At 74.1% G+C, this 449,608-nt stretch carries 435 protein-coding genes, 1 tRNA gene and 6 pseudogenes (2 of these 442 only partly in view); 243 read left to right on the top strand and 199 right to left on the bottom strand.

The window, feature by feature from the left end; translation table 11 throughout:
- The 12 genes from CLV52_RS08655 to CLV52_RS08710 form a co-directional block, all read left to right on the top strand.
- Positions 1–1,158, top strand: the 3' portion of a protein-coding gene (locus CLV52_RS08655; RefSeq protein ID WP_133765968.1) for an ROK family protein. 78 nt of this gene lie to the left of the window's left edge; only the last 1,158 of its 1,236 coding nucleotides appear in the window; the start codon falls outside the window, past its left edge; it ends in the stop codon at positions 1,156–1,158.
- Between the two features lie 45 nt (positions 1,159–1,203).
- Positions 1,204–2,091 carry a sugar phosphate isomerase family gene (locus CLV52_RS08660; protein WP_133765969.1) on the top strand — a complete coding sequence of 296 codons (888 nt, stop codon included), beginning with the start codon at positions 1,204–1,206 and terminating at the stop codon, positions 2,089–2,091.
- A complete protein-coding gene (locus tag CLV52_RS08665; RefSeq protein WP_162850770.1) occupies positions 2,088–3,122 on the top strand; it encodes a carbohydrate kinase family protein in 1,035 nt (344 codons plus the stop codon). The genes CLV52_RS08660 and CLV52_RS08665 overlap by 4 nt, the downstream gene beginning before the upstream one ends.
- On the top strand, positions 3,119–4,207 hold the full coding sequence (locus CLV52_RS08670) for an aldose epimerase family protein (RefSeq protein ID WP_133765971.1): 1,089 nt from the start codon (positions 3,119–3,121) through the stop codon (positions 4,205–4,207). The genes CLV52_RS08665 and CLV52_RS08670 overlap by 4 nt, the downstream gene beginning before the upstream one ends.
- Positions 4,204–5,349: an amidohydrolase family protein gene (locus tag CLV52_RS08675; protein WP_211342663.1), complete on the top strand. Its 1,146-nt coding sequence runs from the start codon at positions 4,204–4,206 to the stop codon at positions 5,347–5,349. Before CLV52_RS08670 ends, CLV52_RS08675 begins: the two co-directional genes overlap by 4 nt.
- Positions 5,346–6,380 carry a DUF4838 domain-containing protein gene (locus CLV52_RS08680; RefSeq protein WP_162850771.1) on the top strand — a complete coding sequence of 345 codons (1,035 nt, stop codon included), beginning with the start codon at positions 5,346–5,348 and terminating at the stop codon, positions 6,378–6,380. The genes CLV52_RS08675 and CLV52_RS08680 overlap by 4 nt, the downstream gene beginning before the upstream one ends.
- Positions 6,377–7,252 (top strand): acyltransferase domain-containing protein, encoded by an 876-nt coding sequence (locus CLV52_RS08685; RefSeq protein ID WP_133765973.1) that lies wholly within the window; start codon positions 6,377–6,379, stop codon positions 7,250–7,252. Before CLV52_RS08680 ends, CLV52_RS08685 begins: the two co-directional genes overlap by 4 nt.
- 157 nt (positions 7,253–7,409) lie before the next feature.
- A complete protein-coding gene (locus CLV52_RS08690) occupies positions 7,410–8,780 on the top strand; it encodes an ABC transporter substrate-binding protein (RefSeq protein WP_133765974.1) in 1,371 nt (456 codons plus the stop codon).
- A gap of 85 nt (positions 8,781–8,865) precedes the next feature.
- Positions 8,866–9,792 carry a carbohydrate ABC transporter permease gene (locus tag CLV52_RS08695; RefSeq protein WP_133765975.1) on the top strand — a complete coding sequence of 309 codons (927 nt, stop codon included), beginning with the start codon at positions 8,866–8,868 and terminating at the stop codon, positions 9,790–9,792.
- A complete protein-coding gene (locus CLV52_RS08700) occupies positions 9,789–10,622 on the top strand; it encodes a carbohydrate ABC transporter permease (protein ID WP_133765976.1) in 834 nt (277 codons plus the stop codon). Before CLV52_RS08695 ends, CLV52_RS08700 begins: the two co-directional genes overlap by 4 nt.
- Before the next feature lie 44 nt (positions 10,623–10,666).
- Positions 10,667–12,922, top strand: a complete 2,256-nt coding sequence (locus tag CLV52_RS08705; RefSeq protein ID WP_133766747.1) for a family 78 glycoside hydrolase catalytic domain — start codon at positions 10,667–10,669, stop codon at positions 12,920–12,922.
- 77 nt (positions 12,923–12,999) lie between these two features.
- Complete coding sequence (locus CLV52_RS08710) at positions 13,000–14,046, top strand: LacI family DNA-binding transcriptional regulator (protein ID WP_133765977.1); 1,047 nt, start codon at positions 13,000–13,002, stop codon at positions 14,044–14,046.
- Between the two features lie 56 nt (positions 14,047–14,102).
- Here the strand turns inward: CLV52_RS08710 and CLV52_RS08715 are convergent, their stop codons facing one another.
- Positions 14,103–14,852, bottom strand: a complete 750-nt coding sequence (locus CLV52_RS08715; RefSeq protein WP_133765978.1) for an SDR family NAD(P)-dependent oxidoreductase — start codon at positions 14,850–14,852, stop codon at positions 14,103–14,105.
- Positions 14,853–15,008: 156 nt separating this feature from the next.
- Here CLV52_RS08715 and CLV52_RS08720 point away from each other — a divergent pair, with 156 nt between their 5' ends.
- Entirely contained in the window at positions 15,009–15,419 is a 411-nt protein-coding gene (locus tag CLV52_RS08720) for a pyridoxamine 5'-phosphate oxidase family protein (protein WP_133765979.1), read from the top strand.
- Positions 15,420–15,440: 21 nt separating this feature from the next.
- Here the strand turns inward: CLV52_RS08720 and CLV52_RS08725 are convergent, their stop codons facing one another.
- A complete protein-coding gene (locus CLV52_RS08725; RefSeq protein ID WP_133765980.1) occupies positions 15,441–15,977 on the bottom strand; it encodes a BON domain-containing protein in 537 nt (178 codons plus the stop codon).
- A 4-nt stretch (positions 15,978–15,981) separates the two neighbouring features.
- On the bottom strand, positions 15,982–17,034 hold the full coding sequence (locus CLV52_RS08730; protein ID WP_133765981.1) for a carbohydrate kinase family protein: 1,053 nt from the start codon (positions 17,032–17,034) through the stop codon (positions 15,982–15,984).
- Positions 17,035–17,260: 226 nt separating this feature from the next.
- Between CLV52_RS08730 and CLV52_RS18365 the strand changes: the two genes are divergently transcribed.
- The 6 genes from CLV52_RS18365 to CLV52_RS08760 are packed head-to-tail and all read left to right on the top strand — an operon-like array spanning position 17,261 to position 22,342.
- Positions 17,261–17,710: a pyridoxamine 5'-phosphate oxidase family protein gene (locus CLV52_RS18365; RefSeq protein ID WP_162850772.1), complete on the top strand. Its 450-nt coding sequence runs from the start codon at positions 17,261–17,263 to the stop codon at positions 17,708–17,710.
- A 58-nt stretch (positions 17,711–17,768) separates the two neighbouring features.
- Positions 17,769–18,713, top strand: a complete 945-nt coding sequence (locus CLV52_RS08740; RefSeq protein WP_133765983.1) for a universal stress protein — start codon at positions 17,769–17,771, stop codon at positions 18,711–18,713.
- A gap of 29 nt (positions 18,714–18,742) precedes the next feature.
- Positions 18,743–19,174, top strand: a complete 432-nt coding sequence (locus tag CLV52_RS08745) for a pyridoxamine 5'-phosphate oxidase family protein (protein WP_133765984.1) — start codon at positions 18,743–18,745, stop codon at positions 19,172–19,174.
- A 57-nt stretch (positions 19,175–19,231) separates the two neighbouring features.
- Positions 19,232–20,485 carry an arginine deiminase family protein gene (locus tag CLV52_RS08750; protein WP_133765985.1) on the top strand — a complete coding sequence of 418 codons (1,254 nt, stop codon included), beginning with the start codon at positions 19,232–19,234 and terminating at the stop codon, positions 20,483–20,485.
- Between the two features lie 2 nt (positions 20,486–20,487).
- A complete protein-coding gene (locus CLV52_RS08755) occupies positions 20,488–21,444 on the top strand; it encodes a universal stress protein (protein WP_133765986.1) in 957 nt (318 codons plus the stop codon).
- A gap of 31 nt (positions 21,445–21,475) precedes the next feature.
- Positions 21,476–22,342, top strand: a complete 867-nt coding sequence (locus tag CLV52_RS08760) for a universal stress protein (RefSeq protein WP_133765987.1) — start codon at positions 21,476–21,478, stop codon at positions 22,340–22,342.
- Between the two features lie 11 nt (positions 22,343–22,353).
- Here CLV52_RS08760 and CLV52_RS08765 read toward each other — a convergent pair whose 3' ends face one another.
- The gene (locus CLV52_RS08765; RefSeq protein WP_133765988.1) at positions 22,354–23,034 is read right to left on the bottom strand and encodes a BON domain-containing protein; all 681 of its coding nucleotides are present in this window, start codon (positions 23,032–23,034) and stop codon (positions 22,354–22,356) included.
- A gap of 140 nt (positions 23,035–23,174) precedes the next feature.
- Between CLV52_RS08765 and CLV52_RS08770 the strand changes: the two genes are divergently transcribed.
- Complete coding sequence (locus tag CLV52_RS08770) at positions 23,175–24,026, top strand: universal stress protein (RefSeq protein ID WP_133765989.1); 852 nt, start codon at positions 23,175–23,177, stop codon at positions 24,024–24,026.
- Positions 24,027–24,105: 79 nt separating this feature from the next.
- Here the strand turns inward: CLV52_RS08770 and adhP are convergent, their stop codons facing one another.
- Complete coding sequence (adhP, locus tag CLV52_RS08775) at positions 24,106–25,125, bottom strand: alcohol dehydrogenase AdhP (protein WP_133765990.1); 1,020 nt, start codon at positions 25,123–25,125, stop codon at positions 24,106–24,108.
- A 142-nt stretch (positions 25,126–25,267) separates the two neighbouring features.
- Between adhP and CLV52_RS08780 the strand changes: the two genes are divergently transcribed.
- The gene (locus CLV52_RS08780) at positions 25,268–25,732 is read left to right on the top strand and encodes a hypothetical protein (RefSeq protein WP_133765991.1); all 465 of its coding nucleotides are present in this window, start codon (positions 25,268–25,270) and stop codon (positions 25,730–25,732) included.
- Between the two features lie 22 nt (positions 25,733–25,754).
- Here CLV52_RS08780 and ppsA read toward each other — a convergent pair whose 3' ends face one another.
- Entirely contained in the window at positions 25,755–28,145 is a 2,391-nt protein-coding gene (gene ppsA / locus CLV52_RS08785) for a phosphoenolpyruvate synthase (protein WP_133765992.1), read from the bottom strand.
- A gap of 145 nt (positions 28,146–28,290) precedes the next feature.
- Here ppsA and CLV52_RS08790 point away from each other — a divergent pair, with 145 nt between their 5' ends.
- From CLV52_RS08790 to CLV52_RS08800, 3 genes are all read left to right on the top strand, one after another.
- Positions 28,291–30,945 (top strand): cation-translocating P-type ATPase, encoded by a 2,655-nt coding sequence (locus tag CLV52_RS08790; RefSeq protein ID WP_246018047.1) that lies wholly within the window; start codon positions 28,291–28,293, stop codon positions 30,943–30,945.
- 146 nt (positions 30,946–31,091) lie between these two features.
- Entirely contained in the window at positions 31,092–32,801 is a 1,710-nt protein-coding gene (locus tag CLV52_RS08795; protein ID WP_162850773.1) for a sensor histidine kinase, read from the top strand.
- A 107-nt stretch (positions 32,802–32,908) separates the two neighbouring features.
- Positions 32,909–33,568: a response regulator gene (locus CLV52_RS08800; protein ID WP_133765995.1), complete on the top strand. Its 660-nt coding sequence runs from the start codon at positions 32,909–32,911 to the stop codon at positions 33,566–33,568.
- Positions 33,569–33,619: 51 nt separating this feature from the next.
- Here the strand turns inward: CLV52_RS08800 and CLV52_RS08805 are convergent, their stop codons facing one another.
- Entirely contained in the window at positions 33,620–34,294 is a 675-nt protein-coding gene (locus tag CLV52_RS08805; RefSeq protein WP_133765996.1) for a BON domain-containing protein, read from the bottom strand.
- A gap of 108 nt (positions 34,295–34,402) precedes the next feature.
- Between CLV52_RS08805 and CLV52_RS08810 the strand changes: the two genes are divergently transcribed.
- Positions 34,403–35,323 (top strand): universal stress protein, encoded by a 921-nt coding sequence (locus CLV52_RS08810; RefSeq protein WP_133765997.1) that lies wholly within the window; start codon positions 34,403–34,405, stop codon positions 35,321–35,323.
- Positions 35,320–36,183, top strand: a complete 864-nt coding sequence (locus CLV52_RS08815; RefSeq protein ID WP_133765998.1) for a universal stress protein — start codon at positions 35,320–35,322, stop codon at positions 36,181–36,183. The genes CLV52_RS08810 and CLV52_RS08815 overlap by 4 nt, the downstream gene beginning before the upstream one ends.
- A gap of 535 nt (positions 36,184–36,718) precedes the next feature.
- Here the strand turns inward: CLV52_RS08815 and CLV52_RS08820 are convergent.
- From CLV52_RS08820 to pflB, 4 genes are all read right to left on the bottom strand, one after another.
- Complete coding sequence (locus CLV52_RS08820) at positions 36,719–37,564, bottom strand: BON domain-containing protein (protein WP_133765999.1); 846 nt, start codon at positions 37,562–37,564, stop codon at positions 36,719–36,721.
- Positions 37,565–37,581: 17 nt separating this feature from the next.
- Positions 37,582–38,121 (bottom strand): flavodoxin, encoded by a 540-nt coding sequence (locus CLV52_RS08825; RefSeq protein ID WP_133766000.1) that lies wholly within the window; start codon positions 38,119–38,121, stop codon positions 37,582–37,584.
- Between the two features lie 83 nt (positions 38,122–38,204).
- Positions 38,205–38,987, bottom strand: coding sequence for a pyruvate formate-lyase-activating protein (gene pflA, locus CLV52_RS08830; protein WP_133766001.1), 783 nt, complete (start codon positions 38,985–38,987; stop codon positions 38,205–38,207).
- A gap of 7 nt (positions 38,988–38,994) precedes the next feature.
- Positions 38,995–41,259, bottom strand: a complete 2,265-nt coding sequence (gene pflB, locus CLV52_RS08835) for a formate C-acetyltransferase (protein ID WP_133766002.1) — start codon at positions 41,257–41,259, stop codon at positions 38,995–38,997.
- A gap of 127 nt (positions 41,260–41,386) precedes the next feature.
- Here pflB and CLV52_RS08840 point away from each other — a divergent pair, with 127 nt between their 5' ends.
- The gene (locus tag CLV52_RS08840) at positions 41,387–42,304 is read left to right on the top strand and encodes a universal stress protein (protein WP_162850774.1); all 918 of its coding nucleotides are present in this window, start codon (positions 41,387–41,389) and stop codon (positions 42,302–42,304) included.
- A gap of 26 nt (positions 42,305–42,330) precedes the next feature.
- Here the strand turns inward: CLV52_RS08840 and CLV52_RS08845 are convergent, their stop codons facing one another.
- Both CLV52_RS08845 and CLV52_RS08850 read right to left on the bottom strand, forming a co-directional pair.
- A complete protein-coding gene (locus tag CLV52_RS08845) occupies positions 42,331–43,974 on the bottom strand; it encodes an ABC1 kinase family protein (RefSeq protein ID WP_133766004.1) in 1,644 nt (547 codons plus the stop codon).
- Positions 43,975–43,988: 14 nt separating this feature from the next.
- The gene (locus tag CLV52_RS08850; protein WP_133766005.1) at positions 43,989–44,438 is read right to left on the bottom strand and encodes an Hsp20/alpha crystallin family protein; all 450 of its coding nucleotides are present in this window, start codon (positions 44,436–44,438) and stop codon (positions 43,989–43,991) included.
- A 164-nt stretch (positions 44,439–44,602) separates the two neighbouring features.
- Between CLV52_RS08850 and CLV52_RS08855 the strand changes: the two genes are divergently transcribed.
- The 6 genes from CLV52_RS08855 to CLV52_RS08880 all read left to right on the top strand — a co-directional run bounded on the left by CLV52_RS08855 (position 44,603) and on the right by CLV52_RS08880 (position 53,782).
- A complete protein-coding gene (locus CLV52_RS08855) occupies positions 44,603–45,442 on the top strand; it encodes a hypothetical protein (protein WP_133766006.1) in 840 nt (279 codons plus the stop codon).
- 107 nt (positions 45,443–45,549) lie between these two features.
- Complete coding sequence (locus tag CLV52_RS08860; RefSeq protein ID WP_133766007.1) at positions 45,550–47,109, top strand: cytochrome ubiquinol oxidase subunit I; 1,560 nt, start codon at positions 45,550–45,552, stop codon at positions 47,107–47,109.
- A gap of 31 nt (positions 47,110–47,140) precedes the next feature.
- Positions 47,141–48,163, top strand: coding sequence for a cytochrome d ubiquinol oxidase subunit II (gene cydB, locus CLV52_RS08865; protein WP_133766008.1), 1,023 nt, complete (start codon positions 47,141–47,143; stop codon positions 48,161–48,163).
- Positions 48,160–51,408 carry a thiol reductant ABC exporter subunit CydC gene (gene cydC / locus CLV52_RS08870; protein ID WP_133766009.1) on the top strand — a complete coding sequence of 1,083 codons (3,249 nt, stop codon included), beginning with the start codon at positions 48,160–48,162 and terminating at the stop codon, positions 51,406–51,408. Before cydB ends, cydC begins: the two co-directional genes overlap by 4 nt.
- A 74-nt stretch (positions 51,409–51,482) precedes the next feature.
- Complete coding sequence (locus CLV52_RS08875) at positions 51,483–52,901, top strand: DUF4389 domain-containing protein (protein WP_133766010.1); 1,419 nt, start codon at positions 51,483–51,485, stop codon at positions 52,899–52,901.
- Positions 52,898–53,782: a universal stress protein gene (locus CLV52_RS08880; protein WP_133766011.1), complete on the top strand. Its 885-nt coding sequence runs from the start codon at positions 52,898–52,900 to the stop codon at positions 53,780–53,782. Before CLV52_RS08875 ends, CLV52_RS08880 begins: the two co-directional genes overlap by 4 nt.
- Here the strand turns inward: CLV52_RS08880 and CLV52_RS08885 are convergent.
- A complete protein-coding gene (locus CLV52_RS08885; protein ID WP_162850775.1) occupies positions 53,776–54,189 on the bottom strand; it encodes a BON domain-containing protein in 414 nt (137 codons plus the stop codon). The two genes, CLV52_RS08880 and CLV52_RS08885, sit on opposite strands and share 7 nt — an antisense overlap.
- 153 nt (positions 54,190–54,342) lie before the next feature.
- Between CLV52_RS08885 and CLV52_RS08890 the strand changes: the two genes are divergently transcribed.
- Entirely contained in the window at positions 54,343–55,221 is an 879-nt protein-coding gene (locus tag CLV52_RS08890) for a universal stress protein (protein ID WP_133766013.1), read from the top strand.
- An 87-nt stretch (positions 55,222–55,308) separates the two neighbouring features.
- Positions 55,309–56,172: a slipin family protein gene (locus CLV52_RS08895; protein ID WP_133766014.1), complete on the top strand. Its 864-nt coding sequence runs from the start codon at positions 55,309–55,311 to the stop codon at positions 56,170–56,172.
- On the opposite strand, the gene CLV52_RS08900 is transcribed toward CLV52_RS08895, so the two are convergent.
- On the bottom strand, positions 56,071–58,524 hold the full coding sequence (locus CLV52_RS08900; protein ID WP_133766015.1) for an HAD-IC family P-type ATPase: 2,454 nt from the start codon (positions 58,522–58,524) through the stop codon (positions 56,071–56,073). The genes CLV52_RS08895 and CLV52_RS08900 overlap by 102 nt on opposite strands.
- A gap of 295 nt (positions 58,525–58,819) precedes the next feature.
- On the opposite strand from CLV52_RS08900, the gene CLV52_RS08905 reads away from it, so the two are divergent.
- On the top strand, positions 58,820–59,716 hold the full coding sequence (locus tag CLV52_RS08905; protein ID WP_133766016.1) for an alpha/beta fold hydrolase: 897 nt from the start codon (positions 58,820–58,822) through the stop codon (positions 59,714–59,716).
- 204 nt (positions 59,717–59,920) lie between these two features.
- Here CLV52_RS08905 and CLV52_RS18900 read toward each other — a convergent pair.
- Positions 59,921–60,457 (bottom strand): annotated as a pseudogene (locus tag CLV52_RS18900) (glycosyltransferase family 2 protein); the annotation flags it as partial.
- A 71-nt stretch (positions 60,458–60,528) separates the two neighbouring features.
- Here CLV52_RS18900 and CLV52_RS08915 point away from each other — a divergent pair.
- The 6 genes from CLV52_RS08915 to CLV52_RS08935 all read left to right on the top strand — a co-directional run bounded on the left by CLV52_RS08915 (position 60,529) and on the right by CLV52_RS08935 (position 67,141).
- Entirely contained in the window at positions 60,529–61,479 is a 951-nt protein-coding gene (locus CLV52_RS08915) for an alpha/beta hydrolase (RefSeq protein ID WP_246018048.1), read from the top strand.
- Between the two features lie 163 nt (positions 61,480–61,642).
- Positions 61,643–63,541, top strand: coding sequence for a heavy metal translocating P-type ATPase (locus CLV52_RS08920; protein ID WP_133766018.1), 1,899 nt, complete (start codon positions 61,643–61,645; stop codon positions 63,539–63,541).
- 45 nt (positions 63,542–63,586) lie between these two features.
- On the top strand, positions 63,587–64,459 hold the full coding sequence (locus tag CLV52_RS08925) for a universal stress protein (protein ID WP_133766019.1): 873 nt from the start codon (positions 63,587–63,589) through the stop codon (positions 64,457–64,459).
- Positions 64,460–64,517: 58 nt separating this feature from the next.
- Positions 64,518–65,519 carry a zinc-binding alcohol dehydrogenase family protein gene (locus CLV52_RS08930; RefSeq protein WP_133766020.1) on the top strand — a complete coding sequence of 334 codons (1,002 nt, stop codon included), beginning with the start codon at positions 64,518–64,520 and terminating at the stop codon, positions 65,517–65,519.
- Positions 65,520–65,603: 84 nt separating this feature from the next.
- The gene (locus CLV52_RS18370) at positions 65,604–65,756 is read left to right on the top strand and encodes a hypothetical protein (RefSeq protein WP_162850776.1); all 153 of its coding nucleotides are present in this window, start codon (positions 65,604–65,606) and stop codon (positions 65,754–65,756) included.
- A complete protein-coding gene (locus CLV52_RS08935) occupies positions 65,753–67,141 on the top strand; it encodes a serine/threonine-protein kinase (protein ID WP_133766021.1) in 1,389 nt (462 codons plus the stop codon). Before CLV52_RS18370 ends, CLV52_RS08935 begins: the two co-directional genes overlap by 4 nt.
- 57 nt (positions 67,142–67,198) lie before the next feature.
- Here CLV52_RS08935 and CLV52_RS08940 read toward each other — a convergent pair whose 3' ends face one another.
- A complete protein-coding gene (locus tag CLV52_RS08940; protein WP_133766022.1) occupies positions 67,199–67,408 on the bottom strand; it encodes a DUF1918 domain-containing protein in 210 nt (69 codons plus the stop codon).
- 147 nt (positions 67,409–67,555) lie between these two features.
- Here CLV52_RS08940 and CLV52_RS18375 point away from each other — a divergent pair, with 147 nt between their 5' ends.
- The 5 genes from CLV52_RS18375 (at position 67,556) to mgtA (ending at position 72,718) form a co-directional block, all read left to right on the top strand.
- Complete coding sequence (locus CLV52_RS18375; protein ID WP_162850777.1) at positions 67,556–68,014, top strand: hypothetical protein; 459 nt, start codon at positions 67,556–67,558, stop codon at positions 68,012–68,014.
- A gap of 409 nt (positions 68,015–68,423) precedes the next feature.
- A complete protein-coding gene (locus CLV52_RS08950) occupies positions 68,424–68,717 on the top strand; it encodes a lycopene cyclase domain-containing protein (protein ID WP_133766024.1) in 294 nt (97 codons plus the stop codon).
- Positions 68,714–69,145 carry a lycopene cyclase domain-containing protein gene (locus CLV52_RS18380; protein ID WP_162850778.1) on the top strand — a complete coding sequence of 144 codons (432 nt, stop codon included), beginning with the start codon at positions 68,714–68,716 and terminating at the stop codon, positions 69,143–69,145. Before CLV52_RS08950 ends, CLV52_RS18380 begins: the two co-directional genes overlap by 4 nt.
- Complete coding sequence (locus CLV52_RS08955) at positions 69,129–70,022, top strand: 2-oxo acid dehydrogenase subunit E2 (RefSeq protein WP_162850779.1); 894 nt, start codon at positions 69,129–69,131, stop codon at positions 70,020–70,022. Before CLV52_RS18380 ends, CLV52_RS08955 begins: the two co-directional genes overlap by 17 nt.
- Entirely contained in the window at positions 70,010–72,718 is a 2,709-nt protein-coding gene (mgtA, locus tag CLV52_RS08960) for a magnesium-translocating P-type ATPase (RefSeq protein WP_133766026.1), read from the top strand. The genes CLV52_RS08955 and mgtA overlap by 13 nt, the downstream gene beginning before the upstream one ends.
- A gap of 27 nt (positions 72,719–72,745) precedes the next feature.
- Here the strand turns inward: mgtA and CLV52_RS08965 are convergent, their stop codons facing one another.
- The gene (locus CLV52_RS08965) at positions 72,746–73,528 is read right to left on the bottom strand and encodes an SDR family oxidoreductase (RefSeq protein WP_133766027.1); all 783 of its coding nucleotides are present in this window, start codon (positions 73,526–73,528) and stop codon (positions 72,746–72,748) included.
- A 168-nt stretch (positions 73,529–73,696) separates the two neighbouring features.
- Here CLV52_RS08965 and CLV52_RS08970 point away from each other — a divergent pair, with 168 nt between their 5' ends.
- Positions 73,697–74,449: an AMIN-like domain-containing (lipo)protein gene (locus CLV52_RS08970; RefSeq protein ID WP_133766028.1), complete on the top strand. Its 753-nt coding sequence runs from the start codon at positions 73,697–73,699 to the stop codon at positions 74,447–74,449.
- A gap of 54 nt (positions 74,450–74,503) precedes the next feature.
- On the opposite strand, the gene CLV52_RS08975 is transcribed toward CLV52_RS08970, so the two are convergent.
- Positions 74,504–74,722, bottom strand: coding sequence for a hypothetical protein (locus CLV52_RS08975; RefSeq protein WP_133766029.1), 219 nt, complete (start codon positions 74,720–74,722; stop codon positions 74,504–74,506).
- Positions 74,723–74,847: 125 nt separating this feature from the next.
- On the opposite strand from CLV52_RS08975, the gene CLV52_RS08980 reads away from it, so the two are divergent.
- On the top strand, positions 74,848–75,753 hold the full coding sequence (locus CLV52_RS08980; RefSeq protein ID WP_133766030.1) for a universal stress protein: 906 nt from the start codon (positions 74,848–74,850) through the stop codon (positions 75,751–75,753).
- A 7-nt stretch (positions 75,754–75,760) separates the two neighbouring features.
- Here CLV52_RS08980 and CLV52_RS08985 read toward each other — a convergent pair whose 3' ends face one another.
- From CLV52_RS08985 to CLV52_RS09000, 4 genes are all read right to left on the bottom strand, one after another.
- Positions 75,761–77,059, bottom strand: a complete 1,299-nt coding sequence (locus CLV52_RS08985) for an erythromycin esterase family protein (protein WP_133766031.1) — start codon at positions 77,057–77,059, stop codon at positions 75,761–75,763.
- The gene (locus CLV52_RS08990) at positions 77,056–77,685 is read right to left on the bottom strand and encodes a phosphoribosyltransferase (protein ID WP_246018049.1); all 630 of its coding nucleotides are present in this window, start codon (positions 77,683–77,685) and stop codon (positions 77,056–77,058) included. Before CLV52_RS08990 ends, CLV52_RS08985 begins: the two co-directional genes overlap by 4 nt.
- Positions 77,686–77,708: 23 nt before the next feature.
- Entirely contained in the window at positions 77,709–78,122 is a 414-nt protein-coding gene (locus CLV52_RS08995) for a DUF1707 SHOCT-like domain-containing protein (RefSeq protein ID WP_133766033.1), read from the bottom strand.
- A 72-nt stretch (positions 78,123–78,194) separates the two neighbouring features.
- Positions 78,195–78,380: a hypothetical protein gene (locus CLV52_RS09000; RefSeq protein ID WP_133766034.1), complete on the bottom strand. Its 186-nt coding sequence runs from the start codon at positions 78,378–78,380 to the stop codon at positions 78,195–78,197.
- Positions 78,381–78,525: 145 nt separating this feature from the next.
- On the opposite strand from CLV52_RS09000, the gene CLV52_RS09005 reads away from it, so the two are divergent.
- Both CLV52_RS09005 and CLV52_RS09010 read left to right on the top strand, forming a co-directional pair.
- Positions 78,526–79,380 (top strand): universal stress protein, encoded by an 855-nt coding sequence (locus CLV52_RS09005; RefSeq protein WP_133766035.1) that lies wholly within the window; start codon positions 78,526–78,528, stop codon positions 79,378–79,380.
- Positions 79,377–80,231, top strand: a complete 855-nt coding sequence (locus CLV52_RS09010; protein WP_133766036.1) for a universal stress protein — start codon at positions 79,377–79,379, stop codon at positions 80,229–80,231. Before CLV52_RS09005 ends, CLV52_RS09010 begins: the two co-directional genes overlap by 4 nt.
- 11 nt (positions 80,232–80,242) lie before the next feature.
- On the opposite strand, the gene CLV52_RS09015 is transcribed toward CLV52_RS09010, so the two are convergent.
- Complete coding sequence (locus tag CLV52_RS09015) at positions 80,243–80,722, bottom strand: BON domain-containing protein (RefSeq protein ID WP_133766037.1); 480 nt, start codon at positions 80,720–80,722, stop codon at positions 80,243–80,245.
- A gap of 122 nt (positions 80,723–80,844) precedes the next feature.
- Here CLV52_RS09015 and CLV52_RS09020 point away from each other — a divergent pair, with 122 nt between their 5' ends.
- The 3 genes from CLV52_RS09020 (at position 80,845) to CLV52_RS09025 (ending at position 84,207) form a co-directional block, all read left to right on the top strand.
- Complete coding sequence (locus CLV52_RS09020; RefSeq protein WP_133766038.1) at positions 80,845–81,795, top strand: universal stress protein; 951 nt, start codon at positions 80,845–80,847, stop codon at positions 81,793–81,795.
- 101 nt (positions 81,796–81,896) lie between these two features.
- A complete protein-coding gene (locus tag CLV52_RS18385; protein ID WP_162850780.1) occupies positions 81,897–82,787 on the top strand; it encodes a hypothetical protein in 891 nt (296 codons plus the stop codon).
- A gap of 76 nt (positions 82,788–82,863) precedes the next feature.
- Positions 82,864–84,207, top strand: a complete 1,344-nt coding sequence (locus CLV52_RS09025) for an HNH endonuclease (protein ID WP_162850781.1) — start codon at positions 82,864–82,866, stop codon at positions 84,205–84,207.
- A gap of 25 nt (positions 84,208–84,232) precedes the next feature.
- Here the strand turns inward: CLV52_RS09025 and CLV52_RS09030 are convergent, their stop codons facing one another.
- Entirely contained in the window at positions 84,233–84,628 is a 396-nt protein-coding gene (locus CLV52_RS09030) for a hypothetical protein (RefSeq protein WP_133766040.1), read from the bottom strand.
- A gap of 210 nt (positions 84,629–84,838) precedes the next feature.
- On the opposite strand from CLV52_RS09030, the gene CLV52_RS09035 reads away from it, so the two are divergent.
- Positions 84,839–85,525 carry an SGNH/GDSL hydrolase family protein gene (locus tag CLV52_RS09035; RefSeq protein WP_162850782.1) on the top strand — a complete coding sequence of 229 codons (687 nt, stop codon included), beginning with the start codon at positions 84,839–84,841 and terminating at the stop codon, positions 85,523–85,525.
- A gap of 25 nt (positions 85,526–85,550) precedes the next feature.
- Here the strand turns inward: CLV52_RS09035 and CLV52_RS09040 are convergent, their stop codons facing one another.
- Positions 85,551–86,612, bottom strand: coding sequence for a hypothetical protein (locus CLV52_RS09040; RefSeq protein ID WP_133766042.1), 1,062 nt, complete (start codon positions 86,610–86,612; stop codon positions 85,551–85,553).
- A 138-nt stretch (positions 86,613–86,750) separates the two neighbouring features.
- Between CLV52_RS09040 and CLV52_RS09045 the strand changes: the two genes are divergently transcribed.
- Entirely contained in the window at positions 86,751–89,027 is a 2,277-nt protein-coding gene (locus CLV52_RS09045) for a transglycosylase domain-containing protein (RefSeq protein WP_162850783.1), read from the top strand.
- A gap of 175 nt (positions 89,028–89,202) precedes the next feature.
- The gene (locus CLV52_RS09050; protein WP_133766044.1) at positions 89,203–90,564 is read left to right on the top strand and encodes an NAD-dependent succinate-semialdehyde dehydrogenase; all 1,362 of its coding nucleotides are present in this window, start codon (positions 89,203–89,205) and stop codon (positions 90,562–90,564) included.
- On the opposite strand, the gene CLV52_RS09055 is transcribed toward CLV52_RS09050, so the two are convergent.
- A complete protein-coding gene (locus CLV52_RS09055) occupies positions 90,548–91,222 on the bottom strand; it encodes an RNA polymerase sigma factor (RefSeq protein WP_133766045.1) in 675 nt (224 codons plus the stop codon). The genes CLV52_RS09050 and CLV52_RS09055 overlap by 17 nt on opposite strands.
- Before the next feature lie 412 nt (positions 91,223–91,634).
- On the opposite strand from CLV52_RS09055, the gene CLV52_RS09060 reads away from it, so the two are divergent.
- On the top strand, positions 91,635–92,108 hold the full coding sequence (locus CLV52_RS09060; RefSeq protein ID WP_133766046.1) for a heme-degrading domain-containing protein: 474 nt from the start codon (positions 91,635–91,637) through the stop codon (positions 92,106–92,108).
- Between the two features lie 36 nt (positions 92,109–92,144).
- On the opposite strand, the gene CLV52_RS09065 is transcribed toward CLV52_RS09060, so the two are convergent.
- Positions 92,145–93,614, bottom strand: a complete 1,470-nt coding sequence (locus tag CLV52_RS09065; RefSeq protein ID WP_162850784.1) for an HNH endonuclease — start codon at positions 93,612–93,614, stop codon at positions 92,145–92,147.
- Positions 93,615–93,752: 138 nt separating this feature from the next.
- Between CLV52_RS09065 and CLV52_RS09070 the strand changes: the two genes are divergently transcribed.
- From CLV52_RS09070 to CLV52_RS09080, 3 genes are read left to right on the top strand one after another with little or no spacing between them, the layout of a single operon-like run.
- Positions 93,753–95,249, top strand: coding sequence for an MmgE/PrpD family protein (locus tag CLV52_RS09070; protein WP_133766048.1), 1,497 nt, complete (start codon positions 93,753–93,755; stop codon positions 95,247–95,249).
- Positions 95,249–96,160, top strand: a complete 912-nt coding sequence (prpB, locus tag CLV52_RS09075; protein ID WP_133766049.1) for a methylisocitrate lyase — start codon at positions 95,249–95,251, stop codon at positions 96,158–96,160. The genes CLV52_RS09070 and prpB overlap by 1 nt, the downstream gene beginning before the upstream one ends.
- 20 nt (positions 96,161–96,180) lie before the next feature.
- The gene (locus CLV52_RS09080) at positions 96,181–97,299 is read left to right on the top strand and encodes a bifunctional 2-methylcitrate synthase/citrate synthase (RefSeq protein ID WP_133766050.1); all 1,119 of its coding nucleotides are present in this window, start codon (positions 96,181–96,183) and stop codon (positions 97,297–97,299) included.
- On the opposite strand, the gene CLV52_RS09085 is transcribed toward CLV52_RS09080, so the two are convergent.
- Positions 97,293–98,180: a 1,4-dihydroxy-2-naphthoyl-CoA synthase gene (locus CLV52_RS09085; protein WP_133766051.1), complete on the bottom strand. Its 888-nt coding sequence runs from the start codon at positions 98,178–98,180 to the stop codon at positions 97,293–97,295. The genes CLV52_RS09080 and CLV52_RS09085 overlap by 7 nt on opposite strands.
- Before the next feature lie 70 nt (positions 98,181–98,250).
- Here CLV52_RS09085 and CLV52_RS09090 point away from each other — a divergent pair, with 70 nt between their 5' ends.
- Positions 98,251–98,481: a hypothetical protein gene (locus tag CLV52_RS09090; protein ID WP_133766052.1), complete on the top strand. Its 231-nt coding sequence runs from the start codon at positions 98,251–98,253 to the stop codon at positions 98,479–98,481.
- Positions 98,482–98,484: 3 nt separating this feature from the next.
- On the opposite strand, the gene CLV52_RS09095 is transcribed toward CLV52_RS09090, so the two are convergent.
- A complete protein-coding gene (locus CLV52_RS09095) occupies positions 98,485–99,663 on the bottom strand; it encodes a glycoside hydrolase family 3 N-terminal domain-containing protein (protein ID WP_162850785.1) in 1,179 nt (392 codons plus the stop codon).
- A 138-nt stretch (positions 99,664–99,801) separates the two neighbouring features.
- Here CLV52_RS09095 and CLV52_RS18390 point away from each other — a divergent pair, with 138 nt between their 5' ends.
- Entirely contained in the window at positions 99,802–100,218 is a 417-nt protein-coding gene (locus CLV52_RS18390; protein ID WP_162850786.1) for a (2Fe-2S) ferredoxin domain-containing protein, read from the top strand.
- A 4-nt stretch (positions 100,219–100,222) separates the two neighbouring features.
- On the opposite strand, the gene CLV52_RS09100 is transcribed toward CLV52_RS18390, so the two are convergent.
- Positions 100,223–100,519 (bottom strand): DUF2277 domain-containing protein, encoded by a 297-nt coding sequence (locus tag CLV52_RS09100; RefSeq protein ID WP_133766054.1) that lies wholly within the window; start codon positions 100,517–100,519, stop codon positions 100,223–100,225.
- A 76-nt stretch (positions 100,520–100,595) separates the two neighbouring features.
- Between CLV52_RS09100 and CLV52_RS09105 the strand changes: the two genes are divergently transcribed.
- From CLV52_RS09105 to lepB, 3 genes are read left to right on the top strand one after another with little or no spacing between them, the layout of a single operon-like run.
- Complete coding sequence (locus CLV52_RS09105) at positions 100,596–100,907, top strand: PadR family transcriptional regulator (RefSeq protein WP_133766055.1); 312 nt, start codon at positions 100,596–100,598, stop codon at positions 100,905–100,907.
- Entirely contained in the window at positions 100,904–101,275 is a 372-nt protein-coding gene (locus CLV52_RS09110) for a hypothetical protein (protein ID WP_133766056.1), read from the top strand. Before CLV52_RS09105 ends, CLV52_RS09110 begins: the two co-directional genes overlap by 4 nt.
- Positions 101,272–102,015: a signal peptidase I gene (gene lepB, locus CLV52_RS09115; RefSeq protein WP_133766057.1), complete on the top strand. Its 744-nt coding sequence runs from the start codon at positions 101,272–101,274 to the stop codon at positions 102,013–102,015. Before CLV52_RS09110 ends, lepB begins: the two co-directional genes overlap by 4 nt.
- Here the strand turns inward: lepB and CLV52_RS09120 are convergent.
- Positions 101,973–102,470, bottom strand: a complete 498-nt coding sequence (locus CLV52_RS09120) for a MarR family winged helix-turn-helix transcriptional regulator (protein ID WP_133766058.1) — start codon at positions 102,468–102,470, stop codon at positions 101,973–101,975. The genes lepB and CLV52_RS09120 overlap by 43 nt on opposite strands.
- A gap of 59 nt (positions 102,471–102,529) precedes the next feature.
- Here CLV52_RS09120 and CLV52_RS09125 point away from each other — a divergent pair, with 59 nt between their 5' ends.
- Positions 102,530–102,898, top strand: coding sequence for a VOC family protein (locus CLV52_RS09125; protein WP_133766059.1), 369 nt, complete (start codon positions 102,530–102,532; stop codon positions 102,896–102,898).
- A gap of 17 nt (positions 102,899–102,915) precedes the next feature.
- On the opposite strand, the gene CLV52_RS09130 is transcribed toward CLV52_RS09125, so the two are convergent.
- From CLV52_RS09130 to CLV52_RS18395, 7 genes are all read right to left on the bottom strand, one after another.
- Positions 102,916–103,656 (bottom strand): phosphotransferase family protein, encoded by a 741-nt coding sequence (locus CLV52_RS09130; protein WP_133766060.1) that lies wholly within the window; start codon positions 103,654–103,656, stop codon positions 102,916–102,918.
- Positions 103,653–105,143: a hypothetical protein gene (locus CLV52_RS09135; protein ID WP_133766061.1), complete on the bottom strand. Its 1,491-nt coding sequence runs from the start codon at positions 105,141–105,143 to the stop codon at positions 103,653–103,655. The genes CLV52_RS09130 and CLV52_RS09135 overlap by 4 nt, the downstream gene beginning before the upstream one ends.
- 98 nt (positions 105,144–105,241) lie before the next feature.
- Positions 105,242–105,871 carry a hypothetical protein gene (locus CLV52_RS09140; protein WP_133766062.1) on the bottom strand — a complete coding sequence of 210 codons (630 nt, stop codon included), beginning with the start codon at positions 105,869–105,871 and terminating at the stop codon, positions 105,242–105,244.
- Between the two features lie 14 nt (positions 105,872–105,885).
- The gene (locus CLV52_RS09145; RefSeq protein ID WP_133766063.1) at positions 105,886–106,230 is read right to left on the bottom strand and encodes a hypothetical protein; all 345 of its coding nucleotides are present in this window, start codon (positions 106,228–106,230) and stop codon (positions 105,886–105,888) included.
- 72 nt (positions 106,231–106,302) lie between these two features.
- Entirely contained in the window at positions 106,303–106,914 is a 612-nt protein-coding gene (locus CLV52_RS09150) for a PadR family transcriptional regulator (RefSeq protein ID WP_246018050.1), read from the bottom strand.
- Positions 106,911–107,720, bottom strand: a complete 810-nt coding sequence (locus CLV52_RS09155) for a DUF4097 family beta strand repeat-containing protein (RefSeq protein ID WP_133766064.1) — start codon at positions 107,718–107,720, stop codon at positions 106,911–106,913. The genes CLV52_RS09150 and CLV52_RS09155 overlap by 4 nt, the downstream gene beginning before the upstream one ends.
- A gap of 86 nt (positions 107,721–107,806) precedes the next feature.
- Complete coding sequence (locus CLV52_RS18395) at positions 107,807–107,950, bottom strand: hypothetical protein (RefSeq protein WP_162850787.1); 144 nt, start codon at positions 107,948–107,950, stop codon at positions 107,807–107,809.
- A gap of 181 nt (positions 107,951–108,131) precedes the next feature.
- Between CLV52_RS18395 and CLV52_RS19055 the strand changes: the two genes are divergently transcribed.
- On the top strand, positions 108,132–108,266 hold the full coding sequence (locus CLV52_RS19055; RefSeq protein WP_281276061.1) for a hypothetical protein: 135 nt from the start codon (positions 108,132–108,134) through the stop codon (positions 108,264–108,266).
- A gap of 61 nt (positions 108,267–108,327) precedes the next feature.
- A complete protein-coding gene (locus tag CLV52_RS09160; protein ID WP_246018051.1) occupies positions 108,328–109,887 on the top strand; it encodes an alpha-L-fucosidase in 1,560 nt (519 codons plus the stop codon).
- A gap of 41 nt (positions 109,888–109,928) precedes the next feature.
- Here the strand turns inward: CLV52_RS09160 and CLV52_RS09165 are convergent, their stop codons facing one another.
- A complete protein-coding gene (locus CLV52_RS09165) occupies positions 109,929–112,469 on the bottom strand; it encodes a DEAD/DEAH box helicase (protein WP_133766065.1) in 2,541 nt (846 codons plus the stop codon).
- Positions 112,470–112,549: 80 nt separating this feature from the next.
- Between CLV52_RS09165 and CLV52_RS09170 the strand changes: the two genes are divergently transcribed.
- Positions 112,550–112,750 carry a hypothetical protein gene (locus tag CLV52_RS09170; RefSeq protein WP_133766066.1) on the top strand — a complete coding sequence of 67 codons (201 nt, stop codon included), beginning with the start codon at positions 112,550–112,552 and terminating at the stop codon, positions 112,748–112,750.
- 86 nt (positions 112,751–112,836) lie between these two features.
- On the top strand, positions 112,837–114,111 hold the full coding sequence (locus CLV52_RS09175) for an FAD-binding domain-containing protein (RefSeq protein WP_133766067.1): 1,275 nt from the start codon (positions 112,837–112,839) through the stop codon (positions 114,109–114,111).
- A gap of 326 nt (positions 114,112–114,437) precedes the next feature.
- On the opposite strand, the gene CLV52_RS09180 is transcribed toward CLV52_RS09175, so the two are convergent.
- Together CLV52_RS09180 and CLV52_RS09185 are read right to left on the bottom strand one after the other, a co-directional pair.
- On the bottom strand, positions 114,438–117,104 hold the full coding sequence (locus CLV52_RS09180; protein WP_133766068.1) for a phosphoenolpyruvate carboxylase: 2,667 nt from the start codon (positions 117,102–117,104) through the stop codon (positions 114,438–114,440).
- A gap of 59 nt (positions 117,105–117,163) precedes the next feature.
- Positions 117,164–117,364: a hypothetical protein gene (locus CLV52_RS09185; RefSeq protein WP_133766069.1), complete on the bottom strand. Its 201-nt coding sequence runs from the start codon at positions 117,362–117,364 to the stop codon at positions 117,164–117,166.
- A gap of 66 nt (positions 117,365–117,430) precedes the next feature.
- On the opposite strand from CLV52_RS09185, the gene CLV52_RS09190 reads away from it, so the two are divergent.
- Entirely contained in the window at positions 117,431–117,817 is a 387-nt protein-coding gene (locus CLV52_RS09190) for a YchJ family protein (RefSeq protein ID WP_133766752.1), read from the top strand.
- 7 nt (positions 117,818–117,824) lie between these two features.
- Here the strand turns inward: CLV52_RS09190 and CLV52_RS09195 are convergent, their stop codons facing one another.
- Positions 117,825–118,445, bottom strand: coding sequence for a LysR substrate-binding domain-containing protein (locus CLV52_RS09195; protein ID WP_246018052.1), 621 nt, complete (start codon positions 118,443–118,445; stop codon positions 117,825–117,827).
- Between the two features lie 42 nt (positions 118,446–118,487).
- On the opposite strand from CLV52_RS09195, the gene CLV52_RS09200 reads away from it, so the two are divergent.
- Both CLV52_RS09200 and CLV52_RS09205 read left to right on the top strand, forming a co-directional pair.
- Complete coding sequence (locus CLV52_RS09200; protein WP_133766753.1) at positions 118,488–118,841, top strand: DUF5997 family protein; 354 nt, start codon at positions 118,488–118,490, stop codon at positions 118,839–118,841.
- A 53-nt stretch (positions 118,842–118,894) separates the two neighbouring features.
- On the top strand, positions 118,895–119,305 hold the full coding sequence (locus tag CLV52_RS09205; protein ID WP_133766070.1) for an SIP domain-containing protein: 411 nt from the start codon (positions 118,895–118,897) through the stop codon (positions 119,303–119,305).
- Positions 119,306–119,394: 89 nt separating this feature from the next.
- On the opposite strand, the gene CLV52_RS09210 is transcribed toward CLV52_RS09205, so the two are convergent.
- The 3 genes and pseudogenes from CLV52_RS09210 to CLV52_RS09220 all read right to left on the bottom strand — a co-directional run bounded on the left by CLV52_RS09210 (position 119,395) and on the right by CLV52_RS09220 (position 121,960).
- Positions 119,395–120,342: an aldo/keto reductase gene (locus tag CLV52_RS09210; RefSeq protein WP_133766071.1), complete on the bottom strand. Its 948-nt coding sequence runs from the start codon at positions 120,340–120,342 to the stop codon at positions 119,395–119,397.
- A gap of 294 nt (positions 120,343–120,636) precedes the next feature.
- Positions 120,637–121,140, bottom strand: a pseudogene (locus CLV52_RS09215) (ribonuclease H family protein); the annotation flags it as partial.
- 28 nt (positions 121,141–121,168) lie between these two features.
- Entirely contained in the window at positions 121,169–121,960 is a 792-nt protein-coding gene (locus CLV52_RS09220) for a DarT ssDNA thymidine ADP-ribosyltransferase family protein (protein WP_162850788.1), read from the bottom strand.
- 162 nt (positions 121,961–122,122) lie between these two features.
- On the opposite strand from CLV52_RS09220, the gene CLV52_RS09225 reads away from it, so the two are divergent.
- Entirely contained in the window at positions 122,123–123,313 is a 1,191-nt protein-coding gene (locus CLV52_RS09225) for an MFS transporter (protein ID WP_342773145.1), read from the top strand.
- Positions 123,314–123,340: 27 nt separating this feature from the next.
- A complete protein-coding gene (rlmN, locus tag CLV52_RS09230) occupies positions 123,341–124,573 on the top strand; it encodes a dual-specificity RNA methyltransferase RlmN (RefSeq protein ID WP_133766074.1) in 1,233 nt (410 codons plus the stop codon).
- Between the two features lie 308 nt (positions 124,574–124,881).
- On the opposite strand, the gene CLV52_RS19060 is transcribed toward rlmN, so the two are convergent.
- Both CLV52_RS19060 and CLV52_RS09235 read right to left on the bottom strand, forming a co-directional pair.
- On the bottom strand, positions 124,882–125,016 hold the full coding sequence (locus tag CLV52_RS19060; protein WP_281276062.1) for a hypothetical protein: 135 nt from the start codon (positions 125,014–125,016) through the stop codon (positions 124,882–124,884).
- Positions 125,017–125,124: 108 nt separating this feature from the next.
- Positions 125,125–125,406, bottom strand: a complete 282-nt coding sequence (locus CLV52_RS09235; RefSeq protein ID WP_133766075.1) for a hypothetical protein — start codon at positions 125,404–125,406, stop codon at positions 125,125–125,127.
- Between the two features lie 68 nt (positions 125,407–125,474).
- On the opposite strand from CLV52_RS09235, the gene CLV52_RS09240 reads away from it, so the two are divergent.
- The 4 genes from CLV52_RS09240 to CLV52_RS09255 all read left to right on the top strand — a co-directional run bounded on the left by CLV52_RS09240 (position 125,475) and on the right by CLV52_RS09255 (position 129,045).
- Positions 125,475–125,912, top strand: a complete 438-nt coding sequence (locus tag CLV52_RS09240; protein WP_246018053.1) for a YdeI/OmpD-associated family protein — start codon at positions 125,475–125,477, stop codon at positions 125,910–125,912.
- A 49-nt stretch (positions 125,913–125,961) separates the two neighbouring features.
- Entirely contained in the window at positions 125,962–126,351 is a 390-nt protein-coding gene (locus CLV52_RS18400; protein ID WP_162850789.1) for a hypothetical protein, read from the top strand.
- Between the two features lie 283 nt (positions 126,352–126,634).
- Positions 126,635–127,738 (top strand): NAD(P)-binding domain-containing protein, encoded by a 1,104-nt coding sequence (locus CLV52_RS09250; RefSeq protein ID WP_133766077.1) that lies wholly within the window; start codon positions 126,635–126,637, stop codon positions 127,736–127,738.
- Positions 127,735–129,045, top strand: a complete 1,311-nt coding sequence (locus tag CLV52_RS09255; protein ID WP_162850790.1) for an NAD(P)/FAD-dependent oxidoreductase — start codon at positions 127,735–127,737, stop codon at positions 129,043–129,045. Before CLV52_RS09250 ends, CLV52_RS09255 begins: the two co-directional genes overlap by 4 nt.
- Before the next feature lie 3 nt (positions 129,046–129,048).
- Here the strand turns inward: CLV52_RS09255 and CLV52_RS09260 are convergent, their stop codons facing one another.
- Positions 129,049–129,231 (bottom strand): PspC domain-containing protein, encoded by a 183-nt coding sequence (locus tag CLV52_RS09260; RefSeq protein ID WP_133766079.1) that lies wholly within the window; start codon positions 129,229–129,231, stop codon positions 129,049–129,051.
- Between the two features lie 164 nt (positions 129,232–129,395).
- Between CLV52_RS09260 and CLV52_RS09265 the strand changes: the two genes are divergently transcribed.
- A complete protein-coding gene (locus tag CLV52_RS09265; RefSeq protein ID WP_133766080.1) occupies positions 129,396–131,756 on the top strand; it encodes a transglycosylase domain-containing protein in 2,361 nt (786 codons plus the stop codon).
- 49 nt (positions 131,757–131,805) lie between these two features.
- On the opposite strand, the gene CLV52_RS09270 is transcribed toward CLV52_RS09265, so the two are convergent.
- Positions 131,806–132,123, bottom strand: coding sequence for a DUF1905 domain-containing protein (locus CLV52_RS09270; RefSeq protein ID WP_342773146.1), 318 nt, complete (start codon positions 132,121–132,123; stop codon positions 131,806–131,808).
- An 84-nt stretch (positions 132,124–132,207) separates the two neighbouring features.
- On the opposite strand from CLV52_RS09270, the gene CLV52_RS09275 reads away from it, so the two are divergent.
- Positions 132,208–132,996 carry an LLM class flavin-dependent oxidoreductase gene (locus CLV52_RS09275; RefSeq protein WP_133766082.1) on the top strand — a complete coding sequence of 263 codons (789 nt, stop codon included), beginning with the start codon at positions 132,208–132,210 and terminating at the stop codon, positions 132,994–132,996.
- Positions 132,997–133,109: 113 nt separating this feature from the next.
- Here the strand turns inward: CLV52_RS09275 and CLV52_RS09280 are convergent, their stop codons facing one another.
- Positions 133,110–135,647: an ATP-dependent Clp protease ATP-binding subunit gene (locus CLV52_RS09280; protein WP_211342664.1), complete on the bottom strand. Its 2,538-nt coding sequence runs from the start codon at positions 135,645–135,647 to the stop codon at positions 133,110–133,112.
- A 142-nt stretch (positions 135,648–135,789) separates the two neighbouring features.
- On the opposite strand from CLV52_RS09280, the gene CLV52_RS09285 reads away from it, so the two are divergent.
- The 4 genes from CLV52_RS09285 (at position 135,790) to CLV52_RS09300 (ending at position 139,359) form a co-directional block, all read left to right on the top strand.
- Positions 135,790–136,674 (top strand): ABC transporter ATP-binding protein, encoded by an 885-nt coding sequence (locus CLV52_RS09285; protein WP_211342665.1) that lies wholly within the window; start codon positions 135,790–135,792, stop codon positions 136,672–136,674.
- Positions 136,671–138,260, top strand: a complete 1,590-nt coding sequence (locus tag CLV52_RS09290) for a polyketide antibiotic transporter (protein ID WP_133766083.1) — start codon at positions 136,671–136,673, stop codon at positions 138,258–138,260. Before CLV52_RS09285 ends, CLV52_RS09290 begins: the two co-directional genes overlap by 4 nt.
- The gene (locus tag CLV52_RS09295; RefSeq protein WP_133766084.1) at positions 138,257–138,697 is read left to right on the top strand and encodes a GbsR/MarR family transcriptional regulator; all 441 of its coding nucleotides are present in this window, start codon (positions 138,257–138,259) and stop codon (positions 138,695–138,697) included. Before CLV52_RS09290 ends, CLV52_RS09295 begins: the two co-directional genes overlap by 4 nt.
- 137 nt (positions 138,698–138,834) lie before the next feature.
- The gene (locus tag CLV52_RS09300) at positions 138,835–139,359 is read left to right on the top strand and encodes a VIT1/CCC1 transporter family protein (RefSeq protein ID WP_133766085.1); all 525 of its coding nucleotides are present in this window, start codon (positions 138,835–138,837) and stop codon (positions 139,357–139,359) included.
- Here CLV52_RS09300 and CLV52_RS09305 read toward each other — a convergent pair.
- From CLV52_RS09305 to CLV52_RS09315, 3 genes are all read right to left on the bottom strand, one after another.
- Complete coding sequence (locus CLV52_RS09305) at positions 139,356–139,652, bottom strand: hypothetical protein (protein ID WP_133766086.1); 297 nt, start codon at positions 139,650–139,652, stop codon at positions 139,356–139,358. The two genes, CLV52_RS09300 and CLV52_RS09305, sit on opposite strands and share 4 nt — an antisense overlap.
- Positions 139,653–139,704: 52 nt before the next feature.
- Positions 139,705–140,118 (bottom strand): VOC family protein, encoded by a 414-nt coding sequence (locus CLV52_RS09310; RefSeq protein ID WP_133766087.1) that lies wholly within the window; start codon positions 140,116–140,118, stop codon positions 139,705–139,707.
- A gap of 61 nt (positions 140,119–140,179) precedes the next feature.
- Complete coding sequence (locus CLV52_RS09315) at positions 140,180–141,517, bottom strand: PQQ-dependent sugar dehydrogenase (RefSeq protein ID WP_133766088.1); 1,338 nt, start codon at positions 141,515–141,517, stop codon at positions 140,180–140,182.
- A 131-nt stretch (positions 141,518–141,648) separates the two neighbouring features.
- On the opposite strand from CLV52_RS09315, the gene CLV52_RS09320 reads away from it, so the two are divergent.
- Entirely contained in the window at positions 141,649–142,251 is a 603-nt protein-coding gene (locus CLV52_RS09320) for a DUF5946 family protein (protein WP_133766089.1), read from the top strand.
- 47 nt (positions 142,252–142,298) lie between these two features.
- Here the strand turns inward: CLV52_RS09320 and CLV52_RS09325 are convergent, their stop codons facing one another.
- The 6 genes from CLV52_RS09325 to CLV52_RS09350 form a co-directional block, all read right to left on the bottom strand.
- Positions 142,299–143,708 carry an MFS transporter gene (locus tag CLV52_RS09325; protein WP_133766090.1) on the bottom strand — a complete coding sequence of 470 codons (1,410 nt, stop codon included), beginning with the start codon at positions 143,706–143,708 and terminating at the stop codon, positions 142,299–142,301.
- A 120-nt stretch (positions 143,709–143,828) separates the two neighbouring features.
- Positions 143,829–144,497, bottom strand: a complete 669-nt coding sequence (locus CLV52_RS09330) for an endonuclease/exonuclease/phosphatase family protein (protein ID WP_133766091.1) — start codon at positions 144,495–144,497, stop codon at positions 143,829–143,831.
- Between the two features lie 97 nt (positions 144,498–144,594).
- Positions 144,595–145,431 carry an ABC transporter permease gene (locus CLV52_RS09335; protein ID WP_133766092.1) on the bottom strand — a complete coding sequence of 279 codons (837 nt, stop codon included), beginning with the start codon at positions 145,429–145,431 and terminating at the stop codon, positions 144,595–144,597.
- Entirely contained in the window at positions 145,418–146,353 is a 936-nt protein-coding gene (locus CLV52_RS09340) for an ABC transporter ATP-binding protein (protein WP_211342666.1), read from the bottom strand. Before CLV52_RS09340 ends, CLV52_RS09335 begins: the two co-directional genes overlap by 14 nt.
- On the bottom strand, positions 146,350–147,396 hold the full coding sequence (locus tag CLV52_RS18690; RefSeq protein WP_162850791.1) for a LolA family protein: 1,047 nt from the start codon (positions 147,394–147,396) through the stop codon (positions 146,350–146,352). Before CLV52_RS18690 ends, CLV52_RS09340 begins: the two co-directional genes overlap by 4 nt.
- A gap of 87 nt (positions 147,397–147,483) precedes the next feature.
- The gene (locus CLV52_RS09350; protein WP_133766094.1) at positions 147,484–147,987 is read right to left on the bottom strand and encodes a tetratricopeptide repeat protein; all 504 of its coding nucleotides are present in this window, start codon (positions 147,985–147,987) and stop codon (positions 147,484–147,486) included.
- A gap of 137 nt (positions 147,988–148,124) precedes the next feature.
- On the opposite strand from CLV52_RS09350, the gene cysK reads away from it, so the two are divergent.
- Together cysK and epsC are read left to right on the top strand one after the other, a co-directional pair.
- The gene (cysK, locus tag CLV52_RS09355; RefSeq protein ID WP_133766095.1) at positions 148,125–149,060 is read left to right on the top strand and encodes a cysteine synthase A; all 936 of its coding nucleotides are present in this window, start codon (positions 148,125–148,127) and stop codon (positions 149,058–149,060) included.
- On the top strand, positions 149,057–149,611 hold the full coding sequence (epsC, locus tag CLV52_RS09360) for a serine O-acetyltransferase EpsC (RefSeq protein WP_133766096.1): 555 nt from the start codon (positions 149,057–149,059) through the stop codon (positions 149,609–149,611). Before cysK ends, epsC begins: the two co-directional genes overlap by 4 nt.
- A gap of 9 nt (positions 149,612–149,620) precedes the next feature.
- On the opposite strand, the gene CLV52_RS09365 is transcribed toward epsC, so the two are convergent.
- Genes CLV52_RS09365 through CLV52_RS09380 form a run of 4 tightly spaced genes read right to left on the bottom strand, consistent with a single transcriptional unit; the run spans position 149,621 to position 154,944 of the window.
- Entirely contained in the window at positions 149,621–150,538 is a 918-nt protein-coding gene (locus tag CLV52_RS09365; protein WP_133766097.1) for a carbohydrate ABC transporter permease, read from the bottom strand.
- Positions 150,538–151,725 (bottom strand): carbohydrate ABC transporter permease, encoded by a 1,188-nt coding sequence (locus CLV52_RS09370; protein WP_133766098.1) that lies wholly within the window; start codon positions 151,723–151,725, stop codon positions 150,538–150,540. Before CLV52_RS09370 ends, CLV52_RS09365 begins: the two co-directional genes overlap by 1 nt.
- Before the next feature lie 32 nt (positions 151,726–151,757).
- Positions 151,758–153,011, bottom strand: coding sequence for a sugar ABC transporter substrate-binding protein (locus CLV52_RS09375; RefSeq protein WP_133766099.1), 1,254 nt, complete (start codon positions 153,009–153,011; stop codon positions 151,758–151,760).
- Positions 153,012–153,036: 25 nt separating this feature from the next.
- On the bottom strand, positions 153,037–154,944 hold the full coding sequence (locus CLV52_RS09380) for a glycogen debranching N-terminal domain-containing protein (protein WP_133766759.1): 1,908 nt from the start codon (positions 154,942–154,944) through the stop codon (positions 153,037–153,039).
- 109 nt (positions 154,945–155,053) lie between these two features.
- On the opposite strand from CLV52_RS09380, the gene CLV52_RS09385 reads away from it, so the two are divergent.
- Together CLV52_RS09385 and CLV52_RS09390 are read left to right on the top strand one after the other, a co-directional pair.
- Entirely contained in the window at positions 155,054–156,028 is a 975-nt protein-coding gene (locus CLV52_RS09385) for a LacI family DNA-binding transcriptional regulator (protein WP_133766100.1), read from the top strand.
- Between the two features lie 26 nt (positions 156,029–156,054).
- The gene (locus tag CLV52_RS09390; protein WP_133766101.1) at positions 156,055–156,492 is read left to right on the top strand and encodes a hypothetical protein; all 438 of its coding nucleotides are present in this window, start codon (positions 156,055–156,057) and stop codon (positions 156,490–156,492) included.
- On the opposite strand, the gene CLV52_RS09395 is transcribed toward CLV52_RS09390, so the two are convergent.
- Both CLV52_RS09395 and CLV52_RS09400 read right to left on the bottom strand, forming a co-directional pair.
- Positions 156,493–156,891, bottom strand: coding sequence for a ChaB family protein (locus CLV52_RS09395; protein ID WP_133766102.1), 399 nt, complete (start codon positions 156,889–156,891; stop codon positions 156,493–156,495).
- Positions 156,892–156,925: 34 nt separating this feature from the next.
- Complete coding sequence (locus CLV52_RS09400; protein ID WP_133766103.1) at positions 156,926–157,768, bottom strand: NAD-dependent epimerase/dehydratase family protein; 843 nt, start codon at positions 157,766–157,768, stop codon at positions 156,926–156,928.
- On the opposite strand from CLV52_RS09400, the gene CLV52_RS09405 reads away from it, so the two are divergent.
- The 4 genes from CLV52_RS09405 (at position 157,767) to CLV52_RS09420 (ending at position 160,463) form a co-directional block, all read left to right on the top strand.
- Positions 157,767–158,492 (top strand): NAD(P)H-hydrate epimerase, encoded by a 726-nt coding sequence (locus CLV52_RS09405; protein ID WP_246018054.1) that lies wholly within the window; start codon positions 157,767–157,769, stop codon positions 158,490–158,492. The two genes, CLV52_RS09400 and CLV52_RS09405, sit on opposite strands and share 2 nt — an antisense overlap.
- Positions 158,493–158,590: 98 nt before the next feature.
- Complete coding sequence (locus CLV52_RS09410) at positions 158,591–159,919, top strand: NAD(P)/FAD-dependent oxidoreductase (protein ID WP_133766104.1); 1,329 nt, start codon at positions 158,591–158,593, stop codon at positions 159,917–159,919.
- Positions 159,919–160,098, top strand: coding sequence for a hypothetical protein (locus CLV52_RS09415; RefSeq protein WP_133766105.1), 180 nt, complete (start codon positions 159,919–159,921; stop codon positions 160,096–160,098). Before CLV52_RS09410 ends, CLV52_RS09415 begins: the two co-directional genes overlap by 1 nt.
- A gap of 2 nt (positions 160,099–160,100) precedes the next feature.
- Positions 160,101–160,463, top strand: coding sequence for a VOC family protein (locus CLV52_RS09420; protein WP_246018055.1), 363 nt, complete (start codon positions 160,101–160,103; stop codon positions 160,461–160,463).
- A gap of 73 nt (positions 160,464–160,536) precedes the next feature.
- Here the strand turns inward: CLV52_RS09420 and CLV52_RS09425 are convergent, their stop codons facing one another.
- The 6 genes from CLV52_RS09425 to CLV52_RS09450 all read right to left on the bottom strand — a co-directional run bounded on the left by CLV52_RS09425 (position 160,537) and on the right by CLV52_RS09450 (position 168,479).
- The gene (locus CLV52_RS09425) at positions 160,537–160,899 is read right to left on the bottom strand and encodes an RNA-binding S4 domain-containing protein (RefSeq protein ID WP_133766106.1); all 363 of its coding nucleotides are present in this window, start codon (positions 160,897–160,899) and stop codon (positions 160,537–160,539) included.
- Between the two features lie 80 nt (positions 160,900–160,979).
- Positions 160,980–162,818, bottom strand: coding sequence for a S9 family peptidase (locus tag CLV52_RS09430; protein WP_246018056.1), 1,839 nt, complete (start codon positions 162,816–162,818; stop codon positions 160,980–160,982).
- A 33-nt stretch (positions 162,819–162,851) separates the two neighbouring features.
- Complete coding sequence (locus CLV52_RS09435; protein WP_211342667.1) at positions 162,852–163,535, bottom strand: HAD family hydrolase; 684 nt, start codon at positions 163,533–163,535, stop codon at positions 162,852–162,854.
- Complete coding sequence (locus tag CLV52_RS09440; protein WP_133766107.1) at positions 163,532–165,316, bottom strand: N-acetylglutaminylglutamine amidotransferase; 1,785 nt, start codon at positions 165,314–165,316, stop codon at positions 163,532–163,534. Before CLV52_RS09440 ends, CLV52_RS09435 begins: the two co-directional genes overlap by 4 nt.
- A gap of 22 nt (positions 165,317–165,338) precedes the next feature.
- Positions 165,339–167,873, bottom strand: coding sequence for a carboxylate--amine ligase/circularly permuted type 2 ATP-grasp protein (locus tag CLV52_RS09445; protein ID WP_162850792.1), 2,535 nt, complete (start codon positions 167,871–167,873; stop codon positions 165,339–165,341).
- A 45-nt stretch (positions 167,874–167,918) separates the two neighbouring features.
- Positions 167,919–168,479: a VIT1/CCC1 transporter family protein gene (locus tag CLV52_RS09450; RefSeq protein WP_133766108.1), complete on the bottom strand. Its 561-nt coding sequence runs from the start codon at positions 168,477–168,479 to the stop codon at positions 167,919–167,921.
- Positions 168,480–168,595: 116 nt separating this feature from the next.
- Here CLV52_RS09450 and CLV52_RS09455 point away from each other — a divergent pair, with 116 nt between their 5' ends.
- Together CLV52_RS09455 and CLV52_RS09460 are read left to right on the top strand one after the other, a co-directional pair.
- The gene (locus CLV52_RS09455) at positions 168,596–169,201 is read left to right on the top strand and encodes a histidine phosphatase family protein (protein WP_133766109.1); all 606 of its coding nucleotides are present in this window, start codon (positions 168,596–168,598) and stop codon (positions 169,199–169,201) included.
- A gap of 1 nt (position 169,202) precedes the next feature.
- The gene (locus tag CLV52_RS09460) at positions 169,203–169,943 is read left to right on the top strand and encodes a class I SAM-dependent methyltransferase (RefSeq protein WP_133766110.1); all 741 of its coding nucleotides are present in this window, start codon (positions 169,203–169,205) and stop codon (positions 169,941–169,943) included.
- Between the two features lie 12 nt (positions 169,944–169,955).
- Here the strand turns inward: CLV52_RS09460 and CLV52_RS09465 are convergent.
- A pseudogene (locus tag CLV52_RS09465) lies at positions 169,956–170,648 on the bottom strand (SDR family oxidoreductase); the annotation flags it as partial.
- Positions 170,649–170,779: 131 nt separating this feature from the next.
- Between CLV52_RS09465 and CLV52_RS09470 the strand changes: the two are divergent.
- The gene (locus CLV52_RS09470; RefSeq protein WP_133766112.1) at positions 170,780–172,246 is read left to right on the top strand and encodes a cryptochrome/photolyase family protein; all 1,467 of its coding nucleotides are present in this window, start codon (positions 170,780–170,782) and stop codon (positions 172,244–172,246) included.
- Positions 172,247–172,254: 8 nt separating this feature from the next.
- Here CLV52_RS09470 and CLV52_RS09475 read toward each other — a convergent pair whose 3' ends face one another.
- Positions 172,255–173,256: an NADPH:quinone reductase gene (locus tag CLV52_RS09475; RefSeq protein WP_133766113.1), complete on the bottom strand. Its 1,002-nt coding sequence runs from the start codon at positions 173,254–173,256 to the stop codon at positions 172,255–172,257.
- A 103-nt stretch (positions 173,257–173,359) separates the two neighbouring features.
- Between CLV52_RS09475 and CLV52_RS09480 the strand changes: the two genes are divergently transcribed.
- A complete protein-coding gene (locus CLV52_RS09480) occupies positions 173,360–174,268 on the top strand; it encodes a diacylglycerol/lipid kinase family protein (protein WP_133766114.1) in 909 nt (302 codons plus the stop codon).
- Between the two features lie 9 nt (positions 174,269–174,277).
- Positions 174,278–174,775, top strand: a complete 498-nt coding sequence (locus CLV52_RS09485) for a GNAT family N-acetyltransferase (protein ID WP_133766115.1) — start codon at positions 174,278–174,280, stop codon at positions 174,773–174,775.
- Between the two features lie 99 nt (positions 174,776–174,874).
- Here CLV52_RS09485 and CLV52_RS09490 read toward each other — a convergent pair whose 3' ends face one another.
- The 6 genes from CLV52_RS09490 to CLV52_RS09515 form a co-directional block, all read right to left on the bottom strand.
- Positions 174,875–176,347, bottom strand: coding sequence for an aromatic amino acid lyase (locus tag CLV52_RS09490; RefSeq protein ID WP_133766116.1), 1,473 nt, complete (start codon positions 176,345–176,347; stop codon positions 174,875–174,877).
- Positions 176,347–177,645 carry an NtaA/DmoA family FMN-dependent monooxygenase gene (locus tag CLV52_RS09495; protein ID WP_133766117.1) on the bottom strand — a complete coding sequence of 433 codons (1,299 nt, stop codon included), beginning with the start codon at positions 177,643–177,645 and terminating at the stop codon, positions 176,347–176,349. The genes CLV52_RS09490 and CLV52_RS09495 overlap by 1 nt, the downstream gene beginning before the upstream one ends.
- Entirely contained in the window at positions 177,642–178,610 is a 969-nt protein-coding gene (locus CLV52_RS09500; RefSeq protein WP_133766118.1) for a PLP-dependent cysteine synthase family protein, read from the bottom strand. Before CLV52_RS09500 ends, CLV52_RS09495 begins: the two co-directional genes overlap by 4 nt.
- A 97-nt stretch (positions 178,611–178,707) precedes the next feature.
- The gene (locus CLV52_RS09505; protein WP_133766119.1) at positions 178,708–179,469 is read right to left on the bottom strand and encodes a hypothetical protein; all 762 of its coding nucleotides are present in this window, start codon (positions 179,467–179,469) and stop codon (positions 178,708–178,710) included.
- Between the two features lie 133 nt (positions 179,470–179,602).
- Positions 179,603–180,604 carry a proline racemase family protein gene (locus tag CLV52_RS09510; RefSeq protein WP_133766120.1) on the bottom strand — a complete coding sequence of 334 codons (1,002 nt, stop codon included), beginning with the start codon at positions 180,602–180,604 and terminating at the stop codon, positions 179,603–179,605.
- Positions 180,601–181,524: a dihydrodipicolinate synthase family protein gene (locus CLV52_RS09515; protein WP_133766121.1), complete on the bottom strand. Its 924-nt coding sequence runs from the start codon at positions 181,522–181,524 to the stop codon at positions 180,601–180,603. The genes CLV52_RS09510 and CLV52_RS09515 overlap by 4 nt, the downstream gene beginning before the upstream one ends.
- A 111-nt stretch (positions 181,525–181,635) precedes the next feature.
- On the opposite strand from CLV52_RS09515, the gene CLV52_RS09520 reads away from it, so the two are divergent.
- From CLV52_RS09520 to CLV52_RS09535, 4 genes are all read left to right on the top strand, one after another.
- Positions 181,636–182,616: an NAD-dependent epimerase/dehydratase family protein gene (locus CLV52_RS09520; RefSeq protein WP_246018057.1), complete on the top strand. Its 981-nt coding sequence runs from the start codon at positions 181,636–181,638 to the stop codon at positions 182,614–182,616.
- Between the two features lie 275 nt (positions 182,617–182,891).
- Complete coding sequence (locus CLV52_RS09525) at positions 182,892–183,668, top strand: DeoR/GlpR family DNA-binding transcription regulator (RefSeq protein ID WP_133766122.1); 777 nt, start codon at positions 182,892–182,894, stop codon at positions 183,666–183,668.
- A 49-nt stretch (positions 183,669–183,717) separates the two neighbouring features.
- Positions 183,718–185,766 carry a PTS fructose transporter subunit IIABC gene (locus CLV52_RS09530; RefSeq protein ID WP_133766123.1) on the top strand — a complete coding sequence of 683 codons (2,049 nt, stop codon included), beginning with the start codon at positions 183,718–183,720 and terminating at the stop codon, positions 185,764–185,766.
- A 63-nt stretch (positions 185,767–185,829) separates the two neighbouring features.
- The gene (locus CLV52_RS09535; RefSeq protein WP_133766124.1) at positions 185,830–186,714 is read left to right on the top strand and encodes an NUDIX domain-containing protein; all 885 of its coding nucleotides are present in this window, start codon (positions 185,830–185,832) and stop codon (positions 186,712–186,714) included.
- A gap of 28 nt (positions 186,715–186,742) precedes the next feature.
- On the opposite strand, the gene CLV52_RS09540 is transcribed toward CLV52_RS09535, so the two are convergent.
- Positions 186,743–187,186: a hypothetical protein gene (locus CLV52_RS09540; RefSeq protein WP_133766125.1), complete on the bottom strand. Its 444-nt coding sequence runs from the start codon at positions 187,184–187,186 to the stop codon at positions 186,743–186,745.
- A 110-nt stretch (positions 187,187–187,296) separates the two neighbouring features.
- Here CLV52_RS09540 and CLV52_RS09545 point away from each other — a divergent pair, with 110 nt between their 5' ends.
- From CLV52_RS09545 to CLV52_RS09555, 3 genes are all read left to right on the top strand, one after another.
- A complete protein-coding gene (locus CLV52_RS09545; RefSeq protein ID WP_133766126.1) occupies positions 187,297–187,776 on the top strand; it encodes an FHA domain-containing protein in 480 nt (159 codons plus the stop codon).
- Positions 187,773–188,474: a transcriptional regulator FtsR gene (ftsR, locus tag CLV52_RS09550; protein WP_133766127.1), complete on the top strand. Its 702-nt coding sequence runs from the start codon at positions 187,773–187,775 to the stop codon at positions 188,472–188,474. The genes CLV52_RS09545 and ftsR overlap by 4 nt, the downstream gene beginning before the upstream one ends.
- Positions 188,475–188,678: 204 nt before the next feature.
- Complete coding sequence (locus CLV52_RS09555; RefSeq protein ID WP_211342689.1) at positions 188,679–189,161, top strand: MerR family transcriptional regulator; 483 nt, start codon at positions 188,679–188,681, stop codon at positions 189,159–189,161.
- 208 nt (positions 189,162–189,369) lie between these two features.
- On the opposite strand, the gene CLV52_RS09560 is transcribed toward CLV52_RS09555, so the two are convergent.
- Positions 189,370–190,206 (bottom strand): ParA family protein, encoded by an 837-nt coding sequence (locus tag CLV52_RS09560; RefSeq protein ID WP_133766129.1) that lies wholly within the window; start codon positions 190,204–190,206, stop codon positions 189,370–189,372.
- 71 nt (positions 190,207–190,277) lie between these two features.
- Here CLV52_RS09560 and CLV52_RS09565 point away from each other — a divergent pair, with 71 nt between their 5' ends.
- From CLV52_RS09565 to CLV52_RS09575, 3 genes are all read left to right on the top strand, one after another.
- On the top strand, positions 190,278–193,676 hold the full coding sequence (locus CLV52_RS09565; protein ID WP_133766130.1) for a pyruvate carboxylase: 3,399 nt from the start codon (positions 190,278–190,280) through the stop codon (positions 193,674–193,676).
- Between the two features lie 247 nt (positions 193,677–193,923).
- Positions 193,924–195,489 carry a MinD/ParA family ATP-binding protein gene (locus tag CLV52_RS09570; protein WP_246018058.1) on the top strand — a complete coding sequence of 522 codons (1,566 nt, stop codon included), beginning with the start codon at positions 193,924–193,926 and terminating at the stop codon, positions 195,487–195,489.
- Positions 195,486–195,980 (top strand): peptide deformylase, encoded by a 495-nt coding sequence (locus CLV52_RS09575; RefSeq protein WP_133766131.1) that lies wholly within the window; start codon positions 195,486–195,488, stop codon positions 195,978–195,980. The genes CLV52_RS09570 and CLV52_RS09575 overlap by 4 nt, the downstream gene beginning before the upstream one ends.
- A gap of 87 nt (positions 195,981–196,067) precedes the next feature.
- Here CLV52_RS09575 and CLV52_RS09580 read toward each other — a convergent pair whose 3' ends face one another.
- Positions 196,068–197,888, bottom strand: coding sequence for an AMP-dependent synthetase/ligase (locus CLV52_RS09580; RefSeq protein ID WP_246018059.1), 1,821 nt, complete (start codon positions 197,886–197,888; stop codon positions 196,068–196,070).
- A gap of 94 nt (positions 197,889–197,982) precedes the next feature.
- Here CLV52_RS09580 and CLV52_RS09585 point away from each other — a divergent pair, with 94 nt between their 5' ends.
- From CLV52_RS09585 to CLV52_RS09595, 3 genes are all read left to right on the top strand, one after another.
- Entirely contained in the window at positions 197,983–198,954 is a 972-nt protein-coding gene (locus CLV52_RS09585) for an ROK family glucokinase (protein WP_133766132.1), read from the top strand.
- 78 nt (positions 198,955–199,032) lie between these two features.
- Complete coding sequence (locus CLV52_RS09590) at positions 199,033–199,725, top strand: lysophospholipid acyltransferase family protein (protein ID WP_133766133.1); 693 nt, start codon at positions 199,033–199,035, stop codon at positions 199,723–199,725.
- 26 nt (positions 199,726–199,751) lie between these two features.
- Positions 199,752–201,122: a class II 3-deoxy-7-phosphoheptulonate synthase gene (locus CLV52_RS09595; protein ID WP_211342668.1), complete on the top strand. Its 1,371-nt coding sequence runs from the start codon at positions 199,752–199,754 to the stop codon at positions 201,120–201,122.
- A 1-nt stretch (position 201,123) separates the two neighbouring features.
- On the opposite strand, the gene pknB is transcribed toward CLV52_RS09595, so the two are convergent.
- Together pknB and CLV52_RS18405 are read right to left on the bottom strand one after the other, a co-directional pair.
- Positions 201,124–202,683, bottom strand: coding sequence for a Stk1 family PASTA domain-containing Ser/Thr kinase (pknB, locus tag CLV52_RS09600; protein WP_133766134.1), 1,560 nt, complete (start codon positions 202,681–202,683; stop codon positions 201,124–201,126).
- Between the two features lie 105 nt (positions 202,684–202,788).
- The gene (locus CLV52_RS18405; RefSeq protein WP_246018060.1) at positions 202,789–203,757 is read right to left on the bottom strand and encodes a LysM peptidoglycan-binding domain-containing protein; all 969 of its coding nucleotides are present in this window, start codon (positions 203,755–203,757) and stop codon (positions 202,789–202,791) included.
- A gap of 136 nt (positions 203,758–203,893) precedes the next feature.
- Here CLV52_RS18405 and CLV52_RS18905 point away from each other — a divergent pair, with 136 nt between their 5' ends.
- Both CLV52_RS18905 and CLV52_RS09615 read left to right on the top strand, forming a co-directional pair.
- Complete coding sequence (locus CLV52_RS18905) at positions 203,894–204,250, top strand: Rv2175c family DNA-binding protein (RefSeq protein WP_133766136.1); 357 nt, start codon at positions 203,894–203,896, stop codon at positions 204,248–204,250.
- A gap of 168 nt (positions 204,251–204,418) precedes the next feature.
- Positions 204,419–207,094 (top strand): beta strand repeat-containing protein, encoded by a 2,676-nt coding sequence (locus CLV52_RS09615; RefSeq protein ID WP_162850795.1) that lies wholly within the window; start codon positions 204,419–204,421, stop codon positions 207,092–207,094.
- 166 nt (positions 207,095–207,260) lie between these two features.
- On the opposite strand, the gene CLV52_RS09620 is transcribed toward CLV52_RS09615, so the two are convergent.
- Positions 207,261–208,379: a polyprenyl synthetase family protein gene (locus tag CLV52_RS09620; protein WP_133766138.1), complete on the bottom strand. Its 1,119-nt coding sequence runs from the start codon at positions 208,377–208,379 to the stop codon at positions 207,261–207,263.
- Positions 208,380–208,467: 88 nt separating this feature from the next.
- Between CLV52_RS09620 and CLV52_RS09625 the strand changes: the two genes are divergently transcribed.
- From CLV52_RS09625 to CLV52_RS09735, 24 genes are all read left to right on the top strand, one after another.
- Entirely contained in the window at positions 208,468–208,824 is a 357-nt protein-coding gene (locus tag CLV52_RS09625; RefSeq protein WP_133766139.1) for a DUF3040 domain-containing protein, read from the top strand.
- Between the two features lie 171 nt (positions 208,825–208,995).
- Positions 208,996–209,427, top strand: a complete 432-nt coding sequence (mraZ, locus tag CLV52_RS09630) for a division/cell wall cluster transcriptional repressor MraZ (protein WP_133766140.1) — start codon at positions 208,996–208,998, stop codon at positions 209,425–209,427.
- A gap of 125 nt (positions 209,428–209,552) precedes the next feature.
- A complete protein-coding gene (gene rsmH, locus CLV52_RS09635; RefSeq protein ID WP_133766141.1) occupies positions 209,553–210,545 on the top strand; it encodes a 16S rRNA (cytosine(1402)-N(4))-methyltransferase RsmH in 993 nt (330 codons plus the stop codon).
- A 30-nt stretch (positions 210,546–210,575) separates the two neighbouring features.
- Positions 210,576–210,992 carry a cell division protein FtsL gene (gene ftsL / locus CLV52_RS18415; protein WP_162850796.1) on the top strand — a complete coding sequence of 139 codons (417 nt, stop codon included), beginning with the start codon at positions 210,576–210,578 and terminating at the stop codon, positions 210,990–210,992.
- Between the two features lie 65 nt (positions 210,993–211,057).
- The gene (locus tag CLV52_RS09640) at positions 211,058–212,800 is read left to right on the top strand and encodes a peptidoglycan D,D-transpeptidase FtsI family protein (RefSeq protein ID WP_162850797.1); all 1,743 of its coding nucleotides are present in this window, start codon (positions 211,058–211,060) and stop codon (positions 212,798–212,800) included.
- Between the two features lie 121 nt (positions 212,801–212,921).
- Entirely contained in the window at positions 212,922–214,334 is a 1,413-nt protein-coding gene (locus CLV52_RS09645) for a UDP-N-acetylmuramoyl-tripeptide--D-alanyl-D-alanine ligase (protein ID WP_133766143.1), read from the top strand.
- Complete coding sequence (mraY, locus tag CLV52_RS09650; protein WP_133766144.1) at positions 214,334–215,479, top strand: phospho-N-acetylmuramoyl-pentapeptide-transferase; 1,146 nt, start codon at positions 214,334–214,336, stop codon at positions 215,477–215,479. Before CLV52_RS09645 ends, mraY begins: the two co-directional genes overlap by 1 nt.
- Positions 215,476–216,966, top strand: coding sequence for a UDP-N-acetylmuramoyl-L-alanine--D-glutamate ligase (murD, locus tag CLV52_RS09655; protein WP_133766145.1), 1,491 nt, complete (start codon positions 215,476–215,478; stop codon positions 216,964–216,966). The genes mraY and murD overlap by 4 nt, the downstream gene beginning before the upstream one ends.
- Before the next feature lie 5 nt (positions 216,967–216,971).
- Positions 216,972–218,231, top strand: a complete 1,260-nt coding sequence (locus CLV52_RS09660; RefSeq protein ID WP_133766146.1) for an FtsW/RodA/SpoVE family cell cycle protein — start codon at positions 216,972–216,974, stop codon at positions 218,229–218,231.
- Positions 218,228–219,319 (top strand): UDP-N-acetylglucosamine--N-acetylmuramyl-(pentapeptide) pyrophosphoryl-undecaprenol N-acetylglucosamine transferase, encoded by a 1,092-nt coding sequence (locus CLV52_RS09665; RefSeq protein WP_133766147.1) that lies wholly within the window; start codon positions 218,228–218,230, stop codon positions 219,317–219,319. Before CLV52_RS09660 ends, CLV52_RS09665 begins: the two co-directional genes overlap by 4 nt.
- Positions 219,316–220,722: a UDP-N-acetylmuramate--L-alanine ligase gene (gene murC, locus CLV52_RS09670; RefSeq protein ID WP_133766148.1), complete on the top strand. Its 1,407-nt coding sequence runs from the start codon at positions 219,316–219,318 to the stop codon at positions 220,720–220,722. The genes CLV52_RS09665 and murC overlap by 4 nt, the downstream gene beginning before the upstream one ends.
- Positions 220,719–221,588, top strand: coding sequence for a cell division protein FtsQ/DivIB (locus CLV52_RS09675; RefSeq protein ID WP_133766149.1), 870 nt, complete (start codon positions 220,719–220,721; stop codon positions 221,586–221,588). Before murC ends, CLV52_RS09675 begins: the two co-directional genes overlap by 4 nt.
- A gap of 146 nt (positions 221,589–221,734) precedes the next feature.
- The gene (ftsZ, locus tag CLV52_RS09680; RefSeq protein ID WP_133766150.1) at positions 221,735–222,955 is read left to right on the top strand and encodes a cell division protein FtsZ; all 1,221 of its coding nucleotides are present in this window, start codon (positions 221,735–221,737) and stop codon (positions 222,953–222,955) included.
- A 158-nt stretch (positions 222,956–223,113) separates the two neighbouring features.
- A complete protein-coding gene (locus CLV52_RS09685; RefSeq protein WP_211342669.1) occupies positions 223,114–223,794 on the top strand; it encodes a YggS family pyridoxal phosphate-dependent enzyme in 681 nt (226 codons plus the stop codon).
- A 54-nt stretch (positions 223,795–223,848) separates the two neighbouring features.
- Positions 223,849–224,295, top strand: a complete 447-nt coding sequence (locus tag CLV52_RS09690) for a cell division protein SepF (RefSeq protein ID WP_133766151.1) — start codon at positions 223,849–223,851, stop codon at positions 224,293–224,295.
- Positions 224,296–224,365: 70 nt separating this feature from the next.
- Entirely contained in the window at positions 224,366–224,668 is a 303-nt protein-coding gene (locus CLV52_RS09695; protein WP_133766152.1) for a YggT family protein, read from the top strand.
- 138 nt (positions 224,669–224,806) lie between these two features.
- Complete coding sequence (locus tag CLV52_RS09700; RefSeq protein ID WP_133766153.1) at positions 224,807–225,457, top strand: DivIVA domain-containing protein; 651 nt, start codon at positions 224,807–224,809, stop codon at positions 225,455–225,457.
- 73 nt (positions 225,458–225,530) lie between these two features.
- Positions 225,531–226,025, top strand: coding sequence for a signal peptidase II (gene lspA / locus CLV52_RS09705; protein ID WP_133766154.1), 495 nt, complete (start codon positions 225,531–225,533; stop codon positions 226,023–226,025).
- A gap of 1 nt (position 226,026) precedes the next feature.
- Entirely contained in the window at positions 226,027–226,944 is a 918-nt protein-coding gene (locus CLV52_RS09710; protein ID WP_133766155.1) for an RluA family pseudouridine synthase, read from the top strand.
- Between the two features lie 2 nt (positions 226,945–226,946).
- A complete protein-coding gene (locus CLV52_RS09715; RefSeq protein ID WP_133766156.1) occupies positions 226,947–227,558 on the top strand; it encodes a P-loop NTPase family protein in 612 nt (203 codons plus the stop codon).
- 89 nt (positions 227,559–227,647) lie between these two features.
- Positions 227,648–231,157: a DNA polymerase III subunit alpha gene (gene dnaE, locus CLV52_RS09720; protein WP_133766157.1), complete on the top strand. Its 3,510-nt coding sequence runs from the start codon at positions 227,648–227,650 to the stop codon at positions 231,155–231,157.
- A gap of 18 nt (positions 231,158–231,175) precedes the next feature.
- Positions 231,176–232,480, top strand: a complete 1,305-nt coding sequence (hisD, locus tag CLV52_RS09725; protein ID WP_211342670.1) for a histidinol dehydrogenase — start codon at positions 231,176–231,178, stop codon at positions 232,478–232,480.
- 93 nt (positions 232,481–232,573) lie between these two features.
- Positions 232,574–233,038: a transcriptional regulator NrdR gene (nrdR, locus tag CLV52_RS18695; RefSeq protein ID WP_133766158.1), complete on the top strand. Its 465-nt coding sequence runs from the start codon at positions 232,574–232,576 to the stop codon at positions 233,036–233,038.
- An 8-nt stretch (positions 233,039–233,046) separates the two neighbouring features.
- Complete coding sequence (locus CLV52_RS09735; protein WP_281276065.1) at positions 233,047–234,075, top strand: quinone-dependent dihydroorotate dehydrogenase; 1,029 nt, start codon at positions 233,047–233,049, stop codon at positions 234,073–234,075.
- A gap of 7 nt (positions 234,076–234,082) precedes the next feature.
- On the opposite strand, the gene CLV52_RS09740 is transcribed toward CLV52_RS09735, so the two are convergent.
- Positions 234,083–234,661, bottom strand: a complete 579-nt coding sequence (locus CLV52_RS09740) for a DUF3043 domain-containing protein (protein WP_162850798.1) — start codon at positions 234,659–234,661, stop codon at positions 234,083–234,085.
- Positions 234,662–234,698: 37 nt separating this feature from the next.
- On the opposite strand from CLV52_RS09740, the gene CLV52_RS09745 reads away from it, so the two are divergent.
- The 5 genes from CLV52_RS09745 (at position 234,699) to CLV52_RS09765 (ending at position 239,868) form a co-directional block, all read left to right on the top strand.
- Positions 234,699–236,108 (top strand): M20/M25/M40 family metallo-hydrolase, encoded by a 1,410-nt coding sequence (locus CLV52_RS09745; protein ID WP_133766160.1) that lies wholly within the window; start codon positions 234,699–234,701, stop codon positions 236,106–236,108.
- A gap of 49 nt (positions 236,109–236,157) precedes the next feature.
- Positions 236,158–236,526, top strand: coding sequence for a HesB/IscA family protein (locus tag CLV52_RS09750; RefSeq protein ID WP_133766161.1), 369 nt, complete (start codon positions 236,158–236,160; stop codon positions 236,524–236,526).
- Between the two features lie 237 nt (positions 236,527–236,763).
- Positions 236,764–237,687, top strand: a complete 924-nt coding sequence (gene ctaC / locus CLV52_RS09755; RefSeq protein WP_246018061.1) for an aa3-type cytochrome oxidase subunit II — start codon at positions 236,764–236,766, stop codon at positions 237,685–237,687.
- Between the two features lie 11 nt (positions 237,688–237,698).
- Positions 237,699–239,447 carry an aa3-type cytochrome oxidase subunit I gene (ctaD, locus tag CLV52_RS09760; RefSeq protein ID WP_133766162.1) on the top strand — a complete coding sequence of 583 codons (1,749 nt, stop codon included), beginning with the start codon at positions 237,699–237,701 and terminating at the stop codon, positions 239,445–239,447.
- Between the two features lies 1 nt (position 239,448).
- Positions 239,449–239,868 (top strand): cytochrome c oxidase subunit 4, encoded by a 420-nt coding sequence (locus tag CLV52_RS09765; protein WP_133766163.1) that lies wholly within the window; start codon positions 239,449–239,451, stop codon positions 239,866–239,868.
- A 166-nt stretch (positions 239,869–240,034) separates the two neighbouring features.
- Here the strand turns inward: CLV52_RS09765 and CLV52_RS09770 are convergent, their stop codons facing one another.
- Genes CLV52_RS09770 through ctaE form a run of 5 tightly spaced genes read right to left on the bottom strand, consistent with a single transcriptional unit; the run spans position 240,035 to position 244,658 of the window.
- Positions 240,035–240,430, bottom strand: coding sequence for an NUDIX domain-containing protein (locus CLV52_RS09770; protein ID WP_246018062.1), 396 nt, complete (start codon positions 240,428–240,430; stop codon positions 240,035–240,037).
- 58 nt (positions 240,431–240,488) lie between these two features.
- Complete coding sequence (gene qcrB, locus CLV52_RS09775; RefSeq protein ID WP_162850799.1) at positions 240,489–242,141, bottom strand: cytochrome bc1 complex cytochrome b subunit; 1,653 nt, start codon at positions 242,139–242,141, stop codon at positions 240,489–240,491.
- Positions 242,125–243,198, bottom strand: coding sequence for a cytochrome bc1 complex Rieske iron-sulfur subunit (qcrA, locus tag CLV52_RS09780; protein ID WP_133766164.1), 1,074 nt, complete (start codon positions 243,196–243,198; stop codon positions 242,125–242,127). Before qcrA ends, qcrB begins: the two co-directional genes overlap by 17 nt.
- Positions 243,199–243,201: 3 nt before the next feature.
- Positions 243,202–244,011: a cytochrome bc1 complex diheme cytochrome c subunit gene (gene qcrC / locus CLV52_RS09785; protein ID WP_133766165.1), complete on the bottom strand. Its 810-nt coding sequence runs from the start codon at positions 244,009–244,011 to the stop codon at positions 243,202–243,204.
- Between the two features lie 11 nt (positions 244,012–244,022).
- Positions 244,023–244,658 carry an aa3-type cytochrome oxidase subunit III gene (gene ctaE, locus CLV52_RS09790; protein WP_246018063.1) on the bottom strand — a complete coding sequence of 212 codons (636 nt, stop codon included), beginning with the start codon at positions 244,656–244,658 and terminating at the stop codon, positions 244,023–244,025.
- Positions 244,659–244,764: 106 nt separating this feature from the next.
- Between ctaE and trpD the strand changes: the two genes are divergently transcribed.
- A complete protein-coding gene (gene trpD, locus CLV52_RS09795; RefSeq protein ID WP_133766167.1) occupies positions 244,765–245,832 on the top strand; it encodes an anthranilate phosphoribosyltransferase in 1,068 nt (355 codons plus the stop codon).
- Between the two features lie 79 nt (positions 245,833–245,911).
- Here the strand turns inward: trpD and glpK are convergent, their stop codons facing one another.
- Together glpK and CLV52_RS09805 are read right to left on the bottom strand one after the other, a co-directional pair.
- On the bottom strand, positions 245,912–247,426 hold the full coding sequence (gene glpK, locus CLV52_RS09800) for a glycerol kinase GlpK (RefSeq protein ID WP_133766168.1): 1,515 nt from the start codon (positions 247,424–247,426) through the stop codon (positions 245,912–245,914).
- Positions 247,427–247,468: 42 nt separating this feature from the next.
- Positions 247,469–248,218 carry an MIP/aquaporin family protein gene (locus CLV52_RS09805; protein ID WP_133766169.1) on the bottom strand — a complete coding sequence of 250 codons (750 nt, stop codon included), beginning with the start codon at positions 248,216–248,218 and terminating at the stop codon, positions 247,469–247,471.
- A gap of 199 nt (positions 248,219–248,417) precedes the next feature.
- Between CLV52_RS09805 and CLV52_RS09810 the strand changes: the two genes are divergently transcribed.
- From CLV52_RS09810 to CLV52_RS09830, 5 genes are all read left to right on the top strand, one after another.
- Positions 248,418–249,407, top strand: coding sequence for a sugar-binding transcriptional regulator (locus CLV52_RS09810; RefSeq protein ID WP_133766170.1), 990 nt, complete (start codon positions 248,418–248,420; stop codon positions 249,405–249,407).
- A gap of 122 nt (positions 249,408–249,529) precedes the next feature.
- The gene (dhaK, locus tag CLV52_RS09815; protein ID WP_133766171.1) at positions 249,530–250,531 is read left to right on the top strand and encodes a dihydroxyacetone kinase subunit DhaK; all 1,002 of its coding nucleotides are present in this window, start codon (positions 249,530–249,532) and stop codon (positions 250,529–250,531) included.
- A 42-nt stretch (positions 250,532–250,573) separates the two neighbouring features.
- Complete coding sequence (dhaL, locus tag CLV52_RS09820) at positions 250,574–251,212, top strand: dihydroxyacetone kinase subunit DhaL (RefSeq protein ID WP_133766172.1); 639 nt, start codon at positions 250,574–250,576, stop codon at positions 251,210–251,212.
- A gap of 2 nt (positions 251,213–251,214) precedes the next feature.
- Positions 251,215–251,883 carry a dihydroxyacetone kinase phosphoryl donor subunit DhaM gene (dhaM, locus tag CLV52_RS09825; protein ID WP_162850800.1) on the top strand — a complete coding sequence of 223 codons (669 nt, stop codon included), beginning with the start codon at positions 251,215–251,217 and terminating at the stop codon, positions 251,881–251,883.
- Positions 251,884–252,034: 151 nt separating this feature from the next.
- Positions 252,035–252,220: a hypothetical protein gene (locus tag CLV52_RS09830; protein WP_133766173.1), complete on the top strand. Its 186-nt coding sequence runs from the start codon at positions 252,035–252,037 to the stop codon at positions 252,218–252,220.
- A 107-nt stretch (positions 252,221–252,327) separates the two neighbouring features.
- On the opposite strand, the gene CLV52_RS09835 is transcribed toward CLV52_RS09830, so the two are convergent.
- The gene (locus CLV52_RS09835) at positions 252,328–253,575 is read right to left on the bottom strand and encodes a YihY/virulence factor BrkB family protein (protein WP_246018064.1); all 1,248 of its coding nucleotides are present in this window, start codon (positions 253,573–253,575) and stop codon (positions 252,328–252,330) included.
- 1 nt (position 253,576) lies between these two features.
- Complete coding sequence (locus CLV52_RS09840) at positions 253,577–253,945, bottom strand: hypothetical protein (RefSeq protein ID WP_133766175.1); 369 nt, start codon at positions 253,943–253,945, stop codon at positions 253,577–253,579.
- Positions 253,946–254,116: 171 nt separating this feature from the next.
- Between CLV52_RS09840 and CLV52_RS09845 the strand changes: the two genes are divergently transcribed.
- Positions 254,117–255,343 carry a kynureninase gene (locus CLV52_RS09845; RefSeq protein WP_133766176.1) on the top strand — a complete coding sequence of 409 codons (1,227 nt, stop codon included), beginning with the start codon at positions 254,117–254,119 and terminating at the stop codon, positions 255,341–255,343.
- 12 nt (positions 255,344–255,355) lie between these two features.
- Positions 255,356–255,523: a hypothetical protein gene (locus CLV52_RS18420; RefSeq protein WP_162850801.1), complete on the top strand. Its 168-nt coding sequence runs from the start codon at positions 255,356–255,358 to the stop codon at positions 255,521–255,523.
- 128 nt (positions 255,524–255,651) lie between these two features.
- On the opposite strand, the gene CLV52_RS09850 is transcribed toward CLV52_RS18420, so the two are convergent.
- The 4 genes from CLV52_RS09850 to CLV52_RS09865 all read right to left on the bottom strand — a co-directional run bounded on the left by CLV52_RS09850 (position 255,652) and on the right by CLV52_RS09865 (position 259,246).
- Positions 255,652–257,097: an HNH endonuclease signature motif containing protein gene (locus CLV52_RS09850; protein ID WP_133766177.1), complete on the bottom strand. Its 1,446-nt coding sequence runs from the start codon at positions 257,095–257,097 to the stop codon at positions 255,652–255,654.
- A gap of 96 nt (positions 257,098–257,193) precedes the next feature.
- Entirely contained in the window at positions 257,194–257,973 is a 780-nt protein-coding gene (locus tag CLV52_RS09855; RefSeq protein WP_211342671.1) for an EI24 domain-containing protein, read from the bottom strand.
- A gap of 41 nt (positions 257,974–258,014) precedes the next feature.
- Positions 258,015–258,464: an NUDIX hydrolase gene (locus CLV52_RS09860; RefSeq protein ID WP_133766178.1), complete on the bottom strand. Its 450-nt coding sequence runs from the start codon at positions 258,462–258,464 to the stop codon at positions 258,015–258,017.
- Between the two features lie 2 nt (positions 258,465–258,466).
- A complete protein-coding gene (locus tag CLV52_RS09865) occupies positions 258,467–259,246 on the bottom strand; it encodes an SDR family oxidoreductase (RefSeq protein WP_133766179.1) in 780 nt (259 codons plus the stop codon).
- A 73-nt stretch (positions 259,247–259,319) separates the two neighbouring features.
- Here CLV52_RS09865 and CLV52_RS09870 point away from each other — a divergent pair, with 73 nt between their 5' ends.
- The 4 genes from CLV52_RS09870 (at position 259,320) to CLV52_RS09885 (ending at position 262,043) form a co-directional block, all read left to right on the top strand.
- Positions 259,320–259,814, top strand: coding sequence for an NfeD family protein (locus CLV52_RS09870; protein ID WP_133766180.1), 495 nt, complete (start codon positions 259,320–259,322; stop codon positions 259,812–259,814).
- Complete coding sequence (locus tag CLV52_RS09875; protein ID WP_133766181.1) at positions 259,811–260,851, top strand: SPFH domain-containing protein; 1,041 nt, start codon at positions 259,811–259,813, stop codon at positions 260,849–260,851. The genes CLV52_RS09870 and CLV52_RS09875 overlap by 4 nt, the downstream gene beginning before the upstream one ends.
- Entirely contained in the window at positions 260,848–261,573 is a 726-nt protein-coding gene (locus CLV52_RS09880; RefSeq protein WP_133766182.1) for a glycerophosphodiester phosphodiesterase family protein, read from the top strand. Before CLV52_RS09875 ends, CLV52_RS09880 begins: the two co-directional genes overlap by 4 nt.
- A 98-nt stretch (positions 261,574–261,671) precedes the next feature.
- Positions 261,672–262,043 carry an RNA polymerase-binding protein RbpA gene (locus CLV52_RS09885; protein ID WP_133766183.1) on the top strand — a complete coding sequence of 124 codons (372 nt, stop codon included), beginning with the start codon at positions 261,672–261,674 and terminating at the stop codon, positions 262,041–262,043.
- A gap of 59 nt (positions 262,044–262,102) precedes the next feature.
- On the opposite strand, the gene CLV52_RS09890 is transcribed toward CLV52_RS09885, so the two are convergent.
- The 10 genes from CLV52_RS09890 to CLV52_RS09935 all read right to left on the bottom strand — a co-directional run bounded on the left by CLV52_RS09890 (position 262,103) and on the right by CLV52_RS09935 (position 272,772).
- Positions 262,103–262,885: a DNA-formamidopyrimidine glycosylase family protein gene (locus CLV52_RS09890; RefSeq protein WP_133766184.1), complete on the bottom strand. Its 783-nt coding sequence runs from the start codon at positions 262,883–262,885 to the stop codon at positions 262,103–262,105.
- The gene (lnt, locus tag CLV52_RS09895) at positions 262,872–264,488 is read right to left on the bottom strand and encodes an apolipoprotein N-acyltransferase (protein WP_133766185.1); all 1,617 of its coding nucleotides are present in this window, start codon (positions 264,486–264,488) and stop codon (positions 262,872–262,874) included. The genes CLV52_RS09890 and lnt overlap by 14 nt, the downstream gene beginning before the upstream one ends.
- Positions 264,485–266,950 carry a DEAD/DEAH box helicase gene (locus tag CLV52_RS09900; protein WP_133766777.1) on the bottom strand — a complete coding sequence of 822 codons (2,466 nt, stop codon included), beginning with the start codon at positions 266,948–266,950 and terminating at the stop codon, positions 264,485–264,487. Before CLV52_RS09900 ends, lnt begins: the two co-directional genes overlap by 4 nt.
- 53 nt (positions 266,951–267,003) lie before the next feature.
- Positions 267,004–267,750 (bottom strand): twin-arginine translocase subunit TatC, encoded by a 747-nt coding sequence (tatC, locus tag CLV52_RS09905; protein ID WP_133766186.1) that lies wholly within the window; start codon positions 267,748–267,750, stop codon positions 267,004–267,006.
- Between the two features lie 47 nt (positions 267,751–267,797).
- Entirely contained in the window at positions 267,798–268,052 is a 255-nt protein-coding gene (locus tag CLV52_RS09910; RefSeq protein ID WP_133766187.1) for a twin-arginine translocase TatA/TatE family subunit, read from the bottom strand.
- 77 nt (positions 268,053–268,129) lie between these two features.
- Positions 268,130–269,116, bottom strand: a complete 987-nt coding sequence (locus CLV52_RS09915; protein WP_133766188.1) for a helix-turn-helix transcriptional regulator — start codon at positions 269,114–269,116, stop codon at positions 268,130–268,132.
- Complete coding sequence (locus tag CLV52_RS09920; RefSeq protein WP_133766189.1) at positions 269,109–270,095, bottom strand: helix-turn-helix transcriptional regulator; 987 nt, start codon at positions 270,093–270,095, stop codon at positions 269,109–269,111. The genes CLV52_RS09915 and CLV52_RS09920 overlap by 8 nt, the downstream gene beginning before the upstream one ends.
- 7 nt (positions 270,096–270,102) lie before the next feature.
- Entirely contained in the window at positions 270,103–271,074 is a 972-nt protein-coding gene (locus CLV52_RS09925; protein ID WP_133766190.1) for an FKBP-type peptidyl-prolyl cis-trans isomerase, read from the bottom strand.
- A gap of 43 nt (positions 271,075–271,117) precedes the next feature.
- Positions 271,118–272,086, bottom strand: coding sequence for a tRNA (adenine-N1)-methyltransferase (locus CLV52_RS09930; protein WP_246018065.1), 969 nt, complete (start codon positions 272,084–272,086; stop codon positions 271,118–271,120).
- On the bottom strand, positions 272,083–272,772 hold the full coding sequence (locus CLV52_RS09935) for an HAD family hydrolase (protein ID WP_133766191.1): 690 nt from the start codon (positions 272,770–272,772) through the stop codon (positions 272,083–272,085). Before CLV52_RS09935 ends, CLV52_RS09930 begins: the two co-directional genes overlap by 4 nt.
- A 104-nt stretch (positions 272,773–272,876) precedes the next feature.
- On the opposite strand from CLV52_RS09935, the gene CLV52_RS09940 reads away from it, so the two are divergent.
- Positions 272,877–273,824, top strand: coding sequence for a PAC2 family protein (locus tag CLV52_RS09940; protein WP_133766192.1), 948 nt, complete (start codon positions 272,877–272,879; stop codon positions 273,822–273,824).
- Positions 273,825–274,022: 198 nt separating this feature from the next.
- Complete coding sequence (locus CLV52_RS09945) at positions 274,023–274,895, top strand: hypothetical protein (RefSeq protein WP_133766193.1); 873 nt, start codon at positions 274,023–274,025, stop codon at positions 274,893–274,895.
- A gap of 84 nt (positions 274,896–274,979) precedes the next feature.
- Here CLV52_RS09945 and CLV52_RS09950 read toward each other — a convergent pair whose 3' ends face one another.
- The 4 genes from CLV52_RS09950 to CLV52_RS18910 form a co-directional block, all read right to left on the bottom strand.
- Positions 274,980–275,861 (bottom strand): undecaprenyl-diphosphate phosphatase, encoded by an 882-nt coding sequence (locus tag CLV52_RS09950; protein ID WP_133766194.1) that lies wholly within the window; start codon positions 275,859–275,861, stop codon positions 274,980–274,982.
- A 51-nt stretch (positions 275,862–275,912) separates the two neighbouring features.
- Positions 275,913–276,929 carry a pirin family protein gene (locus tag CLV52_RS09955; RefSeq protein WP_133766195.1) on the bottom strand — a complete coding sequence of 339 codons (1,017 nt, stop codon included), beginning with the start codon at positions 276,927–276,929 and terminating at the stop codon, positions 275,913–275,915.
- A 46-nt stretch (positions 276,930–276,975) separates the two neighbouring features.
- Positions 276,976–278,268, bottom strand: a complete 1,293-nt coding sequence (locus CLV52_RS09960) for a M20/M25/M40 family metallo-hydrolase (RefSeq protein ID WP_133766196.1) — start codon at positions 278,266–278,268, stop codon at positions 276,976–276,978.
- Between the two features lie 90 nt (positions 278,269–278,358).
- Positions 278,359–281,169 carry a S8 family serine peptidase gene (locus CLV52_RS18910; protein WP_246018066.1) on the bottom strand — a complete coding sequence of 937 codons (2,811 nt, stop codon included), beginning with the start codon at positions 281,167–281,169 and terminating at the stop codon, positions 278,359–278,361.
- Positions 281,170–281,357: 188 nt separating this feature from the next.
- On the opposite strand from CLV52_RS18910, the gene CLV52_RS09975 reads away from it, so the two are divergent.
- Positions 281,358–281,442: transfer RNA gene (locus tag CLV52_RS09975), tRNA-Leu, on the top strand.
- A 61-nt stretch (positions 281,443–281,503) separates the two neighbouring features.
- Here the strand turns inward: CLV52_RS09975 and CLV52_RS09980 are convergent.
- Positions 281,504–283,048, bottom strand: coding sequence for an alpha/beta hydrolase (locus CLV52_RS09980; protein ID WP_133766197.1), 1,545 nt, complete (start codon positions 283,046–283,048; stop codon positions 281,504–281,506).
- Between the two features lie 58 nt (positions 283,049–283,106).
- Complete coding sequence (locus CLV52_RS09985) at positions 283,107–283,535, bottom strand: DUF1810 domain-containing protein (protein ID WP_133766198.1); 429 nt, start codon at positions 283,533–283,535, stop codon at positions 283,107–283,109.
- Positions 283,536–283,578: 43 nt separating this feature from the next.
- On the opposite strand from CLV52_RS09985, the gene CLV52_RS09990 reads away from it, so the two are divergent.
- A complete protein-coding gene (locus CLV52_RS09990; RefSeq protein WP_133766199.1) occupies positions 283,579–283,851 on the top strand; it encodes an acylphosphatase in 273 nt (90 codons plus the stop codon).
- A 58-nt stretch (positions 283,852–283,909) separates the two neighbouring features.
- On the top strand, positions 283,910–285,367 hold the full coding sequence (locus tag CLV52_RS09995; protein ID WP_133766200.1) for an AAA family ATPase: 1,458 nt from the start codon (positions 283,910–283,912) through the stop codon (positions 285,365–285,367).
- Between the two features lie 11 nt (positions 285,368–285,378).
- Here the strand turns inward: CLV52_RS09995 and CLV52_RS10000 are convergent, their stop codons facing one another.
- Together CLV52_RS10000 and CLV52_RS10005 are read right to left on the bottom strand one after the other, a co-directional pair.
- The gene (locus CLV52_RS10000) at positions 285,379–286,296 is read right to left on the bottom strand and encodes a DnaJ domain-containing protein (RefSeq protein WP_133766201.1); all 918 of its coding nucleotides are present in this window, start codon (positions 286,294–286,296) and stop codon (positions 285,379–285,381) included.
- Positions 286,297–286,415: 119 nt separating this feature from the next.
- Positions 286,416–286,886 (bottom strand): nucleoside deaminase, encoded by a 471-nt coding sequence (locus CLV52_RS10005; protein WP_133766202.1) that lies wholly within the window; start codon positions 286,884–286,886, stop codon positions 286,416–286,418.
- Positions 286,887–286,943: 57 nt separating this feature from the next.
- Between CLV52_RS10005 and pta the strand changes: the two genes are divergently transcribed.
- Positions 286,944–289,055: a phosphate acetyltransferase gene (gene pta / locus CLV52_RS10010; protein ID WP_133766203.1), complete on the top strand. Its 2,112-nt coding sequence runs from the start codon at positions 286,944–286,946 to the stop codon at positions 289,053–289,055.
- Positions 289,052–290,170: an acetate/propionate family kinase gene (locus CLV52_RS10015; RefSeq protein WP_133766204.1), complete on the top strand. Its 1,119-nt coding sequence runs from the start codon at positions 289,052–289,054 to the stop codon at positions 290,168–290,170. Before pta ends, CLV52_RS10015 begins: the two co-directional genes overlap by 4 nt.
- Before the next feature lie 6 nt (positions 290,171–290,176).
- Here CLV52_RS10015 and CLV52_RS10020 read toward each other — a convergent pair whose 3' ends face one another.
- Entirely contained in the window at positions 290,177–291,010 is an 834-nt protein-coding gene (locus CLV52_RS10020) for an SDR family oxidoreductase (RefSeq protein WP_133766205.1), read from the bottom strand.
- Between the two features lie 110 nt (positions 291,011–291,120).
- Between CLV52_RS10020 and CLV52_RS10025 the strand changes: the two genes are divergently transcribed.
- From CLV52_RS10025 to CLV52_RS10040, 4 genes are read left to right on the top strand one after another with little or no spacing between them, the layout of a single operon-like run.
- Positions 291,121–292,239, top strand: coding sequence for a glycoside hydrolase family 25 domain-containing protein (locus CLV52_RS10025; protein WP_133766206.1), 1,119 nt, complete (start codon positions 291,121–291,123; stop codon positions 292,237–292,239).
- Positions 292,236–293,297 (top strand): glycoside hydrolase family 25 domain-containing protein, encoded by a 1,062-nt coding sequence (locus CLV52_RS10030; protein WP_133766207.1) that lies wholly within the window; start codon positions 292,236–292,238, stop codon positions 293,295–293,297. Before CLV52_RS10025 ends, CLV52_RS10030 begins: the two co-directional genes overlap by 4 nt.
- 47 nt (positions 293,298–293,344) lie before the next feature.
- Positions 293,345–293,533, top strand: a complete 189-nt coding sequence (locus CLV52_RS10035; RefSeq protein ID WP_133766208.1) for a hypothetical protein — start codon at positions 293,345–293,347, stop codon at positions 293,531–293,533.
- 37 nt (positions 293,534–293,570) lie between these two features.
- Complete coding sequence (locus CLV52_RS10040; protein ID WP_133766209.1) at positions 293,571–294,935, top strand: amidohydrolase family protein; 1,365 nt, start codon at positions 293,571–293,573, stop codon at positions 294,933–294,935.
- A gap of 3 nt (positions 294,936–294,938) precedes the next feature.
- On the opposite strand, the gene CLV52_RS10045 is transcribed toward CLV52_RS10040, so the two are convergent.
- A complete protein-coding gene (locus CLV52_RS10045; protein WP_162850802.1) occupies positions 294,939–295,718 on the bottom strand; it encodes a glycosyltransferase family 2 protein in 780 nt (259 codons plus the stop codon).
- Positions 295,719–295,775: 57 nt separating this feature from the next.
- Between CLV52_RS10045 and CLV52_RS10050 the strand changes: the two genes are divergently transcribed.
- Entirely contained in the window at positions 295,776–296,702 is a 927-nt protein-coding gene (locus tag CLV52_RS10050; RefSeq protein WP_133766781.1) for an NYN domain-containing protein, read from the top strand.
- Positions 296,703–296,751: 49 nt separating this feature from the next.
- On the opposite strand, the gene CLV52_RS10055 is transcribed toward CLV52_RS10050, so the two are convergent.
- Entirely contained in the window at positions 296,752–297,429 is a 678-nt protein-coding gene (locus CLV52_RS10055; RefSeq protein ID WP_133766210.1) for an RraA family protein, read from the bottom strand.
- A gap of 54 nt (positions 297,430–297,483) precedes the next feature.
- Here CLV52_RS10055 and CLV52_RS10060 point away from each other — a divergent pair, with 54 nt between their 5' ends.
- A complete protein-coding gene (locus CLV52_RS10060) occupies positions 297,484–298,056 on the top strand; it encodes an antibiotic biosynthesis monooxygenase (protein ID WP_133766211.1) in 573 nt (190 codons plus the stop codon).
- On the opposite strand, the gene CLV52_RS18705 is transcribed toward CLV52_RS10060, so the two are convergent.
- The 3 genes from CLV52_RS18705 to CLV52_RS10075 form a co-directional block, all read right to left on the bottom strand.
- A complete protein-coding gene (locus tag CLV52_RS18705; protein ID WP_211342672.1) occupies positions 298,043–298,867 on the bottom strand; it encodes a nuclease-related domain-containing protein in 825 nt (274 codons plus the stop codon). The genes CLV52_RS10060 and CLV52_RS18705 overlap by 14 nt on opposite strands.
- An 89-nt stretch (positions 298,868–298,956) precedes the next feature.
- Positions 298,957–300,210, bottom strand: a complete 1,254-nt coding sequence (locus tag CLV52_RS10070) for an arginine deiminase (RefSeq protein ID WP_133766212.1) — start codon at positions 300,208–300,210, stop codon at positions 298,957–298,959.
- Positions 300,211–300,241: 31 nt separating this feature from the next.
- Positions 300,242–301,483, bottom strand: a complete 1,242-nt coding sequence (locus tag CLV52_RS10075) for a GAF domain-containing protein (RefSeq protein WP_162850803.1) — start codon at positions 301,481–301,483, stop codon at positions 300,242–300,244.
- A gap of 150 nt (positions 301,484–301,633) precedes the next feature.
- On the opposite strand from CLV52_RS10075, the gene CLV52_RS10080 reads away from it, so the two are divergent.
- Positions 301,634–303,277 carry a hypothetical protein gene (locus tag CLV52_RS10080; protein WP_133766214.1) on the top strand — a complete coding sequence of 548 codons (1,644 nt, stop codon included), beginning with the start codon at positions 301,634–301,636 and terminating at the stop codon, positions 303,275–303,277.
- A gap of 21 nt (positions 303,278–303,298) precedes the next feature.
- Here the strand turns inward: CLV52_RS10080 and CLV52_RS10085 are convergent, their stop codons facing one another.
- Entirely contained in the window at positions 303,299–304,036 is a 738-nt protein-coding gene (locus CLV52_RS10085) for a glutamine amidotransferase-related protein (protein WP_133766215.1), read from the bottom strand.
- Between the two features lie 62 nt (positions 304,037–304,098).
- On the opposite strand from CLV52_RS10085, the gene CLV52_RS10090 reads away from it, so the two are divergent.
- Positions 304,099–304,941: an alpha/beta fold hydrolase gene (locus CLV52_RS10090; RefSeq protein WP_133766216.1), complete on the top strand. Its 843-nt coding sequence runs from the start codon at positions 304,099–304,101 to the stop codon at positions 304,939–304,941.
- Between the two features lie 148 nt (positions 304,942–305,089).
- Here the strand turns inward: CLV52_RS10090 and CLV52_RS10095 are convergent, their stop codons facing one another.
- The gene (locus CLV52_RS10095; protein WP_133766217.1) at positions 305,090–305,554 is read right to left on the bottom strand and encodes a hypothetical protein; all 465 of its coding nucleotides are present in this window, start codon (positions 305,552–305,554) and stop codon (positions 305,090–305,092) included.
- Positions 305,555–305,623: 69 nt separating this feature from the next.
- Between CLV52_RS10095 and pdxH the strand changes: the two genes are divergently transcribed.
- The 3 genes from pdxH (at position 305,624) to CLV52_RS10105 (ending at position 306,950) form a co-directional block, all read left to right on the top strand.
- Entirely contained in the window at positions 305,624–306,259 is a 636-nt protein-coding gene (pdxH, locus tag CLV52_RS10100) for a pyridoxamine 5'-phosphate oxidase (RefSeq protein ID WP_133766218.1), read from the top strand.
- A 148-nt stretch (positions 306,260–306,407) separates the two neighbouring features.
- On the top strand, positions 306,408–306,542 hold the full coding sequence (locus CLV52_RS19065) for a hypothetical protein (protein WP_281276067.1): 135 nt from the start codon (positions 306,408–306,410) through the stop codon (positions 306,540–306,542).
- Between the two features lie 18 nt (positions 306,543–306,560).
- Positions 306,561–306,950, top strand: a complete 390-nt coding sequence (locus CLV52_RS10105) for an ester cyclase (RefSeq protein ID WP_133766219.1) — start codon at positions 306,561–306,563, stop codon at positions 306,948–306,950.
- Positions 306,951–306,953: 3 nt separating this feature from the next.
- Here CLV52_RS10105 and CLV52_RS10110 read toward each other — a convergent pair whose 3' ends face one another.
- Positions 306,954–307,421 (bottom strand): hypothetical protein, encoded by a 468-nt coding sequence (locus CLV52_RS10110; RefSeq protein WP_133766220.1) that lies wholly within the window; start codon positions 307,419–307,421, stop codon positions 306,954–306,956.
- 100 nt (positions 307,422–307,521) lie between these two features.
- On the opposite strand from CLV52_RS10110, the gene CLV52_RS10115 reads away from it, so the two are divergent.
- Positions 307,522–308,274 (top strand): SDR family NAD(P)-dependent oxidoreductase, encoded by a 753-nt coding sequence (locus CLV52_RS10115; protein ID WP_133766221.1) that lies wholly within the window; start codon positions 307,522–307,524, stop codon positions 308,272–308,274.
- On the opposite strand, the gene CLV52_RS10120 is transcribed toward CLV52_RS10115, so the two are convergent.
- Complete coding sequence (locus tag CLV52_RS10120) at positions 308,271–309,125, bottom strand: DUF6882 domain-containing protein (RefSeq protein WP_133766222.1); 855 nt, start codon at positions 309,123–309,125, stop codon at positions 308,271–308,273. The two genes, CLV52_RS10115 and CLV52_RS10120, sit on opposite strands and share 4 nt — an antisense overlap.
- A 34-nt stretch (positions 309,126–309,159) precedes the next feature.
- Positions 309,160–309,987 carry a helix-turn-helix transcriptional regulator gene (locus CLV52_RS10125; RefSeq protein WP_133766223.1) on the bottom strand — a complete coding sequence of 276 codons (828 nt, stop codon included), beginning with the start codon at positions 309,985–309,987 and terminating at the stop codon, positions 309,160–309,162.
- 138 nt (positions 309,988–310,125) lie between these two features.
- Here CLV52_RS10125 and CLV52_RS10130 point away from each other — a divergent pair, with 138 nt between their 5' ends.
- On the top strand, positions 310,126–310,872 hold the full coding sequence (locus tag CLV52_RS10130; protein ID WP_133766224.1) for an SDR family oxidoreductase: 747 nt from the start codon (positions 310,126–310,128) through the stop codon (positions 310,870–310,872).
- 11 nt (positions 310,873–310,883) lie between these two features.
- On the opposite strand, the gene CLV52_RS10135 is transcribed toward CLV52_RS10130, so the two are convergent.
- On the bottom strand, positions 310,884–311,726 hold the full coding sequence (locus CLV52_RS10135; protein ID WP_133766225.1) for an alpha/beta fold hydrolase: 843 nt from the start codon (positions 311,724–311,726) through the stop codon (positions 310,884–310,886).
- Between the two features lie 158 nt (positions 311,727–311,884).
- Here CLV52_RS10135 and CLV52_RS10140 point away from each other — a divergent pair, with 158 nt between their 5' ends.
- Together CLV52_RS10140 and CLV52_RS10145 are read left to right on the top strand one after the other, a co-directional pair.
- A complete protein-coding gene (locus CLV52_RS10140) occupies positions 311,885–313,258 on the top strand; it encodes an alpha/beta hydrolase (protein ID WP_162850804.1) in 1,374 nt (457 codons plus the stop codon).
- Positions 313,255–314,799, top strand: a complete 1,545-nt coding sequence (locus CLV52_RS10145) for a GMC family oxidoreductase (protein WP_246018068.1) — start codon at positions 313,255–313,257, stop codon at positions 314,797–314,799. Before CLV52_RS10140 ends, CLV52_RS10145 begins: the two co-directional genes overlap by 4 nt.
- A 3-nt stretch (positions 314,800–314,802) precedes the next feature.
- Here CLV52_RS10145 and CLV52_RS10150 read toward each other — a convergent pair whose 3' ends face one another.
- Both CLV52_RS10150 and CLV52_RS10155 read right to left on the bottom strand, forming a co-directional pair.
- Entirely contained in the window at positions 314,803–315,351 is a 549-nt protein-coding gene (locus tag CLV52_RS10150; protein ID WP_133766227.1) for a YbaK/EbsC family protein, read from the bottom strand.
- Positions 315,352–315,464: 113 nt separating this feature from the next.
- A complete protein-coding gene (locus CLV52_RS10155; protein ID WP_133766228.1) occupies positions 315,465–316,796 on the bottom strand; it encodes an HNH endonuclease signature motif containing protein in 1,332 nt (443 codons plus the stop codon).
- 273 nt (positions 316,797–317,069) lie between these two features.
- Between CLV52_RS10155 and CLV52_RS10160 the strand changes: the two genes are divergently transcribed.
- From CLV52_RS10160 to CLV52_RS10175, 4 genes are all read left to right on the top strand, one after another.
- Positions 317,070–318,806: a gamma-glutamyltransferase family protein gene (locus CLV52_RS10160; protein ID WP_211342691.1), complete on the top strand. Its 1,737-nt coding sequence runs from the start codon at positions 317,070–317,072 to the stop codon at positions 318,804–318,806.
- 74 nt (positions 318,807–318,880) lie between these two features.
- Positions 318,881–319,120, top strand: coding sequence for a hypothetical protein (locus CLV52_RS10165; RefSeq protein WP_133766230.1), 240 nt, complete (start codon positions 318,881–318,883; stop codon positions 319,118–319,120).
- 41 nt (positions 319,121–319,161) lie between these two features.
- Positions 319,162–320,064: a DMT family transporter gene (locus CLV52_RS10170; RefSeq protein WP_133766231.1), complete on the top strand. Its 903-nt coding sequence runs from the start codon at positions 319,162–319,164 to the stop codon at positions 320,062–320,064.
- Between the two features lie 58 nt (positions 320,065–320,122).
- Entirely contained in the window at positions 320,123–320,941 is an 819-nt protein-coding gene (locus CLV52_RS10175) for an LLM class flavin-dependent oxidoreductase (RefSeq protein WP_133766232.1), read from the top strand.
- On the opposite strand, the gene CLV52_RS10180 is transcribed toward CLV52_RS10175, so the two are convergent.
- On the bottom strand, positions 320,938–321,573 hold the full coding sequence (locus CLV52_RS10180; RefSeq protein ID WP_133766233.1) for a TMEM175 family protein: 636 nt from the start codon (positions 321,571–321,573) through the stop codon (positions 320,938–320,940). The two genes, CLV52_RS10175 and CLV52_RS10180, sit on opposite strands and share 4 nt — an antisense overlap.
- 67 nt (positions 321,574–321,640) lie before the next feature.
- Here CLV52_RS10180 and CLV52_RS10185 point away from each other — a divergent pair, with 67 nt between their 5' ends.
- The 3 genes from CLV52_RS10185 (at position 321,641) to CLV52_RS10195 (ending at position 324,837) form a co-directional block, all read left to right on the top strand.
- Complete coding sequence (locus CLV52_RS10185; protein WP_133766234.1) at positions 321,641–322,906, top strand: sensor histidine kinase; 1,266 nt, start codon at positions 321,641–321,643, stop codon at positions 322,904–322,906.
- A complete protein-coding gene (locus tag CLV52_RS10190; protein WP_133766235.1) occupies positions 322,903–323,568 on the top strand; it encodes a response regulator in 666 nt (221 codons plus the stop codon). Before CLV52_RS10185 ends, CLV52_RS10190 begins: the two co-directional genes overlap by 4 nt.
- Before the next feature lie 159 nt (positions 323,569–323,727).
- Positions 323,728–324,837: a fatty acid desaturase family protein gene (locus CLV52_RS10195; protein ID WP_133766236.1), complete on the top strand. Its 1,110-nt coding sequence runs from the start codon at positions 323,728–323,730 to the stop codon at positions 324,835–324,837.
- Positions 324,838–324,929: 92 nt separating this feature from the next.
- Here CLV52_RS10195 and CLV52_RS10200 read toward each other — a convergent pair whose 3' ends face one another.
- From CLV52_RS10200 to CLV52_RS10225, 6 genes are all read right to left on the bottom strand, one after another.
- Positions 324,930–325,133 (bottom strand): cold-shock protein, encoded by a 204-nt coding sequence (locus CLV52_RS10200; protein ID WP_119482067.1) that lies wholly within the window; start codon positions 325,131–325,133, stop codon positions 324,930–324,932.
- 181 nt (positions 325,134–325,314) lie between these two features.
- Positions 325,315–326,304 (bottom strand): aldo/keto reductase, encoded by a 990-nt coding sequence (locus CLV52_RS10205; protein WP_133766237.1) that lies wholly within the window; start codon positions 326,302–326,304, stop codon positions 325,315–325,317.
- A 45-nt stretch (positions 326,305–326,349) separates the two neighbouring features.
- The gene (locus CLV52_RS10210) at positions 326,350–327,243 is read right to left on the bottom strand and encodes an N-acetylglucosamine kinase (RefSeq protein WP_211342674.1); all 894 of its coding nucleotides are present in this window, start codon (positions 327,241–327,243) and stop codon (positions 326,350–326,352) included.
- A 2-nt stretch (positions 327,244–327,245) separates the two neighbouring features.
- Positions 327,246–328,400 carry an SIS domain-containing protein gene (locus CLV52_RS10215; RefSeq protein WP_133766239.1) on the bottom strand — a complete coding sequence of 385 codons (1,155 nt, stop codon included), beginning with the start codon at positions 328,398–328,400 and terminating at the stop codon, positions 327,246–327,248.
- Positions 328,397–329,710, bottom strand: coding sequence for a D-tagatose-bisphosphate aldolase, class II, non-catalytic subunit (locus tag CLV52_RS10220; protein WP_133766240.1), 1,314 nt, complete (start codon positions 329,708–329,710; stop codon positions 328,397–328,399). The genes CLV52_RS10215 and CLV52_RS10220 overlap by 4 nt, the downstream gene beginning before the upstream one ends.
- A gap of 121 nt (positions 329,711–329,831) precedes the next feature.
- On the bottom strand, positions 329,832–330,683 hold the full coding sequence (locus tag CLV52_RS10225; RefSeq protein WP_162850805.1) for an ROK family protein: 852 nt from the start codon (positions 330,681–330,683) through the stop codon (positions 329,832–329,834).
- A gap of 142 nt (positions 330,684–330,825) precedes the next feature.
- Here CLV52_RS10225 and CLV52_RS10230 point away from each other — a divergent pair, with 142 nt between their 5' ends.
- The 4 genes from CLV52_RS10230 to CLV52_RS10245 are packed head-to-tail and all read left to right on the top strand — an operon-like array spanning position 330,826 to position 335,181.
- Positions 330,826–332,037 carry a Gfo/Idh/MocA family protein gene (locus CLV52_RS10230; protein ID WP_133766242.1) on the top strand — a complete coding sequence of 404 codons (1,212 nt, stop codon included), beginning with the start codon at positions 330,826–330,828 and terminating at the stop codon, positions 332,035–332,037.
- Positions 332,038–332,049: 12 nt separating this feature from the next.
- Positions 332,050–333,369 carry an ABC transporter substrate-binding protein gene (locus tag CLV52_RS10235; protein WP_133766243.1) on the top strand — a complete coding sequence of 440 codons (1,320 nt, stop codon included), beginning with the start codon at positions 332,050–332,052 and terminating at the stop codon, positions 333,367–333,369.
- Positions 333,366–334,307, top strand: coding sequence for a carbohydrate ABC transporter permease (locus tag CLV52_RS10240; protein ID WP_133766244.1), 942 nt, complete (start codon positions 333,366–333,368; stop codon positions 334,305–334,307). The genes CLV52_RS10235 and CLV52_RS10240 overlap by 4 nt, the downstream gene beginning before the upstream one ends.
- The gene (locus CLV52_RS10245) at positions 334,300–335,181 is read left to right on the top strand and encodes a carbohydrate ABC transporter permease (protein WP_133766245.1); all 882 of its coding nucleotides are present in this window, start codon (positions 334,300–334,302) and stop codon (positions 335,179–335,181) included. The genes CLV52_RS10240 and CLV52_RS10245 overlap by 8 nt, the downstream gene beginning before the upstream one ends.
- A gap of 180 nt (positions 335,182–335,361) precedes the next feature.
- Here CLV52_RS10245 and CLV52_RS10250 read toward each other — a convergent pair whose 3' ends face one another.
- Entirely contained in the window at positions 335,362–336,801 is a 1,440-nt protein-coding gene (locus CLV52_RS10250) for a DUF4832 domain-containing protein (protein ID WP_133766246.1), read from the bottom strand.
- Between the two features lie 135 nt (positions 336,802–336,936).
- Positions 336,937–337,752, bottom strand: coding sequence for a DeoR/GlpR family DNA-binding transcription regulator (locus CLV52_RS10255; RefSeq protein WP_133766247.1), 816 nt, complete (start codon positions 337,750–337,752; stop codon positions 336,937–336,939).
- A 106-nt stretch (positions 337,753–337,858) separates the two neighbouring features.
- Between CLV52_RS10255 and melA the strand changes: the two genes are divergently transcribed.
- The 5 genes from melA (at position 337,859) to CLV52_RS10280 (ending at position 343,070) form a co-directional block, all read left to right on the top strand.
- Complete coding sequence (gene melA, locus CLV52_RS10260) at positions 337,859–339,151, top strand: alpha-glucosidase/alpha-galactosidase (RefSeq protein ID WP_133766248.1); 1,293 nt, start codon at positions 337,859–337,861, stop codon at positions 339,149–339,151.
- Positions 339,152–339,359: 208 nt separating this feature from the next.
- Positions 339,360–340,694, top strand: a complete 1,335-nt coding sequence (locus CLV52_RS10265; protein ID WP_133766249.1) for an ABC transporter substrate-binding protein — start codon at positions 339,360–339,362, stop codon at positions 340,692–340,694.
- Positions 340,691–341,629, top strand: coding sequence for a carbohydrate ABC transporter permease (locus CLV52_RS10270; RefSeq protein ID WP_133766250.1), 939 nt, complete (start codon positions 340,691–340,693; stop codon positions 341,627–341,629). Before CLV52_RS10265 ends, CLV52_RS10270 begins: the two co-directional genes overlap by 4 nt.
- The gene (locus CLV52_RS10275; protein ID WP_133766251.1) at positions 341,629–342,507 is read left to right on the top strand and encodes a carbohydrate ABC transporter permease; all 879 of its coding nucleotides are present in this window, start codon (positions 341,629–341,631) and stop codon (positions 342,505–342,507) included. The genes CLV52_RS10270 and CLV52_RS10275 overlap by 1 nt, the downstream gene beginning before the upstream one ends.
- Before the next feature lie 17 nt (positions 342,508–342,524).
- A complete protein-coding gene (locus tag CLV52_RS10280) occupies positions 342,525–343,070 on the top strand; it encodes a hypothetical protein (protein WP_133766252.1) in 546 nt (181 codons plus the stop codon).
- A gap of 67 nt (positions 343,071–343,137) precedes the next feature.
- Here CLV52_RS10280 and CLV52_RS10285 read toward each other — a convergent pair whose 3' ends face one another.
- On the bottom strand, positions 343,138–346,140 hold the full coding sequence (locus CLV52_RS10285) for an alpha-mannosidase (protein ID WP_133766253.1): 3,003 nt from the start codon (positions 346,138–346,140) through the stop codon (positions 343,138–343,140).
- Positions 346,141–346,233: 93 nt separating this feature from the next.
- On the opposite strand from CLV52_RS10285, the gene CLV52_RS10290 reads away from it, so the two are divergent.
- The gene (locus CLV52_RS10290; protein ID WP_162850806.1) at positions 346,234–346,665 is read left to right on the top strand and encodes a MarR family winged helix-turn-helix transcriptional regulator; all 432 of its coding nucleotides are present in this window, start codon (positions 346,234–346,236) and stop codon (positions 346,663–346,665) included.
- A 22-nt stretch (positions 346,666–346,687) separates the two neighbouring features.
- Here the strand turns inward: CLV52_RS10290 and CLV52_RS10295 are convergent, their stop codons facing one another.
- From CLV52_RS10295 to CLV52_RS10305, 3 genes are read right to left on the bottom strand one after another with little or no spacing between them, the layout of a single operon-like run.
- Positions 346,688–347,890, bottom strand: coding sequence for a serine/threonine-protein kinase (locus CLV52_RS10295; protein WP_133766255.1), 1,203 nt, complete (start codon positions 347,888–347,890; stop codon positions 346,688–346,690).
- Positions 347,890–349,425, bottom strand: a complete 1,536-nt coding sequence (locus CLV52_RS10300) for an FAD-dependent oxidoreductase (protein WP_133766256.1) — start codon at positions 349,423–349,425, stop codon at positions 347,890–347,892. The genes CLV52_RS10295 and CLV52_RS10300 overlap by 1 nt, the downstream gene beginning before the upstream one ends.
- Positions 349,422–349,895, bottom strand: coding sequence for an FMN-binding protein (locus CLV52_RS10305; RefSeq protein ID WP_133766257.1), 474 nt, complete (start codon positions 349,893–349,895; stop codon positions 349,422–349,424). The genes CLV52_RS10300 and CLV52_RS10305 overlap by 4 nt, the downstream gene beginning before the upstream one ends.
- Positions 349,896–350,071: 176 nt before the next feature.
- Here CLV52_RS10305 and CLV52_RS10310 point away from each other — a divergent pair, with 176 nt between their 5' ends.
- Genes CLV52_RS10310 through CLV52_RS10325 form a run of 4 tightly spaced genes read left to right on the top strand, consistent with a single transcriptional unit; the run spans position 350,072 to position 352,815 of the window.
- A complete protein-coding gene (locus CLV52_RS10310) occupies positions 350,072–350,575 on the top strand; it encodes a sigma-70 family RNA polymerase sigma factor (protein WP_133766258.1) in 504 nt (167 codons plus the stop codon).
- The gene (locus tag CLV52_RS10315; RefSeq protein ID WP_133766259.1) at positions 350,572–351,282 is read left to right on the top strand and encodes a zf-HC2 domain-containing protein; all 711 of its coding nucleotides are present in this window, start codon (positions 350,572–350,574) and stop codon (positions 351,280–351,282) included. The genes CLV52_RS10310 and CLV52_RS10315 overlap by 4 nt, the downstream gene beginning before the upstream one ends.
- 36 nt (positions 351,283–351,318) lie before the next feature.
- Positions 351,319–352,038, top strand: coding sequence for a hypothetical protein (locus CLV52_RS10320; protein ID WP_133766260.1), 720 nt, complete (start codon positions 351,319–351,321; stop codon positions 352,036–352,038).
- Positions 352,039–352,092: 54 nt separating this feature from the next.
- Positions 352,093–352,815, top strand: coding sequence for a hypothetical protein (locus CLV52_RS10325; protein ID WP_133766261.1), 723 nt, complete (start codon positions 352,093–352,095; stop codon positions 352,813–352,815).
- A 70-nt stretch (positions 352,816–352,885) separates the two neighbouring features.
- On the opposite strand, the gene CLV52_RS10330 is transcribed toward CLV52_RS10325, so the two are convergent.
- On the bottom strand, positions 352,886–354,220 hold the full coding sequence (locus CLV52_RS10330) for an HNH endonuclease signature motif containing protein (protein WP_133766262.1): 1,335 nt from the start codon (positions 354,218–354,220) through the stop codon (positions 352,886–352,888).
- Between the two features lie 264 nt (positions 354,221–354,484).
- On the opposite strand from CLV52_RS10330, the gene CLV52_RS10335 reads away from it, so the two are divergent.
- A complete protein-coding gene (locus CLV52_RS10335; protein WP_133766263.1) occupies positions 354,485–355,189 on the top strand; it encodes a hypothetical protein in 705 nt (234 codons plus the stop codon).
- Between the two features lie 20 nt (positions 355,190–355,209).
- On the opposite strand, the gene CLV52_RS10340 is transcribed toward CLV52_RS10335, so the two are convergent.
- The 3 genes from CLV52_RS10340 to CLV52_RS10350 form a co-directional block, all read right to left on the bottom strand.
- A complete protein-coding gene (locus CLV52_RS10340) occupies positions 355,210–356,592 on the bottom strand; it encodes a pyridoxal phosphate-dependent decarboxylase family protein (protein WP_133766264.1) in 1,383 nt (460 codons plus the stop codon).
- Between the two features lie 148 nt (positions 356,593–356,740).
- A complete protein-coding gene (locus CLV52_RS10345) occupies positions 356,741–357,442 on the bottom strand; it encodes an SDR family oxidoreductase (RefSeq protein ID WP_133766265.1) in 702 nt (233 codons plus the stop codon).
- On the bottom strand, positions 357,439–358,638 hold the full coding sequence (locus CLV52_RS10350) for an MFS transporter (protein WP_133766266.1): 1,200 nt from the start codon (positions 358,636–358,638) through the stop codon (positions 357,439–357,441). Before CLV52_RS10350 ends, CLV52_RS10345 begins: the two co-directional genes overlap by 4 nt.
- Positions 358,639–358,720: 82 nt before the next feature.
- Between CLV52_RS10350 and CLV52_RS10355 the strand changes: the two genes are divergently transcribed.
- Positions 358,721–359,161, top strand: a complete 441-nt coding sequence (locus CLV52_RS10355) for a winged helix-turn-helix transcriptional regulator (protein WP_133766267.1) — start codon at positions 358,721–358,723, stop codon at positions 359,159–359,161.
- A gap of 34 nt (positions 359,162–359,195) precedes the next feature.
- A complete protein-coding gene (locus tag CLV52_RS10360; RefSeq protein ID WP_133766268.1) occupies positions 359,196–359,915 on the top strand; it encodes a hypothetical protein in 720 nt (239 codons plus the stop codon).
- Here CLV52_RS10360 and CLV52_RS10365 read toward each other — a convergent pair.
- Positions 359,903–360,211 carry a hypothetical protein gene (locus CLV52_RS10365; RefSeq protein WP_133766269.1) on the bottom strand — a complete coding sequence of 103 codons (309 nt, stop codon included), beginning with the start codon at positions 360,209–360,211 and terminating at the stop codon, positions 359,903–359,905. The two genes, CLV52_RS10360 and CLV52_RS10365, sit on opposite strands and share 13 nt — an antisense overlap.
- A gap of 180 nt (positions 360,212–360,391) precedes the next feature.
- Between CLV52_RS10365 and CLV52_RS10370 the strand changes: the two genes are divergently transcribed.
- A complete protein-coding gene (locus CLV52_RS10370; RefSeq protein WP_133766270.1) occupies positions 360,392–361,117 on the top strand; it encodes an alpha/beta fold hydrolase in 726 nt (241 codons plus the stop codon).
- Between the two features lie 137 nt (positions 361,118–361,254).
- Positions 361,255–363,675, top strand: coding sequence for an aminopeptidase N (gene pepN / locus CLV52_RS10375; protein ID WP_133766271.1), 2,421 nt, complete (start codon positions 361,255–361,257; stop codon positions 363,673–363,675).
- Positions 363,676–363,772: 97 nt separating this feature from the next.
- On the opposite strand, the gene CLV52_RS10380 is transcribed toward pepN, so the two are convergent.
- Positions 363,773–364,525 (bottom strand): sulfite exporter TauE/SafE family protein, encoded by a 753-nt coding sequence (locus tag CLV52_RS10380; RefSeq protein ID WP_162850807.1) that lies wholly within the window; start codon positions 364,523–364,525, stop codon positions 363,773–363,775.
- A 140-nt stretch (positions 364,526–364,665) separates the two neighbouring features.
- Here CLV52_RS10380 and CLV52_RS10385 point away from each other — a divergent pair, with 140 nt between their 5' ends.
- Entirely contained in the window at positions 364,666–365,796 is a 1,131-nt protein-coding gene (locus CLV52_RS10385; RefSeq protein WP_133766273.1) for a glycoside hydrolase family 43 protein, read from the top strand.
- A gap of 14 nt (positions 365,797–365,810) precedes the next feature.
- Here CLV52_RS10385 and CLV52_RS10390 read toward each other — a convergent pair whose 3' ends face one another.
- Entirely contained in the window at positions 365,811–366,200 is a 390-nt protein-coding gene (locus CLV52_RS10390; protein WP_133766274.1) for a DUF1304 domain-containing protein, read from the bottom strand.
- A 100-nt stretch (positions 366,201–366,300) separates the two neighbouring features.
- Here CLV52_RS10390 and CLV52_RS10395 point away from each other — a divergent pair, with 100 nt between their 5' ends.
- From CLV52_RS10395 to CLV52_RS10405, 3 genes are all read left to right on the top strand, one after another.
- A complete protein-coding gene (locus CLV52_RS10395; protein ID WP_133766275.1) occupies positions 366,301–367,146 on the top strand; it encodes an HNH endonuclease family protein in 846 nt (281 codons plus the stop codon).
- A gap of 20 nt (positions 367,147–367,166) precedes the next feature.
- Positions 367,167–368,303, top strand: coding sequence for an N-acetylglucosamine-6-phosphate deacetylase (nagA, locus tag CLV52_RS10400; protein WP_133766276.1), 1,137 nt, complete (start codon positions 367,167–367,169; stop codon positions 368,301–368,303).
- A 198-nt stretch (positions 368,304–368,501) separates the two neighbouring features.
- Complete coding sequence (locus CLV52_RS10405) at positions 368,502–369,608, top strand: glycoside hydrolase family 43 protein (protein WP_211342675.1); 1,107 nt, start codon at positions 368,502–368,504, stop codon at positions 369,606–369,608.
- Between the two features lie 34 nt (positions 369,609–369,642).
- Here the strand turns inward: CLV52_RS10405 and nagB are convergent, their stop codons facing one another.
- The 7 genes from nagB to CLV52_RS10440 form a co-directional block, all read right to left on the bottom strand.
- Positions 369,643–370,431 (bottom strand): glucosamine-6-phosphate deaminase, encoded by a 789-nt coding sequence (gene nagB / locus CLV52_RS10410; protein WP_211342676.1) that lies wholly within the window; start codon positions 370,429–370,431, stop codon positions 369,643–369,645.
- A complete protein-coding gene (locus CLV52_RS10415) occupies positions 370,431–371,882 on the bottom strand; it encodes a glycoside hydrolase family 3 N-terminal domain-containing protein (protein ID WP_246018069.1) in 1,452 nt (483 codons plus the stop codon). Before CLV52_RS10415 ends, nagB begins: the two co-directional genes overlap by 1 nt.
- A 103-nt stretch (positions 371,883–371,985) precedes the next feature.
- Entirely contained in the window at positions 371,986–372,876 is an 891-nt protein-coding gene (locus CLV52_RS10420; RefSeq protein ID WP_133766277.1) for a carbohydrate ABC transporter permease, read from the bottom strand.
- 3 nt (positions 372,877–372,879) lie between these two features.
- Positions 372,880–373,878 carry a carbohydrate ABC transporter permease gene (locus CLV52_RS10425; protein WP_246018070.1) on the bottom strand — a complete coding sequence of 333 codons (999 nt, stop codon included), beginning with the start codon at positions 373,876–373,878 and terminating at the stop codon, positions 372,880–372,882.
- Positions 373,875–375,284 carry an N-acetylglucosamine/diacetylchitobiose ABC transporter substrate-binding protein gene (gene ngcE, locus CLV52_RS10430; RefSeq protein WP_133766278.1) on the bottom strand — a complete coding sequence of 470 codons (1,410 nt, stop codon included), beginning with the start codon at positions 375,282–375,284 and terminating at the stop codon, positions 373,875–373,877. The genes CLV52_RS10425 and ngcE overlap by 4 nt, the downstream gene beginning before the upstream one ends.
- A 92-nt stretch (positions 375,285–375,376) precedes the next feature.
- On the bottom strand, positions 375,377–376,135 hold the full coding sequence (locus CLV52_RS10435) for a sugar isomerase domain-containing protein (protein WP_133766279.1): 759 nt from the start codon (positions 376,133–376,135) through the stop codon (positions 375,377–375,379).
- Positions 376,132–377,091, bottom strand: a complete 960-nt coding sequence (locus CLV52_RS10440; protein WP_162850808.1) for a MurR/RpiR family transcriptional regulator — start codon at positions 377,089–377,091, stop codon at positions 376,132–376,134. The genes CLV52_RS10435 and CLV52_RS10440 overlap by 4 nt, the downstream gene beginning before the upstream one ends.
- A gap of 114 nt (positions 377,092–377,205) precedes the next feature.
- On the opposite strand from CLV52_RS10440, the gene CLV52_RS10445 reads away from it, so the two are divergent.
- Entirely contained in the window at positions 377,206–378,195 is a 990-nt protein-coding gene (locus tag CLV52_RS10445; RefSeq protein WP_162850809.1) for an N-acetylglucosamine kinase, read from the top strand.
- Between the two features lie 152 nt (positions 378,196–378,347).
- The gene (locus tag CLV52_RS10450) at positions 378,348–379,112 is read left to right on the top strand and encodes a carbohydrate-binding family 9-like protein (protein ID WP_133766282.1); all 765 of its coding nucleotides are present in this window, start codon (positions 378,348–378,350) and stop codon (positions 379,110–379,112) included.
- Here the strand turns inward: CLV52_RS10450 and CLV52_RS10455 are convergent.
- Positions 379,099–379,851 (bottom strand): SDR family NAD(P)-dependent oxidoreductase, encoded by a 753-nt coding sequence (locus tag CLV52_RS10455; protein ID WP_133766283.1) that lies wholly within the window; start codon positions 379,849–379,851, stop codon positions 379,099–379,101. The genes CLV52_RS10450 and CLV52_RS10455 overlap by 14 nt on opposite strands.
- Before the next feature lie 115 nt (positions 379,852–379,966).
- Here CLV52_RS10455 and CLV52_RS10460 point away from each other — a divergent pair, with 115 nt between their 5' ends.
- A complete protein-coding gene (locus CLV52_RS10460) occupies positions 379,967–380,464 on the top strand; it encodes a DUF2510 domain-containing protein (RefSeq protein ID WP_133766284.1) in 498 nt (165 codons plus the stop codon).
- A gap of 121 nt (positions 380,465–380,585) precedes the next feature.
- Here the strand turns inward: CLV52_RS10460 and CLV52_RS10465 are convergent, their stop codons facing one another.
- The 4 genes from CLV52_RS10465 to CLV52_RS18915 all read right to left on the bottom strand — a co-directional run bounded on the left by CLV52_RS10465 (position 380,586) and on the right by CLV52_RS18915 (position 384,089).
- On the bottom strand, positions 380,586–381,659 hold the full coding sequence (locus tag CLV52_RS10465) for an alkene reductase (protein WP_133766285.1): 1,074 nt from the start codon (positions 381,657–381,659) through the stop codon (positions 380,586–380,588).
- A gap of 87 nt (positions 381,660–381,746) precedes the next feature.
- Complete coding sequence (locus CLV52_RS10470) at positions 381,747–382,139, bottom strand: VOC family protein (RefSeq protein ID WP_133766286.1); 393 nt, start codon at positions 382,137–382,139, stop codon at positions 381,747–381,749.
- Between the two features lie 4 nt (positions 382,140–382,143).
- Positions 382,144–383,385 (bottom strand): RNA polymerase sigma factor, encoded by a 1,242-nt coding sequence (locus tag CLV52_RS10475; protein WP_133766287.1) that lies wholly within the window; start codon positions 383,383–383,385, stop codon positions 382,144–382,146.
- Complete coding sequence (locus tag CLV52_RS18915; protein WP_133766288.1) at positions 383,382–384,089, bottom strand: YciI family protein; 708 nt, start codon at positions 384,087–384,089, stop codon at positions 383,382–383,384. Before CLV52_RS18915 ends, CLV52_RS10475 begins: the two co-directional genes overlap by 4 nt.
- Before the next feature lie 193 nt (positions 384,090–384,282).
- On the opposite strand from CLV52_RS18915, the gene CLV52_RS10485 reads away from it, so the two are divergent.
- A complete protein-coding gene (locus CLV52_RS10485) occupies positions 384,283–385,473 on the top strand; it encodes an acetyl-CoA C-acyltransferase (RefSeq protein ID WP_133766289.1) in 1,191 nt (396 codons plus the stop codon).
- Positions 385,474–385,481: 8 nt separating this feature from the next.
- On the opposite strand, the gene CLV52_RS10490 is transcribed toward CLV52_RS10485, so the two are convergent.
- Positions 385,482–385,784, bottom strand: a complete 303-nt coding sequence (locus tag CLV52_RS10490; protein WP_133766290.1) for a thiamine-binding protein — start codon at positions 385,782–385,784, stop codon at positions 385,482–385,484.
- A gap of 38 nt (positions 385,785–385,822) precedes the next feature.
- Between CLV52_RS10490 and CLV52_RS10495 the strand changes: the two are divergent.
- The 3 genes and pseudogenes from CLV52_RS10495 to CLV52_RS10505 all read left to right on the top strand — a co-directional run bounded on the left by CLV52_RS10495 (position 385,823) and on the right by CLV52_RS10505 (position 388,553).
- Positions 385,823–386,569: pseudogene (locus CLV52_RS10495) on the top strand (3-hydroxybutyrate dehydrogenase).
- A complete protein-coding gene (locus CLV52_RS10500; protein WP_133766291.1) occupies positions 386,554–387,468 on the top strand; it encodes an alpha/beta fold hydrolase in 915 nt (304 codons plus the stop codon). Before CLV52_RS10495 ends, CLV52_RS10500 begins: the two are co-directional and overlap by 16 nt.
- A gap of 26 nt (positions 387,469–387,494) precedes the next feature.
- Complete coding sequence (locus CLV52_RS10505; protein ID WP_133766292.1) at positions 387,495–388,553, top strand: alpha/beta fold hydrolase; 1,059 nt, start codon at positions 387,495–387,497, stop codon at positions 388,551–388,553.
- Here CLV52_RS10505 and CLV52_RS10510 read toward each other — a convergent pair.
- Positions 388,550–389,545, bottom strand: a complete 996-nt coding sequence (locus CLV52_RS10510) for an NADP-dependent oxidoreductase (protein WP_133766293.1) — start codon at positions 389,543–389,545, stop codon at positions 388,550–388,552. The genes CLV52_RS10505 and CLV52_RS10510 overlap by 4 nt on opposite strands.
- Positions 389,546–389,613: 68 nt before the next feature.
- On the bottom strand, positions 389,614–391,689 hold the full coding sequence (locus CLV52_RS10515) for an MMPL family transporter (RefSeq protein WP_246018071.1): 2,076 nt from the start codon (positions 391,687–391,689) through the stop codon (positions 389,614–389,616).
- A gap of 46 nt (positions 391,690–391,735) precedes the next feature.
- Between CLV52_RS10515 and CLV52_RS10520 the strand changes: the two genes are divergently transcribed.
- Complete coding sequence (locus CLV52_RS10520) at positions 391,736–392,194, top strand: MarR family winged helix-turn-helix transcriptional regulator (RefSeq protein WP_162850810.1); 459 nt, start codon at positions 391,736–391,738, stop codon at positions 392,192–392,194.
- Between the two features lie 7 nt (positions 392,195–392,201).
- On the opposite strand, the gene CLV52_RS10525 is transcribed toward CLV52_RS10520, so the two are convergent.
- From CLV52_RS10525 to CLV52_RS10540, 4 genes are all read right to left on the bottom strand, one after another.
- On the bottom strand, positions 392,202–392,915 hold the full coding sequence (locus CLV52_RS10525; RefSeq protein ID WP_133766295.1) for an anti-sigma factor: 714 nt from the start codon (positions 392,913–392,915) through the stop codon (positions 392,202–392,204).
- On the bottom strand, positions 392,902–393,447 hold the full coding sequence (locus tag CLV52_RS10530; RefSeq protein ID WP_246018072.1) for an RNA polymerase sigma factor: 546 nt from the start codon (positions 393,445–393,447) through the stop codon (positions 392,902–392,904). Before CLV52_RS10530 ends, CLV52_RS10525 begins: the two co-directional genes overlap by 14 nt.
- A 135-nt stretch (positions 393,448–393,582) precedes the next feature.
- Positions 393,583–394,272, bottom strand: a complete 690-nt coding sequence (locus CLV52_RS10535; RefSeq protein ID WP_246018073.1) for a DUF4397 domain-containing protein — start codon at positions 394,270–394,272, stop codon at positions 393,583–393,585.
- A gap of 106 nt (positions 394,273–394,378) precedes the next feature.
- Positions 394,379–394,942 carry a hypothetical protein gene (locus CLV52_RS10540; protein ID WP_133766298.1) on the bottom strand — a complete coding sequence of 188 codons (564 nt, stop codon included), beginning with the start codon at positions 394,940–394,942 and terminating at the stop codon, positions 394,379–394,381.
- A gap of 356 nt (positions 394,943–395,298) precedes the next feature.
- Here CLV52_RS10540 and CLV52_RS10545 point away from each other — a divergent pair, with 356 nt between their 5' ends.
- Positions 395,299–396,348: an NAD(P)-dependent alcohol dehydrogenase gene (locus CLV52_RS10545; RefSeq protein WP_133766299.1), complete on the top strand. Its 1,050-nt coding sequence runs from the start codon at positions 395,299–395,301 to the stop codon at positions 396,346–396,348.
- Positions 396,349–396,390: 42 nt separating this feature from the next.
- Entirely contained in the window at positions 396,391–396,807 is a 417-nt protein-coding gene (locus tag CLV52_RS18425) for a hypothetical protein (protein ID WP_162850811.1), read from the top strand.
- A gap of 4 nt (positions 396,808–396,811) precedes the next feature.
- On the opposite strand, the gene CLV52_RS10550 is transcribed toward CLV52_RS18425, so the two are convergent.
- Complete coding sequence (locus CLV52_RS10550; RefSeq protein WP_133766300.1) at positions 396,812–397,783, bottom strand: NAD-dependent epimerase/dehydratase family protein; 972 nt, start codon at positions 397,781–397,783, stop codon at positions 396,812–396,814.
- Between the two features lie 109 nt (positions 397,784–397,892).
- Between CLV52_RS10550 and CLV52_RS10555 the strand changes: the two genes are divergently transcribed.
- Positions 397,893–399,002, top strand: coding sequence for a 5-methyltetrahydropteroyltriglutamate--homocysteine S-methyltransferase (locus CLV52_RS10555; RefSeq protein WP_133766301.1), 1,110 nt, complete (start codon positions 397,893–397,895; stop codon positions 399,000–399,002).
- A gap of 46 nt (positions 399,003–399,048) precedes the next feature.
- On the opposite strand, the gene CLV52_RS10560 is transcribed toward CLV52_RS10555, so the two are convergent.
- Complete coding sequence (locus CLV52_RS10560; RefSeq protein WP_133766302.1) at positions 399,049–399,234, bottom strand: hypothetical protein; 186 nt, start codon at positions 399,232–399,234, stop codon at positions 399,049–399,051.
- Positions 399,235–399,311: 77 nt separating this feature from the next.
- Positions 399,312–399,956, bottom strand: a complete 645-nt coding sequence (locus CLV52_RS10565) for a HEAT repeat domain-containing protein (protein ID WP_133766303.1) — start codon at positions 399,954–399,956, stop codon at positions 399,312–399,314.
- Positions 399,957–400,054: 98 nt separating this feature from the next.
- Here CLV52_RS10565 and CLV52_RS10570 point away from each other — a divergent pair, with 98 nt between their 5' ends.
- The 3 genes from CLV52_RS10570 to CLV52_RS10580 all read left to right on the top strand — a co-directional run bounded on the left by CLV52_RS10570 (position 400,055) and on the right by CLV52_RS10580 (position 402,182).
- Positions 400,055–400,777: a hypothetical protein gene (locus tag CLV52_RS10570; protein WP_133766304.1), complete on the top strand. Its 723-nt coding sequence runs from the start codon at positions 400,055–400,057 to the stop codon at positions 400,775–400,777.
- A 30-nt stretch (positions 400,778–400,807) separates the two neighbouring features.
- Positions 400,808–401,887 carry a DUF4232 domain-containing protein gene (locus CLV52_RS10575; RefSeq protein ID WP_133766305.1) on the top strand — a complete coding sequence of 360 codons (1,080 nt, stop codon included), beginning with the start codon at positions 400,808–400,810 and terminating at the stop codon, positions 401,885–401,887.
- 85 nt (positions 401,888–401,972) lie between these two features.
- Entirely contained in the window at positions 401,973–402,182 is a 210-nt protein-coding gene (locus tag CLV52_RS10580) for a hypothetical protein (protein WP_133766306.1), read from the top strand.
- Positions 402,183–402,213: 31 nt separating this feature from the next.
- Here CLV52_RS10580 and CLV52_RS10585 read toward each other — a convergent pair whose 3' ends face one another.
- The 3 genes from CLV52_RS10585 to CLV52_RS10595 all read right to left on the bottom strand — a co-directional run bounded on the left by CLV52_RS10585 (position 402,214) and on the right by CLV52_RS10595 (position 404,935).
- A complete protein-coding gene (locus tag CLV52_RS10585) occupies positions 402,214–402,540 on the bottom strand; it encodes a hypothetical protein (RefSeq protein ID WP_133766307.1) in 327 nt (108 codons plus the stop codon).
- A 120-nt stretch (positions 402,541–402,660) separates the two neighbouring features.
- Positions 402,661–403,806, bottom strand: a complete 1,146-nt coding sequence (locus tag CLV52_RS10590) for a hypothetical protein (protein WP_133766308.1) — start codon at positions 403,804–403,806, stop codon at positions 402,661–402,663.
- A 118-nt stretch (positions 403,807–403,924) separates the two neighbouring features.
- Positions 403,925–404,935, bottom strand: coding sequence for an AAA family ATPase (locus CLV52_RS10595; RefSeq protein WP_133766309.1), 1,011 nt, complete (start codon positions 404,933–404,935; stop codon positions 403,925–403,927).
- Between the two features lie 155 nt (positions 404,936–405,090).
- Here CLV52_RS10595 and CLV52_RS10600 point away from each other — a divergent pair, with 155 nt between their 5' ends.
- Positions 405,091–405,615 (top strand): nucleoside 2-deoxyribosyltransferase, encoded by a 525-nt coding sequence (locus tag CLV52_RS10600; protein ID WP_133766310.1) that lies wholly within the window; start codon positions 405,091–405,093, stop codon positions 405,613–405,615.
- A gap of 109 nt (positions 405,616–405,724) precedes the next feature.
- On the opposite strand, the gene CLV52_RS10605 is transcribed toward CLV52_RS10600, so the two are convergent.
- Together CLV52_RS10605 and CLV52_RS10610 are read right to left on the bottom strand one after the other, a co-directional pair.
- The gene (locus CLV52_RS10605; protein ID WP_133766311.1) at positions 405,725–406,765 is read right to left on the bottom strand and encodes a diacylglycerol/lipid kinase family protein; all 1,041 of its coding nucleotides are present in this window, start codon (positions 406,763–406,765) and stop codon (positions 405,725–405,727) included.
- Between the two features lie 172 nt (positions 406,766–406,937).
- Positions 406,938–407,945, bottom strand: a complete 1,008-nt coding sequence (locus CLV52_RS10610) for a cupredoxin domain-containing protein (RefSeq protein ID WP_133766312.1) — start codon at positions 407,943–407,945, stop codon at positions 406,938–406,940.
- 319 nt (positions 407,946–408,264) lie between these two features.
- On the opposite strand from CLV52_RS10610, the gene CLV52_RS10615 reads away from it, so the two are divergent.
- From CLV52_RS10615 to CLV52_RS10625, 3 genes are all read left to right on the top strand, one after another.
- Complete coding sequence (locus CLV52_RS10615; RefSeq protein ID WP_133766313.1) at positions 408,265–408,711, top strand: hypothetical protein; 447 nt, start codon at positions 408,265–408,267, stop codon at positions 408,709–408,711.
- 100 nt (positions 408,712–408,811) lie between these two features.
- Positions 408,812–410,518 carry a serine/threonine-protein kinase gene (locus CLV52_RS10620; RefSeq protein ID WP_133766314.1) on the top strand — a complete coding sequence of 569 codons (1,707 nt, stop codon included), beginning with the start codon at positions 408,812–408,814 and terminating at the stop codon, positions 410,516–410,518.
- Between the two features lie 54 nt (positions 410,519–410,572).
- Positions 410,573–411,691: an alpha/beta fold hydrolase gene (locus CLV52_RS10625; RefSeq protein ID WP_133766315.1), complete on the top strand. Its 1,119-nt coding sequence runs from the start codon at positions 410,573–410,575 to the stop codon at positions 411,689–411,691.
- On the opposite strand, the gene CLV52_RS10630 is transcribed toward CLV52_RS10625, so the two are convergent.
- From CLV52_RS10630 to CLV52_RS10645, 4 genes are all read right to left on the bottom strand, one after another.
- The gene (locus CLV52_RS10630) at positions 411,688–413,292 is read right to left on the bottom strand and encodes an ABC transporter permease (protein ID WP_133766316.1); all 1,605 of its coding nucleotides are present in this window, start codon (positions 413,290–413,292) and stop codon (positions 411,688–411,690) included. The genes CLV52_RS10625 and CLV52_RS10630 overlap by 4 nt on opposite strands.
- A complete protein-coding gene (locus CLV52_RS10635; protein ID WP_246018074.1) occupies positions 413,289–414,083 on the bottom strand; it encodes an ABC transporter ATP-binding protein in 795 nt (264 codons plus the stop codon). The genes CLV52_RS10630 and CLV52_RS10635 overlap by 4 nt, the downstream gene beginning before the upstream one ends.
- Entirely contained in the window at positions 414,080–414,661 is a 582-nt protein-coding gene (locus CLV52_RS10640; RefSeq protein WP_133766318.1) for an AAA family ATPase, read from the bottom strand. Before CLV52_RS10640 ends, CLV52_RS10635 begins: the two co-directional genes overlap by 4 nt.
- Before the next feature lie 79 nt (positions 414,662–414,740).
- Positions 414,741–415,799, bottom strand: a complete 1,059-nt coding sequence (locus CLV52_RS10645; RefSeq protein WP_133766319.1) for an ABC transporter substrate-binding protein — start codon at positions 415,797–415,799, stop codon at positions 414,741–414,743.
- Between the two features lie 545 nt (positions 415,800–416,344).
- Here CLV52_RS10645 and CLV52_RS10650 point away from each other — a divergent pair.
- The 7 genes from CLV52_RS10650 to CLV52_RS10680 all read left to right on the top strand — a co-directional run bounded on the left by CLV52_RS10650 (position 416,345) and on the right by CLV52_RS10680 (position 423,302).
- Complete coding sequence (locus tag CLV52_RS10650; RefSeq protein WP_133766320.1) at positions 416,345–416,869, top strand: nucleoside 2-deoxyribosyltransferase; 525 nt, start codon at positions 416,345–416,347, stop codon at positions 416,867–416,869.
- Positions 416,870–416,897: 28 nt separating this feature from the next.
- Entirely contained in the window at positions 416,898–418,193 is a 1,296-nt protein-coding gene (locus CLV52_RS10655) for an amidase (protein WP_162850812.1), read from the top strand.
- A 67-nt stretch (positions 418,194–418,260) separates the two neighbouring features.
- The gene (locus CLV52_RS10660; protein ID WP_133766322.1) at positions 418,261–419,424 is read left to right on the top strand and encodes a threonine aldolase family protein; all 1,164 of its coding nucleotides are present in this window, start codon (positions 418,261–418,263) and stop codon (positions 419,422–419,424) included.
- Positions 419,421–420,047 (top strand): DUF4126 domain-containing protein, encoded by a 627-nt coding sequence (locus CLV52_RS10665; protein WP_211342677.1) that lies wholly within the window; start codon positions 419,421–419,423, stop codon positions 420,045–420,047. The genes CLV52_RS10660 and CLV52_RS10665 overlap by 4 nt, the downstream gene beginning before the upstream one ends.
- Before the next feature lie 210 nt (positions 420,048–420,257).
- Positions 420,258–421,649 (top strand): serine/threonine-protein kinase, encoded by a 1,392-nt coding sequence (locus CLV52_RS10670; protein ID WP_133766323.1) that lies wholly within the window; start codon positions 420,258–420,260, stop codon positions 421,647–421,649.
- A 77-nt stretch (positions 421,650–421,726) separates the two neighbouring features.
- Positions 421,727–422,701, top strand: coding sequence for an aldo/keto reductase (locus tag CLV52_RS10675; protein WP_133766324.1), 975 nt, complete (start codon positions 421,727–421,729; stop codon positions 422,699–422,701).
- Positions 422,702–422,750: 49 nt separating this feature from the next.
- Positions 422,751–423,302, top strand: a complete 552-nt coding sequence (locus tag CLV52_RS10680; protein WP_133766325.1) for an NYN domain-containing protein — start codon at positions 422,751–422,753, stop codon at positions 423,300–423,302.
- Between the two features lie 28 nt (positions 423,303–423,330).
- Here CLV52_RS10680 and CLV52_RS10685 read toward each other — a convergent pair whose 3' ends face one another.
- The 9 genes from CLV52_RS10685 to CLV52_RS10725 are packed head-to-tail and all read right to left on the bottom strand — an operon-like array spanning position 423,331 to position 434,019.
- Positions 423,331–424,137, bottom strand: a complete 807-nt coding sequence (locus CLV52_RS10685) for an HpcH/HpaI aldolase/citrate lyase family protein (protein WP_211342678.1) — start codon at positions 424,135–424,137, stop codon at positions 423,331–423,333.
- Positions 424,134–425,330, bottom strand: coding sequence for a CaiB/BaiF CoA transferase family protein (locus tag CLV52_RS10690; protein ID WP_133766326.1), 1,197 nt, complete (start codon positions 425,328–425,330; stop codon positions 424,134–424,136). The genes CLV52_RS10685 and CLV52_RS10690 overlap by 4 nt, the downstream gene beginning before the upstream one ends.
- Positions 425,327–427,309, bottom strand: coding sequence for an SUMF1/EgtB/PvdO family nonheme iron enzyme (locus CLV52_RS18920; protein ID WP_246018075.1), 1,983 nt, complete (start codon positions 427,307–427,309; stop codon positions 425,327–425,329). Before CLV52_RS18920 ends, CLV52_RS10690 begins: the two co-directional genes overlap by 4 nt.
- Complete coding sequence (locus tag CLV52_RS10700; protein ID WP_211342679.1) at positions 427,302–428,660, bottom strand: ADP-ribosylglycohydrolase family protein; 1,359 nt, start codon at positions 428,658–428,660, stop codon at positions 427,302–427,304. Before CLV52_RS10700 ends, CLV52_RS18920 begins: the two co-directional genes overlap by 8 nt.
- Positions 428,657–429,814, bottom strand: a complete 1,158-nt coding sequence (locus CLV52_RS10705) for an ADP-ribosylglycohydrolase family protein (protein WP_133766327.1) — start codon at positions 429,812–429,814, stop codon at positions 428,657–428,659. Before CLV52_RS10705 ends, CLV52_RS10700 begins: the two co-directional genes overlap by 4 nt.
- A gap of 17 nt (positions 429,815–429,831) precedes the next feature.
- A complete protein-coding gene (locus tag CLV52_RS10710) occupies positions 429,832–431,145 on the bottom strand; it encodes an ABC transporter substrate-binding protein (RefSeq protein WP_133766328.1) in 1,314 nt (437 codons plus the stop codon).
- A 38-nt stretch (positions 431,146–431,183) separates the two neighbouring features.
- Positions 431,184–432,065 carry a carbohydrate ABC transporter permease gene (locus CLV52_RS10715; protein ID WP_133766329.1) on the bottom strand — a complete coding sequence of 294 codons (882 nt, stop codon included), beginning with the start codon at positions 432,063–432,065 and terminating at the stop codon, positions 431,184–431,186.
- A complete protein-coding gene (locus tag CLV52_RS10720; protein WP_133766330.1) occupies positions 432,062–433,015 on the bottom strand; it encodes a carbohydrate ABC transporter permease in 954 nt (317 codons plus the stop codon). The genes CLV52_RS10715 and CLV52_RS10720 overlap by 4 nt, the downstream gene beginning before the upstream one ends.
- Complete coding sequence (locus CLV52_RS10725) at positions 433,012–434,019, bottom strand: LacI family DNA-binding transcriptional regulator (protein ID WP_133766331.1); 1,008 nt, start codon at positions 434,017–434,019, stop codon at positions 433,012–433,014. Before CLV52_RS10725 ends, CLV52_RS10720 begins: the two co-directional genes overlap by 4 nt.
- Before the next feature lie 177 nt (positions 434,020–434,196).
- Between CLV52_RS10725 and CLV52_RS10730 the strand changes: the two genes are divergently transcribed.
- From CLV52_RS10730 to CLV52_RS10745, 4 genes are all read left to right on the top strand, one after another.
- The gene (locus CLV52_RS10730; RefSeq protein ID WP_133766332.1) at positions 434,197–434,940 is read left to right on the top strand and encodes an alpha/beta hydrolase; all 744 of its coding nucleotides are present in this window, start codon (positions 434,197–434,199) and stop codon (positions 434,938–434,940) included.
- Between the two features lie 49 nt (positions 434,941–434,989).
- On the top strand, positions 434,990–435,715 hold the full coding sequence (locus tag CLV52_RS10735; protein ID WP_133766333.1) for a hypothetical protein: 726 nt from the start codon (positions 434,990–434,992) through the stop codon (positions 435,713–435,715).
- 107 nt (positions 435,716–435,822) lie between these two features.
- Positions 435,823–436,854: an SPFH domain-containing protein gene (locus CLV52_RS10740; protein ID WP_133766334.1), complete on the top strand. Its 1,032-nt coding sequence runs from the start codon at positions 435,823–435,825 to the stop codon at positions 436,852–436,854.
- Between the two features lie 4 nt (positions 436,855–436,858).
- Positions 436,859–437,761: an NAD(+)/NADH kinase gene (locus tag CLV52_RS10745; protein ID WP_133766335.1), complete on the top strand. Its 903-nt coding sequence runs from the start codon at positions 436,859–436,861 to the stop codon at positions 437,759–437,761.
- Between the two features lie 65 nt (positions 437,762–437,826).
- Here CLV52_RS10745 and CLV52_RS10750 read toward each other — a convergent pair whose 3' ends face one another.
- The 5 genes from CLV52_RS10750 to CLV52_RS10770 all read right to left on the bottom strand — a co-directional run bounded on the left by CLV52_RS10750 (position 437,827) and on the right by CLV52_RS10770 (position 443,438).
- On the bottom strand, positions 437,827–438,864 hold the full coding sequence (locus CLV52_RS10750; protein WP_133766336.1) for an NAD(P)-dependent alcohol dehydrogenase: 1,038 nt from the start codon (positions 438,862–438,864) through the stop codon (positions 437,827–437,829).
- A 209-nt stretch (positions 438,865–439,073) separates the two neighbouring features.
- On the bottom strand, positions 439,074–440,561 hold the full coding sequence (locus CLV52_RS10755) for an APC family permease (protein WP_133766337.1): 1,488 nt from the start codon (positions 440,559–440,561) through the stop codon (positions 439,074–439,076).
- Positions 440,558–441,367 carry an alpha/beta fold hydrolase gene (locus CLV52_RS10760; protein WP_133766338.1) on the bottom strand — a complete coding sequence of 270 codons (810 nt, stop codon included), beginning with the start codon at positions 441,365–441,367 and terminating at the stop codon, positions 440,558–440,560. The genes CLV52_RS10755 and CLV52_RS10760 overlap by 4 nt, the downstream gene beginning before the upstream one ends.
- On the bottom strand, positions 441,367–442,173 hold the full coding sequence (locus CLV52_RS10765; protein ID WP_133766339.1) for a FadR/GntR family transcriptional regulator: 807 nt from the start codon (positions 442,171–442,173) through the stop codon (positions 441,367–441,369). Before CLV52_RS10765 ends, CLV52_RS10760 begins: the two co-directional genes overlap by 1 nt.
- The gene (locus CLV52_RS10770; protein WP_162850813.1) at positions 442,170–443,438 is read right to left on the bottom strand and encodes a M20/M25/M40 family metallo-hydrolase; all 1,269 of its coding nucleotides are present in this window, start codon (positions 443,436–443,438) and stop codon (positions 442,170–442,172) included. The genes CLV52_RS10765 and CLV52_RS10770 overlap by 4 nt, the downstream gene beginning before the upstream one ends.
- Before the next feature lie 296 nt (positions 443,439–443,734).
- Here CLV52_RS10770 and CLV52_RS19135 point away from each other — a divergent pair.
- The 4 genes and pseudogenes from CLV52_RS19135 to CLV52_RS10785 form a co-directional block, all read left to right on the top strand.
- Positions 443,735–444,001 (top strand): annotated as a pseudogene (locus CLV52_RS19135) (hypothetical protein); the annotation flags it as partial.
- 36 nt (positions 444,002–444,037) lie between these two features.
- Positions 444,038–444,667, top strand: a complete 630-nt coding sequence (locus CLV52_RS18430; protein ID WP_246018076.1) for an excalibur calcium-binding domain-containing protein — start codon at positions 444,038–444,040, stop codon at positions 444,665–444,667.
- A 261-nt stretch (positions 444,668–444,928) separates the two neighbouring features.
- Entirely contained in the window at positions 444,929–445,249 is a 321-nt protein-coding gene (locus CLV52_RS10780) for a nucleotide pyrophosphohydrolase (RefSeq protein WP_133766341.1), read from the top strand.
- On the top strand, positions 445,236–446,996 hold the full coding sequence (locus tag CLV52_RS10785) for a DUF2075 domain-containing protein (protein WP_133766342.1): 1,761 nt from the start codon (positions 445,236–445,238) through the stop codon (positions 446,994–446,996). The genes CLV52_RS10780 and CLV52_RS10785 overlap by 14 nt, the downstream gene beginning before the upstream one ends.
- A gap of 107 nt (positions 446,997–447,103) precedes the next feature.
- Here CLV52_RS10785 and CLV52_RS10790 read toward each other — a convergent pair whose 3' ends face one another.
- Both CLV52_RS10790 and CLV52_RS19140 read right to left on the bottom strand, forming a co-directional pair.
- A complete protein-coding gene (locus CLV52_RS10790; RefSeq protein WP_133766343.1) occupies positions 447,104–447,577 on the bottom strand; it encodes an 8-oxo-dGTP diphosphatase in 474 nt (157 codons plus the stop codon).
- Positions 447,577–448,317 carry a hypothetical protein gene (locus CLV52_RS19140; protein WP_425455698.1) on the bottom strand — a complete coding sequence of 247 codons (741 nt, stop codon included), beginning with the start codon at positions 448,315–448,317 and terminating at the stop codon, positions 447,577–447,579. Before CLV52_RS19140 ends, CLV52_RS10790 begins: the two co-directional genes overlap by 1 nt.
- On the opposite strand from CLV52_RS19140, the pseudogene CLV52_RS19145 reads away from it, so the two are divergent.
- Positions 448,210–448,428: pseudogene (locus CLV52_RS19145) on the top strand (phospholipase D-like domain-containing protein); the annotation flags it as partial. The gene CLV52_RS19140 and the pseudogene CLV52_RS19145 sit on opposite strands and share 108 nt — an antisense overlap.
- 21 nt (positions 448,429–448,449) lie before the next feature.
- On the top strand, positions 448,450–449,608 hold the 5' portion of the coding sequence (locus tag CLV52_RS10795) for a DUF3427 domain-containing protein (protein ID WP_425455696.1). The gene runs 1,154 nt beyond the window's last position; only the first 1,159 of its 2,313 coding nucleotides appear in the window; it begins with the start codon at positions 448,450–448,452; its stop codon lies beyond the right edge, outside the window.

Genomic DNA, 449,608 nt, shown 5'->3' on the forward strand with positions numbered 1-449,608 from the left:
TACGAAGGCGCCATCACGCGCGCCGGGCTCGGCGCGATCATCAATCTCTCCAAGACCGCGATCAAGGAGATCTGCGACGGGCTGATCGCCGACGGTCTCCTGGAGGAGTTCCAGCCGGAGGTGGACCAACGCCGTCAGGGGCGGCCGGCGCTGTCGCTGCGGGTCGCACGGGGCAACGGGGCGCTGCTCGGGATCGACATCGGCGCGGACAAGGTCGTGGTCCGCTCCGCGACCCTCGCCGGCGACGTCCTGCGCACCCGCGAGATGCGGACCCGGCGGGAGAAGCCCGACCGCGACTACCTCCTGACCCTGCTCGAGCGGGCGGTCGGGCAGGTCCGGGACGTCGACGAGTCCGGCGACGCCGCGTTCCACACGGTCGTCGTCAGCACCCCGGGCGTCGTGGATCCGCAGACCTCCGTCGTGACGCTCGCGCCGCAGATCGTCGGCTGGGACGGGACCGATCTCCGCGAGGCCGTCGCGAGCAGGATCGGCGTGCCCGCCGATCGGGTCTTCGTCGAACGGCAGACCGACCTCTCGGTCCTCGCGGAGTCGGTCGACGGCGCCGCTCGGGGCGTCGACGACGTCCTCTACGTCCAGCTCGGCATCGGCATCGGCGGTGGACTCATCGTCGGCGGTCAGCTCGTGCCCGGAGCCGCGGGCGCCGCGGGGGAGCTCGGCTACCTGCCGATCGACTTCGGCGACCGGCCCCCGAGCGGCAGCGGGATCGGCGCGTGGGAATGGGCCGCCGGAGGTCGCGCGTGGGCCCGGTACGGGCGGGCCGCCGCGATCGAGCACCACGGCGCGCGTCTGCGCGAACTCGCCGGCGGGCTCGCCGAGGACGTCGACGCCGAGACCGTCTTCCGCGCCGCCCGCGAGGGCGACCCGGCCGCCCTCGACGTCGTCGGGCTCCTCAGTCGCCGCATCGGCATCGGCATCGCAGCCGCGGTCTGCGTGCTGAATCCACGGGTCGTCCTCATCGCGGGCGGCATCGCGAAGGGCGGTGCGCTCCTGCTCGACGCCGTCCGCGACGAGGTCGCCGGCGCCGTCCCCGTCCTCCCCGAGATCCGCCTCGCGGCCTACAGCGCCGACGGCTGCGTCGTCGGAGCGGTCCACCGCGCGACGCAGCTCGCCTTCGACACCCTCAACCCCGTCCCCTGATCGCCCTCCGCGATCGAATCAACAGGAAGCACCACGAGCACCACCATGCCCATCTCCCTCACCGACCTCCGCGCCTGGTGCGCCGTGCCCGCCGACGAGCTGGCCACCCATCCCGACCGGCGCATCCCCTTCCGCACCGTCACCGATTCCGCCGAGATGGGACGCGTCGCGGCCGCCGAGCTGCTCGACGCGATCATCGATGCGGCCGAGGCCGGACGGTCGTTCCGGGCGATCATCCCCTGCGGCCCGATGGCGTGGGTCGCGCCCTTCACCGAGCTCGTCCGGCAGCGGCAGGTGTCGCTGCGGCACGTCGAGGTCTTCCACATGGACGAGTGCCTCGACTGGCAGGGCCACGAGCTCCCGCTCGAGCACCCCTACAGCTTCCGCGGCACGATGCAGCGCGAGTTCTACGATCCGATCCCCGACGGCCTCGCGGTGCCGCTCGAGCAGCGGCACTGGCTCCACCCCGGCAACCTCGAGGAGGTCGCGGCCCGGCTCGCCGAGGCCCCGGCCGACCTCGCCTACGGCGGATGGGGGCAGGACGGGCACGTCGCCTACAACCAGGCCCGCCGCGACCCGTACAGCCGGATCACCGTCGAGGAGCTCCTGCGCTCCACCGCGCGGATCCAGGAGAACAACACCGACACGATCATCGCGCTCGCCCAGCGGACGTTCGGCGGCGCCTACCAGTTCGTGCCGCCGATGTCGGTCACCCTCGGCGTCAAGGAGATCTTCGGCGCCGGCCGGGTCCGACTCTTCAGCGACACCGGCGCGTGGAAGCAGACGGCGCTGCGCGTCGCCCTCTTCGCCGAGCCCACCCCCGAGTACCCCCTCACCGTCCTGCAGCAGCACCCGGACGCGCTGCTCACCGCCACCGTCGCGACCTCGACCCACCCCGTGGCCGAGCACCCCGAGTGGGACCTCGGACTGTGACGCTCCACTCGGCGGGCGCCGACCTCGTCGTCGGCGTCGGCGGCGTGGGGACCGGCGTGCTCTACGAGCTCGTCGGCGACCACACGCTCGGCCGCGAGGAGAGCCGCGCCGTGCGCCCCGTGGACCAGCAGGACCGCTGCAAGCTGCAGATCATCGCGCACTACGTGCGACGCTTCACGCCGCGCGACGTCGCCGTCATCCCCGTGTGCCGCGTCGGCGACGACGCCGACGGCCGGCTCGTGCAGGCCGAGCTCGCCGCCGAGGGCATGGACCTGCGCGCGGTCCGCGTCGATCGGGATCGCAGGACGCTCACCTCCGTCTGCTTCATCTATCCCGACGGGGACGGCGGCAACCTCACCGTCGCCGACTCCGCCAGCGACGCCGTGACGGAGGCGGACCTCGATCCCGTGCTGCCGCTGCTGACCCGGCACGGCGCGCGCGGGATCGTGCTCGCCGCCCCGGAGGTCCCGCTCCCGGCGCGGGCGGCGCTGCTCGCCGCGGGAACCGCAGCGGGCTCGATCCGATTCGCGTCCTTCCTCTCCGGCGAGATGCCGGAGGTCGTGCGTCTCGGCCTGCTCGACCAGGTCGACGTGCTCTCCATCAACATCGACGAAGCGGCCGCGCTCCTCGGCGGCCCGCCCGTCGCAGCGGCGTCGATCGTCCAGGACGCAGCAGCACTGCTCCGCGCTCGGCATCCGCGCCTCCGGTTCTGCATCACCGCGGGCCGACGCGGGAGCTGGACGTGGGACGGCTCGAGCCTCCAGCACGTGCCCGTCCGCGCCGTCACCGCGGTGAACACCGCGGGAGCGGGTGACGCCCACATCGCCGGGCTCATCGTCGGCGCCGTGCACGGGCTCGACCTGCACGCCGCCGCGCGGCTCGCGGCGGCGATCTCCGCGCACTCCGTCACCAGCGTCGACACCATCGACAGCGGCCTCGACGCCGCCGCCCTCGCGCGCTTCGTCGAGGAGGACGATCCGGATCTCGCCCGCTGGCTCACCGCCGCGGACCTCGTCTCGAGCGCAGGATGAGCGCCGTCGAGATCGTCCCCTTCGGCACCACCCGCACCGGCGAGCCCGTGGAGCGAGCGGTCCTCCGGAATGGGGCCGGCAGCGAGGTCGCCGTGCTCTCCCTCGGCGCCGTCCTCCAGGAGATCCGCGTCCCGGATCGCAGCGGCACCCTGGCCGACGTCGTGCTCGGCTTCGACGAGCTGCTGCCCTACGAGACGGTCAGCCCCTACTTCGGTGCCATCGTCGGTCGGTACGCGAACCGGATCGCAGACGCCCGGTTCACGTTGGACGGCCAGGAGCACGTGCTCGACCGGAACGATCCGCACGGCACCGTGCACGGCGGGTCGAGCGGCTTCCATTCCCGCGTCTGGACGATGACGGCCCTGCCCGAGCCGGCGATCGGCGTGCGGCTCGAGCTCACGAGCCCGCACGGGGACAACGGATTCCCCGGCGAGGTGACCGTCCAGGTCGACTACGAGCTCGCGAGCGCCGCGGACGTCCTCGACATCCGCTTCTCCGGGACGACCGACCGCCCGACCGTGCTGAACCTCACGGGGCACACGTACTTCAACCTCCGCGGAGAGGGTTCGGGGACCGCCCTCGACCACCACCTCACCGTCGACGCCGACGAGTACCTGCCCGTCGACGAGTCGCTCGTGCCGGTCGGCGCGAGCGCCGCCGTGGCGGGGACGCCGTTCGACCTCCGGGCGCCGTCCTCGCTCGGGGATCGAGTGCGGCACGGGCATCCGCAGATCACGCTCGGACAGGGCATCGACCACAACTTCGTCCTGCGCCCCGGTCCCGCCCTGCGGCGCGCAGCCCGACTGGCGGACCCGGGGAGCGGACGGTCCCTCGAGGTCTGGACGACCGAACCGGGCATCGACGTCTACACCGGCAACTTTCTCGACGGCTCCCTCGTCGGCAAGTCCGGCAGGACGTACCGCCAGGGCGATGCGATCGCGCTCGAGCCGGAGCACTTCACCGATTCCCCGAACCGCCCCGGATTCCCGTCGACGGTCCTGCGTCCCGGACGGGAGTACCGCAGCCGGACGCAGTACCGGTTCGGCGTCGATCCGTCGACGGGCGATCGGGGGTCCGGCACGTGACGGCTGACGACGGTCGGCTGCAGGACCTGCTGCTGCGCGACTTCCGCCCGCGGCAGACCCTCGTGGCGCGACGCACCGAGGTCCTGCGGCCGAGCACGCCCGCGATCGACGCGCACTGCCACCTCGGCCGTTGGCTGACCCACTGGGTCGGTCGCCCGGGAGCCTGGATGGTGGACGCGGTCGACGAGTGGCTCGACCGGATGGCGGAGTCGGACGTGGTCGGCTTCGTCAACCTGGACGGCCGGTGGGGCGCCGAGCTCGAAGCGAATCTCGACCGGTACGACCGCCGTCACCCCGGCCGGTTCGCGACGTTCGCGCACCTGGACTGGTCGGTCCTGCGGTCACCGGGCGGTGAGCAGGCGCTGGTGCAGCAGGTGCGAGCGGCCGCGGACGCCGGCGCGGCCGGCATCAAGGTCTGGAAGGACCTCGGGCTCGAGGTCACGGACGCCCAGGACGTCCTCGTGCTCCCGGACGATCCCCGACTCGACGCCGTGTGGGAGGAGATGGGGGCGCAGGGCCTCCCCGTCTGGTGGCACATCGGTGATCCGGTGGCGTTCTTCGAGCCCGTCGACGGCGGCAACGAGAACGTGGAGATCCTCGCCGCGCATCCGGAGTGGGCGCACGCCGGTCCGGGGATCCCGCCGCTCGGTCGCCTGCTCGACGCGATGACCGCCGTCGTGTCCTCCCACCCGCGAACGACCTTCGTCGCCGTGCACGCGGGCTGCGCGGAGGACCTGGGGTGGGTCGACCGGCTGCTCACCCGGCACCCGAACGTGCACATCGACATCGCCGCACGGCTCGCGCAGCTCGGCCGGCAGCCGAGGGCGACCCGTGCGCTGATCGAGCAGCACCCCGACCGCGTGCTGTTCGGCACCGACCGGTTCCCGGCCGACGACGCGGAGTACCCCCTCCACTTCCGCTTCCTCGAGACCGAGGACGAGAGCTTCGACCACGCGCTCGACGGGTCGATCAGCCTCGGCAGATGGTCGATCAGCGGACTCGGGCTGCCGCGCGACGTCCTGACCCGCGTCTACCGTGCGAACGTGGAGCGGCTCGTGCCGCGGCTGCGTCGATCGGACGACGGCGCCCTTCCGCATCCCGCACCCGCTCGGACGCACCAACCGGAGACGACGACCTCATGACCGCATCTGGATCGCAGCACGACGGGGCGAGCGCCGAAACGGGACCCTCGTTCATCCGCCGCGGCGCCGTCATCGGCTCGCTCGACCTCACGGACCACTGGATCGACCTCGCCGTCCGCACCGGGCTGACGACGCTGGGGCTGCATCCGCTCCCCGAGGTCCCCGCGGACGACCCGGCGTCCGTCGAGGCCATGCTCGTGCGGGTGGCCACGCCGGCCTTCCGCGAGCTCGTGCTCGAGCTCGAGGACCGTGGTCTCGAGCTGGAGTTCGAGGCGCATGCCATGCGACTCCTCCTGCCCCGGTCCCACTTCGACCGGCACCCCGACTGGTTCCGGATGGACGCGCACGGGGAGCGGACGCCGGACCTCAACCTCTGCCCCTCGAGCACCGAGGCGCTCGAGGTCGTGGAGCAGCATGCGGAGGCCATCGGTGCGCAGCTGGCGCCGTACTCGAGGAGCCACCGCTATCTCCTCTGGGGCGACGACAACGGCGAGCACTGCCACTGCGACGCGTGCGCCGAGCTCACCCCGTCCGACCAGGCGCTGCTCGTGTCGAACAGCATCCTCCGCGGCCTGCGGAGGGCCGACGCCGAGGCGACGGCGCCCTATCTCGCGTACCAGGCGACGTCGGAGGTGCCACGACATGTGCGTCCGGAGGCGGGCATCTTCCTCGAGTACGCCCCGATCGACCGCGACTCGCGGTTCGCGATGCGGGACACCGCCAACGCGAAGAACGCCGCTCAGGTCCGGCCGATCGCCGGACTGCTCGAGTTCTTCGGTCGCGACGGCTCGCAGGTGCTCGAGTACTGGCTCGACCTCTCGCGCTTCTTCGATTGGCAGCGCCCGTTCGGCGAGCTGCCGCTGTACCGCGGCGTCCTCCGGTCCGATCTCGAGTTCTACCTCCGCAGCGGCTTCGAGCACGTGACCACCTTCGCGCTCGGCCTCGACGAGCAGTACGAGTCGACGTGGGGGGAGCAGCCGGTCGCGGACTACGGTCGGCTCCTCCGCGCGGCCCGACGACCGCGCTCGTGAGCGCGTCCCTCGACCGCGACGCCCTCGACGAGCCGTTCTCGAGGAGGGCGCGGCTGGAGGCGCTGTGCCGGGCGCTGCGCCTGCCGACCGAGGTGACGACGGAGGTCCTCCGGCGGCACGACGATCCCGCGCTGGTCCGCGCGCGGATGCACCTGCCCCTGCTCGCCGGTCGTGCGACGTGGGACCGCGGCCTCGACGGCGTCCGGCGCGAGCTCGGCGAGGACCCGCTCGGGATGACGATGCTGACGTTCATGCTCGTCCGCGCGCTCGAGACGCGGGTCGAGTACCGGCGACGCGGGCTGCCGGACGCGATCTTCGTCGACACGATGCGCTTCTGCGCCCGGTTCATCGACGAGCACCACCGCACGCACGGCGTCCACGCCTTCACCTGGGACTTCTGGTTCGCGCGGCAGCTCTGGCTCCACGAGTTCCGGATCGGTGCGCTCGAGTACGAACTCGTCGACGACGCGGCGGCGCCCCGGGTGCTGATCCACGTGCCGTCCGACGCGGATCTCGAACGCGCGAGCCTCCACCGGTCGCTGAGCGACGCGCGGACGTTCCTGGCGCAGCACTTCCCCCGATTCGTCGGCGCCCCGATGTCCTGCGAGACCTGGCTGCTCGCCCCGGCGATCCAGGACGTCCTGCCCGAGTCGTCGCGGATCCGCGGGTTCGCGAGCGGATTCCGGCTCGTCTCCGTCGATCCGGCCGATCGCTCCGTGCTCCGCTGGCTGTTCGGCCGCGACGACGTCCCGGTGGCGCTGCTGCCGGAGGCGACCTCCTTGCAACGGACCGTGAAGCGTCTCCTGCTCAGCGACCGGTGGCCGGGCGCGGCACTCGGTACCGTCCGGGACGACGCCTGGGCGACCGCCTGAGCGCAGGGCGGGGGCGAGCGCGGCCCGTCCGGGTCGGCGTTACCGGATCGTTACCCGAGGGACGTCGTCGTGGGTCGCCGGCGACCGTAGTGTGCATTTGAAGCGCTTCAATCCCGTCGAGGACCACCGTGGCGCTCTTTACAAGGAGGTAAGGGTTATGAAGCTGGCACCCCGCATCACGCGGAGCGCCCTCGCCGTCGGCGGCGTCGCGGTCCTCATCGCATCGCTCACCGGCTGCTCCGGAGGGCTCGGCGGCGGTTCAGCGTCGACCGGCGACAAGTCGGTCACGTCGAACAGCGACCTGCAGCACGACACGACCATCACGCTGCTGACCGGCAACGACCCGGCGTCGATCGCGCAGGGCAAGGCCTACGCCGACGGCTTCCACAAGGCCGAGCCGAAGGTCACGGTCAAAATCGACGGCTCGAAGCCCGCGGGCGGCGACGGCGACAACTACGTCAAGACGAAGCTGTCCACCGGCGACATGGACGACGTGTTCCTCTACAACTCCGGGTCGCTGTTCCAGGCCCTCGACCCCGACAAGACGCTGCAGCCGCTCGGCAACGAGCCGTGGGTCGAGGACGTCGACGCGAACTTCAAGACCACGGTCAGCACGTCCAAGGGCTTCTACGGCGCGCCGGTCGGCACGTCGTTCGCCGGAGGCGTCCTCTACAACAAGAAGGTCTACGCGAAGCTCGGGCTCTCGGTGCCGACGACCTGGGCGCAGTTCCTCGCGAACAGCAAGAAGATCAAGGCCGCGGGCATCACCCCGGTCCTGCAGACCTACGGCGACACCTGGACGGCGCAGCTCTTCGTGCTCGGCAGCTTCGCGAACATCTCCGCTGCGGACTCGAGCTGGGCGAAGCAGTACACCGCGAACGACGCGTCGGCGAAGTACGCGAAGCAGCCCGCGCTCGAGGGCTTCCAGCACACCCAGCAGGTGCACGATCTCGGCCTGCTGAACAAGGACTACGCGGCGCTCACCAACGTCAACGGGCTGAAGGAGCTCGCCGAGGGCAAGGCCGCGCAGTACCCGATGCTCGGCGTGGTCATCTCGAACGTCCAGCAGAGCAACCCGGACCAGGTCAACGACATCGGCATCTTCCCGCTGCCGGCCGACAACGGCGCCGACACGCGTCTGACGGTCTGGGAGCCGGGCGCGGCCTACATCCCGACGTCGACGACCGGGGACAAGCTGATCGCGGCCAAGAAGTTCGTGGCCTGGATGAACTCCTCGGCCGGCTGCGCCGTGCAGAACAAGGTCGTCGCTCCGTCGGGGCCGTACTCCATCAGCACCTGCAAGCTGCCGAGCACGGTCAACACCGTCGTGTCCGACACGCAGCAGTACGTCCAGCAGGGCAAAGCCGGGGTCGCGCTCGAGTTCCTGTCCGCCATCAAGGGCCCGAACCTCGAGAAGATCCTGATCCAGGTCGGCTCCGGCATCTCCACGGCCGCGCAGGGGGCAGCGCTCTACGACGAGGACGTGAAGAAGCAGGCCCAGCAGCTCGGCCTGTCCGGCTGGAACTGATCCACCACCCGGGCTCCGAGGGGTCGGGATCCCGTCCCGGCCCCTCGGAGCCATGCACCAGCACCCGCTCGAGGAGGAGCCCCCGATGACGACGACGACCACGCAGGCGCTGCCGCCCGCGTCCGCGGGGCTGCTCCGGCAGCGATACCGGCCCCGCACCCGATCCGCGTACCCGATGTGGTTCTTCCTGCCCGCGGTCGCCCTGTACGTGGTGTTCTTCGCGATCCCCACGTTCGCGTCGTTCTACTTCTCGCTCACGCGGTGGACGCTGTTCGACACCACCTTCATCGGCTTCGGCAACTTCGTCGCGTTCCTCCAGGACCCGCAGCTGATCAACGGGTTCGTCCACACCTTCGAGTACGGCTTCGTCACGAGTGCCGCCAAGGTCGTGCTCGGCTTCCTGCTCGCGCTGTTCCTCACCGGCCCGGTCATCGCCCGCGGCTACCTGCGCGCGGTCATCTTCTTCCCCGTCCTCGTCTCCACGATCGGCGTCGGGATCGTCTTCAAGAACCTGCTCGACCCGTTCCACGGCATGGTCAACGCGCTGCTGGGCGCGGTCGGACTGCCGCAGCCGGGATGGTTCACCGACCCGAACATGGCGCTCTGGACGATCGCCGGCGTCGACGTCTGGAAGGGCATCGGCATCGCGACCCTGATCTTCATGGCGGGGATCGTCGCGATCCCCCAGGAGTACTACGAGGCCGCGCGGATGGACGGCGCGAGCAGCTGGCGGCTCGTGCGGACCATCACGATCCCGCTGTCGCGGCCCGCCATGGCGACGGTCGTCATCCTGTCGCTGATCGGTGGCCTGCGATCGTTCGACATCATCTGGGCCACCACCGGCGGCGGTCCCGGCTTCACGAGCGACGTCATCGCGTCGGTCATCTACAAGGAGTACCAGGCCGGGTTCTTCGGCCTCTCCACGGCGGGCAACGTCGTCCTCTTCATCGTCGTCACCGCGGTCATGGTCCCCGTCTCCTGGCTGCTCAACCGGAAGCAGGTGGACCTGTGAGAGCGCAGCGCACGAGGTCGGTGGTGTTCGGCCTCATCGCCATCGCCGCGTCGGCCGTGATCTTCCTCGTCCCGTTCCTCTTCGTGGTCCTCCAGGCCGCGAAGACCCCGGGGGAGGCGTCGTCGCTGGCGTTCAGCTGGCCGACGGAGTGGCGGTTCCTGCCGAACCTCGTCGACGTGCTCCAGGCGAACGACGGCATCATCCTGCGCGCGTTCCTCAACAGCAGCGTGCTCACCGTCGTGTCGGTCGTCCTGACGACCCTCCTCGCGGCGATGGCGGGCTACGTCCTCGAACGGCGACCGAGCCGGTGGGGGACCGTCATCAACTTCTTCGTCCTCGCCGGCCTGATCGTGCCGCCGGCGGTCGTGCCGACGATCTGGGTGCTGCAGGGCGTCGGCCTGTTCAAGACGATGCTCGGGATGATCCTGATCGAGACGACCTTCGGCCTCTCGTTCAACATCCTGCTGTTCCGCGCCTTCATGCGGACCATCCCGCGGGAGCTGGACGAGGCGGCCCTCATCGACGGCGCCGGCCCGATCCGGCTCTTCCTCCGCGTCGTGCTGCCGCTGCTGCGGCCCGTCGTCGTCACCGTCGTCGTCGTGCAGGCGGTCGCCGTCTTCAACGACTTCGCGAACCCGCTGTACTTCTTCCCCGGCGACGAGAACGCCACCGTGCAGCTGACCCTGTACCAGTTCCAGGGCCAGAACCTGAGCTACTACAACCTGCTCTTCATGGACATCCTGCTGATCACGATCCCGCCGCTCGTGATGTACGTCTTCTTCAACCGGCAGATCGTGGCGGGTCTCACCAGCGGAGCGGTCAAGGGCTGACGCCCGCGACCCGGAAGGATCCACCCGTGCACACCGAAGCGCACATGATCGCGCCCAGCACCGCGCTGGACAGCGCCCCCCTGCTCCGCAAGGAGTTCACGCTCGAGCCCGGGCACGGCGCGGTCGTCCGCGCCCGCCTCGCGCTGTCGGCCCTCGGCATCGTCGAGGCGACGATCAACGGCCGCCCCGTCGACGACCACCTCTTCACCCCCGGCTGGACGAGCTACGAATGGCGCCTCCGAGCCGCGGAGATCGACGTGACCGCACTGCTGGAGCCGACGTCCGTGCTCGGGCTCGCGCTCGGCAACGGCTGGTACGGCGGCCGGCTGGCGTGGGAGGGGCAGCGGGCGCTGTACGGCGACGTCGTCGCCGGGTTCGCCGACCTGGCCGTCGAGTTCGAGGACGGCGCCGTGCAGCACGTCGTCAGCGACTCGACGTGGACGGCGGGGCCGGGCGCGGTGCTGGCGAACGACCTCTACGACGGGCAGACGATCGACGCCCGCCGCATCGACGGCGCCTGGCAGCGACCCGGCTTCACCCATCCGGACTGGCGCGGCGTCGTCGAGCTCGACCACGACTGCAGCCGACTGGAGCCGTACATCGGCCCCGGCGTCTCCCGGCAGCAGGAGCTGCTGCCCCAGGCCGTCTGGATCTCCCCGTCCGGCAGGACGCTCGTCGACTTCGGGCAGAACATCGTCGGCTGGGTGCGGATCCGCGTCCAGGGCGCCGCCGGCGACGAGATCGTCGTCCGCCACGCGGAGGTGCTCGAGCACGACGAGCTCGGCACCCGTCCGCTCCGCAGCGCGGAGGCCACCGACCGCTACGTCCTGAGCGGGGACGTCGACGAGCTCGAGCCCACCTTCACCTTCCACGGCTTCCGGTACGCCGAGATCACCGGATGGCCCGGGGAGATCGGCATCGGCGACGTGACCGCCGTCGTCGTCTCCTCCGACCTCGATCGGATCGGCACGTTCACCACCTCCGACCCGCTCATCAACCGGCTGCACGAGAACGTCGTGTGGGGGATGCGCGGCAACTTCCTCGACGTGCCCACCGACTGCCCGCAGCGCGACGAGCGGCTCGGCTGGACCGGCGACATCGCGGCCTTCGCACCGACCGCCGCGTTCCTGTTCGACGTCGACGACTTCCTGCGCGACTGGCTCCGCGACGTCGCCCTCGAGCAGCGGCACCAGGACGGCGTCATCCCCTTCGTCGTGCCGGACGCGCTGAAGTACCTCGACGCGCCCGACCTCTTCCCGGGTGCGGACGCGACCGCGGTGTGGAGCGACGCGGGGGTCTGGGTGCCCTGGGCGCTCTGGCAGGCGTACGGGGACCGCCGGGTGCTCGAGGACCAGTTCGGCTCGATGACCGCGCACGTCCGACGCGTGCAGACGCTGCTGTCGCCGTCGGGCGTCTGGGACACCGGGTTCCAGTTCGGGGACTGGCTCGACCCCGACGCGCCGCCCGAGGACCCGGCCGCGGCCAAGGCCGACCCCGGCGTCGTCGCCACCGCCTGCGCCTACCGCAGCGCCGACCTCACCGCGCAGACCGCCGCGCTCCTCGGCAGGATCGCCGAGGAGGCGGAGTTCCGCGAGGCCGCGGAGCGCCTCCGCGCGGCGTTCCAGCGGGAGTACGTTGCAGACGGACGCATCCGCAGCGACTGCACCACGGTCTACGCGCTCGCGATCGTCTTCGGCCTGCTCGACGAGCCCGACCGCCGCGCGGCCGGCGACCGGCTCGCCGCGCTCGCCGCGGCCGCCGGCTGGCGGATCTCCACCGGGTTCGCCGGCACGCCGTTCATCACGGACGCGCTCTCCAGCACCGGGCACCTCGACGCGGCCTACCGGCTGCTGCTCGAGCGCGAGTGCCCCTCCTGGCTCTACCCCGTCGAGATGGGGGCGACCACGGTGTGGGAGCGGTGGGACTCGATGCTGCCCGACGGGTCCATCAACCCCGGCCAGATGACGAGCTTCAACCACTACGCCCTCGGGGCGGTCGCGGACTGGATGCACCGCGTGATCGGCGGCATCGCGCCGGGCGAGCCCGGCTACCGCTCGGTCGTCGTCGCGCCCCGTCCCGGCGGGGGGATGACGTCCGCCGCCACCTCGCTCGTCACGCCGCACGGCCGGATCGCCGTGGACTGGCGCGTCGAGGAGGATCGGCTGCACCTCGAGCTCGAGCTGCCCGAGGGCGTGCACGCCCTCGTCCGGCTGCCCGGTGCTGCGGAGCAGCGGATCGAGGGCGGGCGGCACCGTCTGGAGTCCGCCGCCTCCGACGTCGTCGACGCGACCGTGCGGTGACGGGCGTGCCCGCGGCGGCGCCGACGTCCGTGCGCGGCCCGACCCCGCCGTCGGGCCCGACGCCCTAGCATCGTCCCGTGCCCCGCGGTCGCCTCCCCGCCGCCGGCCGGCCCCGGCTCGCCGACGTCGCGCGGCGTGCGGACGTCTCCCTCGGCACGGTGTCGAACGTGTTCAACCACCCGGAGCTGGTGACCCCGGACACCAGGCGCCGGGTCCAGGAGGCCATCGCCGACCTCGGCTTCTCCCGGAACGCGGCGGCCAGCGTCCTCGCCAGCGGGGACACCCGGATGATCGGGCTCGTCGTCGTCGGCCTCAGCAACTCGCTGTTCGTCGACGCCGCGCGCGGGGCGCAGCGGATGTCCCGGGCGGACGGCCGGCATCTGCGGATCGCGACGGCCGAGGACGACCACGACCTGCTCATGGAGCACATGGTCCACCTGGCCGGCACGAGCGCATCCGGGCTGCTCGTCGCACCGCTGGAGGAGATCGACGCGGCGATCGACCGCGTCCGCCGACTCGACTGCCCGGTCGTGCTGCTGAACTTCGACCCGCAGCGCGCCGACTGCTGCCGGGTGCTCGTCGACAACGAGGAGGTCGGCCGCATCGCGGTCCGGCACATGGCCGACCTCGGGCGTCGTGACGTCCTCTTCATCGGTGGCGACGACGCGCTGCAGCCCGTCGCGCGGCGACGAGCCGGCGTCCGCGCGGCCGCCGCCGCGCTCGGCACGGCGATGCGCCTCGAGGAGGTCGACGTGGACACGTGGACGCCCTCCACGGTCGTCCCGGTCGTGCGATCCCTCCTCCGGCGCGACGTCGCCGACCGGCCGGACGCGATCGTCGCGGTGTCGGACCTGCTCGCCATCGCGGCCATCGAGGAGCTGCGCGCAGGCGGGATCCGCGTGCCGGAGGACATCGCGGTGATGGGCTGCGACCACAACTCCGCAGCATGGGGCGGAGCGGTCCCGCTCACCTCCGTCTCGATGGAGGGCGACGCGATGGGCGAGGAGGGCGTCCGGCTGCTCATCCAGGAGATCGAGGAGGATCCCGCGGAGCACATGCACACGACCGTCCTCCTCGAGCCGAGGCTCGACGCCCGGGAGAGCACGCTGGGGCGACCGGTCTGACCCGCTTCGAGCGGTGGTCGCGACGCGCGCACGCCTGCGGGGACGGTGATCCGCCGTCACCGCGCGGTGTAGCCGCCGTCCACGGTCCACTGCGCCCCGACGACGAACGACGCGGCGTCGGAGAGCAGGAAGGCGACGACCTCGGCGACCTCCCGCGCGGTGCCGATGCGTCCGACGGGGTGCTGCGCCGCGAGGGCCGCGTGGGCTTCGGCCGGGAGGGCCGCGAGCAGCGGCGTGTCGATGTAGCCGGGATGCACCGAGTTGATGCGGACGCCCTTCGCCGCGTACGCGAGGGCCGCGGCCTTCGTCATGCCGGTGACGCCGTGCTTCGCCGTCACGTACGGGGCGGCGCCCGGATCGCCGACGAGTCCGAGGATCGAGGACATGTTCACGATCGCCCCGCCGCCCGCGGCGAGCATGCGGGGGATCTCGGCGTGCATCGCGACGAAGACGGCGTTCAGGTTCACCTCGATGAGCCGGCGGTAGCCGTCGAGATCGACATCGGCGAGGGGGCCGAGCGGGCCGCCGACGCCCGCGTTGTTGAACGCGAGGTCGAGGCCGCCGAACCGCTCGACGGCGGCGTCGACTGCGGCCCCGACCGCCGCGACGTCGGCCATGTCGCCCGCGAAGACCGCGGCGGTGCCGCCGTCGTGGCGGATCGCGTCGGTCACGCGCTGCGCGGCGTCCTCGTGGAGGTCGACGACGAGCACGTCGGCGCCCCGCTCCGCGAGCAGCCGCGCGGTCGCCTCGCCGATGCCCGACCCGCCGCCGGTGACGATCGCCGACTTCCCGGTGAACGCGGCCATGGTGTGCTCCTCCGTGCGCGATGGACGCCGCGCATCCTGCGTCGGACGGCGGGGGACGCCGAGGGGCGAAGGTCCGCGGGCAGGAGGACCTTCGCCCCTGCCGCCCCGCGCCGGCCGGCGGCGAGGATCCAGGCCTCCTGGACCGAGAGGCGCCGCATGCCGACCGACACCGCACGCACCGTCGTCACGACCGAGCTCGACGAGCGCGAGTGCTGGGTCCGGCTGGCCGGCGAGCGGATCGGCCGCATCGCGGTCGTGCTGCGGGGCGAGCCCGCGATCTTCCCGGTGGGCTACCGCGTCGGGCCCGGCGGGCTCCTCATCCGGACGCGGCCGGGGAGCAAGCTGCTCGCGATCCTCCTCGACGGGCGCGTCGCGCTCGAGATCGATCGGTGGGACGAGGACGTCGCCTGGAGCGTGGTGGTGTCGGGCCGGGCGGAGGAGCTGCCCGCCGACCTCGTGGGTCGTGAGGTGATCCCGCCGGCGTCGCCGTTCGCGGGCGACGACGCGCGCGCGGTCGTGCGGATCACGCCCGTCGCCGTCACCGGCCGGGAGCTGCGGCGGGTCTGACGCGGACGGACGGACCGCGGATCAGTCGACGAACGCGTCCGGCCGGTGGTGGGTCGTCGTGGACGCCGCGTGCGGGTCCTCGTGATCCGGCACGACGCGCACGGCGTCGACGACGTCCGCCACGCCCCGGATCGCCCCGAGCAGGTTCAGCACCGTGTCGCGCTGGAAGGTCCGCGTGATCGTGCCGGTCACCACGACGACGCCCTCGTGCACCCGTGCGCGGAGCCGGTCGACGGGCAGGGAGGGGAGCCCTGCGAGCAGGTGCAGCACGTCCGCCGCGATGAGGTGGTCGGCGCGGAGCGGGGTCCGCGCCGTGCCGAGGACGATGTCGTCGAGGACCACGACGACCCCGGGGACGCCGTGCGCGGCCCGGATGACGCGGTCGCGGTTCTCGATCGCGCGCACCCGGCCGGTGAGCTGCACCACGCCCCGCTCCACCTGCACGTCGACGTCGTCGTCGTGCCCGCAGGCGGAGTACAGGGCGCCGAGCACCGCGGTGCGCGTGGCGTTCGCCGACCGCCGCTCGTCGTCGACGGCCGGGGACCGGTTCGCAGTCATGCGATCAGCGTGCGGTCGCCGCCGCGGCGCGGCCAGGGACCTTCGTCGTGCGGTCGCGGGACGGCCGGATCGGCGGCCGCCGCTGCTCGACCGGTCGTTCGACGACCGGGAGCGACGGCGACGCGGCGCCCGGGCGGAGGATGCCGGCCCGGGACCCGACGTGCCGCAGCACCGATGCGGCGTTCGCGGCGCCGAACGCGATGCAGGACGAGACGGGCTCCCCGAGCGCCAGGCGGGCGAGGAACCCGGAGGCGAACGCGTCGCCGCAGCCGGTCGTGTCCACGACCTCCCGCGCCGCGCTGATGCCCGCGGCGTAGAGCCGGGAGCCGTCGCAGAAGGACGCCCCGCGGGCCCCGTCGGTCACGAGCGCGGCCGGCCCCGTCCGGGACAGCGCGACGGCGAGCTCGTCCGGGTCCTGCTCGACGCAGCCGAGCAGCAGCCTCGCCTCGTCGGCGTTCACCGCGACGACGTCGCAGCGCGGCAGCATCGGCAGCAGCGCCCGGAGCAGCGCCAGCTCCGTCCCCGCCGGGTTCAGCAGCACCCGCGTCCCGAACGCGTTCGCGACCGCGAGCGCGTCGCCGAGGAGGCGCATGTCGCCGGCGAGCGACGAGAGGTAGAGCCAGTCGGCGCCCGCGATCGGCTCGAGGTCGAGGCGCGCGCCGAAGGCGGACGGCAGGGTCCCGCGCTCGTTCAGGATGGTGCGCTCGCCCGACGGGGCGAGCAGCACGACGGAGACGCTCGCGGTGCGGCCGGGCTCCACGAGGACGTGCGTGACGTCCACCCCGTCGTCGCGGAGGGCCTCGAGGATGCGCGTGCTCGCCTCGTCCTCGCCGAGCGCCCACAGGAAGCGGCTCCGCAGCCCCTGCCAGGCGAAGGTGGTCGCCGCGTTCGCCGCGTTGCCGCCGGTGGTGACGACGAGGTCGTCGAGGTCCAGCTTGGCGCCGAGCGGCAGCACCAGCACGCGGCCGCCCGGGCCGGGGCGCGGCACGAAGTCGCGCGCCGAGCGGAGGAACACGTCCTGCGTCGCCTTGCCGAGCGAGACGATCGTGACCGGCACGGCTCACGCCCCCGGGGCGGGCGGGCGGGGCGACGGCGCTCCGGGGAGGACCGCTGCGAGCGCGCCCGTGTCACGCACCGTTCGCACCCCGCGCGTCCTCATCGGTCCTCCTCCGGAGCGTCGGCCCGACGGTAGGCCCGGGCCGCACTGCGCGCAGGGGTCTTTCGCCCCTGCTGCGGCCCGGCACCGCCCGGACACTGAGAGCCCGGACGAGGAGAGGGACGCGATGGACGGCACGGCGGTCGACCCCGAGGAGCGCGTCGAGCACCTCGACGAGCACGAGTGCTGGCGGCGGCTGCTCGCGAACCAGGTCGGGCGGATCGCCTTCATGTCCGAGGACCGGATCGAGATCGTCCCGATCAACTACGTCGTCCGCGACCGCCGCCTCGTGATGCGGACGTCGCCGCACACGCCGCTGATCTGGACGCGGCACCACGCCGTCCCGTTCGAGGTCGACGGCTGGGACCGCACGACCGCCTGGAGCGTCATCGCCCGCGGCGACGTGGAGCGCTCCGACGACCCGGGCGCGCTGGCGCTCGAGCGCGAGATCGGCCTGGCGCCGTGGGCGCCCGACGAGCGCGGCCCGCGCGACGCGCTCGCGGTGCTGACGGTCCACGAGCTGACGGGACGGGCGTTCCACCGCCGGGTCGACGAGCAGGCGCGCTGGTTCTGGTGACCGCCGCGAGGGACCTTCTGCCCTGGCGCTGACGGGGCCCGCTCACGACCCTCGCAGCATGAGCGACTCGAACCCCTCCCGGCCGTCGGACCACCGGCCCCGCGTCGTCGTCGGCGTCGACGGCTCGGCCGACTCCGTCGCCGCGCTGCGCGCGGGGGAGTGGGCGGCCGCGGCCCGCGGCGGGGAGCTCGTCGCCGTGGTGGCGTGGGGCGTCCCGATGATCGTGCCGCGCGCGCCGATCGTGATCCCGGACCTGCGGGAGGCCGCGGCGACGCTGCTGCAGGAGGCCCTCGTCGACGCCTTCCACGGCCGGTGCGTCGTCCCCGTGCGCACCGTGATCGTGCAGGGCGGACCGGCCGACGTCCTGGTCGAGGAGAGCCGGACGGCCGACCTGCTCGTCGTCGGCAGCCGGGGGCACGGCGGCTTCGTGGGCCTGCTCATCGGGTCGGTGAGCATGGCCTGCGCGATGCACGCGCACTGCCCGGTCCTCGTCATGCACGGCGGCGACCGCGCGCCGGACGCGGAATCGCCCAGCGGCGGCCGCGTGGTCGTCGGCGTCGGCGGCGCCGCGTCGGCGACCGCGGTGCTGCGCGCCGCGACGGAAGCCGCCGCCGAGATGGACGCCGAGCTGGACGCGGTCGCCGCATGGGAGGACACGACGATGTACGCCGACGCCTACGTCGACTTCCGCAGCGAGGTCCAGGACCAGGCACAGCGGGAGCTCGACGACGCCGTCGCGGCCGCGTTCCGGGACGACCGGCCGCCGCGCCTGCACCCGAGCCTGCGCGAAGGGCCGACCGCGCGGGTGCTCATCGAGGCGAGCGCCGACGCGGACCTGCTCGTCGTCGGCCGGGCGGGGCACCGGGAGCTCGCCGGGCTGCTGCTCGGCTCGGTGGCGCTGCCCGTGGCCGCGCACGCGAAGTGCCCGGTGCTCGTCGTGCCCGCCGAGCCCGTGCCGGCGAAGCGCACGAGCGGCGCGAAGCGCGAGGCCGCGACCGTCTGACCGGCGGCCCGCGAGGGAGGAGGCGGACGATGTCGGACGTCGAGAGCGATCCGGTCGCCCTGCTCACCGAGGAGGACTGCTGGGCGCTGCTGGAACGCGGTGCCCTCGGCCGCCTCGCCGTCGCGGTCGACGGCGTCGTCGACCTGTACCCCGTGAACTACGCCGTGGACCGACGGCGGATCCTCTTCAAGACCAACCCGGGCACGAAGCTCGCCGCGCTGACGGTGAACCGGCACGTCGCGTTCGAGATCGACGGCACCGACGAGCAGAGCGCGTGGAGCGTCGTCGTGAAGGGCGAGGCGCGACCGCTCGAGACGATGGCGGAGCAGTTCGACGCGGAGCGGCTCCCGATCGTGTCCTGGCTGCCCACGGCGAAGTCGCGGGTGGTCGTCCTGGTGCCGACCTCGGTGAGCGGCCGCGGCTTCCTCCGCGGCGAGGAACCCGACGCCGCCTGGTACTGACCAGCCGGGGACCTTTTCCCCTGTGTCGACGACGACCGCGAGCGGAGCCTGCAGGCCATGAGGACGACGGAAGCCGCGAGCCCCCGCCCAGCGCCTCCGGGCCTCATGACCGCGGAGGGCGGCGACCGGTCGCTCCGACCCTTCACCGGCACCGAGGCCGGCGTGCACTCGGAGATCGGGGTGCTCCGGGCGGCCATGCTCGACACCGCGGTCCGTCATCCCGCGCTGGGGGAGCGATCGGTCGACGCGCTCGCCGCGGCGCTGCATGACCGGGGCATCCGGGTGCTGGGGCTGCGCGACCTGCTGGTCGACCTGCTGGGATCGCTCGACGCGCGTCGTGGGCTCGTGAGCGCCGTCGTCGACGCGGCCGCGACCACGCCGGTCGCGGCGCGGCGCCTGCGCCGCCTGCTGCTCGACCTGGAGCCGGAGGCCGCGGTCCGCGCGCTGCAGGCGGGGCTGCCGGCGCGGGACTGGGACCGGGTGCACAGCCCGTCCGACCGCGACCGCTTCTTGCTGCCGCCGCTGCCGACCGCGCGATCGCTGCGATCGACCGCCGTGGTCGCGGGGCGGCGGATCCTCCCCGCCCTGCCGGGGCCGGGGCAGACGGAGGCGCGGCGGTCGGTCGCGCTGACGTCGACGATCCAGCGGCTGCACCCGGCGCTGCTCAGCCTCCGGCCCATCCGCTACCGCGCCGATCCCGACCTCCGACGCAGCGCCGCGCAGCTCGACGGCGACGACGTCCTGCTCGTCGACGACGCGGTCGTCGTCGGCATCGGGCACCGCTCGAGCGCGCACGGCGCGCGGCAGCTGGCGAGGACCCTGCTCGAGCTCGACGTGGTCCGCGCCGTCGTCGTCGTGACGCTGCCGCGCGACCCGCTGCTCGATCGGCTCGACCGGGTGGTCGGGGTCGTCGACGACGGCGTCGCCGTCGTGCACGCCGCCGCGGTGCGGGACGACCTGCGGACCTGGACGCTGCGCCTGGACCCGCACGGCCGGCTCACCGCCGCCGACCCCGTCGCCTTCCGCGACGTGCTCGGGCCCGTGCTGGGGATCGGGCGGCCGATCGTCCTCACCGGCGGCGTCGGACCGGCCGACCTCCTGCCGCTCGAGCCGGGGGCGCTGCTGACCTCCGCCGGGCCCGACGACCCCGCGGTCCGGATGCTGCGGCGCCGGGACGTCGAGGTGTGCCGGATCGAAGGCGCGATGAGCCCGGCGGGCGGCATCCGCCGGCTGGTGCAGCCGGTGCAGCGCGACCGGGTGCGGTCCGTCGACCGCACCGACCAGGAGCAGGACCGAGCAGTGAGGAGCTGAGCATGTACGAGAGCGTCGTGATCGGGTGGGACGGGAGCCCGGCGTCGGAGGAGGCGCTGCGCTGGGCGAGCCGGCGCCCGCTCGGCGACCGGTACCGGCTGCTCCACGTCGTCGACGACCGGCGGGCGCGGGAGGACGACGCGTCGCCGCTCGACCTCGAGGCGGCGGCCGACCGGGCGCTGCAGGCCCGGGTGGCGCAGGCCGCGCTCGACGCCCCGTTCCTGCGGGTGATCGGCGAGATCGCGGTCGGGCACCGCAAGGACGAGCTCGAGCGGCGCACCGGCCGCTCGGCCGTGCTCGTGCTCGGCTCCGACCGGTCGCCGGGCGTCGTGGATCGGCTGCGCTGGAACGTCGCGACCCGGATCGCCTCGCGGGCGCACGGCCCGGTCATCGTCGTGCCGCCCGGCGCGGCGGATCGGCGCGGGCCGGTGGTGGCGGGCGTCGACGGCACGAGCGCCGCCCGTGCGGCGGCGCTCCGCGCGGCCGAGTTCGCGGAGGCGACGAGCGCGCCGCTCGTGCTCCTGCACGCCTGGCAGGCGGTCGGCGAGCCCGACGTGCCGCCGGAGCCGCCGGAGGACGACGGCATCGGCGTCGACCGCGAGGTGCCGGGCGAGGACGTGCCGTCGAGGACCGTGGAGCACGCGCACGCCGCCGTGCTCGACGCGGTGCTGCAGGAGGTGCGCGCGGCGCATCCGACCCTCCGCGTGACGGGGCGCCTGGTCCACGAGTCGGCGCCCGTCGCGCTGCGGGAGGCCGCCGCGGACGCCGGCCTGCTCGTCCTCGGACGCCACGGGCGGTGGTCGTCCTCCGCCGTGCTGCTCGGCTCGATCACGCACGCCATGCTCCTCGCCGGCGTCGCGCCGCTGCTCGTCGTCGGCCGGCAGGACGTGCCGGTGCCGGTGCCGCCGCTCCCGGCCCCCGCGGAGGTCGAGGGCAGCAGCCGCCAGGTGATCGGCTGATGCACGGCCGTGGGCACGGGCCGGGTGCGCGGTGACGGAGGAGGTCCTCGTCGGCTGGGACGGCTCGGCGGCGGCGACCCGCGCCGCGGCGTGGGCCGCCGCCCGGCTGCCCGGCCGCGGGCGGCTGCACCTGCTCCGCGTCCACCCGGCGGCCGGGGGCGAGGACGAGGTGCGTGCCGCGCTCGACGAGCTGATCGCCGCCCTGGGCTCGGTGCATCCCGGCCTCGCGATCGCCGGCCGGATCGAGCGCGGCGATCCGCTGCGCGTCCTCGCCGACGCGTCGGCGCCGGGGACCGAGCTCGTCGTCGGCACGCGGGTGCGGCCGGAGCATCCGGCGACGGCGCGGCGGGAGCTCGCCGTCCGGCTCGCCGCGGCGGCGCGCGGCACCGTCGTCGTGGTCCCGGACGTCCAACCCGCGGAGCCCGGCGACCGGGTGGTCGTGGGGGTCGACGGCGTCGCGTCGGTCGACGTCGCGCTCGCCGCCGCGCGCGAGGCGACCCGGCTGCGGCAGCCGCTGCTCGTCGTGCACGCCTGGTGGGAGCGGATCGGCTGGGACGCCCTGCTGCCGTTCCGCGCCGACGTGATCGACCGGCTGGCGACCGAGCACCGGGCGGTGCTCGACGAGGAGGCCGACGCCGTCGTGCGGCGCTTCCCGTCGCTCGAGGTCACCCGGGTGGCCGTCCACGCGCCGGCGGTCGACGCGCTCGCCGATGCGAGCCGGTACGCCTCGCTCGTCGTCCTCGGCCGGCACACGGGCGCCGTCGCCGTGCCCGCGCTGCTCGGCACGACCGCGCTCGGCGTGCTGCGCCGGCGCACCAGGCCGACCATGATCGTGGGCGCGCCGGTCGTGCCGCCGGCCGCGCCCGAACGGGCGGACCGGGCCGACGCCGTCGTCTGACGGCGACCGGCTCACGGCACGATGCGGATCCGGTCGTGCACCATCGTCACGTTCGGCGACGCCCACGCGGCGACCACGGCCTGCCGGCGCTCCGCGTCCGACCGGACGGACCCCTCGAGGACCACCTCGGTGCCGTCGACGCGGACGGCGATCGTGCCGGCGTCGACGGCGGCGCTGCGCACGAGCGCGGCGCGGATCCGGTCCGCCGCGTCGGCCGAGGACGGACGCGGCGTCAGCACGATCCGGTTCTCCACCCGGCGCACGCCGCCCAGCCGCTCCACGGTCCGCGTCGCCGCCTCCCGCTCGGCGTGCCAGGCGGTCGTCCCCGTCAGGATGATCACGCCGTCCCGCACCGCCGGGTGCACGTCGGCCGGCACCCCCGCCGTGCGCCGCAGCGCCGCGACGACCCGGTCGAGCAGGACCTCGTCCGTCAGCCCCGTCGGCGGCGCCGTCCGGAGCCGGTCGACGACGCCGACGACGCCCCGCACCCGGAACACCGCTTTGCGCACCTGGGCGTCCTCCGCGGCGTCGCGCACGGCGCCGTCCAGCCGCACCACCCCGGCCTCGGCGGAGACGCCGATGCCGCTCGCGTCGATCTGCGGCGACCAGTCGAGCTCGTCGCGCACGGCTCGCTGCAGCTCCGCGTCGTCCGGCCACTCGGCGGGACGGTGCAGGGCCCTCGTGCTCGTCATGGCCGCACTGTGACCGCCCGGCGGACGCGGGGGACCGGGCGAAGGTCCCGACCGCTGCTCCGGGGGACGCAGGACCTTCGCCCGTGTCGCCGCCGGGGCGAGGACGGCGACGCTGGCCCCGCATCGATGGAGGAGACCCTGTGATCGGACGCGTCGTCGTCGCCTGGAACGGTTCGGCCCGCGCGCACGCCGCGCTCGACTGGGCGGTCGGCAGGAGCACCACCTCGTCGGTGCAGCTCCTCCGCGCGCTCGGCACCGGCGGCGGAGGGTTCGACATCGAGTGGTCGTGCCGGATGGCCATGGAGGCCGAGGCGCAGCGGGTCCGGGAACGGCGCCCGGACGTCGACGTCGAGATCGCGGTGGTGCACGAGGACGTCGAGCAGGTGCTCGAGGACGCGGCCGTGCCCGGATCCCTGCTCGCGATCGGGACCGGCGGCGCCGCCGCGCGCCTCCTGCCGCACCGGACGGCGCTGCTCGCGCGGATCGCCCGCAGCGCGCGGGGCCCCGTGGTGCTCGTGCCGGTGCACCGGCGCACGACCGGGCCCGTCGTCGCGGCGGTCGATGCGACGGCGGCCGGCGTCGCCGCCGCCGGGCTCGCGGCCGAGGAGGCCGTCGCCCAGGGCGAGTCCGTGGTCCTCCTGCACGTGCACGACGGTGCGCCCGACTCCGGCTGGCCCGGCGGGTCCCTCGACGCCTGCGCGACCGAGCTCGGCGACCGCTTCCCGCACCTCCTCGTCCGGCGCCGGATCGTCCGCGGCGGCGTCGGTCAGGAGATCGAGCGCGCGATGCCGGAGGCGTCGATGCTCGTCCTCGGCCGCCACGACCTCCGGGGCCCGGGCGCCGTGATCGAGCAGGACGCGGTGCACGGCGCACCGTGTCCCGTGCTGCTCGTCCGCGCCCTCGACGCGGAGTCCCCGGCCGGGGCGACGACCACGACCACGACCACGAACACGAACACGACCGGGACGGTCCGGCGCACGGCGGTGGGCTGAGCGCGGACCACGCGGCGGCCGGAGCAGCGCAGCGCGGCACTGCTCCGGCCGCCGGCGACGCGCCGGGTCGGCGGGGTCGTCAGGCGTGGGGGAAGTCGAACACGATGCGGGCGGGCACGGTGCCGGCGAGCACCTCGTCCATCGCCGCGTCGACGTCCTCGAGCGAGCGGGTCTCCGTGATGACCGTGGTCCTGCCCGCGGCGTGCAGCGCGAAGACCTCGCGCAGGTCCTCCCGCGTGCCGACGATCGACCCGATCACGGCGAGTCCGTGGAGGACCGTCTCGAAGATCGGGAGCTCGAGGCGCCCGTCCTTCGGCAGGCCCACGGCGACGAGCCGACCGCCGCGCCGCAGGCTCCGGAAGGCCTGCTCGAACACCGCCGACGAGGCGGCGAGCACGATCGCGACGTCGACGCCCCCGGCGCGCTGCAGCGCCGCGACGGGGTCCTCGTCGGCGGCGTTCACCACGGCGTCGGCGCCGAGCCGCTCGGCGAGCCGGAGCTTCTCGTCGACCACGTCGACCGCGGTGACGAAGGCGCCGAAGATCCGCGCGTACTGCACGGCGAGATGGCCGAGGCCGCCGATGCCGAACACCGCGACCCGCTCGGCGGGCGTCACCCCCGCGACCTTCACGGCCTTGTAGGTCGTCACGCCCGCGCAGGTCAGCGGTGCCGCGTCGATCGGGGCGATGCCGTCCGGCACCCGCACCACGTAGCGGGCGTCCGCCACCGCGAACTCCCGCAGCGCCCCGTCGACGGAGTAGCCCGTGTTGCGCTGCGACTCGCAGAGCGTCTCCCGGCCGTCGACGCAGTACTGGCAGTGCCCGCACCCGTACCCGAACCAGGGGAGCGCCACCCGGTCGCCGAGCTGCACGCCCTCCACCGCCGAGCCGACCTCCTCGACGATCCCCACGCCCTCGTGACCCGGCGTGAACGGCAGGTTCGGCCGCACCGGCCAGTCGCCGTGCGCCGCGTGGATGTCGGTGTGGCAGAGCCCGGACGCCTCGATGCGCACGAGCACCTCGTGCGCGGCGGGCGAGGGCTTCGGCACCTCCAGGACGGCGGGGGAGGAGTCGAAGGATTCGACGACGACGGCGCGCACGGCACACCTCTTTCACGGTTGTCGGAGCTGGACGCCGACACGATCGCCCCGCTCCGGCCGGGGCAGGAGAGGCGTTGGTCCCGGCGCCCGCGGGACGAACGGCGCTCCTCGCGGTCCGGCGCCGACTCGTAGCGTCCGCGCCATGAGCACGTCGAGCACCGCGCCCGCGCCCGTCCGCGTCGCGCTCGCCCTCGTCGCGGGCGCAGTGGCGCTCACCGCGGTCGCGGGCGGGGCGGCGCTCGTCGTCGGCACCCTGACCGCCGGGCCCAGCGTGCTCGTGCCGCCGACGCGGTACCTCGCGGGCAGCCCGTTCGACTCGTACCTCGTGCCGGGGCTCGTCCTCGCCGTGGTCGTCGGCGGTTCGCACGCGCTCGCCGCGGTGCTCGCGGCCCGTCGGTCGCGCTGGGCGCTCGTGGCCGCGACGGTCGCCGCGTTCGGCCTGCTGGTCTGGATCTTCGTGCAGACGGCCCTGATCCCGTTCAGCGTGCTGCAGGCGGTCTACGAGGCCGCGGCGATCGCGGAGCTGGGGCTGGTGCTACTCGCCCTCGGCCTGCTCACCGTGCGCCGGCGGTCGAGCAGCCGGCCGGGCCACGCGAGCCCGGTCTGATCCGTCGCGCCGCGCATCGCGCTCACCGGACGGCAGCGGGCGCCGCGGCCTCCGCGCCCAGGATCGAGCGGGTCGCCCGCAGCACGCTGTCCGGGTTCAGGCTGATGGAGTCGATCCCGATCCGCGTCAGGAACGCGGCGACGTCCGGGTAGTCGGACGGCGCCTGGCCGCAGAGCCCCGAGTGCACGCCGGCGCGACGGCACCCCTCCACCGCCTGGCGGATCAGCTCGAGCACGCCCGGATCCCGCTCGTCGTAGTCGTCCGCGACGATCGCGCTGTCGCGGTCGACGCCGAGCGTCAGCTGCGTGAGGTCGTTCGAGCCGATGGACATGCCGTCGAACCGCCGGGCGAACGCGTCGATCTGCACCACGTTGTTCGGGATCTCGCACATCGCGAAGATCCGCAGCCCGTTCCGGCCGCGCGCGAGCCCGTGCTCGGCCATCCGCGCGAGCACCGCGTCGGCCTCCGCGACGCGCCGGACGAACGGCACCATCAGCACGACGTTCGTGAACCCCATCTCGTCCCGCACCCGGCGCATCGCCCGGCACTCCAGCTCGAAGGCCTCCTCGTACGCCTTATGGACGTAGCGGGCCGCGCCTCGGAAGCCGAGCATCGGGTTCTCCTCGACCGGCTCGAACCAGCGGCCGCCCAGCAGCCCCGCGTACTCGTTCGACTTGAAGTCGGACAGCCGTGCGACCACCGGCTTCGGCCAGAACGCCGCGGCGATCGTGCCGATCCCCTCCGCGAGCCGCTGCACGAACGCGTCGCCGCCGTGCCCGTCGGGGCCGATGATCGCGGCGAGCCGCGACCGCGTCTCCGCGTCGGGCACCTCCTCGGGGTGCAGCAGCGCCAGCGGATGGGCGCCGATCCACGAGCCGATCACGAACTCCATCCGGGCCAGGCCGACGCCGTCGTTGGGGAGGAACGAGGCGGCGAACGCCCGGCTCGGGTCGCCGATGTTCAGCATCACCGCGGTGTGCGGCCGCGGCAGATCGGTCACGTCCTCGCGCTCCACGCGGAACGGCAGCACGCCCTCGCGGATGCTCCCGACCTCGCCCTCCGCGCAGCTCACCGTGACCGCCGAGCCGTCGGGCACCGCGCTCGTCGCGTCGCCGGTGCCGACGACGGCGGGGATGCCGAGCTCGCGGGCGAGGATCGCCGCGTGGCAGGTCCTGCCGCCCTGGTCGGTGACGACGGCGGCCGCGGTGCGCATCACCGGCTCCCAGTCCGGGGTCGTGGTCTCGGCGACGAGGACGTCGCCCGGGCGGAACGCCGCCAGGTCGTCCGGCCGGCGGACCCGGCGCGCGGTCCCGGTCGCGATCCGCTCGCCCACGGCCCGGCCGGTGGCGATCACGGGGCCGGTGCCGTCGAGGTGGAACGTCTCGACGACCGTGGCGGAGCGCGCCGCGGCGACGGTCTCCGGTCTCGCCTGCACGACGAAGAGGGCGCCGTCCGCGCCGTCCTTCGCCCACTCGACGTCCATCGGCCGCCCGTAGTGCCGCTCGATGGCGACGGCCTGGCCGGCGAGCTCGAGCACCTCGTCGTCCGTGAGGCAGTACCGGCGGCGATCGGCCTCGGGCACGGGCTCGTTCCGGGTCCCGGTCCCGTCCGGGGTCAGCACCATCCGCTGCGCCTTCGCGCCGAGCTCGTGGCGCAGCACGACGCGGTGACCGGCCTCGAAGGTCGGCTTGTGCACGGTGAACTCGTCCGGGTCGACGACGCCCTGCACGACGTCCTCGCCGAGGCCGTAGGCGCCGCTGATCAGCACGACGTCCCGGAACCCCGACTCCGTGTCGAGGGTGAACAGCACGCCGGAGGCCGCCAGGTCCGAGCGCACCATGCGCATCACGCCGACCGACAGCGCCACGGAGAAGTGGTCGAAGCCGCGGTCGAACCGGTAGTGGATCGCCCGGTCCGTGAAGAGGCTCGCGAAGCACCGCCGGACGGCGTCGAGCAGCGCGTCGTCGCCCCGCACGTCGAGGTAGGACTCGTGCTGGCCGGCGAAGCTCACGTCCGGGAGGTCCTCCGCCGTGGCCGAGCTGCGGACCGCGAGCCGGACCGCGTCGCCGTACTCCCGCTGCAGCGCCCGGTAGCCCTCCAGGACCCCCGCGGCGACGTCCTCCGGCAGCCCCGCCTCGTACACGAGGCGTCGGGCGGCCGCGGCCCGCTCCCGGAGCGCCACGGCGTCGTCGGGATCGAGGTCGTCGAGCAGCGCGTGCAGGGGCGCCCAGGCGCCGGCGGCGTCCAGCGCGGCGCGGTAGGCGTCGGCCGTGACCGCGAAGCCGTCGGGAACCCTGACACCCTCCGGCGTCAGCGCCCGGTGCAGCTCGCCGAGCGACGCGTTCTTGCCGCCGACGAGCGGCACGTCGTCGATGCCGAGGTCGTCGAAGGAGCGGATCCAGCGGTTCGTCATGGCGGTACCTCCTGCCGCGGCACGATCCGCGACCGGTCCGCGATCGGCACAGGGCCATTCGGCCCTCTCGGGGCCGCCGGTCGCCGACCTACCGTGGCGGCGTGATCGCGTCCGCCCAGCGGCGCCGCCCGCGACCCGGACGGCCGTGACCGACGTCGCGCCCGCGCCCGACCGGACCGGACCGGAGTCGGACGAGGGGCCGCTGCCCGCGCTCCTGCGGGCGCTGCGCACGACTCCGGAGGGCCTCGGCAGCAGGGAGGCCGCCCGCCGGCTCGCGCAGCACGGGCCGAACACCCTGCCCGAGCGGGCCGCGAACGGTCTCGCGCGGCAGGTGCTCCGGCAGCTCGTGCATCCGCTCGCGCTCCTGCTCTGGCTGGCGGCGGGCCTCGCGTTCCTGACGGAATCCGCGGTGGTCGGCTGGAGCGTCATCGGCATCGTCGCCCTCAACGCCGTCGTGGCCGTGCTCCAGGAGCGCCAGGCGACGCACGCGGTCGAGGCCCTCGAGGGCTACCTCCCGGCCCGGGCCCGGGTCCGTCGGGACGGCGGCGTGCTCGACGTCGCCGCAGCGGATCTGGTGCCCGGCGACGTCGTGGTCGTCATGGAAGGGGACCGTGTCTCGGCGGACGCGCGGATCCTCTCCGGTGCGGTCGACGTCGATGCGTCCGCGCTCACGGGGGAGTCCGCTCCCGTCCACCGGGAGGCCTTCGGCGCGCCGGCCGACCGGCTGCTCGACGCTGCCGACCGGCTCTTCTCCGGCACCGGCTGCATCGCTGGTCGCGCGGACGCGGTCGTCACCGCGACGGGCGCCCGGACGGAGCTCGGCCGCATCGCCACCCTCTCCCAGCACGCTCGAGCGGGGGAGGAGAGCCCGCTCGAGCGGCAGGTGCGGCGCGCCACCTGGGTGATCGCGATCGTCGCCGTCGGGGTCGGCGTCCTGTTCCTGCCGCTCGGCCTGCTCGCCGGCCTGAGCCTGCCGAACGCCGCCCTGTTCTCGGTCGGCCTGCTCGTCGCGAACGTGCCGGAGGGGCTGCTGCCGACCATCACGTTGGCGCTCGCGATCGGCGTCCGAGTGCTCGCTCGGCGCGGCGCGGTCGTGAAGCGGCTCTCCGCGGTGGAGACGCTCGGCTCGACCACCGTGATCTGCACGGACAAGACCGGCACCCTCACCACGAACCGCATGCGGGTCGCCGAGGTGTGGGTCGACGGCGCGACGCTCGAGCCCGACGACCCGGCCGTGCCGCGGGCCCTGCTCGAGGTGCTGGCCGACTGCAATCAGCTCGAGGTGTCGCACGACCCCATGGAGACGGCCCTCCGCGACGCCGCTGCCGCCGTCGGCATCCCGGCGCGCGGGCCCGTCGCCGTTCTCCCGTTCGACGTCCGCCGCCGGCGGATGAGCGTCGTGATCCGCACCGAGACCGGTCACCTCGTCGAGACCAAGGGCGCTCCCGAGCAGCTGCTCGAGCGGTGCACCGCGCTCGGGAGCGGCGGCGGCAGGCCGATGACCGCCGGAGACGCCGCCGCGGTCCGAACCGCGCTCCAGGCGCTCACCGGACGCGGCCTCCGGGTTCTCGCGGTCGCCGCGCGTCGGACGAGCGGTGTGCCGCGGAACGCGGACGAGGCCGAGACCGGGCTGGGCCTACTCGGACTCGTGGCCCTCCTCGACCCGCCGCGTCCCGGCGTCCGCGAGGCGGTCGCCGCCTGCCATGAGGCGGGCATCCGCGTCCACGTCATCACCGGCGACAACGGCGCCACAGCCGCGGAGATCGCCCGCCAGGTCGGGATCCGCACAGCGCGGGTGATCTCCGGAGCCGAGGCGGACGCGATGTCGGAGCCGGAGCTGGACGCGCTCCTCGCGGGCGACGACGAGTTCGTGTTCGCCCGCGCCACCCCCGAGGGCAAGCTGCGGATCGCGGAGGCGCTGAAGGCGAACGGCGAGACCGTCGCGATGACGGGCGACGGGGTGAATGACGCGCCGGCGCTCCACGCCGCGGACATCGGCGTCGCGATGGGCCGGTCGGGCACGGATGTCGCCCGGGCCGCCGCGACCATGGTCCTGCTCGACGACGACTTCGGCACCATCGTCGCCGCGATCCGGGAGGGACGCCGGGTCTACGCCGACCTGCGCAAGTTCGTGCTCTACGTGTTCGTCCATCTGATGCCGGAGGTGGTGCCGTTCCTCGTCTTCGCGCTCGCCGGCGGCGCGGTCCCGCTGCCGCTGACGGCGCTGCAGATCCTCGCGATCGACCTCGGCACCGAGCTGCTCCCCGCACTCGCGCTCGGCCGGGAGGCGGCGGAGCCGGATGTGATGCGGAGGCGGCCCCGGCCACGGACCGAACCGCTCATCACCCGCACGCTCCTCGTCCGCGCCTGGGGGCTGATGGGCGTGCTGTCCGCCGGGCTCGCGCTCCTCGCGTTCTTCGCCGTGCTGCTCGCGGGCGGTTGGACGCCCGGGGCGCCGACCGGGCCAGGCACCCTTCTGCACGGGACGTACCTGCAGGCGACGAGCGCAGCCTTCGCGGCGATCGTCGTGTGCCAGATCGGCACCGCGTTCGCGGCACGGACGGAGCGGGCGTCGCTCGCCTCGATCGGCGTGCTGAGCAATCGCCCGCTGCTCGTCGCGATCGGCGTCGAACTGCTGTTCGTGGTCGTGCTCACGACCGTTCCGCCGCTGCAGGTCGCCTTCGGCACCGCACTGCTGCCGCTGTGGGTCTGGGCGGTGCTCGTCCCGTTCCCCCTGCTCGTGTGGGCGCCCGACGAGCTCGTCCGGGCGCTGCGGCGCCGACGGGACGGCGACCGGTGACGCCCGACGTCGACGGACGTCCGACGCCGGAGGTGCTCATCGCGCAGCGGATCGCTCGAGAACCGAGCGGGGCGGGGCGACGCACGCGGTCCTACACTGGCGATTCCCCGCCGCCTCCCCGGCGGGGCGCCCAGCCGGGAGGTGCCGTGAGTGATCCCGGACTGCCCCTCGACGAGCCGCGCGTCGACTTCGACCGGCGGCTCTCCGACCTGGTCCACGCGGCGAACGACGTGCTCGCCACGCAGCGCAGGCTGCGCGCACTGCTGCGTGCGAACCAGGCGATCACCGCGCAGCTCGACCTCGACTCGGTGCTCCGCAGCGTCGTCGAGGCCGCTCGCCAGCTCACCGGGGCCCGGTACGGCGCCATCGGCGTCATCGGCGAGCACGGCGGTCTCGACCGCTTCGTCCACGCCGGCATGGACGAAGCCCATGTCGAGCGGATCGGGCGTCTGCCGCGGGGCGAGGGGCTGCTTGGCGCCGTCATCACGGAGGCGCGACCGATCCGCATCCCCGACATCGGCGCGGACCCGCGTTCCGTCGGGTTCCCCGACGGGCACCCGCCGATGCACGACTTCCTCGGCGTCCCGGTCCGGGTGCGCGGGATCGTCTACGGCAACCTCTACCTCTCCGGTCATCCGGACGGCGCGTTCACCGACGAGGACGAGCAGCTGGTGCGATCGCTCGCCGCATCCGCAGGGTTCGCGGTCGAGAACGCGCGGCTCTACCGCGATGTGCAGCGACGTGAGGCCTGGGCCGCCGCCTCCGCGCAGATCACCGCTCGCCTCCTGGCGCCGGAGGAGGGGGACGCGCTCCCGCTCATCGCGGAGCGGACGCGGCAGCTCGCGCAGGCGATGAGCACCTTCGTCCTGCTGGTGGCCGACGACCCGGAGCAGGTCCACGTCGTGAGCGTCGGCGGAGCGGACCCGAACGGCGTCGCCGGCGCGATCCGGCCGCTGTCCGACACGCTCGCGACGGAAGTCCTGCGGACGGGCGCGCCCCGGCGCTTCGAGGAGCAGGACCTCCGTGACCTCGGCGACGCCCGCTTCGACGCCTTCGGGCCGGTCATGGCGCTGCCCCTCCTGACCGACGACCGGACGATCGGCACCGTCGTCGTCGCGAGGGCTCCGGGCGAACCGGCGTTCACCGACGCCGACCTCGCCGCCGCCGCGGACTTCGTCGGGCGCGCCGCCGTCGCCCTCGAGCTCGTCCGGGTTCGGGAGCAGGCCGATCGGGTCCTGCTGTTCGAGGACCGCGCCCGCATCGCCCGGGACCTGCACGACCGGGTCATCCAGCAGCTCTTCGCCACCGGGATGCAGCTCCAGGCCGTGCTCGGGACCCTGGACGCCGGTCCGAACGCCGACCGCGTCGACGCCGCGATCACGAGCCTCGACGAGTCGATCAGCCAGATCCGCCGAGTGATCTTCACCCTGCAGTCGCCCGGACGCACCACGAAGCACGTGACCGGCCGTCAGCGGCTCATCGACCTCATCGAGCGGCGCAGCGCCGCCCTGTCGGTCGAGCCGTCGGTGACGGTCACCGGTCCGGTCGACTCGGTGCTCGACGGCGACCTCGCCGACGACGTGCTGGCCGTCGTCGGCGAGGGGATGTCGAACGCCGTCAAGCACGCCGCCGCCGAGGACATCGCGATCGATGTCGCCGCCGACGCCCGGGGCGTGACCGTGACCGTGACGGTGGCGAACGGCGGCCGAGCCCCGACCGACGGCGGGCGGCGCAGCGGCCTGCGCAACCTCGAGGAGCGCGCCGCCCGCCGCAACGGCTCGATGCGGCTCGAGCCGGAGGACGGACGGACCGTTCTCACCTGGTCCGTCCCGGTGAACGGGGACGACGACGCCTGAGCCGGGACCAAGGGCCCTGGTCCGGTGCCGCCCCGTGCAGGAGCATCGAAGGGACACCTCGGCCGCGGCGGGACCGGGCCACGACGTCGTCCGGGAGGGCGCAGCGCATGAGCGACGAGATCACCGTGTTCCTCGTCGACGACCACGAGCTCGTCCGGCGGGGCGTCGCCGAGCTGCTCGATGCCGAGCCCGGCATCCGCGTGGTCGGCGAGGCCGGCAGCATCGAGCAGGCGCGAGGGCGGATCGGCGCGACCGCGCCCGCGATCGCGCTGCTCGACGTTCGCCTGCCGGACGGCAGCGGGATCGACCTCTGCCGCGAGCTCCGGACGCGCATGCCGGCGGTGCGCTGCGTCATGCTCACCGCCTACGACGACGACGAGGCGATGATCGCGGCCGTCATCGCGGACGCGGCCGGCTACGTCCTGAAGGACATCCGCGGCAGCGGCCTCGTCGAGGTCCTCCGGCGCGTCGCGACCGGCAGGTCCGCCCTCGACCCCGCGCTCGTCCGGGCCGTCCGGGCCCGACTCCGGAACGCCTCGTCCGGCGACCCGCGGCTCGCCTCGCTCAACCCGCGCGAGCGGGAGGTGCTCGCGCTCATCGCCGACGGCCTCTCCAACCGGCAGATCGGCAACCGGCTCGCGCTGACGGAGAAGACGGTGAAGAACTACGTCTCGAGCATGCTCGCGAAGCTCGGGCTGCAGAGCAGGACCCAGGCGGCGGTGCTGCACCTCGAGACGCGACGGGCACGGCCGCTCACGGCGCGCTGACTGCACGCCGGCTGTGCGGCGCGGTCCGACGGCGCCGCGCGGTGGCGGCGGTCATGAGGACACGACGATGCGGTCGTCGACGTCGGTCACGTGCGGCGATGCCCACGCGGCCGCTTCCGCCTGCCGCCGCTCCGCGAACGAGCGCACCCGGCCCTCGAGGACGGCCGTCGTCCCCTCCACCCGCACCGTCACGTGCTGGGCGTCGATCACCGCGTTGCGGCGGATCGCCGCCCGGATGCGCTCCTGCGCGTCCTCGGCGGAGGGGCGGCGCTCGAGCTCCAACCGGCTGTCGATCCCGCGTACGCCGCGCAGCCGTTCCACGGCCCGCCGGGCGCCGACCCGCTGCGCGTTCGTCCGCACCGTGCCTGTGAGGACGACGACCCCGTTCCGCACCACGATCCCGACCGCCTCGTCCGGGATCTCCGCGTCGTCCTGCAGGGCTCGGGACACGGCGGCGGCGAGGTCGTCGTCGTGCACGGCGTCGGCGACGGCCGGTCGCACGCGGATGTCGTCGGCGACCGCCCGCACGCCGCGGACGCGGAGCGCTGCCCGCTCGGCGGTCATCCGCTGCGCGAAGGAGTCGACGGTGCCGGTGAGCGTGACCGCGCCGTGCTCGACGGCGACGCCGATGTCCGCGACGTCGACCCCGGGGGCCCACTCGAGCTCCTCGATGACGGTCTGCTGCAGCTGGTGATCGGCGATCGACGCCGTGCCGGACGTGCTCATGCCCGCATCGTCCGGGGGGGACGCCGACCGGCGCAGTGCCGAAGGTCCCGGCGGCCGGGCGGACCAAGTGCCCTGGTCCGCGGCGGCGGCGGGCGGCACGCTGACGGCATGACGAGCACACCGCCGCGGGGTGCCGGCGCCTCGGTCGCCGACGGTCCCCGCCGCGTGCTCGTCGGCGTCGACGCCTCGTCGGACGCCGCAGCGGCGCTCCACGCGGGCGCGTGCGCGGCGACCGCGATCGGCGCCGAGCTCCTCGCCCTGACGGCGTGGGCGGAGACGCCACCGCTCGGCGTGGAGCTCGGCGTCGACGCCGACCGCGTCGTGATCGAGCGGCTGCAGCGCGAGGTGGAGCCGATCGCCGCCGTGTTCCCGTCGCTGCCGATCCGGACGCGGGTCGTGCACGGGGAGGCGGCGCGGGCGCTGCTGACCGCCGGCATGGACGCGGATCTGCTCGTCGTCGGGGCGCGCGGGCGCGGCGGCTTCCCGGGCCTGCCGCTCGGCTCCACCGCGATGCTCTGCGTGCTGCACGCCCCCGCCCCCGTCCTCGTCGTCCGCTCCTCCTCGAGCGGACCCGCCTTCGACGCGGCCGACGCCCCCGGGTCCAGGCGCGTCGTCGTCGGCGTCGCGGCCGCGACGACGCACTCCGCGGCCGCGCTGCGCGACGCCGCCCGCGCCGCGCAGGAGCTCGACGCGTCGCTCGAGGTCGTCACCGCGTGGCAGGCGCCCGAGCAGCTGCCCGGCCCCGTGCCGGCGGTGACGGACCGGGTCCGGACGACCGCGGCGGCGCGGCAGGCGGCGGCCGTCCGCGAGGCCTTCCCGGACGGTCCGCCGCCGCGGCTCCGCGAGACGCTGCAGGAGGGCGGGGCCGCCGCCGTGCTCGTGGCCGAGAGCGCCCGCAGCGACCTCCTCGTCGTCGGCGGGGACAGCAGGAACGCCCTGACCGGCGTGCTGCTCGGTCCCGTGGCGCTGACGAGCGTCATGCACGCCTCCTGCCCGGTGCTCGTCGTGCGCGGCGGGAGGCGCGGATGACGGGCCGGTCCGCGGCGCCGGCGGCGAACGCCGCGCCGCCTCCGGCGACCGCGGAGCGCGTCCTGCTCGTCGCGGGCGGGGACGCCGCCGCGTTCGCGGCCGCCCGCTGGGTCGCCCGGAGGGCGCAGCAGCACCCGATCGCGGTGACGCTGGTCGCGGTGCCGGACGACGAGCACGTCGACCCGGTCGAGCGCACGGCGACCGTGCTGCGCGGCGCCGCGCCGCACCTGCCCCTCACCGTGCGGATGCCGCGCGGCCCGATCCGCTCGGTGCTGAGCGGCGTCGCGTCCCGTCAGGACCTCGTCGTGCTCGGCACGAACCGCGTCACCGCCATGACGCACGTGCTGCCGCCCACCCTCGCCGTGCGCCTCGCCGAGTCGGTGCGGCGGCCGGTCGTGCTGGTGCCGCGGGGCTGGCAGGACGACGGCGGCGACGTCGTGGTCGGGGTCGTCGACGACGGCAGCGACGGCGACGCGATCGACTTCGCCGTGCAGGAGGCCTCGGCGACGGGGCGGTGCCTGCGCCTCGCCCACGTCTGGCGGCTGTCCGCCGTCGTGACGCCCGTGTTCCCCGCGGCGATCGACGCCGCCCCGATCCGGGACGAGCACCGGCGCCTGCTCGACCGCGTCGCCGACCGGGTGCGCGCCGCGGCGCCGGCGCTCGAGGTGTCGACGACCCTCGTGCACGGCGAGCCGAACGTCGACGTCGTCCGCTCGGGCGTGGGCGCGTCGCTCGTGGTCGTCGGCTCCCACGAGTACTCCGCCGTCGACCGCGTGCTGCTCCGCTCGGTCGGCAGGGCGCTCGCGGAGCGGCCGCCGTGCCCGGTCGCGATCGTCCCGCCGCGCAGGACGCGGTCGTGAGCTCCTCGGCGCGCCCGGGACGGCGGCCGCGAGCGCTGCCCGCACGGGCGACGCTGCCGGAGCACCGCCGGGTCGCCCTCGTGCTCGACGGTGCGGCCGCGGACGCCGACGTCGTCCGATGGGCGGCGGACTGGGGCGGGCGTCGCGTCGTCGACGTCGACCTCCTCGCCCTCGTGACCGAGCGCCCGCACCGCACCTTCGCCGCGCGGGCGGGGTCGGCGGCCGAGGCGCTCCGCGCCGCCGGCGAGCGGCTCGCGGTCGGCGAGCCCTCCGCCGACGTCCGCGACCACCTGCTGACCGCCGGGCTCGGCCGGTCGCTGCCGCCGTTCCTCGTCGGGCGGGACCTGCTCGTCCTCGGCGCGCGCGGCACCCGCCGCCGGCGGCGCACGGTCCGCGTCGCGCAGCGGACCGGGGTCGCCGTGGTGCTCGTGCCGCACCCGTGGGCCGCGGTCGGCGCGTCGGTCGTCCTCGCCGGCGCACCCCGCGCCGCGGCGACGGCGCTCGCGTTCGCCCGTCGCGAAGCGGCGGCGGCCGGTCAGCCGCTCGTGCTCGCCCCCGGGGCCGTCCTGCCGGTGTCGGCGTCGCTCGTCGTGGTCGACGGCGGTTCGGCGACGCCGCGCGCCGCGACCGCCGCACGGCTCGCGCTGGACGCCGGGGTCCCGGTCGCCGTCGTCCCGAGGGGACGCTGACCGTCGTCGTCGTCGTCGACGACGAGCCGGTCGCGCACGGCGGAGACGTGCGGCGAGGACCATGCCGCGAGCACGATCCGGTGGCGGTCCGACGGCGTCCGCACCGTCCCCGTGAGCACCGCCTCCGTCCCCTGCACGTCGATCTCGACGGCCGACGCGTCGACGTCGGCGGTCCCGAGCAGCGCGCGACGGATCGTCGCCGCGGCGTCGGGGGAGGCGGATCGCGGCGTGACGCCGATCTCGGCGTGCACGGCCCGGACGCCCGCGAGGCGGGCGACCCGCCGGACGGCCGCGTCGCGCTCGGCGTGGTCCGCGACCTCGCCGTGCAGCGTCACCACGCCGTCGCGCACGGCGGCGGCGACGGAGCCGGGCCGGAGGTCGGCGTCGCGATCGAGCGCCGCGACGACCGTCTCCGCGACGTCCCGGTCGCTGCGCCGCCCCCAGCGGGAGCGCCGCGCGTCGAGCTCGTCGACGACCGCGCGGACGCCGTGGACGCCGAGCGCCGTCGTCCGGGCGGCGAGCGCCTCGGCGGCGCGCACGGGTTCGCCGGCGAGGACGACGACCCCGTCGTGCACGGCGACCGCGATGCGCGCCGCGTCGACGCCGGGGCTCCGCTCGAGCGCCTCGCGGACGGCGTGCTGCAGGTCGTGGTCGGACGGCGCGGGCGCGGTCCCGCCGGAGGTCGTCGGCATGCGCGGCGGCGACGCGCTCAGGACCGGGGGAGGGGGCCGACGTCCTCCGGGGTGCGGCCGGCCGGCACGGGGAGGAGCGTCGCCGCCCACCGCGCCGCCCGCTCGACCTCGCCGTCGACGACCGGACCCTGCGTGCCCTTCACGAGGAACGCCTCCGTGCCGACGACGCGGATGCCCCGGTGCCGGGCGATCCGCGCCGCGGCGGCCGCGGCGCCGCGGGGGAAGCGCGGCGCCCGCTCGACCCGGGTCGTGAACGCGGCGAGGTCGAAGGAGGCCGACGCGTCCAGCGCGTCGAGCCACTCCCGGACCCCGCGCACCGCCCGGTCGGGCGATGCGCCCTGGTGCACGGCCTCCTTGCGCGACTGCGCGGTGGGGAGCGAGAACCCGTGGGTCGGCGCCCCGACGATCACGAGGCGCACGTCGCTCCCGGGCAGCGCGGGCGCGACCGAGGCCCCGACCACGTCCACGTCGGCGACGGGACGCAGCGCGTGCGCGACCGCCCAGCCGATGCGCTCCGTGTTCCCGAACATCGACTCCAGCACGACCAGCACCCGCACGAGCGACTCCTTCCACCGGCTCGCATCGTCCCGCGCGGGCGGCGCTCCCGCCCGGGGCGAAGGTCCCGACCCCGCGGGGCGGTTCAGAGCACGAGCAGACCGTGCGACCGCAGCCGGGCGCGGACGCGGTCCTGCGTCTCCGCGTCGGGCGGCCGCACGCCGTGCAGGGAGTACGGGATGCCGAGCGCGTCCCACTTGTGCTCGCCGAGCTGGTGGAACGGCAGCACCTCGACGCGGTCCACGGTCGGCCACCGCGCGACGATCCGGCCGACCGCGTCGACGTTCTCGTCCGCGTCCGTCAGCCCCGGGACGAGCACGAACCGGATCCACATGCGGTCGCCCCGCGCCGCCAGCCGGTCGCCGAACGCCACCGTCGGGGCGAGCTCGCCGCCGGTGACGGCGCGGTAGGTGTCGGCGAGGCCCGACTTCACGTCGAGGAGGACGAGATCGGTGACGTCGAGGAGCTCGTCGTCCGCGTCGGCGCCGAGGAAGCCCGAGGTGTCCAGCGCGGTGCGCACGCCCATGCGGCGGCAGGCGGTGAAGAGCTCGCGGACGACGTCGGGCTGCCGGAGCGGTTCGCCGCCGCTCAGGGTGACGCCCCCGCCGGTCGCGGTGAACACGGGCCGGTAGCGGCGGACCAGCTCGACCAGGTCGCCGACCGGGGTCGGCGTGCCGTCCTCGAAGCGCCACGTGTCCGGGTTGTGGCAGTACCGGCAGCGGAGCGGGCAGCCGGAGAGGAAGACGGTGAGCCGCGTGCCCGGGCCGTCCACGGCGGTCGCGAGCTCCCACGAGTGGACGCTCGCCGTCACGCCGCTCGGGGCGGTCGGCGGGGGAGCGGCGACGACGGGCGGCGGCAGGCGGGTCACGGCCGGCTCACACGGACTCGTGGAAGGTGCGGCTGATCACGTCGAGCTGCTGCTCGCGGGTCAGCCGGATGAAGCGGACGGCGTACCCGGAGACCCGGATCGTCAGCTCCGGGTACCGGTCCGGATGCGCCATGGCGTCCTCCAGCGTCGACCGGTTCAGCACGTTGACGTTGAGGTGGTAGCCGCCGGCGGCCGTGTACGCGTCGAGCAGGCCGGTGAGGTTCCCGACCCGCTCCTCCTCGGTCCGCCCGAGCCCCTGCGGCACGATCGTGCTCGTCAGTGAGATCCCGTCCCGGGCGTCCGCGAACGGGAGCTTCGCGACGCTCAGCGCCGCCGCGAGCATGCCGTGCACGTCGCGGCCGTTCATCGGGTTCGCGCCCGGCGCGGACGGCGCGCCGGCCGGGCGCCCGTCGGGCGTCGCACCCGTGTGCCTGCCGTAGACGACGTTCGACGTGATCGTCAGCACCGACTGCGTGTGCACCGCGTCGCGGTACGCCGGATGGCGGCGGAGGCGCTCCATGAAGGCGTGGACGATGGACACGGCGATGGCGTCGACGCGGTCGTCGTCGTTGCCGTACGCCGGGAAGTCGCCCTCGACGCGGTAGTCGACCGCCAGCCCGCTCTCGTCGCGCACGGGGTGCACCCGTGCGTCGCGGATCGCCGAGAGCGAGTCCGTCGCCACGCTCAGGCCCGCGATGCCGCACGCGAGGGTCCGGAGGACGTCGCGGTCGTGCAGCGCCATCTCGAGCCGCTCGTACGCGTACTTGTCGTGCATGAAGTGGATGCAGTTCAGCGCCTCGACGTAGGTCGCCGCGAGCCAGTCGAGCTCGCGCAGGTAGGCGGTCCAGACCTCGTCGAAGTCGAGGACGTCGCCCATGAGCGGCACGGTGACCGGGCCGATCTGCTCGCCGGAGACCTCGTCGCGGCCGCCGTTGATCGCGTAGAGCAGGGCCTTCGCGACGTTCACCCGGGCGCCGAAGAACTGCATCTGCTTCCCGACCCGCATCGGCGAGACGCAGCAGGCGATCGCGGCGTCGTCGCCGCAGGCGCCGCGGATCGCCCGGTCCGACTCGTACTGGATCGAGGACGTGTCGATCGACACCTTCGCGCAGAAGCGCTTGAAGCCCTCCGGCAGCCCCGAGTCCCACAGCACCGTGAGGTTCGGCTCGGGTGCGGGCCCCAGGTCGTAGAGCGTCTGCAGGAACCGGAACGAGGTGCGCGTCACGAGCGGGCGCCCGTCCTCGGCGAGGCCGCCGATGGACTCCGTCACCCAGGTGGGATCGCCGGAGAAGAGCTCGTCGTACTCCGGCGTGCGGAGGAAGCGGACGATGCGCAGCTTGATGACGAGGTCGTCGACGAGCTCCTGCGCGCGCCGCTCGTCGATCAGGCCGCGGTCGAGGTCGCGCTGGAGGTAGACGTCGAGGAAGGTGGAGACGCGGCCGAGCGACATCGCCGCTCCGTTCTGCTCCTTGATCGCGGCGAGGTAGCCGAAGTACAGCCACTGCACCGCCTCCCGGCCCGTCCGGGCGGGGCCGCGGATGTCGAAGCCGTACCGCTCGGCCATCGTCCGCAGGTCCTCGAGGGCGCGGATCTGCTCCGCGACCTCCTCGCGCAGGCGGATCGTCGGCTCGTCGGAGTAGCGCAGGTCGAGCTCGGCGCGCTCCTCGCGCTTCGCCGCGACGAGGGCGTCGACCCCGTAGAGCGGGACCCGCCGGTAGTCGCCGATGATCCGGCCGCGGCCGTAGGCGTCCGGGAGGCCCGTCACGACGCCGCTGCGCCGGGCGCGGAGGACGGCGGCCGGGTAGACGTCGAAGACGCCGTCGTTGTGGGTCCTGCGGTAGCGCGTGAAGATCGTCTCGAGCGCGGGATCGACCGGGTAGCCGTACGTCTCGAGCTCCTTCGCCACGAGGCGCCAGCCGCCGAACGGCATGATCGCGCGCTTCAGCGGCGCGTCGGTCTGCAGCCCGACGATCAGCTCGTGCTCCCGGTCGATCCAGCCGGGCGCGTGCGCGAGGATCGACGACGGGGTCGTCGCGTCGACGTCGAGGACGCCGCGCCGGCGCTCCTCCGGCAGCAGCGCCGCGATCCTCGCCCAGAGGGCGGTGGTCCTCGGCGTCGGGCCCTCGAGGAAGCCGGCGTCGCCGAGGTACGGCCGGACGTTGCGCTGGATGAAGTCCCGCACGTCGATCCGGTCCTGCCAGGCGCCGGCGACGAGACCGCGCCACGCCTCCTCCGTCCCCGCATCGACGGCGCGGGCGCTGGTGACGGTCATGGGGCTCCTTCCGACGCGCGCACCCTACGAGCGGCCGGCGCGGGCCGGACGGGCCCTTCGTCCCTGGCACGGCGGCGCGGCGGGAGGGAGCGTCGTGATCGACCGACCTGTGGAGGAGGAGCCCCCCATGAGCACCGCGCAGCATCCGACGACCACGACCACGACCTCGACCTCCACCTCGACGGCGCCGTCTGGGGTCCGGGGTCCGGAACGCGTGCTCCTCGCGACCGACGGGGGCATGGCCGGCGTCGCCGCCGTCCGGTGGCTCGCGGAGCGGTCCGTCCATCACTCGCTCGAGATCGAAGCGGTCCGCGTCGTGCCGGGCGGCGGCACCGTCCTCTCCGGCGGCGCGGCCGCCGACCTCGTCGATGCGGAGGGGTCGATGACCGAGGTGCGCGATCTGCTGCACCACCTGGCGCCGCGGAGCGCCGTCCGCACGGAGGTCGTCCCCGGCGAGGCGATCGACGTGCTGCACCGCCGCGCGGCCGGCGCCGACCTGGTGGTGGTGGGGACCAACCGCACCTCGCGGGGCGTGCCGCACCTGGTCGCGTCGTTCGCGGCGCGGCTGGTCGACGGCTCAGCGCGGCCGGTCGTGATCGTCCCGCGCGGCTGGACGCCCTCGGCGGGTCCGGTCGTGCTGGGCGCCCTCGCGGACGGCAGCGACGACGCGGCGATCGGGTTCGCGGCGGCCGAGGCCGCGGCGCTCGGCCGGCACCTCGTGCTCGTGCACGCGTGGCGGATCGCAGCGCTGTCGGCGCCGGGCGGGGGCATCGACCTCGATGAGCAGGCGATCGAGAGCGCGGAGAGCGCGAAGCTGAGCGAGCTGTCCGACCGGCTCCGCACCGCGCACCCGGGGCTGCGCGTCGCGCCGGTGCTCGACCGCGACGACCCCGTCCACGCGCTCGCCGTGGCGAGCCGCGGCGCCGTGCTCGTCGTGCTCGGCACGCACGGCCTCACCGCCGTGGACCGGCTGCTGCTCCGGTCGGTCAGCCGCGAGGTGCTCGAGCGGCCCGCGTGCCCGGTCGCGATCGTGCCGCACCCCTGACCGGGCTCGGCGCCGCTCGGCGCCGCTCAGCGCCGCCGGCGGCTCCAGGCGAGGTAGGCGCCGAGCACCCCGACGGCGCCGAGCCCGGCGTCGAGCAGCGACCGGGACAGCGCGCGGTCGCGGCCCGGCACCGGCCCGAGCAGCTGCCCGACGCCGGTGATCAGGGCGGCGGTGACGACGCCGACGACGAGCCGGTCGCCGACCCGCTCGATCCGGCCGACGAGCGGCTCGAGCTCGTCCGCGCGGAGGTGGACGGCGATGCCGTCGGCGTCCAGCCGCGCGAGCGCCTCCCGCACGTGCTCGGGGAGCTCGACGCCGAGCGCGGCCGCGTCGGCGGCGGCGCGCAGCAGCCGACGCAGGAGCGCCGAGGCGGACGATCGGCGTCGGACCAGCCGGGCCGCGTACGGCCGGAGCGCCGCCCCGAGGTCGAAGTCGGGCTCGAGCCGGGCGCCGATGTCGTCGACGATCAGCAGCGCGCGCACGAGCAGTGCGACGTCCGGCGGCAGGCGCAGGCGGTTGCGGCGCAGCAGCACCATGAGCCGGAGCAGCAGCGGCGTCATCCGCACGGCACCGAGCGTGCGACCGGTCCAGGTCCGCATGAACCGCGCGACGTCGTCGCGGAGCGTGCCGGGACCGGTCGCCCGAGGCCCCGAGCACAGGGCGGTCAGCGCCGCGGCGCACTCGCCCGCGTCCCCGCGGGCGAGTGCGACGAAGAGGTCGGCGAGGCGGCGCTGCACCGCCTCGTCGAGGCGACCGACCATCCCGAAGTCGATGAGGGCGATCCGGCCGTCCGGCTCGACGAAGAGGTTGCCGGGATGCGGGTCGGCGTGGAAGAACCCGTCGACGAAGATCATCCGCGCGAGCGCGTCGATGGCGGTCGCGATCACCGCCCGGCGGTCGACCCGCTGCGCGTCGAGCGCCGCGAGGTCGTCGACCTTGATCCCGCGCATGCGGTCGAGCGTCAGGACGCGCGACGTCGACGTCGACCGGTGCACGGCGGGGATGCGGATCCTCGGATCGCCGGCGAACGCGGCGCCGAACCGCTCCGCGTGCTCCGCCTCCCTGCGGTAGTCCAGTTCCGCCCGCAGCGACCGGCCGAACTCGGCGGCGAGCCCCGGGAGGTCGTGCTCGCGCGCGGCCCGCCACCGCCGCGCGGCGCGGTCCGCCAGGTCCTGCACGATGTCGAGGTCGACGTCGACGAGCGCGACGACGCCCGGCCGGCGGACCTTGACGACCACCTCCGTCCCGTCGTGCAGCACCGCGGCGTGCGCCTGGCCGAGGGAGGCGCACGCGAGCGGGACGGTGTCGAACGCGCCGAACAGCTCGTCGACGGGCGCGCCGAGCTCGTGCTCCAGGACGACGCGGACCTCGTCCCACGGCACCGCCTCGGCGGCGTCCTGCAGGCGCTCCAGTTCCGCGACGTACTCGGGCGGCAGCAGGTCGCGCCGCATGGACAGCAGCTGACCGAGCTTGACGAAGGTCGGCCCGAGCTCCTCGAGCGCCGCGCGGACCTCCCGCGCCCGGGCGCTCCGGCTCGTCGGCCGGCCCGCGTCGACCGCGTCCTCGTCCGGGTGCCGCCCGACGCCGAGGCCGGCGGCGAACCAGCCGAGACCGTGACGCCCGAGCACCGCGGCGATGCGCCGGTAGCGCTCGCCGTGCTCGGGCGTCATCGCGGCGGCTCGCCTCAGGCGGCCGTCGCGGTCGCGGGAGGCGTGGCCCCGATCTCGATGCGCTTCGGCGCCGGCAGCGACTTGAACGGCACCGTCACGGTGAGGACCCCCTGCTCGAAGGCGGCGGCGATGTGCTCGGTGTCCGCCTCCTCGGGCAGCGCGATCCGGCGGTAGACGCTGCTCGACGTCTCGCGGACGACGTACCGCTTCTTCCGGTCCTCCTCCTTCTCGTGCCGCTCGGCCTGGATGACGAGCGCGTCGCCGTCGAGGTCGATCGAGATGTCGGACCGCTCGAAGTCGGGCAGGTGCGCCTCGACGGTCAGCTTCGAATCGTCCTCCGTCCAGACGTCCATCGCCGGCAGGCGGGCGCCGCGGAACGGCGTCGTCCAGCCGTCGCCGAACAGCTGCTTCTGCAGGTTCGACAGCTCGAGGAACGGGTCGAACCTCGCGAGGTTGCGGGACATGCGTGCTCCTTCCTTCTCCGCCGCAGGACGCGGCGACCGCACCGTACGGAGGCGGCGGCGACCGCTGCAGGGCCTTTGGTCCGCGGCGCCGCGGGGGTCGAAGGCCTCTCGCCGCCCGCCGACGGGGCCGGGAGCCTCATCGTCGACGACCAGGAGGAGGCCGCATGGGCAGGATCGGCACCGTCGCGGGATGGGACGGGTCGGCGGCCGCCGACGGCGCCCTGGCGTGGGCGGCGGAGCACGAGTCCCGTGCGGGCGGGGCGCTGCACCTGCTGCGCGTGCTCGGCCTGGAGGGCGGTGCGGAGCCGGTCGAGCGCGTCGCCGCTGCGCGGGAGGCGCTGAGCGCTGCGACGACCGCGGTGCAGGACCGGCATCCGGGGCTCGAGGTCGTCCCCGAGCTCAGCGTCGGCGACCCGATCCGCGAGCTCGCGCGCGCCGCCGGCGGCGACCGGCTGCTGGTGCTCGGCGCGTCGGCCGTCGGCCGTGCGCGTCGGTCCGGGTCGCGGCGGATCCCGATCGCGCTCGCCGCGCGCCAGGAGGGCACGACCGCGGTCGTGCCGATCGGCCTCCGGCCGCCCGGCGGCGTGGTCGCCGTGGTGAGCGCCCGCGAGCACAGCCGTCCGACGATCGACTTCGCGGTCGCCGCGGCGGCGGAGCGCGGGGAGCCGCTGACGATCCTCCGCCTGCACGACCCGCACGATCTGGAGCTCGACCCGCCCGGCGCCCTGCTCGCCGCCGAGGTGGACCGGATCCGCGATCGAGCGCCGTCCGTCGACGTCCGCGTGGCGCGGGGCTGGGTGAGCACCCCGTACGGGCTCCTGTCCCGGTCCGACGCCGCCTCGCTGCTCGTGCTCGAAGGCGCGCGGCCGAGCGCCGCACCGCCGCGCTACAGCTTCGAGCGCTTGCTCGCCGGCCAGGCCCGCGCGCCGTTCGTCGTCGTGGCGAGGCCCAGCCCGCCCGTCGCGACGACGGTGGCGGCCGCGAAGCTCGCGCTCGCCGTCTGACCCGACGCCGGCCGACCGGTGACCTAGGTCCCTAAGCGCGGACCTCCGCTCACCGGAAGCGTACGGGTGAGCCGGACGGGCCGGCCGCTTCGCAGGAGGAACCGAGAGTGGACCCGCTCGACATCGCGCGCTGGCAGTTCGGCATCACGACCGTCTACCACTTCCTGATGGTGCCGCTGACGCTGGGCCTCGGACCGGTGGTGGGGTTCCTGCAGTGGCGGTGGGTGCGCACGGCCGACGAGCGCTGGCTCCGCCTGACGAAGTTCTTCGGGAAGCTCTACCTCGTCAACTTCATCGTCGGCGTCGCCACCGGCATCGTGCAGGAGTTCCAGTTCGGCATGGCCTGGAGCGAGTACTCGCGGTACGTCGGCGACGTCTTCGGGGCGCCGCTCGCGATGGAGGGCCTCTTCGCGTTCTTCTTCGAGTCGACGTTCCTCGGCCTCTGGATCTTCGGCTGGGGACGGCTGCCGAAGCGGATCCACCTCGCCACGCTCTGGATCGCGGTGCTCGGGTCGATCGTCTCCGCCTTCTTCATCATCGTGGCGAACTCGTGGATGCAGCACCCCGTCGGCGTGCGGCTCGTGGACGGTCGTCCGCGCCTCGTGGACATCTGGGCGGTCCTCACGAACAGCACCGCCCTCGCCGCCTACGCGCACACGATCACGGGCGCCTTCGCCGTCGCCGGCGGCTTCCTGCTCGGCATCGCCTGGTACCAGCTGTGGCGGCGCCGCCACGACGGCATCGACGTCGTCCGGGCGGACCGGACCCTCCACATCGGCAGCGACCCGGACGACGCCGGGCGGGACGTCGCCGACCACGCGGTCTGGATCCGCGCCCTCCGGATCGGCGCCGTCGTCGCGATCGTCGGCTTCGCGGGCGTCGCCGTCACCGGCGACCTGCAGGGCAAGCTCCTGTTCCAGCAGCAGCCGATGAAGATGGCCGTCGCGGAGGCCGCGTGCGAGACCGGCACGGGCTTCTCCGTGCTGTCGATCGGCGACGTCGGATCGACGGACTGCACCGGCGTCACGGCCGTCATCGAGATCCCCGGCCTGCTCTCGTTCCTCGCGAACGGGGACACCACGACCACGGTCGAGGGCGTCAAGGACCTCCTGCCGGCGTACCAGGCCGAGTACGGGCGCACGCTCCCGAAGGGCCCGTTGTACGGCGCCCGGTCGGGGCGGCCCGTCGACTACGTGCCGGACATGCAGGTCACCTACTGGGGGTTCCGCATCATGATCGGCTTCGGGGGCGTCGCCGCCTTCGCGGCGGCCGTGGCGCTCTGGCTCACCCGCCGCGGCACGGTGCCCGCGTCCCGCTGGCTGGCCCGCCTCGCGGTCCTCGGCATCCTCGCGCCGTTCGGCGCGAACGCGGCCGGGTGGATCTTCACCGAGCTGGGTCGGCAGCCGTTCGTCGTCGCACCGAACCCCACGCCCGGCGGGGTCGACGGCGTGTTCATGTTCACGGCGGCCGCCGTCTCGCCGGGGGTCACGAGCGGGGAGCTGCTGTTCTCCCTGATCGGCCTCGCGCTCGTCTACGCCGTGCTGCTCGTCGTCGAGGTCGTCCTGCTCGTCCGGTACGTCCGCGGCGGCGTCGCCGCGGCGATGCCGGAGCTGCGGCGCGAACCCGCCCACGACGAGGACGACGACGTGCTCGCGTTCGCCTACTGATCCCGACCCCTCCGACCCGAAGGACGCCGCCGTGCTGCCCACCGTCTGGTTCGTCGCCATCGCCGTGCTCTGGCTCGGCTACCTGCTGCTCGAGGGGTTCGACCTCGGCGTCGGGATGCACATGCTCGTCACCGCGCGGTCGGAGGGGGAGCGGCGGGTCATGCTGAACACGATCGGCCCCGTCTGGGACGGGAACGAGGTGTGGCTGCTCGTCGCCGGAGCCGGCACCTTCGCCGCGTTCCCCCTCTGGTACGCCTCCCTGTTCTCCGTGCTGTACGTGCCGCTCACCCTGGTGCTGCTCGGCCTCATCGCCCGCGCCGCGGCGATCGAGTTCCGCGGGAAGGTGCACGACGCCCGGTGGGCCCGCGCCTGGGACCTCGCGATCGGCATCGGCTCGGCCGTCACCGCCTTCGGCATCGGCGCCGGACTCGCGCTCACGACGACCGGGCTGCCGATCGACGGCAACGGCGACCGCGTCGGCGGACCGTTCGCCTGGCTGAACGGCTGGGCCGTCCTCGGCGGGCTCGCCGTGGTCGGGTTCTGCCTGGTGCACGGCGCCGCGTTCCTCGCGCTGAAGACGGACGGGTCGGTGCGGCGCCGCGCGGGACGCCTCGTCGTACGCGGTGCGCCCGTCGCCCTGCTCCCGATCGTCGGCTGGGTGCTCGGGGTCGGCCTCCTGACCGGCGGCGTCGTCAGCTGGGCGCTCGTGGTCGTGGCCGTCGTCGCGATCGTGTTCGCCTGGCTGCGCGCGCGGTCGGGCCGGGAGGGCTGGGCCTTCGTCGGCATCGCGGCGTTCCTCGCCGCCGGCGCCGGATCGCTGTTCGCCGCGGTGTACCCGGTCGTCCTGCCCTCGACGATCGATCCGGCGTGGAACCTGACCGTCGCGAACGCGTCGAGCAGCCCGTACACGCTCGGCGTCATGACGGTGGTCGCGGCGTGCGGGCTGCCGCTCGTGCTCGCCTACCAGGCGTGGTCGTACTGGGTGTTCCGGCGCCGCATCGACGTCCGGCACATCCCGGGGCTGCAGGAGCAGCCGGTCCTGCTCCACCGATGAGCGGCCGGAACGGACCGCTCGCCGCGGCGTCGCGCGGCACGGTCGCGCTGCTGGTCCTCGCATCGGCCGTCCGGGCGGTCGGCACCGTCCTGCTCGCGGAGGGCGTCGCCCGCGGCGTCGCCGCCGTCGCCGCGGGCACCGGCGACTGGCGCCTCGCCGTCCTCGCCGGCGGCCTGGGCGCGCTCCTGCGCGCCGCGGCCGTCTGGGCCGGCACCGCCGTCGGCGCCGCGACCGGCGCGGAGCTCGCCGGAGGCCTCCGGCTGCGGATCGGCGCCAGGGCGCTCGGGCCCGGCGCCCCCGACGACGCCGTGCTGCTCGGCGCGCACCGCCTCGACGACCTGCAGCGGTACTGCACCACGGTGCTGCCCGCGCTCGTCGACGCGGCCGTCGTCCCGCTCGTGCTCGGCACGCGGATCCTCCTCGCGGACGCGGTGAGCGGCGTGATCCTCGCCTGCACGCTGCCGCTCGTCCCCGTCTTCATGGCCCTCGTCGGCCTGCACACGCAGGATCGCGTGGAGGCCGCGACCGCGGCGCTGGAACGGCTGGCGGCGCACCTGCTGGAGCTCGCCCGCGGTCTGCCCGTCCTCGTCGGCCTGGGACGGATCGACGAGCAGGCGGCGGTGCTGCGCCGCCTGGCGGACGAGCACCGCCGCCGCACGATGGCGACGCTGCGCGTCGCCTTCCTCTCCTCCCTCGTCCTGGAGCTGGTCGCGACGATCTCGGTCGCCGTCGTCGCGGTCGTCATCGGCATCCGGCTGCTGTCCGGCGACCTGCCGCTCTGGGCCGGTCTGCTCGCGCTCGTGCTCGCCCCCGAGTGCTTCTCGGCGCTGCGCGACGTCGGCGCGGCGTTCCACGCGGGCGACGCCGGGCTCGCCGCGTACGACCGAGCGCGAGCACTCCTCGACGCGCCGGCGGCCGAGGTCCCGGTGCGCACCGGCGACGCCGCCCTGGACGGGCTCATCGTCCGCCACCCCGACCGGGAGCCGGCGATCGCGGGGCTCGACCTCCGGCCGGTGCCCCTCGGCATCACGGCCGTGGTCGGTCCGAGCGGGAGTGGGAAGTCGACGGTGCTCGCCGCCTTCGCCGGCCTGCTCGTCCGGCGGGGCGCCGTGGTCACCGGGACGGTCACGGTCCCGCCGGGCGGCGCGGCGTACCTGCCCCAGCACCCGACGGCGACCGCCGACACGCTCCTCGCGGAGCTCCGGCTCTACGGCCCGCTGCTCACCGACGCGCGCCTGCGCGGCCTGCTCGGGCTCGTCGGACTCGAGGCGGTCGCCGGGGAGGACCCCGGGCGGCTCAGCCCGGGGGAGCTGCGGCGCCTCGGCGTCGCGCGGGTCGCCGCCCGGGTCGAGTCCGGCGCGGACCTCGTGCTGCTCGACGAGCCGACCGCGTCGCTCGACCCGGCGCACCGGACCGCGGTCGAGCAGCTGATCGCCGGACTCCGCGGCCGGGCGACGGTCGTGCTCGCCACGCACGAGTCGTCGACCCTCCGGCTCGCCGACGCGGTGGTCCGACTCGGGGGAGCGTCGGCGACCCCGACGGCCGAGGCGGAGGCCACGGACGCGGCGGTCGGGACTCCCGCCACCGCCGCCGTCCCGGACCCCGTCCGCCGGGCGGGGCTCGGCGGCATCGGGGCGCTGCTGCGGCCCGTGCGCGGGCGGCTCCTCGGGTCCGTCGCGCTCGGGACCGCGACCGCGGCGGCGGCCGCCGCGCTCACCGCCGTTTCCGGGTGGCTCATCGTCCGCGCGGCGGAGCACCCGCCGATCCTGCTCCTCGGCGTCGCCATCGTCGGCGTCCGGTTCTTCGGCCTCGCCCGGGCCGCGCTCCGCTACGCGGAGCGGCTCACCACGCACGACGCCGTCCTCCGGATGGCGGCGCTCCTCCGGGACCGGCTCTGGCGGGGCCTCGCCGCGCACGGGGCGAGGTCGCGGAAGCTGCTGAACGGCGCGACCGCGCTCGAGCTGCTGGTCGTGACGGTCGACCAGGTGCGCGACCTCGTGCCGCGCGTGCTGCTCCCGCCGGCCGTCGCGGTCGTCGTCGCCGTCGCGGCGTGCACGACGACCGCCCTCCTCGTCCCCGCGGCCGCCGCGGTCGTCGTCGCGGGGACGCTGATCGCCTTCGTGGCCGCCCCGGCCGCCGCCCTCCTCCTCGACGGCCGCGCCGAGTCGCGGGCCGTCACCGTCCGGGCGGCGCTCGCCCGACGGTTCGCCGCCATCGTCGCCGCCGCCGACGACCTCGCCGGGAACGGCGTCGGCGGGGCCGCGCTGGCCGTCGTCGAGGACCTCGACGAGCGACTCGTCCGCCTCGACCGGCGGGGGGCGATGGCCAGGGGCGTGGCGGGCGCGCTCGTCGTGCTCGGCAGCGCCGTAGCCGCGCTCGGCGCGCTCGCGGCCGGTGCCGGCGCGTCCGCCCCGGCACCGCTCGTCGGCGTCGTCGTGCTGCTGCCGCTCGCGCTGCCCGAGGCCGCCCTGGCCCTCGTCGACGCCGCGCGGCGCGCACCGGCGCTCGCGGCGGCGTGGACCCGGCTCCGTCCCGTGCTCCGGCGTCCCGCGCCCGCCGGCGTGGTCGATCTCGACGGTCCGCTGCAGGTCGCGGTCCTCGACGGCGTCGCCGCGCGCTGGACGGAGGAGGGCCCGGCCGTGTTCCACCACGTCGACGCGACCCTCCTCCCGGGACGCTGGCTGCGGATCGAGGGACCGTCCGGATCCGGCAAGTCGACGCTGCTGTCCGTGCTGCTCGGCAGCCTGTCCCCATCGGCGGGCCGCTACCTGCTCGACGGCGTCGACGCCGCGGACGCGGGGCCCGCCGCGGTCGCGCGGCAGGTCGCGTGGCTGCCGCAGGACGCGCACGTCTTCGACTCGAGCGTGCGGCGCAACCTGCTGCTCGGCGCGCCGGGCGCGCCGGACGCGGCGCTGTGGGACGTCCTCGACCGGGTGGGACTCGCGGCCCTCGTGCGCTCGCACCCCCTCGGTCTCGACATGCGGGTGGGGGCCGGCGGCCGCGCGCTCTCGGGCGGTCAGCGCGCGCGGCTCGCGCTCGCGCGCACCCTCCTGTCGCCCGCGCGGCTCGTGCTGCTCGACGAGCCGACCGCGCACCTCGACGCCGAGACGGCCGCCGCGGTCATGGGCGAGCTGCGCCGCCAGCTCGCCGATCGGGCGGTCGTGCTCGTCTCCCACCGGCGCGACGACGCGGAGGTCGGCGACGACGTCGTGACCCTCGGCGCGCCGTCCGTGCTCCGGTCCTGAGCCGCAGGCCCTTCGACCCTCCTCCGTCGCGCGCGCCCCGGCGACGCTGGGCGGAGCAGGGGAGGGAGCCCGCCATGACCACGTCCGCACCGGCGACGACCGCGCCCACCGGCCGCCCGCACCGCACCTCCGCCGGCGGCGTGGTGCTGGTCGTCGTCGGCGTCCTGCTCGTCGCGATCGCCACGAGCGTCCTCGCCGCGGCCCTCGCCGTCGGCGCGCGGGATCCGCGCGGCTGGTTCACGTCGCCCACCGCGTCGATCTCGACGGGGACGGTCGCGGTGACGACCGCCGACGTCGCCGGGATCGGCACGCCGGTGCCCGCGCTCCCGGTCGACCTCGGCCGGATCCGCATCCGCGTGCAGGGCGACCGGCCGCTGTTCGTCGGCATCGCGCCGCGCGAGGACGTCGATCGGTACCTGTCGGGCGTCGCCCGCACGGAGGTCGTCGGCGTCGAGAGCCGGCCGTTCCGCGTCGACTACCGCGACGTGCTCGGGTCCAGGACGCCGGACCCGCCCACCGCGCAGGACTTCTGGGTCGCCCGGGCGACGGGGACGGGGTCGCAGGAGGTCGTCTGGCCCGTCCGCGCGGGCCGGTGGGCCGTCGTCGTCATGAACGCGGACGCCACCGCCGGCGTCACCGCGCGCGTGCAGGCGGCGTACGCCACGGATCTGCTCGCCCCGCTCGTCGCCGGTGCGGCCGCGACGGCCGGCGTGCTGCTGCTCGTCGGCGTCCCGCTGCTGCTCACCGGCACCGCCGCGGTCGGTCGCGCGCTCGACCGCGACGCCGCGCCCGAGCCCGGGCAGGGGCCGCCCGTCGTCCTGACCGCGCGGACGGACGCGGCGCCGTCCCGATGGCTGTGGCTGGTGAAGTGGCTGCTCGCCGTGCCGCACCTCGTCCTGCTCGCCGGCCTGTGGATCGCGCTGACGGTGACGACCGCGGCCGCCGGCGTCGTCGTCCTGTTCACCGGACGCTACCCGCGGTCGTGGTTCGCCTTCGACGTCGGGGTGCTCCGGTGGAGCTGGCGCGTCGCGTTCTACGGGTACGCGGCGCTCGGCACGGACCGGTACCCGCCCTTCGCGCTCGCCCCGCGCGACGACTACCCGGCCGACCTCCGCGTCGCGCGGCCCGAGCGGCTGACGAACGGGCTCGTGCTCGTGAAGTGGTGGCTGCTCGCCGTGCCGCACTACCTGGTCCTCGCGGCGCTCACCGGCGGCTGGCTGCTCGTGCCCACCCCGTGGCCGTGGAGCGGCGCCTCACTCAGCTCGGGGATCTCCGTGCTCGGCGTCCTGGTGCTCGTGACGGGCGTCCTGCTGCTGATCACCGGCCGGTACCACGCCGGGCTGCGGGACCTCGTCGTCGGGATCGACCGGTGGGCGTTCCGGGTCGCGGCCTACGCCCTGCTCCTGCGCGACGAGTACCCGCCCTTCCGGCTCGACCAGGGCGAGGACGAGCGGACGACCGCGTCCGCAGCGCCGGCCGGAGGGCCGCGATGACCTCCACGGCCGGTCCGCGACCGGACGCCGTGCCCCTCGGCACGCGGCGCGAGCGCGTCGTGCTCGCCTCCGACGAGTCGCCCGGCACCATCGCGGCTGCGCGGTGGCTGGCCCGTCGGTCGGAGCGGCGGCCGCTGGCGATCGAGGTCGCGGTCGTCGCCCGTGGGCCGCACGGGGAGGACCGCACCGGACCGGGCGCCGAGGCCGCCGAGGGCGTCGCCTGGGCCGTCCGGGAGTACCTCGACGCGCGGATCCCGAGCGCCCGCACGACGATCCGGGTCCTGGACGGCGGGATCGCCGCGGCGCTGACGCGCGAGGCGGGCGGCGCCGATCTGCTCGTGCTCGGCTGCAACCGCACCGCGGTGTGGCAGCACCTGCCCCTCGCGACCCGGGCCGTCCGCGTCGCGGAGCGTGCGGCCGTCCCGACGGTCGTGGTGCCGGCCTCCTGGCGACCCGGGGACGGCGTCGTCGTCGCCGCCCTCGGTGCGGAGGACGTCGGGCCCGTCGTCGACGCCGCCGCCGAGGAGGCGGAGCGCGCCGGACGCGGCCTGCAGCTCGTCGGCAGCGCGATGATCCCGTGGCTGACGGCCCCGGCCGCGCTCTGGCTGCCGGCCGGCGAGCGGACGGACGCGGCCGGCGACCGGCCGGTGGACGCCGCCGCGGAGCGCGTCCGGGCCGCGCACCCGGGACTGACCGTGGGGACGGACCTGGCGCGCGACGGGCTGCTGCCCTCGCTGCTCGAGCACGCCGCGAGCGCCGAGCTGCTCGTGATCGGCGTACCGACCGGCCCGCGGTTCGGCTCCGTCCTCCGGGGCGTGCTGGAGCACGCGCCGTGCCCCGTCGAGGTCGTGCCGGTGCCGCGGGCGGCCCGCGGTCAGTAGCGGTCGGCGCGGATCCAGTCCTGCACGTACGCGACGCCGGGCGCGGCCCACGCTGCGCGGGACGCGACGCGGCGCGCGGCGGTGTCGGCGGCGCGGCCCCGCAGGGTCACCATGTCGCCGTCGGTGCGGACCAGCACGCGGGCGTCCACGGCGGCGGCGTCCAGCGCCGCGCCGACCCGCCGCGCGACCTCCTCGGACCGCTCGGGCGCCACGCACGCGCGCGCGCCCGGCACGACGGTCTCGTCCGCGACGGCGGACGCGCGGACGTCCGCCAGCGCCGCCTCGACGGCGCGGCCGAGCTCGGCGATCGACGACGCGGTGCCGGTCAGCACCGTCGTCCCGTTCCGCTCGAGGACGGTCACCCCGTCGACCCGGACGCGTGCGGACCCTCCGGATGTCGTGCTCACGACGCCCCCTCTCGTGCCGACCGCCAGTCGACCGGCGGCGGCCGTGCGCGGCCAGGGGCGAAGGACTCAGGCGCCGCCGGTGCGCGGGACCAACGGCCCTCCCGAGCGCGACGGGCCCCGCCGATCCTGCGACGAGGACACGAGGAGGAGCCCATGACGGAGGCGCGGACCGAGGTCGCCCCGCCGGCGCGGGTCGACCATCCCGAACGCGTGCTGCTCGTGGCGGACGGCGGGCTCGCCGGGATCGCCGCGACCCGCTGGCTCGCCGACCGCGCGGCACGGCGGCCGATCGCCGTGGACGTGCTCGACGTCCTCCCGCCGGACGCGCCGTCGGACGGGGACGGCCCGGGGTCGGCGAGCGCCGAGGCGGGGGAGTCCGCCGCGCAGGTGCAGGACCTGCTGACCCGGCTCGCGCCGGGGACGCCCGTGCGGTCCGAGGTCCTCCGCGGCGATCCGCTCGACCTCGTGCGGGACCGCATCGACCGCGCCGACCTCGTGGTGGTCGGCAGCAACCGCGCGTCCGCCGGCCGGCTGCGGCTCGCCGGGTCGTTCGCCGCCCGGATCGTCGACCGCTCCTCCCGGCCCGTCGTGGTGGTGCCGCGCGGATGGGAGCGGACGCGGTGGCCGATCCTGCTCGGCGTGGAGGGCGACGCGGCCGACGACCGCGCCGTCGCCTTCGCCGCGGCGGAGGCGGAGCGGGAGCGGCGGCACCTCGTCGTCCTGCACGCGTGGCGCCTCGTGCACCTGGGCGCGCCGCCCCCGCGGCTCGACGGCCGCGCCGCCGAGCACGCCGCGGATCGGCTGGAGGCGGTCGTGGCGGGGATCCGCCGGGACCACCCCGCGGTCGGGCTCACGCCGATGCTCGAGCGGGAGTCGGCGGCGCACGTGCTCGATCGGCTCGGCCGGGGGTGCGCGCTCGTGGTGCTCGGCAGGCACGGCGCGGACCGACCCGACCGCGCGCTCCACCGCTCGATCGGCGCGCAGGTGCTCGACCGGCTCGACGCCCCGGTCGCGATCGTCCCGAGCGGCTGACGCGGCGGACCTTCGGCCCTGGTCCCCGCCGCCCGCGACCGCAGGCTCGGGTGGAGCGGACGGACGTCCGGACGGGAGGAGCCGAGGATGAGCGCGCTGTGGGCCTGGCTGATCGCGGGAGCGGTGGTCGTCGTCGTCCTCCTGATGCTGTCGATCCGCGTCGTGCGGCAGTACGAGCGGGGCGTGCACTTCCGGCTCGGCCGGATCGTCGGCACGCGCGCTCCCGGCCTCCGGCTGATCGTCCCGATCCTCGACCGGCTGCAGATCGTGTCCCTCCGCATCGTGACCCTTCCGATCCAGTCGCAGGGCATCATCACGAAGGACAACGTCAGCGTCGACATCTCCGCGGTCGCCTACTTCCGCATCACCGACCCGGTCGCCTCGATCGTGCAGGTCGAGAGCGTGCAGGCCGCGATCGACCAGATCGCGCAGACGACGCTGCGCAAGGTGGTGGGCCAGCACACGCTCGACGAGACGCTGGCCGAGACCGACGTCATCAACGGCGACATCCGCGTGATCCTCGACGCGACCACGACGGCGTGGGGCGTCGAGGTCACCCTCGTCGAGCTGAAGGACATCCAGCTGCCGGAGGGCATGAAGCGCGCCATGGCGAAGCAGGCGGAGGCGGAGCGCGAGAAGCGGGCGAAGATCATCGCCGCGGACGGCGAGGCGCTGGCGGCGACGTCGCTCGGCGCCGCGTCCGACACGATGGTCCGCCACCCGCTCGCCCTGCAGCTGCGGAACCTGCAGACGCTCGTCGAGCTCGGCGTCGACAAGAACACGACCGTCGTGTTCCCGGCCCCGCTCATGAGCACGATCAGCGAGCTCGCGACGTTCCTGCGGCGCGAGTCAACGGCCCTCGCGTCGACCGTCCCCGACACGCCGGAGGGGGCGCACGCGGCCCCGCCGCGGGAGCCCGGGCACGCCGGCGTCGACCACCTCGTGGGCTGAGGCGCACGACCACCGCGCCACGAGCTCGATCGCGACCGCGCCGCTCCCGGCGACGGGCAGCACGACCGCCAGCAGGGCCGGCGTGCCGGGCTCGAGCGCGAGGAACGCGCGGACCGGCTCCACCACGACGAGCAGCGGCACGAGGCCGAGGACCGCGGCGACGACGAGCGCGCGCGGCACGTCGATCGGGCGGGAGCACACGGCGAGCGTCCAGGCGCCGATCAGGCCGAGCACGAGCACCGACGCCGTCGACACGTCCGGCGCGGCCAGGAGGTCGACGACCCGCAGCACCTGCAGCGACACCAGGGCGAGGACGACGACGAGCCCCGCCGGCACCGCGAACCGGAGCGCCCGGCGCAGGAACCCCGGCCGGTACCGCCGCTCGTTCGGCCGGAGGGCGAGCAGGAAGGCGGGGATCCCGATCGTCAGCCCGTCGAGCACGGACAGCTGCCGCGGGAGGATCGGCAGCGGCCACGCCGCCACCGCGAACACGAGGGGCAGGACCACCGCCCAGCTCGTCTTCGCGAGGGCCAGCATCGTGAGCCGCTCGATGTTCCCGAGGACGCGACGGCCCTCGCCGACGACCTCCGGCAGCCGGTCGAACCGGTCGTCGAGCAGGACGAGGCCGGCGACCGCCTTCGTCGCGGGCGGCGCCGCACTCATCGCGATCCCGAGGTCGGCCTCCTTGAGGGCGAGCACGTCGTTCAGGCCGTCGCCCGTCATCGCGACGACGTGCCCCTCGGCCTGCAGGACCCGGACGATGCGCCGCTTGTCCTCGGGCGCGACCCGGCCGAGCACCCGGTGCCCGTCGAGCAGGGCCGCCAGCGCCGCGTCGTCCTCCGGCAGCCCGCCGGCGTCGACGGGCGCGCCCGCCTCGAGCCCGGCCCGGCCGGCGACGGCGGCCGCCGTGCCCGGGTCGTCGCCGGAGAGCACCAGGACCCGCACGCCCTGCCGTCGGAAGAAGGCGAGCATCGGGGCCGCCTCCGGCCGGACCGTCTCGCGGAACGTCAGCAGGACGGCGGGCCGCAATCCCGGCGGCGGGGACGCGGCCGCTCCCCGCTCCGACGGCAGCGGCGCGTCGGTCGTCGCAAGGAGGACCGTCCGCAGACCGTCCCGCGCGAGCGCCGCCGCGCGCCGGGCGACAGCGCCGCCCGGCAGCACCGCGCTCGGCGCACCGAGCACCCAGGTCCCGCCACCGGGCAGGCGCACCGCGCTCCAGCGCCGCTGCGAGGAGAAGGGGACGGATCCCGTCGGGGCGGGCCCGCTCCCGACGGGGAAGGCCGGTCGGAGGGCGCGGGCGGTGCGGTTCGCCGCCTCGTCGGCCCCGAACCACCCGAGCGCCGCGCGCCAGCCGGGCGGCGGCTCGCCCTCGACCGGATGCGCGGCGTCGAACGCGATCGAGCCGTCCGTCAGCGTCCCGGTCTTGTCGATGCACAGGACGTCGACCCGCGCGAGCACCTCCACGCAGGCGAGGTCGCGGAGGAGGACCCGGCGCCCCGCCAGGCGCACCGCGCCGGCGGCGAGGGCCAGGTTCGCGAGCAGCACCAGCCCGAGCGGCACCATGGCGATCCCCGCGCCGACGGCGACGACGGCGGCGTCGCGCCACGCCCCGCTCGAGATCGCGGCCGCCCAGCCGCCGTGCGCGCGCATCTGGCCGTCGACGACGACGACGAGCAGCGGGAGCAGCGCGAAGGACAGCACGCGCAGCACCCGCCCGAGCGCGGTGCGCACCTCGGAGGGCGTCGTGCGCCACCGGCGGGCGGCGGCGGTGAGCCCGCCGGCGAAGGTCGCGCCGAAGGTGCGGTCGACCCGCGCCAGCGCGCCGCCGCCCGTGACCGACGACCCGGCCGGCACGCGGTCGCCCGGCGCCTTCTCGACGGGCTCGGCCTCGCCCGTCAGCAGCGACTCGTCCACCTCGAGGCCCTCGGCGGTCACGACGACCGCGTCGGCGACCACCCCGTCCCCGGCGCGGAGGACGAGGAGGTCGTCCAGCACCACGTCGTCCGCCTCGACGTCCACCGCGCGGCCGTCGCGCAGGACGCGGGCGCGCGGGGCGGCCACCACGGCGAGCCGGTCCAGAAGGCGCTTCGCGCGGACCTCCTGGACGATGCCGATCGCGGCGTTCGCCACCGCCGACAGGCCGAAGAGCGCGTCGCGCCAGGCACCGATGGCGAGCAGCAGCACGAAGCCGGCGGCCACCACCGCGTTGAAGAGCGTGAGCAGGTTGGTGCGGAGGATCGCGACGACCGTCCTGCTCGCGCGGCGCGGAGCCGCGTTCGTCAGCCCCGCGGCGACGCGGTCGCGCACCTCGGCGGCGGTCAGGCCGTCCGCGCCGGGCGCCGACGCCGGCATCAGCGGGCTCCGCGGCGTCCGCCGGGCGCGAGGACACGCACGCGACGAGGCTGGCGGCGGGGCGGTCCCCGACACAGTGCCGAAGGTCTCTGTGGTGCGGCCGTCGCCGCTGCGTCACAGTGGGACCGCGCCGGCCGCGGAGGACCCGATCCGCGACGTGCACCTCGCCCAGGGTGCGGCGCAGGGGCGGCGGCTCGTGGCGCGACGCGGGCCGCCGCCCACCGCCCGCGCCGGACGCGGTGCGCGGGGACCAACGACCCTGCCGCGCCGCCCCGGCAGCGGCTGGCATGCGACCGTGCGCGCACCACTCGTCCCCCTCGACCCGGAGGACGCCGCGCTGCCCGACGTCGACTGGACCGCGCTCCCGGACGGCGTCGCACGCAGCTCGCGGGTCGTCCCGTCGGGGCGGCTGGCCGGGCTCTGCGCCGGGCCGCGCGACGCGGTCCGCGTGGTGCTGGCGCCGGGCATCACCGGGTCGAAGGAGGACTTCCGCTTCCTCCTGCCCGTGCTCGCGGCGCGCGGCTTCCGCGCCGAGTCGTTCGACGCCGCCGGGCAGTACCAGTCCGCCGCGGCGGGCCCGGAGCACCTCGGGCGCGGGCGGTCGTGGGACTACGACCTGTTCGTCGACGACCTGATCGCGGTGATCGAGCAGGGCGGGACGCCGGTGCACCTGCTCGGGCACTCGTTCCAGGGCGTGGTCGCCGAACGGGTCGCGGTCGCCCGGCCGGACCTCGTCCGCTCCCTGTCCCTGCTCTCCGCGCCGCCCGTCCCCGGGGACGCCCTGGCGGCGACCCGCCCGTTCGGCGCCGCGAGCCGCTCCATGCCGGCGGGCGCGCTGGCGGCGCTGATCCGCTCGACGATCCGCGGGAACGTCCAGCACGTGCCGCCCGCGCGGCAGCGCTTCGTGGTCGAACGGTTCACGTGGACGCGGACCGACGCCCACGCCGCATCGGTCGCCCTACTGCGCCGCGTCCCCGACCTCCGGGCCGCGCTCCGCGCCACCGGCGTCCCCGTCCTCCTCGCCGTCGGCGAGCACGACGTGTGGCCCGTCGAGCTGCACCGTCGGTACGCCGAGGAGCTGGGCGCCGTCCTCCGCGTCTACCCGGGCGGCCACAGCCCGTGCGAGACGGCGCCACACGCGCTGTGCCGCGATCTGCTCGCGCTCTTCGAGACCGCGCAGCGGCCCGCGTGACCGGCCGCTCGGTGCACCCGTCGCGAGGTACCAGCGCAGCCGGAGCCGCAGCAGGCCGGGGTCCCGGTTCGCAGCGGCCAGCGTCGTCGCCGTCATCCGGATCTGGCCGCGGGCGCCTCCCGGGCGCACGAACGAGCGCGCGGAGACCCCGACGGACAGCCCGGGGTCGTACCGCACCGCCGACCCGGGCGGCAGCCGCAGCGACAGGTCGAGGTCGTCGTGCACGTCCGCCCGGTCCCGCAGCACCGCGCGGGCCGTGCGCGCCCAGACCGCGGACCGGATCGCGAAGTTCGAGCCGTAGAGGGGGACGTGCCCGAGCAGGGCCGCGATCAGGCGGAAGTAGCCGACGGTGAGGGACAGGCGGCCCAGCGACCGGACGATCGCCGACCCGCCGTAGAACCGCGCGGCGCCGCTGACCGCGGCCAGGTCCCGGTCCGCGGCGAACGCGGCCTCGATCCGCTCCAACCAGTCGACGGGCGGGACGGAGTCCGCGTCGAGGCGGGCGATCACGTCGCCGCGGGCGGCGTCGAAGCCGGCCGCGGTCGCGCCCGGGATCCCGCGGACGCCCACCGTCACGATCCGCGCGCCGTGCGCGAGGGCGACGGCGGCGCTGCCGTCGCTGCTCCCGTTGTCCACGACCACGAGCTCGTCGGCCCGGCGGCGCTGCTGCTCGAGCGCCCGCAGGCAGCGCTCGAGCGGGCCGGCGTCGTCCCGCACCGGGATCACCACGGTCAGGAGCACGAAAGGGTCCGCCGTTCCGCTCGCAGCGATCCCGCACGGGCGGCCGTCCGGCGGCGCCTAGGGTGCGGCGCATGCACCCGTCGGCCCTGCTCGTCTGGATCTGGCGGCGCGTCATGGCCCGGGTGACGGTCCGGCAGGAGCGGCGCTTCGCCCGGCACCCCGTCGACGGCGTCCAGCGGGTGCTCGACGTGGCCTACGTCGACGACGGGGACCCGGAGCACCGCCTCGACGTGCTGCGCCCGGCGGGCCGGGTCGAGCCCGCGCCGGTCTACGTCTACTTCCACGGCGGCGGGTGGACGAGCGGCGACAAGTCGTCGACGGACCGCTACTGCGCCAGCCAGGCCGCGGCGGGCTTCGTCGTCGTGAACGCGAACTACCGGCTCGCATCCGGGCGCGACGAGTACCACATGCGCTGCATGGTCGACGACGCCAACCGGGTGCTCGGCTGGGTGCGCGACGAGATCGCGCGCTTCGGCGGCGATCCCGAGCGGATCGTCGTCGGCGGCGACTCGGCGGGCGGTCAGATCGCGGCGCTCGCCGTGGCCGCGGCGAGCAGACCGGACCTGGCGGCCCACTTCGCCCTGGACCCCGCGCTGCCGGCCGGCGCGGTCCGGGGCGTCGTGCAGCACTGCAGCTTCTCCGACGTCGGCCCCGCCGCGAAGCCGTGGTCGCCGGCGCTCGGCTTCGTGCGGCTGCTGCTGCCGCGCGGCGGCCGGGGCCTGAAGGGCGCCGCCTTCGCCGAGGCCGCGCGGTACCTGTCCCCGGTCGAGTGGATCGCCGCCGGGTTCCCGGCCACCTTCGTCTCGACCTCCGCGCGCGACTTCCTGCGCGCGTCGAGCGCCGCCCTCGTGGAGCGCCTGCGTCGGCACGACGTGCCGGTGGACTCGGTCGTGCTCGGCCGGCGCCACCGCCGGGCGGGACACACCTGGCAGCAGGACGCCTCCTTGCCGGAGTCGCAGCTCGTCTACCGGCGGCTGCAGGGGTTCCTCCGCCGGGTGACGGCGCCGCCCGTCGCGGTCTGACCCCGCGCCCCGGCGCGGGCGCGGCTGGTGGTCGATCACGCGCGCCAGGGTCGCCACCGGGCGGCGGGGACGACAGAGGCGGATGGCCCCACCGTGTGACCTCCGCCCCCTGCGCCGCGACCCGCGACCGGTGAGCGTGGGACGTCGTGTGGAGGGACGACGCATGACGACCACCGACGAGCGACCGCTCCCCGCGCCGATCGACGCGCTGCTCCGGTACCGCTGGGTCGTCGTCTGGGGCGTGCTGCTCGCCGTCGCGCTGGTGCTGCAGGCGTCCCCGGCTCGCGCGGCCGTGCCGTGGCTCCTCGGCGGCGGGTCCGCGATCGCCGCCGTGCCCGAGGCGGTGCGGATGATCCGGACGCTCCGCGGCGGCCGGGTGGGCATCGACGTGCTCGCGATCGCCGCCGTCGCGAGCACCCTGGCGGTGGGGGAGTGGTGGGCGGCCGCGGTCGTGGTGCTGATGCTGCTCGTCGGATCCGCCCTCGAGGAGTCCGCGGCGCATCGCGCCCGCGAGCGCCTCTCCGCGCTGATCGCCGACGCGCCCGCGATCGCCCACGTGCGGGTCGACGGCGGCGACCGGGACGTGCCGGTGGCCGACGTCGCCGTGGGCTCCTCGCTCGTCGTCCGGCCCGGGGAGACGGTCCCCGTCGACGCGGTGCTGGCGACGGCCGCCATGCTCGACCTCGTGCGCCTGACCGGCGAGAGCGTGCCGGTCGAGGCGGCGCCCGGCGACCGCGTCTCGAGCGGCGCGGTCGTGGTCGGCGCGCCGATCGCCTGCCGCTCGGTCGCGTCGGCGGTGGACAGCGAGTACCAGCGCGTCGTGCGCCTCGTCGCCGACGCGTCCGCGTCACGGGCGCCGATGGTCCGCCTCGCGGACCGGTACGCGCTGCCCTTCACGGCGCTCTCGGCGACGATCGCCGCGATCGGCTGGATCGTGTCCGGCGATCCGGTCCGGTTCGCCGAGGTGCTCGTCGTCGCGACGCCGTGCCCGCTGCTGCTCGCGGCGCCGATCGCGTTCGTCAGCGGCATCGGCGCCGCGGCCAGGTCGGGCGTGATCGTGCGCGACGGCGCGGCGATCGAGGTCCTGAGCCGCGTCCGCTGCGTCGCGTTCGACAAGACCGGCACCCTCACCGAGGGACGGCCGCACGTGACGGCGGTCCGAGCCGTCGACCGCGCGCCGGACGAGCTGCTGCGGATCGCCGCCGCCGTCGAGCGCGGGTCGGGTCACGTCTTCGCGGCCCCGATCGTCGCGGAGGCGGAGCGGCGCGGCCTCCACCCGCTCGCCGCGGAGGCCGTGACGGAGGCGGCGGGCGCCGGCGTCCACGCCGTCGTCGGTGCCGAGGACGTGGTCCTCGGCACCGCGCGGTTCCTGGAGGGGCTCGGCGTCCACCCGGCGCCGAGCGCGCCCGCGGCCGGGGAGAGCGTCGTCGACGTCGCGGTGGGCGGCCGGTTCGCCGGCGCCGTGCTCCTGGCCGACCAGCCCAGGGCGGAGGCGCGCGAGGTCGTGACCGCCCTGCGCGGACTCGGCGTCGAGCACGTCCTGCTCGTGACCGGCGACCGCACCGCGACCGCGGAGGCGATCGCGGCGCGGATCGGCATCGACGAGGTGCACGCGGACTGCCGGCCCGAGGACAAGGTCCGGGTCGTGCGCGACGCGCAGCCGCGCCCGGTCGCCATGGTCGGCGACGGGGTGAACGACGCGCCGGTCCTCGCCGCCGCGGACGTCGGCGTCGCGATGGGGGCGCGGGGCTCCGGCGCCGCGTCGGAGGCGGCGGACGTCGTCGTCCTCGTCGACGACCTGCGGCGCCTCGTCGACGGGGTGCGCGTCGCGCGGCGCACCGTGCGGGTCGCCCTCCAGGCGATCGGCGTCGGCATCGCGCTCAGCATCGGCCTCATGCTCGTCGCCGTCACGGGGGTGCTGCCGGCGCTCACGGGCGCGCTCCTCCAGGAGGTGGTCGACCTCGTGACGATCGTCCTCGCGCTGCGCATGGCGGGCAGCGTCCGCCGCGGCCGGGAGCGGGCCGGCGCGACCGCCGATCGCAGCGCCGTGCCGCGCGCGTGACCAACGACTCTGCGCGGGCGGCGCGGAGCGCCCGACCCTGCCGGGATGGATCTGTTCGACGAAGCCGTCGTCGCGTGGGACGGGTCATCGGCGTCCCGGGCCGCGGCGTCGTGGGCGGCCGACCGCCAGCACGGCTCGGGGCGGCTGCGGCTCCTCCACGTGCTGACCGCGTCCGAGGACGGCGCCGCCGAGGAGGCCGCCGTCGCCGCCGAAGCGGTCCGACTCCGCCGGCGGCATCCGGCGCTGCTGGTCAGCGCGGCCGTCGAGCGCGGCGAGCCCGAGCGCGGCCTGCTCGACGCGGCCGAGGGCGGCGGCCTCCTCGTGCTCGGCGTCCGATCCGGCACGGACCGCGCGCCGTCCGCCGGGCGCGCCTTCGCCCTGCGGCTCGCGGCGCTCGCGCGCTGCCCGGTCGTGGTCGTGCCGGACCCGGTGCGGACCGGCGACCGCGTGGTCGTCGGCGTGGACGGCACCGCGTCGTCGACCGCGGCCGCGCTCGTCGCGGCGGACGAGGCGGCGCACCGCGGGCTGCCGCTCGAGCTCGTGCACGCCTGGTGGGAGGACGACCTCTGGGCGGTGCTGCCCGGGTACGAGCCGCACCGGGCGCACCTCCTCGAGGAGGCGCACCGCGCGCTGCTCGACGAGTGCGGGGACGCGATCACGGAGCGCCGGCCCGACGTCCGCCAGCGCAGGCGCCTCGTGCACGCGCCGGCCGACGAGGGCGTCGCCGACGCGGCGGACGGGGCGGCGCTCGTCGTGCTCGGGCGGCACGACGGCGTGATCGCGGTGCCGGCGCTGCTCGGCACGTCGGGGCGGCTCCTCCTGAGCCGGGCCGTCGTCCCCACGATGATCGTCGGCGCAGCGCCCCGGACGCCGCCGGCCGAGGCGCGCGGTCGGGCGGCGATGCCGTCGCTCGGCTGAGCGCCGGCGGCGACGAAAGGCCCTGGCGTCCGTCTGCCGGGCGGCGGAGGGTGCGCGCATGCCCGCAGCCGCCTGGACCGCGCCCGGCCACGACGGCGTGCTGGAGCGCACGGAGCGGGAGCTCGGCCCCATCGCACCCGACGCGGTGCGCGTGCGGGTCGAGGCCTGCGGGGTGTGCCGCACCGACCTCCACGTGGTCGACGGCGACCTGCCGCCGCGGCTGCCCGCGGTCGTGCCGGGCCACCAGGTCGTGGGCGTCGTGGTCGACCGGGGCGGCGCGGCCCGGCGCTTCGCGCTCGGGGACCGGGTCGGCATCGCCTGGCTGCGCGGCACGTGCGGGGTCTGCGCGTGGTGCCGCTCCGGGCGCGAGAACCTGTGCCCCCGGGCGACGTTCACCGGCTGGGACGCAGACGGAGGCTTCACCGCGGAGACCGACGTGCCCGAAGCGTTCGCCTACCGGCTGCCGGCCGACGCGGACCCCGTCGCGACGGCGCCGCTCCTCTGCGCCGGGATCATCGGGTTCCGGGCGCTGCAGCGGGCGGCGCTGCCCCCGGGCGGCCGGCTGGCGGTGCTCGGCTTCGGCTCGAGCGCGTCGATCACGGCGCAGCTGGCCCGGGCGGCCGGCGCGGAGGTCGTCGTCATCACCCGCGGCGGCGGGAACCGGGCGCTCGCCGCGTCGATGGGGTTCGCCGTGACGGCGGGGGAGCGGGACCTGCCCGACCGGGGCGTCGACGCGGCGATCGTGTTCGCGCCGGCCGGCGACCTCGTCCCGGTGGCGCTCGAGGCGACCCTGCCCGGCGGCACGGTGGTGCTCGCCGGGATCCACATGTCGCCCGTGCCGCCGCTCGACTACGACCGGCACCTGTTCCGCGAGCGGGACCTCCGCTCCGTCACCGCGAACACCCGCGCGGACGGCATGCACCTCCTCCGGATCGCGACGCGGCTCGGCATCGGACCGACGACCACGACGTACGGGTTCGAGGACGCGCCGCGCGCGCTCGACGACCTGCGCAGCGGCCGCGCCGCGGGCTCGCTCGTGCTGCTCGGCCCCGGCGCCTGACGCGCCGCGAGGATCGCGTGCGGTCCGCTCCGGGCGGGACGAACGGCCCTCCCGACGGGGTGCGCCGCGCGTGACCGTGAGCCCGTGCAGCGGAACCGGTCGGCGAGGGACGCAGCGGCGGCCCGCACGATCCGCCGCGCGGTCTCCGTCGCCGGCATCGCGGTCGCCTGCCTCCTGCTGGCCGTCGAGCGCCGGGACGTGCGGGCGGCCGAACGACTCGCGGCGGGACGGCGATGAGCATCGGCGCCGCCGTGCGGCGGATGCTGCCGGCCGCGATCGGGTCGCACCCCGGTCCGGATCGGGCCGCCCCGCCGGCCCGGGCCGACGAGCGGCCGGCGCCCCCGCCGCGCCGCCGCAGCGAGCTGGCGCCCGGCACGGTCGTCGGCGCGCGGTACCGGATCGACGGCGTGCTCGCCCGCGGCGGCATGGGCGTCGTGCACACCGCGTTCGACCCGTTCCTCCTGCGGGACGTGGTGGTGAAGGTGCTCGACGCGCCCGCCGTCCAGGATCGGACCACGCGCGGCGCCGCGTGGGAGGGCGTGGTCGCGGCCACGGTGTCCCACCCGGCGCTGATGCCCGTGCTCGACGCCGGAACGGTCCGGCGGGAGGACGGGACGGAGACCGACTTCCTCGTGATGGAGCGCATGCGCGGCGGCGATCTGCACGCCCTGCTCGCGCGCCGCCCGCTGCGCTGGGACCAGGCGGCGGCGCTCGGCGCGGAGCTCGCGGAGGGACTCGCCCTCCTGCACGGGGCGGGGCTCGTGCACCGCGACGTGAAGCCGGCGAACGTGCTGATCGCGACCGTCGACCCCGACGAGCGCCTCCGTGCGCGGCTGGCCGACTTCGGGACGGCGATCGGCGCGGTTGACCTCGCGCCGGGCCCCGATCTCGGCACGGTCGCCTACATGTGCCCGGAGCAGGTCCGCGGGCGCCGCGCGACCGACCGGTCCGACGTCTACTCGCTCGGCCTCGTCCTCCTGGAGGCCGTCACCGGGCACCGGGAGTTCCCCGGCTCGGTCGACGAGTCGGCGCTCGCCCGGCTGCGGCGCGAGCCGTTCCTGCCGCCCGACCTCCCCGCGCGGTTCGCGGAGGTCCTGCGGGGCATGACCGCGACGACGGCCGACCGGCGCCCGCCCGCGGAGGAGGTCGCGCGCCGACTCGCCGCGTGCGCGACCGGGCCGGGCGGGAGCGCTGCGCCGGACGCGACGCTCGAGCGCCTCCGCACCTCCGCGACCCTCGCGGCCCGCCTCACCGGCGCCGTCGGGGCCGCGGTGCTCCTGCCGGACGCGACGGGGACGGACGTGCTGGCCGCACCGGGACACCTCCGGGTGCCCCGGCGGCTCGACGGCGACGGCTGGCCGCGCACGCACCCGTCGGCGGCCTGGACCGTGGACGACCTCGCGGCCGATCCCGTCGTCAGCGAGCACGCCCTGCTCGCGGCCGGCGTGCGCGCCGCGGCCGGTGTGCCGATTCCCGGCGACCGCCCCGGGGCGATGCTCTGCGTGTTCGAGGACCGCCCGCGGCACTTCTCGGGGCAGGCGGTCCGCGACCTCGTGGCCGTCGCCTCGATGCTCGACCTCGGCGCCGGACGGGCGGCGGATCGGGACCGGGCGACGGACTGACCCCGGACGGACCGGGCTCGGCGGCCCGGGCTCAGTGGACGGGCTCAGTGGACGGGCTCAGCGGACGGGGGACGTCCGCGCCGGTGCGGCGACGACCGTCGCGTCGGCGCCGGGGAACACGAGTCCGGTCCGGCCGGAGTCGTCCCACCGCACCACGAACGGTTCGGAGCCGCCGGCGCCGTGCACCTCGAGGATCTCGCCCCGTCGCGAGGGCTCGCCCTGCCGTCGTGCCTGGACGACGAGCTCGTCCCCGACCTCCGCATGCATCTCGCCACCTCTGCCGCGAGTCGACCGGGTCGTCCTCCCGCGCACCACGGGCGAAGGTCCTCCGCCGCCGGATCAGCGCCGGGGGAGGGGCAGCGCCCGGGACCATCTGCTCTCCCCGCACCCGCGCCGCGGCGGCAGGGTCGGCCCGTGCGAGCGACCTCGACCCACGAGTCCGGAGCGGACCGCCGGACGAGCGAAGGCGCCCGTCGGGCGTTCGCCCTGCTCGCCGGCGCCGCCGCGCTGGTCGTGCTCGTGCAGTTCGCCACGGGGGCGGAGGTCGTCGGCACCGACGGGGCCGCCGCCGACCGCTGGGCCGCGCTGCACGGGGCGACGGCCTTCGGCCTGGTCGCCGCCTCCCTCGCCGCGGCGGTCGTCGCGGTCGTCGCGCTGCGCCGAGCCGCCCCGGTGCTCGCCGCGGTCGCGGTCGCCTTCGCGGCGGCGGCGCTCGTTCAGACGGCCACGGGACGACTGATCAGCGACGCCGACCTCGACGCGCTCGTCCCGCTCCACGTGTTCTGCTCCGCGCTCGTCGTCGCGCTGGCGGCGTGGGCGTCGATCGGCTCCGCGGCGCTCCGCCGGTCCCGTTCGACGGCGGCTCGTCCGTAGCCCCGCCGCCGCCGGATCCGAGCCGGGGATGCTCGACCCAGCTCGGGCGTGCCCGAGCGCAGTACCCGCGACCTCGCGCGAAGGCGACGCGGGGCGACTCCCACGGGTGGAGCACCGAGGAGGTGGTGCAGCGCCGCGCGACCAGCTCGCGCGCGACCTCGACCCGGCCCCATCCGGTGACGGTGCTGCGCCTGCACGCCTCGACCGCCGCGTCGAGCGCATCCGCCGCCGGGCGCCCTCGGGCCGGAGCGCCTCCCATGCGCTCAGGCTCGGCGCGGACCGTCGTCGCCGCCAGGGCCGTTCGGCCGTCGCGGCGGTGGACCGCACCCGGGAGGGGCCGAAAGACCCCGGCGCATGAGGGGGGACGACGGGGAGAGTCCTCGCTCGGGACCGGACGGGAGGAGTCCGCATGCAGGCGCTCTACCTGACGGGGATCCTGACGTCGACGGGCGCGCTCGTGCTGGTCGATCGGCGGTGGCGGCTCGCGTTCTTCCGCGCACCGGCGCGGGCGGCCGTCGTCGTCGGCGCGACCGCGCTGGTGCTGCTCGCGTTCGACCTGGCCGGGATCGCCGCCGGCGTCTTCCACGCCGGCGACCGCGTGATCGGGGTCTCGCTCGGCTTGCCGGACCTGCCGATCGAGGAGCCCCTGCTCCTGCTGTTCTTCGCCTACTTCGCCCTGCGCATGCTGCGGATCCACCGATGAGGTCCACGTTCGCCCTGCTCGTCACCGGCCTGATCGCGCTGCCGGTCCTGCTGGACGTGGTCCTCCGCACGCACGCGCTCCGGACGCGGCGGGTGCTGCGGGTGGCCCTGTACCTCGTCGTCGTGACGCTGGTCTTCGACAACCTGCTCAGCGCCCTGCCGGTCTACGTGTTCGATCGGGATCGGACGCTCGGGGTGTTCCTCCCGTTCGCGCCGCTGGAGGACCTCGGCTACATCGTGGGAGTCGTGCTGCTCGTCGCGGTGCTCGACGCCGCCGTCGGTGCGCGCGCCGAGCGCGGGACGTCCGCTCGCGAGGGGCGCATCCGGACGCCGGGCGCCGCGCGGCGGCCGGAGGGCACCGGCGCGGGCGACGCGTCACCGCCGATCGGGGCGGCCCAGGTCAGGGACCGCGGTGGACCGCGCGCGTGAGCGGGTCCGGGTCGTCCGGCCGCTCGGCTCGACCCGGCGGGTCCTGGCCGGCGCGCTGCGGGCCGGTCGGCGGCAGGCGCCGATGACCGGCCTCCTCGAGCTCGACGTCACGACGGCGGAGGCGTGGCTGCGCGACCACCCCGACCGGCCGGTCTCGATGACCGCCTTCGTGACCGCGTGCGTCGCTCGAGCGGCGCAGCGCCATCCGGAGGTGCACGCTTACCGCACCTGGGCCGGCCGCATCGCGGAGCACCGGTACGTCGACGTCGCGGTGCTCGTCGAGACGGCGACGCCGCGGGGCCCGGTCGGGCTGCCGCGCCTGCTCGTCGACGCCGACGCGCGATCGGTCGAGGAGCTGACCGCGGAGCTGCGCTCGACGCGGGCGCAGCCCGCCGCCGGGAGCGCGGGGCGCCTGCTCCAGCGCACCGCGCCCGTGCTCGCGCGGATCCCCGGCGCCACCGCGGCGCTGTACCTCGCGATGGCGCGCTCGCCCGCCGCCCGCCGGCACGTCGGCACCGTCTCGGTCACCGCGGTCGGCATGTTCGGGGGCGGCGGCGGATTCGGCATCGCGCCGCCGACCGTGATGCCGCTGGCGGTGGTGGTCGGCGGGATCGCGCAGCGGCCGAGGGTGGTCGACGGAGGGGTCGAGCCGCGCTGGACGCTCGATCTGACGGTCGCGATCGATCACGCCGTGGTCGACGGCGCACCGGCCGCCCGGTTCTGCGCCGAGCTGCGCCGGCTCGTCGAGACCGCCGGTCCGCTCGTCGCGCCGGAGGAGGACCGGACCCGCTCCCGAACGGCCGGGACGCGGACGACGCCCGAGGGGCCCTTCGCCCCTGACGCCCGGGAGGAATCGCTGCGCAGATGGCGGATGTGACCGGCACGCGCCCCGCCCGCCCCGTGCCCGCCGTCACCCGGACCGCGCCCGCGCTGCCGCGGGAGCTCACGCCCGGCGAGCTCGACCTCGTGACCGCGGCCCGCCTCCCGGCCGATGCGGTGCTCGCGCGCGTCCGTTCGCGGCCGACCGGCCTGACGACGGCGGAGGCCGGCGAGCGCCGGACCGCGGCCGGCCCGAACCTCGTGCACGCGCGCCGGGTGCGCTGGTGGGCGGTGCTCGGCGCGCAGTTCCGCAACCCGCTCGTCGTCCTGCTGATCGTCTGCGCCGCCGTGGCCGGGGTCACTGGCGACCCCACCGCGATGACGATCATCCTCGTCATTGTCGCCGTGAGCGCCGGCCTCGGCTTCGTGAACGAGTTCCGCGCCGAGCTCGCCGTGGCCGCGCTGCACGCCCGGATCAGCCGCCGCGCAGTGGTGTGGCGCGACGGCGCGCCGGTCGCTCTCGACGTCACGGCGCTCGTGCCCGGGGACGTCGTCGACCTCCGCGTCGGTGACCTCGTACCCGCCGACCTGCGCCTGCTCGCCACGACGACCCTCGAGTGCGACGAGGCGCTGCTGACGGGGGAGTCCGCCTCCGCGGGGAAGACCGCGGCCGCGTCGCCAGAGGCCTCGGGCCTCGACCTGCCCTGCTGCGCGCTGATGGGGACGATCGTGCACACCGGCGGCGGTCGGGGCGTGGTCACCGCGATCGGGCGCGGCACCGCCTTCGGGGCCATCGCGGCCGGCCTCGCCGAGCAGTCGCCGCGGACGGCGTTCCAGGCCGGCCTGTCCGCGTTCTCGCGGTTCCTGGTCGGCATCGCCGCGATCCTCACCGTCGGCATCTTCGTCGTGAACGCCGCCTTCGGCCGGCCGATCATCGACGCGCTGCTCTTCTCCCTCGCGATCGCGGTCGGGATCACCCCGGAGATGATGCCGGCGATCGTCACCGTCAGCCTCTCCGCGGGCTCGCGGCGGCTCGCCGCGCAGAAGGTGCTCGTCAAGCGCCTCGTCGCGATCGAGGATCTCGGGGACATCCGCACGCTGTTCACGGACAAGACCGGGACCCTGACGGAGGGGCGGACGACCTTCGCCGAGGCCCTCGACCCGTCCGGCGCCCCCGATCCCGGCCTGCTCCGGTGGGGGCTGCTGTGCACCGAGTCGACTCCGGGTCCCACGGGGCCCGTCGGGGGCAACGACCTCGACCAGGCCCTGTGGCGCGCACCGCGGGCGGACGACCCGACGGCCTCCTTCCGCCGCGACGCGATGCTGCCCTTCGACCACGAGCGGCAGCTCGCGAGCACCGCGGTCACCGGCCCCGACGGGCAGCGGGTGCTCGTCACCAAGGGCGCCCCCGAGGCCGTGCTGCGCCGGTGCGCGGCGGTCGACCCGGCGGCCGAGGAGACGCTCCGGCGCCTGTTCGCCGCGGGCGCGCGCGTCGTCGCGGTCGCCTCGCGGCCGCTGCCCGGGCCGACCGCCGAGCTCGCCGTCGCGGACGAGACCGGGCTCCGCCTGCTCGGGTTCCTCACCTTCGTCGACCGGCCGAAGGCGGACGCGGGCGCGGCGATCCGCCGGCTGGCCGGGCTGGAGGTCGACGTCAAGCTCGTGACCGGCGACAACGGCACGGTCGCGGAGGCCGTGTGCGCGGAGCTCGGCGTGCCGGTCACCGGCGTGCTCACCGGCGCGGAGCTCGACGCGCTCGACGACGCCCGGCTCGCCGCGCTCATCCAGGCCACGACGGTGTTCGCCCGGGTCACGCCCGTGCAGAAGGCGCGCATCGTGAAGACCGCCCGCGTGCACGGCGGCGTGGTCGCCTTCCTCGGCGACGGGGTGAACGACGCCGTCGCGCTCCACCACGCCGACGTCGGCATCTCCGTGGACGGCGCGACCGACGTGGCGAAGGACGCGGCCGACGTGGTCCTGCTCGAGAAGGACCTGGACGTGCTCGCCGACGGGGTGACCGAGGGGCGCCGCATCTTCGCGAACACGATGAAGTTCGTGTTCATGGCGACGTCGTCCAACTTCGGGAACATGTTCAGCGCGGCCGGCGCCTCGCTGTTCCTCCCGTTCCTGCCGATGCTCCCGTCGCAGATCCTGCTGAACAACCTGCTCTACAACGGCGGGCAGCTCGCGATCCCGACGGACCGCACCGACCCGGAGGTCCTCGCGCGGCCCGCCGCCTGGGACATCCGCTTCATCCGCCGGTTCATGCTCCTCTTCGGGCCGATCAGCTCGGTCTTCGACTTCCTCACCTTCGGCGTGATGCTGCTCCTGCTCCACGCGGGACCCCCGGAGTTCCGCACGGGCTGGTTCATCGAGTCCCTCGCCACCCAGACCCTCGTGATCTACGTGATCCGCACCCGCCGGGTCCCGTTCCTCCGCAGCCGGCCGAGCGTCCCGATGCTCGTCGTCCCGCTGCTCACCGCGGGCGTCGGCGTGCTCCTGCCCTTCACCCCGATCGGCGGCGTGCTCGGGTTCTCCGTCGTGCCGGCGCCGTACTTCCTCGCCCTGCTCGCGATGATCGGGGCGTACCTCGCCCTCGCCGAGCTCGCGAAGCGCTGGTTCTACGCCGCGGGCCACGGCCCCCGGCAGGCGCCGCCGCGGTCGTTCGTCCAGCGGTGGGAGCGCCGGGTGCAGCGCCGCGCCGCCGTCTTCGTCCGCCACTCCCGGCACCCGGCGCCGGGGACGCTCCCCGGATGACGTCGACCCCGCGCGGGGCCGGGGACCTCACCAGGCGGCGTCCCCGCGGATCACCGCGTCCGATCCGCCGTCGATGAACACGATCTGGCCGCACAGGTGCGCGTTCTCCTCGCTCGTCGCCCACGCGAGGAGGTACGCGACGTCGATCGGCCGGAGGAACCCGTTCAGCGGCATCGGGACGATCTTCAGCAGTGCCGCCCGCTGCTCCGCGGTCCGGGTGAGGCCCTCGGTCATCGGGGTGGTGACGACGCCGGGGGCGACGGCGTTCAGCGGGATGCCCGCGCCCGCCCAGGCCGCGGTCGGCGCCGATCGGCGGACCCAGCGGACGAGGGCGCGCTTGGTCGTCGCGTAGATCCGGTTCGCGGCGTCGCCGCCCTCGGCCTCGAGCTCCGCAGCGCGTGCGAGCGCTGCGGGCTCGTCCTCGGCGGTGCAGGCCGCGAGCAGGGCGTCGTCCGGCGGGAAGAGCGCGGCCATCGACGCCGTGAGGACCGCGCGCGGCGCCCAGGAGCCCTCGAGCAGCGGACGCAGCCGGGTGAGGGTCGCGATCGTGCCGAAGTGGTTCACGGACACCGTCCTCGCCGTCGGCGCGGCCGATCCGGCGTTCGCGATGATCGCGTCGAGGTGGCCGCCCGCACGGTGCGCGACCTCGGTCACCATCCGGTCGCGGCCCTCCGCCGTCGAGAGGTCCGCCTCGACCTCGACGTCGTGCAGGTCGACCCCGATCACGCGCTCGCCGCGCTCGCTCAGCAGCCGCAGCGTCGCCGCCCCGATCCCGCTCGCCGCTCCCGTCACCACCGAGGTCCGCGCCATGGCTCCTGCTCCTCCGCTGCTCGCCGCTCCGTGCCCGACATCGTCCGGACCCGAGCGGGGCGCGACACGGCCGATGGTCCCGCTCGCCGTCGGGGCGCCGGACCTTGGGCTCTGCTCGCCGCCGTCGGCGACGCGCACGATCGCCCGCGAGGGGATCGGAGGCCGAGGATGCGCGGGCGCGGCGGAGCGGTCCCACGGGCGCTCGTCGGCGTCCTGTCGGCGTCGGTGCTCGTCGTCGCCCTCGCGGGCTGCGGGGGCGCGGCGCCGCGGCCGACGGTCACGCGCACGGTCGCCGTGCCGACCACGGCGACGCCGGCGCCGACGACCGCCGCGCCGTCGCCGTCCGGCGGCGCGACGCCGACCGGAGGCGGCCCGACGGTGCTGCGATCGCACATCACGCACGGGTGGGGCGTGCCGACCGCCGCGGCGCCGTTCAGGACGACGCACCGGATCGTCCCGCCGATCGCTCCGCCACCGGCGCCCCCGCTGCCGTGCCTGCGCTCGATCGGGTTCGGGCTGCACCACGCCGAGGGGTACGAGCAGCTGTCGTTCCGGTTCACCGGCGCCATGCCGGGCTCCGACATCCGGTACGTCGCCGCCGACGACCTCGTCGCGGACCCGTCGGGGCGTCGGCTGCCGGTCCGCGGGGACCGGGCGCTGCGGATCACATTCCGGGACGCCCAGGCGCACGGGGAGGACGGCGCGTCCACCGTCGTCGCGGCGCCGACGCGGCCGCTCCGGGGCGACGTGCTGCGGGACCTCGTCCGCGTCGGGGACTCCGAAGGGGTCGTCACCGTCGGCGTCGGCGTCGGCGGGCCCGACGAGGGCGGCGGTGCGCCGCGGGTGCGGGTCGTCGAGGTGGAGCGGATCGAGGCCGGTGTCCACCGCTTCGTCGTCGCCGTGCAGGTCGCCCTGCACTGAGCGGCCGCCCGACGGCGTCCGGCGCCCTCACGGGTCCGGCGGCGCCGCCGATCGTCAGCGGCGGCGGGCGAGCGCCAGCACGAGCACCGGACCGATCGGCTGCACGACGAGCAGCCCGATCCAGGCCGCGCGGGAGCCGCGGAGGCGCTCGGCCGGCGTGCGGACGAGCCGGACGGCCGCCGTCGCGGTGAGCGCGAGCTCCGCCGCGGCGCCGACGACGATCGCCGCCCGCCGTCGGGGGTTCAGGTCCTGCCAGTGCACCCGCCGCGTCATGCGTCCTCCTCCGTCCCGCGCCATCCGACCCGGCGCAGCCGCCGGCGACGACGGGCGAAGGTCCTGCGCCGGCGCGGGGACCTTCGCCACTCCAGCGTCGCCGACGACCCGGGGAGGATCCCGACGTGCGCACGTCCGGGATCGGCCTCGTCCGCGACGGCGGCCGGGTCGTCGCCGCCGTGCCCGTCGGGCCTGCGGCGGAGGCCGTCCTCCGCGCTGCCGAGTGGGTCGCGGTCGCATCGTCCGGGGTCCTCGTCCCGGTCGCCGTCGGTCCGCGCCGCCGTGCGGACGGGCCGTCCGTCGGCGCCCGGCTCACGGCTGCCGTCCGCGACGGCGTCGTGCCGGGTGCGGTCGAGGTCGAACCGCGCGTCCGCCTCGGCGACCCGGTCCAGCAGCTCGTCGCCGCGAGCGAGGACGCGGACCTGCTGGTGGTGGGCGACCACGCCCGGCCGTTCGGGCACGAGGGGCTCGGCGACGTCGCGGCCGGCTGCGTCCGGCGTGCGCGGTGCCCCGTTCTCGTCGTGCGGCCGGTCGAGCGGCTGCACCGCCGGGTCGTGCTCGGCGCCGGCACGGCGTCGCGAGCGTGGGCGGCGACCGCGGCGGCTGCGGCCGCGGCCCGCTGGTCCGACGGCGAGCTGCTCGTCGTCCGCGCCCGGGCCTGGTCGATCGGCTCGGTGCTCCCGCTGCGGTCGCTACCGCTGCTCCGGTCGCTCGACCCGGTCGCGTCCGCGGAGGCGGAGGTGCTCGCCCACCTGCTCGCGCTCGGGCAGGACCAGCCGCGGCATCGGCGCGGCGCGGCGCCCGCGGGCTCGGCGGCGTCGGTGCTCGTGCGCGAGTCCGCGTCCGCCGACCTCGTCGTCGTCGGGCGATCGGCCGGCGGGTCACGGGCCCGCCGCCGCTCGACGGCCGTCGTCGTCGCCGCCCGGGCGGCGTGCCCGGTGCTCGTCGTGCCGACCGACGGCGTGCGGACCGAGCCGGCCGAGCACCGTCCGGTGCGGCGCACCGCGCCGGGCGACGTCCTCGGCCGCTGATCCGGCCTCAGACGCCGGACGGCGCGGTCTCCAGCTCCGGCTCGACCGGCGGCGGCTCGTGATGGAGCGGCCGGAGGGCGGTCGTGCCCTCGACCCACAGCAGCGCGTCGTACCGCGCCCCCATCACGGTCGGCACGTACCCGCCGTCCTCGCGCGGCTCGTGCACGACCCCGATCGCGCGCATGCCGAGTCGCGTCCGGCTCCACGGCCCCGGTGCACCGCGGCGCAGGTCGATCACCGCGTCGCCGCCGAGCGCGTCGTGGAGCAGCGCCTCGTGGTCCCCGCGACGTCCGGGCGGCACCGGCATCCGCTCCTCCGGCAGGCCCCAGCCGCGCGCCGCGAGCACCTCGCCGCGGTGCCCCGCGATCCCGACGAGGAGCACCTGCCCGGGATCGTGCCGCTGCCGGAGCAGCTGGCCGAGGTTCAGCAGCCCCTGATCCGCCATCGACGTCGCGCGCGCGTCGCCGACGTGGGTGTTGTGCGCCCAGATCACGCCGCGCGCCGCCGGGCCGGTGCGCCGCGCGAGCCGGTCGACGGTCTCCGCCATGTGCACGTCGCGGATGTTCCAGGACGCCCGGTCGGTCCGCACCATCGCGCGGTAGTAGCGCTCGGCGCGGGAGACGATCTCCGCGTTCTGCGCCGCGTCGAAGGCGTCGTCCCCGTCGTGCGCGGTCGCGCCGCGCACGGCGACGAGCAGGTCGACCACGTCCGTCTCGCACGACGTCGGCACCAGCCGGGTGCTCCACGCGTAGCGCTGCGGGTCCTCGGAGAACGGCGCGAAGCAGCGCCACGCCTCCATCGCCTCCGGCAGGGCCTCCGGTCGGTGCTCGTCGAGCCAGCCGATGACGCGCGCGAGCGAGTCCCAGAGGGAGTAGAGGTCGAGGCCGACGAAGCCGGTTCGCTGCTCCGGGGGCCGGACCGCGTTCCAGGCGCGCAGCCGGTCGAGGAAGGCGGCCGTCTCCGCGTTCGCCCAGAGCCAGGTCGGCCACCGCCGGATGCCCGAGAGCACGCGCGCCGCGTCGGCCTCCGGCTCCGCGAGTCCGCGCACCCACCGGTCGACGCGCCAGCAGTCCGGCCAGTCGCCCTCGACGGCGATCCACGACACCCCGCACTCCTCGACGAGTCGGCGGGTGAGCGCGGCGCGCTGCTCGTAGTACTCGTGGGTGCCGTGGCTGGCCTCGCCGATCGCGACGAAGCGGCGGTGCCGGGCCAGGTCCACGACCGGGTCGAGGTCGGCCGGACCGCGCAGCGGGCGGGAGCGGCCGCGGATCTCCGCATGGAGGGCGTCGGCGCCGCCGGCGCTCACGTCGGCACCCCGGCGTGCTCGCGGGCCGCGCGCAGCAGCCGCACCACGTCCGCGTCGGTCACCTCGTCGAACCGGCCGTACCAGCGGCCGACCGCGTCGAACGGGTCGGGCTGCAGCGGGCAGACCACCACGTCCGGCCCGCGGAGCGCCGCGACGACGCGCCGCGCCCCGACCGGCGCTGCGAGCACGACCCGGGCCGCCCCGGCGCGGCGCACGACCTCGCACGCGGCCGCGGCGGTCGCCCCGGTGGCGATGCCGTCGTCGACGAGGAGCGCGGTGCGGTGCTGCAGGTCGGGCAGCGGCCCGTTCCGGAACCGCTGCAGGCGGAGGTCGAGCAGGGCCTGCTCGACGCGTTCGACCTCCGCGACCTCCTCCGCGGTGACCCCGCACCGGCGCACGAGGTCGAGGTCGAGCAGTCGGACGCCGCCCTCGCCGATCGCGCCCATCGCCACCTCCGGCGCGGTCGGCAGCCCGAGCTTCCGCACGACGACGACGTCGAGCGGCGCGCCGAGCCGCCGGGCCACCTCGGTCGCGACGACCACGCCGCCGCGGGGGAGCCCCAGGACGACCGCGTCGTCGACCGGCTCGTCGAGGAGCGCGTCCGCGAGCCGACGTCCCGCGTCCACCCGGTCGCGATACCGATCGCCGGTCACTGCCGCGGGCCGCCGCGCAGGGCGACGCCGACGATGCCGGCGACGGGGATCAGCAGGAACCACAGCCAGGACCAGGCGAAGCCGCCGCTGATCAGGAAGCCGGTCGCGAAGAACAGGATCACGGCCGCGAAGGGGGAGAGCGCCATCACGAGCCAGGCGGACGTGCGCGCGGGCGTCGGCACGTCCTCCCGGGCGACCCGCGACTCCGGCAGGTCCGCGAAGCACGGCGCGAGGTCGCCGCGGGTGCGCGCCGTCCTCGCCTGCACGAGCCGGTCGTCCAGCTCGTCCTCCGTCAGCCGTCCCTCGGCCTGCTCCCGCCGGAGGGCGGACACGGCCTCCTCCCGGTCCTCGTCGCTCAGCCGCTCGGCGGCGTACCGCTCGGCGAGGAAGCCCGCATCGATCGTCGTCATGCTCCGAGCGTGCGACGCGGGAGCGGGAGGGCCAGGGTCTTTCGCCCGGGGCGCCGGTCGCCGCCTCCGCGATCAGGCGTGCAGCGCGCTCAGCGCGTGGAACACGAGGATCGCGGGCCAGACCATCGCCTCGAGGATCGCCAGCACGACGCTCCAGAAGTCCGTCGCCCGGCCGAGGAAGTACACGAGCGCCCCGACGAACGTCACGAGCGACACCGCTCCGACCGTTCCCGCGCCCTGCACGCTGCCCTTCGCCATCGGTGCACCTCCCGTCCCGTGCGCCGCAGGCTAGGCCGCGGCACCGCACCGCGAGCGGGACCTTCGGACCGTGCGCGACGGGACCTTCTGCCCTCCCGGACGGGCGGATCCCCGCCGAGCGTGATCGCCGAACGGAGGACGCCGCGTGTTCGAAGACGTCGTGATCGGCTGGGATGCGGGGCCCTCGGCCCGCGAGGCCGCGGACTGGGCCCTCGATCGCGAGCTCGGTGCGCGCCACCGTCTGCTCCGCGTGCTCGACCACGAGCCGCTGGACCGGTTCGGGCGGTCGATCCCGCGCGTCGAGCTGCAGGAGGCGGTCGACGAGCTGCAGCGGGAGCGGCCGCGGCTCCGCCTGCTCGGCGAGTTCACCCGCGGCGACGTCGAGCGGGAGCTGGTGCGCCGCACCGGTCGCGACGTGCTGCTCGTGCTCGGCGGCGGAGCGGGCGCGCACGACGTGCGCTGGACGCTGCCCGCGCGCGTCGCCCGGGCCGCGCGCGGACCGGTCGTCGTCGTGCCGCAGGGCGCGACCGCTCGCACGGGACCCGTCGTCGTCGGCGTCGACGGCACCGCGTCGTCCCGGGCCGCCCTGCTCCGCGCCGCGGCGATCGCCGGGCTCGACGGCTCGCCGCTCGTCCTGGTGCACGCGTGGGAGGCGCTCGTGGAGGACGGGGACGCCGCCAGCGGCATCTCCGTCGGCGAGCACGCCGAGATCCTGGGCGCGGCCGCGGACGAGGCCGCGAGCGCGGCGCCGGACCTGCCGATCGAGCCCCGGCTCGTGCACGGCACGGCGGCGGAGGCGCTGCTCGACGCCGGGCGTGCGGCCTCGCTCGTCCTCCTCGGCCGGTCCGCGCGCCTCGCGCCCCGGGCGCTGCTGCTCGGCTCCGTCGCGCGCGCCGTCCTCGCCGGGAGTCCCGTCCCCGTGCTGCTGACCGGCGCGCAGGACCTGCCGGCTGCCGCGCGGCGCCGGGTCGCGCACGACGCCGTGGCCGGCCGGCCGTGATCGACGACGCGATCGTCTGGTGGGACGGTTCGTCCGCCGCGGCGGAGGCCGCCGAATGGGCGGCCGCCCGGCAGGCCGGACGCGGCACGCTCGTGCTGCTCGAGGTGGAGGAGCCGGGTCGTGCCGCGGGGCCGACGGAGCGCGCGACGGCGCGCGCCGCGCTCGACCTCGAGGTGCAGCGGCTGCGCGCCGAGCACCCCGGCGTCGTCGTGACCACCCGCTTCGCTCGCGGAGCGCCGGCCGCCGTGCTCCGCGCGGCGCCGGGACCGACCGCCGTGCTCGTGCTCGGCACCCGGGACCGCGCGGACGGCGGCAGCCGCTCGCGGCGCGCCTTCGCGATCCACGTCGCCGTCGGCGCCGCGGGCCCGGTGGTCGTGCTGCCCGACCACGGGCCCGACGGGCTGGGTGATCGGGTCGTCACGGGGGTCGACGGGTCCGCCACCGCCATCGAGGCGGCGCTGCTCGCCGCGGACGAGGCGATCCGACGCCACCAGCCGCTCGTCGTCGTGCACGCCTGGTTCGAGACGATCGGCGGCGACGCACTGATGCCGCTCACCGCCGGCGCCGCCGACCAGCTGTCGTCGGCGCACCGCGTCGTGCTCGACGAGGCGGTCGGGATCGTGTCGCGGCGGCATCCGGCGCTCGCGGTGACCCCGGTGCTCGCCCACCTCCCGGCCGGGGAGGCCATCGCGCGAGAGAGCGCGGACGCGTCGCTGGTCGTGCTCGGGCGGCACTCCGGCGCCCTGCCGGTGGCGGCCCTGCTCGGGTCGACCGCGCGGGTGGTCCTCCGGCGGGCCGCGGTCCCGACCCTGCTCATGGGCCCCGCGGTCGCGGTCGTGCTCGCCGCGTGAAGCAGCGGTCGTCACCGGACCCGGCGGAGGCGGCCGGCAGCCGGATGCGTCCGCAGCACGATGCCGCTCAGCACGTCCCGCACGCCGGGGACGCGGCGCACGGCGGCGACCGCGACGATCCGCAGCGCGTGCCCGTCGAGGAGCCCGTCCAGCACGACGACCCCCGCGTCCACGTCCACCCGCACGCCGTCGAACTCGGGGCCGAGCGCGCGCAGCACGGTCTCGGCGTCGGTCGCGATCCGCTGGTCGTCCGGCTCGGTTCCGTCGGCTTCGAGCCGCAGGCCGTCGTCGACCGCGCGCACCCCGGGCACGCCGCGGACCGCGGTGATCGCCCCGGAGCGCGCGAGGCCGCTCGGCACCGCGCCGTGCAGGCGGGCGACGCCGCCGTCGACCTCGACCTGCACGCCGTCCGCACCGCGGACCCGGGAGAGCGCCACCCGCGCCGACCGGACCGTCCGAGCATCCTGCAGGTCCATGACGCGCTGATCCATGGCGCCACCCTCGCCGGACGGTGCGGCGACGCCCTACGGACCAAAGTCCCGGAACCGGACGCGGTCGACCGGCGGGACCTTGTCCTCTGCGCAGCGGTCGCCGGCCGGCGGACGCTCCGGCCATGGACGAGGGCACCGGGACCGGCCGCCCGGTCGCCGGCCGCGGTCCGCGCGTCGTGGTGGGCGTCGACGGGTCGCGGGACAGCATCGCGGCGCTCCGGGCCGGCGAGTGGGCGGCGGCGATCCACGGCGGCACGCTCGTGGCGGTCTGCGCCTGGACGGTCCCGACGGCGGTGCCGGAGGCGCTCCTGATCACGCCGGACCTGGAGATCGCGGCGCGCGACGTCCTGCACGACGCCCTGGTGCACGCGTTCCACGGTCGGTGCAGCGTCCCCGTCGACACCGTGGTGCGCGGCGGTCGCCCGGCCTCCGTCCTCGTCGAGCAGGCGGCCGACGCCGTGCTTGTCGTCGTCGGCAGCCGCGGGCTCGGCGGGTTCACCGGCCTGCTGATGGGGTCGGTCAGCATGGGCGTCGCCGCGCACGCGAACTGCCCCGTGCTCGTGATGCACGACGGCGACGTCCCGCCCGCGGTGGAGGACGGCGTCATCGGCGGTCGGGTCGTGGTCGGCGACGGCGGCAGCGCCGAGGGCGCCGCGGTGATCCGGACGGCCGCCGTGGCGGCCGCGCGGATGCGCGCCGAGCTCGACGTCCTCGCGGGCTGGGAGGACACCACCGTGTTCGTGGACCCCCGCGTCGACTTCCGCGCGCGGCTCCGCACCGAGGCGATGGACCGGGCCGCGCGCGACGTCGCCGCGGCGTTCCCGGACGGGCGTCCGCCCCGCCTGCACGTCGACGTCCGCGAGGGTCCTGCGGCGCGGGTCCTCGTCGAGGCGAGCCGGAGCGCGGCGCTCGTCGTCGTCGGCCGCAGCTCGAGACGCGAGTTCGCCGGCGCGCTCCTCGGCTCCGTCGCCCTCGCGGTGGCGGAGCACGCCTCCTCACCGGTGCTCGTCGTGCCCGCGACCACGACGCCGCCGCGGACGCGACAGGCCGAGATGACGACGGCGGGCGCGTGATCGGAACGCGGGCGGGAGCACAGGGACGAACGGCCCTGGCTCCGCGGGTCCGGGCTTCCGAGGCTGCCGGGCGATCACCGGAGAGAGGCGCGAGGAGCGAGATGACGGCGACGGCCGAGACCCTGATCCGACCCGGCGGGACGGCGACACAGGTCGAACGCATCCTGCTCGCCGCGGACGACGCGGGCGGCACGGTCGCGTCGGCGGAATGGCTCGCGCGCCGCGCGGCGCGGGCGCCGATCGCGGTGGAGGTCGCCGTGGTCGAGAGCCGGGCCCGGATCGGGCGGGCGTACGGCGTGCCGGAGCCGATCGCCGGTCACATCGCCGAACGGATGGGGGACTTCCTCCGGGCGCGGCTGGCCGGGGTGCCGATCGACCGCTCCGTGCTGGACGGGGACGTCCGGGCTGCCCTGCTCGGGGCGGCGGAGCATGCCGATCTGCTCGTCGTCGGCTGCAACCGCGCCCTCGTCTGGCAGCACCTGCCGATCGCGGCCGAGCCGCGCCGTCCCGAGCCGTCCCGCAGGACGCCGACCCTGCTCGTCCCGGTCACGTGGTACCCCGGCGACGGACCCGTCGTCGCCGCGGTGCAGGACGTCGACGAGGACGAGCCGGTGCTCGCTCGGGCGGCGGACGAGGCCGAGGCCGCGGACACGCCGCTCCTGCTGCTCCGCCGCCGCGTCCTCGCCGCCGCGATCGGCATCCCCGTGCGGCGCGAGGGCGTCGTGCGATGGCCCGGCCCGCAGGATGCACGGCGCCTCGACGAGGCGGCGGAGCGGCTGCGGGCCACCCGCCCCGGCCTCGTGGTCGAGACCGAGCTCGATCACGGCGGCGCCGGCGGTGCCGAGCCGTCGATCGCAGCGGCCGAGCTCGTCGTCCTCCCCGGGACCCCGGGCGCCGCGACGGCCTCGGCGCTGCGCGGGGTCATCGGCCGGATGTCGCGCCCGGTCGCCGTCGTGCCCGTGGAGGCGCCGGCCGGTCGCATCGCTGCGTGAGGACGGCGCGGAATCGCTGCTCGAGTTTCGTAGTCGTGTTCGAACCGCTGTCGGTGGGGCGTGGTGGGATGTGGGCATGTTGGAACCCGTTGATGGGGGCGGCGACCCACCGCCGGAGGACCCGTTCGCCCAGTTGGACGCGCGCGAGGCGCTGTTCACGAAGTCGTTGCAGCAGGCGGATCGGATGGTGAACATGGCGGCCGCGGTGCGGTTGCGGTTGATGCTCGCCGGGTTCGAGGGGATGCTGCTGGAGGAGCAGGAGCAGACCGGGGAGGTGCCGCGTCCGGATGATCCGGTGGTGTCGGGGTTCCTGCTGCATCAGGCGAACGAGCTGCGGGTGACGCGCTTCGCGATTCAACGCCGGCTGGACGCGGCGCGGGTGCTGCGTGATGCGCTGCCGAAGACGTGGGCGGTGTTCGAGGCCGGCCTGGCATCGGAGGACGCCGTCGTGACCGCGGGCACCCTGGCGATCGGGCTCCGAGCCGAGCACTTCCCGGTGTTCGACGAGCGGGCGGCGGGACTGGTGCAGGCGGAGCGGGCGACCGCGGTTGAGCGGCAGCTGGCCGACCTCCGTGACGAGTTGGAGCCGGAGCTGACGACCGAGCAGCACGTCGAGGCGACCAACCGGCGCACGGTGCGGGCGCGGGCGACCAGGGATGGGCAGGGGGTGCTGGAGATCCACTCGACCGCGGTCGACATCGCGGCGGCGTACGACCGGATCCGCAAGCACGCGGTCGCGGCGCACGGGCGGGAGGGCGAGTGCCGCACCCTGGGCGCGTTGATGGCCGACCTCGCCATCGACGCGGTCCTGACCGGGACCATGCGCAGCACAGGCGAGGGTGGCCCGTCGTATCCGTTCGAGCGCCTCGGCGAGACGACCGAGACCGGCGAGACCGGGGATGGGACTCGGAAGCTGATCGATGCGACGATCACCGTCCTGATCCCCGCTGACACCGCCACCGGTGCGGGCGACGCGCCGGCGAAGGTCGCCGGGATGGGGTCGATCGATGCCGAAACCGCCCGGATGCTCGTCACGCACACCGCGACCTGGACCCGCGCGGTCGTGGACCCGGTGGAGGACGTGATCCTCAAGTTCGACTCGCACGAGCGGTACATCCCGGCCGGGCTCAAGCGGCTCCTGCACCTCCGGCAACCCACCTGCGGGTGCGGATGCGGGCTGCCCGCCCACCGGGCGGACATCGATCACGTGCAGCGGTTCGAGCACGACGGCCGGACCCGGCACCAGAACCTCCAGGTCCTCTGCCGGCGAAGTCACCTCGCCAAAGACGCGGGGTTCGCCGACGTGGTCATCGGCGAGGACGGGGTGCCGCAGTGGCGGAACAAATGGGGCGGGGTCCAGAAGATGAAGACCGCCTTCCGCATCCGCACCATCGACCAGGCGGAGAACACCCCCTTCTGATCGATCCCGGAGGAATCGGTGATCGTCAGTGCGCGGGGCCGAGCAGCAGGGCGGCGACGGCGATCGCGCCACCGGCGATGAACAGGGCCGTGCCCCACTGCATGGTGCGCGTCTTGTTGCGATCGGCGGTCGGGACGTCCACCTCGAGGATCGGGCAGCCGGACCAGCCGAGCAGGCCGATGCTGAGCACGACCGCGAGCGAGCCGATCCACCAGAGGAACTGGTCCGGCGCCGCGAGCTGACTCGGGCGCCAGCCCGACGCGAGCAGCAGGCCGAGGAACACCCCGACCGTGCCGACGGCGGCCGTGAACCAGACGGTGCCGGTCCTCATGATCCGCTGCACGTTCACCTCGGGCGACATCAGGTCGTGGGGACTGCCGTGACCGCTCGCCGCGTCGCGCTGCTGTTCCGTCGTGCTCACCGTGCCGCCTCCTGGCCGTGCCTCCTGCGCAGCCGGGGGCCCGGCCGCCGTCCCATCGTGCGACACGCGGTCGAGAATCCGCTTCGACCCCTGATGGAACCCGTGTTCGCGTCGATGGCCCCTGCAACGGACCTGACCGCGTCCGCGCGGTTCAGCGCGTTCCAAGCCCGTCTCGATCGACTCCACCACCTCCGATTCGACGATGCGGTCGTGGATCAGGTCACGCACGTCGGCGGCGTCTCCCGCCGCGCCTCGCTCGTCGGTGCCTTCGGCGCGGTCGCCCTCCTCACCGCTGCGGCCGTGACGCCGCCCGCGAAGCCCCACCCCTCGAACGGCGGCATGTACCTCATCGGCGACTCCTGGGCCGCCGGCCTCCATGCCGACCCGGCCAGGGCGCTCGGCCAGGTCGCCGCGGAGGTGCTGCGCATGGGCATCCACGTCGACGCGGTCTCCGGCACCGGGTACGTCAACACCGCCGGGCACGAGAACTACCTGCAGCGCGCGAGGAAAGCGGCCGGCTCGCCCCGGCTCGTCGTGGTGCAGGGCGGCAGCAACGACGACCACCAGTCGCTCGACGCGATCACGGCGAACGCGCGGGAGACGTACCGGGTGCTCCGGGGCCGGTTCCCCGCCGCGCGCCTCCTCGTGCTCGGGCCGGGGCCCGACCCCGAGCCCGTCACCGACCGGCAGCGGACCGTGGACACGACGCTCGAGGCGGCGGCCCACGCGGCCGGCCTCCGCTACGTCTCGATGCTGCAGCGCGACTGGATCCCGTCGGCGCTCGCGGACGCCGTGATCGACCCCGACAACCACCACCCGACCGTCGAGGGGCACGCCTACCTCGGGACCCGGCTCGCCGCGTCCGTCCGCCTCCTGCACCCGACGCTGTTCGACTGAACCGCAGGCGACGTGCAGCGCGCCGCTACTCGGCCGCGCGGTTCTGCCATTCGACGTCGGCGGTCCCGGCGCCGACCGTCATCGTCCAGTGCTCCGGTCGGGTGAGGTCCACCTCGACGGCGTCGGTCAGCCAGTAGGTCTCGTCGGGGCTGAAGCCGCCGAGCAGCGTGGCCGCGTCGTCGTCGAGGGGGAGCGCCCGCGTGGCCGTGCCGAGGTAGCCGAGCACCGTGAGGTGCACGGCGTCCCAGTCCTGCCCCACGGCCCGCCAGTCGGGGATCAGCCAGGTGCCCACGCGGCCGGTGACCTTGAACCAGTCGTGCCGCCGCCCCCAGCTGACGTCCAACGGATACCGGCGGACGAGCTCGACCCACGCGGCCGGCCCGTCGACCTCGTACACCCGGGGCGACCGCGTGAGGTGCACCGCCCAGAGGGTCGCCTCCTCCTGGCCGAGGCCGTCCTCCTCCCAGAGCAGCCGGACGGATCCGGAGGCGGGGAGCGCGCGGGTCGTCCGGAAGAGGCCGCTCGAGGCCGGCACCGACCACCACTCGCCGCCGTGGTTCGCTGCCGGGTCCTGCGGTCGCGTCGCCCGGGCTCGGACGTCGTCCTCGACCGTCCTCGCCCGCCAGGCGGCGAGCTGCACGCCCGGCGGGTCGGCGTCGGCCGGATCGGCGGCGACACCCGGGTCGTGGAGGTCCGCGTACCGCTGGTGCTCGCGATCCAGCGGAGCGCTCCACCACGCAGCGCCGGGCGCGGCCGCGACGGCGGCGGCGATCGGGCGCAGGGCGTCCACGACGTCGGGCCGCGCCGCGACGACGTCCTGGTCGTCGGGCGGCTGCCAGTACATCGCCGCGTCGACGCCGTCCCCGACCGGGCCGGTGAAGGACTCGACCGATGCCCATGACCGGACCGGGGTCGGGTCGACGTCGTGGAGGACCGCGACGAGGTCGGCGTGCGCGCGCCTGTCGCTCGGATGCCGGGCCGCCTCGAGCCACGCGGACCAGACCGACTCGTGAAGCGCGCAGGCGACCGAGAGGCAGAGCCGCCGGCCGCGAGGGCCGACGAGCAGCGCCTCCGCCGGGATGGACATGCTGACAGTCTTCCGAACCCGCGCGCGACGGGCGGTGCGACCCCGCTGCCCGCCCGAGTCTGAACCCGCCCTGGACAGGAGGCCCTCCTGGCGCCGGTCGGGCACTCGTGCACATCGGCTGCGGCGATGGTGGATCCCGTGGATGCATCCTTTCGTCGTCGTCCGCAGTCCGGCTCCCGGCTCTCGGCACTGCTCGGCATCCTGGCGGTCGCCGTGATCGCCGGCGTGATGATCGCGGTCTCCGTGACGCCGGCGGTGGCGCTGACCGGGAGCGCGGCGAGCCAGGGGATCGGGCTGTTCCAGCACCTCCCGAGCGACCTCGAGATCAAGCCGCCCGATCAGAAGACCCAGATCTTCGCGAAGGACGGCTCGAAGGAGGTGAAGATCGCGTCGTTCTACGCGCAGAACCGGGACGTGATCACCTGGTCGCAGTTGTCGGACGTGGTGAAGAACGCGACCGTCGCCGGGGAGGACGTCCGGTACTGGCAGCACGGCGCCGTCGACCCGCTCGGCATGGTCCGCGCCGCGATCGGCGACGCGCTCGGCCACCCGTTGCAGGGCGCGTCGACGATCACGCAGCAGTACGTGAAGAACGTCTGCGTGCAGGAGGCGGAGAACCTGTCGACCGCCGCCGCGGTCAAGAAGGCCTACGACGTCTGCGTCAGCCCGTCGATCGCGCGCAAGCTGCAGGAGGCGCGCTACGCGATCGGGGTCGAGAAGGAGTACTCGAAGCAGCAGATCCTGCTCGCCTACCTGAACATCGCCGGCTTCGGCGGGCAGATCTACGGCATCGAGTCCGCGGCGCACTACTACTACGACACCACCGCGGCGAAGCTGACGATCGCGCAGGCCGCGAGCCTGGTCGCCATCGTCAACAACCCGCAGGTCCTGCGCCTCGACATCCCCGGGAACATCGCGGCGAACACCGTGCGGCGGAACTACATCCTCGGCGTGGAGGTGAAGCAGCACCTGATCACGCGGGACCAGTACGCGACGGCGATCGCGACGAGGACCGTGCCGCGGATCACCCAGTCGACGAACGGCTGCCGGGCATCGGGCGAAGCCGGGTTCTTCTGCCAGTACGTGGTGAACACGATCCTCTCCGATCCGCACTTCGGCGCGACGTACCAGGACCGGATCGACAACCTGCAGACGGCGGGCTGGAAGATCTACACGAGCCTGAACCTCGCGGTGCAGCGCAAGGCGCAGGCCGCCGAGAACGCCTACATCCCGATGTCCTCCCCGCAGTTCCAGATCGGGAGCTCCGCGACCTCCGTCCAGGTCGGCACCGGCCGCATCCTCGACATGGTCCAGAACAAGACCTTCTCGCAGAGCGGCGGCTCCAGCACGGCCACCGGCGTCAACTTCAACGCGAACGAGGTCCTCGGCGACAGCATCGGATTCCAGCCCGGGTCGACCTACAAGCTCTTCACGCTGCTCGACTGGCTCGAGACCGGGCACACCCTGAACGACGTCGTGAACGGGACGGGACGCACGATCCCCGCCGGCGACTTCACCGCCTGCGGTCAGCAGTACGAGGGCCACGACTGGAACGTGCACAACGACTCCTCGGTGTACAACGGTCGGACGAGCGTGCTCCGGGCGACCGCCTACTCGATCAACGGCGCGTTCGCGTCGATGGCGCAGCAGCTCGACCTCTGCGACATCCAGAACCTGGCCTTCAAGCTGGGCGTCGTGCCCGCGGACGGCGAGACCCACCCGACGATGTACCTGCCGTTCGTGATCGGCGGCTCCTACGGCGTCTCGCCCGTCTCGATGGCGGCCGCCTACGCGGCCGTCGCGAACAAGGGCGTCTACTGCGCGCCGATCGCGATCGACAGCGTCGTGAAGCCCGACGGGTCGCAGCTCGCGGTGCCCTCCGCGGGCTGCCACCGCGTCATCCCCGAGCAGGTGGCCATCGCCGCGGAGTACGCGCTCCGCACGGTGTTCCAGTACGGCACCGCTGCCGGCGATGACACCGCGGACGGCGTCTACGAGTTCGGCAAGACCGGCACGACCGACAACGCGGTGCAGACCTGGACCGACGGGACGTCCTCCAAGGCGACCACCGTCGTCTGGGTCGGCAACAACGGCACCCGGCAGTCGCTCTTCGACGTCGACTTCGGGCAGTGCGCCGCGGGCGGCGGGTCGAGCGCCTCCGTGCAGCGGCACTGCGTCTACAAGGACGTGCAGACTGCGATCGATCAGCAGTACGGGGGAGCGACGAGCTGGCCGGCGCCCGAGCAGCAGTACCTCGGCGCCGTGGCGCCGACGCTGAACCGTCCTGCGTCGTCCGGCGCCGCGGGCCGGCACGGGACGCGGCACCCCGCCGCGCCGACCACGCGGAGCACGCCGCGACCGACGGCGCCGACCGGCCCGGCACCGATCGCCACGCCGACGGCCGGCGTCGGCTGAGCGATCGCGGGGCGGGAGCGACCCGGGGGAGAAAGGCCCGGCGGGAGGACCGCCGGGCGAACTACGGTGGGACGAGCCCGTCCCGGGCGGTGTCCGCGCGCTCGACGACGAGTCCGCCGGCCGAGCGCGGGCGTCGCTCCACCCGTTCCCCGACACCGACTCTGGAGACCACGGCATGACGCAGTACGCGGTGACCGACCCGACCACCGGCGAGGTCGTCGAGACCTACCCGAGCTTCGACGACCAGCAGGTCCAGCAGGCGATCGCCTCGGCGGCGGACGCCTTCGCGGGCTGGCGGACGACGCCGGTCGCCGAGCGCGCCGACGCCCTCCGCCGGGTCGCCGCACTGCACCGCGAGCGCCGCGAGCACCTCGCCGACCTGATCGTGCGCGAGATGGGCAAGGTCCGCGAGGGCGCCCTCGGCGAGGTCGACTTCGCCGCCGACATCATCGAGTGGTACGCCGACCACGCGGAGGAGATCCTCGCGGACCGGCCGATCGAGATCACCGGCGACGGCACGGCGGTCATCCGCAAGTCCCCGATCGGCGTGCTGCTCGGCGTGATGCCCTGGAACTTCCCGTACTACCAGGTGGCCCGCTTCGCGGCGCCGAACCTGCTCATCGGCAACACCGTGCTGCTGAAGCACGCGCCCCAGTGCCCGTCCTCGGCCGCGGCGATCGAGCAGATCCACCGCGACGCCGGCCTGCCGGAGGGCGCCTACGTCAACCTCTACGCGTCCGAGGACCAGATCGCGGCCGTCATCGCGGACCGGCGGGTGCAGGGCGTCTCCCTGACCGGCTCGGAGCGCGCGGGCGCCGCGGTCGCCGAGGTGGCCGGACGCAACCTGAAGAAGGTCGTCCTCGAGCTCGGCGGCTCCGACCCCTTCATCGTGCTCTCGACGGACGACCTCGACGCCGTCGTGACGGCCGCGGTGGACGCCCGCCTCGACAACAGCGGGCAGTCCTGCAACGGCGCGAAGCGCTTCATCGTCGTGGACGAGCTCTTCGACGACTTCTCGGCCGCGTTCACGGAGCGGATGCGGGCGACGCCGGCGCTGCCCCCGACCGCGGACGACGCGGTCCTCGGTCCGCTCTCGTCGGAGCAGGCGGCCGCCCGCCTCGAGGAGCAGATCACCCGCGCGGTGCAGCAGGGCGCGACCGTCCTCACGGGCGGCGGCCGGCAGGGCGCGTACTTCGAGCCGACGGTGCTCACGGGCGTGACCGAGGACATGGACGTCTGGAACGAGGAGCTGTTCGGCCCGGCCGCGGTGCTGCACCGGGTCCGGGACGAGGACGAGGCGGTCGCGATCGCCAACGGCACCGGCTTCGGTCTCGGCTCCTACCTCTTCACGACGGACGCGGAGCAGGCCGACCGGGTCGCGGAGCGCATCGACGCCGGCATGGTCTACGTCAACCTCGTGCTGGCCGACAGCCCCGAGCTGCCGTTCGGCGGCGTCAAGCGCAGCGGCACCGGCCGCGAGCTCGGCCTGCTCGGCGCGGACGAGTTCGTGAACAAGAAGCTCATCCGCGCCCGGTAGCCCGCGGCGTCAGGCCGGGCGCGGTCGCGACGGGCGCCGGCTCGGCCTCGACCACCGGCGGCACGTCCCCGCCGACCGGCAGCCGCACCGAGACGGCGCGCGGCCGGGCGGTGGGGCAGCACTCGTCGATCGAGCGCTGGATCCGCTTGCGCGCGAGCACGAGCCAGCCGCGGACGGTGCTCTCGGACGCGTCGAGTCGTTCCGCGATCTCGCGGTAGCTGAGCCCGTGCGCCTCGCGCAGGAGCCAGGCGCGCGCCTGCGGCTCGGGCAGCGCGCGCAGCCCCGACCGGAGTCCCGCGTGGAGGTCGAAGCGGTCGACCGCGAGGTCGGGTCCGGCGACCGACGCCGCGTCGTCGTCGAGCTCGTGCTCCTGCCGGGCGCCGACGACGCGACGCACCGCCTCCCGCGCAGCGATCCGGAGCATCCACGACCGCGCCTTCTCGGGATCGCGGAGCGACGCCAGGTTGCGCCAGACGTGCACGGCCGCCTCCTGGACGGCGTCGTCCGCATCGGCGCCGTTCCGGGTGGTGCGGAGGGCGACCGCGCGCATCGCGGCGCCGTGGCGGCGCAGCAGCTGCGCGAAGGCCCGGCCGTCACCGGCCCGGGCGCGGAGGACGAGATCGAGGTCCGTCGCCGTGTCGAGGATCTCGAGCGACATGCGGACCACCCTGCGATTCGGCTGTACCGGCACCGCGCCGGCGAGCTGCAGAGCGACCTGCAGCGCGAATCATTCGGAGCCGCCGCTCGATCGGATTGGCCCGCGGGTGGTGGGGCGGGCAGGGATGTGCGGCGGGCAGGGATGTGCGCCGCCCTCGCGCCGTTGCGAGGGCGGCGCCATGCCGGGTGGACCTGGTTCCAGGTCCACCCGGCGTCGGCGCGAGCGGTCGCCCGCGCCGGACGAGCACGCTACCGGCCCGGCGATCCGTGCACAGGGGGTTGACTTCCCAGGAGCTGCGCGGTGGCGCGGGTGCAGGGCTGTGCAGCGGCAGGTGTGCGACGATCGCCGGATCTGCGCGGAAGTCTGCATCGGACAGGCCGAGCGGGGCGGGCGGAGAGGTCGAGGCGGAGTGATGGACGCGTTTCCGACGGTCGACGAGCTGCGGACGGAGGAGGCCGAGCTCCAGCTGCCCTCGTTCACGTACGACGACGCGTGGGCGCTCGGACAGCGCATGGTCGAGATCGCCCGTGCGAGAAGCCTGCCCGTCGCCCTCGACATCCGTCGGGGACGCCAACAGCTGTTCCACGCGGGACTTCCGGGCTCGTCCGCGGACAACGATCATTGGATCCGCAGGAAGGTCCGAGTCGTGGAGCGTTTCGGCATGAGCTCGCTGGCCGTCGGGCAGCTCTGGCGCGAACGCGGCACGACGTTCGAACAGGCATCCGGGCTCGATCCTGCTCGATTCGCGGCCGCCGGCGGGTGCGTCCCGCTCATCGTGCGAGGCGTCGGCCCTGTCGGCACCGCGACCGTGTCCGGCCTGCCGCAGCTGGAGGACCACCGGCTGGTCGTCCGAGCCCTCCGCGCGCACCTCGCCGCCATCGCCTGACGCCCGTCCCCTGCTCCGGACCACCGGCTCCCTCGTTCAGAACGGGCAGGACTCGTCGTCGCCGTCCGGTGGCGGCAGCAGCTCGCGCGGCACGGGATCCATCGGCGCGTCCGGCGGGTCCTCGAAGACGTGGCCCCACGGATCGCGGATGTTCACGACGCCCGTGTCCTGCAGCTCGTCCGTGTACAGCCCGGCCGACTTCGCGAGATGGCTCGCCCGGTCGAGCGTGATGAGGTTCCGGTCGTCGGTCCCGCCGAAGTGCTGCCACTCCCTGGCGTGGTCGATGTCCGCGAGGTGCGCCGGCGTCGAACGGCCCGGGAACCGGGTTCGCCCGTCCCGGATCCGCACCCAGCGGGCGAGATCGGCGGGCGGGCGGTACGTCGTCCGGTCCATCGCGAGCCGGACGCCGGTGACCGGGTCCGTCATCACCCGGATCATGGACGTGGCCGACCCGGCGAGCGACTTCGCGAGCTCCATCGCGATCGGGCCGTGCCCGCGGAGCACCGCCTGCTCCGTCGTCACGCCGAGCCAGCCGAGCACCGGCACGGTCAGGACGAGCTGCACCTGCACCTTCGTCGTCGCGGGCACGACCTCGGCGCCGCGGGCCGCGGACTCCTGGAACGCGGCGAGCCCGAGGTCGAAGACGCGCTCGGCGATGTCGTGGCGCAGCTGCGCGACCGTCCGATGCTGCGGATCGGTGCCGTGCGCGGCGACGGCGAGCCGCTGCAGCGCCTCCTGCCGCGGCAGCCACGTGGTCGAGAGGCCCTCGACGACGAGTGCCGCGCCGGAGTCGTCGCCGACCTCGAGGGTGACGGTGCGGCGCTCGAACGTCGTGCGGGCGCGTGCGGCGGCGGTGGCCGCCTGCAGCTTCTCCCGCTGCCGCCGCAGGTCGGCCTTCACGCGGTGCGAGGCGACGACGATGCGCGACGCGTGCTCGTCGTACGCCGCCCAGTGCTCCTCGTCGAGGCCGTCGAGCTGCGCGACCACCTTCTGCGCCCGCGTCCAGGTCGTCTCGCCGGCCAGGAACACGGCCCACGTGCGCGGCAGGCGGTCCCGGAGGACGAGACCGGCGCGGACCTCGCGCTGCACCGTGCGCTGGTCGGACCGGGTGAGCAGCGCCATCGTCGACGCGAACGCCCTGCCGCCGAGGCCGTCCGGGTCGGCGACCCGCTCGCCGAACCGGGCCGTCAGGTCCGCGATCGACGCCTCGAAGGCGGTGAGCAGCGACTCGATGCGCCGCGCGTCCGCGAGTGCGCGGACCGCCGCCGTCTGCACGGCCACGTCCTGGAGCCATTCGGCCACCTCGGTCGACGCCGGCGCGAACCGGTCGAGCTCCTCCGGGGTCGCGGGACGGCCGTACTCCGCGGCGAACCGCTCCTCGGGCGGCAGCGCTGCGCGCCAGGCCTCGATGTCGCCGGCGACGACCTCGAGGTCCGGCAACGGCTCCTCCGCGAGCCAGGCCGGCTGCTCGGGCATCGGCGGGAGCGCCGCAACAGGGGTCGTCACCCGCCCATCCGCCGTCCTCGAACACGTCTCCGAATGTAGGGGAGGGGTCCGACATCCGCTCGGCGGCGCGGAGGCAGGATGGAGTCCTTCGACCATCGCGCTCGCCCACCGCCGTGCGCCCCGACGACGAGGAGCAGCATGAGGACCACCGTCGTCCGCCCCCACCGCAGCGACGAGCCCTTCCCGCGCGAGGAGCACCTCGCGCAGCGGATCGCGGAGCTCGCGACCGACCCGGTGCCGATCGACGACGACGTCGCGGAGATGGTCGTGAACCGCGTGATCGACAACGCGGCGGTCGCGACGGCGTCCCTCTCCCGGGCGCCCGTCGTCGCCGCGCGGGGGCAGGCGGAGGCGCACCCCGCCGCACCGGGCGCGACGGTGTTCGGGATCGGCGGCCGGTACTCGCCCGAGTGGGCGGCGTGGGCGAACGGCACCGCGGTGCGGGAGCTCGACTTCCACGACACGTTCCTCGCGGCGGAGTACTCGCACCCCGGCGACAACATCCCGCCGATCCTCGCCGTAGCCCAGCACGCGGGGTCGGACGGCGCCGCGCTGCTCCGCGGGATCGTGACGGGGTACGAGGTGCAGATCGACCTGGCGCGGGCGATCAGCCTCCACGCCCACAAGATCGACCACGTCGCGCACCTCGGACCGAGCGCGGCGGCCGGCATCGGCACCCTCCTCGGCCTGCCGGCGGAGACGATCTACCAGGCGGTCGGCCAGGCCCTCCACACCACGACCGCGACGCGGCAGTCGCGGAAGGGCGAGATCTCGACCTGGAAGGCGTCGGCCCCGGCGTTCGCCGGCAAGGCCGCGATCGAGGCCGTCGACCGCGCGATCCGCGGGCAGACGAGCCCGGCACCGATCTGGGAGGGCGAGGACGGCGTGATCGCGCAGCTGCTCGACGGCCCCGACGCCCGCTACGAGGTGGCGCTGCCCGCGGCGGGGGAGTCGAAGCGGGCGATCCTGGCGAGCTTCACGAAGGAGCACTCGGCCGAGTACCAGGCGCAGGCGTGGATCGACCTGGCCCGGCGCCTGCGGAGCGAGCACGCGGAGCTGCTGGAGCCCGGGGCGGTGCGCCGCATCGTGCTGCACACCTCGCACCACACGCACGTCGTGATCGGCTCCGGCGCGGGCGACCCGCAGAAGTACGACCCGACCGCGAGCCGCGAGACGCTCGACCACTCGGTGCCCTACATCTTCGCCGTGGCGCTGCAGGACGGCCGCTGGGACCACGTCGCGTCCTACGCCCCCGAGCGAGCCGGCCGGCCCGACACCGTGGCGCTCTGGCGGTCGATCACCACGGCCGAGGACCCGGAGTGGACGCGCCGGTACCACTCGCTCGACCCGGCCGAGCAGGCCTTCGGCGGCCGCGCCGAGATCGAGCTCGCGGACGGCGGCACCGTCGTCGCGGAGATCGCGGTCGCGGACGCGCACCCGCTCGGCGCCCGGCCGTTCGCCCGCGCCGACTACGTCCGGAAGTTCCGCACCCTCGCGGACGGCGTGCTCGACCCGGCCGAGATCGACCGCTTCCTCGACGTCGCCGAGCGCCTGCCGAGCCTGCGACCGGACGAGCTGGCCGGCCTGACCGTGACCGCGCGGGACCTCCCGGCCGCGCCGAAGGGACTGTTCTGATGCTGTCGTCGACCCGCACCCCGAACGAGAAGCGGAAGGCGTTCCGCGCCGGCCTCGCGAGCGGCACGATCCAGCGCTTCCCCGGCGCGTTCACGCCGCTGGCGACGCGCCTGATCCAGGAGAAGGGCTTCGAGGGCGTCTACCTCTCCGGCGCCGTCATGGCGAACGAGCTCGGGCTGCCCGACATCGGGCTCACGACGCTGACGGAGGTGGCGCTGCGCGCAGCGCAGACCGCGAGCGCCACCGACCTCCCCGTGCTCGTCGACGCGGACACCGGATTCGGCGAGCCGATGAACGCGGCGCGGACGACGCAGGCGCTCGAGGACGCCGGCGTCGCCGGGCTGCACATCGAGGACCAGGTGAACCCGAAGCGCTGCGGGCACCTCGACGGGAAGGACGTCGTCGACACCACGACGGCCGTGCGCCGCATCCGCGCGGCCGTGTCCGCCCGGCGCGACCCGGACCTCGTGATCATGGCGCGGACGGACGTCCGCGGCGTCGAGGGGCTGACCGCCGCGACGGAGCGGGCGAAGGCGCTCGCCGGCGCCGGGGCGGACGCGATCTTCGCGGAGGCGATGGGCTCGCTCGAGGAGTTCGCCGCGATGCGCGCCGCCGTCGACGTGCCGATCCTCGCGAACATGACCGAGTTCGGGAAGAGCGAGCTCTTCACCGTGCAGCAGCTGCAGGACGTCGGCGTGGACATGGTGATCTTCCCCGTCTCGCTGCTCCGGATCGCGATGGGCGCGATCGAGCGCGGGCTCGACGACCTCGCCGCGAACGGCTCGCTCCGCGCCCAGGTGCCGTCCATGCAGACGAGGGCCAGGCTGTACGAGCTGGTCGACTACGCCGCGTACGCGGCGTTCGACGACGGGGTCGCCACGTTCGACCTCGCGAACAACCGCGCGGACTGACCGCCCGAAGGAGGGCTCGGATGACCGATCAGGAGATCAGGAAGGGGCTCGCGGGCGTCGTCGTCGACACGACCGCGATCTCGAAGGTCAACCCGGAGACGAACTCGCTGCTCTACCGCGGGTACCCGGTGCAGCAGCTCGCGGAGCGCTGCTCGTTCGAGCAGGTGGCCTGGCTGCTCTGGTACGGGGAGCTGCCGACCGCGGAGGAGCTTGCCGCGTTCGAGGCGCGGGAGCGGGCCGGCCGCGCGCTCGACCCGCGCGTGCGGCACGTCATCGACGAGGCGCCGACCTCCGCCCACCCGATGGACGTGCTCCGCACGGCGGTCAGCCTCGCCGGGGTGCTCGACCCGGAGGCGGGCGACGACGACCGCGAGGCGGAGCTGCGGAAGGCGGAGCGCCTGCTCGCCGCGATCCCCGGCATGGTCGCCTACGACCAGCGCCGCCGTCGCGGTCAGGAGCCGGTCGAGCCGCGGGAGGACCTCGACTGGTCGCGCAACTTCCTCTGGACGACGTTCGGCGAGGAGCCGACCGATGTCGCCGCCGACGTGTTCCGGATCTCGATGGTCCTGTACGCCGAGCACTCCTTCAACGCGTCCACCTTCACGGCCCGCGTCGTCACCTCGACGCTCGCCGACCTCCACTCCGCGGTCGTCGCCGCGGTCGGCGCGCTGAAGGGGCCGCTGCACGGCGGTGCGAACGAGGCCGTGATGGTCGCCTTCGACGAGATCGGCTTCGCCGACCGCGCGGAGGCGTGGCTGGGGGAGGCGCTCGCGGCGAAGCGGAAGATCATGGGCTTCGGGCACCGCGTGTACAAGCACGGCGACTCCCGCGTGCCGACGATGCGCGCGGCCCTCGACCGGCTCGTCGACGAGCACGGCGCCCACGAGGTCGCGGCGCTCTACGACCGGCTCGCGACGGCGATGGACGAGCGGAAGGGCATCAAGCCGAACCTCGACTACCCGAGCGGGCCCGCCTACGCCCTCCTCGGCTTCGACACCCCGACCTTCACCCCGCTCTTCGTCGCGTCCCGGGTCGTCGGGTGGACGGCGCACGTGATGGAGCAGCGGGCGGCGAACGCCCTGATCCGGCCCCTCTCCGCGTACGACGGGCCGGCGGAGCGGGAGGTCCCGGCTCAGTAGGGCCAGGGGTAGGGCGACCAGTCCGGGTCGCGCTTCTCGAGGAACGCGTCCCGGCCCTCGACCGCCTCGTCGGTGCCGTAGGCGAGGCGCGTCGCCTCGCCGGCGAGCACCTGCTGGCCCATCAGGCCGTCGTCGATCGCGTTCAGCGAGAACTTGATCATGCGGATCGAGGTCGGCGACTTCCCGAGGATCGTCTCGGCCCACTGGATCGCAACGGTCTCGAGTTCCGCGTGGGGGACGACGGCGTTCACGGCGCCCATCTCGTAGGCGCGGCGGGCGTCGTACTCGCCGCCGAGGAAGAAGATCTCGCGCGCGAACTTCTGTCCGACCTGCCGGGCGAGATAGGCGCTGCCGTACCCGCCGTCGAAGGAGCCGACGTCGGCGTCCGTCTGCTTGAACCGCGCCTGCTCCGCGCTCGCGAGGGCGAGGTCGCAGACGACGTAGAGGGAGTGCCCGCCGCCGGCCGCCCAGCCGGGCACGACGGCGATGACGACCTTCGGCATCGTGCGGATCAGCCGCTGCACCTCGAGGATGTGCAGCCGGCCGACGCCGACCGAGCCGTCCGCGTACTCGTAGCCGCCCCGGCCCCGGATGCGCTGATCCCCGCCGGAGCAGAAGGCCCAGCCGCCGTCCTTCGGGCTCGGGCCGTTGCCGGTGAGCAGCACGACGCCGACGCGCGTGTTCCGGCGCGCGTCGTCGAGCGCCCGCGCGAGCTCGTCGACGGTCTGCGGGCGGAAGGCGTTCCGGACCTCCGGCCGGTCGAAGGCGACGCGGGCGATCCGGCCGTCGGTCGACAGGTGGTACGTGATGTCGGTCAGGTCCTCGAACCCGGGCACCGCCGTCCAGCGCGCGGGATCGAAGAGCTCGGAGACGTCGGCCATGCCGCCACGCTAGGCGCTCGGCCGCGGGCGGGGGCTGGCAGCGGGCCGCCGCAGGTGCCATCATCCGGGCATGTCCGCAGAGTCGCTGGCCGTGGTCGCCACGTGCGTCGTCGTCGCCGTGGTGTGCCTGGCCGCCGCGGGGGTCGCGTTCCAGGTCCGGGCGAGCGTCCGGCTGCGGGCCGCGGTGCCGGGTGCGGCGCTGCCCGGTCGCCTCCGGCGGGAGGCGGACGACGACGCGGCGGACGCGTGCGACCGGGCGTTCGCCAAGACCGCGTGGACGCGGCTCGGCGGCGGGCACTGACGCTCAGCGCAGCAGGCCCTGGCGCTCCTTCTGCTGGAGGACGAGGAGGGCGGCCGCGTCGACCTGCTTCGTGAACGACGGCGAGGTCCGCATCCTCGCGAGCACGGCGGACTCCATCGCCTTCGCCTGCGACGGGACGACGGTCAGCACGAGGTCGCCGCCGGCGCCGATGAAGCGCACGGCGCGCTGCCCGACGGGGACGGAGGCGACCTGCACGGCCTGCCCGAGGTCGTCGCTGACGATCACGCCCGGGAACCCGAGCTTCGTCCGCAGCAGGCCCGTCACCACGGTCCGCGAGAACGCGGCCGGGTGCTGCGCATCGATGCGGGTGTACGTCGCGCTCGACATCATGACGAACGCGGTCTTCGCCCTGATCGCCGCCCTGAACGGCTGCAGGTCCGCGTCGTGCGCGGTCGTGGTGCGGTCCGTGACGTGCGCCGTCGTGTCCGTGTTCCCGGTGACCCGGCCGAGTCCCGGGAAGTGCTTCACCGCCGTGCTCACGCCGCCGGCGACGAGGCCGCGCAGCACGGCGACGCCCTTCGTCGCGACGACCGACGGCGTATGCCCGTACTCGCGGTCGAAGGCGCCGATCGGCGGGTTGTGCGTGTCCCCCTTCCGCACCGTGTCGAGGACGGGCGCGAGATCGAGCCCGACGCCGGCGCGGCGCAGCTGCGAGCCCCAGGTGGTCGCCCAGTGCTGGAGGACGGGCGTCGACCACGTGCCCTGGACCAGCGCGGTCGAGTAGTCGGTGAAGCCGGGGCCGCGGAGTCGCCGGACCTCGCCGCCCTCCTGGTCCGTGGCGATGAGCAGCTGCGTCCCGCGCGGCGCGGCGTGCTGCAGGCCGGCCGTGATGCGGTGCGTGGCGGCGATGCTCAGGGTGCTGTTGCCGTCGAGGATGACCGACCCGACGTGCTGAGCGCGGATGATCTGCAGGCAGGAGGCCGAGACGCTCGTGCTCGGGCAGCCGATCATCAGCAGCTGGCCGACGCGCTCCGCCGGCGTCATCGCGTCGAAGCGGCGCTGGGCGAGGCTCGTCGTGGTCCTCGTCGATGTGGTCGGGCGGACCGGCGCGGCGACGGCAGGGATCGCGGTCGCGCCGACCGTCGCGAGCAGGAGGGCGGCCGCGCCAGTGGCGATCGCGGTGCGGCGGCGGAGGGGCGAGCGGGCGGAGCGACGGAGCACCCGAGCAGTCAACGCCCGCCTTCGGCGCGTCGTCCACCACCCTCGCCGACCGTCCATCCACCGGTCATGCTCCGGCCGCCGGGCGGCTCGGTGCCGACGCTCACCGAGCGGTGAGGTGCGGCGGGGGAGGCTGGTGCGGTGTCGAGACGGCTGGAGCGCTGGCGGGGACGGCTGGTGGCCGACCGCCCCGAGGTGGTGGTCTGCCGCGGCGGAGACTGCGGCAGCCGGCGGAAGCACCCCGGCTTTGACCACGCGGCGCAGCTCGAGCGCATCCGCGACGAGCTGCGCGGGGCGCCGGTCACGGTGTCGATCAGCAAGTGCCTCGACGAGTGCGAGCACGCGAACGTCGTCGTGGTGACGCCCGGGGGGCCGGCGGCGGGTACCGCGCCGGTGTGGGTGGGCTCCGTGCTCGACGACGCCACGACGGACGGCATCATCGAGTGGGTCCGAAGCACCGGCGGCTTCGGTGATCCGCCGGAGGCGGTGCAGGCGCACCGCTTCGTCGCGACGCACGGCGGCCGCATCCGGAGGACGGGCGCGGTCCGCTCCCGCTAGTGCGTCAGCCGGCGGCGGTTCGGATGCGCACCTCGCGCTCCATGCGCTGCTCGTGCCGCGCCCGGCCCTTGATCGCCTCGAGTTCGCGGTTCTTCGGTGGCGCCGCGGTCACGAGGCGGTCCAGCATCCGACGCGTCGCCGCGGCGATCTCGTCGATCGCGTCCTCGAACGCGGGTGCGTTCGCGCGCGAGGGCCGCGTCGAGCCGCTGACCTTGCGGACGAACTGGAGCGCTGCCTCGCGCACCTCGTCGTCCGTGGTCGCCGGCTCGAAGTTGTGGAGGCAGCGGATGTTCCGGCACATGCGGGCGACGATAGGCCTCGTCGCGGTCGGCGGGAACCCGTGGACGTCGCCATCTCTACACATCTAGAGTTGCGATGTGCTGCGACTGGGGCGGGTGACGCCGGCGACCGTCGACGTGCTGCGCGCGCTGCTCGCCGCCGACGGCGCGACGTGGGGGCTCCGCCTGGTCGGCGAGACGGGCAGGCCCGCGGGCAGCGTGTACCCGATCCTCGCGCGCCTCGAGGACGGCGGCTGGGTGTCGTCCTCCTGGGACGAGTCGGACCGCCGCGGGGCGCGTCGCCGCCTGTACGCGCTCACGGACGAGGGCCGAGCGAGCGCGGCTGCGGTCGTCGCCGCCGCGCGGCGACCCGTGGCCCGTCGCCGTGCCGCCGAGCCGGGGCTCGCATGAAGGGCGCGGAGCGGGCGCTTGCGCTGCTCGCGCTGGTCGTCCCGCGGCCGCGGCGGGCGCGGTTCGTGGAGGAGTGGCGGTCCGACCTCGCCGCCGCGCGATCCTTCGGCGTGCCCCCGGAGGCGGTCCTGCTCGCCGCCTGCCGCACCGCCCTGCTGCTCCTGCGCCTCCGGATCCGCGACGCGCTGCTGCGTTCGAGCCGAGGCGGCGAGCTCCTCGCCGCGGGAGTGCTCGTCGGCCTCCTGCTCGCGGTCGCCGACGTGCCGTCGGCGGTCCTCGTGCCCGTGCTCGCGGTCGCGGTCGCGGTGCGCGGCCGGCGCGCCGCCGCGGGCCGCCTCGCGACGGCGCGGATCGACGGGGCCTCGTGACCGCCGAGCGGACGACGGCCCGGCGTGGAGGCCCCGGCTCCACGCGCCGGTTCCTCCGGGACCTCGCCGTGATCGTGGTCGTCGCGCTGCTCGCGTCGTTCCTGATCAGGACGTTCCTGGTGCGGTCGTTCTTCATCCCGTCCGCCTCGATGGAGCCGACGCTGCTCGGCGAGCCGGGGCACCACGACCGGATCCTCGTCGACGAGCTGGTGCCGCGCCTCGTGCCGATCCGGCGCGGGGACGTGGTCGTGTTCACCGACCCGGGCGGCTGGCTCGGGGGCGAGCAGACCGCCTCGGCGACGCCGAGCACGCCGGTCGCCGAGGCGGCGGACGCGCTCCTGTCGCTCGTCGGCCTCTCGACCCGGGACTCGGACGACCACCTGGTCAAGCGGGTGATCGGGCTGCCGGGGGATCACGTGGCGTGCTGCGACCCACTCGGCAGGGTCACGGTCGACGGTGCGCCGCTCGACGAGCCCTACACGCGGCTGCCCGCCGGCACGCGCCTCGAGAGCCGCGTCCCGTTCGACGTCGTCGTCCGACCGGGCGACCTCTGGGTGATGGGGGACAACCGCTGGGACTCGGCGGACTCGCGCTACCACCAGGGGTCGGCGGAGCACGGCGGGGTGCCGACCCGCGACGTCGTCGGACGGGCGTCCGTCGTCTCCTGGCCGGTCGACCGCTGGCGGTGGATCGACGACTACCCGGCGACGTTCGCCGGCGTGCCCTCGTCGTCGCGCTGATCCGGGTCCGGAGCGGACTCGCTGCGCAGTGCGTGGACGAGGCTGCGAAGCAGCCGCCGCGCCTCCGCCACCTCCGCCTCGTCGAGCTCGCCGAGCATCCGGCGTTCGACCGCCCGCACCGCCGCCGAGGCCGCCGCGAGCCGCTCCTCGCCGAGCGGGGTCAGGCGGATCGGGAGGACCTTGCCCGTCGGCGCGGTCGCCGGGCGGGTCACCGAGCCGTCCTGCTCGAGGGTCTGCAGCAGCACGTGCATCGACTGGCGCGTCACGAACGCGCCCCGCGCGAGCGCCGAGCTGGAGAGGCCCGGCCGCTGCGCGAGCAGCTCCAGACACGAGTAATGGGTGACCGTCATGCCGAGCGGGCGGAGCACCGCCTCCATCGCGGTCCGCAGCGCGCTGGACGCCTCCTTCAGCAGGTAGCCGACCGACGTGGGGAGGTCGACGCCGTCTTGACTCATGTCAGTATTCTGACATAGTCTTGCTGATGTCAGAAATCTGACACGACGAGAGGAACCCCATGCCGGTCACCGGACCCGACTTCATCTCCCTGCAGGTGCGCGATCTCGAGCGCTCGGCTCGCTTCTACGAGCAGCACCTCGGCCTCGTCCGCGCGCAGGCCGGGCCGCCGCATGCTGTCGTGTTCGACACGAAGCCGATCGCGTTCGCCGTGCGCGACCTCGCGCCCGGCACCGATCTCGACGGCGTCGCCGAGCCCGGCATCGGTGCCGCCGTGTGGCTGCACGCGACCGACGTGCAGGCGATCCACGACGCGCTCGTCGCGGCGGACGCCCCGATCGTCACCCCGCCGTTCGACGGCCCGTTCGGGCGCACGTTCGCGTTCGCGGATCCCGACGGCTACCGGATCACGCTCCACGACCGCGGCTGAGGCGCCCGCGGTCGCGGTCACATCCGGGCGAGGAGGACGTCGACCTCCCCGCCCGGGGTGGCCGGGTCGAATCCGTGCTCGATCAACCAGCGCATGGAGGTCAGGCAGCGCAGCGACCACCAGCCGCGGATCACGGCGACATCGACCTCCGCGCCGTAGCCGGCGAGCACCTCGTCGAGGCGCTCCTCGTGCCCGAGGGTCAGGACGGCGAGGTCGAACACCGGGTCGCCCCGCCCCGCCTCCGACCAGTCGAGCACGCCGACGACCTCGTCGCCCGCGACGAACACGTGGTCGAGCTGCAGGTCGCCGTGCGTGAACGCCGGCGCGAAGGGGCGGAACGCGGCCTCCGCGACCTGCCGGTTCCGGTCAACGATGCGTTCCGTTAGGACGCCGTTCGCGACGATCCAGGCGCACGCCTCGGCCAGCTCAGCGCGGTGACGATCCGGCACGCGGCCCGGCCACGGCGGCGGCGGGGTCCCGTGCAGTCGGCGGACCATCGCGCCCGCCGCGGTCCAGGCCGCCGCCGACGCGGTCGACGGGGCGCCGAGCCGGCCGAGCGCCGCGCCGGGCAGCGCCGCGAGCGCCAGCACGTGCTCCTGCTGCCAGAGCACGTCCGCGGTCGGCACGGGCGCCGCCGCCATGCTGCGCGCCTCCCGGGCCAGCCGATCCGCGTCGCCGTCGATCTTCACGAACACGTCGCCGACCCGCACGGTCGTGCGCTCCGCGTGGGCAACGACGACCTCGACCTCGTCGGTCACGGCGCCGTGCTCCGGATGACGTAGCGGCCGCTGCGGAACAGGACGGGACCGCGGTCGACCTCCGCGACCGATGCGGCGTTCAGCCGGGTGGCGCTGCGGACCCGGATGACCGCGTCGCCCGAGCGGAGGTAGCGCACGACGCCCGCCTGGTAGCGCGCGTTCCCCGTGCGGGCGAGCGGGACGCCGGCGACGCGCACCGCGTCGGGGCCGTAGCTGTAGCCGCTGACGTCCGGGCGGAGCGGGCAGCCGCGATCGAGATCGCGGGTGAGCACGTCCATGACGAGCAGGATGGTCGGGTCGTCGGCGACGATGCACCCGGGGATCCGTGCGGCCGCCGCCCGGAGCGCTGCGCCCGGCGGCCGCACGTCTACCCGGACGAGGTCGTGTGCCGCGTTCGCGCCGACGAGCCCGACGACCACGACGCCGACGAGGATCGGGCGCGCTGCCCGCGACCGCAGGCGCCCGGCGAGCGCGCCGACGGCGACGCCGACGACGAGGGCGAGCAGCGGTGCCGTGAGGCTCGCGTAGTGCGGGAACCACGACGGCGCGAGCAGGGCGACGACGAGGTCGGCGGCGCCGAGCGCGACGAAGACGCGCGACCGCCGGTCGATCGCCGCGAGCACGGTCGCGGCGAGCGTCCCGGCGAGTGCGACGGCCAGCGCGAGCGCCGGCGGCACGCCGGGGATCGGGGTCCTCGAGTGGATGCCGGTCACGCCGAGCATCGACGCGAGGCGGACGACCGGCGTCGCCCCGACGAATCGCGGCCGGCCGAGCTGGGCGAGGGCCACCTGCGCCACGAACTGCTGCGGTGCAAGGGCGAAGAAGGGCAGCATCACGACGCCGACCGCGACGACGAGACCGATCAGCACGCGGAGGCGGGCACCGCGGGCCGCGAGCAGGATCACCAGGGCGGCCACGACGTACCAGCCCTTGAAGTCGATCGCGACGCCGAGGAGGGCGCCGACGCCGAGCGCGGCACCGCGGCCGGTGCGGGTCGCGCGGGGGAGGAGCGCGAGCGCGCCGAGCACGGCGAGGGTGCCGGCCGGTTCCAGCAGCGCCGTCCGCTCGTCGTAGACCGCCGGCGCGAAGACGGCGTAGCAGAGGCCGCCCGCGAGCGCCGCCGCGAACCCGAACGGCCGGAGGACCACGACGACCATCGCGGCGCTCGCGGCGCCGACCAGCTCGAACGCGACCCGGAACGCCGCGAGCGCGACCGGGTCGCCGAGCAGCCGCGCGAGGAGCGCGAACGGCGACGCCGCGAGGAGCATCCCCGGCGGCTGCAGGAAGAGGAAGTCCCGGTACGGCACCCGGCCGTGCACCATCGCGGCCGCCGACGACAGGTGGACGCCGTCGTCGTAGGCGTTGATGCCGAGCAGGCCGCCGCCGTGCAGCTCCATGTGCAGGCGCAGCGCGAACGCCACCGCGGCGACGCCGCCGACGAGCGCGACCCGACCGCGGCGGGATACGGGACCGCCCTCCGAGGTCACGGTCGCCTCCGTCCCATGTCGGTCGCGCTCCATCGAGCGCTGATCGGATGGTGGACCAGGGGCCGGCCGGGCGGATGCATCGGACGTGACCGGCCGGCTCAGTCGTGCGGCACGCGCTCCCGGGAGTCCCGGGTCTCGGACGCGCCGCCGACGGTCGTGGACTCGCGCCACGCGGTGTCGACGGCGCCGGCCCGTCGTCGGATCGCGGGGAGGTGCGGCTGCACCGCGACCGCGACGCCCCAGACGAGCAGCGCGACCGGCCGGACGGCGTCGAGGTGCCAGTCGACGTAGGCGAGCGGGAACGCGCCGAGCGGCACCGTGCTCATCACCGCGACGAGCAGCGCATCGGCCGCGACGACGACGAACGCCCACCGGGCGACGCCGCCGAGCCGGGTGGTGCGGGCGATCTCGACCGCGGCGACGACGGTCGCGGCCGTGACGAGCCAGAGCAGCGTCATGCCGACGGCGACCCCCGGGACCGGTGCGAGCCGGAACAGCAGCGGACCGAGCCCCGTCACGATGAGGGCGGCGACTCCCGCCCGCGAGCGGTCGACGATGCGGCGCGCCGCGAGCAGGCCGCACCCGACGGCGAGGGCGACCTCGGCGAGGAGCAGCAGCGCCGTGACGTCGCCGACGTCGAGCTGGCGCGTGAGCGCGAGCGGGCCGGCCGCGGCGACGGCCGCGCCGCCGATCGTGGTTGCGGTGTCGGGTGCTGCGGTCCGGGCCACGGTGCCCCTCCTGGTCATCGGCCTCGATGCGGGTGCGCGGAGCGTACTGCGGATCCGCCCGGCGGCGTCAGCACGGCGCGCGCGGCCCGTCGCCGGTCGGGGCGCAGCTGCGCCCGGACGAGCGCGACGGCGGTGCCCGCGCCGGCGAGGAGGAGGACGCCGCCGAGGAGCATCAGGTCGCGGTACAGGAAGCCGAGATCGGTCGGCGTCCCCAGGTCGCCCGTCGCCCCCACCGGATGCCGGAGCGCGAGCAGGGACAGGAGGAGCACCGCGAGGCCGAGCGCCGCCGTCAGCACGCCGACGACCGCGAGGACGAGCCGCCGGTCGGACATCGGCACGATCTCGTTGCGGCGCTCCACGTCGTGCACGGTATCGGCCGGCACGGACGGCGGTGGGGCCTTCACCCTGGAACTCCCGGGCGATCGAGCCGCTCAGTCCCGCAGCAGCGCGTCGATCGCGGCGCGGGTCTCCGCGAGCCGCGCCCGCAGCAGCGGCAGCACCGCGTCGGGCAGCGCGCCGCGCGCGGCCGCGGTGCGGAGCTGCGCACGGAGGTCGTGGCGGAAGGCGGTCAGCAGCTCGTCGGCCTCCTCGGCGGCGCGACGGGCGGTCGTGCGCGCGCCGGCGTCGTCGCGGTCCCGATCCCGACGCGGCCGCGACGGGGCGGTCGCCGACGCCGCGAGGTCGGCGCGGAGGGCGCGCATCGCCTCGTCGACGGAGGCGCGGACGTCCCCGGCGAGGCGCTGCACGGACTCGTCGACCTCCGCCCGGAGCGCGTCGAGGTCGCCGCGGCGTTCGGCCACGAGCGCCCGCCCGGCGTCCGTGATCTCGTGGACGGTGCGCCGGCCGTCGCTCCGCGCGACGATCAGCCCCTCCTCCTGCAGCCGGGTCAACCGCGGGTAGACGGTGCCCGCGCTCGGCGCGTAGGTGCCGCCGAATCGGTTCGACAGCTCCTGGATCAGCTCGTAGCCGTGCATGGGGCGCTCGGCGAGCAGCCCGAGCAGGTACAGCCGCAGCTGCCCGTGACCGAAGACCGAGGCCCTCACCGCTCGCCCGTGTGCACGATCCGCACCGTACCGCTCGAGGTCTCGATGCGGACGCGCGTCGGGTCGTTGCCCGGTCCGGCCCAGCCGCCGCGGTAGCCGCCGAGCAGGCGGCCGGCGTCCGTGCCGTCGACGTGCAGCGCCCCGCTGACCGAGTCGACCGCGTACTCGGCCGCGCGGTCGTCGCCGAGCCGGAGGACGACCTCGCCGCTGACGGAGCGCACCTCGACCCGGTCGGGCGCCTCGAGGTCGAGGAACACGTCGCCGCTGACGCCCGTGCAGTCGAAGCGGGTGACGGGGCCGGTCGCGGTCGCCGCGCCGCTGACCGTGGTGATCTCGAGCGCGCCCTCGTGCTCGCGGACGGCGAGCTCGGCGCTGACGCCCTCGAGGACGGCGCGGCCGGCGGTCGCGTCGCAGACGACGTCGCCGCTCACGGTGCGGACGGCGAGCCCCTCCTTCATCCCGCTGACCAGCACCGCGGCGGAGGTGACGGCCAGGTCCACCTGCGCGCGGCGGTCGACGCGGACGGTCACCGCGGCCTTCGAGCCCTGGCCGAAGGGGAGCTCCGCGCCGACGCGGAGGACGCCGCCGTCCAGCCGCACCGGCAGGGACCCGCCGGCCGCCTCGTGCACCTCGATCGACGCGCCCGGTTCGTCGCGGCCGATCACGTCGACCTCGCCGCTCGTCACGCGGATCCGCAGTCGTCGCACCTCGCCGACGTCGAGCGCGCCGCCCTCCCGGATCGCGGTGTCGACGACCTCCTCGGTGTTCGGCTCGGCGGCGGGGGTCGTGGCGGGATCGGTGCCCATGGCGTGCTCCTGTTCGGGGTGGTCGGACGGGGACGGGGGATCGGACGGCGGCGATGGTCGCGGTCGGCGCAGCCGGGCGGCCACGGTCAGCAGAAGGGGCGCTGCAGGGCGGTGGGGCGCTCGACGCGGTGGAGATCGATCGCCGGCGCGGGACGGTCGCGCAGCCGTCCGCCCCACGAGAGCAGCGCCAGTCCAGCGCGCGTCGCGAGCCGCTCGAGGCTCGGGGTCACGCGGTCCCGGCGGGGGGACGGAGACGAGGATCCAGGTGTCGTTCGTGCTCATGATGGCCTCCGCTCGGTCGCCGAAACGAGATATATCTCGAAGGTGGGACGAAGTCTGTCGCGAGTCAAGATATATCTTGAGGTTCACGCGGGCGATGCGCTGTCCGACGTGTGGAGTACACCGGCTCGCATGATCTGCGCGTTCTGCGGCGGCACGGCGCTCGCGGTCGTCCTGCTGCCCGGGCACGACCGGCCGGAGGCGACGGTCTGCCTCGGCTGCGGTCGTGCGCAGCCGATCGAGCAGGACCACGCCGTCGATCGGTGAGCCGGAGAAACCCGCGCGTGAACGCTCACGCAGCGGGCGGGGGAGCGGGCAGGATGGCCCCGTGACCGACGACGACCACGCCACCGCCCGCCTGCCGAAGCTCGATCTCGACGCCCTCCCGCCGGCCGTCGACGTCAGCGACAACACCGCCGCGCTGGCCCGGGTGCGCGCCGTCATCGACGCCGGGCCCTACCGGGACGAGTGGCCGTCGCTGCAGGGGTACCGCCCGCCGCGCTGGTACCAGGACGCGAGGTTCGGGATCTTCCTGCACTGGGGCGTCTACGCCGTGGCGGGCTTCCGCGGCGAGTGGTACGCCCGGAACACCTACCTGCAGGCGCAGGACGAGTTCCGGCACCACGTCGACACGTACGGCCCGCACCGCGACTTCGGCTACAAGGACCTCATCCCGTCGTTCACGATGCACGACTTCGACCCGGACGCCTGGGCGGCCCTGTTCCGGCGCGCGGGCGCGCAGTTCGTCGTGCCCGTCGCCGAGCACCACGACGGCTTCGCGATGTACGCGACCGAGCGCTCGCGCTGGAGCGCGGCACAGCTCGGCCCGCGCCGCGACGTGTTCGGGGACCTCGCCGCCGCGGTGGATCGCGCGTGGATGGTCCGCGGCGCCTCGTCGCACCGGGCGGAGCACTGGTGGTTCATGAACGGCGGCGCCCGCTTCGACTCGGATGTGCTCGACCCGCGGACCATCGACTTCTACGGCCCCGCGCAGCGCGAGGAGTCCGCGCCGAACGAGCGGTTCCTGGAGGACTGGCTGCTCCGCACCGTCGAGATCATCGACGGCTACCGGCCGCAGGTGCTCTGGTTCGACTGGTGGATCGAGCAGCCCGCGTTCGAGCCGTACCGGCGGATGCTCGCCGCGTACTACTACAACCGCGCCGCCGAGTGGGGCCGCGAGGTCGTCATCAACTACAAGTGGGACGCGTTCGCCGAGGGGTCCGCCGTCTACGACATCGAGCGCGGCGCGATGGGCGGCATCCGACCGGACGTCTGGCAGAGCGACACCGCCGTGTCGAAGACCGCCTGGAGCTGGGTGCGCGACGGGCACGACTACAAGACGGTGCGCGACCTGATCGCCGAGCTCGCCGACACCGTCGCGAAGAACGGCGTGCTGCTGCTCAACGTGGGGCCGAAGCCCGACGGGACGATCCCGGAGGAGGAGCAGCGGATCCTCGAGGCGATCGGCGCCTGGCTGACCCGCAACGGCGAGGCGATCTACGGCAGCCGCCCGTGGACGATCCCGGCCGAGGGGCCGACCCGTCCCGCGGTGGGCTCGTTCGTCGACGCCGCGGCGCCCGAGTACGGACCAGCCGACTTCCGCTTCACGACCCGGCGCGACGTGACCGGCGACTTCGTCCACGCCATCCAGCTCGGCGCGGCGGAGGGCGGCCGGGTGGTGGTCCGCTCGTTCGGCACCGATGCGGGGCTGCTGACCCGCGGCATCGCCGACGTCTCCGTGCTCGGCGCCGCGGGCCCGGTCCGGTGGTCGCGGGAACCGGACGCGCTCGTCGTCGAGCTCGGGGACGCGGACCCGGACGCGGTGGTCGTCAAGGTCTCGCTCGAGCCGGAGGCGGTGCAGCCGCGGCAGGACGCCCTCCACGGCTGAACCGTGCACGGATCAGGACGATCCGTCCGACGCGCCGAGACTCAGCGCTGCGGCTCCGGCGTGTCGGCCCGGACGTCCTGATCCGCGAAACCGACGGACGCGATCCGGATGACGGCGGTCCCGGCCTCGTCCGACTCGGCGAGGTCGACCGTCGCGGCGATCCCGAAGTCGTGGTCGCCTGCGGGGTCGTCGAGGATCTGCCGCACGCGCCACTCGGCCGCCCGCTCCTCGATGACGAGGAGGGCCGGCCCGCGCGCGTCCGGGCCGGTCCCGAGCGCGTCGTACTCGTCCCAGTACGCGTCCATCGCGCCAGCCCACGCGTCGGCGTCGAACCCCGCCGCCCCGTCGAGCTCGCCGAGCGCCGCCCAGTCGGAGCGGGCCGCCAGCTGCACCCGGCGGAACAGCTCGTTCCGCACCATGACTCGGAAGGCGCGGACGTTCGCCGTGAGCCGCCGCGGGGCGGGCGGCACGATCGCGGCCTCCTGCTCCGCGTGGCGCGTCGGGTCGATGAGCTCCTCCCACTCGTCCACGAGGGAGGAGTCGACCTGCCGCACGACCTCGCCGAGCCACTCGATGAGGTCCTGCAGCTCCTCGTCCTTCAGCTCGTCCGGGATCGTCTGGCGGGCGGCGCGGAACGCGTCCGACAGGTAGCGGAGGACGAGGCCCTCCGACCGCGAGAGCTTGTAGAAGGCGCAGTACTCGCCGAAGGACATGGCGCGCTCGACCATGTCGCGGACGACGGCCTTCGGCGAGAGCGCGAAGTCGCGCACCCACGGCTGCTCCGCCGCGTAGGCCTCGTAGGCCGCGTCGAGCAGCTCCTTCAGCGGCTGCGGGTGGGTGACCTCCTCGAGCAGCTCCATCCGCTCCTCGTACTCGATCCCCTCGGCCTTCATCGCCGCGACCGCCTCGCCGCGCGCCTGGAACCGCTGCTGCGACAGGATCGGGCGCGGGTCGTCGAGCGTCGACTCGAGGATCGACAGCACGTCGAGCGCGAAGGAGGGCGACTCCGGGTCGAGCAGCTCGAACGCCGCGAGCGCGAACGGCGAGAGCGGCTGGTTCAGCGCGAAGTTCTCCTGCAGGTCGACGGTCAGCCGGACGGCGACCGCGCCGTCCGGCTGGACCACCTGCTCGACGACGCCGGCCGCCCGCAGGGTGCGGTAGACGCCGAGCGCCCGTCGAGCCAGCTCGAGCTGCCGCCGCCACGGCTCGTGGTTGTCGAAGACGAGCGCGTGCACGTTCGCGAACACGTCACCGCCGCGGCCGATGACGTTCAGCAGCATCGCGCTCGTCATCGTCATCGAGGAGGCGAGCGTCTCCGGCTCCGCGGCGATGAGCTTCCGGAAGCTCGCCTCGCCCCACGACACGAACCCGGTCGGCGCCTTCTTCGCGACGAACTTGCGGCGCTTCTTCGGGTCGTCGCCCATCTTCGCGAGCGCCTTGCGGTTCTCGGACTCGTGCTCGGGCGCCTGCGCGACGACCGTGCCGGACGTGTCGAATCCCGCCCGGCCGGCGCGTCCCGCGATCTGGTGGAACTCGCGGGCGGTGAGGTGCCGGGTGCGCGAGCCGTCGAACTTCGTGAGCGCCGTCAGCAGCACGGTCCGGATCGGCACGTTGATGCCGACGCCGAGCGTGTCCGTGCCGCAGATGACGCGGAGGAGGCCCTGCTGCGCGAGCTGCTCCACGAGGCGCCGGTACTTCGGCAGCATCCCCGCGTGGTGCACGCCGATCCCGAGCCGCAGGAGCCGGGACAGGGTGCGGCCGAAGGAGGTCGTGAACCGGAACCCGCCGATCACCTCGGCGATCCGGTCGCGCTGCTCGCGGGTCGCGACCTGCGCCGAGGCGAGCGCCTGCGCCCGTTCGAGCGCCGCGAGCTGCGAGAAGTGCACGACGTAGATCGGCGCCTGGTCGGAGTGGAGCAGCCGGTCGATGGAGTCGTGGACGGGCTCGAGCTCGTACTCGTAGTGCAGCGGGACCGGCCGTTCGACGCCGGTGACGCGGGCGGTCGGCCGTCCGGTCCGCCGGGTCAGGTCCGCGGCGAGTGCGGTCACGTCGCCGAGCGTCGCGGACATGAGCACGAACTGCACGTGGGGGAGCGTCAGGAGCGGCACCTGCCACGCCCAGCCGCGGTCGGGGTCGCCGTAGAAGTGGAACTCGTCCATCACGACCTGGTCGACGGGCGCCTCCGGGCCGTGCCGGAGGGCGAGGTTCGCGAGGATCTCGGCGGTGCAGCACACGATCGGCGCGTCCGGATTGACCGACGAGTCGCCCGTCACCATGCCGACCCGCTCGGCGCCGAACACCTCGACCAGGGCGAAGAACTTCTCGCTGACCAGGGCCTTGATGGGCGCCGTGTAGTAACTCCGCTCGCCCTGCGCGAGCGCGAAGGCGTGCGCGCCGATCGCGACGAGGGACTTCCCGGTGCCGGTCGGCGTGGAGAGGATCAGGTTCGCCCCGGAGACGATCTCGATCGTCGCCTCCTCCTGCGCCGGGTACAGCGTCAGGCCGCGGGCCTCCGCCCAGCCGGCGAACGCCAGGTACGCGGCGTCCTCGTCGAGCGCGCCGTCGGGGAGGGGCGCGGGCATGAGGTCGAGCAGGGAGGCGTCTACCCGACCAGTCTCCCAGCCCGGCGCCCGGTCGCAGGCGGACCTGGGACGATCGGCGGGTGACGGGGTGGGTCGTGCTCGGCTTCGGGCTCCTGCTCGTCGGCATCGGCGTCGTCGGGATCGTCGGTGAGCGTCGCGCGGCGGTCCGCGGGCGCAGACCGGCGCGGGAGGACCTGACCGCCTCCGTCGCGCTCCTCTTCGTGCTCGGCGGGCTCGGCGCGCTGCTCGGGCTCGCGATGCTCCTCGTCTTCCCGCGCTGACGGCCTCCGAGCGCGCGGCGCTCGGCGAGGCGCCGCCGCCCCCGGTTCCCGACAGCGCGCTCGGGCGACCCGCATAGCGTGCGCGCGTGACGCGACTGCCGACCCCCGATCTCGACGACGCGGTGCGCTGGGTCGCGCGGCACCTCGGCGACCTCGCGCTCGAGGGCTCCGACGGCGTGGCCGCCTCCCGCCGCTTCACGGGCGGCCAGACCGCCGCGGACGACGCGCTCGCCGCGTTCGACGTGCGGGGCTACGCCGCCCAGCGGAACGAGGTGCTGCCGGAGGAGGACCGCGGCGCGAGCGGCCTCTCGCCGTACATCCGGCACGGCCTGCTGCCGCTGCCGCGGGTGTGGGACCACGTGGCCGGCGGTCCTGCGCGGGACGTGGGCAAGTTCCGCGACGAGCTGCTCTGGCAGGAGTACGCGCGGCACGTCTACGCCCGCGTCGGACGCCGGATCGCGACGCCGCTCCGCCGTGAGCCCGCAGTCGGCCACGGCTGGTCCGGCGACCCGTACCCCGAGGGGATGGCCTGCATGGCGGCCGTCCGCCACGAGCTCGTGACCGACGGCTGGCTCGTCAACCAGACGCGGCTGTGGGCGGCGTCCCAGTGGACGGTGCGAGCGGGCTGGGACTGGCGCGAGGGGGAGCGGGCGCTCTACCGGCACCTCGTCGACGGGTCGCCCGCCGCGAACGGGGTCGGCTGGCAGTGGGCCGTCGGGGCCGGGACGGGCAAGCCCTACGGCTTCAGCCGCTGGCAGGTCGAGAAGCGCGCGCCCGGCCTCTGCGCCTCCTGCCCCCTCAACCGCGCGTGCCCGGTCCAGGACTTCCCGGCCGCGCAGGCCGGGCCGCAGGTCGACCCGGTACCCGGCCTCGCCGCGGACCAGGACCCGACGGCGACCGCCGGCCCGCTGGTCGCCGAACTCCGCGGCGAGCCGGAGGCCGTCTGGCTCACCGCCGAGTCGCTCGGCGACGCCGACCCGGCGCTCGCGGCGTCCCCGGATCTGCCGGCGGTCTTCGTGTTCGACGAGCCGCTCCTCCGCGGCCTCCGGCTGTCGGGCAAGCGGCTCGTGTTCCTCGCGGAAACGCTCGCCGATCTCGCGCAGCGTCGGGAGGTGGAGGTGCACCGCGGCGTCGTCCCCGAGGTGCTGGCGGGCCGTCCGCTCGCGGCGACCTGGGCGCCGGTGCCGGGCTTCCGCGCGCGTTCTGCGCGGCTCGACATGGCGGCGCTGCACCCGTGGCCGTGGCTCCGGCGCCCCGCCGGCGGGTCCGCGCGCTCCTTCACCGCCTGGGTCGACCACCACGGCGGCAGCCCGACCCCGCACCGCGGCGGCCGCCCGACCGCCGCCCGGCGCCGCCGCTGACCGGATCCGCCACCTCCACCGAACTTGCTCCGGATTCGTGCCGCTTCGCGCACGTCCAAGCGGCACGAATCCGGAGCAAGTGCAGTAGAGCGGACTCCGCGGCGCGTGCCTGCATGGGCGGCGGACGAGTGCACGCGCCGGCGCCTGTGCACTCGTCTGCGAGCCGCGCAGGCACGGTCGGGTGCAGCGCGTCAGCCCATCAGGAGGTCGCGCTGGAGGCCCTGGCTCCATCGACCTGCGCGTCAGGCCGAAGGTGCTCCGGATTCGTGCCGCTTCGCGCACGTCGAAGCGGCACGAATCCGGAGCAACATCCGGCTGGCGGCGGGTCAGCCGGTGTTCTGGAGGCCCGCCGCGACGCCGCTCACGGACAGGAGCAGGAGGCGCTGCAGCTCTGGGTCCGCCGGCTCCTCCTCCGGGGTCGCGCGGAGCGCCCGGAGCGCCCGGAGCTGCAGGAGGGACAGCGCGTCGACGTACGGGCTGCGCATCTTCACCGCCCGCTGCAGCACCGGCTTGTTCGCGAGCAGCTGGCCCGCGCCCGTGATGCGAAGCACCTGGTCGCGGGTGCGGTGCATCTCGTCGAGCACCATCTGCGCGAGGTCGTCTCGGTCACCGAGCGCCAGGTAGTGCCGCGCGATGCGCTCGTCCGCCTTCGCGAGGCCCATCGCGACGTTGTCGATCATCGTCCGGAACAGCGGCCAGTCGCGGTAGGCCTCCTGCAGCAGCGCCTGGTCGCCGACGGCCTCGAGCGCGCTGCCGAGTCCGAACCATCCGGTGAGGTTGATCCGCGCCTGCGTCCACGAGAAGACCCACGGGATCGCGCGGAGGTCCTCGAGCGACTCGACGGACAGGCCGCGCCGCGCTGGCCGTGAGCCGAGCGCGAGGAGCCCGATCTCCTCCATCGGCGTCACCGTCGCGAACCACGGGGCGAACCCGGGCGCCTTGACGAGGGCGAAGAAGCGCTCCCGGCTCGTCTCGTCCATCGTCCGCGCGACGTCGGCGAAGCGCGTCGCCGCGTCCTCGTTCCGCCGCTCGATGGAGGGTGCGGAGGCGAGGAGCACCGCCGCGGCGACCTGGTCGATGTGCCGCATCGCGATGTCCCGGCCGCCGTAGCGGGCGAAGATCACCTCGCCCTGCTCCGTCAGCTTGAAGCGCCCGTCGACCGAGTGCGGCGGCTGGGCGAGGATCGCGGAGTTCGCGGGGCCGCCGCCGCGCCCGAGCGCGCCGCCGCGACCGTGGAAGAGCGTGAGCTCGATGCCGTTGCCGCGCGCCCACTCGGCGATCTGCCGCTGCGCCTCGTACAGGGCCAGCGTCGCCGCGACCGGCCCGACGTCCTTCGACGAGTCGGAGTAGCCGAGCATCACCTCGAGCCGGCGGCCGGTCGCCTCGAGCCGGCTCGCGAACGCGGGGTGCTCGACGATCTCCGCGAGGATGCGCGGCGCCGCCTGCAGGTCCGTGAAGGTCTCGAACAGCGGGATGACGTCGAGGACCGGCGGCTCGCCGTTGGGGCCGGCGGCGGCGCGCGCGAGGCGGTGGACGTTCTCGAGGTCCTCCGCCGACTGCGTGAACGACACGATGTAGCGGCCGGCGGCGCGGCGCCCGTAGCGCTGCTGGATCTGCGCGACCGTGCGGAAGACCTGGAGGACCTCCTCGGCCTGCTCGCTGAGCGGGCCGCCCGCGTCGAGCTCGGCGAGGACCTTCCGGTGCACCGCCGAGTGCTGCCGCACCTCGAGCTCGGCGAGGTGGAAGCCGAAGGTCTCGACCTGCCAGATGAGCTGCTGCAGGTGCCCGTACGCCTGGCGCTTCGCGCCGCCGGCGACGAGCGACGCCTGCACGACGCGGAGGTCCGCGAGCAGCTCGTCCGGGTCGCGGTAGGCGAGGTCGGCGTCGCGGGTCCGCGTGGCCGCGATCCGACGGGAGAGGAGGAGGACGATGCGGCGATGCGGCTCGTTCGGCGAGCGCTTCGCGATCTCCGCCGCCGCGTCCTCGTCGGCGGACCGGAGGCGCTGCCAGAGCGCGAGGACCGCTTCCGACGGCGGCGTCGTGTCCGCGTCGAGGGTGAGCCCGCGGCCGACGCGGACGGCGGTCCGCTCGAGGCCGAGCAGGATGTGCTCGCTCGCGATGGCCGCCGCCTGCTTCGTGACCGACGCCGTGACGAACGGGTTGCCGTCGCGGTCGCCGCCGACCCAGGTGCCGAGCCGGACGAAGGGGCGCACGAGCGGGGCGCCGTCGCCCTCCCCGTCGCCCTGGAGCGCCTCGTCGATCCGCCGGTAGACGGCCGGGATGGAGCCGTAGAGCGTCTCGTCGAAGACCGCCATCACCGATCGCACCTCGTCGACCGGGGACGGCTTCTCGGAGCGCAGCGGCGCCGTGCGCCAGAGGGTGTCGATCTCCTCGAGCATCCCGCGCTCGACGCGGCGCCGCCGGGCCCCGGTTGCCGCGTCGTCGTGGTCGTCCAGCAGTTCGGCGATGCGGCGGATGCTCGCCGAGACCGCCCGGCGCCGGGCCTCGGTGGGGTGGGCCGTGAAGACGGGGTGGAACCGCATGGACTGGAGGCGCTCGAGCGCGGTCGCCTCGCCGAGCTCCGCCGTCAGCTGCGCGAGCGCCGACCCGACGGTCGCGGCCGGGTTGCTCGCCGCCGATCCGTCGCGCTCGCGGAGCACGCGGACGCGCTGGTGCTCCTCCGCCACGTTGACGAGGTGGAAGTAGGCGGTGAACGCGCGCGCGACCTCGTCGGACCGCGACACGGACAGGCCGTCCGCGATGGCCGCCGCGGCCGCGAACGCCTGATCGCTCTCGTCCGTGTACGCCTGGATCGTCGCGGCCCGCAGCGCCTCCACGTCCTCGTACAGCCCGGGGGAGCCGCTCTCCCGCAGCACCCGGCCGAGCAGCTCGCCCAGCAGGCGCACGTCGGCGCGCATCCGCTCGGGGATCTCCTGCTCGGCGACGAAGCGGCCGACGATGTCGATCGTCTCCGTGTTCACGCTCTCCGGCATGCCTCAACGCTAGGGGGCGCGTGTTTCAGGTTTCGCACGACGACCGGGCGCGCGGGCCGTCAGTCGGCGGACGGGCCCGCCTGCAACGGCCACGGGAGGGCGGCCGGGTCCGTCTGCGGGCCCGGGTCCGAGCCCGCGTCGCGCTCGATCACGGTCCCGTACTGCTCGATCTGCCCGACGTTCCGCAGCGCGGACGCGAGCCCGCCGTCCTCCGGTCCCTCGAGACCGACCGACTTGCGCACCGACAGGATGAAGCCCACGGCACCAGTCTGCGCCCGGGTCGCGGGCACCGCGCGCCCCGGTCCACGGGGCAGGATCGAGGCGTGATCGCGGACGACGACCGCTGCCCGTGCGGCGGCGGAGCCTACGGCACGTGCTGCGGCCCCGTGCACGCGGGCGCCGCGGCCCCGACCGCGGAGGCGCTGATGCGGTCCCGCTACTCGGCGTTCGCGCTCGGGCTGGCCGAGCACCTGCGCCGCTCCTGGTCGCGGACGACCCGGCCCGGGGCGCTCGAGCTCGACGACGGCACGACGTGGCGGCGCCTCCAGATCGTCGACACGGCGCGGGGCGGGGAGGACGACGCGACGGGCGTCGTCGAGTTCCGCGCCGCGTTCCGCTCGCCCGAGGGCGCCGGGGTGCTGCGCGAGCGGAGCCGCTTCGTCCGCGAGGACGGCCGCTGGGTGTACCTCGACGGCGAGCTGCTCGACCGCTGAGGGTCGGTCAGCGGCGCCGCGGCCGCTTCTTCGCGGACCGCTCCGGTCGCGGCCGCGAGGGGCGCGGCGGTCGCTCCGGCGCGGCGGCGGGCGGCTCCGGCGGGGCTCCCCGCGAGCTGTTCGCGGTGCGGCCGCGGACGACGCCGATGAACTCGTCGACGAGAGGACCGCCCGCGTCCCGCGACCAGACGAGCCCGATGCGGGTCGGTGCGGCGTCCGTGATCGGGCGGGCGACCACGTCCCGCCGTCCCGTCGCCCGGAAGACCGACTGCGGCATCCGGGCGATGCCGTGGCCGGCCGCGACGATGTCGAGCACCGCCTCGTCCCACCCTGGGTAGAGCTCCTCGGCCGCGAGGTCGGCCTCCGTCACCGCCTCGAACAGCTTCACGGGGTGGTCCTTCGCCGCGACGACGACCGGGGTCTCCTCCCAGAGCGGGATGACGTGGAGGCCGTCGCCGTCGATCGGCAGCCGGGCGAAGACCATGGTCACGCCGCCGGTCAGGGCGGCGGTGACGTCGTCGACGGGCACGACCGCAAGGGGCACGTCGGGCATCCGCTCGCGCCACACCCGGACCCAGCGGTCGGGCGTCACGCCGGGGACGACGCCGAGGACGAACGGGTCGGGCACCGGGCCGAGGGTAGCGTTCCGGTCGTGGCGCAGGAGCAGACGATGAAGCCCGAGACCGCGGCGAAGAAGCTCGGGGTGCTGCTCGAGGCGACCCCGGAGGCGTTCCGCGCGGGTCCGGTGAGCCGCACCGAGCTGCAGGAGCTGCAGGACGCCCCGCCCGAGTGGCTCGTCGAGCTCCGGCGCACCGGCCCGCACCCGCGGCCGGTCGTGGCAGCGCGCCTCGGGGTCTCGGTCGCCGGGCTGCGGCGCGCCGACATGACCGAGCCGCTCACCACGGCGGAGATCCAGGCGCTGCTCGCCGAGAAGCCCGAGTGGCTGGTCCGCGAGCGGGCGACCCACGCGGCCGTCATGGCGGAGAACGCCCGGATCAAGCGCGATCGGGCCGCTCAGGGCTGACGGATTCCGTGCATCCGGCAGCAGGTGAGGTTAGGCACGCCTAAGCTGGTGGCGTGCGTGCTCATCGCGGCCGACGCGGCCCCACCGTCCTGCTCGCCGGCGACAGCGCCGACCTGCGGGACCTCCGCGCGCTCGCGTCGGCCCTGCCGGCCGACGCGTACGGCCAGGTGTACGTCGAGGTCGCGGCGCCCGAGCAGATCGAGCGCCTCGAGACGCCCGCCCGGGTGGCGGTGAGCTGGCTCGTCCGCACCGGCGCCGAGGCCGTCGCGCCCCGCGGCGCGCTGCTCACCAGCGCCGTGGAGGCGTGGATCGCCGAGTGGATGCCGGTCGGCGCCCGCGACGACCGGCGCATCGCCTGGATCGGCTGCACCTGCGTCCCCGCCCTCGCGGACCGCTACCGGGTGCTGCAGGAGCACTCGATGAGCGCCGCCGCGATGGGCCTCCCCACCGTCGACGAGGCCTGATTCCACGGATCAGGACGGATGTGGTGACACGCCGCGTCGCGCCCCTCGCAGACCGGTGTGTCGGCTGATTCGTCCTGATCCGTGAAAGGTCAGCGGGGGTCGAGCCAGTGCTCGGCCGCGGGCAGGAGGGCCTCGAGCTCGGCCCACAGCTCGTCCGGCACCGCGGTGGCGGCGAGCGCCTCCGTCTCCTCGAGGCGTGACGGGCTCGACATGCCGACGACGGTCGAGTCGACGAGGTCGCTGCGGAGCGAGAACTGCAGCGCGACCGCGCCGAGCGGGACGTCGTGCCGGGCGCACGCCGCCGCCATCGCGCGCGCGGCGTCGACCTGCGCCGCGCTGCCCTGGCCGTACGCGTAGCGCGGCACCGCGTCGGGGCCCTGCGAGAGGATCCCGCCGCCGTAGGGCGCGGCGTTCAGCACCCCGATGCCCCGCTCCCGGGCCGAGCGGTACATCGCCTCGGCGGAGCGGTCGAGCAGCGTGTACCGGTTGTGGCTGAGGACGACGTCGAACTCGCCGGTGGCGAGGTACTGCTCGATCAGCGGCACCGGCCCGCTCGCGACGCCGATCGCGTCGACGAGCCCGCGCTCCTTCAGGTCCACGAGCGCACGCAGCGGCCCGCCGGGCGCGACGCCCTCCTCGAACGGGATGCGCTCCGCGTCGTGCAGGTGCAGGAGGGGGAGGCGGTCGAGCCCGAGCCGCTCGAGGCTCTCCTCGAAGGAGCGCCGCACCCGGTCGCCCGAGAAGTCCGGGTCGCCGGGCGCGGGGTCGACCTTCGACGCGATCACCACGTCGTCGGGCTTGCCGCCGGGCCGCCGCAGCGCCGCGCCGATGCGCCGTTCGCTCTCGCCGGCCGTGCCGTAGCCGTTCGACGTGTCGATGAAGCGGATCGGGCTGCGGAGCACCGCCTCGACGGTCGCCACGCCGCGGTCCTCGTCGACCGGGTGCGAGTAGAGCCCGGGGAGACTGCCGATCGGGCTCGCCCCGAAGCAGAGCTCCGTCACGGTGATGCCGGTCGATCCGAGCTGCGTCGTCCTCATGCGGTTATCCTCGCGGACGCCGCTCGGGAGGCCCTGACATGCCGATCGCCCGGTGGCCGGGGCACTGCCTCCGGTCCTCCCGAGCGATCGATCAGGGCTTCAGCATGCGCCTGCGACGAGCGGCTGCGCAAGACCCGATCCGCCGGGAACGGCGTGTCGGGGCGGGCGTCAGCGGGAGCCAACGGCGAGGGAGCGGAGCAGCGCCTCCGGCGACACGGCGGCGTCGCGGGCGCGGCGCTCGAGCGCCGACCACTCGTCGGCGGAGAGCTCGAGCACGAGCCGGTGCGCCCGGGGCGCCGGGGCGGCCGCGGCGCGCGCCGCGGCGGCGCCGGTGAGCGGGCGGAAGCCGGGGCCGGCGGGGATCTCGCCGCCCCGCTGGTAGGCGGTCGCGACGGCGCGGGCGCGCTCGTCGGCGGCCTCGTTCAGCTCGTGCCCGACGTGCCCCTTCACCCACTCGAACCGGTAGCGGCGGCCGGCGAGCGCGGCGTCGATGTCCTTCATCAGCTCGACGTTCATCACGGGGGAGCCGTCGGCCTTCCGCCAGCCCTTCCGCTTCCAGCCCGGCATCCACTTCACGACGGAGTTGATGACGTACTGGCTGTCGCAGAGCACGAGCAGGTCGTCGTCGACCTCGGCGGTGGCGCGGAACAGCTCGAGCACGGCCTTCAGCTCGCCCATGTTGTTCGTGCCGTGCGGCCACCCGCCGGCGGCCCACCGGTCGGCGTCGATGTACCAGGCCCATCCTGCGGGGCCCGGGTTCCCGAGCGCGGATCCATCGGCTGCGGCGGTGATCGTCACCGCGACATCGTACGGAGGGGCCGAGGCGTCACTCGGCCGCGACGAACCACGGCGGGTGGACGACGACCTTCGGCGGGACGCCCTCCACGTCGGCGAACATGCGGCGCACCCGGGCGCGCGCGGGCTCGTTGGCGACCGCGACGAGGGTGATCGCCGTCAGCGGCACCGGGCCCGGCACCAGCACCTCGACGGCGGTCAGCTCGGGATCGGTGCGGGCGGCGACGGCCACGCCGCGCGCGGGGTCGCCGACGGTGAAGCGGGTGCGCGGCGCGGCGGCGTCCGCATCCGCGACGACGAGGTCCGGCCCGAGGTCCCGGCCGACCGCGACGAGCACCGCGTAGTCCGCCGCACCGAGCGCGCGGGCGGCCGCCGACCAGTGCGGCTCCTCCGCCCCGCTGCGCAGCTCGACCCAGCGCTCGGCGTCGGGCGACGCGGAGAACGGGACGAACTCGTCGACGTGGCGCCCGTCGCCGACGTCGGCGTGCGCGCGCAGCTGGCGGACGAGCGGGGCGGCGACGTCGAGGTCCGGCTCGAGGCCGCCCGCGATCGGGCGCAGCTCGCCGTCGAGGAGGATCGACTCGAGGTTCACGAGCGGCGTCGCGTGGTACAGCCGCCGCGTCCCGAACGGCGGCACCTTCGCGGGCACACCGGCCGCGGTGCCGGCCGGGCGCCGCGATGCCGGTCGCGTCGCCGCCGTCCGCGGCGCCCGCGTCGCCGTGCGCGTGGCGGAGGCCGCCACCGTCACGGCCGGCTCAGGCGCCGTCCTCGGGAAGCAGATGTCGCACATGCCCTCGTCGAAGCCGTGGATGCATTCCGCCACCGCGCGATCGCCCTCCTGAACCGTGGTCGTCCGTACCCCCGCAACGGTACGGCTGCCCGGGGAACCCCGGGTGCACATCGCTCCAACGGAGATGGACGGGGAGGGATTCCCGCAGCGCGCCGCCTCGACCGCGCCGCACCGCGCGGGCGGCAGGATCGAGGGGTGACGACGACGGCGGAGGACGTGCGCATCAGTCCGGCGGCCTGGCGGATGCTCGGTCTCGGCGTGCTCGCCCAGGCCGCCGGCACCCTCGTCGTCTCCACGCCCGCCTACCTGATCCCGCTCCTCCACCTGCAGCAGGGGATCCCGCTCGCGCAGGTCGGGCTGCTCGTCGCGGCGCCGACGGTCGGGCTCGTGCTCACCCTCGTCGCCTGGGGCGCGCTCGCGGACCGCGTAGGGGAGCGGTGGGTCATCGCGGGCGGGCTGGCGCTCGCCGCCGTGCTCACCGGGCTCGCGGCCGCCGTCGGCGGCCTGGTGCCCGTCGGCGTGCTGCTCCTGCTCGCCGGCGGCGCGACGGGCAGCTGCAACGCCGCGAGCGGCCGCGTGGTGGTCGGCTGGTTCCCGAAGCGGCGCCGCGGCCTGGCGATGGGGATCCGGCAGATGTCCCAGCCCCTCGGTGTCGCCGTGGCCGCGCTCGTCGTGCCTCCGCTCGCCGCGGCGGGCGGCGTGGCGCTGCCCCTGCTCGTCGGCGCGGTCGCGACCGGGGTGCTCGCCGTCGCCTGCGCGCTCGGCATCACGGACCCGCCGCGGCCGGCGCGGCACGTGCTCGCGGACGCCGGCAACCCGTACCGGCGCGACGGGTTCCTGCTGCGGGTGCACGTCGTCTCCGTCCTGCTCGTCGTCCCGCAGTTCACCCTCTCGACGTTCGGGCTGCTGTGGCTGATCGCGGGCCTCGGCTGGACGGCGACGGCCGCCGGCGTCGTGGTCGCGGTCGCCCAGTTCGTCGGCGCGGGCGGCCGGATCGTGGTCGGGTCGCTGAGCGACCGTTTCGGCCGCATGCGCCTCCTGCGCCTCGTCGCGCTGGCGGGCGTGGCCGGGCTCGTGCTCCTCGCCGTCGTCGGCTCCGCCGGGTGGGCCGTCCCCGCGGCGATCCTGCTCGTGATCACGACGACCGTTAGCGTCGCGGACAACGGGCTCGCGTTCACCTCCGTCGCCGAGGCCGCCGGCGCCGGCTGGTCGGGTCGGGCGCTCGGGGTGCAGAACACGGGCCAGTTCCTCGCCGCGTCGGCGGTCGCGCCGGGGATCGGCGCGCTGATCGGCGCCGTCGGCTTCCCGGTCGCCTTCGCGCTCGTCGCGGTCGCCCCGCTCCTGGCGCTGCCGCTCGTGCCGACGGAGGACCGGCACGCCGTCTGAGCGGCCCGGTTCCCGTACCCTGGAGGGATGCCCGCCGACGCCCTCGTCCCGCCCGCTCCGCGCGCCGTCCAGGTCCGGCCGCGGACCGAGGGCTGGCAGCAGGCGAAGGACGCGGACGGGCGGCCGCTGCTGCAGTTCGCCTCCCCGAAGCGCGGCAAGCCGCCGACGCATCTCGCCGACCTGACGCCGGAGGAGCGCCGCGCGCGGCTCGTCGAGCTCGGGCTGCCCGCGTTCCGCGCCGGCCAGGTCGCCCGGCACTACTTCACCCGGTACACGTCCGACCCGGCCGAGATGACCGACCTCCCCGCCGCGGGCCGCGAGGAGCTCGTGACGGGCCTCCTGCCCGAGCTGATGACCGAGGTGCGGCGCTTCACGACCGACCGCGGCGACACGATCAAGTTCCTCTGGAAGCTGCACGACGGCGCCCTCGTCGAGTCGGTGCTCATGCGCTACCCCGGTCGCATCACGCTCTGCGTCTCCTCGCAGGCGGGCTGCGGCATGAACTGCCCGTTCTGCGCCACCGGCCAGGCGGGGCTGACCCGCAACATGTCGGCCGCGGAGATCGTCGACCAGGTCGTCCGCGCGAACCGCGTGATCGCGGACGGCGAGCTCCGGGGCAAGCGGGCCGCCAGCGGAAGCACAGGCAGCAGCACGACGCCGGAGCGCGTGAGCAACATCGTCTTCATGGGCATGGGGGAGCCGCTCGCGAACTACAACCGGCTCATGTCCGCCGTCCGCACCATGGTCGCGCCGGCGCCGGAGGGCCTCGGCATGAGCGCCCGCCACATCACCGTCTCCACCGTCGGCCTCGTCCCGGCGATCAGGAAGCTCGCGGACGAGCGGATCCCGGTGACCTTCGCGCTGTCCCTCCACGCGCCCGACGACCAGCTGCGCGACGAGCTGATCCCGGTGAACTCGCGCTGGAAGGTCGACGAGGCGCTCGACGCCGCGCGTGCCTACTTCGACGCCACCGGCCGTCGCGTGTCGATCGAGTACGCCCTGATCAAGGACATGAACGACCACGGCTGGCGCGCCGACCTCCTCGCCGAGAAGCTGAACGCCCGCGGGCACGGCTGGGTGCACGTCAACCCGATCCCGCTGAACCCGACGCCCGGGTCCGTGTGGACGTCCTCCACCCCGGAGGCGCAGCGCGAGTTCGTGCGCCGCCTCGAGGCGGCGGGCATCCCGACGACGATCCGCGACACGCGCGGCAAGGAGATCGACGGCGCCTGCGGCCAGCTCGCCGCGGCCGACGCGTAGCCCGCCTGGCGGGGCCTTCCGCTGCTCATCGGGCGGTGCGCACCGGCGGAGGAGCAGCGGGCGGCCCCGGCAGCGGTGTGATGGCCCCCGGACTGGGGAGCGGGTCGCACCCCGGCGGGGCCGCGCGGTGCGCGCACGCTCGTTCCCACCGTCCACCGCCGTACGGAAGGAGGAGCCCCCGATGTGCTCCTGCCGCCACTCCCACCACTGCCCGCCGCCGTGCGCCTGCGACGCGGCCTGCGACCACTGCGATCACGGATCCCTCCCGATCGCGGCCTGACCGGCGCGCCGTCCGGACGCGCGGCGGGTCAGGCGCGGTCGCGGGCGCGGTCGATCGCGTCCTCGGCGAGCTCCACGAGGCGGAACGCCGCGTAGGGGAGCATCGCGATGAGCGCGAAGCCGGCGAACGTCAGCGCGAGCATCGCGACGTCGGACCCGGTCATGGCGGAATGATGGTCGCCGGGCGCCGCCGGCCGAAACCCCGAGACCAGGGGGTGCGGGGCGTGCAGCGGCTGCCGGAGGGCGTGCGCGCGGCGCCGTGCGCGTCCCGATCAGCCCCGCCCGCGCTCGCTGTGCGGCCGCGACGTCGCCTCGTGCCGGGCCGCCTGCCGGTCGACGTGATCGCGCCACGAGGCGACCGCCGCGGCGTCGCCGGTCCGGTAGTACCCGATCAGCTCCCGGCCGTCGGACGTCGGCGCCCAGGTCACCGCCCGGAACACCGTGCGGCCTCCGAACCGCAGCCGGCGGATCACGGCGATCGGCTCCGACCGCCCCAGCGCCGTCACCGTCCACTCGGTGCCGACGACGAGGCGGCGCGGGTGCCAGTCGACCACGAGCCCACGGTAGTCGTACACATGTTCGAAAGCTGTGGAGAACCGCCGCTTCGCGCGATGATGTCGCGGTGAGCGTCGAGTACCGCACGACCATGCACCTGACGGGCCGGAACACCGGGATCCCCGTGCCGCCGGAGGTGCTCGACGAGCTGGGCGGCGGCAAGCGCCCCGCGGTCGCCGTGGTCGTGAACGGCTACCGCTTCAGCAGCACCGTCGGCTCGATGGGCGGCCGCGCGCTCATCCCGTTCTCCTTCGAGCGCCGCGCGGAGAGCGGCATCGCCGGCGGTGACGAGCTGGAGGTCTCGCTCGAGCTCGACGCGGCGCCGCGGGAGACGCCGGTCCCGGAGGACCTGGCCGCGGCCCTCGACGCCGCCGGTGCGCGGGACGCGTTCGACGCGCTCGCACCGAGCAGGAGGAAGGCGCACGTCGTCGCGGTCGAGGGCGCGAAGGCGCCGGAGACCCGCGCCCGCCGCGTCGCAGCCGTCGTCGACTCGGTCCGCGGCTGACCTCCGGCACCTGACGCGAGCGCCCGGTCGCCCGACGTAGCGTGCGGGTGTGTCCGCACGAGTGCTGCAGCCGGAGATCCACGACGACGGCACCATCACGGTGACCGCCGCGATCCGCCTCCGGGTCCGGGATCCGCTCGAGCTGCGCGGCCGCATCGCGCTGCCGCAGGAGAACGAGGACGGCGAGCTGTTCGTCGGCGACGAGGGCGATCACGCGGTGCTCGCGAGGGCCGTCTCGATCGTCGTCGACGCGGCCCGATTCGACGTGCTCGGCATCGACCTGATCCACACGCAGGTGTCCGCACCGGGGGGCCACGGCGTTCCATCCGCACATCACCTGACGCGGCGCTCCGCGCACGGGGTACGGCCCGTGCCCCGTCGTGACGGCCGTGACCGGTGCGACACACCGAGACTCCTGAGGTCGGTGTGCACGGTGTGACGAGTGTGACTGCCGTGCTGATCAGGTGGAACGGTCCTACGCAGGTACGTCGGGGGGCTTGTGCCCCCCGTCCGGGTGTGCAATTGGGGCTTGCGAGGGGCGCGTCGCCCCCCGATATGGTGACGCCAGTCGCCGATGACCCCCAGAACGGGTCTCGCCCGAGCGGGGGGTGGAGGCGGCGGTTCGAGCCGGACGTCGGGGGAGCGTCCGAGCGCTCTTCGGCGCGCCCCCACGGCCGGATGCACCTCCCCGTCTGCACGCCCTCCCGAGCCCGGAGCCCGACATGGACACGACCCCCGCACCACGAGGACGCTTCGCCTTCCTCATCCACCCGCGGACCGACCCCTCCGAGGACCTCGCGCTCATCAATCCGGTCCTCGGCCTCATCCCCGGCCGGGTCGTCGAGAAGGCGATGCGGAAGCTGCCGCTCAAGCCGTGGGTCCACTCGACCATCACGGCCGCCGACCGGCCGGACGAGGTGCTCGGCGACGTGATCGCCCTCCCGCTGACACCGACGATGCTGCTCGGGGACGACCGGGCCCTGATCGCCCGCCGCGTCGACCAGGCCATCGATCTCGCCGTCGCCCGCGGCGCGACCGTGCTCGGCCTCGGCGCGCTGACCGCGCCCGCCACGGCGGGCGGCGCGAAGCTCCGGCGCCGGACCGACATCGGGGTGACGAACGGCAACGCGTACACCGCCGCTGCCACGGCCGCCGCGGTCGAGCGGATCGCGGCGGGCATGACGAAGCCGCCCGTCGTCGCCCTCGTCGGTGCGAACGGCTCGGTCGGCACCGCGGTGGCCCGCGTCCTCGGCGCGACGGGCGTCGCGGAGGAGCTCGTGCTCGTCGGCCGCACGCCCGCGGCGCTCGCGGCGCTGGCGGGCGACCTCGGCGCGACCTGGTCGACCGAGATGACCGCCTGCCGCCGCGCGGACGTCGTCGTGCTCATGACCTCCGCGGTCGGGGCGGTGCTCACGGCGGACCACCTGAAGCTCGGCGCGGTCGTGCTCGACGACACGCAGCCGCGCAACAGCAGCCCCGCGCTCGCCTCCGAGCGCCCGGACGTGACGATCCTCGACGGCGGCGTCGTCGCGACGCCGGGACTCGTCCGCACCGGTCACGGGATCGGCCTGCCGGCGACGTCCTCCTTCGCGTGCCTCGCGGAGAGCTCGCTGCTCGCGCTCGCCGACCACCGCGGCCACGGCACGATCGGCCGGCCGTCGCTCGAGCAGGTCGCCCGCGTGCGGGAGCTCTCGGAGCGCTTCGGCCACCTCGGCTTCGGGCTCGCGGAGCCGACCTCCTTCGGCGAGCCGGTCACCGTCCGCGGCTGGACCGGCCCCGCGCGCCGCGAGGCGCCCGCGACGATCCCGGACGGCGCGGTCGCGTGAAGCGCATCGTCATCCTCGGCGGCGGCTACTCCTCCGTCTGGTGCTACCGCGCCATCCGCCGCTGGATGGGCGCATCGGCGCGGATCACGGTCGTGGCGCCCTTCCGCGAGCACGTCTTCCACGGCTTCACCGGCGAGGTGCTCGAGGGCGGCCTGAAGCCCGAGATGCTCGTCAGCCCGCTCGACGAGGTGATCCCGCGCGCGGAGCGGGTGCAGGGCTGGGCGACCGCGGTCGACCCGGACCGCCGCACGGTCACGGTCGAGTGGCAGGGTGAGACGCGGGTCGTGTCGTACGACGAGCTCGTCGTCGCGACCGGCGCGCAGGACCGGATCGACCACCTGCCCGGGCTCGCCGAGCACGGGTGGTCGCTGCGGTCGCCGGGCCGGGTGGAGGCGCTCCTCGAGCACCTCGACTGGATCGACCGGCAGGTGCCGGAGGACGCGGAGGACGCGCGTCGCGCGACCACGATCGTCGTCGTCGGCGCCGGGTTCGCCGGCACGGAGGTCGCCGCCGCGCTCGGGCGCCGCTACGGGGACGCGCGACGCATCGTGCTCATCTCCGGGTCGAGGACGGTCGTCCCGGTGTGGCAGGACAAGCGGTCGCTGCAGGATCGGCTGCAGCGGAACCTCCGCGACGCCGGCGTCGAGCTGCTCACCGAGACGCGGGTCGTCGCGGTGGACGAGCACGGCGTCGAGCTCGGCGACGGGAGCCGGATCGAGGCGGCGACGGTCGTCTCGTCCCTCGGCAGCACCGTGCCGGTCATCCCCGGGCTCGAGCGCTTCCAGGAGCCGGACGGCCTGCTCGCCGTCGACGAGTGCCTGCGGGTGACCGACGGCGTGTGGAGCGCCGGGGACGTCGCCGCGGTGCGCCGCAGGGGAGACCGCGTGCCGAAGGAGGCCCTCTGGGCGATCCGCGCCGGCACGACGGTGGGCCGGAACATCGCCCGGCGGTCGCGCCGGGCGGAGGCGCGCCGGTTCGGATTCCGGGGGCTCGGCACGGTCGCGGCCTTCGCGCCGGGGCGTGCGGTCGCGATGCTGTGGGGGATCCCGCTGCCGCAGCTCGTCGGCTGGCTCGTGCGCGGCGCGTTCTTCCTCTGGTACATGCCGTCGCGCCGGACGGCGCTCAGCATCGTGCGCTGGACGCTCGGGCGGCGCCTGCCCGTCGCCGTCCCCGTCGTCACGGGGCCGATCCCGCGGCCGAACCTCGTCGGCCTGGCGGGCGGGCGCTCCCGCGCCGCAGCCCTGCGCGATCAGGCCGCGCCGGATCGCGTCGCGGCCGAGCAGCCGCGCCGCGCCGCCGGCGCCTGAGGGTCAGCGCTGCTTGGGCATGATCACCCAGAGCGCCAGGTAGATCAGGATCTGCGGCCCCGGCAGCAGCATCGACAGCAGGAAGACGATCCTGACCAGCGTCGGCGAGGTGTGGAAGCGGTTCGCGAGCCCGGCGCACACGCCGGCGATCAGGCGTCCCCTGGTCGGTCGGATGAGATCGGTCATGGCGCGATGCTGCCGTCCCCGCCTCGGACGCGACCGTGTGTCGCCCCTGATCGCCCCCGGAACCCAGGGTCTCTTCAGCCTCCGACGGCAACGATCCGGCCACACGCGCGGAAGGTTCGCGCGTGCACGCATCGATGTGCTGATCGGACTCGTACGATGCCGGGGTGTCCGTGACCCAGGCCGCCCTCCGAGCGGGAGGCAAGCTCTCCGCCCTGCTCGCGTTCTTCGCGGTGGCCGCCATCGCCGGCACCCTGATCGCCTGCGTGATCACACCGGCGGTGGCGATCGCGGGCGGCGCGACGAAGCAGCAGATCACCGCGTTCCAGAGCCTGCCGAGCACGCTCGACATCACGCCGCTCGACCAGAAGGCGCGGATCTACGCGAAGTCCGGCACGAAGCAGGTGCTGCTCGCGTCGTTCTTCGAGCAGGACCGCGACATCGTCACCTGGGACCAGATCCCGGACACAGTGAAGAACGCGACCCTGGCCGCCGAGGACGTGCGGTTCTACCAGCACGGCCCGATCGACCCGAGCGGCATCGCGCGCGCGCTCGTGTCGAACCTGATGCACAAGGACATCCAGGGCGCCTCGACGATCAGCCAGCAGTACGTGAAGAACGTGTGCGTGCAGCAGGCGGAGGCGATTCCGGTCACCGACGCGAAGACGAAGGCCGCGGCGACGGCTGCATACCAGGCCTGCATCGACAAGTCCTACAACCGCAAGATCCGCGAGATGCGCCTCGCGATCGGCCTCGAGAAGAAGTACACGAAGAACGAGATCCTGCTCGGCTACCTCAACATCGCGGGCTTCGGCGGCCGGGTCTACGGCATCGAAGCGGCGAGCGAGTACTACTACGGCAAGCCCGCGAAGGAGCTCACGATCGGGCAGGCGGCGACGCTGATCTCGATCGTGAACAACCCGGACGCGTTCCGCCTCGACCGCACGGCGAACCTCGAGGGCGCCGAGGGGCGCCGCAACTACGTCCTGGGCGTCGAGCTGGCGCACAAGATGATCACCCAGGCCGAGTACGACAAGTACTCGGCGGAGAAGATCGTCACGAAGATCACGCCGCCGTCGACGGGCTGCGACACGGCGGGCAGCGCCGGCTTCTTCTGCGACTACGTCGTCAACACGATCCTCACGAGCCCGCAGTTCGGCGCGACGCGCTCGGTCCGGCTCGCGAACCTGAACACCAAGGGCTGGAAGATCTACACCACCCTGAACCTGGACCTGCAGAAGAAGGCCCAGAAGGTGATGAACCGCTACGTCCCGATGAAGTCGGGTCAGCTCGACGCGGGCGCCGCAGCCGTCTCGGTGCAGGTCGGCACCGGGCGCGTGCTCACGATGGTGCAGAACAAGGTGTTCGACGCCACCGGGGCGAAGTACCGCAAGGACTTCAAGTACTCCGCGGTGAACTTCAACGTGCCGGAGAAGCTCGGCGCCAGCGGCGGCGCGCAGCCGGGATCGACGTTCAAGTCCATCAACCTGATCGGCTGGCTCGAGTCGGGGCACACCATCAACCAGGTCGTGAACGGGAACGCGCGGACGATCCCGATGAGCAACTACACGGCGTGCGGCTCGCCGATGAGCGGCCCGGACTACACGTTCAAGAACGACAGTGTGAACGACAAGGGCAACATGAACGTCCAGTCCGCCACCGCGAACTCCGTGAACGGCGCGTTCCAGTCGATGGCGGAGGAGCAGGACCTCTGCCGGATGCGGGACATCGCGCAGTCGATGGGCGCCACGAACGCGCTGATGCTGCGCGACAAGAAGAACAAGATCGTCGTCGACAAGAACGGCGACCCGAAGACGGCTCCGCTCGCGGTCGGGCCGGCGGCCGCGATCGGTACGGGGAGCTCCATCGCGCCGATCGGCATGGCGCAGGCCTTCGGGACGATCGCGAACAAGGGCGTGACCTGCCAGTCCATCGGCATCGACAAGGTCGTCGACTCGGACGGCAAGTCGATCCCGGTGCCGAAGGCGAACTGCAAGCGGGTCGTGCCCGAGAACGTCGCGGTCGCCGCGGGCTACGACCTGCACAACGTACTGACCCGCGGCACGATGGCCGGCGACAACTTCGTGAACAGCGGCCGCTTCATGATCGGCAAGACGGGCACGACCGACTTCGCGAAGGACACCTGGGCGATCGGCTCCACGACGAAGGTGACGACCGCGGTGTGGGTCGGCAACCGGGTCGGGAACGTGAACCTGCGGTCGATCTACCAGGGCCCGGCCTGCCCCAGCAACCCGAACCGCTGGGCGGAGAAGCGCCACTGCGTGTTCCAGGGCATCGCCTCGCTCATGAACTCCGCGTACGGCGGCGCCTACTCGTGGCCGACGCCCGAGTCGCAGTTCCTGTACGGCGGCAAGGCGATCGTCCACAAGGACGCCGCGCCGCAGAAGGCCGACAAGCCGTCGCAGCCGAAGGGCGGCAAGCAGGACAAGCCGGGCAAGGGCGACAAGCCCGGCAAGCCGAGCGGCGGCGGCGGCGGCGACAAGGGCGGCAAGCCGATCACGCGCTGAACCGACCAGGAGGGGCTCCCGCAGCGTCGCGGGAGCCCCTCCGTCGCGGTCAGGGGTGCAGCTGCACCCAGACCGGCACGGGGTCGCCGAGCTCGAGGTCGTTCGCCGTCCGCACGCTCTTCTTGATCGGCAGGACGTACTGCCCGTCGGCGTTCTGCGGGAACACCGACGTCCACCACTGCTTCGCACCGACGCGGGCGTGGGCCCGCACCGCGCCGAAGCCGCGCGGCAGGTCGCCCGCGAGGTCGCGGATCTCCTCGGTCGCCTCCGCGGGCAGCGACACGAAGGTCCAGAACTCGCGTCTGGCCTCCCAGCGCCACAGCGGGGCCGTGAACTCGAGCGTCAGGTCGTCCTGCAGCACCGTCACGGTCGTCGAGCGTAGCCACGGGGCCGCGGGCCGGACGTGACCGCGTCCGGTGCACGCCGAGCGCCGCGGGGGCATGCTGAGGGCATGGCAGTCGAGGTGTCGATCGGGGTGCCGGGCGCGCTCGGCCCGGAGGCGGTGCGCGTGCTCGCGCCCAGGGTCGAGGCGGCGGGGTTCGCCGGGCTGTGGCTGAACGACAGCCCGCAGGGCGACTCGCTCGCCGGGCTCGCGGCGGCCGCGGAGGCGACGACGCACCTGCGGCTCGGCACCGGCGTCGTACCGATCGACCGGCGCCGGCCCCTGGAGCTGCTCGCGGACGTGCACCGGACCGGGGTGCCGGAGGCGCGGCTGACGCTGGGGATCGGGTCCGGCCAGCTGCGGCGGGGCGCCGTCGACGCCGTGGCCGATGCGCTCGCGGCGCTGCGGCACGCGACCTCCGCCGCCCTCGTGGTCGGGGCGCTCGGTCCGCGCATGCGCCGGCTCGCGGCGGAGCACGCGGACGGCGTGCTGCTCAGCTGGCTGCCGCTCTCGGTCGCGGCGGAGCAGGCGGCGGAGCTGCGGGAGGCCGGGCGCCGCGCGCAGGGCGAGGCGCCGCGGGCCGTGCTCTACGCCCGGACGATCGTGGACGAGGCGGCCCGGCCGGTGCTCGAGCGGGAGGCGGCGCAGTACGCCTCCTACCCGGCCTACGCGGCGAACTTCGAGCGCCTCGGCGTCGAGGCGGTCGACACGACGCTGCCGCGTGCCGGCGGGACGCTCGCGGAGGGCGTCGCCGCGTACGCCGCGGTGGACGAGCTGGTCCTCCGCGCGATCACGCCGACGGGATCGCTCGACGACCTCCTCGCCTTCGTCGACGAGGCGGCCGCGCAGCTGCTCTAGCGCGTTCACGGATACGGAGATCCGGGGCGCTCCGCGCTGCGAGATCTCCGTATCCGTGAACAGGACGGAGGGCCCGGATCGAATCGATCCGGGCCCTCCGTGGTTTGCATCGCCTAGGCGGCGAGCAGGTGCTCGGCCGGGTCGAGCGCGGCGACGAGGGCGCCGCCCTCGGCGGTGACGCGCACCGCGTCGCCCGCGACCGGCTCGGTCGTGACCAGCAGGTCCGCGATGCGGTCCTCCACCTCGCGCTGGATCAGCCGGCGCAGCGGGCGGGCGCCGTACTCCGGCTCGTACCCGTGCTCGGCGATCCAGTCGACCGCCTCCTCCGTGACGTCGAGCACCACGCCGCGCGTCGCGAGCCGCGCTGCGGTCGCGGTGAGCAGCAGCCGGACGACGCCCAAGACCTGCCCCGCCTCGAGCTTCCGGAACAGCACGACCTCGTCGATGCGGTTCAGGAACTCGGGCCGCATCGCCTCGCGCAGCTTGCCCATCACGCGGTCGCGGAGCGCCTTGTCCGAGCCGAAGCCCGAGCCCTCCTCCGACTGCTGGATGAACCCCAGCGCGCCGCTCCTCGACGCGAGGAACTCGCTGCCGATGTTCGAGGTCATGATGAGCACGGTGTTGCGGAAGTCGACCGTCCGCCCCTGCCCGTCGGTCAGGCGACCGTCGTCGAGGACCTGCAGCAGCAGGTTGAACACGTCCGGGTGCGCCTTCTCGATCTCGTCGAGCAGGATCACCGAGTACGGGTTGCGGCGGACGCGCTCGGTCAGCTGACCGGCCTCGTCGTAGCCCACGTATCCCGGAGGGGCGCCGATCAGCCGGCTCACGGTGTGCCGCTCACCGAACTCGCTCATGTCGAAGCGCTGCATCGCCGACTCGTCGCCGAACAGGCTGGCCGCGAGCGCCTTCGCCAGCTCGGTCTTGCCGACGCCGGTCGGGCCGAGGAACAGGAAGCTCCCCACCGGCCGGTTCGGGTCGCCCATGCCGGTGCGGCTGCGCCGGACGGCCTTGGCGATCGACGCGACGGCCTGCTCCTGGCCGACGACGCGCTCGTGGAGCTCGGACTCGAGCCTCGCCAGGCGCGAGCGGTCGGCCTCGGTCAGCCGGGTCACCGGGATCCCCGTGAGCCGCGAGATCACGCCCGCGATCTCCGCCTGGTCGACCGTGGTCTCCTCGTCGGAGGAGGCGCCTCGACCGGACGCCGCCGCGATGCGGGCGACGACCGCCTCGATCTCGTCGCGCAGCCGGGACGCGTCCTCGTACCGCTCGTCGGCGACCGCGCGGTTCTTGTCCGCCTCGAGCTCGCCGATCCGCGTCTGCAGCGCGGGCACGTCGACCCGGAGGCCGAGCGCCAGCCGGCGCCGGGCGCCCGCCTGGTCGATCAGGTCGATCGCCTTGTCCGGCAGGAACCGGTCGGTCACGTAGCGGTGGGACAGCTCGACCGCGGCGCGGACGGCGTCCTCCGTGTAGCGGACCCCGTGGTGCTCCTCGTAGCGGGACTTCAGCCCGTCCAGGATGCGCACCGCGTCGTCGACGGACGGCTCGCCGATCGTCACCGGCTGGAAGCGGCGCTCGAGCGCCGCGTCCTTCTCGATGCGGCGGTACTCCTTCAGCGTCGTCGCGCCGATGAGGTGCAGGTCGCCCCGCGCGAGGCGCGGCTTCAGCACGTTGCCCGCGTCCATGCCGCCCTCGCCGCCGGAGCCGGCGCCGACGACGGTGTGGATCTCGTCGAGGAAGACGAGGAGTTCGTCCTTGTGGTCCGCGATCTCCTGCACCACCTTCGTGATGCGCTCCTCGAAGTCGCCGCGGAAGCGGGTGCCCGCGACCATGCCGGGCAGGTCGAGGGCGACGACGCGCTTGCCGCGCAGCGCCTCCGGGATGTCGCCGTCCACGATGCGCTGGGCGAGGCCCTCGACGATCGCGGTCTTGCCGACGCCGGGCTCACCGATCAGCACGGGGTTGTTCTTCGTGCGGCGCAGGAGGATCTCGACCGCCTGCTCGATCTCGAGCGCGCGCCCGATCACGGGGTCGAGCTCACCGGCGGTCGCCTTCGCGGTCAGGTCGAGCCCGTACTTGTCGAGCGTCGGCGTGCCGGTCTCGGACTCCTCCGCCTCGCGCGCCTCGGCGGCGTGCTGTGCGATCGACTGCAGCGAGTCCGGCGTGACGCCGAAGGAGGCGAGCAGCTGGCCCGGGGTGCCCTGCTGGTTCGCGACGAACGCGAAGAACAGGTGCTCGGGGTCGACGTACGTGGAGCCGGAGGCGCGCGCGACCTGCGCGGCCTCGAGCAGCGAGCGCTGCCCTGCCCCGGTCAGGCTCGGCGCCGCGTCCGTGCGCGGCGCGCCGCCCGCGGGCAGCCGCTCGTCGATGGCGCGGACGAGGCCGTCCAGGTCGATGCCGGCGGCGCGGAGCGTGCGCTCGCCCTCGGTCGTGGTGACGAGGCCGCGCAGCAGGTGCAGCGAGTCGACCTCGGCGTGGCCGTGCTCCATGGCGTAGCGGACGGCGCCGGTCATGAGCTCGTGGGTCCGCTTGCTGAGCAGGCGGGAGATGTCGATGGGGCGCCCCTGGCCGGAACGCTGCCCGGCGAGCATGCGCGACAAGAACTCGTCGAACGAGTCGCCGTCGCCGCTGGCCGGGCCGAAGTTGGTGGGCAAAGCTTCCTCCTGATGGAACTTGAGTGCCTTCGGCTCAAGTCAACGCAGCGCGGGCCCGGGCATTCCCGTTCGCGTGAACTCGGCGTCGACGGCTCTGCTCACTCACCTTCACAACCTTCACGAATCGGTGAATACTGCGGTCATGGACACGGTGATCCGGGCGGAGGGCCTGGTCAAGACGTTCGGGCGTACGCGAGCGCTCGACGGGTTGGACCTCGAGGTGGCGGCGGGGGAGGTGCACGGCTTTCTCGGCCCGAACGGCGCGGGCAAGTCGACGACAATCCGCGTCCTGCTCGGGATGCTGCGGGCGAAGGGTCGTGCGGACGTCTTCGGCATGGACGCGTGGGCCGACGCCGTCGCGATCCACCGCCGGATCGCGTCGGTCCCCGGGGATGTGACGCTCTGGCCGAACCTCTCGGGCGGCGAGACCGTCGACCTCCTCACCCGGCTGCGCGGCGGCGCCGATCCGGACCTGCGCCGTCGCCTGCTCGACGACTTCCACCTGGACCCGCGGGTCAAGGCGCGCGCCTACTCGAAGGGCAACCGGCAGAAGGTGGCGCTCGTCGCCGCCTTCGCGCGCCGCGCCGACCTGTACGTGCTCGACGAGCCGACGAGCGGCCTCGACCCGGTGATGGAGGAGGTCTTCCGCGCGGAGGTGCGGCGGGTCCGCGACGAGGGGGCGGCCGTGCTGCTGTCCAGCCACATCCTCGACGAGGTCGAGCAGCTCGGCGACCGGGTCACGATCGTGCGGAACGGCCGTGCGGTCGAGACCGGCACGCTCGCCGACCTCCGGCGCCTCACCCGGACGCGCTTCCGCGTCGCGGCCCGGCACGCGCCCGACGGCCTCGCGCGGCTGGACGGCGTGCACGACCTCGCGTCCGACGGCGAGCACCTGTCGTTCGACGTCGACGGCCCTGCGATCGCGGCCGTGCTCGGCGTGCTCGGGTCGGCGGACGTCACGGCGCTCACGGCCGAGCCGCCGTCGCTCGAGGAGCTCTTCCTGCGCCAGTACGGGGCGCGGGCATGATCCGCCTCCTCGCCCTCCAGGCGCGCCGGGACCGCGTGACCCTCGCCGTCTGGGTCCTCGGCCTCGCCGTGCTGCTGCTCGTGACCGTGCAGGCCTCGCACGCCGAGTACGGCACCGCGGCCGATCGCCGCTCCGTGCTGACGATCGCGCTCGCGACGCCCGCGATCCTCGCGTTCCGCGGCGTCGTCGACGGCGACTCCTTCGGCTCCGCGCTCTTCTTCCAGACCTACACGTGGATGGCGGTCGCGGTCGCGCTGATGAACACGTTCCTCGCCGTGCGGCACGGCCGCGGGGACGAGGCGGCCGGGCGCCGGGAGCTCGTCGACGCGACGCCGGTGGGGCGCCTCGCGGCGCCGGTCGCGACGATGCTGCTCGCCGTGGCCGCGGACGCGGCGTTCGGCGCGCTCGCGACCGCGTTCCTCGTGGCGGGCGGCATGCCGGCCGGCGGCTCGGCGCTGCTCGCGGCCGGCCTGACGCTCACCGGGCTCGGGTTCTTCGGCGTCGGCCTGCTCGCGAGCGAGGCGATGCCGACCTCCCGCGGCGCCAACGGGGTCGGGGTCGTGCTGGCGCTGCTCGCCTACGCGCTGCGAGCCGCGGGCGACGCGCTCGGCGTCCCGGACGGCGCCGCCCTGACCCTGGCCCCCGCGGCCGTCAGCGGGTTCTCGCCGATCGGCTGGGGGGAGCAGCTGCGGCCGTACACGACGCCGACCGCCTGGCCGCTGGCGGCGCTGGCCGGCTTCGCCGTCCTCCTGGTCGGCGCCGGTCTCGTGATCCACGCGCGCCGGGAGCCGGGCGCGAGCGCCGTCCGCGAACGGGTCGGGCGGCCCGAGGGCCGGATCGCCGGCCCCCTCGGCCTGGCGCTGCGCCTCCAGTGGCCGTCCGCGCTCGCGTGGACGATCGGCGCCGGGGTCCTCGCACTGGTCACGCCGAACCTCGTCGCGGCCGCGTCGCGGTTCCGGCTCCAGGACGCCGTCATCGCCCGGGTCGTCGAGAGCCTCGGGCACACCCGCGGCGACCTCGAGCAGGGGTTCACGACCGGGATCCTGGTGCTCGTCGGCCTGCTCGCCGCCGCGGCCGGCGTGCAGGCGATGCTGCGAGCGCGGGAGGAGGAGGCCTCCGGACGGGCCGAGGCGCTGCTCGCCGGCCCGGTGTCCCGGCTCCGGCTCCTCGCCGCGTGGGGCGCGGTCGCGGTCGGCACGGTCGTCGCCGTGCTGCTCGTCTCCGCCGCCGCCGTCGCGGCCGGGACGCTCGGCCAGGGGCGGTCGGACGCGGTGGGGGAGCGCGTCCTACAGACGCTGGTGCAGGCGCCGTCGGCGCTCGCCCTGACCGCCGTCGCCGCCCTCCTGGTCGGCCTGCTGCCGCGCCTCGCCGTCCTCGGCGCCTGGGTCGTGTTCGGCGCGGCGGCTCTGATCGGCCTCTTCGGCGGGATCCTGGACCTGCCGGCCGACCTGGTCCGGTTCAGCCCGGTCGGCTCCGTGCCCGCGCTGCCGACGCACGACTGGGGGCCCACCTGGGCCGTGGGGGCCGCCGCCGTCGTGCTCGCGGCGCTCGCGGCCCTGTCCCAGCGTCGGCGGGAGGTCGCGTGAGCGGCGAGTCGCTGGCGCGCGGCGTCGCCTCCGAGCTGGCGAACGAGGGCTTCCCGCGGGTGCCCGCGCAGATCCTCCTGCGCCTCATGGTCGAGCCCTCGGGCGCGATGACGTCGGGCGAGTTGAGCCGCGCGCTCGAGCTGAGCCCGGCCGCGGTGTCGGGGGGCGTGCGCTACCTCGGGGTGCTCGGCTTCGTGCGCACCGACGTCGTCCCCGGCACCCGTCGGCACGTCTACTCCCTCCCGGCGCTGCCCTGGTACGCGTCGACGCTCTCGCAGGACCGGTACAGCCCGCTCCTCGCGGTGCTCGAGGCGGGGCTCGGCGAGGTGGAGGCGGGTCCCGCACGGGACCGGCTCGCGGAGATGGCCGCGTTCTTCCGCTTCCTCCGGACCGAGATGCCGCGGCTTTGGGAGGCGTGGCAGCGCTCCCGCGGCTGACCGGATGCGCGTCGTCCGGAGGGTCGCGCCGCCGGTGTCACCCTTTCGGGGCAGGATCGGTGTCGGCGGATCACGGTCGCGGCACGAAAGCGCCGCGCGTGGTCGCCACCGGAGCAGGTCGATGAGAGTGTGGGGACGTGGACAGCAGCCGATCGCACGATCCGCGCCGGGCCCCGGCCGCGAACTGGGCCGCGTCGTACCCGTACGCCACCGACGCGCCGCCCCGTACGACCGGGCCGCGCCAGGCGTCGATCCCGCAGCCGACGCCCGTCGGCCAGCAGGCGACCTACCCCTACGCGCAGCGCCAGCAGCCGCGCTTCGAGCCGCCACCCGTGCTCCGCGCGCCGGAGCAGCGCCCGACCGGGCGCCGGCTCCTCGGCGTCCTCGCCTTCTTCGTGCTGACCGGGCTCAGCCTGCCGCTGCACGTCGCGGCGATCTTCTTCATCTACGTGGAGTTCGAGAGCCCGGGCGACCCGACGACGGCCGCCCTGCTCATCGGCGGTGCGTTCCTCGGCTCGTTCGTCGCTCTGCTCGTCACGGGGATCGTGTCGCAGCTCGTCGGCAAGTTCCCCGGCGTGTGGCGCGCACGGATCACGTTCGCCGCGCTGTCGGGGATCATCGCGCTGGCCGTCGCGTACGTCGGGGCGTCCCGCCTCTTCTAGCGCTCGGCGAGCAGCGCCGCGGGGACGGCGGTCGCCGCGGCGACCGCGACGACCGACGGCCAGGCGCCGAGCCGCTTCGCGAGCGGGTGCGAGCCGCCGAAGGCGCCGAGGTAGGCGAGCAGGACCGCGGTGGCGCGCCACGCGCCGCCGCGCCGGGCGACGAGCGCGAACACGGCGACGCCCACCGCGCCGAGCACGCCGCCGCCCGCCGCACGCACACCCGTGGCGCGGGCGACGCCGAACCCGCCGAGCAGGCCGGCGGAGGTGAGCAGGGGGACGACGAGGCGGTTCACCCCATCATCGTCGCGGACGCAGGAGGCTGCCGGCGCCGGCGGACGACGACGTTCAGGAGCCGCTGATGTTCACCAGCCAGGAGACGCCGAACCGGTCGGTCAGCATGCCGAAGCTGTCGCCCCACGGCGCCTTCTCGAGCGGCTGCGTGACCGTCGCGCCCTCCGAGAGCGCGTTCCACCAGCCGGTCAGCACGGCCTCGTCGTCGCCCGACAGCGACACCGAGAAGGTGTTCTCGCCCGGCTTCCAGGCCATGTGGCCCGGCACGTCGGACGCCATGAGCCACGGCCGGCCGTCACGGTCGAGCTGACCGTGCATCACGAGGCCGCCCTCGCCATCGCCGACCGGCATCCCGAAGTCGTCGAAGGTCCCGATGCGCGGCTCGGCGCCGAACACGGACCCGTAGAAGGTCAGGGCGTCGCGGGCGGTCCCGCGGAGGTTCAGATAGGCGTTGACGTTCGCAGACACGGGGTGCTCCTTCGCGGGTCGGGTGCCACCACGATGCCACCGGACGCCGGCGCCGTCGAGATCACCCGGGCGGGGCCATCCGGTAGACGGCACCGGCCTCGTCGTCCGCGACGTACACCGCGCCGTCCGGACCGGTCACGGCGGCGACGGGCCGACCCCACCGGCTGCCGTCCGTCGACTGGAAGCCCCCGAGGAGCGTGCGCTCATCCTGGAGCGTGCCGTCCCGCCAGGGGAGGAAGGCCACCTCCGGCGCCCGCGGCGGCGTGCGGTTCCACGAGCCGTGGACGCCGACGAGCGCGCCGGCGCCGTAGGGCTCCGGCAGCGTCACGAAGGCGAGGCCGAGCGGCGCGGAGTGCGCGGGCAGGCCCTGCTCGACCCGCGGCAGCGCCGCGCAATCGAGCTTCGACCCGTCCGCGTTCGTCTCCTGGTCCCGGACGAAACCGCGGCCGGCGTAGTCGAAGGCGGTGTCGGGCGCGCCCGGATCGACGTCCGGATCGGGGTTGCAGTACGGCCAGCCGAGGTCCCTGCCCGCCGTCAGCCGGGCGACCGGCTCGAGCGGGTGGTCGTTCACGTACGGCTGCAGCACGGCGCCCCGGTCCGACCCGCCGCCGCCCTCGTACGAGCGGTCGTACGGGTACGCGACGCGGTCGCGGTTGTTCACCGCGGTCCACACGGAGCCGTCGGGAGCGATCGCGAGCCCCGTCCCGTTGCGGACGCCGCGGGCGAAGACGGTCGTCCTCCCGTCCTGAACGCGGAGGATCGCGGCGCGCTCGGGCGACGACGACCGATCCTCCGCGGAGGTGTTGCCGGTGCTCCCGACCGAGACGTAGACGCTGCCGTCGCGGCCCACCGCGACGCTCTTCAGCGCGTGCGCGTAGGCGCCGCGGAGCTCCGGCGTGCTCCCGTCCGGCAGTCCGTCGACCACCGTCCGCCGGTCGGACACCCTGCCGTCGGCGTAGCGGTAGGCGTCGACGCGGTCGCTCTCGGCGACGTAGAGCGTGTCGCCCGCGAATGCGAGCCCGTGCGGCTGCGTGAGCCCGTCGACGAGGGTCGCGGTCGTCGGCGGGGCGGCGGGATCGCGCCCGGGCGTCAGCACCTGCACGTCCCCGGACCCCGGCCGGGAGACGAGGAGGCGGGCGTCCGGGGTCCACGCGGCGAGGCGGGCGCCGTCGAGCCGCGCCCAGACCGACACGGTCCACCCGGCGGGCGCCTGCACCGTGCGGTGCTCGGCGAACGCACCGGTCGCGAGCCCCGCCGGCACCGAGAGCCGCACGCCCGTGAGCCCGGCCGGCGCGGCGGCCGTGGGCGCCGGTCCCGCCCCGGTCGGCGTGCACCCGGCGAGCAGCAGACCGGCGAGCGCCGCGGCCACCGCGGCGCCGAGACGGAGGGGACGGGCCATGCCCGCAGTCTCGCCGAGCGGCGGGAGGCCGCTGCGTCCGGACGGTCGATGCGGAGCACCCGCCCAGGTCGCGAGGTCGCACGGCGGGCGTCATCGGAGTCCGCGGAGGTGCGGCGTGGGACGCTGTGCGGGTGCGCAGTCGCACCGCGTGTCCGGGATGCGGCCTCGTGCTGCCCGATCCGGTCGCGGTCGAGCACACGCGGCTGCACGCCACGCCCGCCTGCGAGGCGGTGCTGCACGAGCTGCTCGGCTTCGAGTTCCAGCACCCCGTGATGCTGCGCTACCACCAGCTGACCGTGGACGCCTACGGCGCGCAGCACGCCGGCGGGGAGGCACCGGAGATCCGCGTCGCCTACAGCCTGGCCGGGCTGTGGCTCGCGCTCGAGCACGGGTTCTCGGCCGAGGAGGTCCGGGCGGTGCACCGCCGCATGGGGCGCCCCACCCCGTCCTGGCCGCGGTTCGAGCCGCCGGCACCGCCGAAGCGCTGGCTCACCTGTCTGGACGTCGCGGAGGCGGGCGTCCGGCAGGGCTCCATCGGCGGCCACGCGCGCGCGGCCGGGCAGTGGGCCGAGAGCGTGTGGGCGGCCTGGCGCGGCACCGACCCGAGCGTGGACCAGGCGGTCGGATCGCTCCTGCGCTCGATCTTCGTCACGCCGGTCCGCCCGGTCGGACTGCACGGCACGATCGGTCCGGCGGCAGCCGTCCACCGCCTGGTGGGACTCCTCGACGCATGACGAGGGGGCGGGGACCAGGTCCCCGCCCCCTCGCTCGACCCACCGGGTCAGTGGACGCCGATGCGCTCCTCGATCTTGTCGATGAAGTCGACGTCGCTGACGTCCTCGAGCGACTTCCGCTCCGCCGAGACGCCGAACAGGAGGGCGATGAGCCCGCCCACGAGCATCACGGCGGCGCCGAGGTAGTACCCGGCGGCCAGCGGGCCGCGGCTCTGGCCGTCCCCGATCAGCGAGTTGTAGATGACGGGCGCGAAGGCGCCGACGAACTGGCCGACCGCGAAGACGTAGGAGATCGACTGGCCCCGGACCTGCAGCGGGAACGTCTCGCTGACCGTCAGGTACGCGGACGAGGCGCCGGCGGAGGCGAAGAAGAACGAGACGCTCCAGAGGATGGTCTGCGTCGTCGCGGTGAGGACGTCCGCCTGGAATAGCGCGGCGGAGACCGCGAGTACCACCGCCGCGAGGCCGTAGGTGGCGAAGATCATCTGCCGACGCCCGATCGTGTCGAACAGGTGCCCGAGGACCAGCGGACCGATGAGGTTGCCGATCGCGAACGGGAAGAAGTAGATCGCCGCGTTCCCGACGCCGTAGAAGTTCTTCAGCACCTCCGCGTAGCTGAAGAAGATCGCGTTGTAGAGGAACGACTGCGTGATCATCATCGCGAAGGCGACGAACGCCCGCTTCGGGTACATCCGCGTGAAGACGTAGAGCACGACGCGGAACGGGACCCGGTCGTGGACCGGCACGTCGATGGCCTTCTCGTCCGGGACCCGGTCGAGGGCGGTGCCCGCCTCCTCCTCGACCTCCCGCTCGATGCGGTCGACGTTCTGCTCGGCCTCCTTCTCGTAGCCGTGCGTCAGCTGCCAGCGGGGGCTCTCCGGGATGTTGCGCCGGAGGAAGATGATGATCAGGCCGAGCACCGGGCCGATGAAGAAGCCGATGCGCCAGCCCCAGCCGGACGCCTCGAGCGCGCTGCCCGGCGCGAGCAGGAACAGGTTCGCCGCGGCGCCGAGGGCGGCACCGCCCCAGTACGTGCCGTTGATGGCGATGTCGACGCGGCCGCGGTACTTCGAGGGGATGATCTCGTCGATCGCGGAGTTGATCGCCGTGTACTCGCCGCCGATGCCCATGCCGGCGATGAAGCGGAAGATGTAGAGGAACCAGGGCGCGAACGAGAGGCCCGCGATGCCCGACGCGACGAGGTAGAGCGCGAGCGTCAGGACGAAGAACTTCTTGCGGCCGAGGCGGTCGGAGAGCCGCCCGAACACGAGCGCCCCGACGACCTGCCCGAGCAGGTAGACGGTGCCGGTGAGCCCGACCTCCGTCGAGTCCATCCCGAGCTGCTTGGCGTACCCGTTCGCGGACACCATCTGGATCTCGAGGCCGTCGAGGATCCAAGCGGTCCCGAGACCCAGGACAACCGTCCAGTGGAACCTCGTCCAGGGGAGGCGGTCCATCCGCGCCGGGATGAGACTGCGGATGCTGCTTCCTCGCGTCGCCGTCGTCGTCACAGCGTGGAACGTACGCCCGGAACGCTGGACAACCGCTCAGACTTCTGTCAGGCGACTACCAGGGCCTCACGCGGCGATGCGCGCCGTCATGCTGATGGGCAGGTGGTCGGACTTGCCCTGCGGCAGCACCTCGAGGTCGCTGATCTCGAAGCCGCTCGAGGTCGCGAAGTCGAAGTACCCGCTGAACCGGACCCCGACGTAGGTGTGCGACGGCATGCGGGTGAGCTGGTAGCCGGTCGCCGCCAGCCGCCGCTCGAGGCCGCGGACGAACCACGGGTAGTTGAAGTCCCCGACCATCACCGAGGGCGTGCCCGGGCGCATGGCGCGCATCCCCTCGTGGGCAGCGGCGATCTGCTTCCGGCGCAGCGAGTTGGTGGCGCTGAGCGGCGCGGCGTGGAAGTCGCCGACGAGCACGTCCATCCCGGTCTCCCGGTCGAGCAGGTGCGCGGCGAGCAGCCGCTCGTTCGCCGGCTTCAGCACGCGGTCGTGCATCGACTTGCGCAGCGCGAAGACCTTCTTGCCCTTCACCTCGAACCGGTCGGCGCGGGCGTACATCGCGAGTCCGAGCCGGTTGGTCCGGGTCTGCTCGATGAGTTCGAGGTGCCCGATCGTCTGCGGCATGTCGGTGTGGTCGCACTCCTGCAGCGCGAGCACGTCGACGTCGTGCACGTCCGCCATCGCCTCGAGCTCGCCGCGTGCCGTGTGCTCGCGCAGGTTGTAGCTGATGATCCTCAACCGAACCGAATCCTTCCCCGCCGGGCCCCCGCGGCCCGGACCGAATCTAGCCTCCACGCACCTCGGAGGGTTCGGAGACCCCCTCGGTTCCGGAGGGTCAGGCCAGGACGTCGCGCGTGGTGAAGCGCCCGTACGCGAGCGCGCCGAACACCACGACGTACCCGAGCTGCAGGAGCGCGTTCGTCCCGAACGTGCTCCAGAGCGGCGGGTCGCGCAGCAGATCGACGAGCCCCAGCCAGGAGTCGGACAGCAGGAACGGGTGCAGCGCCTCGAGCTGCGGCAGTTGGTCGAGCACCTGGCTCGTGACCGCGAGCACCACGGTCGCGGCCATCGCGCCGACCGGCACGTCGGTCAGGGTCGACACGAACAGCCCGACGGCGGTGAGCCCGAGCATGGCGACGCCGACGTAGGCCGCCATCGCCAGCAGCCGGAGCAGCCCCTCGCCGACCGGGACCTGGTCGCCCGAGAGGAGGGTGACCGGCCCGACCGGGAACAGGGCGAGGCCCGTCAGCGTGCCGGCGACGACGACGGCGAGCGGTGCGGCGAAGCAGAAGACCGCGGCGCCGAGGAACTTCACGACGAGCAGCCGCGGGCGGCCCGCCGGGGCGACGAGCAGATAGCGCAGGGTGCCCTGCGAGGCCTCCCCGGCGATCGTGTCGCCCGCGACCACGCCGATCGTGAGCGGCAGGAAGAGCGGGATCGCGAGGACGAGGGAGGCGACCCCGACGAACAGGCCGTTGCCCGCGATCTGGCTGAGGAACGACGGCCCGCGGCCGCTGTCGGGGCCGGACGCGATCCTGATCGCGACGCCGACGAGGACCGGGACGGCGGCGAGGGCGATCAGCATCGCCCAGGTCCGCTTGCGCCGGAAGAGCACGGTGATCTCGGACGCGAGGAGCGACAGGCCGAGGCGGCGGCGGTCAGGACTCGACATCGAAGCCCTCACCCGTCAGCGCGACGAAGCGGTCCTCGAGGCTCGCTTCGGCGAGCCGCACGCCGCGCACGCGGACGCCCGCGGCGACGAGGGCGGCGACGAGGTCCTCCACCGGACGGCCCTGGAGCGGTGCGACGACCTCCTGGCCGGAGAGCGAGGGGGTGAGCCCGGCGCCGGTCAGGGCCGCGAGCGCCTGCTCGGCGTCCGGCGTGCGGAGGTGCAGGCGGTCGTCACCCGCCGCGCCCCGCAGCTCGTCGAGCGTGCCCTGCGCGACGAGCCGCCCGGTCCGCATGACCGCGGCGTGCGTGCACATCTGCTCGATCTCGCTCAGCAGGTGGCTGGACACGAACACGGTCGTCCCGCCCTCCGCCAGCCCGCGCACGAGCGTCCGCACCTCCCGCGTCCCCTGGGGGTCGAGCCCGTTCGTGGGCTCGTCGAGCACGAGCAGGTCCCGCGGTCGCAGCAGCGCGTTCGCGATGCCGAGCCGCTGCTTCATCCCGAGCGAGTACGCCTTGACGCGCTTGCCGGCAGCGGCGCCGAGCCCGACGCGGTCGAGCGCCTCGCCGATGCGCCGCCGCCGCGTGCGCGGGTCCGCGAGCGGGTCGGCGGAGTCGAGCCGCGCGAGGTTCGCCGCGCCGGAGAGGTACCCGGCGAAGCCCGGGCCCTCGACGAGGGCGCCGACCCGGGGGAGCACCCCGGCGGCACCGTCGGGCATCGGGCTCCCGAGTACCGCGGCGGTTCCCGCGGTCGGGCTCACGAGGCCGAGCAGCATGCGGATCGTCGTGGTCTTGCCCGACCCGTTCGGACCGAGGAACCCGAAGACGCTGCCGTCCGGCACCGCGAGCGCGACGTCGGCGACGGCGTCGTGCCCGCGGAATCGCTTGCTCAGGCCGTCGGTCTCGATCGCGAGGCCGGTGCTCACCCCGCGGCGGACTCGAGCGCGGCCACCGGCACGGCGCCGGCGAGCACCCGCCCGTCGTCCGTGAGCAGCACGTTCACGAGCGCGGTCTTCAGCACCCGACCGCCCGCGACGGGCTCCGTCAGCCGGCGGACCGTGGGGTTCGACGCGAGGTCGGACGGCACGTCGGCGGCCGGGAGGGTGACGACGGTCGCCCAGCCGCTGCCGCTGACGACCGGCTTCGCGGGCAGGGCGCGGTGGTCGCGGGTCGCGCGGTCGGGCGCGGTGATCGTCTTCTCGGTCACCTTCGCGTCGGCGGGCGGCGTGAACGCGAAGGTCGACGCGGCGGGGACGGCGTAGGAGATGTCCGTGAACCCGGTCTCGAACGCCGGCGACGAGGCGCCGCGGGCGATCACCTGGACGTCGAGCGGCAGGCCCGTCTTCGCGTCGACGGCGATCCGGACCGAGCCGACCGTGGTGGCGGCCGTGCGCGGCCGGAGCACGAGCGTGTAGGCGTCGCGGCCGGCGATCGACTGCGCCGTGTCGACGGTCACGGCGGTGGAGGGGCGGACCTCGGCGAGCAGGCGGGACGCGAGCTCCGCGGGCGACGTGGTCGTGGGGTCGGCGTCCGGTCGAGCGGTCCCCGTGGCGGTGACCTTCGTCGCGCTGTTCGTCTTCGAGTTCCAGACCCAGACGGTCCGGCCGTTCCGGATGACGTCGCGCTCCGCGGAGGGGTCGAGGACCGCGACGCGCTCCTTCGTCGCCCCGGCGACGGAGACCTTGGCGGTGTGGTCGCCCGTGATCAGCTCGAGCGCGGAGGCGGTCGAGGAGTCCGTACCCGCGCCGACGGTCGGGATGGAGCCCAGGCCGAGGTCGGAGGTCTGCTTGATCGTGCCGGAGAAGCCCTCGACGTCCTTCGCCTTCGCGACGAGCTCGAGCACCTGCTGCGCCGACCTCGTCGGCAGCTCGGGCGGCGTCGCGGCGGCGACGAGCGGGACGGCGACGACGCCGGCGACCACCACGGGGGCGACCGCCGCCGGGAGCCAGCGGAGGAGACGGTGCTGCATCGTCCGAGGGTACGTCCGCGCGCGCGGACCGGCGCGTGTCGGACGCGAGTTCATACCGGGGGATGAGGAAGCCGTCATCCCGGGGGACTACGCGGCGCGGTCCCGCGTGAAGAGGCCCTGCGCGCGGTGCCGGACGGCGGCGCGGAACAGCTCGAGGTCGGGGGAGGGCATCGGGTCGACGAGCACCTCGAGCACCAGCCCGAGCGCGGCGTCGGAGCGCCCCTGCTCGTGGAGCGCGAGCGCGAGGAAGGTGCGGAGCGACCGGGAGCCGGGGAACTCGTCGAGCCCCGTCTCGAGCGCCTCGACGGCCTCCTGGAACCGGCCGGCGCGACGCAGCGCGTCGCCGAGCTTCAGGAAGCAGCGGCGCAGCGCGGTGCCGTCGAGCCCCGCGAGCGCGGCGCGGTAGCCGTCGATCGCGCGGTCGAGGTCGCCGGCCTCGTCGTACGCCTCCGCGACCGCCTCCAGGGCGCCCGGGTGGCCGGGCCAGCGCTCGAGGAGCGCGTCGAACCCGGCCTCCGCGGGGGAGCGGCCCTGCTCGCGATCGGCGTGGCAGGCCTCCAGCGCGTCGAGGAGTGCGGGTTCGATGCTCATGCAACCAGTGTGAACCCGATGCGCACTCGTCCGCGACGCCGCGCGGGACCGGCAGCGGCCGTCACACGGCGTCGCCTCGGATCGGCCCGTCCTAGGCTTGGCCTCCGGCCCCGGTCCGTCACCTCTCGAAGGCAGTCATGGCTCGCACCTACTCATCCATCACCGAGGCGTTCGGCAGGACGCCGCTCGTCCGCCTCAACCGGCTGACCGAGGGCATCGACGCCACGGTCTACGCGAAGCTCGAGTTCTACAACCCTTCCTCGTCCGTGAAGGACCGGCTGGCGATCGCCATCGTCGACGCCGCCGAGCGGTCCGGGACGCTGCAGCCCGGCGGCACGATCGTCGAGGGCACGAGCGGCAACACGGGCATCGGCCTCGCGGCCGTGGGCGCGGCGCGCGGCTACAAGGTCGTCCTGACCATGCCGGAGTCGATGTCGGTCGAGCGCCGGAAGATCCTCCGCGCGTACGGCGCCGAGCTCGTCCTCACGCCGCCGTCGGAGGGGATGAAGGGCGCGGTCGCCCGCGCGGAGCAGATCGCCGCCGAGCGCCCGGGCGCCGTCCTCGCGAAGCAGTTCGAGAACGAGGCGAACCCCGCCATCCACTACGCCACCACGGGCCCGGAGATCTGGGAGGACACCGACGGCGCCGTCGACGTCTTCGTCGCCGGCGTCGGCACGGGCGGCACCATCACGGGCACCGGCCGCTACCTCAAGGAGCGGAAGCCGGGCGTCTCGATCGTCGCGGTGGAGCCGAAGGAGTCGCCGATCCTGAACGGCGGCGCCCCCGGCCCGCACAAGATCCAGGGCATCGGCCCGAACTTCGTCCCCGCGATCCTCGACCGCGACGTCATCGACGAGGTCGTCGACGTCGACATCACCGAGTCCGTCGCCACTGCTCGGCGGCTCGCGACGGAGGAGGGCATCCTCGCCGGCATCTCGTCGGGCTCCACGGTGTTCGCCGCCCTCGAGGTGGCACGCCGTCCGGAGAACGCGGGCAAGACGTTCGTCGTCGTCGTCGCCAGCTCCGGCGAGCGCTACCTCTCGACGGTGCTGTTCGAAGACCTGGACGTGTGAGCGTCCTCACCACCCTCGTCGAGGACGTCCGTGCCGCCCGGCAGCGGGACCCCGCCGCGAAGTCCGACCTCGAGGTCGTGCTGACCTACCCGGGGATGCACGCGATCTGGGCGCACCGGCTCCACCACCGGATGTGGCTGCGGGGGTGGCGGCTGCCGGCCCGGATCGTCTCGCAGCTCGTGCGGTCGTGGACCGGGGTGGAGATCCACCCCGGTGCCACGATCGGCCGCCGGTTCTTCATCGATCACGGCTCCGGCGTCGTGATCGGGGAGACGGCGGAGGTCGGCGACGACGTCACGCTCTTCCACGGGGTCACGCTCGGCGGCACCGTCTGGCGCGCGGAGAAGCGGCACCCGACGGTCGGCGACCGCGTCATCGTGGGCGCCGGCGCGACGCTGCTCGGTGCGATCCGCATCGGCGCGGACAGCGTGGTGGGCGCCGGAGCGGTCGTCCTCCACGACGCGCCCGCGCACTCGCTCCTCGTCGGCGTTCCCGCGACGGCCCGGCCGCGGTCCCCGCTCGACGCGACCGAGCACCACTGGGTGATCTGAGCCGGTCGGCTACTCCTTCACGGCGCCGGACGCGCTGTTGGTGATCCGGCGCTGGAAGACGACGAAGAGCACGGCCACCGGCACCGTCATCACGACCGCCGCGGCGAGGCGGACGGGGTACTGCGTGCCCGCACCGAGCTGCCCCGACGCGAGCGAGGCGACGCCCTTCGTGAGCGTGAACAGGTCCGGGTTCTGCGACGCGACGATGAAGTGCGACAGCTCGTTCCACGATCCCTGGAAGCTCAGGATGAAGATGGTCACGAGCGCGGGCCGCGCCATGGGCAGCACGACCGACCAGAACAGCCGGAGGGTCGAGGCGCCGTCGATGCGGGCCGCCTCCTCGACCGCCACGGGGATCGACTCGAAGAAGTTCTTCATGATGAAGACGCCGGCCGCGTCGGCGACGAGCGGGATGATCAGCCCCGAGTACGCGTCGTACATGCCGAGCTGGTTGAGCACGAGGAACTTCGGGATCAGGAGCACGACGCCCGGGACGGCCATCACGCCGATGATGCCGGCGAAGATCACGCCGCGACCGGGGAAGCGCAGCCGTGCCAGCGCGTAACCGGCCGCCGAGTCGAAGAGCACCCGGCCGAGCGTCACGACGATCGTCACGACGGCGGAGTTCGCGAACCACCGCGGGAAGGCGGAGTTGAAGAACACCGTCTCGTAGGCCTGCGCGGTCCAGGTCGTCGGGATCAGGCTCAGCGGGTCCGCGGTCGCCTCGGCGTCCGTCTTGAAGGACGTCGCGATGTTGATGAGGAACGGGTAGATGTACACGACCGCGAGCGCGATCAGGACCGCGTAGAGCAGAACCCGCCCGATCGGCGTTCGGCGGCGGCGCCCGGCGGGCGCGGACCGCGTCGACGGGGTCGCGGAGACCGGGGACGCCGTCGCGGTCGCTGTGGTGGAGGTCGTGGTGGTCATCAGAGGTCTCCTCCGCCGCCGCGTCGGTCAGCGACGCCGCCGGCGATCGCCGCGGCGGTGAGCGTGCGATCCGCGGTCCGGTACCGGCCGTCGTCGCCCGGGGTGAAGCCGTTCCGGCGCATGCGCCGCTTGGAGACGCCCCGCTCGCGCAGCACCCAGCGCTGGAAGAGGGTGAGCACGACGATGATCGCGAAGAGGACGAACGCGATCGCCGCCGCCTGACCCCACTGCTGGTTGATGAAGCCGGCCTGGTACGAGAGGTACGCCGGCGTCAGCGTCGTCTTCCCCGGGTCGCCCTTCGAGCCCGTGTAGACCTGGTCGAAGACCTGCCACGTGCCGATCAGCCCCAGCGTGAGCACGGTGAACAGGGTCGGCCGCAGCTGCGGCAGCGTGACGAGCCGGAAGCGCTGCCACGCGCTCGCGCCGTCGACCATCGCCGCCTCCTCCACCTCCTGCGACAGGTTCTGCAGCGCGGCGATGAAGAGCAGCATGAACGTGCCCGAGGTCGTGAACACGGCGAGCGAGATGATGATCAGCATCCCGACGGAGGGCCCCGCCAGCCAGTCCCACCAGGTGATGCCGAGGAAGCCGCCGTTCGCGAGGAACGCGGGCGGGCTCTGCACGCCGACCAGGCCGAGCAGGTCGTGCAGCACCCCGTCGGCGTCCGCCGGCCAGTTGGGGCCCTTGATCCCGATCAGGCCGAGCAGCGCGTTCACCGCGCCGCTCGGGTTGAACAGGAAGAACCACAGCACGGTGATGGCGACCGAGCTCGTCACGGACGGGAAGTAGAACGCGGTCCGGAAGAAGCCCCGGCCGCGGAGGATCCGCGTGTTCACGAGGGACGCGAGGGCCAGCGCGAGCACCGTCTGCAGCGGGACCACGAGCAGGACGTACCAGAGGTTGTTCCGGAGCGACGTGCCGAAATCCGACTCCGCCAGGCCGCCGCCGGACGTGATCGCGGCGTAGTTCTTCAGCCCGACGAAGTCGACCCCCGCCGAGAAGGGCGACCCGCGGCCACCCCAGTCGCTGACGCTGACCCAGAGCGCCATGAGGATCGGGACCACGAGGAAGACGACGAGGAGGATCACCGCGGGTGCGGTGAACAGGAGCCCCGCCGCGGTCTGCCCGCGGCGGATCCCCGCTCCGTGCGGCCGTCGGCCGCCCGTCCGGACGGTGGCGCTCGTCATCGTGTGCCTCCTCGTGGTCCCGGCGCCCGGTGTCAGCCCTGGAGGGCGGACAGGTTCTTCTGCGTGGTGGCGAGGAGCGAGCCGATGTCCGCGGTCTTCAGGCTCGCGAGCTTCGAGTTCAGGTCGGTGACCACGTCGGTCGAGCCGACCGCGGTGGGCACGCCCTTGGCGAAGGCGGCGCTGTCGATGAAGGCCGAGTAGTCGGGGTACTCCTGCTTCCAGCCGTCGGCGGCGGACTCGATGGAGGGCATCGGGCCGAACGCCTTCGCGAAGGCGAGCTGGTCGTCGCTCGAGGTGAGCTGCTCGACGAGCTTCACGGCTGCGGCCTGGTTCGGGCTGTCGGCGGCGATGCCCCAGCAGTTCGTGAACTGCAGCGTGCCCTTGCCGGCGGGGCCGGCGGGCAGCGGGACGACCTTGTAGTCGATGCCCGGGTAGTCGGACTTCATCGCACCGGTGATCCAGTTGCCCTCGATGGTCATCGCGGCGAGCTGCTTGCCGAAGGCCTCGCCGCCCCAGCCGGCGCCGACGTCCTTCGTGAACTTCCACCAGCCGCTCTTCAGGCCGTCCTGCACGTAGGTCAGCGCCTGCTTGTTCGCGGCGCTGTCCGCCGTGGCCTTCGTGCTGGTGTCGTTCATGAGGTTGCCGCCGGCCTCCGTCATGAAGGCGCCGAGGCGCTGGTACTCGTTGCTCGTGACGAGCCCGGTGACCTTGCCCTTCGTGAGCTTCTGCGCCACCGTCTTCAGCTGGTCCCAGGTGGTCGGTACGTCGGAGTCCTTCAGCCCGGCCGCGTCCCAGAGCTTCGTGTTGATCTCGAGCGCGAGCGTCGAGAAGTCCTTCGGGGCGCAGTAGAACTTGTTCTCGTAGGTGAAGCTCTTCACGAGGGCCGGGTAGTAGTCGCCCTTGTTCTTCAGCCGGTCGCCGTAGGCGAGCAGGCTGCCCTGCTTCGCGTAGTTCGCGAAGGTGTCCGCGCCGAGGTAGAAGACGTCGGCGGGCTTGCCGGACGCGAAGCCCTGGGAGAGCTGCTGGTTCAGGTCGCTCGCCGCCTGCACGGTCGCCTTCGTGCCGGAGGACTTCGACCAGTCCGCCACCTGCTGCTTCACGGCCGCGGTCTCGGCGTCGCCCGAGGAGCCGATGAGCACGGTCAGCGCGCCCTTGCCCGACGTGAGGCCGCCGGAGGCGGAGCCGGACGGCGAGGAGCCGCCGAAGCCGGAGCCGCACGCGGTGAGTGCCAGGACGCCCGCGGCGGCCACGAGGCCTGCTGCGAGTCGGGGGATGCGTCGTTGCATGGTGTGGTGCCTCTCGTGGTGGTGGTCAGCCCGCGGTGTCGGGCGACCCGGTCGGTGCGGGGATGCGCCCCCGCTGCGCGGATCCGCCGACGGCGTCGCGAACGACGACCGCCGCTGCGGCGGACCAGGCCTGGGGCCGGCACGCGGCCGGATAGGGGACGGGGGAGCCCGCCGCGGCGGGGTCGCCGCCGTGCAGCTCGGGCATCCGCCACGCGAACGCGCGCGCCGCGGCGAGCAGGCCGGTCGCGAGCCGCTCCGCCTCCGCCGGGAACCCGGCGCGCAGCAGCCCGTGGACCGCGATGGCGGTGTCGTGGGCCCAGACGCTGCCGCCGTGGTAGCTGAGGGGCCAGTAGCCGGCCGAGTCCGACGCCAGGGTGCGGAGCCCGAGCCCCGAGTCGAGGCGGGGGTCGACGAGCAGGGCGGCGACCCGGCGCTCGTCCTCCGCGTCGAGGATCCCGGTGCCGAGCAGGTGCCCGATGTTGCTCGTGAGCGAGTCGACGCGGTGGCCGTCGGCGTCGAGGGCGATGGCCGGGAAGCCGCCGTCCGCGCCGTCGACCCAGAAGGCGTCCCGGAACCGGGCCTTCAGCGCCGCGGCCCACGTCCGCCACTCGGCGGCCCCGTCCGGGTCGCCGAAGGCCTGCAGCAGCACGACCGCGGCGAGGGCCGCCTCGTGGGCGTAGCCCTGGACCTCGCAGAGGGCGATCGGCCCCGTCGCGAGGCGCCCGTCGTGCCACTGGACGCTGTCGCCGGAGTCCTTCCAGCCCTGGTTCGCGAGGCCGTGCCCGGACGCGTCGTGGTAGCTCAGGAAGCCGTCCGCGGGCACCGCGTCGCGCAGCCAGCCGAGCGCGGCGCGGAGCGCCGGCAGCAGCCCCGCGACCTCCTCGTCGCGCAGCCCCGCTCGCCAGGCGTCGTGGAGCAGCAGGATCCACAGCGGGGTCGCGTCGATCGTGCCGTAGTACCGGGGCGGGAGGACCGCCCCGTCGGACAGCGCGTTCTCGCCGCGGCGGAGCTCGTGGAGGACGCCGCCGGGGCGCTCGCCGCTCGCGTCGTCGGTCGTGGTGCCCTGCAGCGCGGCGAGCACCCGCAGGGTGCCGAGCGCGATCCGGGTGTCGAGCGGCAGCAGCATCCGGGCCGCCCAGATCGAGTCGCGGCCGAAGAGGGTGAGGAACCACGGGGCGCCGGCGGCGAGGAAGACCTCGCCCGGCGCGCTCGGGAGGACCAGCTGCAGGGCCTCGAGGTCGCCGAGCGCCCGCGTCGTCCACGCGTCGAGGTCCGGCACCCCGGTCGGGGCGGTCGCGAGCGCGATCGGCGCGGCGGGCGCCGCGACCACGGCGGCCGCATCCTGCGCGGTCACGGTCCAGGACGCGCTCGCCGTCCCGTGCGAATCCACGTGCGCGCGCCACTCGAGGAGGAGCGCGTCGCCGTCGCGCCGTGCTTCGAAGCCGTCCGTGCGCAGCTCGGCGGTCACCGAGCCGGCGCCCCAGGTCGCGCGGTCGCCGTCGACGGCCGGGACGGCGGGGTCCTGCGCGCCGCCGGCCTTCACGAGCGGCATCGGCGCGAGGTCGGACGCGATGCGTACCGCGATCACCGCGTCGACCGGCACGTCGCGGCCCGAGCGCACCGTCAGCACCTCGCGCATGCCGTCGGGGGAGACCGTCCGCACGCGGTCGAGCCGCACGCGCGGGTCGGCGCCCTGCTCGGCGTCGAGGCCCCGGAGCAGCGCCGTGAACGCGACCTCGGAGGCGGAGGACGGCGAGGTCCTGACGGGCTCGATCGTGCTGCCTTCGACCGCGACGTCGAGCCGGCTCACCACGCGCACGTCCGACACGAAGAGGCCGTCGACGGGTGCCGCCATCGTCCCGTCCGCACGGCTCCACGCCTGCGCCGGGGCGGCCAGCACGACCTCCGCGTCGTGCAGGAACGGTTGCCTCATCGCCACGCGGCGAGACTAGGCGCTGGAGTTTGATCGATCAAATGCTCGCCCGGCGATTCCCAGCCTCCTCTACGATTCGGACGGGGACTCCAGGTCCGAGGAGGAGCGCGTGCGACGTCTGCCGACCGTCAGCGACGTGGCCGAGGCGGCCCGCGTCTCGCGCCAGACCGTCTCGAACGTGCTGAACACCCCGGAGATCGTGCGCCCGGAGACCCGGGAGCGGGTCGAGGTCGCGATCCGCCGGCTCGGCTACCGGCCGCACGCGTCCGCGCGCCGGCTGCGGACGCGGGTGAGCGCGACGATCGGCGTGCGGCTCGACCCCGGTACCGACGGGATGTCCGGGGCGCTCCTCGACCGCTTCCTCCACTCGCTCGTCGAGCAGGCCGACGCGGCCGGCCTCCGGGTCCTCCTGTACACCGCGGCCGACGAGGACGCCGAGATCCGCACGGTCGAGCGCCTGCTCGACGGAGCGGACGTCGACGCCTTCGTCCTCACGTCCACGCACTACGGCGACCGCCGGATCCCGTGGCTCATCGAGCACGACGTCCGCTTCGTCACCTTCGGGCGGCCGTGGGGCGAGCACGACATGACCGACCGCTCGCACCGCTGGGTCGACGTCGACGGCAACGCCGGCCTGCGGGAGGCGACGACGTCGTTGCTCGCGCGGGGCCTCCGCCGGATCGCGTTCCTCGGCTGGCCGGAGGGGTCGGGCACCGGCGACGACCGGCGGGCCGGATGGCGGGCGGCCATGACCGAGGCCGGCACGGCGCCCGAGGTCCTCGACGAGCTCGACCTCGGCGTCGAGGAGGACCCGCACGACCTCGGCGTCGGCGGCAGCGCGGTCGCCGAGCTGGCACCTGCGGGCGTGGTCTGCGCGAGCGACTCGCTCGCCCTCGCCGCGCGGCTGGCGCTCGGACCGGACGTCCCCGTGATCGGCTACGACGACACCCCGGTGGCGAGGGCCCTCGGCTTCGCGAGCGTCGCGCAGCCGCTCGAGGGCGTGGCGCAGGCGGTGCTGGAGCTCCTCCGGTCCGACGAGGGCCCGCACCACCGGCTGCTCGCGCCGGCGCTGGTCGAGCGCTGAACCGGGCGTCGCCTACCGTTGCTGCGGTGACGATGTACTCGCCCGCCGCGGAGCGGGAGCGCCGGCGCACGCGCCGCGTCCGGCTCGTGGTCATCGGCGCGCTCGCCGTCGTGTTCGTCGGCGCCGCGCTGCTCTGGCCTCGGCCGACCCCGGGCGCCCTCACGGTGGCGACGGGGGAGCGGGTCGCCCCGGCGGGCGTGCTGCAGGGCGAGCTGAGCGCCGACCGCTCCGGCGAGCAGGTCTGCTACAGCGTCGCGACGAGCACCGGCACCGCGGTGCTCCGCTTCGTGCCCGGGTGGAGCGCCGATGAGCGGCTCGGCCTGCGCGACGCCGCCGGCGGCGTGGTCGCGCAGCCGGGCGACGTCGTGCGCGTCCTCGGTGACCCCGGCCCGGTCGGCTCGGTCGCGGGCTGCGCCGAGCGCGGCCGCACGTGGACGGTCACGAGCGTCCAGATCCGCTCCTGATCAGCGCTCCCGCGCCTTCCGGGTCGCGCGGTCGTTGGCCTTGCCGATCGCGTCGACCAGCTCGTCCTTCGTCATGGTCGAGCGGCCGTGGACGTCGAGCTCCCGGGCCACATCCAGCAGGTGCTCCTTGGACGCGTTCGCGTCCACGCCCCCCTTCGTCGGGTGCGCCCCCGGTCCGGACTGCGCCGCGCCCGCGTCCGACGGGCCCTGCTCGTCCTTCGGCTCCCAGTGGTCGCCGACCTTCTCGTACGAGTGCTTCAGCGCCGCGAACGCGGTGCGGTGCGCGCGCTCGCCGTCGCCGTACTGCTCCTCCGCCGAGTCGAGCGTGTCGCCGTAGATCGCCTGCGCGTGCTCGTCCGAGCGCTGCAGCGTGGACGGCAGATCCTTCTTCGCGGGCATGGGGTCCCTCCTCGATCGGCGCCGACGGTAGCGCTCAGCCCTGGGCGTCGCGCCAGGAGCGGCTGGGACTCCAGCCGAGCTCGCGGCGCGCCTTGTCGATGGACAGCAGGGTGCCCGTGCCCTCGACGGGACGCCGGAAGGGCACCCCCGGGAACTCGGCGGCGGCGAGCTCGGCGCTCGGCGTCCGCATGACTGTGTCCGCGTTCGCGATGATGTAGCGCTCGAAGCCGGGACCCCGCACCTCGAGCGCGAGGCGGATCGCGTCGGCGGCGTCGCGGGCGTCGATGTAGCCCCACGCGTTCCAGCGGCGCACGGCCGGGTCGTCCTGCCACGCCTCGAAGCCGGCGTAGTCCTCCTCGACCATCACGTTGGAGAAGCGCATCGCGGTGATCGACAGCGCCGGGTCCCAGCGGCAGAAGGTGAGCGCCATCTGCTCCTCGAGGAGCTTGCCCATCGAGTAGGTCGAGTTCGGCAGCGTCACCTCCTCGTCGACGGGGAAGTACTCGGGCGGCACCGTCATCGGCAGGCCCAGCAGCGTCTCGCTCGACGCGGTCACGATGCGCCGGACACCGGCCCGCCTGGCGGCCTGGAACACGTGGTGCGTCCCGAGCACGTTGTTCTCGAACGTCGCGACGTCCGGCCGGATGCCGGGGGCCGGGATCGCGGCGAGGTGGACGATCGCGTCGACGCCCTCGTGGAGGTCCTCCACCCCCGCGACCGCGTCGAGGACCTCGCCCGCGTCGGTGAGGTCGACCGGGACGCCCTCCCCGCGGCGGGCCGCCTTGTCGAACACGACGACGGTGTGGTCCGCGGCGCGGAGGGACTCGACGACGACCGCGCCGAGCTTGCCGCTGCCGCCGGTGACGATGATGCGCATGAGGGAGATGGTGCTCCACGCCGCCTCCGAGGAGCATGACGGCATGGACGTCGACCTCCGGACCGGGTGGACCGCGCAGCAGGTGCGGGACGCCGAGCGCCCCCTGCTCGACGCCGGCGAGCCGCTGATGGCGGTGGCCGCGGCGGGGCTCGCTCGGGAGGCGCGGCGCGTGCTCGAGGCCCGCGGCGCACGGGCGGGCCGCGTGCTCGTCCTCGTCGGGACCGGCAGCAACGGCGGCGACGCGCTGTACGCCGCGGCCGAGCTGGCCCGCGCCGGGAGCCCGGTCGTGGTGGCCCGGCTCGGGCGCCGTGCGCACGAGCCGGCCCTGCGGGCCGTCGAGCGGGCGGGCGCGCGCGTCCTGCCGCCGGACGCCATCGCGGGCGCGATCGCCGCGGAGGCGGCCCGGGCGGCGCTCGTCCTCGACGGGATCCTCGGGACCGGTGCGCGCGGCGGCCTCCGGTCGCCGGCCCGGCAGGTCGTCGCGCGACTGCTCGAGCAGGGCGGTCCGCGCGGGGCGGTCGTCGCGGTCGACCTGCCGAGCGGCGTCGACCCGGACACGGGCGCCGTCGCGGGGCCGTCGCTGCGCGCCGACGCGACCGTGACCTTCGGCGCGGTGAAGGCCGGGCTGCTGCGACCGCCGGGCCGCTCGCGCGCCGGGCGGCTGGTCCTCGTCGACATCGGGCTCGGGCCGCACCTCGCGGCGCCCGCGGTGCGAGCCCGTTGAGGCGCGCTCCCGGTCTCGGCGTTCGGCCAGGAACCGTTCAGGCCGTGGTGGGACGGTCGACGCGACGGTGGCGCCGGGCCGCCGGCGAGGGGACGGGCATGCCGACTGCGCGCCAGAAGATCGTGATCCTGGGCGGCGGCTACGTCGGCCTGTACGTGGCGTGGACGCTGGAGAAGCACGCCGAGCTGCCGATCGACGTGACGCTGATCGAGCCGCGGGCGTACATGACCTACCAGCCGCTGCTGCCGGAGGTGGCGGGCGGCCACGTCAGCCCGCGGGACGTCACGGTCGACCTGCGCCAGGCGCTCAAGCACACGAACGTCGTCCGCGGCAGCGTGACCGCGCTCGACTCGAAGGCGAAGACCGTGACCGTCGCGCCCGCGGCCGGCGGCGAGACGGTCTACGACTACGACCACGTCGTGGTCGGCCTCGGTGCGGTGACCCGGACGTTCCCGACGCCCGGCCTCGCCGAGCACGGCGTCGGCTTCAAGACGATCGAGGAGGCGGCGCACACGCGCAACACCGTCCTCCTCAACGTCGCGAAGGCCGCGGCGACGACGGACCCGGCCGAGCGGGAGAAGCTCCTCACCTTCGTCATGATCGGGGGCGGGTACACCGGCGTCGAGGCGCTCGGCGAGCTCTCCGACCTGTCGAAGCGGGCGATCGCCGCGCAGCCCGCGCTGCAGGGCGTGGAGCCGCACTGGATCCTCATCGAGGCGCTCGATCGCGTCGCGCCCGAGGTGGGTCCGGAGCTGTCCGCCTGGACGCTCGGCGAGCTGCGCAAGCGCGGCATCGACATCCGGCTGAAGACCACGATGCCGTCCTGCGAGGACGGCGTCGCGAAGTTCAGCGACGGCACCGAGGCGCCCTTCGGCATGCTCGTGTGGACCGCGGGTGTGAAGCCGAACCCGGTGCTGGACGAGACGGATCTGCCGCGCGGTCCGCGCGGCCACGTCAACACCAGCCCGCGGCTCCAGGTGGTCCGGGAGGACGGCGGCTGGGTCCGCGGCGTGTGGGCCGCGGGCGATGTCGCGCAGGTCCCCGACCTGACGAAGCCGCAGCCGGCCTACTACCCGCCGAACGCGCAGAACGCGGTGCGGCAGGCGGTCGTCCTGGGCGCGAACATCGCCCGCGCCGTCCGGCACCGCCGGCCGCAGAAGTACGTCCACTACAGCCTCGGCACGGTCGCGGAGTACGGCCTCTTCCACGGCGCCGCGAACATCTACGGCGTCCAGCTCAAGGAGCTGCCCGCGTGGCTCGCGCACCGCGCGTACCACCTCTACGCGATGCCGACGCTGGACCGGAAGGTCCGGATCTTCGCCGGCTGGGTCGCCGACTTCGTCGGCAAGCCGGACCTGACGCCGACGGACGACCTCGAGGACCCGACGCACGACTTCCGCATCGCCGCAGGAGGGAAGGCCGAGTGATGAGCGACGCACCGAGCGAGTACGACGAGCAGCACCCCTCGCAGGCCGAGGGGGAGGATCCGGCGGCCCCGGAGGCCGAGATCGTCCTCACGGGCGAGGGCCGCGCGTCGCAGGCGGAGGGCGAGGACCCCGACCACCCGGACGAGCACGAGGTGCTCGACCCGGCCGACCCCGACTGACCTTGGGGCTGACCCTCGGCGCGATCGTGCTGCGCGTGGCGGACCTCGACCGGATGGTCGCGTTCTGGTCGGCCGCGCTCGACCTCGTGCCGCGGGAGGAGCCCTCCGGGGACTGGGCGTCGCTCCAGCCCCGCTCCGGCGGCGGTCCGAACCTGTCGTTCGACCTCCGGCGCTCCGAGTACGAGCTGCCGCCGCGGTTCCACCTCGACCTCTACGCGGACGACCGTCCGGCCGAGGTCGCTCGGCTCGTCGCGCTCGGTGCGAGGGAGATCCCGCTCCACCACCACGAGGAGGTCGACTGGACGCTGCTCGAGGACCCCGAGGGGAACCGCTTCGACGTGGCGGACCGACCGCGCGACGCGTGACCTGCGACCGCTGCTCGCGCTCCGTCCTGCCGATCCTCCTCACTCCGGAGGCGCCGTCCTCCGATGCTGCGGGTCAGTAGCCGCGGAGGCGGGTGATGTCGCGCCGGTCCTTCTTCGTCGGCCGGCCCGTCGCGAGGTCGCGGAGGATCGACGCGGGCGTCTCCACCTTCGGCGGTGGCGGCGGCGTCCGGTCCTCGACCGCGAGCGCGGCCTCCGGGGCGCCCCCGCGCTTCAGCGGCAGCGCCTTGACGCCGAGGATCTTCTCGTGCGCGAGGGTCGCGCGCACCTCGTCGCCGACGCGGACGAGGTGCGAGGGCTTCACCTTCGCGCCGTTGATGGCGACGTGCCCCGCCTTGCAGGCCGCCGTCGCGAGCGAGCGCGTGCGGTAGACGCGCACGGCCCACAGCCACACGTCGATCCGCGCCGAATCCGCCACCGCTCCACGCTAACGGGGCCGTCCGCTGCAGATGTGCGGGTGCGCACCGTCCTGCGTGCAGCGGAGGGCCCCGCCAGTGGCTAGAGGTGCGTCGCCAGGAACCGGACGAGGGCGTGCAGGAGGCGCCGGCGGGAGGCCGCGCGCCGGTACTCGTGCCCCTCGCCGGGCAGCTCGAGGTACTCCACGGGCCGGTCGAGCCGCTGCAGCGCATCGACGATGCGCCGCGCCTCGCCGACCGGCACGTTCGTGTCGAGCTCGCCGTGGACGACGAGCAGCGGGACGTCGATCGCCTCGGCCTGCCGCAGCGGCGAGATCGCCTCGAGCAGCGCGCGGTCCCGCTCCGGGTGCCCGTACTTCGTGACGGCCGCCGCGCCGATCCACGGCTCGGTCTCCTCGTAGAACCGCGTCAGGTCGCTCATCCCGCAGACGTCCACCCCGGCGGCGAAGACGCCGGGGGAGAAGGCGAGCGAGGCGAGCGTGAGGTAGCCCCCGTAGGAGCGGCCGGTCACGCCGATGCGGCGCCGGTCCGCGACGCCGGAGGCGACGAGGTGGTGCGCCGCGGCGCGCACGTCGCCGAACGCGTCGAAGCGACCGCCGAGGTCGTCCGCGTGCACGAACTCCCGGCCGAAGCCCGAGGAGCCGCGGATGTTCACGCCGAAGACGCTGACCCCGGCCGCCGCGAGCGCCTGGTGCTGCGGGCTGAACGTCGGGCGCTCCTGCGCCTCCGGGCCGCCGTGGAGGAACACGACGGCCGCCCGGGACCCCGCTGCGCGGTAGAGCCAGCCGGTGAGCGGCAGCCCGTCCTCGCCGTGGAAGGTCTCGAGGGTCGGCACGACGAGCCGGCTCTGCGGTTCCGGCGCCGCGGTGACGCGCGTCCAGCGCCGGCTGTGGGTGTCGAGGTGCCAGAGCTCGTTCGAGCGCTCCGGACCCTCCACCCCGAGGATCACCGAGCCGCCGTCGCGCGACAGCACCGGTGTCGTCGCGACGAGGCCGGGCATCCCGGTGATCGGCTGCCGCTCGTGGGTGGCGGTGTGGAAGAGCTCCAGCTCGCTGCGGCCGGCCGTGTTCCAGACGAGCAGCAGCAGCTCGCCGGCGTCGTCGGCGTCGACCGCCTCCAGCTCCGCGTCGTCGCGGTACGCGAGCGTCCGCGGCTCGCCGCGGTGCCCGTTCGGCCCGAAGGGGAGGCCGATCAGCTGCCGCCGGCTCAGCCCGACGTCGGAGGCGAGGTAGACGTAGAGCGGCCCGGACTCGCCCTCGGGCGCCGGGCGGACCAGTGCCGTGTCGGTCGAGCCCGTGCCGCTCGGCAGCAGCGGGAAGTGCTGGTCCTCCAGCCGGTCGACGACGGAGCAGAACTGCCGGCCGCGCTCGCCGTCGAGCAGGATCAGGAACCGCTCCTCGAGGGAGACGTCGAGCACGTGGACGAGGTCGCCCTCGGCGAGGGGGTCGAGGCGCCCGGTCCGCGGGTCGGCGAGGAACGACCGCGTCGGCCGTCCGGGCGCGGGGGAGGGGAACGTCACGACCACGCGGTGGCCGCTGCGGGTCCACGGGCCGAGCTCCGCGTGCTCGTCGTGGTCGCCGGCGATGCGGCGGGCCTCCGAGCCGTCCGGACGCACGACCCAGACCTGCGTCCGCACGCCGCCGTCGGTCGCGACCGTGCAGGCGAGCCAGCGGCTGTCCGCGGACCAGGAGACGGCGATCACGGGGTCCGCCGAGAGCGGGATGCGCTGCGCCGGGGGGGCCTCGCCCGTGAGCACGACCTCCTGCACCCAGACCTCGGGCGCACCGGAGCGGTCGCTGATGAACGCGACGCGCTTCGCGTCGGGCGTCATCGTCGGGCACCAGCTGCCCCAGACGCCGACGAGCTCGTCCCCGAGCCGGACGGCGGCGTCGATGCGGTCGTCGGTCGCGGTGTCCGTCACGGCCCCAGTCTGGCGCGCCCCGGGTGAGCGCGGTCAGCGGACGAGTGCCGGCAGCTCCGCCAGGGACCGGATGACGGCCGTCTCGTCCGGCGGCGCCGTGCCGTCGCGGTCGAGCAGCACCGCGCCGAGGCCGGCGCCGCGCGCGCCGAGCACGTCCACCTCGTGCTCGTCGCCGACGTACAGCACGGCGGACGGGTCCGCCCCGATCCGCTCGCACGCGACGAGGAAGGCGCGCGGGTCCGGCTTCCGCAGCCCGAGCGCGCCGGCCGTCAGCACCGGGCCGACGAGGTCCAGCAGGCCGATCGTGCGCAGCTTCGCGGTCTGCTGGTCCTCGGCGCCGTTCGTGAGGACCGCGGTGCGGACGCCGGCGTCGTGGAGCGCGCGGATCGCGGGACCGGCGTCCTCGAAGCCGTGCCAGGACCGACGGTAGGCCGCGCCGTAGCCGGACGCCCACTGCGCGTCGAGCTCGTCGTCCGTCCCGATCCGCTCGCCCAGCACGGGGAGCACGTCGCGCAGTCGCGCGCGGCGCTGCTCCTCCCAGCCGAGTCCGCCGGCCCGCCACTGCGCGAGGCGGAGGTCCTGCGCGGCGAACCAGGCCGCCTCGACCTCCGGGGTCAGCCGGGCGCCGAGCCAGGCGCGGACGGCCTCCCGGGCCGCACTCGTGTGGTCCATGAGCACGCCGTCGAGGTCGAGCAGCACCGTGCGGACGTCGCTCACGGGATGCGGTTCGACTGCAGCCAGAGCTCGAGCAGGCCGAGCTGCCAGAGCGCGTTGCTGCCGAGCGTCGTGCGCTCGGTGTTCGGGTCCGCGAGGAGGCGGTCGACGGTGTCGCGGCGGAACAGGTCCCGGCGGCGCGCTGCCGGGTCGAGCAGCGCGTCCCGGACCAGGTCGAGCATCGCCCCGTCGAGCTGCCGGATCGCCGGGACCGGGAAGTGCCCCTTCGTCCGGTCGATGACCTCATCGGGGACGAGGCCGCGACTCGCGCGCTTCAGCACGCCCTTGCCGCCGTCCGCGAGCTTCAGCTCGGGCGGGATGCGCCCCGCCAGCTCGACGAGCTCGTGGTCGAGGAAGGGCACCCGGCCCTCCAGCCCCCACGCCATCGTCATGGTGTCGACCCGCTTCACCGGGTCCTCGACGAGCATCGTCGTGGTGTCGACCCGGAGGGCGGCGTCGACGGCGGTCGTCGCGCCCGGGGCGCCGAACGCGGCGTCGAGGAACGCACGTGGCACGTCGGACTCCGCGAGCCAGGCGGGGTTCAGCCAGGTCGCCATCTCGGCCCACGGCCGGTCCACGAACGCCGCCGCGTACGCGTCGGTCGCGTCGACCCGGCCGACGTCCGCGAGCGGCGGGTACCACTCGTAGCCGCCGAGCACCTCGTCGGCGCCCTGGCCGGACTGCACGACCTTGATCGACTTCGCGACCTCCTGCGACAGGAGGTAGAACGCGACGCAGTCGTGGCTGACCATCGGCTCGCTCATCGCCGCGACCGTCCCGCCGATCGCGGGCACGAGGCGCTCGGTCGCGATCGGGATGCGGTGGTGCCGGGTGCCGAACCGCTCGGCGACGAGGTCGGAGTACGAGAACTCGTCGCCGGCCTCGCCGCCCGCGTCCTCGAACCCGATGCTGTAGGTCGCGAGGTCCGTCTGCCCCAGCTCCGCCAGCAGGGCGACGATGAGGGACGAGTCGAATCCGCCGGACAGGAGCACGCCGACCGGCACGTCCGCGACCATCCGCCGCTCCACGGCGACCCGTGTCGCCTCCAGCAGCGCGTCCTGCCAGTCCTCCGCGCTCAGGCCGGAGTCGGCCGGTCGCCGCTCGAAGGACGGGCGCCAGTAGACGGTGTCGGCGGCGGTCCCGTCGGGCTCGACGACCCGGACGGTCGCGGGCGGCAGCTTGGTGATCCCGGCGAGGATCGTGCGGGGCGCTGGGACGACCGAGTGGAAGCTCATGTACGCCGCGAGCGCCTCCCGGGCGACGGTCGTGTCGACGCCGCCCGCCGCGAGCAGCGCCTGGGGCGTGGAGGCGAAGCGGAGGAGGCCGGGCCGCTCGTCGAGGTAGAGCGGCTTGATGCCGAGCCGGTCCCGCACGAGCACCGTCCGCCCGCTCGCGTGCTCGTGGATCGCGATCGCGAACATGCCGCGGAACCGGTCGACGAACCCGACGCCCCACTCGTGCCAGGCCTTGAGGATCACCTCGGTGTCGGAGGCGGAGCGGAACACGTGCCCGAGCCGCCGCAGCTCGTCGCGGAGCTCGTGGTGGTTGTAGATGCAGCCGTTGAAGACGATCGTCGCGCCGGTCTCGTCGTCGACCATCGGCTGCGCCCCGGCCGGCGAGAGGTCGATGATCGCGAGGCGCCGGTGCCCGAACGCCGCGGCGCCCTCCGCCCGGACGCCCTCACCGTCGGGTCCGCGGTGCACGAGGCAGGCGGTCATGCGGCCGACCGCGTCCAGATCGGCCGGTCGGCCGTCGAATCGGAGCTCGCCCGCCAGTCCGCACATCGGCTTCCTCCTCGTCCGCGCGTCAGCGCAGGCGGTGCTCCGGCAGCACCACCCAGGTGTCCTTCGCCCCGCCGCCGCGCGAGGAGTTGACGACCAGGCTGCCCTCCGGCGCCACCCGCGTCAGCGCGAGATCGGCGAGCCGGTAGTCCCGCTTCCGGTGCCCGGTCGCGTAGACGAACGCGCGGAGGTCGACGTGCCGGGGCTGCAGCAGCCCCTCCTCGAGCGACGGGACGGAGGACAGCGACACGACCTCCTGCGCCACCCAGGCCGCCGGGTGCTCGGCGATCTCCGCCCGGCGGAGGGCCACCTCGGCCGCATCGGCCGCGGGCCCCACGAGGACGCCGCGGCCGCCGGAGCCGTCGACCGGCTTCGTCACGAGCTCGCCGACGCGCTCGAGGACCGCCTGCCGCTCGGTCTCGTCGCCGAGCCGGTAGGTCGGCACGCTCTCGAGCAGCGGCCGCTCGTCGAGGTAGTACCCGATCAGCTCCGGCACCGAGCGGTACATCGCCTTGTCGTCGGCGACCCCGTTGCCCGGCGCGTTCACGAGCGTGACGCCGCCGGCCGCGGCGACGTCCATCACCTCGGCGCCGATCGGGCGCCCGTCGGCGTCGACGAGGTCGGGCAGCTCGACGTCGATCCGCAGGTAGAGGCTGCCGATCCGGTCCCCGGTCGTGCGCTGGACCACCGTGCCGCCGTCCACCGCGAGGTCGGTCGGGACGGCGAGCAGCAGCCCGGCGCCGTCCGCCAGCCGCCGGTGCTCGAACCAGGCGGAGCTGCCCTCGCCGGACGACAGGAGCGCGCCGCGCGTGCCCGGCTTGGCTCCGGCGAGCACGGTCCGCCGCAGCTGCTCGAGCGCGGTCGCCGGGTCGGCGAGGTGGTCCGGCCGCGGCATGTCGGGCACCACCGCGTCCATCAGCTGTCGGATCGCGATCGCGTACGCCACCCCGGACGGGTTCCGCACGTTGTCCTCGAGCACGCGCCAGCCGCCGTACTCGTTCCGGACGAGGTCGAAGCCCTGGATCGGTGCCCGCAGCACGCCCGGCGGCAGGCGCGTCGCGGCCGCGAGCCAGCCCGGCGCGCCGAGCACGGCGGACTCCGGCAGCACGCCGTCGGCGAGGATCCGGCGCTCGCCGTACACGTCGGCGAGGAACGCCTCGATCGCGCGCGCCCGCTGCGTGAGCCCGGCCTCGAGCTCCGCCCACTCGTAGGGCTGCACGAGCCGCGGCACGAGGTCGACGCGGAACGGCTGCTTCGTGCCGGCGACGCCGAAGTCGAACGAGTGCTGCTCGGTCCAGACGTCGCGCGCGGCCTCGCGCTCGACGATGCCGCCGGCACCGAGCGAGCGGACGTGGTCGACGACGGGCCGGTAGTTCGGCCGGGCGACGGCGTTGGCGTCGATGCCCTCGTCGCCCGCCCGAACCCGGTATCGCCGGAGGGCCGGCGCGGTGGGGATCGGGCCGGAGGCGGGACCCTGCGTCTCCTCGACGACGCTCCGCATGACGTCGGCGAGGTCGCCCCGCTGGACGAAGGCGGCGCGCTGGCGGTCGGCGGAGTTGCCGCGGGCGAGCACCGTCTCCGCGAGCTCCGCGACCTCCTCCCAGTCGCCGAGCTCCTCGAGGGTGTCGCGCAGATCGCCGACGAGCCGCCGCACCGCCTCCGGCGCGGGGAGCGGGCGCGGATGCTCGGAGTCGTCGAGCAGCCGGCCGGTGAGCCCCCCGCGGGCGGCCTGCCAGATGCCGGCGCGGTGCAGCGGCAGCGCGCGCTGGAGGCGCGGCGCCCCGGCCTCGATCGACCGCTCGGCGTCCCGGACCATCGCGCGGAAGAGGCCTGCGATCAGGACCGCGTCGTCGACGAGCGGGCAGGCGTCGCAGATCCGCAGCTCGAGCGTCGGCGCGTGGGCGGACGGCCGGACGTCGAAGTACGCCATCTTCGCGTCCGCGATGACGCCGGAGGCGATGAGGTCCTGCAGCAGCTCGTCGTAGGCCGCCGCGTCCGCCAGCGGTCCGGTCGCCCCGGCGCTCGGCCAGCGCTGCCAGATGATCGTGCGGATGGACGCGTACCCGGTGTCGAGGCCGTTCCAGTAGGGCGAGCTGGCGGAGAGCGCGAGCAGCACGGGCAGGCGCGGCGCGATCCGCTGCGCGATCTCGACGGCGAGGTCGCGGTCGGCGACGCCGACGTGGATCTGCGTGCCGCAGATCAGCTGCTCGTCGACGAGCAGGCGGTATTGCTCCTGCATGCGCCCGTAGCGGCCGGTCGCCGTGAGCTCGAAGTCCCGGAACTCGCTGCGCGGCGCCGTGCCGACCGCGGCGATCCCGAGCCCCTCCTTCGCGGCCACGTCGACCACGCGCCGGCGGAGGCGCAGCAGCTCCGAGCGGAGGCCGTCGAGCGTCGTGACGACGTCGGTGTTCGTCTCCACCGTCGTGCGCTGGATCTCGGCGGAGAAGTTCTCCCGGGGGAGCTTCGCGAGCAGCTGCGGCGCGCGAGCGGCGAGCTGCCAGCGCTCGAGGTCGATGAGGTGCAGCTCCTCCTCGGCGCCGAGCGTCAGTGCGGCGGCCATCCGCGAACCTTAGCGACCCCGCCCAGGAGTCGCCCGGCGATCCGGTCAGGCGAGCCCGGTCGTACCGACGAGCAGACCGATCGACCAGGTCGCCGCGAGGGCGAGGCCGCCGCCGACGAGCGTGCGGATCGTCGGCCGAAGCGCGGGCGCGCCGCCGAGCCGGGCGCCCGCAGCGCCGGTGAGGGCGAGCGCCAGCAGGACCACGAGGACCGTGACGGGGACGCGGGCGGCCCCCTGCGCCAGCACGACCGCGATGAGCGGCAGCACGCCGCCCGTGAGGAAGGAGCCAGCGGAGGCGAGCGCGGCCGCCCAGGGGTTCGCGCCGCTCTCCATGCTCGCGGCCCGCTCGCCGTCGCGCTGGCTCGAGACGGAGACGTACTCGCCGAGCGCCATCGACACCGCGCCGCCGATCAGCGCGGCGAGCCCGGCGAGCAGCACGGCGCCGTGCGCCGAGGAGGCGCCCGCGACGCCGACGACGATGGCCGCGACGGACACGATGCCGTCGTTCGCCCCGAGCACGCCGGCACGCAGCGTGTTCGCCCGACCGGCGACGACGCCGCGGTCGGGGGACGCGCCGTGCGTGAGGACAGCCAGGATCGAGGTCATACCGGCATGCTCGTCCTCGCGCGCGGTGCCCGCCAGCAAGGGAAGGCAAGCCTCAGCGCTGGTCAGAGGGCGGTTCCGGGCCGCGGTCCAGCGGACGACGAGTAGGGTTGGTTGACGTGTCACCTCATCACCCGTACCCGGAGGCCAAGTCGCCGCAGCTCGTCCTCCTCCGCCACGGCGAGACGGAGTGGAGCCGCACCGGCAAGCACACCGGCAGGACCGACATCCCGCTGACCGCCGAGGGCGAGCGCCGCGCCGCGGCGCTCGAGCCGGTGCTGGCCGGCCGGGACTTCGCGCTCGTGCTGGCGAGCCCGCGGCAGCGCGCCGTCCGCACCGCGGAGCTCGCGGGCTTCGCCGGCCGGATCGAGACGACCGAGGACCTGGCCGAGTTCGACTACGGCTCCTACGAGGGGCTCACCTCGCCGCAGATCGCGGAGGAGCGGCCGGGCTGGGACCTGTGGCGCGACGGGGCGCCGGACGGCGAGACGGCCGCCGAGGTGCGCGTCCGGGTCGAGCGCGTCATCGCGCGCGCCCAGCGGGTGCTCGACGACGGCCGGGACGTGCTGCTCGTCGCGCACGGTCACGTGCTGCGCGCGCTCGGCGCGGCGTGGATCGACCTCCCGCCCGAGGGCGGCTCCCGGCTCGTGCTCTCGACCGCCGGGCTGGCGGAGCTCGGGTACGAGCACGGCAATCGCGTCATCGACCTGTGGAACGCTGCGTGATGTGACCGACAGGGACGAGGCGCTCGCGGGCAGGCGGTTCGGCGACGCGGCGGACGCGTACGTCGCGGGCCGCCCCGACTACCCCCGGGAGGTGGTCGACTGGTTGATCGGCGACGCGCGGGCGATCGCGGACGTCGGCGCGGGGACCGGCAAGCTCACGGCGGCGCTCGTCGGTCCGGACCGGGACGTCGTCGCGGTCGAGCCGGACGCCGGCATGCTCGCCGCCCTCGCCCGCGAGGTGCCGGCGGCGCGCACCGAGCAGGGGACCGCGGAGGCGCTCCCGCTCGCCGACGCGTCCGTCGACGCGGTCGTGTACGGGCAGGCGTGGCATTGGGTCGAGGAGCCGCAGGCCTCGGCGGAGGCCGCGCGGGTGCTCCGACCCGGGGGCGTCCTCGGCCTCGTCTGGAACGTCCGCGACTCGTCGGTCGACTGGGTCGACGAGCTGGGCCGGGTGATCCGCGGGAGCGCCGCCGAGCGAATGATCGAGTCGGACTCGGTGCGGGTCGACCCGCCGTTCGGGCCGCTCGAGCGCCGCGACCTCCGCTGGACGAGGGCGATGACGGTGGAGGAGCTCGTCGCCATGGCGGCCTCCCGCTCCTACGTCATCGCGCTCCCGCCGGAGGAGCGGGCGGCGGTGCTCGACGGCGTGCGCGCGCTCATCGCGACGCACCCGGCGACCAGGGGCCGCGAGCGCGTCGACCTCCCGTACGTCACGAGCGCCTTCCGCACCCGCCGCCCGTAGCCGCCTCGCTCGTCAGGGCGTGGGGGTGCCGCCGTTCACGGCGAGCGTCGCGCCGACGACGAAGCTCGACTCGGGGGAGCTGAAGAACACGTAGGCCGGTGCCAGCTCCGCCGGCTGCGCAGCGCGGCCGAGCGGGGTGTCGGAGCCGTAGTCGGCGATCTCCTCCTCCGGGATGCCGCCCGAGACCTGGAGCGCCGTCCAGGTCGGGCCGGGCGCGACCACGTTCACCCGGATGCCCTGCCCGGCGAGCTGCTGCGCCATGCCCTTGCCGAGGTTGTTGATCGCGGCCTTCGTGCTCGCGGAGTCGATCCGCTCGGGCGACGCCTGGTACGTCTCGAGGGAGGCGGTGAGCACGATCGTCGACCCCGGCGGGAGCAGCGGCACGGCCGCCTGCACGATGCGGAACGCCGAGAAGACGTTCACCTCGTACGTCTCGACGAACTGCTCGTCCGGCAGCGCGGTGAGGTCCGTCGAGGTGATCTGCTTGCCCGCGACGATCGCGAGCGCGTCGAGGCCGCCCAGCGCCTCGTGCGCCTGCGTCACCAGGTCGCGGCAGAACGCCGCGTCCGTCAGGTCGCCGGCGATGCCCGAGTCGCCGCCCGTGACGAGCGCCTTCCGGCCGGTCAAGCGGCCGGTGCCGCGGTAGGTCGACTCGCCGAGGTCGGGGACGGGCGTCATGGCCGACTGCAGACCCGGCGAAGCCTGGGCGTCCGCCCCGGAGCGGCAGCCCCGCCCGCGCGGGCGGGCGGGACCGCCGCTCGGCGGCGGACCAGCAGGACGCCCCCGTCGCCTGAGCACTCGGGGGCGTCGGCCGCGCTGCCGCTACCGTCCCCGGCATGGCACGGCAGCGGATCCTGTTCGGCGAGCAGCTCGGCCCGCTGTTCGACGACGACGAGGAGTCGATCCTGCTCGTCGAGTCGCTCGCGGCGTTCCGGAAGCGGCCGACGCACCGGCAGAAGGCGCACCTCTACCTCTCCGCGCTGCGGCACCGCGCCGAGGAGCTGGGGGACCGCGCGGAGGTCGTCCGCGCGGGCACCTTCCGGGAGGTGCTCCGCGGTCGCGAGCTCGTCGCCGTCGACCCGCCGTCCTACGCGGCGCGGCGCCTCGTGCGGGAGGTGGGCGCGGAGGTGCTGCCGAGCCGCGGCTTCGTCACGAGCGAGGCGGACTTCGCCGGCTGGGTGCGGAACCGGGACGACCGCGGGCTCGTGATGGACCAGTTCTACCGCTGGGTGCGCGAGCGCGAGGGCATCCTGATGACCCGCGCCGGCAAGCCGGTCGGCGGCCGCTTCAGCTACGACGCCGACAACCGGCAGCCGCCGCCGAAGCGGCAGGAGCGCCTCGACCTGCCCGAGCCCTGGTGGCCGCAGGAGGACGCGATCGACGAGCAGCTGCGCGCCGACCTCGACCGGTGGGAGCGGGACGGCACCCTGCACCTCATCGGCGAGGACGGGCCCCGCCGCTTCGCGGTGACCCACCGGGAGGGCCGCAGCGCGCTGCGCCGCTTCGTGCGGGACCGGCTGCCGACCTTCGGACCCTACGAGGACGCGACGCTCAGCGCCGACTGGACGATGTCGCACTCCCTGCTGTCCGTCCCGATGAACCTCGGGGTGCTCGATCCGCGCGAGGTCGTGGACGCGGCCCTGGAGGCGTTCGCCGACGGCGCCGCTCCGCTCAACTCCGTCGAGGGCTTCGTCCGGCAGATCGTCGGCTGGCGCGACTGGATGTGGCACCTCTACTGGCACCTCGGCGAGCGCTACGTGCACCGGAACGCGCTGCAGGCGCGCCGCCGCGTCCCCGACTCGTTCTGGGAGCTCGACCCGGACGCGATCGAGGCGAACTGCCTGTCGTCCGTGATCGGCGACGTCCGCGAGCACGGCTGGGCGCACCACATCCAGCGGCTGATGATGCTCGGCAACTTCGCCCTCGAACGCGGCTGGTCGCCCGCGGAGACGACCGAGTGGTTCACCGGCGCCTTCGTCGACGGCACCCCGTGGGTCATGCCGACGAACGTCGTCGGGATGAGCCTGCACGCCGACGGCGGCGTCGTGGCGACGAAGCCGTACGCGTCCGGCGGCGCCTACATCGACCGCATGACGGACTACTGCGGCGGCTGCCGGTTCGACCCGAAGGTGCGGGTGGGGGAGGACGCGTGCCCGTTCACCGCGGGGTACTGGGCGTTCCTCGAGCGGCACAGGGAGCGGTTCGCCTCGAATCCCCGGATGGCGCAGCCGCTCGCGGGGCTCGGCCGGCTGAAGGACCTCGACGAGGTCGTCGAGCAGGAGGCGCACCGCACCCGCTGGTGACCCCGGCGTCAGACGTCGATGAGCACCTTGCCGACGGCGCCCTGCTCGACCGCGGCGTGCGCGTCCCCGGTGCGCTCGAGCGGGAAGCGGGTCAGCGGCAGCCCCGCCTCCTCGCCGACGCGCAGCGCTCCGGCGGCGACGGCCGCCCGCACCCCGTCGACCGCGGCCGCCTTCTCGGCGGCGGGCGCCGTGTAGACGAGCAGGAAGCGCCAGCGGAGGTTCTTCGCCATGAACGGCCGCACCGCGAAGGCGAGCGGCTCCGGGGTGTCCGTCGCGTACACGGCGATCGTGCCGTCCGGCGCGAGGACCTCCGCGTCGAGCTCGGCGTTCGCGTTCGGGTTCACCTCGACGACGAGGTCGACGCCGTCGGGGGCGATCCGCCGGATCGCGGCAGCCGCGTCCTCCGCCCGGTAGTCGACGACGTGGTGCGCTCCCGCGGCGCGAGCGAGCGCGGCCTTCGCGGGGGAGGACACCGTCGTGATCACGGTGGCGCCGGCCCAGCCCGCGAGCTCGATCGCCGCGTGCCCGACGGCTCCGGCGCCGCCCGCGACGAGCACCGTGCGACCGGACAGCTCGCCCGGCGCGAGCGGCAGCGGCACCGGGTCGCCGGCCCGCAGCGCGATGTGCGCGGTGAGCGCCGGGACGCCGAGCGCCGCGCCGAGGTCGAAGGAGGCGCCGTCGGGCAGCGGCACCACCCGGTCCGCGGGCACGACCGCCAGCTCCTCGGCGGTGCCGTCCGGGTTCCGGTACGCGGCCTCGAAGACCCAGACGCGGTCGCCCGGCTCGAGGTCGACGTCCTCGCCGACCGCGTCGACGGTGCCGGACCCGTCCTGGTCCGGCGTCTGCGGCGCCTCCGGGTCCGTGCCCGAGCGGGACTTCCAGTCCGTCGGGTTCACGCCGGACACGGCGATCCGCACCCGCACCTCGCCGGGACCCGGCTCGCGCGGCTCCTTGTCGACGAGCCGCAGGACTTCCGGGCCGCCGGCCCGGTCGTAGACGATCGCACGCATGCGCCAAGTCTCGTCCCGAGGCGTTGTGCGCGCGCGGTGAGGGCGTCGGACCGCATGCGCAAGCCCCTCTTCCGCTCCCGCTCCTCCGTGTCATGCTTCCCGCATGGCGGCGCGGCTCGTGATCGCGGTGAACGCCACCGCGGGGAGCGGGCGCGCGGCGCGGGTCGGCGAGCGGGCCGAGGCGGCGCTGCGGGCGGCCGGGCACGCGGTCCGCCGGCTCGAGGCCGGTTCGCCGACCGTCATGGAGGCGTCCATCCGCGCGGCGATCGCGACGGGCGACGTCGACGGGGTCGTCGTGGTCGGCGGGGACGGCGCGATCCACCACGCGGTCAACGCGGTCGTGCACACCGGTGTGCCGCTCGGCATCGTCGCGGCCGGCAGCGGGAACGACGTCGCGCGCTGCCTCGACCTGCCGCACGACGATCCGGATGCGGGGCTGCAGCGCGTGATCGCCGCGCTCGCCGGCGAGCGCCCCGCCGCCCGCGCGGTGGACGCCGTGCGGGTGAGCACCGGCCGCTGGTTCGTCGGCATGCTGTCCGCCGGGTTCGACGCGGCGGTGAACGAGCGGGCGAACGGCATGCAGCGGCTGCAGGGCACGCCGCGGTACGTCGTCGCCGTGCTGCTCGAGGTCGTCCGCCTGCACGCCCGCCGCTACCGGATCACGATCGACCGCGACACGCGGCGGCTCGCGGCGGTGCTCGTGACCGTCGGCAACACGGCGAGCATCGGCGGCGGGATGCGGCTCGCCCCCGACGCGAAGGTGGACGACGGGCTGCTCGACGTGCTCGTCGCGACCCCGCTGTCCCGGATGAAGCTCCTGCGGCTGCTCCCGAAGGTCTTCACCGGTCGGCACGTCGACGACGAGCACGTGTCGATCGAGCGCGGCCGGGTCGTCACGATCGACGTCGACGACCGCGGCCCCGTGCCGGTCACCTACGCCGACGGCGAGCGCTTCGGCCCGCTCCCGGTCACCCTCGAGGTCGTGCCGGGCGCGCTGCTCGTCCTCACCTAGCCTGGAGGCGTGGAGGAGCGCTGGGTCGCGGCGGACGACCCCGTCCTCCGGCCCCTGCTCGAGGACCTCGCCCGCGACTACGACGCCCGCTACGGGCCGACGAACGGCGTGCCGTCGTCCGCGGAGCTGACGCGCTACCCGCCCGAGGCCTTCGCCGCGGAGCGCGGCGGGGCGTTCCTCGCGGTGCTCGACGACGGGGTGCTCGTGGCCGGCGGGGCGCTGAAGCGCGGCGGCACCGGACCGGACGGGCGACCGCTCGCCGAGGTGAAGCGCATGTGGTCGCACCCGGAGCGGCGTCGGCTCGGGCTGGCCGGCCGGGTGCTCGCCCTGCTCGAGCAGCGGGCGGCGGAGCTCGGCTACACCGGCCTCGAGCTCACGACCGGGGCGCGGCAGCCGGAGGCGGTCGCCCTCTACCTGCGGCACGGCTGGACGCCGGACTTCGACCCGACGGCGCCGCAGGACGAGGCCGCCTACCTCCGGTTCACGAAGCCCGCGCCGCGCGGCTGACGGGCGCGGAGCGCCGACGATCCCGGGCGCCATCCGACGAAGCGGGCGTGCGAGGACGCCCGTCCTGTCGTATCACGCCCGTCGAGCGGGGCGGACGGATCAGACCCCGGCGAGGACGTCCGCGGCGCCGCGGACGAGCTCCTCCGCGCCGCCCCCGTGCTCGACGACCCGCGCGAGGGCGGCGATGAGGGGACCGGTCCCGGCGCCGAGGCGCAGGTCCGCGCCGCGGAGCAGCGACGCCGCGTGCAGCGCCTCGATCGCCAGCAGGTCGGCCGCCGCGTCGATCGCGTCGTGCGTCGTCCTGGCCGCGGTCCAGCCCCACGTCGCGTAGTCCTCGACCTCCGACAGCACGACGTCGTCGAGGCTCACCGGAGCGGCGAGCCGGCGCAGGTCGTTCAACCGCTCGGCACCCGTGTACGCGAGCAGGCCGGGGATGCCCGCCCGGCCCTCGGCCCGCAGCGGGCGGGCCAGCGCCGAGAGGACCGCGGTCCGGCGCGCCGAGAGCCGGCCCACGTGCGTGAGGGCGACCCGCACGGCCTCCAGCCCGATCACGAGGTCGGGCGAGGCGAAGTTGCCGTTCGGGACCACGGTCCGGGTCTCGACGTCGATGAGCGGGTTCTCCGGGCGCACGAGGAGCGCGTCGTCGGTCGCGTCGACCAGGTCCTCGGCGCGCTCGGCGAGGGCGCCGTGGACCTGCGGCGCGCACCGGAACGAGAGCTCGTCCTGCGTCCGCCGCTCCGCGGCGTCGTGGAGGAAGGAGCCCTGCAGCAGCTCGCGGACCGTCATCGCCGAGCGCCACGCCCCGCCGCCCTCGACGTCCGCGAACACGGTGGCCGAGTACGGCCCGAGGTCGCCCGAGGCGCGGTGCGCGGCCGCCGCCTCGAGCGCGAGTGCCACGGTCCGGTCCGCGACCTCCGCGAGCTCGTCCAGCCGCGGGCCCGCGAGCACGGCCGACCCGAGCGTGAACGTGTTCGTGTTGAGGAGCGACAGGGCCTCGTGCGTCTCGAGCTCGAGCGGCGTCAGGCCCGCGGCGGCGAGCGCCTCCGCGCCGGACGTCACCGCGCCGTCCTCGGTGAGGACGGCGCCCTCCCCGATCACCACCTGGGCGACGGCGGCGTTCAGCGCGAGGTCCGCCATCCCGACCGAGCCCCGATCGGGGACGAACGGCACGACGCCCGTCGTCAGCAGGCCGACGAGCGCGTCGGCGACCTCGGCGCGCACCCCGCTGCCGCCGAGGGCGAACTGCGCGAGGCGCACGGTCATCGCCGCGCGGACGACCAGCGGGTCGACCGCGTCGCCGATCGCGCCGGCGTGGTTGCGGATCACCTGCAGCTGGAACGCGGCCTGCTCGTCGACGGCGTCGTCCGCGCCCGCGCCGAGGCGCCGGGTGCTCCCGTACACGGCGTCGCCGCGCTCGACCGCCTCGAGGAGGACGGCGCGCGACACGGCGATCCGCGCCCGGGCGGCGGCGCCGATCCGCACGTCCGCGCCCGCGGCGACCGCGAGCACGTCCTCCGCCGTCAGCGGCTCCGTCGCGATCGTCAGCGGACGGGGCGATCCCGCCCGCGCCATCAGCGCGCAGCCAGGTTGCCGCGCAGCGTGGTCGCCGGCAGCTCGCGCTGCAGCAGGCCGGCGGCGCGGAGGGCGGGGACGAGCGGGTCGAGGGTCCGGTGCACGTGAGCAGGATGCACCTGCCCCGTGAAGAGGAACCCGTCCGCGCCGCTGCCTTCGGCGAGCTCGCCGAGCCGGTCGGTGATCTCCGTCGGCGTGCCGACGATCGCGAGGCCGTCGGCCTTCGCCCGTGCGGCGAGCACCTCCCGCAGCGTCGCACCGGCGGGCGCGCTCTTCACGAAGTTCTCGAGCGTGCCCCGGTTGCTGTTCGTCTCGAACGACGGGAGCGGCTCGTCGAGGTCGAACGCGGCGAAGTCGACGTTCGTGAGGTACGAGATCGACTGCAGCTGCTCGTCGATCGCGGCCTGCGTCAGCGCGGAGCGGGCGGCGCGCACGGACGCGGTCTCCGCCGCGTTGGCCGTCGGGATCGGGTTGACGACGAAGAGCACCGTGATCGCGTCCGGGTCGCGTCCCGCGTCCGCGGCGGCCTGCCGCACCTGGTCGCGGTGCGCCTTCATCCGCTCGGGCGTGGACGCGAGCGCGAGCACGACGTCGGAGTGCTTCCCCGCGAAGGCCTGCCCGCGGCCGGAGGCGCCGGCCTGGATCATGACCGGCTCCTCCTCGGGCGGGAGGGCGTTCAGCGGCCCGCGGACGCGGAAGAAGCGCCCCTCGTGGTCGATGGTGTGCACCTTGGTGAAGTCGGCGTAGACGCCGTGCGCGACGTCCTCCACCACGGCGCCCGGCTCCCAGCTGCGCCAGAGCTTCCGCACGACGTCGATCCACTCGTCCGCGCGGTCGTAGCGGAGGTCGTGCTCGGTCTGCTTGTCGAGCCCGTAGTTCTGCGCCGCGAGGTCGGAGCCGGAGGTGACGACGTTGAAGCCGAGGCGGCCGTGCGCGAAGTGCTGCAGCGTCGCGAGGAGCCGGGCCGCGGTGTACGGCTCCCAGAAGCTCGCGGAGATCGTCGGGACGATCCCGATCCGCTCTGTCGCGCCGAGCAGGTACGGCACGAGCGGGAAGGGGTCGTGCTTCGGGACGAAGCGGGCGGCCGCGAGGTTGACCTCCGACGTGCGGCGGTACGTGTCCGGCACGGCGACGCCGTCCTCGATGATCAGCACGTCGAGGGCCGCCCCCTCGAACGCGCGCACGGCGTCCTGGTAGACGGCGGGCTGCTTCCAGTCGTACCCGACGCCGTAGGTCGGGTCGCCCCAGCCCTGGACGCCGAAGCCGGCGCCGAGGAACCAGCCGAAGTGCACCGTCATCGGGCCAGCAGCCCGAGGTAGTTCGTCGCCGAGTCCGGCGCGATCGCGACGACCACGGCATCCGGGTCGAGGTCCGCGGCCACCTGGAGGGCGACGCCGACCGCCAGGCCGGAGGACGGGCCGACGAGGATCGCCTCCTCCGCCGCCAGGCGGGCGACGGTGTCGAACACGACCGCGTCCTCGATCGTGCGGATCTCGTGCGGCACGGACCGGTCCAGGTTCTTCGGCCAGTGGCTGCTCGGCCAGGTGGTCCCGACGCCCTCGACCCGGACCGGGCCGACCGCGCCGCCGCCGTAGGCCGACCCTTCCGGGTTCGCACCGATCACGCGGACGCGTCCGTCGGACACCTCGCGCAGGAACCGCCCCGCGCCGGAGATCGTGCCGCCGGTGCCGATGCCGGCGACGAGGTGCGTGATGGCGCCGCCCGTCTGCCGCCAGATCTCGGGGCCCGTGTACCGGTAGTGCGCGTCCGGGTTCGCCGGGTTGTCGTACTGCTGGCTGCGCCAGCCCCCGCGCTCGAGCGCGATCCGGTCGGCCACGGCGCGCGGGTTCCCCGGGTCCTCGGGTCCGGCGGTCCAGTCCGCCTCGACGAGCTCGGCGCCGTACAGGCGGAGGAGGGCGAGCTTCTCCGGCGACATCGCCCCGCCGTGCACGATCACGACCGGGTGACCGGTGACCCGGCCGACCAGCGCCAGGCCGATGCCGGTGTTGCCGGAGGTCGACTCGACGATCGGCGCGCCGGGCGGGAGCGCTCCGGTCGCCTCGGCGTGCCGGACGAGCGACAGGGCCGGCCGGTCCTTCGCGCTGCCGCCCGGGTTGCTGCCCTCGAGCTTCACGAGCACCTGGGCGCCGCCCTCCGGAGCGAGGCGGCGGAGCCGCACGACCGGGGTCTCGCCGATGAGGTCGAGGACCGAGTCGGCGACGCCCGGCAACGACGGCGGTGCGGAGACGGTGGAGGTGGTCATCCCCGGAACCGTACGTCGAGCGCCGCCCCGCCCGCGCGAGTGTGACGCGGTGTGGCACCGTCGCCCCGCCCCGTCCCGCCTCCGCTGGTCGAGGTGCTCAGCTCGCGCGGAGGCGCTCCAGCAGCGCGGCCTTCGGCAGGTTCGACGTCCCGGTCAGCCCGCGCTGCTTCGCCGCCGCGCGGAGGCGGAGCAGCGTCCAGGACTCGTTCGGCTCGTCGTCCGCGGGCTGCTCGGGCAGGGGCGGCGTCAGCTCGGACGGCGTCACGGTCGGCTCCGCGCCGGCGTCGGCGGACGCGAACACCGCGGCGGCCTCCGCGGCCTCGCCCTCGTGCGACGGCTCCTCCGGCGCGACCTCGGCCTCGGCGACGATCTCGTCGAGCTCCTCGGCGATCACCTCGGCCTCCGCCGCCGGGTCGATCGCGGGATCCGCCGCGAGCTCGGCTTCGATCACGGCCTCCTCGACCGTCGCGGCGACAGCGGCGTCGACGACCGCGTCCGCGACGACCTCCTCGAGCTCCTGCTCGTCGCGCTTCCGGAAGTCGGCGACCTGCTGCTCGAGCGCCTCGACCTTGCGCTCGGCGTCGGTGAGCTTCGCCTCGGTGGAGCGGAGCGCGAGCTGCAGCAGCTCCGCTTCGCTCGGCTTCGCCTTCGGTGCGGGCGCGCCCGCCGCGACGGCCTTCGCCTGCGCCTTGTCGGCGTCCTTCTGCGCCTTCGCCGCCACCTTGGCGGCCTTCTTCGCGTCGTCGACGAGGGCGGCGAGCTTCGCAGCGGCCTTGGCCTTGGCCTTCACCTCGGCCTTCTTGGCCTGGTCGGCCTGCTTCGCCTTCGCGTCCTTCTTCGACTTCTTCGACTTGGCCATGCGCGCTCCTGTCAGCTCCGGGTGAGGTCTCGGCGTGTCGCCGATCGCCACGCTAGCGACACGCGGTGAACGCGGCGCAGGGCGTCCGACCGCTCAGCGGAAGCGCATCGGAGCGGCTCGGGAAGGACTCGGCTCAGAACAGGAAGCCGTCGGGGAACGGGTCGGTCGCGTCCAGCACGTACTCGGCCCGTCCGGTGATCCACGCGCGGCCCGTGACCGTCGGCACGACGGCGGGCCGCCCGGCGACCGTCGTCTCGCCGACGAGGCGGCCGACGAACCGGCTTCCGATGAACGACTCGTTCACGAAGTCGGTGCCCAGCGGCAGCTCGCCGCGGGCGTGCAGCTCCGCCATCCGCGCCGAGGTGCCGGTGCCGCAGGGGGAGCGGTCGAACCAGCCGGGGAAGATCGCCATCGCGTGCCGCGAGAGCCGCGCGTCGGAGCCCGGGGCGATGAACTCGACGTGGTGGCAGTGGTCGACGCCGGCGATCTCGGGGTGGTGCGGCGGCGCCTGCTCGTTGATCGCGGCCATGATCGCGAGACCGGCCTCGACGATGTCCCGCTGGCGGCTCCGGTCGAACGGCAGCCCGACCGCGTCGAGGTCGACGAGCGCGTAGAAGTTGCCGCCGAACGCGAGGCTGTACGGCACCGTGCCGAGCCCGGGCACCTCGATCCGGGCGTCGAGCCGGTCGGTCCAGCTGGGCACGTTCTCGATGGTCACCGCGTCGGCGTGCCCGTCGGTGACGGCGACGCGGGCGACGACGAGCCCGGCGGGGGTGTCGAGGCGGATCGTCGTCACCGGCTCGACGACCTCCACGAGCCGTTCCTCCACGAGCACGGTCGCGACCCCGATCGTGCCGTGCCCGCACATGGGGAGGCAGCCGGACACCTCGATGTAGACGACGCCCCAGTCGCAGTCGTCGCGCGCCGGCGGCTGCAGGATCGCGCCGGACATGGCGGCGTGGCCGCGCGGCTCGTCCATGAGGAAGTGCCGGAGGTGGTCGAGGTGCGCCATGAAGTGGAGGCGCTTCTCGTTCATCGTCGATCCGGGGATCTCGCCGACGCCGTCGACGACCACGCGCGTCGGCATGCCCTCCGTGTGGGAGTCGATCGCGACGATCGAGCGGATCGGGATCACGCGGCGGGGGAGCGGAGGGAGGCGCCGGCCCGGAGGGCGCGCTCCGTGTCGCGGCGCACGACCGCGCGCTGCGCCTCCGTGAGCGGACCGCGCGGCGGCCGGGTCGGACCGCCGACGCTCTCGCCGGCGACGTCGATGGAGAACTTGATCGCCTGGACGAACTCCGTCTTCGAGTCCCACGCGAAGACCGGCGCCATCTCGGTGAACAGGTCGCGCGCCTCGGCGACCCGGTCGGCGCTGAGCAGCTCGTAGAGCCGCACGGCCTCGCGCGGGAACGCGTTCGGGTACCCGGCGAACCAGCCGGTGGCGCCCGCGACGAGCGCCTCGAAGAGCAGGTCGTCCGCGCCCGCGATGACGTCGATGTCGCAGAGGTCCTTGATCTCGCGGACCCGGCGGGCGTCGAGGGAGAACTCCTTCACCGCGACGACGTGGTCGAGCTCGTACAGCTCCGCGATCAGGTCGGGCGTCAGGTCGACCTTCGTGTCGATCGGGTTGTTGTACATCATGATCGGCAGGCCGACCTCGTCGACCTTCGCGTAGTGGTGCAGCACCTCGTCGCGGTTCGCCCGGTACAGCGTCGGGGGCAGCAGGAGCACGCCGTCCGCCCCGTCCTCCGCGGCCGCTTCGGCCCAGGCTCGGGCCTGGTGCCAGCCGACGCCGTGGACGCCCGCGACGACGAGCGCGCGGTCGCCGACGGCCTCGACCGCGGTCCGCACGACGCGGCGGCGCTCCTCGTCGGTGAGGGAGGAGTACTCGCCGAGCGACCCGTTCGGGCCGACTCCGCGGCAGCCGTTGTCGACGAGCCAGGCGCAGTGCTCCGCGTACCGCTCGTAGTCGACGGCGAGCCCCGCGGGCGCGTCGTCGTCGGGCCGGAAGGGGAGGGTCGTCGCGACGATGACGCCGCCGAGGTCGAGGGGCATGGGTCGGGGCTCCGATCGGTCGCGGTGTGCGCTCCGCCACATCCTCCCGGATGCGTCGCGTCCCGGGGGACGCGGACGGGGCGGCCAGGCAGGCTGGAGGACACTGGCGTCGTGGCTCTCGACATCCTGTTCCTCGGCGGCACCGGCGCCATCAGCACCGCGAGCGTCCGGCTCGCCGTCGAGCGCGGGCACCGCGTCACGGTGCTGAACCGCGGGCGCACCACCTCCCGCTCCGTGCCCGACGCGGTCGAGCACCTCGTCGGCGACGTGGCCGACCCGGCGAGCGTCGACGCCGCCGTCGCCGGCCGGGAGTTCGACGTCGTCGCGCAGTTCCGCGCGTTCACGACCGACACCGTGCAGGGCGACGTGGACCGCTTCCGCGGCCGGGTCGGCCAGTACGTCTTCATCTCGAGCGCCTCGGCGTACCAGAAGCCGCCCGCTGCGATCCCGGTCACCGAGTCGACGCCGCTGAAGAACCCGTTCTGGCAGTACTCGCGCGACAAGATCGCGTGCGAGGACCTGCTCGTGACCGAGGACCGCGAGCGCGACTTCCCGGTGACGATCGTGCGGCCGAGCCACACCTACGACGACGGCCTGCTGCCGACCATGGGCGGTTGGACCGACATCGCCCGCATGCGCGCCGGCAAGCCGGTGCTCGTGCACGGCGACGGCACGACCCCGTGGACGCTGACCCACAGCGACGACTTCGCCGTCGGGTTCGTCGGGCTCCTCGGCCGGCCGGAGGCGCTCGGCAACGCGTACACGATCACGGGGGAGTCGGCCCCGACCTGGAACCAGGTCTACACGTGGCTCGGCCGCGCGGCCGGCGTCGAACCGGAGCTCGTGCACCTCTCGAGCGAGCGGATCGCGAAGGAGGTGCCGGACCTCGGCCCCGGCCTCGTCGGCGACAAGGCCCACGCGATGCTCTTCGACACCACGAAGCTGCGGCGGCTCGTCCCCGAGTTCACGACGACGATCCCGTACGCGGAGGGCGCGCGCCGGCAGATCGCCTGGTACGACGCCCATCCGGAGGCGCAGGTCGTCGACGAGGAGCTCGACGCGACCTTCGACCGGCTCATCGCGCTGGCCTGACCCGGACGGCACCGCGCCGGATCGCGGAGCACGACAGCAGGAATTCCGGAGTCCTTCGGCAGGAACCGGGCGCTTCAGCAGGAACCGGAGGCGCGCTGCTTCCTGCCGACGCGCCTCCTTCCTGCTGTCGTGCTCGACCCGCCGGCCCGCTCGGCGGGCCCGTGCGCGCCCGCGCCTGCGTCCGCTCGCGATTCGATCTGTACATCTGTGGGATTCGTGGTTAATCTCACACGAACACAGATCGTCGGCATCGGAGCCGGCGCGAGGACGGATCCATGTACGCGACGGAGCGGCACGCCCGCATCATCGACGAGCTCGACGCGGCCGGCCGGGTGTCGGTCGCCTCGCTCTCGCGCGATCTCGACGTCACCGCCGAGACGATCCGCCGCGACCTCGACGCGCTCGAGGCGGCCGGCGCGCTGCGCCGGGTCCACGGCGGCGCGGTGCGGCGATCGAGCCTCGTCGAGCTGAACCTCGGCGAGCGCGAGCGGCGCAACACCCCCGCGAAGCGCGCCATCGCCGGGAAGGCGCTCGAGCTGCTGGTCCAGGCCGCACCGGCGGCGATCAGCGTCGACGCGGGCACGACGACCCGCGCCTTCGCGGACCTCCTCGCCGAGCACGTGCCGGCGGAGGGCCTGCTCGACGTCGTCACGCACGCCGTCCCCATCGTGCTGCGCCTCCAGGACAACCGCGCCCTCACCGTCCACGCGGTCGGCGGGGTCGTGCGCCCGGAGACCTCCGCCGCGGTCGGTCAGCCGGCGCTCGACGGGTTCGCGCGGATGCGCTGCGACCTCGCCTTCGTCGGCGCGAACGGTCTCTCGGGCGGGTTCGGCCTCTCGACCCCGGACGAGCGCGAGGCCGCCGTGAAGACGGCGATGGTCCGCGCCGCGCGCCGGACCGTGGCGCTCGTCGACTCGTCGAAGCACGACGAGGAGTCGTTCGTGCGCTTCGCCGAGCTCGCCGACGTCGACGTGCTCGTCACCGACCGCGAGCCCGGGCGCGAGCTCGCCGCCGCCCTCGACGCCGCCGGCGTCGAGGTCCTCGTCCCCTGACCCCCATCACCGACAGCGCACCGCTGCGCCGAACCGAAGGAGCCCCCCGATGCCGGCCCTGATCACCCGTGACCTCGTCATGCTCGACGCGGACCTCGGTCCCGACCGGAAGGACGTGATCCGCGCGCTCGCGACGTCGGTCGTCGACGCCGGTCGCGCGACCGAGGTCGAGTCCCTCTTCGCCGACGCCTGGGCGCGTGAGCAGAAGACGGACACGGGCCTCGGCGGCGGGATCGCGATCCCGCACTGCCGCTCCGCCTCGGTGACCGAGCCCACCCTCGCGTTCGCCCGCGTCGCACCGAAGGTCGACTTCGGCGGTTTCGACGGCCCCGCGGACATCGTCTTCATGATCGCCGCGCCGGCCGGCGGCGACGAGCTGCACCTCCAGCTCCTCGCCAAGCTCGCCCGCAGCCTCGTGGACGAGGACTTCGTCGCGGCCCTGCGGTCCGCGACGACCGCGGACGAGATCGTCGCACTCGTCGAGCGGGCCACCTCCGACGAGCAGGCCCCCGCCCCCGCGGCCGCCGCGGCCGCCGGCTCGTCGGACCTGCCGCTGCTCGTCGGTGTGACCTCCTGCGCCACGGGCATCGCGCACACCTACATGGCCGCCGACGCGCTGACGAACGCCGCGCGGAAGCTGGGCGCCGAGCTCCACATCGAGACGCAGGGCTCGGCCGGCATGACCCCGCTCGACCCGGCGCTCATCGCTCGCGCCGGCGCGGTCATCTTCGCGAACGACGTCGACGTGCGGGACCGTGGCCGGTTCGCCGGCAAGCCGGTCGTGCAGGCGCCCGTGAAGCGCGGCATCGACCACCCCGAGGACATGGTCCGGGAGGCGCTCGCCGCGGCGAAGGACCCGAACGCGCAGCGCGTGCAGGGCGCCGGCGCCGCGGCGCAGAGCACGGCCCGCGCGACGAGCCCGGGCGCGGAGATCAAGCGCATCCTGCTGACGGGCGTCAGCTACATGATCCCGTTCGTCGCGGGCGGTGGTCTGCTGATCGCGATCGGCTTCCTGCTCGCGGGCATCGGCTCGGGCATCTACGGCTATCAGGTGGTGCTGCCCGGCCCGGGGAACAGCACGGGCGGACTCGCGTACAACGACTGGGCGATCCAGAACTTCAGCCTGGCGAACCTCCCGCCGCAGGGCCTGCTGTTCTACCTCGGCGCCGCCGCGGCGAAGATCGGGCAGCTGAGCCTCGGCTTCCTCGTCCCCGCGCTGTCCGGGTACATCGCCTACGCGATCGCCGACCGACCGGGCATCGCGCCGGGCTTCGTCGTCGGGGCGGTCTCCGGCTACCTCGGCGCCGGCTTCATCGGCGGCATCGTCGGCGGCCTGCTCGCGGGCTACACGGCGAAGCTGATCGGCCGTCCCGCGGTGCCGCGCTGGCTGCGCGGCCTCATGCCGGTCGTGATCATCCCGCTGCTCGCGTCCATCGTCGCCTCCGGGCTCATGATCCTGGTCCTCGGCGGCCCGATCGCGGCGCTGACCAAGGGGCTGAACGAGGCGCTGACCGGGCTGTCCGGCGGGGCCGCGATCGTCCTCGGCGTCATCCTCGGCCTGATGATGTGCTTCGACCTCGGCGGTCCGATCAACAAGGTCGCCTACGCCTTCGCGGTCGCGGGCCTGGCGAGCGGCACGACGGCGAGCCTGCACATCATGGCGACGGTCATGGCGGCGGGCATGGTGCCGCCGATCGGCATGGCTTTCGCGTCCACGGTGCTGTACCGCAAGGGCTTCACGCAGGTGGAGCGCGAGAACGGCGCGGCGGCCTGGCTGCTCGGCGCCTCCTTCATCTCCGAGGGCGCCATCCCGTTCGCCGCCGCGGACCCGCTGCGCGTCATCCCGTCGAACCTCGTCGGCGGCGCGATCACCGGCGCGCTCACGATGGCGTTCGGCGTCACCAGCCGGGCGCCGCACGGCGGGATCTTCGTGTTCTTCGCGATCGACGACTTCTGGCTCTGGGCGCTGTCGATCCTGATCGGCGCGGCCGTCACCGGCTTCGTCCTCGTCGGGCTCAAGCGGTTCGTCGGCCCCCGGGCCCCGCGGACCGTGGAGGAGCCGGCGCTCGCGTCCTCCGCGCAGCCCGTCGCCGCCTGACCGGCAGCCGCACGACCGCGACCCCGGGGACGTCCCCGGGGTCGTGGTCGTTACGGTGGAGCCGTGACCGACCTGCCGCCCGGACCGCCGCCGGGCCCGCGGGACCCGGCTGACGGCTGGGTCGAGCTGCCGGACGGCCGCCGCTTCTGGGGCAGGGCCGGTGCGGCCGGCCTGCTCGTCGTCGCGCCCGACGGGGCCGTCCTGCTGCAGCACCGCGTCGGCTGGAGCCACTTCGGCGGCACGTGGGGGCTGCCCGGCGGCGCCCGGCACGTGGGGGAGTCCGCGCTCGCGGGCGCGCTCCGCGAGACGAACGAGGAGACCGGCATCGAGGTCGCGGCGCTGCGGCCGCGCTTCGCCGTCCGGCTGGACCTCGACGTCTGGAGCTACACCACGGTCGCGGCCGACGCGCCCTCCGCGCTCCCCGTCGCGGTCACGGACCGGGAGAGCACCGCGCTCGAGTGGGTGCCGGCCGACCGCGTCGCCGACCGCGACCTGCACCCGGGCTTCGGCGCCGCGTGGCCGCGGCTGCAGGAGGCGCTCCGCGAGCCCGCCCGGGTCCTGGTCGTCGACGTCGCGAACGTCATGGGGAGCCGGCCGGACGGCTGGTGGAAGGACCGCGCCGGCGCCGCCGGGCGCCTGCTCGCATCCTTGTCCGTCCTCGCCGTCGTGGGGATCCCGGAGGAGTCGGGGCCCGGCCCGCTGCCCGTCGTGCGCCGCTGGCCGCGCGTGGTCGCCGTGCTCGAGGGCGCGGCGCGGGCCGCCGCCGACGAGGACGGCCTCGTCGTCGTCCGCGCGGCCGGCTCCGGCGACGACGAGGTCGTCGCGCAGGCGGAGGCCGCCGCCGGTGCCCCGGTGACGGTCGTCACCGCGGACCGCGGCCTCGCGGAGCGCGTGCGGGCCGTCGGCTCCGACGTGCTGGGGCCCGGGCGGCTCCTCGACCTGCTCTGAGCGTCGCGTCGATCCGCGAGCCGACCGGTCAGGCCGGCTGCTCGGCGCCGATCCGCCAGCCCGCGAGACGGGCGACCTGCGCGTCCGGGTCCGACTCCAGCTCCCGCACGCGCTCGTCCGGCAGCAGGGGGTTCAGCACTGCCCAGCAGCGGACGCGGGCGTCCCGGTCGTGGCTGAGCACGGCGACGAGGGCGGCGTCCGTCGCCTCGTTCTTCGCCACCTCGCCGCGCACGCCGGCGTCGCGGTCGCCCGCGAGCGCGACCAGCAGGTCGTGCGGCGCGTGCCGGTTCGACGCGACGCTCTGCCGGATGGAGGGCCGGCCGTGCTCCGCGAGCAGCCGGAGCCGCGCGATCTTGCTCTCCGTGACCGGGGGCGAGAGGTGCAGGATCGCCTGGTCCCCGGCGGCGAGCGCGGCCGCGTCGTGCCGCATCGCCGCGCGCTGCGCGGACGTGTTGAACCGGATGCAGGACATGGCGCAACGGTATCGGCGGTCGCCGACAGCGGCCCCGGACGCCGTGCGACGGGGGGCGGCGGCGGGCCCTCCCGGTCCGCTACCCTGGACCGCCATGAGGAGGTCGCCGGATGTCGGATGAGCGCGATGGTCGCCCCCGCAGGCGACGGGAGGAGCCGTCGAGCGGTCCGGAGACGACCGCCTCGTTCGGATACGAGTTCGGATCCCGGCTCGCCGAGCTGACCGGGTCCTCCGCGGAGGAGCAGGCGGCGGTCAGCGCGCTGCCGAGCGGGTCGGCGCTGCTCGTCGTCCGCCGCGGACCGAACATCGGTGCCCGCTTCCTCCTCGACCAGGACGAGACGACCGCGGGCCGCCATCCGTCCGCGGACATCTTCCTCGACGACGTCACCGTCTCCCGGCGGCACGCGCAGTTCCTCCGGCACGGCACCGCGTTCGAGGTCAAGGACCTCGGCAGCCTGAACGGCACGTTCTTCGACGGCGTCCGGATCGAGACGGCCCTGCTGTCCGACGGCGCCGAGGTGCAGATCGGCAAGTTCCGGCTCACCTTCTACGCGTCGCGACTCGACCTCGCGGGGATCGCCGCGCGATGAGCACCGCGCTTCCGGCCCGTCGGGAGCCGTCCACCGCCACCGGGTCGATCTCCATCGGCCAGGTGCTCGCGAAGCTCGAGCCGGACTTCCCGGAGCTGTCGCCGTCGAAGCTCCGGTTCCTCGAGGACCGGGGCCTCATCCACCCGGCGCGGACCGCCTCCGGGTACCGCAACTTCTCCGAGTCGGACATCGCGCGGATCAAGCTCGTGCTGCTCATGCAGCGCGATCACTACCTGCCGCTCAAGGTGATCCGGAAGTACCTGGCCGACCTCGACGCCGGCCGCAACCCGGAGTGGCCGGGCACGCAGACCGGCGCGATCACCATCCTCGGCGCCGAGCACCGCTGGACGCGCGACGAGCTGCTCGCGGAGGCCGACGCCGCGTCCGACCTCCTCGCCGAGGCGGTCGCCGCCGGGCTCATGCGGGCCGTCGACGTCTACGGGGACGACGACGTCGCGACCATGAAGGCGCTCGTCGACCTGCGCAGCGCCGGCATCGAGCCGCGGCACCTCCGCGCCATGCGGGTCGCGGTCGAGCGGGAGCTCGAGCTCGTCGCGAACGCCCTCCTGCCGCTCCGCCGCCGCGCCGACGCGGCGAGCCGACAGCGGGCGGACGAGCGCGCGAACGAGCTCGCCGGGGACATCGAGGCCGTCCGCGCATCGCTCGTGCGACGCACCCTCGAGAAGCACGTCTCCTGATCCCGGTGCCCGCGGATCGGCGCGACACGCCGGAATCCCGAACCCGGATGTCGTTGCCCGGGTCACCCGCGGTCTGTAGCGTGACCCGAAGAACGCGCCTCTGCTGCCCGCAGGGACCGCGTGGGGGGTGGAAGGCAGTCCAAATTGACTGAGGTGAATCGGAGCGAAGACCGATACGACCTCGGCTTGCTGTTCACGGACGGCATGCCGGAGTTGGACGACTCGGCAGGGTACCGCGGTGTCATCGCCGCGCGCGCTGCGGGGATCACGTATCGGCAGCTCGACTACTGGGCCCGGACCGGGCTCGTGGAGCCGACGATCCGCGGCGCGGCCGGCAGCGGCTCGCAGCGGTTGTACGGGTTCCGCGACATCCTGGTGCTCAAGCTCGTCAAACGGCTGCTGGACACCGGCATCTCGCTGCAGCAGATCCGCACGGCGGTCGAGCAGCTCCGTGATTGGGGGATCACGGATCTTGCGCAGACCACGCTGATGTCGGACGGCGCGAGCGTGTACCTGTGCACGTCCAAGGAGGAGGTCTTCGACGTCCTCCAGCGCGGTCAGGGCGTCTTCGGCATCGCGGTGAGCAAGGTGCTCACCGACGTGCAGTCGGACCTCGTGCAGCTCGAGTCCGAGCAGGCGGACCCGATGGACGAGCTCTCCCTCCGCCGCGCCAAGCGCGCGGGCTAGGAACTTCGCACGAGGGCCCGGGGCGATACCGCTCCGGGCCTTCGGTGCGCCCGCACCGGCTTCGAGCACGGCATGGTGAGCACGTCGGCAGGCTGATCTCTGTTCCGCAGGCTGCGGAGGTCGATCTCGGCCTGCGGAAGTGCATCCGGCCTGTCGGGCTGCTCGTCCGGCCTGTCGGAGTGCGCGCGCGGCTCGAGGCCGAGGCGGCTCAGGCCGAGCGGCCGGCCGGCAGCTGCGTCGGGATCTCGGACGTGGCGAACTCGCCGACGCGTCCGGTGCGCAGCACGCGCTCGAGGAGCTGATCGAACATCCGCGCGAGCTCCTGCGCGCTCTCGCCGGGCCACACGTGGAGCGGCTTGGCGGCGCCCTGCGCCTGCTGCAGCGAGGTGCGCTCCGGCAGCTGCGGGCTGAGCACGAGCGGCCCGAACATGTCGCGCAGCTCCTTGATGCGGAACTGGTGCTCGAGGCTCTGCATGCGGGCGCGGTTGACGATGATCCCGAGCGGCTGCAGCCGCGGGGAGAGACCGCGGCGGATCTCCTCGATCGCCCGCAGCGCGCGGTCGGCGGCCGCGACGGAGAACAGCCCGGGCTCGGTGACGACGGAGACCCGGTCGGACGCGGCCCACGCGGTGCGGGTGAGCGCGTTCAACGACGGGGCGCAGTCGACGAGGACCAGCTCGTACTCGGCCTCGACGTGCGCGAGCGCCTCCTCGAGCTTCCAGATGTCCCGGACGGACGGGTGCGGCCCGTCGAAGTTGATGGCGGCGGGCGAGCCGACCATGACGTCGACGACCCCGCCTCGGCCGCGCGTCCAGCCCGACGGCGTGATGGCCGCGCGGACCACCTTCTCCTTCGGGCTCGCGAGCACGTCGGCGACGTTGACGGCCGCGACCGGCACGTCCATGCCGGTCGAGACGTCGGCCTGCGGGTCGAGGTCGACCACGAGCGTCGAGACGCCCCGGGCGAACGCCGCGGAGGCGAGTCCGAGCGTCACCGTGGTCTTCCCGACCCCGCCCTTCAGCGAGGAGACGCTCAGCACATGCACGACCAGTAGGTTAGCCGGGATGCCCCCACGGGCCGGGGAAGCGCCGCGCCCATGACGCAGGGAGAACGGCGATGTTCCAGAAGATCCTGGTCGCGAACCGGGGCGAGATCGCGATCAGGGCCTTCCGCGCGGCGTACGAGCTCGGCGCCCGCACCGTCGCCGTCTTCCCGTACGAGGACCGCGAGTCGCTGCACCGGCAGAAGGCCGACGAGTCGTACCAGATCGGGGAGCCCGGCCACCCGGTCCGCGCCTACCTCGACGTCGCGGAGATCATCCGGGTCGCGAAGCTCGCGGGCGCGGACGCGGTCTACCCGGGCTACGGGTTCCTGTCCGAGAACCCGGAGCTCGCGGAGGCGTGCGAGCGCGAGGGCATCGCCTTCATCGGGCCGCCCGCCCGCGTGCTGCGGAGCGCCGGCAACAAGGTGACGGCGAAGGAGCAGGCGATCGCCGCCGGTGTGCCGGTCCTGAAGTCGTCGAGGCCGAGCAGGGACCTCGACGAGCTGCTCGATGCAGCCGACGCGATCGGCTTCCCGGTCTTCGCGAAGGCGGTCGCGGGCGGCGGCGGCCGCGGGATGCGGCGTGTCGAGACGAAGGCGGAGCTGCGGGAGGCCCTCGAGGCCGCGATGCGGGAGGCGGACAGCGCGTTCGGCGACCCGACGATGTTCCTCGAGCAGGCGGTGCTGCGGCCCCGGCACATCGAGGTGCAGATCCTCGCCGACGGCGCCGGGACGACCCTCCACCTGTTCGAACGCGACTGCTCCGTGCAGCGCCGCCACCAGAAGGTCGTGGAGATCGCGCCGGCGCCGAACCTCGACCAGTCGATCCGCGACGCCCTGTACCGCGACGCCGTCGCGTTCGCCCGATCGATCGGGTACGTGAACGCCGGGACGGTCGAGTTCCTCGTCGACACGGCGGGGGAGCGGGCGGGCGAGCACGTGTTCATCGAGATGAACCCCCGGATCCAGGTCGAGCACACGGTCACGGAGGAGATCACCGACGTCGACCTCGTCGGCTCGCAGATGCGCATCGCGGCCGGCGAGACGATGGCCGACCTCGGGCTGACGCAGGAGGGCCTGCAGATCCGCGGCGCCGCGCTGCAGTGCCGCATCACGACGGAGGACCCGACGCAGGGCTTCCGCCCGGACACCGGCCGGATCACGACGTACCGGTCGCCCGGCGGCGCGGGCGTCCGACTCGACGGCGGCACCATCAACCCCGGCGCGCAGATCAGCCCGCACTTCGACTCGATGCTCGCGAAGCTCACCTGCCGCGGACGGGACTTCGCCGCGGCGGTGGCGCGGGAGAAGCGCGCGCTGGCCGAGTTCCGGATCCGCGGCGTCGCGACGAACATCCCGTTCCTCCAGGCGCTGCTCGACGACCCGGCGTTCGTCGCCGGGGACCTCTCGACCGGGTTCATCGAGGAGCGCCCGCACCTCGTGCGGCAGCGTCCCAGCCGCGACCGGGCGACGAAGATCCTGAACTGGCTCGCGGACGTCAGGGTGAACCAGCCGAACGGCCCGATGCCCCCGGGGCCGCGGCCCGCGGACAAGCTGCCCGCCGTCGACCCGGCGACGCCGGCGCCCGCCGGATCGAAGCAGCGGCTCGACGCGCTCGGCCCCGCGGGCTGGGCGAAGGCGCTGCGGGAGCAGACCGCCCTCGCGGTGACCGAGACGACGTTCCGGGACGCCCACCAGTCGCTGCTGGCGACGCGGGTCCGCACGCGCGACCTGGTCGCCGCCGGCCCCGCGCTCGCACGGCTCACGCCCCAGCTGCTCAGCGTCGAGGCGTGGGGCGGCGCGACGTACGACGTCGCCCTCCGCTTCCTCGGGGAGGACCCGTGGGAGCGCCTCGCCGCGCTGCGGGAGGCGATCCCGAACGTCGCGATCCAGATGCTGCTCCGCGGCCGCAACACCGTCGGCTACACGCCGTACCTGACCGCGGTGACCGACGCCTTCGTCGCGGAGGCGGCCGCGACCGGGGTGGACGTCTTCCGCATCTTCGACGCCCTGAACGACGTCGAGCAGATCCGACCCGCCGTCGACGCCGTGCTCGCGACGGGCACCGCGGTCGCCGAGACGGCCGTCTGCTACACGGCCGATCTGCTCGACCCGGCCGAGACGCTCTACACGCTCGACTACTACCTCCGTCTCGCGGAGCGCATGGTCGCCGCCGGTGCGCACGTGCTCGCGGTCAAGGACATGGCGGGCCTCCTCCGGCCGCGGGCCGCGGCGAAGCTCGTCGAGGCGTTCCGGCGCGAGTTCGACCTGCCGGTGCACGTCCACACCCACGACACCGCGGGCGGGCAGCTCGCCACGCTGCTCGCCGCCAGCGACGCCGGCGCGGACGCCGTCGACGTCGCCTCCGCCCCGATGGCGGGCACGACGAGTCAGCCCTCCTTCTCGGCCCTGGTCGCCGCCCTCGCGCACACGGAGCGCGACACCGGCATCCCGCTCGCCGCGGTGACCGACCTCGAGCCGTACTGGGAGGCCGTCCGGGCGCTCTACCGGCCGTTCGAGTCCGGGCTGCCCGGCCCCACCGGTCGGGTCTACCGGCACGAGATCCCCGGCGGCCAGCTGTCGAACCTCCGGCAGCAGGCGATCGCGCTCGGGCTCGCCGACCGCTTCGAGACCATCGAGGACCTGTACGCGGCGAGCAACGACATCCTCGGGCGCATCCCGAAGGTGACGCCCTCGTCCAAGGTCGTCGGCGACCTCGCGCTCCAGCTCGCGGCCACCGACGCCGACCCGCACGACTTCGCCGAGCACCCGGAGCGGTACGACATCCCGGAGTCGGTCGTCGGCTTCATGGCCGGGGAGCTCGGCGACCTGCCCGGCGGCTGGCCCGAGCCGTTCCGCTCGAAGGTGCTCGCGGGCCGCACCGTGCGCGTCGGGACCACGGAGCTCACCGCCGCCGACCGGGAGGCGCTCGGGGCCGATGCCGCCACGCGGCGGGCCGCGCTCAACCGCCTCCTCTTCCCCGGGCCGACGAAGCAGTTCGGGGAGCTGCACGACCTGTTCGGCGACCTCTCCGTGCTCGACACCGCGGACTACCTCTACGGGCTGCGGCCCGGCGCCGAGCACGCCGTCGCCATCCAGCGCGGCGTCGAGCTGTTCATCGGGCTGGAGGCGATCGGCGAGCCCGACGAGAAGGGCGTCCGCACGGTGATGACCACGCTGAACGGCCAGCTGCGGCCGGTCTACGTGCGCGACCGGAGCATCGCCGTGACCACCGCGTCGGCGGAGAAGGCGGACCCGAACAGGGCCGGGCAGGTCGCCGCGCCCTTCGCGGGCGTCGTCACGCTCAAGGTGCAGCAGGGGGCGGCGGTGGCGGTCGGCGACACGATCGCGACGATCGAGGCGATGAAGATGGAGGCGGCGATCACGACGCCCGTCGCGGGCGTCGTCCGCCGGCTCGCGGTGCACGGCACCGCGCAGGTCGAGGCGCAGGACCTGCTGGTCGTCGTCGAGTAGCCCGCCTCCGTCCCCGCCGCTCAGGGGCGTCGCGGGCCCGGTCGCCGGGTCCCCGGGGCGTCGATCGCACGCGGTCCGCGGGGGACAGGGTGCACACTGGGAGGCGCGCGACCCACGCGCACGCCCCCGGAACCCTCGGGACACGCCCCCAGTTCGGGGCCTCGGCCGCCGCGCCGTGCCGCTTCCGGGGGTCGGAGAAGTCTCAAGTTACAGTCGAAGCATCGACCCGCTCGAGGAAGTGGAAGCCGTGGCCAACAAGCGCACGAAGCCGGATGCCGCCGGCGGTCTTCAGGGCGGCACCCACCTGGACGAGGACGCCGGATTCCGCGACGGCCCGGTGCAGGTGGCCCTCGTGACGCGCGCCGCCGGGGTCGACCTCTCCTCGATCCCGCGCTTCCCGCAGCCGCACCCGTCGATCGAGATCGACCTCCCGCCCCTGCCGAAGTCGGAGGTCCCGGAGGACGAGGCCGCCGTCGCGATCGACGACGTGGCCGTCGACCCCGGATCCCTCGCCGCCGCGACGTCGAGCGTCGAGATCATGCCCGGTGACACGGGGGACGTGCCCGACGTGCGGTCGCTGACGACGGGGTCGCTCGGCTCGCTTGTCACGGGCCCGACCCCGCGCTCGTCGCTCACGACCGGCTCGCTCTCCCGGACGACCGGGTCCATGTCGCGCCCGACCGGCTCGATGCCCGCGCCCCGCCGCACCGGCAGCGCCTACGACGCGCTGCTCGGCGCGCCGGTGTCGCCGCCCGGCCCGCTGGGCGGCCACCTGCCCGGTTCGACCGGTGAGTTCCCGCGCCTCGACGGCGCAGGCACCGCGACCCGTCGCGAGCGCCGCACCGGCACCGCCCCGGTCGCGGGCGAGCCGGAGTCGGCCGCGATGCTCACCCCCGACCGGCTCATCGAGAACGGCGGCCGCGTCCGCGAGAAGCCGACCGGCGCCTGGAACAGGTTCGTCTACGCCGCGACCCTCCACCGCCTCAACCTCGGCGACTCCGCCGACGTGCGGATCGCGAAGGACGAGATCGCGCGCATCACGAAGCCGTTCGAGGGCGGCACCCGCTTCGTCCCGGTGCTCACGCGCAAGGGCGGCGTCGGCAAGACGACGGTCACCACCCTGCTCGGGATGACGATGGCGACGCTGCGCGAGGACCGCGTCATCGCGATCGACGCGAACCCGGACCGCGGCACGCTGTCGGAGCGCGTCACGAAGCAGACCCGCGCCACCGTGCGCGACGTCGTCACCCGGGCGAACGCGATCGGCGGCTTCACGGACTTCTCGACGCTCGTGTCGCGGGACGAGACGCGGCTCGACATCCTCGCGTCGGACACCGACCCGCTGCTGTCGGAGGCGTTCGACGAGAACGACTACAACGTCGTCGCCGACCTCGCCGCCCGCTTCTACTCGATCGCCCTCACCGACTGCGGCACGGGCATCGTCCACTCGGTCATGCGCGCGACGCTGCAGCGGGCGGACTCGATCGTGATCGTGTCGGGCGGCAGCGTGGACGAGTCCCGGCTCGCCTCCGAGACCCTCACCTGGCTCGAGGCGAACGGGTACGGCGACCTGGTGCGCAATGCGGTCGTCGCGATCAACACGGCCACGCACGGCACGTCGCTCGTGAAGCTCGACGAGATCGAGGCGCACTTCGCGTCCCGCGTCCGCGACATCGTCCGCATCCCGTACGACCCGCAGCTCGCCGCGGGCTCGGTCGTCGACTACAAGAACCTGAAGCAGACGACGAAGGACGCGGCGCGCACGCTGGCGGCGCTGGTCGCCGACGGGCTGCCCTCCCGCCGCGACGGGTGACCGTCCGGGACATCCGCCTCTTCGGCGACCCGGTCCTCCGGACCGTCTGCGAGCCGGTCGGCGATCCGGGACCGGCGTTGGCGGCGCTCGTGGAGGACCTGCTCGACACCGTCCAGGTGCCCGGCCGCGCGGGGGTGGCGGCGAATCAGATCGGTGTCGCGCTGCGCGCGTTCGCGTACAACGTCGACGGGCGGATCGGTTACCTCCTCGATCCGGAGCTCGTGGAGGTGCGCGGCGAACCCGTCGACTTCGACGAGGGCTGCCTCTCGGTGCCCGACCTGGTCTTCCCGACGAAGCGGTGGCCGTGGGCGCGGAGCACGGGCCGGCAGCTCGACGGCTCCGTCGTGGAGGTCGTCGGCGAGGGCGTGCTGGCCGAGGCGCTGCAGCACGAGCAGGACCACCTCGACGGCCGCCTCTACCTGACCCGCCTCGAGCGGGACGTCCGCCGGGAGGCGATGGCGGAGGTCCGCACGGCGCCCTGGTTCCGCTGAGCACTGCGCGCTGACGGGGCCGTCCGCTGCTGATCCGGCGGTGCGCTCCGTCGGATCAGCAGCGGGGAGCCCCGCCAGCATGAGCGCTCAGTGCGCGTTCGCCGAGTGCTCCTTCTTCGCCTCGGCGTAGAGGTCGTCGATCTCCCCGGCGCGCTTCTCGAGGATGACGTGGCGCTTGATCGAGAGCTTCGGCGTGAGCTCGCCGGAGTCCTCCGTGAAGTCGTCGGCGAGGACGCGGAAGGCGCGGACGCCCTCGGCGCGCGACACGTGCGTGTTCGCCTCGTCGATCGCCCGCTGGATCTCCTCGCGGACGACGGGCAGCTTCGCGGCGTCCGCGACGGAGGTGGAGGCGTCCTCGCCCTTGTTCTTCAGCCACTTCGGCAGCATCTCGGCGTCGAGCGTGACGAGCGCGGCGATGAACGGGCGCTGGTCGCCGACGACGACCACCTGGCTGACGATCGGATCGGCGCGGATCGGGTCCTCGAGCTCGGCGGGGGAGACGTTCTTGCCGCCGGCGGTGACGATGATCTCCTTCTTCCGCCCGGTGATCATGAGGTGGCCGTCCTCGTCCAGGCCGCCGATGTCGCCCGTGCGGAACCAGCCGTCGTGGAACGCCTCCGCCGTCGCCTGCTCCGCGTGGTGGTACCGCTCGAAGACGCCGATGCCGCGCACCTCGATCTCGCCGTCCGCGGCGATCCGGACCGCGGACCCGGGCAGCGGCGGACCGACGGTGCCGACCTTCGCGGCCCAGGGGCGGTTCACGGTGATCGGCGCGGTCGTCTCCGTGAGCCCGTAGCCCTCGAGGATGGTCACGCCGAGCGCCCGGTAGAAGTGGTTCAGCCGCTTGCCGAGCGGCGCGGACCCCGACACGGCCCATCGGCAGTTCCCGCCGAGCACGGCGCGCAGCTTCCGGAACACGAGCACGTCGGCGGCGCGGTACTGCAGCGCGAGCCCGAGGGGCACGTGGCCGGCGACCTTCGCCTCCGACCACCGGACGCCCGTGTCGACGGCCCAGCGGAACGCGCCGCCGCGACCGCCGGCCTCGGCGGTCTGCTCGGCCGAGTTGTAGACCTTCTCGAACACCCGCGGCACGGCGAGCAGGAACGTCGGCTTGAAGGACCCGAGCGCCGGGACGAGCCGCGTCGTGTCGGCCTGGTGCCCGACGCGGACGCCGCCGTGGACGGCGAGCACGGAGATGAAGCGCGCGAACACGTGCGCCAGGGTCACGAACAGCAGGGTGGAGGCCCGCTCGTTCACGATCTGCGGGATCTCGAGCGTCGTGTTCCGCGTCAGCTCGACGAAGTTGCCGTGGGTGAGGACGACGCCCTTCGGCCGGCCCGTCGTACCGGCGGTGTAGATGATCGTCGCGACGTCGGACTCGACGGCGAGCTGCCTGCGCCGCTCGACCTCCTCGTCCGCGACGTCCCGGCCCGCCACGACGAGCTTGTCGAGGCCGTCGAGGTGCAGCTGCCACACGGAGTGGACGTTCGGCAGGTCCGCGCGGACCTCGTCGACGCGGGCGAAGTGCTCGGCGGTCTCCACGATCATCGCCGAGGCCTCCGAGTCCTCGAGGATGTGCTTCACCTGGTGGGGGCTGCTCGTCTCGTAGACGGGCACGACGAGCGCACCCGCGTACCAGGCGGCGAAGTCGACGACCGACCATTCGTACCGCGTGGACGAGAGGAGGCCGATCCGGTCCCCGGGCTCGATCCCCGACGCGATCAGGCCCTTGGCGACGGCGACGACGCGCTCCCGGAACTGCGCGGCGGTCACGGGCCGCCAGGCATCGCCGTCCGGCACCTGGAAGAGGACCAGGTCCGGGGTGCGGGAGGCCCGCTGCGCGAGGAGGTCCGCCACGTTCAGCGCCGGTTCGGGCTCCGTGACGATCCGCGTCTCGGTCTGCTGCACTCGAAGCTCCTTCGCCTGGGTGCACCGATGGTATCCGGCGCGCCCGCCCGGGAGCGCAGCGGCCGGCGGCCGGGCGGTCCTAGGCTCTGCTGCCGTGCACGCGATCGGCATCGACATCGGCGGGACGAAGATCGCCGGCGGCGTCGTGGACGAGCTGGGCGCGATCGCCCGGTTCGAGCGCGTCCCCACCGACGCGGACGACTCGCAGGCCATCGAGGACAGCATCGTCGCGATGATCGAGCTGCTCGCCGGCGGCGAGCGCATGCCGGTCGGGGTCGCGGCGCCGGGCTTCATCGACGCCGGCCAGAGCACCGTCTACTACACGCCGAACATCCCGTGGCGGAACGAGCCGCTGCGCGAGCGCCTCGAGGCGCGCCTCGGCCTCCCGGTCGTCGTCGACAACGACGCGAACGCCGCGGGCTGGGCCGAGTTCCGATTCGGTGCGGGCCGGCTCGTGTCCGACATGGTGATGCTCACCTCCGGCACGGGCGTCGGCGGCGCCGTCATCGCGGGGGACCGGCTGCTGCGCGGCGGCTTCGGGGTCGCCGGCGAGCTCGGCCACATGCGGATCGTCCCGGACGGCATCCTCTGCGGCTGCGGCGCCCGCGGCTGCATCGAGCAGTACGGCTCCGGGCGCGCGCTGCAGCGGATGGCGAACGCGATCGCGGACGCGGGCGGCATCGGCCGCGGTCTCGCCGCCGAGCGCGCGACGGCCGGGGGCGAGTTGGCCGGACCGGTGATCGGCCGGCTGATCCAGGAGGGCGACGCGGGCGCGCTCGCCGCCCTGGCGGAGCTCGGCTCGTGGCTCGGGCAGGCGTGCGCGAGCCTGTCGGTCGTGCTCGACCCCCAGCTCTTCGTGATCGGCGGCGGCGTCGCCGATGCGGGGGACCGGCTGCTCGACCCGGTCCGGCGCGCCTACCTGGACCACCTCCCCGCCCGCGGCTTCCACCCCGAGCCGGTCTTCGCGACGGCGGAGCTCGGCAACGAGGCCGGCGTGGTCGGCGCGGCGGACCTCGCCCGCCTGCACGACGACCCGTCCTACGCGGCCTTCGCGCCCCGCGGCTGAGCCGCTCCGGGCCGCTGCGGGGCCCCTCGCGCGACCGGTACGCTCGTCGGACTCGCGCGCTTGGAAGGGGGCCGTCGGATGCTGTACTGGATCCTCAAGAACCTGTTCCTGGCGCCCTATCTGAACGCGACGTTCCGCCCGTGGGTCTCCGGGATCGAGAACGTGCCGGCCACCGGCGCGGTCATCCTGGCGTCGAACCACGTGTCGGTCGTCGACTCGCTGTTCCTCCCGCTCATGCTGAAGCGCAAGGTCACCTTCCTGGCGAAGAGCGACTACTTCACGGGCAAGGGCATCAAGGGCTGGGCGATCCGCTCCTTCCTGAACGGCGTCGGCCAGCTGTCGATCGACCGCTCCGGCGGCAAGGCGAGCGAGGCGTCGCTCGACACGGGCGTCGAGGTGCTCCGCGGCGGCGGCGTGCTCGGCATCTACCCCGAGGGCACGCGCAGCCCCACCGGCAAGCTCTACCGCGGCCGCACCGGCGTCGCGCGGATGATCCTGGAGGCGAAGGTGCCCGTCGTCCCCGTCGCGATGTTCGACACCGACAAGGCGATGCCGATCGGCTCGGTGATCCCGAAGGTGCGCCGCGTCGGCATCGTGATCGGCGAGCCGCTCGACTTCAGCCGCTTCGAGGGGATGGAGGGCGACCGGTTCGTCCTCCGCTCGATCACCGACGAGATCATGGTCGAGATCGCTCGGCTCTCGGGTCAGGAGTACGTGGACGTCTACGGCAGCACCCTGCGCAACAGGGCGCGGGCCGCGCAGGCCGCGTGAGGTCCGGGACGACCATGCTGCAGTCGATGACGGAGACCGTCGTGCCCGCGCGGCCCGAGGTGCTGGCGGGGCTCGACCACTGGCGCACCCTCGAGATCAAGCAGCAGCCGACGTGGCCCGACGCCGCGAAGGCGGAGGCGGCGATCGCCGAGCTGCGCAGCATGCCGCCGCTCGTGTTCGCGGGCGAGATCGACCAGCTGCGCGGCCGGCTCGCGACGGCCGCCGCCGGTCGGGCGTTCGTCCTGCAGGGCGGCGACTGCGCGGAGACCTTCGAGGGCGCCACCGCCGACCGCATCCGCGCGCGGGTCAAGACGATCCTGCAGATGGCGGTCGTGCTCACCTACGGCGCCTCCATGCCCGTCGTGAAGATGGGCCGGATGGCGGGGCAGTTCGCCAAGCCGCGCTCGAGCGACGTCGAGACGCGCGGGACGACCACGCTGCCCGCGTACCGCGGCGACATCGTCAACGGCTACGACTTCACCGCCGAGTCCCGCGGCCACGACCCGGCGCGGATGGTGCGCGGCTACCACACGGCGGTCTCGACGCTGAACCTGGTCCGGGCGTTCACGCAGGGCGGGTTCGCCGACCTCCGCGAGGTGCACAGCTGGAACCGCGGGTTCGCGGCGAACCCGGCGAACCAGCGCTACGAGGGCCTCGCGATGGAGATCGACCGCGCGGTGAAGTTCATGGAGGCGGCGGGCGCCGACTTCGACGAGCTCAAGCGGGTCGAGTTCTACACCGCGCACGAGGCGCTGCTCATGGAGTACGAGCGCGCCCTCACGCGGATCGACTCCCGCAACGGCACCCCGGTCGACACCTCCGCCCACTTCGTCTGGGTGGGGGAGCGGACGCGCCAGCTCGACGGCGCGCACCTCGACTTCGTGTCGCGGATCCGCAACCCGATCGGCGTCAAGGTCGGGCCGACCATGACGGGCGACGAGCTCGAGCGGCTCATCGACCTCGTGGACCCCGAGCGGGAGCCCGGGCGGCTCACCCTGATCACGCGGATGGGCGCCTCGCGGATCCGCGAGGCGCTGCCGCCGCTGCTCGAGGCGACGAAGGCGTTCGGCGCGACCCCGCTGTGGATCACGGACCCGATGCACGGCAACGGCATCACGACGCCGACCGGCTACAAGACTCGCCGGTTCGACGACGTGGTGGACGAGGTGCTGGGGTTCTTCGCCGCGCACCGCGAGGTCGGGACGCATCCCGGCGGCATCCACGTCGAGCTGACGGGCGACGACGTCACGGAGTGCCTCGGCGGTTCGGAGCACATCGACGAGGAGACCCTCGCCACCCGCTACGAGTCGCTGTGCGACCCGCGCCTGAACCACATGCAGTCGCTGGAGCTCGCCTTCCTCGTGGCCGAGGAGCTGGCGAAGCACCCCCGCCCCTGACTCACTGCGCCGGGTCCGTCGAGGTCGTCGGCGCCGCCGCGTCGGCCGGCCCGGTCGACACGAGCAGGTGCACGGCCGTGCCGGCGTCGAGCGTCGTCCCCGGCGCGATCGTGGCGCCCTCGTCGTCGACGAGCCGCAGGACCGTGCCCGCTGCGCGGGTCGACGCGCGGTCGATCCGGCCGGCGACCACCAGCCGGGCGGCCGTCACCGCCGCGGTCGCGGCGGCGACCGTGCGGCCCTTGACGCTCGGCACCGACGCGGGCCGCTCGCCCTTCGAGAGGACGAGGGACACGGTCGCCCCGGGCGGCAGCAGCGCGCCGGCGCTCGGCCTCGTGGCCGTGACGACGCCCTCGTTCCGCGAGCTGTACGCCTGGTCGGCGGGTCCGATGCGGAAGCCCCGCCCGATCAGGGCGGCGTTCGCCGCGTCCTGGGACTTGCCGGTCACGCTCGGGACCACCGCGGTGGAGCCCGGCCCGCCGCCGTAGTACCAGCCGGTGCCCGCGGCGAGGCTGCCGGCGACGAGCACCGCCGCGAACGCCCAGGCCCCGCGTCGGTGCGCCCGCGCGGTCGCGGCCCGGAGCCGGTCCACGACGTCCGCGGACTGCGCGCGCCGCGGGGCGCTCGGCGCCAGGTCGGCGGTCGCGAGCACCCGCGTCGAGGCGGCCGACGGGAGGACGGCGGTGCGCTGCGTCGCGGTGCGGTTCGCCGGCGCGGCGTCGTGCATGAGGTGCTGGGTCTCGAACAGCTGGTCGAGCATCGCCCGGGCGTCGCGCGGACGGTCCTCCGGGTCCCGCGCCGTCGCCCAGAGCGTGAGGTCGTCGAGGAGCGCCGGGACGCCGGGGTTCTTCAGCGACGGCGCCGGCACCGAGTCGTTCGCGTGCTGGTAGGCGATCTGCACGGGCTGCTCGCCCTTGAACGGCTGCTCGCCGGTGAGCATCTCGTACATCATGATCCCGACCGCGTACACGTCGCTGCGGGTGTCGGCGATGCCCCGGGTGACGAGCTCGGGGGAGAGGTACGCGATCGTGCCGAGCAGGGCCTGCCCGCTCGCGGTGCTGCTCGTCGCAGCGCGGGCGAGGCCGAAGTCGCCGAGCTTGATGCGGCCGTCGTCGGCGAGCAGCACGTTCTCGGGCTTCAGGTCGCGGTGGATGATCCCGGCCTTGTGCGCGGCGACGAGGCCGGCGAGCACCGCCTCGAGGATGTCCATCGTCTGCTCGGGCGTGAGCCGGCCGTACTCGCCGAGGAGGTCGCGGAGCGTGATGCCCTGCAGGTACTCCATGACCAGGTAGGCGGTGCCGAGGTCCTGCCCCTGGTCGAAGACGTTGACGACGTTCGGGTGGGCGAGGCGGGCAGCGCTGCGCGCCTCCTGGATGAAGCGGTCGCGGAACGCGGCGTCGTCGGCCAGGTGGGCGTGCATCACCTTGACGGCGACGCGGCGCTCCAGGCGCAGGTCCGTGGCGAGGTAGACCGTCGCCATGCCCCCGCGGGCGATGCGGGCACGGATCTGATACCGGCCGTCGAGCAGCCGGCCCACCATGGGGTCGGGAGGAGCGGCGGTCACGTCGGGAAGTGTACGAAGGGGGAGCGGACGAGCCCCCGGTTCGCCGCGGTGCGGCGGGGTTCCGCCCCGGACGGGGGGCGGTCGGCCCGCGTCAGCGGAAGCGGCTCAGCGCTCGAGGTCCTGCAGCCATCCGCGGGCCGCGCGCTCCCACTTGCCGTAGGCGGCGGGCGAGGCGTTCCGCTGGACCGCGGACGCGGCCTCCCCGACGCTCATGAACTCCCAGCCGCCGACGTCGAGCAGCCCTGCCGCCGGCGCGACGACGCCGCTGCCGGCGCCGCCGAAGAAGGCGACCGCGGCCGCGTAGGGGTCGAGGAGCGTGTCCGCGTCGCCCCACCCGCGGCTCGGCCGCTGCTGGAACAGGCCGACCGCGTCGCCTTCGCCGAAGGGCAGGTTGTGCAGGGAGGAGTCCTGCATCGCGGCGGTGAGCGCGACGACGATGCCGTCGTCGGGGATGCCGACCTCCCACCCGACCTCGAGGATCGTCCGGGCGTTCTCGAGCATCTCGCCGGTCAGCGTCACCGCACCGGAGCCGGTCTTCCGCAGGTTCGGGACGGGGATGACGAGCTGCTGGCCCGCGCGGACGGTGCTGCCGCGGGACAGGCCGTTCGCGAGCAGGACCGCGGCGGTGGCGACGCCGTGCCGCTGGGCGATCGAGGACACGGTCTCGTCGGCGCCGACGCGGTGCCGGTGCAGCTCGTCCGCGACGGAGGTCGTCGGCCGGCGCGTCTCCGCGTGCTTCACGAGGACGGTGTCGCCGGCCTGCAGCTGCGAGCGCCAGCCGAGGCCGTTCAGCGCGAGCACGCTCGCAGCGGACACGCCGAAGCGGGCGGCGATGTCGAACACGGTCTCGCCGGGGCCGACCTCGACCTCCACCGCGCCCTCGCGGGCACGGCGCATCGGGTCGGACTCGGACGCGGGTCTCGCCCAGCGGCCGTCCCGCTCGGACTCGCCGGGCGCCCCGACCGTGCGGGCGAGCGACCCGACCAGGCGGCCGGCGGCGCGCAGCAGCCCGCGGTCGCCCGCGTGCCTGCCCCCGTCGCTCCGTCGCGCCTGCTCCGACAGCGTCGAACTCATCGTGCACTTCCCCCCGCGCCCTTCCCCCGAGGGGCGCTCTCGCACACTCACAGAGCGGACCCGGCGAGTCAACGGACGCGGCCGCCGCGCGCCGGGTCCGCTGTGCCCCCAGTTCGAGCCCTGGCATCCTGGTGGGGTGAGCACCGAGGAAGAGCGCGCCGAGGAAGTCCGGACCTGGCTGACCGTCCCCGACCTGGCCGACCGGCTGTCGCTGACCCCGAGCCGGGTCCGGCGCCTCATCGAGGACCGCCACCTGCTCGCCGTCCGGCGGGACGGTGTCCTCGTGGTGCCGGAGGTGTTCCTCGACGACGAGGGGCCGCTGCCCGAGCTGCGCGGAACGGCGATCCTGCTCCAGGACAACGGGTACACCGACGACGAGGCGGTGCACTGGCTCCTCGAGGAGGAGGACAGCCTCGGCACGGCCCCGATCGACGCGCTGCAGGCGGGTCGGAAGGCGGAGGTCCGCCGCATCGCGCAGGCCCTCGCCTTCTAGCCCGCCCCCGAGCGGCAGTCCCGCCCGCCCCGGCGGGCGGGACTGCCGCGGAGCGGGGTACATCCGCCCCCGGACTGGGGCTGAGTCGGGTCTACTGGTCCGGATGCCTCACTTCTAGCGTGAGCGCGGCCCCTCCGGGCCGTCTTCCGCGACCAGTGAGGCCACGAGATGCGCACGACCACGTCGATCGACCCGCGACAGAAGCGACGCGTGCGGGCGACGGCCCTCGGAACGGCGGGCGTCGTCGTCGCCGCGTGCGGCATCGCCGCGGGCGGGACCGCCGCGTGGGCCGCGACCGACACGACGTGGAACTCGCTGTCGAGCGACTTCCAGAGCGGCGCGGACGACATCACGGTCGGCGCGAGCATCACGAAGACCGACGGCACGCTCACGCTCGGACCGAACACGGGGTCCGCCGGCTTCACGACGCTGCACCTCACCGGCGGCACCACGCTGACGGTCCAGGCGATCGAGCTGACGTCGGACCAGGGAGGTACCGCGACGCCGTCGACGCTCGTCATCACGGGGTCGGGTTCGCTCGTGGTGGCGCAGACCGATCCGTCCCTGCCGGCCATCGAGGTGTCGTCCGGCTCGTCCCTCACGGTCTCGAGCGGCACCGTCACCGCCTCGGTGCCGGGCTCGAGCAGTGCCGCCGCGATCGGCGGCGGCCCCTCCATGGGGCCGGGACCCCAGAACGCCGGGACCCTCGTGTTCAACGGCCTCGCGGACGTGACCGCGTCGGGCGGTGACCAGGGTGCGGGCATCGGCGGCGGATACGGCGGCAGCGCGACCGTCGAGGTCGACGACAGCGCGTCCGTGAAGGCCTCTGCGAGCGGCCGAGCCGCAGCGATCGGTGCGGGCGCCGGCTCCGGGTCCTTCGCCGTCACCGTGCGGCACGACGCGACCGTCGTCGCGAACCAGCTCGCGTCGGGCGTCGCGGGTGCGGCGATCGGCGGCGGTGCCTCGCCCGCGGGGCAGACCGCCGGCTCCGTCACCGTCGGTGACTCCGCATCCGTCACCGCGACCTCGATCGGCCGCTCCGCGGCGATCGGCGGCGGGTACCACGGCGATGGCGGGTCGGTCACGGCGACCGGGTACGCGCACATCACGGCGACGAGCGCCCAGGCGGCGATCGGCGACGGAGAGTTCGCGACCGGCGCCGGGACCGCGGTGTCCCTGTCCGGCCAGGGCGTGCAGGTCCAGGCGAACGGGGGGACCGGCTCGTCCGGCGGTGCCGGCATCGGCGGCTCGCTGAACGCATACGGCAACGACAGCCTGAGCGTCGGCGGAGGCGCATCGGTGGTCGCGAGCAGCGCGAACGGACCCGGCATCGGCGGACTCGGCAACACCCAGGGCATGACGGTCTCGATCGATTCTGGATCGGTCTCGGCCACGGGCGGCCCGTCCGGCGCCGGCATCGGCGCGGGCAACGCCTCCTCCATGGGCGCCTCGGTGAGCGTCGGCACCGGCGGCTCGCTGACGGTCGCGGGCGGTGGAACCGCCATCGGCGGGTCCACCGCGACCCGGTTCGGGTCGCTCTCGAACACCGGCTCCCTCACGATCGCGAGCGGCAGCACCCTCGCGATCCCGGCCGGTGCATCCGCATCGACCTCGGGGACATGGACGAACGGGGGCACCACGCGCGTCGACGGCACGCTGAACAACACCGGCATCATCGCGAACGCCGGCACGCTGAGCGGTGCCGGGACCCTGTCGAACTCCGGCTCCGTGCTGCAGAACGGCGTGCTGTCGACCGCGTCGGTGACCGGCAACGCCTATTCCCTCGTGTACGACGGCCAGGGCGGGACGAAGTCGGCCGGGTCCCAGCTGGTCTACGCGGACAGCGTGGCGGCTGCGGGGCTGAACCTCGCCACGGCGGTGCCGCCGACGACCGGCAGCTTCACCGGATGGAACAGCGCCGCGGACGGCACCGGCGCATTCCTCCGCAACGGCGACAGCATCTCCGGCTTCGCGGGCGGAGGCGCGACCGGCTCCCCGCTCGTGGTGGACCTGTACGCCGTCTACCAGGTCGCGCCGGTGCTGGTCGATCGCGTGCTGCCGCAGGGCGTGGTCGGCTCGCCCTATTCGGCCACGGTCGCCGCCTCCGTCGGAACCGCGCCGATCGCCTACTCACGAGTCGTGGGGGACCTCCCCGCGGGTCTGACCCTCGACGCGTCCACGGGCGCCGTCTCGGGCACGCCGACGACGGCGGGCAGCTTCACGATGACGGTCGGAGCGGCCAACGCCTACTCGCGCCAGCACGGCTCGGTGACGCACGACTACACCGTCCAGATCGTGCAGACCTCGATCGGGATCACGGTGCCCCGGACCGCGACGGGCTCCACGCGGTACCTCGCCGGCGGAGCCGCGACCCTGCGGATCAGCGGCCTGGAGGCCAACGAGTCCTACACGGTGCGGATCGGCGGGAAGACGGCAGTCACGGGGAAGGCGCCCTCGAACGCGGCCTTCTCGCTCAAGGTGACCATCCCGAAGGCCATCGGCGACGGCGCGCAGGCGGTCTCGGTGTCGGGCGCCGATCACGCGACGGCGGCCACCGCCACGATCCTCACCGCGTCGGTCGCGAAGGCGCTCGGCCTCAAGCTGTCGGCGAAGAAGATCACGCACGGCAAGAAGATCACCGTGACGGTGTCGAAGCTCTACGCCGGGGAGTCGGTGCGCGTCGTGATCAGCGGCAAGCACGGCAAGACCGCGGTCGGCAGGGCCACCTCGAAGGGCGGCTACGTGCTCACCCTGAAGAAGGGGCTCACCAAGGGGAAGTACACGGTCACGGTGACCGGCGCCGGCACGGCTCGGAAGGCGAGCGCCAAGCTCACCGTCTCCTAGCGGTCCTCCCGTGCACTCGTTTCCAGCCCTGCGCTGTCGGAGCACTCCGGCTGGCTCCGCGCGCTTCGGCAGGCCAAGGGGAGCCTTCGCGGCCTGCCGAAGTGCGTGCAGCCTGCTGAAGCGCTGACGCCGGACGAGCGACGGGAGCTAGGACGACCGTCCGGCGCTAGGACGAGCGGACGCTGATCGACTCCGCGAGGCGGGACAGCGCGTCGATCGCGTCGCCCGTCAGCGGGGCGCCGTCGAGCGCGTCGAGGGCCAGGTCGACGTTCTCCGTGATCATCCGCTCGACCTCGTCGATCGCGCCGGACGCGCGGATCGTCTCCTGCAGCATCGCGATCTGCTCGGGCGTGAGCTCCGGGTCGCCGAGCAGCTCGTCGACCGTGCGCCGCGCCGACTGGGGGAGCGCCTGCCGGGCGAGCGCGATGAGCACCGTCCGCTTGCCCTCGACGAGGTCGTCGCCCGCCGGCTTGCCGGTCACCTCGCTGTCGCCGTAGACGCCGAGCAGGTCGTCCCGCAGCTGGAACGCGATGCCGAGCGGCAGCCCGAACTCGCGGAGCGCCGCCATCTGCGCGAGCGAGGCGCCGCCGAGGGAGGCGCCGATGGCGAGCGGCGCCTCGATCGAGTACTTCGCCGACTTGTACGTGATCACGTTCAGCGCGGTGTCGACCTCGCGGCCCTCGCGGACGTGCGGCCAGGACGCCTCCGCGACGATGTCGAGGTACTGGCCGGCCGTGACGTCGGTCCGCATCCGGTTGAACTCGGCGCGCGCCGCCCGGGCGTTGCCGCGGTCCGCGAGCCGGTCGAGCGAGTCCGCGAACAGCTCGTCGCTCCACACGAGCAGCAGATCGCCGAGGAGCACGCCCGAGGACTCCCCGAAGCGCTTCGGGTCGCCGAGGAAGCGGCCGTCGCGGTGCGCCTGCTCGAAGCGGCGGTGCGCGGACGGCGCGCCCCGGCGCGTGTCGGACGCGTCGATCAGGTCGTCGTGGACGAGGGCGGCCGCGTGGAAGAGCTCGAGCGCGGCGGCGACGCCGATCACCGCGGGCAGATCGCCGCGGCGCGCGTCGCCGAAGAAGTCGGCCGGATCGTCCGCGCCCTGCACCGACTGCCAGCCCCAGTACGCGAAGCGGGCCCGGAAGCGCTTCCCGAATCTCAGAAAGTCCCTCGAAATCTCGCCCAGCGGCACCGTCTCGTCCGCCACCGCGGCGAGAATCGGGTCATGGGCGTCGAGGAACTCGTCGATCCGGTTCTGCACGAGGTCGACGAGTCGGCCCCCTGTGCTCACACCGCCTAGCCTAGCCGCGCGCCCGACTTGTACACTGGCGCCGCGCACGGCCGCGCGGCCGTTCCACCCTGGGAGAAGAGGGATCCGGATGCCACTTTCGGAGCAGGAGCAGCGCCTTCTCGACGAGATGGAGCGCAGCCTCTACCACGGCGACGCCGACTACGTCGCGTCCGTCGGACGAGCGCCCGGTCGCGTCAGCTACGCGGCGATCGTCGGCGGGGTCCTGCTCGCGGTCGCCGGTCTGGGGGTCCTCGTGCTCGGGGTCGTCCTCCACAACTGGTTCGTCGGCGCCCTCGGCTTCGCGATGATGTTCGCCGGCGTCCTCGTCGCGACCGGCGTGCGCGGCCGTCGGATGCCCGCCGGCTTCCCCGCCGCCCCCGCCGGGCGGCGCACCGGCTTCATGGATCGCCTGGGTCAGCGCTGGGAGCGCCGACGCCGGTCCTGACCCACCAGCACCTCCTCAGAACGCCCCGCGGCTCCGGCCGCGGGGCGTTCTGTCGTTCCCGGGGAGGGCGATGGAGGAGCACTGCTCTCGCAGTGGCCCGAGTGGAGGGAAGTGGAGTAAAGTGGGGGATACCAGCGCCGCTGGTCCAGTGGTCAGCGAGGGGTCGGTGCCGTGTTCCTCGGTACCTACTCGCCGCGACTCGACGAGAAAGGGCGGATCATCCTTCCGGCCAAGTTCGCGGACGACCTCGCCGACGGCGTCGTCATCACGCGCGGTCAGGAGCGGTGCCTCTACGTCTTCTCGACCGCCGAGTTCGGCCGGATGCACGAGCGCATCCGCCAGGCCCCCGTCACGAGCAGCGCGGCGCGGAACTACCTCCGGGTGTTCCTGTCGGGCGCGCACGACGAAACGCCGGACAAGCAGCGCCGGGTGACGATCCCGCCCGCGCTCCGCGCGTACGCGGGCCTCGAGCGGGAGCTCGCGGTCCTCGGCGTCGGCGACCGGGTGGAGATCTGGGACGCGGCCGCCTGGGAGCAGCGTCTCGCCGAGACGGAGGACGCGTACGCGTCCGTCGACGGGGAGGTGGTCCCCGGGATCCTCTGACCCGTGCCTCCCGAGTCCCAGCCGTGACGGGATCCCTGACACACTTCCCCGGTGCCAGGTCGCCCGTCTCCCCGCCCCTGTCACACTTCCCCGGTGCCAGGTGCGGACCACGGATGGGTATCGGGATGAACGGACCGGAGGATCCCGGGGGCCGTCCCTCCACACCGCTCCACGTCCCGGTGCTGCTGGAGACGTCGCTCGACCTGCTCGCGCCGGCGCTGGAGCGTGATCGCCCCACCACCGTCGTCGACGCCACGCTCGGCCTCGGCGGCCACGCGGAGGCCCTGCTCGCCCGGTTCCCGCGCGTCACGCTCATCGGGGTCGACCGCGATCCGGCGGCGCTGCGGCTCGCCGGCGAGCGGCTCGCGCCCTTCGGTGCGCGCTTCCGCCCCGCGCACGCCGTCTACGACCGCATTCCGGAGGTGCTCGACGACCTCGGCGTCGAGGCGGTCGACGGCGCACTGTTCGACCTGGGCGTCTCCTCGATGCAGCTCGACGAGGACGACCGCGGCTTCAGCTACGCGCGCGACGTGCCGCTCGACATGCGGATGGACCCGGGGGAGCCCCGGACCGCCGAGACGATCGTGAACGAGTACGCGGCGAACGACCTCGCCCGGATCTTCCGCGTGTACGGGGAGGAGCGACTCGCCGACCGGTACGCGAGGGCGATCGTGCGGGCCCGCGAGGCCACCCCAGTCCGGGGTTCGGCGGCTCTGGTCGACATCCTCGAGGCCGCGACGCCGGCCGCGCTGAAATCGCGCGGCCACGTGGGCAAACGCGTCTTCCAGGCCCTCCGGATCGAGGTGAACCGCGAGCTCGAGGTGCTCGAGCGGGCGGTCCCGAACGCCCTCGACAGGATCTCCACAGGTGGCCGGATCGTCGTGCTGTCCTACCATTCGTTGGAGGACCGGATCGTCAAACGGGCGCTCGCCGCCCGGACCGTCTCGACCGCCCCGCGAGGGCTCCCGGTCGAGACCGACGAGACGGCCCCCACCTTCCGGATGCTGACGCGGGGCGCACCCAAGGCAGCGGACGCGGAGGTGGAGAGGAACCCGAGGGCCGCATCCGTGCGGCTCCGGGCGGCGGAGCGGATCCGGGGGGATCACCGCACCGCCTGACACGGATGTCGCACAGTTGGGGGACTGTCAATGAGCACCGCGTACGCGTTCGACCCTGTCCGCAGGCCGCTTCCGGCCCGTCCCGTGGAGGCCGCACCGGTCCTCGCGCCGGCGGCGCCGTCGACCGCCGCGGCGCCGCGCGCGCTCCCGCTCGTCCGCCCGAAGGTGCTCGCCGCCTCCGTCGTGCTCGCCGGCGCCGTCTGCGTGATCGTCGCGCAGCTGCTGCTGTCGATCGCCACGGCGGGGAGCGCCTACCGGCTCGCCGAGCTGCAGCAGCGCTCCGACGTGCTCGCGCACCAGCAGCAGGTCGCGGCGGAGGCCCTCGCGGCCGACGCGGCGCCGCAGCGCCTCGCCGCCCGCGCGAAGGCGCTCGGCATGGTGCCGGACGACTCGCCCGCGTACCTCGACGCGAGCACCGGGCGCGTGCTCGGCAGCACCGGTCGCTGAGCCGGGTCGGCGCCGGGCGGAGTGGCGCCCGGGCCGCGCTCGCGTCCTCGCCTAGGTTCGCGGGGATGGACGGGCACCGGCGGCGCGCGCGATGGCGGCCCGCATTCGTCCTCCTCGGCGTCGTGCTGCTCGCGGCGGTCTTCCTCGTCCGGTTGACGGACGTGCAGGTGGTGCAGGCGGACGCGCTCCGCGCCGAGTCGAAGGACCGGCGGAGCATCACGACCGTCCTGCCGGGCCCGCGCGGCGACATCGTCGACGCCTCCGGGACGGTGCTCGCCACGACGGTCACCCGCTACCGCGTCACCGCGGTGCCGTGGATCGCGGCGAAGGGCGGCCGGGTCGCGGCCGACTCGGCGCGGATCGCGAAGGCGCTCGGCGTCGGCGCGGACGGCATCCGCGCGGCGCTGACGGCCGACCCGAAGGCGAGCTACGCCCTGCTCGCGAAGCAGATCAGCTACGAGGCGCTGACCCGGCTGCAGCGGCTCGACCTCGGCTGGCTGTACTACGAGGCCGTGCCGAAGCGGACCTATCCGGCCGGAGCGGTGGCCGGCAACCTGCTCGGGTTCGTCGGCTCGGACCAGACCCCCCTCGCCGGGGTCGAGCGGGGCTACAACGCCTGCCTCGCGGGCACGGACGGCGAGCAGGTGGCGGAGAGCGGCCTCGACGGCACCCCCATCCCCGGCTCGACGGCCGTCGTGAAGGCGGCGAAGCCGGGCGGCCGGGTGCAGCTGACGATCGACCGCGACCTCCAGTACTACACGCAGCAGGTCCTGGCGCAGCGGGCGGAGCAGACGGGCGCCGCCTGGGGCGCGGTCGTCGTCGAGGAGGTCGGCACGGGCCGGCTGCTCGCGGTCGCCGACTGGCCGACCGTGGACCCGAACGACGTCGCGAAGACGGCCGACAGCGACGCCGCCGCGCTCGGCTCCCGCGCCTTCACGGCGCCCTACGAGCCCGGTTCGACGATGAAGGCCGTCACCGCCTCGATGCTGCTCGACGCGGGCGTCGCCACGCCCGGTACGCACGTCGTCGCCCCGTACCGCCTGCGGACCGCGGACGGCGCCGACATCAACGACAGCGAGCAGCACGGGAACGAGCGGCTGACGCTCACCGGGGTGCTGGTGCAGTCGAGCAACACGGGCATCTCGCAGCTCGGCGGCCGGATCTCGGACGAGCGGCGGCTCGCGTACTTGAAGGCGTTCGGGTTCGGCAGCCCCACGGCGGTCGGCTTCGCGGCGGAGGCAGGCGGCAGCTTCGGGGCGGGCCCGGACTGGGATCCGCAGACGCACTACGCGACCATGTTCGGCCAGGGGCTGACGGTCTCCGCGGTGCAGATGGCGAGCGCGTACCAGACCCTCGCGAACGGCGGCGTGCGGCTGCCGGTCCGCCTCGTCGAGTCCTGCCGGAAGGCGGACGGCACGGTCCGACGCGTCGACGACGGATCGCCGACGCGGGTGATCTCGTCCTCCGCGGCCCGTTCGACGGTCAGCATGCTCGAGAACGTCGCGACGAAGGGCTGGCTCGCCGCCGACGTCCGCATCCCGGGGTACCGGATCGGCATCAAGACCGGCACGGCGCAGGAGGTGGACGCCTCCGGCGGGTACTCGAAGAACTACCTCGTGTCGATGGCGGGCGTCGCACCGGCCGACCATCCGAAGTACGTCGTCTACGTCGCGCTGTCGCAGCCGACGAAGCTCAACTCGTCCCAGGCGACCGCGCCGGTGTGGCGGAAGGTGATGGCGCGAGCCCTGCAGACGGGCGGCGTCGTGCCGTCCGGCACCGCCTCGCCGGACCTCCCGGCGTCGTGGTGATCGGGGGCGCCCGGCATCGATCCTCTACGCTGGACCCCCGGCCCTTGGACCAGCGGGAGGTAGCCGGAGTGCAGAAGCCGACGGTCGGACGGACCGCGTCGACGACGAGCAGCCCCCGCCCGTGATCGCGCTCACGCTCGCGGAGATCGCCTCCGCCGTCGACGGCGAGGTGCGCCCCGCCGACGCCGCGGCGACGGTCGTGGACGGCGCCGTGGAGACCGACTCGCGCGAGATCGCGCCGGGCGGGATCTTCGTCGCCCGCCTCGGCGAGGCGATGGACGGCCACGACTTCGCCGCGTCGGCGGTCGAGCGCGGCGCCGCGCTCCTCGTCGTCGAGCGGCCCCTCGACCTCGACGTGCCGCAGGTCGTCGTGCGGGACTCGACGGTCGCGCTGGCCGCCCTCGCGAAGGAGGTCGTCGCCCGCGTGCGCGCCGGCGGCCGGCTGCGGGTGGTCGGCATCACCGGGTCGAACGGCAAGACGACCACGAAGAACCTGCTCCGCGAGATCCTGGGCCGGATCGGCCCGACGGTCGCGTCGCACGCCTCGTTCAACAACGAGGTCGGCGGCCCGATGACGATGCTGCGGATCACCCACGACACCGCCTACCTCGTCGCCGAGATGGGCGCCTCCGCCGCCGGCGACATCGCGCGGCTCGTGCGGCTCGCGAAGCCGGACGTCGGCGTCGTCCTCAAGGTCGGCCTCGCCCACGCGGGCGGCTTCGGCAGCATCGAGGGCACACAGCGCGCGAAGTCCGAGATGGTGACCGACCTCGAGCCGACGGACGTCGCGGTGCTGAACCGGGACGACCCGCGGGTCGCCGCGATGGCGGACGTCACGAAGGCGCGCGTCGCCTGGTTCGGGCTCGCCGCGGACCCGGCCGAGGGCGGCACCACCGCGCTGGACGTCGAGGCGTCCTCCGCCGGCACGACGTTCGAGCTGGTGCTGCCGGGCGGCGAGCGCCGCGCCGTGTCCTTCCGCGTCCTCGGCGAGCACCACGTCTCGAACGCGATGGCGGCTGCCGCCGCCGCGACGGCGCTGGGCGTCGACGCGGACACGGTCGTCGCCGGGCTCGAGGCCGTGGTCCGCGCGGAGCGCTGGCGCATGGAGGTCCTCGTCGCCGAGCCGCTGACGATCGTCAACGACGCCTACAACGCGTCGCCCGACTCGATGGCGGCGGCGCTGAAGGCGCTCGTGCAGATCGCGCCCGGTCGCTCCGTCGCGGTGCTCGGCGCGATGACCGAGCTCGGCGAGTCCGCGGGCGAGGAGCACGACCGCATCGGCCTGCTCGTCGTGCGGCTGAACATCGGGCAGCTGGTCGTCGTCGGTCCGGACGCGAAGCGCATCCATCTCGCCGCGGTCGCGCAGGGCTCCTGGGACGGCGAGAGCGTGTTCGCGGAGACGCAGGAGGAGGCGGAGGCGCTCCTCGCAGACGTCCTCCGGCCGGGCGACACCGTGCTCGTGAAGTCGTCGAACGCGGCGGGCCTCCGACACCTCGGCGACCGGCTCGGCGCGCGGTGGAGCGGGACGGCCTGATGCAGTCCCTCCTCACCGGGGCCGCCGTGTCCCTCCTCTTCACGCTCTTCCTCACGCCGCTGTTCATCCGGCTCTTCCACCGGCTGCAGTGGGGCCAGTTCATCCGCGACGACGGCCCGCGCAGCCACCACGCCAAGCGCGGCACGGCCACCATGGGCGGCGTCGTCTTCATCCTCGCGTCGGTCGTCGGCTACTTCGTCGGGCACCTCAACAACGTGAAGGGCATCACGGCCTCCGGGATGCTCGTGCTCTTCCTCATGGTCGGGCTCGGGCTCGTCGGCTTCACGGACGACCTCCTGAAGACGCGGAACCAGCGCAGCCTCGGCCTCGGCGGCTGGGCGAAGATCGCCGGGCAGGTGATCGTCGCGACGGTCTTCGCGATCCTCGTGCTGCAGTTCCCGAAGACGGCGGTCGGCGCGGGCGGCAACACCTACACGACGACCCCGGCGACGACGAACGTCTCGATCGTGCGCGACCAGTGGTTCGACGGCTCGACGCTGAGCTTCACCGCGCTCTTCGGCGCGACCGTCGGGGTGATCGTCTTCGTCGTCTGGATCTGGCTCATCGTCGCCGCGACGTCGAACGGCGTGAACGTCACCGACGGCCTGGACGGCCTCGCGAGCGGCGCCTCGATCTTCGCGATCGGCTCGTTCGTCATCATCGGCTTCTGGCAGTTCAACCAGTCGTGCTTCAACCGGGCGCTGACCGCGCCGATCAACGTCGCGCTCTGCTACAACGTGCGCGATCCGCTCGACCTCGCGACGGTCGCCGCCTGCATCACCGGGGCGCTCATCGGGTTCCTCTGGTGGAACACGTCGCCCGCGCAGATCTTCATGGGCGACACCGGCTCGCTCGCGCTCGGCGGCGCCCTCGCCGCCCTCGCCGTCCTGTCCCGCACCGAGCTGCTGCTCCTCTTCATCGGCGGCCTCTTCGTCATCGAGCCCGGCTCCGTGATCGTCCAGCGCGTGTACTTCAAGCTCACGCGGGGCAAGCGCATCTTCCTGATGAGCCCGATCCACCATCACTTCGAGCTGAAGGGGTGGGCCGAGGTGACGGTCGTCGTCCGGTTCTGGATCATCGGCGGCCTGCTCGTCGCCGCCGGGGTCGGGCTGTTCTACCTCGAGTGGCTCACGAGGGCCGGATGACCGCGGACCTGGAGACGCTGCACTCCTGGCGTGCGGAGGGCTGGCGCGGGCTGCGCGTCGGCGTGCTCGGCGCAGCGGTCGTCGGCTTCGCGGCCGCTGACACCCTCGTGGAGCTCGGCTGCGAGGTCCTCGTGGTCGGCGAACGGGCGACCGAGGAGCGGACGACCCTGCTCGACGTGATCGGCGCGCGCCTGGAGCTCGGCGACGCGGCCGCGCAGCGCGACGCGCTGGCCGCGTTCGCGCCGGACCTGCTCGTGGTGAGCCCGGGCTTCCACCCCGACGTCCCCGCGCTCGCCTGGGCCGCGGAGGCCGGCGTCCCGGTGCTCGGCGACGTGGAGCTCGCGTGGCGCCTCCGCGACAAGACGGGCACGCCCGCCGAGTGGATCACGATCACCGGCACGAACGGCAAGACGACGACCACGCAGCTGACGACCGCGATGCTCCGCGAGGGCGGCCTCCGCGCCCGGGCGTGCGGCAACATCGGCAGCCCGGTGCTCGACGCGATCCGCGAGCCGGACGGCTGGGACGTGCTCGTCGTGGAGCTGTCCAGCTACCAGCTGCACTGGATGAGCGAGGTGTCGCCCGCGGCGAGCGTCGTGCTGAACATCGCGGACGACCACCTCGACTGGCACGGCTCCGCGGAGGCCTACCGCGCGGCGAAGGGCCGCGTGTACGAGCGCACCCGCGTCGCCTGCGTCTACAACGTCGAGGACCCGGTCACCGAGCAGCTCGTCCGCGACGCCGACGTCGTCGAGGGCTGCCGGGCGATCGGCTTCACCCGCGGGGTGCCCCGCGTCTCCGAGGTCGGGATCGTCGAGGAGGTCCTCGTCGACCGCGCGTTCCTGGACGAGCGGCGCACCTCCGCGCTCGAGCTGACGACCCTCCACGCGCTCGACGAGGCCGGCCTGTCGGCGCCGCACGTCGTCGCGGACGTGCTCGCGGCGTCGGCCCTGGCTCGCGCGGTCGGCGTCGAGCCCCGGGCCATCCGGGACGCGCTCGCCGCCTTCCGCCTCGACGCGCACCGGATCCAGCCCGTCGCGGAGGTCGACGGCGTCCGCTGGATCGACGACTCGAAGGCGACGAACCCGCACGCCGCGGCCGCGTCGCTCGGGGCGTTCGACCGGGTCGTGTGGGTCGCCGGAGGACTCACGAAGGGCGTCGACGTCGCGCCGCTCGTGGAGGCCGTCGCGGCCGCCGACCGCCTCCGCGGCGCGGTCGTGATCGGCCGCGACACTGCCGCGTTCACGGAGGCGCTCGCCCGACACGCGCCGGGCGTCCCCGTCGCGGTCGTGCCCGACGTGGACACTGACCGGGTGATGCCCCTCGCGGTCGAGGCGGCGCGAAGCCTCGCCGGACCCGGGGACGTCGTGCTGCTCGCGCCCGCCGCGGCGTCGATGGACCAGTTCACCGATTACGCGGACCGGGGAGACCGGTTCGCGGCCGCCGTGCGCGCGCTGCCGCAGGGGGGCGCAGCACGGACGGAGTGAGGCCGATGGACACCGCACCCGAGGCCGGGACGGGCAACCCCGTCGTCCGGCTCCCGGTCGCCCGCCGGCCGATCGTGCAGCGCATCGCGCTGCCGTCGCTCAGCGCGGTCGGCGGCGGCGACGCCCTCGCCCTCGGCGCCCTCACCCTGTTCCTCGTCGGGTTCGGCCTCGTCATGGTGCTCTCGTCGTCGAGCGTCGAGGCCTCCGTCAAGGGCGACCCCTACGGCGACTTCACGACGCAGGGGCTCGCGGCGCTCGTCGGCGCGGGCGGGATGCTCGCGCTCGCGACGCGGCTGCCGACGACGTGGCTGCCGCGTCTGGCGCCGGTCGCGTTCCTCGTCGCCGTCGGCCTCCAGCTGCTGACGGCGCTCACGCCGCTCGGGACGAACATCGGCGGCAACCAGAACTGGATCCGCATCGGCGGCGCCAGCGTGCAGCCGTCCGAGTTCGTGAAACTCACGCTGGTGCTCACCCTCGCGTCGTTCTTCTCGCGCCGACCGGGCGAGCTGCTCGGCCTCAAGGGGCTCGTGCCGGTCTTCGTCATCGGCGCGCTCGGGATCGGATCGGTGTACCTCGGCGGCGACCTCGGCACCACGCTGATCCTCACGCTCATCGTCGCCGCGGCGCTCTGGTTCGGGCAGGTGCGCCTGCGCGTGCTCGTCCTGCCCGCGGTCCTCGCGCTCACGGCCCTCGCCGTCTTCGCGCAGGCGAACGGCTCCCGGACGAGCCGCCTCGCGGCCTGGCAGCACGGCTGCACCGACCTCCTCGGCACGTGCTGGCAGACGACGCAGGCGCAGTGGGCGCTCGCGAACGGCGGTCTCACCGGCGTCGGCATCGGCAACTCGGTGTCGAAGTGGTTCTGGCTGCCGGAGGCCGACAACGACTTCATCGCCGCGATCATCGGCGAGGAGACCGGGCTGCTCGGGCTCGGTGTGCTGCTCGCCTGCTTCGTGGCGATGGCCGTCGTGCTGCTCCGCATCTCGACCCGCACGCACGACCGCTTCACGCGGGCGGCGGCCGGCATGACGCTCGCGTGGCTCGTCGGGCAGGCGTTCGCGAACATCGCGGTCGTCGTCGGCGTGGCCCCCGTGTTCGGCGTGCCGCTGCCGTTCGTGTCCGCCGGCGGCTCGTCGCTCCTCGCGAACTTCGCCGTCGTCGGCTGCCTGATGGCGCTCGCCGACCGGCCGGTCACCCGGCCCGCGGTGCGCCCCGTCGTGAACCCGGCGCACCCGTCCGCCCGGTCGCGCCTGGCGGGCGTCCGATGACGCGCTGGCTGCTCGCGGGCGGCGGCACCGGCGGCCACGTCAACCCGCTCCTCGCGGTCGCCGACCGGCTCGTGGCGGAGGGCGACGAGGCGCTCGTGCTCGGCACGGCGGAAGGCCTCGAGTCCCGGCTCGTCCCGGAGCGCGGGTACGAACTCCTCGTCATCCCGCGGGTGCCCTTCCCGCGCCGGCTGAACGGCGCCGCGCTGCGCTTCCCCGGTGCGGTCACCGGCTCGATCGCCCTGACCGGGCGCTACCTCGCGGATCGCGGGATCGACGGCGTCATCGGCTTCGGCGGCTACGCGGCCGCGCCCGCCTACCTCGCGGCGCGCCGGCGCGGCGTGGCGTTCGCGATCCACGAGCAGAACGCGAAGCCGGGGATGGCGAACCGGCTCGGCGCGCGGATGACCCGCGCCGTCGGCGTCACGTTCCCGGACACCCCGCTGCCGCACGCCGTCCGCGTCGGCATGCCGCTGCGCCGCGAGATCGCGGACCTCGACCGCGCGGCCCTGCGAGCGGAGGCGCGCTCGTTCTTCGGCTTCGACCCGGCGCGACCGGTGCTGCTCGTCACGGGCGGCTCGCTCGGCGCCCGGCAGCTGAACCGCGCCGTGGTCGGCAACGCGGCGGCCCTGCTCGCGGCCGGCTGGCAGGTGCTGCACCTCGCGGGCGGCCGCAACGAGGAGCCGGACCCGGGCCTCGACGGGTACCGGATGCTCGCCTACTGCGATCGCATGGACCTCGCGCTCGCGGCCGCCGAGCTCGCGGTGTCCCGCGCCGGCGCCTCCACGGTCAGCGAGCTGTCGGCCCTCGGGCTGCCCGCGGTCTACGTGCCGTACGCGGTGGGCAACGGCGAGCAGCGCTTCAACGCCGCAGGCGTGGTCGCGGCCGGGGGAGCCGTGCTCGAGGAGGACGCCGCGTTCACGCCGCAGCGGTTCGCGGAGGTCGTCCTCCCGCTGCTGCGCTCCCCGGAGCGGATCGCGGCGATGGCGGAGGCCGCGACCGGCGACGGCGTGCGGGACGGCGCCGAGCGCATGACGCGCCTGGCCCGCGCCGGGCTGGACGGGAGCGCCCGCGTACCCTCGGGCGCATGACGATCAAGCCGGATCTCACCGTCCCGATCCCGGACCGGCTCGACCGGGTCCACTTCGTCGGCATCGGCGGCTCGGGGATGAACGGCATCGCGAAGCTGTTCCTGGCGCGGGGCGCGACGGTCAGCGGCTCGGACCGCACGCGCAACGCCTACACCGACGCGCTCCGCGACGCGGGCGCGACCGTCTTCATCGGGCACGACGCGGGGAACCTCGGCGACGTCGACGCGATCGTCGTCACGAGCGCGCTCTGGCCGGACAACCCGGAGCTGCTGGAGGCGCGGCGCCGCGGGGTGCCCGTGCTGCACCGCTCCCACGCGCTGAAGGCGCTGATCGGCGCGGACCGCCTGGTCGCCGTCGCCGGCGCGCACGGCAAGACGACGACGACCGGGATGATCGCGGTCGCGCTCGACGCGCTCGGCGCCGACCCGTCCTTCGTCGACGGCGGCACGATCAAGGACTTCGGCACGTCGTCCCGGATCGGCGGCGGCGACGTCTTCGTCGTCGAGGCGGACGAGTCGGACGGCTCCTTCCTGCTCTACGAGACCGCGATCGCCCTCGTGCTCAACGTCGATGCCGACCACCTCGACCACTACGGCACGGAGGAGGCGTTCGACGACGCGTTCGTCGCGTTCGGGTCGAAGGCGGCGGAGCTGCTCGTGATCAACGCGGACGACGCCGGCGCGCGACGGGTGCGGGAGCGCATCGCGGACCGCGCCGTGCGCACCTACGGCGAGGCGGCGGACGCGGACGTCCGGGTCACCGAGGTGACCACGGACGGCGCGGCCGCGGGCGTGCTGACGGCGGACGGGGCGACGGCGCGCCTCCGCCTGAAGGTGCCGGGCCGGCACAACGTCGTGAACGCCGCGGGCGCCGTCGCCGTGCTCCTCGGGCTCGGCTTCGGGCTGCAGGAGTCGGCCGACGCGGTCGCGCGCTTCGGCGGCACCGGCCGCCGCTTCGACCTGCAGGCCCGCGTCGACGGCATCAGCGTCTACGACGACTACGCGCACCTGCCCGCCGAGGTCGACGCCGCGCTCACCGCGGCCCGCACGGTGGTGGGAGACGGGCGGATCATCGCCGTCCACCAGCCGCACCTGTACTCGCGGACGCAGGCCATGGCCGGCCGGTTCGCGGAGGTGCTCGAGCGCACCGCCGACCACACCGTCGTGCTCGACGTGGACGGGGCCCGCGAGGACCCCGTCCCGGGCGTGACGGGCGCGCTCGTGGTCGACCGCTTCCAGGACCCGTCGCACGTCGACTACGCCCCGGACTGGGCGGAGGCCGCCGACCTCGTCGCCCGCCTCGCGCGGCCGGGCGACTTCGTCGTCACGCTCGGCTGCGGCTCCGTCTACCGCATCGTCCCGCAGCTGCTCGAGGCGCTCGGCGACCGGACGCCCGCTCGATGAGCCGGCCCCCGGCCGGGCTCGGCGCCCCGGTCCGGCCGCCGGCGATGCCGCAGCGCACGGCTCCCGTGCGCCCGCTGCATCCCGAGCGCGCCCTGCCGGTGCCGCCGCCCCCGCGAGACGACCGCCGTGCGATCCGCGCGGCGGTGCGCGCGCGGCGCCGCGCCGAGGCGGCCGAGCGCCGCCGGCCGACTGCACTCCGGCACCCGCGCGCGCTCGCGGGCGGGGCCGTCGGCGTGCTCGTCCTGCTCGTCGGGCTGCCGCTCCTCCTCGCGTTCGGTCCCGTGTTCCCCGTCCGCACCATCGCCGTGACGGGCGTCTCCGGCGGCCTGGCCGACACCGTCCGGTCCGCGCTCCGGGGTCAGCTCGGCCGCCCCGTCGCCCTCGTCGAGGACCGGGACGTCGCGGCGGCGCTCGCGCGCGTGCCCGCCGTCGAGCGGTTCGCCCTCGTGCGCCGCCCACCCGGCACGCTCGAGGTCGCGGTCGTCCCGCGCGTCGCCGTGGTGCAGCAGCGCACGGCCGCCGGCTGGGCGCGGCTGGACGCGGCGCACGTGACCGTGTCCGTCGAGCCGGACCCGTCGGGTGCGCTGCCCGTGCTGACCGTCCCGGCCGGGACGCCTGCCGGCGCCTACGCGTCCGTCGTCGCGGCGCTCGACGCCCTGCGCCGCTCCGACCCGCCCGTCACCGCCGTCCGGCTCGCCAGCGCCGACGACGTCGAGCTGACCCTGCGCGGCGGGCTGCTCGTGCGCTGGGGCGGCCCGGAGCACGGTGCGGCCAAGGCCGAGGCGCTGGACGCGGCGCTGCGCCGGGCCGCGAAGGGCGCGACGGAGGTCGACGTCTCGTCCCCCGGTGTGGTGCTCACGCGCTGACGCGCGGACCCGCCCGGTCGGCGCGTCGGGGACCCCGGACGGGGGAGAGCGCCTACCGTCGAGCCAGCGGAATCCCGCGATGAGCAGGAGTTTCACCCTCAAGTAGAGGTTGAAGCAACGCCACCGAGACCCACCGGAAGGCCCACGTGTCCTCGAACCAGAACTACCTCGCGGTCATCAAGGTCGTCGGCGTCGGCGGCGGCGGCGTCAACGCCGTCAACCGGATGATCGAGCTCGGCCTCCGCGGCGTCGAGTTCGTCGCGATCAACACGGACGCGCAGGCGCTCCTCCTCTCCGACGCCGACGTGAAGCTCGACGTCGGCCGGGAGCTGACCCGCGGCCTCGGCGCGGGCGCGGACCCGGAGGTCGGCCGCCGCGCCGCCGAGGACCACGCGGAGGAGATCGAGGAGGCGCTCGCGGGCGCCGACATGGTGTTCGTCACCGCGGGGGAGGGCGGCGGTACCGGTACCGGCGGCGCGCCCGTCGTCGCCCGCATCGCGAAGTCGATCGGCGCGCTCACCATCGGCGTCGTGACGAAGCCGTTCGCGTTCGAGGGCAAGCGCCGCCTCCAGCAGGCCGAGCGCGGCGTGCAGTCGCTCGCGAACGAGGTCGACACGCTCATCGTCGTGCCGAACGACCGGCTGCTCGAGATCAGCGACCGCGGCATCTCCATCGTCGAGGCGTTCGCGACGGCCGACCAGGTGCTCCTCGCGGGCGTCCAGGGCATCACGGACCTCATCACGACGCCCGGCCTCATCAACCTCGACTTCGCGGACGTGAAGAGCGTCATGCAGGGCGCGGGCAGCGCCCTCATGGGCATCGGCTCGGCCAGGGGAGCGGACCGGGCGATCAAGGCCGCGGAGCTCGCGGTGGCGTCGCCGCTGCTCGAGGCATCGATCGACGGCGCGCACGGCGTGCTGCTCTCGATCCAGGGCGGCTCGAACCTCGGGATCCTCGAGATCAACGACGCGGCCCGCCTCGTGCAGGAGGCCGTGCACCCGGAGGCGAACATCATCTTCGGCGCGGTCATCGACGACACCCTCGGCGACGAGGTGCGCGTCACCGTGATCGCCGCCGGGTTCGACGGCGAGAACTTCCGGGAGAAGCGCGACGCGCGACGCAGCAACTTCGTGGACGCGGGCCGCCCGGCGACGGGCGCCGTCGCCGCGGCCGGCGCTCCCGCCGCGGCTGCAGCGCCTGCCACGGCGCCCGCAGCGGTGCAGAAGCCCTCGACGGCGGCCGACCACAACACGACCGGCTCGCACGAGTGGCAGCTCGTCGCCGACTCGACGACGCTCACCCAGACGAGCGACCTCGACTACGGCGACGACGACGACGATCTCGACATTCCGGAGTTCCTGCGCTGAGTCCATCGCCGCGCCGCCGCTGCGGCGCGGTTGCGCTGCTGCGCAGCGCCCTGCACGGGCGCTGCGCTTCGCAGCGGTGTCACGCCCCTCGCCGGCTCGTGCCCTCGGGACGCCGCTCGCGCGTGTGCCGTCCGCGACCCGCAGTACCGTCGAGCCTCGTGACCGAGCTCGCCGACCGCCTCCACGGGGTGCAGCAGCGGATCGCCGCCGCCGCGCGCGCCGCCGACCGCGACCCGGCGGAGGTCACCCTCGTCGTCGTCACGAAGTTCCAGCCCGTCGACCTGCTCCAGGAGCTGTACGACCTCGGGGTCCGCGACTTCGGCGAGAGCCGCCATCCGGAGGCGCGCGACAAGGCCGCCGCGCTGCCCGACGACGTCGTCTGGCACTTCATCGGGCAGCTGCAGACGAACAAGGCGAGACAGGTCGCGAAGTACGCCGACGTGATCCATTCCGTCGACCGGATCGAATTGATCGAGGCGCTCGACGGACGAGAACTCGACGTCCTCCTGCAGGTCGATCTCGGCATTCCCGAAGGTGGCTCGGAGGGCCCCAGTCGTGGGGGTGCGAAACCCTCCGCCATTCCCTTCCTCGCTGGCCGGATCGTCGAATCCGACGGCCTCCGACTCCGCGGGGTGATGACGGTCGCACCGCTCGGGATGCCCGTCGTTCCGGCCTTCTCGGCCCTCCGGATGGTCTCGGAGCGGGTGCGCGGAGTCGCTCCCGACGCGTCCTGGATATCGGCCGGCATGTCCGGCGACTTCCGCGAGGCGATCGCCGCCGGCGCGACACACGTGCGGATCGGCTCGGCCGTCACTGGCCCGAGAAGCACAGGGCTGTAATACTCGTTCCGGGCGGCACCGCGGGGGGTGTGTGCGCAGCCCGTGGAGGATTCCATGTCGAACCCCATTCGCAAGTCGATGGTGTGGCTCGGCCTCGCGGACGACCAGTACGACTACGCGGAGCCGGTCGAGCCGGTGGCGCCGTACGTGCAGCCGGTCGTCACGCGCGCGCAGGTGACGCCGCTGCCGCGGCGGGTCGCGAAGGCGGCGGTGCCGGAGATGAACGAGATCCTGACCGTGCACCCGCGGCAGTACCGCGACGCGCAGCAGATCGCCGAGCACTTCCGCGACGGCACGCCCGTGATCATCAACCTGACGCAGATGACGGAGGCGGAGGCGCGGCGGCTCGTCGACTTCGCGTCCGGGCTCTCGACCGGCCTGCGCGGCCGGATCGAGCGCGTCACGAGCAAGGTGTTCCTGCTCTCGCCGGAGCACATCACGGTGTCGGGCGAGGAGCCCGCGAACGTCACGTCGGACCTCGACGCGACGTTCACCGGCTGACCCGATCAGCGGGTGACCGGCGCCCGTCGGCGCCGGTCACCGCGATACTGGATCCCGTGGAGTCCGGACGATGAGCCCGATCGGCCTCGTCGGCGCGGTCGCGTACGTCGTCCTGCTGGTGTACTTCTTCGCGCTCTGGGCGCGCTTCATCCTCGACCTCGTGCAGGCCTTCAGCGAGAGCTGGCGGCCGCGCGGGGTCGTCCTGGTGCTCGCGGAGGCCGCGTACACGGCGACCGACCCGCCGATCAAGGCGGTCCGCCGCGTGCTGCCGCCGCTCAGGATCGGCCAGTTCGCGCTCGACTTCGGGTTCACGATCGTGATGTTCGCGGTCATCGTGCTGATGTACGTCGCGATCGCCGTCCAGGCCCTCTGAGCCCGGCCATAGCACGTCGGCCCGCGACACGCGGAGCGGCCGCTCACCCCCGGAAACGGGGTCGTCGGGGTCGGATCCGCGCTAGCCTCTCCTGCACCGCAATCCAGCAGCCCCGCAGAGAACCATGAAGGTGGGACCATGGCCCTCACGCCTGAAGACGTCGTCAACAAGCGATTCCAACCGACGAAGTTCCGTGAGGGCTACGACCAGGACGAGGTCGACGACTTCCTGGACGAGGTCGTCGTCGAGCTCCGCCGCCTCGGCCAGGAGAACGAGGACCTCCGCCAGCGCCTGATCGCCAGCGAGTCCCGGATCGCGGAGCTGCAGCGCTCCTCCGCGCCGGTGACGGGCGAGCAGCCCTCGCAGGCGCCGATCGCGCAGCTCAGCTACCCGACGGCCCAGACCGACGTCGGCGCGGTCGACCCGTCGAACACGAACAACCTGCTCCAGCTCGCGCGCCGGCTCCACGAGGAGCACGTGCGGGAGGGCGTCGAGAAGCGCGACGCGCTCATCGCCGAGGGGCACGCCACGGCGGCCCGCGTCGTCGCCGACGCCGAGGCGAAGCAGCGCTCCCAGATGGGCACGCTCGACCAGGAGCGTGCGCTCCTCGAGCACCGCATCGACGAGCTGCGCGCTTTCGAGCGCGAGTACCGCCAGAAGCTGAAGGGCCACATCGAGGGCCTGCTCCGCGAGCTCGACGCCTCGAACGTCGTCACCGCGGGCACCGGCTCCTACGGCAGCGTCGGCGTGCCGACGCCGTCCGGCTTCCAGGGCTTCGGTGGCAACTGACCCGAACGGACCCGACGGGGCGTCGCCGGTGACGGCGGCGCCCCGTTCCGCGTCCGCTCCCGTCCGTCCCGGCGTGCTTGCACTGCTCGTCGCCGTGGCCGTCGCCGTCCTGACGGCCGACCAGGTCGTCAAGGCCTGGGTCGTCGCGACGCTCCCGGAGGGCGTCCCGCACCCGGTCATCGGGAACCTGCTGATCTTCGAGCACGTCGCCAACCCCGGCGCGGCGTTCTCCCTCGCGACGGGCGCCACCTGGGTGTTCTCGATCATCGCCGTCGCGGTGGTCGTCTTCCTCGTCTGGTTCGCTCGGCGCATCCGGTCGGTGGCGTGGGGCGTGCTCTTCGGGCTGCTGCTCGGCGGCACGCTCGGCAACCTGACGGACCGCCTCACCCGCCCGCCGGGCTTCGGCGTCGGCCACGTGGTCGACTTCATCCTCGTGCCGTGGCTGCTGCCCGCCATCTTCAACCTGGCGGACTCGGCGATCGTGATCTCGATGTGCCTGTTCGTGCTGCTGACCCTGCTCGGCCGCGGCATCGACGGCTCCAGGCGCCCGGCGCGGTCGAAGGGCTGAGGTGCCCGAGCGACTGCTGCCCGTGCCCGACGGCCTCGCCGGGGAACGGGTCGACGCCGGCCTGGCGAAGCTCCTCGGCCTGTCCAGGACCAAGGCGGCGGCGATCGCGGACGAGGGCGGCGTGGAGGTCGACTTCAGGCCCGTCGGCCGCTCGGACCGGCTCGCCGCCGGCGCGCTGCTGTCGGTCCGGTGGGAGGAGCCGTCGGCCGCTCCGGTCGAGCCGATCGCCGTGCCGGGGCTCGACGTCGTGTTCGAGGACGACGACCTGATCGTCGTCGACAAGCCCGCCGGCGTCGCGGCGCATCCGTCGCCCGGGTGGCTGGGGCCGACCGTCGTCGGCGGCCTCGCCGCCGCCGGGGTGCGCGTCAGCACCTCCGGCGCCGCCGAGCGGGCGGGGATCGTCCACCGGCTGGACGCCGGCACGAGCGGGCTCATGGTCGTCGCGAAGAGCGAACCCGCCTACACGGCGCTGAAGCGCGCGTTCAAGGAGCGCACGGTGGACAAGGTGTACCTCGCGCTGGCACAGGGGCACCCGGACCCGACGTCGGGCACCATCGACGCGCCGATCGGGCGCCACCCGAAGGCCGACTACCGGTTCGCCGTCGTGTCGGACGGGCGTCCGTCCGTCACCCACTACGACACGCTGGAGGCGTTCCGCGCGGCGACCCTGCTCGAGGTCCATCTCGAGACCGGCCGGACCCACCAGATCCGCGTCCACTTCGCCCACCTCCGGCACCCGCTCGTCGGCGACACCATGTACGGCGCCGACCCGGGTCTCGCCCAGCGCCTCGGCGTCGAGCGGCAGTGGCTGCACGCGGCCCGGCTCGGGTTCGCGCATCCGGGGACGGGGGAGGCGGTCGAGTTCGAGAGCCCGCTGCCCGCCGATCTGCAGCACGCGCTCGACCTGCTCGCGGAGTAGGCGTGGCGGCGGCTCGGGCGACCGTCTGGATCGGCGGGGGCAGCGGCGCCGGGAAGTCGACCGTCGCCCGCATCCTCGGCGAGCGGCACGGCCGGCCGGTCGTCCACACCGACGAGTCCCTGCACGAGCACGCGACGGCGTCGGCCGGCGATCCGGCGGTCGACGCGTTCGTGCGGATGTCGATGGACGAGCGCTGGGTCGACCGTCGGCCGGGGGAGATGCTCGCGACGTTCCCCTGGTTCGCGGGCGCGGCGTTCGACCTGCTGCTGCGGGACCTGCCGCGCGGTCCCCTGGTCGTGGAGGGCTTCCGGCTCCTGCCGGGCTTCGTCCGCCGCTTCGTCGAGCTCGGCGACCGGGCGGTCTGGCTGCTGCCGACGCCGGAGCAGCGGGCGCGTGCGTTCGCCGGCCGCGCCGCCGAGGGCCGCGCCTTCTGGGAGCGGACCCGCGACCCGGCGCGGGCCCTCGCGAACGTGCTCGAGCGCGACCGGCTGTTCACGGAGGTCCTCCGCGACCAGTGCGCCGTGCTCGGGCTCCCGGTCGTCGACGTGGACGGGTCCGAGGGCGCCGAGGCGGTCGCGGACCGGGTCGAAGGGCTGCTCGGACCGCTCGGCTGAACGGCCGCCGCGCCCGGCCCGGAGGGCGAATCGCGGCTCGATCAGGCGACACTGCCACTGTCCGAGGGCGCCGCTAACGTCCTCCCACGATGGGCGCCTCCGACAGCTTCGTACACCTCCACGTGCACTCCGAGTACTCGATGCTCGACGGTGCCGCACGACTCGGCGACATGCTCGGCGAGGCCGCGAAGCAGGGCATGCCCGCGATCGCGATCACGGACCACGGCAACACGTTCGGTGCGTTCGACTTCTGGAAGCAGTCGCAGCAGCACGGCGTGAAGGCGATCATCGGTACCGAGGCGTACCTGACGCCGGGCACGCACCGCGGCGACAAGACGCGCATCCGGTGGGGCGACGGCGGCGGCGACGACGTGTCGGGCTCGGGCGCCTACACGCACATGACGCTGCTCGCCGAGACGACGCAGGGGCTCCACAACCTCTTCAAGCTGTCGTCGCGCGCGTCCATCGAGGGCTACTACTTCAAGCCGCGCATGGACCGCGAGCTGCTGCACGAGCACCACGAGGGCCTCATCGCCACGACCGGCTGTCCCGGCGGCGAGGTCCAGACGCGGCTGCGCCTCGGGCAGTGGGACGAGGCGGTCGAGGCCGCGGCGGAGTTCCGCGACATCTTCGGGAAGGACAACTTCTTCGTCGAGCTGATGGACCACGGCATCTCCGTGGAGCGGCGGGTGCAGCAGGACCTGCTCCGGCTGGCGAAGGAGCTCTCGCTGCCGATCGTCGCGACGAACGACCTCCACTACACGCACGCGGAGGACGCGAAGAGCCACGCGGCGCTGCTCTGCGTCCAGTCCGGCTCGACGCTCGACGACCCGAACCGCTTCAAGTTCGACGGCGACGAGTACTACTTGAAGACGGCCGCGGAGATGCGGCACATCTTCCGCGACCTGCCGGAGGCCTGCGACAACACGCTCGTCATCGCGGAGCGGTGCGAGATCGAGTTCGACACCTCGGCGAACTACATGCCGCGCTTCCCGGTGCCGGAGGGGGAGACGGAGGACTCCTGGTTCGTCAAGGAGGTCGATCGCGGGCTCGAGGTCCGATACCCGGACGGCATCCCGGACGCGGTGCGCAAGCAGGCCGAGTACGAGAAGTCGGTCATCCTCCAGATGGGCTTCCCCGGGTACTTCCTCGTCGTCGCGGACTTCATCAACTGGTCGAAGAACCACGGCATCCGGGTCGGCCCGGGCCGCGGCTCCGGCGCCGGGTCGATGGCGGCGTACGCGATGCGGATCACCGACCTCGACCCGCTCGTCCACGGCCTGATCTTCGAGCGGTTCCTCAACCCGGACCGCGTCTCGATGCCCGACTTCGACGTGGACTTCGACGAGCGTCGGCGCGACGAGGTGCTGAAGTACGTCACCGACAAGTACGGCGACGACCGCGTCAGCCAGATCGTGACCTACGGCACGATCAAGGCGAAGCAGGCGCTGAAGGACTCGGGTCGCGTGCTCGGCTTCCCCTTCGGGATGGGGGAGAAGCTCACGAAGGCGATGCCGCCCGCGATCATGGGCAAGGACATCTCGCTGTCCGGCATCTTCGACCCGAAGGACAAGCGCTACAAGGAGGCCGGCGACATCCGGGCCGTCATCGAGATGGACCCGGAGGCCAAGACGGTCTTCGACACCGCGCTCGGGCTCGAGGGCCTGAAGCGGCAGTGGGGCGTCCACGCCTGCGGCGTGATCATGTCGAGCGTCCCGCTCACCGATGTGATCCCGATCCAGCGCCGCGAGCAGGACGGCCAGATCGTCACGCAGTTCGACTACCCGGCGTGCGAGGCGCTCGGGCTGATCAAGATGGACTTCCTGGGCCTCCGCAACCTCACGATCATCGAGGACGCGCTCGACAACATCCAGGCGAACCGGGGGCACCGCCCCGTGCTCGAGGACCTGCCGCTCACCGACGAGCTGACGTACAAGCTGCTCGCCGCGGGCGACACCCTCGGGGTGTTCCAGTTCGACGGCGGCCCGATGCGGTCGCTGCTCCGGCTCATGAAGCCGGACAACTTCGAGGACATCTCCGCCGTCGGTGCGCTCTACCGCCCGGGCCCGATGGGTGCGAACTCGCACACGAACTACGCGCTCCGGAAGAACGGGCTGCAGGAGATCGTCCCGATCCACCCGGAGCTCGCGGAGCCCCTGAAGGACGTGCTCGGCACCACCTACGGCCTGATCGTCTACCAGGAGCAGGTGATGGCGATCGCGCAGAAGCTCGCCGGTTTCAGCCTGGGACAGGCGGACATCCTCCGCCGCGCCATGGGCAAGAAGAAGAAGGCGGAGCTGGACAAGCAGTTCGCCGGCTTCAAGGCGGGCATGAACGAGCGCGGCTACTCCGACGAGGCCGTGAACACGCTCTGGGACATCCTGCTGCCGTTCTCCGACTACGCCTTCAACAAGGCGCATTCGGCCGCCTACGGCGTGCTGTCCTACTGGACCGGGTACCTCAAGGCGCACTACCCGGCCGAGTACATGGCCGCGCTGCTCACCTCCGTCGGGGACGCGCGCGACAAGCTCGCCGTCTATCTCAACGAGTGCCGCCGGATGGGCATCAAGGTCCTGCCGCCGGACGTGAACGAGTCAATCGGCTTCTTCGCGGCCGTCGGCGAGGACATCCGCTTCGGCATGGGCGCGATCCGCAACGTCGGCGCGAACGTCGTCGAGCAGATCATCGCGGCGCGGGAGGAGAAGGGCCGCTTCACGTCCTTCCACGACTTCCTGAAGAAGGTGCCGCTCGGCGTCGCGAACAAGCGCACGGTCGAGTCGCTCATCAAGGCCGGCGCGTTCGACACGCTCGGGTCGACCCGCCGGGCGCTCCTCGAGATCCACGAGGCCGCCGTCGACATGAGCGTGAAGGACAAGCGCGCCGAGGCGAACGGCGACTTCGGGTTCGACTTCGACAGCCTGTTCGATGAGCCGCAGGAGACCGCGCAGGTCCCGCCGAAGCCGGAGTGGTCGAAGAAGCAGAAGCTCGCGTTCGAGCGGGAGATGCTCGGGCTCTACGTGTCCGACCACCCGCTCGCGGGCCTCGAGACCGTGCTCGCGAAGCACGCGTCGACGTCCATCGCCGACCTGCTCGCCCTCGAGACGCCGCCCGACGGGGAGCAGGTCACCCTGGCGGGGCTCGTCACCGAGGTGCAGCACCGCGTCGCCCGGAACTCCGGCAACCAGTACGGCATCGTTCAGATCGAGGACTTCGGCGGCACGGTCAGCGTGATGTTCCTCGGCAAGGCGTACCAGGAGTTCGCGCCCGCGCTCGTCGCGGACAGCGTCGTGGTCGTCCGGGGTCGGGTCTCGGCCCGGGACGACGGCATCAACATCCACGCGAACAGCGTCTTCACGCCGGACCTCGGCACCTCCGGCGGGTCCGGGCCGATCATGATCACGCTGCCGGACGTGCGCGCGACGACGGCGACCGTGAAGTCGCTGTCCGACGTGCTCATCCGCAACTCCGGCGAGACCGAGGTGCGCCTCCGGCTCACGAAGGGCGAGACGGCGCGGGTGTTCGAGATCCCGTTCCCGGTGCGCGTGACCGCGGACCTGTACGGCGAGCTGAAGAGCCTCCTCGGCCCCGCCTGCGTCTGATCGGTAGGCTCGTCGACCGTGCTGCGGACCATCGATCTGCGGGGGAGCGCGCTCGACGCCGCGACCATCCGCGCCGCCCTGCCCCGACCGGCTGACGACCCCGGCAGCGTGCAGGCGGACGTCGTCGCGCTCATCGACGACGTGCGCGCCCGCGGCGAGGCGGCGCTGCTCGAGCAGGCCGACCGCTTCGACGGGGGTCGGCCGCCGGCGATCCGGGTGCCCGTCGAGGAGATCGTCGCGGCGGAGCGGGCGCTGCCGCCGGACATCCGGGCGGCGCTCGAGATCACGATCGAGCGCGTGCGTGCCGCGAGCCGGGCGCAGCTCTCCGAGCCGACCACGACGCACCTCGGGGACGGCGCCTCGATCCTGCAGCGCTGGCTGCCGGTGCGCCGCGTCGGCCTCTACGTGCCGGGCGGCCGCGCGGTCTACCCGTCCAGCGTCGTCATGAACGTGGTGCCCGCGCAGGTGGCCGGCGTCCGGGCGATCGCGGTGGCGACGCCGGCGCAGCGGGACCAGGGCGGGCGCGCCCACCCGGTCGTCCTCGGCGCCGCCGGGCTGCTCGGCGTGCACGAGGTCTACGTCATGGGCGGATCCGGTGCCGTCGGCGCCCTCGCGCACGGCGTGCCGGGGATCGGCCTCGAGCCCGTCGACGTCGTGACGGGCCCGGGCAACGTCTACGTCGCCGCCGCCAAGCGCGCGGTGGCGGGGGTCGTCGGCATCGACTCCGAGGCCGGCCCGACCGAGATCGTCGTGATCGCGGACGACTCCGCGGACCCGGAGCTCGTCGCCGCCGACCTCATCAGCCAGGCCGAGCACGACGTGCTCGCCGCGGCGGTGCTCGTCACCGACTCGCCGAGCCTCGCCGCCGCCGTCGACGAGGCGGTCGTCCGCCGCGCCGCGGCGACGTTCCACGCCGACCGTGTGCGCACGTCCCTGACGGCGCGGCAGTCCGGGATCCTCCTCGTCGACGACCGCGCCGCGGCGGTCGCGGTGAGCAACGCGTACGCGCCGGAGCACCTCGAGGTGCAGACGGTCGACCCCTGGTCCCTCGTCGCGGACTTGACGGAGGCCGGCGCGGTCTTCGTCGGCGCCGGCACGCCCGTGAGCCTCGGCGACTACGCCGCGGGCTCGAACCACGTGCTGCCGACCGGTGGCACGGCGCGGTTCGCCGCCGGTCTCTCCGTACGGCCGTTCCTCCGCCAGCAGCAGGTCGTCGACTACTCGCTCGAGGCCCTGCGCGCGGCCCGCCCGGTCGTGCGCGCCCTCGCCGACGCGGAGGGCCTGCCCGCCCACGGCGACGCCGTGGACGCCCGCTTCGCCTGACCGCATGCGACCGAGCGGAGCGCACAGGACCTGATCACCGCGGAATCACACCGCTGTCATTCGTCCCGCGCCACCGGTAGGATCGATCGCGAGATGCACTGCCCCTTCTGCCGGAATCCGGACACCAGGGTCGTCGACTCCCGCGTGAGCGACGACGGCCTCGCCATCCGCCGGCGCCGGCAGTGCCCCAACTGCGGCCGACGCTTCTCCACCACGGAGACCGCGAGCCTGTCCGTCATCAAGCGGAACGGCGTGCTCGAGCCGTTCAGCCGCGACAAGGTCGTCGCCGGCGTGCGCAAGGCGTGCCAGGGCCGGCCGGTGACCGATTCCGACCTCGCGCTGCTCGCGCAACGGGTGGAGGAGACGATCCGGCAGACCGGCGCCAGTCAGATCGAGGCGAACGACATCGGCCTCGCCGTGCTCCCGCCGCTCCGCGAACTCGACGAGGTCGCGTACCTCCGCTTCGCGAGCGTCTACCAGGGCTTCACCTCGCTCGACGACTTCGAGGCGGCCATCACGCTGCTGCGCGTCGAGAACTCGTCGCCCAAGGGCGCCTGAGCGCACCCGTGGGAGTCGTCGAGCGGGCCTACCGCGCCCTGTTCCGCGTCGTGCTGATGCGCATGGACCCGGAGGCCGCGCACCACGCGGCGGTGGTCGTCATCCGCGCGCTCGGCGCCGCACCCGTCGTCGCCGACGCGGTCCGCCGGCGCACCACCGCTATCGGGACACCGGTCACCGCGATGGGCGTGCGCTTCCCGACGCCGTTCGGCCTCGCCGCCGGGTTCGACAAGAACGCGATCGCGGTCCGCGGGCTCGGCGCGCTCGGGTTCGGGCACATCGAGATCGGCACCGTCACCGCGAAACCGCAGCCGGGCAACCCGGCGCCCCGACTGTTCCGGCTGCCCGCCGACGGCGCGCTCATCAACCGCATGGGGTTCAACAACGACGGCGCCGAGGTCGTCGCCGCCCGCCTGCGGCGGCTCCGGCGCCGTGGCGGCCTGCCCGTCGTCGGCGTGAACATCGGCAAGAGCCGCGTCACCGCCGTCGAGGACGCGGTCGACGACTACCGCTTCAGCGCGCGGCTGCTGGCCCCGCTCGCCGACTACCTCGTCGTGAACGTCTCGTCGCCGAACACGCCGGGCCTCCGCGGGCTGCAGGAGCTCGACCTGCTCGAGCCGCTCCTCGCCGCCGTGCTGTCGGAGGCGGGGGCGACCCCGCTGCTCGTGAAGATCGCACCGGACCTCGAGGACGACGCGGTGCGCCACATCGGCGCGCTCGCCGCCCGGCTCGGCCTTGCCGGCGTCGTCGCCATCAACACGACGGTCCGGCGCGACGGCCTCCGCACCCCTGCGGACCGCGTCGAGGCGATGGGCGCCGGCGGGCTGTCGGGTCCGCCCCTCGCGACGCGATCGCTCGAGGTCCTCCGCGTCCTCCGCGAGGCGCTGCCCGCGGAGGCGTGCGTCATCAGCGTCGGCGGCGTCGCGACCGCTGCGGACGTGCGCGCGCGACTCGACGCGGGTGCCGACCTCGTCCAGGGCTACACGGCGTTCCTCTACCGCGGCCCGGGATGGGCCGCGGCGCTGAACCGCGCCTGACGACCGCTCAGGCGGTGACGCGGGTGCCGCGCTTGACCAGCGCCTTCGGCACGCGGAGGTTGCGGAACTGCGCCGACCGCATCACCACGTAGAGGTTCAGGCCGCGCTCCACCTTGGTCCTGTCGCCGAGCTTCTGCGCGAGCCGCCGCCGGATGATCGCGGCGCGCAGGAGGCCGTCGACGATCGTCAGCGCGAGGTAGCCGTACAGGGGCAGGAAGAGCCAGGACGCCTGCGGCAGCACCAGCGTCGCCACGAAGAAGAGCACGAAGACCGGGATGAGGAACTCGCCGATCGTCCACTGCGAGTCGACGAAGTCGCGGGCGAACCGGCGCTGCGAGCCCCGGTCGCGCGCGGGGAGGTAGCGCTCCTCGCCGTTCGCCAAGCCGATGCGGGCGCGCTCCCGCGCCTCCGCCTCCCGCGTGCGGGACTGCCGACGCGCGGCCTTGCGGTCGGTGACGACGATCGGTCGACGGTTCGCCGCCTCGCGCTCGCGGCGCGAGGGGGTGGCGCGGCCCTTGCCGGCGACGGGTTCGCCGTTCAGCACGACGCCCGTCTGCGGAGCGTCCTCCGCGGTCTTCTTCGCCATCGCGGACCTCCTCCGGTACGCCTCATAGGGTACCGGCATGCCGGTCGAACCCGCGGAGCGTCCCGTCCTCGATGCCGTGGAGGCCGGCTTCCCCGCCGCCGTCGGCGCGCTCGGCCGACTGGTGCGCATCCCGTCGGTCGCGTTCCCGGGCTTCCCGGAGGCGGCGCTCACGACGAGCGCCGAGGCGGTCGCGGAGCTGCTGCGGGGGACCGGGGCGTTCGAGCTGGTGGAGGTGCGCCGCGCGGACTACGCCGCCGAGAGCGGCACCGCGACCGGCTCACCCGCCGTCGTCGCGCGTCGGCCGGCCGCCGAGGGTCGGCCCACCGTGCTGCTCTACGCGCACCACGACGTGCAGCCCGCGGGCCGCGACGAGCTCTGGAACACGCCGCCCTTCGAGCCGACGCTGCGCGGCGACCGGCTGTTCGGGCGCGGCGCGTCCGACGACAAGGCGGGCGTCGTCACGCACGTCGCCGCGGTCACGGCCGCGCTGGCGGCGCTCGGCGACGAGCTCGAGGTCGGCATCGCGCTGTTCGTCGAGGGGGAGGAGGAGGCGGGCTCGCGCTCGTTCGACGCCTTCCTCGCCGAGAACCACGACGTGCTCGACGCGGACGTGATCGTCGTCGCCGACTCCGACAACGTGAGCACGACCGTGCCGGCGCTCACCTCGTCGCTCCGCGGGAACGTGACGGCGACGCTCGAGATCGCGACCCTCGACCACGCGAGCCACTCCGGCATGTTCGGCGGCGCCGCTCCCGACGCGGTGCTCGCGGCGGTGCGCCTGCTCGACTCGCTCTGGGACGAGGACGGCGCCGTGGCCGTCGAGGGTCTGCGGTCCGCCGAGCCACCAGCGGGCGGTCCCGCCGGTCCGACCGACGCGCAGCTCGTGGCGGACGCCGCCCTGCTGCCGGGCGTGCGCGCGATCGGGCGGGGGACGGTCGCCGACCGCCTCTGGTACGGCCCGTCGATCACCGTGACCGGCATCGACGTGACCGACGTCGTGAACGCGTCGAACACGCTGCTGCCGTCCGTCCGCGTGCGCGTCAGCTGCCGCGTCGCCCCCGGGCAGCCGGCCGCCGAGGCGTTCGCCGCGCTCGAGCGCCACCTGCGGGAGCACGTCGCCTTCGGGGCGCGGCTGACCGTCAGCGACGTCGACCTCGGCGACCCGTTCCTCGTCGACCAGTCCGGCTGGGCGGCGGAGGCGGCCCGCGCCGCGCTCGCGGACGGCTGGGGCGCCGAGCCCGAGCTCACCGGCATCGGCGGCTCGATCCCCTTCGTCAGCACGCTCACCGAGCGGTTCCCCGCCGCGCAGATCCTCATCACCGGCGTCGAGGACCCGGACACGCGCGCGCACTCGCCGAACGAGTCGCAGGACCTCGGCGTGCTGCGGAAGGCGATCACGGCCGAGGCGCTGCTCCTCGCCCGGCTCTCGAAGCGGCGCGTCGACTGACGCGCGGCGCGCACGCGCGGGATCCCGTGGACGCGTCTACCATCGAGCCATGACCGACACCGCGATCCTCGGCACCACCACCTCGGAGACCGGCCACGGCGTGCTGCTGACCGCTCCCGCCGCGAGCAAGGTGAAGAGCCTCCTCGAGCAGGAGGGCCGCGACGACCTGCGCCTCCGCCTCGCCGTGCAGCCCGGCGGCTGCAGCGGTCTCATCTACCAGCTCTACTTCGACGAGCGCCTGCTCGACGGCGACGCGACCGTCGCCTTCGACGGCGTCGAGGTCGTCGTCGACCGCATGAGCGTCCCCTACCTCGACGGCGCCACCGTCGACTTCGAGGACACCATCCAGAAGCAGGGCTTCACCATCGACAACCCCAACGCGCAGGGCTCCTGCGCCTGCGGCGACTCCTTCCACTGAGTTCATCGCTCTGCAGCGGCCGGCTCCGTGAGAGGGGGGCCGGCCGCTTCGTCGTTCCCGGCGTTTCAACCGGGCTGGTGCCGATCAGGCGCGCGCATCCCGGACGCGGTCCGGGGCCGCGCCCCCGTCCTCCCTACAAGTCGTAGAAAAAGGCGGTCCCGGTCGGGGTGGCGGACTCCGCCGGGCGATAGGCTGACGGTCGGCACGACGTGCCTGAAGAATCGGGGAAGGGAATCAGTGCGCTCCACTCGACGACGCGTGATCCTCGTGCCGCTCATCGCGGCGGGGATCGTGGCGGCTCTCTCGGGCTGCAGCACCCTGGAGATGCACGGCTACCTCCCCGGCTTCATCGCCGGGCAGCCGGACGCCACCAACCAGACGCAGCGGGTGTCCGACCTCTGGGTCGGCTCCTGGATCACGCTCCTCGGCGTCGGCGTCATCACCTGGGGCATCATCATCTGGTTCGCGATCGTCTACCGACGTCGTCGCGGCCAGACCGGCCTCCCCGTGCAGCTCCGGTACAACATGCCGATCGAGATCTTCTACACGGTCGTCCCGCTGATCCTCGTCCTCGGCCTGTTCGCCTTCACGGCGAAGGACCAGTCCGCGATCGAGACGCGGTTCGCGAACCCTGACGTCACGATCGACGCGTACGGCAAGCAGTGGGCGTGGGACTTCGCGTACGCGAAGGAGAACGTCTACGAGCAGGGCGTGCAGGCGCAGCTGAGCTCCGACCCGAGCAACGCGGGCAAGGTCGAGACGAAGCTCCCGACGCTGTACCTGCCCGTGGACAAGAAGGTGGAGATCCAGCTCCGCACCCGCGACGTCAACCACAGCTTCTGGGTGATCGACTTCCTCTACAAGAAGGACATGATCGCCGGGCAGACGAACTACTGGGACTTCATCCCGCAGCGGATCGGCACCTTCGAGGGCAAGTGCGCCGAGCTGTGCGGCGAGTACCACTCGCGCATGCTCTTCCAGGTCAAGGTCGTGTCGCAGGCCGACTACGACGCCCACATCGCTTCGCTCCGGGCCGCCGGCAACGTCGGCACGATCGGCACGCAGTACGACAAGGACGACAACGCTTCCGATCCCGGCTCGCAGAACTCGGGCGAGCAGGGCACGAACGGTGACACGAGCACCGGCGTGAGCGGGAACTGAGGGGGACGCGGATGACTTCCACACTCGGACGGCCCACGCAGCAGCTGCCCGCCGGCCAGGCGGCGGCCGCGGTCGGGGGCAGCCAGGTCGCCCGCAAGGGCAACGTCATCGTCGAGTACCTGACGACGACCGACCACAAGAAGATCGGGTACCTGTACCTGATCACCTCGTTCGTGTACTTCCTGATCGGCGGCGTGCTCGCGCTGATCATCAGGGCGCAGCTGGCGGCCCCCGGGCTGCACGTCGTGGCGACGCCGGAGATCTACAACCAGGTCTTCACGATGCACGGCACGATCATGCTGCTGATGTTCGCGACGCCGCTCTTCGCGGCGTTCGCGAACGTGCTGATGCCGCTGCAGATCGGCGCCCCGGACGTCGCGTTCCCGCGCCTCAACGCCTTCGCGTACTGGCTGTACTTCTTCGGCTCGCTGGTCGCGGTCTCCGGCTTCTTCACCCCGGGCGGCGCCGCGAGCTTCGGCTGGACGGCCTACTCGCCGCTCTCGAGCTCGGCGTACTCGCCGGGCCTCGGCGGGAACCTCTGGGTGTTCGGCCTCGGCCTCTCCGGCTTCGGCACGATCCTCGGCGCGGTGAACTTCATCACGACGATCATCACGATGCGCGCGCCCGGCATGACGATGTTCCGGATGCCGATCTTCACCTGGAACATCCTCATCACGTCGCTGCTCGTGATCATGGCGTTCCCGGTGCTGGCCGCCGCGCTGCTGACGCTCGGCGCGGACCGCGTGCTCGGCGCGCACGTCTACGACTCGTCGAGCGGCGGTGCGATCCTCTGGCAGCACCTGTTCTGGTTCTTCGGGCACCCCGAGGTGTACATCATCGCGCTGCCGTTCTTCGGCATCATCAGCGAGATCATGCCGGTGTTCAGCCGGAAGCCGATCTTCGGCTATAAGACGCTGATCTACGCGACCATCTCGATCGCGGCCCTCTCGGTCGCGGTGTGGGCGCACCACATGTACGTGACCGGCTCGGTGCTGCTGCCGTTCTTCGCCCTGATGACGATGCTCATCGCGGTGCCGACCGGCGTGAAGATCTTCAACTGGACCTTCACGATGTGGCAGGGCTCGGTGACCTTCGAGACGCCGATGGTCTGGTCCCTCGGCTTCCTCATCACCTTCATCTTCGGCGGCCTGACGGGCATCATCCTGGCGTCGCCCCCGCTCGACTTCCACCTGTCCGACAGCTACTTCGTCGTGGCGCACTTCCACTACGTCGTCTTCGGCACGGTCGTGTTCGCGATGTTCGCCGGCTTCTACTTCTGGTGGCCGAAGTGGACCGGGAAGATGCTCAACGAGCGGCTCGGGAAGATCCACTTCTGGCTGCTGTTCGTCGGCTTCCACACGACGTTCCTCGTGCAGCACTGGCTCGGCGTCCTCGGCATGCCGCGGCGCTACGCCACCTACCAGCCGGGCGACGGCTACACGCTGATGAACCAGATCTCGACCGCAGGCGCGTTCATCCTCGCCGTCTCGATGCTGCCGTTCTTTTACAACGTGTGGATCACCGCCCGTCGGGGCGCGAAGGTCACCGTGAACGACCCGTGGGGCTACTCGCGGTCGCTGGAGTGGGCGACGAGCTGCCCGCCGCCCCGGCACAACTTCACGTCGATCCCGCGCATCCGTTCGGAGTCCCCGGCGTTCGACCTGAACCACCCGGAGGCGGGCATCCCGTTCGGCATCGGGCCGGCGAAGGACGCCCCGGACGCTCCGACGTACGACGCGGCACGGGACGAGGTGCGCTGACATGCGCGTCAACATCAATCTGCTCTGGGTCCTCGCGGCGTTCTTCGTGCTCGCCGACGTGGTCTACACGGGGTGGGCGATGCTCACCTACGACGGCCGGGTGGAGTGGGTCGGCACGGTCGGCATCGGCCTCGTGGCGCTCATGTCGATCTTCATCGGGTTCTACCTGAACCGCTCGTTCCACGCGCAGGGCGGCCCGCTGCCGGAGGACCGCCTCGACGCGTCCATCGACGACGGCGACCCGGAGCTCGGGCACTTCAGCCCGTGGAGCTGGTGGCCGATCATCCTCGCCACGGCCGCGACGCTCGGCTTCCTCGGGTTCGCGGTGGGCACCTGGATCGCGTTCATCGGCTTCGCGGTCTTCATCATCGCGATCGTCGGCTGGGTGTACGAGTACTACCGCGGCTACTTCGCACACTGATCCGGGCCGCTGCCCGCACACGAAGGGCCCGGAGGCGACCGCCTCCGGGCCCTTCGTCGTCGCCGTGCAGCAGTAACCACGCCCTGGAGCAGTCCTGGCCCGGGTCGTGGTCTCGAGGCTCGCTGCGCTCGCACCTCGACCGGCGGAACGGCCGAGACCAGCGCGCTCAGAGCCGCTCGAGGAAGGGGCGCTGGCCGACCACCAGCAGGTCGCGCGCCTCGTCGAGGCCGACCCAGCGCAGCCGGTCGAGCTCCGGCACCTCGAACGTGCGGCCGCGGAGCGTCATGGTGAACGTGCCCGGCCGGAAGGCCTCGACGTCGACGTCCGCCTCGACCGCGTACAGCCGCACCGTCTTCCCGGATCGCTGCCGCTCGGCGCCCAGGTCGCGGTAGGGCGGCGGGGGAGGGGCGATGCCCGTCTCCTCCTGGAACTCCCGCAGCGCGGCGTCCAGGGGCTCCTCCGTCCCCTCGACGGCGCCCTTGGGGACCGACCAGGCGGCCGCGTCCTTCTTCGCCCAGAACGGGCCGCCCATGTGCCCGATGAGCACCTCCGTGGCCGGCACCTTCCGGACGACGAGAAGGCCGGCGCTCAGAGGAGCGCCGGCCTTCTCGGTGGGTCGATCAGTGATGGTGCGCGACCTCGAGCTCCGTCGACGTGACGGGCTCGATGCGGTCCTCGAAGAACCACCGGCTCAGCGACGCGCGCACGCGCTCCGTCGCCGGGATGCGGCCCGCCGCGTTCGGACGGATCATCAGCGGCTCGTAGTCGTTGAAGCTCACGAGCTTCCAGCGCTCGTACTCGTCGACGGGCTCGTGGACCTCGATGTACTCGCCGCCCGGAAGCCGGACGATGCGACCCGACTCGTAGCCGTGCAGCACGATCTGCCGGTCCTTCTTCTGCAGGGCCAGGCAGATGCGCTTTGCGATGAAGTACGCCGCGATCGGGGCGAGCAGCAGGGAGAACTGCAGGATCGTGATCACGCTCTCGATGGAGAGCTTGAAGTGCGTCGCGACGAGGTCGGAGCTCGCACCGGCGAACAGGACGACGTAGAACGTCGCACCCGCGGCGCCGATCGCGGTGCGGGTCGGCATGTTGCGCGGGCGGTCGGCGATGTGGTGCTCGCGACGGTCGCCCGTGACCCAGGCCTCGAGGAACGGGTAGATCATCACCGCGACGATGAACAGACCGAGCACCACGATCGGGATCAGGATGTTCAGCGAGTAGGTGGTGTTCAGGATCGTGAACTCCATCGGCACCCCGCCGGGACCGCCGAGCCAACCCGGCATGAGGCGCAGCGCGCCGTCCGCGAAGCCGATGTACCAGTCGGGCTGCGTGCCCGCCGAGACGGGGGAGGGGTCGTACGGGCCGTAGACCCAGATCGGGTTGATCGTGAAGAACGCGCCCATGGCCATCAGCAGGCCGAAGACGACGAAGAAGAACCCGCCGGCCTTGGCCGCGAACACCGGGAGGACCGGGACGCCGATGACGTTCTCGTTCGTGCGGCCGGGGCCCGCGTACTGCGTGTGCTTGTGCGTGACGACGAACACGAGGTGGATCGCGATGAACGCGAGCACCGCGGCCGGCAGCAGCAGGATGTGCAGCGTGTAGAGGCGGCCGACGATCGCGGTGCCGGGGAACTCGCCGCCGAAGACGAGCCACTCGAGCCAGCTGCCGATGAAGGGGATGCCCTCCACCATGCCGGCGATGATCCGCAGGCCGTTGCCCGAGAGCAGGTCGTCCGGGAGCGAGTAGCCGGTGAAGCCCTCCGCCATCGCGAGGATCCACAGCACGTAGCCGATGACCCAGTTGATCTCGCGAGGCTTGCGGAACGCACCCGTGAAGAAGATGCGCAGCATGTGCAGCATGATCGACGCCACGAACAGCAGCGCCGCCCAGTGGTGCACCTGACGGATCAGGAGCCCGCCGCGCACCTCGAACGAGATGTGCAGCGTGGACTGCATCGCCGCGGACATCTCGAGGCCCTTGAGCGGACCGTAGGAGCCGTCGTAGGTCACCTCGGCCATCGACGCCTGGAAGAAGAACGTCAGGAACGTCCCCGTCAGGAGGATGACGACGAAGCTGTAGAGGGCGACCTCGCCGAGCATGAAGGACCAGTGGTCCGGGAAGATCTTGCGACCGAACTCCCGGACGACGTAGCTGATGCCGGTGCGCTCGTCGACGTAGCGCGAGGCCCAGCCGGTGACGCCGCCCGTCTGCCGGCGGTCCGCCGGTTGCGTCGGGTCGTAGTTGTAGGTGTCAGACGTTGTAGTCACCGCGACGCTCCCAGAAGCTCGGTCCGACTGGTTCGTGGAAGTCGCTCTGCGCGACGAGGTACCCCTCGCTGTCGACCGTGATCGGCAGCTGGGGGAGCGGACGGACGGCCGGTCCGAAGATGACGGCCGCCTCGCGCGTGATGTCGAACTGCGACTGGTGGCACGGGCACAGCAGGTGGTGCGTCTGCTGCTCGTACAGGGCCACCGGGCAGCCGACGTGGGTGCAGATCTTGGAGTACGCGACGATCCCGTCGTAGTTCCAGGTCTTGCGATCCGGCGAGACGTGGAGGTCGCCCGGCTCGAGACGCATGAGCAGGACCGCGGCCTTGCCCTTCTCCTCGAGCATGTCGTCGCTCTTCAGCAGCCCGTCCGGGATGACGTGGAAGACCGAGCCGATCGTGACGTCGGAGGCGAGGATCGGGTCGCCGGTCGGGTCCTTCGTGAGCCGCGTGCCCTGCTTCCAGAGCGTGTGGCTGTACGCCTCGGCGGGCGTGCCCGCGGCGGGCGCCAGGTCGCGGAACAGGAAGATCGCCGGGAACGGCAGCGCCGCGATCGCCGCGATCATGCCGTTGCGGATCAGGACGCGCCGGTTGAAGCCGGACTCCCGGTCCGCCTGGCGGAAGATCTCGACCGCGCGCGCCTGCACCGGCGGCGGGCCGGCGACCGGGTGCCGGATGTCGATGCCCTCGTGGTCGTCCATCAGCGCCTTCGACCAATGGATCGCCGCGATGCCGATCGCCAGCAGGGCGAACGCGAGCCCCAGACCGATGAAGACGTTGTTGAGGCGCACCGAGCCGAGGTCGTTCGGCTTGATCGGGAACGCGAAGTACGCCGCCATCGCGAAGACGGAGCCGATGACCGACACGTAGAAGAGGAGGACGATCACGCGCTCCGCGCGTTTCGCCGCCTTCGGGTCCTTGTCGGTGACCCGCAGCTGGTGCGGCGGCAGGCCCGGGTTCTGGAAGGCGTCCGCGCGCTCGACGGCGGTGCCCGGGTCGGTGAAGGTGGTGCCGTGGTCGTCGGCGGGGACGATGTCGGTCGGTTCGTTGCTCGCCATGTCCTAGTGCCCCTTCGCCGTGAGCCAGACCGTGAACGCCACGACCGCGCCGAGGCCGAAGATCCAGATGAACAGGCCTTCCGCCACCGGCCCGAGGCTGCCCAGCTCGAAGCCGCCGACGCCGGCGTCCTTGTTCTGGGTCTTCAGGGCGGTGATGATGTCCTGCTTCTCCTGCGGCGTGATGTTCTGGTCGTTGAAGACCGGCATGTTCTGCGGGCCGGTCAGCATCGCCTCGTAGATGTGCGCGGGCGTCGTGTTCATCAGGTTCGGTGCGTACTTGCCCTCGGTGAGGGCGCCGCCGGCACCCGCGACGTTGTGGCACATCGCGCAGTTGATGCGGAAGAGCTCGGCGCCCTTGGTCGCGTCACCGGTGAGCGTGAGGTTGCTCGAGGCCGGGATGCCGGGGCCGGGGGAGATGGAGGCGACGTAGGCCGCCATCTGCAGCGTCTGCGTCTCGTCGAAGACGCGCGGCTTGACCTCGGCCTGCGGCGCGTCCTGGGCGAGCGGCATGCGGCCCGTGCCGACCTGGAAGTCGACCGCTGCGGCGCCGACGCCGATGAGCGACGGGCCGGAGGAGCTGCCGGCCAGGTCCAGGCCGTGGCAGGTCGCGCAGTTCGCGGCGAAGAGCTTCTTGCCCTGCTGGATGCTCTGCGCGCTCGAGAGGTCGACGCTGGCGTTCGCCGGCGCCGCCGCCGACATGAGCGCGTACGCCCCGCCGGTGATGAGGAGGCCGGTCAGGACCAGCGCCACGCTCGCGAGCGGGGACCTGCGTCCGCGCCTGCGACGCTCGGGCTTCGTGTCGGAGGAGTTCATCGCCGCCATTCTCAGTGCGCCTGCAGCACGTAGATCACCAGGAACAGACCGATCCACACCACGTCGACGAAGTGCCAGTAGTAGGACACGACGATCGCCGTGGTCGCCTCCTTGTGCCCGAACTGCTTGACCGCGAAGGCTCGGCCGATCGTGAGGAGGAAGGCGATGAGGCCGCCGGTGACGTGCGCGCCGTGGAAGCCGGTCGTGAGGAAGAAGGCCGAGCCGTAGGCGGAGGAGTTAATCGCGATGCCCTCGCCGACGAGGGTGGCGTACTCCCAGACCTGGCCGGCGACGAAGATCGCGCCGAGGGCGTAGGTGAGGAAGAACCACTCGACCATGCCCCACTCGGAGGGCTTCCAGCCGGTGGACCTCGCCTGCAGGCGCTCGGCGGCGAAGACGCCGAACTGGCAGGTGAACGAGCTCGACACCAGGATGATCGTGTTCACCAGCGCGTACGGCACGTTCAGGTGCTTGACGGACTCGGTCCAGAGGTCCGGCTGGGACGTCTTCAGCGTGAAGTAGATCGCGAAGAGACCGGCGAAGAACATCACCTCGCTGCCGAGCCAGACGATCGTGCCGACCGCTACCGGGTTCGGTCTGTTGACCGCGGGGGTGTTCGCGCTCTGAAGCACCGACGCACTGCTCACGACTTCATTATGGCCGGTGGAGGATGCTCCCAGCCCGATCTTCGACAACTTGTCGAAGAGTTTTGCGGCCCGAGGGGGCGCGACGCCCGGTCGATAGGCTCCGAGCGTGTCCGACACGCCCGACTGGCCGCAGCTCATCTCCTCGCTCCTCGCCGGACGCGACCTCCGCGTCGCCGAGGCGACCTGGGCGATGGAGCAGGTGGTGACGGGCGAGGTCTCGCCCGCGACGCTCGCCGGATTCCTCGTCGCGCTCCGCGCGAAGGGCGAGACCGTCGACGAGATCGTGGGGTTCCGGGACGCGGCGCTGGCCCACGCGCTGCCGCTGCCGCTGCCGGTGCGCGCCCTCGACCTGGTCGGCACGGGCGGCGACGGCTACAAGACGGTGAACATCTCGACGATGGCGGCGATCGTCGTCGCCGCGTGCGGCGTGCCGGTCGCGAAGCACGGCAACCGGGCGGCCAGCTCCGCGTCCGGGGCCAGCGACGTGCTCGGCGCCCTCGGCATCCGGCTCGACCTGAACGGCGACGAGGTCGCGCAGGTGTTCGAGCGGGTCGGGTTCACCTTCGTGTTCGCGTCCGCGTTCCACCCCGGGTTCCGGCACGCGGCCGAGGCGCGCAGCGCGCTCGGGGTCGGCACCGTCTTCAACTTCCTGGGCCCGCTGGTCCACCCGTCGCGCCCCGACGCGAACGTGATCGGCGTCGCGAGCCCGGAGGCCGTGCCCCTGATCACGGGCGTCCTGCAGACCCGCGGCGCGACCGCGCTGGTCGTGCGCAGCGACGACGGCATGGACGAGCTCTCGACGACCGGGCACAGCCGCATCCGCGAGGTCGCGGTCGGCGCGGTGACCGAGCACGACGTGCACCCGTCCGATGTGGGGCTGCTGACGGCCCGGGTCGCGCAGCTGCGCGGCGGTTCGCCGCAGGACAACGCGGCGACGGTGCGCAGCGTGCTCGCCGGCGATCACGGCCCGGTGCGGGACGTGGTCCTGCTGAACGCCGCAGCGGGGCTCGTCGCCTGGGACCTCTACGAGGACCCGGCGAACGCCGAGCGCCCGATGAAGACCCGGCTCGTCGAGGGCATCGAGCGGGCCGCGCGCGCGATCGACTCGGGGCAGGCGGCCGCGAAGCTGGACGCGTGGGTCGCGGCGACCCACGAGGTCGCCGACGGCCGCTGAGCGCGGCGGGCCGACCCGCCGGACACGACGGAGGGCCGGGCGCCTCGCGGCTCCCGGCCCTCCGCGGCCGTGATGCGGCCTACTGCACGTCCTCGTCGACCCAGTCGAAGGTCTTGGTGACGGCCTTCTTCCAGAGCCGGTACTGGCGCTCGCGCTCGGCCGCGTCCATCTTCGGCTCCCAGCGCGCGTCCTCCTGCCAGTTCTTCCGCAGGTCGTCGAAGTCCTTCCAGAAGCCGACCGCGAGGCCGGCGGCGTAGGCGGCGCCGAGCGCCGTCGTCTCCGCGACCACAGGCCGGACCACCGGGACGCCGAGGATGTCGGCCTGGAACTGCATGAGCAGGTCGTTCGCGACCATGCCGCCGTCGACCTTGAGCTCCTTCAGCTCGTCGCCGGTGTCGGCGTTCACCGCGTCGAGGACCTCCCGCGACTGGAACGCGGTCGCCTCGAGCGCGGCGCGGGCGATGTGGCCCTTGTTCACGAACCGGGTCAGGCCGACGAGGGCGCCGCGCGCCTCCGACCGCCAGTACGGCGCGAACAGGCCCGAGAACGCGGGCACGAAGTACGCGCCGCCGTTGTCGTCGACCGTCTTCGCGAGCGCCTCGACCTCGGGCGCCGAACCGATGAGCCCCAGGTTGTCGCGCAGCCACTGGATCAGCGACCCGGTCACGGCGACCGAGCCCTCCAGCGCGTAGTGCGGCTCCCCGTCGCCGAGCCGGTACGCCATCGTCGTGAGCAGGCCGTTCGTGCTGTGCACGATCTCGGTCCCGGTCGGGAAGATGAGGAAGTTGCCGGTGCCGTAGGTGTTCTTCGCCTCGCCGACCTCGAACGCGACCTGCCCGAACGTCGCCGCCTGCTGGTCGCCGAGGATGCCGGCGATCGGCACCTCGCGGAGCAGGCTCGACGACTCGACGGCGCCGTAGACCTCGGAGGAGCTCCGGATCTCGGGGAGCATCGACTTCGGCACCCCGAACACGTCGAGGATCGACTCGTCCCACGCCAGGGTCCTCAGGTCCATGAAGAGGGTGCGGGAGGCGTTCGTGACGTCGGTCGCGTGGACGCCGCCGTCGGTGCCGCCGGTGAGGTTCCAGAGCACCCACGTGTCGGTCGTGCCGAACAGCAGCTCGCCGTTCTCGGCCTTCTCCCGCGCCCCGTCGACGTTCTCGAGGATCCAGACGATCTTCGTGCCGGCGAAGTACGTCGACAGGGGGAGGCCGACCGTGTCCTTGAACCGCTCGACGCCGCCGTCGGCCGCGAACCGGTCGACGATCGACTGCGTGCGGGTGTCCTGCCAGACGATCGCGTTGTAGACCGGCTTGCCGGTGGCCTTCTCCCACACGACCGTCGTCTCGCGCTGGTTCGTGATGCCGACCGCGGCGATGTCGTGCCGCGTGATGTCGGCGCGGGACAGGGCCTGGCCGATGACCTCGCGGGTGTTGTTCCAGATCTCGACCGGGTCGTGCTCGACCCAGCCCGCCCGGGGGAAGATCTGCTGGTGCTCGAGCTGACCGGTCGAGACGACCTTGCCCTCGTGATCGAAGATCATCGCGCGGGTCGAGGTCGTGCCCTGGTCGATGGCGAGGACGTAGTCCGCCATGGAGACTCCTTCGTTTCCTGATTCGGTGGGTGGTGGGTCGGGTTACGGCAGCAGGACGCGCGACAGCAGACCGGCGATGAGGCCGCCGAGCAGCGGTCCGATGACCGGCACCCAGGCGTAGCCCCAGTCGCTGGAGCCCTTGTGCCGGATCGGGAGGATCGCGTGCATGATGCGCGGGCCGAGGTCGCGGGCCGGGTTGATCGCGTACCCGGTCGGCCCGCCGAGGGAGGCGCCGATGCCGACGACGAGCAGGGCGACCGGCAGCGCGCCGAGCGCGGCGAGCCCGGCCGGCGACTTGGTCGCGGCGTCGCCCGCGTGCCCGAACGCGATGACCACGAACACGAGGACGAACGTGCCGATGATCTCGGTGATGAGGTTCCAGGCGTAGGAGCGGATCTCCGGGCCGGTCGAGAAGACGCCGAGGATCGTGCCCGCGTTCTCCTCCTCGTCGAAGTGCTTCTTGAACGCGAGCCACACGAGCAGGGCGCCGATCATCGCGCCGAGCAGCTGCGCGACGATGTAGAGGAGCGCGACGCCGATGCCCTGCGTGAACCCGCCCGAGGCGAGCAGGCCGACGGTGACCGCCGGGTTCAGGTGCGCGCCCGACGCGTACGAGACGGAGACGCCCGCGAAGACCGCGAGGCCCCAGCCGAAGTTGATGAGCAGCCATCCGCCGCCGAGACCCTTGCTCTTGGTCAGGATGGCCGTCGCGACGACGCCACCACCGAGCAGAAGGAGCATCGCGGTGCCGACGAGTTCCGAGAGGAACTCCTGGCCCACTGAGTACGTCATTGCCACCTGCCTCTTCATCGAGTCCAGCCGGCGACACGAGTCGGGCGCCGGGCACGCAGACCGTACTCCCAGGTTCGCGCCGGCGGGCAGGACCTTCGACCGACCTGCACAACCGTGCACCCGCTATATTGCGGCTGCCGAGCACATCCGCGCAGCGGCTCGGCACCGATGTGCAGACCGTTTCGGGAGGCGAGGACCGATGAGCATCGACACCGCGGGATCGACGCTCGCGCTCGGCGGTCGCAGCGCGAGTCGCACGCAGCAGGCCCTCACCGCGGCCCACCTCTACTACATGCAGGACCTGACGATGGAGGCGATCGCCCGCGAGCTGCACACCTCGCGCTCGTCGGTCTCCCGATTGCTCAGCCACGCGCGCGAGACCGGGCTGGTCGACATCCAGATCCATTCGCCGGTCGAGTCCGCCGCGGAGCTCGCCGCGGTCGTGCGCGAGCGGCACGGCGTCACGGCCCACCTCGTGCCGATGCCGGACCACACGAGCGACGTCGACCGCCTCGAACGCGTCGCGATGTCGGCCGCCCGGCTGCTCGGCCGCTTCTTCGACTCCAACATGACCCTCGGCATCGCCTGGGGCTCGACCGTCAGCGCGGTGAGCCGGCACCTCGTGCCGAAGGCGCTGAGCGGGGCGGAGGTCGTCCAGCTCAACGGCGCGGGGAACACGCGGACGACCGGGATCATCTACGCCAGCGAGATCCTGCGCCGGTTCGGCCGTGCCTATGGCGCCCACGTGCAGCAGTTCCCCGTCCCGGCCTTCTTCGACGATCCCGAGACGAAGCGCGCGCTCTGGCGCGAGCGGAGCATGAAGCGGGTGCTCGACGTGCAGGAGCACATGCAGGTCGCGCTCTTCGGCGTGGGGTCGCCGTTCGCGGAGGTGCCGAGCCACGTCTACATCGGCGGCTACCTCGAGCCGGAGGACTACCGCTCGCTGTCCGCCGACGCCGTGGTCGGTGACGTCGCGACCGTCTTCTACCGCGGCGACGGCAGCTGGCGGGACGTCGCGCTGAACGCGCGGGCGTCGGGCCCCGGACTGGACGTGCTCCGGCGCACGGCCCGCCGCGTCTGCGTCGTGGCCGGCATGTCGAAGCTGCCGAGTCTGCGGGGCGCGCTCGCGGCGGGCCTCGTCACCGACCTCGTCATCGACGAGCCGCTCGCGCGGGCACTGGTGGCCTGAGCCCTTCGCCTCCTGCGTCCGGATGGGCGGTGCACGATTGTGCAGGGTCGGGACGGCGACCGCCGCCCGCTCGTATATTCGCCCCGCCGGCGATCGCCGGAGGGCCCCTGGTGGAGGTTTCGATGAAGAAGCTCATCCGTGATCCGCAGACCGTCGTGAAGGACTCCCTCGCGGGCTTCGCGGCAGCGCACCCCGGACTCGTGCGGGTGCAGACCGACCCGGACTACGTGGTCCGGGCCGACGCGCCCGTCCGCGGCAAGGTCGGGCTGGTGTCCGGCGGCGGCAGCGGGCACGAACCGCTGCACGCCGGGTTCGTCGGCTACGGGATGCTCGACGCCGCCGTGCCCGGCGCCGTGTTCACGTCCCCGACGCCCGACCCGATCCTCGAGGCGACCAAGGCCGTGGACGGCGGTGCGGGCGTGCTCCACATCGTGAAGAACTACACGGGCGACGTGCTCAACTTCGAGACGGCCGCCGAGCTCGCGGCCGCGGAGGACGTCCAGGTGGAGTCCGTCGTCGTCGACGACGACGTGGCGGTGAAGGACTCGCTCTACACCGCGGGGCGCCGCGGTGTCGCGGGCACCGTGCTGGTCGAGAAGATCGCGGGGGCGGCGGCAGAGCGCGGCGACGATCTCGCCGCGGTGGCCGCCGTGGCTCGCAAGGTGAACGACCGCGCCCGTTCCATGGGGGTCGCGCTCACCGCGCCGGTGGTGCCGCACGCCGGGGTGCCGAGCTTCGACATCAGCGACCACGAGGTCGAGATCGGCATCGGCATCCACGGCGAGCCGGGACGCGAGCGCATCGAGTGGGAGCCGGTCGACGGCCTCGTGCAGCGGCTGATGACCCCGATCCTCGAGGACCTGCCGTTCACGTCCAGCGACGACGTGCTGCTGTTCGTGAACGGCATGGGCGCGACCCCGCTCGTCGAGCTGTACATCGTGTACGACGCGGCCGCGTCGATCCTGCGGGAGCGGAACATCCAGGTCTCACGCAGCCTCGTCGGGAACTTCGTGACCAGTCTGGACATGCAGGGCTGCTCGATCACGCTGCTGCAGTTGGACGACGAGCTGAAGGCCCTGTGGGACGCCCCCGTGGAGACGGCGGCGCTCCGCTGGGGCCGGTAGGGACCGGGACCGGCAGGTCGGGCCGGCGGGAAGAGGAGCAGGGTGGACGGACTGGGCACGGACTGGGCGATCGACTGGGTGCGGCGGTCCGCCGCCGTCGTCGGGGAGCACCGGGCGGAGCTGTCGGAGCTCGACCGCGCGATCGGTGACGGCGACCACGGCGAGAACCTCGACCGCGGGTTCCGCGCGGTGCTCGCGAAGCTCGACGGCGCGTCGCCGGAGACGCCGGGAGCGGCGCTGCGCCTGGTGGCGACGACGCTGATCTCGACCGTCGGCGGAGCGTCCGGCCCGCTGCTCGGTACGGCGTACCTCCGGGGCGCGCAGGCCGCGGGCGACGCGGAGCGACTCGACGGGACGGCGGTCGTCGCCCTGCTCGCCGCGGCGCGCGACGGGATCGTCGCGCGGGGCAAGGCGGAGTCGGGCGACAAGACGATGGTCGACGCATGGACGCCGGCGGTCGACGCCGCCCAGCAGGCCCTCGCCGCGGGCGGCGACGCGTCCGCCGTGCTCTCGGCCGCTGCGGACGCCGCCGAGTCGGGCGCGGAGGCCACCGTGCCGATGGTCGCCCGGAAGGGCCGCGCAAGCTATCTGGGGGAGCGGTCGGCCGGTCACCTCGACCCGGGTGCCCGATCCAGCGCCTACCAGCTCCGCGCTGCCTCCGACGCCGTGGCCGAGGGCTGACCGTGCCGGTCGGGCTCGTCTTCGTCTCCCACAGCGCGCGCATCGCGGACGGCGTCGTCGAGCTCGCCGAGCAGATGGCGTCGTCGGTGCCGCTCGTCGCCGCCGGCGGGACCGACGACGGCGGCATCGGCACCAGCTACGACAAGGTGCTCGCCGCCATCGGCGCTGCCTCCCGCGGACAGGGCGTGCTGATCATCGGCGACCTCGGCTCCGCACTGATGACGGCCGAGACCGCGGTCGACCTGCTCGAGGCACCGCCCGACGGCGGCGTCCGCGTGCTCGACGTGCCCATCGTCGAGGGCGGCGTCGCCGCGGCCGTCGCCGCCGAGGCCGGCGAGGACCTGGACGCGGTCGCCCGGGCCGCGACGGGGGAGCCGGCACCGGACCAGCCGGCCGCACCGGGACCGGCGGCGCCGCCCGCCGCCGCCGAGGCCGACGTCGAGTTGATGGATCCCGAAGGCCTCCACGCCCGCCCCGCTGCGGCCCTCGTGAAGACCGTCACGGGCTTCGACGCGCGGGTCACCGTGAACGGCGCCGACGCGTCGAGCCTCCTGCGGATCATCGCGCTCGGGCTGCGGCACGGCGAGCGCGTCCGCGTCCGCGCGGAGGGCGACCAGGCCGCAGCCGCGGTCGACGCGGTCGTCGCCCTGCTCGGCGCCCGGCCCTCCTAGCGGGTCCGGGGCTCCGGCAGTGCCCGCCACGCCGCGTCCGAGCACTCGGGAGAACGCCAGGTCGTGGCCCCCTTTCGGGGGGTGCGGAGATCGCACGCGACGCGCCGGGAACCTCCCGATCTGGGGGAGTGCCGGCTGTCACGCTCTCCCCGTGCTCACCACCCTGGTCCTGGTCCTCGCCGGCATCACCGCCTGGTGCGTCGCGTCGCTCGCGCTCGCGCTCGTCGTCGGGCCGATGGTCCGCAAGGCGGATCGCACACGAGTCGCGGACCGCACGGCGCTCGTCGCGGAGCGCCGTCCGCTCACGGGAGCGATCCCGCTGCCCGTCGTCCACTAGGACGTCCGAGACCCGGGTGGAGGCGCGTCCCGTGCGCCTCCACCCGATGACGCGGGGCCCGCGCACGATGTCGTGCGCGGGCCCCGCGTCGTTCGCCGGGGGAGCGGTCAGTCGGAGCGGCCCCGCGACTGCCGGAGGGCGCGGGCCTGGTCCACGTCCTGCTCGTGCTGCTTGGCCTTCTTGTCGGACTGCCGCGTGTCCCGCATCGGCAGCTGGATCTGCTCCTCGGCGGCGATGCCGGCCTGGAGCTCGCGGCTCCGCTCCAGCTCCGCGTCGAACTCCGCGCCGAACAGCAGCACGAGGTTCGTGATCCAGAGCCAGAGCAGGAACACGATGACGCCGGCGACCGCGCCGTACGTCTTCGCGTAGCTGCCGCCGCCGGTCACGCTCAGGTAGATGCCGAGCGCGGCCGTCGCAAGGCCCCACACGACGAGCGCGAGCAGCGACCCCGTGCTGATCCACTTGAACTTCGGCTGCCGCACGTTGGGCGAGAAGTAGTAGAGGATCGCGATCGCGGCGATGGCGATCACGACGAGGATCGGCCACTTCACGATCTGGAAGACCGTGAGCGCGACCTGGCCGATGCCGATCACGTTCGCGACCTGCTCGACGATCGGCCCGGTCGAGACCAGGATCAACGCGCCGAGCACGACGAGGACGACGACGGCGACGGTCACCAGCAGCTGCGTCGGGCGGAGCTTCCACACCGGCCGCCCCTCCGGGATGCTGTAGATCCGGTTCATCGCGCGGCCGAACGCGCCGACGTAGCCGGACGCGGACCACAGCGCCCCGAGGATGCCGACGACGAGCCCGATGCCCACGCCCTGCGTCTTCGACGCGTTGTCGATCAGCTGCGTCACGATGTCGTAGACGCCGGGGGAGCTCGTCCGCACCGGCGCCAGGAACTGCGTCGTCAGCTGCGCGATCGCGCCGGGGCTCAGGAGGCCGAGGATCGACACGATCGCGATCGCCGCCGGGCCGAGCGCCAGCACGGAGTAGTAGACGAGCGCCGCCGCGAGATCGGTGCACTGGTCGGAGCCGAACTCCTTCGCCGTCTTCTTCAGCGCGTAGGTCCAGGTCGGCTTGTGGAGATCCTCCGGGCCCTCGGGCTTCGAGGGCGCGTCGGGAGCCGGGGTGCTGCCTGGAGCGACGTCCCGCTCGGAGGTGGAAGCGCGGCTCCCCGCGCGGTCCGGTCCCGTCCGCCGACGCCACGGCTTGCCGGGATCGCGCCGGATCGCGTGGTCCACCGCAGCCGCCGCGCCGACGAGGCTGGCCGAGATCACGGAGATCCCGGCGGCGGTGATCAGGTCGCCGGAGCGGCCGCCGCCGCCGCCCTGCGTCCGCGGGGTCGGCACGTCAGGCCGCCGACGGGGTCGAGCCGGAGGAGGGCTTCTTCGTCCGGCCGGTGGGCGGTGCGGGCGTGGGCGCATCGGTGCCGCCGTCGTCCTCCACTCCGGGGGAGGCGGCGTCCGCGGGCTTCGCGGCATCGGCCGCGGCTGCCGCAGCGCCCTGCACGGTCGAGGCGGCCTTCTCGGCGACGTCGGCGACCTGCGGCGCCTTCTCCTCGAGCGTGGCCTTCGCCGTCTCGCCGACGCGCTGCACGGTCGGGTTGTCGCGGGCTGTGCCCAGCCGCTCGGTGAGGGCCTCGTAGGCCGGCCGGCCGGCGCGCGCCCCGACCACGTAGCCGGCGGCGAGCCCGACGACGAACAGGATCGTCCCTCGCATGGTTCCCCCTTCAGGTCGAGATCAGGTCGGGGCCATGCTGCTCGCCGGTCGCTGGCAGTCGGGCGGACGTCCAGCGCACTGCCGGGCTCCTCTCAGATCGTGAGGAGCCCGCGCCGTGCCCGGTGTGCAGTCCGGTTCGCCGCGGCCGGCCGGTCGTGCGAAGGTCGACCAATGAGCCGGGGGAGCGCATCGGGGCGGGCCGCATCGCTGGACGACGCCGATCCGCTCGGCCGGTTCCGTTCGCGGTTCGTGACGGTCGACGACGTCGTGGCCTACCTCGACGGCAACTCGCTCGGCCGTCCGCTGGCGGTGACGCCCGCTCGGCTCGCGCGATTCGCCGAGACCGCGTGGGGCGGGCGCCTGATCCGTGGCTGGGACGAGGGCTGGATGGAGGAGCCCGAGCGCGTCGGCGACGAGCTCGGGCGCATCGTTCTCGGCGCCGGTCCCGGGCAGGTCGTGGTGGGGGACTCGACGAGCATCCTGCTCTACAAGGCCGTCCGAGCGGCGGTCGCGCTCGACCCGTCGAGGACGGAGGTCGTGCTCTCCGCCGGCGACTTCCCGACCGACCGCTTCGTGCTGCAGGGCGTCGCGGCCGAGCTCGGGCTGACCCTGGTCGCGATCGACGCCCCGCCCGACGGCGGGGTCGACCCCGAGCATGTCGCCGCAGCGGTCGGCCCGCGCACCGCCGCCGTCGTGCTCAGCCATGTCGCCTACCGCTCCGCGTCCATCACCGACGTCGAGGCCGTGACCGCCGTCGCGCACGCGGCCGGTGCGGCCGTGGTCTGGGACCTCAGCCACTCCGTCGGGGCGCTGCCGATCCGGCTCGACGGCTGGGGCGTCGACCTCGCGGTGGGCTGCTCCTACAAGTACCTGAACGGCGGACCGGGCGCACCGGCGTTCCTGTACGCGCGGCGCGACCTGATCCCGCGGCTGCGGCAGCCGATCCAGGGGTGGATGGGCGCCGATCAGCCGTTCGCGATGGGGGAGCGCTACGTCCCCGACGCGGGCATCCGGCGGTTCCTGTCGGGCACGCCGTCGATCGTCGCGATGCAGCCGCTCCGCGACATGCTCGAGGTGATCGACGAGGCCGGCGTCGACGCGATCCGGGCGAAGTCCGAGCGGTTGACGGCTTTCGCCGTCGAGCTCGTCGACGACCTGCTCGAGCCGTTCGGCGCACGGCTCGCGAGCCCTCGGGACGTGGGCCTGCGCGGCAGCCACGTGACGGTCGACCACCCCGCGTTCCCGACGATGCTGCCCGCGCTGCACCGGCGCGGGGTGGTCCCCGACTTCCGGCGCCCCGATGGGCTCCGCCTCGGGCTGTCGCCGCTCAGCACGTCGTTCGCGGAGGTCGAGGCCGGGGTGCTGGCGATCCGGGACGAGCTGCAGGTCGCGCGATGAGCGGACTGGCAGGTGACGGACGAGCCCGCTCTCGACGCCGCGGAGATCCGCGCCCGCACCGGCGACCTGGCGCTGGTGATCTGGCAGCGGGCCGACCCGCTTTGCGACCCGGAGCGCTTCTCGGTCTCCGGACCGGAGAGGACCGCGGCGGCGTTCATCACGGCCCCGATCCACCCGTGATCCGGTCCGGCTGACATAATGTGCATTATCGGCGCTCAGAGTTCGGGTTGAAGCAGCCCGCTCATAATGTCTCTTATGTCAGTTTGCTGAGGTCGCTCACGATCGCAGCCGGATCGTGACGTTTCGGATCAGAACGGGCAGTCGTCGCCGGGTGGATCCGCCGGGCCGGGTTCGACGAGTTCCGGCGGCGCTGGATCGGACGGGTTCGACGGCGGGTCCGTGAAGACCTCGCCCCACGGGTTCCGCCAGTCGACGCTCCCGTTCTCCCGCAGCTCCTCGTCCCACAGCCCGACCGACTTCGCGAGATGGTGCGGGCGGCTCAGGCTCACGAGGTTGCCGATGTCGGTGACGCCGGCGTCCTGCCATTCCTGCACGTGATCGAGGTCGCAGAGGTGCGCGGGACGGTTGCAGCCGGGGAAGCGGCAGAGCTCGTCGCGGAGGGTCACCCACCGGCGCATGTCCGCGGGCGGCTTCCGCGTCGTCCGATCCATCGCGATCCGGACGCCGGTGAAGGGATCGGTCAGGACGCGGAGGAACGAGGGCGCCTCCCCCGCCAGCTCCTTCGCGGCTTCGATGGACACCGGGCCGTAGCCGACCAGTCGGGCCTGCTCGGTGGTCCTGCCGAGGGCCGCGAGGGCGGGGATCGTCACGATCGGCGCGGGGATCACGCCTTTCCGCATCGGCACCCGGAGGCCCGCCCATGCCGGGTCGGCCTGCTGCTTGATGCCCTCGACCAGCAGATCCATCATGATGTCGAAGCGGAGCTGCCCGACCGAGCGGGTCTCCCCCTCCCGCAGGCGAGCGGCGATCGCCGCCTTCGTCAGTGCCTGGTCGAATCCCACGATCGGGATCGCCGGCCCGGTCGCGGCGATCGTCGCGGCGCCGTCGTGCCCGTGGTCGATCGTCACCCTCCGCATCGCGCGGGTCCGCTCGCTCCGCTCCCCCGCGGTGTCGTCCTGCAGGCGTTCGCGGATCGTGTGCAGCTTCGCCTTCAGGCGCGAGGCCGGAGCGGCGACGACGGCGACCGCGGCCTGCTCGTCGTAGGCCGCGAGGTGCTCGTCGTCGAGTCCCTCCGCCTGGTCCGCGGCGAGCTCGACGGCCCTCCAGGGGGCGGCGCCGTCCAGGTACGCGGCCCAGACCGCCGGCAGGTCGTCGCGGAGCCGGACCGCCGTGTCGAGCAGGCGCGCGACGCGGAGCGGCGACATCCCGAGCCGCAGCCCGATCGACTGGAAGAAGGACTGCGCTCCGAGCGAGCCGCGCTCGCCGTACTGCGTGCCGTAGCGACCCGCGAGATCCTGCATCGACGCCTCGTAGGCGTCGATGAGTGCGACGGTGCGGTCGGCGTCCGCTCGTCGCAGGTCGGCCTCGACCTGGGACAGGGCGTCCTGCTGCTCCTCCGCGAAGCGCTCCCGATCGTCGTCCGTGACGAGCACCGGATCATGGCGCTGCTCGATCACCACGCTCCCGACGGCGCCGTCGACGCGCCCGATCGGCATCACCGGCCGCGCGACCACATCGGTGCGGAGCGCGGCCTCGTTCGGGCTCTCGACCGCCGCCGCAGGGTTCCCGAACACGTGTTCGATCCTACCCCGCTGTGCGGAGCTCTGCAAGACCGAATTCGCCGTGTGATCTGGGAATCTGCAAAACGGATGAGGTGGCGCGCAACGATCTCACGAGGGTCCGGCAGCCCGTTCCGACCCCGTTGCATGCCGGTCTGCGGCGAGCGCGGCACGGCTCAGCACCGCGGCGCCCGCAACCGCGGCGGGCATGACGACGACGGCGCCGAACGGGACGAGGAAGAGCACCCAGGTGACGATCCCGAACCCGAGCACCCGGGGGCGGGACCGCGCGAGGACGCGACGGCGCTCGCGCAGGCGGAAGCCGCGGGCGTCGAAGGGCGTACCGGTCAGCTCGACCGCGAGGAACCAGCCGCCCGCCACCGCGCCGAACACGCCCCCGATGATCGCGCCGACGAGCGGGATCAGGCCGAGCAGGAACGAGACGAGGCCGATGACCACGGACGCGAGCAGCAGGACGAGCCCGTCCCGCGCCGCCCGCAGGACGCCCCGCACGAGCGGCTCGTCGCGCTCCTCGGGCGCGTTCCCGAGCCGTTCCTCCGCGGCCCGGCTGATGCGCTCGTAGAACGGGTCGCCGACCGTGAGGACCACGGCCGTGAACGAGAGGGCGCCGACCACGACCGCGAGCACGAGCACCGCGACCCCCGCGGCGAGGCGGACCGTGCCGCGGAACGGCTCGTCCCAGTCGTCCGCGAACGCCGTCAGCGATGCGGCGACGCCGTCGAGGGAGGTGAGGAGCGCGACGAGGAGGCCGAGCCAGACCGCGCCGACGACGAGCGCCGGCACCGCGCCGAGCAGCATGAGGCGCGGGCTGCTCCCCCACAGGCGGAAGCCGCGGCCGAGATCGCCGACACCGCGGAGGAGGTCGCGCACGGCTCGATCCTCCCGCGGCACGCTGAGCGGTCGGCGGTGTTTCAGAGGCGGGCGAGGCCCTCGCGGATCAGGGCCGGGAGGTCGTCCGGCTCGAACCGCTCCCCCGACGCCTCCAGCTCGTCCGCCGTCCACCAGCGTGACGCGACGATGTCGAGCCGCTCGTCGGGCATCCAGCCGGCGTCGCTCGGCTCGAAGCGCTCGGTGCGGACGGCGAACCACGCCCAGTGCCCGAGCTCGTACGGGTGCCAGGCGGTGTCGACGGCGACGTCGACGTGCGCGAACGGCTCGCCGACGGACTCGACGACGAGCCCGGTCTCCTCGCGGAGCTCCCGCACCCCGGCCGCGGCGAAGTCCTCGCCGGGGTCGACGCCGCCGCCGGGCGTGATCCACCGCGGCGGCACCGCGTGGTCCTTGCCGTAGGTGAGGAAGAGGAGCACCCGGTCGTCGGCGTCCGCGACGACCAGCCGCGCGGTCGACCGCTCGGACGGCACCGCTACTCCCCCGGGATCGGGGCGAAGCTCGAGAGGTCCCCGACGAACCGCGTGCGGTTCTCCGGGATCGGCTCCACGGCCGCGGCGGCGATCTCCTGCGCGAACTCGTTCACGTTGTAGAGGCGGCCCGCCGCCTCCCGCCGCGAGTTCAGCGCGTCGGGGTTGGCCCGGTTCAGCAGCTGCGCGGTGACGGTGCCCTCGATCATGTCGCCGGAGACCACGACGAAGCCGATGCCCTTGTCCTCGAGCGCCGGGATCAGGGCACGGAGGGCGTCCTCCCCCGCGCGCTTGCTGCGGGCGACCGCCTCGTACTCGGGCATCGTCGGCGTCGTCCGGATGAAGTGCGCCTGATGGCTCGTGACGAACACGACGCGGGAGCCGGGATCCATCAGCGGCACCGCGGCCTCCAGCACCCGCACCTGCGCGTCACGGTTGAGCCGGAGCGCGTAGTCCTCCGCGGCGCCCGCCTCCATGCCGCCCGACGCGTTCAGCACCAGGAGGTCGAGGCCGCCCCACTCGCGGACGACGGCGCGGAAGAGCTCCTCCACCGACTCGCCGTCGGTGAGGTCCGCGCGCACGGCGAACGACTCACCGCCCGCGGCCCGGACCTTCTCCACGACCTGGTCCGCGCGGCGCACCTTCTTCTCGTCGCGGTAGTTCACGACCACGTCGAATCCGCGCTCTGCGAGGAGCACGGCGGTGTCCGCCCCGATGCCTCGCGAGGAACCGGTGATCAGCGCTCGATTGCGCGTGGGAACGGGCTCGGCTGCTGCGTCGGTCACGGCTCCGAACCATACCGGTCGTGCACGGGTGCGCCCGGTGCTACGGTTCGAGTCCCGGCATAGGAGTGCGCCCGTGTTCCCCGACCTCTTCGCCTACACGTGGGTGCTCTGGCTCGTGATCACCGTCGTGGCCGTGGTGCTCGAGCTCGTCACGCTGAGCCTCGTCTTCGCGATGATCGCGGTCGGCTCGCTGGTCGGCGGCCTCGGCACCTGGCTGCTCGGCTGGCCGGCCCCGCTGCAGGTCGTGGCGGCCGCCGTGCTCTCCGCCCTGCTCGTGTTCCTCATCCGGCCCGTGCTCTACCGCGCACTCGTCGCCGGCAAGCCCCGCCAGCTGACGAACGTCGACGCGCTGCACGGGATGAGCGCCCGGGCGACGGCCTCCTTCGTCGACGGCACCGGCTACGCCCGGCTCGCGAACGGCGAGACCTGGACGGCCCGCCTCGACGCCCACCACGAGCACGAGCCGGTCGCCGTCGGCGCGCGCCTCACCGTCATCGGGATCGACGGGGCCACCGCCGTCGTCGCGCCCGCATTACCCCCGACCCCCGGAACCGGAGCGACCCCATGAGCGACGCAGGCGCCTTCCTCGGCCAGCTGTTCCTGATCGCGCTCGCGATCGTCGTCGTCATCTTCGTGATCGTCGTGCTCGTGCGCGCGATCCGCGTGGTGCCGCAGGCGCGAGCGGGCGTCGTGGAACGGCTCGGGCGTTACCACAAGACGCTCACGCCGGGCCTGAACCTGCTCGTGCCGTTCATCGACAAGCTGCGGCCCCTGCTCGACCTCCGCGAGCAGGTCGTGTCCTTCCCCCCGCAGCCGGTCATCACCGAGGACAACCTCGTCGTGTCGATCGACACGGTCGTCTACTTCCAGATCACCGACGCGCGCGCGGCGACCTACGAGATCGCGAACTACCTCGTCGCCGTCGAGCAGCTCACCACCACCACCCTCCGCAACGTCGTCGGCGGCCTGAACCTCGAGGAGGCGCTGACCAGCCGCGACAACATCAACGGGCAGCTCCGCGTCGTGCTCGACGAGGCGACGGGCAAGTGGGGCATCCGCGTGAACCGCGTCGAGCTGAAGTCGATCGAGCCGCCCGTGTCCATCCAGGACTCGATGGAGCAGCAGATGCGCGCCGAGCGGAGCCGCCGCGCGCAGATCCTCACCGCGGAGGGCACGAAGCAGGCGGCGATCCTGCAGGCCGAGGGCGAGCGGCAGTCGCAGATCCTGTCCGCGGAGGGCGAGGCGAAGGCCCGCGTGCTGCGCGCCGAGGGCGAGGCGAAGGCCATCCAGACCGTCTTCGACGCCATCCACGCGGGGAACCCGGACGGGCCGCTGCTCGCCTACCAGTACCTGCAGACCCTGCCGAAGATCGCCGAGGGGCAGTCGAACAAGCTCTGGATCGTGCCGTCCGAGCTCACGGAGGCGCTGAAGGGCGTCGGCGCCGGGTTCGGGCAGACCGTGCAGCAGATGGCCGCCGGCGCCGCCGCTGCGGCACCGCGCCCGCCGAAGCCCGCGCAGGAGGCGCCCTCCTCGGTGCGGCCGCCCGAGCCTGCTCCGGCTCCCGCCGTGCCCGCGGAGCCCGCGCCGCCCGCCGAGCCCAAGTGAGCCGGACCGGCTGGTTCGACGAGCTCCTCCCCCGGATCCTGGCGCACCGCGGTCTCGCCCTCGAGGCCCCGGAGAACTCGATCGCCGCCTTCGAGGCGGCGATCGCCGCCGGTGCGACGCACCTCGAGACCGACGTGCGGGCGACCGCGGACGGCGTCGCCGTGCTCGTGCACGACGCGACGACGCCGGACGGCCGGGACGTCTCGTCGCTGACCCTGTCGGAGCTCCGAGCCGCACTGCCCGCCGCGGCGACCCTGGCGGAGGCGCTGACGGCGCTGCCCGAGGCCCGCTTCAACATCGACGTGAAGCACGCGGCGGCGGTCGCGCCGACCGGGGTGGCGGTCACGGCCGCGGCGGCCGCGCAGCGGGTGCTCCTCACGTCGTTCTCCGGCCGTCGGCGCCGGGAGGTCCTCCGCCTCGTCCCGACGGCCGCGACCTCCGCGTCCTCCGGCTCCATCCTCGGTGTCGTCGGCGGGCTGCGCCTGCGCACGCCGGCCGTCACGCGGCTCGCGCTGCGCCGCGTGCACGCCGTGCAGATCCCGGAGCGCGCCCTCCGCACGGACCTCGCGACGCCGTGGAGCATCGCCGAGATGCATGCGGCCGGCGTCGAGGTGCACTTCTGGGTCGTGAACGATCCGGCGCGGATGCGCGAGCTCGTGGCGCGGGGCGCCGACGGCATCGTGACCGACCGTCCGGACCTCGCCCGCGATGCGCTGCGGTGACGGGTGCACACGCTCTGAGAAGGTTCTGAGAAACCCCCTCAGCGGAATCCTCGGCCCCGAACGCCTGTTAGACCGGACGCGGGGAGAGGGGTACATCGATGGCTGATCGCAGTCTGCGTGGGATGCGGCTCGGCGGGCAGAGCCTGCAGAGCGAGGAGGGCGTCGTCTTTTCCGAGCGCCAGGTGCGGGAGTACCGTGCCGCCGACGGGAGCACGTTCTCCGTGACGTTCGCGGCGGAGGCGGAGATCCCCGAGCGCTGGACGAGCCCGAAGTCGGGCCAGGAGGGCCAGCTGCTCGAGGCGGACGGCTCGCTCGCGGCCCACACCGTCAAGGAGACGAAGCCGCCGCGGACCCACTGGGACATGCTGCTCGAGCGGCGCACCCGCGCCGAGCTCGAGGAGCTGCTCGAGGAGCGCCTGCAGTACCTGCGCGCGCGCCGCGGCAAGACGAACGACAAGAAGGCCTCCTAGGAGGTCCTGGAAGGCGCCGGTCCCGTCGGGACCGGCGCCTTCCGTCTGTCCGCCCGCGGTCAGCCGAGCGGCTGGCAGTGCGGGCACCAGTACGTGCGGCCCGGATGGAGCCCGCGCCCGACGACGGTCGTGCCGCAGCGCAGGCAGGGCCGGCCCGCGCGGCCGACCACCCAGTGGGACGACCCGCGCCGGCGGTCACCCGTCGTGACCTGGTAGGAGTCCGGATGCGTCGCGGAGTGCTGGAGCATCCGGGCGGCGAGGCGGACGAGCCGGGGCACGTCCACGTCCCCGACGGGCCGATCCGGGTGCACGCCCCGCAGGAAGCAGACCTCGTTCACCCAGAGGTTGCCGAGCCCGGCGAGGTTCCGCTGGTCGCGGATCGCCTCGAGCACCGCCCGGCCGCAGTCGGCCCCGATGCGCCGAACCGCCTCCCCCGCGTCCCAGTCCGACCGCAGCGGGTCCGGTCCGAGGAAGCCGACCACGGACGCCTCGTCCCGGGTCTCGACGAGCTCGACGATCGGCAGCGAGACGCCCCAGGCGGTCGTGCCGGTCGTCGTCGCGAGCCGCACCCGCACGTCGGGCTGCATCCGGCGCGGCACCGCGCGGTTCTCCCGGGTGATCGTCCACGACCCGTCGAGCCGGAGGTGGGTGCGGAGCGTCAGGCCGCCGCTGAAGCGCTGCAGCAGGTGCTTGCCGTGCGTCGCGTGCTCGAGCACCTGACGGCCGGCCAGGTCGGCGCCGCCGTGTCTTGGCACCCGCAGCTCGCCGGCCGCGAGCTCGCGGCCGTCGAGCGCCGCTCTCAGTCGGATCGCGAGCCGGAAGACCGAGTCACCCTCGGGCATCGGGAGCGCGCCGCCGCGGCCGACGCGCGAGCACGGCGAGCAGCACCGGCAGCACGCCCCCGAGCAGCGCGATCGTCGCGCCGAGCGGCACGCCGAACGCCACGGCCGGGGTGATGCCGGAGGCGAGCGGGAGGTCGACGACGAGGGTCTGCGTCGTGAACGGCTTCGCGGCCGCGAGCGTCCGGCCGTCCGGACCGATCGCGGTCGTCGACGCCACGGTCGAGTCGCTCATGAGCGCGCGACCGGTCTCGATGGCGCGGAGCCGCGCGATCGCGAGCTGCTGCTCGTTCTCGTCCGTGTCGCCGAAGTCGGCGTTGTTCGTCTGCGCGATGAGGAGCTGCGCCCCCTGCTGCACGGACCCGAGGATGAGCCCGTCGTCGACGATGTCGAAGCAGATGTTCACGCCGACCCGCGCGCGGCCCACCTGCATCACCGAGGACCGCGTGCCGGGCGTGTAGTCGCGGCCGATGAGCTTCAGGAGGTCGGGGGCGAACGGCGTCCAGAACGCCCGGTCCGGCACGTACTCGCCGAACGGCACGGGCCGCACCTTGTCGTAGAGCTCGGCGATGCCGCCGTTCGACCAGAGCAGCGAGGAGTTGTAGGTGCGGCCGCCGCGCTCCGTGATGGCTCCGGTGAGCAGCGGCGCGCCGACGGCCTGGGTGACGTACTCGAGCTGCTGCTGAAGCCCGCGGTCGGTGATCGGGTCGTACATGGCCGCGCCCTCGGGCCAGACCACGAGGTCGACCTCCTTGCCGAGCGCCGGGCTCGTCGCGCGGACGGTCTGCTCGAGGTTCGCCGCCGGGTCGTACTTCGGGTCGAAGTAGCCGGCGTGCGAGTTCGGCTGGACGGCGGCGACGCGCATCGAGCCCGTCACCGTGATCGGGAAGGTCGGGATCGCGAGCAGCGCGCCCGTGACGACCGCCATCGCGAGCACCCGGGGCAGCGCGGCCTGCAGCCGCAGCACGCCGAGTGCGCGCGGCTCGGTCGCCAGCGCCACGCCGAGCGCCGTGAGCCACACGAGGACGAAGGAGAGGCCGGTGGTGCCGAACCAGGCGCTGAGGTAGGCGAACGGGGACTGCGACTGGCTGAGCGCCACCGCACCCCAGTCGAAGCCGCCGTAGGGCCAGGTGCCCGCGACGACCTCGCGCGCCGTCCAGGTCGCCGCGACGAGCAGGGGCGTGAGCACGACCCGCCCCCCGGCCGACGGCCAGAGCCGGGCGGTGCTGCGGTACAGGACGGCGATGAGCCCGCTGCCGAGGGCGACGAGGAGGGCCTCGAGCGTCCCGAGCGCGAGCAGCGGCACCGGTCCGAGGAAGAGCGTCACCCAGTCGACGAGCGAGAACCAGAAGACGACGCCGAACACGAGCCCGACGAGGACGCCGGACCGGAAGCCGCGGCCGCGCAGGGCGACGAGCGCCCCGGCGACGCCGGGGAACGCGAGCACCCAGATGCCCGCGCCGGGATAGGCGAACGACAGCACGAGCCCGCTCGCCGCGGCGACGACGAGCGCGACGGGCAGGGACAGCTCGGCGCGTGCGCGGACGCGGTCGCCGCGCGGCGCGCGGCTCGGCGCGGACGCCGGGCGCGTGAGCAGCGCGCTCATGCGCCCACGCTGCTGTACGCGACCACCCCGCGCCGGATCGCCTCGATCGCCTGCTGGGCGGTCCGGGCGGTGCGCCCCTCCCCCACCTGCGTGATCTGGTCGAGCAGGTCGATCACCTGCTTCGTCCAGCGGACGAAGTCGCCGGCCTGGAGGTCCGCGTCCCGGAGGACCGCGTCGAGCGCGCCGCCGCGGGCCCAGCGGTGCATGGCGTTGCAGAGGCCGATCGACGGCAGGTTCGACCCGGGCAGCCGGTGCGAGCGCTCCAGGTCGTCGAGTCGCTCCCAGAGCCCCTCGAGCCGGTTCCAGGCCTCCCGGAACGGGCCCTTCGGCAGCCAGTGCTCCGCGACGACGCCCTCCTCGCGGCGGGCCTCGAAGACGAAGACGGTCGCGAGCGCGGCGAAGGCGGGCGCGTCGAGCCCGCTCCAGACCTGCCGACGGAGGCTCTCCGCGAGCAGGAGGTCCCGCTCCCCGTAGATGCGCGCGAGCATCCGCCCGTGCATCGTCGGCCGGACCTCGCCCTCCTCGTCCACCTCCAGGTACCCCTCGGCGAGGAGCACCTCGCTGACGCGGTCGAAGACGCGCGCGACGGCGCCGGTGCGGGTCGCGATCTGCTGCTGGAGCTGCTCGGTCTGCCGCTTGAGGCGCCACCACCGCTCCGCCCACCGCGAGAGCTCCTCGCGCCGCGGCGACGTGTGCGCGGGGTGCGCCTTCAGTCGGCGGCGCAGGTCCGTGATCTCGCGCTGACGTCGTTCGCGCTGCTTCGCGGACTGGTCGCCCGGGCGCGAGCCGGCCTTCTCGAGGTCGCTGATCTCGCGGCGGATCGCGGCGTACTCGGCCACGTCGCCCGACGCCCCCGACTCGTCCTGCATCGCCCGCTCGTAGCCGGCGAGCGACTCCTCCTGCTGCCGCACCTTCCGCGCCAGGTCGACGACCGCGCGGTCGGCCTGGTACTGCGCGAAGGAGGACTCGAGGATGCTGCGGGTGCGGTCGCGCCCGAACCGGTCGATCAGGTTGATCGCCATGTTGTACGTCGGCTTGAACGACGAGTTCAGCGGGTAGGAGCGACGGGAGGCGAGCGAGGCGACCGCCTGCGGGTCGAGCCCCTCCTGCCAGCAGATGACGCTGTGGCCCTCGACGTCGATGCCGCGCCGCCCGGCGCGGCCGGTGAGCTGCGTGTACTCCCCCGGTGTGATGGGGACGCGGCTCTCGCCGTTGAACTTCTCGAGCTTCTCGAGCACCACCGTGCGGGCCGGCATGTTGATCCCGAGGGCGAGCGTCTCCGTCGCGAAGACCACCTTCACCAGCTTGCGCTGGAAGAGCTCCTCCACGACCTCCTTGAAGGCGGGCAGGAGGCCGGCGTGGTGGGCCGCGACGCCGCGCTCGAGGCCCTCGAGCCACTGCCAGTAGCCGAGCACGGCGAGGTCCTCGTCGAGGAGGGTGCGGCAGCGCTCCTCGACGATCGCGCGGATCTCCTGCCGCTCCCACGCCTCCGTGAGTCGGACGCCGTCGCGCATCGCCTGGCGGACGGCCGCGTCGCAGCCCGCGCGGCTGAACACGAAGAAGATGGCGGGCAGCAGGTTCGACTCGCGCAGCAGGTCGGTGAGCGCGCTCCGCGACATCGCGAACCCGCGCGGCGCGCCGCCCTTCGAGTGCCGCCGGCCGACGTCCTGCATCTGCCGGGACGAGATCGTCCGGCCGCCGTAGCGCGACATCTGGAGCAGCTCGGGGTTGACCCGCGGCGTGCCGCCGGAGGCCGACTGGGTCGCGTCGAACAGGTCGACGAGCTTCGTGCGCATGAGCACGTGCTGCTCGAGCGGCACCGGGCGCTCCTCGGAGACGATCACCCGGGTCCGCCCGCGGACGGCCTGCAGCCAGTCGCCGAACTCCTCCGCGTTCGACACGGTCGCCGACAGCGACACGAGCCGGACCGTCTGCGGGAGGTGGATGATCACCTCCTCCCACACCGCGCCGCGGAACCGGTCCGCGAGGTAGTGCACCTCGTCCATGACGACGAAGGACAGGTCCTGCAGCAGCGGGCTCTCCGCGTAGAGCATGTTGCGGAGGACCTCGGTCGTCATGACGACGACGCGGGCGCGCGGGTTGACCGCGGTGTCGCCGGTGAGCAGGCCGACGTCGTCCGGGCCGTACTCGTCGACGAGCTCGTTGTACTTCTGGTTCGACAGCGCCTTCATCGGCGCCGTGTAGAAGACCTTGTCCCGCACCGACGACATCGCGAGGTAGACCGCGAACTCGGCGACGATCGTCTTGCCGGCGCCGGTGGGCGCCGCGACGAGCACGCCGTCGCCGTCCTCGAGGGCCACGCAGCCCGCGACCTGGAACGGGTCCAGGTCGAACGACAGCCCGGCGCGGAACGCCTCCACCGCCGGGTGGTCCTGCCGCAGCCGGGAGGCCGCGTAGCGCTCCGCGGGCGAGAGGAGCGCCGGGCCGGCGGACGCGTCCACCGGACGGTGCTGGACCGGCCCGGCGGACGAGTCCACCGGTCTGCGGGCCACGACTACAGGCTACCCGCGCCCTCGAGGATCGCTGCGTCCCGCTTGGCCTTGCGCTTGTCGTGGACGAGCGCGACCGCGACGGCGACGAAGTACAGGACGATCATCGGGATCGCCAGCAGCACCATCGAGATGATGTCCGCGGACGGCGTCGCGATGGCCGTGAAGATCGTGACCGCCAGGATCGCGATGCGCCACGACTTCAGGATCGTCCGGCCCTGCAGCACGCCGACGAAGTTCAGCAGCACGACGAAGACCGGCAGCACGAACGCGACCCCGACGACCAGGATCAGCCGCAGCACGAAGTCGAGGTACGCCTTGCCGTCGAGCAGGTTCGCGGTGTTGATCGGCGCGAAGCTGACCATCAGGCCGACGATGTGCGGGATGACGAGGGCCCCGGCCGCGCAGCCCGCGAGGAACAGCGGGACCGCGCTGAAGAAGAAGCCGAAGACGTACTTCTTCTCCTGCCGCGTGAACGCCGGCGTCAGGAACGCGAAGATCTGGAACAGCCAGATCGGGCTCGTGATGACGATGCCGACGATGATCGCGATCTCGAACCGGACGTCGAAGGCGCTGGTGACGTTCCCGAAGTTGATCGTCGCGAGCTTCTTGCCCTGGCCGAGCAGCGGGCCGGTCAGGAGCTGGAGCACCCAGTCCGAGACGAACCAGCCGGCCACACCGCCGACGAGGATCGCCACGGCCGCCCACATGAGCCGCTTGCGCAGCTCCATGAGGTGCTCGACCAGCGGCATCCGCCGCTCGGCGTTGGCGCTCTGCGGCGCCCGGCCCGTGGTGGAGGTCAGCGGTCCTCAGACGCGCGACGCGTCTGCGGGTCCGGCGTGGTGACGGTCTCGCGGTCGAGGTGCTCGTCGCTGCGCTGCGCACGGTCCTTGGCCATGTCGTCCTGGACCTCCGTGACCTCCTTGCGGAAGATCTTGATCGACTGACCGAGACCCTTCGCGAAGACGGGGAGCTTCGTCGCTCCGAAGAGGACGAGGATCACGAGAGCGATGGCGAGGAGGTGCCATCCGGTGAGACCTGCGAAGAGACCCATGATGCTCCGATCGAAGTACGTTTCGTGCAGTGTAGACGCGCACCCGTCGTTCGGCGGCGCGGATCGCGATCCGGCCGTCAGCGCGTCGAAGGGTCTTCGTAGCGGGCGAGCCCGGCGACTGCCCAGTCGTGCACGGCGCGTCGCGCGTCCTCCGGCTCCACCACGACGAGCAGCCCGGCGCGACCCGCGGCGAGCCGCTTGAGCCCGTGCAGGTGCGCGATCCGCAGCCGTGTGCGCACCCACCCGCGGCGGGCCGGCTCCGTCTGCGGCCGCTCCCCGAGGAAGTCGGCGAGCAGCGGCAGCGCGGCGGCGGCCACCTCGATCGTGACGGAGCGGTCCTGCTTCGACGGCTGGAAGATGCGCTCCGGCAGCTCGATGTCCTCGGGCCGCTCGGCGGGCGTGTCGGGGGCCGTGCGGACGTCGCGCATCCGGTCGAGGCGGAACGTGCGCAGCGCCCGGCGCGAGCGGTCCCAGGCCCGCAGGTACCAGGACTCGTCGACGGACTCGACGCGGAGGGGCTCGACGCTCCGCTCCTCGCGCTCGTCCCGGCCGTTCAGGTAGTCGAAGACGAGGACGGTGCCGGCGGCGACCGCCTCCCGGATCAGGCCGAGCCGCGTGTCCGCGCCCGCCGCGACGGCGACCGCCGCGGGTGCGCCGTTCGCGGAGCGCGTGAGCTTCGCGGTGAGGCGGGCGACCGTCTCGCGGTCTGCGTTCGCGGGCAGCGCGGCCACGTACTGCAGACCGGCGATCAGCGCCGCGGCCTCCCGCGCAGAGAAGCGCGGCGAGTCGTCGATGGCGACCTGGTGGGTGATCGCGATCTCGTCGCGCTGCTCGAAGCGGTCCCAGTCGATGTCGAAGAGGTCGTTCGGCTGGTACGCCTTCGTCTCCCCCGGCACGCCGGACATGGCGATGAGCTCGACCGCGTCCCGGATCCGCTGCTCCGGCACGCCGAAGTGCGCCGCGGCCTGCGCGACGGAGACGCCGTCGTTGTCGAGCAGGTAGGGCACCAGGGCGAGCAGGAACGCGAGGCGGTCCTGGACGCGGAGCGGCTGCGCGTCAGCCACGGTCGCCCCCGTGCGCCGCGACGACGGCGGCGAGGCGCTCGCGCACCGCGTCGACGAGCTCCTGCGGCTCGAGCACGAGCACCTCCGGTCCGAACGCGGCGACGTCGTCGGCGAAGAGTGCGAGGTCCGTGTAGTGGACGGCGACCCGCCCCTCCGCTGCCGGCTCGCCGCGGGAGCCGAGACGTGCGGCCGCGTCGGTGTCGGGCTGCAGCTCGAGCAGTGCGCGGTTCGCGGCGAACACCGCGGTCAGCCCGTCGAGCGCCTCCTCGGCCGGCTCGCCGTCGGGGGTCTCGAAGCCCTCCGCGGTCTCCTCCACGGCGCCCGCGATGCGGCTCAGCAGGAACGTCCGCCGGGCCCTCGCGCCGAGGTCGACCCCGTGCACGTGCCAGCGGCCGCCGAACTGCACGAGGGCGAGCGGCGCGACGCGGCGCTTGCGGACCCGGTCCTCCCCCGGCTTCAGGTAGCCGAAGACGACGACGTGCCGGTGCTCGATCGCCGCCCGCAGCGGGTCGAACGCCGCGTCGCGGGCGCGGAGGCGCGGAGCGAAGCCGATCAGGGGCTCCTCCGACTCGATGCCGAGCGAGCGCAGCTTCAGCAGCGCGCGGCGGGACTCCCCGGACAGCGATCCCTCGCGCCACGCGAGCGCGGCGAGGTCGAGCAGCGCGATCTCCTGCGGCGTGAAGGTCACGTCGGCGGGCAGGTCGTACTCGCCCTTCGGGATCCGGTACCGCGTGTACTGGACGGCGCCCTGGTCGGCGGGCAGCTCGATCGACTCGAGGGGCACGCCGAGGTCGCGGATGTCCTCCTTGTCGCGCTCGAACTGGCGCTCGAGGGAGGCGTTGCCGCCGTTCGGGCGGTACCGCTGCCGGTAGCCCTGCACGGAGGAGAGGATGTCCGCCTTCGTCAGCCCCGTCTCGGTCGCCAGCAGGGCGAGCACGAGGCTGAAGAGGCGCTCCTCGTTCGAGACCGCAGCCGGCACGGGAGGGTCAGGCCTTCCCCAGGATGTCGACCACGAACACGAGCGTCGAGTTCGCCGGGATCGTGGAGGTCGACTGGCTGCCGTAGGCCTGCGACGGCGGCAGGATCGCGAGCACCTGCGAGCCGACCTTCTGGCCGGCGAGCGCGGTCACGAGACCGGGGACCGTCTGACCCTGCTTCACGACCACGTCGACGGGCGTGCCGGTGGTCCAGCTGGAGTCGAACACCGTGCCGTTCGCCGGGTCGCCCGGCTTCCAGACGACGCCGGTGTACGCGATGACCGCGGTGTCGCCCTTCCCGATCGTCGCTCCGGATCCGACCTTGAGGTTCGCGACCTCGAGCCCCGTCGGCGGGGTGTCGTCCGGCAGGGTGATGCCGGGGCGGCCGTCGGGGCCGAGGACGACGGCGGGGAGCCCGCTGCCCATGACCTGGTCCGTGCCGTTCGCTCGTGCGAGGTACGCGTCGCGGATGTCGATGACCGCGACGACGGAGTCCGTCGCCGACAGCCCCGTCGGGCGCGAGGCGGCGGGGATCGCCTGCGACGGCGGCAGGACCACCGCGAGCCGCTCCCCCACCTGCGAGCAGACGAGCGCCTTGCGCAGCCCCGTGATCTGCACCGTCCCGATCACGAACTTCGCCGGCGCCGAGCCGGTGTAGTCGGACTTCAGGACCTCCGCACCGGTGGTCGCGTTGTAGAAGCTGACCTCCGTCGAGATCTCCTGCTTCGCGGTCAGCGGGGCGCCGTGGCCGGCGACGAGCGTGCTGACCTGCGGCGCGTCGACGTGGACGGGCGTGTCGAAGGAGACGGTCGGGGCGCTGCCGACCTTCCCGGTCGCGGTGACGCTCTCGGACGCCTGCCCGGGGCCGACGGGCGGCGTGCAGCCCGCGACGGACCCGCCGCCGCCGGCGCAGCCCGTCAGGGCCGCCGCGATGGAGGCGAGGACGACGCTGCCGGCGAGGAGTCGGACGGTCCGGTGCACGGTCCACGATCCTGCCAGACCCGTCGGCCTCCGGTCGGCCGGGTCAGTCCTCGTCGTCCGCCGCCTGCCGGGCCTCGGCGATCTCCGCGGCCTGCCGGGCGACCTGGCGGATGCGCTTCGGACTCTTCTCCCGCTCGCCGATCGCGCCGGGGGTCCACAGCTCGACGTCCTCGTCGGCGAAGGTCTTCGCCGCGCGGCGGGAGATGCGGGGCGCCTCGGCGCCGTCGGCGAGGCGCCGCGCGGTGACGAGGAAGCCCGTGTGCGCGACCATCCGGTGGTCCGGGCGGACGGCCAGGCCGTCGACGTGCCAGCCGCGGACCATCGTCTCGGTCGACAGCGGCTCGGTGAACGCGCCGGTGTCCCGGAGCGCCTCCACGGTCCGCGACAGCTGCGGCACGGTCGCGATGTACGCGATCACGACGCCGCCGGGCGCGAGCGCGCGCTGCACCGCCGGCACGGTCTCCCAGGGCGCGAGCATGTCGAGCACGACGCGGTCCGCGACCTCGGGCTCGCCGGCGTCGAGGACCTCGCTCAGGTCGCCGGTCGTCAGCGTCCAGCGGTCGGGCGTGCCCTCGAAGAAGCCGGCGACGTTGTCGGCGGCGACGTCCGCGAACTCCTGGCGCCGCTCGATCGAGTGGACGGTGCCGGTCTCGCCGACCGCGCGGAGCAGCCACAGGGTGAGGGCGCCGCTGCCGACGCCGGCCTCCACGACCCGCTGCCCGAGCGCGATGTCGGCGGAGGCGATGATCTGGCCCGCGTCCTTCGGGTAGACGATCGCGGCGCCCCGCGGCATCGACATGACGTAGTCGGTGAGGAGCGGCTTCAGCGCGAGGTAGCGCTGGCCGTCCGACCCGGTGACGACGCTGCCGTCCGGCGCACCGATGAGGAGGTCGTGCGAGAGGGTGCCGCGGTGGGTGTGGAACATCCCGCCCGCGGCGAGCGTGATCGTGTTCCGCCGGCCCTTGTGCCCGGTGAGCTGCACGCGGTCGCCGACGCGGAAGGGGCCGGTCACGCTCGTGCCAGCTCGTCGGCGACGGCGGCGAGGTCCTGCGGGGTGCTGCCCTCGAGGGTGCGCCAGATCCGCCAGCGCGCCGGAGCGCGCTCCAGGTCCGGGTCGGGCAGCACGGCCTGGTGCGGGACGCCGACCGTCGCGGCACCGGAGGCGATCGCCGCGGCCAGCCCGGGCGGCGAGTCCTCGATGGCGACGCAGCGCGTCACGTCGACGCCGAGCAGCTCGGCGGCGCGGAGGTACGCCTCCGGGTCCGGCTTCGGCCGCGCGACGTCGTCGCCGGCGACCACCACGTCGAAGCCGCCGATCGGCAGCGCCGCCGCGACGGCCACCGCCATCCGGCGCACCGACATCGTCACGAGCGCCGTCGGGACACCCGAGTCGCGCAGCGCGGCGAGGAGCTCGAGGGCGCCCGGTCGCCACGGCAGGTCGCCGACGAGGCGCTCCGTGACGAAGTCGGTCTGCCAGGCGACGATGTCGTCGACCTCCATCCGGACGCCGTGGTCCTGGAGGACGCGGGCGCCGTCGCGGAGGCCGCTGCCGACGAGCGAGATCGCCTGGTCGTGGGTCCAGGTGCCGCCGAAGCGGCCGACGAGCTCGGTCTCGGCGGCGAACCAGAAGGGCTCGGTGTCGATCAGGGTGCCGTCCATGTCCCAGAGCACGGCGGAGGGGAGCTGCAGGGCGGTCATCGGCCCCGAGGATAGCGACGCGGAGAGCGAACACCCGTCCGGCCCCGAGGCGGTCGGCCTAGGGTGGGGCGAATCGGCCGGCGGCCGATGGCGGTACGGCACTGATGCGATTGGCCCGGGAGCAATTGGCGCAGACGAAGCGATTCCAGCGGGGACGTGTCCTCGTGGTGGCGTTCGAGGGGTGGAACGACGCCGGTGAGGCGGCCACGAACGCCGTGCGGATGGTGCGGGACGCGCTGCCTCTCACGACGATCCTCGAGATCGACCCCGAGCTCTACATGGACTACCAGTTCAACCGGCCGACGGTCGGTGCGGACGAGCACGGCGTGAAGCGGCTGACCTGGCCCGGCGCGACCATGTGGGGCCCGGCGAAGCGCGGCCGCGGGCGCGGCGTCGTGCAGGAGGTCACCGAGCCGGAGGAGCGGATCGACCGCGACAACCTGTTCGTGCTGCTCGGCACGGAGCCCTCCCGCAGCTGGAAGGCGTTCGTCGCCGAGATCGTCGATGCCGCCCTGGTCGCGGACGTCGAGGGGATCATCACGCTCGGGGCGATGCTCGCGGACGTGCCGCACACCCGCCCGATCTCGACGTTCGCGTCGAGCGACGACGCCGAGGTGCGCGCCGACCTCGAGCTCGAGCGCAGCAACTACGAGGGCCCGGTCGGCATCCTCTCCGTGATCTCGGACGCGGCGGCCCGAGTCGGCATCCCGTCCGTCTCGATCTGGGCGTCCGTCCCCCACTACGTGCACAACGCGCCGTCGCCGAAGGCGACGCTCGCCCTCGTCGAGAAGCTCGAGGCCGTGCTCGACATCAGCGTGCCGCGCGGCGACCTCGAGGACGAGGCGGAGGCCTGGGAGACCGGCATCGACGCCCTCGCGAACGAGGACGAGGACATGGCCGCGTACATCGAGCAGCTCGAGAAGGCGCGCGACACGGTCGACTCCCCCGAGGCCTCCGGCGAGGCGATCGCGCGCGAGTTCGAGCGCTACCTCCGCCGGGGCGAGGGCCCCGGCCGCGGCGAGCAGCCGCCCCCCTGGCGCCCCGGCGACTGACCAGCCGCCGCGCGGGCGGTGTGTCCGCTTCAGGAACCGGCGCCCGACGCAGGAGCGGGCGGCCGGAGCGGTCCTGATCGCGATGCACGGTCCTGATCGCGGCCCTGCGGAGCCGATTCGCCTCCTCCACAGCGGTGGGCAGCGACCCGAATCCCGGCGCGTGCCGATCCGCATCGCCGGGGTGGCCACCATGCCGGGATGACCGTCTTCTGGACCACCGGCGAGCTGCGGGCTCGCGGCAAGTCGTCCCGACAGATCCGCCGCGCCGTCGGCGAACGCGTGATCCGCGAGGTGCGACGCGGCCACTTCGCCGCCGTCGACGCCGACGTGGACGTGATCCGCGCGGTGCGGGTCGGCGGCGTCGCGACGGCGAGCACCGGCACCCGCGCCATGGGGATCTGGACCCCGCCCGACCCGCCCGCCGGATGGAGCCCGGGTCGGGGCGGGGAGCGCCGGAACGTGCTGCGCATCGCGCTCCCCCGCACCGCTTCGCGCCTGCGGGACGCCGATGACGCGAGTGCGCCGTTCGTCCCGCGCCCGGACGTGATGCTGCACTGGACCGCCGCGGCGGACCTGGCCGGGTCCGGTCGCACGAGGATCGCTCCGATCCTCGTGCTGCTCGAGCACACGTTCCGGTCGCAGCCGCCCGAGCTCGCGCTCGCCGTGCTCGAGTCGGCGCTGCACCTGCGCTTCCTCCGTCCGAACGACCTAGCGGCACTCGCCGCGAGGCTCCCCGCCCACCTCGCCCCGGTCGTCGCTGCTGCGGACGGGCGCTCAGAGTCCGGCGTCGAGACGATCGTCCGGTTCCGGCTGCTGCGTCGAGGACTCCGGGTCGAGATCCTCGTCGGCCTTCGGGGCATCGGATCGGTCGACCTGCTCGTCGAGGGCGTCCTGATCATCGAATGCGACGGCCGCGAGTTCCACGACGACGCCGAGGCCTTCGAGCGCGACCGCACGCGCGACCTGACGGCGGCCAGACGGCGCTACCGCACGCTGCGGGTGACCTGGTTCCAGGCGCTGTTCCGGTGGTCCGCGGTCGAGGACGCGGTCTTCGCGGCGCTGGGACGGTGACGCGTGCAGGCGCGCGTACCGCCTTCAGGCGAAGAGCGCCGCATTCGTCCTGCACGCCGCACGTCGTCCTGCGTGCGCGAGGGGTCAGTTGGGCTGGATCACGCCCGCCAGCAGGAGGCCGATCAGGAGGATGCCGATGAGGATCCGGTACGCGACGAAGGGCAGGAACGAGCCCCGGTTCAGGTAGCGGAGGAAGAACGCGATCACGACGAGGCCGACGACGAAGGAGACGACCGTCGCGGCGAGGGTCTCGGCGCCGTTGAAGATCTCCGGGGCGCAGCCGGTGGCGGCGGCCGCCGCCGCGGTGCACGGCTCCTTGACCGTCTTGTAGAGCTGGTACAGCCCCGATCCCCACACCGCGGGGATGGCGAGCAGGAACGAGTAGCGCGCCGCCGCGGCCCGGGTGTAGCCCATGACGAGGCCGGCGCCGATCGTGCCGCCCGAGCGCGAAACGCCGGGGACGAGGGCCAGCGCCTGCGCGAAGCCGAAGATGACGCCGTCGCGGGTGTTCAGCTGCTCGATCGTCTTCCGCTTCTTCCCGAGGCGGTCCACCACACCGAGCAGGACGCCGAACACGATGAGGTCGAAGGCGACGATCCAGAGCGACCGGAAGGTCGTCTCGATCATGGTCTGGAAGATCAGGCCGAGCACCACGATCGGGATCGACCCGATGATGATGAGCCAGCCCATCCGGTAGTCGTGGTCGGTGCGCGGCACGCGCGGCTGCCCGTCCGGGCCCTTCGTCCTGAGCAGACCGAGGAAGAACGCGCGCACGATGCGCACGATGTCCTTCCAGAAGTAGACGAGCACGGCCGTCTCGGTGCCGAGCTGGATGATGGCGGTGAAGGCCGCCCCCGGGTCGCCCGCGCCGAAGAAGAGGCCCGCGATGCGGATGTGCGCGCTCGAGCTGACGGGGATGAACTCGGTCAAGCCCTGGATCAGGCCCAGCACGAGCGCTTCGATCACCCTGCACACCTCCGGCGTCGGTCGCAGGAGGCTCCTGCTCGAAGCAGCACGCTATCGGGGAGGCTCCAAGGGAACGCGAAGCGCGCGCCGGAGACGCGGCTTCAGTCGGACGGTGGGCATCTCCGGGGCGGGGAGCACGTCGTCCCACGCCTCGGGGTGCGGCCCGAACCGGCCGTCGGCGCCGCCGGTCGCCCGCTGCTGCTCGACCTGCGCCTGCCACGCCGCCCGCGCGGCGACGATGTCCTCGTGGTCGCGGCCGACGAAGTTCCACCACATGGTCACCGGATCGGGGAACGGCTCCCCCGCCAGCACGAGCACGCGCGCGCCGTGCTCCCCCGCCTCGACGGCGAGGGTGCGCCGACCGGGCGAGAGCGCCACGAGCTGCGACCGCGTCGCGGCGAGGCCCTCCACCCGCACCTCGCCGAGGTCGACGAGCACGCCGACCTCGTGGCCGGGGTCGACCTCCGCCTCCCACCGGAGACCCGCGGGCAGGCGGACCTCCGCCCCGATCAGCGGCGTCGGCGCCTGGGGCGCGCCCTCCGAGCCGAGCCACTCTCCGACGAACACGCGCACCTCCGCCCCCGCGACCCGGCGCACCGCGGGCACGGCGTGCTCGAAGCGGCGAGGTTCCCCGGCGAGCGCCGCGGGCAGCGCGAACCACAGCTGCGCGCCGTGCACGACCGTCGTCGCGGGCGTCGAGTACTCGGAGTGCGCGACGCCGTTCCCCGCGGTCATGAGGTTGACCTCACCGGGCCGCACGAGCGCGGTCGCCCCGGTCGTGTCGCGGTGCTCGACCTCGCCCTCGAACAGCCAGGTCACGGTGGCGAGCCCGGTGTGGGGGTGCCCGGGGACGCGCATGCCGCCGCGCTCGGAGAGGTCGTCCGGGCCGTAGTGGTCGACGAAGCACCAGGCGCCGATCAGCGAGCGCTGCCGTTGCGGCAGGGTGCGCTGCACCCGCATCGCGCGGGGGCCGCCGAGCGGCACCTCGCGCGGGAGGAGCAGCTCCGGCGGCGCCGGGTCGCTCGCGGCCGCGTCCACCAGCTCTGGGTCCCGCTCCGTCACGCTCATGCCGCCATCCTCCCGCCGATCGGCGCGGGCGGGGCGGCCGGCGCAGTCAGTAGGTGAGCAGCAGGTCCGTCAGCACCTTCGTGCCGAAGTCGAGGGAGGCGAGCGGCACGCGCTCGTCGACGCCGTGGAACATGGCCGGGAAGTTCAGCTCGGCCGGAAGCTGCAGCGGCGCGAAGCCGTAGCCGGTGATCCCGAGTTTCGAGAGGGCCTTGTTGTCGGTGCCGCCCGACATCAGGTACGGCAGCACGGGCGCGCCCGGGTCGTGCTCGCCGAGCAGCGCGATCACCTTCTCGACGAGCGGCCCCTCGAACGGGTTCTCGAGGCCCACGTCCGCGTGGACGGTCTCGATCTCGATCTCCGGGCCGACGAGCTCGCGCAGCTCGGCGAGCACCGCCTCCTCCTCGCCCGGCAGGGTGCGGATGTCGATGAGCGCGGTCGCCGTGTCCGGGATGACGTTGTGCTTGTACCCGGCCTCGAGCACCGTCGGGTTCGTCGTCGTGCGCAGCGTCGCGAGGATGAACCCGGAGGCGGTCCCGGAGGCGAGCACGACCGCGTCCTCCCCCGCCGCCTTCGGGTCGATGCCGAGGATGCGCCCGAGCTCGTCGACGAGGGCCCGGGTCGTGTCCGTGAGCCGGATCGGCCAGTCCTTGCGGCCGATCCGCGCGACGGCCTCCGCGAGCGTCGTCACCGCGTTGTCGCGGATGAGGCGGGAGCCGTGCGCGGCCGGCCCGCGGGCGGTCAGCTTCGCCCAGACCAGGGCCTTCTCGCCGGTCTGCAGCAGGTAGGCGCGGCGCCCGGCCAGGTCCACCGAGTAGCCGCCGACCTCGCTGATCGCCTCCGTCGCGCCCGCGAAGAGCTCCGGGTGGCGGTCGACGATCCAGTGCGACCCGAGGACGCCGCCGGCCTCCTCGTCGGCGAAGAAGGCGACGACGAGGTCGCGCGCCGGCTGCCGTCCGGAGCCGAGGACGTCCTCCAGCGACGCGAGCATCATCGCGTCCATGTCCTTCATGTCGACGGCACCGCGGCCCCACAGCAGGCCGTCGCGGACCTCGCCGGCGAACGGGTCGACGCTCCACGCCGCGGGGTCGGCGGGGACGACGTCCGTGTGCCCGTGGAGGACGAGCGCGGGCCCCCGCGTGCGACCCTCGACGCGCGTCAGCACCGAGACGCGACCCGGTTCGGACTCGAACAGCCGCGTCTCGAGCCCCATGCCCTGCAGCACGGCCTCGACGTAGCCGGCGGCCTCCGCCTCCCCGTCGCTCCGGCCGGCGCCCCAGTTCACGGACGGGAACCGGACGAGGTCGCGGGCGAGCGTCGCGGTACGGCTGAGCGCGGTCACCGCTCCACGCTATCCGGCCCGGTCCCCGACCCGATCCGAGCCGCGTCCCCTCGGCGGGGACGCGGCTCGGACCGTCGTGCGGGGTGCGGCTCAGCGGCCGAGGACCGCCTGCTCGGCGTCGACGGGGCCGTAGCCGTCGACCGGCGAGTAGCCGTGGCCGAGCCGGTTCTGCACGGTGCCGACGATCTTCGAGCCGTCGGCGCGGACGGCGACGAAGCCGAGGCCGATCGGCACGGTGATCCGCTGCGGGGCGAACACGGCGCCGCCGAGCTCGTCCGCGCCGTTGCCCTCGTTGCTGCCGCCGTACGGCGACACCGCGAGGTCGCGGTCGACGCCGAACCGCAGCGACTGCCCCGACTTCAGGTTCGATCCGAAGGACAGCGTGAGGTGCCGGTACTGCCCGGAACCCGTGGGCGCCGAGTTGGACGGCCGGACGGTGCTCGCCCGCAGGCCGCCGCCGGTGCCGCCGACCGTGAACGGGAAGCCCACGTCGCGGAACGAGTCGGCGGTCGCGCTGAACGGCCGCGGGTCGAACACGATCCCGGCGGAGCGCTTCGCGTCGCCCGCGCCCGGAGCGGTCGGGCTCGCCGTCTCGCCGTACAGGGTGATCGACTTCAGCGGGACCCTGCCGTCGTAGGACACGGAGAAGAACCGCGGGTCGTTCAGCGTGCCCGGCACCGGGTCGCGCTCGCTGCCCTGCGGGCCGGAGGCGCTCACCGTGAGGCCGCCGGCGCTGCCGGAGGACTCGAACGGGTCGAGGTCGTGCGCGAACGTCGACCGCGACAGGATCGCCTTCATCCGGGCCGGGCTGACCGACCGCTTGCCGCCCTGCTTCTGGAGCACCAGCCCGGCGATGCCGGCCGCGTGCGGGGCTGCGGCGCTGGTGCCGAAGAAGTTCGGCAGGGTGTCCGGGTCCTCCGTCGAGTCGGAGACGAAGAACGTCGTGTTCCCGCCGTCCGTCGAGGCGATGAGCGGGCTCCGCCGCACCTGGGTCCGCGGGTACCGGTTCCCGTCCGAGTCGAACAGGATCGGCAGGTCGCCGCCCGGCGAGGTGAAGTACTCCGGCAGGTACGGGCGGAACGGGTCGACCGCCGCGACGCCGGTCGCGCCGGCGGCCGCCGGGTGGCCGTAGACCGTCGGGGAGAGCGGGTCGCCGTACTCGGTGAAGTACAGGTCGCCGTTCGACACCGCGCGCAGGCGCTGCACCGGCGTCCTCCCCGTGCCCGACCGGCTGATCACGATCTGCAGCTCGGGCAGCCCGGCGAGCGTCGAGAGCTCGAGCGGCCGGCCGGACAGGATGTTCGCGTCGGCCAGCGCGCCCAGGTAACTGCCGTCCGGCGCGAACAGCAGCGCGTTGAAGTCCGTCGTCACCTTCGAGGGCGCGAGGATCGGCGAGATCCGGACCGTGAAGGGGCCCACCGCGCCGTCGAAGCCGGTCACGGCGAGCGTGTAGGTGCCCGGGTCCGTGAGCGTCGTGACGATCTGCTCGGGCGAGGTCACCGTGTCGACCGGACCGATGACCGTGCCGTCGGGCTCGGTGAGCGTCAGCACGACGTCCGTCGACCCCGAGGGGACGCCGTCGACGAGGAACTGGACCTGCTTCCCGAGCTGTGCCGCCGTCGGCGTGAAGGCGAACTCCACCTCCGAGGTCGGGGTCGTCAGCTCGCCCTCGTCCGTGAAGTACGAGTCGCCGATCGTCGCGCCGTCGTAGTCGGTCGGGTCGTCCCACTGCAGGTCGAACAGGCCGCCGTCCTCCCCGAGGGAGACCGTCTGCGCCACGTCGACGCCGGGACCGGGGTTCGCGTCCTGGAGGCCGCCGTCGTACAGAGCCGGGTCGACCTGCGAGAAGTCGAGGCCCGTACCCTTCAGTGCCTTCGCGGCGGGGATCAGGTGCACCGGCGCCGACCAGCCGTTCTGGTCGCCGTCGTTGCCCGCGGAGCTGAAGTACTGGACGCCGAGCTTCGCCACGTCGTCGACCGCGTCGTTGAGGATGCCGTCCGCGAAGAACGGCTCGTCGAAGTAGCTGACGTCGTCGACGATCACGTCGGCACGGCACTTCCCCTTCGGGTCGGCCAGCGCGCGGATCTGGTTCGCGAAGTCGACCTCCCCGTTGAACGCGGTGGCGAAGCAGAGCTTCGCGTCGGGGGCGATGTCGTGGATGATCTGCAGCATCGCGCGGCCCTCGTCGAGGCCGCCGTCCGCGTCGGAGAGCACGACGACCGGCTGCGGGTGCTTGCGGTTGCCCTTCCCGGGCAGGTCGCCGCTCGCGACGTCCTGCGCGGCGTGGACCGTCAGGGGCTCCCCGGTGGCGGTCGTGGTCGCCCGGTCGTACGAGTCGGACAGCGCGCCGATCGTGATGCCTTTACCCGTGATGCCCGTGCCGAGGACCTTGTCGATGCGCTGGAAGCGCACGCCCTGCGACTCCACCGAGCCCGTCGACGTGCGCGGCTTGACGGCCTGCGCGACCGTGCCGACGCCCGGGAGGGCGGCGAGGGCCCGCACGGCGGACAGCAGCGCGTAGCCCTCGACGGTGCCGGTGCCGGCGTCCACCGCGGTGCGCACGAAGCCCTTCGCCGCCAGTGCCGTCTGCAGGGCGGCGCGGTCCGCACCGGTCTGCGGCACGACGTCGACGAGCACGCGGCCGGCCGGGTCGCGCATCGCGAGCGACTCCTGATCCATCCGCAGACCGCCGGCGAGCCGCTTCTGCGCCGACGCGCCGCCGTCGACGAGCCGGGCGAGACCGTTGCCGAGCGCCGATCGCGTGCCCGGCGCGGCGTGCACCGGAGTCGCGGGCGCCGCCGAGGCGGTGACCGCGGGCAGCGCTGCGGCGAGCAGCGCTCCCGTCGTGAGCAGGATGAGGCCGGCGACGCGCGCGCGCCGACCCCGGGTGGACTGGGGCATGGGATCGCTCCTCCGTGGTTCCCCGGGCGGGTGGTGGGGGTGGTGGGGCAAACCTATGGATCGGATGAGGAACCTGCAAAGAACATGAACCTGGGAATCCACCGCCTCGGCGCGCCGCGGCCCGGTCGTCGAACGGGGCCCGCGGTTTCCGGTAGTGTTCCCGTTCGGCGCCGCGAGGCGCTCCACCGGTCCGGGTGGCGGAATGGCAGACGCGCTAGCTTGAGGTGCTAGTGCCCTTTATCGGGCGTGGGGGTTCAAGTCCCCCCTCGGACACGAGTTGAGACAGCTCAGCAGAAGGGCCGCGCAGCAGCGCGGCCCTTCTGCTTCTCCGGCCTCAGGGGCTCGGGACCGGCAGCGGGGCGCAGGTCGCGTCCGGGCCGTCCCCGGCCTTCCTCGCGGGCAGCGAGCCGTCCTCGAGATAGCGGGCGATCGTGTCGTCGACGCAGCTGTTGCCGTTCAACGAGTCCGCGTGCGAGGTGCCGCCCGGCTCGGCGAGCAGGCTCGCCTTCGGGAACAGCTTCCGGACCGCGAGGCTGCCGCTGAAGGGCGTCGCCGCGTCGAGCGTCTCGTCGATCAAGAGGATCGGCGCGACCTTCGAGCCGTCCACGTCCACCGGCACGCCGGCCTTCGCCGGCCAGGTGCGGCACGGGGCGTTGAACCAGGTGTTCGCCCAGGTCTCGAACGGCGCCCGGCCGTCCACGCGCTTCGCGTCCGCGGCCCACACCGACCACTCCCCCGGCCACGGCGCGTCCGTGCACTCGACCGCGAGGTAGCCGACGTAGCCGTTGTCGTCCGTGGTCTCGTTCAGGCCCCGCCAGTACTGCTGCAGCGCCGCCGTGTCGCCGGTCGCCGCCTGCGCGAACGCGTCGCCGAGGCCCGACCACAGGCTCTGGAAGTACCCGGCGTAAACGAGCGTGTCCGTGAGCTCCGCGGCGCCGAACCTGCCGTCCGGCTGCGCCCTGAGCTTCGCGGACAGCCGGTCGTAGCTCGCCTGGACCGCCTGCTGCGTCGCACCGAGGCGGTACACGTCGTCGTGCGACGCGAGCCAGGCGAACCAGCGCTCGATCGTCGTCTGGAACGCGAGGTCCTGATCGAGGTTCGCGCCGTACCAGACCCGGGACGGGTCCACGGTGGAGTCGAGGACCATCCGGGAGACGCGCGACGGGTAGAGCGTCGCGTAGACCTGGCCGAGGTACGTGCCGTAGGAGTAGCCGAAGTAGCTGATCCTCGGCACGCCGAGCGCGATGCGCAGGTACTCCATGTCGTTCGCGGAGTCGCGGGTCGTGTCGTGCTCGAGCAGGGCGCCGTTCTTCTCGCCGCAGGCCGTCGCGTACGCCTCGGAGCGCTCGAGCCAGGCGTCGACGGAGGCCTGGCTCGTCGGCGTGTACGCCGGGCGGGGGCCGTTCGCGTAGCCGGGATCGCACGACAGGCGCGGTCGCGAGGAGCCGACACCGCGCGGATCGAAGCCGATCCAGTCGTACCGGGCGCCGACCCCGTCCGGGACCTTCGTGCCGAGCGTGGAGAGCGTGAGCCCGCTGCCGCCCGGGCCGCCCGGGTTCGTCAGCATCACGCCCGCGGACGGCGAGGCCGTGTGCCGTACCCGGGAGACCGCCAGCCGCACGGTCCGACCGTCGCGCGGGGCGCTCCAGTCGAGCGGGACCGCGACCATCGCGCACTCGGCGCCCGCGGTGCGCAGCGACGCCTCCGTGCAGTCGGTCCACCGGATCGGCGCCGGCGTCGGCCACGTCGCCTCGACCGACGGGGCCGCCGACGGGCGGGCCGTCTCCTTCGCCGTGATGACGAGTCCGGTGAGGACCCCCGCCACCAGGACCACGACGAGGACCACGACCCCCGTCACGAGCACCACCGGTCGTCGCACTGCGCCCCCTCATCGGCGTTCGGCCGGCTCGAAGGCTAACCGGCGGTACCGACCGGAGTCAGAGGAGCGCGGTCGTCGTCGCGTCCTCCTCCCCGTCGAACCAGCGGTCGAGCACCCGGCGGAACGACGGCTCGGCGGGATCCGCCCGGGCGAACAGGGTCATCGAGGACCGCAGCTTCATCGCGTCGATCCCGCCGAGCAGCTCCTCCACCGAGGTGGCGGGCGCGTCGGCCGCGGCGAGCGCCGCCTCGACGAGCCGGGGACCGAGCACCGGGTCCGCCAGGTAGCCGCGCGCGGCGTCGAGGTCCGGGATCGCGAAGTAGCGCGCGGTCTGGCTGCGCCCGAGGCCGGCGAGCTGCGGGAACACGAACCACATCCAGTGGGTGCGCTTGCGACCGGCGCGCAGCTCGGCGAGCGCGTCGGTGAACGCGCCGTGCGCGTCCTGGGCGGTGCGGAAGCGGGCGAGGTCGTCCGGGTCAGACGTCATCGACGCACGGTACGGCCGGGCGCCTTGGAACTACCGTTGACGCATGACCATCGCGAGGCGGTACACCGTGACCGGCGCGGTCCAGGGCGTCGGCTTCCGCTGGGCCGCGCAGGGCGAGGCCGAACGGCTGGGCGTCGTCGGCCGCGTCCGGAACCGCACCGACGGCGCGGTGGAGATCCTCGCGCAGGGCGAGCGCGCCGCGATGGACGAGTTCGCCGCCTGGCTCGAGCAGGGCCCGCGGTTCGCGAAGGTGGCGGACGTGGACGCGGAGCCGGTCGACGGCTTCGACGCCGACTCGTTCGAGATCACCCGCTGACCCGGGGTCCCGGGGGCGCGGAGCACCGGGCGGCGCACGGGCGCGGCAGGATGCCGACGTGAGCGAACCGCTGGGCCGATCGGACGACGAGCTGATGGCCGGCGTGAAGCGCCTGATCGAGATCGCGCAGCAGTTCGAGCGTGACGAGACCACGCTCACCCGGCTCGGCGAGCGGATCCAGACGCACCTCGGTGTGGACGTGACGTCGGCACCCGTCCTCACGGAGGTCGTCGCGCCGCATCGACTGGTGGACCTCGACATCGCGATGGACGAGCTCGGCCGGGACGGCGAGCTGCTCGGCGTCCGCGGGCAGAACCGCGAGCACGAGGGCATCGAGTCGATGCTCGCCAACCGTTGGGCGGGCTACGACGTCGGCGCCGTCGATTTCGCGCTCGCGGCGTCGGGCCCGAAGCAGCGGCGGCGGATCGTCGCGTTCGGCATCCGCCTCCTGCGCTTTGAGGACCGGCCGCTCGCCGTGCTGCAGCGGACTGCAGACCGGCAGCACGGACGCGAGCAGGCGGCGATGCAGGTGCTGGCGGGCGAGTCGGAGGTCGCCGAGCGCTTCGTCGCGACCGTCCGGAGGCTGATGCACGAGCGGAGCGTGCTCCGCGGCCAGGTCCTGACCCTCACGCCGGGCGGCGAGTACCAGGCGGAGGGCGAGTCCGTCTTCGTCGAGCGGGAGGCGATCCCCGAGGACGAGGTCGTAATGCCCGCCGGCGTGCTCGATTCGGTCCGCCGCCACGTCCTCGGGATCGCGGAGCACCGGGAGGTGCTGCTCGCGGCCGGGCGCCACCTGAAGCGCGGCGTGCTCCTGTACGGGCCGCCCGGGACGGGCAAGACGCTCACGGTGCGGCACCTCATCGGCGCCGCCGAGGGCACCACCGTCGTCCTCCTGACCGGTCCCGCGATCCGCTTCATCAACGACGCGACGGACCTCGCGCGCGGGCTGCAGCCCGCGATGGTGGTCCTCGAGGACATCGACCTCGTCGCGATGGACCGCGGGCACTTCGGTCCGCAGCCGCTGCTCTTCGCGGTGCTCGACGCCCTGGACGGCCTGGACGGGGACGCGGACGTGACCTTCCTCATGACGACGAACCGGGTCGACGTGCTGGAGCGCGCGCTCGCGCAGCGCCCGGGCCGCGTGGACCTGGCCGTCGAGGTGCCGCGGCCCGGCGCGGAGGAGCGCGTGCGCCTGTTCGCGCTCTCCGCGCGGGGGCTGCCGATCGGTGCGGAGGCGGTGCGCGCGGCCGCGGAGCGGGCCGACGGCACGACCGCGTCCTTCGCGAAGGAGCTGTTCCGGCGAACCGTCCTGACCGCGGCCGTCGCCGGCCGCGCGGTCACGGACGACGACCTCGGTGCCGCCCTCGACGCGATGCTCGCCGCCGACGCGGAGCTGACCCGGAGCCTCCTCGGGATGGGCGGGGCGGAGGGCGCCGAGGAATCGGACGGCGGCGAGGGGTTCGCGGTCGTGGCCGGTCGGCCGCGCGGTCGCTGGACGGCGTACAACCCGCGCTGACGCGGCCCGGCTCAGGCGAAGCGGACCGCGGCCTGCAGGCGGGTGCGCACCTCGAAGATCTCGTTGCCGCCGACCGCCGGCGCGCCCGGCAGCCCGTCGCGCAGCGCGGTCAGCAGCGTCGAGGCGCGCAGCACCACCTGCTCCGCCCCGCGCGAGGTGCCGAGCGACTCCGCGGGCACCTCGAGGTGCTCGTCGGGCAGCAGCAGGAGCAGGCCGGTGAACTTCACGCGGGCGGCGCGGGACACCGATTTCGCGCGGACGGCGAGCTCGTGCATCGGCCGCTCCCCCGCGAGCGCCTCGCCGGTCAGCTCGCCGCGGCGGACACCGAGCGGGGCGCCGAAGTCCTCCGACTGGATTGCGAAGAGCCCGGTCGGGCCGAGGACGACGTGGTCGATCTTCTCGTCGGGGGTCGGCGCCGCGACGTCGTGCCAGACCGTGAACCCGATGCCGAGGGTCGCGAGGCGGCGGGCGGTGGCCTCCTCCGCGACGGCGTCCGCGAGCAGGTGGCGGATCTCCCGCGGCGCGCGGCGCACGAGGACCGGGTCGTACGGGTCCGGGATCGACTCGCCGAGGCCCACCCACTCGCGGAGCAGCGTGAGGTACCGCTCGCGCCGCCAGCCGCCGGGGTGACCGAAGGTCCGGGCGGTCGGGCGGGTCGAGGCCGGGCGCTCCGACCGGCCGGCCGACGGCGCCCAGGAGGTCGGCTCCCCCGCCGGCGAGCGCCCGCGGTCGTACCGGGCGCGCGCATCCGGGCTGCCGACCCGCTCCCACGCCGCCTGCACGGCGATGAACCGCTGCGGGTCGCCTCCGGTGTCCGGGTGCGTCTCGCGGAGCAGGCGGCGGTAGGCGCGCCGCAGGTCCTCGTCCGTCGCGCTCGCGAGCACGCCGAGCACCTCGTAGGGGGAAGCCGCCATCGGGCTGTCCGTCATGCGGCCCCCCGAGCGCACCAGCAGGAACTGTTCACGTCAGCAGGAGATTCTGGCCGATTTCTTCCTGCCGACGCGCGTTCTTCCTGCTCACGGAGTCGTTTCTTCCTGCTGATGTGCTCTCAGGAGCGCCAGAAGTCCCGATGGGAGGCGGCGGCCTCGTCCTCGAGCAGCGGTCCCTCGACGCGGATGTCGCGCTGGCCCGCGCCGAGGACGGTGCGGCACGGGAGGGCGAGCGTCGGGTTCTCCGGGTCGTCGCCGGTGAGCGCCAGCAGGCCCTCCTCCGACAGCCCGTACACCACCGCGCCGATCCACGACCAGTAGATCGCGCCCGAGCACATCGCGCACGGCTCGCAGCTCGTGACGAGCGTCAGCGTCCGCAGCTCGTCGCGGGAGAACCGGCGGGTCGCGGCGGAGACGAGGTTCGTCTCGGCGTGCCCGGTCACGTCGTGGGTGGTGCCGACGGTGTTCCCGGCCTCGAGCACGACGGTGCCGTCGGGGGCCGCGAGCAGGGCGCCGAACGGGTGGTTCCCGCCCGCCCTCGCCCGGTCCGCGAGCACGATCGCGCGCCGCACGAGCGCCTCGGTGTCCATGCGCCGACGGTAGCCGAGCGGTGGCCGACGCACAGCGGTCCTCCGTACGCTCGGGCCATGCCCCAGACGATCTACCTGGCGTCCGTGGAGGGCCACACCGGGAAGTCGGCCGTGGCGCTCGGGCTCGTGGAGGCCCTGACCCGCCGGGTCGGCCGCGTCGGCGTGTTCCGGCCGGTCGGGCGCGGCAGCGACGGCGACTACGTGCTCGACCTGCTGCTCAGCAGGGCGACCGCGGACGTGTCGCCGGCGGAGTCGGTCGGCACCACGTACGCCGCCGTCCACCACGACCCGGACGCGGCGCTCGGGACGATCGTCGAGCGGTTCCGGGCCATGGCGGACCGGTGCGACGCCGTGCTGATCGTCGGCAGCGACTACACCGACGTCGGCACCCCGACCGAGCTCTCCTTCAACGCGCGCGTCGCCGCGAACCTCGGCGCCCCGGTCGTGCTCGTGCTCGGCGGGCGGCGCCCGGACGGTCGCATCGGGCGCACCGCGCAGGAGGTCGAGCAGGTCGCGGAGATCGCGCTCGGCGAGTTCCGCTCCGAGCACGCGGAGCTCGTCGGCGTCGTCGTGAACCGCGCGGAGGCCGCCGAGCTCGGCGCCATCCCCGGCGTCCTCCGGCCGCTGGTGCCGGAGGACGTGCCCGTGTACGCGATCCCGGAGGACGTCGCCCTCGTCGCCCCGGCGCTCCGCGCGGTGCTCGCGGCGGCGGACGCGCGGCTCGTCGCCGGCGATCAGGCGCTGACCGAGCGGACCGTGTCCGGCATCGTGGTCGCCGCGATGACGCTCGAGAACGTGCTCCCCCGCCTCGTCGAGGGCGCGCTCGTGGTCGTGCCGAGCGACCGCGTGGACACGCTCCTCGGCGTGCTGCTCGCGCACGGCTCGCAGACGTTCCCCTCCCTGACCGGCGTCGTGCTCTCCGGCGGCTTCCCGCTGCCGCCGAACGTCGAGCGGCTCATCGAGGGCCTCCACGTGACGCTCCCGGTCGCCTCCACCGATCTCGGGACCTACGAGACGACCACCGCCGTCTCCGCGGTGCGCAGCACCCTCGCGGCGGAGTCGCCCCAGAAGGCGGCGGAGGCGCTCGCGCTGTTCGAGGAGCACGTCGACGCCGACCGGCTGCTCGCGCGCGTCGACCTCCACACCTCCGCGGTGGTCACGCCGATCATGTTCGAGTACGGCCTGCTCGCCCGGGCGCGCGCCCGCAAGCGGCACATCGTGCTGCCGGAGGGCGACGACGACCGCGTGCTCGAGGCCGCCGGCGTCGTGCTCGCCCGGGACGTGGCCGACCTCACGATCCTCGGCCGGGAGGTGCAGGTGCGCTCGCGGGCGCTCGGGCTCGGCATCGACCTCGGACGCGCGCACGTGATCGACCCGGCGACGAGCCCGCTGCGCGAGCGGTTCGCCGAGACCTACGCGCGGGAGCGGGCGCACAAGAACGTGTCGCTCGAGCTCGCGCGCGACACCGTCACCGACGTCTCCTACTTCGGGACGCTCATGGTCCACCTCGGGCTCGCCGACGGGATGGTGTCCGGCGCCGCGCACACCACCGCGCACACGATCCGGCCCGCGTTCGAGCTGATCAAGACGGCGCCGGGCGTCTCCGTCGTCTCGAGCGTGTTCCTCATGGCGCTCGCGGACCGGGTGCTCGTCTACGGCGACTGCGCGGTGATCCCGGACCCGACCAGCGAGCAGCTCGCCGACATCGCGATCTCCGCGGCCGGCACCGCGGAGCAGTTCGGCATCGACCCGCGGATCGCGATGCTCTCCTACTCGACCGGCACCTCCGGCAGCGGGGCGGACGTGGAGAAGGTGCGCGCCGCGACCGCGCTCGTGCGCGAGCGCGCGCCCGAGCTGCTCGTCGAGGGGCCGATCCAGTACGACGCGGCCGCCGATCCGGCCGTCGCGGCGGCGAAGATGCCGGGTTCCGCGGTCGCGGGCCGCGCGACCGTCTTCGTGTTCCCGGACCTGAACACGGGCAACAACACCTACAAGGCCGTGCAGCGCTCCTCGAACGCCCTCGCGATCGGGCCCGTGCTGCAGGGCCTGAACAAGCCGATCAACGACCTCTCGAGAGGTGCCCTCGTGCGGGACATCGTCAACACCATCGCGATCACCGCGATCCAGGCGCAGGCCGAGTCGGCGCACGCCGCGGCGGTGTCCGCGTGACCGGCGCCGTCTTCGTGCTGAACGCGGGCTCGTCGTCGCTGAAGTACCAGCTCGTCGACCCGGACTCGGGCGACGTCCACGCGGCCGGTACCGTCGAGCGGATCGGCGAGGAGGGCGGCGTCCCCGACCACGAGGCCGCGGTGCGGCAAGCGCTCGCCGCGATCGACGGGAAGCCGGAGCCGGACGCGGTCGGGCACCGCGTCGTGCATGGCGGCGACCGGTTCGACGCGGCGACCGTCGTGACGCCGGAGGTCGAGCGGGCGATCGACGAGCTCGCCGCGCTCGCCCCCCTCCACAACCCTGCGAACCTGCAGGGCATCCGGGCCGCGCAGGCCGTGCTCGACGTGCCGCAGGTCGCCGTCTTCGACACGGCGTTCCACCGCACCATCCCGGCGTCGGCGGCGACCTACGCGATCCCCGCCGACCTCGCCCGCGAGCACCAGGTGCGCCGGTACGGGTTCCACGGCACGTCGCACCAGTACGTCTCCCGGGCCGCCGCGGCGTTCCTCGGCGTCCCGCTCGAGGCGTCGCGGATCATCGTGCTGCACCTCGGCAACGGCGCGTCCGCCTGCGCGGTGCGCGGCGGCCGGTCAGTCGACACCTCGATGGGCATGACGCCGCTCGAGGGGCTCGTCATGGGGACGCGGAGCGGGGACATCGACCCGGCCGCGATCTTCCACCTGCACCGCCAGGCGGGGCTCGGCTTCGAGGAGCTCGAGCAGCTGCTGAACCGCGAGAGCGGCCTGAAGGGCCTCACCGGTCGGGGCGACATGCGCGACGTGCAGGCGGCGGCCGCGGAGGGCGACGAGGCGGCCGAGGCGGCGCTCGCCGTGTACCGGCACCGGCTGCGGCACTACATCGGCGCGTACCTCGCCGAGCTCGGCGGCCTCGACGCGCTCGTCTTCACGGCGGGCGTCGGGGAGAACAACTCGCTGCTCCGACGCCGCACCCTCGAACCGCTCGGCCACCTCGGGCTGCAGGTCGATCCGGACCGCAACGAGGTCGCGTCGAAGGCCGCGCGGCGGATCTCCCCCGACGACGCGCCCGTCGCCGTGCTCGTCGTGCCGACGAACGAGGAGCTCGAGATCGCTCGGCAGACGGCCGCGGTGGTCTGAGGAGCGCTACTCCCCCGCGAGCGCCTGCTCGAGGGTGCGGGGCGCGTGCCCGGTGAGTCGCTCGACGTCGCCGGTCGTGCGGGCGAGCGCGCCGCCGCCGATCGCGGTGTAGGTGCTGACCCAGGCGTCGAGCTGCCACTGCTGGTCGGTCAGCGGACGGCGGGAGGCGTACGCCTCCTCGAGCGTCTGATCGACGAAGGAGAAGGGCCTGCCGAGCGCGGCGGTCATCCGCTCGGCCGCGTCCGCGAACGAGATCGCCTCGCCACCCGTGAGGACGTAGGTGGCGTCCTCGTGCGCCGCCGGGTCGCGCAGCACCGCGAGCGCCGCGTCCGCGACGTCCGCGCGGGCCACGGCCGCGACCCGGCCGTCGCCCGCGGGCCCGGCGATCACGCCGTCCGACCCGGCGAACAGCGGGAAGAAGTCGAGGTAGAAGCTGTCGCGGAGGAACGTCCAGCGCATCCCGCTCCCGCGGATCGCCTGCTCCGTGTGCCAGTGGTCGCGACCGAGGGTGAAGTCGGCGTCCGGCGCGGCGCCGTCGAAGCTCGTGTACACGACGTGGCCGACGCCCGCCTCCGCGGCCGCGCGGACCGCGGTGCGGTGCTGCTCGAGCCGGTCCTGCGCCTCCGCGCCGGAGACGAGGAGCAGCACCTCGACGCCGGTCAGCGCCTCCCGCATCGCGGCGCCGTCCGCGTACGTCGCGACGCGGACCTCCGGATCGCCCTCGATCGCGGGCGCTCGGCGCGGGTCGCGGAGGATCAGCCGGTCGACGTCGGGGCCGAGGGCGCGGGCGACGCGGCCGCCCACGGCTCCGGTCGCGCCCGTGATCGCGATGGTGGTCATGCCGGGTGCAGCACCGCCGCGGCCCGCTGCATTCCCCTCCACAGGACGCGGTCCTGCACTCGACGGCCCGTCGGGCTCCTCGCGGCACGGTCGGAGGTCATACTGGCGCGATGCTCCGCAGGGTCCTGGCCGTCTCCGCCGCGCTCGCCGCGGCGCTGACGGGCGCGACCGGGACCGCCGCGTGGGCGGACGCCCCCACGGCGTCGACGGTCGCGACCGGGCACGACGTCTCCTACCCGCAGTGCGGCCGCGACCTGCCGGCCGTCGACGACATCGCCGTGGTCGGGGTCAACGCGGGCACCGGGACGACGACGAACCCGTGCCTCGCCGAGCAGCTCGCCTGGGGCGACCGGTTCACGGACGACGGCACGCTGCTCCGCGCCGACGTGTACGTGAACACGGCGAACCCCGGTCACCTCGGCGACTGGTGGCCGACCGCCGACATCACCCGCGCGGGCGCGCCGGTGACGAACCCGGCGGGCAGCTGCGCCGGCGCCGAGGACGCGGCGTGCGCGTACGTGTACGGGTACTCGATCGGCGCCGACGACGTCGCGCAGCGGGGCGTCGGCGACGCCGCGCACCGCTTCTGGTGGCTCGACGTCGAGACCATGAACTCCTGGAGCTGGGACCGCAAGGCGAACCTCGCCGCGATCGAGGGCATGGCCGCGGCCATCCATGCGGCCGGCGCGGATGTCGGCATCTACTCCACGCCCCGCCAGTGGGACCTCATCGTCGGCGACGCGACGCCGTCGGTCGTCCTCGCCGGGGCGCCGAGCTGGATCGCGGGCGCCACCACGCGGGCCGGGGCGCTCGCCAACTGCGCCGCCGCCCCGCTGACGCCCGGCGGGCGGGTGCGGATGGTCCAGTGGGTCGAGCACGGCATCGATCACGACATCGCCTGCGGCGTCGGGGTGCGCGGCACCCGGCCCGTGCTGCGCGGCTCGGCGGAGGTCGGCTCGCCCCTGACCGTCGGGATCGGCACGTGGGGGCCCTACGGGCTCGCGTTCGACTACGTCTGGACCCGCGACGGCGTCCCGATCCCGGACGCGACCGACCCGGCGTACACGCCGACCGTCGACGACGTCGGCACGCACATCGCCGTCCAGGTGACGGGCAGCCGCATCGGGGCGCCGCCCCTCACCCTGACGAGCGACGCGATCGCCGTCAGCGACCCCGCCGAGGAGCAGATCGCCGTGAACGTCGCCCGCGCCCTCCGGTTCGCCCGATGAGGCGCGGTCCGCGGCTCGCCGCCGCGATCACCGCCGCCGTCCTCGCCGCCGTCCTCGTCCCGCAGACCGCGTTCGCGTCGACGGCGCCCGCCGTCGGCGGCGGCGACGTCTCCTACTACCAGGGCACCACGACGCTGCCGGACAGCACGCAGCTCGACTTCGCGATCGTCGGCGTGAACGCCGGCCGGCCCACCGACCCGAACCCGTCCCTCGCCGATCAGCTCGCCTGGGCCGCGCAGTCCAGGGGCGTCGGGCACGCGAAGGTCGACGTCTACGTCGCCTCGGCGAACCCCGGGACCGCCGGCACGTGGTGGCCGAGCAGCGACCGGACGAAGGCGGGGACGAAGGTCCGCTCCCCGTACGGCTCGTGCACGGCGAGGAAGGCCACGCAGGCCTGCGCGTGGGTCTACGGCAACTCGTACGGCCGCGACGACGTCCACACGGTGCCCGCCGGCACCGCCATCGGCACGTGGTGGATCGACGTCGAGCAGGACAACACGTGGAGCTCGTCGACGGCGCGGAACCGTGCTGTCGTCGAGGGCATGGTCGCCGGCCTGCAGGCCGGGAAGCAGCGGGTCGGGATCTACGCGCTCAGCGGTCAGTTCCGCGACATCCTCGGCACCGTCCCGGCGTCCTCCTCGGTCACGAAGCTGCCGGCCTGGGTCGCCGGGGCGAAGGACGAGGCGGCGGCGCTGCAGCGGTGCAGCGGCGCCTCGCTGACAGCCGGGCGCGTCACGCTCGTGCAGTGGGTCGACTTCGCGAACACCGTCGACCACGACGTCGCGTGCGGCGTGCTCACGCAGCCGAAGCCGACGATCGGCGGGACGTACCGCGCCGGACACCGGCTCACCGCGAAGGTGAGGACCTGGAGCCCGAGCGGCGTCCACCTCACCTACCGCTGGACGCGCGACGGCCATCCGATCGCTAAGGCGACCCATCGGACGTACACGCTGAAGAAGGCGGACCGGCACCACCGCATCGGCGTCACGGTCACCGGCGTCCTGACCGGGTACAGCACGGCCGTGCAGCGGAGCGCGACCCACCGCATCCCCCGCTGAGCGCGCTCCCACCGCGCGGTCGGGCTGCGCTGGCAGGCTCCCGGGTCATGGACACCATCGGCAGCGACCCCATCGACGGCACCGAGGCGGACGTCGCCGACCTGCTCGACCAGGCCGAGCCGCCGACCTCCGAGCCGATCGCGGCGGCGCTCGAGGAGCGCGAGCGCATCGTCGCGACCGACCCCGAGCTGACGGGCCTGGAGGCCGAGGAGGCGGAGGACTCCGGCCAGGCCTGACCCGAGCCGGAAACATCGCCCCGCCACACTGGCGGGCATGACCCTCCTCGTCGTCGGTGCCCGCCTGATCACCATGGCCGGGGACGGCTCCGGCTATCGCGAGCACGGCTGGATGCGGGTCGACGAGGGCCGGATCACCGCCCTCGGCGCGGGTGAGCCGCCCGAGGTCGCCGGCGCGGAGATGCTCGACGTCCGCGGTGCCTTCGTCGCGCCGGGCTTCGTCTCCGCGCACAGCCACCTCTTCACGAGCGGCGCCCGCGGCCTCGGCGTCGAGTCGACGCTCTACGGCTGGTGCGACTCCATGCTCGGGCTGATGAGCCACGCCTCACCCGAGGACTACTACTGGTCCTCGCTGCACGGCTCGCTCGACTTCATCGCGAACGGCACCACGACCGCGTTCGACTTCACCGACCCGCGCATCCCGTGGGAGCCGATGGTCGACGGCGCGAAGAGCGGGGCCGGGCGGCTGCGGCCGCTCGAGCAGCAGACCCGGCAGATCGACGCGAAGCGGGACAGCGGCCTCCGGTTCATCAACGCGGCGAGCCTCGACGACGCGATCGGGTCGGACGAGGAGGTGCTCGACCGGTTCGGCCTGATGGTCGACCACGTCCGCGGCATGGACCCGGACTTCGCGCTCGGCGCGGCGATCATGGGCGCCGTCCAGTGGTCTCCGCGCCCGAACGCCGCGGAGCTCGAGGTCGCCGCGATGCGCCGGTACGGCGTGATCAACGAGGCGCACTTCCTCGAGACGCGGGAGGCCGTCGAGCTCCAGCGGTCGAAGTTCGCGCTGTACCGCGACGCGGGCGCGCTCGAGCTCGGCCTCATCTTCGGCCACTTCATCCAGACGACGCCGGAGATCATCGCCGAGGCCGCCGCGCGCGGCGGCCGGATGTCCTGGCAGCCCGCATCGAACGGCCGGCTCGCCTCCGGCACCGCGGACATCGTCCGGATCCGCGAGGCGGGCATGCCGATCGGCGTCGGCCTCGACGACCAGGCCTGCACGGACGTCTCCGACCCGTGGCAGAACATGCGGATCGGGATGTACGCCGTCCGCGCGGCCTCCGGCGACCCCCTGGCCGTGCTCCCGGAGGACGTGCTGCGGATGGCGACGCTCGGGTCCGCGGAGGTCCTCGGCGTCGCGGACCGCGTCGGCAGCCTGGAGGTGGGCAAGTTCGCCGACTTCGTGGTCGTCGACCCGCGGAAGCCCGACATGGGCCCGCTCTGGCACCCGGTCCGGAACTACGTCCTCTCGACGACCCTCCGGAACCTCTCCCGGGTCTACATCGGCGGCGAGCTCGTCGCGGAGGACGGGGTGTCGACGAACCCGCTCGCCGAGCGCGCGGTCGACGAGGTCCACCGCCGCATGCCTGCTGTCGCGGCGGCGTGGGGCCACCCCGCCTGACGATCAGGGGTGCAGGCGCTTCGGGACGAGGCGCCCGAGAGGGCCGATCCCGAACCCGGTGCCGACCAGCCGGCCGGCGCGCGTCTCGCGGAGCCGGTCCGCGTTCATCCGCATGGTGTGGCCGGTGCGCCCGAGCGCGGCGCCGAGCCGCGGGATGGAGGAGATCGCCCGGGTCGACACCGCGACGGCGAGCCGCGGCTCGAAGCGGACCCGGCGGGTGCGGCCGAGCCGCATCGTGAGGTCGAGGTCGTCGTGCACGCCCGGGTCGGTGCGGTGGACGTCACCCCGCACCTCCTCCCACACGGCGCGCTTCATCGCGAAGTTCGAGCCGTGCAGCGGCACCTGCCCGAGGGCGATCCCGAAGAAGCCGTAGTAGACGCCGTGGTACCCGGCCGACGCGACCAGGCGGCGGGCGGGGCTCAGGTCGGCGAACACCCCGCGCCCGGTCACCGCATCGAGCGCCGGGTCGACGGCGAACGCCCCGCGGATCTCGCGCAGCCAGTCCATCGGCGGCAGGGAGTCGGCGTCGAGGCGGGCGATGAGGTCGCCGGTCGCCGCGTCGTAGCCGCGGGCGGCCGCCGCTGCCATGCCCGGCATCGCCTCCGGCACCACCGTCGCGCCGGCCGCCCGGGCGACGAGCGCGGTCTCCCGGCTCGTGCCGTTGTCGATCACGAGGACCTCGTGCGGCGGGACGTCCTGGCGTGCGAGGGCCTCGAGGCACAGGCCGAGGTACGGCGCGTCGTCGCGCACCGGTACGACCACGGAGATCCGAGGCGGGGTCACGTCCTCATTCAACCGCGCCGGGCGGGAGAATGGGGACGAGAACCCTTGGAGGTCCCCATCCCCGCTCCGTCCGACGGCCGCGTCGCCGTCTACATCGACTTCGACAACATCGTGATCTCCCGCTACGACGAGGTGCACGGTCGCGGCGACTTCCAGCGCGACCGGCAGCGCGCCGCCGCCGGATCGCTCTCGGAGGAGGAGTTCGCGGAGCGCCTCGAGGCGGCGACCGTCGACCTCGGCGCCGCGATCGACTTCGCGTCGAGCTTCGGCACCCTCGTGCTCACCCGCGCCTACGCCGACTGGTCGGCGCCGGTGAACGCCCGGTACCGCGGCCAGCTCGTCGGCCGCGCGGTCGACCTCGTCCAGCTCTTCCCCGCCGCGGCGTACGGGAAGAACGGCGCCGACATCCGCCTGGCGGTCGACGCGGTCGAGGACATGTTCCGGCTGCCCGACCTGACTCACGTCGTGATCGTCGCCGGCGACTCCGACTACATCGCCCTCGCGCAGCGCTGCAAGCGGCTCGGCCGCTACGTCGTCGCCGTCGGCGTCGCCGGGTCCACGAGCCGGGCGCTCGCCGCGGCGGTCGACGAGCTCGTCACCTACGACGCCCTCCCCGGCACGAAGCAGGTCGAGCCCGTGCAGCAGGCTGAGCCGAAGCAGCGCCGGCAGACGCGCCGCGCGAAGTCCCCCGAGCCGGAGCCGGAGCAGCCCGCGCAGGAGGAGCCGGAGGAGGACGAGGAGGACCCGCAGGTCGCGGCGACGGCCCTGCTGCAGCGGGCGCTGCGGCTCGGTCATGACCGCGGCGGCGACGATGCCGACTGGCTGCACAACTCGCAGGTCAAGGAGCAGATGAAGCGCCTCGACCCGTCGTTCAGCGAGCGCCGGCTCGGCTACCGCTCGTTCTCGGACTTCCTGCGCTCGCGCGGCGACCTCGTCGAGCTCGACGAGAGCAGCACCGCTCGCCTCGTCCGCCTCGCCGGCTAGACCCGCTCTCCGTTTCGGAGGCCTTCGCGTCCTCCGAGACGAAGAAGGGTCAGACCTCGATCTCGCCGCCGACCGAGCGGAGGTGCTGACGGAAGGTCCAGGTCGGGTCCTCCGCGCGGCGGGCGAGGTAGTCGGCGAACCGCAGCTGCTCGCGGAGCCCGGTGCCGGCGCGGATCCGGTCGGCCTGGGCGCGCTCCGCGTCGCGGATCGCGCGGGCGGCCGCGAGCACGGCCTCCGCCGCGGCCGCCTCCACCAGCACGACGCCGTCGTCGTCCGCGACGACGAGGTCGCCCGTCTCGACCGGCCACTCCCCCAGGTGCACAGTCCGGTCCCGGTGCACGTGCCGCGGCAGCGGGCCGGTCGGGATCGACCCCAGGCTCGAAAGCGGCAGCCCGATCGCGTGCAGGTCGGCGGTGTCGCGGTGCAGGCCCCACACGACGACGCCGGCGAGCCCCGCCTGCGCCGCCTCGAGCACGAGGAGGTCGCCCAGGCAGGCCTCGTCGAGCCGGCCGTCGTCGTCGACCACGAGCACGTCGCCGGGGCGGGCGCCGTCGATCGCCTCGAGGAGCCGGTCGACGCTGCCGAGGTGCAGCGCGGGCGCCGCGGCGCCGGCGAACGGCCTCCCGGGCAGGAGGGGCACCAGGCCGGCCGGGCCGCACCGCACCGGCACGCCGACCCGGAGGCAGCCGTCCGCCACGTGCGCCGTCGTCAACCCGTCGAGCTCCACACCGCGACGCTAGCGCGGCGCGCCGACCGGCGCCGACCGGGCAGGCTGGAGCGCATGACCGCCGCCCTGCCGATCACCGTGTCCGTCACCCGCCGGGTGCCCCCGGACCGCGTCCGCGAGGCGCAGGCGTGGCTGCGGAGCGGCCAGGACCTCGTCGCCGCGATGCCGGGCTACCTCGGATCGGGGTGGATCCGCTCGGGCGCCGACGGCGAGGAGTGGCACGTGCTCTACCGGTTCCGCGACGCGGCGAGCCTCGCCGCGTGGGAGGCGTCGAGCGAGCGCGCCTGGTGGGTGGCGAGCGCCGCCGGGATCGTGGAGGACTCCCGGGTGGAGCGCCGGACGGGCATCGAGGGCTGGTTCGAGGCGCCGAGCAGCGTGGAGGTGGCGGACGCGGCACCGCCGGCGCCGCCGCGGTGGAAGCAGATGGTGAGCATCTTCATCGTCTTCTACCCGCTCAGCCTCGCGATCCAGTTCTTCGCCGCCCCGGTGACCGGGGGCCTGGAGCTGTGGCTCCGCGTCCTCGTCACGGTGGTGATCGCGACGCCGCTGATGACCTACCTGCTGCTGCCGCTCGTGACCAGGGCGCTGCGCCCGTGGCTGCTGCGGCGCCCGGTCAGGAGCCGCTGAGCAGCGTCAGCAGGCCCGGGAGCACGATCGCCGACGAGCCCGCGGCGGTGAGCCCGAGCAGACCGACGACCCAGCCCGCCCGGACCCGCGCCGCGGCGCGGACCTCGCGGGTGAGGCCGGAGAAGGCGAGCAGCAGCTCGGGGCCGGCCTCGACGGTCGGCAGCCACGTCGCCGGGTCCTCGAACCGTGCGACGAGCGCGCGGACCTCGGCGGCGGAGAGGCGCTCCGGCTGGCTGCGGAGGAACCGGCGCAGCTGCTCGGCGCGCAGCACCTCCGCGGTGCGGGGCGAGCGGGTCACGCGCATGCGCTTGGCGCCGACGACGGCGACGACCGGGCGCACGGCGGGCGGGTCGGCGAGGACGCCGCCCACGATGCGGTCGATGCGCCGCGCCTCCGCCTCCGCCTTCTGCACGATCGGGCTGCTCGAGCCGTTCACCAGGACGGTGCGGCCGGCGACCCACACCGACGCGTCGACGTGGTGCTTCGTGTTCACGGTGAAGACGCCGCCGGGGCCGACGACGAGGTGGTCGATGTCCGCGCCGTTCCTGCCGACCGGCAGGGAGTGGAGGACGGTCCAGCCCGCGGGCAGACCCGTCAGCCGGGCCGCGACGGCGCGCTCGCCGATCGCGCCGGTGAACCAGGGGCGGGCCTCCGGGGCGATCGGGTCGCGGCCCACGAGGCGCTCGACGGCCGTGCGGGGCCGGGAGGCCGCCTGCTGCAGCAGGACCTGCTCGAGCAGCGCCTGGGCGGGCACGCGGTCGCGCATCGTGCCGGTCGGCGCGGGCACCACGGGCGCGGTCGTCTGGGTCATCCTCCGACCGTAGGGACCGGCGGATGCACGGTGCAGACCCAGAGGGGGCGCCCCGCGGGCGGGTGCTCCCCGGCCGGGGGCCGCGGGCGTCAGTACCCGGCGGGGTCGCGGAGCAGCGGGCAGGTCATGCAGTGGCCGCCGCCGCGGCCGCGGCCGAGCTCCGCGCCCCGGATCGTGCGCACCTCGATGCCCGCCTCGGCGAGGAGGTCGTTCGTGCGCGTGTTGCGGTCGTAGGCGAACACGACGCCGGGCCGGACCGCGACGACGTTGTTCGCGCTGTCCCACTGCTGGCGCTCGGCGGCGAAGTCGTCCCCGCCGGTGTTCACGACGCGCAGCCGGTCGAGGCCGAGCGCGCGCTGCACGACGTCGAGGAACGGCGCGGTCTCGTGGACGACCTCCACGCCGCCGCCGGCGCCGGGCCGGAGCGTGAACGGCGTGACGTCGTCGACGATCGCGCGGTAGACCGTGACGACGTCCTCCGCCGCGAAGGTGAGCACGGTGTCGAGGTGCATGGCGGCGCGGAGCTTCGGCATCCCGGCCACGACGACGCGGTCCGCGGCGCCGGTCTCGAACAGCCGGGCGGCCAGCTGCCCGATCGCCTGCCGGCTCGTGCGCTCCGACATCCCGACGAGCACGACGCCGGAGCCGTCCGCCGACGGCGACACGGGCATCACGTCGCCGCCCTCGATGGTCGCCGCGCCCCAGGAGCGCTCCGGGTCGCCCCAGAGCAGCTGCTGCTCGACCGGCGCGAAGTCCGGGTGGAAGCGGTACACCGCCTTCATCAGGAGCGTCTCGTCGCGCCGGGCGCCGAAGTACAGCGGGTTCAGCGTGTAGCCGCCGCCGATCCAGCAGGTCGTGTCCCGCGTGTAGAGCATGTTCGGCAGCGGCGGCATCAGGTAGTCGCTCGGCCGACGGTCCGGCCCCGTCGGATGGAGGTAGGTCGGCCGGTCCACGCCCGGCAGGTCCTCGACCGCCATGCCGCCGACGAGCAGCGCGGCGAGCGCGTCGGCTTCCAGCCCCTCGAGGTGCGCACGCGTCGGCTCGACGAACACCGGGCCGACCTCGTTCGCGGTCACCTTGCGGTCGAGCAGCCAGTCCCGGGCGCCGGGGACCGCGAGGGTCTCGGCGAGGACCTCGTGCAGCTCGAGCACCTCGACGTCCTCCGCCTCGAGCGCGGCGACGAAGGCGCGGTGGTCGCGCTGCGCCTCCTCCACCCAGAGCACGTCGTCGAAGAGCAGCTCCTCGCGATTGCTCGGCGTCAGCCGCTCGTGCGCGAGCCCGGGCGCGCACACCAGCACACGCCGCAGTCGGCCGACCTCGGACCAGGCACCGAACGCCGTCATCGACCCAGCCTGGCAGAGCGCGGGACCGGCGTCAGACGGTCGCGTCCTGGTCCGCGGCCCGGTCGGCGGGCTGCTCGGTCGTCGCGGCGAGCTTCAGGATCTCGCCCTGCGCGCGGGAGGCCCACTCCTGCAGGTCCTGCTCGTCCATCGAGCCCTTCGACTTCGGCATGACGTTCAGCACGCAGAAGGTGCCGATGTTCTCGCCGGCCTCGTTCTTGATCGGCGCGCCGGCGTAGAACCGCAGCTGGCCGACGTCGTTCATCGGGCTGTCCTTCGTGCGCTCGTCGCGGAAGGTGTTCTCGATGATCAGCGGCTCGTCGCCCTGGACCGTGTACTGGCAGATCGACGTCTCGGCGGGGCCGCTGCGGCCCTGCGGCGCGGTGTTCGCTACGAAGAACTGGCGGTCGCCGTCCATCAGGCTGATCCAGGCGGCGTCGGCGCCGAAGTGCTGCTTCGCCTCCTGCGCGAGCCGGTCGAGGGCCTCGTGGTCCGCGGTCGCCATGACCTTCTCGCCCGGCTTCCACTGCCACTGGTGCTCGGTCAGCTCGTGCTCGAAGCGGTACGGATCGAGCGCGCGGGCCTCGTCGAGCGCCGGGGCCGAGATCGAGGCGAACGCGTCGGACCACTCGGCGTAGAGCGCCGGCGAGCCGTACGGCCGGCCCGGCTCCGCCTGCGGTGCCGAGTGCTCGAAGAACTGGAAGCCGTCGTAGCGGCCGACGAGCTCGCGGGTGATCGCGTTCAGCAGGTCCGCGCGGCGCTGGCCGATGCGGGCCGCGATGCCGCGGTACTCCGGCAGCGAGTCGACCTCCTGGATGCCCGCGATGATGACGCGCGCGGACGGCTTCGTCTCGGAGGCGAGGCGGTCGAGGAGGCGGATCATGTCCGCCCGGTACTCGTCGGCGGGGGTGAGCCGGACGGCGTCGTTCATGCTGAGCACGACGAGCACCAGGTCGAAGGGCGCGAGCGACGTGTCGCCGATGTACGCCTGGACGGCGGCCATCGGCATCATCTCGTCGCCGATGTAGCGGATGTCGGTGGGCCGCGTCGTGCGCCGGGTGAGGGCGCGGGCGAGCTGGCCCGTCATCGCGAGCTCGTGGGTCACGGTGCCCCAGCCGTGCGTGGGTCCGTTGCCGAGGAGGAGCACCCGGTCCGGGTCGTCGGCGCCCGAGACGATCACGGGCGAGTCGCGCGGGACCGGCACCGACTGCTGGACGTAGATCATCTTCGTGTACCAGAGCTTCGCGGCGGCGCGAGCGATGCGGCTCTCGAGCATGGGGTGGGGCCTCTTCCGTGAGCTCTCGTGGTGGTCTCGTCCATGAGATCGCTGACGCATCGATTCTCCCCAGCGGAAACGCCGTGCGACACGCCCCAGAGGGAGGGGCGGTGCTGGGCGCGCCGCTGCCGGATCGGGTTGAATCACACGGTGGGGATTTCCGCGACCGTCACGGGCATCGGCGGGTGGACCGTCGGCCCGGTGGTGGGTCGGCGGCCTGCCGGCGTCGCCCGCGACGCGGTGCACCCCGGGACCGGCGCCCGCGCCGTGCTCGTCGTCGTCGACGACCGCTTCACGGGCCGCGGCCTGCCCGATCCCGAGACCGTCGCGCGCGCCGCGGTGGTCGGGTCGCCGCTCGTCGTGCCGATGCTCGACGCCGGGATCCTCGAGGACGGCTCGCGCTGGTACGTCACGCCCGCCGCGCCCGGGCCGGTGCTCGACCCGGCCGCGGGCTGCTCGCCGCGCCGCGCGGCGAGCATCGTGGAGGCCGTCGCCCGGGCCCTCGCCGCCGTGCACGCGGCCGGCCTCGTGCACGGGCTGGTCGGGCCCGCGGCCGTCGTGCCCGCCACCGCGCGGCACGCCGACCGTGCGGTGGGCACCACGCTGCTGCTCGACACCGGCGTCGCGGCCCTGCTCGGCGACCGCGCCGGCGAGCTCGCGCAGGCCGCGGGCGTCTCCCTCCCGAACGACCGCGGGCCGGCCGCGGACGTGCACGCGCTCGGCGGGCTGCTGCTCCGCCTGCTGACGGCCGCGGCGCCGGCCGGTCCGGCGCTCGCCGCGCTCCCGGTGCCGCTCCGCGCCCTCCTCTCCTCGATGCTCGACGAGCACCCGTCGCGTCGGCCGACCGCGGACGCCGTCGCCCAGCAGCTCGCGGGCCTGCGGGAGGGGCTCCTCGCGACCGGGCCGGTCGAGCTGCCGCGCGCGGTCTCCGCACCCGTGCCGGTCGTCAGCGCACCCGTGCCGATGCAGCGCGCCGTGACGGCGCCGCGGACCGCGGTCGCGCCGCGGGTCGCGGTGCCGCCGCCGGTCGCCGCCCCGCACACGGCCGAGTCGCCGATCGTCGTGCCGAGGGCGACGCCCGCTCCGGCGCCGTCGCTCTGGACGGGGCCCGTGCCCGTCTCGACGCCCGACCGTCCGCGTCGTCGGCGGGTCGGCCGCGCCCTGCTGCTGGCGGGCGGCGTCGGGCTCGCCGGCCTGCTCGTCGGCGTCGTCACCCACTTGCCGCTCGACCGCGGGCGCAGCGACGGCGCGGTCGCGGCCGCGGCGGAGAACGGCGTCTTCGCGGCGCCGGCGACTCCCGCCGCGGACACCGCAGCGTCCTTCGGATCGTCGGGCTCCGTCGCCCCGTCCGGCACGGCGTCGAAGACGGGGAAGCACGCGGCCTCCTCGCAGCGCGCCGCCGCCCCGCCGGCCTTCGCGCGGCCGACCGCGAAGGTGCCGTCGCCGCTCGCCGCCTCCGCGACGTCTCCGAGGCCGTCCCGGAACACCACGCCTCCCTCGCCCCGGCCGTCGAGCCCGGTGAGCTCCGCGCCGTCGTCCTCGATTCCGTCATCGTCGGCGCCCTCGTCGTCCGCGCCGTCGGCGCCGCCGGCCTCCGCGCCGCCGACCTCGTCCGACCCGGCGCCCGCGACGTCCGCCTCCTCGGCGCCGTCCTCGAGCGCGCCGGCGGAGGAGCCGACCACGACGGCGTCGTCCAGCCCGACCACGCCCTCCGCCGATCCGACCACGCCGACCGAGAACCCGTCCCCGTCCGAGTCGGTCGCGAGCACCCCGACGGACTCCCCCGCGGCCTGACGGCTCGGGACGACGTCGCGCTCAGGCGTCGCGGCGGTCCGCGACCTCCGCGAAGCGGCGGAGCAGGCGCTGCGGCTCGGTGACGGTCGCGGCTCGCAGGTCGGCCGCGATCGCCTCGTACTCCTCCGGCGGGAAGTAGCCGTGCCGCTGGTAGATCCCGGCGCGGCGGATGAAGTCGTCGGTGGTCGGCTCGGGGTGGAACTGGCTCGCGAGGATCGACGCGGCCCGGTACAGCTGCACCGGGCTCGCGTCGTTCGTCGCCAGCAGCACGGCGCCCGGCGGCGGCTCCGGTGCGGACTCCTTGTGCCCGGTCAGCGCGGTGAAGCGGTCCGGGAGCGCGCCGGCGATCGGGTCCGCGCGCCCCGCCGCCGTCAGCCGGCTCTCCGCCGCGGACACCGGCTCCGGGTGCGTGCGGTCGACCACGCCGCCGAGCACGAGCGTGAGGACGCCGATCCCGAAGCAGGTGAAGAAGACGGGGATCCCCCGCTCGAGCGCCCGCTCGGCGAGGGCCGCGAGCTGCCGCTCGGCGAGCCGCTGTCCGCGCGACTTCGCCTCGTCCGGGTCGGAGACGGAGTAGGGGCTGCCGCCGACGACCACCCCGCCGAGGCCGTCCGCGAAGTCGGGGGCCAGCTCCTCCCGATCGGCGCTCCGGGCGACGATCCGGTCGCCGAGCCCCGACGCCCGCCGTACCGAGGCGAGCTCCCCCTCGCGCGCGTCCTGCTCCGGCCGCATCTGCAGCAGCACGAACGGGAGCGACACCCGTGCAGGGTAGAACCGAGGCGCTGGGCGTCGCGCGCCCGGCTGCAACAGGAGGTCGCACGATGCGCGTGCTCGAGGTCCGACGCCCCGCCGGAGGGGTGCTCCAGGCGTACGACGGCGGGCCGACGGGCCGCTCGGACGAGCTGGCCGTGTTCTGGCACGGCGGCACGCCGAACACCGGTGCGCCGCCGGAGCCGCTGCGGGCCGACGCCGCGGTGCTCGGCATCCGCCTGATCGGCGCGGACCGGCCGGGCTACGGCGGCAGCACGCGGGACCCGGAGGCGTCGATCGCGGACGTGGTGCCGGACGTGCTCGCCGTCGCGGACGCGCTCGGCGTGGCGCGCTTCGCGGTGCTCGGCCACTCCGGCGGCGGCCCGCGGGTCCTCGCCTGCGCCGCGCTCGCCGGGCCGTGGGTCCGCGCCGCGGTCGCCGTCTCCTCCCCCGCGCCGCCCGACGCGGGCGGGCTCGACCGCTTCGCCGGAATGGCGCCCGGGATCGTCGCCGAGCAGCGCGCAGCGGTCGCGGGCCGGGCGCCGCTGCTCGAGCTGATCGAGCGGGACGAGTTCGACGAGCGCGCGTTCACCGAGGCGGACCGCGCCGCGCTGGCCGGCCCGTGGTCGTGGTTCGGGCCGGACGTCGCCGCCGCGGTCCGGAACGGACCCGACGCGCAGGCCGACGACCTGCTCGCGGCGGCGCGCCCGTGGGGCTTCGACGTCGGCGGCGTCGCGGCGCCGGTGCTCGTGGTGCACGGCGCCGACGACCGGATGGTGCCCGCCGCGCACGGCGCTTGGCTCGCGGAGCGGCTGCCCGCCGGCGAGCTCCGGAGCGTGCCGGGTGCGGGGCACATCAGCGTGCTCGACGAGTCGACCGCCCTGCTGCGGGAGCTGCGCCGCCGCGCCGGCTGAACGATGGACGACCCGGGCGGCGTGCGGGGCCGGCCGACCCGCGGCGCGCACGGCGTCTCGGGCGGCCCGGCGGTCCGCACGCGCATCACCCGGGTCGTGGGGCCTGTGTACTCCCGGTTCCGCGTTCAGGCGGGCCGGACACGCCGGTTCAGCCGCGCACCCGCCGCACCCGGATCCGCGCGCGCCGGGGCGCGAGGGTCGCGAGCTCGATCCGCACGCGCTCGTCGAGGCGGCGCAGCGCGCGCGTCTCGGGCAGGAGCTCCGGCATGCGGGCCAGCGCGCGGACGAGGGCCGCGACGGTGTCGAGCCGGTCCCGCGCCTCGTCGACGGGGCGCGGCCGGTACAGCGGCTCGGTCAGGAACCGCTGGAGGACGGCCGGCAGCGCGGTCAGCGGCAGGACCCGTGCGACGGCGGCGACCGGCTCGAGCTGCCGCTCGGCGTGGAGGAGCACGCGGTCGTCGGGGTCGAGGACCTCCGGCCCGGTCAGCTCGACCGCGAGCCGCAGGTCGGACTCCGCCCGATCGATGCGGTCGAGTCGGACGCCGAAGGCGCCGCGTCGGCGGTCGGCGAAGAAGTCGGCGAGGAACGGGTCCGCGGTGGGGAGGGCGCGCACGGCTCGAATGCTCCCGGTCCTGCCCGGGAATCCCCTGAACGGGGGTGTCGGGAGGACGAGGATGGATCCGTGCGCTCCTTCGCCCGGCACGACGATTACGACCGCTCCGCGCTGCCCGACGGCTCGCTCGACCCGGACCCCGTGCAGCAGTTCCGATCCTGGCTCGCGGACGCCGAGACGGCCGGCCTGCCGGAGCCGAACGCGATGGTGCTGTCGACCGTCGACGCGACCGGTCCGACCTCCCGGACGGTGCTGCTGAAGGGCCTGATCGACGGCCGGTTCGAACTCGTGACGAACTCGGGCTCGAGGAAGGGCGCGGCGCTGCGGCGGGACGGCCGGGTCGCGCTGCTGTTCCCCTGGTACGCGCTGCAGCGGCAGGTGCTCGTCGACGGCGACGCCGCGCCGGCCCCCGAGGCCACGAGCGACGACTACTGGGCGACCCGGCCCCGCGGCAGCAGGATCGGGGCGTGGGCCAGCCGGCAGTCCGCGCCGATCCCGGACCGGGCGGCGCTCGACGCGGCGGTCGCCGCGACCGAGGAGCGGTTCGCCGGGGTCGAGGACGTGCCGCGGCCGTCGTTCTGGGGCGCGTGGCTGATCACGCCGCGCCGCATCGAGTTCTGGCAGGGGCGGCCGTCGCGCGTGCACGACCGGCTCGTGTACCTGCCCGACGGCGACGGCTGGCGGATCGAGCGCCTGCAGCCGTGACCGACGAGGAGGAGCTCCGCCGGACCGACCGGGCCGTCGCGCGCGGGCGGCATCGACGCCCGCTCTCTCAGCCCGTCGCAAGCGGACGCGAAGCGGATCACGGGCGGGTCGGCAGCGGCCGCCGAGGCGGTGCGGCGAGGGTGGCGGCATGCACGTCGAGCTCCAGGACCGCGTCCCGCGTCACGAGACGGCGGAGCAGCGGTGCCCGGTCGACGGCATGCCGCTGTACGCGACGATCGTCGGGCCCCGCTGCCCGGTCTGCGGCGCCGCCTCCGTGCGCTGACCCGTCAGACTGGGCGGAATGACGCCCGACGAGCTGCGCTGGTGGTTCGAGGACTGGCTCGACGCCTGCAACCGGCACGATCTCGACCGACTCCGCGAGCTGCTGGCACCGGACGTGCGCCGCGCGGGCGCACCGGGCGGGGCCGACGCGTGGCTGCGCGACCTCGAGGACCTCCTGCGGGCGTTCCCCGACTACCGGTGGAAGCGCATCGCGCTCGTGGTCGAGGACGACCGGATCGCCGCGCACCTCAGGACGCGCGGGACGCACCGCGGCGAGTTCCGGGGCGTCCGCCCGACCGGCCGGCACGTCGGCGTCGCCGCGTTCGGCTTCTTCCGCGTCGTGCGCGGCAGGGTCACCGAGTTCGCGGGGTCGGACGACGACGCGGGGCTGCTCGCCCAGCTCGCCTGACGGTCAGCGCAGGCCGAGGGCGTCGAGCAGGCGACGGCGCACCGGCCGCTGCGTCACGGCGGCGCAGCCCGCGAGGGCGAGCTCGATCCGGTGCGTCGCGGGCAGCACGTCGAGGTGGCGCAGCTCGCGGGCGAGGTGCCGGGTGAGCGCGGCGCAGGTGTCGAGCTCGAGGCGGCGTGCGGCGCCCCGCGCGGGACGGATCTCGAGGTGTGCGAGGTGCGCCTCGAGCACCAGGAGCAGCCCGGCGGCGGGCATGACGCGGGCGACCGCGCCCTCGACGCCGAACTGCCGCTCGGCGTGCACGAGCACCTGCTCGTCGTCGGTCAGGACGAGCTCCGCGGTGCGCTCGACGGCGGTGCGCAGCGCGCGCTCGACGCGGTCGATGCCGGCGAGCCGGTGCCCGCTCGCGCCCCGCCTGCGGTCGGCGAAGAAGTCGTCGAGGGACTCGGCGGCGGAGAGGGAGCGCGGCATGCCCGCCATCCTGGCGTATCCCCCGCCCGGGGGTCACGCCACGATCCGATCACGAACGGGGGGCATAGCGTTGACGGAGGGCGTGGAGGAGGGACGGACGATGGCACGGCTGGACGGCACGACGGCGCTGGTGACCGGCGCGAGCAGCGGCATCGGGGAGGCGACGGCCGTCGCGCTGGCGGCCGAGGGCGCCCGGCTCGTGCTCGTCGCCCGGCGCCGCGACCGGCTCGAGGTGCTCGCCGCGCGGATCGGCGGCGACGCGGTGGTCGTCGAGGCCGACGTCACCGATCCGGCGCAGGCCGCGGCCGCCGTCGAGCGCGCGGTCGCCGAGACCGGTCGCCTCGACGTCGTCGTGAACAACGCCGGCGTGATGCTGCTCGGGCCCGCCGTGGAGGCGCCGCTCGAGGAGTGGGACCGGATGGTCGCCGTCAACGTGCAGGCCGTGCTGCACGTCACCCACGCCACGCTCCCCCACCTGCTCGAGGCGGCGGGGACGGCCCCGCGCGGCGTGAGCGACCTCGTGACCATCAGCAGCACCGCCGGTCGCGCCGCCCGCTCCGGGTCCGGGGTCTACAACCTGACCAAGTTCGGCGTCGGCGCGTTCGCCGAGGCGCTGCGGCAGGAGGTGACGCGGCGGCACCTCCGGGTCGGTCTCGTGGAGCCGGGCGCGACCGCGACCGAGCTGCGCAGCCACCTCCGGGAGCCGCAGCGGACGGCGCAGGAGGAGCGCTTCCGCACGATGGAGCCGCTGCAGGCGACGGACGTCGCCGAGGCGGTCGTCTACATGGTCACCCGCGACCGCCGCACCGCGATCAGCGAGATCACGATCCGGCCGACCGAGCAGGAGAGCTAGCGGCCGAGCAGCCGCTGCAGCAGCCCGCGGCGCGTCGGGCGCTCGGTCGCGGGCTCGACCTCGACCTCCGGCTCGGCCGCCACGGGCGCGGGTGGGGGCTCGGGCTCCGGCCGGGTCGCGACGGACTCGACGTCGGGCTCCACGATCGGCGCGGCTGCCGCCGTCGACGCCCGCAGCCGCCGGCCGAGCCCGGCGATCCGGCCGCCGGCGTCGTAGCGGACCTGCAGCGCGCCGTCCGAGAGGTTCAGCTGGTCGACATCCTCCGCGACCCGCTCGATCCCCGCGCCGCGCTGCTGCGCCCACGCGGTCAGCGCACGCCGATGGTCGCCCGCACCGCCGCCGGCCAGCGCGCTGGTCACGACGCCCACCGCACGGGCCACCGTCGGCGCGGGCAGCCCGAGTCCCGGGTCGTCGAGGAGCAGCCAGGCCCGCGTCGCGCCGTTGCCCGTCGCCGCGACGTGGTGCGCGGTCAGCCCCGTCAGCGCCTTCACCGCGTCGACGAGCCGCTCCGGCAGGCCGTCCTCGAGCGCCAGCGACGGGGTCGTGAGCTCCGGGATCGCGTACCGCCGCCCGAGGTCGCGCACCCGCTCGCTCTGCCGCACGAACGCGGGCGGGAAGCCGCTGGGGTTCTCCCAGCCCCACAGCCAGCTGCCGTCGTCGGGCGAGGCCGTGCCCACGAGGTGGGCGCGGAGCCGGTGCTCGCCTCCGTCGTCGTCCGTCAGCACGAGGGCGGCCGTGGCGGGGTCGACGCGCCAGCGATCGAGCCGGACGGTGCCCGCGAGGTGCGCCTGGTGCTCCCGCGACACGAAGGCACCGGCGTCCGAGAGGGCGGCGAGATCGACGTCGGTCATCGCCGACGACGCTACGTCAGGAGGACGTCGTCGGTCAGACGGCGAAGCGCGCGCCGGCGATCACGCCGAGCAGCCGCATCCGCTCGACCGCCTCCGGTCCGCGCGGCGTGAGGACGAGCAGCGTCTGCGCCTGGTCCTCGGTGAACAACGCCTGGCAGTCGACGTCGACCCGCCCGACCTCCGGGTGGACGAGCGTCTTGCTGTCCTCGAACCGGCGGCGCACCTCGTGCAGCGCCCACAGCTCCCGGAACTCGGCGCTGCGCTCGAGGAGGTCGTCGAGGATCGCCTGACCGCGGGCGCCCGCGGTCATCGCCGCGCGCAGCTGGGCGACTTGGAGGCGGCTCTGCAGGGCGCGGCCCTCCTCCGGGTAGTGCAGCCGCTCGGCGGGATCGGTGAACCAGCGGTGGATCGCGCTCCGCGCGAGCCCGCTGTGCGCCTGCCCGTCGCCCAGCAGCGCGACCGCGAGCCGGTTCTGGGCGAGCGTCTCCCCCAGGTCGGACAGCACGAGCGCCGCCGCGTCGTCGAGCCGGTCGAGCACCCGCAGCAGGGGCGGCGCGACGTGGTCGCGGCGCAGGACGCGGGGCGGCGCCGTATGCCCCGCGAGGCGGAACAGGTGGTCGCGCTCGTCGAGCGTGAGCCGGAGGCCGCGGGCCAGCGCGAGCAGCATCTGCTCCGACGGCTGCGGGCCGCGCTGCTGCTCGAGCCGGGTCAGGTAGTCGGCCGACATCCCGACGAGGGACGCGACCTCCTCGCGGCGCAGGCCGGGCGTGCGGCGGCGCACCCCGTCCGGCAGGCCGACGTCCGCGGGCGTCAGCGACTCGCGGTGCCGGCGCAGGAAGTCGGCGAGCTGGGCGCGGTCCACCCTCCGATGGTGGCGCATCGATCGGGCGCCGGAGGCGCTCAAGGTGGGATCGCCGGTCCCCCGACGAGCGCTCCGTTCCGCGTCGGGGCCGCCGGGCGCAGAGTCGACGCCGCACGGATCGAACGAACGGAGGCGCACATGCGCAGCACGGGCAACACCATCTTCCTGCCGGGCGGCACCAGCGGGCTCGGTCGCGGCCTCGCCGAGCGGTTCGCCGCACGCGGCGACCGGGTGATCATCGGCGGCCGCAGGCAGGAGCTGCTCGACCAGATCGCGGCGAGCAGCGACCGCATCGAGGCCGTCCGCATCGACACGAGCGACGCCGCGTCCATCCGCGACGTCTCGGCCGAGGTGCAGGAGCGGTTCCCGGAGACGGACGCGCTCCTGGCGATGGCGGGCATCATGCGGCCCGAGGACGTGACGACCGGCGGGTTCCTCGCCGACGCGGAGGCGACGGTCACCACGAACCTCCTCGGCCCGATCCGGCTCTGGGCCGCGTGGGCCGATTTCCTCACCGCGAAGGAGGAGGCGACGCTCATCACGGTGTCGTCCGGCCTCGCCTTCACCCCGCTCGCGCTCACGCCGACCTACGACGCGACGAAGTCCGGCGTGCACGCGCTGTCCGACGCCTGGCGGCTGCAGCTCGCCGGCACCGGGGTGCAGGTGATCGAGCTCGTGCCGCCGGCGGTCCGGACCGACCTCATGCCCGGCCCGAACGACGCGAACGCGATGCCGCTCGAGGAGTACCTCGACGAGACGGTCCGCCTGCTCGAGGAGCAGCCGGAGGCCCGCGAGATCCTCGTGCAGCGGGTGCAGCGGCTCCGGTTCTCCGAGCGGGACGGCGACCGCGACGAGCTGATGGCGGTGCTGGCCGGCAGCCACTGAGCCATCCGCGATCACGCCCTGTCGACGGCCTCCCGGATCAGGTCGGCGACGAGGGCGGGGCGCTCGAGCGACGGGAGGTGCGCGACCCCCTCGAGCACCCGCGCCTCCGCGTTCGCGAGACGCTGCGCGGTCAGCTCGTAGAACGGCAGGTCCGGCGGCAGGTCGAGATCGCCCCACGTCGCGAGCACCGGGGTGCGGACCTCGCCGAGGCGGTGCCAGGTGTCGAGGTCCGCGGCCCCGGCGCCGCCCTGCGTGCCGGCCGTCAGGATGCGGCGGTTCATCTCCGCCGCGAGCTCGCGGGTCGCACCGCCGACGCGGCCCTCCGGCGAGGTCGGGCCGTCCAGCCAGAGGTGCAGCTCGAGCCGCACCGCCTCCTCGACGTCGTGCGCCTGCTCCGCCCGCTCGAGCGCGCCGAGGATCGGCCCGGTTGCGTCGTCGACCGTCCACGCGATCGGCTCGCCCTCGTCCGTCATGCCGGTCACCGCGGCGCCGATGAGCAGCACGGACGCGACCCGCTCGGGCGCCGTGAGGGCGAGGTCGAGCGCGAGCGCGCCGCCCATCGAGTTCCCGACGACGACGGCGCGCTCCGCGCCGGCCGCGTCGAGCACGGCGACGAGGTCCTCCAGGTGGGTGAAGCCCTCCGGGCCGCCCGGCGTCTCCCCGTACCCGCGGCGGTCGACCGCGATCAGGTCGAGCGGGTCGTCCTCCAGCTCATCGATCACACCGAGCCAGGACCGGCGGTCGGTCACGCCGGAGTGGAGCAGGACGACGGGCGTCCCGCCGGGGACACGGCGTCGGACCCCCGCGAGCACGGAGCCGTCGGGGCGGGGGACGTCGAAGCGTTCGATCGGCATGCGTGGACGCTGCCACCGGCCGCCGACAGCCCGCAACGGCCGGCCGCAGCGGATCGATGCGTGCACGCGGAGGCGGTTCCTGTGCACGGGCGTCGTGACGACACGGCAGGATGTCCGACGCCCCCGCGGGGGCCTGGACCGATCGGGGAGGACCTGCTGTGGGTGGACCGACGCTGTTCCTGCTGCACGGGCTCGGCCTGAGCAGCAGGTCCTGGGACGGCGTCGTCGCCGCGCTCGGCGCGGGCGTCGAGGTCGTCGCCCTCGACCTGCCCGGGCACGGCGAGCACGCCGCGTCCTCCGCGATCACGCTGCAGGAGAGCGCCGAGTGGGTCGCCGCACGGATCCGCGAGCGCGAGCCGGACGAGTGGCTCGTCGCCGGACACAGCATGGGCGGAAAGATCGCGGCCCTCGTCACGGCCTGGGGTGAGCGCGGCGAGCACGGCCTGATCCCGCCGACCGGCCTGGTCCTCGTCGACGCCTCGACGCCCTCCCCGGAGCCGATGTCCGAGCAGCGCCGCACGGCGATGGAGGCGTGGTGGGCCGATGGCACGATCTCGGAGGCCGACGCCGCCGCGTACATCGCCGCGAACCTCGCCGGCCCCGCGGTGCCGGAGGGCGTGCGCGCGACCGCGATCGCCGACGTGCGCCGGACGAGCCGCACCGCGTGGCTCGAATGGCTGCGGCGCGGCAGCCTCGAGGACCGCTCGGCCGACGTCGGCGTCCTCCGGACCCCCGCCGTCGTCATCGTCGGAGCGGAGGACCCGGACCTCGGCGCGCCGAACCAGGAGCGGCTCACGCTCCCGCACGTCCCCGGCGCCCCGGTGCACGAGGTGGACGGCGCCGGCCACGACGCGCTGCTCGAGCAGCCCGCCGAGGTGGCGCGGTTCATCGCGGGCCACGTCCGCGAGGTCGCCGGCCGCGCGCCGCTGCCGGGCGCCTTCGCACGGCTGATCGCCTCCGACCGCGTCTCCGCGCGCACGCGGCGCGTGATGCTCGCGCGGCTCGGCGAGCCGGGCGACGCGCCCCGGGCCCTGACCCCGGCGCAGCGCAGCCTGCTCGGCGCGGTGCTCGCGCGCGTCCTCCCGCAGCGGGGCGTCCACCTCGACCTCGCGGGCCGCATCGACGCGGCGCTCGCGACCGGGGGCGGCGACGGCTGGCGGTACGCGGAGCTGCCGCCCGACGCGGAGGCGTGGCGGCGCGGCCTCGACACGATCGCGGGCGAGGTGCCCGACTTCGGCGTGCTCGACGCCGCCGCGCAGGACGCCGTGCTCGACCGGATCGACGCGGGTGCGCTCGGCTCCGACGCCGAGGGCCGGCTCACCGCGGATCGGATGACGCTGTGGCTCCGCGACGTGCAGGCCGAGGCGGTGCGGACGTGGCTCGCCCACCCCGCCGCCCAGGCGTGGATCCGGTACGACGGGTTCGCCGACGGCGGGGACAACGAGCGGAAGCAGGGTTTCACCACGACCCACGCGGGCGAGTGGGAGGCGTGGCAGCGCGACTGGCGCACCGGGAAGGAGCTGCAGGCGTGAACCTGACGGGGATGCGACGGTACGCGGAGCACGAGGAGGTCGACGCGGTCGTCATCGGCACCGGCGCCGGCGGCGCGCCGATCCTGGCCCGGCTCGCGCAGGCGGGGCTCGCCGTGGTCGCCCTCGAGGCCGGCCGCAACTGGGAGCCCACCGACCACACGCCCGACGAGGTCGACGCCGGGAGCCTCTACTGGCTGGGCGAGCGCCTCTCCGGCGGCACCGAGCCGGAGGCGTTCGGCGGCAACAACTCCGGCATCGGCGTCGGCGGCTCGACGCTGCACTGGGGCGCCTTCTGCCCGCGGCCCGACGAGCGCGACCTCCGGCTCGCCTCCGACCAGGGCGCCGGCGTCGACTGGCCGCTCACGCTCGACGAGCTCCTCCCGTACATCGAGGAGGTCGAGCGCTTCATCCAGGTGTCCGGCCCCGCCGACTACCCGTGGGACCCGACGCGGCGCTACCCGCTGCCGCCGGTCGCGCGGAACTCCTCCGCCGACGCGATGGCCCGCGGCTGCGAGGCGATCGGGATGCGGTACACCGACTCCCCCGCCGCGATCGTGTCGCGGGACGTGCAGCAGCCGCACTTCGGCGTCCGGCACGGGGCGATCAACAGCGGCGCGACGCACCAGGGCGACCGCGTCGCGTCGAAGGCGTCGATGGACGTCACCTACCTGCCGCTCGCCGTCGCGCACGGCGCGGAGATCCGGGCCGAGGCGATGGTGCACGACCTCGAGCGGGACGCCTCCGGGCGGATCACCGCCGTCGTGTACCGCCAGGACGGCGTCGACCACCGGCAGCGGACGCGGAACGTGTTCCTCTGCGGCGGCGGCGTCGAGTCCGCGCGGCTGCTGCTGAACCTCGAGCTCGCGAACTCGAGCGGGCAGGTCGGCCGCAACTACATGGCGCACCCGGCCGCCCAGGTGTGGGGCCGCTTCGACGAGCCGATGCGGATGTGGCGGGGCTGGCCGTCCTCCCTGATCTCCGAGGACCCGGTGCGGCTCGAGGACAAGGACTTCGCGGGCGGCTACCTCATCCAGAGCCTCGGGGTGCTGCCGATCTCGCTCGCGACGACCATGGCGCGGTCCGGGATCCGCGGTGAGCGGCTGATGGGGCTGCTCGACGGCTACGACCACCTGGCGGGCATCGGCGTGAACGGCGAGTGCCTGCCGTCCGAGGCGAACGGGCTGACCCTCGTCGACGAGACCGACGAGGTCGGGCTGCGGAAGGCGCGGATCGACTTCTCCTACAGCGAGAACGAGCGGGCGCTCGAGGCGCACTCGATCCGGACGATGACGGCGATCTGGGAGGCGGCGGGCGCGAAGGACGTCGTCGCGCTGAAGCGCACCGCGCACGCGGAGGGGACGCTGCGGATGGGCGACGACCGCGACGCCTCCGTCGTGGACCGCGACGGCCGCAGCCACGACGTCGCGAACCTCTACGTCTGCGACAACTCGGTGTTCCCGAGCTCGTTGATCGCGAACCCGGCGCTGACGATCATGGCGCTCGCCCTCCGCACCGCGGACCGCTTCCTCGCTGCCTCGTAGGACTCAGACCGCGCGGGCGAGGTCCGGGCTCGCCTCCGCGCCCGGCAGCGCGGCGAGCACGGCGCCGGGGGCGAGGATCTTCGACCGGCGGACGCCGGAGCCGATGACGACGAGGGGCTCCGCGGCCGTATCGGCGTCGAGCAGCAGCGGCCAGCCTGCGGGCAGACCGATCGGGGTGATGCCGCCGTACTCCATCCCCGACGTCTCGACCGCCTGGTCGTGCGGCAGGAACGACGCCTTGCGGACGTCGAGTCGGCGGCGGACGAAGCCGTTCACGTCCGCCCGCTTCGACGCGGGGACGAGGGCGGCCGCGACGCGTTCCTCCCCGTCCCGCCTGCCGCCGACGAGCACGCAGTTGACGAGCTGGTGCGCCTCGAGGCCGTAGGCGTCCTGCGTGGCCGCCGTCTCGGAGATCGCCGGGTCGATCTCGACCACGCCGACCGACTCGAGGAGCCCGAGCGCGGTGAGCGCTTCGAGGGTCGGTGCGGCGAGCAGGTCAGGGCGCTCCCTCGCGGCGACCCCGGTGAGGCCCCCGAGCACGAATCCGGTCACCGCTCCATCCTCGCCTGCGGCGCGCGCCCCGCTCGCGCGCCCGCCCCCGACCCGAAGAGCCCCGTTGGTCGAGGTGCGAGCGAAGCGAGCCTCGAGACCACGCCCCGAACACGTCATGCCGCGACCGGTGGGATCCGTCCGCCGGGCCGTCTGCGTCCGGTGGGGTCGACCCAGGGTGGTGGTGTCCACCACCACCTGCCGTCGTCGTCCCGGTCGATCTGCCATCCGTGTTCGTCGTGGAGGAGGTGGCAGCGCCAGCAGAGCAGGACTCCGTTGTCGATCGAGGTCGATCCGTATCCGGCGGGTCGGATGTGGGCTCCGTCGCACCAGGAGGGTGGGGCGTCGCAGCCGGGGCCGACGCACCCACCGTCCCGGACGGCCATCGCTCTGCGTTGGGCTTCCGTGAAGAACCTGCGCCCGGTCCCGAGGTCCAGCGGCTGCGACTTCCCGCCGAGCACGACCGGGATGATCTCCGCGTCCGCGGCGAGCATGCGGGCCATGGAGGCGCTGATCTGGGTGCCGCAGTCCGGCAGCTCGGCGGTGCCGAGCCCGGTCCGCAGCGCGTCCTCGGTCATCGTGATGAGGAGGGTGACGGCGGTGCCGGCGATCTGCCCGTCGTCGACCTGGATCGCCTTCTTCGCGAGCAGGCGGATCCCGTCCACCCACTGCTGCTCCACCGGCCGCCGGTTCTGCGTCTCCGGCATGTCCGCCTGGTCCGGGGTGACGAGGATCGGGCGCCGGGTGGGGCTGTTGGCCTCGACCGCGGTCTTGAGGAACCCGTCGGTGAGGGTGTCGAGGTCGAGGGTCCACCGGACGAGCCCGTTGCGCAGGTGCCGCCGCTTGACCGTCGGGATCGGGGTCGGTTCGCCCCGGTCGGGGCGTCCGCCGTCGGGGTTGGCGTGCTCCGGGACCCGCTGCAACCAGCGGAGCAGGTCGTTCGGTGCCCAGCCTTCGGCGGCGGTGTCGAGGAGCTTCCGCTCGAGGTCGTCGAGCTCCCACGGGGCCAGCCCGGGCGCGCACTCGGCCAGGGTGCGGCGCATCGCCGCGGCGATCTCGGGGTCGAGGAGGCCGGCGGCGAATGCGGCGGCGATCTGCGGGCAGGTCGCCGGCAGTGTCTCGCCGGTCATCGCTTCCCGCGGGCGGAACGCTTCACCCGATGCGACCACGGTCGCCGCGGTGGCTCGCGGCATCCCGGTGACCTGGGACACAAGGTTGGCGGCGTTGGCCGCGCCCTGCTTGCGGGCGAGGGAGTCGTCCCGGTTCTCACTGCGGCGGGCGACCTCCCCGGCCAGGGCCGTCTCCTCCGCTTGCGCGAGGCGGCGGAGCTTTGCGACCGTGGAGAGCCGCTCGAGCAGTGCCTGGTCGGAGACGAACCGGAGGGCGTCGTCGGCGAGGCGGGCGTAGGCGTCCGCCTGCTCGAGGAGTGCCTCCGCCGTCCGGGTCATGGGGGTATTCGAGCACGGGGCACTGACATTGGAACCCGATCTGGGTCAGGTGTTTTCCGTTCTGCGGAAGGCGCGGCGGGCCGGGTCGGTACCGAGGGTACGGGGTGGTTTCGAGGCTCGCTTCGCTCGCACCTCGACCTTCGGGATCGGTGGATGAGCCGGGCGAGGCGCCCCTCGTCCGTGAACTCCGACGTCCGGGTGGGAGGGTGAGGCGTGCCGTTCTCCGCGCCTCCCCCGTTCACCACGCGGCCGGATCTCGTCGGGACGTTCGGGATGAGCGCGTCGACGCACTGGCTCGCGACGGGGACCGCGCAGTCGGTGCTCGAGCGGGGCGGCAACGCGTTCGACGCGGCCGTCGCGGCGGCGTTCGTGCTGCACCTCGTCGAACCCCACCTCAACGGGCCCGGTGGCGATCTCACCGCGATCCTCGCGACCGCGGAGGACCCGGGTACGCCGGTCGTGCTCATGGGTCAGGGGCCCGCGCCGGCGGGCGCGACCCTCACGCACTTCGCGGCGGAGGGACTCGACCTCGTCCCGGGAAGCGGCGCCCTCGCCGCGGCTGTCCCGGGCGCGACGGACGCCTGGCTGCTCCTGCTCGAGACGCACGGCACCTGGGAGCTGCGCGACGTCCTGACCTACGCCGTCGACATCGCTCGTGACGGGCACCCGCTCTCAGCGGGCGTCGCCCGCTCGATCGCGAGCATGGCCCCCTTCTTCCGTGCGCACTGGCCCACCTCCGCGGCACGCTGGCTCCACCCCGACGGCACGCCGCCCGAGCCCGGCGAGCGGGTGGCGAATCCGACGTGGGCGGCGGTGCTCGACGAGCTCGTCGCGGCCGGCGCCGGCGCCGGCGATCGCGCCGGGCGGATCCGCGCGGCCCGCGACGCCTGGGCGACCGGCCGCGTCGCGCAGGAGATCGATCGATTCGTCCGCGAACCGCACCGCCATGCCGACGGGCGCGATCACGCGGGCGTCATCCGTGCCGAGGACCTCGCCGCGTTCCGCGCGTCCTTCGAGCCCGCCGTCACCCGGGACTTCCGCGGGACGACCGTCGCGAAGACCGGCCCGTGGGGTCAGGGGCCGGCACTGCTCGCCGCGCTCGCGATTCTCGAGCCGCTCGACGACGCGCTGCTCGACCCCTCGACCGCGGACGGCGTGCACACGATCGCGGAGACGCTGAAGCTCGTCCTCGCGGACCGGGAGGCGTGGTTCGGCGACGACGCGCCCGTGCCGGTCGACGTCCTGCTGTCGAAGGACTACGCCGCCGAGCGCCGCACGCTCATCGGCGACCGCGCCTCGACCGAGCTGCGCCCCGGCCGGGCCGGCGGGACGCCGCCGCTCCCCCGCCTGCGCACCGCGGCGGAGTACGCATCCGGCGTCGCCGGCGTCGGCGAGCCGACCATCGAGTCGACCGGCGACCTGCGCGGCGACACCTGCCACCTCGACGTCGTCGACCGGTGGGGCAACATCGTCTCGGCGACCCCCTCCGGCGGCTGGCTGCAGTCCTCCCCGACGATCCCGGGCCTCGGGTTCTGCCTCGGCACGCGCCTCCAGATGACGTGGCTCGAGGAGGGGACGCCGTCGACGCTCGCGCCGGGGCGCCGACCCCGGACGACGCTCACCCCGACCCTGTTGCTCCGCGACGGGCGGGCGGTCGGCGCGCTCGGCTCGCCCGGGGGCGATCAGCAGGACCAGTGGCAGCTGCTCCACCTCCTCCGCACCCTCGTCGGCGGGTGGAGCCCGCAGGAGGCGATCGACGCGCCCGCCTTCCACACGACGTCGTTCCCGGGATCGTTCTGGCCGCGGACGTGGGAGCCGGGCGGCCTCGTCGTCGAGGACCGCCTCGGCGAGGACGTCATCGCCGAGCTCGAACGGCGCGGCCACCGCGTGGACCGCGCGGGCGACTGGACGCTCGGCCGGCTGTCGACGGTCGGCCGGGACCCTGCCGCCGGCACGGTCCACGCCGCGGCGAACCCGCGCGCGATGCAGGGGTACGCCGCGGGCCGTTGACGACCCGGCCGCCGCCGCCCCGCCTCCCGGCCCGCGTTCACCCGCCGGACACCCCGGCGCAGCACGCTTCGGGGATGTCCTCCAGCGATCCCTTCCTCCCCGTGCCGCCCGAGGAGGCGGCGGACGTCGAGGAGCGGCGCGAGCTCGCGGACCTCGAGGACGACGAGCAGCCCGACGTGCTGACGGGCTCGGCGGAGGAGCACAACGCGGAGGAGCTGGCCGCCGCGGATCGCGCGGCGGAACCGGGCCGATTCCGTCGGCCGGAGCCGGGCGACCGGCTGACCGCGGAGGAGCTCGCGGGCGAGCTGGACTGAGCGCGCCCCGTCCACCCAGGGGGCGCGGCTAGCGTCCGGGGGTGGTCCTCGGCGTCGGTGCGGCGCTGCTGTCGACCGTCCTGCTCGCGCTCGGCGCCCAGTTCCAGGGTCGCGGCGTCCGCGGCGTGGAGGGCGCGGAGGACGCGCGTCGCTCCGGGCTCCGCCGCATCCTGGGTCTGTTCACGAGCGGCGGCTGGCTGCTCGGCTCCGGGTTCCTGACGCTCGCGATCCTGCTGCAGCTGGTCGGCCTGCTGCTCGCGCCGCTGCCCGTGGTCCAGCCGATCGGCGTGCTGTCGCTCGTCGTCACCGCGCTGCTCAGCCGCCGCGTGGCGCACGCCCGGATCCAGCGGTGGGGCGCGATCGGCATCGCCGTCTGCCTCGCCGGTACGACGGCGTTCGTGGTCACGGCGACCTTCGCCACGACGACGGCACCGGAGCCGGCGGCGGTCGTCGTCCCGGTGCTCGTGCTCGCCGGGTTCGTGCTCCTGGCCCTCCTCATCGGCTACGCCCTCCTGCGCCGCCGCCTCCCCGCGTTCGTGTTCGCGACGGCGGGCGGCGTCTGCTTCGGGTTCGTCGCGACGCTGATGAAGGTCGTGCTCGACCGCGGCGCGGAGGCGGTGCGCGCCGGCGACCTCCTGCGGCCCGGGATCGGCTTCACGCTCCTCGTCCTCGTCGCCGCGGGCGCCGCGGGGCTCGCGGGCATCTCGCTCGTGCAGCGCGCCTACTCCTCCGGATCCGCGGACCTCGTCGTGGCCGCGCTGACCGTGGTCGACCCGCTCGTGGCCGTGACGCTCGGGATCGTCCTCCTCGGTCAGGCCCGGCACGCGCCGGGCTGGACCTTCGCCGTGTTCGCCGCGGCCGAGCTCGTCGCGATCGCCGGCGTCGCCCTCATGGCTCGGCACCCGCCGCGACCTGCGGACACGCCCGGCTCCCCGTCGGGATGACCCCTGAAGAGCGGGGCACGTCCGCCCGCGCCCGCCCGGGACGGGCCACGATGGTCGGATGGTGACGGAGCCGAGCACGCCCGCCCGAGCGAAGCGGGGGCTGTTCCTCCCGCCGTTCGACGCCCTCGCCGACCCCCGTGCGGTCGCCGACCTCGCCGTCGCGGCGGAGCAGGCCGGCTGGGACGGCGTCTTCGTGTGGGACCACATGCGGTACTCGCCCCCGGTCGCCGCGCTCGCCGATCCGTGGATCTGCTGCGCGGCCATCGCCGCGCGCACCGAGCGGGTGCTGTTCGGCCCGATGGTCACCCCGCTCCCCCGGCGCCGCCCCCACGTGGTCGCCCGGCAGGCGGCGAGCCTCGACCTGCTGTCCGGCGGCCGACTCGTGCTCGGTTTCGGCAGCGGCGACGACTGGCTCGGCGAGATGAGCCGGTTCGGCGACGAGGCGGACGCGCGCGTGCGCGGCGACATGCTCGACGAGGGCCTCGACGTCGTCACCGGCCTGCTCGGCGGCCATCTCGTCGAGCACCTGGGCCGGCACTACCGGGCGGAGGACGTGCGGTTCCTGCCCGCGCCCGAGCGCCCGGTCCCGATCTGGATCGCGGCCCGGTTCGGCAAGCCGAAGCCCCTGCGCCGGGCCGCCGGCTACGACGGCGTGTTCGTGATCGGCTACCCGGGACCGGAGGGCGTCGTCGCGGTCCGCGACGCGATCGAGGCCGAGCGCGGCGGCACGGACGGCTTCGAGATCGTGGCGGACATCCCCGCCGACGGCGACGCGGCGGCCTGGGCGGCCGCCGGCGCGACCTGGGTGCTCACCCGCTTCGGGCCGTACGGGCTCGATCCGGTCGCCGTCCGGGCGCGGATCGAGGCCGGCCCCTAGTCCTGCTCGGGCTCGCCGTGCGCGGCCTGGTGCGCGATCTGCCGCTCCACGCGGCGGTCCGGGACGAACCACAGCACCGCGACGAGCACGTAGACGGCGGCGCCGAGGAGCGGCTGCACGAGCGACAGCAGGATCCCGGCGAGGTAGAGCGGCGCGGAGATCTTGCCCTTCACGTCCCGGCCGACCGCGGCGGCGAGCGCGGAGTCGCGACCCTCCGCCCGGATCAGCGCGGTCTGCAGGATGAAGTAGGCGACCCCGGCGGCGAGCAGGACGGCGCCGTAGGCGACGAGCGGCGCCGTGAGGTCGGGCGCTTCGCCCTCCGGTCGCTTCTCGCCCAGCACCTCCGTGATCCAGTCGGTCACGAACGGCACCAGCGAGAGCCAGAAGAGCAGGTGCAGGTTCGCCCAGAGGACGGGGCCGCTCACCCGCCGCACCGCCTGAAGCATGTGGTGGTGGTTGTTCCAGTAGATGCCGAGGTAGACGAAGCTCAGCACGTAGGCGAGGAGCACCGGCAGATCGGCCCGGATCGCGGCCCACGACCCGCCGTCCGGCTTCGGCAGCTCCAGGACCATGATCGTGATGAGGATCGCGATCACGCCGTCGCTGAAGGCCTCCATCCGCCCCGTCCGCACGCGAGCACGCTACCGCCGACGCGTACCCTGGAAGGGGTCGACCGCCAGGACGGCGGAGGGAGGCGGCATGTCCGCTTCAGCAGCAGCGGTCCGAGCGCGAGCGGGCGTCCTCGCGCGGATCGGACGGGTCACGAGCTCGGCGGTCCGCTGGACGGGTCGGCTCCGCGGCGATCGGGTGCTGCGCGGCGCCGCGCTGCTCGCGGCGGTCGTGCTCGTGCTCGTGGAGACCCTCCTCGTCGCCGCGCCGGAGCTGCCGCTGCCGCTCGCCTTCGCGCTCGTGATCGTCCACGTCGGCGCCGTGCCGCTCGCGCTCCGCATCCCGAACGTCGCCGCGCCGATCTCGCTCGCCGCCGCGCTCGCCCTGCAGTGGCTGACCGCGGACACCGGGTCCGTGCTGTGGCCGTGGTCACCGGTGCTCATCGTGACGCAGTGCCTCGTGCTCGGCGCGGTCGCGGCCCGGACGACGCTGCCCGTCGCGCTGCTGCACTGGCTCATCGCGGTCGTGCTGTCCGCCGTGCTCGCCGCCGTCCTCCGCCCGGCGAGCGGCGACGAGACCTCCGTCGACGTCGCCGTGTTCGGCAGCATCTCGGCGGCGCTGATCGTCGTCGCCCTGCTGCTGCTGCAGTGGCGGCGGGTGCGGTCCGAGCTGCTCCACGAGCGACGCCTCGCGGCCGAGGAGGCGGAGCGCCGCCTCGTCGCGGAGGAGCGCACGAGGATCGCCCGCGAGCTGCACGACGTCGTCGCGCACAGCCTGTCGATCATCACGGTCCAGTCGTCGACGGCGCGGTTCCGCCACCAAGGGTTCAGCGCCGAGGCGGCGGACGAGTTCGACCGCATCGCCGCGCAGTCGCGGGAGGCGCTCGACGAGATGCGCGGACTCCTCCGGGTGCTCCGCGGCGCGGACGACGACGCGGAGCGGCGCCCGCAGCCCGGCCTCCACGACATCGAGGAGCTCGTGGCGCAGGCCCGCCGCGCCGGCACGGCGATCGTGCTCGAGGAGCCGAGCGGGCCCTGGACCGTCGGCGTCGGGCCGCTCACCGGCATCACCGCGTACCGGATCGTGCAGGAGGCGACGAGCAACGCCATCCGGCACGCCCCCGGCTCCGACGTGACCGTCTCGCTCGCCCGCGTCGGCGACGACATCGTCGTCTCGGTCGTGAACACCGCGACCGGCGAGCCCGCCGTCGACGGCCGGGCCGGGCACGGGCTCGTCGGCATGACCGAGCGGGCCGCGATCGCCGGCGGCACCGTCCGGTTCGGGCCGACGGAGGAGGGCGGGTTCGCGGTCGAGGCGCGGCTGCCCGTGTTCGTCCGATCCGGAGCGACCGCATGACCGTGCGGGTGCTGGTCGTCGACGACCAGGCGATGGTGCGCGCGGGCTTCGCGGCGCTGCTCGACGCGCAGCCCGACATCGAGGTCGTGGGCCAGGCGGCCGACGGCGCCGAGGGCGTCCGGCTCGCGGCGACGACGCGGCCCGACGTCGTCCTCATGGACGTGCGGATGCCGGTGCTCGACGGCATCGAGGCGACGCGCGAGATCCTCGCCGCCGCGGGCGGCCGCCCGCCGAAGGTGGTCGTGCTGACGACGTTCGACGTCGACGACTACGTGCTCGAGGCGCTGCGGGCCGGCGCGAGCGGCTTCCTGCTCAAGGACGCGCTGCCCGACGACCTCGTCGAGGCGGTCCGGGTCGTCGCCCGCGGCGACGCCCTGCTCGCCCCGAGCGTCACCCGCCGCCTCATCGAGCGGTTCGCGGCGCGGCCGACCGGCACGACCGCGATCGGCTCGGACCTCGACGTCCTGACCGAGCGGGAGCGGGAGGTCCTCCGCCAGGTCGCGCAGGGCCGCAGCAACGGCGAGATCGCGAAGGTGCTGTTCATCGCGGAGCAGACCGTGAAGAGCCACGTCAGCCGGGTGCTGACGAAGCTGGGCCTCCGCGACCGCGCCCAGGCCGTGGTCGTCGCCTACGAGTCGGGTCTCGTCGTCCCGGGCGACTGAGCGAGGCGGGGTGGTCTCGAGGCTCGCTCCGCTCGCACCTCGACCGGCGGGGCGGGGCTGAGCAGGGCGCGACACGCCGGGGGCAGTACTCGGGTACGGGGTCGAGGACGGCTCTGCGGAGGGATTCGCGCCGAGGGGCCCGTCCGTACCGTCGATCCGGTGACCAGCACCATCGCTCCGCCGTTCCGCTCGACCCTGCCGCGGCGGGTGCCGAAGGGCGCCGGACAGGCCGCGCACGCCAGCGACTACACCGAGCTGTCCCGCCGCGTGAAGGCGGCCGGCCTGCTCGAGCGCCGCTACGGCTCGTACGTGCTGCGGACCGTCCTGCTCGCGGTCGCGCTCGGCGTCGGCATCACGGCCGCCGTCCTCGTCGGCCACAGCTGGTGGCAGCTCGGGGTCGCCGCCTGGTTCGGCGTCGTCTTCGCCCAGGCCGGGTTCCTCGCGCACGACGCGGCCCACCGTCAGGTGTTCGAGTCCGGCAAGCGCAACGAGTGGTTCTCGCGGATCGTCGCGAACCTCGTCGTCGGGCTCGGCTACGGCTGGTGGATGCAGAAGCACACGCGCCACCACGGCAACCCGAACACGCTCGGCAAGGACATGGACCTCGACCCGAACCTCATCGTGTTCACGGAGGAGGATGCCGCAGCCCGGTCGACCGGCGTCGGCGCCTGGGTGCGCCGTCGGCAGGGCTGGCTCTTCCTCCCTGCGATGACGCTGACGGGCCTCGACCTGCACGTCAAGACCATCCGGATGCTCCTCTCCAAGGAGGGCGTGAAGCACCGCGGCGTCGAGTCGCTGCTGCTCGCCGTGCGGCTCCTCGGCCTGCCCGCCCTGTTCGTCCTGAGCGCCGGGCCGGTCATCGGCCTCGTCGCCCTCGCCGTCCAGCTGCTGCTCTTCGGCTTCCTGCTCGGCGGCGCGTTCGCCCCGAACCACATCGGCATGCCGCAGATCGCGCACACGCAGAAGGTCGACTACCTCCGCCGCCAGGTGCTCACGTCCCGCAACATCACGGGCGGTCCCGCCGTCGACTTCCTGATGGGCGGCCTGAACCACCAGATCGAGCACCACCTGTTCCCGAGCCTGCCGAGCGCGAACCTTCGCGCGGCGCGGCGCATGATCCGTGACTACTGCCTCGAGATGGGGCTGCCCTATACCGAGCGGGCGCTCCCCCGCGCGATGGCGGACGTGGTGCGCTCCGTGCACCGCATCGGCCTGAAGGCGGCGGACCCGTTCGACTGCCCGGCCGCCGCGGCGATGCGCATGGCGTAGGACGCGGACATGCCGAAGGGCCCGGGAGCGATGCTCCCGGGCCCTTCGTTCAATTCGTGGGACGAATCAGAAGCGCCCCGAACCCGATGGGTTCAGACCGCGCGGATGTTCGCGGCCTGCGGGCCGCGGTCGCCCTGCGCGATGTCGAACTCGACGCGCTGGTTCTCCTCCAGGTTGCGGAAACCCTTGCCCTGGATGGCGGAGAAGTGCGCGAAGAGGTCGGCGCCTCCGTCGTCGGGGGCGATGAAGCCGAAGCCCTTGTCGCCGTTGAACCACTTGACGGTACCGGTAGCCATATGTGCCTGCTTTCTCGAATCGTTCGACCCGGAGGTCCCGGATCGGCGCCACGCTGAACACACGCGTTCGAGATCGCCGGCTACGCCGTCGAAAGTCAATCCACCTGCTACAACACAACTGCGGTACCCACCGTAGCCCAGGGCGTCGCACTCGCCTACGGCTGAGCGGAAATCCGTGCCGTCAGACCCAGACCGGGGTGGACGCCTCGGGGTAGCGCGACCCGGAGGCGCCGTCCGGCACGATCTCCTGGATGCGGGCCAGGTCCTGCGGGCTCAGCCGGACGTCGGCGGCGCCGATGTTCTCCCGGATCCGGTCGACGCTGCGGGTGCCGGGGATCGGCACGACCTCGTCGCCCTGCGCGAGCAGCCAGGCGAGCGCGAGCTGCGGGGTGGTGATCCCCTTCTGCGCGGCGAACGCGTGCAGCTCGTCGACGATGCGGCGGTTCGCCGCGTAGTGCTCGCCCTGCCAGCGGGCGTTGTGGCGGCGGAAGTCGTCCTCCGAGTACTCCTCCGCCGGGCGCACGTCGCTCGTCAGGAACCCGCGACCGAGCGGCGAGTACGGGACGAAGCCGATGCCGAGCTCCTCGACGACGGGCAGAACCGCGTCCTCGACCTGGCGCTCGAAGATCGAGTACTCGGTCTGGAGGACGGAGACCGGCTGCACGGCGTGCGCCTTCCGGATCGTCTCCGGGCCGGCCTCGCTGAGCCCGAAGAACCGCACCTTGCCCTCGTCGATCAGGCCCCGCACGGCGCCCGCGACGTCCTCGATGGGCACGTCCGGGTCGACGCGGTGCTGGTACAGGACGTCGATGACGTCCGTGCCGAGCGCGCGGAGGCTGTCCTCCACCACGTCGCGGATGTGCTGCGGGCGGCTGTCGAGCCCGCTCGGGCGGCCGTCCGGACCGAAGCGGAAGCCGAACTTCGTCGCGATGACGACGTCCTTCCGGTACGGCGCGAGCGCCTCGCCGACGATCTGCTCGTTCAGGTGGCGGCCGAGGCCGTACAGCTCGGCGGTGTCGAAGAAGGTGACCCCGAGCTCGTGGGCCTTCGCGATCGTGCGGACGGCCTCGGCCCGGTCGGGCCCGGGGCCGTACGCCATGGTGAAGCCCATCGTGCCGAGCCCGATGGCGGAGGCCTCGAGGCCGTGGGTGCCGAGTGCGCGCGTCTGCATGCGACCGACGCTACGTCCGCCGGTTCGGAGCGGGATGGGCGTCGCTCAGGGCAGGCGTCGCGCCAGCAGGGCGGCGCCGAGCGCGGGGCCGTGCAGCGGGGCGCGGAGGTCGACGGCGTCGCCGAGCGCCGCGGTGAAGGCGGCGAGCACGAGCGGCGCCTGGAACATCCCGCCCGAGTACGAGACCGGGACGACGCCCTCGGCGCCGAGCGTCCGACGCACCGCCTGCACGAGCGCGGCGAGCTCCCGGCCCGCCTCCTCCACGATCGCCGACGCGACCGCGTCACCGTCCTCGGCGGCCGCGACGACCACCCGGGACAGGGCCGCGATCCGCGCGCGGTCCTCCGCCCACTCCCCCACGACGACGCCGATCACGTCGAGGTCGGTCGGTGCGGCGACGGCCTCCCGGATCCGCGCGTGCAGCGGGCCGCGCGGCAGGCGGCCGTCGCTCATCCGGGTGAACGCGCTCAGCCCGCGCACGGCCGTCCAGTACCCGGAGCCCTCGTCGCCGAACACCTCGCTCCAGCCGCCGGCCCGAGCGGTGCGGCCGGCCCACTCGCCGTACGCGATCGAGCCGGTGCCCGCCACGACGTTGATCCCGTCGGCGCCGCCGAGCGAGCCGGCCCAGCCGGCGACCATGTCGTTGCCGACGGCGTAGCGCTCGTGCCCGAGCACCTCGCCTGGCACGCGCTCGAGCACCGGGAGGTCCGGCGTCGACTCGCCGTGGCCGGGCAGCGCGAAGAAGGCGCGGTCGATCGTCGCCGGCTCGATCCCGAGCGCGTCGAGGCCCTGCCGCAGCACGGATCGGATCAGCCCGGCGTCCGCGGGGAACGCGTACAGGCTCGGCGCCGTCGCCTCCGCGAGCACCGCGCCGTGCTCGTCGGCGACCACGAACGCCGTCTTCGTGCCGCCGCCGTCGACCCCGAGGAAGCGCGCCACGGTCAGTCCTCGAGCGGATGGATCGTGACGCCCTGCACGACGCGGTTCACGGCGCCGCCGGGGAACGGGTTGTCCGTCGGGACGCCCGCGTTGACCGAGGCGGTCAGCGCGAGCAGCTGCCCGACGAGGACGAACGGCACGGCGAGCCAGCCGTCGTCGAGCCCGTCCAGGCCGCGGAGCACCCAGTCGGCCTCCCCGCCGCCGGAGGCGCGCACGGTCAGCACCGCGTCGTCGCCGATCGCGGCGCGCAGCTCGCGCGCGATGTCGTCGTCGTACCGGCTCGTGTACGGGTCCGCGGAGGCGTAGACGACCACGAGCGTCGCCCCGTCGACGACCGCCTTCGGGCCGTGCCGGAAGCCGAGGGCGGAGTCGAAGTAGGTGTCGATGCCGCCGGCGGTGAGCTCGAGCACCTTCAGCGCCGATTCGCGCGCGATGCCGGCGAGCGGACCGCTGCCGAGGAACACGATCCGCTCGGGCGCCCGTGCGGCGAGCGCCTCGATGCGGGCGCGGGCGTCGAGCACCTGCGCACCGGCGTCCGCGACCGCGCCCACGACCTGCTCGTCGTCGCCGAGGAGGACGAGCAGCACCGAGAGGAGCATGGAGGTGAAGCTCGACGTCATCGCGAAGCCCTCGTCGTTCGAGCGCTCCGGCGTGAGGAGCACGAACGACCGCGGCCGGTCGGCGTGCACGCGGGCCAGCCGCCCCTCCGCCGCGCAGGTGATGACGAGGTGGTGCACGTCCCGCAGGACCCGGTCGGCGGTCTCGGTCGCCGCGAGGCTCTCGGGGCTGTCGCCGGACCGGGCGAAGGAGACGAGCAGGGTCGGCACGTCCTCCGCGAGGCGGCCGGCAGGGTCGGAGACGAGGTCCGTCGTCGCGACCGCCTCGATCCTCCGGTGCAGCCGCCGCGACAGCGCCGGGGCGGCGACCTCGCCGACGAAGGCCGAGCTGCCCGCGCCGGTGAGCACGATGCGGAGGTCCGGGGCGGCGAGCAGCGGCGCGAGGAAGGCGTCGAGCGCCTCGCGGCGGTCCGCGACGATCCGGCCCGCCTCCCGCCAGACGTCGGGCTGGCGGCTCAGCTCGCGCTCGGTCGCGGTCCCCTCGCCGAGGCGGGAGGAGGAGAGGGTGTCGGCGGTGGCCTGAGGCTCTCGAAGGGTCATCGGCGGACTCCAGACGGGGCGGATTCGGCGGGGAGGTCGGCGGCGCGGGTCGCGGTGGCGTAGGGCCGGAGCGCGTCGCGGACCCGGTCGAGCAGCAGCGCCCGCGGCTCGTTCGGCAGCTCGCCGCGTCGGACCCGGAGGTACTGCGCGGGCAGGTACTGGCTGAGCAGCGGCTCGGGGACGCCCGCGGCGTCGAGGTTCGCGAGCAGCCGGTCGACCGCCGCCTCGATCCGCGGGTCCGGCAGGGAGTAGCGCATCCGGTCGCTGTAGCTGAAGCGCCGCGCGATGCGCTGCTCGTCCGGGGTGCCCTCGTAGTAGCGCTCCCACCGGTCCGGGTCGCCCAGCATGACCCGCTCGATGACGGCGAGCAGGTCGGAGCGCTCGGCGGCGGGGACGAGCTGGTCCTCGATCGCGGCGAGCGCGAGGAGGCCCTCCCGCAGCGCGAACGTGAGGCCGGGACCGACCTTGAGCACCGCCCAGTGGTCGCGGACGAGGGCGGCGAGGCCCTCCTCGAGCTGGTAGTCGGTCGAGTGCGCCTCGAACACGGCGTCGGGCTCGTCGTCGAGCACGTGCTGGAGGGCCTCCGTGCGGGACGGGTCGTAGTCGAAGACGCGGACGTGGTCGAACTCGACGCCGGGCTGCACGACGAGGGCCATGATGCGCGGCCACGCGTCGCCGGCGCCGGCGGCCTCGAACGCGCGGCGGTGCGCGGCGAGCGTCGCGCGCGCCGCCTCGGGCGGCGTCGGGCGGAGCGCGTCGATCGTCTCGTGGGCGCCGCCCGGGACGGGCACCTCCGTGCCGATCACGTAGCGGACCGCGTCGGGGTCGGGCGCCGCCGCCTCGGCGGCGACGAGGAGCCGCGCGGCCCGCGCGGCCACGACGTCGTCCGTCAGCGGCGTCGCGTCGCCGGCGAGCGGCATGCTGCAGTCGAGGTGGAGCTTCGTGTAGCCGGCGGCGGCGTAGGCGCGGACGAGGTCCTCGGCCTTGGGCATCGCGACGTCCTCCGGCTCCCCCTGCCAGGTGTTCGGGCCGAGGTGGTCGCCGCCGAGCGCGACCCGGTCGGCCGGGAGGCCCTCCTCCGCGGCGATCCGGTGCACGAGGTCGCGGAAGTCGGCCGGGCGCATCCCGGTGTAGCCGCCGAACTGGTCGACCTGGTTCGACGTCGCCTCGACCAGGACCGGCGAGCCGTCGGCCGCCGCCTGCCGCATCGCGGCCGCGAGGACGAGCGGGTGCGCCGAGCAGACGGAGGCGATGCCGACCGCGTGTCCGGCCTTGTGCGCGCGGAGCACGGCTCCGAGGTGATCCGTCATGCGGGCGTGCGCCTTCCCTTCGTCGAGTGCGACGTCCATCGTCCGTGCAGGAGCGCCTGCGCGCCGGGTCGGGGCCGCAACCGCTCATCCGGACTGCTCGATGCGCGCGGCGTCCGCGCGGTCATCGCGACCGCCGCCGCACGTCGGCGAGGTGCGCCGCGCCGATCGCGGCCGCCGCGGTGCCGTGCGCGGCGGGCACGACGACGGGCTCCGGGAAGCCGGCGAGGCGCTCCGCGAGTGCGGCGCGGAGCGGGTCGAGGAGGGCGTCGCCCGCGCGGGCGAGGCCGCCGCCGACCGCGACGGTGCCGGGCGCGATGAGCGCGATCGTCCAGGCGAGGACCTCCGCGAGGGCGTCGACGGTCTCGCGCCACCGCTCGGCCGCGACGGCGTCGCCCGCCTGCATCGCCGCCAGCACCGGGGCCGCCTCCGGCGCGCCGTACCGGAGCGCGAGGCCGCCGGCCGACGCGACCTCCTCCACCCGCAGCCCCCGGTGCGGGCCGGGGCCGAACCGCAGCTGCCCCACCTCGCCGGCCCAGCCGGTGCCGATCGGCCGCGCGTCGGCGTCGACGACCGCGAGGGCGAGCCCGGTGCCGACCGGGGCGAACACGAGCGCCCCGGGCCGGCCCGCGCCGGCGCCCGTCAGCCGCTCCGCGACGGCGCCCGCGCGGACGTCGTGCGTCAGCGCGACGGGCACGCCGGTCCGCGACTCGAGGAGGTCCCGCACCGGGACCTCCTGCCAGCCGAGGTTGACCGACATGCGCGTGACACCCGCCTCGTCGTCGACGATGCCCGGCGTCGCGACGCCGATCGCGGCGACGCCCGGGAAGCCGGCGGCGAGCCCGGCCAGCAGATCGGCCGTCCGCTCCCCCGTCGGGTCGCCCTTCGGCGTCGGCACCGTCGGCCCCGCGCCGCCGTGCCACCACGTCTTGATCGCGGTGCCGCCGACGTCGACCCCGAGCACGTCCTCGTCCATGACGCCAGCATCCCGGATCCTCGGGTCCGGCGAGCGACCGGACCGCGCGAATCGCGCCGTCCGACTGCGCGTTTGTCGCCGGACCGATCGCGCGGACGCCGCACCGGGCAAGACTGCCGCCGACCGACGACGGGGAGACGGCATGGGCGACACGAGCACGATCGGGACGAGGACGCTGCGGGTCGGGGTGATCGGGATCGGTCAGCGCGCCGAGATCGCCCAGCACGTGGGGAGCACCGACACCGCGGCCCGGCTGGTGCTCGCCGTCGACCCGACGGAGGTCGGTCGGGCGCGCGCCGCCCGGAGCTTCGGCCCGGACGTGCAGGTCGCCGCGGACCTGGGGGACGCGATCGCCGCGGACCTCGACGCCGCGATCGTCACCACTCCCGACGACACCCACGCCGCCATCGCGATCCCGCTGCTCGAGGCGGGCGTCGCGGTCTACCTCGAGAAGCCGATGGCGATCACCCTCGAGGACTGCGACCGGCTGCTCGAGACCGCCGCCCGCACGGGCACGCCCCTCTACGTCGGCCACAACATGCGGCACATGTCGGTGGTCCGGCAGATGAAGGCGCTGATCGACGACGGCGCGATCGGCGAGGTGAAGTCGATCTGGTGCCGCCACTTCGTCGGCAACGGCGGCGACTTCTACTTCAAGGACTGGCACGCCGAGCGGCGGCACGTGAACTCCCTGCTCCTGCAGAAGGCGAGCCACGACCTCGACGTCATGCACTGGCTCGCCGGCCGGTCGACGAAGCGCGTCACGGCGCTCGGCGCGCTCACCGTCTACGGGGCCGTGGAGGACCGCGGCACGCACGAGGGCGAGGTGATGCCCGACTGGTTCTCGCACGACAACTGGCCGCCCGAGGCGCAGACCGGGCTGAACCCGGTGATCGACGTCGAGGACGTCTCGATGATGCTGATGGACCTCGGCGACGGCGTGACCGCCAGCTACGAGCAGTGCCACTTCACGCCCGACTACTGGCGCAACTACACGGTCATCGGCACCCGCGGCCGGCTGGAGAACTTCGGCGACACCCCGGGCGGCGTCATCCGCGTCTGGAACCGTCGCCACGACTGGCAGCTCGCCGGCGACGTCGAGGTGCCGATCGAGGGCGAGGGCGAGGGCCACGAGCAGGCCGACGTCCGCACCATGGGCGAGTTCCTGCGCCACGTCGCCACGGGCGCGCCCACCGAGGTGTCCCTGATCGCCGCCCGCGACGCGGTCGCCGCCGGCGCGCTCGCCGCCGAGTCGCTCCGCGACGGCGGCACCCCGCGCGACGTGCCGCCCCTGGCCGCCGACCTGATCTCCCGCCTCGAGCACCGCACCGCCACTCCCGCAACCACGAGCTGAACGGACCACGCCATGCCCCGCACCACCAGCCATCCCGTCACCCGCCGCGCGCTCGTCGGCCTGGCCGGCGCCGCGACCGCCGGCCTCCTGCTCGCCGGCTGCTCCAGCCCCGGCGGCTCCGGCGGCGCGCCGAGCGGCGACTACACCGCCGCGCCGAAGGACCTGAAGGCCTCCATCACCTACGCGCTCTGGGACCAGACGCAGGTGAAGGCCATCCAGGCGAACCTCGCCGGGTTCAAGAAGGAGTACCCGAACATCTCCGTGAACGTAGACGTGACGCCGTACGACACGTACTTCACGAAGCTGCAGACCGAGGCGTCGAGCAACACGATGCCCGACCTGTTCTGGCTCAACGGCCCGAACTTCCAGCTCTACGCCGACAACGGCAAGGTCGAGCCGATCACCGGCGAGATCAAGGCCGGGGCGATCGACCCGAAGAACTACCCGTCCGCGCTCGTCGACCTCTACACGGCGAACGGCGTGCACTACGGCGTCCCGAAGGACTTCGACACGATCGGCCTCTGGTACAACAAGGCGCTCTTCGCGAAGGCGGGGGTCGCGGTGCCGACGAGCGACTGGACGTGGGACGACCTCACGACCGCCGCGACCACGATCTCGTCGAAGCTGAAGGGCCAGGGGATCTACGGCGTCGCCGCCGGCATGGACGGGCAGACCACCTACTACGACACGATCTTCCAGGCGGGCGGGAACGTCATCTCCGCCGACGGGAAGAAGTCGGAGTACGCGAGCGACGCCACGAAGAAGGGCATCGTCTTCTGGCGCGACCTGATCGCCTCGAAGGGCTCCCCCTCCGTCAAGCAGCTGACGGACACCCCCGCGGACCAGTGGTTCGTGAGCGGCAAGGCGGCGATGCTGATCGGCGGCGACTGGGGCCGCTCGGAGATCGCGGCCGCCCCGATCGCGAAGGACGTGCAGGTCGCGCCGCTGCCGAAGGGCGAGCAGAAGGCCACAGTCATCCACGGGGTCTCGAACGTCGTCGCGGCCGGCAGCAGGAACAAGCAGGCGGCGCAGGCGCTGCAGGTCTACCTCGCGAGCAAGGCCGCCCAGCAGCAGCAGGGCGACATGGGCGCCGTGATCCCCGCGTTCAACGGCACGCAGGACTCGTTCGCGAAGTCGATGCCGGGCGTCGACCTGCAGGTCTTCCTCGACGAGCTCGCCTACGCGAAGCCGCTGCCGGTCTCGAAGAACACGGCGGCCTGGAACGCGCTCGAGGCGAAGTACCTGCCGGGCGTCTTCGCCGGCACGTCCCCCGTCGACTCGACCCTCGAGCAGCTGCAGACCGAGATGACCGCGGCGCTCGCGAAGGGATGAGCGGCTTCCAGCGCGCGGTCCCCCGCGCAGCCGGCCGCCCCGCCACCCGGCGGGGCGGCTCCGGCGTGCACACGGACGGCTGGTGGCCGGTCCTCTTCGTCGCGCCGCTGCTGATCGGCGTCGCGGCGTTCTACCTGTGGCCGATCGTCCAGACGTTCTGGTTCTCGTTCACGACCTTCGGCGTCTTCGGCGGCCAGACGTTCAGCGGCGTCGCGAACTACGTGGCGCTCGTGCAGGACCCGGAGTTCTACACGTCCCTCGGGAACACCCTGATCTACACGGCGATCGTGCTGCTCGGGGTGCCGCTCGCGGTCTGGCTCGCGGCGCTGCTGAACACGCCCGGCCTCCGCTTCGCGTCCTTCTACCGGGTCCTCTTCTTCCTGCCGTACATCGCGATGCCGACAGCCGTCGCGCTCGTGTGGCGGCTGATCTTCAACGGTGACTACGGCGTCCTGAACTGGTTCCTGTCGCTGGTCGGCCTCCCCGGCCCGTACTGGGTGAGCACGCCGGGCTTCGCGATCCTCGCCGTGTCGATCGTCGGGCTGTGGTCGTCGCTCGGGTTCTCGATGATCGTGCTCGCGGCCGGGCTGAAGGCGATCCCGCCGGAGCTCTACGAGGCCGCGGAGCTCGACGGCGCCTCCCCCGCCCGGCGCTTCCGGTCGGTCACCGTGCCGCTGCTGACCCCGACGATCTTCTTCGTCACCGTCGTGACGGTGATCTCGAGCTTCCAGCTCTTCGACCTGCTATACGCGATCATGGGCCCGCGCAACCCGGCGATGCCGTCGTCGATGTCGCTCGTCTTCTACTTCTTCCAGGCGGGCTTCGTCGACAACCAGCAGGGGTTCGCGGCGGCCATCGCCATGGCGATCTTCGCGCTGATCGGGCTCGTGACCCTGGTGCAGTTCCGACTCCAGCGGAGGTGGGTGGCCGATGTCTAGCGCCGTGTCGACGAGGTCCGCAGCGGCGGTCCGCACCAGGACGCCCGCGACCCGGAGCCGCCGGCGGCCGCGTCACGCGGTCGCGCACGTCGTGCTCGGCGTGGGCGGGTTCCTGATGGCCTTCCCGTTCCTGTGGCAGATCATCATGTCGCTGTCCACGAACAGCCAGGTCCGCAGCGTCGTGCCGACGTTCTGGCCCGGCACGCTCCAGTGGCACAACTACGTCGACGTGTTCGCGCAGCTGCCGTTCCTGCCGCAGCTCGGCGTCTCCGTGACCATCACGGTGATCCGGACGGTCGCGCAGATCGTGCTCTGCACCCTGGCCGGCTACGCCTTCGCGCGGATGCGGTTCCGCGGCCGGAACCTGCTGCTCGGGCTGGTGCTGTCGATCCTGCTCGTGCCGTCGCAGGTCTACCTGCTGTCGCAGTACCAGATCGTCCAGTCGCTCGGCTGGCTCAACACCATCCCGGGCATCGTCGCGCCGGGCCTGTTCAGCGCGTTCGGAACGTTCCTGATGCGGACGGCGTTCATGAACCTGCCGAACGAGCTGGAGGAGGCCGCCCGCATCGACGGCGCGAACCCCTGGCAGATCTTCACGCGCGTGATGATGCCGCTCGTCCGCTCGAACATCAGCGTGCTCGCGATCACGACCGTGCTGTTCAGCTGGAACGAGCTGCTCTGGCCGCTCGTCGTGACGACGTACGCGAACCTCCAGCCGCTCGCGGCCGGGCTGGCGACGCTGTCCGGCAGCGTGACGGTCGACTACCCGATCATCATGGCGGCGAGCCTCATGGCGACCGCGCCCGTGCTGATCGCGTTCATCCTGCTCCAGCGCCGCGTGATCGACGGGATCGCGTCCTCCGGCCTGAAGTAAGGCGCGCCGTACGCGCTCGCGGGGCCATCCGCTGCAATTCGGGCCGTGCGCACCGCCCGGATTGCAGCGGAAGGCCCCGCTCCGCACGGATGACGTCTCGGGAGCACGTGAGCAGGCTGCGGGTGCAGCACGGCGGGCCGGGAGTCGCCTCCCGGCCCGCCGCCCTTCCGACCGTTCGGGTCAGCGGATGCGCACCGTCTGGTGGAGGTCGTTCAGGCCGGCCGAGGCGTGCCAGGTGCCGACGTTCGCGAGCCGGATGGCGTAGCGCGGGTCCTTCGCGGTCCTCTTGTCCGCCGCCGGGAGGGCGAGGTACACGACGTACTTCCCGTGCGGCAGGTGGCGGATCGCGGTGCGGACCGTGGTGGTCGTGCCGGCCGCCCAGCGGCGCACGTCCGTCTTCAGCGCGACCGAGTAGCGGTGCTTCCCGCTGACGAGCACGAGCTTCGCGGGCCGTGCGTTGTACGGCGCCGCCCAGCCGGTGTTCTGCACGCGGATCGTGACGGTCGGCATGCGGCCGGCCGTGACCGTGCTCGAGGTGAGCTGGAAGCGGTAGCCGAGCTTCCGCTCCACCGTCGCGATGCCCGCGGCGCCCCACGAGTCGAGCACGTCGGTGTTGTACTCGCGGTTCAGGTAGCTGTAGTGGAAGCGCGCCAGCTGCGTCTTCGCGTTCGGGAACTCCGACAGCGGCGGGTCGACGTTGCAGGTCTCGCCGCCCACCGGCACGAACCGGCTGTCCGCCGCCAGGTAGTCCTGGTCGAGCGAGATCGGGTCGGACAGGTAGGTGCCGAAGTCGTCCGGCGACGCGAGGAAGCAGTCGTTGTGATGCCCGATCCGCGCCGCGAGGGTGTTCCGGTAGGCCTCCTTCGGCGTCAGGGCGCCGGCGGTCCCGGTGGTCCGACCCGCGATCTCCTGCTTCATGAGCGGCGTCCGGACCTGCACGGTCCGGGTCGGCAGGGCCGTGAGCTCCGCCTCGACGACCGCGCGTCGCTTCGCCCAGTCCGCGTCGGACACCGCCTGGGTCTTCGGGTCGGCGAAGAAGTCGGTGTAGTAGCCCTCGCCCCACAGCCCGATGAAGCCCTGCTGCAGCGTCGCGATGAGGCCGGCGTTCCGCCGGAGCAGCGGAGTCAGCTCGCGGATGTGCTTCTGCACCGTCGGCAGGTCGGCGTCACCGAAGGGCGCGACGTAGGGATCGGCGCCGCCCTCGACGTAGGCGAAGCGGAGGACGACCGTGAAGCCGTTGCGCTTCACCACGTCGAAGTCGTGCTGCAGCTTCGTGAGCAGGTCGTGGCTGAGGTCCGCGCCCTTCGCGAAGTCGTCGAGGTAGTAGACGCGGTTGATCTGGGTGTCGCCGAGCTTCCGCCAGGCGCGCAGCTGCGCATCGGTGAGCGGCGCCCAGTCCTTCCCGCCGTCGCGGTAGTGCGTGTCGGTCTCGTGGTCGAACCCGCGCTCGGGGTTCGGGATGTTCGCGCTGCTCGCCCGGTAGGTCACCGTGCGACCCGGATGGTGGTCGGGGTGCGCGGAGGCCGCGGTGGCGGGCACGGCCAGCGCGAGGGTCGCGGCGACGGCGGCCGTGGCGAGCACGACCCGGCGGCGTCGCCGGGTGGAGGTGGTGTCGGTCATCGCCTCATGCTCGGAGCGGGTGCCCGCGGAGTCGAGGCGCCCCGCCGATCGCGCAGTGCGACTGCGCGGCGCCATCGGGGCCGTCCGCTGCAATCCGGACCGTGCGCACCGCCGGTGGTGCAGCGGGAGGCCCCGTCAGCGGCGGGGTTCGACGAGGTGGACGGTCACGCCGGCGTCGCGGATGCGGTCGAGCTCCGCCGGGTCCGCCGTCGTGTCCGTGACGAGCACGTCGATCGACTCCGTCGCGGCCATCTGCGCGAACGTGACGCGGCCGACCTTCGAGCCGTCCGCGACGACCATCACGCGCTGGGCGTGGTCGACCATCGCGTTGTTCGTCCGCGCCTCGACCTCGTCGTGCGTCGTCGCCCCGCCGTGCGCGCTGAACCCGTCGACCCCGAGGATCGCGGTGCCGACGTTCACCGCCTTGAAGGTGTTCTCGGCCAGCACCCCGACCGCCTCGAACGACGTCGACCGCACGACGCCGCCCGTCAGGATCACCTTCGTCGTCGGGCGGGCGGCCAGCTCGAGCGCGATCGTGAGCGCGTTCGTGATGATCGTCAGCTGTGTCCGCCGCGCGAGCGCCTTCGCGATCTCCGCGGTCGTCGTGCCGCCGGTCAGCGCGACGGCGTACGGCCCCGACGGGATCAGCTCGGCCGCGCGGAGCGCGATGCGGTGCTTCGCCTCCCGCGCCTCCAGGTCCCGGAGGTGCACCGGCACCTCGTCGTGCACCGCCTGCGGCCGCGCGCCGCCGTGGGTGCGGATGAGGAGGCCCTGGTCCTCCATGTCGGCGAGGTCGCGCCGCAGCGTCGCCGCGGACACGTGCAGCTCCCCCGCCAGGTCGGCCAGTGACACGGCGCCTCGCGCGTTCACGCTCTTGAGGACCGCCAGCATGCGGTCGGCGCGCTTGGCCGACGACGCGTGCGGCAGCCGCAGCCCGGTGGCCTGCGCCATCGCGGTCCTCCTCAGGGGTCGGAAGCGTGCAGCAGGATTGCGCACTTCGCGGAAGCCGCGCAACGGTCCTCCCCGGATCGCTCACTTCCACTGTTGGATCGCGGACATGCCCTCCGTCGCGTTCATCGGCGCCGGCAGCGTCGTCTTCACCAGGCAGCTGCTCGCCGACCTCCTCCGCTTCCCCGAGCTGGCCGATCTCGAGATCCGGCTCCACGACATCGACGCCCAGCGCCTCGTCGTCGCGGAGGGAACCGCGCGCCAGGTGAACGAGCGCCTCGGCGCCCGGGCGACGATCGTGCCCGCGCTCGACCGCGCCGCGGCGCTCGACGGCGTCGACTTCGTCGTCAACATGGTGCAGGTCGGCGGCATCGCAGCGACGCGCACGGACCTCGAGATCCCCGCTCGGTACGGCCTGCTGCAGACCATCGGCGACACGACCGGCATCGGCGGTGTGTTCCGCGGACTCCGCACCTTCCCGTTCCTGACCGGGCTGCTCGGCGACATGGGGCGCCTCTGCCCCGACGCCGTGTTCCTGAACTACACGAACCCGATGGCCATGAACGTCTGGTGGGCGTCGGTCGTCGCGCCGGAGATCCGCACGATCGGGCTCTGCCACAGCGTCTACTGGACCGTCCACGACCTCTGCGAGCTCATCGGCGTGCCGCTCGAGGGCACCCGGTTCCGGGCCGCCGGGGTGAACCACCAGGCCTGGCTGCTGGAGTGGAGCCGCGACGGCGAGAGCCTCTACCCGCGTCTCCGGGAGACGATCGCGGCGCAGCCCGAGCTCGAACGCCGCGTGCGGGTCGAGATGTTCCGCCGGCTCGGGTACTACCCGACCGAGACGAGCGAGCACTCCAGCGAGTACCTCGACTGGTTCCTCCGCTCCCCCGAGCAGGTCGAGCGCTTCCGCATCGAGCCGCTGCAGTACATCGGCATCAGCGAGGAGAACGTCGCCGAGTTCGAGCACGCGCAGCGCGCCCTCGCCGCCGCCGAGCCGCTCGAGCTGGAGGAGGGCGCCGCCGAGTACGCGCCGCAGGTCATCCACTCGATGGTCACGGGCACCGAGCGGGAGATCCACGGCAACCTCGTGAACCGCGGGCTGATCGACAACCTGCCGGAGGGCGCGGTCGTCGAGGTGCCCGTGCGCGTCGACGGCGACGGCCTCCACCCGGTCGCGATGGGCTCCATCCCGACCCAGGGCGCGGCGCTGAACCGCGCCTACGTCTCCGTCGCGGAGCTGACGATCGAGGCCGCCCGGACCGGCTCGAAGGAGCGCGTGCGCCAGGCGGTGCTCGCCGACCCGAACGCGAGCTCGAGCCTCACGCCGGAGCAGATCTGGGCGCTCTGCGACGAGCTGACCGCCGCACACGGCGACCTGATCCAGCCCGACCTCCGCTAGGTCCGGGAGCCCCTCGGGGCCCGCCCCGCTCGCCCCGCGTCGAGCGCGGCGGGCCCTCGTGCGTCCGGCGTGTTTCGGGGCCGTAACGGAACAGCGCGGAGCGCGCAATCGGGTTGCGCGTTCCTCGCAGCGACCTCCCGGGGAGTCCGTGCAGTGGGGACCATGGCGGCAGCGCAGAGCAGCGCGACGACCGAGCGAGGAGCCAGCCATGCCGAGGATCCCCATCCACCGACGACCGACCGTCCGGGTCGCCGCCGCGGTCGCGACCGTGGGCGCCCTCATCGCCGCGCTGACCGGCTGCTCGGGCGGGGGCGGCTCCTCCACGCTCGACACGAAGGCCGACGTCACCCTCACGTGGTGGACCGGGCAGGCGGACCAGGCGGAGACGATCCTCGAGGGCCTCGCGAAGCAGTACGAGCAGCTCCACCCGAACGTGACGATCGACGTCTCCTCCGGGGCGCCGTCGACGGAGGACCTGCTGCAGAAGCTCTCCGCGAGCTTCGCGGGCGGCAACTACCCCGACATCTCGTACGCGTTCGGCTCCTGGTCGAGCCAGCTCGAGGCGTCGAACCGCACGCTCGACATCACGAAGCAGGTGTCGGCGGCGGACGTCGACTGGAACGGCTTCAGCGGCGCCGCGCGGCAGACCGCCCGGCCCACCGGGAAGAAGACGATCGGCTTCCCCGCCGTCGTCGACAACCTCTCGCTGATCTACAACAAGAAGCTCTTCGACGCCGCGGGCCTCTCCTACCCGACGGACCGGTGGACGTGGGACGACTTCCGCGCCGCCGCGAAGAAGCTGACGAACAGGGCCACCGACACCTACGGCTACGGCTACTCGGTCTCCGGCAGCGAGGAGACCACCTGGCAGTTCTGGCCGCACCTCTGGCAGCACGGCGGCGAGGTGCTGTCGTCCGACGGGAAGAAGGCGGCCTTCGACTCCGCGGCCGGCGTCGAGGCGCTCACGTTCCTCCGCGACATGGCGATCGACGACAAGAGCGTCTACCTCGACCAGACGGACACGAAGTTCGGGCAGCTGTTCGCGGGCGGCCACATCGGCATGATCACGAGCGGCCCGTGGCAGCTGTACGACCTGAAGACCGCGAAGACCGACTACGGCGTGACGGTCCTGCCCGGCACGAACGGGAACCACGAGACGGTGTCCGGCCCCGACCTGTGGACGCTCTTCGACCACAAGGACGCGAACCGCGCGCACTGGGCGGTCGAGTTCACGAAGTGGCTCACCGACCCGGCCCAGGACGAGCGGTGGAACGTCGCCTACGGCAACCTCCCGCTGCGGTCGAGCGAGACGTCCTCCGCCGCGTTCCAGGCGCAGGTGAAGGCGTTGCCCGGGCTCGAGGTGATGGCGGCGAACTCGGCGAACGCGAAGCACGCCAGGCCGACCGTGCCCGCCTACAACAAGCTCTCCGAGGCGATCGGCGACCAGATCTCGGCGGTGCTGCAGGGGCAGGGCACGCCCGAGGCGGGTCTGCGCGCCGCGGCGGCGAAGGCCGACCAGGCGCTCGAGGGCAACGGCCCGTGAGCGCGGCGCCCCTCTCGCCCGCCGCCGGTGTCGGCGTGGACCGGCGACGGTCCCGCCGCCGGCGGGGGCTCCGGCTCACCCTCGAGGGTTGGGCGTTCGTCGGCCCGGCGACCGTGCTCGTGCTCGGGCTGTCGATCTTCCCGGCGATCTGGTCGTTCTTCCTGTCGCTGCAGCGCTGGGACGGCTTCAGCGAGCCGGAGGGCGTCGGGCTGCACAACTACGCCTACGCGCTGACGGACGCGGACCTCGCGGCCGCCGTGACGCACACCGTGCTCTACACGGCGCTGTTCGTGCCGTCCTCGGTGCTGCTCGGCCTGCTGCTCGCGGTCGCGCTGAACCGGCGGATCCGCTTCATCGGGCTGTACCGGACGGCGATCTTCGTGCCGTTCGTCGCGTCCGCCGCTGCGACCGGCATCCTCACGACCTACCTGTTCAGCCCGCAGTTCGGGCTGCTGAACAACGTCCTCCGCCGCGTCGGTCTGCCGCAGCAGGGCTGGCTCGAGGACCCGCGGCAGGCGATGGTCGTGATCGCGATCATGTCGCTCTGGGGCTCCGCCGCCTTCACCACGGTGATCTTCCTCGCCGCGCTGCAGGACATCCCGGGCGAGCTCGTCGAGGCGGCGCGCATCGACGGCGCCACGAGCCGGCAGGCGTTCTGGCACGTCACCGTGCCGCAGCTCGCGCCCGTCGCCGTGTTCGCGACGATCTGGCAGGTCATCCAGGCGCTGCAGCTCTTCGACCTCGTCTACACGACCACCCGCGGCGGCCCCCTGAACGCGACGCAGACGGTCGTCTACTACCTCTGGAACGCCGCGTTCCGGCAGACCGAGTTCGGCTACGGCTCCGCGGTCGCCTGGACCCTGTTCATCGTCACGATGCTGATCACCATCGGCGTGGTGCTCTACGCCCGCCGCGCCCGGATCGAGGCCTTCTGATGTCGTCCAGCGCACTCCCCTCCGCCTCCGCGCGCACCACCGGCCGGTCGGGGCCGCGCCGCCGCGGGCTGCCGTTCAGCCCGTGGCACCTGCTGCTCGCGCCCGTCGCGGTGCTGTTCGCGATCCCGTTCGTGCAGATGTTCCTCGCCGCGCTCACGCCGGCGGAGGACCTCAACCGCATCCCGACGCCGTTCATCCCCTCACGGCTCACGTTCGACGGGTTCGCGCAGCTGTTCGGCACCTCCCCGGTCCTGCTGTGGCTCGGGAACACCGTGATCGTGTCCGTCACCGCGATCGTGAGCCACCTCGTGCTCTGCTCGCTCGCCGGGTACGGGTTCGCGCGGCTGCGGTTCCGCGGCCGCACCCTCGGATTCTTCGGGATCGTCGCGACGATCATGATCCCGATCCAGGTGCTGATGATCCCGACCTACGTGCTGTTCTCGCGGATCGGCCTGATCGACAGCCTCGGCGCCGCGATTGTGCCATGGCTGGCCAGCGCGTTCGGGATCTTCCTGATGCGGCAGTTCTTCCTCTCCCTCCCGCCGGAGCTGGAGGAAGCCGGGCTGATCGACGGTGCGACCCGGCGGCAGGTCTTCTTCCGCATCGTCCTGCCGCTCGCGAAGCCGGCGCTCGCGACGCTCGCGATCTTCACGCTGCTCGGTTCGTGGAACGACCTGGTCTGGCCGCTGATCGCGATCAACAACGACCAGGCGTTCACGCTGCAGCTCGGGATCACGAGCTTCCAGGGCACCCGCCGCACGCAGTGGTCGCTGCTCATGGCCGCGAACGTCGTCGCGACGCTGCCGCTGATCGTGTTCTTCCTCGTGGCGCAGAAGCAGTTCGTGCAGACGATGACGTTCTCCGGCCTCAAGGGCTGATCGCCTAGCGTCGTCCCGTGGCTGAGGACGACCTGATCGCGTGGGAGCGGCTCCGGCGGGACGCGGAACGACGGGGCGCGTTCGGCGCGCTGCGCACGGACGCGGAGCGGCGGGATGCGGACCGGGAGCGCGCGGTCCGGCTGGCGGCCGACACCCTGCTCGACAAGGCGCTCCGCCGCGGCGACTCCGAGGCCGGCGCCCGGAAGCTCGTCGACCGGGCGCTCACGCTGTCCGTCCCCGGGTCCGAGCCGGGCGAGGAGGGCGCGCTCGCGGTGCACCTGTTCGTCTGGGACGCCCTCCGCGAGGTCGCGCTCGATCCCGCGCACCCCGACTGGCTCGACCGCGCCGAGGCGGCGACCCCGGACGGCGTCGGGCGGAGCGAGTGGCTGGCGGCGCTCCGCGCGGTCGCCGGCGAGGGCGAGATCGATCAGGACGAGCGGCGCCGCATCCGCGTGCTCGCCGGGCCCGCGGGCGACCACGACCCGTTCGCGGGCGTCCCGCACGACGAGCGCGTGGCCGCGACCCTGCAGCTGCTCGCCGCCGTCCGCGCCGTCACCGCCTGACACCGCACTCTCTCTTCGTCTTGTAGGAGTCGCACTCCTGCAGAACGAAGAGAGAGCGTGCGGGGCGTCAGCGGCGGAAGCGGAGGGTGAGCAGCTCGAAGGGGCGGAGGGCGATCCGCGCCGAGTCGCCCGGCGTCGAGCCCCCGAGCGCCGTGCTCGCGACCTCCCGCTCGAGGAGGTCCGTCGCCACGACGGACGTCCAGGGGAACGTCGTCCGCACCTCCCCAGCGGCGCGGCCGCCGAGCGACTCGCTGAGCCGGACGACCACGTCGCCGCTGCGGTCCTCCGCGAGCTTCACCGCCTCGACGAGCACCGCCGGGTCCGTCACGGCGACGAGCGGCTCGACCGGCGTCCCGCTCGTCGTGCGCCGCGGAAGGTGCTGCCGGTAGCCGTCGTCGATCGCCTCCGGGATCCCGCCGGGCCGGAGGCTCACCGTGAAGGCGTGGCGTCCCTGGTCCGCGGTCGGGTCGGGGAACAGCGGCGCCCGCAGCAGCGACAGCCGCGCGACGGCCATGGGGCGGCCGGAGGGCGCGACCGCGGCACGCACGTCATGGCCGTAGACGACGTCGTTCGCGATCGCGACGCCGAAGCCCGTCTCGCCGACGTGGATCCACCGGTGCGCGACGGTCTCGAAGCGCGCGCTGTCCCAGGACGTGTTCCGGTGGATCGGCCGCTGCAGGTGGCCGAACTGGATCTCGGAGGTGGCGTGGGTCGCCCGCACGTCGAGCGGGAACGCGAGCTTGAGCAGCTTCTGCGTCTCGTGCCAGTCGATGGCGAAGGCGTAGTCGAGGCGGCCGTCGACGACCCGGATCCGCACCTCGACGGTCGAGGCGCCGAAGCGGTGCCGGACGACGACCGCGTCCCCCTCCACCTCCACCGACTCCGGCGCGAGCAGCTCGACGCCGGTCCGCTGGTCCTCCGCGTCGATGTCCCAGGCGTCCCAGTCGCGCGGGGTGTCGCGGAACAGCTGCAGCACGCCGCCCGGGAGGCCCTCCGGCAGCACCTCGCGGCCGGAGGCGCGGTCCTGCACCGACAGCAGCACCCCGCGCCGGTCCACCACCACGCGGAGGGCGTCGTCGACGAGCGCGAAGCCGCGCGGCGTCGGCCGGGGGGTCGCCGCGACCGGCTCGCTCGCCGGGCCGATGCCGAGCGCCGGCACGCCGTGCCGCGCGAGCGGCGCCGCGTTCGCGACGACCGGATCGCCGCCACCACCGCCGAGGGCGGCCAGCGCGCCGCCGATCAGCCCCTCGAGCGCGGCCGAGACCGCGGCGTGGTTCCGCTCCGCCTCCTGGTGCACCCAGGCGATCGAGGAGCCGGGGAGGATGTCGTGGAACTGCTGCAGCAGCACCGTCCGCCAGGCCTCCTCGAGCGCGTCGTACGGGTACGCGGCACCGCGGAGGACCGCGGCGGTCGTCGCCCACAGCTCCGCCTCGCGCAGCAGCGCCTCGTTGCGCCGGTTCCCCCGCTTCGTCCGCTGCTGCGAGATGAGGGTGCCGCGATGCAGCTCGAGGTACATCTCCCCCGACCAGACCGACGGGTCGGGCAGCTCGGCGGCCGCGTCGGCGAAGAACGTCGCCGGGTCGGTCAGCCGCACGCGCGGCGAGCCGTCGAGGTCCGCCTTGCGGTGCGCGGCCGCGAGCATCTCCCGTGTCGGGCCACCGCCGCCGTCGCCGAAGCCGAAGAGCCCGAGGACCTCCTTCGCCCGGCCCTTCTCCGCGAACCGGCGCTCCGTGCGGGCGAGGTCCTCCGCGCCGAGGTCCGAGTTGTACGTGTCGGCCGGGGGGAAGTGGGTGAGGAGGCGCGAGCCGTCGATCCCCTCCCAGAGGAACGTCGAGTACGGCATCCGGTTCGTCTCGTTCCAGGAGGGCTTCTGCGTGACGAACGACCGCATCCCCGCCGCGCGCGCGATCTGCGGGAACGCGGCCGTGTAGCCGAAGGAGTCCGGCAGCCAGACCTCGTCGGACTCCACGCCGAGGTGCTCGAGGAACCAGCGCTTGCCGTGGACGAGCTGCCGCACGAGCGACTCCCCGCTCGGCATGTTCGTGTCGGACTCGACCCACATGCCGCCGACCGGTCTGATGCGCCCCGAATCGACGGCGGCGCGCACGCGCTCGAACAGCGCCGGCTGGCTCGCCTGCAACCACGCGTACTGCTGGGCGGAGGACGCCGCGTACACGAAGTCCGGGTCGCGGTCGAGGAGGTCGAGCACGTTCGCGAACGTGCGCGCGACCTTCCGCACCGTCTCCCGCGTGGGCCAGAGCCACGCGGAGTCGATGTGCGCGTGCCCGACGGCGGAGACGCGGAGCGCGCTGTCCGCCGCTCGGACGGCCAGCGCGGGCGCGAGCGCCGCGCGCCCGGCCGCCGCCGTCCCCGGCACGTCGGCCGGGTCCATGACGTCGACCATGCGCTCGAGCGCGGTCACGAGCTGCGCGCGGCGCGCGCCGTCCTCCGGCAGCACGTCGACGAGCCCGTCGAGCACGAGGACGTCCTGCAGCAGCTCCCATACCTCGGCGTCGCGGCGCGCGACCTCGAGCGTCGTCAGCCGGTAGATCGGCTCGGACCCCGCGGAGGCGGGGTCGCCGACCGGCGTCGGGCGGTAGGCGTACGGCGTGAACACGACCGGGTTCGCGGCGGCCTCGATGAGCAGGGTGAACGGGCCGGACCCGTCGATCGGGACCCACGCGTTCCGCGGCTCGACCGCCTTCACGACGGACCCGTCGGGCCGGTACGCGGTCGCCTCCGCCTGGAAGCCCGGCTGCGCCTCGTCGAACCCGAGGTCGACGAGCAGCTCCGCCTCGTCGGACGCCCACTCCTGCGGGACCTCGCCGCGCACCTCGAACCAGACCGTGTCCCACGGCCGGCCCCACGGCTCGCCGACCGCGAAGGGATCGAAGCGCTGCGCGGCGGCCTCCGCGAACGGCACGGGCTCGCCTCCCACCGTCCAGGCCCGGACGGCCACCGGCCGGCGCTCGCCGTGGACCGCGGGCTCGATCCGCTCCCGGAGGAACCGGCGCACGCGCCGCATGGTCAGCTCGAGGCGTCCTCGCGCGAACGGGTCGACGTCGTCCATGCGACGAGCGAACTCCACCTTCCCTGCTCGTCGGCGGTGAGCCAGGACGATCCGCGCTCCGCACGGCGGTCCGGGTTGGCTACGGTGAGCGCTGTGGAGACCGACGACGCGATCCGGACCATCATCGAGTCCTTCGACCGCATCTTCGTGGGCGTGCGCCGCACCGTGCGGATCGCCGCCGCCGCGCTGGGACCCGACGTGCAGCCCGCCGCCTGGCCCGTGTTCCGCGAGGTGGTCCGCGCCGAGCGCGTCCAGGCGACGACCCTCGTCGCGACGCTCGGGATGGACAAGAGCGCGGTGAGCCGGCACCTGAAGGAGCTGCGGGAGGCCGGCCTCGTCGACGCGGAGCGCGACCCCACGGACGCGCGCATCGCCTGGCTCTCCCCCACACCGCTCGCGCACGAGCGGCTCGACGCGATCACGGAGGCCCAGCGCGAGCGCCTGCGCGTGCTCTTCGCGTCGTGGCCGGCGGACGACGTCGAGCGGTTCTCCGCGCTGCTCGCCCGCTTCTCCAGCACCGACTGAGCCCTGCGCGGACGGCCGCCCGTCAGTCGTCCGAGCCGTGGCCCCCGTGGCCGCCGCCGTGCCCGGAGCCGTGGCCGCTCCCGTCCGCCCGAGCGACGCGATCGTCGGACGCCGGCGCGGGCGCGGGCGCGGGCGCTCGCGGTGCGGCGGCGGGCGCGGAGGGGGTCCCCTCGGTCACGACTGGCTCGGCGGCCGGCAGCGCGCCGGGCAGTGCCTGCTCGACCGCGGCCGGGTCGACGACGACCGCGACCGCGCCGCCGAGCAGCGCCCCGGCGAGGGCGACGCCCGCGATCGCGACGGCCGTGCGCCCGCGACGACGACCCGACCGGATGCGCGCGGCGCTCCCGACGGGGTCGAGCGGGGCCGTGAACCGGCCGGCCGCCGCGGGGAGGACCTCCGGCCGCCGCCCGGATCCGAGCGCGCTGGCGAGCGCCGCGGTCGCGGACGCGTCGAGGCGGTCCTCGGGTGCGAGCGCGGTCATGCCGCGCAGGAGGTCCGCCCAGTCGTCGGGCAGCGCCGCGGGCACGGCCGGCGTGCGCAGCAGCCGGCCGGCGAGCGACTCCGCCTCCGGCCCGGGGAACGCGTCCGCGCCGGTGATCGCGGCGAGGACGGTGAGGCCGAGCGAGTAGACGTCGGACGCGGCAGTCACCCGCTCGCCGCGCGCCTGCTCCGGGCTGAGGAACCGGAGCGTGCCGACGACGGTGCGCTCCGCCGTGGTCCGGGTCGCATCCGCTCTCCGGGCGATGCCGAAGTCCGAGAGCTTCGCCTCCGCGACCGCCTCGCCGCGGAGGCGCAGCAGCACGTTGCCGGGCTTCACGTCCCGATGCACGACGCCCCGGCGGTGCGCGTGGGCGAGCCCCGCGGCGACGTCGCGGAGCACGACCGCGGCCTCCTCGAGCGGGAGCGCGCCGCGCTGGAGCCGCTGGTGCAGCGACGGCCCGTCGACGAGCTCCATGACGAGCGCGGTCCCGCGGCCGGTGTCGAGCACGTCGTGCAGCGCGACGATCCGGGGGTGGTCGAGCTCGGCGAGGATGTCCGACTCGCGCCGCCCGATCTGGGCGCCGACGGGCTCCGCGCCGGCCGGCAGCAGCTTCACCGCGACCGCGCGGCCGCGCTCCCGGTCCCACGCGCGGTGCACGACGCCGGACCCGCCGCGGCCGATCCGGTCGCCCAGCACGTAGCGGTCGTCGAGCACGGCACCGGCGCCGACGTCCCGGTCGGCCATCAGTACCCCAGGAACCGGTCGCTGCGGAGCCGCCGCATCCCGGCCGACCGCCCGACGCGTCGGCCGAGCGCGACCCACGTCGGCGAGCCGGCGACGAAGCCGTCGCGCTCCCGCAGATCGGGCACCGCCGCGACGAGCGCTTCCCGCTCGAGCCGCGCGCCGAGCCGCTCCCAGCCGTCCGGCAGCGGCACGTCCTCCGGTCCGACGACGAGCATGCGAACCCGGCGAAGCGCGCCCGCGGCCCACGCAGGATCGTCGCCGGCGCGGAGGTGCCAGACCAGGACGGCGTCGCGGTCGGGCTCCGTCTCCGCCATCGCGAGGAACGGGGTCACGCCGACGCCGCTCGCGAGCCACAGCACCGCCGTGCGGGGATCGCGGGGCGGGAGGAAGTCCCCCGCGACGGTGCTGCCCGCGACCGCGCCGCCGATCGGCACCGCGGCCAGCGCGCGCTTGAACGAGCTCGAGCGCTCGGCCCGGCGCGTCACGATGCGGACGGCGGTGCCCGGTGCGCTCGCGGGGCTGAACGCGCGGCGCGCGCCGCGGGCGTCCTGCCGCGCGTGCGGGAGGCTCAGCTCCACGTACTGACCGGGGCGGATGCGCAGCGGCGCCTCGCTCGTGAACCGCAGCTCCTCGATGCCGCCCGGGTGCTCCTCCCGACCCTCGAGGACGAAGCGCAGTCGGCGCCGCTGGCCGAAGCCGAACGCGACGAGGTTCGCGAGCACGAGCGCGACCTCCGGGGTCAGCCCGACCCAGCCGATGCGCAGCGGGATCAGGAGGAGCACGCCGACGAGCGCGCTGACGAGGATCCGCTGCCGTCGCCGCGGCGGCGCGGTGAGCGGCTCGGAGAGCATGAACGCGCCGAGGAAGAGGTACGGCGAGGAGGCGAGCGCCGTCCACACCGCCGCGTCGAGCGGGCTGCCCGCCGCCAGCAGGCGGATCGCCGCGCCCGGGACGGCGATCAGGAGCATCGGCAGCGCGAGGTCCCACGCGCCGGCGCGGCGCAGCACGAGCGCCCCGCCGATCACGACGAACGGGAGGAGGAGCGGCGTCCCGACCCACCAGGTCGCGCCGGACAGCCGGGTCAGCAGCACCGCGACCGCCCCGATCGCGACCGGGTTGACGAGGTGCCGCCCCCGCACGACGAGCAGGTACTTCGAGAGGTTCGCCGCCGCGACAGCCAGCGCGAGCGCGCCGAGCGCCTGCGCGGTCGGGAGCGGCAGGAAGAGGAAGAATGCGAGCAGCCCGGTGATGATCCCGGACTCGGTGTGCGGGCGGATGCGCCGCACGAGCGCGAAGAGCCGGTTGGTGCCCGCGCCGACGACGACCGCCACGACGAGGGACGCGAGGAGGCCGAGCACGGGGAACGGTACGAGGCCGACCGCGGAGCCGACGACCGCGACGAGGGCGATCGCGAGCAGGACCAGCACGACCAGGCGGTACATCGTGACGCGGCCGGTCAGCCGGTCGAGGAGGAGGCCCGGCGTGCGGAACCGCTCCGGGCGCGCCGCGTCGCGGACCGGAGCGGGCGCGGTCACGCCGCCGCCTCGGTCCGGATCTCCGCGAGGGCCTTCTCGAAGCCCTGGCTCGTCAGCGACGAGCCGGACACGGCGCCGACCTGGAGGCCGTCGATCCTCTTGCCGACCGCGACGCCGCTGATGCCGGAGGCGGACTGCGCCTCGTACTGCTGCGCCGTGGGGTCGGCCGCCTTCGGCACCACCTTCACCGCGCTGATCGTGCCGCTCTTCAGCGTGACGGTCACCTCGACCGCGGAGTCGCCGCCGGGCGACTGGTAGTGCCCGGTCGCCGTGTAGCTCCCGTCCTTGAGGTCGCCGGAGGACGTGCCGGCGCTCGCCGCCGAGCTCGGAGCGGACGCGGCCGGGGCGCTCGACGCGGGGGCCGCGTCCGAGGCGGTCGGCGCGCAGCCGGCGAGCGCGGCGACGCCGAGCAGCCCTCCGCCGATCGCGGCGAGGCGGCGCAGGGTCGTGCGGGGCCCAGTGGTGGTCATGCGGTCGGCTCCCTCCGGACGCGGTCGTGCGTCGATGGGGACCACGGCACGGCGGCGCGGATGGTTCACCGCGGACATCCGCTCGGGCGTGTCGCGACGGATCCGCCGATCCGGTGAACCGACCGCGCCGCCGCTCCGTAGTAGACATCGACGGGTTCGGCGGATCGGAGGCGGGCATGGACGAGCAGGACGCGCTGCTGCGCTCGCTCACCGACGAGCACGGCCCCGACCTGTTCCGGTTCGTTCTCCGGCAGACCCGGGACCGCGAGCTGGCGGAGGACATCGTGCAGGAGACGCTCGCACGGGCCTGGCGGAACCCGGCCCGCATCGCCGCGGGCCGCGACGCCGCCCGCGCCTGGCTGTTCACGGTCGCGCGGAACCTCGTCATCGACGACGCCCGAAGCGCGCACAAGCGGCGGGAGCTCGGCGTCGAGGAGCTGCCGGAGCGGCCCGTCGACGACGGCGTGGACGCGGCGCTCGACCGCATCCTCGTGTCGGACGCGCTCGCCTCCCTGTCGCGCGATCATCGGGTCGTGATCGTGGAGGCGCACTACCTGGGGCGCTCGGTGCGCGAGATCGCGGAGCGGGAAGGGATCGCGGAGGGCACGGTGAAGTCGCGACTGCACTACGGGATGCGGGCGCTGCGGCTCGCGCTCCAGGAGCGGGGGGTGACGCGATGAGCGACTCGATCCACGACTGGGACGGCGCCTACGTGCTCGGCGCGCTCGAGCCCGCCGACCGGCACCGGTACGAGGAGCACCTCGCCTCCTGCTCCAGCTGCTCCCGGTCCGTGCGGGAGCTCGCGGGCCTGCCCGGCATCCTCGGGACGCTGGACGAGGCGGAGGCCCTCGCGCTCCGCGACCTGCCCGACGACGCCGCCCTGCGGGACGGGGCGCACGCCTCCGACCGGGCGGCCGGCGTCGCCCGACGCGTCCGGAGCCGGCGTCGACGCAACCGGCTCGTCACCGCGCTCGCGCTCGCGGCCGTCCTGGTCGTCGGCTCGATCGGCGGCTGGGGGCTGGTCCGCGCCGTGCAGCCGGCGTCGCAGCCCGCGGCGGCGGCGCAGGCGCACCGCCTCGAGCCGATCGGCGACTCCCATCTGACCGCGGACCTCCGGGTCACGCCCGTCGGCTGGGGCACGCGCATCGACTGGTCGTGCGACTACGCGGCGACGGCGTCGCAGCACACGGAGCAGTACGAGCCGACGAGCTACTCCCTCGTCGTCCACACGGACACCGGCGGCACCGCCACCGTCGCGACGTGGACCTCGGACGGCGGCGAGGCGAGGAACCTCGTCGCCTCCACCGCGATCCCGGCCGACGACATCGCGTCGGTCGACATCCGGGTGACGGGCAGCTCCCGGCCGCTCGCCTCGACCTCCTTCTGACCGGGCCCTCCCACCCGACCGCGGCACGCTGTCCGGATGGATCCGCGACCGGACGAGGAGCTCGACGCGCTGCGGCGCCGGCTCTACGCGCCCGGTGTCACCGCCCAGGACGTCGCCCGGTACGAAGCGGCGGCCGGGGTACCGGAGGCGGCGCCTGCACCCGCGTCGCCGCCGGCCGCCCCGCGCCGACCGCGCCGTGCGGCGCTCATCGGGGTCGCGGTCCTCGCCGCCGCGGTGCTCGTCGGCGCGACGCTCGCCGTGGCCCGGACGACCGAGCACCGCGCGACGCCGAGCGCCTCCCCCACGGCGACGATCCCGGAGGTCATCGACGCCCGCGTCCCGCTCGCGGCGTCGATGCGGACCGCGCTCGTGGCCCGGCTGCGGGCGGGCCGGTCCGCGGGCATGCTCGACCTCGTCGAGGCCGATCCCGGCCTCCGGCCGCCGCAGCTGACGACCGTCGGCCGGGCGGCGAGTACCGAGTACTCGGGCACGGGCCCGACCGTGCTGCGCCTCGACCCGAGCGCGCTCGCCGAGCGGGGCGGTCGCGCGACGGTGATCGTCGTGCTCGCCGGCACCGGCGGGTACACCTGGCGCGCCGATCGCGGGGAGCGGCTGATCGCGGCGCACGCCTCCGCGGCGCAGGCGGGCGCGCCGGTCGCGTCGACCTTCGCCTACGGCCCGGGTGCGCCGGACCGCCTGCTGCTCCTCGTGCCGGACCGGGCGCGCTGGGGCGCCGTCGTGGTCTTCACGGACTGAGTCTTCACGGACTGAGCCCTTCCCCTCCCGGGCGATCGGGGGGACGCTGAGCGCATGACCGGGCCGGGGACGACCGAGACGCGGGCCACCGAGGCGCTCCGCCGCCGGCTCTACGCCCCGGGCGCGACCGCGGAGGACCTCGTCGCCTTCCGTGCCGCCGAGGCGACTGCCCGCCCACCCGCGCTGTCGCCGGTGCGCCGCCGCCGCCCGCGGACCGCCGCGGTGCTCGCCGCAGCGGTGGTCGCGATCGCCGCACCGCTCGCGCTCGTGACCCTGCGCCCGCTGGCCGCCGTGCCCGTCGCGACAGGACCGACGCCGACGGCGACCGCGGTGCCGTCCCCGGAGGGCGTCGTCCTCCCGGCGCCGCAGTCGGTGCGGGCCGCGTTCGTCCGGCAGCTGGCGTCCCGCTCGGGCGCGGGGCTGCTGGAGTACCTGTACGGGCATCCGGCCTTCCTGCCCGAGGCGCTGCGGCAGCCGACGAGGGGCCACGTCACGGAGACCGCCGGTGACGGGCCGAGGACGCTCGACCTCTCGCCGAGCACCGGCGACGGACCCGCCGGGAGGCTGACGGTGGTGATCGTCGTCGAGCGAGCCGCGCGCATCTTTTGGACCGCGACCGGCCGGACCGGCGACGCGGCGCTGCACCGCCGACTCGACGCACCCGCCGGCGTGCCGGTGAGCGCGACGGTGGCGTACAAGCACGGCGCGCCGACCACCCTCGAGATCGAGGTGCCGGAGGGCTCGAGCTGGGGCGCCTTGGTCGCCCTGACGAACTGACCCACCCCTGGTCGCGCACCGCCGGTCGAGGCGCGCGCGAAGCGCGCCTCGAGACCACGCCCCGAACACGTCATGCCGCGACCGGCGGTATCCGCCCTCCGGGCCGCCGTCGCCCGGTGGGGTCGACCCATGGTGGTGGTGTCCACCACCACCTGCCGTCGTCGTCCCGGTCGATCTGCCATCCCTGTTCGTCATGCAGCACATGGCACCGCCAGCAGAGCAGGACTCCGTTGTCGATGCTCGTGGGGCCGCGACCGGCGGGGCGGATGTGGGCTCCGTCGCACCAGGAGGGTGGTGCGTCGCAGCTGGGTCCGACGCACCCGCCGTCGCGGACGGCCATCGCCCGCCGTTGGACTTCGGTGAAGAACCTGCGTCCGGTCCCGAGGTCGAGCGGCTGGGACTTCCCGCCGAGGACGACCGGGATGATCTCCGCGTCCGCCGCGAGCATCCGGGCGACGGAGGCGCTGATCTGGGTGCCGCAGTCGGGCAGTTCGGCGGTGCCGAGCCCGGTCCGCAGCGCGTCCTCGGTCATGGTGATGAGGAGGGTGACGGCGGTGCCGGCGATCTGCCCGTCGTCGACCTGGATCGCCTTCTTCGCAAGCAGGCGGATGCCGTCCACCCACTGCTGTTCCAGCGGCCGCCGGTCGGTTGTGGCCAGATCGGCTTCGTCCTGGTCCGGGGTGATCAGGATCGGGCGCCGGGTGGGGCTGTTGGCCTCGACCGCGGTCTTCAAGAACCCGTCCGTCAACGTGTCGAGGTCGAGGGTCCACCGGACGAGCCCGTTGCGGAGGTGCCGCCGCTTGACCGTCGGGATCGGGGTCGGTTCGCCCCGGTCGGGGCGTCCGCCGTCGGGGTTCGCGTGCTCCGGGACGCGCTTGAGCCAGCGGAGGAGGTCGTTGGGTGCCCAGCCTTCGGCTGCGGTGTCGAGGAGCTTGCGCTCGAGGTTGTCGAGCTCCCACGGGGCCAGGCCGGGTGCGCACTGCTCCAGGGTGCGCCGCATCGCCGCGGCGACCTCCGGGTCGAGCTGCCCGGCCGCGAACGCTTCGGCGATCTGCGGGCAGGTCGCCGGCAGCGTCTCGCCGGTCATCGCTTCCCGCGGCCGGAACGCTTCACCCGATGCGACCACGGTGGCCGCGGTCGAGCGCGGCATCCCGGTGACCTGGGAGACGAGGTTCGCCGCGTTGGAGGCGCCCTGCTTGCGGGCGAGGGAGTCCTCCCGGTTCTCGGATCGGCGGGCGACCTCCCCGGCCAGCGCCGTTTCCTCCGCCTGGACCAGCCGGCGCAGCGTCGCGACTACGGAGAGTCGCTCCAGGAGTGCCCGATCGGAGGCGAGGCGCAGGGCGTGGTCGGCGAGGCGGGCGTAGGCGTCCGCCTGGTCCAGGAGTGCCTCCGCCGTCCGGGTCATACCGGTATTCGAGCACGGGGCACTGACATTGGAACCGGTTCCGGGTCAGGTGTTTTCCGTTCTGCGGAAGGCGCGGCGGTGCGGGTCGGTACCGAGGGTTCGGGGTGGTTTCGAGGCTCGCTTCGCTCGCACCTCAACCGCCGAGAAGATGGGCCTCGGTGGTTGAGCCGGGCGCCCCGCGCCCGCGCCGAAACCACACCAGCGCCCTTGTCCGTGCACCTTTGTATCCGCGAACTGTTCACCCGGCCGGGACAGGGTGGGGGCGTGGAGGATCCGCTCGACAGCCTGCGCCGTCGGCTCTACGAATCGGGCTCGACGGCGGCCGACGTCGAGGCGTACCGGGCCGCGGAGGCGGAGCGACTCGTCGTCGAGCCCCCGGCGACGCCGAAGGTCGCTCGGCGGCGGGGTCGACGCGGTCTCGTCGCCGCGGGCGTCGTCCTGCTCGTCGCGGCCGGCGTCGCACTGGTCGTCGTGCGTCCGGCCGTGCGCCCGGCGGAGCGCCCCGCCCCGGCTGCCTCCGGGATCGCGGCCCCCGTCGCGACGCGAGCGCGGTTCGCGGCGGCGCTCGACGCCGGGCGGGACCCGGGGCTGCTCGACTGGCTCAATGCGCACCCGAAGGCGCTGCTCGCCTCGCTCCGGTCCGCGGGCCGCGCGGACAGCACGGCCTTCACGGGCGCCGGCCCCACGACGATGACCCTCTCGCCCACGACGGAGGAGGAGCGCGCCGGCCACCTCACGGTCGTGCTCGTCACCGACCGGGCCGCCCGCTACGTCTGGCGTGCGACGGTGGTCGCCCAGCACAACGACCGCTCCGGTCCCGAGCCGCCCGTCGCCGCGCACGAGGGCGGCGCACGGCGCGGCGCTCCGGTCAGCGGCACGGTCGGCTACGACGGCGGCGTCCCGACGCGCCTGACGCTGCTGCTGCCCACCGGCGTGCGGTGGGCAGCAGTCGTCGTCTACACGGACTGAGCGCTCAGGCGGCCAGCGGCTCAGGCGGCGGCGCGACGGAGCGCCTCGACGCTTCGGCGGACGTCCTCGTCGTCCGTGCTCCAGTTGCTGACGGACACCCGGATGACGTCGCGTCCGCGCCACCGCGAGCCCGACATCCACGCGGTGCCGTCGGCGAGCAGTCGCGCGGTGACGGCGCGGGTGCGCTCGTCGTCCTCGAACGCAATGCAGACCTGCGAGAAGACGACGTCGTTCAGCACGGTGGCCCCGGGGATCCCGCGGGCGCCGTCCGCGATCGCGCGCGCTCGCCGGGCGAGCCCCTCGACCAGCTCCACCGTGCCGAGTCGACCGAGTGACCGGAGGGCCGCCCAGACCGGTGCCCCGCGGGCGCGGCGTGACAGCTCGGGTACCCGCTCCTGCGGATCGCCGAGCTCCGTGGTGTCGTCGACGAGATAGGACGCGTGCAGCCCGAGCGCACCGCGCATCGCCGCGCGGTCCTGCACGATCGCGACGCCGCAGTCGTACGGGACGCTCAGCGTCTTGTGCGCGTCGGTCGCCCACGAGTCCGCCCCGGTCACGCCCCGGACCAGCGGCGCCATGGAGGCGGGCGCCGCGGCCCAGAGCCCGAACGCGCCGTCCACGTGCACCCAGCCGCTGCGTCGGCGGACCGTCTCGATCGCCTCCGCGAAGGGGTCGAAGGCGCCGGAATGGACGTTGCCGGCCTGCAGCACGACGATCAGCGGCGATCCGGCGGGCACGGCGTCGAGCGCCGCCGCGAGCGCATCGACCCGGATCCGGCCCTCCTCGTCGACCGCCACCGGCGTCGGCGCGCCGAGCCCGAGGTACCGGAGCGCGAGGTCGACCGTCTCGTGGCGCTCCTCCCCCACCAGCACGTGCACGCGCGGCGCACCCGTGAGGCCGTCCTGGGTGACGTCCCACCCGGCCGCCCCGAGCACGGCGCTGCGGGCCGCGGCGAGGCAGGAGAAGTTCGCGGTCGTCGCGCCCGTGGTGAAGCCGACGCCCGCCGTCGACGGCAGGCCGAGCAGGTCGAGGAGCCAGACGGCGGCGGCCTCCTCGATCGCGGCGGTCGCCGGCGTCGCGAACCGGATACCGGTGTTCTGGTCCCACGCGCTCACGAGCCAGTCGGCCCCGAGCGCGGCGGGCAGCGTGCCTCCCATGACCCAGCCGAAGAAGCGGCCGGAGCCGATCGCCATCAGCCCGGGCTCCGCGCCGTCCGCGAGCTCGGCGACGACGTCCGAGGCCGGAGTCGGACCGTCGGGCAGCGGGCCGCCGAAGACGGGCCGCAGCTCCTCCGCGGTCGCGGTCGGCGGGACCGGGCGGCTGCCCACGGTCCCGAGCCAGGCCCGCGCGCGGTCCGCGGCGACGCCGAGGACCTCCTGGTACTCGTCCTCCCGGGTGCTCACGCGGGCAGGGTAGGCCCGAGGGGCGACGCGACGGAAGCGCCCGTCGGCCCGCCCGAGCACGTTGCACGGATCAGGACCGGACGAGCGACACGCCGCCTCCAGGACCTCCGGAGGCGGCGTGTCGCCGGATCCGTCCTGATCCGTGGAATCAGACCAGGATGTCTGCGAGCTGCGAGCGGACCTGCCGGGTGTAGTCGTCGGCGAGCACCTCGAGCGCGCCGGACTCGAGGCCGTCGTACGCGTCGCGCACGACGGCGACCGGGCTGCCCTTCGGGGCGTCGATGCCGACGGTCATCGGGGTGTCCGTGAACGCGAGGTAGAGCCCGATGACGTGGACGCCCTGCGGGGCCAGCTCCGTGCGCAGCGAGTCGGTCAGCGACCACACCGCCGCCTTGGTCGCGCCGTAGGCGGCGAGCGCGCCGCGCGCCCGCCAGCTCGCCACCGAGGCGACGTTCACGATGCCCCCGTGCGCGCGGAGGATCACCGGTGCGAACGCCTGCGTGACGGCGAACAGCCCGACGGTGTTCGTCTCGAGCAGGCCGCGGAGGTCCTCGACGGACGTGCCGAGCAGCGTCGGGCTGAACAGGCCGACCCCGGCGTTGTTGACGAGCACGGTCGTGTCGGCGGCCGCCTCCGCGGCGGCCGCGATCGAGGCGGGGTCGGTCACGTCGAGCACGAGCGGCACGACGCGCGCGTCGTGCCAGTCCTTCGGCGTGCGGGCGGTCGCGTACACCCTGGCCGCGCCGCGATCGAGGGCCTGGCGGACGAACTCGGTGCCGAGCCCTCCGTTCGCGCCGGTGACGAGGACGACGGCGCCCTGGAGCGAGACGGTGTCGGTCGAACTGCTCATGCGGGGTTCCCTTCGGTGATGGTGCGGACCGCGCGCCGGGCGCGGACGAGCGGGGCGGCGCCGGCGACGAGCGCGAGCACCGAGAGCAGGACGGCGCCGATCGCGATCGCGGGCAGGAGGCCGTCCGCGGTGGCGACCTGGCCGAGGCCGATCGCCGCGATCGCCTGGACGCCGTAGCCGAAGAAGTAGACCGTCGAGACGGTGGCGGCGCGATGCGCGGGCGGCGCGAGCTCCGCGGCGATCCCGACCCCGGCGGCGAACAGCAGGCTGTACCCGACGCCGGTGACCACGATCGAGGCGAGGAATACGACGAGGGACGCCGTCGCGCTGGCGAGCACGAGGAGCCCGAGCCCCAGCACCATGAGGAGCGCGCCGACGGGCGCCGCGACGCCGGCCCGCACGCGCCGGGCCAGCAGCGCCGTCGCACCGATCGTCACGGCGGAGAGCGCGAGGACCAGCCCGATCACGAGCGGGGCGCTCGTCCCGATCAGGTCGACGGCGACGTCCGCGCCGAGTGCGAGCACGACCCCACCGGTCCCGAACGCGGCCGCGACGCCGAGTGCTCCCTGGGCGACGACCCCGGTCATCGAGCGCGGCACCCGCAGCACCTGCACGGCGCGTCCGCTCCCCCGCTCGCCGGCGGGCAGGCGCAGCGCGGACAGCAGGGTCAGGAGGATCGCGCCGAGCAGCGGCCAGTAGGACGCGTGGAGCGGGTCGCCGAGCCAGGTCAGGAACACGCCCCCGATGAGCAGCGCGACCGTCAGCCCGGACGCGGTCGAGGCCGTGGCGACGGCGCCGGCGAGGTGGCCGCGGCCCGGGCGCGCGTACTCCGCGAGCGCGGCCGTGGCGGGACTCAGCGCGAACCCGACGCCGGCGCCCGTCAGCACCCGCCCGAGCAGCAGCACGGGCAGGGACGGCGCGAGCGCGAACGCCAGCGTCCCGACGGCCATCAGCGCGAGCCCGAGGACGATCGCCGCCCGCCGCCCGATGCGGTCGCTGATACCGCCGAACAGACCGAGGACGACGAGCAGGGTCAGCGGGTACACGCCGAACACGACCGTCGTCAGGGCGGGCGGGACGTCCCAGAGTCGCCCGTAGACCGGGTAGACGACCGACGGAGCCCCGCTGGTCCACAGCGCGAGCGCTGCGGTGAGGGACGCGGTCGCGAAGGCGGTGCGGCGGGACGCTGGACGCATCGACGGTCTCCGTTCGAGCTGAGTTGGTCAAGCCAACGTAGTACCTGACTCCGTGTTTCGGACCCAGGAGTAGGCTGCTCGCATGCCGCTCATCGACCCGACCGGAGGGACCTGCTCCATCGCGCGCACGATCACCGCGCTCGGTGACCGGTGGTCCCTGCTCGTCCTCCGCGAATCGGCGATGGGCACGACCCGGTTCAGCGACTTCCGCAGCCGGCTCGGCATCGCGAGCGACGTGCTCACCGATCGCCTGCAGGCTCTCGTCGACCGCGGCGTGCTGGAGCGCGTCGCCTACCAGGAGGAGGGCAGCCGCACCCGCACGGAGTACCGGCTCACCGAGGCGGGGCGCGAGTTCCAGGTCGTGCTCGGCGCGCTCGGCATGTGGGGGCGGGAGCACCTCCGCAGCGAGATCGACGCGGGCGCGCAGTGGCGCGACGCGAGCGGGCGCCCGGTCCGGGTCGCGTTCGTGGACGCGGACGGGCACGTGCTCGGCGCGGACGACGTCGAGGTCTCGCGCCGCTGACGCGGGATCGGCGCCGGAGGGTCACACTGGTGCCGTGACGGGCGAGGACGCGGAGTCGCTGCGCCGGCGCCTCTACGCGCCCGGCGCCTCCGACGCGGACGTCGAGCGCTTCCGCGGCGCAGAACCGGTTGCCGTCGTGGAGGCGGACCGGCCCGCAGCCGAGCCGGAGTCCGCGCTCCCGACGGGCCGGTCCCGCACCCGGCTCGCCGCCGTCCTCGTGCTCGCGCTCGTGCTGCTCGTCGCGGTCCTCGCCGTCGCTGTCGGCCGGCTGGCTACGGATGCGGGCCGCCCCGAGACCCCGCCGACCGCACTGCGGATGACCGCGGAGGACCGGCAGGACATCGCGACCGCGTTCGCCGATGGGACGAACGCCGGCATCGCCGCGTTCCTGGTCACGCATCGGGCTCCGCCCGCCCTCCGGACGGCGACTCGGTTCTTCACCGAGGAGCACGCCGGCACCGGTCCCGCGACGGTGGACCTCGAGCCCGCGCCGGCCTCGGCGTTCCAGGGCCGCGCGACGGTGCTGCTCGTGCTGCAGCAGCCGGGCCGCGTGTCCTGGAGCGCGTTCCGCCGGCAGGTCGACGCGACCGGCGAGCAGCGGCTCGTCCTGCAGCGGCAGCGCGGCGGCGAGCTCGACGGCGAGCAGCTGACCGCCGACACCTTCCCGTATCGCAGCGGCGACCGTCCCGTGCAGGTGCGGATCGACGCCCCGCCGGGCGCGCGCTGGGGCTTCGCGGTCGTCTACTCGGACTGACCTCGGTCGTCGGCCCTGACGTCGTCATGACCCCGGGAGCGCTTCCCGTGGTCGTCGGCCTTCCCGCCGTGGCGGCCCCGGGCGTGCTTCCCCCGGTCGTCCGACGTCGCGTCGTCGTGGCCGCGGCCGTGCGTGCCGTGGTCGTCGACGGAGGTGACGGCGGTGACGGCGTGGCGACCGGCGAGCGGTGCCGCCTGGGCGGACGCGACGGCGGACGCCGTGACGAGGCCGGCGGTGAGCGCGGCGGCGGCGCCGAGACCGGCGACGGCGCGGGTGCGGCGGGAGCGTGCGGACATGGGAGACCTCCTGATGGGGCGACGGTTCGAGCGCGCGACGGGTCGCCTCCGTCGCGGTGCAGGAGGACCGCGGGAGGCGACCGGTCGACGCCGGTGGCAGCGGATGCGCTGTCACCCCGTACGACGGAGCACCGGGGCGTTCGGTTCAGTGCAGGATGAGCCCGGGACGGGTGGTGCGCGATGGCGGGTGCGGTCGAGCCGGTCGAGATCAGGACGGCGGCGGGCGTCCTCGCCGTGCACGAGTTCGGCGCCGGCGTCCCCACGGTGCTCTGGCACGGGCACTGGGTGGACGGCTCGAGCTGGGGCTACGTGCTGCCGGCCCTGCTGCCCGGACGACGACTGCTCGTCGTCGACGCGCCCGGCTGGGGCCGGAGCGGGCGGCTCGAGAGCGGGGCCGGCCCGACCGAGCTGGTCGACGCCGCCGACCGCGTCGCGGAGGATCTCGCGCCCGGCACGCCGGTCGACTGGGTCGGGGTCGGCTGGGGCGGCCGGATCGGACTGGAGCTCGCCGCCCGGTTCCCGCGCCGGGTGCGCAGCGTCATCGCGGCGATGGCGGACCCCGGCCCGATGCCGGACGAGGAACGTCGGGCGGTCCTCCGGATCCTGCGACGCCTGCGGATCGTCGGGCCGGTCGGGGCCGTGGGCCGGGCGATCGTCGCCGACCAGCTGTCGCCCGCTTCCGGCACGGAGCCGCAGACGGTCGGCTCGATCCTCGACGCGCTGCTGCTCGCCGGCCGGATGCGCGCCGCGGCGTCGGTGCTCCGCTTCGACGTGCGACGACCGGACGTGACGGGGCTGCTCCCCCGGCTCACGGCGCCGCTCCTCCTCGTCGCCGGCGACGCGACGAGCCCGTGCCGGCCGACCGCGCGGCCGCCGCAGCGGCACTTGCGCCCTTCGCGCGGGTGATCGAGGTGCCGGGCGCCCGTGGGCAGGTCGCCCTCGACCGCCCGGAGGCGTTCACCGCGGCCGTCCGGGACTTCTGGTCGACCCTGGAATGAGTTCCGGGGTGCGCCCGTCCAGGCCCTGGTGCCAGGCTCGGTCGCATGTCCAGCCTGACCCGCGACGAGGCGGAGGCGCGCGCTGCCCTGCTCGCCGTCGATCGATACGACGTCCACGTCGACCTCACCGGCCTGCTCGAGGGCGACACCCTCCGGTCGACGTCGACGATCGCCTTCACCGCGACGACCCCGGGTGCGAGCACCTTCGTCGACGTGGTCGCGGACGTCGAGTCCGCGACGCTGAACGGGCGCCCGCTCGACGTCGGCACCGCGACGGACGGGCGGCTGCCCTTCTCCGACCTCGAGGCCGACAACGTCCTGGTCGTCTCCGCGGCGCAGTCCCGCACCGACGCGGGCGAGGGCGTCCTCCGGACGGTCGACACCGACGGCCTCGTCTACGTCTGGACCACGTTCGAGCCGGACGAGGCGCGGCGCCTGTGGGCCTGCTTCGACCAGCCGGACCTCAAGGCCGTGCACCGCTTCACCGTGCTGGCGCCGGAGTCGTGGACGGTCACGAACAACAGCGCGCCCGACGCGGTCGAGCCGGCCGGCGACGGCGCCAGACGGTGGACGTTCGCGCCGACCCCGCCGCTCTCCACCTACGTCACCGTCGTCAACGCCGGGCCGTTCCACGAGGTGCGCCGACGCGTCGACGGCCACGACCTCGGGCTGTACTGCCGGCGGACGCTGGCGTCGATCCTCGACCGCGACGCGGACGAGCTCTTCGACCTCACCGCGCGGGGCCTCGCCTGGTTCGGCGAGCGCTTCGCGTTCCCGCAGGAGCGCTACGACCAGGTCTTCGTCCCGAACATGGGCGGCGCGATGGAGAACTGGGGCAGCGTCACCCACACGGACGCGTTCCTCGCTCGCTCGACGCCGAGCTACCGGGAGCGCTCGGAGCGCGCGAACGTCGTCCTGCACGAGATGGCGCACATGTGGTTCGGGGACCTCGTGACCATGCGCTGGTGGGACGACCTGTGGCTGAACGAGGCGTTCGCCTCCTGGGCCGCCGCGTGGGCGATGGCCGGCGCGACGGACTTCACCGACGCGTGGGCCACCGAGCTGCTCGACGCGAAGCTCATGGGCTACCGCCACGACATGAGCCCCGCGACGCACGCGATCCGCGGCGACGTGCCGGACGTCGAGCAGGCGATGGCGAACTTCGACGCGATCACCTACGACAAGGGCGAGGCCGTGCTGCACCAGCTCGCGACGTACGTCGGCGAGGACGCCTTCGTCGAGGGCCTCCGCACCTACTTCGCCGAGCACGCCTGGAGCAACACGGTCCTCGACGACCTGATGTCCGCGTTCGCCGCCGCGTCCGGCCGAGACCTCGGGCGCTGGACCTCGGACTGGCTCGACCGCGCGGGCACCGACACGCTCGTCCTCGAGGGGTCGACGCTCACCGCGACCGCGCCGGACGGCGGCGAGCCGCGGCCACACCGGCTCCGGGTCGCCGGGTACAGCGCGACGCCGGAGGCGCTCGTGCCGGTCGGCGAGGTGGAGGTCGAGCTCGACGGCGCCGTCACCGAGGTCCGGCTGCCGGCGGGCGACGTGCACCAGGTGAACGCCGGCGACCGCACCTTCGCCGCGGTGCGGGGGCCGGGCGACCCGGTGCTCCGCGCCCGCGCCGGCGAGCTGCCGGACCCGGTGGCGCGCACGCTCGCGGTCACGACCGCCTGGGACGGCCTCGTGAAGGGCGAGCTGCGCGCGGGCGACCTCCTCGACGCCGTGCTCGGCCTCGTCGCCGCGGAGCCGAGCCCGGCCGTCGTGGAGGCGCTCCTCGACCGCGCGGTCCAGGCCGCGGAGCTGTGGGCGCCGCTCCCCGACGTGCCCGGCCTCGTCGCCCGCGTCGCCGACTCGGCCGCCGCGCTCGCCGACTCCCCCGCGCACCGCATCCCCGCGCTGCGCACCCTGGCCGCCACGGCGACCTCCGCGGCGCACCTCGCGCTGCTGGAGGCGGCGTCCTCCGACGACGTCGACCTCGCGTGGCGCCTGCTCGCCCGGCGGGCCGAGCTCGGCCAGGACGTCGACGCGGCCGCCGCGGCGCTCGAGCCGCGCGACCCGGACCCGGAGGCGCGGTTCAGCGCGCTCGCGGTCATCGCCTCGAAGGCCGACGCGGCCGCGAAGGAGGAGGCCTGGCGGGCGCTCATGGTCGACCGGCGCGTGCCGGCGGGGTCGCCGCGACGATCGGTCATCGGCCGGTTCTGGCGGCCGCTGCAGGTCGAGGTGCTCGCGCCCTACGCGGGCCGGTATCTCGAGGTGCTCGACTCGTTCGGTTCGGCCGGGCTGCTCGGTTCGCTCGGCCTCGTCCGCGGGATGTTCCCGTACGCGGTGCTCGACGACGATCTCCCCGCGCGGGCGACCGCCGCCGCGCTGCGCACCGGGGTCAGCCCGACGGTGCGGACCGCGCTCCTCCTCGGCGCGGACGTCGGCGCGAGGATGCTGGCCGCCCGCCGCGCCTGACCCCCACGCGGTCGAAGCGCGGACCTGCCACGTGTCGCCCTCCGCGGGCGTTCACCAGGGCGAGAAGTGGCAAGCGCGCGTTCGAGCACCCTGGGTACTACTCCCCGCCCAGGAGGACGACGGCGAGCGTCAGCCCGCAGAGCCCGATCAGCAACCGCAGCAGCGCGGCCGGCACCCGCCGCGCGACGACCGGGCCCACGAGGCCGCCGAGGACGGCGCCGATCGCGAGCGGCCACATCGCCCGCCACACGACCGGGCCGACGAGCGCGAAGACGACGGCGGGCAGGACGTCCGCGGCGACGAGGATCACGTTCTTCAGCGCGTTCGCGCGGTGCAGCACCGGCTGCGCGGTGAGCAGCAGCAGCGCGATCAGGAGGATCCCCGCGCCCGCCCCGAAGTAGCCGTTGTAGACGGCGACCCCGGCGCCCGCCGCGACGACCGCCGCCCGCGGCATCGGCCTCCCGCGCCGGAGCTGCCACCGAGCGATCGCGGGCTGCAGCAGCAGCACGATCGACCCGGCTGCCACGAGGAACGGCACGACCCGGTCGAACACGCCCCCGGGCGTCACGACGAGCAGCACGGCGCCCGCCGTCGAACCGAGCACGATCGGCGGCATCCAGCGCCCCAGCACGCGGCCGCTGCCCGCGACGTCCTGCCCGGAGCTGAGCGCCGAGCTCAATCCGCTCCCGAGCAGGGCGACCGAGTTCGTGACGTTCGCGGCGAGCGGCGGCAGCCCCGCGACGAGCAGCGCGGGATACGCGACGAGGGAGGTGATGCCGCCCGACGTGCCGATCACGCCGGCGACGATCCCGGCGAGGACGAGGAACGCCCAGCCGCCGACGCCCTCCACCGCCACCATCCTGCCGGAGCGCGCCCGGCGCGCTTCCCCCGGCCGCGGCCGGACCCGACGTAGCGTGCCGACCGCTCCGCCCGTCCTGTCCGCCGGTCCACCGATCCCGCTGTCCGCGGCGAGGGAGGCGTCCTCCGCTCATGACCGTCTCCCGACGCGAGGTCCTGCTCGCCTCCGGCACCACCGCCCTCGCCTCCGGCCTCACGGTCGCCGCCGCCGCGCCGAGCGAGGCCGCGACCCTGCCGCCCACCTCGTACCCGCTGCGGCTGACGGACTTCACCGTCCGCGACCCGTACGTCGTCGTCGACGCGGCGTCGAAGGAGTACCTGCTCTACGCGACGAACGACCCCGCCCGCACCGGGGTCGCCGGCGCCGGGACGATGGTCTACCGCAGCCGCGACCTAAAGTCCTGGTCCGCGCCCGCGGTCGTGTTCCGCCCGACCTCCGACCTGTGGGCGCGGAGCGGTGCGTGGGCGCCGGAGGTGCACCGCTGGCGCGGCCGCTGGTACCTGTTCGTCACGCTGCACGACAAGGCCAAGCCGCTGCCCCAGCACCAGCCGAACGCGGACTTCCTGCCGGCGCAGATCCCGCAGCACGCGCGCGGGACCGTGATCGCGGTCGCGGACTCGCTGCTCGGCCCGTTCACCGTCGTGGACCCCACCGGGCCGGTCGCCCCCGCGACGTTCATGACCCTCGACGGCACGCTGTTCAAGGACCCGAAGGGCCGGCCGTGGATGGTCTACGCGCACGAGTGGGTCCAGAAGCTCGACGGCACCATCGAGGCGATCCCGCTGAAGCCGGACCTCTCCGGCGCGGACGGCGGGCCGATCCACCTGTTCAAGGGCTCCGACGCGACCTGGATCGCGGAGGAGATCCCGTCCCCGTCCGCGAACCAGCTGCCGCCCTACGTGACTGACGGGCCGCAGCTGATGCGCCTGCCGGGCGGCGCGCTCGCGATGCTCTGGTCGACGTACGAGAAGACGATCGACAACACGAACGGCCTGGTCACGGGCCACTACGTCGTGACGTCCGCGGTGTCGCCCTCCGGGAAGCTGCACGGTCCGTGGGTCCAGCGCCGGCCGCTGCTCCGCAAGGACACCGGGCACGGCATGGTGTTCCGCACCCTGCCGGCGAAGGGGAGGCCGTCGCGGCCGCTGCTCGTCGTCCACCACGGCACCAGGACCCCGCACGCGAAGCTCTACGAGATCGAGCTGCGGCGCGACGGGCTGCGGCTCGGGAAGCACCGGAAGGACCTCGACGGGTCGAAGTGACCCGGCGCCGGGCGTCAGCCGGTCGCCAGCCCGATCGCGACGAGCAGCACCGCGACCGCCGGCACCAGGCCCTGCACGAGCGCCGCGCGCGCCTTCGACCGGTCCGACACCACGAGCACGAGGGCCGCGGCGGCCATCGATCCGGCGCCGATGAGCACCGCGGTCGCGCCGGCCGCCGTCGCGCCGGCGACGAGGAGGACGACGCCGACGACGACCTCCACCGCGAGGAACAGGTTGTAGAAGCCCTGGTTCAGGGCGAGGGGCGCGGTGACGCGGGCGTCCTCCTCCGACGTCCCGAAGACCGCCCGGGCGCGCGGTCCGCGCCAGGCGATCGACTCGAGCACCCAGATGGACACATGGACGGCCGCGCCGACGAGCGCGAGCACGGATCCGGCGACGAGCATGCGGCCTCCCAGCGGTCTCCGCCCATCCTGGCGCGGACCGGGCGCGGGCACGACGGCGCGGCACCGCGGCGTCGGCGCGTCCGCCGCGCACGATCGGTGCATGGCCCGCCGCACCCGACGCCCCGCCCTGGTCGCCGCTCCGGTGGTGCTCGTGGCGCTCGTGCTCGGCGCCGTCCTGACGAGCGTCGCCAATCGCGGCGGCGCGTTCGGCCTGCCCGATGCCGCGCCCTCCGCGGCCGCCACGGCTGCGGCCGCGCCCTCGAGCGCAGCCGCGCCCCCGAGCACGTCGAACGCGACGCCGGCGACCTCCGGCTCCGCCCTGGCCGTCCTCGCGACCCTCCCCGTCAAGGGCAAGGCGCCGATGACGGGCTACGTCCGCACGGCGCGGTTCGGCGCCGCATGGCTCGACGTCGACCGGAACGGCTGCGACACCCGAGACGACGTCCTCCGCCGCGATCTGACGGACGTGGCGGGCAGCCGCTGCACCGTCCGCAGCGGCGTGCTGCACGACCCCTACACCGGCCGGACGATCCACTTCGTCCGCGGCGAGGGCACGAGCACCGCGGTGCAGATCGACCACGTCGTTCCGCTCGCGGACGCCTGGCGCACCGGGGCCCAGCGGCTCTCGCAGGCGCAGCGGATCGCGCTCGCGAACGACCCGATCAACCTCTTCGCGGTCGACGGACCGACCAACGGGCAGAAGAGCGACGGCGACGCGGCGACCTGGTTGCCGCCGAGCACGGCCTTCCGCTGCACCTACATCGCCCACCAGGTCGGCGTGAAGCGCGCGTACGGGCTGTGGGTGACGCCCGCGGAGAAGGCGGCGATGCAGCGGATCCTGACCGCCTGCCCGTCGACTCCGGCGCCCGCCTCCCGCATCTCGAGCCTCGTCTCCACCGGGTCGGGCGCGACCCCGGCCGCGTCGTCCTCGGCCGGCGCTCAGTAGCCTGGCCTGCGGAGGTGCCGATGCCGGAGCACGAGGACCTGCTGATCGCGGGCGCACGCGTCGTGACCGGCGGGGCGTCCGAAGAGGGCTGGGTGCGCTTCACGGGCGGCCTGGTCGCCGCCCGCGGTACCGGGGCGCCGCCGCCCCACGAGGGCAGGCGGATCGACGCGGTCGGCCGCGTGCTCGTGCCCGGGTTCGTCGACCTCCACGTGCACGGCGGCGGCCGCGGGGATGCGTCCGACGGCCCGTCCGGCGTGCCGCCGATGCTCGCGGCGCACCGCGCGCACGGCACGACGCGGTCGATGCTCTCGCTCGTCAGCGGTCCCGTCCCCGCGCTCGCGGAGAACCTCCGCGCGCTCGCGCCCCTCGTCCGCGCCGACCCGCTGCTGCTCGGCACGCACCTCGAGGGGCCGTTCCTCAGCCCGGAGAACCGCGGCGCGCACGACCCGGCGGCGCTCGTCGCGCCGACACCGGAGGCCGTCGACGCCCTCCTCGACGCGGCCGACGGCACGCTCGCCCAGGTCACGATGGCGCCGGAGCTGCCGGGCGCCGAGGACGCCGCCGCCCGCTTCATCGACGCCGGGGTGCGGGTCGCCGTCGGACACACCGTCGCCGACCTCGCGACCGCGGGCGCCGCGTTCGACGCCGGCGCCTCCCTGCTCACCCACGCCTTCAACGCGATGCCCGGTCTCCACCACCGCGCCCCCGGCCCGATCGGCGCAGCCGTCGCGCGCCCGGGCGTCGTCCTCGAGCTCGTCGCGGACGGCCTGCACGTGCACCCGATCGTGATCGCCTCGCTGTTCCGGATGACGCCCGGCCGCATCGCCCTGGTCACCGACGCGATGGCGGCGGCCGGGGTCGGCGACGGCTTGTACCGGCTCGGCTCGCTCGAGGTGGAGGTGCGGGACGGCGCCGCGCGCCTCGCCTCCGGCTCCCTCGCCGGGTCGACGCTGACGCTCGACGCCGCGATCCGCACCGTCGTCGCGGCCGGGATCCCGCTCGAGGAGGCGGTGCTCGCCGCGACCGGCACCCCCGCCCGGGCGATCGGCCGTCCGGAGCTCGGCGCGCTCGAGGTCGGCGCGCCCGCGGACGCGGTGCTGCTGAGCGCCGACCTCGAGGTCGAGCACGTCTGGGCGGCGGGCGTCCCGCTCCGCTGAGCGGCTCCATCCGACCACGACGAGCACGACGGCAGGAACCCGCGAGCACGATCGCAGGAATCCGGCGCATCAGCAGGAATCGAGCGGCCGCTGCTTCCTGCTGCAGCGCCTCCTTCCTGCTGTCGAGCTCCCTGCGCCACGCCGGACGGTCGCGTGAACGCTCACGGTCCGCCAGGATCGACATGCGGGAGGAGCAGCATGTCGATGACGACGAGGACGACCGGGATCGTGGCGGCGGTCGCGGGAGCGGCCGTCGCGCTGGGGGCGCAGGGACGCGCGCGGCGGCGACGACTGGAGGCGCGCTTCCCCCTCCGGCTCCCCGGGATGCCGCTGCACGACCCGTTCGTCGTGCCCGACCCCGGGTCCGGCCTCTACCACCTCTACTCGTCGAACCACCCCGAGCTGACGGGCGACGACGCGGTCGGCACCATGGTCTACCGCAGCCCGGACCTCCTCCACTGGTCGCTGCCGACCGTCGTGTTCCGCGCGACGCCCGACCTCTGGGCGGCGGACGGCGGCTGGGCGCCGGAGGTGCACCGGTGGCGCGGCCGCTGGTACCTGTTCACGACCCTCCACGACGAGGCGGCGCCGCTCTCCGTGCCGGTGCCCGGCGGGTACGGCACGCCGGTCGCGACGCCGCAGCACCGCCGCGGCACGGTGATCGCGGCGGCCGACTCGCTGCTCGGCCCGTTCGAGGTCGTCGACCCGACCGGGCCCGTCGCGCCCGCCGACTTCATGACCCTCGACGGCAGCCTCTTCGTCGACCGGCGCCGGCGCCCGTGGATGGTCTACGCGCACGAGTGGCTGCAGAAGATCGACGGGACCATGGAGGCCGTGCCGCTCCGGCCCGATCTCACCGGCGCCGCCGGCGACCCGGTCCACCTCTTCAAGGCGTCGGACGCCGGCTGGATCGGCCGGGAGATGCCGAAGCCCTCCGCGAACCAGATCGTGCCGTACATCACGGACGGCCCGCAGCTGATCCGGCTGCCGGGCGGCGCCCTCGCGATGCTCTGGTCGACGTACGAGAAGAACGCCGACCAGCCCGACGGCACCGTCAGCGGCGGCTACGTGCAGACCTGGGCGATCTCCCCCTCCGGCGAGCTGGCCGGCCCGTGGGAGCAGCGCGACCCGCTCGTGCGGGAGGACAGCGGCCACGGCATGGTGTTCCGCACCTTCGGCGGCACGCCGATGCTGATCGTGCACCGCCCGTTCACGAACGCCCGCGGCAAGCTCTACGAGATCGCGCTGCGCCGCGACGGCCTCCGCCTCGGCCGGCGCCGCGACGACCTCGACGGCGGCGACTGAGCGCCCGTGCCCGTGCCCGTGCCCGTGCCCGTGATCAGTCGACGCGCTGCCAGGCCGGCTTGTTCGCGTAGGTGAAGCGGTAGTAGTCCGCGAGCGTCAGCTTCGAGGCCGCGGCCTCGTCGAGCAGCACGACGGCGGTGCGGTGCAGCTGCAGGGCTGAACCGGGCACCATCGCGGTGAGCGGCCCCTCGACCGCCGCCGCGACAGCGGCCGCCTTCGACTCGCCCTGCGCCACGAGCAGCAGCTGCCGGGCGTCGAGGATCGTGCCGAGGCCCTGCGTGATGCAGTGCATCGGCACCGCATCGAGGTCGCCGCCGAAGAACCGCGCGTTGTCCTCCCGCGTCCGCGGCGCCAGCGTCTTGATGCGGGTGCGGGAGGCGAAGGAGGAGGTCGGCTCGTTGAAGCCGATGTGGCCGTTCGCCCCGATGCCGAGCAGCTGCACGTCGACGCCGCCCGCCGCGGCGATCGCCGCCTCGTACGCCGAGCACGCCGCCTCGAGGTCCGCCGCGTTCCCGTCGGGCGTACGGACCCGGGCGGGATCGAGCCCGAGCGGCCCGGTCGCGTCGTGGGCGATGGTCGCGGCGTAGCTGAGCGGCGACTCCGGCGGCACGCCGACGTACTCGTCGAGCGCGAACGCGGAGGTCCGCGACAGGTCGACCTCCCCGCGTGCGACCAGGTCGGCCAGGGCGGCGTAGGCGCCGAGCGGCGACGACCCGGTGGCGAGACCGAGGACGGCCTCGGGCTTCCGCTGCACGACGGCGGCGATGCGGGCGGCGGCGGCCGCGCCGACGGCGGCCCCGTCGGGCAGGATGACGATCTCCATCAGGGTCCTTCGGGTCGGGAGAGCAGCGGGAGCAGGGCCGCGCCGACGGCGCGCGAGCTCCCGAACGTGGCGATGTCGGCGTAGCGGCGGTCGGCGGACGGCCAGCCCATGTCGACCACGACGACGGTGCCGCCCGCGGCGCGGAGTGCGTCGACGACGGCGCGGGACCGGGGTCGCCGATGGACGTCGCGGCCGATGACGAGCACCCGGCCGGACACCTCCGGCACCGGGTCGTCCGTTCCGACCTCGAGGCGGGGCCAGGCCGCGAAGCGCTGCGCGGCCGGCGCGTCGTCGAGGGCCGTGAACGGCCCCCAGCCGGCGGGTCCGACCGCGAGGTTCGGCACGTCCTCGAGCCGGACGACGGTCCACGGCCCGGGGGTCGCCAGCGCGGCGGCGGCGGAGGCGGAGACGTCGAACGCGGTCGCGATGCGCTCGGCCCCGAGCGGTGCCGGAGCGGACCCGCCGTCCTCCGCCCGCCCGTTCAGCCGCCGCACGCGGTCCGCGGCGTCACGGAGGCGGGACTCGGCGAGCTCGCCGGAGGCGACGGCGGCGACGATCGCGTCGAGCACGGCGTCGAGGTGCGGCTCGCTGTCGCTGCCGAGGCAGAGCAGGTCCGCGCCGGCCGCGAGCGAGCGGACCGCGGCGGCGGGAATGCCGATCGCCGCCGAAGCGCCGGCCATGTCGAGCGCGTCGGTCACGACGACGCCGGTGAACCCGAGCCGCTCGCGCAGCAGCCCGGTGAGGATCGCCCGGCTCATCGTCGCGGGCGCGTCCGGGTCGAGCCGCGGCAGGAGGATGTGCGACGTCATCACCGTCGCGACCCCGGCCTCGATCGCCGCGACGAACGGCGGCAGCTCGCGCTCGAGCAGCACGTCGAGCGGCTGGTCGACCACCGGCAGCCCGAGGTGGGAATCGACCGCGGTGTCGCCGTGCCCCGGGAAGTGCTTCGCGCACGCCGCGACACCGGTGGACTGCAGCGCCCGGATCCAGGCCGCGCCGTGCCGGGCGACGAGCGCGGGATCGGCGCCGAAGCTCCGCGCGCCGATCACCGGGTTGTCCGCGTCGGTGTTCGCGTCCACGCTCGGCGCGAGGTCGAGGTTCACGCCCGCGGCGACGAGCTCCTCCCCGATCCGGTGCGCCGACGCGGCGGTGACCGCCTCGTCGTCGATGCGACCGAGGACGGCGTTCCCCGGCTCCGGCGACCCGGTCGGCAGGTGGAGGCGCGTGACGTCGCCGCCCTCCTCGTCGATCGCGACGACGGCCTCCGGCCGGATCGCCCGGATCGCGTCGGTGAGGGCGCGGACCTGCTCGACCGACTCGATGTTCCGGCCGAACAGCGCGACCCCGGCGAGCCCGTCCCGGAAGCGTGCGGCCATCCCGTCGGACAGCGCGGTCCCGGCGAACCCGGGCAGCAGCGTCCCCGCGGCCAGCCGCCGCAGCTCCGCCGTCACCGCCCGAGCTCGCGGATCCGCAGTTCCTGGCCGACACGCCGGCCAGGGAGGCCCTCCGCCCGGCGTGTCGCGCGGGAACTGCGGATCCGCGACCGGTGACCGGTCACTTGTCGGCGCCGATCACGACGGAGCCGGAGAGCGCCCGCTGGAACACCAGGTAGACGATCAGCACCGGGAGGATCGTCATCACGACCGCGGCGAACAGCGCGCCGAAGTCGATCGAGTAGCCGGCCGTCCCCGCGAACGCGGCCATGCCCTGCGTCAGGACGTACTTCGACTGGTCGGGGTTCAGCGCGACCGGCAGCAGGAACTGGTTCCAGAGCCCGACGAAGTTGAGGATCGCGAGCGTCGAGATCGCCGGCCGCGCCATCGGCACCATGATCGAGAAGAAGGTGCGCCACTCCCCCGCGCCGTCGATCGCCGCGGCCTCCGTCACCGACGCGGGCAGCGCGCGGAAGAACGGGACCATGAAGAACACGGTGAACGGCAGCGCGAACGCCGAGTAGGTGATCGCGAGCCCCGGCAGCGTGCCGAGCAGGCCGAGCCCCTTCAGGATGAAGAACAGGGGCACGATCGCGAGGAAGATCGGGAACGTCAACCCGGCGACCATGAGCAGGTAGATGGCGCGGTTCCCGATGAAGCGGAAGCGCGCGAGGAAGTACGCGCACATCGAGCCCATGACCATCGTGAGGACGAGCGCGCCGCCCACGACGATCAGCGTGTTGACGAAGAACGTGCCGATCCCGGCCTGCGTCCAGGCGTTCACGTAGTTCTCGAAGTGCAGCGTGTCCGGCAGCGTGAACGGCGACTGCAGCACCTGCTTGCTCGTCTTGAACGACGACATGAAGGTCCACAGGAACGGGAGCACGACGACGGCCGCGCAGACGATGAGCACCGCCTGCGAGACGCCGCCGGTGATCCGCTCCCCCGCGGGCACGGTGGTCTTGCGCCGGGCGCGCGTCAGCACGACGGGCGCGGCGGTCTCACTGGCCATGGGTCACTCCTCCGTGAGGTCCTCGCGGCCGCCGGTGAGGCGGTCGACGAGGAAGACGACACCGGCGAACAGCAGCGTGATCGCGGCGAGGACGACGCCCATGGCGCACGCGTAGCCGAACTGCCCCTTCGTGAAGGCGGTCTTGAACAGCTCCTGCGAGATCACGAGCGTCGAGTTCTGCGGGCCGCCGCCGGCGTTCAGCGCGGACATGAAGACGAACGCGTCGAGCGAGAAGATCCCGGTGTAGATCAGCGACGTGCGGATGTTCGCACGGAGCATCGGCACCGTGATCCGCGTCGCGATCCGGAACCGGCCCGCCCCGTCGAGGCGCGCCGCCTCGAAGATCTCCGCCGGCAGCGCCTTGATGGCCGCCACGAAGATCACGACGTAGAAGCCCACCGACGCCCAGAACATCACGAACATCGTCGCGATCATCGCGGTCCGCGCGTCCCCGAGCCACGGGTACGAGGCGAAGCCGTTCAGGCCGACGGCGGTGAGGATGCCGTTCAGGAGGCCGTTGCTCGGGTCGTAGATCTGATTCCACATGATCCCGACCGCGATCGCCGGGATGATGTACGGGAAGAAGAGCAGGACGCGGTAGAACTCCCCGCCCTTCACGCCGCGCACCGGCCCGCTGGACGAGCCGCCGATCGTGACCAGCGACGCGAGCGCGAGCGCCGCCGCGATGATCGCGATCGGCAGGACGAGCACGAGCGTGACGCTGTTCTGCACGGCCTGGACGAAGTCGTCGTCCGTGAACGCCTTGACGTAGTTCGCGAGCCCGACGAACGGCGTGGAGGCGTCGAAGCCGGACCAGCTGGTCAGCGAGTAGCCGACCGCCTGGACGAACGGCGACAGCACGAGCACGACGTACACGAGCAGGGGGACGCCGAGGAACACCGCGGCGAACGACACCTTGTCGACGGTCAGGTTCTTCCTCCGCCAGCGGGCGGCCCGCGAGGGGCCGCCCGCCGTCGGAAGCGTCGGGGCGATCCCGGTCACGACACCTTGACCTTCGTGACCGACGAGTCGTTCGCGACCTTGTCGGTGATCTGCTGCAGCCCGCTGGTCAGCTGCGCGACGGAGGACTTGCCCGAGAGGAACGTGTTCCAGACCACGAGCTGATCCTGGTTCATCCCGTACAGGTCGACGAAGTTCCAGGAGAAGACGTTGTCGCCGGCCTTCTCGAGCAGCGTCGACTGCGACACGAGCGCCGTCGACCCGAAGCCGTCCGCGGGCACGGTGCCCTTGACGATCGTCGGGGTCAGACGCGTCTTGGCGAAGTTCGTCGCGGCCTCGTTCGAGAGCATCGCCCGGAGCAGCTCCTTGCCGCCCGCGACGTTCGCGCCCTTCGACGGCACGATGAACGGCTCGCCAGCGGTGGAGTGCATCGCCTCGTACGGCAGCGCCGAGTTCGAGGTGACCGTCATCTCCGGCGCGCCCGTCATCTTGAAGCCGGACTTCGTCTGCTTGATCATCTCGTTCTCGATCCACGAGCCGGACGGGTACAGCAGCCCCGCCTCGTCGTTGGACCACTGCGCCTGCGCGGCCGTGAACTGCGTGCCCGCGCCGCCCGGCTTGAACATGCCCGCGTCGATGATCTTCTTCATGCCGTTGAAGACGCCCTGGATCGCCGGCTTCGACCAGCACTTCGGCTCGAGGTTCTCGAGCGCGAGGCGCACCTCGTCGCCGCCCTCCTTGATCGCGGACGCGATGGCGAGCGTCTGGTAGTACGTCGCCGCCTCCTTGCCCCAGACGAAGAGGTACTTGCCCTTCTTCTTCGCCTCCAGGCCGAGGTCGTAGGCCTCCGCCCACGTCTTCGGGACCGTCCACCCGTTCGCCTCGAACAGCGAGGCCGAGTACCAGACCGCGTACACGGTGAGGACGTAGTTGAGGATGAGGAGCTTGCCGTCGAGCGTGCCCGGCTTCGTGACGCCGCCGTAGAGCGTGTCCGCGATCTTCTTGCCCTCGTAGTTGTTGCTGTTGATCACGTCCGACAGCTCGGCGAGCTGGCTGCGGATCGTCGAGACGCCGATCGCGTTCGCGCCCGAGTTGTCGACGAGGTCGGGCGGGTTGCCCGCGACGAACTTCGGCTGCAGGGTCTGGGCGATGTTCGTGGCCGGGCTGACCTTGGCGGTCACGCCGAGCTTCTGCTTCGCCATGACGGTCGCCGCGAAGGTGACGTAGTCGTAGCCGTAGCCGCCGTTGAAGATCGTCGCGGCGACGGTGGACTTCTCCTTGACGCCGAACGGGTTGGAGGCGCTCTTCGCGCCGCCCGCCTGCGTGGCCGGCGCGGAGCTGCCCGCGGCGCAGGACGCGAGCGTCACCGCGAGGGGCGCGCCGATTCCGAAGGCGAGGGCGCCGCGGAGGAAGTCCCTCCGCTGCAGCGTGGGCTTGTGGTCGTTCATCTGCTGTCGTTCCTTCCGAGTGGTGCTGCTGTGAGTGGTGACTCTTCGTTTCGGAGGAAGCGACGTCCTGCGGAACGAAGAGTGCGGGGTGTCTAGGCGAAGCGGGAGATGCCGTACTGCTCCTCGAGGGCGACGTTGTGCTCGTCGCCGCCGGGGATGTTCGCGGAGAGGTACAGCGGGGCCGTGTCCCCTCCGGAGACGAAGCGCTCGGAGACCCCGAGCGTGAGGATCTGGGCGATGTATGCCGCGGTGATGGAGGACACCGCGCCCACGGGGACGTCCGCGCCGATCGTGATCGCCGCGTCGCCGTAGGGGGCGAGGTTGTCGATCGTCACGTCGGCGACGTCGCGGAGGCGCTGGCCGCTCGGGTGCTTCGGCTGCACCTGCATCGTGTGGTCGAGGGACGTCACGGCGATGACGGGGTTGCCGTTGCGCTTCGCGGCGAGGGCGAAGCCGACGATCGAGCCGTTGACGCCGGAGTTCGACGCGATCACGACGACGTCGTGCGGCCCGACCTGCGCGATGGCGAACAGCTCGTCGGCGACGTCCGGGTTGCGCTCGAGGTTCGCGCCCTTCAGCTCGGCGATCGGCAGTGAGCCGACGATGGCGAGGTCGCGGAGCGCGACCTTCTTCGTGGGGATGAGGCCGCCGGCCCGGCCCGCGATCTCCATTGCGAACGCCTCCGAGTGGCCGGTGCCGAACGCGTACACGACCCCGCCGTTCCGGATCGCGGTCGTCATGAGGTCGATCGCGGCGTCGAAGGCGCCGTCGGCGGCCTGCTGCTCGAGCGAGGAGAGCCGGCTGCGCACCGCCTCCGAGAAGTCGTGGACGGCGGACGTGAACACGGTCATACGGGGTTCCTCTGCGTGGAGCGGGGGCGCTGGCGGCCCTTGGCGTCGTCGGCGGCGAGCCGGACGGTGATGCCGCCGGCCCGGTGCGGGCTGACGGCGAGGGCGGATGCGGCGAGGTGCCGGCTCGAGCGGGCGAAGTCGACCTGCGCGGTGAGCACGTAGAGCAGGTCGCCGACGTAGATCTGGCTGTAGTACGCCGCGAGGTCGTCGGGCTGGAGGAACTGCTCGAACGCGGCGGTCTGGATGACGAGCTCCGCGACCTCGGCGAGCGGCGACGTCGGGTCGTTCGTCACGGCGACGGTGACGGCGCCCTGATCGCCCGCCTCCCGCAGCATCTGGATCGTCTCCGCCGTGCGGCCGGTGTGCGAGTAGCCGATCGCGACGCAGTCCTCGTCCTGCACCGCGGCGCTCGTGAGGCCCGCGTGCACCTCCGACCACACGTTGCAGGCGACGCCGATCCGGTACAGCCGGGTCGCGAGGGCCTCCGCGGCCAGCGCGCTCGAGCCGACGCCGTAGAGGTCGACGTGCCGGCTCGCGGTCAGCGCCTCCGCGACCCGGCGGAGGAGGGCGAGGTCGACCGAGCCGGCCGTCTGCTGCATGCTCCGCGTCGCCGCGGCGAGGAGGGTGCTGCGCACGTCCTCGGCGGTGTCGTCCGGGCCGAACGCGCGCCCGATGTCCGCGGCGCCCCCGAGCGCGTCGCTGCGACCGAGCTCCGTCGCGATGCTCATCCGGAGCGCGACGTAGCCGGAGTAGCCGATCTGCCGGCAGAAGCGGGTGACGGTCGCGGGCGACGCGCCGGCGCGCTCGGAGAGCTCGTCGATGCGGAGGTCGAGCACCAGGCGCGGGTCGTCGAGCACGACCTGCGCGACGCGCAGCGTGGCGGCGGGGAGATCGTCCCACCGGGCGCGGATCCTGTTCCGGACCGCGGTCGCGGGGGCGTCGTCATCGACCGGCATCACTGGTGGTGCGGTATCGGCCATGAGAATCCGTTTCATCAGGAGGCGCCTTCGCCCGAGATCTGGTTTCACCATAGGCTCGTCATGTGGCGTTCGTGTTTCGTTCAAGTAACGATGCGTGAGTTCCTCGCGGTCGACGCGGGCGGCACCTCGAGCCGCGCGGTGCGCGTCGCGGAGGACGGCCGGATCCGCGCCTTCGGGCGCGCGGGCGGCGGCAACCCGACCTCGGCCGGGGTCGATCGCGCCATCGCCGCGGTGACCGCCGCGCTCACCGGTGCGATGGCCGGCGCCGCCGATCCGGCAGCGGTCGAGCTCGTGCTGCTCGCGCACGCCGGGTCCTCCGGCGACCGCTTCCACGAGCGGGTCGGCGAGGGCGTCGCGCCGCTCGGCGTCGCTGCGCCGGTCGTCGGCGCGGGCGACGTGACGGCGCTGTTCGCGTCCGGCACGCCGGAGCCGGACGGGGTCGCACTGATCGCCGGGACGGGCTCGATCGGCGGGGCCATCCGCGGCGGCCGGCTCGCGCGGACCGTCGACGGGACCGGCTGGCTGCTCGGCGACGAGGGCAGCGGGTTCCAGGTCGGGCACCGCGTCGCCCGCGCCGTCGTGGACGACCTGGACGGCGGATCGGCGACCGCGCTCACCCCGCGCGTCCTCGAGCGGTTCGCGCTGGGCCCGTCGGACGCGGCCGCCGCCGAGGGCCGCTCCCCCGTGCTCGGCGACCTCATCCGCGCGCTCTACGCGCTGCGGCCGGTGGAGCTCTCCGTGCTCGCGCCCCTGGCGTTCGGCCTGGTCGGGGAGGACGACGTCGCGACGACGATCGTGCGCGACGGCGCCGCGGCGCTCGCCCGCGTGCTCGGTCGCGTGCGGGCGCTGCAGCCGGACGGTCCGCTGGTGTTCGGCGGCAGCGTGCTCGTCGACGGCTACCTGCCGCAGGCGCCCGACCTGATCGCGCCGCTCCTCGACGCGACCGCCGGCTCGCTGCCGATCCCGGTGGCCGACGGCACCGCGGGCGCGGCGGTCCTCGCCCTCCGCGCCGGCGGCGTCGAGGTCGACGCGGCGGTCTTCGCGACCCTGACGGAGTCCCTCGCGGCGCTCCGCGGCTGACGTGACGTTTCGGCACGGGCGCAGAGCGCCCGGCTCGACCATCGGGGCGCCCGCCCCGCTGGTCGAGGTGCGAGCGAAGCGACCCTCGAGACCACCCCGCCCCCGAAAGGTTCGTCGATACGGAGATCCGGCGGGTCGGCCAGGATCGAGCGGTGACCCCCGCGTTCCCCTGGCCCGCGGATCGCGTCGCTCGGGCCGTCGCGTTCCGCGCCGCGACGCCGCCGGACCTCGACGGGCGGCTCGCGGCCGACTGCTGGCGCCGGGCCGCCTGGTCGCCGCGCTTCGTCGACCTCGTCAGCGGCGAGGCCGTGCCGCTCGCCACCCGAGGCGCCGTGCTCTGGGACGACGAGCACCTCTACCTCGGGTTCCGCATCGAGCAGCCGCAGGTCACCGCGACGCTCACCGAGCGGGACGCCCACATCTGGCTCGACGACGACGTGGAGGTGTTCGTCGCGGGCGACGACGCGTACTACGAGCTCGAGGTGAACGCGTTCAACACCGTCTACGAGGTGCTGTTCCGCTGGGGCGAGCACCCGGACGGCACGCCGTGGGACGGCGTCGGGTTCCGTCACCCGCGCGGTCCGCGCACCGGGTTCTGGGACTTCGACCTGCCCGGCCTGCGCACCGCGGTGCACGTCGACGGCGCGCTGAACGACCCGACGACCGTCGATCGGGGATGGAGCGTCGAGATCGCGCTCCCCTGGTCCGGTCTCGCCGCGGTCGCGGGCGACCGCCGGCTGCCGCCCGCGGACGGCGACGCGTGGCGGATCGCCCTGTCGCGGTTCAACCGCGAGCACGGGGAGGACTCCGGCGGCTGGGCGTGGAGCCCGCACGGCGTCTGGGACAGCCACATCCCGGAGCTGTTCCCGCTCGTGACGTTCGTCGACCGCCCCGGGGAGGCCGTCACACCGCGGTGAAGCCGCCGTCCACGCTGTACTGGGCGCCGGTCACGAAGGACGCGGCGTCGGAGAGCAGGAACAGGACGACCTCCGCGGCCTCCTCCGGCCGGCCGAGGCGCTCCATGGGGTTGCGGCGCTGCAGCACCTCCCGCTCCTCGCGGGTCGTGTGCGTCGGCAGCGCCGTGTCGACCCAGCCGGGGTGCACCGAGTTCACCCGGATGCCGTGCGCCGCGTACCCGGCTGCGGCCGCCTTCGTCAGCCCGGTCACGCCGTGCTTCGCGGCCGTGTAGGCGACCGAGTCGCCGTCGCCGACGAGGCCCAGGAAGCTCGACACGTTCACGATCGAACCGCCGCCGGACTCGAGCATCGCCGCGGCCTCGTACTTCATGCCGAAGAAGACGGCGTCGAGGTTCACGGTCATCACCCGTCGCCACGCCTCGAGGTCGACCTCGTGCACGAGGCCGTGCGCGCCGCCGACGCCGACGTTGTTCACGGCGAGGTGGAGGCCGCCGCGGCGCTCGACCGCCGTCGCGACGACGCGCTCGACCGCCGACGGGTCCGTGACGTCCTCGACGACGGGGATCAGCAGCCCGCCGCCGATCTCGATCCGTCGCTCGACGTTGTGGAGGCGGTCGCCGTCGATGTCGACGCCCACCACGACGGCGCCCTCCGCCGCGAGCCCGCGCGCGATCGCCGCCCCGATGCCGGAACCCGCTCCGGTCACCATCGCGACCCTGCCCTCGAACCTGCCTGCCATCGCGCGCTCCTCCGTGTTCGTACTACGGACTGTAGAACTTCCGGATGTGCGGCCGGTGTTCGCGGATCCGGGGCCTCCTGCCGGATGATGGCAGCCACCGACGCGAGGAGGCAGCGTGCCGAGTGCAGGCGACCAGCCCGGCTGGCAGCCGGACCCCGAGCGCCCCGGTCAGCTCCGCTGGTGGAACGGCCTCGGGTGGTCGGACGCGCGCAGGGCGGCCGACGACGCGACCGAGCGCGCGCGGCAGGCGGTGACGGAGGCGGCGCGCAGCAGCACGGTCACGCCGGAGCAGGTCGCGAGGACCACGGCGACGAAGGTCGCGTCCCGCGCGGTGCCCGCCGCCGCGGCCGGCACGAACGGCACCGCGGGGGCCGCACTCGGCCTCGGCATCGTCGGCTTCGGGCTGGGCGTCGGCGGGATCCTCCCGCTCATCGCCCTCGTGCTCTCGATCGCGGGGCTCGTCCGCGCCCGCCGGCTCGCGGCGCAGGGGTCGAAGCGGACCGGCCTCGGCACGTCGCTCGCGGGCCTCGTCGTCTCGATCGTCGGCCTCGTGCGGTGGCTGCCCCTGCTCGCCCAGCTGCCCGACGTCGTGCAGCAGATCCTGAACAGCTGACGCGAGGAGCACGACAGCAGGAAGCAGGCGCTTCAGCAGGAAGGAATCGGCGATCCGTTCCTGCTCAAGCGTTTCGTTCCTGCCGTCGTGCTCGAGGGTTCCTGCCGTCGTGCTCCGGGCGTCAGGCGGAGCGGCGCGGGTAGTCCGTGTAGCCCTCCGCGCCGGCCGTGTAGAAGTGCTCGGGGCGCGGCGCGTTCTCCGGCGCCCCCGCCCGCCAGCGCTCGACGAGGTCGGGGTTCGCGATGATCGCGCGGCCGACCGCGACGGCGTCGGCGTGGGCGCCCTCGGTGAGCGCGAGCGCCTCCTCCCGGGTCGTCACCGAGCCGAAGCCGCTGTTGATGACGAGCTTCCCGCCGAACCAGGAGCGGAGGTCGCGCACGAGCGCGCCGGCCGGCTCGGCGTGCAGCACGCTCAGGTAGGCCAGGCCGAGCGGGCGGAGGCCGTCGAGCAGCGCCCGGTAGGTCGCGCGGGTCTCGGTCTCATCGGTCTCGAACACGTCCTGCGCCTGGTTGCCCGGCGACAGGCGGATTCCGACGCGGCCCGCACCGATCGCGCCGGCGACCGCCTCGGCGACCTCCACGACGAACCGCGCCCGCGCCGCGGGCGAGCCGCCGTGGTCGTCCGTCCGCACGTTCGACACCGGCGACAGGAACTGGTGCAGCAGGTAGCCGTTCGCGCCGTGCAGCTCGACGCCGTCGAAACCGGCCCGGACCGCACGACGGGCCGCCTCGACGAACGCGTCGCGCACTTCGACGAGCTCCTCGGCGGTCAGGGCGTCCGGCACGACGTGGCGCTGCTTCCCGTGCTGCGTGTGCGTCTCCCCGTCGATCGCGACGGCGGAGGGCGCGACGGTCCGGCCCGTCTCGGAGAGGTCGGGGTGCACGACCCGGCCCGAGTGCATGAGCTGCATCACGATGCGCCCGCCCTCGCGGTGGACCGCGTCGGTGACGACGCGCCAGGCGGCCTCCTGCTCGTCGGTGACGATGCCGGGCTGCCCGAAGTAGCCGCGCGAGTCGCGGGTCGGGTACACCCCCTCGCTCACGATCAGCCCCACGGAGGCGCGCTGCGCGTAGTACTCCGCGACGAGGCGCGTGGGCACGCCGTCCGCGCCCGAGCGGACCCGGGTCAGCGGTGCCATCACCACCCGGTTCGCGAGGTGCAGGTCGCCGAGCTCGATCGGGCTGAAGAGATCCATCGGTGTTCCGTCCATCCGCGCCGGGTCGACGGCGCGGGAAAGGGGAACGACCGCGATGCCCAGGAATTCCCGGGCAGCCCGAGCCGGTCAGAACGCCTCGCCGGTGCGCCAGGCCATCTCCTGCAGCAGGAAGCCGTTCCCGTCGGGATCGGCGAACGAGGCGTAGCGGACGCCGCCGCCCGCGTCCCACACCGGCGCGACGTCGACGCCCCGGGCGACGAGCTCGGCGCGCGCCGCGTCGAGGTCGGCGACGACGAGGTGGAGGTTCCGCACCGACCGCGGCTCGCCCTCGTACGCGCCGAGCCCGGTGCCGAACCCGAGCGAGCAGCCCGAGCCGGGCGGCGTCACCTGCACGACGCGCACCCCGGGCGCGGGCGCGGCGTCGACGTCCGCGGCGAAGCCGAGCGTCTCGACGTAGAACGCCTTGGACCGGTCGACGTCCGCCACCGGGAGGAGTACCAGCTCGAGCTTCATCTCCATCGGCTCACCCTGCCGCACCGGCCGTCACCTCGACCAGCCGTCGCGCGAGGAACCGCCGCTCCGGCTCCGTCCGCACGGTCTCCAGGGCGGCGCGGTACGCCGTCGCGGCCTCCTCGTCGCGGCCCGCACGACGGAGGAGGTCCGCCCGTGCGGCCGGGAGGGTCGCACCGCCGCCCGAGACCTCGTCGAGCAGCGCGAGCCCGGCCTCCGACCCGTCGGCCAGGCCGACCGCGACCGCGTGCGCGATGGCGAGCTGCGGCGACCCGCTGAAGGCGCGAAGCAGCCCGTAGGCCCGCGCGATCGCGGCGCGGTCGACGGAGCCCGTGTCGAGCGAGCGAGCGTGCTGCGCCGCGATCCGGGCCTGCAGCACGTAGTACCCGATCGGCCGCCCGGGCCGGTCCGCGGCGAGCAGCGCCGCCTCCCCCGCGGCGATCGACTCGCGCGACCAGAGCGACCGGTCCTGCTCGTCGAGGGGCACGAGGGACCCGTCCGGCGCCGTCCGGGCGGCCCGCCGCGAGTCCTGGAACCGCATGAGCGCGAGCAGGCCGAGCGCCTCCAGCTCGTCCGGCATCAGGTCGGCGAGGACCGCTGCGAGCCGGATCGCCTCGGACGACAGCTCGGGCCGCACGACGGCGTCGCCACCGCTCGGCGCGTACCCCTCCGTGAAGAGCAGGTAGAGCACCGCGAGCACGCCACCGAGCCGCTCCCCCAGCGCCGCGCCGCTCGGCACGCGGTACGGGATGCCGGCTCGCTGGATCTTCTGCCGGGCGCGGACGAGGCGCTTCGCCGTCGCGGCCTCCGACCAGCCGAACGCCTGGGCGATCTCGTCGACCGTCAGGCCGCACAGGGTGCGGAGGGTGAGCGCGACGCGCGCCTCGAGCGCCAGCGCCGGATGGCAGCAGGTGAAGATCAGCCGGAGGCGGTCGTCCGGCACGTCGTCGGGCTCCACGTCCACGTCCTCCCTCCCCTCCAGCCGCACGCCCTCCGCGGCGATCACCGACCGTTCGACGCCGCCACGGCGGAGGACGTCGAGCGCCCGGTTCCGCGCGACCGTCGTCAGCCACGCGCCCGGGTTCCGGGGCACGCCGTCCCGCGGCCACGTGGTCGCCGCCTTCGCGAACGCGTCCTGCGCCGCGTCCTCCGCGATCGACCAGTCCCCGGTCGTGCGGACGAGGGCGGCGACGACCCGCCCCCACTCGTCCGCGAACGCCCGGACCAGCGCCTCCTGCGTCGCGGGCGTCGTCACCGCGCCGGGAACGGCCGCACCTCGATCGCGCCGATGATGGAGGTCGGGTGCGCCGCGGCCAGCGCGATCGCCTCGTCCAGGTCCGCCGCACGGACCAGGTCAATGCCGGCGATCTGCTCGCCGAGCTCCGCGAACGGACCGCGGGTGACGAGCACCTCGCCGTCGCGCGAGCGGACGGTCGCCGAGGCGTCGGCCTCGTCGCGAAGGCGCGCGCCGCCGAGCGTCACGCCCTCGTCCTCGACCCGCCGCACCCACTCGGTCGGGTCGAGCCGCTCGTTCGCGAGCCGGCGGTAGACCTCCGGGTCCGGCACGTGGAGGAACAGGTAGTCCCGTCCGTCCGTGCGCGGCTCGCGCGCGGGCGCCTCGCGCGGGGCGACGAAGTCCTCCCAGACCTCGCGCACCTCGAGCGCGCCGATCGCGGCGACCGGGTGCCGGGTCGCGTAGTCGACCGCGGTCGCGAGGTCGGGCGCCTCGAGGAGGTCGTAGCCGGCGACGACCTCCTTCGTCTCGGCGAACGGGCCGTCGCTGAGGAGCACCTCGCCCTCGCGCACCCGGACGGTGGTCGCGGCCTCCGGGTCCTCGACCGGGGCACCCTGGACGCGGAGGCCGCGCCGGGCCCCCTCCTCCACCCACGGCTCGACGTCGTCGGTCGCGGTGGTCGCGGCGAGCTCCGGGTCGACCCGGACGAGCATCACGTACTGCATGGTTCCTCCTCTACCGCGCGGACGGGCGGCCTCGCAAGGACGACGAGCGGGATCGGGCCACGAGGACACCCGTCTCGAAGAATCCGTCCGGACTTCCCGCAGCCGCACTGGCACCGCCGCGGGTCCCGGGCCACGATGGCGGTGGCACGCGGCGGTGCGGAGGTCGCCCCCGGTGCACCAGTGAGGAGACCGGATGAACGCCGTCGTCGTCGGCTACGCCCGCACCCCGTTCGTGAAGGCGGCGACGTCACCGGGCGGCGGCGCGTTCGCCGAGGTCCCGGCCACCGCGCTCGGCGCGCACGCGGTCGCGGCGGCGCTCGAGCGCGCCGGCGTCGCCCCGGACGAGGTCGACCGCGTCGTCGGCGGCCAGGTGCTGCAGGCGGGCGCGGGCCAGAACCCGGCCCGGCAGTCGGCCGTCGGCGCGGGGATCCCGCTCACCGTGCCCGCGATCACGCTGAACGCGGTCTGCCTCTCCGGCCTCGAGGCCGTCGCCGAGGGCGCGCGGATGATCGCGGACGGCCGCGCCCGCGTCGTCGTCGCGGTCGGCCAGGAGTCGATGAGCCTCGCGCCGCACGCCTGGCCGGGCAGCCGGCTCGGCAAGCGGTACGGCGCGATCGAGTTCCTCGACACGATGGACCACGACGGCCTCACGGACGCCTTCGAGCACCGGAGCATGGGCGCCTCCACGGAGGACCGCAACGCGGCGAACCGCGTCACCCGGGCCGACCAGGACGCGTGGGCGGCGCTCTCCCACGCGCGGCTCGAGGCCGGCGCCGGGTTCCTCGAGGGCGAGATCGCGCCGTTCACGACCCCGGGGCGCCGGGGCCGGACGGTCAGCGCCGACGACGGCCTCCGCCCGGGCACGACCGCGGAGACGCTCGCCGCGCTCCGTCCCGCGTTCAGCGCGGAGGGCGGCATCACCGCGGGCAACTCCAGCCAGATCACCGACGGCGCCGCGGCCGTCGTGCTCATGGCCGAGGGGCTCGCGCAAGAGCGGTCGGTCCGGCCCCTCGCCCGCGTGCTGGCGTCCTCCTTCGTGGCGGGGCCGGACGTGTCGCTGCACGCCCAGCCAGCGAACGCGGCGCTGGCGGCGCTCCTCCTCGCGGATCGGGAGACGAGCGAGCTGCAGGTCGTCGAGATCAACGAGGCGTTCGCCGCCGTCGCGGTGGTGTCGACGCGGCTCCTCGGCGTCGACCCGCTCATCGTGAACATGAACGGCGGCGCGATCGCGCTCGGGCACCCGATCGGCGCGTCCGGCACCCGCATCGCAGGGCACGTCGCGCGCAGCCTCGCCGCGCTCGGCCCGGGCAGCCTGGGCGTCGCCGCGATCTGCGGCGGCGGCGGGCAGGGCGCGGCGGTCCTCCTCGAGGCCGTGGAGGCGTGATGCGGGCGTCAGTCGCCGAGCGCGGCCTCGAGCCGCTCGAGCTTCCCGTCGATCTCGCCGGTGCGGCCCGGGCGGATGTCCGCCTTGAGCACGAGCGAGACGCGTGGGCCGAACGCGCCGACCGCCTCCGTGGCGCGGCGGACGACGTCCATGACCTCGTCCCACTCCCCCTCGAGCTCCGTGAACATCGAGCCGGTGCGGTTCGGGAGGCCCGACTCCCGCACGATCCGCACGGCCGCGGCGACCGCGTCGTGCACCGAGCCGTCCGGGCTGTCGCCGCCGCTGGGGGCGACCGAGAACGCGATGAGCATGGCCCCAGGGTGGCAGCAGGCGGATCGGAGGAGGCGGCATGACGGACCTGACCGGCAGGCGCGCGGTGGTCACCGGCGGCGGGAGCGGGATCGGGGCGGCGATCGCACAGGCCCTCGCCGGTGCGGGCGCGCACGTCGTCGTCGCGGACCTCGACGGCGACGCAGCCGCCCGCGTCGCCGAGCCGATCGGCGGCGAGGTGTGGCAGGTCGACCTGTCGCAGCCGGCCGCGCTCGACGACCTCCGGCTGTCCGCCGACGTCCTCGTGAACAACGCCGGCGTGTAGACCGTGAGCGCGGTGGAGGACTTCGACCCCGCGCGCTGGCGGTTCATCGTCGACCTCATGCTCGTCGCACCGTTCCAGCTCGCCCGCGCCGTCCTGCCCGGCATGTACGACCGGGCCTGGGGCCGCATCGTCAACATCAGCTCGGTGCACGGGCTGCGCGCGAGCCCGTACAAGTCCGCGTACGTCTCGGCGAAGCACGGCCTCGAGGGCCTCTCGAAGACGATCGCGCTCGAAGGAGGCGGCAGGGGCGTGACGAGCAACTGCGTCAACCCGAGCTACGTCCGCACACCGCTCGTCGAGCGGCAGATCGCGGACCAGGCAAAAGTCCACGGCATCCCGGAGGACCGCGTGGTCGAGGAGGTCATGCTCACCGAGGCCGCCGTGAAGCGCCTCGTCGAGCCCGCGGAGGTCGCCGACCTGGTGCTGTGGCTCACCGGCGACACGGCCGCGATGGTGAACGGCGCGAGCTTCGCGATGGACGGCGGATGGACGGCGAAGTGACGGGCGCGCCCGCGGTCCGCGACCGCCGTGTGCCCGTCGACGGCGGCAGCCTGGCGGTCGCGGAGTACGGCGACCCCGACGGGCCGCCCGTGCTCGCGATCCACGGCATCTCCGCGTCGAGCCGGTCGTGGCTCGCGGTCGCCCGGCTCCTGCCGGACGTGCGGCTGATCGCGCCCGACCTCCGCGGGCGCGGGCGCAGCACCGGGTTCACCGACCGTCTCGGGCTGGCGCAGCACCGGGACGACATGCGGGCCGTGCTCGACGTGCTGGGCCTCGACCGCGTGGTCGTCGTCGGGCACAGCATGGGCGGCTTCGTCGCCCTGCCCCTCGCCGCGGCCGAGCCGCAGCGGGTCGCGTCGATCGTGCTCGTCGACGGCGGCCTGCCGCTCGCGCCGCCGCCGGGCGTCGACCTCGAGGACCTGCTCGCCCTCTCGCCCGAGGCCCTGCTCGGCCCGGCCTGGCGGCGGCTGACGACCGTGTTCCCGTCGCGGGAGGCCGCCGCCGGCTTCTGGCGCGCCCATCCCGCGTTCGCCGACGCCTGGACCGACGACGTCGCCGCGTACGCCGACTACGACCTGGAGCCGGTCGACGGCGGCTTCCGGCCCTCCGCGGATCCGGAGGCGGTGGCCGTGAACCAGAAGGAGCTGTTCGGCCCGCCCTGGTACCGCGACGCGCTGCACCGGGTGCGGCAGCCGGTCGCGGTGCTCCGCGCGCCGCTCGGCCTGCAGGCGGAGCCGCCCGGGCTCTACCCGCCCGACGCGCTCGAGGGCTTCGTCGCGGACGTGCCGCAACTCGAGGTGGTCGAGGTGCCGGACGTGAACCACTACACGGTGCTCATGACGCGGCCTGGCGCGGACCGCGTCGCGGAGGCCGTCCGCGCCGCCCTCGACCACCGCTGATCCACCCCGGAACGAAGGAGTCCACCATGCAGTCCGTCCTCGACGGCATCGAGGAGTTCGACGTCGCCACCCCGCGCCTGCGGGCGCACGTCCTCGATCGACGCAGCCTCGACCGCCCCGGTGAGAGCGGCGGGCCGACCGTCGTGCTGATCCACGGCAACGTGTCGTCGTCGCTGTTCTTCCAGCCGCTGATGCTGGCCCTGCCGCCGGACGTGCGGGCGCTCGCGATCGACCTCCGCGGCTTCGGCGGCAGCGAGACGCTGCCCGTCGACGCGACCCGCGGCCTGCGCGACTTCTCGGACGACGTCGCGAGCGTGCTCGACGAGCTCGGCACCGGCGCGGTGCACCTCGTCGGCTGGAGCATGGGCGCCGGCGTCGCGCTGCAGCTGCTGCTCGACCGCCGCGACCTCGTCTGGACGGTGACGCTCGAGTCGCCCGTCAGCCCGTACGGGTTCGGCGGCACCGCGCTCGACGGCACGATCCTGAACGGCGCCGCCGGCTCGGGCGGCGGGGGCGCGAATCCCGACTTCGTCCGCGCCCTCGAGGAGCAGGACCGCGGCGAGGGCCCCGCCTCCCCGCGCACCGTCTACCGCACCGCGTACGTCGCCCACCCGGAGGGGATCCCGTCCGAGGACCTCTGGGTCGAGAGCATGCTGACGACCCGCACCGGTCTCGACAACTACCCCGGCGACTCGACGACGACCGACGCCTGGCCGGGCTTCGGGCCCGGCACGCGGGGCGTGCTCAACACGATGACGCCGGACCACCTCGACCTCACGGGGATCGTCGACATCGCCGACAAGCCGCCGATCCTCTGGATCCGCGGGGAGGCCGACGCGATCGTCTCGGACGCGAGCTTCTTCGACCTGAACACGCTGGGCGCCGCCGGGATCGTGCCGGGCTGGCCGGGCGCGGAGGTCGCCCCGTCGCAGCCGATGGTGTCGCAGACGCGCGCCGTGCTCGACCGGTACGCGGCGGCAGCGGGCTCGTACCGTGAGCTCGCCCTCCCCGACACGGGGCACGCACCGCACCTCGAGCGGCAGGCCGAGTTCGTCGAGGCCCTCGTCGCCCACGTCCGCGGCTAGCGCGACGAGGTCTCGTGCCGGGTGCGCATCTTCTCGCGGAGGTACTGCCCGGGCGCGGCGGTCGGGTCCATGCCGACGACGACCACGCCGCGGCTGTGCCGGGCGTCCAGGTCAGCGAGGGCGCGGTGGAGGGCGGTGAACGGGTAGTAGCCGGAGACGAGGACGCGGATGTTCCACTCGGCGACGAGCTCGGCGACGTCCCGCAGCTCCTCCGCGAGCCGCCGATCGGGGCCGGCGAGGTACAGCTCGACCTCGGTGTCGCGTCGGGCGTCGGTCGAGGAGAGCCGCGACGGGGCGATGCCGAGCTCCGCGGCCAGGTCCTCGTACCGCCCGTAGTTGTCGAGCATCGCGGTGAGCGGTCGTCCCGCGGCGGCCGTCCGCACGGCCTCCGCGAGGTCCTCGCCGTAGGCGACGGGCTTCACGCCGATGGAGCGGAGGTAGTCGTGGTTCTCGGCGCCCGCGATGCCGACGACCCGCGCGCCCGCGAGCCGCGCGAGCTGGCACTCGAGGTGCCCGACGCCGCCGGCCGCGGCCGAGACGACCACGGTGTCGTCCGGGGTGAGGCGCAGCGACTGGATGAGGCGGTACGCGGTGAGGCCGACGAGGTAGAGCGCGCCGGCGACCTCCCACTCCATCCGCGCGGGACGGCGGATCAGCGCGCCCGGCTCCACGACGACGTGCGTCGCGTGCGCGCCGTGCGCCGGGTCGTGGCCGAGGACCTCGTCGTGCACGGAGACGCCGCGCACGTCCTCCCCGACGGCGCGGACGATGCCGGCGAAGCTGACGCCCTCGCGGGCGGGGAGCTCGAGCGGCACCGCGTCGCGGAAGCGGCCCTCCCGCACGTACGCGTCCATGTGGCTGACGCCCGACGCGACGACCTGCACCAGCACCTCGCCCGGTCCGGGCTCCGGTCGTGGGACCTGCTCGACGCGCACGGCGTCGATCCCGCCGTAGTCGACGAACGTGGCGATGGAGGCGCTGCGCTGGGCCATGCCCGCACGGTAGGACTCCCCCGACCCGCCCGACAAGCCGTGCAGCGACTTCCGGGCGCACGGGGTCGTCAGCGGACCGCGCCCGCCGTCGCGATCGGCCGCGAGGGCCACCAGAACCGGTCGCCGGTGATGAGCACCAGGGCCGGGACGAGGAGCGTCCGCACGACGAGCGTGTCGAGCAGGACGCCGATGCAGACGAGCGTGCCGATCTGCGCGAGCGCGACGACCGGCAGCACGCCGAGCACGACGAACACGGCGGCGAGCAGGATCCCCGCGCTCGTGATCACGCCGCCGGTCGCCCCGAGCGCGACGACGATCCCCTCCCGCGTGCCGTGCCGCGCGCGCTCCTCCCGCGCCCGCGCGGTGAGGAAGATGTTGTAGTCCACGCCGAGCGCGACGAGGAACAGGAACGCGAAGAGCGGCACCTGCACGTCGAACCCCGCGAACCCGAACACGTGCTGGAACAGCAGGTTCCCGAGCCCGAGGCTCGCGGCGAAGGTCGCGAGGACGCTCGCGAGCAGCAGCACCGGCGCCACGAGGGACCGCAGCAGCAGCGTCAGGATCACGAACACCACGGCGAGGATCGACGGCACGATCACGAGCTGGTCCCGCTGCTGCGCCTGCTGCTGGTCGTACGCGGTCGCGTCGCTGCCGCCGACGAGGGTGCCTGCCACCGCGCCGCCCTCGTCCGCGAACGCGGCACGGAGGTCGCGGATCGAGTCGAACGCCTCGGCGCTCACGGGCGCGCCGGCGAGCCGCACGTCGAGCTCGGTGCGGCCGTCCGACGACGCGCCGGCGGTGACGGCGTCGACGCCCGCCACGCCCTCCGCGATCGTCTCGACCCGGGAGGCCTCCGCGCTCGGGGCGAGCACCACGGTCTGGGCGGAGGTGCCGGAGGAGAACGCGCGGTCGAGCACGGCCTGCGCCTGCACGCTCTCCGGGTCGCCGAGCAGCTGCTCCGTCTGGGACAGCCCGAAGCGGAAGCCGACGAGCCCGGATCCGAGCACGACGATCGCGAGCAGGGAGACCGCGGCGACCAGCCGCGGGCGCCGCGCGACGCGGCGTCCGATCGCGGTCCACACGCCGGGCCGAGCGACCTCGCCCTCGGGGACGACCTTCGGCACGAAGGGCCAGAACAGGCGCCGACCGAACACGACGATCGCGGCGGGCAGCCAGAGCACCGCGGCGAGGATCGCGACGACGACGCCGATCGCGCAGGCGACGCCCAGCGCGCGGTTCCCGGACAGCTCGCCGAGGAGCAGGGTGAGCAGGCTCAGGGCGACGGTGCCGCCGCTGGCCGCGATCGTCGGACCGGCGGCCGTGAGCGCGACCCGCATGGCGTCGTGGTGATCGGGGCGGCGGCGCAGCTCCTCCCGGTAGCGCGAGATGAGCAGCAGCGCGTAGTTCGTCCCCGCGCCGAACACGAGGACCGACTGGATGCCGGAGATCGAGGCGTCGACCGTGATGCCGACCGCGCTCGTGATCGCGGCGACGACCACGCGGGCGAGCCCGTCCGCGGCGCCGACGACGACGAGCGGCACGATCCAGAGCAGCGGGCTGCGGTAGGTGACGATCAGCAGCACCGCGACGACCGACGCCGTCACGACGAGCAGGCGGAGGTCCGCGCCCGCGAACGCATCGGCGATGTCGGCCTGGAACCCGATCGGCCCGGTGAGGCGAGCCGTGAGCCCGGCGGGCAGGTCGGTCCGGGCCGCGGTGCGGAGCGCGGTCGCGGCCTTCTCCGGCTCGTCGGTCGCCTTCCCGTCCAGCGGCACCGCGACGAGCGCGACGTCCCCGTCGTCGCTGAACTGCGGCCGCACCGCCTGCGGCAGGACGGACTGCTCGGCGAGCGCCGCCGCGCGCTGCCCGATCGCCGTCCGATCGGCGGCGGTGAGGCCGCTCGCCCGCTCGAAGACGAGGATGCCGACCGTGCGGTCCGCGCCCGGGAACGTCTTCAGCAGCGCCGCGACCCGCTGCGACTCGGCGGACGCGGGCAGGCCGGTCGTCGGCGTCGCCGCCGAGCCCGGCTGCGGCAGCAGCGCGAACAGCGCGCCCACCACGACGAGTCCCCCGATCGCCGCGAGCCACGCGGTCCGTCGTCCGGTCAGGAAGCTCGCCACCCGGCGCATCGGTCCTCCACTCATTCGGTCACCGAATCGTACGGTAGCCGAAGGGGAGAGAATGGTCGACATGGAGCCCATCCCGTTCGAGGCCGAGCCCGAGACGCGCGCCCTCCGCCGCCTGCAGAGCGCGATGGCGGACGCCGACGCGGCCCTCGCCCGCCGGATGGCGATGCACCCCACGGACCTCGCCGCCATGGCCCACCTCGGCTTCGCGCCGGACCCCGTCGGCCCGGGCGAGCTCGCGCACCGGCTCGACATCTCGCCCGCGGCGGCGACGGAGCTGGTCGACCGGCTCACCGCGGCCGGACACGTCGAGCGACACCGCGACCTCGCCGACCGGCGCCGCATCCGGCTCGAGCCGAGCGAGGCTGCGATGCGCGACGTCCTCGGTCGCATCAGCGGCCTCATGGCGGCGCTCGACGACGCGGCCCGGGCCGCACCGCCGGAGGAGCGCGCCGCCATCGCCCGGTTCCTCGACCGCGCGACGGCCGCGTACGCCTCCTGGGCGGACCGCGACCGGGATTGACGGCGTCCTACGCGCGCAGCTCGCCGCGCACGATGGAGTCGCCGGAGTGCGCCGGGTTCCCGTCCCGCGGCTCGTCGGAGACGTCGACGAGGCGGAAGCGGGTGATGTCGAGGCCCTCCGGGACGAGGAACACCCCGCTCGTCCCGTGCAGCATCCCGAGGCTGACGAGTCGGCGGGCGCCCGCCGTCATCAGCCAGACCTCGTGATCGGTGCTCCGGTCCGGCGGCACGTCGGTCTGGATGCGGAGGGCGAGCCGCCCGCTCGCCAGCCGCTCGAGCTGCGCCGTGCCGCTCGCACCCGCCCACGCCGGGAACGCGCGTAGCCGGGCGGTCTCGAGCTGCTGCGAGGGCGGGTTCGTGCGGAGGAGCGTCACGCCGACGCCGCCGATGACGAGCACCGCGGCGGCCGCGGCGAGGGCCGCGACGATCCGGCGCCGCCGACTCGGCGGCCTCCGGCGCAGCGGGACCGCCGGGGCCGGGCGCGCGTCGGCCAGGGGGTCCGGGGCGTCGACGCCGACGTCGGCGGCGATCCCGGCCCAGACCCTCGGCCCGGGGGTCTCGAGCGCCTCGTCGCCGCCGCGCGCGGCCGCGACCGCGCGGCCGAGGCGAGCGACCTCGTCGCGGCACTCGGCGCAGCCGGCGAGGTGGAGGCGGTCCTCCGCGGACGCGGCGTCCTCGCCGAGTGCGAGCAGGGCGAGGAGCTCGGGGTCAGGGTGCGCCATCGTCCACCTCCAGACGTCGGCGCATCCGCTCGAGGCTGCGGCGGATGAGGCTCTTGACGGTACCGAGCGGCATGCCGAGGCGCTCGCCGATCTGCTGGTGCGTCAGATCCTCGAAGAACGCGAGCCGGACGACCTGCTGCGCCACGGGCGACAGCCGGGCGATCTCCGCGTCGACGAGGACGCGGTCGCCCGGTTCGACGTGGGGCGCGGCGGGCTCGTCCTCCCCCGCCTCCGGCATCGGGACCGCGGCGGTACGACGCCGGGCCTCGTGCGCGTCGGCGATCTGGCGGCGCGTGATGCCGACCAGCCAGGCCGGCAGATCGGCGCGGTCGGGGTCGAAGGTCTCCCGCTTGCGCCACGCCGCGATGAACACGCGCTGCGTGACGTCCTCCGCGTCCTGCACCTGCCCGAGGCTGCGGAGCGCCAGCGTGTACACGAGCCGCCCCCAATCCCGGTACGCGGTGACGAGCGCGGCCGTGTCCCCGGCCCGGAACGCGGCACCGACGGCGCGGGCATCCACGTCGTCCTGCATGCCTCGGTCTCCGGTTCCGGCAGCGCCGGACGCCTCGGCTGCTGGCGTCATCGGCGGGCCGCGCCCGAGTGTAGGGGCGCGGCCCGCCGACGGTGCAGGGGCGGAGGCGTGCGCGTGCCCGCCTCCGCCCGCATGTCAGCGGTTGGTCCTGACCGTCTGGACCGCGACCGTCAGGTTCCCCTGGGCGGCGCTGCCCCAGGCGTAGACGATCGTGTCCGTGTACCGCTTGACCTTCACGGGCGCCGGGCCGATGACCGGGGCCTTCTTGCCGGCCAGCGTCACCGCGATCCGGTAGGTGCCCGCCGGCACGTTCGCCTTCGACTGGTGCGGGTTCCTCAGGTGCCGCATGCTCAGCTTCCCGTTCGCGTACACGTCGACCGCCGGAGCCGCGGCGACGTGGCGGACGATCAGGCGTCCGTCGCCCTTCGGCGTCTTCTTGATGGTGTTCAGGTACTTGGTCGCCGTCGGCTTCCCCGACGCGGTCAGGTGCGCCACGACCGTGTAGCTGCGCGCCGCGTGGAACTGCAGCTTCACCGGGCCGATCACCGGGTGGCGGTCGTTCTTGGCGGTCGCCGCGGTGATCGACACCGTGTAGGTGCCGGCCTTCAGGTTCAGCGGGCCCACGAGCGTGCCCGGCTCGAAGTCGTTCAGGATCCGCTTGTGGTTCAGGTAGACGTCGACCGGGGTGTTCGGGACGGCGTGCAGGATCGAGACCTCGGCGGTCCGGTGCGGGAACCGGTGCTGGGGCGCCGCCTGTGCCGTCCCGGCCGTCCCGAGCGCGAGCGCCGCCGCGAGGGCGACGCCGGTGAAGAGTGCTCTGCGCACGTTCGACTCCTTCGTTCGTGTGGACCGCGGGATCGCGTCCATCACCACCACTACGGCCGGAGGAGCCGCTGCGGATGCGGCCGAAGCTGGGAGTCGGCTCCGAGCGTTAGGGGTCCTGCGGCTTGGACAGTGCGTCGAGCGAATCGAGCTCGATCTGCAGCCAGGCGCGCTGCGCCGGGTCCGTCTCGGCGAGGCGGCGTTCGTGCTGGTCCCGCCGGAGGCGCCACCGCGCCCGCCGCCACGCGGCGAGCACCGCGTTCCGCTGCGCGTCCACCTCGTCGGCCGGGAACTCGGGGAGGCCGTCCGTCGCCTCGAGGAGCTCGAGGGCCAGGCGGATGCGGACCCGGCGGTCCTCGTCGTCCTCCCCCTCCCAGTCGGCGTCGTCGAGGAAGCGGGGCAGCGCGCGCAGCAGCGCGGGCGCGGTGGCGATGCGGGCCGCGGCGCCCACGGGGTCGAGCTGCACCTCGAGCTCGACGAGCCGGAGCTCGGGCAGCGTCAGGATCCGGCCCGCGTTCACCTCGACGCAGCGGCGCAGCGCGTCCTCCGCGTCCTCGAGGCGCCGCCGGCGGCGGCCGTGCAGCGGCTCGACGAGCGGGTCGACGAGCGCGTGCAGCACCTCGTCGAGCCGCCGCACCGGGCGGTCGTCCTCGTGCAGGTGCTCGGCCGTCATGCGGGTACTGAACCGCAGGCCTCCGACGATCGCCGCATCCCGCGCCGGTCCGTCACACGCCGGAAACGCGCGGCGCGTCGGCCACCGCGCCCCTCGCGCGGTCTCCCGTGTCGACCGGACCTCAGGGTTGCCACTTCGGGCACGTTCTCGCCTCGAAACCGTGTCCGAACCGGCAACCCCTGAGGGGTCGGACTCGCGATCTGTCCGACCCGGAGCCCACGCCGACCCGGCGAACGCCCGGACGGGGCGCCCTACGATCGTCCGGCCGCCGCCGACGTCCTCGCGTCCGGACCGGCGCCCCTCATCCACCGACGCCGGTGCCGATCGCACCCGCGCGTCCGCCTCCGGAGGCCCGCATGACCACCACCGTCCCCGCCCTGCTCACCGACGGCCCCGGCGCGGCCTTCCACCGCGGCACCGTCGAGCGCCGCGACCTCGGCCCGAACGACGTCGCGATCGACATCGCGTTCGCCGGCATCTGCCACTCCGACATCCACCAGGCGCGCGAGGAGTGGGGCGGCGCGATCTTCCCGATGGTGCCCGGCCACGAGATCGCCGGCACGGTCAGCGCGGTCGGCTCGGAGGTCACCCGGTACGCCGTCGGCGACCGCGTCGGCGTCGGCTGCTTCGTCGACTCCTGCCGCGAGTGCGAGTACTGCCTGGCCGGCGAGGAGCAGTTCTGCCTGAAGGGCAACGTCGCGACCTACAACGGGCGCGGCTACGACGGCGACCCGACCTACGGCGGCTACAGCACCGCGGTCGTGGTCGACGAGCGGTACGTCCTCCGCGTCCCGGAGGGCATCGCGCTCGACGTCGCGGCGCCGCTCCTCTGCGCCGGCATCACCACGTACAGCCCGCTCAAGCACTGGGGCGCCGGCCCCGGCACGAAGGTCGCGGTCGTCGGGCTCGGCGGCCTCGGCCACATGGCGGTCCAGCTCGCGCACGCGATGGGCGCCGACGTGACCGTGATCTCCCGCACCCGTCGCAAGGAGGCGGATGCGACCGGGCTCGGCGCCGACCACTTCGTCGCGACCGCCGAGGAGGGCGCGCTGAAGGGCCTCCGGAACACGTTCGACCTGATCATCAACACGGTGTCGGCGGACGTCGACCTCGACGGCCTCCTCTGCACGCTGCGCGTCGGCGGCAGCCTCGTGTACGTCGGTGCCCCGAGCGAGCGGCAGTCCTTCGCCGTGTTCTCGCTGATCGGCGGGCGGCGGAGCGTGGCCGGCTCGAACATCGGCGGCATCCGCGAGACGCAGGAGATGCTCGACTTCTGCGGCGAGCACGGCATCGGTGCGGTCATCGAGACGATCGGCGCGGACGAGGTCACGGCGGCGTACGACCGCGTCGTCGACGGCGGCGTGCACTACCGCTACGTCATCGACACGGCCACGATCCCGGCCTGACACCGCGAGCGGACGGTCAGGACGACCGGCCACACTTCGGGCATGGCGAACGGCGTCGGATCGATCATCAGACTCGCGGCGAAGCACGGGCCGAAGATCGGCGTCGCCGCGACGGCGATCGGCGGCTTCCTCGCGAAGAACCCGGAGGTCTCCGCGTGGCTGAAGGGCCGCGTGGAGACGCTCCCGAAGCAGCTCGACGCGATCCGGAAGCGTCGGGGTGACGCCGCGCAGATCCGGGGCATGCTCGAGATCGTCCGCGACGTCGCCGGGAAGCTGCACGCCGAGGGCGCTGCCGCCGCGGTCGCCTCGGACTGGGTCCGCCGCGCGGACGACGTCGAGCTCGGCGTGCAGCTCGCGGAGCGATTGAGCCCGCCCGCGAAGAAGGAGGCGGTGTCGCGCCTGAAGACCCGGGCGGAGGCGCTCCTCGCGGAGCTGATCGAGGCCACGACTGCGACCTGAGCCGTCAGGCCGTGAGCGCCGGGATCCCGTCGTCGCCGTGGACCGCGAGCCAGGCCACGGCCTCGCGGGCCGCCTCGAGCGCCGTGTACCGCGGGGCGTAGCCGAGCCGTTCCCGCGCCGCGGCGATCGAGGCCGACGGGCTGCGGCTGATGTGGTCGAGCGTGATCGCGGCCTGCTCCTCCGAGGTCGTCGCGGCGAACCGGTCGAACGGCGCGAACGCGAGCACCGCCTCCCGGCCCCACCAGCCGGCGGCCGCCTCGGCGTAGCCGCGGAGGGTGAGCGCCCGCTCGGCGACGACGTGGAAGGCGCGGCCGGCGGCGTCCTCCTGCCGTTCGACCGCGAGCTGGAACGCCTGGGCGACGTCGTCCGCGTGGACGTGGTGCAGCGTCTCGAGCCCGGAGTTCGGGAGGGTGAGCGACTCCCCCGCCGCGAGCCGCCGCCACACGGCGGGTTCGAGGTTGCCCGCCGCGTTGATGACCGGCCAGCCCGGCCCGCTGATGTGGCCCGGGTGGAGGACGGTCGCGCGCAGGCCGTCGGGACGGTCCGCCTCCTCGAGCACGAGGTCCTCGATCGCGGCCTTGCCGATGCCGTACTCGCCCCAGGGCCGCCGGTCCTCGTGCTCGAGGACCGGCACGGCGGTGGCGGTGCCGTGCGTCCAGATCGTGCCGCACATCGCGAGGAACGCGCCCGTGCCGCGGAGGGACGCGAGCAGCTTCGCGGCGGACTCCGGGGTGAAGCAGACCATGTCGATCACCGCGTCGGGGCGCAGTGCCGCGATCCGCGGCCCGAACGTGCCGGCGGCGTCCTCCGCGTCGCGGTCGACGACGAGTCGTTCGACCTCCGTCCACGCCGGGTCCTCGCGGTAGGGCTCCCGGAGGCCGCGGCTGATCGCGACGACCTCGTGGCCGGCGCCGACGAGGCGCGGGATCAGGTACCCGCCCACGTGGCCGGTCGCGCCGATGACGACGATGCGCATGGCGTCCTCCTCCGCTCGCCCCGATCGTGCCCCGAGGCCGCTGTGATCGCGCCGAACCGGCTCGACGGCGCCCGAGACGCGAGCCGGGCGGCAGGAGCAGAATCGGACGATGACCCGCGCAGCCGCCCCCTTCCGCGCCGACGAGGTCGGCAGCCTCCTCCGCCCCGACCGCGTCCACGAGGCCCGCGCCGAGCACGCGGCCGGGCGGCTCGACGACGCCGGGCTCGCGGCCGTCGAGGACGCGGCGATCGTCGAGGTCATCCGCCAGCAGGAGGAGGCGGGCCTGCATGCCGTGACGGACGGGGAGTTCCGCCGCGGCTGGTGGCACTTCGACTTCTTCGGCGGGCTGGACGGGGTCACCGTGAAGCCGGGCGACAGCGGCATGGCGTTCCAGGGCAGCGCCGCGCCGCCGCTCGGTGTGCACGTCGAGGGGAAGGTCTCGTTCCCGGCCGACCACCCGATGCTGCGGCACTTCGCGTTCGTCCGCGACCACACGTCCGTGCTGCCGAAGATGTGCATCCCGTCGCCGACCGTGCTGCACTTCCGGCTCACCTCGTCGGACGAGGACGTCTACCCGGACCGCGACGCGCTGTTCGCGGACCTCGCGGCGACCTGGCGCGCCGCGATCCGCGCGTTCTACGACGCCGGCTGCCGCTACCTGCAGTTCGACGACACCGCGTGGGCGTACCTGTGCTCCGAGGTCGAGCTGGAGCGGGCCCGCGACCGGGGCATCGACACCGACGGGCTCGCGGACGCGTACGCGGCGCTGCTGAACGAGGCGCTCCGCGACCGCCCGGCCGACATGACGATCACGACGCACGTGTGCCGCGGCAACTTCCGCTCGACCTGGATCGCATCCGGCGGGTACGAGCCGGTCGCCCGCCAGCTGCTCGAGGTCTGCGACTACGACGGCTACTTCCTCGAGTACGACTCCGACCGCGCGGGCGGATTCGAGCCCCTCCGCTTCCTGCCGAAGGGCGACAAGCGGGTCGTGCTCGGGCTCGTCACCTCGAAGTCGGGGACGCTCGAGGACCCGGGGGACGTCGAGCGGCGCATCCGGGAGGCGACCGCATTCGCCCCGCTCGAGCAGCTCGCGGTGAGCCCGCAGTGCGGCTTCGCGTCGACCGAGGAGGGGAACGTGCTCACCGAGGACCAGCAGTGGGCGAAGCTCCGCGAGATCGTCCGGATCGCCGAGGAGACCTGGGGCTCGATCGACTGACCGGCGCAGCCGCCGCTGCGTCGACCTGCCGTCGATCGAGGCGCGATCAGGCGCCGACGGTGACCTTGACGGCTGCCGGGTCGACGATCTCGAGCCCGGCCTCCCAGGCGTGGCGGCGGATGAGCTCGGCGATGGCCTCGCCGAGCCGCTCGTCGGAGGGGTTGCCGAGCCGAGCCGGGTCCGTGACCCGGATGTCGGCGTTCACGGTCAGGTGCTTCGCGTCATCGCTCATCATCCGAGGCTAGGCGGGCTCCTACCGCGTCGACTGTGCCCCGCCTCCCGCTCTCCTCCGAGGTCCGCACGGGCGCCTCAGCCCGCGCGCTCCCCCGTCTCGAGCGCGATGCGCTGCGCCTCCTCCACCGCGGATCGGAAGTCGCGGGCGAGGCCGTCGAGCACGAGCAGGGTCGCGTGCGCGTGGACGCGGGCGGCGAAGACGCCGGTCTCGGCGACGCGGTCGAGCACGGGGCGGGCGTCCTCCCCGAACTCCGCGAGCGACCGGCTGAGGCTGCGCCAGCACTCGCGGTTCCGCCGCCCGAGCTCGGTCCCGAGGTCCGCCGCGACCGCCGGACCCTCGCCCGGCGCGTGCAGCACCACCGCGGTCCGCCAGGCGGCGCGCGCGACCTCGTCCTCCTCGTCGTGGAGGAGCGCGGGCGTGAGCGCCGCCCGCGCCCGCGGGTCCCCGATCTTCGAGAGCGTGTGCAGCGCCTGGCTGCGCGCCTGCGGGAACGGCGAGCCGAGCTCCTCGAGCAGCCGCGGGACGGTCAGATCCGCGGGCAGGCGGGTCAGCGCCCACGTGAGCATGTCGCGGACGAAGAAGTCGGGCTCGACGCCGCAGCGCTCGACGAGCAGGTCGACAGCCGCGGGGTCCGGTCGGGTGCCGGCCGCGAGCGCGGCCTGCAGGCGGCCGCTGCCGCTCTCCTGCCGCAGCCGCGCCGCCAGGTCGTCGAGGGTCATCGCTCCATGGTCGCCTCGATCCGGGCGGCCGGTGCGCAGCGGGGCACCGAACGTCCACGCTGAGCAGCGCGCGCAGGTGCGGCGTGCAGAGTGCTGGGGTGCCCGAGCAGCGAGCGATGACGGAGGAGCACTCGGACCTCGATCGACTCCGTCGGCGGCTGTACCACCCGGACGCGACGGACGCCGATCGTCGGGCGTACGAGCTGCTCGCCGACCGCCTGGACGAGGCGCCGCGCTCCGCGACCGGGCCGGCGCCCGTGCACGAGCCCGAGCCCGAGCCCGAGCCGATATCCACCCGGCAGGCGCGATCGCGCCACCGGCCGTTGCTCCTGGTCGCCGCGGGCGCCGGGCTCGCCGTCGCCGCCGCGACCGCGTTCCTCGGCGCCCGGGCCGCGGCACCCGGTCCGGCGGACGCGAGCACCGCTCCGATCTGGGCCGGTGCCGCGGCCCCGACCGCCGCGCCCGCCCCGACGCCGATCGTGCTCGAGCGCGGTGGCATCCGGCTCGCAGCGCAGCAGACGCTCGGCAGCGGCAGCGCGATCCTCCCGCTGCGGTTGGACACCGCCCCCGCGAACGGCGGCCGGCTGCTCGTCCGGCTCACGTCCTCGGACCCCTCCCCCGTCGGCTGGCTCGCGGAGCGGCCGCGGACCGACCCCGACGGGCCGGGCGGGGTGGAGGTCGTCGCGACCGACCCGCCCGCACTCCGGCAGGGTCGCACCGGACCCGCCGACGTCCGCTGGTCCGGTCCGCCGCCGACGGAGGTCGTCGTGCGGGCGCCCGCGGGCACGGGCTGGAGCATCACCGTCGCGTTCCTCGACTGAACCCGCGCACGCCTCCGTACGATCGACCGGATGCTGTCGACCCGTGCGCTCGTCGCGACCGTCCTCGTGTCGAGCGCGCTCTGGGTCGGGCTCGGTGCCGTCGGGGCGGCGCTGACCTACTGGGATGCCGTGCCCGCGCCGGTGACCTCCCTGCTGCTGCCGCCGACCGTGCCGTCGTCGCTGTGGACGGGTCCGACGCGGACCGTGGTCCTCACGGCCGTGGTCGCCGGGGTGGTGCACGCGGCGGTGCTGGCCCTGCTCCTCCGCGTCGTGCTGCGGAGGGTGGCGCCCGGCCTGATCCCGGTGTGGTTCGCGGTCGTCCTCACGTCCTTCCTCGCCGCGGGGGTGCTCGCGGTCGGCTTCCTGCTCGGGCAGCCCTGGGCCGCCGGCCTCCGAGCGCTCTCCGGGCAGACGGTCGCCCTGTTCACCCCGTCCGGGCTGTGGGGCGTCGTCTGGGGCTGGGTCCCCGCGATCGTCGCCGTCCGGGTCGGCAGGTCGAGCCGGGTGGCGGCCCGGACCCGGGTCGCGCCACCGGTACTCGTCGCCGCGGCCGCGGTCGCGGTCGCCGTCCTCCTGCTGCCCGGACTCGGTCGCCAGCAGGAGGAGACGCCGACCGCCGCGCCGAGCCCGGCGCCGTCGATCACCTACTACAGCTGGGCTGGCATCGCTCCGGTGGCCGATGGTTCCGCCGCGGTCCGGGGGGCCTGCCACGCCGCCGACCTCGCGGTGAGCGTCGACCAGGGCGACGCGGCGACCGGCCACCGTGCGCTCAGCATCCGCGCCGTCAACCGCGGCGACCGCGCGTGCGTGCTCGACGGGTACGCCGATGTCGTGTTCGACGACCGGGACGGGAACGCGATGGACGTGCTCGTGACGCGCGGCGGCTCCTTCCTGACGACCGACGAGGGCGCTCACCGGGTTCGCCTCGATCCGGGCGCGGCCGCCGTCGCGGCGCTCGGCTGGAACGCGCAGAGCGCCGCGGGCGAGCAGCGGGCGGGCACGCTCTTCGTCTCGCCGAGGCCGGGGACGGCGCGTCTGCCCGTGACCGTCGACCTCGACGTCAAGGACGGCGGCGCGGTCGCACTCACCGCATGGCGTCTCGCTTCCTGAGCAGATCCTTCGCGTCGCCACCACGTCTCCTGACCCCGCTGAGCGGCGCGGTCGCGGATCGCGGGTCGAGCGGCCTACTGGACGCATGACCGACACCACCGCGTCCGACCCGCTGCTCGAGCACCACCTCGGCGACCTGCCCGTCGTCGCCGCCGACGGCCGGGAGACCCTCGTCCACCTGGGCCGTGTGAGCGCCGTCGGCGACTTCGACCGGCCGGGCGAGTTCGACGTGCCGCCCGCCGAGCCGGTCGTGCTCGTCGGCGACGTCCCGTGGGAGCTCCGCGACGCCGAGTGAAAGCGTGCGTCGCACGACGAGGACTGACGGGTCAGCCGCCGCGGCGGTCCGCGTCGATCCCGCGGACCGTCTGCGTCTGCGGCAGCCCGCACCGCGCGCACTCGCGGCGGAGGACGACGTCGATCCGGTCCGGCAGCTCCCGGCCCTCGTCGACCTCCCCGTAGAGGTGGATGCGGCGCTCCTCCAGGATCTCCCACCGCGTCCAGCGGTGCCGGTGCCGGTCGGACACGACGCCCGGGCGCGGGGCGGCGGCCTGCGCCGGCGAGGACCCGGATCGCCCGCCGACGATCGCGGCGATCGCGATGCCGATGAGCACGATCACGCCGAGCCCCGCGATCAGCTCGAGCAGCGCACCCACTCCGGGAGTAGACCACGCCCGCCCGGGCGCTTTCACGGATCAGGACGGATTTCCGACATGCCGCCTCCGGAGTCCCAGGAGGCGGCGTGTCGTTGAATCCGTCCTGATCGGTGAAACCGGCTAGCGCGCAGTGGCGAGGATCGCCTCCGCCACCTGCACGGCTCGCGGGGTGTTCTCGATCTGGATCGCCGTCGAGCCCAGCGTGAACAGGACAGTGCACGGGGTGCTGCCGGAGCCGCAGTTCGACAGGGCCCGCTCCCCCGACGCCAGGCCCTCGAGCCGGATCGGCCGGAGGTCGCCGCGCTGCGCCGAGTCCGTCGCGATCTCATCGACGGCCCACGCCTGCTCGGGTCCGACCGTGACCGACGCCAGCTCGGTCGCGGACGAGTACCGCGCGTCCTCGACGACGCAGACCGAGTCGCCGAGCCGCAGCTCGGCGGCGCCGAAGAGCGAGTCGACCTTCGGGTCCGGTGGGAAGTCCGTGCTGACGCGGGTCCGCTGCACCTTCAGGGCGCCCTCGAGGTCGACCTTCGTCAGGTAGTTCGTGCACGGCGCCGCGCTGTCGGCGGGCACATGGTCGGGGAACCGCAGCTGCGCCGCGCTCGCGTCCTGCACGGTGCGGAAGACGGTCTCGACGGCGGGCTTCAGCCCCGCGAAGACCTGGTCGTCGGTCTCCTTCGCGAACGCGCTCGTCCCGCCCTCACGCGAGCCGGTGAGCAGGTCGACCCGGACCCAGCTCGAGCCGACGGCCGCGGTCGCCCCGCAGCCCGGGTCGCCGCAGGTCGCCGCGGCGGAGATCCCCGCGAACGTCCGACGCTGCTCGGTCGGCGCATCGCCGTAGAGCGCGCCGGTCCACTGGTTGGCGGCGCCGGGGAGGATCGAAACGGTCAGCGTCGCGATCCCGGTCTCCGAGTTCGGCGGCCCGGCCCGCCACGAGCAGCCGAGCCCGCCGGCGCCCTCGAGCGCCTTCTGCCCCGTGATCGAGCCGTCGACCGTGCTGACCGGCAGCACGACCCAGTCGTCCGCGGGCTGCCCGGCGGCGAGCGCCCGGACGATCTCCGCCTTCGGCACGAGATCGGCACAGCTCAGCGGTGCGGCGGAGGGCGTCGGCGACGGGGACGGCGTCTCGGCGCTCGCCGGGGCGACCGACGACACCGCGGGTGCGCCGGCACCGGCGGAGCACCCGGCGGTGCCGAGCGCCACCAGCAGGGCGACGGCGACGGGTCCGGCCCATCGGGACCGGACGGAGGAGTGGAGCGGGCTCATGTAGAGGACTGTCCGCTCGGCCCCCTCCGGTTCCCCGATCAGGACGGATTCCGGGACACGCCGCCCGGGGCGCGCGGCGGACGGCGTGTCGCCCGATCCGTCCTGATCCGGGAAGCGCTCAGGCGAACCAGCGGCGCCAGCGGGACTCCGGCGGCGGGTCCTCCCCCAGCATGCGGGCGGCGGAGGCGATGTCCTCCGGCGTGAGCAGGGTGACCGCATCGGCGTCGAGCGCCCCCGCGTCGAGGTCGGCCCCGGCGAGCCGCATCGCCTGCCGGTTGATCGCCTGCTCGAACAGCGTGCGCGCGAAGCGGGCGTTCCCGGAGTCCTCCCCGCGCCGCAGCCCGCCGAAGACGCGGTGCAGCACCTCGCCGACGCCCTCCGCCAGCTCGTACCGGTGGTCGATCACGATCGTCCCGAAGATCGCCTCGAGCTCCGCGGTCGAGTAGTCCGGGAAGTCGATCTCCCTCGCGAACCGCGACCGCAGCCCGGGGTTCGAGAGCAGGAACCGCTCCATCAGCCGCGGGTACCCGGCGACGATGACGACGAGCCGGTGGCGGTGGTCCTCCATCCGCTTCAGCAGCACCTCGATCGCCTCGGGGCCGAAGTCCATGCGGCCCTCGCCCTCCGGCGAGAGGGAGTACGCCTCATCGATGAACAGCACCCCGTCGAGCGCCCGCCGGATCACCCGGTCCGTCTTGATCGCCGTCGAGCCGACGTACTGCCCGACGAGCCCGGCGCGGTCGACCTCGACGAGGTGCCCCTTCGACAGCAGCCCGACCGCGCGGTACATCTCGGCGAGCAGCCGTGCGACCGTCGTCTTGCCGGTGCCGGGGTTGCCGAGGAAGACGAGGTGCTGGGAGGTCGCGGCCTCCGGCAGCCCGTGCCGCTTCCGCTGTGCCTGCACCTGGAGGAACGCGACGAGGCCGCGCACCTGCTCCTTCACGTCCGCGAGCCCGACGAGGCCGTCGAGCTCCTCGAGCAGCACCGGCAGTGGCCGGGCGGGCGCGGGGCGGTCGAGGACGCCGCCGACGACCTCCTCCACCTTCTCGAGCCCCGGGCGCTGCAGCTGCTCCCGGAGCCGGTCCGTCGCGTAGCGGACCACGGGGTTCGAGCGGGAGGGGCGTGCCACGCGCGGAGCCTAGGCGTCGCGGCGGGGAGGATGGCGCGGGCCGGACGGGAGGACCGTCGACCCGCGCCACCGCCGTCAGTACGGGAGCCGCGGATGCGTGGGGAGGCCGCCGCGGCCGTCACGCGCCCGAAACGTCCCTCCGCCACCCTGGCCCGATGCCGTACTCGCTGTACCTCGCCGGCCCGGAGGTCTTCCTCCCGAACGCGCGCGAGGTCGTCGACGAGCAGCGGCGCGTCTGCCGCTCGGCCGGCCTGACCCCGATCTCGCCGCTCGACAAGGGCGACGGCCCGGGCGACCAGACCGTCAGCCGGCAGGACAGAATCTTCGCGGGCAACATCGCGCTCATCCACGCCGCTGACGCGATCGTCGCGAACGTGCAGCCGTTCCGCGGCCCCGATCCCGACGCCGGCACCGCGTTCGAGGTCGGCTACGCGCACGCCCTCGGCAAGCCGATCTACCTGTGGGCGGAGGACGTCGCGTCGAACCGGGAGCGCGTCGAGCGCGCGTTCGGCCCGCTGCACCGGCGCGCGGACGGCATGCTCGCCGACCGCGACGGCCTCATGGTCGAGGACTTCGGCGGCCCGGTGAACCTCATGCTCGTCTCCCCCGCGACGGTCGTGCTCGGCTCGTTCGCCGCCTGCATCGCCCGCGTCGCGGAGGACGTCCGGATCCACGTCTGACGACCGCGCGCGAGGTTCGCGGATCCGGAGATCCGGCGCGACACCCCGAGCAGCGGACCCGAATCGCGGCGTGTCGCCGAGGATCTCCGGATCCGCGAGCGGCCCCGCCTCAGGAGGAGGTCGAGTCCGCCTCCGCGAGGGACGAGCCCTCCTGCTCCCCCTCCTCGGCCACGTCCGCCGGCACCCGCACGGTGAGCGCGCCGGGCGCCACGGTCACGACCATGCCGAGCGCCTTCCCCAGCGGGTCGCCGTCGAGCTCGATCTCCTGCGGGTGGTCGAGCCGCACGCGGAACTCCTGCCCGCGCAGGTAGTTGATCGACTTCACCTCCCGCTCGCGGAACCGGCGCCCGAGCTTCGTCCGCCGGACGACGCCGTTCTCCCAGAGCACCTTCACGAAGACCTGGATCCAGCCGACGAGCTCCTCCGGCCGCAGGATCACGACGTCGAGCTGCCCGTCGTCGACCGCGGCCTCCGGCAGCAGCAGGATGTTGCCCGGCAGCGAGCCCGCGTTCCCGACGATGACGGTGTTCACCCGCATGTGCCGCACCTCGCCGCCGTCGAGCGAGAAGCGCGCGCGCAGCAGGTTGTCGCCGCGGAGCACGGTCGCGAACGCCTTCACGTAGGCGAGCCAGCCGACCTTCGCCTTCAGGTCGTCGTCCGTCGCGCTGAGCATCTTCGCGTCGATGCCGAACCCGGCCATGACCAGGAACGCGTGCTTCGAGTGCCCGCCGTCGGCGCGGCGGATGTCGATCAGGCCGGCGTCGATCGACCGGTCGCCGCCCGAGAACGCGGCGTGCACCGAGTGCTCCATGTCGTTCAGCGTCAGCGACAGGTTGCGGGCGAGGAGGTTGCCGGTGCCGGAGGGCAGCAGCGCGAGGGACGCGTGCGTGCCCTGCAGCGCCTCCGCGACCTCGCGGACGGTGCCGTCGCCGCCGGCGGCGAGCACCATCGTCGCGCCGGCGTCGAGCGCCTGCCGCGCCTGACCGCCCCCGGCGTCGTCCTCCGAGGTCTCGTACCAGAGCGAGGGCTCCCAGCCCGCGGCGCGCTCCTCCGCCTCGACGACGGGCCGGAGGTCGTCCAGCTCGACCTTCACGGGGTTGTAGACGACGGCGGCGAGCTTGCGCCGCCCGGTCTCAGAGGAGTCGCTCATAGGTCAGAGCACTCTGCTGCATGCCGGCTGCACGGAACACCCCCCACGACTGGGTGTCCGCTGCACAGGTGCTCGAGTCCTCACGTGCTGCAGGGCGAGCGGCCGCGCCCACGACCGCCGTGCACGGCGGCGGACCCGCACCACCAGGACGCGGGCCCGCCGTCGCTCGCGGTCAGTGCCGCGGGTGGTGATGGTGCCGCGGGAGGACGATCACCGTGCCGACCATGCCCATCGAGTCGTGCAGCGCGCAGATGTAGTGGTACGTGCCGGGCTTCACGAACCGGACGCGGAACGTGGCGCCGGGTGGCTGGATGCCGGAGTTGAGGTCCCCGCCCCGGTAGTGCCGCGGATGACCGGAGGGCGCGAAGACGTCCGTCGGCTCCTTCCCGAAGGTCACGGCGTGCGGCGCACCCATCCCGATGTTCGCGAACGTCACGGTGCGTCCCGCTCGAACGCGCACGGTGGGCCGGACGAAGCGCATCAGCATCGCCTTCCCGTCGTCGTTGCCCTCGATGACCCGGCGGTGCGTCGCCTGCTGCTTCGTCGCCGCCCAGAGGCGGTACCCGTCGGCCAGCACGGCCTTCGCCTGGTGCGCGGCCTGGCGGTCGTACTGCGCCTGCGTGAAGGGCAGGTGGGCGTGCCGCGGGCGGACGTGGACCGTCCCCTTCATCGCCTTGCCGTGGACGATGCACCAGTAGGTGAAGGTCCCGGGGCGCCCGAACGACAGGCGGTAGTCGCGGACCGTCGGCATCCCGAGCACGGGCCCGCGCTCCGTCGTGAGCACGCCGGAGTTGAAGTAGTGCCCGGGGCGGTATCGGTCACCGCCCTGCCGGAGCGTGTCGAGCGGGTCCTTCGGGTCGAACGGCTTGAGCGCCTGATGCCGCGCGAGGAACGTGACGGTGTGGATCTCCGTCGAGCCCGCGGTCCAGCGGATCGCGTCGCCCGAGTGGATCCAGATGTTCGATGGCAGGTAGCGCATGCCCTGGATCGCCTTGTCGGGCGACTCGTTGCCGACCTGGACGCTCCAGGTGGTGTGGTGATGGTGGCCGTGGTGCGCGGGCGTCGGCAGCGCGGCACCCGTCACGGTCATGGGAAGCACGAACGCGGCGAGCGCCGTGACGAAGGCGGTCAGCAGTCGCAGCCCTTTCGGCTGCGACTCGACCGATGAGGTGGTGGTCATGGTGCGACCTTTCTGATGTGGAGACCGGTCGTGCCGGCGGTGGCTGGGATGGAGCGCGACGGATCGGCGGCACTCCGTGACGGGATCGGAGGGCGGCGGAGGCGGGCGGGCAGGACGGAACAGGCGCACGAGGACACCTCGAGGTCGGCATGGGCGGCGAGGGGTGCCCGCGGAACCCCTCCCGCTGCGCACCCCGTTCGGACCCCGTCACGGTCCGTCGGGGCGTCCGGGACGACCACGGACTTAAGGCCCGCTCATCGCCCGCGTCCAGCGGGCGGTCGGCAGCCGACGCGGGCCCGCACCGCGTACCGTCGCTCGGGTGAGCACCCTGCAGCAGGTCGGCGACAAGGACGGCTGGCGCTGCTGGCTCTGCGACGAGCCGGTCGACCCCGACATGAGCGTCAACGACCCGCGCGGTCCGAGCATCGACGCGGTCGTGACGAACGCGAAGGCGAAGAAGGGCGCGCCCGCGCAGGAGCGCCTCGCTCACCGCGCCTGCAACACGCGCAAGGGCGCGGTGAAGGCGGTCGTGCCGTGGCGGTCGGACCTCTTCGTGGTCGACCCCGCGCCGATCGTCGACGCGGTCGAGCGGCTCTCCCGCAAGGGCGGGAAGGAGGTCGTCGCCCGCTGCCCGAGCCGCGACGACGCCGAGCAGGCGAGCGAGTGGCTCCTCGACCGGCTCTCGCGCCTCGCCCCGGACACCGCGTTCTCGACGGAGGTCAAGCCGGGCGGCGGGCAGTTCCTCCTGGCGCTCGTCGCCCGCTGACGACGGGCTCCCCGCGACCTCCGGCCGGGGGCGATCTGCGCGCGACGAGCCCCCTCCCGTAGGCTCCCGGCGTTCGGCAGGCGGGCTCGGAGGTGCGGACGTGGGGGCACCGCAGGAGCTGATCGCCGGTCGCTACCGCCTCGAGCGGCGCATCGCCGCCGACGGCATGGGCGTCGTCTGGGAGGCGCGGGACGAGCTCCTGCGGCGGACGGTCGCGGTGAAGCAGCTGCGGACCACCGCGGGCGTCCCGGAGGACGAGGCGGACCTCGCGAAGCAGCGGGCGATGCGTGAGGCCCGCATCACCGCGCGCCTGCACCACCAGCACGCGGTCCCCGTCTTCGACTCGGTCGAGCACGACGGCGAGCCCTGCCTCGTCATGCAGTACGTGCCGTCGGAGCCGCTGTCGGCGGTGATCAAGCGGCGCGGGGGGCTGCCCGTCGCGGAGGTCGCGCGCATCGGCGCGGAGGTCGCCGACGCGCTCGCCGCCGCCCACGCGCTCGGCATCGTGCACCGGGACGTGAAGCCGGGGAACATCCTCATCGCCGACGTGGACGGCTCGGCGATGCTCAGCGACTTCGGCATCTCGCACGCCCTGGGCGACGCGACCCTCACCTCGACCGGCTTCATGCACGGCACGCCCGCCTACCTGGCGCCGGAGGTCGCGCGCGGCGACGAGTCGACCTTCGCCTCCGACGTCTTCTCCCTCGGCTCGACGCTCTACGCGGCGTCCGAGGGCCGGCCGCCGTTCGGCGAGGAGCCGAACTCGATCGCCGTCCTGCACCGCGTCGCGGTCGGCGGGTTCCAGGCGCCGACCGACAGCGGCCCGCTCGGCCCGCTGCTGCTGCAGATGATGGCCTCGGAGCCGGACGACCGGCCCACGATGCAGGAGGTCGCGCGTCGCCTCGCCGCGCTGCACGCGGACCTCGGCGAGGAGCTCGTGCCGACGCTCCCGCTCGCGGCCCGCGAGCAGGCTGCGGAGGACGACCCCGACCAGCCGACCGCGTGGGTGCCCGTCGAGCACGACGCTCCGGCGACCCTCGTCGCCGAGGCCGTGGCGACGCCCGAGGACACCCCTGCCGCCGAGGAGCCGGCTCCCGCGGACACCGCGTCGCACCCGACCGGGCCGCGGGCCGCGACCGCTCCGGTGCCTCGCTCCGCACCGCCTCCCCCGGCGGAGGCCGGCGACGCCGGGAACGGCGGCTCGGACGACCGGCCACGCCGCCGCCGGGCGGTCGTGATCGGCGTGCTCGTCGCCGTGGTGCTGCTCGCCGCGCTGGCGGTGGGCCTGCTGCTCCTCATCCGCCCGGGGGCGCCCTCGACGGGCATCCGCTCCCCCGCCGCGGGCCCGTCGGCGTCCACATCGGCGCCGGCTGCCTCGCCCTCGGCGACGCCGTCCGCGTCCACCCCGTCCCCGACGCCCTCCACCCCGTCGCCGCCCCCGTCGTCATCGAGCCCGGCGCCCACCCCCTCCTCGACGCCGAGCACGAGCAGCGGGAACGGCACCGCCACCTCGCCAGTCGCCGCGATCGAGCGCTACTACACGCTCGTGCCGGGGAACACCGACGCCGCGTGGCCGCTGATGACCGCCGACTACCAGCAGAACCACGCGGGCGGCCGGGCCGCGTACGACGAGTTCTGGGCGCAGGTCCGCTCCATCCGGGCGACGAACGTCCGGCAGATCGGCCCGGACCAGGTCGAGGCGACCCTCACCTACACGCGCGCGAGCGGCGTCGAGGTGGACGACACCACGTTCCGGCTCGTCCGCGAGGGCGGCGTGCTGAAGATCGCCGACTCCGCCGTTCGCTGACGACCGAATCGCGGCGCCAGGACCTCCGCATCCGGGCGGGCGGAGGATGACCCGGTGACCGAGGATCCCCGCCTGTTCGTCGTCCGCGACTTCGCGACCGAGTCCGGCGCGGTGCTGCCGGAGGCGCGCCTCGCCTACCGGACATTCGGCTCGCCCGACGCGCCGCGCGGCGCGGTCCTGGTCCCGTCGCACTTCATGGCGGGCTCCGCGGACAACGACTTCGTGATCGGCGACGGCCTCGCGCTCGACCCCGCCGAGTTCTTCGTGGTCGCGACCGAGCTGCTCGGGAACGGCGTCTCGTCGTCGCCGAGCACCACGCCGCCGCCGTTCGACGGTCCCCGCTTCCCGGTGACGACGATCCGCGACTCGGTGGCGCTGATCCGGCGGCTGCTCGTCGAGGAGCTCGGCGTCGACCATCTCGCCGCGGTCGTCGGCTTCTCGATGGGCGCGATGCAGGCGTTCCAGCTCGCCGTCAGCGCGCCCGGGTTCATCGACCGCGTCGTCGCGCTCGCGGGCACGGCCCGGTGCACACCGCACGGCGTCGCCCGCCTGGAGGGGCAGCTCGCGGCGCTGTTCGCCGACCCGACCTTCGCGGATGGTGACTACGCCGAGCAGCCGGCGACCGGCATCCAGGCCTTCGGCACGGTCTGGGCGGCGTGGCTGTACTCGCAGCAGTGGTGGCGGGACGAGCTGTGGCGGGAGTCGGACCCGGACGCCACCTTCGACTCCACGATGGCGGCGTTCCGCGACGACTTCCTCCCGGGCGCCGACGCGAACGACGTCGTCCTCCACTGCCGCACCTGGCAGCAGCACGACGTCGGCACGACGCCCGGCTTCGACGGCGACACCGCCGCGGCGCTCGCCTCGATCACCGTTCCGGTCCTCGTCATGCCGGGCGCGACCGACCTCTACTTCCCCGCCGACGACGCCCGGCTGGAGGCGCGGAGCATCCCGCAGGCGACGTTCCTCCCGATCCCGTCGCTCTGGGGCCACCCGGCCGGCGCGGGCGAGGCCCCTGCGGACCGCGACTTCCTCAACGACGCGATCCGGCGGTTCCTCGCGGGCGAGGCGATCCCGGAGGCGGAGGACCTCTCGCGGGGCCGGGGCGAGATCGAGAGGACGGACGACGAGCCCGTCCGTCGGCCCGCCCCGGGAGGCGAGGCCGTCGGCTAGCGCCCCCGCATCTCGAAGCGCTTCGTCACGGCGCGCTCGACCAGTCCGATGCCTCCGTAGAGCAGAACGGACACCCCGACGATCACGACCGATTCCGACCACAGCGCGTCGAATCGCGAGGCCGCGTAATCCTGCACGAGCATGCTGCCGAGCCCTTCACCGGTGGCGAGCCATTCGGCGAGCGTCGCTCCGGCGACCGCCCCGGGCACGGCGACGCGAGCGGCCGCGAACAGCGCCGGGATCGCGTACAGGAGACGCACCCGGGTCATCACCTGCGCGGTCGAGCCGCCCATCGACAGCACGACGTCGCAGGCGAGCGCCGGCGTCGATCGCAGCGCGGTCGCGACGGTGACGAGCGTCGGGAAGAAGGTGACGAGCGTCACGATCACCGTCACACCGCCGAGGCCGCGCCCGAACACCAGCGCGAGCAGCGGCGTCATCGCGACGATGGGGATCGAGCGCATCACGATCGCGATCGGCATCACGAACCGTTCCGCGCCGGCGCTCGACACGATGAGGACCGCGATGCCGCTGGCGAGCACGGTCCCGACGACGTAGCCGAGCCCCGCGTCGCGCAGCGTGATGAGCAGCCCGTCGAGGATGACGGATCGATTCGCCGCGGCCTCCGAGTCGGACAGCAGGTAGCCGAGCACGTCGACCGGCGTCTTCGCGAAGTACGGGCTGAGCCCGAATGCCGCGATCACGCCCCACCAGACGGCGACGACGACGGCGATGGAACCGAGCAGGCCGAGCACTGCCGAGCCGGCGTTCCGAGCGGTGGCCAGGCCCGCCTCCGCTTGGATGTCCTGCCCGACCGCCGTCGAGACCTCCTTGCCGACCCACGGCGTGAGCAGCGCGCCGACCCGGCCGGTGCCCCAGTACACGACGCCGGCGAGCGCTGCCATCGTGAACGCGACGCCCCAGGCCCGCGGGATCTGGAACGCCGACTGCGCCTGCACGAGCAGGACGCCGAGCCCCTCGTTGGCGCCGAGGTACTCGCCGAGGATCGTCCCGAGAACAGCGGCCGGCGCCGCGATCTGCAGCCCCGCGAAGAGGCTCGGCAGCATCGCCTTCACGCGGGTCCGCCGCAGGATCTCGCCCTCCGTGCCGCCCATCGAGCGGACGAGGTCGATCATGGTCGAGCTGACCGATCGCAGCCCCAGCACGCAGGCGACGAGCGTGGTGAAGAACACCGAGATCGCGGCGAGGATCTGCTTGGGGACGTCGTCCGGGAACAGCACCGTGAGGATCGGCGTGATCGCGACGAGCGGGACGCAGAAGGTCACGACGGCGACGCGCATGAGCACGCGCTCGGCCCACTCCACGCGGACGAAGACGACGGCGAGCACGATGGCGAGCGCGTTGCCTGCGACGTAGCCGATCGCCGCGTTCCGCAGGGTGGCCAGGATGTTGACCGGCCAGATGGAGAGATCACCGATCCACGCCGTCGCGACGGCCCACGGGGTCGGGACGACGCGGATGGGCGCGAGCAGCAGCGCCGCGACGGTCCAGAGCACGAGCACGACGGCGAGCGGCGGCAGGAACCGCAGGCGCCGCAGCCGCTGGAACCCACCCGGCCGCGGCATCGGCACGGCCGTCATGCGGCAGGTGCTCGGACGTCGCCGAACAGGCCCTGCGACAGGTGGTCGCAGTACGCGTGGAACTCGGGCGTCTGCATGACCTCCGCGGTCCTCGGCCGAGGCATGTCGATGTCGACGACCTCGACGACCCGGCCCGGCCGGGCAGCCATGAGCACGACCCGGTCGGCCAGGAACACGGCCTCGCTGATGCTGTGCGTGACGAGGAGGGAGGTCGTCGACCGCTCCCGCCAGATGCGCTGCAGCTCGAGGTTCAACCGGTACCGCGTGACCTCGTCGAGCGCCCCGAACGGCTCGTCGAGCAGCAGCGCGTCCGGCTCCATCGCGAGCGCTCGAGCGAGCGAGACGCGCTGCCGCATGCCCCCGGAGAGCTGCGACGGCTTCGCCCGCTCGAAGCCGGTCAGCCCCACTAGGTCGACGAGGTCCCGAACGGCGGCCTTATCGACCTTGCGGTGCGAGACCTCGTACGCGAGGGCGATGTTCCCCACCACGTCGCGCCAAGGAAGCAGGGCGGCGTCCTGGAACGCGACGCCGACCTTGTGAGCCGTTCGTGCCGCGCCCGGGGCGGCGCCGTGCAGCAGCGCCGTCCCGGAGGTCGCCTCCTCGAGGCCCGCGAAGATCCGGAGGAGCGTCGACTTGCCGCAGCCCGAGGGCCCGAGCAGGGCGGTGAACTCCCCCTCCTTCGTCACGAGGTCGATGCCGTCGAGCGCTCGGACGGCGGCACCCGACGCCCCGAACTCCTTCACGACCTCCTCGGCGACGAGGCCGAGACGGTCCGCTGGTGCGGCGGTCACGCCTTCCACTCCCCGGACGCCCGCAGACGCACGATCTCCTCCTTCATGGCGGTGCTGCGCCCGGGGCGCTCGTTCGCGAGGGTCGCGCCGTCCTCCCAGAAGTCGTCGACCGACCTGCCCTCGAGCTGTCCTCGGCGGGTGTGCACGTCGATCGCGTAGTCCGGGATCTCGAACGGGTGGTCGGAGGCGTTGATGAGGTGCATCGTGAGGTTCGCGTACTCGTCGCTCGTGCGGTCCTTGACGCGCTCGGCGAGGAACCGGATCGCGTGGGTGGCGAAGAGCCAGCGGTCGCCGAACGACCGGTCGAGACGCGTGTGCATGTCGTACAGCGCGTTGACGACGACCGGCTCGCTGAAGCTGCCGTCGCCGACGTCCTCGCAGCTGATGACGCAGAGGCGGGACCACATCATCTCCTCGAGCGCAGCGCTGCTCTCGAACATCTCTCGGCCGACGAGTAGCGCGAGCTGCGTGTCGCCGCGGCGGATGGACTTCTGCAGGGTGGAGATGAGCTCGTCGGCGGCGTAGCCGCGCTTGCTGGTGACGAGGGTCCAGGGGTCTTCGGAGAAGTGGACGGGCATGGCGTGTTCCTGTTCGTGAGGAGGGGTGCCGGGGCGACGCGGCGCGGCGCCGCCCCGGCGGATCGAGTGGGGACGGGTGCTAGTCGAGCGTCGGTCCGTCCTTGTAGATCTCCGAGAGGAGGGAGGTGTCGAAGAGCGCGTCGAGATCGCCGGAGATCTTCTCCGAGCGCATCGTCGCGATGTTCTGCGCGATGCCGGCCTTGCTCATCGTGAGGAGCCCGTCCTCCGTCGTCCCGCTCGTCTTGATGAGCGGCACGAAAGCGGCCGCCTGCAGCTTCTGCTGCGCGAGGTCGAGCTTCTGGTTCTTGCCCGGGCCGTCGACGACGTACTGCGCGGAGGCGTCCGGATCGGCGATGGCGTCCTGCCAGCCCTCGGCCACGGACTTCACGATGCCTTCGACCGCGGCGCGCTTCGTCGGGTCCTTCAGCGCCTCCTTCGTGGTGAACAGCACGTCGCCCCACAGGTGGTACCCGTAGTCGCTCATCGGGAACACCTTCGTGTCGACGCCCTGCAGCTTGAGGGTCACGGGCTGGTTGTTCGAGAACGCCTCGAACGCGTCGCACTGGCCGGACACGAGCGGCGACGGGTCGAAGTCGGCGTTCACGTACTCGACCTTCGACTTGTCGACGCCGTTCGCCTTGAGGATGCCGTCGGTGATCGCCACGCCGGAGGTCTGCACGCAGAAGCGCTTGCCCTCGAGCTCCTTGAGCGTGTTCACCGGCTTGCTCGCGAGCGACATCACGCTCATGGGGTTGATCTGCAGGGTCGCGCCGACGATGACGAGATCGGCGCCTTCGTTCACGGCCCGGGCGATCGTATCGACGGACGACAGCCCGACGAGCGCCTTGCCGCTCGCGACGAGCGGCTCGACCGTGGTGGTCGGTCCGCCCGGCTTGATCGTGATGTCGACACCGTTCTTCGCGTAGTAGCCGTTCTTCTCGGCGAGGTAGGGGCCGCCGTTCTCGCTGTTGGCGATCCAGCCGAGCTGGAGCGTCGCGGGAGTCGGGGAGGAGCTGGTGCCGGCGGCCGAGGTGCCGGCGGAGCAGGACGAGAGCGCGAGCACGGCGGCGACGGCGCCCACGAGGGCGGTCGTCGTCCGCGCCCGGCGGGATCGGGAGATGGACAGGAGGGAGGTCATGGTGGCCTTCGCTGTGAGGAGGTGTGCGGGATCACGGATGCAGGTGCACGCGTTCCGGGCACGACGCTGTCGCCGTGCGGAGAGGCGCGGCGATGCGCAAGAGAGAGGTCGGCGCACCGATGCGGCGCGGCGCGAGAGAGCGCTCGCGAGGGTGCGGCAGCGACCGGTCCCCGACGGAGGGGACGGTGGATCGAGCGCGAGCCTGAACGGCTCACGGCGACGTCAGCGGACGGCGGGCGCTCGGCTGTTCGAGAGGCGCCACGATCCGCAGTCCCCCTCGGGGAAGCGGTGTGCGGGCATGTCGACCTCTCGTCTCGGGGTGGATCCGCGAGGACTGTAGCCGGACGCTTCGGGCGGTGCGCAAGCCGCCGCCGCTGTTGTAACAGCCTCGAAACGCGCTGAAACACCGGGTTCACACCGCCGCGTCTAGCCTGCCTCCGGACGCACCTGGAAATACGACATGCGGTCGACGGCCTCCGTCGGCGTGACCCGTAATCGCGACATTCCGCGTCCGCCTCTCGATGTCGTGATCGAACGGAGCAGCCATGTCGTACGCCGTCTATCTCGCCGGCCCCGAGGTCTTCCACGCCGACGTCGAGGCGATCGCGGAAGCGCAGCGGAGCGTCTGCCGCGCCTACGGTCTCGTCCCGATCTCCCCGGCCGACAAGGGGCTCGAGGACGGTGACCAGTCGCTCGCGGCGGACGATCGGATCTTCGCCAACAACATCGAGATGATCGAGCGGGCAGACGCGGTCGTCGCCAACATCGATCCGTTCCGGGGCCCCGATCCGGACGCGGGCACGGCCTTCGAGGTCGGCTACGCCCACGGCCGAGGCAAGCCGATCTACGCCTGGACCGCGGACACGGCCACAGCCGCCGAACGCGTCGAGCGCCTCCACGGCCCGCTCCACACCAGGGCCGACGGCGCGCTCGCCGATCGGGACGGGTTGATGGTCGAAGGCTTCGGCGGCCCGGTCAACCTGATGCTCGTCTCACCGGCCACCGTCGTCCTCGGCACGTTCGAGGACTGCATCCGTCGCGTCGCCGCAGACATCGCCGCCCGTGCGTGACGGCGGCTCGATCGCCGCACTGCATGCGGTGTACCGCTCCGGAGCCGCGTCCGCGGAGTCCGTGATCGGCGAGCGTCTCGCGGCGATCACCGCGGACAGGACGATCCGGGCCGTCGTCGACCTCGACGTCGAGGGCGCCCTCGCGAGCGCCCGCGCCCTCGACACCGCACTCGACGCGGGCGAGCCGCTGGGACCGCTGCACGGCCTCCCTGTGACCGTGAAGGCGTCGTTCGCAGTCGCAGGCGCGACCGTTTCCGTCGGCATCCCGGACACGGCCGTTCGCGCCGAGGTCGACGCGCCCGCGGTCGCCCGGCTCCGCGCCGCCGGCGCGGTGATCCTCGGGTCGTCGAACGTGCCGCCGATGCTCGACGGCTTCCACAGCGACAGCCCGCTCGGGGGGCGCACCGTCAACCCCCGGGATCCGTCGAGGACGCCGGGCGGCTCTTCGGGCGGCGCAGGCGCGGCGATCGCCGCGGGCTTCTCGGACGGAGACATCGGCAGCGATCTCGGCGGCTCCATCCGGGTGCCCGCTGCGTTCTGCGGCGTCGTCGGGCACCGTCCGTCCCAGTTCGCCGTGTCGAAGCGCGGCCATCTCCCGTGGCCGCTCGACGCGCTCGTCGAGCCGCCGCTCTCGGCGGCGGGGCCGATGGCGCGCACCGTCGCCGACGTGCAGCAGCTGTTCGAGGTGCTGCTGCGCGTCGATCCGGAGGCGACCGGCATCGCGCCGGTGACGCTCGCCGAGCTGCGGGGTCTCCGAGTCGGCGTCTGGCGCGATGAGCCCGGCGCCGAGTGCGACCCGGAGGTCGACGCGGTGCTCGACTGCTTCGTCGCCGCACTCGCCGACGCGGGGTGCGTCCTGGTCCCCCTGTCCGGCACGGTGCTCGGGCGCCCGCAGTCCGCCGACCTGTTCGATCGGCTGGTCGCCGTCGAGCTCGCCTTCACGAGCGACGGCGGCGCGTCGATCGGTCAGGTGTGGGCCGACTGGGAAGCGCAGCGCGGCGTCCGTGCCGAGTGGGCGGCGACCGTCGCGGATGTCGACATCGTGATCGCGCCGGCGGTGCCCGTCGTCGCCCCGCTGCACGACGAGGTGCAGGCCGATGCGGAGCTGCGCCGGCGCATCACGCGCTGGAGCGCCATGACGAACCTGGCAGCCGTGCCGTGCACGGTCCTCCCGGTCGGCCTGGACCCCGTCCACGGCATGCCGGTCGCGGTCCAGGTCATCGCGCCGTTCGGTCGTGACCGCGACGCGTTGGTGATGGCTCGCGCCCTGCAGGACGCGGGGCTCGCTCCGGCTCTCGCACCCGGTTCCGTGCTGCTGAGCTGAAGCGAGCAGAACGCGGCGCACGAACGCACCGGACGAGCCGTTCGGCCGGCCGGACGAGACTGGTCTGGTGACCGACGACGACCTGACCGCGCTCCGCGACCGCTGCGATCGGCACCTCACCGGGCACGGCCCGGTCCGGGCGGCCGACCTCCTCGCGACGATCCCGGCCGACACCGAGGTCGACGTCTACGGCGACGGCGGCGTCGTCGCGGCGCTCGAGGCGGAGGTCGCCCGCCTGCTCGGCAAGCCCGCCGCGGTGTTCCTGCCGAGCGGGATCATGGCGCAGCAGGCGGTGCTGCGGGTCCACGCCGATCGGACCGGCCGCCGCACCGTCCTCTTCCACCCCACCTGCCACCTGGCGATCCACGAGGACGGTGCGCTCGAGCGCGTCCTCGGCCTGCACGGCCGAACCGTCGGGGACCCGAACCGGCTCATCACGCTGGAGGACCTCCGGGCCGTCGCTGAGCCGCCGGCCGCCCTGCTGCTCGAGCTGCCGCAGCGGGAGCTCGGGGGCCTGCTGCCCGACTGGGACGACGTGCTCGAGCAGGTCGCCTGGGCGCGCTCGCGCGGCGCGGCCGTGCACTGCGACGGCGCCCGGATCTGGGAGGCGTCCGCCGGCTCCGGCCGCTCCCCGGCCGAGCTGGCCGAGCTGGCCGAGCCCTTCGACAGCGTCTACGTCTCGTTCTACAAGGGCATCGGGGCGCTCGCAGGCTGCTGCCTGGCCGGCGAGGAGGACGTGGTCGCGGAGGTCCGGGAGTGGCGCAAGCGCCTCGGCGGCACCCTCTACGGGCTCTGGCCGGCGGCCGCCTCCGCGCTGACGCTGCTGCCGCAGCGCCTCGCCCGGATGCCCGAGTACCTGGCGCACGCCCGCGCGATCGCCGCGGCGCTGTCCGACGTCGACGGCGTCCGCGTGCTGCCGGACCCGCCGCAGGTGCCGATGATGCACCTCCTGCTCGCCGCGCCGCACGAGCAGGTGCGGGCGGCGGTGCGCCGGATCGCGGAGACCCGCGGGATCTTCACCTTCCGCGGCATCGGGACGACGCAGGACCCGGGCGTGCAGCGGGTGGAGCTGAGCGTCGGCGAGGCGACCATGCGCCTGACGCCCGAGGAGGTCGCGGCCGTGTTCCGGGAGCTCGTCGACGGCCTCGCACCCCGGCGCGCCAGCGGCGATGATGGACACGAGCCGGCTGCGCTGCCCGCGGCGGACGCACCGAGGGAAGAGGCACCGTGATCGAGGCGCTGACGGGGACGGGGCTCGCCGCCGCTGCGGGCCTGAACGCCTACATCCCGATGCTCGCGCTCGGGCTGCTCTCGCGGTTCACCGACGTCGTGACGCTGCCCGCCGGCTGGTCGTGGCTCGAGAACCCGTGGGCGCTCGGCATCCTCGGCGTCCTGTTCGTGGTGGAGGTCGTCGCCGACAAGGTGCCCGCCGTCGACCACGTGAACGACATCGTGCAGACCGTCGTGCGTCCCGCGGCGGGCGGCATCGTCTTTGGCTCCGGCACGGCCTCCGAGACGCCGGCGATCAGTGACCCGGGCGGCTTCCTCGCCTCCGGCGGCTGGGTCCCCGTCGCGATCGGCGTCGTGCTGGCGCTGACCGTGCACCTCGGCAAGGCGGGCACCCGCGCCGTCGCGAACACGGCGACGGTCGGCGTCGCCGCTCCCGTGCTGAGCACCCTGGAGGACGTCTCGAGCGTCGCGCTCGTCGCCGCGGCGATCCTCCTGCCGGCCCTCGTCGCCGTGCTGCTGATCGGCCTGGTGGTCGGGCTCGTGGTCGGGCTCGTGCTCCTCGTCCGCACTGCGCGTCGCCGCCGCGCCCGACGCCGCGCCCCCGGCCTCGCGCCGACCGGCTGACGCTCGTTGCACGGATCAGGACCGACCGCGCGACACGCCGCAGGTGGGACGCCGTAGGACGGCGTGTCGGCAAATCCGTCCTGATCCGCGCAAGGTGGCGCGGCCCCCGACTCGAAGCAGCGGGTTCGTCAGCCGATCGGCGGGGTCGGCGGGCCGCTTCGGCAGCCGCTCCTATGCTCGTCGGGCCATGGACGGGTGCGGGAGAGCGGCGTGAGCGAGCCCGGCGACCGGATCGCGGACCGCTACCTCCTGACCCGGCGCATCGCCGCTGGCGGGATGGGCGTCGTCTGGCAGGCCGAGGACGAGGTGCTGCGGCGGACCGTCGCCGTGAAGCAGCTGCGGGTCGGCGCCGCGGCGAGCGAGGCGGACGCCGCGCTCGCACGGCAGCGCGCGATGCGGGAGGCGCGCATCACCGCCCGCCTGCACCACCCGCACGCGGTCTCGATCTTCGACGTCGTCGACCACGACGGCGCGCCCCACATCGTCATGCAGTACGTGCCGTCGGAATCGCTCGCGGCGGTGCTCCGCCGCCGATCGGCGCTGCCGGTCGAGGACGCGGCGCGCATCGGGGCGGAGGTGGCCTCGGCGCTGCAGGCGGCGCACGCGCTCGGCATCGTGCACCGCGACGTGAAGCCCGCGAACATCCTGATCGCGCAACCCGGCGGCGAGGCGCTGCTGACCGACTTCGGCATCTCGCACGCCGCGGACGACGCGGCGCTGACCTCCACGGGGATGCTGTCGGGCACCCCGGCCTACCTCGCACCCGAGGTGGCCCTCGGCGGGGAGTCCGCACCCGCCTCCGACGTGTTCTCGCTCGGCTCCACGCTCTACGCCGCCGTCGAGGGGCGGCCGCCCTTCGGTGACGAGGCGAACGGCATCGCGGTCCTGCACCGCGTCGCCGCCGGCTCGTTCACGGCGCCGACGCGCAGCGGCGCGCTGCAACCGGTGCTGCTGCGCATGATGCGGCCGGATCCCGACGAGCGCCCGACGATGGCGGAGGCGGCCGCGGCGCTCAGTTCGGTGGCGACGCAGCAGGCCGGCGCGGACGCCCCGACGGCGGTGCTCGTGCCGGAGGGCGACGGTGACGACGCGACGCAGGCGTTCGGCGAGGCGCCGACCGAGCAGGACCGGGCCGCGGCGACCTTGATCGCTCCAGCGGCGGCTCCAGCGACAGCGACGACCGCTGTGCCCGCTGCCGACTTCGCGCAGCCGACCGCCGCGCCGACCGTGCGATTCGCGGCCCCGTCTGAGGAGGCAGCTCCCCGGCGTCGTCGGCGGGCGCTGCTCTGGCTGATCGGGGCCGCGGCCGTGCTCGTCATCGCGATCGCGGGCTTCGGCCTGCTCCGCGGCGGCGCCTCGGGCGGTCCCGCGCCGGCGCAGAGCACGAGCAGGCTGGCCGTCGCGGTGCGCTCCGCGACGCCCAGCGCGTCGACGCCGACGCCGACCGCCACCACCCCGACGGCCTCCGCGCCGGCGTCCGCATCGACCGCACCCGTCGGGACCGGCGGTCAGGGGAACGGCACCGGCAAGGGCAAGGGGAACGACAAGGGCGACAAGGGCGGCAAGGGGAAGGGCGGCGGGAAGGGCCCGAAGGGCGGCTGATCCCCGACCCCGGGCCCGCACACCGGCCGCCCGGGTGGATCGCCTACTGTGCTGGCGTTCCGAGCGAAGGAGACGGCATGCAGTACCGCGATCTGGGCCGCGCCGGCCTGCAGGTGTCCGACATCGGCTACGGCGCGTGGGGCATCGGCGGCGCGGGCGGCGGCTGGGTCGGCGCCGAGGACGACGAGTCGCTGCGCGCGCTCGAGCGCTTCATCGAGCTCGGCGGCACGTTCATCGACACGGCGCGCGGTTACGGCCGCAGCGAGGAGCTGGTCGGCCGCGTCCTCCGGGAGCACCGGGACGAGGGCCTGATCGTCGCGACGAAGGTGCCGCCGAAGAACGGCGAGTGGCCCGCGCGCGCCGGCGTGCCCGTCGAGGAGGCGTTCCCGGGCGACCACATTCGCGCGAGCCTCGAGACGAGTCTCAAGGCGAGCGGCCTCGACGCCTTCGACGTGGTGCAGTTCCACGTCTGGAGCGACGAGTGGGTCGGGAACGGCGACTGGCTGGAGACCGTCCAGGCGCTGAAGGAGGAGGGCAAGCTCCGCCACTTCGGCGTCTCGATCAACGACTACGAGCCGGAGAACGCCCTCGCGCTGATCCGGTCCGGCGCCGTCGAGACCGTGCAGGTGATCTACAACGTGTTCCACCAGCAGCCGGAGGAGCAGCTGCTCGCCGCCTGCCACGAGCACGGGGTCGGGGTGATCGTCCGCGTCGCGCTCGACGAGGGCGGCCTCACCGGGCGCATCACGAAGGACACGACGTTCGAGGAGGGCGACTTCCGCCGCACCTTCTTCCAGGGCGACCGCCCGGCGCAGGTCGAGCAGCACGTGCAGGCGCTCGCGGACGACCTCGGGATCGCCGTCGACGAGGTGCCTGACGTCGCGCTCCGGTACGTGCTGTCGCACCCGGCGGTCTCGACCGTCATCGCGGGCATGCGCACGGTCCGCAACGTGGAGCGGAACGCGGCCACGAGCGACCGTGACGCCCTCCCCCAGGCGACCGTCGCGCGGCTCAAGGCGCACCGCTGGGAGCGCAACTGGTACCGCGGCTGACGGTGGTGCTCGTCAGGTCCTGATGGACGCGACCGGGCAGACTGCAGCGATGGCGCACCGGACGTACGTGCTCATCGACGGCGAGAACCTCGACACGACGCTCGGCGTCTCGATCCTCCGGCACGCGCCGAAGTCGGGCGAGCGGCCGCGGTGGGAGCGGGTGATCGAGTTCGCGCGCACCCTCGGCTCGGACGACGTCGTCGCGCTCTTCTTCATCAACTCGACCTCCGGGAACACGCCCTGGCCGTTCGTCGCGGCGATCCAGAACGCCGGCTTCCGCGCCGTGCTGCTGAGCGGCACGGGCAACGAGAAGGTCGTCGACGTCGGCATCCAGCGCACGCTGGAGGCGCTGACGAAGCGCGACGGGGATGTGCTGCTCGGCTCCCACGACCGCGACTTCCTGCCACAGGTCGAGCAGCTGCTCGACTCCGGGCACGGCGTCGCGATGCTCGGCTTCCCGGAGATGATGAGCGGCGTCTACGCCGAGCTCGGCGTGCAGATCCACGACCTCGAGTACGACGTGAAGGCGTTCAACGTGCGCCTGCCGCGCATCCGCGTCATCCCGCTGGCGGAGTTCGACCCGGAGGACTTCCTCGACTGAGCGGTCCTGGGCGCTCGTCGGGTCGTCGTCAGCCCGGCGGGCGCGGCGCGCTCGTGCGCGCGTCGAGCTCCACGACGCGCTCGGCCTCGCGCCGCATCGCGGGGTCGACCATCCGCCCGTCGGGCAGGCGGGCGACGCCGCCCTCCGCCGTCGCCGCGAGCACCGCGTGAGCGAGCGCGACGGCCTCCTGCGCGGGGGCGAACGCTCGCTCGACCACCGCCAGCTGTCGCGGGTGAACGGCCATGCGCCCGACGAAGCCGAGCGCGGCGCCGGCGCGCGTGTCCGCCTCCAGGCCCGCCTCGTCGTCGAGCCGGGTCCAGGCGGAGAGCATCGGCGCCGGGAGCCCCGCGGCCGCCGCCGCGTAGACGAGGCCGACCCGGGCGAACTCGATCACGGGCGCACCCGAGCCGACGGCGCTGCGGAGGTCCGCCTCGCCCAGGCCGACCCGGGTCACGGCGGCCTGCGCAGCGATCGACCGGGCGTCGAGCACGCCGGCCGCGTCCTCGAGCAGCGCGGTGAGGGGCACGCCGGGCAGCGCTGCCGCCACCGCGTCGAGGCGGGCCGCGGAGGCCTTCGGCACCCGCACCTCGAAGGGCGTCGACACCGCCGCCAGCGCGTGGAGGTCGTCCGGCCCGTCGATGCGGACCTGCACGACCACGCCCGGGTGCGGCTCCGCGAGCGCGGCGACGACGGTCTCCCGCGCTGCGGCCTTCCGGTCCGGTGCGACGGCGTCCTCGAGGTCGAGCACGACGAGGTCGGCGCCCGAGGCGAACGCCTTCGCGAACCGGTCCGGCCGGTCGCCGGGCACGTACAGTCCGGTCAGCAGGGGGGTCACACGATCCCCCGCTCGCGCAGCGCGGCGACCTGCTCGGGAGTCAGGCCGACCTCCGCGAGCACCGCATCGGTGTCCGCCCCGTGCGCGCGCCCGGTCCAGCGCACCGCGCCCGGGGTGCCGGACATGCGGGACAGGACGTTCTGCATCCGGATCGGCCCGAGGTCCTCGTCGTCGATCGTGAGGACCGTGCCGATCGCCCGGTACTGCGGGTCGTCCACGACGCCGCGGACGTCGTAGACCGGCGCGACCGCGGCCTCGACGCGCTCGAACTCCCCCAGCACCTCGTCGAGGTCCCGATCGCCGATCCACCCCTGCACGGCGGCGTCGAGCTCGTCCGCGTGCTCGGCGCGGCTGTGCCCGGAGGCGAACCACGGCTCGGCGAGCACGTCCGCCCGGCCGACGAGCCGCATCACCCGCTCGGCGATCGACTGCGAGCTCGTCGACACGGCGACCCACGAGCCGTCCCGCGTCCGGTACACGTTCCGCGGCGCGTTGTTGACGGAGCGGTTGCCGGTGCGCGGCTGCACGAGCCCGAGCTGATCCCACGCCGTGATCTGGCCGCCGAGCAGCATGAGGATCGGCTCGATGATCGCGACGTCGATCACCTGTCCCTCGCCGTCCCGGTCGCGCGCGCGCAGCGCGCTGAGGATCGCGGTGCTCGTCGCGAGCGCGGCGACGCCGTCCGCGAGCCCGAACGGCGGCAGGGTCGGCGGGCCGTCCGGCTGCCCGGTCAGCGCCGCGAAGCCGCTCATCGCCTCGGCGAGACTCCCGAATCCCGGGCGCCGGGACGAGGGGCCGACCTGCCCGAACGCGGTGACCCGCGCGATGACGAGCCCGGGGTTCGCCGCGAGCAGGCGGTCCGGGCCGATGCCCCACCGCTCGAGCGTGCCGGGCCGGAAGTTCTCGATGAGCACGTCCGCGCCGCGCGCGAGCGTCTCGAGCAGGTCCGCGCCCTCCGGCTGCGAGAGGTCCGCGGTCACGGTGCGCTTGTTCCGGCCGAGCGTCTTCCACCACAGGTTCACGCCGTCCTTCGCGGGCCCGTGCCCGCGCGCGGCGTCCGGTCGCCGCGGATGCTCGACCTTGACGACGTCCGCGCCGGCGTCGCCGAGGAACGTCGCGGCGAGCGGTCCGGCGAAGAGCGTGGAGACGTCGAGGACCCGGAGGCCCGCGAGCGCGGGAGCCCGCCCGGTCATGCGGCGTCCCAGGCGATCCGGAAACCGATCGACGGGCTCCGGTCCACCCCGAGCCCGGGCAGGAGGAGCTTCAGCGTGAACCCCGGCGCCTGCACGCCGCCGTCGACGTACCAGTCCGAGCCCGTGATCCGGGTCTCGCTGCCGCCCTTCAGGACGCACCAGCGGGTGACGCCGTCGGTCCGCTCGCTCTCCGTCCAGTTCCAGACCGCGGGGACCCGCCGCTCGAGCCCGGGGCCGGCGGTCTGCCACTCGTGCTCGGTCGGCAGGCGGGCGCCGCACCAGGCGGCGTAGGCGCGGGCGTCCTCGAGCGAGACGCCGGTGACCGGCGCCGCCGGTTCCGTCGACCCGACCAGGAAGCGCTGCTCGACCGCGGGGCGGTAGCCGGTCGCGGACAGGAACGCCGCGAACTCCGCGACGCTCACCTCCCGCCGGGCGACGCGCGCCTTCCCGAGCCGCACGCGCACCGTCCGCTCCTGCGGGTCGTGCAGGCGCGGCGGCAGCGGCTTCCACTCCTCCACGTAGGGCGCCTCGTCGTCGATCCCGGTCTCGCGGCGGCGCCAGGTCTGCACGAGCTCGGGCTCGTCCTCGGCGACGGCCACCGCGTCCGGATCGGGCTGACCGGCCGTGCGGTGCGGCGGGTGCGCGAGGACGGACCGCCGGGCGGGGAACGTCGCGTCCGTGCCGCCCGGGTCCGCGGCCTGCTCGGCGAGCAGCGGCGCGAGCCAGGCGGGCTCGCCGGCCGGGGCGAACAGGCCGAGCACGCCGTGCGCCGGGACGGTCTGCTCCGCACCGGCCTCGCGGCCCGCGGTCACGTCGACGAGTCGCCCGGCCGGCGGCTGCGCGAGCACGCGTCCGGTCCAGTCGGTGTCGCCGCGGTTCACCACGGTCCACAGGACGCCGTCGGCGTGCTCCCACCGGGACGCGAAGACGCCGGCGGCGATCGCCGCGTCGGACGCGCCGTCGAGCGGGGTCCACGCCCCCTCGAGCAGGATCCGGGAGGCGGCGCGCTGCACCCGCAGCACGCGGCGGAGGGTCGCGGCGTCGCGGTCGTTCCAGCCGACCCAGACGCCGAACACGGTGTCCCAGACGAGCACGCCCGTCCCGTTCATCCAGGCGGACTGCACCTCCTCCGCGTGGTCGCGGTTCCAGCGCCGCGTCGCGTGGAGCATGTGGCGGCGCTCGTACCAGTGCGCGCGCAGCACTCCGGGCGCCCGACTGTCGGCGAACCACTGCGCCCAGCTCAGCTGGTGATCCGGGACGCGCTGGTTCGGCACCCGGGACTCGCCCTCGAGCAGCAGCGGCGGATCCGCCTCGGTCGCCGCGCGGACCAGCGCGTCGTCGGCCTGCTTCAGCGTGTCGAGGAACACGCCGTCCGCGCCGACCTCGGTCGCGAGCGCGCGGAGCTCCTCCGCGTCGCTCCGCCCCGTGCGCCGGGTGCCGGTGTCCCACGGGTTGTAGTCGACGAAGACCAGCAGTCCGGCGTCCCGGAACGCGGTGACGAGGTCCGCGAGCCCGGGCACGTCGCGGTAGAAGTCCCACTGGTTCCGGTCGTCGATGCCGATGACCGGGTACGCGTGCCAGAGCACGAGCCCGTCCAACCCGCCGGTCCGCGCCATCGCGGCGAGCAGCCGCTCCGGGGTGAAGCGCCCCGCGGCGCGGTCGAAGAGCCGCTCGTCCCACAGCCAGACGAGCGCCACGGCGAAGGCCGTGGAGGCGCGGCGCCCGCGATCGGTCCGGTAGAGGGCGTCGTCCGGGTGCAGGCGCGCTCGGGCGGCGTCCCGCCACGCGGCCAGGTCGGCGCGCCAGCGCGGCCAGTCGGCGGGGTCGTCCGGGGCCGCGAACACCTTCGCGATGTCGCCCTGCTCCGGGTCGAGCACGCCGGCCGGCGGCAGCACGGTCGGCAGGTCGATCGGCCTCGGCCGGAGCGGGTCGAGCAGCGGCACCGGGGCCTCGTCGACGTCGACGATCGGCTCAGCCACGGGAGGCCGATCGCTGCGGCACGAGCGCGAGCGTGCGGTCGGCGAGCGCGGAGAGCCGGGCGCCGTCCTCGCCGGGCACGCTCGTCGCGAGCCGGTCGTGGATCGGGTCCGCGAACGACGGCGGCACGGCTCCGAGGCCGCCGAGCGCACCGACGATCGCGCCCGCGGTCGCACCGACGGAGTCCGTGTCCCATCCGCACTCGACCGCGAGACCGGTGGTGCGGGCGAAGTCGCCGTCGCCGCGGGCGACCGCGAAGGCGAGCAGCGCGGCGTTGTTCAGCACGTGCACCCAGTGGAGGTCGCCGTAGCGCTCGTGGAGGGCGTCCAGTCCGGCGTCGTCGCTCCCCGCGGCCTCGGCGGTCGCGAGTCCGAATCGGACGGCCGCGGCGTAGCGGCTCTCGGGCGGCACGACCTCGAGGCCCGCTTCCAGCACGGCCCGCGGATCGTCGAGCACGACGGCGGCGGACGCGCACGCGGCGGCGAAGAGCGCGCCGAAGAGGCCGTTCCGCCGGTGGCTGAGCCGAGCGTCCGCCCAGGCGAGTCGCGCCGCGGCGGTCCGGTCGCCCGGCCGAGCCCAGCCGTAGACGTCGGTCCGGATCTGCGCGCCGATCCAGTCGGTGAAGGGGTTGCCGACGACGGCGGCTTCATCGGGCTCGCCGCCGTCGAGCAGGTTCCGGTACGCGATCCGCTCGGCGGTGAAGACGCGGCCGCCGGGCAGCTCGTTCAGCCAGCGGGTCGCGACGTCGTCCGTCGTCGGATCGCCGTCGGTCTGCTCGAGCAGGTGGAGGACGATGAGCGGGAAGTTGAGGTCGTCGTCCTCCGGCATCCCGTCGATCCGTTCCGCGAGGCTCGTCGGGCGGCTCCGCCGGTTCCACGGCCACCGCTCGGCGATCGCGTCCGGCAGTCCGACCGCCGTGAAGTACGCGCGGACCGGGAGGTTGCCGGTCGCCTCGGCGATCGCGGCGATGCCCTCCCGCGGCAGCTTCTCCACGGGCTTGCCGAGCAGGCAGCCGGCGGCACGGCCGAGCCAGGCGCCGTGCACGCGGTCGGCGAGGTCGTCGCCGACCGGCAGGAGCGGCAGGTCCGGGATCGCGTCGAGCCCGTCCGGCTCTGCGGCGAGCAGCGCGAGATCGCGCGGCAAGGCGTCGAGGTCGTCGAGCAGGGTGCGGGCGAGCCGGCGCTGATCGGGTGTCCCGGGCGTGCCGGCGCCCTCCCGGTCGGGCCGGTCGTCGCGTCCGGCGGCGATCCAGCGCCGCCGGACCGCCTCGACGTCGGCACCGTCGCGTGCCGCGGCGTCGAGCGCATGCGGGACGAGGTCCTCGGGTCGCGCCCAGGTCAGTCGGAACGTCACGGGGCCGCCGTGAGGGCAGAGGCGGCCAGGTCGCGGCGCGCGGCCGCACGGGCGGCGGCGCGCTCGCCGTCGGCGGCCCAGACGTCGCGCGCGACGGCGGCCATCGTCCGCCCGGGCCGCTCCAGGTCGATGCGGCTCGCCTCCCCGATCCGCTGCACCCACTCCGCGTCCACCGAGCGGCGCCCGCCGAGCGCACCGGCGATCGACCCCGCCATCACGGCGATGGAGTCGGAGTCGCGCCCGTAGTTGACGGCGCCGAGCACGGCGGCGCGGTGGTCGCCGCTCGCCGCGAGCAGCATCCCGAGCGCGACCGGCAGCTCCTCGATCGACTTCGTGCGGTTCGGGAGGCGCGCGTCGCGGGCGGGCGACCGGTAGGTCTCCCCCACGGTGTCGAACGGCCGGACCGCGTCGCGGATCGCGTCGATCGCGCCCATCGGGTCCCGGTGCCGCGCGGCGACGGTCGCCACCGCGTCGATCGCGTCGCGCGTGCCGTCCTTCGCGAGCCGCAGCGCGGTGTCGACCACGTCCTGCACGCCCGCGCCCGGCCGCATCGCCTCGGCGACGGCCGCCGCGAAGACCCCGGCGGCCTCGCGGCCGTAGCTGGACTGGTGCGCCCCGGCGATGTCGACGCCCTCCGCGTACGCGGTGTCCGGGTCGCCGGCGTTCACGACGCCGACGGGCGGCATGATCATCGCCGCGCCGCAGTTGACGATGTTCCCCACCCCGGCCTCCCTCGGGTCGACGTGCCCGTAGTGGAGGCGCGCCACGAGCCACTTCTCTGCGAGGAAGAGCCGCTGCAGCAGGATCGTCTCGGTCTCGAGCTCCGGGATCCAGCGCCGCTCGCCGATCAGTCGCGGCACGAGGTGGTCGGCGACGTCGAACGCCGTGAGGTGACGCCGGACCTCGTCGTAGACCTCGACGAGCGCGACGGTGAGCAGGGTGTCGTCGGTGACGTGCCCGTCGCCCTTGTGGTACGGCGCGATCGGCCTGGCGGTGCGCCAGTCCGCGTTGAACGGACCGACGATCCCCTCGATCGGGCCGCCGTAGCGCGCACGGATCGCCTCCGGGGTGTTCCCCTCGGCCGCGCCGCCGAGCGCGTCCCCGACCGCCGCGCCCGCGAGCGCGGCGATCGCCTTGTCCTCGAACAGGTCCATGGACTCCCCCTCCGACGTCACTTGTTCACCGACTGCCACCCGGCCGTGAGCTGCGACTTCAGCTGATCGGTCGTGATGCTGCCGGCGAAGTACTTCTGCAGCAGCGGCGTCGCGTACTGGTCCTTCCACTGCGGGTAGTTCGTCGCGGTCTGGAACGGCGCCGCGGTGAGGCCCTTGCCGCTCGCGATCGTCTGCTCCCAGCCGTCCTTGCCGCCCGTCTCCTTCAGCACCTCCTGCTGCGCGGGCTCGGAGGCCGGGATCAGCCAGTCGCCCTGCGCCAGCGCGGCCTGGTTCGTCGCGCTCATGAAGTAGTCGATGAACTGCGCGGCCTGCTGCTGCGCCTTGCTCGTCGCGGAGACGGACATCGTCTGCGGATCGGCCGCCTGCGCCGTGCCGGCGGAGCCCGCGAGCGGCGGCAGGACGTCCCACTCGAAGCCCTTCGGCCCGGACTGCGTGATCTGCTGGGCGACGTAGTTGCCGCCGACGTACATCGCGTACTTGCCGCCGAAGAACCCCGGCAGCGCGTCCGAGCCCGACTGGGTGATGGAGGTCGGCGCGATGCTGCGGTCGGTCCGGGCCATCGCCTGGATCGTCTCCGGCACCTTCAGCTCGTTCGCGCCGATCTGGATCTGCGCGTCCTTGCCCGTGCCGGTGAACCAGGTGCCGCCGTAGTTGAGGGAGGTGCTGAGCACGGTGGCGGCGGGCTGCGAGAGCCCCCACCCGACCCCGTACTTCCCGTTCTTCGTCAGCTGCTTCGCGATCGACCGGAACCGGTCCCAGGTCATCGAGTCGCCCGTCGGCATCGAGACGCCCGCATCGGCGAAGGCCTTCTTGTTCGCGAAGACGACGTAGGTCTGCAGCAGCGTCGGCGCGGCGACGATCTTGCCGTTCACCGTCACCGCCTTCCAGATGCCCGCCGGGACCGCCTGCTGCACGGAGGAGGACAGGTACGGCTTGAGATCGGCGAGGTAGCCCTGCTCGGCGAAGCCGGTGATGTCCGCGGCCTCGTCGTGGATGATGTCCGGCGCCGTGCCGCCCTGGAACTGCGTCACGAGCTGGTCGTGCACGTTGTCCCAGCTGCCCTGCCGCAGGTCGATCTGGATGTCCGGGTGGCTCGCGTTCCAGCTGGTGACGATCTTCTTCACCGCCGCGATGGTCGTGGCCTGGAACGCGAGGCTCTGGAACGTCAGCGTGACCTTCTTGCCGCTCGACGCCTGCGGGGTGCTGCCGCCGCTGTTGAACGCGCAGGCGGAGAGCAGGCCCGCGGACGCGGCGAGCACGGCGCCGCCGAGCACGGTGCGGCGGGCGACGGGGGTGGTGCGGATGGACATGCGGTGTCTCCTTCGACAGGGGGTGGGAACGGCGGGCGTCAGCCCTTGACGGCGCCGGAGAGAAGGCCGGAGGTGAGCCGGCGCTGGATCAGGACGAAGAACAGGAGGCTCGGCAGCGTCGCGAGCAGCGCGCCCGCGGCGAGCTGGCCGAGCTGCACCTGCCCTTCCGACCCGACGAAGCGGGCGAGGGACAGCGGCAGCGTCTGCAGCGCCGGGTTCTGGATCAGCACCAGGGCGAAGAAGAACTCGTTCCACGCCGAGATGAAGGTGAACAGGCTGGTCGCGACGAGGCCGGGGCCGAGCAGCGGCAGCACGATCGACACGAGGACGCGCAGTCGGCCGGCGCCGTCGGTCGCGCCGGCCTCCTCGAGGTCGACGGGGATGGAGGCGACGTGCCCCTGCAGCATCCAGAGCGTGAACGGCAGCGACCAGACCGTGTACACGAGCACGAGCCCGACGAGGCTGTCGACCAGGCCGACCTGCTTGAGCACGAGGAACAGCGGGATGATCACGAGGATGAAGGGGAAGACCTGGCTGAGCAGGATCCAGCCCGTCGCCGCGCTGCGGATGCGGCTCCGGAACCGGGCGAGCGCGTAGGCCGCCGGCAGGGAGATCACCGTCACGACGATCGTCGTCGACACGGCGACGATCACGCTGTTGAGCCCCGACTGCAGCAGGTTCGCCTGCTGGATCGCCTGACCGAAGTTGGAGAGGTCGAGGCTCTGCGGCAGCAGCGTCGGGTTCGGTGCGAGCAGCTCCCGGGACGACTTGAACGACGTCGTCAGCAGGAACAGCAGCGGGAACCCGAGGAACACGACGTACGCCGCGAGCGCCACGTACTGCAGCGGGCGGACGACGCGGTTGCGGCGTCGGATGGAGGGGGTGCGGCGCCTGGCCGTCCCCGCGGTGACTGCGGTCATGCGCGCTTCGCTCTTGCCTGGGCACGGAGGTACAGGACGAGGAACACCGAGATGATGACGACCATCACGTTGCCCATCGCCGCCGCGCTGCCGAAGTCGCCGTAGCGGAACGCCTCGTTGTAGGCGAACAGCATCGGGAGCATCGTCTGGCCGCCGGGCCCACCGGCGGTCAGCACGTAGACGAGCGCGAACGAGTTGAAGTTCCAGATCAGATCGAGCGTCGTGATCGCGATGATCACCGGCTGCAGCCCGGGCAGCGTCACGTGGAGGAAGCGCTGCCAGGTGCCCGCCCCGTCGATCTCCGCCGCCTCGTGCAGCTCGCCGGAGATGTTCTGCAGACCGGCGAGGAGGGTGATGGTCGTCTGCGGCATGCCCGACCAGACCCCGACGACGATCACCGTCGGCAGCGCGATCGCGAAGCTGCCGAGCCAGTTGATGTCGCTCGGCAGCCCGAGGAAGCCGAGGATCTGGTTCACGGGGCCGTAATCGGGGTTCAGGATCAGCCGCCACATGATCGCGATGGTCACGGGCGGGATCGCCCAGGGCACCAGGGCCAGGGTGCGGGCGAGCCAGCGGCCGCGCAGCTTCAGGTTCAGCAGCAGCGCCAGCCCGAGCGCGGCGAGGAACTGGAGCAGGGTCACGGAGATCGCCCAGACCGCGCCGATGCGGAACGAGCTCCAGAAGAGGCTGTTGCCGAGCAGGTCGACGTAGTTCTGCAGGCCGTTGAAGGAGACGACCTGGTTCAGGCCCGCTTGCGCGTTCGTGAAGCCGAGCGCGATGCCCTGCACGAGCGGGTACACCGACAGCAGCGCGACCGGGATCAGCGCCGGCAGCAGCAGGAGCCAGGTCTCCCGTGCCTGGGCGCGGCGCTGTCGACTGCGCTTGGGCCGCTGCGGACCCGGCTTGCGCTGCGCGGTGTCCGCGAGCGGCGCCTCGGTGACGGCGGTCATGCGGCTCCTCCGCTGGACGCCCGGACGCGCAGGGTCGGTTCGACGACGACGCGCTCGGGCGGCCCGTCGAAGCCGCCGAGCCGGCGGAGCAGCAGCTGCGCGGCCCGCCGCGCGCGCTCGATCGAGCCGAGGTCGACGCTCGTGAGCGCCGGACGCGTCATCCCGGCGAGGTCGGTGTCGTCCATGCCGACGACCGCGACGTCCTCCGGGACGCGCAGCCCGCGCTCGCGCAGCACGTTCAGCGCGGCGACGCCGAGCAGGTCGTTCGCGCAGAGGATCGCGTCCGGGACGCACTGGTCGAGCACCCGCCGGGCCGCGGGCAGGCCCGCTTCGTAGGTGAAGTCGTCCGCGACGACCTGCAGCTCCTGATGCGTGACGAGGCCGAGGGCGTCGCAGCCGCGCACGTAGCCGGCGAGGCGCGCCGCGCCCGGCACGGTGTCGACGGGGCCGTTGACGAAGGCGATGCGGCGACGGCCCTGCGCCACGAGGTGCTCGAGCGCGAGCCGCACGCCCGTCATCGAGTCCGCGCGCACGCTGTCGACCGGCACGTCGTCGGGGACCGAGCCGATCACGACGATGGGGTGGCGGCGCCCGCGGAGCCGCTCGACGACCCGCTCGTCGACCTGCAGCGGGCTGAGGATCAGGCCGTCGACGAAGGATCCGTCGAGGTCGGTGAGCAGACCGAGCGGCCCGTCGGCGCCCTGCCCGGTGGAGGCGAGCAGCAGGCGGAAGCCGCCCTCCTGCACCTCCTCGGTGATGGTCCGCGTCATCGCGGTGTAGACGGGGTTCCCGAGATCCGCGACCGCGAAGGCGATCTGCTCGGTGCGGCCGACGCGCAGACGGCGGGCCGAGGCGTCGGGCGCGTAGCCGAGCGCGGCGGCGGAGGCCTGCACCCGCTCGGTGATCGCCGGCGATGCGGGCAGCCCGTTGAGCACCCGCGACACGGATGCCACGGACACCCCCGCGTGCTGCGCCACCAGGGCGATGGTCGACTTCTTCGTCATGCTGCCTCGTAATCGATTACAAGAACGATTACAGCGACCGTACGCGGCGCGCTCCATTCGCGCAACACCACCGGGCCCGATTCCGCTTCCCTCGCCCTCGCTGGTCGAGGTGCGAGCGAAACGAGCCTCGAGACCACCCCGAGGGTCCACACTCGACGAGACGATCGAGGAGGACCGATGGCGCTCGTCACCTGCGGGTTCCGCTCCGAGGTGCTCGGCATCGACACCTCGATGACCGCGGTGCTGCCGCTCGGCGCGGACCGCGCCGCTCCCCCGGCGCTGCTCTACCTCCTGCACGGCGCGGGCGGGGACCACACCTCCTGGCTGCAGGGCGCCCCGATCGCGCGCCTGGCGGAGGAGGCGGGTCTCGCGGTCGTGATGCCTTCCGGCGGGCACGGCTACTGGACCGACCAGGTTCGCGGTCCGCGCTGGTGGACCTTCGTCGCGGACGAGCTGCCCACCATCGTGCGCGACCTGTTCGCCCTCGACCCGCCGCGCGAGCGCACGTTCGCCGCCGGCCTCTCCCGCGGCGGGTACGGCGCGCTGAAGCTCGGTCTCCGTCGGCCCGAGCGCTTCGCGGCGGTCGCCGGGCTGTCGGCCAAGGTCGACATCGCGAACGAGGACTGGTCGGAGCCCTGGCGGCAGGACGTGTTCGGGAGCGCCGAACGCGCCCGGCAGGAGGGCGACGACCTCCTCACCCTGCTCGCCGCCGTCGATCCGGGGGCCTGCCCGCGGCTGCTGCTCTCCTGCGGCACCGCCGACCGGCTGTACGGGGAGAACCTCCGGTTCCGCGACGCCGCGCTCGAACGCGACCTGCCGGTCGACTGGACCGAGGGGCCGGGAGGGCACGACTGGGAGGTCTGGGACCGCGACATCCGGCCTGTCGTCACCCGGTTTGCCGAGCTCGCCCGCGAGACCTGAGGACGTCGAGCAGGGTGCCTTCGCGGCGGTGAGGGCGCAGAGTGAGCCGGTGGGCACGCCGCGGGACCCGGATGCGGAGGGGCTCGACGCCCTGCGCCGCCGGCTCTACCGTCCCGGCTCCACCGAGTCGGACCTGCGCCGCTACCTCGCGGAGCGCTCGGCCATCGCACCGGAGCCGGCGCCTCAGTCGGTGCCGGCACTCCCCCACGCGCCGCGTCGCCGGTTCGTGCCCGTCGCGGCGCTGAGCGCCGTGGTCGCGGTCGCCCTCGCCGTCTCCCTGAGCCAGCTGCACGCACTGCGAGCGCCTGCGCGGAGTGCCGCCACGGCGTCGCCCGTCCCGGTGCTCGTGCAGGACATCGGCGACGGGACCACCCTGACCGTCCCGCAGCGCGCGTCGATCCGGACGGCGACGACGCCGATCGCCATCGACGGCACCGCGGTCGTCGGGCAGCGGTTCGAGGGCAGCGGCAACGCGATGCTGGTGGTCGACCCGCCGAGGCGTGCGATGCACGGCGGCGTCGCGACCGTGCTCCTCACGTCGATCGGGCCCGTCCCGGTCTCCTGGCGCGCCCTGTCGCTGGTGTACCTCGGGCAGTGGACCGCCGTGCCCGTCGTGCTGGCGCGCGGCAGCTCCGCCGAGCCGCCCGGCGTGGGCGCACCGCGGACGTTCCGCTACCGCGACGCGCCGCCGACCCGGATCGCGGTGATCGCGCCGGCCGGCGTCCGCTGGTCGGTGCTCGTCGGCGTCACCGGACCGGAGCACGCGCTGCACTGAGCGCGGGGCGAAGCCGCATCCCAGCCCGGCCCGCCCGGACTGGGGATGGAGCACCTGATCGCGACCTGAATAGCGTTGACGCACCCGACGACCCACCCGGAGCATCCATGGCCGACATCCGCCGCTTCCCGTTCACGCTGCACCTGCGCTCGAACCCGACGAACTACGTCATCCACACCCGCAAGGGGGCGCTCGCGCACCGCGGAGCCGGGGCCGCGTTCTTCTTCCGCCCGCTCAACGCGGCGATCAGCGAGGTGCCGATCGCCGAGTCGGAGCTGTCGATGCTGTTCCGCGCCCGGACGGTCGACTTCCAGGAGGTGTCGGTCCAGGCGACGGTCACCTACCGCTTCGGCGACCCGGCGGTCGCGGCGGAGCGCATCGACTTCTCCATCGACCCGTACCGCGGGCAGTGGATCGGCAAGCCGCTCGAGCAGGTCGGCACGCGCATCACGGAGCTCGCGCAGCAGTACGCCGTCGAGCACATCTCGACCGTCCCGCTCGTCGAGCTGCTCAGCACCGGGGTGCCGATCGTCCGCAGCACGACCGCCGCCGGGCTCGCCGCCGACGCGCGCCTCGCGGAGACCTCCGTCATCGTCATCGCGGTCCGCATCGTCAGCATCCGCCCGCAGCCGGACCTGGAGAAGGCGCTCGAGACGCCCGTCCGCGAGCAGGTGCAGCAGCAGGCGGACGCCGCGAGCTACGAGCGCCGCGCGCTCGCCGTCGAGCGCGAACGCACCATCGCCGAGAACGAGCTGCAGTCGAAGATCGAGCTCGCGACCCGGGAGCAGCACCTGGTGCAGCAGGAGGGCGCGAACGCGCAGCGGCGGGCGACCGAGGAGGCCGCGACCGCGCGCATCACGGCGACCTCGGTCGCGGAGCGGGACCGGATCCGGACCGAGTCGGAGGCGGCGCGCACCCGCGAGCTCGGCACCGCCCGCGCGGAGGCGGAGACGGCGCGGCTCGGCTCCTACGCCGGCGTCGACCCGGCGCTGCTGACCGCGCTCGCGATGAACGCCCTCGCCGAGCACCTCCCCGCCATCGGCACCTTGAACCTGACGCCGGACGTGCTGACGCAGGCGCTGACGAAGCTCGGCGCCGCTCCCGCGGCGGCGCCCGCGCCGGCTCCCTCGAGGGACTGACGCGGTGGCGCTCGCGCCGCGGATCGTCGTCGTCCACCGCAGGTCGGAGCTCGACGAGCTGATCGACCGGCACGCGACGTACGGGCAGGCGGAGTTCTTCCTCCGCTCCCGCGGCCGGAGCATCGCGGAGCTGCAGTCGCGCCACGACGCCGTCGAGGCGGCGCGGACCGCGGTGGAGGACGCCGTCCCGGACGGCTTCCGGCGGGCGACGGTCGAGCGCTCCGAGCTCGACCGCTACCTGTTCGCACCGGAGGACGTGATCGTCGCCGTCGGCCAGGACGGCCTCGTCGCGAACGCCGCGAAGTACCTGCACGGGCAGCCGGTGCTCGGCATCGACCCCGAGCCCGGCATCAACGCGGGCGTGCTCGTCCCGTTCTCCCCGGCGGAGGCGCACGCGCAGATGCTCGCGATCGCCCGCGGCCGGGCCGCGGTCTCGGAGCGCACGATGGTGGAGGCCCGGCTCGACGACGGCCAGTCCCTCGTCGCGCTGAACGACGTCTACATCGGCAGTCCGGGCCACCAGTCCGCGCGGTGGACGCTGAGCGACCCCGGCCGCGGCGACGAACGGCAGTCCTGCTCCGGCCTGATCGCCGGGACCGGGACCGGCAGCACCGGCTGGATCTCCTCCATCGCCTCCGACCGCCGGCTCGCGGACCGGCTCCCGGCGCCGGAGTCGCACGACATCGCCTGGTTCGTCCGGGAGGCGTGGCCGTCCCGATCGACGGGCACCGCGCTCAGCTGGGGCGTCGTCACCGGCGAGCGGCCGCTGACGATCACCGCGCAGTCCGACCTGCTCGTCGCGTTCGGCGACGGGATCGAGCGGGACCGGCTGTCGATCGGTTTCGGGCAGCGCCTGACCGTCGCGCCCGCGTCGGCCCGGCTCCGCCTGGTGGTCCGCTCGCGCTGAGCGGGCCGGGCTCGATCCGTGACGGGGCCGGATCGGCCGCCGGTCACGGATCGAGCGCCGGAGGGTCAGTCGGGGACGACGACCGCCCGTCCGCGCAGGGACCCGGCGTGCAGCTTCTCGTACGCGCGCGGAGCGTCCGCGAGCGAGAACTGCTCGATCTCGACGGTGATCTGACCGCGGCGCGCCAGGTCGAGCACCTCGATCAGCTCGCTGCGGCTCCCCCAGTAGGGCATGCGCAGCGCCGCGTCGAAGGGCACGGAGCCGAACGCGACCGGGACGCTCCCGCCGCCGATGCCGACGATCGTCACGTCCGCTTCGACGGCGGCGCTCGCGACGGCGATCTCCATTGTCGGCTGCACGCCGACGAAGTCGAACACCGCGTCCGCGCCGAGGCCGCCCGTCAGGTCCCGGATCCGGCCCGTCGCCTCCTTGTTCGACAGCACGGTCTCGTCGGCGCCGACCTCCGACGCCAGCTCGAGCTTCTCCTCGTTCACGTCGACGGCGATCACCCGGGCGCCGGAGATCGCCTTGAGGATCTGGATGCCGACGTGCCCGAGGCCTCCGGTGCCCAGCACGACCGCGGTCGCCCCGGCCCCGAGCTTCGGCAGGGACTGCTTGATTGCGTGGTACGGCGTGAGGCCGGCGTCCGTCAGCGACACGTTCTTCACGGGGTCGAGGCCGTCCAGGGGGACGACGTGCCGCTCGGAGTCGACCAGCATGTACTCCGCCATCGCACCGGGCGCACCGAGTCCGGGCGGGCGGATGCCCTCCGCGGCGGCGTTGGTGCAGTAGTTCTCCTTGCCCTGGGCGCAGTTGTGGCAGCGACCGCAGCCCCACGGCCCGTACACCGCCACCGCGTCCCCGACCGCGACGTGCTCGACGCCCTGGCCGACCGCGGCGACCACCCCGGCCCCCTCGTGCCCGAGGGTCAGCGGAAACCCGTAGTCGTACGCCTCCGCGGGCAGCGACATCACGAACTCGTCCGAGTGGCACGCGCCCGCGGCCGTCACCTTGAGCAGCAGCTGCCCCGGCCCCGGCTCCGGCTCATCGATCTCGACGACCTCCGGCCGTGCTCCGATCGCTCGATACTGCAGCGCCTTCATAGGGCGTCTCCTTCCGTCGCGTCCTCCGACGGTAGGCCTCGGACCTGATCGCCGGTCCGCTTCCCGGATCAGGACGGATTCGCGACACGCCGCACCCGCGGCCGCACCGGACGGCGTGTCGCCGAATCCGTCCTGATCCGCGTAACGAGCGCGCGCGGATCGGCCGGGGCGGGCGGGGGTTCGATCCGCCCACCCGCCCCGGGGTCGGGTCAGGCGCGCTGCGAGGCGACGGGCGGCACCGGGTCGCCCTCGATCGCCTCCGCGCCCTCGAGCAGCGCCGGCGCTGCAGCGAGCACCTGCGGCCGCGTCACGGCGAGCACGATCGTGTAGACCACGCCGACCGCGATCAGCAGGATCGACAGCAGCGGCATCAGGTCGAACGCGCCGCCCTGCCCCGGCCGCAGGTTGCCCCACACGGGGATCAGGAGGACGAGCATCCCGATGATCGGCACCACGATCCACAGCACCGGGTTCTTCGCGACGCCGTTGCGGCGCAGTTTGAAGAACTCCACGATCAGCGCGAGGTTCGTCACGAAGTACATGACGACGACGCCGAAGATGCCGAGGGTCGGCAGCACGCTGCCCGCGTCGCCCGGGTCCGCGAACTGCATCACGCAGCCGAGCACCAGGCTCGGGACGACGAACGCGACCGCGGCGACCCACGGCGTGCCGAAGCGCGGGTGCAGCCGGTCGAGCGCCGCCGGCCACAGCCGCCCGCGCGCCCCGGCGAACAGCACGCGCGCGGTCTGCGTGTTCGCGGAGATGTAGGACGACGTGAGGCTGACGAGGAACACCGCGACCAGGAACGGCACCGCGAAGGAGCTCGACACGTGGAGGAACCGGACGGTCGCCGTGGCGAAGGGGTTCGGGTCCTTCGCGAACTCCGCGACCTTGCTCACGCCGAACGCGGACACGACCGCGTAGGAGCCGAGGACGTAGAGGAAGCCGCTGATCAGCACCGAGCCGACGAGCCCGATGGGGACGTTCCGGCGCGGGTTGTCGGTCTCCTCCGCCAGCGGCGCGGAGGCCTCGAAGCCGCCGAACGCGACGACCGCGAGGCCGAAGGTGATGAACACGTTCGTCGCCTCGGTGCCGGTCGGCCAGGTGAACGGCGCCGCGGAGAGGCCCTCCGCCCCGCCCTGCAGCACGACGGCGAGGCTGATGACGACGATTACGGCGACCTCGATGAGGTACAGCACGACGGTGACGCGCACGCCGAACTGGAGGCCGACGATCACCGGCACGGTGACGATCACCCCGTACGCCAGCGTGATGCCGACGGTAAGGAGGTTCGTCCCGACCCCGGTCGCCGTGATGCCGAACACGTTCGCGACGATGTACTGGCCCGCGAAGATGTACAGGCCGCCGAAGGTCACCATGTAGCCGACGATCGTGATGACGCCGATCGCCGTCGCCACCCGCACGCCGAGCGCGCGGCTGATGTACGTGACGAAGGAGCCGGCGCTCGGGTAGACGCTCGAGAACTGCGCCAGGCTCAGCGCGGTCGCGAGCATCCCGACCATCGAGATCAGGAACACGAGCGGCACGGACGGCCCGGCGAGGGACGCCATCACCGCGGTGGTGAAGAACAGGTTGAACGCGGGCGCGATCTGCGCGACGCCGGGCATCAGCACGCCGAGCGCGCCGAGCTTCTTGGTGGGCTCCGGCGAATCCGGCCGGACGGTGGTGGTGCTCATCGGGCATCTCCTTCGATGCGGTCGAGGAACGAGACGAAGGCGGTGTTGAACGCGTCGGGGTGCTCCCAGACGCAGCCGTGACCGCCGGGGGTGGTGGCCCACTCGGAGCCGGGGACAAGCTCGTGCAGCTCGTGCGACAGGGACGTCGGGATAAGGAGGTCCTCCTCCCCCGCCAGCACGAGCGACGGCACAGAGAGCGAGCCGATCCGGTCCGTCGTGTCGTGCTGCTGGATGACGGCGAGCTGGGCGAGGTAGGCCGGGATGGGCATGTTCATGTACTTCATGCCCGCCTCGAACTCGGCGAGCTCGTCGCCACGGGTGCGGAAGAAGTCCTGCGTGAACGCCCACAGCGTGACGTCGCGCATCACCGTCGGCACGCCCATGACGGGCGCGATGGTCTCCCAGAACGCGAACATGCGGGAGCAGAAGGGGCCGGGTGCGGCGTAGGTGCACGCCATCGTCACGGACTTCAGGTCGCCGGGGTGCTTGAGCGCGTACTCCTGCACGATCATCCCGCCCATGGAGACGCCCATGAGGTGGAAGTCCGTGATGCCGAGCTCGTCGACGAGCGCCTTGGCGTCGTCGGCGAGCAGCTCGGACGTGTACGGGCCGGCGGGCTTCGACGTGGCGCCGACGCCGCGGTTGTCGAAGGTGAGGACGCGGTAGCCCGCTTCGAGGAGGGCGGGGGTCTGGTAGGCCCAGGTCTCCTTCTCGTCGGCGAGGCCGTTGACGAGGACGACGGTGCGGTCGCCCTCGCCTTCGAGTGTGTAGGCGATGTCGATGCCGTTGACGGACGCGGTGGGCATCAGGCTCCTTCGGTGGGGGGCGGTTCGGCGGTGGTGGCGGGGGTGGTGCTGGCAGGGCTGGTCGTGCTGGCGGTGGTGCGGTCGTGGAGGTCGTTCAGCAGCTCTTCGGTGAGCGCGAAGTGCTCGCGGGCGAGCTGCGCGGCCCGGTCGGGGTCGCGGTCGAGCACGGCGGCGGCGAGCACGGCGTGCTGCTCGACGGCGCGGCGGCGGACGTCCTCGCTGAAGGGCTCGCCGTGGAACCCGAGGCCGACCTCGTGCTGCAGGCGCATGCTCAGCTCGGCGAGCTGCCGGTTGTGCGTGGCGGCGGCGATCGACTGGTGCACCTCGAGGTCCGCGAGGCGCGAGGCGTTCCGGTCCGTTCCTGCAGCGCCGTAGGCCTCGACGGCGAGGCGGATCCGCTCCTCGTCCTCCGGCACGATCCGCTGCGCCGCGGTCCGGGCGATCTGCTGCTCGACGAGGGAGCGGAAGTCGAGCGTCTCCTGGAGCGTGCCCCAGCTCTCGCCGAGGGCGCGGCGGACGCCGGAGTCGGAGGCCGGGCCCCACTGCGAGACGACGAACGTGCCGCCGGCCCGCCCGCGCTGCACGCGGACGTAGCCGAGTGCGGCGAGGCGGGAGATCGCCTCCCGGACCGTCGTCTGGCTGACCTCGAGCATCGCGGCGAGCTCCGGGAGGCTCGGCAGCTTCTGGCCGACGACGAACTGCCCGAGCGCGAACGCGGTGATGAACCGGTCCGCGATCCGCGCCGCAGCGGTCTCGGCTATGAGGGGGCGGAGCGCGGCGACCTCCGCTCGGCGGCTGTCGCTCATGCGCGCTCCTCCCCCAGGTAGTCGGCGAGGAAGCGCGCGAGGGTGCGTGCGCCGTCGACGACGCTCGCCAGCTCGACGGCCTCGTCGACCCCGTGCATGTTCTGGACCCGCGGCCCGTAGGCGAGCGCCGGGATGCCCGCCTGGTTGACGTAGTAGCGCGCGTCCGTGGTCGCGCCGATCGACACCGAGGGCGTCGTGCTGCCGTGCGCGGCCTCGTGCGCCGCGGCGAAGCGCCGCACGAACGGGTCGTCGGGGTCCTGCGCGTACCGCTCGGCGCGGTAGCCGTTCAGCCGCAGGGTCGGCGGGTGCTCGCCGAGCCAGGAGTCGTCGTGGGAGGCCGCCGCGATAGCCGTCCGCACCTGCTCGAGCGTCTGCTCGGCGCTCCACGCCGCCGGGTGGCCGACGCGGACGTCGATGCGGGCGACTTGCGGCACGCTCGACGCCCACGACCCGGACGTGAACCGGCCGACGTTGACGAGGTAGGGCGACTCGATGTCCGCGAACGCCGGATCGGGGTCGACGCGGTGATCGGCGTTCATCCGCGTCTCGAGCCACCGCAGCCCGGCGAGCACCGGCTCCGCGGCGAGGATCGGGTTGCCCGATCGACCCGACGCCTCTGCGTGGCCCGCGCGCCCCTCGATGACGACCTCGATCCAGGCGATCGCGATGCCGGCGAGCAGCAGCTCGAGGTCGGTCGGCTCGAGCAGCACTGCAGCGTCGGCGGTGACGCCCGCGCGGATGGAGGCGAGCGCGCCGTTGCCGGTGCACTCCTCCTCGATCACGGCGATGAGGGTCAGGTCGCCGCGCTGCCAACCGGGCTGCACCTCGTCGAGGGCGCGGATCGCGAGCAAGCACATGGCAAACCCGCACTTCATGTCGCCGGCGCCCCGGCCGAAGAGCCAGCCATCGCGGACCTCGGGGGCGAAGGGCGGCGACGTCCAGCCGTCCGCGTCCTCGACGGGCACGACGTCGATGTGTCCGTTCAGCAGCAGGCTGGGCGCGGATGGGTCGCTGCCGGGGCGCCGCGCGACGAGGTCGTAGCGCCCGGCGTACGACTGCTGCGGGACGCCGGCGAGCGGGTCGGCACCGATGCCCTCGGGGATTGGCAGGCGCTCGACGGTGAAGCCGAGCTGCTCGAGCGCGGCGGCGAGGACTTCCTCCGCGGCCTGCTCGTGGCCGACCGTGCTGTCCGCGCGGACCAGCTCGGCGAGCAGCGCGAACACCTCGTTGGCGTGCTGCGCCACGGTCTCGTCGAGCCGGTGCATCGAACCTCCTGCAAAACAACCAGTGGTTGGTTGTTTGGAAGATAGCTCGTCGGAAGCGCGAAGCGGAAGGGGTGGCACGCCAACGAGATGCGAGCACCACCCGGCCCAGCTGCACACACCCCTCGCGGCACCCCGGGGCCCGCAGCGCTCAATCCGCGTCCGCTGATCCATGGCGCCCGCCGCGAGCCGTCTCCGGTGCAGATCGGTCCTGAACCAATTAGGCAGGCATCATGGCGTGTCCACCGCGAGGCCAGTCAGGTTGCATGCAGAGTCGGTGACATGACAGGTCCGCGAGGATGCCGACGCGATCCACGCGCATATCCATCCAGAGACTGCTGGGCGTCCCGACGAAACGCGCTGGCCGACCGGAACGGTCAGCGACCACCTTCGTGCGCTGCCGCGTGCGGCCCACCGATTCAGCCCCTCGTTCGTCTGCTCGCAGAGGGACCAACACGACGAAAGGACCGGCTTTGGCCGCTCAACCCGCCCCGAATTGGTACGACGATGGATCTGGTCATGAGCGCTGGTGGGACGGTCGCGGCTGGACGCAGTACACACGTCCTCGCTCCATCGCGGCCGCAGGCGAGGCAGCGACCAGCATGGTCGAGCAGCCTGTTCCTACGGCGGGAGCCACTGCAGCGTCCGGCGACGCGACGCCGGGTGACCACAAGTCATCGCTCACCGATGGCGCTGATGATCAGGCCGAGCGCCCGCGCGTTCGCATCAAGGAGTCGAGCAAACGCTTCCTCGTTCCCTTGATCGTCGGGCTCGTCGCCTTCTTGATCGGTATGGGCGCCGGACACGGGGACGCCGCACCTGCATCAGTCGATCCGACCACAACGCCTGCCTTCTCGAGGTTGGAGACCGCGCTCTCAGCGATGACGACCGAGCGGGATGACCTCAAGCAGCAGGTCGATGCCGCATCCGCCGAGAAGACCGACCTGGAGACTCGCACCGCCGAACTCGATTCCCGAGAGTCCGACCTCGACGCGCAGCAGAAGAAGCTTGATTCACGGTCGAAGAAGCTCGACAAGCGTGAGGCGGAGCTCGCCAGCTCAAGCGATTCGAGCAGCTCGAGCAGTTCGGATTCGGCCGAGACACAAGCGAAGTCGGTCTATTACGAGAATTGCACCGCTGCTCGGGCGGCTGGCGCTGCGCCAGTTCGCGCCGGCGACCCCGGTTACTCGCGCAAACTCGATCGAGACGGCGACGGTGTCGGCTGCGAGTGAGCTTCGCGTCCCACTGCTCTCGCGGAAGCTCGCCGCCCCCGCGCGAGGCCGAGCGACGAACGGCATGTACCCCGGCGGCTCGACCCACCGCGACACGGTGATGCGACAGCCCAACCGCGACGCGTCTTACGGCCGCCAGGCGGCGTCATCACGTCGAAGCGCATGACGTTTCGCTCGTCCGCACGCACCAGATCGGGGTCCGTGAGAGCGCTGCTGCCCGTCGATCGCGCGATGTCGACGGGGACTTACTAGCGTTCATGAATGGCTTGGGAGTCCAGCAGCACCGCAATCCGCGCGTTCGTGCACGAGCGGGACTGGTCCCAGTTCCACTCGCCGGACAATCTCGCGAAGAGCATCGCGATCGAGGCGGGCGAGCTGCTCGAGTGCTACCAGTGGTCCCCCGGGGCCGACCACGCGGATGTTCGGCGCGAGCTCGCGGACGTGTTGATCTACTGCCTCCTGCTGGTCGACGAACTGGGCGCGGACGTGGACGAGCTCATCGCCGCGAAGATTCAAGAGAACGAGCGCAAGTACCCGGCGGATCGCGCTCGCGGGCGGTCGGCGAAGTATGACCGGCTTTGAGATAAGCCGCCTCGACTTCCGAGCCGAGGCTGTCCGCGATTGGGCAGCGTCGAACGCGCTGCGCACGAACTGGCCAGTGGTCTACGTGCTCGACGGCCGATCCGATGAGGCTCGGTCGAGCGAGGTCGAGGTCTACGTCGGCGAGACCCTGAACGCGCAAGCGCGCCTCCGGCAACACCTCGAGTCGCGCACCAAGAGCGCGATGCGGTCGGTGCGCGTGATCGTGGATGAGGAGTTCAACAAGTCCGCAGCCCTCGACCTCGAGTCGTTCCTCATCCGGCACTTCGCGGGCGACGGTCACTTCAGGGTGGCGAATCGGAACGACGGCGTCGTAGATGCGGCCTACTTCGACCGCGCGAAGTACCAGGAGTCGTTCGAGGCGATCTTCGAAGCTCTGCGAGCGGAGGGTCTCTTCACTCGTGACATCGCCGCCATCGAGAACGACGACCTGTTCAAGCTGTCGCCCTTCAAAGCGCTGACTGCCGAGCAGACCGAGGCCGTTGAAGGAATCATGCGAGTCGTCGCGGAGCGGCTTCTGACTCAAGAGGACTGCACCGTCGTGGTGCGAGGAGCGCCGGGGACGGGCAAGACGATCGTCGGCGTCTTCCTGATGAAGCTGATCGCGGACCTGGGAGCAGGCGACGCGGTCGACCAGAACGCCGAGAACGAGTCACCGCTGTCATCCCTCTTCTCCTCCGAGGATCGTGTCGCGTACACCGGGCTGGACGTCGGCTTCGTCATCCCCCAGCAGTCGCTGCGTCGTTCGGTGCAGGAGGTGTTCCGTCGCACCCGCGGGCTGAGTGCGAGCCAGGTCATGTCGCCGTTCACGGCTGCCGAGCACACGGGAACCTTCGACGTCCTGCTGGTCGACGAGGCGCATCGTCTCAACCGCAGGGCCAGCCAGCCCTCCGGACCCCTCAACAAGCAGTTCGGCGAGATCAACCAGAAGCTCTTCGGCGAGGACGACTTCACGAAGACGCAGCTCGACTGGGTGACGGCGAAGAGTCGGATCCGCATCCTGCTCCTCGATGAGCGACAGTCCGTGATGCCGGCCGATCTTCCGCGCGACGACGTCATGGCCGTCGTCGCGCAGGCGCAACGCGAGGACAGCTACTTCGAGCTGCAGACGCAGATGCGCGTGCGGGGCGGACGCGACTACGTCGAACACGTCCGCGGGTTACTCGACGTGAGCACGCCAATGTCTACGTTGGAAGCCAGATCTCGGATCCGCGCAACCGACTACGAAATCCGATTCTTCGACGACATCAGAGCGCTGCACGACGCGATTCGGGCGCGAGACCGGGAGTACGGGCTGTCCCGGCTGGTGGCTGGTTATGCGTGGGAGTGGAAGAGCAAGAATGACGCGTCCGCGATGGACATCGAGATCGACGGCTACGGGCTCCAGTGGAACAGGACCGCTGTCGACTGGATCACGTCCGCCGGGGCGATCGATCAGGTCGGGTCCATCCATACGGTGCAGGGCTACGACCTGAATTACGCCGGCGTGATCATCGGAAACGATCTGAAGATGGATCCCACGACCGGCAGGCTCGTCGGCGTTCGCGAGTCCTACTTCGACAAGCGCGGGAAGCAGAACAACAGGTTGCTCGGGATCGAGTACAGCGACGACGACCTCGGCCGCTACATCGCCGACATCTACGGAGTGCTGCTCACTCGTGGCGTCAGAGGCACCTATCTCTACGTCTCGGACCCTGGCCTGCGGGAATATCTTCAACGAACTCTCTAAAGGCGCACGAACTCGGGACCGCAAGATCAGTGCCAGAAGGTAATTGCCCGGTGTCGCTCAATCCGAATCAAGGCCCCGGTGGGGTAATGCTGCCAGAGCTGTCTCGTTCAAGCGCGGGTCGCATCCAGCGACGAAAGATCGGCGGCGAACGTGTACTCGGCGCAGCACTCGCCGCCGTCGAGAACCGTGGGCAGCCACAGCCGTGCGTCGGCCCACATCAGGTCGTACGGCACGCGTGCCGTGTCCACCCATTCCGGCTGCAGCTCGTCGGACGCTTCGGGCTCTCCCGCCGTCCAGTTCGCGGTGAAGACGTGTGAATCCTGATGCCAGGCCGGCTTCGTCGGGAAGCGGTACCGGTTGATGCCGACCTCGACGACATCGGAGCAGGCGACCTGCTCACCCACCTCTTCACGCAGCTCGCGCAGCACTGCGTCAGCGGCATGCTCCCCGGGCTCGAGCTTCCCGCCCGGAGCGACGACCTTCCCCGCGCCGAGCCCGGTGCGCTTGTGACCGAGCAGCACCTGCCTGCCGCGTGCGGTCGATCGAGTCACGTAGATGACGCACACCTGCTGGATCGACATCACGAGCACGGTAACGCCGGTCGACGGAGATACGGCGTGCGCGACACGACTCCACGCGACCGCGCTCTTATGGTTCGCGGGTGCCTGACGTCGTACCCGGTCTCTACGAAGCGCTGATCACCGAGGGCCTCGAGCGAGAGCTCTCGAGGATCGATGCGGGGCTCGTGCAGCGCGCCGCCCTCGCGGAGGAGGAAGCGGATCGCGTGATCGCCGCGCACGTCGCCACCGTGGTCCAACGCGCTCTCGGAGGCGTCGGCGGTGACGAGAAGGAGCGGATTGCGCGCAAGGTCGAGCTCGCCAACGCCCTCATCGCTGACATCGCGCGCCGCGACCCGCGCGCTGCCGACGTGACGGATCGGGTTCAACACCACGGCGCGCTTCTCCATGCTGTCGCGGAACCGAGCGCAGGTCCGTCCGAAGTGCACTTCCCTGTCCGGCCGGAGCTGCCGATGGCCGCGGGCGCACTCCTGGTCAATGGTCGTGGACAGCCACGAGTGGGTCACGAGGTGGCATCCGAGATGCGGTCGGCGGACAGCGTCGACCTGCTCTGCGCCTTCCTCAAGTGGCACGGCGTCCTGCTCATCGAGGACGCGGTCAAGGACCTCATCGCTCGCGGGGGACGACTGCGCGTGATCACGACCACCTACATCGGAGCCACCGATCAGAAGGCGGTCGACCGCCTGGTCGCGCTCGGCGCGTCCGTCAAGGTGTCCTACGACACGCTGGCGACCCGCCTCCACGCGAAGGCTTGGAACTTCCACCGCTCGACGGGTCTCGACACCGCCTACGTGGGGTCGTCGAACCTCTCGCGCACGGCGATGCTCGACGGCCTCGAGTGGAACGTGCGCATCTCGAGCGCCGAGCAGCCCGCTGTGCTCGAGGCGGTGAGAGCGACGTTCGACGAGTACTGGGAGGACTCGTCGTTCGAGGCCTACGATCCCGAGCGCGACGGCGAGCGCCTGCAGGCGGCGCTGCAGAAGGAACGGGGCGGAGCGACCTCACTCCCCCTCGAGATCACGGCACTCGAGGTCGAGGCCCGGCCGTATCAGCGCGAGGTCCTCGAGCAGCTCGACACCGAGCGCCTCGTGCACGACCGATGGCGGAATCTGATCGTCATGGCCACCGGCACCGGGAAGACCGTCGTCGCTGCACTCGACTTCAGGCGCCTCCGCGAGCAGGGCCGGGTCCGCCGACTGCTCTTCGTCGCACACCGCCAAGAGATTCTGGCCCAGAGTCAGTCGGTCTTTCGGCACGTCCTTCGCGACGGTGCGTTCGGCGAGCTCTACGTCGGTGGTGCGGTGCCGACCGACTGGGAAGCGGTGTTCGCATCGGTGCAGTCCCTCGCTCGGATGGATCTGGACCGTCTTCCGCCTGACCACTTCGACGTGGTCATCGTCGACGAGTTCCACCACGCCAGCGCGTCGAGCTACCAGCGACTGCTGCGCCACGTGCAGCCGAAAGTCCTCGTCGGCCTGACGGCGACGCCCGAACGGTCGGACGGTCTCGACGTGCGGTCCTACTTCGACGGACGGGTGGCTGCCGAGTTGCGGCTCTGGGACGCACTCGACCAGCAGTTGCTGGCGCCGTTCCAGTACTTCGGCAGTCACGACGACGTCGATCTGAGCAGCATCCGCTGGACGCGCGGGAACTACGACCAGACCGAGCTGGAGAACCTCTACACCGGCAACGACAAACGCGTGCAGCTGGTGCTGCGACAGGTCGTGGAGAAGATCGCCGAGCCCGGGGAGATGCGCGCGCTCGGATTCTGCGTCAGCGTCGCGCACGCGGAGTTCATGGCTGAGCGGTTCAACGCCGCGGGCATTCCGAGCCTGGCACTCTCGGCCAAAAGCCCCTCGGAGGTGCGCAAGACCGCGCTCGCCAACCTCCATGACCGGACGGTCAACGTGATCTTCACCGTCGACCTCTTCAACGAGGGCATCGATCTGCCGACCATCGACACGATCCTGTTCCTCCGCCCGACCGAGAGCGCGACGATCTTCCTGCAGCAGCTCGGGCGAGGGCTGCGGCGGT

The organism is Amnibacterium kyonggiense (assembly GCF_004364555.1).
Classification (GTDB): domain Bacteria; phylum Actinomycetota; class Actinomycetes; order Actinomycetales; family Microbacteriaceae; genus Amnibacterium; species Amnibacterium kyonggiense.

Bases quoted from the DNA above. Each gene is read 5' to 3' on its own strand.
- CLV52_RS10025 (WP_133766206.1), top strand. From the start codon at position 291,121: ATGCTCCGCAGGGTCCTGGCCGTCTCCGCCGCGCTCGCCGCGGCGCTG.
- CLV52_RS10680 (WP_133766325.1), top strand. From the start codon at position 422,751: ATGGCGCACCGGACGTACGTGCTCATCGACGGCGAGAACCTCGACACG.
- CLV52_RS10550 (WP_133766300.1), bottom strand. From the start codon at position 397,783: ATGCGCATCGTCGTCATCGGCGCGACCGGCCACGTGGGCGGGTACCTG.
- CLV52_RS10440 (WP_162850808.1), bottom strand. From the start codon at position 377,091: ATGCCGGTCGATGACGACGCCCCCGCGACCGCGGTCCGGAACAGGATC.
- qcrC (WP_133766165.1), bottom strand. From the start codon at position 244,011: ATGAACTCCTCCGACACGAAGCCCGAGCGTCGCAGGCGCGGACGCAGG.
- CLV52_RS09110 (WP_133766056.1), top strand. From the start codon at position 100,904: ATGAAGGGCGCGGAGCGGGCGCTTGCGCTGCTCGCGCTGGTCGTCCCG.
- CLV52_RS08965 (WP_133766027.1), bottom strand. From the start codon at position 73,528: ATGGCGCGGACCTCGGTGGTGACGGGAGCGGCGAGCGGGATCGGGGCG.
- CLV52_RS10390 (WP_133766274.1), bottom strand. From the start codon at position 366,200: ATGCTCGTCGCCGGATCCGTGCTCGCGCTCGTCGGCGCGGCCGTCCAT.
- murD (WP_133766145.1), top strand. From the start codon at position 215,476: ATGACCGCGGACCTGGAGACGCTGCACTCCTGGCGTGCGGAGGGCTGG.
- CLV52_RS10090 (WP_133766216.1), top strand. From the start codon at position 304,099: ATGCGCGTGCTCGAGGTCCGACGCCCCGCCGGAGGGGTGCTCCAGGCG.
- CLV52_RS10650 (WP_133766320.1), top strand. From the start codon at position 416,345: ATGTCGTACGCCGTCTATCTCGCCGGCCCCGAGGTCTTCCACGCCGAC.
- CLV52_RS08805 (WP_133765996.1), bottom strand. From the start codon at position 34,294: ATGAGCACGTCCGGCACGGCGTCGATCGCCGATCACCAGCTGCAGCAG.
- CLV52_RS18910 (WP_246018066.1), bottom strand. From the start codon at position 281,169: ATGCCCCAGTCCACCCGGGGTCGGCGCGCGCGCGTCGCCGGCCTCATC.
- CLV52_RS10715 (WP_133766329.1), bottom strand. From the start codon at position 432,065: ATGACCGCAGTCACCGCGGGGACGGCCAGGCGCCGCACCCCCTCCATC.
- CLV52_RS09200 (WP_133766753.1), top strand. From the start codon at position 118,488: ATGAAGCCCGAGACCGCGGCGAAGAAGCTCGGGGTGCTGCTCGAGGCG.
- cysK (WP_133766095.1), top strand. From the start codon at position 148,125: ATGGCTCGCACCTACTCATCCATCACCGAGGCGTTCGGCAGGACGCCG.
- CLV52_RS10710 (WP_133766328.1), bottom strand. From the start codon at position 431,145: ATGTCCATCCGCACCACCCCCGTCGCCCGCCGCACCGTGCTCGGCGGC.
- CLV52_RS08755 (WP_133765986.1), top strand. From the start codon at position 20,488: ATGTACGAGAGCGTCGTGATCGGGTGGGACGGGAGCCCGGCGTCGGAG.
- CLV52_RS10705 (WP_133766327.1), bottom strand. From the start codon at position 429,814: ATGGACCTGTTCGAGGACAAGGCGATCGCCGCGCTCGCGGGCGCGGCG.
- CLV52_RS09765 (WP_133766163.1), top strand. From the start codon at position 239,449: ATGCGCGTCAACATCAATCTGCTCTGGGTCCTCGCGGCGTTCTTCGTG.
- CLV52_RS09415 (WP_133766105.1), top strand. From the start codon at position 159,919: ATGAGCGACGCACCGAGCGAGTACGACGAGCAGCACCCCTCGCAGGCC.
- CLV52_RS18915 (WP_133766288.1), bottom strand. From the start codon at position 384,089: ATGCAGTACGTGATGCTCGTCCGGGTCGACCCGGAGCTCGCCGCGACC.
- CLV52_RS08670 (WP_133765971.1), top strand. From the start codon at position 3,119: ATGAGCGCCGTCGAGATCGTCCCCTTCGGCACCACCCGCACCGGCGAG.
- CLV52_RS10740 (WP_133766334.1), top strand. From the start codon at position 435,823: ATGGCCGACATCCGCCGCTTCCCGTTCACGCTGCACCTGCGCTCGAAC.
- CLV52_RS09615 (WP_162850795.1), top strand. From the start codon at position 204,419: ATGCGCACGACCACGTCGATCGACCCGCGACAGAAGCGACGCGTGCGG.
- CLV52_RS10285 (WP_133766253.1), bottom strand. From the start codon at position 346,140: ATGGACGACGTCGACCCGTTCGCGCGAGGACGCCTCGAGCTGACCATG.
- CLV52_RS09275 (WP_133766082.1), top strand. From the start codon at position 132,208: ATGGCAGTCGAGGTGTCGATCGGGGTGCCGGGCGCGCTCGGCCCGGAG.
- CLV52_RS10765 (WP_133766339.1), bottom strand. From the start codon at position 442,173: ATGAGCGACAGCCGCCGAGCGGAGGTCGCCGCGCTCCGCCCCCTCATA.
- CLV52_RS10020 (WP_133766205.1), bottom strand. From the start codon at position 291,010: ATGACCACCATCGCGATCACGGGCGCGACCGGAGCCGTGGGCGGCCGC.
- mgtA (WP_133766026.1), top strand. From the start codon at position 70,010: ATGGCGGATGTGACCGGCACGCGCCCCGCCCGCCCCGTGCCCGCCGTC.
- CLV52_RS08695 (WP_133765975.1), top strand. From the start codon at position 8,866: ATGACGACGACGACCACGCAGGCGCTGCCGCCCGCGTCCGCGGGGCTG.
- CLV52_RS10165 (WP_133766230.1), top strand. From the start codon at position 318,881: ATGTCCTCCAGCGATCCCTTCCTCCCCGTGCCGCCCGAGGAGGCGGCG.
- CLV52_RS10250 (WP_133766246.1), bottom strand. From the start codon at position 336,801: ATGACCGACACCACCTCCACCCGGCGACGCCGCCGGGTCGTGCTCGCC.
- CLV52_RS10750 (WP_133766336.1), bottom strand. From the start codon at position 438,864: ATGAAGGCGCTGCAGTATCGAGCGATCGGAGCACGGCCGGAGGTCGTC.
- nrdR (WP_133766158.1), top strand. From the start codon at position 232,574: ATGCACTGCCCCTTCTGCCGGAATCCGGACACCAGGGTCGTCGACTCC.
- CLV52_RS10060 (WP_133766211.1), top strand. From the start codon at position 297,484: ATGACCGCCGCCCTGCCGATCACCGTGTCCGTCACCCGCCGGGTGCCC.
- CLV52_RS09665 (WP_133766147.1), top strand. From the start codon at position 218,228: ATGACGCGCTGGCTGCTCGCGGGCGGCGGCACCGGCGGCCACGTCAAC.
- CLV52_RS10330 (WP_133766262.1), bottom strand. From the start codon at position 354,220: ATGACCCGGACGGCGGAGGCACTCCTGGACCAGGCGGACGCCTACGCC.
- CLV52_RS09810 (WP_133766170.1), top strand. From the start codon at position 248,418: ATGAGCATCGACACCGCGGGATCGACGCTCGCGCTCGGCGGTCGCAGC.
- CLV52_RS10235 (WP_133766243.1), top strand. From the start codon at position 332,050: ATGCCCCGCACCACCAGCCATCCCGTCACCCGCCGCGCGCTCGTCGGC.
- CLV52_RS09000 (WP_133766034.1), bottom strand. From the start codon at position 78,380: ATGGCGAAGGGCAGCGTGCAGGGCGCGGGAACGGTCGGAGCGGTGTCG.
- CLV52_RS09695 (WP_133766152.1), top strand. From the start codon at position 224,366: ATGAGCCCGATCGGCCTCGTCGGCGCGGTCGCGTACGTCGTCCTGCTG.
- CLV52_RS10645 (WP_133766319.1), bottom strand. From the start codon at position 415,799: ATGACCTCCCTCCTGTCCATCTCCCGATCCCGCCGGGCGCGGACGACG.
- CLV52_RS09750 (WP_133766161.1), top strand. From the start codon at position 236,158: ATGACCGACACCGCGATCCTCGGCACCACCACCTCGGAGACCGGCCAC.
- CLV52_RS08690 (WP_133765974.1), top strand. From the start codon at position 7,410: ATGAAGCTGGCACCCCGCATCACGCGGAGCGCCCTCGCCGTCGGCGGC.
- CLV52_RS10105 (WP_133766219.1), top strand. From the start codon at position 306,561: ATGACGCCCGACGAGCTGCGCTGGTGGTTCGAGGACTGGCTCGACGCC.
- nagB (WP_211342676.1), bottom strand. From the start codon at position 370,431: ATGGAGATCGTCATCCTGCCCGACGGGGCCGCCGTCGGCGCGGCCGCC.
- CLV52_RS09700 (WP_133766153.1), top strand. From the start codon at position 224,807: ATGGCCCTCACGCCTGAAGACGTCGTCAACAAGCGATTCCAACCGACG.
- CLV52_RS09025 (WP_162850781.1), top strand. From the start codon at position 82,864: ATGTTGGAACCCGTTGATGGGGGCGGCGACCCACCGCCGGAGGACCCG.
- pepN (WP_133766271.1), top strand. From the start codon at position 361,255: ATGTCCAGCCTGACCCGCGACGAGGCGGAGGCGCGCGCTGCCCTGCTC.
- CLV52_RS09350 (WP_133766094.1), bottom strand. From the start codon at position 147,987: ATGAGCATCGAACCCGCACTCCTCGACGCGCTGGAGGCCTGCCACGCC.
- CLV52_RS09540 (WP_133766125.1), bottom strand. From the start codon at position 187,186: ATGTCCTGCATCCGGTTCAACACGTCCGCGCAGCGCGCGGCGATGCGG.
- CLV52_RS09445 (WP_162850792.1), bottom strand. From the start codon at position 167,873: ATGGCCGCCGCACTGACGCTCGGCGCCGAGGAGGAGCTGCACCTCATC.
- CLV52_RS08725 (WP_133765980.1), bottom strand. From the start codon at position 15,977: ATGACTGCGAACCGGTCCCCGGCCGTCGACGACGAGCGGCGGTCGGCG.
- CLV52_RS09590 (WP_133766133.1), top strand. From the start codon at position 199,033: ATGCTGTACTGGATCCTCAAGAACCTGTTCCTGGCGCCCTATCTGAAC.
- CLV52_RS08950 (WP_133766024.1), top strand. From the start codon at position 68,424: ATGCAGGCGCTCTACCTGACGGGGATCCTGACGTCGACGGGCGCGCTC.
- mraY (WP_133766144.1), top strand. From the start codon at position 214,334: ATGCAGTCCCTCCTCACCGGGGCCGCCGTGTCCCTCCTCTTCACGCTC.
- CLV52_RS09450 (WP_133766108.1), bottom strand. From the start codon at position 168,479: ATGACCTCGATCCTGGCTGTCCTCACGCACGGCGCGTCCCCCGACCGC.
- CLV52_RS08930 (WP_133766020.1), top strand. From the start codon at position 64,518: ATGCCCGCAGCCGCCTGGACCGCGCCCGGCCACGACGGCGTGCTGGAG.
- CLV52_RS08920 (WP_133766018.1), top strand. From the start codon at position 61,643: ATGACGACCACCGACGAGCGACCGCTCCCCGCGCCGATCGACGCGCTG.
- CLV52_RS08970 (WP_133766028.1), top strand. From the start codon at position 73,697: ATGCGCGGGCGCGGCGGAGCGGTCCCACGGGCGCTCGTCGGCGTCCTG.
- CLV52_RS10580 (WP_133766306.1), top strand. From the start codon at position 401,973: ATGACCGACACCACCGCGTCCGACCCGCTGCTCGAGCACCACCTCGGC.
- CLV52_RS09370 (WP_133766098.1), bottom strand. From the start codon at position 151,725: ATGACGAGCGCCACCGTCCGGACGGGCGGCCGACGGCCGCACGGAGCG.
- CLV52_RS08890 (WP_133766013.1), top strand. From the start codon at position 54,343: ATGACGGAGGCGCGGACCGAGGTCGCCCCGCCGGCGCGGGTCGACCAT.
- CLV52_RS08845 (WP_133766004.1), bottom strand. From the start codon at position 43,974: ATGACGCCCGAGCACGGCGAGCGCTACCGGCGCATCGCCGCGGTGCTC.
- ppsA (WP_133765992.1), bottom strand. From the start codon at position 28,145: ATGACGAACCGCTGGATCCGCTCCTTCGACGACCTCGGCATCGACGAC.
- CLV52_RS10240 (WP_133766244.1), top strand. From the start codon at position 333,366: ATGAGCGGCTTCCAGCGCGCGGTCCCCCGCGCAGCCGGCCGCCCCGCC.
- CLV52_RS10110 (WP_133766220.1), bottom strand. From the start codon at position 307,421: ATGCCGCGCTCCCTCTCCGCCGCCGAGTCCCTCGACGACTTCTTCGCC.
- CLV52_RS09500 (WP_133766118.1), bottom strand. From the start codon at position 178,610: ATGACCACCTCCACCGTCTCCGCACCGCCGTCGTTGCCGGGCGTCGCC.
- CLV52_RS08750 (WP_133765985.1), top strand. From the start codon at position 19,232: ATGAGGACGACGGAAGCCGCGAGCCCCCGCCCAGCGCCTCCGGGCCTC.
- CLV52_RS08680 (WP_162850771.1), top strand. From the start codon at position 5,346: ATGACCGCATCTGGATCGCAGCACGACGGGGCGAGCGCCGAAACGGGA.
- CLV52_RS09805 (WP_133766169.1), bottom strand. From the start codon at position 248,218: ATGACGTACTCAGTGGGCCAGGAGTTCCTCTCGGAACTCGTCGGCACC.
- CLV52_RS10395 (WP_133766275.1), top strand. From the start codon at position 366,301: ATGGCCCGCCGCACCCGACGCCCCGCCCTGGTCGCCGCTCCGGTGGTG.
- CLV52_RS09020 (WP_133766038.1), top strand. From the start codon at position 80,845: ATGGACGAGGGCACCGGGACCGGCCGCCCGGTCGCCGGCCGCGGTCCG.
- CLV52_RS09565 (WP_133766130.1), top strand. From the start codon at position 190,278: ATGTTCCAGAAGATCCTGGTCGCGAACCGGGGCGAGATCGCGATCAGG.
- CLV52_RS10520 (WP_162850810.1), top strand. From the start codon at position 391,736: ATGGAGCCCATCCCGTTCGAGGCCGAGCCCGAGACGCGCGCCCTCCGC.
- CLV52_RS09910 (WP_133766187.1), bottom strand. From the start codon at position 268,052: ATGGGTCTCTTCGCAGGTCTCACCGGATGGCACCTCCTCGCCATCGCT.
- CLV52_RS08740 (WP_133765983.1), top strand. From the start codon at position 17,769: ATGAGCGACTCGAACCCCTCCCGGCCGTCGGACCACCGGCCCCGCGTC.
- CLV52_RS08705 (WP_133766747.1), top strand. From the start codon at position 10,667: ATGATCGCGCCCAGCACCGCGCTGGACAGCGCCCCCCTGCTCCGCAAG.
- CLV52_RS10265 (WP_133766249.1), top strand. From the start codon at position 339,360: ATGCCGAGGATCCCCATCCACCGACGACCGACCGTCCGGGTCGCCGCC.
- CLV52_RS10355 (WP_133766267.1), top strand. From the start codon at position 358,721: ATGCCGCTCATCGACCCGACCGGAGGGACCTGCTCCATCGCGCGCACG.
- CLV52_RS09935 (WP_133766191.1), bottom strand. From the start codon at position 272,772: ATGACCGCCCTGCAGCTCCCCTCCGCCGTGCTCTGGGACATGGACGGC.
- CLV52_RS08935 (WP_133766021.1), top strand. From the start codon at position 65,753: ATGAGCATCGGCGCCGCCGTGCGGCGGATGCTGCCGGCCGCGATCGGG.
- CLV52_RS09100 (WP_133766054.1), bottom strand. From the start codon at position 100,519: ATGTGCCGGAACATCCGCTGCCTCCACAACTTCGAGCCGGCGACCACG.
- CLV52_RS10190 (WP_133766235.1), top strand. From the start codon at position 322,903: ATGACCGTGCGGGTGCTGGTCGTCGACGACCAGGCGATGGTGCGCGCG.
- CLV52_RS09335 (WP_133766092.1), bottom strand. From the start codon at position 145,431: ATGTCGAGTCCTGACCGCCGCCGCCTCGGCCTGTCGCTCCTCGCGTCC.
- rlmN (WP_133766074.1), top strand. From the start codon at position 123,341: ATGCCCGCCGACGCCCTCGTCCCGCCCGCTCCGCGCGCCGTCCAGGTC.
- cydC (WP_133766009.1), top strand. From the start codon at position 48,160: ATGAGCGGCCGGAACGGACCGCTCGCCGCGGCGTCGCGCGGCACGGTC.
- ngcE (WP_133766278.1), bottom strand. From the start codon at position 375,284: ATGAACGACCACAAGCCCACGCTGCAGCGGAGGGACTTCCTCCGCGGC.
- CLV52_RS09690 (WP_133766151.1), top strand. From the start codon at position 223,849: ATGTCGAACCCCATTCGCAAGTCGATGGTGTGGCTCGGCCTCGCGGAC.
- CLV52_RS10690 (WP_133766326.1), bottom strand. From the start codon at position 425,330: ATGACCGGGCGGGCTCCCGCGCTCGCGGGCCTCCGGGTCCTCGACGTC.
- tatC (WP_133766186.1), bottom strand. From the start codon at position 267,750: ATGCCGCTGGTCGAGCACCTCATGGAGCTGCGCAAGCGGCTCATGTGG.
- CLV52_RS10590 (WP_133766308.1), bottom strand. From the start codon at position 403,806: ATGAGCCCGCTCCACTCCTCCGTCCGGTCCCGATGGGCCGGACCCGTC.
- CLV52_RS10445 (WP_162850809.1), top strand. From the start codon at position 377,206: ATGCGTGAGTTCCTCGCGGTCGACGCGGGCGGCACCTCGAGCCGCGCG.
- CLV52_RS10405 (WP_211342675.1), top strand. From the start codon at position 368,502: ATGTCGATGACGACGAGGACGACCGGGATCGTGGCGGCGGTCGCGGGA.
- CLV52_RS09405 (WP_246018054.1), top strand. From the start codon at position 157,767: ATGAGGGAGATGGTGCTCCACGCCGCCTCCGAGGAGCATGACGGCATG.
- CLV52_RS09875 (WP_133766181.1), top strand. From the start codon at position 259,811: ATGAGCGACGCAGGCGCCTTCCTCGGCCAGCTGTTCCTGATCGCGCTC.
- CLV52_RS10770 (WP_162850813.1), bottom strand. From the start codon at position 443,438: ATGCACCGGCTCGACGAGACCGTGGCGCAGCACGCCAACGAGGTGTTC.
- CLV52_RS09640 (WP_162850797.1), top strand. From the start codon at position 211,058: ATGGACGGGCACCGGCGGCGCGCGCGATGGCGGCCCGCATTCGTCCTC.
- CLV52_RS08855 (WP_133766006.1), top strand. From the start codon at position 44,603: ATGGGCAGGATCGGCACCGTCGCGGGATGGGACGGGTCGGCGGCCGCC.
- CLV52_RS10345 (WP_133766265.1), bottom strand. From the start codon at position 357,442: ATGAGCAGTTCGACCGACACCGTCTCGCTCCAGGGCGCCGTCGTCCTC.
- CLV52_RS08880 (WP_133766011.1), top strand. From the start codon at position 52,898: ATGACCTCCACGGCCGGTCCGCGACCGGACGCCGTGCCCCTCGGCACG.
- CLV52_RS10455 (WP_133766283.1), bottom strand. From the start codon at position 379,851: ATGGCAGGCAGGTTCGAGGGCAGGGTCGCGATGGTGACCGGAGCGGGT.
- CLV52_RS09050 (WP_133766044.1), top strand. From the start codon at position 89,203: ATGACGCAGTACGCGGTGACCGACCCGACCACCGGCGAGGTCGTCGAG.
- CLV52_RS08780 (WP_133765991.1), top strand. From the start codon at position 25,268: ATGAGCACGTCGAGCACCGCGCCCGCGCCCGTCCGCGTCGCGCTCGCC.
- CLV52_RS08925 (WP_133766019.1), top strand. From the start codon at position 63,587: ATGGATCTGTTCGACGAAGCCGTCGTCGCGTGGGACGGGTCATCGGCG.
- CLV52_RS09395 (WP_133766102.1), bottom strand. From the start codon at position 156,891: ATGCCCGCGAAGAAGGATCTGCCGTCCACGCTGCAGCGCTCGGACGAG.
- CLV52_RS09155 (WP_133766064.1), bottom strand. From the start codon at position 107,720: ATGGGCACCGATCCCGCCACGACCCCCGCCGCCGAGCCGAACACCGAG.
- CLV52_RS18380 (WP_162850778.1), top strand. From the start codon at position 68,714: ATGAGGTCCACGTTCGCCCTGCTCGTCACCGGCCTGATCGCGCTGCCG.
- CLV52_RS10610 (WP_133766312.1), bottom strand. From the start codon at position 407,945: ATGACCACCACCTCATCGGTCGAGTCGCAGCCGAAAGGGCTGCGACTG.
- CLV52_RS10220 (WP_133766240.1), bottom strand. From the start codon at position 329,710: ATGACGGATCACCTCGGAGCCGTGCTCCGCGCGCACAAGGCCGGACAC.
- CLV52_RS10755 (WP_133766337.1), bottom strand. From the start codon at position 440,561: ATGAGCACCACCACCGTCCGGCCGGATTCGCCGGAGCCCACCAAGAAG.
- CLV52_RS10120 (WP_133766222.1), bottom strand. From the start codon at position 309,125: ATGACCGACGTCGATCTCGCCGCCCTCTCGGACGCCGGTGCCTTCGTG.
- prpB (WP_133766049.1), top strand. From the start codon at position 95,249: ATGCTGTCGTCGACCCGCACCCCGAACGAGAAGCGGAAGGCGTTCCGC.
- murC (WP_133766148.1), top strand. From the start codon at position 219,316: ATGACGATCAAGCCGGATCTCACCGTCCCGATCCCGGACCGGCTCGAC.
- CLV52_RS10225 (WP_162850805.1), bottom strand. From the start codon at position 330,683: ATGGACGAGGACGTGCTCGGGGTCGACGTCGGCGGCACCGCGATCAAG.
- CLV52_RS08840 (WP_162850774.1), top strand. From the start codon at position 41,387: ATGAGCACCGCGCAGCATCCGACGACCACGACCACGACCTCGACCTCC.
- CLV52_RS10720 (WP_133766330.1), bottom strand. From the start codon at position 433,015: ATGACCGCCGTCACCGAGGCGCCGCTCGCGGACACCGCGCAGCGCAAG.
- CLV52_RS10385 (WP_133766273.1), top strand. From the start codon at position 364,666: ATGACCGTCTCCCGACGCGAGGTCCTGCTCGCCTCCGGCACCACCGCC.
- CLV52_RS09885 (WP_133766183.1), top strand. From the start codon at position 261,672: ATGGCTGATCGCAGTCTGCGTGGGATGCGGCTCGGCGGGCAGAGCCTG.
- melA (WP_133766248.1), top strand. From the start codon at position 337,859: ATGCCCTCCGTCGCGTTCATCGGCGCCGGCAGCGTCGTCTTCACCAGG.
- CLV52_RS10000 (WP_133766201.1), bottom strand. From the start codon at position 286,296: ATGACGGACAGCCCGATGGCGGCTTCCCCCTACGAGGTGCTCGGCGTG.
- qcrA (WP_133766164.1), bottom strand. From the start codon at position 243,198: ATGGCGAGCAACGAACCGACCGACATCGTCCCCGCCGACGACCACGGC.
- CLV52_RS10305 (WP_133766257.1), bottom strand. From the start codon at position 349,895: ATGACCACCACTGGGCCCCGCACGACCCTGCGCCGCCTCGCCGCGATC.
- rsmH (WP_133766141.1), top strand. From the start codon at position 209,553: ATGAACGGACCGGAGGATCCCGGGGGCCGTCCCTCCACACCGCTCCAC.
- CLV52_RS09480 (WP_133766114.1), top strand. From the start codon at position 173,360: ATGGCGGCGCGGCTCGTGATCGCGGTGAACGCCACCGCGGGGAGCGGG.
- CLV52_RS10185 (WP_133766234.1), top strand. From the start codon at position 321,641: ATGTCCGCTTCAGCAGCAGCGGTCCGAGCGCGAGCGGGCGTCCTCGCG.
- CLV52_RS09375 (WP_133766099.1), bottom strand. From the start codon at position 153,011: ATGCAACGACGCATCCCCCGACTCGCAGCAGGCCTCGTGGCCGCCGCG.
- CLV52_RS09625 (WP_133766139.1), top strand. From the start codon at position 208,468: ATGCCACTTTCGGAGCAGGAGCAGCGCCTTCTCGACGAGATGGAGCGC.
- CLV52_RS08820 (WP_133765999.1), bottom strand. From the start codon at position 37,564: ATGCCGACGACCTCCGGCGGGACCGCGCCCGCGCCGTCCGACCACGAC.
- CLV52_RS09740 (WP_162850798.1), bottom strand. From the start codon at position 234,661: ATGGCGAAGAAGACCGCGGAGGACGCTCCGCAGACGGGCGTCGTGCTG.
- CLV52_RS10470 (WP_133766286.1), bottom strand. From the start codon at position 382,139: ATGGAGATGAAGCTCGAGCTGGTACTCCTCCCGGTGGCGGACGTCGAC.
- CLV52_RS10605 (WP_133766311.1), bottom strand. From the start codon at position 406,765: ATGAGCGACTCCTCTGAGACCGGGCGGCGCAAGCTCGCCGCCGTCGTC.
- CLV52_RS08875 (WP_133766010.1), top strand. From the start codon at position 51,483: ATGACCACGTCCGCACCGGCGACGACCGCGCCCACCGGCCGCCCGCAC.
- CLV52_RS10275 (WP_133766251.1), top strand. From the start codon at position 341,629: ATGTCGTCCAGCGCACTCCCCTCCGCCTCCGCGCGCACCACCGGCCGG.
- CLV52_RS09845 (WP_133766176.1), top strand. From the start codon at position 254,117: ATGAGCCGGGGGAGCGCATCGGGGCGGGCCGCATCGCTGGACGACGCC.
- CLV52_RS10310 (WP_133766258.1), top strand. From the start codon at position 350,072: ATGGACGAGCAGGACGCGCTGCTGCGCTCGCTCACCGACGAGCACGGC.
- glpK (WP_133766168.1), bottom strand. From the start codon at position 247,426: ATGGCGGACTACGTCCTCGCCATCGACCAGGGCACGACCTCGACCCGC.
- CLV52_RS10525 (WP_133766295.1), bottom strand. From the start codon at position 392,915: ATGGCGCACCCTGACCCCGAGCTCCTCGCCCTGCTCGCACTCGGCGAG.
- CLV52_RS18365 (WP_162850772.1), top strand. From the start codon at position 17,261: ATGGACGGCACGGCGGTCGACCCCGAGGAGCGCGTCGAGCACCTCGAC.
- CLV52_RS09985 (WP_133766198.1), bottom strand. From the start codon at position 283,535: ATGACGTCTGACCCGGACGACCTCGCCCGCTTCCGCACCGCCCAGGAC.
- CLV52_RS09440 (WP_133766107.1), bottom strand. From the start codon at position 165,316: ATGTGCGGACTGGCGGGCGAGCTCCGATTCGACGGCCGACCGGCCGAT.
- CLV52_RS19055 (WP_281276061.1), top strand. From the start codon at position 108,132: ATGATCTGCGCGTTCTGCGGCGGCACGGCGCTCGCGGTCGTCCTGCTG.
- CLV52_RS10515 (WP_246018071.1), bottom strand. From the start codon at position 391,689: ATGAGTGGAGGACCGATGCGCCGGGTGGCGAGCTTCCTGACCGGACGA.
- CLV52_RS10205 (WP_133766237.1), bottom strand. From the start codon at position 326,304: ATGCAGACGCGCGCACTCGGCACCCACGGCCTCGAGGCCTCCGCCATC.
- CLV52_RS10005 (WP_133766202.1), bottom strand. From the start codon at position 286,886: ATGGACACCGAGGCGCTCGTGCGGCGCGCGATCGTGCTCGCGGACCGG.
- CLV52_RS10490 (WP_133766290.1), bottom strand. From the start codon at position 385,784: ATGCTCATCGCGTTCTCGGTCGCCCCCAGCGGCGGCGACAGCCCGGAC.
- CLV52_RS10560 (WP_133766302.1), bottom strand. From the start codon at position 399,234: ATGAGCGATGACGCGAAGCACCTGACCGTGAACGCCGACATCCGGGTC.
- CLV52_RS10155 (WP_133766228.1), bottom strand. From the start codon at position 316,796: ATGACCCGGACGGCGGAGGCACTCCTCGAGCAGGCGGACGCCTACGCC.
- ctaD (WP_133766162.1), top strand. From the start codon at position 237,699: ATGACTTCCACACTCGGACGGCCCACGCAGCAGCTGCCCGCCGGCCAG.
- CLV52_RS10245 (WP_133766245.1), top strand. From the start codon at position 334,300: ATGTCTAGCGCCGTGTCGACGAGGTCCGCAGCGGCGGTCCGCACCAGG.
- nagA (WP_133766276.1), top strand. From the start codon at position 367,167: ATGCCGGAGCACGAGGACCTGCTGATCGCGGGCGCACGCGTCGTGACC.
- CLV52_RS10730 (WP_133766332.1), top strand. From the start codon at position 434,197: ATGGCGCTCGTCACCTGCGGGTTCCGCTCCGAGGTGCTCGGCATCGAC.
- CLV52_RS09070 (WP_133766048.1), top strand. From the start codon at position 93,753: ATGAGGACCACCGTCGTCCGCCCCCACCGCAGCGACGAGCCCTTCCCG.
- CLV52_RS09060 (WP_133766046.1), top strand. From the start codon at position 91,635: ATGGACGCGTTTCCGACGGTCGACGAGCTGCGGACGGAGGAGGCCGAG.
- CLV52_RS09260 (WP_133766079.1), bottom strand. From the start codon at position 129,231: ATGACCGATCTCATCCGACCGACCAGGGGACGCCTGATCGCCGGCGTG.
- CLV52_RS10070 (WP_133766212.1), bottom strand. From the start codon at position 300,210: ATGACGGCGTTCGGTGCCTGGTCCGAGGTCGGCCGACTGCGGCGTGTG.
- CLV52_RS10370 (WP_133766270.1), top strand. From the start codon at position 360,392: ATGGCGGGTGCGGTCGAGCCGGTCGAGATCAGGACGGCGGCGGGCGTC.
- CLV52_RS18430 (WP_246018076.1), top strand. From the start codon at position 444,038: ATGGTCGAGCAGCCTGTTCCTACGGCGGGAGCCACTGCAGCGTCCGGC.
- CLV52_RS08895 (WP_133766014.1), top strand. From the start codon at position 55,309: ATGAGCGCGCTGTGGGCCTGGCTGATCGCGGGAGCGGTGGTCGTCGTC.
- CLV52_RS10040 (WP_133766209.1), top strand. From the start codon at position 293,571: ATGACCCTCCTCGTCGTCGGTGCCCGCCTGATCACCATGGCCGGGGAC.
- CLV52_RS09555 (WP_211342689.1), top strand. From the start codon at position 188,679: ATGCCGGAGTTGGACGACTCGGCAGGGTACCGCGGTGTCATCGCCGCG.
- CLV52_RS18425 (WP_162850811.1), top strand. From the start codon at position 396,391: ATGGCGAACGGCGTCGGATCGATCATCAGACTCGCGGCGAAGCACGGG.
- CLV52_RS08810 (WP_133765997.1), top strand. From the start codon at position 34,403: ATGACGAGCACACCGCCGCGGGGTGCCGGCGCCTCGGTCGCCGACGGT.
- CLV52_RS08660 (WP_133765969.1), top strand. From the start codon at position 1,204: ATGCCCATCTCCCTCACCGACCTCCGCGCCTGGTGCGCCGTGCCCGCC.
- CLV52_RS09040 (WP_133766042.1), bottom strand. From the start codon at position 86,612: ATGTCCATCCCGGCGGAGGCGCTGCTCGTCGGCCCTCGCGGCCGGCGG.
- pflB (WP_133766002.1), bottom strand. From the start codon at position 41,259: ATGACCGTCACCAGCGCCCGCGCCGTCGATGCGGGGACGGAGGAGGCG.
- CLV52_RS09125 (WP_133766059.1), top strand. From the start codon at position 102,530: ATGCCGGTCACCGGACCCGACTTCATCTCCCTGCAGGTGCGCGATCTC.
- CLV52_RS09090 (WP_133766052.1), top strand. From the start codon at position 98,251: ATGTCCGCAGAGTCGCTGGCCGTGGTCGCCACGTGCGTCGTCGTCGCC.
- CLV52_RS10420 (WP_133766277.1), bottom strand. From the start codon at position 372,876: ATGGCCAGTGAGACCGCCGCGCCCGTCGTGCTGACGCGCGCCCGGCGC.
- CLV52_RS10130 (WP_133766224.1), top strand. From the start codon at position 310,126: ATGCGCAGCACGGGCAACACCATCTTCCTGCCGGGCGGCACCAGCGGG.
- CLV52_RS10135 (WP_133766225.1), bottom strand. From the start codon at position 311,726: ATGCCGATCGAACGCTTCGACGTCCCCCGCCCCGACGGCTCCGTGCTC.
- CLV52_RS10295 (WP_133766255.1), bottom strand. From the start codon at position 347,890: ATGGCCGACCGGGACGTCGGCGCCGGTGCCGTGCTCGACGACCGCTAC.
- CLV52_RS10175 (WP_133766232.1), top strand. From the start codon at position 320,123: ATGGTGACGGAGCCGAGCACGCCCGCCCGAGCGAAGCGGGGGCTGTTC.
- CLV52_RS09165 (WP_133766065.1), bottom strand. From the start codon at position 112,469: ATGCCCGCGCCCCTCCCCGACGGCGCGCTCGACGAGGACGCCGCGTAC.
- CLV52_RS10545 (WP_133766299.1), top strand. From the start codon at position 395,299: ATGACCACCACCGTCCCCGCCCTGCTCACCGACGGCCCCGGCGCGGCC.
- CLV52_RS09250 (WP_133766077.1), top strand. From the start codon at position 126,635: ATGGACACGACCCCCGCACCACGAGGACGCTTCGCCTTCCTCATCCAC.
- CLV52_RS10505 (WP_133766292.1), top strand. From the start codon at position 387,495: ATGCAGTCCGTCCTCGACGGCATCGAGGAGTTCGACGTCGCCACCCCG.
- CLV52_RS10215 (WP_133766239.1), bottom strand. From the start codon at position 328,400: ATGACCCTTCGAGAGCCTCAGGCCACCGCCGACACCCTCTCCTCCTCC.
- CLV52_RS09940 (WP_133766192.1), top strand. From the start codon at position 272,877: ATGCGATTGGCCCGGGAGCAATTGGCGCAGACGAAGCGATTCCAGCGG.
- CLV52_RS09290 (WP_133766083.1), top strand. From the start codon at position 136,671: ATGATCCGCCTCCTCGCCCTCCAGGCGCGCCGGGACCGCGTGACCCTC.
- CLV52_RS18385 (WP_162850780.1), top strand. From the start codon at position 81,897: ATGACGGCGACGGCCGAGACCCTGATCCGACCCGGCGGGACGGCGACA.
- CLV52_RS10320 (WP_133766260.1), top strand. From the start codon at position 351,319: ATGGATCCGCGACCGGACGAGGAGCTCGACGCGCTGCGGCGCCGGCTC.
- CLV52_RS09180 (WP_133766068.1), bottom strand. From the start codon at position 117,104: ATGCCGGAGAGCGTGAACACGGAGACGATCGACATCGTCGGCCGCTTC.
- CLV52_RS10630 (WP_133766316.1), bottom strand. From the start codon at position 413,292: ATGACGGCCGTGCCGATGCCGCGGCCGGGTGGGTTCCAGCGGCTGCGG.
- lnt (WP_133766185.1), bottom strand. From the start codon at position 264,488: ATGAGCGCGCTGCTCACGCGCCCGGCGTCCGCGCCGAGCCGCGCGCCG.
- CLV52_RS10725 (WP_133766331.1), bottom strand. From the start codon at position 434,019: ATGACGAAGAAGTCGACCATCGCCCTGGTGGCGCAGCACGCGGGGGTG.
- CLV52_RS09080 (WP_133766050.1), top strand. From the start codon at position 96,181: ATGACCGATCAGGAGATCAGGAAGGGGCTCGCGGGCGTCGTCGTCGAC.
- CLV52_RS10790 (WP_133766343.1), bottom strand. From the start codon at position 447,577: ATGTCGATCCAGCAGGTGTGCGTCATCTACGTGACTCGATCGACCGCA.
- CLV52_RS08745 (WP_133765984.1), top strand. From the start codon at position 18,743: ATGTCGGACGTCGAGAGCGATCCGGTCGCCCTGCTCACCGAGGAGGAC.
- CLV52_RS18705 (WP_211342672.1), bottom strand. From the start codon at position 298,867: ATGACCCAGACGACCGCGCCCGTGGTGCCCGCGCCGACCGGCACGATG.
- CLV52_RS09380 (WP_133766759.1), bottom strand. From the start codon at position 154,944: ATGAGGCAACCGTTCCTGCACGACGCGGAGGTCGTGCTGGCCGCCCCG.
- pta (WP_133766203.1), top strand. From the start codon at position 286,944: ATGCCCCAGACGATCTACCTGGCGTCCGTGGAGGGCCACACCGGGAAG.
- dnaE (WP_133766157.1), top strand. From the start codon at position 227,648: ATGGGCGCCTCCGACAGCTTCGTACACCTCCACGTGCACTCCGAGTAC.
- CLV52_RS09490 (WP_133766116.1), bottom strand. From the start codon at position 176,347: ATGGCGCGGGCGGGATCGCCCCGTCCGCTGACGATCGCGACGGAGCCG.
- CLV52_RS09515 (WP_133766121.1), bottom strand. From the start codon at position 181,524: ATGCCCCTCGACCTCGGCGGCGTCATCGTCGCGACGACCCTCCCCTTC.
- CLV52_RS10035 (WP_133766208.1), top strand. From the start codon at position 293,345: ATGGACACCATCGGCAGCGACCCCATCGACGGCACCGAGGCGGACGTC.
- CLV52_RS08900 (WP_133766015.1), bottom strand. From the start codon at position 58,524: ATGCCGGCGTCGGCGCCCGGCGCGGACGGCCTGACCGCCGCCGAGGTG.
- ftsL (WP_162850796.1), top strand. From the start codon at position 210,576: ATGAGCACCGCGTACGCGTTCGACCCTGTCCGCAGGCCGCTTCCGGCC.
- ftsR (WP_133766127.1), top strand. From the start codon at position 187,773: ATGAGCACCGCGCTTCCGGCCCGTCGGGAGCCGTCCACCGCCACCGGG.
- CLV52_RS09525 (WP_133766122.1), top strand. From the start codon at position 182,892: ATGTACGCGACGGAGCGGCACGCCCGCATCATCGACGAGCTCGACGCG.
- CLV52_RS10510 (WP_133766293.1), bottom strand. From the start codon at position 389,545: ATGGCCCAGCGCAGCGCCTCCATCGCCACGTTCGTCGACTACGGCGGG.
- CLV52_RS10115 (WP_133766221.1), top strand. From the start codon at position 307,522: ATGGCACGGCTGGACGGCACGACGGCGCTGGTGACCGGCGCGAGCAGC.
- CLV52_RS19065 (WP_281276067.1), top strand. From the start codon at position 306,408: ATGCACGTCGAGCTCCAGGACCGCGTCCCGCGTCACGAGACGGCGGAG.
- CLV52_RS10160 (WP_211342691.1), top strand. From the start codon at position 317,070: ATGAGCGCGTCGACGCACTGGCTCGCGACGGGGACCGCGCAGTCGGTG.
- CLV52_RS09675 (WP_133766149.1), top strand. From the start codon at position 220,719: ATGAGCCGGCCCCCGGCCGGGCTCGGCGCCCCGGTCCGGCCGCCGGCG.
- CLV52_RS10565 (WP_133766303.1), bottom strand. From the start codon at position 399,956: ATGACCCTCGACGACCTGGCGGCGCGGCTGCGGCAGGAGAGCGGCAGC.
- CLV52_RS09495 (WP_133766117.1), bottom strand. From the start codon at position 177,645: ATGACGGTGCACTTCGGCTGGTTCCTCGGCGCCGGCTTCGGCGTCCAG.
- CLV52_RS08720 (WP_133765979.1), top strand. From the start codon at position 15,009: ATGCCGACCGACACCGCACGCACCGTCGTCACGACCGAGCTCGACGAG.
- CLV52_RS10465 (WP_133766285.1), bottom strand. From the start codon at position 381,659: ATGGATCTCTTCAGCCCGATCGAGCTCGGCGACCTGCACCTCGCGAAC.
- CLV52_RS09595 (WP_211342668.1), top strand. From the start codon at position 199,752: ATGACGGAGACCGTCGTGCCCGCGCGGCCCGAGGTGCTGGCGGGGCTC.
- CLV52_RS10640 (WP_133766318.1), bottom strand. From the start codon at position 414,661: ATGCCCGTCCACTTCTCCGAAGACCCCTGGACCCTCGTCACCAGCAAG.
- CLV52_RS10315 (WP_133766259.1), top strand. From the start codon at position 350,572: ATGAGCGACTCGATCCACGACTGGGACGGCGCCTACGTGCTCGGCGCG.
- CLV52_RS09015 (WP_133766037.1), bottom strand. From the start codon at position 80,722: ATGGATCAGCGCGTCATGGACCTGCAGGATGCTCGGACGGTCCGGTCG.
- CLV52_RS18405 (WP_246018060.1), bottom strand. From the start codon at position 203,757: ATGAGTTCGACGCTGTCGGAGCAGGCGCGACGGAGCGACGGGGGCAGG.
- CLV52_RS10500 (WP_133766291.1), top strand. From the start codon at position 386,554: ATGGACGGCGAAGTGACGGGCGCGCCCGCGGTCCGCGACCGCCGTGTG.
- CLV52_RS10540 (WP_133766298.1), bottom strand. From the start codon at position 394,942: ATGACGGCCGAGCACCTGCACGAGGACGACCGCCCGGTGCGGCGGCTC.
- CLV52_RS10555 (WP_133766301.1), top strand. From the start codon at position 397,893: ATGACCCGCGCAGCCGCCCCCTTCCGCGCCGACGAGGTCGGCAGCCTC.
- CLV52_RS09410 (WP_133766104.1), top strand. From the start codon at position 158,591: ATGCCGACTGCGCGCCAGAAGATCGTGATCCTGGGCGGCGGCTACGTC.
- CLV52_RS08800 (WP_133765995.1), top strand. From the start codon at position 32,909: ATGAGCGACGAGATCACCGTGTTCCTCGTCGACGACCACGAGCTCGTC.
- CLV52_RS10200 (WP_119482067.1), bottom strand. From the start codon at position 325,133: ATGGCTACCGGTACCGTCAAGTGGTTCAACGGCGACAAGGGCTTCGGC.
- CLV52_RS09660 (WP_133766146.1), top strand. From the start codon at position 216,972: ATGGACACCGCACCCGAGGCCGGGACGGGCAACCCCGTCGTCCGGCTC.
- CLV52_RS09990 (WP_133766199.1), top strand. From the start codon at position 283,579: ATGACCATCGCGAGGCGGTACACCGTGACCGGCGCGGTCCAGGGCGTC.
- CLV52_RS09285 (WP_211342665.1), top strand. From the start codon at position 135,790: ATGGACACGGTGATCCGGGCGGAGGGCCTGGTCAAGACGTTCGGGCGT.
- CLV52_RS10575 (WP_133766305.1), top strand. From the start codon at position 400,808: ATGCTGTCGACCCGTGCGCTCGTCGCGACCGTCCTCGTGTCGAGCGCG.
- CLV52_RS10600 (WP_133766310.1), top strand. From the start codon at position 405,091: ATGCCGTACTCGCTGTACCTCGCCGGCCCGGAGGTCTTCCTCCCGAAC.
- CLV52_RS08850 (WP_133766005.1), bottom strand. From the start codon at position 44,438: ATGTCCCGCAACCTCGCGAGGTTCGACCCGTTCCTCGAGCTGTCGAAC.
- dhaK (WP_133766171.1), top strand. From the start codon at position 249,530: ATGAAGAAGCTCATCCGTGATCCGCAGACCGTCGTGAAGGACTCCCTC.
- CLV52_RS10255 (WP_133766247.1), bottom strand. From the start codon at position 337,752: ATGGCGCAGGCCACCGGGCTGCGGCTGCCGCACGCGTCGTCGGCCAAG.
- CLV52_RS09545 (WP_133766126.1), top strand. From the start codon at position 187,297: ATGTCGGATGAGCGCGATGGTCGCCCCCGCAGGCGACGGGAGGAGCCG.
- CLV52_RS09955 (WP_133766195.1), bottom strand. From the start codon at position 276,929: ATGAGCGTGACGGAGCGGGACCCAGAGCTGGTGGACGCGGCCGCGAGC.
- CLV52_RS09840 (WP_133766175.1), bottom strand. From the start codon at position 253,945: ATGCGAGGGACGATCCTGTTCGTCGTCGGGCTCGCCGCCGGCTACGTG.
- CLV52_RS09890 (WP_133766184.1), bottom strand. From the start codon at position 262,885: ATGCCCGAGGGTGACTCGGTCTTCCGGCTCGCGATCCGACTGAGAGCG.
- CLV52_RS09945 (WP_133766193.1), top strand. From the start codon at position 274,023: ATGACCGTCTTCTGGACCACCGGCGAGCTGCGGGCTCGCGGCAAGTCG.
- CLV52_RS10230 (WP_133766242.1), top strand. From the start codon at position 330,826: ATGGGCGACACGAGCACGATCGGGACGAGGACGCTGCGGGTCGGGGTG.
- CLV52_RS10350 (WP_133766266.1), bottom strand. From the start codon at position 358,638: ATGCGTCCAGCGTCCCGCCGCACCGCCTTCGCGACCGCGTCCCTCACC.
- CLV52_RS09365 (WP_133766097.1), bottom strand. From the start codon at position 150,538: ATGACCACCACGACCTCCACCACAGCGACCGCGACGGCGTCCCCGGTC.
- CLV52_RS10675 (WP_133766324.1), top strand. From the start codon at position 421,727: ATGCAGTACCGCGATCTGGGCCGCGCCGGCCTGCAGGTGTCCGACATC.
- CLV52_RS09325 (WP_133766090.1), bottom strand. From the start codon at position 143,708: ATGGACCGCCTCCCCTGGACGAGGTTCCACTGGACGGTTGTCCTGGGT.
- CLV52_RS10325 (WP_133766261.1), top strand. From the start codon at position 352,093: ATGACCGGGCCGGGGACGACCGAGACGCGGGCCACCGAGGCGCTCCGC.
- CLV52_RS10780 (WP_133766341.1), top strand. From the start codon at position 444,929: ATGGCTTGGGAGTCCAGCAGCACCGCAATCCGCGCGTTCGTGCACGAG.
- CLV52_RS10485 (WP_133766289.1), top strand. From the start codon at position 384,283: ATGAACGCCGTCGTCGTCGGCTACGCCCGCACCCCGTTCGTGAAGGCG.
- CLV52_RS10760 (WP_133766338.1), bottom strand. From the start codon at position 441,367: ATGCCCACCGCGTCCGTCAACGGCATCGACATCGCCTACACACTCGAA.
- CLV52_RS09085 (WP_133766051.1), bottom strand. From the start codon at position 98,180: ATGGCCGACGTCTCCGAGCTCTTCGATCCCGCGCGCTGGACGGCGGTG.
- CLV52_RS08915 (WP_246018048.1), top strand. From the start codon at position 60,529: ATGCACCCGTCGGCCCTGCTCGTCTGGATCTGGCGGCGCGTCATGGCC.
- CLV52_RS18690 (WP_162850791.1), bottom strand. From the start codon at position 147,396: ATGCAGCACCGTCTCCTCCGCTGGCTCCCGGCGGCGGTCGCCCCCGTG.
- CLV52_RS09055 (WP_133766045.1), bottom strand. From the start codon at position 91,222: ATGTCGCTCGAGATCCTCGACACGGCGACGGACCTCGATCTCGTCCTC.
- CLV52_RS10030 (WP_133766207.1), top strand. From the start codon at position 292,236: ATGAGGCGCGGTCCGCGGCTCGCCGCCGCGATCACCGCCGCCGTCCTC.
- CLV52_RS09745 (WP_133766160.1), top strand. From the start codon at position 234,699: ATGCCGGTCGAACCCGCGGAGCGTCCCGTCCTCGATGCCGTGGAGGCC.
- CLV52_RS09120 (WP_133766058.1), bottom strand. From the start codon at position 102,470: ATGAGTCAAGACGGCGTCGACCTCCCCACGTCGGTCGGCTACCTGCTG.
- CLV52_RS09505 (WP_133766119.1), bottom strand. From the start codon at position 179,469: ATGGCCAAGTCGAAGAAGTCGAAGAAGGACGCGAAGGCGAAGCAGGCC.
- CLV52_RS10075 (WP_162850803.1), bottom strand. From the start codon at position 301,483: ATGCTCGAGAGCCGCATCGCTCGCGCCGCCGCGAAGCTCTGGTACACG.
- CLV52_RS09470 (WP_133766112.1), top strand. From the start codon at position 170,780: ATGGCACGGCAGCGGATCCTGTTCGGCGAGCAGCTCGGCCCGCTGTTC.
- CLV52_RS19060 (WP_281276062.1), bottom strand. From the start codon at position 125,016: ATGACCGGGTCCGACGTCGCGATGCTCGCGCTGACGTTCGCCGGCTTC.
- CLV52_RS08815 (WP_133765998.1), top strand. From the start codon at position 35,320: ATGACGGGCCGGTCCGCGGCGCCGGCGGCGAACGCCGCGCCGCCTCCG.
- CLV52_RS10530 (WP_246018072.1), bottom strand. From the start codon at position 393,447: ATGCAGGACGACGTGGATGCCCGCGCCGTCGGTGCCGCGTTCCGGGCC.
- CLV52_RS09400 (WP_133766103.1), bottom strand. From the start codon at position 157,768: ATGCGCATCATCGTCACCGGCGGCAGCGGCAAGCTCGGCGCGGTCGTC.
- CLV52_RS08940 (WP_133766022.1), bottom strand. From the start codon at position 67,408: ATGCATGCGGAGGTCGGGGACGAGCTCGTCGTCCAGGCACGACGGCAG.
- CLV52_RS09530 (WP_133766123.1), top strand. From the start codon at position 183,718: ATGCCGGCCCTGATCACCCGTGACCTCGTCATGCTCGACGCGGACCTC.
- CLV52_RS09475 (WP_133766113.1), bottom strand. From the start codon at position 173,256: ATGCGTGCGATCGTCTACGACCGGGCCGGCGGCCCGGAAGTCCTGCGG.
- CLV52_RS09315 (WP_133766088.1), bottom strand. From the start codon at position 141,517: ATGGCCCGTCCCCTCCGTCTCGGCGCCGCGGTGGCCGCGGCGCTCGCC.
- CLV52_RS10435 (WP_133766279.1), bottom strand. From the start codon at position 376,135: ATGACCGTGTTCACGTCCGCCGTCCACGACTTCTCGGAGGCGGTGCGC.
- CLV52_RS08975 (WP_133766029.1), bottom strand. From the start codon at position 74,722: ATGACGCGGCGGGTGCACTGGCAGGACCTGAACCCCCGACGGCGGGCG.
- CLV52_RS10365 (WP_133766269.1), bottom strand. From the start codon at position 360,211: ATGTCCGCACGCTCCCGCCGCACCCGCGCCGTCGCCGGTCTCGGCGCC.
- CLV52_RS10785 (WP_133766342.1), top strand. From the start codon at position 445,236: ATGACCGGCTTTGAGATAAGCCGCCTCGACTTCCGAGCCGAGGCTGTC.
- CLV52_RS08715 (WP_133765978.1), bottom strand. From the start codon at position 14,852: ATGGCCGCGTTCACCGGGAAGTCGGCGATCGTCACCGGCGGCGGGTCG.
- CLV52_RS08765 (WP_133765988.1), bottom strand. From the start codon at position 23,034: ATGACGAGCACGAGGGCCCTGCACCGTCCCGCCGAGTGGCCGGACGAC.
- CLV52_RS08995 (WP_133766033.1), bottom strand. From the start codon at position 78,122: ATGACGACGATCGATGCGGGCTTCCTCGCCGAGCGGTACGCCGCCGAG.
- CLV52_RS09210 (WP_133766071.1), bottom strand. From the start codon at position 120,342: ATGAGGACGACGCAGCTCGGATCGACCGGCATCACCGTGACGGAGCTC.